At 68.3% G+C, this 443,998-nt stretch carries 431 protein-coding genes, 7 tRNA genes, 7 pseudogenes and 1 riboswitch (2 of these 446 cut by a window edge); of the genes and pseudogenes, 250 read left to right on the forward strand and 195 right to left on the reverse strand.

What is annotated here, in order from left to right; translation table 11 throughout:
- Together CAL24_RS03930 and CAL24_RS03935 are read right to left on the reverse strand one after the other, a co-directional pair.
- Nucleotides 1–355, reverse strand: the 5' portion of a protein-coding gene (locus CAL24_RS03930; protein WP_141218044.1) for a hypothetical protein. The gene continues 128 nt to the left of window position 1, outside the view; the window shows 355 of its 483 coding nt (coding positions 1–355); it begins with the start codon at nt 353–355; its stop codon lies beyond the left edge, outside the window.
- A 111-nt stretch (nt 356–466) separates the two neighbouring features.
- A complete protein-coding gene (locus tag CAL24_RS03935; RefSeq protein ID WP_028356725.1) occupies nt 467–811 on the reverse strand; it encodes a glycine zipper 2TM domain-containing protein in 345 nt (114 codons plus the stop codon).
- A gap of 291 nt (nt 812–1,102) precedes the next feature.
- Between CAL24_RS03935 and CAL24_RS03940 the strand changes: the two genes are divergently transcribed.
- The 3 genes from CAL24_RS03940 to CAL24_RS03950 all read left to right on the forward strand — a co-directional run bounded on the left by CAL24_RS03940 (nt 1,103) and on the right by CAL24_RS03950 (nt 4,788).
- The gene (locus CAL24_RS03940; protein WP_094805773.1) at nt 1,103–1,714 is read left to right on the forward strand and encodes a glutathione S-transferase family protein; all 612 of its coding nucleotides are present in this window, start codon (nt 1,103–1,105) and stop codon (nt 1,712–1,714) included.
- A 49-nt stretch (nt 1,715–1,763) separates the two neighbouring features.
- A complete protein-coding gene (locus tag CAL24_RS03945) occupies nt 1,764–3,836 on the forward strand; it encodes a pyridoxamine 5'-phosphate oxidase family protein (protein WP_094805774.1) in 2,073 nt (690 codons plus the stop codon).
- A 73-nt stretch (nt 3,837–3,909) separates the two neighbouring features.
- A complete protein-coding gene (locus CAL24_RS03950) occupies nt 3,910–4,788 on the forward strand; it encodes a LysR family transcriptional regulator (RefSeq protein WP_094805775.1) in 879 nt (292 codons plus the stop codon).
- Between the two features lie 66 nt (nt 4,789–4,854).
- Here CAL24_RS03950 and CAL24_RS03955 read toward each other — a convergent pair whose 3' ends face one another.
- Complete coding sequence (locus tag CAL24_RS03955) at nt 4,855–6,981, reverse strand: bifunctional 2',3'-cyclic-nucleotide 2'-phosphodiesterase/3'-nucleotidase (protein ID WP_094805776.1); 2,127 nt, start codon at nt 6,979–6,981, stop codon at nt 4,855–4,857.
- 286 nt (nt 6,982–7,267) lie between these two features.
- Between CAL24_RS03955 and CAL24_RS03960 the strand changes: the two genes are divergently transcribed.
- Genes CAL24_RS03960 through CAL24_RS03970 form a run of 3 tightly spaced genes read left to right on the forward strand, consistent with a single transcriptional unit; the run spans nt 7,268 to nt 9,031 of the window.
- Entirely contained in the window at nt 7,268–7,747 is a 480-nt protein-coding gene (locus CAL24_RS03960) for a carboxymuconolactone decarboxylase family protein (protein WP_094805777.1), read from the forward strand.
- Between the two features lie 11 nt (nt 7,748–7,758).
- On the forward strand, nt 7,759–8,520 hold the full coding sequence (locus tag CAL24_RS03965; protein ID WP_094805778.1) for an SDR family oxidoreductase: 762 nt from the start codon (nt 7,759–7,761) through the stop codon (nt 8,518–8,520).
- A gap of 10 nt (nt 8,521–8,530) precedes the next feature.
- Nucleotides 8,531–9,031 (forward strand): Ohr family peroxiredoxin, encoded by a 501-nt coding sequence (locus CAL24_RS03970; RefSeq protein ID WP_419670725.1) that lies wholly within the window; start codon nt 8,531–8,533, stop codon nt 9,029–9,031.
- A gap of 8 nt (nt 9,032–9,039) precedes the next feature.
- Here CAL24_RS03970 and CAL24_RS03975 read toward each other — a convergent pair whose 3' ends face one another.
- From CAL24_RS03975 to CAL24_RS03985, 3 genes are all read right to left on the reverse strand, one after another.
- Nucleotides 9,040–10,062 (reverse strand): LysR family transcriptional regulator, encoded by a 1,023-nt coding sequence (locus tag CAL24_RS03975; protein WP_028356717.1) that lies wholly within the window; start codon nt 10,060–10,062, stop codon nt 9,040–9,042.
- Between the two features lie 144 nt (nt 10,063–10,206).
- Nucleotides 10,207–10,647: a cupin domain-containing protein gene (locus tag CAL24_RS03980; RefSeq protein WP_028356716.1), complete on the reverse strand. Its 441-nt coding sequence runs from the start codon at nt 10,645–10,647 to the stop codon at nt 10,207–10,209.
- A 122-nt stretch (nt 10,648–10,769) separates the two neighbouring features.
- Nucleotides 10,770–11,648, reverse strand: coding sequence for an RNA polymerase sigma-70 factor (locus CAL24_RS03985; RefSeq protein WP_028356715.1), 879 nt, complete (start codon nt 11,646–11,648; stop codon nt 10,770–10,772).
- A gap of 132 nt (nt 11,649–11,780) precedes the next feature.
- On the opposite strand from CAL24_RS03985, the gene CAL24_RS03990 reads away from it, so the two are divergent.
- Nucleotides 11,781–13,163 (forward strand): 3-deoxy-D-arabino-heptulosonate 7-phosphate synthase, encoded by a 1,383-nt coding sequence (locus tag CAL24_RS03990; protein ID WP_094805779.1) that lies wholly within the window; start codon nt 11,781–11,783, stop codon nt 13,161–13,163.
- 109 nt (nt 13,164–13,272) lie between these two features.
- Here CAL24_RS03990 and CAL24_RS23960 read toward each other — a convergent pair whose 3' ends face one another.
- The 8 genes from CAL24_RS23960 to CAL24_RS04030 all read right to left on the reverse strand — a co-directional run bounded on the left by CAL24_RS23960 (nt 13,273) and on the right by CAL24_RS04030 (nt 21,139).
- Complete coding sequence (locus CAL24_RS23960; protein WP_141218045.1) at nt 13,273–14,541, reverse strand: hypothetical protein; 1,269 nt, start codon at nt 14,539–14,541, stop codon at nt 13,273–13,275.
- 112 nt (nt 14,542–14,653) lie between these two features.
- Nucleotides 14,654–15,103 (reverse strand): MaoC/PaaZ C-terminal domain-containing protein, encoded by a 450-nt coding sequence (locus tag CAL24_RS04000; RefSeq protein ID WP_094805781.1) that lies wholly within the window; start codon nt 15,101–15,103, stop codon nt 14,654–14,656.
- 27 nt (nt 15,104–15,130) lie between these two features.
- Entirely contained in the window at nt 15,131–16,750 is a 1,620-nt protein-coding gene (locus CAL24_RS04005) for an AMP-binding protein (protein ID WP_094805782.1), read from the reverse strand.
- Nucleotides 16,750–17,472 (reverse strand): ABC transporter ATP-binding protein, encoded by a 723-nt coding sequence (locus tag CAL24_RS04010; RefSeq protein ID WP_028356711.1) that lies wholly within the window; start codon nt 17,470–17,472, stop codon nt 16,750–16,752. The genes CAL24_RS04005 and CAL24_RS04010 overlap by 1 nt, the downstream gene beginning before the upstream one ends.
- Nucleotides 17,469–18,215: an ABC transporter ATP-binding protein gene (locus CAL24_RS04015; RefSeq protein ID WP_094805783.1), complete on the reverse strand. Its 747-nt coding sequence runs from the start codon at nt 18,213–18,215 to the stop codon at nt 17,469–17,471. The genes CAL24_RS04010 and CAL24_RS04015 overlap by 4 nt, the downstream gene beginning before the upstream one ends.
- Nucleotides 18,212–19,096 (reverse strand): branched-chain amino acid ABC transporter permease, encoded by an 885-nt coding sequence (locus tag CAL24_RS04020; protein ID WP_028356709.1) that lies wholly within the window; start codon nt 19,094–19,096, stop codon nt 18,212–18,214. The genes CAL24_RS04015 and CAL24_RS04020 overlap by 4 nt, the downstream gene beginning before the upstream one ends.
- Nucleotides 19,097–19,116: 20 nt before the next feature.
- Nucleotides 19,117–19,989, reverse strand: a complete 873-nt coding sequence (locus CAL24_RS04025; RefSeq protein WP_028356708.1) for a branched-chain amino acid ABC transporter permease — start codon at nt 19,987–19,989, stop codon at nt 19,117–19,119.
- 28 nt (nt 19,990–20,017) lie between these two features.
- Nucleotides 20,018–21,139 carry an ABC transporter substrate-binding protein gene (locus CAL24_RS04030; protein ID WP_094805784.1) on the reverse strand — a complete coding sequence of 374 codons (1,122 nt, stop codon included), beginning with the start codon at nt 21,137–21,139 and terminating at the stop codon, nt 20,018–20,020.
- Here CAL24_RS04030 and CAL24_RS04035 point away from each other — a divergent pair.
- Nucleotides 21,138–22,403 (forward strand): hypothetical protein, encoded by a 1,266-nt coding sequence (locus CAL24_RS04035; protein ID WP_141218046.1) that lies wholly within the window; start codon nt 21,138–21,140, stop codon nt 22,401–22,403. The two genes, CAL24_RS04030 and CAL24_RS04035, sit on opposite strands and share 2 nt — an antisense overlap.
- Nucleotides 22,404–22,417: 14 nt before the next feature.
- Here the strand turns inward: CAL24_RS04035 and CAL24_RS04040 are convergent, their stop codons facing one another.
- Genes CAL24_RS04040 through CAL24_RS04050 form a run of 3 tightly spaced genes read right to left on the reverse strand, consistent with a single transcriptional unit; the run spans nt 22,418 to nt 25,450 of the window.
- Nucleotides 22,418–23,641: a CaiB/BaiF CoA transferase family protein gene (locus CAL24_RS04040; RefSeq protein ID WP_094805786.1), complete on the reverse strand. Its 1,224-nt coding sequence runs from the start codon at nt 23,639–23,641 to the stop codon at nt 22,418–22,420.
- A gap of 32 nt (nt 23,642–23,673) precedes the next feature.
- Nucleotides 23,674–24,528, reverse strand: a complete 855-nt coding sequence (locus tag CAL24_RS04045) for a MaoC/PaaZ C-terminal domain-containing protein (protein WP_094805787.1) — start codon at nt 24,526–24,528, stop codon at nt 23,674–23,676.
- A 7-nt stretch (nt 24,529–24,535) separates the two neighbouring features.
- On the reverse strand, nt 24,536–25,450 hold the full coding sequence (locus tag CAL24_RS04050) for an SDR family NAD(P)-dependent oxidoreductase (RefSeq protein WP_094805788.1): 915 nt from the start codon (nt 25,448–25,450) through the stop codon (nt 24,536–24,538).
- A 120-nt stretch (nt 25,451–25,570) separates the two neighbouring features.
- Here CAL24_RS04050 and CAL24_RS04055 point away from each other — a divergent pair, with 120 nt between their 5' ends.
- Nucleotides 25,571–26,470, forward strand: coding sequence for a LysR substrate-binding domain-containing protein (locus CAL24_RS04055; RefSeq protein WP_028356703.1), 900 nt, complete (start codon nt 25,571–25,573; stop codon nt 26,468–26,470).
- A gap of 146 nt (nt 26,471–26,616) precedes the next feature.
- Nucleotides 26,617–27,600 (forward strand): Bug family tripartite tricarboxylate transporter substrate binding protein, encoded by a 984-nt coding sequence (locus CAL24_RS04060; protein ID WP_028356702.1) that lies wholly within the window; start codon nt 26,617–26,619, stop codon nt 27,598–27,600.
- A gap of 25 nt (nt 27,601–27,625) precedes the next feature.
- On the opposite strand, the gene CAL24_RS04065 is transcribed toward CAL24_RS04060, so the two are convergent.
- From CAL24_RS04065 to CAL24_RS04085, 5 genes are read right to left on the reverse strand one after another with little or no spacing between them, the layout of a single operon-like run.
- Nucleotides 27,626–28,582 (reverse strand): NAD(P)H-dependent flavin oxidoreductase, encoded by a 957-nt coding sequence (locus CAL24_RS04065; protein ID WP_028356701.1) that lies wholly within the window; start codon nt 28,580–28,582, stop codon nt 27,626–27,628.
- Between the two features lie 13 nt (nt 28,583–28,595).
- Nucleotides 28,596–29,564: a Bug family tripartite tricarboxylate transporter substrate binding protein gene (locus CAL24_RS04070; protein WP_094805789.1), complete on the reverse strand. Its 969-nt coding sequence runs from the start codon at nt 29,562–29,564 to the stop codon at nt 28,596–28,598.
- A 50-nt stretch (nt 29,565–29,614) separates the two neighbouring features.
- On the reverse strand, nt 29,615–31,129 hold the full coding sequence (locus CAL24_RS04075) for a class I adenylate-forming enzyme family protein (protein ID WP_094805790.1): 1,515 nt from the start codon (nt 31,127–31,129) through the stop codon (nt 29,615–29,617).
- Entirely contained in the window at nt 31,126–32,301 is a 1,176-nt protein-coding gene (locus tag CAL24_RS04080) for a thiolase (RefSeq protein WP_094805791.1), read from the reverse strand. Before CAL24_RS04080 ends, CAL24_RS04075 begins: the two co-directional genes overlap by 4 nt.
- Nucleotides 32,298–32,699 carry a Zn-ribbon domain-containing OB-fold protein gene (locus tag CAL24_RS04085; RefSeq protein WP_028356697.1) on the reverse strand — a complete coding sequence of 134 codons (402 nt, stop codon included), beginning with the start codon at nt 32,697–32,699 and terminating at the stop codon, nt 32,298–32,300. The genes CAL24_RS04080 and CAL24_RS04085 overlap by 4 nt, the downstream gene beginning before the upstream one ends.
- Before the next feature lie 209 nt (nt 32,700–32,908).
- Here CAL24_RS04085 and CAL24_RS04090 point away from each other — a divergent pair, with 209 nt between their 5' ends.
- From CAL24_RS04090 to CAL24_RS04115, 6 genes are all read left to right on the forward strand, one after another.
- A complete protein-coding gene (locus CAL24_RS04090; protein ID WP_094805792.1) occupies nt 32,909–34,099 on the forward strand; it encodes an acyl-CoA dehydrogenase family protein in 1,191 nt (396 codons plus the stop codon).
- Between the two features lie 12 nt (nt 34,100–34,111).
- A complete protein-coding gene (locus CAL24_RS04095; protein WP_028356695.1) occupies nt 34,112–35,230 on the forward strand; it encodes an acyl-CoA dehydrogenase family protein in 1,119 nt (372 codons plus the stop codon).
- A complete protein-coding gene (paaG, locus tag CAL24_RS04100) occupies nt 35,227–36,024 on the forward strand; it encodes a 2-(1,2-epoxy-1,2-dihydrophenyl)acetyl-CoA isomerase PaaG (RefSeq protein WP_094805793.1) in 798 nt (265 codons plus the stop codon). The genes CAL24_RS04095 and paaG overlap by 4 nt, the downstream gene beginning before the upstream one ends.
- A gap of 161 nt (nt 36,025–36,185) precedes the next feature.
- Nucleotides 36,186–37,016 (forward strand): FAS1-like dehydratase domain-containing protein, encoded by an 831-nt coding sequence (locus CAL24_RS04105; RefSeq protein WP_094805794.1) that lies wholly within the window; start codon nt 36,186–36,188, stop codon nt 37,014–37,016.
- A complete protein-coding gene (locus tag CAL24_RS04110) occupies nt 37,013–38,209 on the forward strand; it encodes a CaiB/BaiF CoA transferase family protein (RefSeq protein WP_094805795.1) in 1,197 nt (398 codons plus the stop codon). Before CAL24_RS04105 ends, CAL24_RS04110 begins: the two co-directional genes overlap by 4 nt.
- Nucleotides 38,209–39,033: an HpcH/HpaI aldolase/citrate lyase family protein gene (locus tag CAL24_RS04115; protein WP_028356691.1), complete on the forward strand. Its 825-nt coding sequence runs from the start codon at nt 38,209–38,211 to the stop codon at nt 39,031–39,033. The genes CAL24_RS04110 and CAL24_RS04115 overlap by 1 nt, the downstream gene beginning before the upstream one ends.
- Nucleotides 39,034–39,081: 48 nt before the next feature.
- Here CAL24_RS04115 and CAL24_RS04120 read toward each other — a convergent pair whose 3' ends face one another.
- Genes CAL24_RS04120 through hda form a run of 4 tightly spaced genes read right to left on the reverse strand, consistent with a single transcriptional unit; the run spans nt 39,082 to nt 42,319 of the window.
- Nucleotides 39,082–39,570 carry a 2-amino-4-hydroxy-6-hydroxymethyldihydropteridine diphosphokinase gene (locus tag CAL24_RS04120; protein WP_028356690.1) on the reverse strand — a complete coding sequence of 163 codons (489 nt, stop codon included), beginning with the start codon at nt 39,568–39,570 and terminating at the stop codon, nt 39,082–39,084.
- Nucleotides 39,567–40,922 (reverse strand): polynucleotide adenylyltransferase PcnB, encoded by a 1,356-nt coding sequence (gene pcnB, locus CAL24_RS04125; protein WP_028356689.1) that lies wholly within the window; start codon nt 40,920–40,922, stop codon nt 39,567–39,569. The genes CAL24_RS04120 and pcnB overlap by 4 nt, the downstream gene beginning before the upstream one ends.
- Entirely contained in the window at nt 40,923–41,621 is a 699-nt protein-coding gene (locus CAL24_RS04130) for an HAD family hydrolase (protein ID WP_028356688.1), read from the reverse strand.
- The gene (hda, locus tag CAL24_RS04135) at nt 41,618–42,319 is read right to left on the reverse strand and encodes a DnaA regulatory inactivator Hda (RefSeq protein ID WP_028356687.1); all 702 of its coding nucleotides are present in this window, start codon (nt 42,317–42,319) and stop codon (nt 41,618–41,620) included. Before hda ends, CAL24_RS04130 begins: the two co-directional genes overlap by 4 nt.
- A gap of 226 nt (nt 42,320–42,545) precedes the next feature.
- On the opposite strand from hda, the gene purM reads away from it, so the two are divergent.
- The gene (gene purM, locus CAL24_RS04140) at nt 42,546–43,595 is read left to right on the forward strand and encodes a phosphoribosylformylglycinamidine cyclo-ligase (RefSeq protein ID WP_094805796.1); all 1,050 of its coding nucleotides are present in this window, start codon (nt 42,546–42,548) and stop codon (nt 43,593–43,595) included.
- Between the two features lie 21 nt (nt 43,596–43,616).
- Here purM and CAL24_RS04145 read toward each other — a convergent pair whose 3' ends face one another.
- Complete coding sequence (locus CAL24_RS04145; RefSeq protein ID WP_028356685.1) at nt 43,617–44,576, reverse strand: LysR family transcriptional regulator; 960 nt, start codon at nt 44,574–44,576, stop codon at nt 43,617–43,619.
- 149 nt (nt 44,577–44,725) lie between these two features.
- On the opposite strand from CAL24_RS04145, the gene CAL24_RS04150 reads away from it, so the two are divergent.
- On the forward strand, nt 44,726–45,646 hold the full coding sequence (locus CAL24_RS04150) for a tripartite tricarboxylate transporter substrate binding protein (protein WP_249278473.1): 921 nt from the start codon (nt 44,726–44,728) through the stop codon (nt 45,644–45,646).
- A gap of 13 nt (nt 45,647–45,659) precedes the next feature.
- Complete coding sequence (locus CAL24_RS04155) at nt 45,660–46,565, forward strand: alpha/beta hydrolase (protein WP_170947022.1); 906 nt, start codon at nt 45,660–45,662, stop codon at nt 46,563–46,565.
- Between the two features lie 12 nt (nt 46,566–46,577).
- On the opposite strand, the gene miaA is transcribed toward CAL24_RS04155, so the two are convergent.
- Both miaA and mutL read right to left on the reverse strand, forming a co-directional pair.
- Nucleotides 46,578–47,522, reverse strand: coding sequence for a tRNA (adenosine(37)-N6)-dimethylallyltransferase MiaA (gene miaA, locus CAL24_RS04160; RefSeq protein WP_094805798.1), 945 nt, complete (start codon nt 47,520–47,522; stop codon nt 46,578–46,580).
- Nucleotides 47,523–47,568: 46 nt separating this feature from the next.
- The gene (mutL, locus tag CAL24_RS04165) at nt 47,569–49,476 is read right to left on the reverse strand and encodes a DNA mismatch repair endonuclease MutL (protein ID WP_094806491.1); all 1,908 of its coding nucleotides are present in this window, start codon (nt 49,474–49,476) and stop codon (nt 47,569–47,571) included.
- A 202-nt stretch (nt 49,477–49,678) separates the two neighbouring features.
- On the opposite strand from mutL, the gene CAL24_RS04170 reads away from it, so the two are divergent.
- Nucleotides 49,679–50,323, forward strand: a complete 645-nt coding sequence (locus CAL24_RS04170; RefSeq protein WP_094805799.1) for a VTT domain-containing protein — start codon at nt 49,679–49,681, stop codon at nt 50,321–50,323.
- Between the two features lie 4 nt (nt 50,324–50,327).
- Here CAL24_RS04170 and CAL24_RS04175 read toward each other — a convergent pair whose 3' ends face one another.
- From CAL24_RS04175 to tsaE, 4 genes are all read right to left on the reverse strand, one after another.
- Nucleotides 50,328–50,762: a VOC family protein gene (locus CAL24_RS04175; protein WP_028356679.1), complete on the reverse strand. Its 435-nt coding sequence runs from the start codon at nt 50,760–50,762 to the stop codon at nt 50,328–50,330.
- A gap of 70 nt (nt 50,763–50,832) precedes the next feature.
- Nucleotides 50,833–51,681 (reverse strand): helix-turn-helix domain-containing protein, encoded by an 849-nt coding sequence (locus CAL24_RS04180; protein ID WP_094805800.1) that lies wholly within the window; start codon nt 51,679–51,681, stop codon nt 50,833–50,835.
- A gap of 38 nt (nt 51,682–51,719) precedes the next feature.
- Nucleotides 51,720–53,114 (reverse strand): N-acetylmuramoyl-L-alanine amidase, encoded by a 1,395-nt coding sequence (locus tag CAL24_RS04185; RefSeq protein WP_028356678.1) that lies wholly within the window; start codon nt 53,112–53,114, stop codon nt 51,720–51,722.
- Nucleotides 53,045–53,581 (reverse strand): tRNA (adenosine(37)-N6)-threonylcarbamoyltransferase complex ATPase subunit type 1 TsaE, encoded by a 537-nt coding sequence (tsaE, locus tag CAL24_RS04190; RefSeq protein ID WP_094805801.1) that lies wholly within the window; start codon nt 53,579–53,581, stop codon nt 53,045–53,047. Before tsaE ends, CAL24_RS04185 begins: the two co-directional genes overlap by 70 nt.
- Before the next feature lie 145 nt (nt 53,582–53,726).
- Between tsaE and fumC the strand changes: the two genes are divergently transcribed.
- The gene (gene fumC / locus CAL24_RS04195; protein ID WP_028356676.1) at nt 53,727–55,118 is read left to right on the forward strand and encodes a class II fumarate hydratase; all 1,392 of its coding nucleotides are present in this window, start codon (nt 53,727–53,729) and stop codon (nt 55,116–55,118) included.
- A gap of 923 nt (nt 55,119–56,041) precedes the next feature.
- Here the strand turns inward: fumC and CAL24_RS04200 are convergent.
- Nucleotides 56,042–56,938 (reverse strand): AEC family transporter, encoded by an 897-nt coding sequence (locus tag CAL24_RS04200; protein WP_094805802.1) that lies wholly within the window; start codon nt 56,936–56,938, stop codon nt 56,042–56,044.
- Between the two features lie 223 nt (nt 56,939–57,161).
- Between CAL24_RS04200 and CAL24_RS04205 the strand changes: the two genes are divergently transcribed.
- Entirely contained in the window at nt 57,162–58,145 is a 984-nt protein-coding gene (locus CAL24_RS04205) for a tripartite tricarboxylate transporter substrate binding protein BugE (RefSeq protein WP_028356674.1), read from the forward strand.
- An 88-nt stretch (nt 58,146–58,233) separates the two neighbouring features.
- Here CAL24_RS04205 and CAL24_RS04210 read toward each other — a convergent pair whose 3' ends face one another.
- The gene (locus CAL24_RS04210; RefSeq protein ID WP_028356673.1) at nt 58,234–59,121 is read right to left on the reverse strand and encodes a LysR family transcriptional regulator; all 888 of its coding nucleotides are present in this window, start codon (nt 59,119–59,121) and stop codon (nt 58,234–58,236) included.
- 93 nt (nt 59,122–59,214) lie between these two features.
- Between CAL24_RS04210 and ggt the strand changes: the two genes are divergently transcribed.
- Nucleotides 59,215–60,966, forward strand: a complete 1,752-nt coding sequence (gene ggt / locus CAL24_RS04215) for a gamma-glutamyltransferase (protein WP_094805803.1) — start codon at nt 59,215–59,217, stop codon at nt 60,964–60,966.
- 12 nt (nt 60,967–60,978) lie between these two features.
- Here ggt and CAL24_RS04220 read toward each other — a convergent pair whose 3' ends face one another.
- Nucleotides 60,979–61,890 (reverse strand): LysR substrate-binding domain-containing protein, encoded by a 912-nt coding sequence (locus CAL24_RS04220; protein ID WP_094805804.1) that lies wholly within the window; start codon nt 61,888–61,890, stop codon nt 60,979–60,981.
- Nucleotides 61,891–61,976: 86 nt separating this feature from the next.
- On the opposite strand from CAL24_RS04220, the gene CAL24_RS04225 reads away from it, so the two are divergent.
- Together CAL24_RS04225 and CAL24_RS04230 are read left to right on the forward strand one after the other, a co-directional pair.
- Nucleotides 61,977–63,257 (forward strand): amidase, encoded by a 1,281-nt coding sequence (locus CAL24_RS04225; protein ID WP_094805805.1) that lies wholly within the window; start codon nt 61,977–61,979, stop codon nt 63,255–63,257.
- Nucleotides 63,258–63,264: 7 nt separating this feature from the next.
- On the forward strand, nt 63,265–64,236 hold the full coding sequence (locus CAL24_RS04230) for a Bug family tripartite tricarboxylate transporter substrate binding protein (protein ID WP_432759283.1): 972 nt from the start codon (nt 63,265–63,267) through the stop codon (nt 64,234–64,236).
- 21 nt (nt 64,237–64,257) lie between these two features.
- Here the strand turns inward: CAL24_RS04230 and CAL24_RS04235 are convergent, their stop codons facing one another.
- The 3 genes from CAL24_RS04235 to CAL24_RS04245 form a co-directional block, all read right to left on the reverse strand.
- Nucleotides 64,258–65,427, reverse strand: a complete 1,170-nt coding sequence (locus CAL24_RS04235; protein WP_094805807.1) for a CaiB/BaiF CoA transferase family protein — start codon at nt 65,425–65,427, stop codon at nt 64,258–64,260.
- A gap of 9 nt (nt 65,428–65,436) precedes the next feature.
- Nucleotides 65,437–66,414 (reverse strand): Bug family tripartite tricarboxylate transporter substrate binding protein, encoded by a 978-nt coding sequence (locus tag CAL24_RS04240; RefSeq protein ID WP_094805808.1) that lies wholly within the window; start codon nt 66,412–66,414, stop codon nt 65,437–65,439.
- A 99-nt stretch (nt 66,415–66,513) separates the two neighbouring features.
- Complete coding sequence (locus tag CAL24_RS04245) at nt 66,514–68,193, reverse strand: acyl-CoA dehydrogenase family protein (RefSeq protein WP_432759277.1); 1,680 nt, start codon at nt 68,191–68,193, stop codon at nt 66,514–66,516.
- 126 nt (nt 68,194–68,319) lie between these two features.
- Between CAL24_RS04245 and CAL24_RS04250 the strand changes: the two genes are divergently transcribed.
- From CAL24_RS04250 to CAL24_RS04310, 13 genes are all read left to right on the forward strand, one after another.
- On the forward strand, nt 68,320–69,207 hold the full coding sequence (locus tag CAL24_RS04250) for a LysR family transcriptional regulator (RefSeq protein ID WP_094805810.1): 888 nt from the start codon (nt 68,320–68,322) through the stop codon (nt 69,205–69,207).
- 91 nt (nt 69,208–69,298) lie between these two features.
- On the forward strand, nt 69,299–69,802 hold the full coding sequence (locus tag CAL24_RS04255) for a MaoC family dehydratase (RefSeq protein WP_094805811.1): 504 nt from the start codon (nt 69,299–69,301) through the stop codon (nt 69,800–69,802).
- A 60-nt stretch (nt 69,803–69,862) separates the two neighbouring features.
- Nucleotides 69,863–70,852, forward strand: a complete 990-nt coding sequence (dctP, locus tag CAL24_RS04260; RefSeq protein WP_094805812.1) for a TRAP transporter substrate-binding protein DctP — start codon at nt 69,863–69,865, stop codon at nt 70,850–70,852.
- Nucleotide 70,853: 1 nt separating this feature from the next.
- Nucleotides 70,854–72,470 carry an amidase gene (locus CAL24_RS04265; protein ID WP_094805813.1) on the forward strand — a complete coding sequence of 539 codons (1,617 nt, stop codon included), beginning with the start codon at nt 70,854–70,856 and terminating at the stop codon, nt 72,468–72,470.
- Nucleotides 72,467–73,471, forward strand: a complete 1,005-nt coding sequence (dctP, locus tag CAL24_RS04270) for a TRAP transporter substrate-binding protein DctP (RefSeq protein WP_094805814.1) — start codon at nt 72,467–72,469, stop codon at nt 73,469–73,471. The genes CAL24_RS04265 and dctP (CAL24_RS04270) overlap by 4 nt, the downstream gene beginning before the upstream one ends.
- The gene (locus CAL24_RS04275) at nt 73,458–74,090 is read left to right on the forward strand and encodes a TRAP transporter small permease (protein WP_170947023.1); all 633 of its coding nucleotides are present in this window, start codon (nt 73,458–73,460) and stop codon (nt 74,088–74,090) included. The genes dctP (CAL24_RS04270) and CAL24_RS04275 overlap by 14 nt, the downstream gene beginning before the upstream one ends.
- Entirely contained in the window at nt 74,087–75,358 is a 1,272-nt protein-coding gene (locus tag CAL24_RS04280) for a TRAP transporter large permease (protein ID WP_094805815.1), read from the forward strand. Before CAL24_RS04275 ends, CAL24_RS04280 begins: the two co-directional genes overlap by 4 nt.
- A gap of 28 nt (nt 75,359–75,386) precedes the next feature.
- Nucleotides 75,387–76,787, forward strand: a complete 1,401-nt coding sequence (locus CAL24_RS04285) for an MmgE/PrpD family protein (RefSeq protein ID WP_094805816.1) — start codon at nt 75,387–75,389, stop codon at nt 76,785–76,787.
- Nucleotides 76,788–76,826: 39 nt separating this feature from the next.
- Nucleotides 76,827–77,981 carry an acyl-CoA dehydrogenase family protein gene (locus tag CAL24_RS04290; protein WP_094805817.1) on the forward strand — a complete coding sequence of 385 codons (1,155 nt, stop codon included), beginning with the start codon at nt 76,827–76,829 and terminating at the stop codon, nt 77,979–77,981.
- Nucleotides 77,978–79,168: a CaiB/BaiF CoA transferase family protein gene (locus CAL24_RS04295; RefSeq protein ID WP_094805818.1), complete on the forward strand. Its 1,191-nt coding sequence runs from the start codon at nt 77,978–77,980 to the stop codon at nt 79,166–79,168. Before CAL24_RS04290 ends, CAL24_RS04295 begins: the two co-directional genes overlap by 4 nt.
- Nucleotides 79,165–79,923, forward strand: a complete 759-nt coding sequence (locus tag CAL24_RS04300; protein WP_094805819.1) for a GntR family transcriptional regulator — start codon at nt 79,165–79,167, stop codon at nt 79,921–79,923. The genes CAL24_RS04295 and CAL24_RS04300 overlap by 4 nt, the downstream gene beginning before the upstream one ends.
- The gene (locus CAL24_RS04305) at nt 79,920–81,140 is read left to right on the forward strand and encodes an MFS transporter (RefSeq protein ID WP_094805820.1); all 1,221 of its coding nucleotides are present in this window, start codon (nt 79,920–79,922) and stop codon (nt 81,138–81,140) included. The genes CAL24_RS04300 and CAL24_RS04305 overlap by 4 nt, the downstream gene beginning before the upstream one ends.
- Entirely contained in the window at nt 81,124–81,963 is an 840-nt protein-coding gene (locus tag CAL24_RS04310; RefSeq protein ID WP_094805821.1) for an HpcH/HpaI aldolase/citrate lyase family protein, read from the forward strand. Before CAL24_RS04305 ends, CAL24_RS04310 begins: the two co-directional genes overlap by 17 nt.
- A gap of 12 nt (nt 81,964–81,975) precedes the next feature.
- Here the strand turns inward: CAL24_RS04310 and CAL24_RS04315 are convergent, their stop codons facing one another.
- Nucleotides 81,976–82,767, reverse strand: coding sequence for an IclR family transcriptional regulator (locus tag CAL24_RS04315; RefSeq protein ID WP_094805822.1), 792 nt, complete (start codon nt 82,765–82,767; stop codon nt 81,976–81,978).
- A gap of 183 nt (nt 82,768–82,950) precedes the next feature.
- Between CAL24_RS04315 and CAL24_RS04320 the strand changes: the two genes are divergently transcribed.
- Genes CAL24_RS04320 through CAL24_RS04355 form a run of 8 tightly spaced genes read left to right on the forward strand, consistent with a single transcriptional unit; the run spans nt 82,951 to nt 92,478 of the window.
- Nucleotides 82,951–84,093, forward strand: a complete 1,143-nt coding sequence (locus CAL24_RS04320) for an ABC transporter substrate-binding protein (protein WP_170947024.1) — start codon at nt 82,951–82,953, stop codon at nt 84,091–84,093.
- 28 nt (nt 84,094–84,121) lie between these two features.
- The gene (locus tag CAL24_RS04325; protein WP_094805824.1) at nt 84,122–84,997 is read left to right on the forward strand and encodes a branched-chain amino acid ABC transporter permease; all 876 of its coding nucleotides are present in this window, start codon (nt 84,122–84,124) and stop codon (nt 84,995–84,997) included.
- Nucleotides 84,998–84,999: 2 nt separating this feature from the next.
- Nucleotides 85,000–85,986, forward strand: coding sequence for a branched-chain amino acid ABC transporter permease (locus CAL24_RS04330; protein WP_170947025.1), 987 nt, complete (start codon nt 85,000–85,002; stop codon nt 85,984–85,986).
- A complete protein-coding gene (locus CAL24_RS04335) occupies nt 85,983–86,762 on the forward strand; it encodes an ABC transporter ATP-binding protein (RefSeq protein ID WP_094805826.1) in 780 nt (259 codons plus the stop codon). Before CAL24_RS04330 ends, CAL24_RS04335 begins: the two co-directional genes overlap by 4 nt.
- Nucleotides 86,749–87,450 carry an ABC transporter ATP-binding protein gene (locus CAL24_RS04340; protein WP_094805827.1) on the forward strand — a complete coding sequence of 234 codons (702 nt, stop codon included), beginning with the start codon at nt 86,749–86,751 and terminating at the stop codon, nt 87,448–87,450. The genes CAL24_RS04335 and CAL24_RS04340 overlap by 14 nt, the downstream gene beginning before the upstream one ends.
- Nucleotides 87,451–87,469: 19 nt before the next feature.
- Nucleotides 87,470–88,792 carry an aspartate aminotransferase family protein gene (locus CAL24_RS04345; protein WP_094805828.1) on the forward strand — a complete coding sequence of 441 codons (1,323 nt, stop codon included), beginning with the start codon at nt 87,470–87,472 and terminating at the stop codon, nt 88,790–88,792.
- Nucleotides 88,792–90,810 (forward strand): hydantoinase/oxoprolinase family protein, encoded by a 2,019-nt coding sequence (locus tag CAL24_RS04350; protein ID WP_094805829.1) that lies wholly within the window; start codon nt 88,792–88,794, stop codon nt 90,808–90,810. Before CAL24_RS04345 ends, CAL24_RS04350 begins: the two co-directional genes overlap by 1 nt.
- A 15-nt stretch (nt 90,811–90,825) precedes the next feature.
- The gene (locus CAL24_RS04355) at nt 90,826–92,478 is read left to right on the forward strand and encodes a hydantoinase B/oxoprolinase family protein (RefSeq protein WP_094805830.1); all 1,653 of its coding nucleotides are present in this window, start codon (nt 90,826–90,828) and stop codon (nt 92,476–92,478) included.
- On the opposite strand, the gene purU is transcribed toward CAL24_RS04355, so the two are convergent.
- The 6 genes from purU to CAL24_RS04385 form a co-directional block, all read right to left on the reverse strand.
- Nucleotides 92,479–93,333 carry a formyltetrahydrofolate deformylase gene (purU, locus tag CAL24_RS04360; RefSeq protein WP_094805831.1) on the reverse strand — a complete coding sequence of 285 codons (855 nt, stop codon included), beginning with the start codon at nt 93,331–93,333 and terminating at the stop codon, nt 92,479–92,481.
- Nucleotides 93,334–93,343: 10 nt separating this feature from the next.
- Nucleotides 93,344–94,453, reverse strand: coding sequence for an NAD(P)/FAD-dependent oxidoreductase (locus CAL24_RS04365; protein ID WP_094805832.1), 1,110 nt, complete (start codon nt 94,451–94,453; stop codon nt 93,344–93,346).
- Between the two features lie 12 nt (nt 94,454–94,465).
- Nucleotides 94,466–94,978 (reverse strand): flavin reductase family protein, encoded by a 513-nt coding sequence (locus tag CAL24_RS04370; protein WP_028356665.1) that lies wholly within the window; start codon nt 94,976–94,978, stop codon nt 94,466–94,468.
- A gap of 31 nt (nt 94,979–95,009) precedes the next feature.
- Nucleotides 95,010–95,642: a pyridoxamine 5'-phosphate oxidase gene (gene pdxH, locus CAL24_RS04375; RefSeq protein ID WP_028356664.1), complete on the reverse strand. Its 633-nt coding sequence runs from the start codon at nt 95,640–95,642 to the stop codon at nt 95,010–95,012.
- A gap of 91 nt (nt 95,643–95,733) precedes the next feature.
- Nucleotides 95,734–96,417, reverse strand: a complete 684-nt coding sequence (locus CAL24_RS04380; protein ID WP_419670736.1) for a gamma-glutamylcyclotransferase — start codon at nt 96,415–96,417, stop codon at nt 95,734–95,736.
- Nucleotides 96,369–97,583: an MFS transporter gene (locus tag CAL24_RS04385; protein ID WP_028356662.1), complete on the reverse strand. Its 1,215-nt coding sequence runs from the start codon at nt 97,581–97,583 to the stop codon at nt 96,369–96,371. The genes CAL24_RS04380 and CAL24_RS04385 overlap by 49 nt, the downstream gene beginning before the upstream one ends.
- Nucleotides 97,584–97,846: 263 nt before the next feature.
- On the opposite strand from CAL24_RS04385, the gene CAL24_RS04390 reads away from it, so the two are divergent.
- A complete protein-coding gene (locus CAL24_RS04390; RefSeq protein ID WP_094805833.1) occupies nt 97,847–98,725 on the forward strand; it encodes a tRNA threonylcarbamoyladenosine dehydratase in 879 nt (292 codons plus the stop codon).
- Here the strand turns inward: CAL24_RS04390 and CAL24_RS04395 are convergent, their stop codons facing one another.
- Together CAL24_RS04395 and CAL24_RS04400 are read right to left on the reverse strand one after the other, a co-directional pair.
- The gene (locus tag CAL24_RS04395) at nt 98,726–99,469 is read right to left on the reverse strand and encodes a GntR family transcriptional regulator (RefSeq protein WP_094805834.1); all 744 of its coding nucleotides are present in this window, start codon (nt 99,467–99,469) and stop codon (nt 98,726–98,728) included.
- Between the two features lie 2 nt (nt 99,470–99,471).
- Nucleotides 99,472–101,094 (reverse strand): AMP-binding protein, encoded by a 1,623-nt coding sequence (locus tag CAL24_RS04400; RefSeq protein WP_094805835.1) that lies wholly within the window; start codon nt 101,092–101,094, stop codon nt 99,472–99,474.
- 99 nt (nt 101,095–101,193) lie between these two features.
- Between CAL24_RS04400 and CAL24_RS04405 the strand changes: the two are divergent.
- Nucleotides 101,194–102,184: pseudogene (locus tag CAL24_RS04405) on the forward strand (Bug family tripartite tricarboxylate transporter substrate binding protein).
- Nucleotides 102,181–102,900: an SDR family oxidoreductase gene (locus CAL24_RS04410; RefSeq protein ID WP_094805836.1), complete on the forward strand. Its 720-nt coding sequence runs from the start codon at nt 102,181–102,183 to the stop codon at nt 102,898–102,900. The pseudogene CAL24_RS04405 and the gene CAL24_RS04410 overlap by 4 nt, the downstream one beginning before the upstream one ends.
- Before the next feature lie 12 nt (nt 102,901–102,912).
- Here the strand turns inward: CAL24_RS04410 and CAL24_RS24260 are convergent, their stop codons facing one another.
- From CAL24_RS24260 to uvrA, 3 genes and pseudogenes are all read right to left on the reverse strand, one after another.
- A complete protein-coding gene (locus CAL24_RS24260) occupies nt 102,913–103,545 on the reverse strand; it encodes an aminotransferase class IV family protein (protein WP_249278509.1) in 633 nt (210 codons plus the stop codon).
- Nucleotides 103,546–103,641: 96 nt separating this feature from the next.
- Nucleotides 103,642–104,769 (reverse strand): annotated as a pseudogene (locus tag CAL24_RS24265) (aminodeoxychorismate synthase component I); the annotation flags it as partial.
- Nucleotides 104,770–105,056: 287 nt separating this feature from the next.
- On the reverse strand, nt 105,057–110,819 hold the full coding sequence (gene uvrA, locus CAL24_RS04420) for an excinuclease ABC subunit UvrA (protein ID WP_094805838.1): 5,763 nt from the start codon (nt 110,817–110,819) through the stop codon (nt 105,057–105,059).
- A 283-nt stretch (nt 110,820–111,102) separates the two neighbouring features.
- On the opposite strand from uvrA, the gene CAL24_RS04425 reads away from it, so the two are divergent.
- The 3 genes from CAL24_RS04425 (at nt 111,103) to CAL24_RS24415 (ending at nt 112,961) form a co-directional block, all read left to right on the forward strand.
- Nucleotides 111,103–111,744 (forward strand): bifunctional 4-hydroxy-2-oxoglutarate aldolase/2-dehydro-3-deoxy-phosphogluconate aldolase, encoded by a 642-nt coding sequence (locus CAL24_RS04425; protein ID WP_028356653.1) that lies wholly within the window; start codon nt 111,103–111,105, stop codon nt 111,742–111,744.
- Nucleotides 111,737–112,678 (forward strand): sugar kinase, encoded by a 942-nt coding sequence (locus CAL24_RS04430; protein WP_094805839.1) that lies wholly within the window; start codon nt 111,737–111,739, stop codon nt 112,676–112,678. The genes CAL24_RS04425 and CAL24_RS04430 overlap by 8 nt, the downstream gene beginning before the upstream one ends.
- A gap of 154 nt (nt 112,679–112,832) precedes the next feature.
- On the forward strand, nt 112,833–112,961 hold the full coding sequence (locus CAL24_RS24415) for a hypothetical protein (RefSeq protein WP_005016451.1): 129 nt from the start codon (nt 112,833–112,835) through the stop codon (nt 112,959–112,961).
- Between the two features lie 106 nt (nt 112,962–113,067).
- Here CAL24_RS24415 and CAL24_RS04435 read toward each other — a convergent pair whose 3' ends face one another.
- A complete protein-coding gene (locus CAL24_RS04435) occupies nt 113,068–113,994 on the reverse strand; it encodes a LysR family transcriptional regulator (protein WP_028356648.1) in 927 nt (308 codons plus the stop codon).
- Nucleotides 113,995–114,212: 218 nt separating this feature from the next.
- On the opposite strand from CAL24_RS04435, the pseudogene CAL24_RS04440 reads away from it, so the two are divergent.
- From CAL24_RS04440 to CAL24_RS04450, 3 genes and pseudogenes are all read left to right on the forward strand, one after another.
- A pseudogene (locus CAL24_RS04440) lies at nt 114,213–115,146 on the forward strand (glycosyltransferase family 2 protein).
- A gap of 71 nt (nt 115,147–115,217) precedes the next feature.
- Nucleotides 115,218–115,652 carry a MerR family transcriptional regulator gene (locus CAL24_RS04445; RefSeq protein WP_249278510.1) on the forward strand — a complete coding sequence of 145 codons (435 nt, stop codon included), beginning with the start codon at nt 115,218–115,220 and terminating at the stop codon, nt 115,650–115,652.
- Nucleotides 115,597–116,058: a carboxymuconolactone decarboxylase family protein gene (locus tag CAL24_RS04450; protein ID WP_094805841.1), complete on the forward strand. Its 462-nt coding sequence runs from the start codon at nt 115,597–115,599 to the stop codon at nt 116,056–116,058. Before CAL24_RS04445 ends, CAL24_RS04450 begins: the two co-directional genes overlap by 56 nt.
- Nucleotides 116,059–116,072: 14 nt before the next feature.
- Here CAL24_RS04450 and CAL24_RS04455 read toward each other — a convergent pair whose 3' ends face one another.
- On the reverse strand, nt 116,073–116,558 hold the full coding sequence (locus CAL24_RS04455) for a hypothetical protein (protein ID WP_094805842.1): 486 nt from the start codon (nt 116,556–116,558) through the stop codon (nt 116,073–116,075).
- Nucleotides 116,559–116,708: 150 nt separating this feature from the next.
- Between CAL24_RS04455 and CAL24_RS04460 the strand changes: the two genes are divergently transcribed.
- From CAL24_RS04460 to CAL24_RS04475, 4 genes are all read left to right on the forward strand, one after another.
- The gene (locus tag CAL24_RS04460; RefSeq protein ID WP_094805843.1) at nt 116,709–117,620 is read left to right on the forward strand and encodes a DMT family transporter; all 912 of its coding nucleotides are present in this window, start codon (nt 116,709–116,711) and stop codon (nt 117,618–117,620) included.
- A gap of 57 nt (nt 117,621–117,677) precedes the next feature.
- A complete protein-coding gene (gene ettA, locus CAL24_RS04465) occupies nt 117,678–119,351 on the forward strand; it encodes an energy-dependent translational throttle protein EttA (RefSeq protein WP_094805844.1) in 1,674 nt (557 codons plus the stop codon).
- Nucleotides 119,352–119,362: 11 nt separating this feature from the next.
- Nucleotides 119,363–119,896, forward strand: a complete 534-nt coding sequence (locus tag CAL24_RS04470; protein ID WP_028356642.1) for an isochorismatase family protein — start codon at nt 119,363–119,365, stop codon at nt 119,894–119,896.
- Between the two features lie 203 nt (nt 119,897–120,099).
- Complete coding sequence (locus CAL24_RS04475; protein ID WP_094806494.1) at nt 120,100–120,321, forward strand: glycine zipper 2TM domain-containing protein; 222 nt, start codon at nt 120,100–120,102, stop codon at nt 120,319–120,321.
- A 130-nt stretch (nt 120,322–120,451) separates the two neighbouring features.
- On the opposite strand, the gene CAL24_RS04480 is transcribed toward CAL24_RS04475, so the two are convergent.
- From CAL24_RS04480 to CAL24_RS04525, 10 genes are all read right to left on the reverse strand, one after another.
- Nucleotides 120,452–120,958, reverse strand: a complete 507-nt coding sequence (locus CAL24_RS04480; protein ID WP_141218047.1) for a hypothetical protein — start codon at nt 120,956–120,958, stop codon at nt 120,452–120,454.
- Between the two features lie 21 nt (nt 120,959–120,979).
- The gene (locus tag CAL24_RS04485) at nt 120,980–121,366 is read right to left on the reverse strand and encodes a PAAR-like domain-containing protein (RefSeq protein WP_094805846.1); all 387 of its coding nucleotides are present in this window, start codon (nt 121,364–121,366) and stop codon (nt 120,980–120,982) included.
- A gap of 33 nt (nt 121,367–121,399) precedes the next feature.
- Nucleotides 121,400–122,131 (reverse strand): DUF3540 domain-containing protein, encoded by a 732-nt coding sequence (locus tag CAL24_RS04490; RefSeq protein ID WP_170947027.1) that lies wholly within the window; start codon nt 122,129–122,131, stop codon nt 121,400–121,402.
- Nucleotides 122,128–123,150: a pentapeptide repeat-containing protein gene (locus tag CAL24_RS04495; protein ID WP_170947028.1), complete on the reverse strand. Its 1,023-nt coding sequence runs from the start codon at nt 123,148–123,150 to the stop codon at nt 122,128–122,130. Before CAL24_RS04495 ends, CAL24_RS04490 begins: the two co-directional genes overlap by 4 nt.
- A 42-nt stretch (nt 123,151–123,192) precedes the next feature.
- A complete protein-coding gene (locus CAL24_RS04500; RefSeq protein WP_094805849.1) occupies nt 123,193–125,802 on the reverse strand; it encodes a DUF2169 family type VI secretion system accessory protein in 2,610 nt (869 codons plus the stop codon).
- A 27-nt stretch (nt 125,803–125,829) separates the two neighbouring features.
- Nucleotides 125,830–128,202: a type VI secretion system Vgr family protein gene (locus tag CAL24_RS04505; protein WP_094805850.1), complete on the reverse strand. Its 2,373-nt coding sequence runs from the start codon at nt 128,200–128,202 to the stop codon at nt 125,830–125,832.
- Between the two features lie 278 nt (nt 128,203–128,480).
- Complete coding sequence (gene minE / locus CAL24_RS04510) at nt 128,481–128,741, reverse strand: cell division topological specificity factor MinE (protein WP_012247903.1); 261 nt, start codon at nt 128,739–128,741, stop codon at nt 128,481–128,483.
- A gap of 3 nt (nt 128,742–128,744) precedes the next feature.
- Entirely contained in the window at nt 128,745–129,560 is an 816-nt protein-coding gene (minD, locus tag CAL24_RS04515; RefSeq protein ID WP_028356636.1) for a septum site-determining protein MinD, read from the reverse strand.
- A 106-nt stretch (nt 129,561–129,666) separates the two neighbouring features.
- Complete coding sequence (gene minC, locus CAL24_RS04520; protein ID WP_028356635.1) at nt 129,667–130,491, reverse strand: septum site-determining protein MinC; 825 nt, start codon at nt 130,489–130,491, stop codon at nt 129,667–129,669.
- 13 nt (nt 130,492–130,504) lie between these two features.
- Entirely contained in the window at nt 130,505–132,268 is a 1,764-nt protein-coding gene (locus tag CAL24_RS04525; RefSeq protein WP_028356634.1) for a glutamine--tRNA ligase/YqeY domain fusion protein, read from the reverse strand.
- 116 nt (nt 132,269–132,384) lie between these two features.
- Here CAL24_RS04525 and CAL24_RS04530 point away from each other — a divergent pair, with 116 nt between their 5' ends.
- Nucleotides 132,385–133,728 (forward strand): cytochrome ubiquinol oxidase subunit I, encoded by a 1,344-nt coding sequence (locus tag CAL24_RS04530; RefSeq protein WP_094805851.1) that lies wholly within the window; start codon nt 132,385–132,387, stop codon nt 133,726–133,728.
- Complete coding sequence (locus tag CAL24_RS04535; protein ID WP_094805852.1) at nt 133,725–134,756, forward strand: cytochrome d ubiquinol oxidase subunit II; 1,032 nt, start codon at nt 133,725–133,727, stop codon at nt 134,754–134,756. Before CAL24_RS04530 ends, CAL24_RS04535 begins: the two co-directional genes overlap by 4 nt.
- 6 nt (nt 134,757–134,762) lie before the next feature.
- On the opposite strand, the gene CAL24_RS04540 is transcribed toward CAL24_RS04535, so the two are convergent.
- Entirely contained in the window at nt 134,763–136,193 is a 1,431-nt protein-coding gene (locus CAL24_RS04540; protein ID WP_170947029.1) for a sensor histidine kinase, read from the reverse strand.
- Between the two features lie 8 nt (nt 136,194–136,201).
- Nucleotides 136,202–136,903, reverse strand: a complete 702-nt coding sequence (locus CAL24_RS04545; RefSeq protein ID WP_028356630.1) for a response regulator — start codon at nt 136,901–136,903, stop codon at nt 136,202–136,204.
- Nucleotides 136,904–137,032: 129 nt separating this feature from the next.
- Between CAL24_RS04545 and CAL24_RS04550 the strand changes: the two genes are divergently transcribed.
- Together CAL24_RS04550 and recQ are read left to right on the forward strand one after the other, a co-directional pair.
- The gene (locus CAL24_RS04550; RefSeq protein ID WP_094805853.1) at nt 137,033–138,424 is read left to right on the forward strand and encodes a fimbrial protein; all 1,392 of its coding nucleotides are present in this window, start codon (nt 137,033–137,035) and stop codon (nt 138,422–138,424) included.
- Nucleotides 138,425–138,503: 79 nt separating this feature from the next.
- Nucleotides 138,504–140,315: a DNA helicase RecQ gene (gene recQ, locus CAL24_RS04555; protein WP_094805854.1), complete on the forward strand. Its 1,812-nt coding sequence runs from the start codon at nt 138,504–138,506 to the stop codon at nt 140,313–140,315.
- A 142-nt stretch (nt 140,316–140,457) separates the two neighbouring features.
- Here the strand turns inward: recQ and ruvB are convergent, their stop codons facing one another.
- A complete protein-coding gene (gene ruvB, locus CAL24_RS04560; RefSeq protein ID WP_028356627.1) occupies nt 140,458–141,519 on the reverse strand; it encodes a Holliday junction branch migration DNA helicase RuvB in 1,062 nt (353 codons plus the stop codon).
- Between the two features lie 157 nt (nt 141,520–141,676).
- Here ruvB and CAL24_RS04565 point away from each other — a divergent pair, with 157 nt between their 5' ends.
- Together CAL24_RS04565 and CAL24_RS04570 are read left to right on the forward strand one after the other, a co-directional pair.
- On the forward strand, nt 141,677–142,642 hold the full coding sequence (locus tag CAL24_RS04565; protein WP_038854099.1) for a threo-3-hydroxy-L-aspartate ammonia-lyase: 966 nt from the start codon (nt 141,677–141,679) through the stop codon (nt 142,640–142,642).
- A gap of 77 nt (nt 142,643–142,719) precedes the next feature.
- Nucleotides 142,720–143,643: a complex I NDUFA9 subunit family protein gene (locus CAL24_RS04570; protein WP_094805855.1), complete on the forward strand. Its 924-nt coding sequence runs from the start codon at nt 142,720–142,722 to the stop codon at nt 143,641–143,643.
- 11 nt (nt 143,644–143,654) lie between these two features.
- Here CAL24_RS04570 and CAL24_RS04575 read toward each other — a convergent pair whose 3' ends face one another.
- Nucleotides 143,655–144,617 carry a LysR family transcriptional regulator gene (locus tag CAL24_RS04575; protein ID WP_081760512.1) on the reverse strand — a complete coding sequence of 321 codons (963 nt, stop codon included), beginning with the start codon at nt 144,615–144,617 and terminating at the stop codon, nt 143,655–143,657.
- Nucleotides 144,618–144,714: 97 nt separating this feature from the next.
- Here CAL24_RS04575 and CAL24_RS04580 point away from each other — a divergent pair, with 97 nt between their 5' ends.
- The 3 genes from CAL24_RS04580 (at nt 144,715) to CAL24_RS04590 (ending at nt 148,274) form a co-directional block, all read left to right on the forward strand.
- Nucleotides 144,715–146,190, forward strand: coding sequence for an aldehyde dehydrogenase (locus CAL24_RS04580; protein WP_028356624.1), 1,476 nt, complete (start codon nt 144,715–144,717; stop codon nt 146,188–146,190).
- A gap of 4 nt (nt 146,191–146,194) precedes the next feature.
- Entirely contained in the window at nt 146,195–147,226 is a 1,032-nt protein-coding gene (locus CAL24_RS04585) for an NAD-dependent epimerase/dehydratase family protein (protein WP_094805856.1), read from the forward strand.
- 88 nt (nt 147,227–147,314) lie between these two features.
- Nucleotides 147,315–148,274 carry a tripartite tricarboxylate transporter substrate binding protein gene (locus CAL24_RS04590; RefSeq protein ID WP_094805857.1) on the forward strand — a complete coding sequence of 320 codons (960 nt, stop codon included), beginning with the start codon at nt 147,315–147,317 and terminating at the stop codon, nt 148,272–148,274.
- 20 nt (nt 148,275–148,294) lie between these two features.
- On the opposite strand, the gene ruvA is transcribed toward CAL24_RS04590, so the two are convergent.
- The 6 genes from ruvA to CAL24_RS04620 form a co-directional block, all read right to left on the reverse strand.
- Entirely contained in the window at nt 148,295–148,867 is a 573-nt protein-coding gene (gene ruvA / locus CAL24_RS04595) for a Holliday junction branch migration protein RuvA (RefSeq protein ID WP_028356621.1), read from the reverse strand.
- A 91-nt stretch (nt 148,868–148,958) separates the two neighbouring features.
- Complete coding sequence (gene ruvC / locus CAL24_RS04600; protein WP_028356620.1) at nt 148,959–149,507, reverse strand: crossover junction endodeoxyribonuclease RuvC; 549 nt, start codon at nt 149,505–149,507, stop codon at nt 148,959–148,961.
- A complete protein-coding gene (purH, locus tag CAL24_RS04605; RefSeq protein ID WP_094805858.1) occupies nt 149,507–151,096 on the reverse strand; it encodes a bifunctional phosphoribosylaminoimidazolecarboxamide formyltransferase/IMP cyclohydrolase in 1,590 nt (529 codons plus the stop codon). The genes ruvC and purH overlap by 1 nt, the downstream gene beginning before the upstream one ends.
- A 49-nt stretch (nt 151,097–151,145) precedes the next feature.
- Nucleotides 151,146–151,385 carry a helix-turn-helix domain-containing protein gene (locus CAL24_RS04610; protein ID WP_028356618.1) on the reverse strand — a complete coding sequence of 80 codons (240 nt, stop codon included), beginning with the start codon at nt 151,383–151,385 and terminating at the stop codon, nt 151,146–151,148.
- 39 nt (nt 151,386–151,424) lie between these two features.
- Nucleotides 151,425–152,450, reverse strand: a complete 1,026-nt coding sequence (gene dusB, locus CAL24_RS04615; protein WP_028356617.1) for a tRNA dihydrouridine synthase DusB — start codon at nt 152,448–152,450, stop codon at nt 151,425–151,427.
- 65 nt (nt 152,451–152,515) lie between these two features.
- Nucleotides 152,516–153,691, reverse strand: a complete 1,176-nt coding sequence (locus tag CAL24_RS04620; RefSeq protein WP_094805859.1) for a UbiH/UbiF/VisC/COQ6 family ubiquinone biosynthesis hydroxylase — start codon at nt 153,689–153,691, stop codon at nt 152,516–152,518.
- A gap of 81 nt (nt 153,692–153,772) precedes the next feature.
- Here CAL24_RS04620 and CAL24_RS04625 point away from each other — a divergent pair, with 81 nt between their 5' ends.
- The gene (locus CAL24_RS04625; RefSeq protein WP_094805860.1) at nt 153,773–154,228 is read left to right on the forward strand and encodes an NINE protein; all 456 of its coding nucleotides are present in this window, start codon (nt 153,773–153,775) and stop codon (nt 154,226–154,228) included.
- 23 nt (nt 154,229–154,251) lie between these two features.
- On the opposite strand, the gene CAL24_RS04630 is transcribed toward CAL24_RS04625, so the two are convergent.
- Entirely contained in the window at nt 154,252–155,595 is a 1,344-nt protein-coding gene (locus CAL24_RS04630) for an aminopeptidase P N-terminal domain-containing protein (RefSeq protein ID WP_094805861.1), read from the reverse strand.
- Nucleotides 155,596–155,681: 86 nt separating this feature from the next.
- Nucleotides 155,682–155,822: riboswitch (yybP-ykoY riboswitch) on the forward strand.
- A 77-nt stretch (nt 155,823–155,899) separates the two neighbouring features.
- On the opposite strand from CAL24_RS04630, the gene CAL24_RS04635 reads away from it, so the two are divergent.
- The 3 genes from CAL24_RS04635 to CAL24_RS04645 all read left to right on the forward strand — a co-directional run bounded on the left by CAL24_RS04635 (nt 155,900) and on the right by CAL24_RS04645 (nt 158,581).
- Nucleotides 155,900–156,892 carry a sodium:calcium antiporter gene (locus CAL24_RS04635; protein ID WP_028356613.1) on the forward strand — a complete coding sequence of 331 codons (993 nt, stop codon included), beginning with the start codon at nt 155,900–155,902 and terminating at the stop codon, nt 156,890–156,892.
- A gap of 379 nt (nt 156,893–157,271) precedes the next feature.
- Complete coding sequence (locus CAL24_RS04640) at nt 157,272–157,607, forward strand: hypothetical protein (RefSeq protein ID WP_028356612.1); 336 nt, start codon at nt 157,272–157,274, stop codon at nt 157,605–157,607.
- A gap of 92 nt (nt 157,608–157,699) precedes the next feature.
- Nucleotides 157,700–158,581, forward strand: coding sequence for a cytochrome c oxidase assembly protein (locus CAL24_RS04645; protein ID WP_094805862.1), 882 nt, complete (start codon nt 157,700–157,702; stop codon nt 158,579–158,581).
- Between the two features lie 21 nt (nt 158,582–158,602).
- On the opposite strand, the gene galU is transcribed toward CAL24_RS04645, so the two are convergent.
- The gene (gene galU / locus CAL24_RS04650; protein WP_094805863.1) at nt 158,603–159,442 is read right to left on the reverse strand and encodes a UTP--glucose-1-phosphate uridylyltransferase GalU; all 840 of its coding nucleotides are present in this window, start codon (nt 159,440–159,442) and stop codon (nt 158,603–158,605) included.
- Nucleotides 159,443–159,507: 65 nt separating this feature from the next.
- On the opposite strand from galU, the gene CAL24_RS04655 reads away from it, so the two are divergent.
- Nucleotides 159,508–161,025 (forward strand): M48 family metalloprotease, encoded by a 1,518-nt coding sequence (locus tag CAL24_RS04655; protein ID WP_028356609.1) that lies wholly within the window; start codon nt 159,508–159,510, stop codon nt 161,023–161,025.
- Between the two features lie 40 nt (nt 161,026–161,065).
- On the opposite strand, the gene CAL24_RS04660 is transcribed toward CAL24_RS04655, so the two are convergent.
- The 4 genes from CAL24_RS04660 to CAL24_RS04675 are packed head-to-tail and all read right to left on the reverse strand — an operon-like array spanning nt 161,066 to nt 163,813.
- On the reverse strand, nt 161,066–162,166 hold the full coding sequence (locus tag CAL24_RS04660) for a YheT family hydrolase (protein ID WP_094805864.1): 1,101 nt from the start codon (nt 162,164–162,166) through the stop codon (nt 161,066–161,068).
- 14 nt (nt 162,167–162,180) lie between these two features.
- Complete coding sequence (locus tag CAL24_RS04665) at nt 162,181–162,603, reverse strand: YybH family protein (RefSeq protein WP_028356607.1); 423 nt, start codon at nt 162,601–162,603, stop codon at nt 162,181–162,183.
- A gap of 16 nt (nt 162,604–162,619) precedes the next feature.
- Nucleotides 162,620–162,838: a zinc-finger domain-containing protein gene (locus CAL24_RS04670; RefSeq protein WP_028356606.1), complete on the reverse strand. Its 219-nt coding sequence runs from the start codon at nt 162,836–162,838 to the stop codon at nt 162,620–162,622.
- 54 nt (nt 162,839–162,892) lie between these two features.
- Nucleotides 162,893–163,813, reverse strand: a complete 921-nt coding sequence (locus CAL24_RS04675) for a branched-chain amino acid transaminase (RefSeq protein ID WP_028356605.1) — start codon at nt 163,811–163,813, stop codon at nt 162,893–162,895.
- A 261-nt stretch (nt 163,814–164,074) separates the two neighbouring features.
- On the opposite strand from CAL24_RS04675, the gene CAL24_RS04680 reads away from it, so the two are divergent.
- The 3 genes from CAL24_RS04680 (at nt 164,075) to CAL24_RS04690 (ending at nt 166,648) form a co-directional block, all read left to right on the forward strand.
- Entirely contained in the window at nt 164,075–164,746 is a 672-nt protein-coding gene (locus CAL24_RS04680) for an AzlC family ABC transporter permease (RefSeq protein WP_094806496.1), read from the forward strand.
- Nucleotides 164,743–165,078 carry an AzlD domain-containing protein gene (locus CAL24_RS04685; RefSeq protein ID WP_028356603.1) on the forward strand — a complete coding sequence of 112 codons (336 nt, stop codon included), beginning with the start codon at nt 164,743–164,745 and terminating at the stop codon, nt 165,076–165,078. The genes CAL24_RS04680 and CAL24_RS04685 overlap by 4 nt, the downstream gene beginning before the upstream one ends.
- A 145-nt stretch (nt 165,079–165,223) precedes the next feature.
- The gene (locus CAL24_RS04690; RefSeq protein WP_028356602.1) at nt 165,224–166,648 is read left to right on the forward strand and encodes a DEAD/DEAH box helicase; all 1,425 of its coding nucleotides are present in this window, start codon (nt 165,224–165,226) and stop codon (nt 166,646–166,648) included.
- A gap of 7 nt (nt 166,649–166,655) precedes the next feature.
- Here CAL24_RS04690 and CAL24_RS04695 read toward each other — a convergent pair whose 3' ends face one another.
- Entirely contained in the window at nt 166,656–167,039 is a 384-nt protein-coding gene (locus CAL24_RS04695; protein ID WP_028356601.1) for a thioredoxin family protein, read from the reverse strand.
- Nucleotides 167,040–167,102: 63 nt separating this feature from the next.
- Between CAL24_RS04695 and CAL24_RS04700 the strand changes: the two genes are divergently transcribed.
- The 3 genes from CAL24_RS04700 to CAL24_RS04710 all read left to right on the forward strand — a co-directional run bounded on the left by CAL24_RS04700 (nt 167,103) and on the right by CAL24_RS04710 (nt 169,741).
- Nucleotides 167,103–167,906: an EI24 domain-containing protein gene (locus CAL24_RS04700; RefSeq protein ID WP_028356600.1), complete on the forward strand. Its 804-nt coding sequence runs from the start codon at nt 167,103–167,105 to the stop codon at nt 167,904–167,906.
- Nucleotides 167,907–167,927: 21 nt separating this feature from the next.
- A complete protein-coding gene (locus tag CAL24_RS04705) occupies nt 167,928–168,731 on the forward strand; it encodes a competence/damage-inducible protein A (RefSeq protein WP_094805865.1) in 804 nt (267 codons plus the stop codon).
- 158 nt (nt 168,732–168,889) lie between these two features.
- Nucleotides 168,890–169,741 (forward strand): IclR family transcriptional regulator, encoded by an 852-nt coding sequence (locus tag CAL24_RS04710; RefSeq protein ID WP_028356598.1) that lies wholly within the window; start codon nt 168,890–168,892, stop codon nt 169,739–169,741.
- A 110-nt stretch (nt 169,742–169,851) separates the two neighbouring features.
- Here CAL24_RS04710 and CAL24_RS04715 read toward each other — a convergent pair whose 3' ends face one another.
- Nucleotides 169,852–170,829, reverse strand: a complete 978-nt coding sequence (locus tag CAL24_RS04715) for a tripartite tricarboxylate transporter substrate binding protein BugD (RefSeq protein WP_094805866.1) — start codon at nt 170,827–170,829, stop codon at nt 169,852–169,854.
- Between the two features lie 330 nt (nt 170,830–171,159).
- Here CAL24_RS04715 and phaP point away from each other — a divergent pair, with 330 nt between their 5' ends.
- Entirely contained in the window at nt 171,160–171,738 is a 579-nt protein-coding gene (gene phaP / locus CAL24_RS04720; RefSeq protein WP_028356596.1) for a TIGR01841 family phasin, read from the forward strand.
- A gap of 161 nt (nt 171,739–171,899) precedes the next feature.
- On the opposite strand, the gene CAL24_RS04725 is transcribed toward phaP, so the two are convergent.
- The 8 genes from CAL24_RS04725 to CAL24_RS04760 all read right to left on the reverse strand — a co-directional run bounded on the left by CAL24_RS04725 (nt 171,900) and on the right by CAL24_RS04760 (nt 176,637).
- Nucleotides 171,900–172,943, reverse strand: a complete 1,044-nt coding sequence (locus CAL24_RS04725; RefSeq protein ID WP_094805867.1) for a quinone-dependent dihydroorotate dehydrogenase — start codon at nt 172,941–172,943, stop codon at nt 171,900–171,902.
- 39 nt (nt 172,944–172,982) lie between these two features.
- Nucleotides 172,983–173,717, reverse strand: a complete 735-nt coding sequence (locus CAL24_RS04730) for an arginyltransferase (protein WP_028356594.1) — start codon at nt 173,715–173,717, stop codon at nt 172,983–172,985.
- Nucleotides 173,718–173,780: 63 nt separating this feature from the next.
- On the reverse strand, nt 173,781–174,542 hold the full coding sequence (gene aat, locus CAL24_RS04735) for a leucyl/phenylalanyl-tRNA--protein transferase (protein ID WP_028356593.1): 762 nt from the start codon (nt 174,540–174,542) through the stop codon (nt 173,781–173,783).
- A gap of 2 nt (nt 174,543–174,544) precedes the next feature.
- On the reverse strand, nt 174,545–175,126 hold the full coding sequence (locus CAL24_RS04740; protein WP_094805868.1) for an NUDIX hydrolase: 582 nt from the start codon (nt 175,124–175,126) through the stop codon (nt 174,545–174,547).
- Between the two features lie 75 nt (nt 175,127–175,201).
- Nucleotides 175,202–175,789 carry a DUF2946 family protein gene (locus tag CAL24_RS04745; protein WP_028356591.1) on the reverse strand — a complete coding sequence of 196 codons (588 nt, stop codon included), beginning with the start codon at nt 175,787–175,789 and terminating at the stop codon, nt 175,202–175,204.
- Nucleotides 175,790–175,834: 45 nt separating this feature from the next.
- Nucleotides 175,835–176,212 (reverse strand): PH domain-containing protein, encoded by a 378-nt coding sequence (locus CAL24_RS04750; protein ID WP_028356590.1) that lies wholly within the window; start codon nt 176,210–176,212, stop codon nt 175,835–175,837.
- A 116-nt stretch (nt 176,213–176,328) separates the two neighbouring features.
- Nucleotides 176,329–176,402: transfer RNA gene (locus CAL24_RS04755), tRNA-Cys, on the reverse strand.
- Nucleotides 176,403–176,561: 159 nt separating this feature from the next.
- Nucleotides 176,562–176,637 (reverse strand) — tRNA-Gly (locus tag CAL24_RS04760).
- 147 nt (nt 176,638–176,784) lie between these two features.
- Here CAL24_RS04760 and CAL24_RS04765 point away from each other — a divergent pair.
- Complete coding sequence (locus CAL24_RS04765) at nt 176,785–177,345, forward strand: DUF2478 domain-containing protein (protein ID WP_094805869.1); 561 nt, start codon at nt 176,785–176,787, stop codon at nt 177,343–177,345.
- Nucleotides 177,342–178,148 (forward strand): class I SAM-dependent methyltransferase, encoded by an 807-nt coding sequence (locus tag CAL24_RS04770; RefSeq protein WP_249278475.1) that lies wholly within the window; start codon nt 177,342–177,344, stop codon nt 178,146–178,148. The genes CAL24_RS04765 and CAL24_RS04770 overlap by 4 nt, the downstream gene beginning before the upstream one ends.
- A gap of 5 nt (nt 178,149–178,153) precedes the next feature.
- Here the strand turns inward: CAL24_RS04770 and CAL24_RS04775 are convergent, their stop codons facing one another.
- The gene (locus tag CAL24_RS04775) at nt 178,154–178,804 is read right to left on the reverse strand and encodes a glutathione S-transferase family protein (protein ID WP_094805871.1); all 651 of its coding nucleotides are present in this window, start codon (nt 178,802–178,804) and stop codon (nt 178,154–178,156) included.
- Between the two features lie 81 nt (nt 178,805–178,885).
- Between CAL24_RS04775 and CAL24_RS04780 the strand changes: the two genes are divergently transcribed.
- Complete coding sequence (locus CAL24_RS04780; RefSeq protein ID WP_094805872.1) at nt 178,886–179,800, forward strand: LysR substrate-binding domain-containing protein; 915 nt, start codon at nt 178,886–178,888, stop codon at nt 179,798–179,800.
- Between the two features lie 29 nt (nt 179,801–179,829).
- Here CAL24_RS04780 and CAL24_RS04785 read toward each other — a convergent pair whose 3' ends face one another.
- Nucleotides 179,830–180,579 (reverse strand): IclR family transcriptional regulator, encoded by a 750-nt coding sequence (locus CAL24_RS04785; RefSeq protein ID WP_094805873.1) that lies wholly within the window; start codon nt 180,577–180,579, stop codon nt 179,830–179,832.
- 104 nt (nt 180,580–180,683) lie between these two features.
- Between CAL24_RS04785 and CAL24_RS04790 the strand changes: the two genes are divergently transcribed.
- The 7 genes from CAL24_RS04790 (at nt 180,684) to CAL24_RS04820 (ending at nt 188,331) form a co-directional block, all read left to right on the forward strand.
- Nucleotides 180,684–181,676, forward strand: coding sequence for a Bug family tripartite tricarboxylate transporter substrate binding protein (locus tag CAL24_RS04790; RefSeq protein WP_094805874.1), 993 nt, complete (start codon nt 180,684–180,686; stop codon nt 181,674–181,676).
- Between the two features lie 20 nt (nt 181,677–181,696).
- Entirely contained in the window at nt 181,697–183,202 is a 1,506-nt protein-coding gene (locus CAL24_RS04795; RefSeq protein ID WP_028356584.1) for a class I adenylate-forming enzyme family protein, read from the forward strand.
- Nucleotides 183,199–183,981 carry a citryl-CoA lyase gene (locus tag CAL24_RS04800; RefSeq protein WP_028356583.1) on the forward strand — a complete coding sequence of 261 codons (783 nt, stop codon included), beginning with the start codon at nt 183,199–183,201 and terminating at the stop codon, nt 183,979–183,981. The genes CAL24_RS04795 and CAL24_RS04800 overlap by 4 nt, the downstream gene beginning before the upstream one ends.
- A gap of 2 nt (nt 183,982–183,983) precedes the next feature.
- Nucleotides 183,984–184,739: an SDR family NAD(P)-dependent oxidoreductase gene (locus CAL24_RS04805; RefSeq protein ID WP_051439623.1), complete on the forward strand. Its 756-nt coding sequence runs from the start codon at nt 183,984–183,986 to the stop codon at nt 184,737–184,739.
- Nucleotides 184,736–185,578 (forward strand): SDR family NAD(P)-dependent oxidoreductase, encoded by an 843-nt coding sequence (locus CAL24_RS04810; protein ID WP_249278476.1) that lies wholly within the window; start codon nt 184,736–184,738, stop codon nt 185,576–185,578. Before CAL24_RS04805 ends, CAL24_RS04810 begins: the two co-directional genes overlap by 4 nt.
- Before the next feature lie 103 nt (nt 185,579–185,681).
- Nucleotides 185,682–186,677 (forward strand): Bug family tripartite tricarboxylate transporter substrate binding protein, encoded by a 996-nt coding sequence (locus CAL24_RS04815; protein WP_038854095.1) that lies wholly within the window; start codon nt 185,682–185,684, stop codon nt 186,675–186,677.
- 46 nt (nt 186,678–186,723) lie between these two features.
- Nucleotides 186,724–188,331 carry an amidase gene (locus CAL24_RS04820; RefSeq protein WP_094805876.1) on the forward strand — a complete coding sequence of 536 codons (1,608 nt, stop codon included), beginning with the start codon at nt 186,724–186,726 and terminating at the stop codon, nt 188,329–188,331.
- A gap of 24 nt (nt 188,332–188,355) precedes the next feature.
- Here CAL24_RS04820 and CAL24_RS04825 read toward each other — a convergent pair whose 3' ends face one another.
- Complete coding sequence (locus tag CAL24_RS04825; RefSeq protein WP_028356580.1) at nt 188,356–189,012, reverse strand: response regulator; 657 nt, start codon at nt 189,010–189,012, stop codon at nt 188,356–188,358.
- Nucleotides 189,009–190,439 carry a cache domain-containing protein gene (locus tag CAL24_RS04830; protein ID WP_094805877.1) on the reverse strand — a complete coding sequence of 477 codons (1,431 nt, stop codon included), beginning with the start codon at nt 190,437–190,439 and terminating at the stop codon, nt 189,009–189,011. Before CAL24_RS04830 ends, CAL24_RS04825 begins: the two co-directional genes overlap by 4 nt.
- A gap of 313 nt (nt 190,440–190,752) precedes the next feature.
- On the opposite strand from CAL24_RS04830, the gene CAL24_RS04835 reads away from it, so the two are divergent.
- Both CAL24_RS04835 and CAL24_RS04840 read left to right on the forward strand, forming a co-directional pair.
- Nucleotides 190,753–192,834 (forward strand): carbon starvation CstA family protein, encoded by a 2,082-nt coding sequence (locus tag CAL24_RS04835; protein WP_094805878.1) that lies wholly within the window; start codon nt 190,753–190,755, stop codon nt 192,832–192,834.
- 19 nt (nt 192,835–192,853) lie between these two features.
- Nucleotides 192,854–193,063 (forward strand): YbdD/YjiX family protein, encoded by a 210-nt coding sequence (locus CAL24_RS04840; protein ID WP_349290566.1) that lies wholly within the window; start codon nt 192,854–192,856, stop codon nt 193,061–193,063.
- Nucleotides 193,064–193,079: 16 nt separating this feature from the next.
- Here the strand turns inward: CAL24_RS04840 and CAL24_RS04845 are convergent, their stop codons facing one another.
- The 3 genes from CAL24_RS04845 to CAL24_RS04855 all read right to left on the reverse strand — a co-directional run bounded on the left by CAL24_RS04845 (nt 193,080) and on the right by CAL24_RS04855 (nt 194,934).
- On the reverse strand, nt 193,080–194,051 hold the full coding sequence (locus CAL24_RS04845) for a Bug family tripartite tricarboxylate transporter substrate binding protein (protein ID WP_094805879.1): 972 nt from the start codon (nt 194,049–194,051) through the stop codon (nt 193,080–193,082).
- Nucleotides 194,052–194,162: 111 nt separating this feature from the next.
- Nucleotides 194,163–194,774 carry a hypothetical protein gene (locus tag CAL24_RS04850; protein ID WP_094805880.1) on the reverse strand — a complete coding sequence of 204 codons (612 nt, stop codon included), beginning with the start codon at nt 194,772–194,774 and terminating at the stop codon, nt 194,163–194,165.
- Nucleotides 194,775–194,858: 84 nt separating this feature from the next.
- A tRNA-Gly gene (locus CAL24_RS04855) sits at nt 194,859–194,934 on the reverse strand.
- Nucleotides 194,935–195,076: 142 nt separating this feature from the next.
- On the opposite strand from CAL24_RS04855, the gene murB reads away from it, so the two are divergent.
- Nucleotides 195,077–196,138, forward strand: coding sequence for a UDP-N-acetylmuramate dehydrogenase (gene murB, locus CAL24_RS04860; RefSeq protein WP_028356575.1), 1,062 nt, complete (start codon nt 195,077–195,079; stop codon nt 196,136–196,138).
- Here murB and dapB read toward each other — a convergent pair.
- Together dapB and CAL24_RS04870 are read right to left on the reverse strand one after the other, a co-directional pair.
- Nucleotides 196,133–196,924 carry a 4-hydroxy-tetrahydrodipicolinate reductase gene (dapB, locus tag CAL24_RS04865; protein WP_028356574.1) on the reverse strand — a complete coding sequence of 264 codons (792 nt, stop codon included), beginning with the start codon at nt 196,922–196,924 and terminating at the stop codon, nt 196,133–196,135. The two genes, murB and dapB, sit on opposite strands and share 6 nt — an antisense overlap.
- 296 nt (nt 196,925–197,220) lie before the next feature.
- Nucleotides 197,221–197,673 (reverse strand): annotated as a pseudogene (locus CAL24_RS04870) (outer membrane protein assembly factor BamE); the annotation flags it as partial.
- 163 nt (nt 197,674–197,836) lie between these two features.
- Between CAL24_RS04870 and fur the strand changes: the two are divergent.
- Nucleotides 197,837–198,259, forward strand: a complete 423-nt coding sequence (gene fur / locus CAL24_RS04875; protein ID WP_028356573.1) for a ferric iron uptake transcriptional regulator — start codon at nt 197,837–197,839, stop codon at nt 198,257–198,259.
- A 19-nt stretch (nt 198,260–198,278) separates the two neighbouring features.
- Here fur and recN read toward each other — a convergent pair whose 3' ends face one another.
- Nucleotides 198,279–199,931: a DNA repair protein RecN gene (gene recN, locus CAL24_RS04880; protein WP_028356572.1), complete on the reverse strand. Its 1,653-nt coding sequence runs from the start codon at nt 199,929–199,931 to the stop codon at nt 198,279–198,281.
- A 10-nt stretch (nt 199,932–199,941) separates the two neighbouring features.
- Nucleotides 199,942–200,841 carry an NAD kinase gene (locus CAL24_RS04885; protein WP_094805881.1) on the reverse strand — a complete coding sequence of 300 codons (900 nt, stop codon included), beginning with the start codon at nt 200,839–200,841 and terminating at the stop codon, nt 199,942–199,944.
- Between the two features lie 128 nt (nt 200,842–200,969).
- Between CAL24_RS04885 and hrcA the strand changes: the two genes are divergently transcribed.
- The 7 genes from hrcA (at nt 200,970) to dnaJ (ending at nt 207,726) form a co-directional block, all read left to right on the forward strand.
- On the forward strand, nt 200,970–201,974 hold the full coding sequence (gene hrcA / locus CAL24_RS04890; protein ID WP_094805882.1) for a heat-inducible transcriptional repressor HrcA: 1,005 nt from the start codon (nt 200,970–200,972) through the stop codon (nt 201,972–201,974).
- 36 nt (nt 201,975–202,010) lie between these two features.
- On the forward strand, nt 202,011–203,135 hold the full coding sequence (gene hemH, locus CAL24_RS04895) for a ferrochelatase (protein ID WP_051439619.1): 1,125 nt from the start codon (nt 202,011–202,013) through the stop codon (nt 203,133–203,135).
- Nucleotides 203,136–203,193: 58 nt separating this feature from the next.
- A complete protein-coding gene (locus CAL24_RS04900) occupies nt 203,194–203,439 on the forward strand; it encodes a hypothetical protein (protein ID WP_094805883.1) in 246 nt (81 codons plus the stop codon).
- A 103-nt stretch (nt 203,440–203,542) separates the two neighbouring features.
- Nucleotides 203,543–204,103, forward strand: a complete 561-nt coding sequence (grpE, locus tag CAL24_RS04905; RefSeq protein WP_028356568.1) for a nucleotide exchange factor GrpE — start codon at nt 203,543–203,545, stop codon at nt 204,101–204,103.
- A gap of 6 nt (nt 204,104–204,109) precedes the next feature.
- The gene (locus CAL24_RS04910) at nt 204,110–204,490 is read left to right on the forward strand and encodes a thioredoxin family protein (RefSeq protein WP_094805884.1); all 381 of its coding nucleotides are present in this window, start codon (nt 204,110–204,112) and stop codon (nt 204,488–204,490) included.
- Between the two features lie 79 nt (nt 204,491–204,569).
- Nucleotides 204,570–206,495 (forward strand): molecular chaperone DnaK, encoded by a 1,926-nt coding sequence (gene dnaK / locus CAL24_RS04915; protein ID WP_028356566.1) that lies wholly within the window; start codon nt 204,570–204,572, stop codon nt 206,493–206,495.
- A 106-nt stretch (nt 206,496–206,601) separates the two neighbouring features.
- Nucleotides 206,602–207,726, forward strand: a complete 1,125-nt coding sequence (dnaJ, locus tag CAL24_RS04920) for a molecular chaperone DnaJ (RefSeq protein WP_028356565.1) — start codon at nt 206,602–206,604, stop codon at nt 207,724–207,726.
- 104 nt (nt 207,727–207,830) lie between these two features.
- Here dnaJ and CAL24_RS04925 read toward each other — a convergent pair whose 3' ends face one another.
- Nucleotides 207,831–208,166 carry a DUF4148 domain-containing protein gene (locus CAL24_RS04925; RefSeq protein ID WP_028356564.1) on the reverse strand — a complete coding sequence of 112 codons (336 nt, stop codon included), beginning with the start codon at nt 208,164–208,166 and terminating at the stop codon, nt 207,831–207,833.
- Nucleotides 208,167–208,449: 283 nt separating this feature from the next.
- Nucleotides 208,450–211,212 carry a M16 family metallopeptidase gene (locus CAL24_RS04930; RefSeq protein WP_094805885.1) on the reverse strand — a complete coding sequence of 921 codons (2,763 nt, stop codon included), beginning with the start codon at nt 211,210–211,212 and terminating at the stop codon, nt 208,450–208,452.
- A gap of 242 nt (nt 211,213–211,454) precedes the next feature.
- Between CAL24_RS04930 and CAL24_RS04935 the strand changes: the two genes are divergently transcribed.
- Both CAL24_RS04935 and CAL24_RS04940 read left to right on the forward strand, forming a co-directional pair.
- Nucleotides 211,455–211,829, forward strand: coding sequence for a hypothetical protein (locus tag CAL24_RS04935; protein WP_094805886.1), 375 nt, complete (start codon nt 211,455–211,457; stop codon nt 211,827–211,829).
- Nucleotides 211,830–211,924: 95 nt separating this feature from the next.
- The gene (locus CAL24_RS04940) at nt 211,925–212,458 is read left to right on the forward strand and encodes a GNAT family N-acetyltransferase (RefSeq protein ID WP_038854130.1); all 534 of its coding nucleotides are present in this window, start codon (nt 211,925–211,927) and stop codon (nt 212,456–212,458) included.
- 13 nt (nt 212,459–212,471) lie between these two features.
- On the opposite strand, the gene CAL24_RS04945 is transcribed toward CAL24_RS04940, so the two are convergent.
- Together CAL24_RS04945 and CAL24_RS04950 are read right to left on the reverse strand one after the other, a co-directional pair.
- Nucleotides 212,472–213,644, reverse strand: coding sequence for a vWA domain-containing protein (locus CAL24_RS04945; protein ID WP_094805887.1), 1,173 nt, complete (start codon nt 213,642–213,644; stop codon nt 212,472–212,474).
- A 28-nt stretch (nt 213,645–213,672) separates the two neighbouring features.
- The gene (locus tag CAL24_RS04950; protein WP_028356559.1) at nt 213,673–214,545 is read right to left on the reverse strand and encodes an AAA family ATPase; all 873 of its coding nucleotides are present in this window, start codon (nt 214,543–214,545) and stop codon (nt 213,673–213,675) included.
- A 152-nt stretch (nt 214,546–214,697) separates the two neighbouring features.
- On the opposite strand from CAL24_RS04950, the gene CAL24_RS04955 reads away from it, so the two are divergent.
- Together CAL24_RS04955 and CAL24_RS04960 are read left to right on the forward strand one after the other, a co-directional pair.
- The gene (locus CAL24_RS04955) at nt 214,698–215,039 is read left to right on the forward strand and encodes a c-type cytochrome (protein WP_028356558.1); all 342 of its coding nucleotides are present in this window, start codon (nt 214,698–214,700) and stop codon (nt 215,037–215,039) included.
- A gap of 14 nt (nt 215,040–215,053) precedes the next feature.
- On the forward strand, nt 215,054–215,416 hold the full coding sequence (locus CAL24_RS04960; protein ID WP_028356557.1) for a c-type cytochrome: 363 nt from the start codon (nt 215,054–215,056) through the stop codon (nt 215,414–215,416).
- Nucleotides 215,417–215,492: 76 nt separating this feature from the next.
- Here the strand turns inward: CAL24_RS04960 and CAL24_RS04965 are convergent, their stop codons facing one another.
- On the reverse strand, nt 215,493–215,918 hold the full coding sequence (locus tag CAL24_RS04965; RefSeq protein WP_028356556.1) for a DUF1841 family protein: 426 nt from the start codon (nt 215,916–215,918) through the stop codon (nt 215,493–215,495).
- Between the two features lie 203 nt (nt 215,919–216,121).
- On the opposite strand from CAL24_RS04965, the gene icd reads away from it, so the two are divergent.
- Together icd and CAL24_RS04975 are read left to right on the forward strand one after the other, a co-directional pair.
- The gene (gene icd / locus CAL24_RS04970; protein ID WP_028356555.1) at nt 216,122–217,378 is read left to right on the forward strand and encodes an NADP-dependent isocitrate dehydrogenase; all 1,257 of its coding nucleotides are present in this window, start codon (nt 216,122–216,124) and stop codon (nt 217,376–217,378) included.
- 452 nt (nt 217,379–217,830) lie between these two features.
- Nucleotides 217,831–218,967, forward strand: coding sequence for a porin (locus CAL24_RS04975; protein ID WP_028356554.1), 1,137 nt, complete (start codon nt 217,831–217,833; stop codon nt 218,965–218,967).
- 76 nt (nt 218,968–219,043) lie between these two features.
- Here the strand turns inward: CAL24_RS04975 and CAL24_RS04980 are convergent, their stop codons facing one another.
- Nucleotides 219,044–219,439, reverse strand: a complete 396-nt coding sequence (locus CAL24_RS04980; protein ID WP_094805888.1) for a pyrimidine dimer DNA glycosylase/endonuclease V — start codon at nt 219,437–219,439, stop codon at nt 219,044–219,046.
- Nucleotides 219,440–219,782: 343 nt separating this feature from the next.
- Between CAL24_RS04980 and CAL24_RS04985 the strand changes: the two genes are divergently transcribed.
- Nucleotides 219,783–220,064, forward strand: coding sequence for a DUF4212 domain-containing protein (locus CAL24_RS04985; protein ID WP_028356552.1), 282 nt, complete (start codon nt 219,783–219,785; stop codon nt 220,062–220,064).
- On the forward strand, nt 220,064–222,145 hold the full coding sequence (locus tag CAL24_RS04990; protein ID WP_028356551.1) for a VC_2705 family sodium/solute symporter: 2,082 nt from the start codon (nt 220,064–220,066) through the stop codon (nt 222,143–222,145). Before CAL24_RS04985 ends, CAL24_RS04990 begins: the two co-directional genes overlap by 1 nt.
- An 18-nt stretch (nt 222,146–222,163) precedes the next feature.
- Here CAL24_RS04990 and CAL24_RS04995 read toward each other — a convergent pair whose 3' ends face one another.
- From CAL24_RS04995 to trxB, 3 genes are read right to left on the reverse strand one after another with little or no spacing between them, the layout of a single operon-like run.
- Nucleotides 222,164–222,496 carry an SMR family transporter gene (locus CAL24_RS04995; protein WP_094806497.1) on the reverse strand — a complete coding sequence of 111 codons (333 nt, stop codon included), beginning with the start codon at nt 222,494–222,496 and terminating at the stop codon, nt 222,164–222,166.
- The gene (locus tag CAL24_RS05000) at nt 222,493–223,164 is read right to left on the reverse strand and encodes a Smr/MutS family protein (RefSeq protein WP_094805889.1); all 672 of its coding nucleotides are present in this window, start codon (nt 223,162–223,164) and stop codon (nt 222,493–222,495) included. Before CAL24_RS05000 ends, CAL24_RS04995 begins: the two co-directional genes overlap by 4 nt.
- Nucleotides 223,151–224,110, reverse strand: coding sequence for a thioredoxin-disulfide reductase (gene trxB, locus CAL24_RS05005; RefSeq protein WP_094805890.1), 960 nt, complete (start codon nt 224,108–224,110; stop codon nt 223,151–223,153). The genes CAL24_RS05000 and trxB overlap by 14 nt, the downstream gene beginning before the upstream one ends.
- A 42-nt stretch (nt 224,111–224,152) precedes the next feature.
- Between trxB and CAL24_RS05010 the strand changes: the two genes are divergently transcribed.
- The 3 genes from CAL24_RS05010 to CAL24_RS05020 are packed head-to-tail and all read left to right on the forward strand — an operon-like array spanning nt 224,153 to nt 228,018.
- Nucleotides 224,153–226,516 (forward strand): DNA translocase FtsK, encoded by a 2,364-nt coding sequence (locus CAL24_RS05010; RefSeq protein ID WP_094805891.1) that lies wholly within the window; start codon nt 224,153–224,155, stop codon nt 226,514–226,516.
- Nucleotides 226,516–227,142 (forward strand): outer membrane lipoprotein chaperone LolA, encoded by a 627-nt coding sequence (gene lolA / locus CAL24_RS05015; protein ID WP_028356546.1) that lies wholly within the window; start codon nt 226,516–226,518, stop codon nt 227,140–227,142. Before CAL24_RS05010 ends, lolA begins: the two co-directional genes overlap by 1 nt.
- Before the next feature lie 12 nt (nt 227,143–227,154).
- A complete protein-coding gene (locus tag CAL24_RS05020) occupies nt 227,155–228,018 on the forward strand; it encodes an alpha/beta fold hydrolase (protein WP_094805892.1) in 864 nt (287 codons plus the stop codon).
- A gap of 11 nt (nt 228,019–228,029) precedes the next feature.
- Here CAL24_RS05020 and CAL24_RS05025 read toward each other — a convergent pair whose 3' ends face one another.
- The 9 genes from CAL24_RS05025 to CAL24_RS05065 are packed head-to-tail and all read right to left on the reverse strand — an operon-like array spanning nt 228,030 to nt 237,537.
- Nucleotides 228,030–228,443, reverse strand: a complete 414-nt coding sequence (locus tag CAL24_RS05025) for a RidA family protein (RefSeq protein WP_094805893.1) — start codon at nt 228,441–228,443, stop codon at nt 228,030–228,032.
- Entirely contained in the window at nt 228,440–229,924 is a 1,485-nt protein-coding gene (locus tag CAL24_RS05030) for an N-acyl-D-amino-acid deacylase family protein (RefSeq protein WP_028356543.1), read from the reverse strand. The genes CAL24_RS05025 and CAL24_RS05030 overlap by 4 nt, the downstream gene beginning before the upstream one ends.
- 4 nt (nt 229,925–229,928) lie before the next feature.
- Complete coding sequence (locus CAL24_RS05035; protein ID WP_094805894.1) at nt 229,929–230,798, reverse strand: MurR/RpiR family transcriptional regulator; 870 nt, start codon at nt 230,796–230,798, stop codon at nt 229,929–229,931.
- A 29-nt stretch (nt 230,799–230,827) separates the two neighbouring features.
- Nucleotides 230,828–231,808 carry an ABC transporter ATP-binding protein gene (locus CAL24_RS05040; RefSeq protein WP_028356541.1) on the reverse strand — a complete coding sequence of 327 codons (981 nt, stop codon included), beginning with the start codon at nt 231,806–231,808 and terminating at the stop codon, nt 230,828–230,830.
- Nucleotides 231,805–232,812: an ABC transporter ATP-binding protein gene (locus tag CAL24_RS05045; RefSeq protein ID WP_094805895.1), complete on the reverse strand. Its 1,008-nt coding sequence runs from the start codon at nt 232,810–232,812 to the stop codon at nt 231,805–231,807. The genes CAL24_RS05040 and CAL24_RS05045 overlap by 4 nt, the downstream gene beginning before the upstream one ends.
- A gap of 2 nt (nt 232,813–232,814) precedes the next feature.
- Entirely contained in the window at nt 232,815–233,684 is an 870-nt protein-coding gene (locus tag CAL24_RS05050) for an ABC transporter permease (protein WP_028356539.1), read from the reverse strand.
- 1 nt (nt 233,685) lies between these two features.
- Nucleotides 233,686–234,627: an ABC transporter permease gene (locus CAL24_RS05055; RefSeq protein ID WP_028356538.1), complete on the reverse strand. Its 942-nt coding sequence runs from the start codon at nt 234,625–234,627 to the stop codon at nt 233,686–233,688.
- Nucleotides 234,628–234,658: 31 nt separating this feature from the next.
- The gene (locus CAL24_RS05060) at nt 234,659–236,215 is read right to left on the reverse strand and encodes an ABC transporter substrate-binding protein (protein WP_094805896.1); all 1,557 of its coding nucleotides are present in this window, start codon (nt 236,213–236,215) and stop codon (nt 234,659–234,661) included.
- 38 nt (nt 236,216–236,253) lie between these two features.
- The gene (locus tag CAL24_RS05065) at nt 236,254–237,537 is read right to left on the reverse strand and encodes an amino acid deaminase (protein ID WP_028356536.1); all 1,284 of its coding nucleotides are present in this window, start codon (nt 237,535–237,537) and stop codon (nt 236,254–236,256) included.
- Nucleotides 237,538–237,719: 182 nt separating this feature from the next.
- Between CAL24_RS05065 and CAL24_RS05070 the strand changes: the two genes are divergently transcribed.
- The 4 genes from CAL24_RS05070 (at nt 237,720) to CAL24_RS24120 (ending at nt 241,044) form a co-directional block, all read left to right on the forward strand.
- Complete coding sequence (locus CAL24_RS05070; protein ID WP_028356535.1) at nt 237,720–239,060, forward strand: replication-associated recombination protein A; 1,341 nt, start codon at nt 237,720–237,722, stop codon at nt 239,058–239,060.
- A 42-nt stretch (nt 239,061–239,102) separates the two neighbouring features.
- Nucleotides 239,103–240,449 (forward strand): serine--tRNA ligase, encoded by a 1,347-nt coding sequence (gene serS / locus CAL24_RS05075; protein WP_028356534.1) that lies wholly within the window; start codon nt 239,103–239,105, stop codon nt 240,447–240,449.
- 216 nt (nt 240,450–240,665) lie between these two features.
- Nucleotides 240,666–240,914 carry a hypothetical protein gene (locus tag CAL24_RS05080; RefSeq protein ID WP_094805897.1) on the forward strand — a complete coding sequence of 83 codons (249 nt, stop codon included), beginning with the start codon at nt 240,666–240,668 and terminating at the stop codon, nt 240,912–240,914.
- On the forward strand, nt 240,901–241,044 hold the full coding sequence (locus CAL24_RS24120) for a hypothetical protein (RefSeq protein WP_170947031.1): 144 nt from the start codon (nt 240,901–240,903) through the stop codon (nt 241,042–241,044). Before CAL24_RS05080 ends, CAL24_RS24120 begins: the two co-directional genes overlap by 14 nt.
- Before the next feature lie 150 nt (nt 241,045–241,194).
- Here the strand turns inward: CAL24_RS24120 and CAL24_RS05085 are convergent, their stop codons facing one another.
- Nucleotides 241,195–241,503 (reverse strand): virulence factor, encoded by a 309-nt coding sequence (locus CAL24_RS05085; RefSeq protein ID WP_028356533.1) that lies wholly within the window; start codon nt 241,501–241,503, stop codon nt 241,195–241,197.
- 332 nt (nt 241,504–241,835) lie between these two features.
- On the opposite strand from CAL24_RS05085, the gene CAL24_RS05090 reads away from it, so the two are divergent.
- Nucleotides 241,836–242,033 carry a hypothetical protein gene (locus CAL24_RS05090; protein ID WP_038854091.1) on the forward strand — a complete coding sequence of 66 codons (198 nt, stop codon included), beginning with the start codon at nt 241,836–241,838 and terminating at the stop codon, nt 242,031–242,033.
- Here the strand turns inward: CAL24_RS05090 and CAL24_RS05095 are convergent.
- Nucleotides 242,030–242,749: a glutathione S-transferase family protein gene (locus CAL24_RS05095; RefSeq protein WP_094805898.1), complete on the reverse strand. Its 720-nt coding sequence runs from the start codon at nt 242,747–242,749 to the stop codon at nt 242,030–242,032. The genes CAL24_RS05090 and CAL24_RS05095 overlap by 4 nt on opposite strands.
- A 101-nt stretch (nt 242,750–242,850) precedes the next feature.
- Here CAL24_RS05095 and CAL24_RS05100 point away from each other — a divergent pair, with 101 nt between their 5' ends.
- Nucleotides 242,851–243,441, forward strand: a complete 591-nt coding sequence (locus tag CAL24_RS05100) for a TetR/AcrR family transcriptional regulator (protein ID WP_094805899.1) — start codon at nt 242,851–242,853, stop codon at nt 243,439–243,441.
- 13 nt (nt 243,442–243,454) lie between these two features.
- Here the strand turns inward: CAL24_RS05100 and CAL24_RS05105 are convergent, their stop codons facing one another.
- Nucleotides 243,455–244,156, reverse strand: coding sequence for a MarC family NAAT transporter (locus CAL24_RS05105; RefSeq protein WP_094805900.1), 702 nt, complete (start codon nt 244,154–244,156; stop codon nt 243,455–243,457).
- A 178-nt stretch (nt 244,157–244,334) separates the two neighbouring features.
- Here CAL24_RS05105 and chrA point away from each other — a divergent pair, with 178 nt between their 5' ends.
- The gene (gene chrA, locus CAL24_RS05110; RefSeq protein ID WP_094805901.1) at nt 244,335–245,543 is read left to right on the forward strand and encodes a chromate efflux transporter; all 1,209 of its coding nucleotides are present in this window, start codon (nt 244,335–244,337) and stop codon (nt 245,541–245,543) included.
- A gap of 39 nt (nt 245,544–245,582) precedes the next feature.
- Here chrA and CAL24_RS05115 read toward each other — a convergent pair whose 3' ends face one another.
- Together CAL24_RS05115 and CAL24_RS05120 are read right to left on the reverse strand one after the other, a co-directional pair.
- Nucleotides 245,583–246,977, reverse strand: coding sequence for a HAMP domain-containing sensor histidine kinase (locus CAL24_RS05115; RefSeq protein WP_094805902.1), 1,395 nt, complete (start codon nt 246,975–246,977; stop codon nt 245,583–245,585).
- Complete coding sequence (locus CAL24_RS05120) at nt 246,974–247,681, reverse strand: response regulator transcription factor (RefSeq protein ID WP_094805903.1); 708 nt, start codon at nt 247,679–247,681, stop codon at nt 246,974–246,976. Before CAL24_RS05120 ends, CAL24_RS05115 begins: the two co-directional genes overlap by 4 nt.
- Before the next feature lie 144 nt (nt 247,682–247,825).
- On the opposite strand from CAL24_RS05120, the gene CAL24_RS05125 reads away from it, so the two are divergent.
- Nucleotides 247,826–248,293, forward strand: a complete 468-nt coding sequence (locus CAL24_RS05125) for a MarR family winged helix-turn-helix transcriptional regulator (RefSeq protein WP_094805904.1) — start codon at nt 247,826–247,828, stop codon at nt 248,291–248,293.
- Nucleotides 248,294–248,314: 21 nt separating this feature from the next.
- Here the strand turns inward: CAL24_RS05125 and CAL24_RS05130 are convergent, their stop codons facing one another.
- Nucleotides 248,315–248,968: a hypothetical protein gene (locus tag CAL24_RS05130; protein WP_094805905.1), complete on the reverse strand. Its 654-nt coding sequence runs from the start codon at nt 248,966–248,968 to the stop codon at nt 248,315–248,317.
- A 115-nt stretch (nt 248,969–249,083) separates the two neighbouring features.
- A complete protein-coding gene (locus CAL24_RS05135) occupies nt 249,084–249,794 on the reverse strand; it encodes a response regulator transcription factor (RefSeq protein ID WP_094805906.1) in 711 nt (236 codons plus the stop codon).
- A 211-nt stretch (nt 249,795–250,005) separates the two neighbouring features.
- On the opposite strand from CAL24_RS05135, the gene CAL24_RS05140 reads away from it, so the two are divergent.
- From CAL24_RS05140 to CAL24_RS05170, 7 genes and pseudogenes are all read left to right on the forward strand, one after another.
- Entirely contained in the window at nt 250,006–250,470 is a 465-nt protein-coding gene (locus CAL24_RS05140) for a tripartite tricarboxylate transporter TctB family protein (RefSeq protein WP_094805907.1), read from the forward strand.
- A gap of 13 nt (nt 250,471–250,483) precedes the next feature.
- Complete coding sequence (locus CAL24_RS05145; protein WP_094805908.1) at nt 250,484–251,989, forward strand: tripartite tricarboxylate transporter permease; 1,506 nt, start codon at nt 250,484–250,486, stop codon at nt 251,987–251,989.
- A gap of 300 nt (nt 251,990–252,289) precedes the next feature.
- On the forward strand, nt 252,290–252,607 hold the full coding sequence (locus CAL24_RS05150) for a hypothetical protein (protein WP_432759278.1): 318 nt from the start codon (nt 252,290–252,292) through the stop codon (nt 252,605–252,607).
- A gap of 241 nt (nt 252,608–252,848) precedes the next feature.
- Nucleotides 252,849–253,466: a nitroreductase family protein gene (locus CAL24_RS05155; RefSeq protein ID WP_094805910.1), complete on the forward strand. Its 618-nt coding sequence runs from the start codon at nt 252,849–252,851 to the stop codon at nt 253,464–253,466.
- A 38-nt stretch (nt 253,467–253,504) separates the two neighbouring features.
- The gene (locus CAL24_RS05160) at nt 253,505–254,050 is read left to right on the forward strand and encodes a carboxymuconolactone decarboxylase family protein (RefSeq protein WP_094805911.1); all 546 of its coding nucleotides are present in this window, start codon (nt 253,505–253,507) and stop codon (nt 254,048–254,050) included.
- Between the two features lie 54 nt (nt 254,051–254,104).
- The gene (locus tag CAL24_RS05165; RefSeq protein WP_094805912.1) at nt 254,105–254,797 is read left to right on the forward strand and encodes a glutathione S-transferase N-terminal domain-containing protein; all 693 of its coding nucleotides are present in this window, start codon (nt 254,105–254,107) and stop codon (nt 254,795–254,797) included.
- Nucleotides 254,798–254,857: 60 nt separating this feature from the next.
- Nucleotides 254,858–255,815, forward strand: a pseudogene (locus CAL24_RS05170) (cupin domain-containing protein).
- Between the two features lie 85 nt (nt 255,816–255,900).
- Here CAL24_RS05170 and CAL24_RS05175 read toward each other — a convergent pair.
- Nucleotides 255,901–255,991 (reverse strand) — tRNA-Ser (locus CAL24_RS05175).
- Nucleotides 255,992–256,340: 349 nt separating this feature from the next.
- Here CAL24_RS05175 and CAL24_RS05180 point away from each other — a divergent pair.
- The 3 genes from CAL24_RS05180 to CAL24_RS05190 are packed head-to-tail and all read left to right on the forward strand — an operon-like array spanning nt 256,341 to nt 259,182.
- Nucleotides 256,341–257,123 carry a 3-hydroxybutyrate dehydrogenase gene (locus CAL24_RS05180; RefSeq protein WP_094805913.1) on the forward strand — a complete coding sequence of 261 codons (783 nt, stop codon included), beginning with the start codon at nt 256,341–256,343 and terminating at the stop codon, nt 257,121–257,123.
- Nucleotides 257,124–257,162: 39 nt separating this feature from the next.
- On the forward strand, nt 257,163–257,933 hold the full coding sequence (gene yaaA / locus CAL24_RS05185) for a peroxide stress protein YaaA (RefSeq protein ID WP_094805914.1): 771 nt from the start codon (nt 257,163–257,165) through the stop codon (nt 257,931–257,933).
- 13 nt (nt 257,934–257,946) lie between these two features.
- Complete coding sequence (locus tag CAL24_RS05190) at nt 257,947–259,182, forward strand: MFS transporter (RefSeq protein WP_028356522.1); 1,236 nt, start codon at nt 257,947–257,949, stop codon at nt 259,180–259,182.
- A gap of 132 nt (nt 259,183–259,314) precedes the next feature.
- Here the strand turns inward: CAL24_RS05190 and CAL24_RS05195 are convergent, their stop codons facing one another.
- Nucleotides 259,315–261,534 carry an FUSC family protein gene (locus CAL24_RS05195; RefSeq protein ID WP_094805915.1) on the reverse strand — a complete coding sequence of 740 codons (2,220 nt, stop codon included), beginning with the start codon at nt 261,532–261,534 and terminating at the stop codon, nt 259,315–259,317.
- A 448-nt stretch (nt 261,535–261,982) separates the two neighbouring features.
- Between CAL24_RS05195 and CAL24_RS05200 the strand changes: the two genes are divergently transcribed.
- From CAL24_RS05200 to pssA, 4 genes are all read left to right on the forward strand, one after another.
- Nucleotides 261,983–263,698 carry an acetolactate synthase 3 catalytic subunit gene (locus CAL24_RS05200; protein ID WP_094805916.1) on the forward strand — a complete coding sequence of 572 codons (1,716 nt, stop codon included), beginning with the start codon at nt 261,983–261,985 and terminating at the stop codon, nt 263,696–263,698.
- A gap of 11 nt (nt 263,699–263,709) precedes the next feature.
- Entirely contained in the window at nt 263,710–264,201 is a 492-nt protein-coding gene (gene ilvN, locus CAL24_RS05205) for an acetolactate synthase small subunit (protein WP_028356519.1), read from the forward strand.
- 64 nt (nt 264,202–264,265) lie between these two features.
- Nucleotides 264,266–265,282, forward strand: coding sequence for a ketol-acid reductoisomerase (gene ilvC / locus CAL24_RS05210; protein WP_028356518.1), 1,017 nt, complete (start codon nt 264,266–264,268; stop codon nt 265,280–265,282).
- Nucleotides 265,283–265,628: 346 nt separating this feature from the next.
- Entirely contained in the window at nt 265,629–266,402 is a 774-nt protein-coding gene (gene pssA / locus CAL24_RS05215) for a CDP-diacylglycerol--serine O-phosphatidyltransferase (RefSeq protein WP_028356517.1), read from the forward strand.
- A 27-nt stretch (nt 266,403–266,429) separates the two neighbouring features.
- On the opposite strand, the gene CAL24_RS05220 is transcribed toward pssA, so the two are convergent.
- On the reverse strand, nt 266,430–266,948 hold the full coding sequence (locus CAL24_RS05220; RefSeq protein WP_028356516.1) for a hypothetical protein: 519 nt from the start codon (nt 266,946–266,948) through the stop codon (nt 266,430–266,432).
- 229 nt (nt 266,949–267,177) lie between these two features.
- Between CAL24_RS05220 and rpsO the strand changes: the two genes are divergently transcribed.
- The 4 genes from rpsO (at nt 267,178) to CAL24_RS05240 (ending at nt 271,820) form a co-directional block, all read left to right on the forward strand.
- Nucleotides 267,178–267,447 (forward strand): 30S ribosomal protein S15, encoded by a 270-nt coding sequence (gene rpsO / locus CAL24_RS05225; RefSeq protein WP_028356515.1) that lies wholly within the window; start codon nt 267,178–267,180, stop codon nt 267,445–267,447.
- 90 nt (nt 267,448–267,537) lie between these two features.
- Nucleotides 267,538–269,703, forward strand: coding sequence for a polyribonucleotide nucleotidyltransferase (gene pnp, locus CAL24_RS05230; protein WP_028356514.1), 2,166 nt, complete (start codon nt 267,538–267,540; stop codon nt 269,701–269,703).
- A 138-nt stretch (nt 269,704–269,841) separates the two neighbouring features.
- Nucleotides 269,842–270,567 carry a hypothetical protein gene (locus CAL24_RS05235; RefSeq protein WP_094805917.1) on the forward strand — a complete coding sequence of 242 codons (726 nt, stop codon included), beginning with the start codon at nt 269,842–269,844 and terminating at the stop codon, nt 270,565–270,567.
- Between the two features lie 35 nt (nt 270,568–270,602).
- Nucleotides 270,603–271,820, forward strand: coding sequence for a threonine ammonia-lyase (locus CAL24_RS05240; RefSeq protein ID WP_094805918.1), 1,218 nt, complete (start codon nt 270,603–270,605; stop codon nt 271,818–271,820).
- On the opposite strand, the gene CAL24_RS05245 is transcribed toward CAL24_RS05240, so the two are convergent.
- Nucleotides 271,814–272,377 carry a PIN domain-containing protein gene (locus CAL24_RS05245; protein WP_094805919.1) on the reverse strand — a complete coding sequence of 188 codons (564 nt, stop codon included), beginning with the start codon at nt 272,375–272,377 and terminating at the stop codon, nt 271,814–271,816. The genes CAL24_RS05240 and CAL24_RS05245 overlap by 7 nt on opposite strands.
- 411 nt (nt 272,378–272,788) lie before the next feature.
- Between CAL24_RS05245 and CAL24_RS05250 the strand changes: the two genes are divergently transcribed.
- From CAL24_RS05250 to CAL24_RS05285, 8 genes are all read left to right on the forward strand, one after another.
- Nucleotides 272,789–274,672 (forward strand): type VI secretion system Vgr family protein, encoded by a 1,884-nt coding sequence (locus CAL24_RS05250; RefSeq protein WP_028356510.1) that lies wholly within the window; start codon nt 272,789–272,791, stop codon nt 274,670–274,672.
- Between the two features lie 24 nt (nt 274,673–274,696).
- Complete coding sequence (locus CAL24_RS05255; RefSeq protein WP_094805920.1) at nt 274,697–275,656, forward strand: hypothetical protein; 960 nt, start codon at nt 274,697–274,699, stop codon at nt 275,654–275,656.
- A 36-nt stretch (nt 275,657–275,692) separates the two neighbouring features.
- A complete protein-coding gene (locus tag CAL24_RS05260) occupies nt 275,693–276,721 on the forward strand; it encodes a hypothetical protein (protein WP_094805921.1) in 1,029 nt (342 codons plus the stop codon).
- 9 nt (nt 276,722–276,730) lie between these two features.
- Nucleotides 276,731–277,726 carry a hypothetical protein gene (locus CAL24_RS05265; protein ID WP_141218048.1) on the forward strand — a complete coding sequence of 332 codons (996 nt, stop codon included), beginning with the start codon at nt 276,731–276,733 and terminating at the stop codon, nt 277,724–277,726.
- An 8-nt stretch (nt 277,727–277,734) separates the two neighbouring features.
- Entirely contained in the window at nt 277,735–280,359 is a 2,625-nt protein-coding gene (locus tag CAL24_RS05270; protein WP_094805922.1) for a DUF2169 family type VI secretion system accessory protein, read from the forward strand.
- The gene (locus CAL24_RS05275; RefSeq protein WP_028356505.1) at nt 280,356–281,399 is read left to right on the forward strand and encodes a pentapeptide repeat-containing protein; all 1,044 of its coding nucleotides are present in this window, start codon (nt 280,356–280,358) and stop codon (nt 281,397–281,399) included. The genes CAL24_RS05270 and CAL24_RS05275 overlap by 4 nt, the downstream gene beginning before the upstream one ends.
- A gap of 112 nt (nt 281,400–281,511) precedes the next feature.
- On the forward strand, nt 281,512–281,790 hold the full coding sequence (locus tag CAL24_RS05280; protein WP_038854087.1) for a hypothetical protein: 279 nt from the start codon (nt 281,512–281,514) through the stop codon (nt 281,788–281,790).
- Between the two features lie 4 nt (nt 281,791–281,794).
- A complete protein-coding gene (locus tag CAL24_RS05285; protein ID WP_094805924.1) occupies nt 281,795–282,301 on the forward strand; it encodes a hypothetical protein in 507 nt (168 codons plus the stop codon).
- Nucleotides 282,302–282,310: 9 nt separating this feature from the next.
- On the opposite strand, the gene CAL24_RS05290 is transcribed toward CAL24_RS05285, so the two are convergent.
- The 4 genes from CAL24_RS05290 to CAL24_RS05305 all read right to left on the reverse strand — a co-directional run bounded on the left by CAL24_RS05290 (nt 282,311) and on the right by CAL24_RS05305 (nt 283,728).
- On the reverse strand, nt 282,311–282,676 hold the full coding sequence (locus CAL24_RS05290; RefSeq protein ID WP_094805925.1) for a DUF2784 domain-containing protein: 366 nt from the start codon (nt 282,674–282,676) through the stop codon (nt 282,311–282,313).
- Between the two features lie 27 nt (nt 282,677–282,703).
- On the reverse strand, nt 282,704–283,348 hold the full coding sequence (locus CAL24_RS05295) for a DedA family protein (protein WP_094805927.1): 645 nt from the start codon (nt 283,346–283,348) through the stop codon (nt 282,704–282,706).
- Between the two features lie 193 nt (nt 283,349–283,541).
- Nucleotides 283,542–283,626: transfer RNA gene (locus CAL24_RS05300), tRNA-Leu, on the reverse strand.
- Between the two features lie 12 nt (nt 283,627–283,638).
- Nucleotides 283,639–283,728, reverse strand: a tRNA-Ser gene (locus CAL24_RS05305).
- A 122-nt stretch (nt 283,729–283,850) separates the two neighbouring features.
- Here CAL24_RS05305 and CAL24_RS05310 point away from each other — a divergent pair.
- The 8 genes and pseudogenes from CAL24_RS05310 to CAL24_RS05345 all read left to right on the forward strand — a co-directional run bounded on the left by CAL24_RS05310 (nt 283,851) and on the right by CAL24_RS05345 (nt 288,087).
- Nucleotides 283,851–284,828 (forward strand): NAD(P)H-quinone oxidoreductase, encoded by a 978-nt coding sequence (locus tag CAL24_RS05310; RefSeq protein WP_094805929.1) that lies wholly within the window; start codon nt 283,851–283,853, stop codon nt 284,826–284,828.
- Between the two features lie 96 nt (nt 284,829–284,924).
- Complete coding sequence (gene tpiA / locus CAL24_RS05315; protein ID WP_028356500.1) at nt 284,925–285,671, forward strand: triose-phosphate isomerase; 747 nt, start codon at nt 284,925–284,927, stop codon at nt 285,669–285,671.
- A 20-nt stretch (nt 285,672–285,691) separates the two neighbouring features.
- Nucleotides 285,692–286,117, forward strand: a pseudogene (gene secG / locus CAL24_RS05320) (preprotein translocase subunit SecG); the annotation flags it as partial.
- Nucleotides 286,118–286,343: 226 nt separating this feature from the next.
- Nucleotides 286,344–286,428, forward strand: a tRNA-Leu gene (locus tag CAL24_RS05325).
- A 196-nt stretch (nt 286,429–286,624) separates the two neighbouring features.
- Nucleotides 286,625–286,855, forward strand: coding sequence for a hypothetical protein (locus CAL24_RS05330; protein ID WP_028356490.1), 231 nt, complete (start codon nt 286,625–286,627; stop codon nt 286,853–286,855).
- 77 nt (nt 286,856–286,932) lie between these two features.
- On the forward strand, nt 286,933–287,385 hold the full coding sequence (fabZ, locus tag CAL24_RS05335; protein ID WP_028356489.1) for a 3-hydroxyacyl-ACP dehydratase FabZ: 453 nt from the start codon (nt 286,933–286,935) through the stop codon (nt 287,383–287,385).
- Nucleotides 287,386–287,435: 50 nt separating this feature from the next.
- Nucleotides 287,436–287,684 (forward strand): hypothetical protein, encoded by a 249-nt coding sequence (locus tag CAL24_RS05340; RefSeq protein WP_028356488.1) that lies wholly within the window; start codon nt 287,436–287,438, stop codon nt 287,682–287,684.
- Nucleotides 287,685–287,883: 199 nt separating this feature from the next.
- Entirely contained in the window at nt 287,884–288,087 is a 204-nt protein-coding gene (locus tag CAL24_RS05345; protein WP_028356487.1) for a cold-shock protein, read from the forward strand.
- Nucleotides 288,088–288,148: 61 nt separating this feature from the next.
- Here the strand turns inward: CAL24_RS05345 and CAL24_RS05350 are convergent, their stop codons facing one another.
- The 3 genes from CAL24_RS05350 to CAL24_RS05360 form a co-directional block, all read right to left on the reverse strand.
- Complete coding sequence (locus tag CAL24_RS05350; RefSeq protein ID WP_028356486.1) at nt 288,149–288,772, reverse strand: hypothetical protein; 624 nt, start codon at nt 288,770–288,772, stop codon at nt 288,149–288,151.
- Nucleotides 288,773–288,858: 86 nt separating this feature from the next.
- Nucleotides 288,859–289,299, reverse strand: a complete 441-nt coding sequence (locus CAL24_RS05355; RefSeq protein WP_094805932.1) for a hypothetical protein — start codon at nt 289,297–289,299, stop codon at nt 288,859–288,861.
- A 70-nt stretch (nt 289,300–289,369) separates the two neighbouring features.
- Nucleotides 289,370–290,383, reverse strand: a complete 1,014-nt coding sequence (locus CAL24_RS05360; protein WP_141218049.1) for a hypothetical protein — start codon at nt 290,381–290,383, stop codon at nt 289,370–289,372.
- A gap of 345 nt (nt 290,384–290,728) precedes the next feature.
- On the opposite strand from CAL24_RS05360, the pseudogene CAL24_RS24500 reads away from it, so the two are divergent.
- Nucleotides 290,729–291,250, forward strand: a pseudogene (locus CAL24_RS24500) (cytochrome b); the annotation flags it as partial.
- Nucleotides 291,251–291,269: 19 nt separating this feature from the next.
- Here CAL24_RS24500 and CAL24_RS24215 read toward each other — a convergent pair.
- Nucleotides 291,270–291,791 (reverse strand): anti-virulence regulator CigR family protein, encoded by a 522-nt coding sequence (locus CAL24_RS24215; RefSeq protein ID WP_212591725.1) that lies wholly within the window; start codon nt 291,789–291,791, stop codon nt 291,270–291,272.
- 192 nt (nt 291,792–291,983) lie between these two features.
- On the opposite strand from CAL24_RS24215, the gene CAL24_RS05370 reads away from it, so the two are divergent.
- Nucleotides 291,984–292,874, forward strand: coding sequence for a manganese catalase family protein (locus tag CAL24_RS05370; protein WP_028356481.1), 891 nt, complete (start codon nt 291,984–291,986; stop codon nt 292,872–292,874).
- 67 nt (nt 292,875–292,941) lie between these two features.
- On the opposite strand, the gene CAL24_RS05375 is transcribed toward CAL24_RS05370, so the two are convergent.
- Complete coding sequence (locus CAL24_RS05375; RefSeq protein WP_028356480.1) at nt 292,942–293,469, reverse strand: ferritin-like domain-containing protein; 528 nt, start codon at nt 293,467–293,469, stop codon at nt 292,942–292,944.
- A 164-nt stretch (nt 293,470–293,633) separates the two neighbouring features.
- Between CAL24_RS05375 and CAL24_RS05380 the strand changes: the two genes are divergently transcribed.
- A complete protein-coding gene (locus CAL24_RS05380) occupies nt 293,634–294,110 on the forward strand; it encodes a ferritin-like domain-containing protein (RefSeq protein ID WP_249278512.1) in 477 nt (158 codons plus the stop codon).
- A 35-nt stretch (nt 294,111–294,145) separates the two neighbouring features.
- On the opposite strand, the gene CAL24_RS05385 is transcribed toward CAL24_RS05380, so the two are convergent.
- The 5 genes from CAL24_RS05385 to CAL24_RS05400 all read right to left on the reverse strand — a co-directional run bounded on the left by CAL24_RS05385 (nt 294,146) and on the right by CAL24_RS05400 (nt 298,355).
- The gene (locus CAL24_RS05385; protein ID WP_028356478.1) at nt 294,146–294,346 is read right to left on the reverse strand and encodes a hypothetical protein; all 201 of its coding nucleotides are present in this window, start codon (nt 294,344–294,346) and stop codon (nt 294,146–294,148) included.
- 74 nt (nt 294,347–294,420) lie between these two features.
- A complete protein-coding gene (locus CAL24_RS05390; protein ID WP_028356477.1) occupies nt 294,421–295,662 on the reverse strand; it encodes a DUF763 domain-containing protein in 1,242 nt (413 codons plus the stop codon).
- A gap of 137 nt (nt 295,663–295,799) precedes the next feature.
- Nucleotides 295,800–297,200, reverse strand: a complete 1,401-nt coding sequence (locus tag CAL24_RS05395) for an APC family permease (RefSeq protein WP_028356476.1) — start codon at nt 297,198–297,200, stop codon at nt 295,800–295,802.
- A gap of 192 nt (nt 297,201–297,392) precedes the next feature.
- Complete coding sequence (locus CAL24_RS24125) at nt 297,393–297,554, reverse strand: hypothetical protein (RefSeq protein ID WP_170947032.1); 162 nt, start codon at nt 297,552–297,554, stop codon at nt 297,393–297,395.
- 150 nt (nt 297,555–297,704) lie between these two features.
- A complete protein-coding gene (locus CAL24_RS05400) occupies nt 297,705–298,355 on the reverse strand; it encodes a flavodoxin family protein (protein ID WP_094805936.1) in 651 nt (216 codons plus the stop codon).
- A 144-nt stretch (nt 298,356–298,499) separates the two neighbouring features.
- On the opposite strand from CAL24_RS05400, the gene CAL24_RS05405 reads away from it, so the two are divergent.
- On the forward strand, nt 298,500–299,399 hold the full coding sequence (locus tag CAL24_RS05405) for a LysR substrate-binding domain-containing protein (RefSeq protein ID WP_028356474.1): 900 nt from the start codon (nt 298,500–298,502) through the stop codon (nt 299,397–299,399).
- Nucleotides 299,400–299,417: 18 nt separating this feature from the next.
- On the opposite strand, the gene CAL24_RS05410 is transcribed toward CAL24_RS05405, so the two are convergent.
- The 6 genes from CAL24_RS05410 to CAL24_RS05435 are packed head-to-tail and all read right to left on the reverse strand — an operon-like array spanning nt 299,418 to nt 305,177.
- Complete coding sequence (locus tag CAL24_RS05410; protein ID WP_051439614.1) at nt 299,418–300,104, reverse strand: GntR family transcriptional regulator; 687 nt, start codon at nt 300,102–300,104, stop codon at nt 299,418–299,420.
- The gene (locus CAL24_RS05415; protein ID WP_028356472.1) at nt 300,092–300,940 is read right to left on the reverse strand and encodes an urea carboxylase-associated family protein; all 849 of its coding nucleotides are present in this window, start codon (nt 300,938–300,940) and stop codon (nt 300,092–300,094) included. Before CAL24_RS05415 ends, CAL24_RS05410 begins: the two co-directional genes overlap by 13 nt.
- A 14-nt stretch (nt 300,941–300,954) precedes the next feature.
- Complete coding sequence (locus CAL24_RS05420; RefSeq protein ID WP_028356471.1) at nt 300,955–301,353, reverse strand: ectoine synthase; 399 nt, start codon at nt 301,351–301,353, stop codon at nt 300,955–300,957.
- Entirely contained in the window at nt 301,350–302,738 is a 1,389-nt protein-coding gene (locus tag CAL24_RS05425; protein WP_094805938.1) for an amidase, read from the reverse strand. The genes CAL24_RS05420 and CAL24_RS05425 overlap by 4 nt, the downstream gene beginning before the upstream one ends.
- A 7-nt stretch (nt 302,739–302,745) precedes the next feature.
- Nucleotides 302,746–304,278, reverse strand: a complete 1,533-nt coding sequence (locus CAL24_RS05430; RefSeq protein WP_028356470.1) for an amino acid ABC transporter permease/ATP-binding protein — start codon at nt 304,276–304,278, stop codon at nt 302,746–302,748.
- 38 nt (nt 304,279–304,316) lie between these two features.
- Nucleotides 304,317–305,177, reverse strand: a complete 861-nt coding sequence (locus tag CAL24_RS05435; protein ID WP_051439612.1) for an ABC transporter substrate-binding protein — start codon at nt 305,175–305,177, stop codon at nt 304,317–304,319.
- A 240-nt stretch (nt 305,178–305,417) separates the two neighbouring features.
- On the opposite strand from CAL24_RS05435, the gene CAL24_RS05440 reads away from it, so the two are divergent.
- The 7 genes from CAL24_RS05440 to CAL24_RS05470 all read left to right on the forward strand — a co-directional run bounded on the left by CAL24_RS05440 (nt 305,418) and on the right by CAL24_RS05470 (nt 311,088).
- Nucleotides 305,418–305,981, forward strand: a complete 564-nt coding sequence (locus CAL24_RS05440) for a DUF4142 domain-containing protein (protein ID WP_028356468.1) — start codon at nt 305,418–305,420, stop codon at nt 305,979–305,981.
- 267 nt (nt 305,982–306,248) lie between these two features.
- Nucleotides 306,249–306,545 (forward strand): hypothetical protein, encoded by a 297-nt coding sequence (locus CAL24_RS05445; RefSeq protein ID WP_028356467.1) that lies wholly within the window; start codon nt 306,249–306,251, stop codon nt 306,543–306,545.
- 116 nt (nt 306,546–306,661) lie between these two features.
- Nucleotides 306,662–307,627: a tripartite tricarboxylate transporter substrate binding protein gene (locus CAL24_RS05450; protein WP_094805940.1), complete on the forward strand. Its 966-nt coding sequence runs from the start codon at nt 306,662–306,664 to the stop codon at nt 307,625–307,627.
- Between the two features lie 22 nt (nt 307,628–307,649).
- Nucleotides 307,650–308,435, forward strand: a complete 786-nt coding sequence (locus CAL24_RS05455; RefSeq protein ID WP_028356465.1) for a GntR family transcriptional regulator — start codon at nt 307,650–307,652, stop codon at nt 308,433–308,435.
- Nucleotides 308,436–308,450: 15 nt separating this feature from the next.
- Complete coding sequence (locus CAL24_RS05460) at nt 308,451–309,713, forward strand: 3-isopropylmalate dehydratase large subunit (protein ID WP_094805942.1); 1,263 nt, start codon at nt 308,451–308,453, stop codon at nt 309,711–309,713.
- The gene (locus CAL24_RS05465) at nt 309,710–310,225 is read left to right on the forward strand and encodes a 3-isopropylmalate dehydratase (RefSeq protein WP_028356463.1); all 516 of its coding nucleotides are present in this window, start codon (nt 309,710–309,712) and stop codon (nt 310,223–310,225) included. Before CAL24_RS05460 ends, CAL24_RS05465 begins: the two co-directional genes overlap by 4 nt.
- Nucleotides 310,225–311,088: an isocitrate lyase/PEP mutase family protein gene (locus CAL24_RS05470; protein WP_094805943.1), complete on the forward strand. Its 864-nt coding sequence runs from the start codon at nt 310,225–310,227 to the stop codon at nt 311,086–311,088. The genes CAL24_RS05465 and CAL24_RS05470 overlap by 1 nt, the downstream gene beginning before the upstream one ends.
- Here CAL24_RS05470 and CAL24_RS05475 read toward each other — a convergent pair.
- Nucleotides 311,085–312,269 (reverse strand): MFS transporter, encoded by a 1,185-nt coding sequence (locus tag CAL24_RS05475; protein WP_028356461.1) that lies wholly within the window; start codon nt 312,267–312,269, stop codon nt 311,085–311,087. The genes CAL24_RS05470 and CAL24_RS05475 overlap by 4 nt on opposite strands.
- A 186-nt stretch (nt 312,270–312,455) precedes the next feature.
- Between CAL24_RS05475 and CAL24_RS05480 the strand changes: the two genes are divergently transcribed.
- Genes CAL24_RS05480 through CAL24_RS05490 form a run of 3 tightly spaced genes read left to right on the forward strand, consistent with a single transcriptional unit; the run spans nt 312,456 to nt 315,006 of the window.
- Nucleotides 312,456–313,409, forward strand: a complete 954-nt coding sequence (locus tag CAL24_RS05480; RefSeq protein ID WP_028356460.1) for a diacylglycerol/lipid kinase family protein — start codon at nt 312,456–312,458, stop codon at nt 313,407–313,409.
- Nucleotides 313,406–314,224 (forward strand): metallophosphoesterase family protein, encoded by an 819-nt coding sequence (locus CAL24_RS05485; RefSeq protein WP_028356459.1) that lies wholly within the window; start codon nt 313,406–313,408, stop codon nt 314,222–314,224. The genes CAL24_RS05480 and CAL24_RS05485 overlap by 4 nt, the downstream gene beginning before the upstream one ends.
- Nucleotides 314,224–315,006: a phosphatase PAP2 family protein gene (locus CAL24_RS05490; protein WP_249278477.1), complete on the forward strand. Its 783-nt coding sequence runs from the start codon at nt 314,224–314,226 to the stop codon at nt 315,004–315,006. The genes CAL24_RS05485 and CAL24_RS05490 overlap by 1 nt, the downstream gene beginning before the upstream one ends.
- Here CAL24_RS05490 and CAL24_RS05495 read toward each other — a convergent pair.
- The 3 genes from CAL24_RS05495 to CAL24_RS05505 are packed head-to-tail and all read right to left on the reverse strand — an operon-like array spanning nt 314,990 to nt 316,495.
- Nucleotides 314,990–315,460, reverse strand: coding sequence for an NAD(P)-binding domain-containing protein (locus tag CAL24_RS05495; protein WP_094805945.1), 471 nt, complete (start codon nt 315,458–315,460; stop codon nt 314,990–314,992). The two genes, CAL24_RS05490 and CAL24_RS05495, sit on opposite strands and share 17 nt — an antisense overlap.
- The gene (locus CAL24_RS05500; protein ID WP_028356456.1) at nt 315,457–315,885 is read right to left on the reverse strand and encodes a PaaI family thioesterase; all 429 of its coding nucleotides are present in this window, start codon (nt 315,883–315,885) and stop codon (nt 315,457–315,459) included. The genes CAL24_RS05495 and CAL24_RS05500 overlap by 4 nt, the downstream gene beginning before the upstream one ends.
- A gap of 1 nt (nt 315,886) precedes the next feature.
- Entirely contained in the window at nt 315,887–316,495 is a 609-nt protein-coding gene (locus CAL24_RS05505) for a TetR/AcrR family transcriptional regulator (protein WP_028356455.1), read from the reverse strand.
- A gap of 458 nt (nt 316,496–316,953) precedes the next feature.
- On the opposite strand from CAL24_RS05505, the gene CAL24_RS05510 reads away from it, so the two are divergent.
- From CAL24_RS05510 to CAL24_RS05590, 17 genes are all read left to right on the forward strand, one after another.
- The gene (locus CAL24_RS05510; RefSeq protein WP_094805946.1) at nt 316,954–318,072 is read left to right on the forward strand and encodes a porin; all 1,119 of its coding nucleotides are present in this window, start codon (nt 316,954–316,956) and stop codon (nt 318,070–318,072) included.
- Nucleotides 318,073–318,272: 200 nt separating this feature from the next.
- Nucleotides 318,273–318,632, forward strand: a complete 360-nt coding sequence (locus tag CAL24_RS05515) for an NADH-quinone oxidoreductase subunit A (protein WP_028356453.1) — start codon at nt 318,273–318,275, stop codon at nt 318,630–318,632.
- A 34-nt stretch (nt 318,633–318,666) separates the two neighbouring features.
- Nucleotides 318,667–319,143 (forward strand): NuoB/complex I 20 kDa subunit family protein, encoded by a 477-nt coding sequence (locus CAL24_RS05520; protein WP_006217960.1) that lies wholly within the window; start codon nt 318,667–318,669, stop codon nt 319,141–319,143.
- A gap of 63 nt (nt 319,144–319,206) precedes the next feature.
- Nucleotides 319,207–319,836 (forward strand): NADH-quinone oxidoreductase subunit C, encoded by a 630-nt coding sequence (locus tag CAL24_RS05525; RefSeq protein WP_028356452.1) that lies wholly within the window; start codon nt 319,207–319,209, stop codon nt 319,834–319,836.
- A 3-nt stretch (nt 319,837–319,839) separates the two neighbouring features.
- Nucleotides 319,840–321,096, forward strand: a complete 1,257-nt coding sequence (locus tag CAL24_RS05530) for an NADH-quinone oxidoreductase subunit D (protein ID WP_028356451.1) — start codon at nt 319,840–319,842, stop codon at nt 321,094–321,096.
- 39 nt (nt 321,097–321,135) lie between these two features.
- On the forward strand, nt 321,136–321,639 hold the full coding sequence (gene nuoE / locus CAL24_RS05535; RefSeq protein WP_028356450.1) for an NADH-quinone oxidoreductase subunit NuoE: 504 nt from the start codon (nt 321,136–321,138) through the stop codon (nt 321,637–321,639).
- Nucleotides 321,636–323,003 carry an NADH-quinone oxidoreductase subunit NuoF gene (nuoF, locus tag CAL24_RS05540; protein WP_094805947.1) on the forward strand — a complete coding sequence of 456 codons (1,368 nt, stop codon included), beginning with the start codon at nt 321,636–321,638 and terminating at the stop codon, nt 323,001–323,003. The genes nuoE and nuoF overlap by 4 nt, the downstream gene beginning before the upstream one ends.
- Nucleotides 323,004–323,018: 15 nt before the next feature.
- Nucleotides 323,019–325,346 (forward strand): NADH-quinone oxidoreductase subunit NuoG, encoded by a 2,328-nt coding sequence (gene nuoG, locus CAL24_RS05545; RefSeq protein ID WP_094805949.1) that lies wholly within the window; start codon nt 323,019–323,021, stop codon nt 325,344–325,346.
- A gap of 1 nt (nt 325,347) precedes the next feature.
- Entirely contained in the window at nt 325,348–326,421 is a 1,074-nt protein-coding gene (nuoH, locus tag CAL24_RS05550; protein ID WP_028356447.1) for an NADH-quinone oxidoreductase subunit NuoH, read from the forward strand.
- A gap of 21 nt (nt 326,422–326,442) precedes the next feature.
- Nucleotides 326,443–326,931 carry an NADH-quinone oxidoreductase subunit NuoI gene (gene nuoI, locus CAL24_RS05555; RefSeq protein WP_028356446.1) on the forward strand — a complete coding sequence of 163 codons (489 nt, stop codon included), beginning with the start codon at nt 326,443–326,445 and terminating at the stop codon, nt 326,929–326,931.
- Nucleotides 326,932–326,948: 17 nt separating this feature from the next.
- On the forward strand, nt 326,949–327,596 hold the full coding sequence (locus CAL24_RS05560) for an NADH-quinone oxidoreductase subunit J (RefSeq protein WP_028356445.1): 648 nt from the start codon (nt 326,949–326,951) through the stop codon (nt 327,594–327,596).
- Nucleotides 327,593–327,901 (forward strand): NADH-quinone oxidoreductase subunit NuoK, encoded by a 309-nt coding sequence (gene nuoK / locus CAL24_RS05565; protein WP_012248610.1) that lies wholly within the window; start codon nt 327,593–327,595, stop codon nt 327,899–327,901. The genes CAL24_RS05560 and nuoK overlap by 4 nt, the downstream gene beginning before the upstream one ends.
- Nucleotides 327,902–327,918: 17 nt before the next feature.
- Nucleotides 327,919–329,934 (forward strand): NADH-quinone oxidoreductase subunit L, encoded by a 2,016-nt coding sequence (gene nuoL, locus CAL24_RS05570; protein ID WP_028356444.1) that lies wholly within the window; start codon nt 327,919–327,921, stop codon nt 329,932–329,934.
- Nucleotides 329,931–331,433: an NADH-quinone oxidoreductase subunit M gene (locus tag CAL24_RS05575; RefSeq protein WP_094805950.1), complete on the forward strand. Its 1,503-nt coding sequence runs from the start codon at nt 329,931–329,933 to the stop codon at nt 331,431–331,433. The genes nuoL and CAL24_RS05575 overlap by 4 nt, the downstream gene beginning before the upstream one ends.
- Before the next feature lie 9 nt (nt 331,434–331,442).
- Entirely contained in the window at nt 331,443–332,927 is a 1,485-nt protein-coding gene (nuoN, locus tag CAL24_RS05580) for an NADH-quinone oxidoreductase subunit NuoN (protein WP_094805951.1), read from the forward strand.
- Between the two features lie 12 nt (nt 332,928–332,939).
- A complete protein-coding gene (locus CAL24_RS05585) occupies nt 332,940–333,260 on the forward strand; it encodes a DUF2818 family protein (RefSeq protein WP_028356441.1) in 321 nt (106 codons plus the stop codon).
- 202 nt (nt 333,261–333,462) lie between these two features.
- On the forward strand, nt 333,463–335,673 hold the full coding sequence (locus CAL24_RS05590; RefSeq protein ID WP_170947050.1) for a TonB-dependent receptor: 2,211 nt from the start codon (nt 333,463–333,465) through the stop codon (nt 335,671–335,673).
- Between the two features lie 67 nt (nt 335,674–335,740).
- Here CAL24_RS05590 and serB read toward each other — a convergent pair whose 3' ends face one another.
- Together serB and mfd are read right to left on the reverse strand one after the other, a co-directional pair.
- On the reverse strand, nt 335,741–336,598 hold the full coding sequence (gene serB / locus CAL24_RS05595; RefSeq protein WP_094805955.1) for a phosphoserine phosphatase SerB: 858 nt from the start codon (nt 336,596–336,598) through the stop codon (nt 335,741–335,743).
- Nucleotides 336,599–336,642: 44 nt separating this feature from the next.
- A complete protein-coding gene (gene mfd / locus CAL24_RS05600; RefSeq protein WP_094805957.1) occupies nt 336,643–340,104 on the reverse strand; it encodes a transcription-repair coupling factor in 3,462 nt (1,153 codons plus the stop codon).
- A gap of 29 nt (nt 340,105–340,133) precedes the next feature.
- Here mfd and ispD point away from each other — a divergent pair, with 29 nt between their 5' ends.
- Together ispD and ispF are read left to right on the forward strand one after the other, a co-directional pair.
- On the forward strand, nt 340,134–340,808 hold the full coding sequence (gene ispD / locus CAL24_RS05605) for a 2-C-methyl-D-erythritol 4-phosphate cytidylyltransferase (protein WP_094805959.1): 675 nt from the start codon (nt 340,134–340,136) through the stop codon (nt 340,806–340,808).
- Nucleotides 340,805–341,293, forward strand: coding sequence for a 2-C-methyl-D-erythritol 2,4-cyclodiphosphate synthase (gene ispF, locus CAL24_RS05610; protein ID WP_094805961.1), 489 nt, complete (start codon nt 340,805–340,807; stop codon nt 341,291–341,293). The genes ispD and ispF overlap by 4 nt, the downstream gene beginning before the upstream one ends.
- A 112-nt stretch (nt 341,294–341,405) precedes the next feature.
- Here ispF and CAL24_RS05615 read toward each other — a convergent pair whose 3' ends face one another.
- From CAL24_RS05615 to risA, 4 genes are read right to left on the reverse strand one after another with little or no spacing between them, the layout of a single operon-like run.
- Nucleotides 341,406–341,924: a carboxymuconolactone decarboxylase family protein gene (locus tag CAL24_RS05615; RefSeq protein WP_028356435.1), complete on the reverse strand. Its 519-nt coding sequence runs from the start codon at nt 341,922–341,924 to the stop codon at nt 341,406–341,408.
- A 55-nt stretch (nt 341,925–341,979) separates the two neighbouring features.
- The gene (locus CAL24_RS05620) at nt 341,980–342,528 is read right to left on the reverse strand and encodes a peroxiredoxin (RefSeq protein WP_028356434.1); all 549 of its coding nucleotides are present in this window, start codon (nt 342,526–342,528) and stop codon (nt 341,980–341,982) included.
- Nucleotides 342,529–342,588: 60 nt separating this feature from the next.
- On the reverse strand, nt 342,589–343,983 hold the full coding sequence (gene risS / locus CAL24_RS05625) for a sensor histidine kinase RisS (RefSeq protein ID WP_028356433.1): 1,395 nt from the start codon (nt 343,981–343,983) through the stop codon (nt 342,589–342,591).
- Nucleotides 343,984–344,017: 34 nt separating this feature from the next.
- On the reverse strand, nt 344,018–344,752 hold the full coding sequence (risA, locus tag CAL24_RS05630; RefSeq protein ID WP_094805964.1) for a response regulator transcription factor RisA: 735 nt from the start codon (nt 344,750–344,752) through the stop codon (nt 344,018–344,020).
- 132 nt (nt 344,753–344,884) lie between these two features.
- Here risA and tsaB point away from each other — a divergent pair, with 132 nt between their 5' ends.
- The gene (tsaB, locus tag CAL24_RS05635) at nt 344,885–346,123 is read left to right on the forward strand and encodes a tRNA (adenosine(37)-N6)-threonylcarbamoyltransferase complex dimerization subunit type 1 TsaB (protein ID WP_094805966.1); all 1,239 of its coding nucleotides are present in this window, start codon (nt 344,885–344,887) and stop codon (nt 346,121–346,123) included.
- A gap of 14 nt (nt 346,124–346,137) precedes the next feature.
- A complete protein-coding gene (locus CAL24_RS05640) occupies nt 346,138–346,977 on the forward strand; it encodes a uracil-DNA glycosylase (RefSeq protein ID WP_432759284.1) in 840 nt (279 codons plus the stop codon).
- 42 nt (nt 346,978–347,019) lie between these two features.
- Here the strand turns inward: CAL24_RS05640 and lplT are convergent, their stop codons facing one another.
- On the reverse strand, nt 347,020–348,333 hold the full coding sequence (gene lplT / locus CAL24_RS05645; protein WP_028356430.1) for a lysophospholipid transporter LplT: 1,314 nt from the start codon (nt 348,331–348,333) through the stop codon (nt 347,020–347,022).
- A gap of 261 nt (nt 348,334–348,594) precedes the next feature.
- On the opposite strand from lplT, the gene smc reads away from it, so the two are divergent.
- Genes smc through ligA form a run of 3 tightly spaced genes read left to right on the forward strand, consistent with a single transcriptional unit; the run spans nt 348,595 to nt 355,315 of the window.
- A complete protein-coding gene (gene smc / locus CAL24_RS05650) occupies nt 348,595–352,125 on the forward strand; it encodes a chromosome segregation protein SMC (RefSeq protein WP_094805969.1) in 3,531 nt (1,176 codons plus the stop codon).
- Nucleotides 352,126–352,169: 44 nt separating this feature from the next.
- Nucleotides 352,170–353,216: a cell division protein ZipA C-terminal FtsZ-binding domain-containing protein gene (locus CAL24_RS05655; protein ID WP_094805971.1), complete on the forward strand. Its 1,047-nt coding sequence runs from the start codon at nt 352,170–352,172 to the stop codon at nt 353,214–353,216.
- On the forward strand, nt 353,216–355,315 hold the full coding sequence (ligA, locus tag CAL24_RS05660) for an NAD-dependent DNA ligase LigA (protein WP_094805972.1): 2,100 nt from the start codon (nt 353,216–353,218) through the stop codon (nt 355,313–355,315). Before CAL24_RS05655 ends, ligA begins: the two co-directional genes overlap by 1 nt.
- A 111-nt stretch (nt 355,316–355,426) precedes the next feature.
- Here ligA and CAL24_RS05665 read toward each other — a convergent pair whose 3' ends face one another.
- Genes CAL24_RS05665 through msrB form a run of 4 tightly spaced genes read right to left on the reverse strand, consistent with a single transcriptional unit; the run spans nt 355,427 to nt 357,486 of the window.
- Nucleotides 355,427–356,203: a peptidylprolyl isomerase gene (locus tag CAL24_RS05665; RefSeq protein WP_028356426.1), complete on the reverse strand. Its 777-nt coding sequence runs from the start codon at nt 356,201–356,203 to the stop codon at nt 355,427–355,429.
- 18 nt (nt 356,204–356,221) lie between these two features.
- Nucleotides 356,222–356,491 (reverse strand): BolA family protein, encoded by a 270-nt coding sequence (locus CAL24_RS05670; RefSeq protein ID WP_028356425.1) that lies wholly within the window; start codon nt 356,489–356,491, stop codon nt 356,222–356,224.
- Between the two features lie 23 nt (nt 356,492–356,514).
- A complete protein-coding gene (locus CAL24_RS05675) occupies nt 356,515–357,087 on the reverse strand; it encodes a septation protein A (RefSeq protein ID WP_028356424.1) in 573 nt (190 codons plus the stop codon).
- Complete coding sequence (msrB, locus tag CAL24_RS05680) at nt 357,088–357,486, reverse strand: peptide-methionine (R)-S-oxide reductase MsrB (protein WP_028356423.1); 399 nt, start codon at nt 357,484–357,486, stop codon at nt 357,088–357,090. It abuts the gene before it with no gap.
- Nucleotides 357,487–357,538: 52 nt separating this feature from the next.
- On the opposite strand from msrB, the gene CAL24_RS05685 reads away from it, so the two are divergent.
- From CAL24_RS05685 to CAL24_RS05715, 7 genes are all read left to right on the forward strand, one after another.
- Complete coding sequence (locus tag CAL24_RS05685; protein ID WP_028356422.1) at nt 357,539–358,216, forward strand: energy-coupling factor ABC transporter ATP-binding protein; 678 nt, start codon at nt 357,539–357,541, stop codon at nt 358,214–358,216.
- Nucleotides 358,216–358,809 (forward strand): energy-coupling factor transporter transmembrane component T family protein, encoded by a 594-nt coding sequence (locus tag CAL24_RS05690; RefSeq protein WP_094805974.1) that lies wholly within the window; start codon nt 358,216–358,218, stop codon nt 358,807–358,809. Before CAL24_RS05685 ends, CAL24_RS05690 begins: the two co-directional genes overlap by 1 nt.
- 60 nt (nt 358,810–358,869) lie before the next feature.
- Nucleotides 358,870–359,436: a biotin transporter BioY gene (locus CAL24_RS05695; RefSeq protein ID WP_094805975.1), complete on the forward strand. Its 567-nt coding sequence runs from the start codon at nt 358,870–358,872 to the stop codon at nt 359,434–359,436.
- 528 nt (nt 359,437–359,964) lie between these two features.
- Nucleotides 359,965–361,131, forward strand: a complete 1,167-nt coding sequence (locus CAL24_RS05700; protein ID WP_094805977.1) for an ABC transporter substrate-binding protein — start codon at nt 359,965–359,967, stop codon at nt 361,129–361,131.
- 134 nt (nt 361,132–361,265) lie between these two features.
- The gene (locus tag CAL24_RS05705) at nt 361,266–362,303 is read left to right on the forward strand and encodes a branched-chain amino acid ABC transporter permease (protein ID WP_094805978.1); all 1,038 of its coding nucleotides are present in this window, start codon (nt 361,266–361,268) and stop codon (nt 362,301–362,303) included.
- 13 nt (nt 362,304–362,316) lie between these two features.
- Entirely contained in the window at nt 362,317–364,152 is a 1,836-nt protein-coding gene (locus tag CAL24_RS05710; RefSeq protein WP_094806500.1) for a branched-chain amino acid ABC transporter ATP-binding protein/permease, read from the forward strand.
- Nucleotides 364,149–364,895, forward strand: coding sequence for an ABC transporter ATP-binding protein (locus CAL24_RS05715; RefSeq protein WP_094805980.1), 747 nt, complete (start codon nt 364,149–364,151; stop codon nt 364,893–364,895). Before CAL24_RS05710 ends, CAL24_RS05715 begins: the two co-directional genes overlap by 4 nt.
- Before the next feature lie 43 nt (nt 364,896–364,938).
- Here CAL24_RS05715 and CAL24_RS05720 read toward each other — a convergent pair whose 3' ends face one another.
- Genes CAL24_RS05720 through CAL24_RS05730 form a run of 3 tightly spaced genes read right to left on the reverse strand, consistent with a single transcriptional unit; the run spans nt 364,939 to nt 368,061 of the window.
- Nucleotides 364,939–365,658 (reverse strand): IclR family transcriptional regulator, encoded by a 720-nt coding sequence (locus CAL24_RS05720; RefSeq protein ID WP_028356416.1) that lies wholly within the window; start codon nt 365,656–365,658, stop codon nt 364,939–364,941.
- A 17-nt stretch (nt 365,659–365,675) separates the two neighbouring features.
- Entirely contained in the window at nt 365,676–366,566 is an 891-nt protein-coding gene (locus CAL24_RS05725; RefSeq protein WP_028356415.1) for an NAD(P)-dependent oxidoreductase, read from the reverse strand.
- Between the two features lie 31 nt (nt 366,567–366,597).
- A complete protein-coding gene (locus CAL24_RS05730; protein ID WP_094805982.1) occupies nt 366,598–368,061 on the reverse strand; it encodes an aldehyde dehydrogenase in 1,464 nt (487 codons plus the stop codon).
- 175 nt (nt 368,062–368,236) lie between these two features.
- Between CAL24_RS05730 and CAL24_RS05735 the strand changes: the two genes are divergently transcribed.
- The 18 genes from CAL24_RS05735 (at nt 368,237) to CAL24_RS05820 (ending at nt 385,213) form a co-directional block, all read left to right on the forward strand.
- Nucleotides 368,237–369,202 carry a tripartite tricarboxylate transporter substrate binding protein gene (locus CAL24_RS05735; protein ID WP_094805983.1) on the forward strand — a complete coding sequence of 322 codons (966 nt, stop codon included), beginning with the start codon at nt 368,237–368,239 and terminating at the stop codon, nt 369,200–369,202.
- Between the two features lie 40 nt (nt 369,203–369,242).
- Nucleotides 369,243–370,223 (forward strand): Bug family tripartite tricarboxylate transporter substrate binding protein, encoded by a 981-nt coding sequence (locus tag CAL24_RS05740; protein ID WP_094805985.1) that lies wholly within the window; start codon nt 369,243–369,245, stop codon nt 370,221–370,223.
- Between the two features lie 39 nt (nt 370,224–370,262).
- Nucleotides 370,263–371,810, forward strand: a complete 1,548-nt coding sequence (locus CAL24_RS05745; protein WP_094805987.1) for an acyl-CoA carboxylase subunit beta — start codon at nt 370,263–370,265, stop codon at nt 371,808–371,810.
- A 10-nt stretch (nt 371,811–371,820) separates the two neighbouring features.
- Nucleotides 371,821–373,185: an acetyl-CoA carboxylase biotin carboxylase subunit gene (locus CAL24_RS05750; RefSeq protein ID WP_094805988.1), complete on the forward strand. Its 1,365-nt coding sequence runs from the start codon at nt 371,821–371,823 to the stop codon at nt 373,183–373,185.
- A 12-nt stretch (nt 373,186–373,197) separates the two neighbouring features.
- Nucleotides 373,198–373,410: an acetyl-CoA carboxylase biotin carboxyl carrier protein subunit gene (locus tag CAL24_RS05755; protein WP_028356409.1), complete on the forward strand. Its 213-nt coding sequence runs from the start codon at nt 373,198–373,200 to the stop codon at nt 373,408–373,410.
- 5 nt (nt 373,411–373,415) lie between these two features.
- Nucleotides 373,416–375,506 carry a 3-hydroxyacyl-CoA dehydrogenase NAD-binding domain-containing protein gene (locus tag CAL24_RS05760; protein ID WP_094806501.1) on the forward strand — a complete coding sequence of 697 codons (2,091 nt, stop codon included), beginning with the start codon at nt 373,416–373,418 and terminating at the stop codon, nt 375,504–375,506.
- Nucleotides 375,507–375,582: 76 nt separating this feature from the next.
- Nucleotides 375,583–375,972, forward strand: a complete 390-nt coding sequence (locus tag CAL24_RS05765) for a Zn-ribbon domain-containing OB-fold protein (protein ID WP_094805990.1) — start codon at nt 375,583–375,585, stop codon at nt 375,970–375,972.
- Nucleotides 375,969–377,144 (forward strand): thiolase, encoded by a 1,176-nt coding sequence (locus CAL24_RS05770; RefSeq protein WP_094805991.1) that lies wholly within the window; start codon nt 375,969–375,971, stop codon nt 377,142–377,144. Before CAL24_RS05765 ends, CAL24_RS05770 begins: the two co-directional genes overlap by 4 nt.
- Before the next feature lie 28 nt (nt 377,145–377,172).
- Complete coding sequence (locus CAL24_RS05775; protein ID WP_094805993.1) at nt 377,173–377,865, forward strand: 3-oxoacid CoA-transferase subunit A; 693 nt, start codon at nt 377,173–377,175, stop codon at nt 377,863–377,865.
- Entirely contained in the window at nt 377,855–378,532 is a 678-nt protein-coding gene (locus CAL24_RS05780) for a 3-oxoacid CoA-transferase subunit B (RefSeq protein WP_028356404.1), read from the forward strand. Before CAL24_RS05775 ends, CAL24_RS05780 begins: the two co-directional genes overlap by 11 nt.
- Before the next feature lie 110 nt (nt 378,533–378,642).
- Nucleotides 378,643–379,029 carry a hypothetical protein gene (locus CAL24_RS05785; RefSeq protein ID WP_094805995.1) on the forward strand — a complete coding sequence of 129 codons (387 nt, stop codon included), beginning with the start codon at nt 378,643–378,645 and terminating at the stop codon, nt 379,027–379,029.
- Nucleotides 379,026–379,904 carry an alpha/beta fold hydrolase gene (locus CAL24_RS05790; protein ID WP_094805997.1) on the forward strand — a complete coding sequence of 293 codons (879 nt, stop codon included), beginning with the start codon at nt 379,026–379,028 and terminating at the stop codon, nt 379,902–379,904. Before CAL24_RS05785 ends, CAL24_RS05790 begins: the two co-directional genes overlap by 4 nt.
- Nucleotides 379,901–381,064 (forward strand): ABC transporter substrate-binding protein, encoded by a 1,164-nt coding sequence (locus CAL24_RS05795; RefSeq protein ID WP_094805999.1) that lies wholly within the window; start codon nt 379,901–379,903, stop codon nt 381,062–381,064. The genes CAL24_RS05790 and CAL24_RS05795 overlap by 4 nt, the downstream gene beginning before the upstream one ends.
- 9 nt (nt 381,065–381,073) lie before the next feature.
- Complete coding sequence (locus CAL24_RS05800; protein ID WP_028356400.1) at nt 381,074–381,943, forward strand: branched-chain amino acid ABC transporter permease; 870 nt, start codon at nt 381,074–381,076, stop codon at nt 381,941–381,943.
- A gap of 1 nt (nt 381,944) precedes the next feature.
- Nucleotides 381,945–382,907 carry a branched-chain amino acid ABC transporter permease gene (locus tag CAL24_RS05805; RefSeq protein ID WP_038854081.1) on the forward strand — a complete coding sequence of 321 codons (963 nt, stop codon included), beginning with the start codon at nt 381,945–381,947 and terminating at the stop codon, nt 382,905–382,907.
- Nucleotides 382,904–383,686, forward strand: coding sequence for an ABC transporter ATP-binding protein (locus CAL24_RS05810; RefSeq protein WP_094806001.1), 783 nt, complete (start codon nt 382,904–382,906; stop codon nt 383,684–383,686). Before CAL24_RS05805 ends, CAL24_RS05810 begins: the two co-directional genes overlap by 4 nt.
- Entirely contained in the window at nt 383,673–384,386 is a 714-nt protein-coding gene (locus tag CAL24_RS05815) for an ABC transporter ATP-binding protein (RefSeq protein ID WP_028356397.1), read from the forward strand. The genes CAL24_RS05810 and CAL24_RS05815 overlap by 14 nt, the downstream gene beginning before the upstream one ends.
- A 5-nt stretch (nt 384,387–384,391) precedes the next feature.
- The gene (locus CAL24_RS05820) at nt 384,392–385,213 is read left to right on the forward strand and encodes an N-acyl homoserine lactonase family protein (protein ID WP_094806002.1); all 822 of its coding nucleotides are present in this window, start codon (nt 384,392–384,394) and stop codon (nt 385,211–385,213) included.
- A 15-nt stretch (nt 385,214–385,228) separates the two neighbouring features.
- On the opposite strand, the gene CAL24_RS05825 is transcribed toward CAL24_RS05820, so the two are convergent.
- The 12 genes from CAL24_RS05825 to fdxA form a co-directional block, all read right to left on the reverse strand.
- Nucleotides 385,229–386,068 (reverse strand): branched-chain amino acid aminotransferase, encoded by an 840-nt coding sequence (locus CAL24_RS05825; RefSeq protein ID WP_028356395.1) that lies wholly within the window; start codon nt 386,066–386,068, stop codon nt 385,229–385,231.
- Between the two features lie 80 nt (nt 386,069–386,148).
- Nucleotides 386,149–387,156 carry an ABC transporter substrate-binding protein gene (locus CAL24_RS05830; RefSeq protein WP_094806003.1) on the reverse strand — a complete coding sequence of 336 codons (1,008 nt, stop codon included), beginning with the start codon at nt 387,154–387,156 and terminating at the stop codon, nt 386,149–386,151.
- 48 nt (nt 387,157–387,204) lie between these two features.
- Nucleotides 387,205–388,200 carry a branched-chain amino acid ABC transporter permease gene (locus tag CAL24_RS05835; protein ID WP_028356393.1) on the reverse strand — a complete coding sequence of 332 codons (996 nt, stop codon included), beginning with the start codon at nt 388,198–388,200 and terminating at the stop codon, nt 387,205–387,207.
- A complete protein-coding gene (locus tag CAL24_RS05840) occupies nt 388,197–389,084 on the reverse strand; it encodes a branched-chain amino acid ABC transporter permease (protein ID WP_028356392.1) in 888 nt (295 codons plus the stop codon). Before CAL24_RS05840 ends, CAL24_RS05835 begins: the two co-directional genes overlap by 4 nt.
- A 92-nt stretch (nt 389,085–389,176) precedes the next feature.
- Nucleotides 389,177–390,391 (reverse strand): ABC transporter substrate-binding protein, encoded by a 1,215-nt coding sequence (locus CAL24_RS05845; RefSeq protein ID WP_028356391.1) that lies wholly within the window; start codon nt 390,389–390,391, stop codon nt 389,177–389,179.
- A 56-nt stretch (nt 390,392–390,447) separates the two neighbouring features.
- The gene (locus CAL24_RS05850) at nt 390,448–391,164 is read right to left on the reverse strand and encodes an ABC transporter ATP-binding protein (RefSeq protein ID WP_028356390.1); all 717 of its coding nucleotides are present in this window, start codon (nt 391,162–391,164) and stop codon (nt 390,448–390,450) included.
- Nucleotides 391,161–391,934 (reverse strand): ABC transporter ATP-binding protein, encoded by a 774-nt coding sequence (locus tag CAL24_RS05855; RefSeq protein ID WP_028356389.1) that lies wholly within the window; start codon nt 391,932–391,934, stop codon nt 391,161–391,163. The genes CAL24_RS05850 and CAL24_RS05855 overlap by 4 nt, the downstream gene beginning before the upstream one ends.
- Nucleotides 391,935–392,082: 148 nt before the next feature.
- Nucleotides 392,083–392,718, reverse strand: a complete 636-nt coding sequence (nth, locus tag CAL24_RS05860; RefSeq protein ID WP_028356388.1) for an endonuclease III — start codon at nt 392,716–392,718, stop codon at nt 392,083–392,085.
- The gene (gene rsxB / locus CAL24_RS05865; RefSeq protein WP_094806005.1) at nt 392,715–393,353 is read right to left on the reverse strand and encodes an electron transport complex subunit RsxB; all 639 of its coding nucleotides are present in this window, start codon (nt 393,351–393,353) and stop codon (nt 392,715–392,717) included. Before rsxB ends, nth begins: the two co-directional genes overlap by 4 nt.
- 48 nt (nt 393,354–393,401) lie before the next feature.
- The gene (locus CAL24_RS05870) at nt 393,402–394,616 is read right to left on the reverse strand and encodes a polyhydroxyalkanoate depolymerase (protein WP_094806006.1); all 1,215 of its coding nucleotides are present in this window, start codon (nt 394,614–394,616) and stop codon (nt 393,402–393,404) included.
- A 136-nt stretch (nt 394,617–394,752) separates the two neighbouring features.
- Nucleotides 394,753–395,550: a ferredoxin--NADP reductase gene (locus CAL24_RS05875; protein ID WP_094806008.1), complete on the reverse strand. Its 798-nt coding sequence runs from the start codon at nt 395,548–395,550 to the stop codon at nt 394,753–394,755.
- Between the two features lie 42 nt (nt 395,551–395,592).
- Nucleotides 395,593–395,916 (reverse strand): ferredoxin FdxA, encoded by a 324-nt coding sequence (fdxA, locus tag CAL24_RS05880; protein ID WP_028356384.1) that lies wholly within the window; start codon nt 395,914–395,916, stop codon nt 395,593–395,595.
- Between the two features lie 171 nt (nt 395,917–396,087).
- Between fdxA and pncB the strand changes: the two genes are divergently transcribed.
- The 3 genes from pncB (at nt 396,088) to CAL24_RS05895 (ending at nt 398,162) form a co-directional block, all read left to right on the forward strand.
- Entirely contained in the window at nt 396,088–397,263 is a 1,176-nt protein-coding gene (gene pncB, locus CAL24_RS05885; protein ID WP_028356383.1) for a nicotinate phosphoribosyltransferase, read from the forward strand.
- A 53-nt stretch (nt 397,264–397,316) separates the two neighbouring features.
- Entirely contained in the window at nt 397,317–397,670 is a 354-nt protein-coding gene (locus CAL24_RS05890) for a RidA family protein (protein ID WP_028356382.1), read from the forward strand.
- Between the two features lie 339 nt (nt 397,671–398,009).
- The gene (locus CAL24_RS05895) at nt 398,010–398,162 is read left to right on the forward strand and encodes a DUF3309 domain-containing protein (protein ID WP_012248655.1); all 153 of its coding nucleotides are present in this window, start codon (nt 398,010–398,012) and stop codon (nt 398,160–398,162) included.
- Between the two features lie 3 nt (nt 398,163–398,165).
- Here CAL24_RS05895 and CAL24_RS05900 read toward each other — a convergent pair whose 3' ends face one another.
- Nucleotides 398,166–398,678 carry a flavodoxin family protein gene (locus CAL24_RS05900; protein WP_094806010.1) on the reverse strand — a complete coding sequence of 171 codons (513 nt, stop codon included), beginning with the start codon at nt 398,676–398,678 and terminating at the stop codon, nt 398,166–398,168.
- Nucleotides 398,679–398,694: 16 nt separating this feature from the next.
- A complete protein-coding gene (locus CAL24_RS05905; protein ID WP_094806012.1) occupies nt 398,695–399,564 on the reverse strand; it encodes a zinc-dependent peptidase in 870 nt (289 codons plus the stop codon).
- 111 nt (nt 399,565–399,675) lie between these two features.
- On the opposite strand from CAL24_RS05905, the gene CAL24_RS05910 reads away from it, so the two are divergent.
- The 6 genes from CAL24_RS05910 to CAL24_RS05935 all read left to right on the forward strand — a co-directional run bounded on the left by CAL24_RS05910 (nt 399,676) and on the right by CAL24_RS05935 (nt 406,863).
- Nucleotides 399,676–401,901 (forward strand): RelA/SpoT family protein, encoded by a 2,226-nt coding sequence (locus tag CAL24_RS05910; protein WP_094806014.1) that lies wholly within the window; start codon nt 399,676–399,678, stop codon nt 401,899–401,901.
- A 61-nt stretch (nt 401,902–401,962) separates the two neighbouring features.
- On the forward strand, nt 401,963–403,120 hold the full coding sequence (gene argE / locus CAL24_RS05915) for an acetylornithine deacetylase (protein WP_094806016.1): 1,158 nt from the start codon (nt 401,963–401,965) through the stop codon (nt 403,118–403,120).
- Nucleotides 403,121–403,181: 61 nt separating this feature from the next.
- A complete protein-coding gene (gene trpB, locus CAL24_RS05920; RefSeq protein WP_028356377.1) occupies nt 403,182–404,381 on the forward strand; it encodes a tryptophan synthase subunit beta in 1,200 nt (399 codons plus the stop codon).
- A 4-nt stretch (nt 404,382–404,385) separates the two neighbouring features.
- Complete coding sequence (gene trpA / locus CAL24_RS05925) at nt 404,386–405,246, forward strand: tryptophan synthase subunit alpha (RefSeq protein ID WP_094806017.1); 861 nt, start codon at nt 404,386–404,388, stop codon at nt 405,244–405,246.
- 36 nt (nt 405,247–405,282) lie between these two features.
- Complete coding sequence (gene accD, locus CAL24_RS05930; protein ID WP_028356375.1) at nt 405,283–406,158, forward strand: acetyl-CoA carboxylase, carboxyltransferase subunit beta; 876 nt, start codon at nt 405,283–405,285, stop codon at nt 406,156–406,158.
- A 159-nt stretch (nt 406,159–406,317) separates the two neighbouring features.
- The gene (locus tag CAL24_RS05935; protein ID WP_094806019.1) at nt 406,318–406,863 is read left to right on the forward strand and encodes an acyloxyacyl hydrolase; all 546 of its coding nucleotides are present in this window, start codon (nt 406,318–406,320) and stop codon (nt 406,861–406,863) included.
- Nucleotides 406,864–406,949: 86 nt separating this feature from the next.
- Here CAL24_RS05935 and CAL24_RS05940 read toward each other — a convergent pair whose 3' ends face one another.
- Both CAL24_RS05940 and CAL24_RS05945 read right to left on the reverse strand, forming a co-directional pair.
- The gene (locus tag CAL24_RS05940) at nt 406,950–407,396 is read right to left on the reverse strand and encodes an acyl-CoA thioesterase (protein ID WP_028356373.1); all 447 of its coding nucleotides are present in this window, start codon (nt 407,394–407,396) and stop codon (nt 406,950–406,952) included.
- Nucleotides 407,397–407,499: 103 nt separating this feature from the next.
- Nucleotides 407,500–410,538 carry an Rne/Rng family ribonuclease gene (locus CAL24_RS05945; protein ID WP_094806020.1) on the reverse strand — a complete coding sequence of 1,013 codons (3,039 nt, stop codon included), beginning with the start codon at nt 410,536–410,538 and terminating at the stop codon, nt 407,500–407,502.
- Nucleotides 410,539–411,039: 501 nt separating this feature from the next.
- Here CAL24_RS05945 and CAL24_RS05950 point away from each other — a divergent pair.
- The 4 genes from CAL24_RS05950 (at nt 411,040) to msrQ (ending at nt 414,392) form a co-directional block, all read left to right on the forward strand.
- Nucleotides 411,040–412,005: an RluA family pseudouridine synthase gene (locus CAL24_RS05950; protein ID WP_028356371.1), complete on the forward strand. Its 966-nt coding sequence runs from the start codon at nt 411,040–411,042 to the stop codon at nt 412,003–412,005.
- 2 nt (nt 412,006–412,007) lie between these two features.
- Nucleotides 412,008–412,664 (forward strand): HAD family hydrolase, encoded by a 657-nt coding sequence (locus tag CAL24_RS05955; protein ID WP_028356370.1) that lies wholly within the window; start codon nt 412,008–412,010, stop codon nt 412,662–412,664.
- 83 nt (nt 412,665–412,747) lie between these two features.
- Nucleotides 412,748–413,719 carry a protein-methionine-sulfoxide reductase catalytic subunit MsrP gene (msrP, locus tag CAL24_RS05960; protein ID WP_094806022.1) on the forward strand — a complete coding sequence of 324 codons (972 nt, stop codon included), beginning with the start codon at nt 412,748–412,750 and terminating at the stop codon, nt 413,717–413,719.
- A 43-nt stretch (nt 413,720–413,762) separates the two neighbouring features.
- The gene (gene msrQ, locus CAL24_RS05965) at nt 413,763–414,392 is read left to right on the forward strand and encodes a protein-methionine-sulfoxide reductase heme-binding subunit MsrQ (protein WP_028356368.1); all 630 of its coding nucleotides are present in this window, start codon (nt 413,763–413,765) and stop codon (nt 414,390–414,392) included.
- Here the strand turns inward: msrQ and CAL24_RS05970 are convergent.
- Genes CAL24_RS05970 through CAL24_RS05980 form a run of 3 tightly spaced genes read right to left on the reverse strand, consistent with a single transcriptional unit; the run spans nt 414,389 to nt 416,516 of the window.
- A complete protein-coding gene (locus tag CAL24_RS05970; RefSeq protein ID WP_038854078.1) occupies nt 414,389–415,207 on the reverse strand; it encodes an N-acetylmuramoyl-L-alanine amidase in 819 nt (272 codons plus the stop codon). The two genes, msrQ and CAL24_RS05970, sit on opposite strands and share 4 nt — an antisense overlap.
- Nucleotides 415,204–415,920 carry an SAM-dependent methyltransferase gene (locus CAL24_RS05975; RefSeq protein ID WP_028356366.1) on the reverse strand — a complete coding sequence of 239 codons (717 nt, stop codon included), beginning with the start codon at nt 415,918–415,920 and terminating at the stop codon, nt 415,204–415,206. The genes CAL24_RS05970 and CAL24_RS05975 overlap by 4 nt, the downstream gene beginning before the upstream one ends.
- Nucleotides 415,917–416,516 (reverse strand): Maf family nucleotide pyrophosphatase, encoded by a 600-nt coding sequence (locus CAL24_RS05980; RefSeq protein ID WP_028356365.1) that lies wholly within the window; start codon nt 416,514–416,516, stop codon nt 415,917–415,919. Before CAL24_RS05980 ends, CAL24_RS05975 begins: the two co-directional genes overlap by 4 nt.
- 197 nt (nt 416,517–416,713) lie before the next feature.
- Between CAL24_RS05980 and CAL24_RS05985 the strand changes: the two genes are divergently transcribed.
- The 18 genes from CAL24_RS05985 (at nt 416,714) to CAL24_RS06075 (ending at nt 433,366) form a co-directional block, all read left to right on the forward strand.
- Nucleotides 416,714–417,307 (forward strand): YceD family protein, encoded by a 594-nt coding sequence (locus CAL24_RS05985; protein WP_028356364.1) that lies wholly within the window; start codon nt 416,714–416,716, stop codon nt 417,305–417,307.
- Between the two features lie 51 nt (nt 417,308–417,358).
- On the forward strand, nt 417,359–417,541 hold the full coding sequence (gene rpmF, locus CAL24_RS05990) for a 50S ribosomal protein L32 (protein WP_094806025.1): 183 nt from the start codon (nt 417,359–417,361) through the stop codon (nt 417,539–417,541).
- 53 nt (nt 417,542–417,594) lie between these two features.
- Nucleotides 417,595–418,659, forward strand: coding sequence for a phosphate acyltransferase PlsX (gene plsX / locus CAL24_RS05995; RefSeq protein WP_094806502.1), 1,065 nt, complete (start codon nt 417,595–417,597; stop codon nt 418,657–418,659).
- A complete protein-coding gene (locus CAL24_RS06000) occupies nt 418,659–419,645 on the forward strand; it encodes a beta-ketoacyl-ACP synthase III (RefSeq protein ID WP_028356362.1) in 987 nt (328 codons plus the stop codon). The genes plsX and CAL24_RS06000 overlap by 1 nt, the downstream gene beginning before the upstream one ends.
- A gap of 82 nt (nt 419,646–419,727) precedes the next feature.
- Nucleotides 419,728–420,663, forward strand: coding sequence for an ACP S-malonyltransferase (fabD, locus tag CAL24_RS06005; protein WP_094806027.1), 936 nt, complete (start codon nt 419,728–419,730; stop codon nt 420,661–420,663).
- A 48-nt stretch (nt 420,664–420,711) separates the two neighbouring features.
- On the forward strand, nt 420,712–421,467 hold the full coding sequence (fabG, locus tag CAL24_RS06010) for a 3-oxoacyl-ACP reductase FabG (protein ID WP_028356360.1): 756 nt from the start codon (nt 420,712–420,714) through the stop codon (nt 421,465–421,467).
- A 114-nt stretch (nt 421,468–421,581) separates the two neighbouring features.
- Entirely contained in the window at nt 421,582–421,821 is a 240-nt protein-coding gene (acpP, locus tag CAL24_RS06015; RefSeq protein WP_003813816.1) for an acyl carrier protein, read from the forward strand.
- 181 nt (nt 421,822–422,002) lie between these two features.
- On the forward strand, nt 422,003–423,232 hold the full coding sequence (gene fabF, locus CAL24_RS06020; protein WP_094806028.1) for a beta-ketoacyl-ACP synthase II: 1,230 nt from the start codon (nt 422,003–422,005) through the stop codon (nt 423,230–423,232).
- Nucleotides 423,233–423,714: 482 nt separating this feature from the next.
- The gene (gene rpoE / locus CAL24_RS06030) at nt 423,715–424,314 is read left to right on the forward strand and encodes an RNA polymerase sigma factor RpoE (protein ID WP_028356357.1); all 600 of its coding nucleotides are present in this window, start codon (nt 423,715–423,717) and stop codon (nt 424,312–424,314) included.
- Nucleotides 424,315–424,326: 12 nt separating this feature from the next.
- Entirely contained in the window at nt 424,327–424,827 is a 501-nt protein-coding gene (locus CAL24_RS06035; protein WP_094806032.1) for a sigma-E factor negative regulatory protein, read from the forward strand.
- Nucleotides 424,827–425,870: a MucB/RseB C-terminal domain-containing protein gene (locus tag CAL24_RS06040; protein WP_419670733.1), complete on the forward strand. Its 1,044-nt coding sequence runs from the start codon at nt 424,827–424,829 to the stop codon at nt 425,868–425,870. The genes CAL24_RS06035 and CAL24_RS06040 overlap by 1 nt, the downstream gene beginning before the upstream one ends.
- 43 nt (nt 425,871–425,913) lie before the next feature.
- Nucleotides 425,914–427,383 (forward strand): DegQ family serine endoprotease, encoded by a 1,470-nt coding sequence (locus CAL24_RS06045; protein WP_094806034.1) that lies wholly within the window; start codon nt 425,914–425,916, stop codon nt 427,381–427,383.
- A gap of 128 nt (nt 427,384–427,511) precedes the next feature.
- Nucleotides 427,512–429,305 (forward strand): translation elongation factor 4, encoded by a 1,794-nt coding sequence (lepA, locus tag CAL24_RS06050; RefSeq protein WP_028356353.1) that lies wholly within the window; start codon nt 427,512–427,514, stop codon nt 429,303–429,305.
- A 21-nt stretch (nt 429,306–429,326) separates the two neighbouring features.
- Nucleotides 429,327–430,211 (forward strand): signal peptidase I, encoded by an 885-nt coding sequence (lepB, locus tag CAL24_RS06055; RefSeq protein WP_094806035.1) that lies wholly within the window; start codon nt 429,327–429,329, stop codon nt 430,209–430,211.
- A 1-nt stretch (nt 430,212) separates the two neighbouring features.
- Nucleotides 430,213–430,974 (forward strand): ribonuclease III, encoded by a 762-nt coding sequence (gene rnc, locus CAL24_RS06060; RefSeq protein ID WP_028356351.1) that lies wholly within the window; start codon nt 430,213–430,215, stop codon nt 430,972–430,974.
- Complete coding sequence (gene era / locus CAL24_RS06065; RefSeq protein ID WP_028356350.1) at nt 430,971–431,861, forward strand: GTPase Era; 891 nt, start codon at nt 430,971–430,973, stop codon at nt 431,859–431,861. Before rnc ends, era begins: the two co-directional genes overlap by 4 nt.
- On the forward strand, nt 431,854–432,441 hold the full coding sequence (gene recO, locus CAL24_RS06070; RefSeq protein ID WP_028356349.1) for a DNA repair protein RecO: 588 nt from the start codon (nt 431,854–431,856) through the stop codon (nt 432,439–432,441). Before era ends, recO begins: the two co-directional genes overlap by 8 nt.
- Before the next feature lie 16 nt (nt 432,442–432,457).
- On the forward strand, nt 432,458–433,366 hold the full coding sequence (locus tag CAL24_RS06075) for a LysR family transcriptional regulator (protein ID WP_028356348.1): 909 nt from the start codon (nt 432,458–432,460) through the stop codon (nt 433,364–433,366).
- Nucleotides 433,367–433,408: 42 nt separating this feature from the next.
- On the opposite strand, the gene CAL24_RS06080 is transcribed toward CAL24_RS06075, so the two are convergent.
- The 8 genes from CAL24_RS06080 to CAL24_RS06115 form a co-directional block, all read right to left on the reverse strand.
- Nucleotides 433,409–434,506, reverse strand: a complete 1,098-nt coding sequence (locus CAL24_RS06080; protein ID WP_094806037.1) for a pyridoxal-phosphate dependent enzyme — start codon at nt 434,504–434,506, stop codon at nt 433,409–433,411.
- 3 nt (nt 434,507–434,509) lie between these two features.
- Complete coding sequence (locus CAL24_RS06085; protein WP_094806039.1) at nt 434,510–435,487, reverse strand: succinylglutamate desuccinylase/aspartoacylase domain-containing protein; 978 nt, start codon at nt 435,485–435,487, stop codon at nt 434,510–434,512.
- Between the two features lie 18 nt (nt 435,488–435,505).
- Nucleotides 435,506–436,468 (reverse strand): Bug family tripartite tricarboxylate transporter substrate binding protein, encoded by a 963-nt coding sequence (locus tag CAL24_RS06090; protein WP_028356345.1) that lies wholly within the window; start codon nt 436,466–436,468, stop codon nt 435,506–435,508.
- A gap of 134 nt (nt 436,469–436,602) precedes the next feature.
- Entirely contained in the window at nt 436,603–437,271 is a 669-nt protein-coding gene (locus tag CAL24_RS06095) for a PliI family lysozyme inhibitor of I-type lysozyme (protein ID WP_094806041.1), read from the reverse strand.
- A gap of 113 nt (nt 437,272–437,384) precedes the next feature.
- Nucleotides 437,385–438,095 (reverse strand): Bax inhibitor-1/YccA family protein, encoded by a 711-nt coding sequence (locus CAL24_RS06100; RefSeq protein ID WP_028356344.1) that lies wholly within the window; start codon nt 438,093–438,095, stop codon nt 437,385–437,387.
- 147 nt (nt 438,096–438,242) lie between these two features.
- Nucleotides 438,243–438,626, reverse strand: a complete 384-nt coding sequence (locus CAL24_RS06105) for a hypothetical protein (protein WP_028356343.1) — start codon at nt 438,624–438,626, stop codon at nt 438,243–438,245.
- A gap of 22 nt (nt 438,627–438,648) precedes the next feature.
- Nucleotides 438,649–439,092 carry a DNA polymerase III subunit chi gene (locus CAL24_RS06110; protein ID WP_094806043.1) on the reverse strand — a complete coding sequence of 148 codons (444 nt, stop codon included), beginning with the start codon at nt 439,090–439,092 and terminating at the stop codon, nt 438,649–438,651.
- A 20-nt stretch (nt 439,093–439,112) separates the two neighbouring features.
- A complete protein-coding gene (locus CAL24_RS06115; protein ID WP_028356341.1) occupies nt 439,113–440,612 on the reverse strand; it encodes a leucyl aminopeptidase in 1,500 nt (499 codons plus the stop codon).
- 54 nt (nt 440,613–440,666) lie between these two features.
- Here CAL24_RS06115 and lptF point away from each other — a divergent pair, with 54 nt between their 5' ends.
- A complete protein-coding gene (lptF, locus tag CAL24_RS06120; protein WP_028356340.1) occupies nt 440,667–441,764 on the forward strand; it encodes an LPS export ABC transporter permease LptF in 1,098 nt (365 codons plus the stop codon).
- 39 nt (nt 441,765–441,803) lie between these two features.
- Here lptF and CAL24_RS06125 read toward each other — a convergent pair whose 3' ends face one another.
- On the reverse strand, nt 441,804–442,724 hold the full coding sequence (locus CAL24_RS06125; RefSeq protein ID WP_028356339.1) for a LysR family transcriptional regulator: 921 nt from the start codon (nt 442,722–442,724) through the stop codon (nt 441,804–441,806).
- A gap of 142 nt (nt 442,725–442,866) precedes the next feature.
- Here CAL24_RS06125 and CAL24_RS06130 point away from each other — a divergent pair, with 142 nt between their 5' ends.
- On the forward strand, nt 442,867–443,998 hold the 5' portion of the coding sequence (locus CAL24_RS06130) for an ABC transporter substrate-binding protein (RefSeq protein ID WP_094806044.1). 86 nt of this gene lie beyond the right edge of the window; 1,132 of the gene's 1,218 nt are visible here — the first part of the coding sequence; its start codon is at nt 442,867–442,869; the stop codon falls past the right edge of the window.

Raw genomic sequence — 443,998 nt, forward strand, 5'->3', positions numbered from 1 at the left:
TGGCCAGCAGCACCGGCAGCGAAGCCCAGGGCCCGCTCTGGGCGCCCGTTCCCAGGGTGTACGTCAGCGCCGGCCCGGCGCCGGCGTAGGCGCCTATGCAGATGACCCGGCCGGTTTCGCCGCGCAGCAGGAGCCGGGAATCGGCGGCATAAAGGCGGTAGACGCGCCATTGCGACTGCATGGGATTGGCGGCGCGCGACCGGGACGGGGCCGGCCGGACAGCGCCCCGTTCGGGGTCGCGGGCACGCGGCAATAGCTGCACGACGACGTTCAGCAAGCGTGCCAGGCAACGTTCCAGGACCTTCATAACCGCGACCGCCTTGATGTAACCCTGCAGAATGGGATGCATCGCCACATGCACGCTGCTGCCTAGCATACGCCTGTAAGACGGAAATAACGATGATGGGTGTGTAAAAGGGGCCTGGAAATCGGCGTCGTCCGCGTTGCTGGTCGATGGCGCGCCCGGTCAGTCGCGGTGACGCCAGCGATGCTTGTCGCCGCGATGCTTGTGGTGGCCCCGGTAGCCGGCGCGCTTGTAATAGTGGTCGCGGCCGCGGTCGCGGTCCCAGTGGCGGCGGTGGCGGCCGCGGTCGTCGTCGTCGGTGATGACGTGCCCCAGCACGCCCCCGGCGGCGGCGCCGCCCAGCGTGATCCAGGGGTCGCCGTCCGACAGCAATGCGCCGGCCACGCCGCCCAGTCCGGCGCCGATGATCGCATTGCGCCCCTGCTCGTCGGCCAGCGCCGTGGTGCTGATGCCAAATGCCAGCATGCCGGCGAGAGCGGCCTGAGTGATTCGTTTGGTGATGTTCATGTTTATTCTCCCGTGCCTGGCCGTCCCTGCGACGCAGCCAGGCAGATACGGCGGGTTGAACTGGAAATCGCCCGCCTCGCAAGCAAGTTAGCATCGGGCACCTGTGTCAGTCCGGCAGACTGGGCTACGGTGTGTATAAACTGTTTCAGTCGCTTTCTCCCCCATGGGGTGCCGAATTATTCCGATAAGTGGAATGATGAAATGACAAAACTATAGATTCCACAATTCGATAGGGCTTATTAATCTGCGGGAACGGTACGGCGCTGGTCCGTCCGCTCTCGGAGATACGTTATGAAGCTCTATCACCATTCGCTTTCCGGCCATGCGCATCGCGCCCGCCTGTTCCTGTCCCTGCTCGGGCTGCCGCACGAACTGATCGAAGTCGACCTGGCGTCCGGCGCGCACAAGACGGCCGATTTCCTGGCGCTCAATCCGTTCGGGCAGGTGCCCGTGCTGGACGACCACGGCGTGGTGGTGGCCGATTCCAATGCCATCCTGGTTTATCTCGCCAAGAAGGCCGGCCGGGCCGACTGGCTGCCCGAAGATCCGCAGGGCGCGGCCGCCGTGCAGCGCTGGCTGTCGGTCGCCGCCGGCGAGATCGCGTACGGCCCCGCCGCGGCGCGCCTGGTCACGGTGTTCGGCGCCAGATTCGACGCCGCGGAAGTGATCGCGCGGGCGCACACGATTCTGGCCAAGCTGGAGAGTCACCTGGCCGCGCGCCAATGGCTGGTCGGCAAGAGCCCGACCATCGCGGATGTGGCCATCTACAGCTACGTGGCGCGGGCGCCCGAAGGGAATGTCGACCTGGCCGGCTATGCGGCGGTCAACGCCTTCTTGCGCCGGGTCGAGGCGTTGCCGGGCTTTGTGCCTTTCATCCGCACGCCCGCCGGCCTGGCGGCCTGAAGCGGCCGCCCGGGCGCGCCCGCTTTCATCCATCGCCAAGGACACTGACATGGCCGGGAAACTGCCGAAGCTGCCCGCCTGGCACGCGGGCGAGATCTATCTCCAGGAGCGGATCGGCGTTGCCGAACGCATGCGCGCCGTCGGCCAGCGGGTCGTGCGCGACTACATGCCGGACCAGCACCGCGAGTTCTACGCGCAACTGCCGTTTATCGTGCTGGGCAGCGTCGATGGCGCAGGCGACGCGTGGGCCACGATCCTGACGGGCCGACCCGGCTTCATGGCGTCGCCGACGCCGACGAGCCTGGACATTGCCGCCCAGGCGGACCCCGCCGATCCGGCGGGCGCCGGCCTCCAGGCCGGCGCGCCCATCGGGTTGCTGGGGATCGAGATGCACACCCGGCGCCGCAACCGGATGAATGGCATCGTCAGCCCTGCCGGCGGCGGCCTGCACGTCGAGGTGGACCAGAGCTTCGGCAATTGCCCCCGCTACATCCAGCTGCGCGATTGCCGCTTCGCGCGCGAACCGGGGCAGCCACCCGCCGCGCCGCCGGAAGACCTGCCTGCATTGGACCCCGCTGCGCGCGCCATGATCGAGGGCGCCGATGCGTTCTTCGTCGCCTCGTATGCCGACCGCGCCGAGCGCCGCCAGGTCGATGTCTCGCACCGCGGCGGCAAGGCCGGCTTCGTGCGCGTGGGCGACGACGGGTTGCTGACCGTCCCGGACTTCGACGGCAACCTGTTCTTTGCCACGCTCGGCAATTTCGTGCTCAATGGCAAGGCGGGCCTCATTTTCATCGATTACGAGCGCGGCGACGTGCTGCAGATGACCGGCGACGCGACGGTCCTGCTGGATTCTCCGGAGACCGCCGCGTTCCAGGGGGCGGAGCGCCTCTGGACCTTCCGGGCGCGCCGCATCGTGCGGCGCCGCGGCGCGCTGGCGCTGCGGTGGCGGTTCCAGCCGGACGGCTGGTCGCCCAATGCGCTGATGACCGGCGATTGGGCGCAGGCGGCGAGCCGGCTGCGCGCGCGCGAACTGGCCGGGCGCTGGCGGCCTTTTACCGTCGCGCGGATCGTCGACGAGAGCGCCTCGATCCGCTCGTTCCATCTGCGGCCCGCCGATGGCCTGGGCCTGCCGGCGCACGCGGCCGGCCAGCACCTGCCGATACGCGTGACGCCGCCCGGCGCGGCCGCGCCCGCGGTGCGCAGCTATACCTTGTCGCTTGCCCCTTCCGATGATGCCTATCGCATCAGCGTCAAGCGCGCAGGGGCGATCTCGCGGCATTTGCATGAACACATCCAGGTGGGCGACATCATCGAAGCCGGCGCGCCGGCCGGCGGGTTCGTCCTGGATGCGCGCGAACGGCGCCCCGCGGTGCTGCTGGCCGGCGGCGTCGGCATTACGCCCATGCTGGCCATGCTGCGCGATATCGTGCATGAAGGGCTGCGCACCCGGCGCGTGCGCCCGGCCATCCTGTTCCAGGCTGCCCGCCACAAGGCGGACCGGGCATTCGACGCCGAACTGTCCGGGCTGGCGGCCGCGGCGCAGGGCGCGGTCAGGCTGGTGCGCGTGCTCAGCGACCCCGCCGGCGCCGAGGCCGGCCGCGATTATGACGCCGCCGGCCGCATCGATATGGCGCTGTTGACGCGATTCCTGGCGTTCGACGACTACGATTTCTATCTGTGCGGGCCGCCCGGGTTCATGCAGGCGCTGTATGACGGCCTCAGGGGTTATGGCGTCGCCGACTGCCGCATCCATGCCGAATCGTTCGGACCCGCGTCGCTGGCGCGCGATGCCGGCGGCGCGGCGGCCGCGCCCGCGCCCGCGCGCCGGCCTGCGTCCGCCGTGCCGGTATCCGTGGCGTTCCTGGAGTCGCTGAAGGAGGCGCGCTGGACGCCCGGCTCGGGCACGCTGCTCGACCTCGCGGAGGCGCGCGGGCTCGCGCCGGCGTCCGGTTGCCGCGCCGGCTCCTGCGGTACCTGCCGCACCAGGTTGCTCAAGGGAGAGGTGACCTACATCCGCGAACCCGCCGCCGCCGTGGCCGAGGGCGAGGTGCTGATCTGCTGCGCCGTGCCGGCCGAGCCAGCGGATGCGTCGGCCGAAGCCGTCCATCTTGCTCTCTGAACCCGCGGGCGCACCGTCCCTGGCGTGCCGATGACCGTAATATAGGCGGCACATCAGAATGCGGGAGACCGGGGTGGATCGCTGGCAGGCCATGCGAATTTTCGTGAAGGTGGCGGAAACGGGCAGCTTCGCCGCGTCGGCGCGCCAGCTGCATATGAGCCCGCCGGCCGTGACCCGGGCCATCGCCGCCCTGGAAGACGCGATCGGCGCGCGCTTGTTCGTGCGCACGACGCGTTCGGTCAAGCTGACGGAGCCGGGCCGGCGCTACCTGGAGGACTGCAAGCGGATCCTGGCGGACATCGTCGAGGCCGAGGCCGCGGCGGCCGGCTCGTACGCGGCGCCGTCCGGCACGCTGGCCATTACCGCGTCGGTGCTGTTCGGCCAGATGTACGTCCTGCCCATCCTGCACGAGTTCCTGAAGCGGCATCCCGCGGTGAACGGCAGGGTCCTGTTCGTGGACCGGCCGGTCAACCTGGTCGACGAGGGCATCGACGTTGCGATCCGGATCGGGCGCCTGCCGGACTCCGGGTTCGCGGCGATCCAGGTCGGTACGATGCGCCGGGTGGTGTGCGGGGCGCCCGCCTATTTCCAGCAATACGGCGTGCCCGGGACGCCGGCGGACCTGAAGGGCCACCGCATCGCGGCATCCACCGGCGCGTGGGGCTCGCCGGAATGGCGCTTCGCCGGCGACCAGCGCGTGACGATCCAGAATTGGCTGCAATCCAATAACAACGAAGTGGCCATCGCGACCGCCCTGGCCGGCCTGGCGCTGACCCGGGTGCTGCATTACCAGGTCGAGCCGGCCCTGCGCGACGGCAGGCTGCGGATCGTGCTCGCCGAGTACGAAGAACCGCCTTTGCCGATCCACGTGCTGTATCCCGAGGGGCGGCAGGCGCCGGCCAAAGTCAGGGCCTTCGTGGATCTGGCGGTTGCGATGTTGCGGGGGAAGTGAGTGGCGCGCGTTGCGGGCGGCCGCCCGGGGGCCGGCACAGGCCGGCCCCCGCGCCTGCCCCGGGCGTCAGTTCGCCTGCGACAGGTCGATGCGGTAGACCGCGCGGCCTTCGCCCGAACCGTCGTCGGCGGCCACCAGGCTGATGCCGGCCAGGCCGGCGGCCTGCGCCACGCCGAGCGAGTCCTTGCCCGACTTGAACAGCACGGCGCCGGCGACGTGCACCGGCGTGAAGCGCCAGCTGCGCGCCGAGCCATTGGCGGCGCGCGTGATCTGCGGGTGGTCCTTGATGTAGTTGATCACCACGTCGCGATTCGCGTCGGGCGAGGCATACACGATGTCGAACGCCTTGCCTTCGCCCAGGATGTAGCGCGCGCTGCTTTCGGCCCGGTAGTTGTTGGTGGCGACGATGAAGTCCAGCCCGTCCACCGGCGCGCCGCGATAGCTCAGGTGCTTGATGCGGCTGCCCGGAGCCTGGGTGACGTCGATCTCGTAGCGCAGGTCGGGCGTGGTGAACATGTCGAAGTTGTACCCGGCGAAGGCGGACTGGCCCTCGGGCACCTGGCCGGTCTTGGTGTCCTTGATCAGCCACTGGTCCTGCGTGGCCGCGGGGTCGATCCGGTTGAAGCGCAACGCGGCGTTTTCCAGCCAGAGCTTGAGTTCCGCGCCGGTGACCTTCACCGCATAGACGGTATTCGGGTACAGGTAAAGGTCGGCGGCGTGGTAGATGGCCAGCGGGCCGGCGGCAACGTCGGTGTAGTCGCCGCCGCCCTGGAAGCCGGCCTTGAAGGGCGCGCTGATCGACAGCACCGGCAGGCCGGCGTATTGCGGCAGGTTGGCCGCCACATAGTCGCCCACATAGGCTTGCTGGGCCTGGTTCACCAGCTGGATCGCGCCGGGATCGCCGACGTCGGCGAACAGCGTGCTCATGCGGAAGTCCGAGGTGCCGATGGGCGTCTTGACGTAGTCGACCGCGGCTTCGTGCTGGGTCTGCACCGACGCCGCCACGGCCGCGTCGGGCTCGACGTACCGGGTATTGCCGGCGGCATCGACGGTCTGGATGCTGCGCACTTCGGCCTGGGTCCGCGATTTGTCCACCTGCCAGGCCTTGCCATCCCAGCGCAGCGTGTAGTCGATCACGCCCAGGCCCTTGCCCCACGAGCTGGCCATGACCGCCGGCACGCCATGCACGGTGCCCGCCGCGTTGTCCACGCCGGCATAGTCGTAGGCCGGCCGGGCGCCGCGGTCCGGAAACACGCCGTGCTGGTGGCCCATGACCAGCCCGTCGACGCCGGGCACCTGCGCCACGTACAGGCCGGGGTTCTCCATGTCGGGGGAGTAGCCGGCGTCGCTCATGCCGCCGTGCAACAGCACCAGCACCAGGTCGGCGCCGGCGGCGCGCGCCTGGGCGACCTGGGCGGCCGCGGCTTCGCGGCCGCCGCTCACCGTGACCTTGCCTTCCAGGTAGCGCTTGTCCCAGTTCATGATGCCGGGCGTGGTCAGGCCGACCACGCCGATCTTGATCGGCAGGGTGACCGGGTCCCCGTCGTCCTGGGTGGCCTCGAGCTCGCGTTCGAGGATGACGTAGGGCGGCAGCAGCTCCTTGCCGCTGGCGACGCTGTGGACATTCGCCAGCGTCATCGGGAAGCCGGGGCCGGCGCACTTCAGGCCGGCGTCCACGCCTTCCACTTGCAGGCCGCCGCCGAGGATCTGATTGAGAAAGGGCAGGCCGTAGTTGAATTCATGGTTGCCCAGCGTGCCGGCGTCGTATTTCAGCACCGCCATGGCCTGGTACATGGAGGACTGGCTGGTGCACGGAATGGGCGCGACCTGGGCTTCGTAGTCGGCCAGGGCGGTGCCCTGGATGGTGTCGCCGTTGTCGACCAGCAGCGTATTGGCAAACTCCTGGCGCGCGGCCCGTATCAGCGTGGCGGTCCGCTCGAAGCCATAGCTGGGGTCGTCGGCCAGTTTGAAATAGTCATAGCTGCGCACATTGAAGTGCAGGTCGGTGGTGGCCAGCAGCGCCAGGTTGGCGGTGGCGCTTTCCTGTTGCGCGGGCGGCGGCGGCGCGCCGTTGTCGTCGTCGGAATCGTCGTCGCTATTGCTGCAGGCGGCCAGGGATCCGGCCAGGAGCAGCGCCAGCAGCATTCGCGGAATGCGTCTGCGACGGTCGAAGAACAGCGTGCGCACGGACATCGGAAACTCCTCAATTCGGTTGGGTCGGGAAGGCGTTGCCGAGTATTGGGGCCGATGCTGACGCCGTTGTGACGGCCAGATGCCAGCCAGGTGAAAGTGTGTATCAAAAAATGCGCGCGGCGGCCGGCGCCGACGGCCATTGATTGGTGCCCTTGAGGCAACACCGTGGTCCCTTGGCGGCGTCTACCGGGTTGGCCGGGCCGGACCTACGATTGGTCCGTTGCCCCAGCCAACTCAACGCTCCGGCCACCCTGGCGGGTGGCGCCAACCAACCGAGGGAACCATCATGACTCAACGCCTGAACGCAGCCGCCCAAGCCCCCGATCTGTTCAAGAAGTTCGCCGAGTTCGGCATGCTGCTCAAATCCAGGTCGATCGAGCCGTCGATCCTGCACCTGGTCGAGATCCGCGCCTCGCAGATGAACGGCTGCGGCTTTTGCGTCGATATGCACGTGAAGCAGGCCAAGATCCATGGCGAACGCGAACTGCGTTTGCACCACGTCGCCATCTGGCGCGAATCCACGCTGTTCTCGCCGCGCGAGCGCGCCGCGCTGGCGTGGACCGAGGCGCTGACGCACCTGGCGCCCCAGGGCGTGCCCGATGAGATCTACGAGCGCGTGCGCAGCCAGTTGTCCGAGCAGGAAATCACCGACCTGAGTTTCTCGATCATGTCCATCAACGCGTGGAACCGGCTCAACGTCGGGTTCCGCACCGTGCCGGGTTCGGCCGACAAGCTGTTCGGCCTGGACAAGGCCCAGCTGAGCTGAGGAGACCCATCATGAAGATCCTGGTCATCGGCGGAACCGGCCTGATCGGTTCCAAGCTCGTCGACATCCTGGTCCGGCGCGGCCACCAGGCCATTGCCGCGGCGCCCAGCACCGGCGTGAACACGCTGACGGGCGAAGGCCTGGAGGCGGCGCTGGTCGGCGTGGACGTGGTGGTGGACGTCGCCAATTCGCCTTCGTTCGAGGACAAGGCGGTGTTGGAGTTCTTCCAGACCTCGGGCCGCAATTTGCTGGCCGCCGAGGCGGCGGCCGGCGTGCGCCACCATGTGGCGCTGTCGGTGGTGGGCACGCACCGGCTGGCCGCAAGCGGCTACTTCCGCGGCAAGATCGCCCAGGAAAACCTGATCGAGGCCGCGTCGATTCCCTACACCATCGTGCACAGTACGCAGTTCTTCGAGTTCCTCGGCGGCATCGTGCAGTCGGGGGCCGCAGGCAATGTGGTGCGCCTGTCGCCGGCGTTCATGCAGCCGATCGCCTCCGATGACGTGGCCGCGGCCGTGGCGGACGCGGCGCTGGCCGCGCCGCTGAACGCCACGGTGGAGATCGCCGGCCCCGAGCGGGTGCGCCTGGCGGAGCTGGCGCAGCGCTACCTGCGTAAAATCGGCGACGCGCGCACCGTGGTGGCGGACGGCGAGGCGCGCTATTTCGGCGCCGCGCTGGACGACGACACCCTGGTGCCCGGGCCGGGCGCGCGCCTGGGCCGGATCGATTTCGATACCTGGTTCAGCCGCTCCCATCGCCAGCAAGCCGCCTGACCGCACGAGAATGCCGATGAGCAAGCCGCAAGCGCCGTCCCTGTCGCTGCTGGAAAAGTACCGGGGGGAAGACTTCCGGGCCCTGTACACCACCCGCGTCACCGTGCGGGGCGGGGAGGCCGCCCATGGCAGGGCGTCCGGCATTGCCCGCTCCGACGACGGCGCGCTGCAGGTGGACTTGCGGCTGCCGGCCGAGCTGGGCGGGCAAGGGGGCGGCACCAACCCCGAGCAACTGTTCGCGGCCGGCTACGCGGCCTGTTTCCACGGGGCGCTGAGCCTGCTGGCCGCCCAGGCGGGCCTGGCCATTCCGGATGCCGCGGTGACCGCCTGCGTCACCTTCGGGCGCGATCCGGTCGACGGGCTCTATGCCCTGACCGCCCACATCGACATCCACTTGCCGGGGCTGGACAAGCCGGTGGCCGAGGAACTGGTGCGCAATACCGAGCGCCTGTGCCCCTACGCGAAGATGGCGCGGCGCGGGATCGACAGCGTGGTGGCGCTGAGCCAATAGCGGGCCGGTCACGCCGGCCTCGGCAGCAGGCTTTGCAGGATCTGCAGGTCCTGCGCGCGGATCTGCTCGGTCATGTAGTCGATGAAGGCGCGCATGCGCGACGGCAAGTGCTGGCGGCTCAGGAAGCACAGATAATGGCCGCGGTCGTCGGGCGCGTACTGCGGCAGGCAGGCCACCAGCCGGCCCGCGCGCAGGTGCTCGCACACCTGGTAGCCGGCCATCTGGGCGATGCCATGGCCGTCCAGCACCGCCTGCAGCACCAGGTCGGCATCGTTGAAGGCCAGCATCCCCGGCGGCGTGAACTTGCGCAGGTGGCCGCCCACCTTGAATTCCCATTCGAACACCCGCCCCGACGCCAGTCGGAAGTTGACGCAGTCGTGGCTGGCCAGCTCGTCGATATCGCGCGGCAGCGGCCGCCGCGCCGCGTAGGCCGGCGACGCGCAGACCAGCATCTGCATGGGGATCAGCTGCTTGGCGATGACTTGGCTGTCTTCCATGCGCCCGTTGCGGAACGAGACATCGATGCGGTCGGTGGTGAAATCGGTGGGGGCATCGTCCAGCAGCAGGTCGACCGCGATGTCCGGATAACGGGCGCGAAAGCCATGCAGCAGCGGGGCCACTACCTTGCGGCCGAAACCGACCGTCGAACATACCCGCAGGTGGCCTGACGGGGGGCCCGCGCGCAGGTCGCGCATGGCGTCCAGGGCCTGCACAATGCGCTCCACGCCGGGGTGGCAATTCTCGTAGAAGCGTTCGCCCTCGGGGGTGAGCGAGGTGCTGCGGGTAGTCCGCACGAACAGGCGGGTGCCCAGCTGGTCTTCCAGCTTCTGCACGCTGCGGCTGACCGCCGAACGGCCGATGCCCAGCCGGTCGCCGGCCTTGGCGAAATTGCCTTCGGCCGCCACCGCGATGAAGGCGACCACGCCCGCGTAGCTGGTGGCGAAGCTGTACGCCAGGGAGTCGGCGCCGTTGGACGGCGCGGCCGGGTTGGACGGAAGGGTCGGCAGGGCGGGAGCGGAGAGTGTCGGCATGATCGCTGGAAGAATGGAAGGGTGGTCCATGTCTTCAAGACGTTCGAGCCCGCGATTTTGTGACGCAGTCTGCAAAAAAAACCGGTTTTCCGCATCGTGGAAGCCGGGACGCCGCCCGCCGGCGGCCGCGCCGCTGCGGCGCGCTTATTGCAACGGCAGCAACGCGGGCGCGCCGGCTTTCTTGACCAGCACGACCACGAACTTGGCCGGCTCGGTCTGGCTGGCGTTGCGGCCCACCGTGTGGATATCGTCCGGCCCTTCGTAGAAAGTCTGGCCCGGCTTCAGCGTGACCTCCTGGCCGCCCTTGACCTGCATCACGATGCTGCCTTCCAGCACATAGACGAAGGCGTGGGCGTCGTGCCGGTGGATGGGGTCGGCTGCGCCGGGCGGGTAGTCGACGACGAGCATGAGAGCCTCTTTGCCGGGGATGTCGGGCAGCGCCTTGGTCAGCAGCGGTGTGACGATCGGTTCGGCCGCGCCGGCCGCGTGGCCCGCGTGGCCGGCCGGCGGCGCCGCGTGCGCCGGCGCGCCGAGCAGGGCGCCGGCGGCAATGAAGGGTAATGCGATTTTCATGAGCTTCGACATGGCCTTTCCTTGGTCAGTGGGGAGACAGGCCTATCGTAGGAGCCGCGCCGGCGGTCCGGTAGATCCGCGCGCGGGATCACCGTGTTGAACGTCCGGCACCAATGCGCCGCGCGGCGGCGGGCCTAGCCGCGCGCCAAGGCGGCGGCGATGCGTTCGAGCTTGTCGGGATTGCGCTGCACCAGTACGCGGGTGATGCGCTGGCCGTCGGTATCGTAGGACTGCACCGACTCCAGGCTGCCGTTGATGAAGCGCAGCAGGGCCCATTGGCCGTTCACCTCGGCCACCTCCACGCGCACGCCGTCGCCGAAGCGCCGCGCGCCGGCATAGAACAGCTGCGCCAGGCGCTTGCCGCCCACCAGCCTGGCGAAGCTGGTGACCTTGCTGCCGCCGTCGCCGATCAGTTCGGCGTCGTCATTGAGCAGGGCGTGCAGGGTATGGAAGTCGCCCTGCTGCATGGCCTGCGCGAATGCCTGCATCAAGCGGCGGTGCGTGTCGCGCGGCACGGCGCGGCGCGGATCGGCCTGGCGCAATTGCTGCCGGGCGCGCCGCACCAGCTGGCGGCACGCCGCCATGCTCTTGCCCAGGGTCAGGGCGACGTCTTCATAGTCGGCGTCGAACACCTCGCGCATCAGGAAGGCGGCGCGCGCCTCGGGCGAGAGGCGTTCCAGCATGAACAGGAAGGCCACCGAGACATCGTCGGCGAACTCGCGGATCTGCTCGGGCGTGTCCGGCGCCGCCATCAGCATGGGTTCCGGCAGCCAGGCCCCCACGTAGTGGGCCCTTTCAGCCTTGGCCGCGCGCAGGCGGTCGAGCGCCAGGCGGGTGGTTACCGTCACCAGCCAGGCCTCGGGGTTTTCCAGCCCGGCGTGGTCGGCCTCGTGCCAGCGCAGCCAGGCATCCTGCACCACGTCCTCGGCGTCGGCCACCGTGCCCAGCATGCGGTAGGCAAGGGCGTACAGGCGCGCGCGATGCTGGTTGAACAGACGGGTGGGGTCGGTCATGGGGCGGGCCAGCGCCAGGAGGCAGGGATCGGTATTTTGCGATCCCCCCGGCGAAACGGCAAGCCGGCCCGCCAGGCCGGGCGGGCCCGCGCCCTTGCAGGAATGCCGCCCGCAACTGGTATTCTCCCCGTCATGGACCGGCCGTCATCGCTCACCTGCCTCGATACGCTGCTGCGCGGCGTCGAGCGCCGCTACCGCTTGCCGGACCTGCCTCCCGACAGCGGCGGGGGGCCGCGCGGCGACACGGCCACCGCGCTCGCGCTGGCGATCGAACGGGTCCGTCAGGAAATCGCGCGCGGCGCCATTCCGGACGCGGCCCGGCAACGCCAATTCGTCGCATTGCTGCAGCAATTGATTCGCGATGCCATGCGCGCGGAACAGGGCGACCCGGTGTTCCAGGCCATGGTGCTGCGGCATGCGGCGCCGCAGGTGCGCGAATACGCATCGCTGTCGGCCCATGCCGGGCAGTATCGCCGCGCCGTCCATGGCGCCGTCAACACCATTGCCCATCCGGCCAAGCAACAGCGCATGCCGCCGGGCCGCTTGCGCGACGCCCTGGCGCGCTTGCACGGGGCGGCGTCGGCGGCGGCCTGGACGGCGCTGGCCGACGCCGCGCACGGCATCCTGGCGATGCCGGAACTGGCCGCCGAGCCCGCCATCGCGCAGGGCCTGGAACGCCTGCTGGCCGAGCCCGCCCTGGGCCGCCTGCAGCGGCTCGACGCCTTGGCGTCCGATGCGCTGGCGCGGCAATACCAATCCCTGTGGGACCGCAACGGCCCGCGCCCGGGCAGCGATACGGCTGCCATGCAGGGCTCGGCCTCGCGGCGGCGCGGCGCCGCGGTCGAGGCGCTGGCCGCGCGCGCCCTCGAGGCGGTGGCCCGGCGGCTCGACGGCCTGGACGGCACCGGGCGGCCCTACCGGGTGGTGACGTCGATGCGCGTCCCGGCGGCAATACCGGGCGAGGCGGCGCGCGCCAAGACCGAATGGGACGCCGTCCTGCTGCGGCGGGCCGGCGCCGATGACGCCGGGGCGGCGTGGGACGTCTGCCTGTTGGTGGAGGCCAAGGCCTCGGCGGACGCTGCCGGCACCGACCTGCCGCGCCTGTTGCGCGGCCTGCGTTTGCTGGCGCACGCGGCGCCAGAGACGGTTTATTCCTTCGAAACGCGCCAGGGCGTGGTGCGCCTGCGCGGCGCTTCGCTGGCCGGGCTGCCGGACGACGCGGCCGGCCTGGCGGCAACGGTGCTGTATTGCTGCGACGCGCCGGTCGAAGCGGCGCCGCGACTGCTCAGCGCCGCCAGCCGCATGCAGCTGTTGTCCGCGCCGGCCAGCCTGGCGTTCGCCAGCGGCCTGGCGGCTGGACGGCAGGGCGACGAGGCCGAGCTGGAGCCGGTCTGGACCGACTTGCTGCAATCGCCCCGGTGGCGGGCGGTGCTGCATCAATACCCGGCGCTGCGCCAGGCGCGGGAATTGATGGTGCATCCGGACGATTTGTTCGCTGCAGCCGGCCGCGCCTGACGGGCAGTTCTCGGCTTGGCGGTAGGGCGCCGGCATGGTCGGCGAACGCTTGGGGTGGTACTGTCCAGAGAGCTGGGACACAGTGTCTTGGCTGCGGGTAACTCATGCTTCATCTGCTCTGGCGGTTCAGCATGTGAAGCAACCGGTTTTTATCCTCGTTCAGGACATCTTCAACCGTCGATACGGATCGTCGTTGCGCGCGCAATTCAAAGGCCTTCGGGCTGAAAATGTCTTCCAGGCTGTCCATGCGCTTGCCGCCTACTCTGTTGCCCAACCACTCTGCGATGTCGTGGTCGAAGAAGGGGAATGACTGCATTGTGGGCCGATGGACGGCCAGGGCCCTGAGCTGGGTGGTGCGCAGCATATCTACCACGTCGCCGTCGAATGTGAGCAGTTCGGCCAGGTAGAAATCAAAATTGGGTTCCTTATGAGGATTGACGGCACACAGTTGGTCGAGAGCCCGGGGAATGTAGAGATCCCAGGCACAGTTTCGCAGGAGGGCCAACGGATCGGGGTGGTTTTGTAGGGAATTGAGTTTGTGCACAATCCGCGCCTGCGTGTTGCGGGCAAGGATGTCTCCGCAGACGATGAGTTCGCGCAGTGCTATGGTGGAAAGCGCTTCGTGCATGAAGGTGATAAGTTCCGCGAGCTTGTGCTGCGGAGATTTCCTGGACCCGAGAACCAATAATTGGGTACGCACCAACATTGCCTCCATCATGTTCACTTGTTGGTTGATTCCCTGCGCTAAGCCACTGTCCAGATCTTGCTGAAAATCGTCCAGGATTGCGGTCGCCATGAATTCCGCCTGATCGCGGAATCGGTTGCGATAGCGTTGGCCCCATTCAACGGTCAAGGGGCCACCGGTGGCATTTAACGCGTGGACCGCCGCGATGGTTTGTGTGCAACTTTTGATTGTTGCCTCGGTCCAGTTGCGTTGCGACTCCCAGAGGTAGAGTGTGAAGTTCAGATGTCCCAGGCGCTCGCCGAGTTTGTTGATCCAATCTGCCCCTTCCCGCGCTCGTTGGCTTACGTTCGCTTGATATGCGATCGCCCGGATATAGCTGGCTGCATTGGAATCGATGAACACGGCGGAGCCGCTGCGAATTGGGACAGAGGCGGACTTGCCTTGTGCGACGAACGGCGCGTCCATAATCCACAATGAGCGTCCGCGGAACACGGAACCGATGAATCCGGATTCGCCAAGGGGGAGATTGAGTAGCTTGATTGACCCAACGTCCGACATGTCGGCAAAAATAATCTGCCAGTCTGCAAGCTCGTCGATACTGCGCTCGAAACACTGGTGCGCTTCAAGCGCGTTGGCTGCGGAGCAAACTTCGCGTGCTGCCATCTGGGCAACGACATGAGGTACAGCGGACATGGAGAGCCAGGGAGATCGGGACAATGATTGCCAGATCTTACCCAAACCTTCAATCACGATACCGCTTGATTAAATAGCGATCTTGTCGCTTTTCGCGCTGCGGCGTCTGGCGTCACTTCTTCAACACCAGCACCTCGCTGCAGCCGTCCTGCACCGTGTCGCCGTGCTGGTTCACCAGCCTGAGCCGCCGATCCACCGCGCCGACGCGCGCGCTGGCGCCGGGCTTGACGGCCAGGATCTCCAGTACCAGGTGCAGCGTGTCGCCCACGAAGATGGGCTTCTCGAATTTCCATTCGCGCAGCGACAGCATCGCCACCACCGAGCGATGAAAGATGCCCAGTTCGTGCATCATGCCGGTGGCGATCGCGATGCCCAGCGCGCCATGCACCAGACGCTGCCCATACTTGGTGCCTGCCGCGTATACCTGGTCGGCATGGATCGGATTCCAGTCGCCCGACAGCATCGAGAACATCGTCAGGTCGGCCTCGGTAATGGTGCGGGCGCCGCTTTCGAACGCCTGGCCGGCGTGGAAGTCTTCGAAGTACAGGGAATGGGAGCTCATCACGGTTCGGGCGGGGCGGGCCGGGCGTCAGGCCGGCGTTTCCTGTTGCAGGCGTTCCTCGGCCATCTGGCGCAGGCGCGCCCGCTGGATCTTGAAGCCGTTGGCGCTGGCGGCGGTGGGGAACTCGTCCACCAGCCACAGGCGGGCCGGCACCTTGAAGGGCGCCAGCGCGGCGCGCAGCGGCGCCAGCAGCGCCTCGGGCGTCGCGCCGGGCTCGGCGATGACGAAGGCCGCCGCGCGCGGCTGGCCGTCCAGCTCGATGCCGACCACCTGGGCGTTGCGCACGCCGGGTTGCCGGGCCAGGGCGTGCTCGATCTCGGCCGGGTCGACCAGGTAGCCGCCCAGCCGCAGCGCGTCGCCCATGCGGGCCAGGTAGACGAAACTGCCGTCCGGGCGCAAATAGCCCAGGTCGCCGGTGCGGAAGTAGCCATCGGGCGTCATGGCCTGCGCGGTGGCATCGGGGTTGTCGAGGTAGCCGATGAAGTTGCCCGGTGCGCGGATCTCGATCTCGCCCTGTTCGCCGGGCCGGCATGGCGCGCCGCTGGCGGGGTCGCGCACCCGCACTTGCGCCGCTGCGCCGGCCGCCGGGCAGCCACCGCCGAGGGCGCGCTCGGCCACCGGCAACCCGGCGGCCTGCAGCGCGAACAGCGCCTGCACTTCGCTGGAACCGTACAGGCCGCGCAGCGGCAGGCCGCGTTGTTGCAGGCGCTCGACCAGCTCCACCGCGCCCGGGCTGAACGTGGCGAAGCCGAACACCCGGGCATCCGGGAACGGCCGCGCGCCGGGCGCCTCGTCGGCAATGCGGCGCAGCATCTCGTCGCTGCCGAACAGGTGCGTGATGCGCTCCTCGCGCAACAGCCGGGCGGCCCGTGGCGCATCGAACAGGTCCATCATGACGATCGGCGCGCCGGCCTCGAGAGCGGCCAGCGCGCCGTTCAGGCCGAACACGCCGCACAGCGGCAGGGCGGCCAGCAGCCGCGCATCCGGCTCGCGCAAGCCGTAGGAGGCGGCTACACAACGGGTGTGCGCAGCCAGCGTGGCGGCGCTGTGCATGACCAGCTTGGGTCCCTTGGTGGTGCCCGAGGTGGTGAACAGGATGACTTCGCGCGCCGGGTCGGCGGCGTCGGCCGGCGTCGCGGCGGCCACGGCCGGGTCATCGAGGTCGAACGCCACGGTGCGGCGCCCGCAGATGGGGGCGGGCGCGGCGCTGCCCGGGTCGACCAGGGCGATGCATTCCAGGTCGGGCAGGGCGGCCGGGTCCACCCCGGCCAGCACGGCGGGGAAGTCGATCTTGCGGAATGATGGCTGCATCAGCAGCATGCGGGCGCGCGAGCGCGCCAGGATGTATTCCAGCTCGGCGCTGCGGTAGCGGGTGTTGATGGCCACCAGCGTGGCGCCGCGCTGCGCCAGGCCGAACAGCAGGGCCAGCCATTCGCGCCGGTTGGCCAGCCAGACCGCGACCTTGTCGCCCGGCCCGATGCCCTGGGCGGCCAGCCATTGCCCCGCGCGCTGGCACAAGTGGTGGAAGTCGCGATAAGTCAGCGCGCCGGCTTCGTCGATCAGCGCGGTGTCCCCGGGCCGCGCCCGCAGGTGCGCGGCGTACAGGTCCGCCAGGCGCGCGGGCGCCGGCGCGGCGGTTTCAGGCATCAGTACAGCTCCATCAGGTCGGTATTGTCGGCAAAGTCGGCTGGCACGCCGGCGCGGATCAGCGCGCCGGACTTCATCACGATGACGCGGTCGGCGATCTTCAAGGCCTCGCGCACGTTCTGCTCCACAATCAGGATGGACATGCCGCGTTCCTGCTGCAGCGCGCGCACCGGGCCCATCAGGTCCTGGAACAGCTTGGGCGCCAGGCCGATCGAGGGTTCGTCCAGCAGCAGGCAGCGCGGCTGGCTGAGCAGGGCGCGGCCGAGCGACACCATCTGCTGCTGGCCGCCCGACAGGGTGCCGGCGCGCTGGCCGTAGAACTTGCGCAGGGCCGGCAGCACCTCCATCACCCAGTCCAGCCGCGCCGCGTGCTCATGCTTGGGCACGCCGGCCGACCACAGGCCCAGCCGCATGGTCTCGGCCACGGTCAGGCCCGGGAAGATGCCGCGCCCTTCGGGCACCATCGAAATGCCGGCGGCGGCCAGGCGCCGCGGATCGGGCCGCGCCACTTCGACGCCGTCGAGCAGCACGCTGCCGGCCTGCGGGACGAGCAGGCCGAACAGGGCCTTCAGCAAGGTCGATTTGCCGGCGCCGTTGTGGCCGATCAGGCACAGCACTTCGTTGGCGTCGAGGCGGACGTCCAGGCCGTCGAGCACCGGCCGGCCGCCATAGCCGGCGCGCAGGCCGCGCGCTTCCAGGACAGCGGGTGCGGCGGGGCTCATGCGCGTTCTCCGAAGTAAATGGCGGCCAGCTGCGGGTCCTTCAGGATCGCCGCCGGGTCGCCGCAGGCCAGCAGCCGGCCCTGGTCGAGGAACGCCAGGCGGTCCGACAGTTGCGTGACCAGGTCCAGGTTGTGCTCGATGATGCAGATAGTGATGCCGCGCGCCGCGTAGTCGCGCAGCAGCGCCACGAAGCGCGCGAACGAGCGCGGGTCCAGGCCCGAGGCCGGTTCGTCGAGCAGCCACAGCGAGGCATCGCCAGCCATGATGCGGGCCAGGCTCAGGAACTTGCGTTCGGCATAGGCCAGGTCGGCGGCGCGCTCGTGGCGCTTGTCCCACAGCCCGGTTTCGCGCAGCACCGCCTCGATGCGGGCGCAGTCGGCGCGCGGCTGCCACAGCCAGCTGCCGCGCTCGATCACGGTGGTGACGTTCTCCAGCACGCTCATGTGCGTGAACAGGCGCAGGTCCTGGAAGGTGCGGCCGACGCCGCGGCGCGCGATCTGCCAGGGCGCCATGCCGGCCAGCGGCTGGCCGTGCAGGTACACCGCGCCCGCCGTCGGCGCCAGGTGGCCGGTGATCATGTTGAACAGGGTGGTCTTGCCGGCGCCGTTGGGGCCGACCAGGGTGGTGATCTGGCCGGCCGGCAAATCCAGCGAGACGTCGCTGATGGCCTGCAGGCCGCCGAAGCGCTTGGACAGCCCCGACAGGCGCAGCAGCACGGCGGAAGCGTCGGCGGCCGCCTTCATGCGCCGTCTCCCTTGCGGCGGCCGCCCACCAGGCCGCCCGGCCGGTACATCATCAGCAGCACCATGATGGCGCCGTAGACGATCTGCTGCACGGTGCCCAGCTCGGCGGGCGGCAGGAAGGGCAGGTAGGTCAGCGCGGCCGGCAGCAGCATCAGCAGCGCCGCCCCGATGAGCGGGCCGAACACCGTGCCGGTGCCGCCGATGATGACCATGGCCATCAGCAGGATGGAGGTTTCCAGCATGAAGCCTTCGACGTTGACGAAGCTCATGTAGAAGGCATAGATGGCGCCGGCCACCGCCGCCAGGCCGGCCGACACGGCGACCGACAGGGTCTTGATGGCGGCCACCCATTTGCCGGCCGCCTGGGCGGCCGATTCGCTGTCGCGGATGGCCATCAGGCTGCGTCCGAAGCTGCCGCGCAGCAGCGCCGTGGTGATGAGCAGCACGGCGGCCAGGCCGGCCGCCGCCAGCGCCAGGAACTCGGCCGGGGTGGCCAGGGCGTGGCCGAAGATCGTCGGCGGCGGGATGCCCACCAGCCCGCCCAGGCCGCCGGTGACGCCCTTCCATTCGGAGAACACGGTGACGCCGATCACCTGCAGGCCCAGCGACGCCGCCACGAAGTATTCGCCGCGCACCCGCAGCGCCGGCAGCGCCAGCGCCATGGACAGCACGGCCGACACCAGCACCGCGCCGCCGATGCACAGCAGCAGCGAGTCGCTGAAGTGCATGGCGATGTTGGCCGCGGTATAGGCGCCGACGCCGAAGAAGATGGCGTGGGCCAGCGAGAAAATGCCCGCGTACCCCATGATGAAATTGAGCGTCACCGCCAGCATGGCGTTGATGCAGAACAGCACGGCAATGTTTTGCAGGTAGGCCAGCATGCGTTGCCTCTGTCGGATGGCTACGAGGCCACGGCGCGGCCGAACACGCCGCCGGGCCGGAACAGGATGAACAGGAACAGCACTACGAAGGTGACCGCTTCGCTCCATTGCGGGTCGATCCAGGCCAGTGAGAGGTTCTCCGCCATGCCCAGCAGCAGCCCGGCCACGGCCGCGCCGCGCAGGCTGCCCACGCCGCCGACGATGGTGGCGGCGATGCTGATCAGCATGACGTGATGGCCCATGGCCGGGTTCAGCCCGGACGTGGCCGCGGTCAGGATCGCCGCCGGCACCGCCAGCAGCGAGCCGATCAGGAACACATACTGCGACAGCCGCCGCGGGGTCAGCCCGTAAACGCGCACCAGCTCCGGGTTCTCGCCCAGCGCGCGCAGGGCCAGGCCCAGGTTGGTGCGCGTCAGCAGCCATTGCAGCGCGCCGAACGCCAGCAGCGCGCACAGCACCGCCACCGCCGCCATCGGCGCCACGTACAGGCCGGGCAGCAGTTCCACGCTTTTGCTCAGCGGCGTGGGCACCGTGACCAGGCCGCGGCCGAAACCGATGGTGATCAGGTTCTGCACCACGATGGCCAGCCCGAACGAGGCGACGAACACGGTGAAGAACGCGCCTTCGTGGCGCTGGATGGCGGCGTATACGTAGCGGTCGACCAGCACGCCGAACAGGGCGGCGGCCGCGGCCGCGCCCAGCGCGGCCAGCGGCCAGGCCCAGCCCAATGCGGTGTACAGCTCGTAGAACACGAAGCCGGCCAGGGTGAACGCGGCGCCGTGGGCCACGTGGAAGACGCGGGTCGTGCCGAAGATCAGCGAGAAACCCGCCGCGATCAGGGCATACAGGGCGCCGGTCTGGATACCGTTGATGAACAGCTGGACGAACAGCATGGCGGCTGCGGGCGTGGCGGCGCCGCGTTTATTGCGCCACGTCGGCGACCGGCCGGGCGCCGTTCTCGCCGATCTGGTTGATCTGGATCGGCGCCTTGATGGTGCCGTCCTCGGCGAACGACACGGTCGCGCCCACGAATTCGAAGGTTGGCGTGGCCTTGCGCTGCGCCAGCAGGTTCTCGCCGGTGACCGGCTTGCCGGCTTTCTCGAGCGCGGCGGCCAGCACGGCGAAGGTGCGCACGGCGTTGTAGTAGTTCAGCACGTACATGTTGGGTGCCTTGCCGTGCTGCTTCTTGTAGTCCTCCAGCATGCGCTGCGTGATGTCGTCCTGCTTGTCCCAGTCGACCTTCTGGCTGGTGAAGAGCGCGCCGCGCGATTCGGGCAGGCCCAGGGTCGAGGGAATGGCGAAGGCCGAGTAGCTGACGATCTGCTGCGATACGCCGTTGTCGCGCAGCTGCTTGACGATCTGCCCCTGCTGGCTGCCGTACGAGGCGATATACACGGCGTCGGGCTTGACGTCGCGCACGCGCGCGGCGATGCCGGAGAACTGCTGGGCGGTGGCGGGCACCGAGAAGCTGCCCGCCAGCTCGCCGCCGGCCTTGCCGAGCGCGGCTTCCAGCTCCTTGACCACCGACTGGCCCAGCGGGTCGTCCACGTAGACCAGGGCGATGCGCTTGATGCCGCGCTCCTTGACCAGGTAGGGCACCATGGCGCGCACTTCGAAGTCCACCAGCGGGATGGTGTTCCAGAAATAATCGCCCAGCTCCGCCAGGTCGGGCCCGACGCCGCCGCCGTTGACCATCACCGTCTTGCTGCGCGTGCCGACCGGGGCGATGGCCTTCGACACGCCGGTGAAGGCGCTCAGCACGAACGGCACCTTGGCGACGTTGACCAGTTTGTTCATGCCGATGACGCCCTGCATGGGCAGGGCCTGGCTGTCTTCGTACACGATGGACAGCTTGCCCGACAGCATCTTGGACGCGTTGATGTGCTCGACCGCCAGGTTGGCGCCGGAAGAGAAGATCTGGCCGTATTCGGCATTGCTGCCGCTCATGGGCAACAGCCCGCCGATGGCCAGGTCGGCGGCGGCGGCCTGCGACGTCAGAATCAGGCCTTGGCACAGCGCCAGGCCGGCAAGCAGCTTCTTCATGAATGTCTCCACACGGGGCGTCATTATTGTGCGCCGCAACGCCGTGCCGGACGGGCGGGCGGCTTGGAAAATGCTAGCCATTCCCCCTGGCCGAACCTATTCGGATTTGCTTAACGCCGGGTTTTCCCGTGTGGATTGGCGTCCAGCGGCGGGTGCGCGGCGGAAGTTTTGTTGGTCAAATAAGCCCCGGCGGCCGGGACAATGGCCAAAGAAGGAAGGGAGGCGCATGCGGGTGGTTTTGAGTCTTGTGTTGGCAGCTATTGTCGTGGCTGCACTGCCGGTGCTGACGGCGTTGATCCTGTCGGTGTTGGCGCGCAACCTGCGACGTTGTTGCAGGTCCGCGGTCGCGTTCGCGTACTGCCAGCTTCGCCCCCTGTCCACGCGGCGCCTGTGGGCCACGGCGTTGCTGCAAATCTCCGCGCTGGTACTCTTCGCGTTGATCATTGTCGGTCCATCAGAGCCGCTGGTGCTGGCGGCGGCACTGCTGATCTATCCCTTGTTTGCCATCGCCATGGCGATCTCACTGCTGGCGCAGTTTCCGCTCGTCCGCGCGATGTGGCACGACGTGTTTTTCAAGATTTTCCTGGTCGGCCTGCAGTTGTTCTTTCTTTACTTCGCCAAGGGATCCGCCGATTACTGGATCGCGGACCTCTGGAAAATCAGCGCGGTGAACACGCCAGTGGCCCATGCAGCGGCGACGGGATTCTCGATGCTGCTGTGCAGCTCCATCCTGTTGCTGGCCGTCGTCCTTGTTTTCGATTTCCTGTTCCTGCTCAGTTATCTCCGTCTGTGCAAGGGACCGAAGCGGCCGAAAGGTCAGGTGTCGGATGCCGCGCGACCTGCCGTCGGGGGCGAACCAACGCAGCGCCCCACCCGTCAGCGCGCCTTCTACCGAAAAACCGGGCAGGCCCTGGGTACGTTGATGACGTTCATTGCCTGCCTGGTGGCTGTCAATGCCTCGCTCGTGATGGCCGGGCCGCGCGCGGCCAGTGCGTTGCTGTCCGCGATTGTCTTCGACTTCGACACCGTCGAGGCCGACCATTGCCAGCTCGACAAGCAGGACCGGGAACGCGCCACCGCGAAGCTTCCAGGCGTCAAAGTCCTGTTTCTGTCAACCACCCAGGAAAAGGCCCTGGTCGTGCATCGCGGCAAGGATCTGTACCAGCCGATCGTCTTACGGCAGATCAACGCCGAGCGCGGCGTCCAGCGGGACTTGCGCATCGGCCCGGCCGTCGCCTGCTATCGCATTGAGGCCGACGGCTAGCGGTCTGGCGGGCGTCAGCTTTGCAGCGCGGCGGCGATTTCCGCGTCACTCTTGCCCAGCACGTCGCGCAGGATCTCGCGGGTATGCTGGCCCAGCAGCGGCGGGGCGTTGCGGTACACCACCGGCGAGGCCGAGAAGCGCAGCGGGCTGGCGGTGACGGCGGCGCTGCCGCCCAGCGGGTGCGGCAGGTCGCGGCGTAATTGGCGCGCCTGCGCTTGCGGGTGGGCGAACGCCTGGGCAATGTTGTTGATCGGGCCGCAGGGGACGCCGGCCGCTTCCAGCCTGGCGATCCAGTCGTCGCGGCGGCCGCGCTTCATGATGTCGCCCAGCAGGGCGATCAGCGCGTCGCGGTTGGTGACGCGCAGGCGGTTGGTGGCGAAGCGCGGGTCGTCGCCCAGCTCCGGCGCGCCGATCGCCTTGCAATAGGCCCGGTACTGGGATTCGTTGCCGGTAGCCACGATCAGGTGGCCGTCGGCAGCCGCGAATACCTGGTAGGGCACCACGTTCTGGTGCGCATTGCCGGCGCGGGTGGGCGCCACGCCGGAGGCGAAGTAGTTGGAGTTCTGGTTGGCCAGCATGGCAACGTGGCAGTCCAGCAGGGCGATGTCCAGGTGCTGGCCCCGGCCGCTGCGATGGCGTTCCTGCAGGGCTGCCAGCACGGCCACGGTGGCGTACATGCCGGTGATGATGTCGGTGACGGCCACGCCGGCCTTCTGGGGGCCGCCGCCCGGCAGGTCGTCGCGTTCGCCGGTGATGCTCATCAGCCCGCCCAGGCCCTGGATCATGAAGTCGTAGCCGGGCAGGTGGGCGCAGGGGCCGTCCTGGCCGAAACCGGTGACCGAGCAGTAGATAAGCCGCGGGTTGAGCTGTTTCAGGCTGTCGTAGTCCAGGCCGTACTTGCGCAGCCCGCCGACCTTGAAGTTCTCCACCAGGATGTCGCTCTTGGCCGCCAGCTCGCGTATCAGCGCGGCGCCGGCGGGCGTGGCCATGTCGGCTTCCAGGGAACGCTTGTTGCGATTGGCGCTCAGGTAGTAGGCGGCTTCCGAAGTGTCCTGGCCGGCGCCGTCCTTCAAGTAGGGCGGGCCCCAGTGGCGGGTGTCGTCGCCGGTTCCCGGGCGCTCGACCTTGATGACGTCGGCGCCCAGGTCGGCCAGGTTCTGGGTGCACCAGGGGCCGGCCAGGATGCGGCTCAGGTCGAGCACGCGGATGCCGTCCAGCGGCGGGGGGCGGGATTCCATATGGATGACTGCTCTTTGCGCGCGGCCGCGCCTCAGGAAACGATGGTGGCGGCGCCGTGGCTCATGACCACTACGTCGCGCGCCGGCGCGCGCACGATGAACTGCAGCGCGCCGTCGGCGCCGCGCCACATGTCGAACTGCAGCGTTTCGCCCGGGTAGACCGGCGCCGAGAAGCGGGCGTCCAGGCTGGTCAGGCGCGCAGCGTCGTAGTCGCACCAGCTCCTGACAATGGCGTGCGCCGCCATGCCGTAGGTGCACAGGCCGTGCAGGATGGGCTGCGGGTAGCCGGCGCGGCGCGCGACTTCCGGGTCGGCGTGCAGCGGATTGCGGTCGGCGTTCAGGCGATACAGCAGCGCGGCGTTGGGCGCCACCGCCAGGCTGCACTGCCGGTCGGGCGCGCGCGTCGGCGCCGGCGCCAGCGGCTCCGGGCTGTCGTCGCTGCGCGCCAGGCCGCCGTCGCCGCGGCAGAAGGTGGTCTGCCGCAGCGTGGCCAGGCAGGCGCCGGATTCGTCGTGCAGCTTGCGTTCGGTGACCACCAGCGCGCCCTTGTCGGCGCCCTTGTCGATGACGTGCGTGATGCGGCTCTTGCCGATCACCGTGCCGCTGGCCGGCAGCGGCGCGTGCAGCGCCAGGCGCTGTTCGCCGTGCACCAGCCGCACCCAGTCGATGCCGGCGCGCGGGTCGTTCATCCAGAAGCCGGGGTGGGCCAGCACGGTGGCCAGGGTCGGGAAGGCCCGCAAGTCCTGCTCGTAGACGTAGCGCAGCTGGCCCGCGTCGAGCGGATCCTGCCCCAGGCCGATGCCGAGCGCGTACAGCATCGTGTCCTTGTCGTCGTAGCGGTGGCGGATGTCTTCGAAGCGCCAGTTCTTGATGGTGTCGTAGTCCATGGCCGCCTCAGATGGGATCCCAGTCGATGACGTCGGGCGAGCGCTCCAGCGCATAGAAATGCTTGCGCATGGCCGGCATGGCTATCTCGCCGATCAGCTCGGGCGTCCAGCCTTCGCTGTAGTGCACGCTGCGCAGCGGGCGCGGCTGGCTCATCAGCATGATCTCGTTGGCGCGCACGGCGAAGATCTGCGCCGTGATCTCGCTGGCCGCGTCGCTGGCCAGGTACACCGCCAGGGGGGCCACCTTGTTGGCCTCCATTTTCTTCAGTTTCTCGACGCGCGCCTTCTCGGCCTCGGTCTCGGCCGGGATGGAGCTGGTCATGCGGCTCCAGGCGAATGGCGCGATACAGTTCGAGCGCACATGGTAGCGCGCCATGTCGAGGGCGATGGATTTGGACAGGGCGACGATGCCGAGCTTGGCGGCGGCATAGTTGGCCTGGCCGAAATTGCCGATCAGGCCGGAGGTGGAGGTCATGTGGACCAGCGCGCCGGATTCCTGCTCGCGGAAGTAGGGAGCCGCGGCGCGGCTCATGTAGAACGAGCCGTTAAGGTGCACGTCCAGCACCTGGCGCCATTCTTCTTCGCTCATCTTGTGGAATACGCGGTCGCGCAGGTTGCCCGCGTTATTGATCACCGCGTCAATGCGCCCGTAGGCGTCGACGGCGGTCTTGATGATGCTGTGGGCGCCCTCGTAGCTGGCCACGCTGTCGGTATTGGCGCAGGCCTGGCCGCCGGCGGCGACGATTTCCCGGACCACCGACTCGGCCGGCCCGGCGCCGCCGCCTTCGCCCTGCAGCGAGACGCCGATGTCGTTGACCACCACCTTGGCGCCCGCCGCCGCCATCGCCAGCGCGATGCCGCGCCCGATGCCGCCGCCGGCGCCCGTTACAACCACCACCTTTCCTGCAACCATGCCGCTCATGAGGATTCTCCTTTGGGGGGGCCGCGCCAGCATGCCGCGCCCCGACTCTCTGCATGGTAGATTTCAGGGCAGGCCAGCGGAATTCAAAATTAAAGACACCCCCCTTTTGCGTGGCGGAACATGAGACACGACCTGACCGACCTGCGTTTGTTCGTGAACGTGGGTGAAACCCTTAATCTGACGCGCGCGGCCGAGCGCACCTTCCTGTCGCTGCCCGCGGCCAGCGCCCGCATCAAGAACATGGAAGAGGCCTTCAAGGCCCGCCTGCTGGTGCGCCAGGCCACCGGGGTGGCGCTGACCCCCGCCGGCGAGGTGCTGCTCAAGCACGCGCATGCGGTGTTCCGCCAGCTCGAATGCCTGAACGCCGACCTGCAGCCGTATTCCAGCGGCATCAAGGGGCGGCTGCGGCTGCTGGCCAATACCACCGCGACCAATTCGTTCCTGGCCGACGCCATGTCCACCTTCCTGGCCGAGAATCCGGACGTGGACATCGAGCTGGAAGAGAAGATCTCCGGCGACATCGTGCTGGCGATCCGCGCCGGCGCGGCCGACCTGGGCATCGTGGCGGGCAATATCGACGTGGACGGCCTGGACGTCATGCCGCTGTTCCGCGACGAGCTGGCCATCGTGACCGCGCTGGGACACCCGCTCGCGCAGCTCGAGTCGGTCCGTTTCGTCGATGTGATCGACGCCTACCAGTTCGTGGGCATCCACCCCAACAGCGCGATCCAGACCTTCCTGGAGGACATCGCCTCGGGACTGGGCAAGCGCCTGTGCCAGCGGGTGCACGTCGGCAGCTTCGAGGCGGTGTGCCGCATGGTCGAGGCCGGCGCCGGCATTGCCGTGGTGCCGCGCGCCTGCGCGGCGCGCTACAGCCGCCCGCAGGCGCTGCACGTGCTGCGCCTGCAGGATGCCTGGGCGCAGCGCGACCGCCTGCTGTGCCGCCAGCGCGGGCGCGACCTGCCGCGCTTCGTCGAGGATTTCATCGAGCATGTGCGGGTGGCGGCGCGGGCCGCTTGACCGCGGGCGGCCGGCGCCATCGCGCCGGCGCTGAACGGGGGGTTCGGCAAAAAAGAATCGGCAAGCGGGCATGGCCGCGCGAATAATAAGCGCACCGTGCGGGCCCTGGGGTCCGCGCGCGTTCACAAGAAAACCGGAGACACACCATGCACGATCCGCAACGCCGCCGCCTGATGGCGGCGCTGGGCGCCGCCTGGGCGGCCGCTTCCCTGCCTGTGCCGGCCCGCGCGGCCAAGTGGCCCGAGCGCCCCGTGAATTTCATCGTTCCCTTCCCGCCCGGCGGGCCGGTGGACACCACCGCGCGCTTCACTACCCAGCCGCTGGGCGAACTATGGAAGGTTCCCACGGTGGTCGACAACAAGGCCGGCGCGGGCGGCATCGTCGGCGCGCAGGCCGCGGTCAAGGCGCCGGCCGATGGCTACCACTATTTCTTCGCGTCCATCCATCATGCCGTGCTGCCCAGCCTGCGCGCCAACCTCAGCTACGACGTGATGACCGACTTCACGCCGGTCGGCATGGCGGCGGTGTTTCCCATCGTGCTGGTGGTGCACGAGTCTCTGCCGGTCAACAACGTGCAGGAGCTGATCGCCTACGCCAGGCAGCACCCCGGCAAACTGTCGTTCAGCTCGTCGGGCACCGGCGGCGGCACGCACCTGGCGGGAGAGCTGTTCAACAGCATGACGGGCACGCGCATCCAGCACGTGCCCTACCGCGGCAGCGCGCCGGCCATGCAGGACCTGCTGGGCGGCCAGGTGCAGATGATGTTCGCCGACGGCCCGTCGGCCATGCCGCATCTGTCGGGCGGCAAGATCCGTCCCCTGGGGGTGGGCAACCCCGAGCCGTCCGCCCTGTTCCCGGGCATTCCCACCATCGCCGCGTCCGGCGTGCCCGGCTATGAAGCCTATTCCTGGAGCGGCGTGCTGGCGCCGGCCGGCACGCCGGCGGACACCATCAAGCGCGTCAACGCCGACATGGCCCGCGTCCTGGCCGACCCCGCCACGGTCAAGGGCATGCTGGCCGCCGGCGCCGAACCCAGGCCCGGCACTCCCGAGCAGTTCGGCGCCTTCCTGCAGGCCGAACTCGACAAATGGAGCAAGGTGATCAAGCAGGCGGGCATCAAGGTGGAATGAGCCGCCGGCGGCGGGCGGCGCGAAGCTATTCCAGCAGCGCCCGCCGCGCGTCGTGGTACTCGCGCGCCAGTTGTTCCACCAGCGCCTGCGTCGACAGCAGTTCCTGCGCCGCTCCCACCCCCTGGCCGGCGCTCCAGACGTCTCTCCATGCCTTGGGCCGGGTCCGCTTGTCCAGGTTGACCGGGTTGGCGGCCAACTGGTCGAGCAGGGCGGGATCCAGGCCCGCGGCGACGATGCTGGGCGCCAGGTAATTGGCCGGCACGCCCGAGAAGAACGGCGTGTAGACCACGTCCTCGACGCCTGCGCGCAGCACCATCTCCCGGTAGCGGTCCGAGGCCAGCGACTCGTGCGTGGCGATGAAGCGCGTGCCCATGTATGCGAAATCGCAGCCGAGCGCCTGCGCCGCCAGCACATCCTTGCCGTGGCTGATGCAGCCCGACAGCGCCAGCGGGCCGTCGTAGAACGCGCGGATCTCGTTGACCAGCGCGATGGGGTTGATGGCGCCCGCGTGGCCGCCCGCGCCGGCCGCCACCAGGATCAGGCCATCGACCCCGGCATCGAGCGCGCGCCGCGCATGCCGCACCGTGGTCACGTCGTGGAATACCAGGCCGCCGTGAGGCCGCATCGCTTCCACCACCGCGTCGGGCGCGTGCAGCGAGGTCACCACCAGCGGCACCCGGTGCGCCACGCAGATATCCAGGTCGCCGCGCCAGCGTTCGTTGGTGGGGTGCACGATCAGGTTGACGCCATAGGGCGCCACCACGCTGCCGGGATGGGCCTGGCGGTGCGCCGCCAGGCCGTCCTCGATGCGCGCCAGCCAGTCGCCCAGCGCTTGCTGCGGCCGCGCGTTGAGCGACGGGAAGGTGCCGATGATGCCCGCGGCGCACTGCGCGACCACCAGGTCGGGCCCCGACACCAGGAACATGGGGGCGCCGATCACCGGCAGGCGAGTGGTGGCGCGCAGGAACTGCAGAACGGACATCGGCGGGCTCCGGTCAGTTGGTCTGGATGTTGGCCGACTCGATGACGTCGGCCCACATGGCGTATTCGCGCTCGATGCGCGCCTGCACGGCCTTGCCGTCGCCTTCGTCGACGGTATAGCCGCCCTCGACCATGGCCTTGCGGAACGCCGGGTCCTGCGAGACCTCGCGCAGCGCCCGCGCCAGCCGCGACTTGATGTCGTCGGGCAGCCGCGGCGGCGCCATCAGCGCGTACCAGCCGACCACTTCATAGTCTTTCAGGCCGGCCTCGATCATGGTGGGCACGTCGGGCAGCTCGGGATTGCGCTCGCGCGAGGTCACCGCCAGGGCGCGCGCCTTGCCGCTCTTGATGAACGGAATGGCGGTGCTGGTGATGTCGAACATGAACGTGATCTTGCCGCTCACCACGTCCATCATGGCCGGCGAGTTGCCGCGATAGGGCACGTGCAGCATGGGGGCGCCGGCCTGCTGCTTGAGCAGTTCGGCCGACAGGTGGTTGGACGCGCCCACGCCGGCCGACCCGAAGCTGACGGCATCCGGGTGGGCCTTGGCGTAGGCGATCAGTTCGCCCACGTTCTTGGCCGGGATCTGCGGGCCGATCAGCAGCACGTTGGTGTAGTCGACCACCATGCCGATGGGCGTGAAATCCTTGCGCGGATCGAACAGCTTGCTCTTCTGCACCAGCGGCGAGATCGTCAGCGAGGGACTGGCGGCGAAACCCAGCAGATAGCCGTCCGGCGTCGCCTTGGCGGTCGCGTCGGAGGCGATCATGCCGCTGGCGCCGGCGCGGTTTTCCACCACCACGGGCTGGCCCAGCTTGTCGCCCAGATACTTGGCGAAGACCCGGGCGGTGGTGTCCACCGGCCCGCCGGGGGCATAGCCCACCAGCAGGCGCAGCGGCCGGTCGGGGTAATTGGCGGCCTGGGCGGCGGTGGCGGCGCACAGCGCCGCGGCCACGGCGCACAGCAGCGTACGGATGTTCATGAGCTTGTCTCCTTGTGTTTTTGTATAAGGCGAGCCCTGGCGCAGCCGTCTCAGGCCAGCCTGTCCCGCAGCGGCTGCTTGAGAATCTTGCCGCTGACTGTGGTGGGAATGGCGTCTATCGGGATGATGCGCGCCGGCCGCTTGTACGGCGCCAGCTCGGCGCGCAAGTGCGTCATCAGGGCGTCGCAGTCCACGGCCGTGCCGGGCCGGGCTTCGACGAAAGCCACCACTTCCTCGTTCTGGTCCGCTTCGACGCGGCCCACCACCGCCGACAGCCGCACGCCCGGGAAGGCGTTGATGACGGCCTCGACCTCGGCGGGATACACGTTGAAGCCGGAGCGGATGATCAGGTCCTTGGAGCGTCCGGCGATGAACAGCGCGCCGCGCTCGTCCACATAGCCGATGTCGCCCGTGTTGAGCCAGCCGCCCGGCAGCAGCGCCTGCGCGGTCTGGGCCGGGTCGCGGTAATAGCCCAGCATGACGCCGGGGCCGCGCACCAGGATGTCGCCGCGCCGGCCGGCGACCGGCGGGCCGGCGTCCGGCGCGCCGATGCGCAGCTCCACGCCCTCGACCGCGTAGCCGGCCGAGCAATCGTCGCGCGGCGCGTCGATATCGGTGATGAACAGCGAGCCGGCGTATTCCGTGATGCCGTAGCCGTGGTGCATGGGCAGGCCGAAGCAGCGCTCGGTGGCCCGCTTGAGCGTCGGGTCGAGCGCCGCGCCGCCGGTATACACGTAACGCAGGCGTGGCGCGCGCGGCCGCTCGGGCGCCGCGGCCAGCAGGCGGGTGAACATGGTGGGCACGCCCTGCAGGATGCTGATGCCCGGCGATTCCAGCGCCCGCAGCACGTCCTGCGCGTCGTAGCGGCTGCGCACCACCAGGCTGGCGCCGGCGTGGATGGTGGCCATCAGCACCGTGGCGATGCCGAAGATGTGCGACAAGGGCAGGGCGGCATAGCCGATGTCGTCCGCCGCCAGGCGGCGCGAGGCGGCCGAGATGCGCGCGAAATGCAGCAGTCCCCGGTGCGGCACCATCACGCCCTTGGGCGCGCCGGTCGTGCCGGAGGTGTAGATCAGCGTGGCAACCTGGCCGGCCAGCTCGCCGCGCTCGGGCGCGGGCCGGCCCTCGGCCGGCGCCCAGTGGTTGCCGGGCCCCCACGCGGCGGCGTCGGCGGGGCGCGCGCCGGCGGCCTGCGCATGGGCCGCGGCGGCGGGCGAGACGCGGCTGGTGTACAGCGTCAGCGCCGGCTCGGCGTGGCGCCGGATGACCTCCACCTCGCGCGCGCTCAGGCGCGCGTTCAGGCCCACCGGCCAGGCGCCCAGCAGGCTGCAGGCGAACAGCGCCTGCACCATCTCGGCGCAGTTCTCGCCGACCACCGCCACCCGGTCGCCGGGCCGCACGGCTTGCGCGGCCAGCCAGTCGCGGGCCCGCTCGACGCGCCGCCACATGGCGCCGTAGCTCAGCGTGCCGCCGTCCTCTTCGTACAGGAACACCGCGTCCGGCTGGCGCGCGGCGCGGTCCTGCAGCAAGTGGTGAATGCGCGCGGGCAGGGCGGCAGCGGTCACAGCGCCTCCGCCGTGCCCAGGATGGCGGTGGACTGGCTCGACAGCGTGCCGCCGTTGCCGTGCACCAGCGCCAGGCGCGCATTGGCCACCTGGCGGTCGCCGCAATCGCCGCGCAATTGCCGCACCGCCTCGATCATGATGAAGACGCCGTACATGCCCGGATGCACGCAGCACAGGCCGCCGCCGTTGGTATTGACCGGCAGCCGCCCGCCCGGGGCGATGGCGCCGTCCTCGATGAACGCGCCGCCTTCGCCCTTGGCGCAGAAACCCAGGTCTTCCAGGAACAGGATGGTGTTGATGGTGAACGCGTCGTAGAGCTCCAGCACGTCGATGTCGGCCGGCCGCACGCCCGCCATGGCGAAGGCGCGGCGGCCGGATTCCTGCGCGGCGGTGACGGTCAGGTCGGCCATCGACGAGATCTGGCGGTTCCACACAGCGGTGGCGTTGCCCAGCACGTAGACAGGCTTGCGCGGCAGGTCGCGCGCGCGCTCGCTGCGCACCAGCACGTAGGCGCCGGCGCCGTCGGTGACCAGGCAGCAATCGCGCACGGTGAGCGGGTCCGACACCATGCGCGAGGACAGGATGTCGTCCAGCGTCGCGGGGTCGCGCAACTGGGCCTCGGGATTGCGCTGGGCCCACTGGTTGGCGGCCAGCGCCACATGGGCCAGCTGCTCGCGCGTGGTCCCGTACTGGTGCATGTGGCGCGCCGCCGCCAGGGCGTACGAACTGAGCGGGCTGAGCGGCTCGTAGGGCGTCTCGTACGGCTGCGGGTCGAAGCTCTTGCGGACTCGGCCGATCTCGGCGCGGCTGAGCGCCGAGGTGCGCTGGGTGCTGCCGTAGCACACCAGCACCGCGTTGCACTGGCCGGACTGCAGCGCGTGCAGCGCCGGCAGCAGGTGCGCCACGAAGCTGGAGCCGCCCAGCATGGTGCTGTCGATGAAGCTGGGGCGGATGCCCAGGTGCTCGATCACCGGCATGGCCCACATCGGCGCGGCCACGCTGGCGGTGCAGATGCCGTCGATGTCGCGCATGGTCAGGCCGGCGTCGGCCACGGCCCGCTGGGCCGCCTGCACCAGGATTTCCATTTCGGTGTAGCCGTCGGCGCGGCCCAGGCCGGCATGGCCGACGCCGGCCACCGCCACGGCGCCGCGCAGGGAGTGCAGGTCGCTCATGCCGCCTCCCGCGCCACGAATACCACCAGCCCCGCGTCGCCCTGCCGGCGCACCTCGGCGCGCACCGGCATGCCGATGCGCACCGCGTCGGGCGCCATGCCTTCGACGCGGCTCATCATGCGCACGCCTTCTTCCAGGTCGATGAGCGCCACGTTGTAGTCGCCACCGGCATCCGCCTTGCGCCGCACCACCGTGGTGGAATAGACCGTGCCGCGGCCGCTGGGCGCTTCCCAGGCCAGCTCGGGCGCGCCGCAGTGCGGGCAGATCATGCGGGGGTAGAACACCGCGCGCGCGCAGGCGGCGCAGCGCTGGATGAGGAATTCACCTTGCGCCAGCGCGGTGCGGTAGCGCTGGTCGGCGCCGCCGGGCGACGCGTCATCTGGGCTGGAAGGGTTCATGATGGCTCGAAACTGGAGTATTGCGGTGGGTGCAGTGTCCGGCGAGCGGGCCGGATTTGCCTATTCTTGTTTGCCGAAGCAGGGGTTTTGCGCGGCAGTACGCTGCCGGCCCGGCGGACGCGCTTCGGTTGGGCAAAAGCCCGGCTTCCGCGAAGCCAGATTGCGCCGGCGCGCCGATCATGGCTAGATACGCCGCAAGGAGACTGCACATGGACCTGAGCTGGACACCCGAGGAACGGCGCTTCCGGGAAGAAGTGCGCGCCTTCGCGCAGGAGCGCCTGCCGGAGGACATTCGCGCCAAGGTGCTGCGGCACCAGCGCCTGCATCGCGACGACTACGTGCGCTGGCACCGCATCCTGGACGACCGGGGCTGGGGCGCCCCGACCTGGCCGCGGGAATTCGGCGGCACCGGCTGGAACGCCATCGAGCGGCTGATTTTCGAGGTGGAGTGCTTCAAGGCCGGCGCGCCGCGGCTGCTGCCGTTCGGCCTGAGCATGATCGGGCCGGTGCTCATGAAGTACGGCAGTCCCGCACAGCAGCAGCGCTTCCTGCCGCGCATCGTGCGGGTCGACGACTGGTGGTGCCAGGGGTATTCCGAGCCCGGTTCCGGGTCCGACCTGGCCTCGCTCAAGACGCGCGCCGAGCTCGACGGCGACCATTACGTGGTCAACGGGCAGAAAACCTGGACCACGCTGGCGCAGTATGCCGACTGGATGTTCTGCCTGGTGCGCACCGACCCCGACGCCAAGGCGCAGCGCGGCATCACCATGCTGCTGGTGGACATGAAGTCGCCCGGCGTCAGCGTCCGTCCCATCAAGACGCTGGACGGCGGGCACGATGTCAACGAGACCTGGCTCGAGAACGTGCGCGTGCCGCTCGCCAACCGGGTCGGCGAGGCCGGCCAGGGCTGGACCTACGCCAAGTACCTGCTCGGCCACGAGCGCACCGGCATCGCCGGGCTGGGGCACTGCCACCGCGAGCTGGGCATCCTGAAGGACTTGGCGGCGCGCACGCTGCGCGGCGGCCGCCCCATCCTCGAGGACAGCCGCATGCGCGACCGCATCTCGCGCGTCGAGGTCGACATCATGGCGCTGGAAATGCTGCTGCTGCGGGTGGCGGCCGCGCGCGGCGACGCGCCCGGGCCGGAGGCGTCGGTGCTGAAGATCCGCGGCTCCGAGATCCAGCAGGATCTCGCCATGCTGCAGATGGAAATCGCCGGCCCCGACGCCTGGCCGTACGACCCCGACTGGATGGAGGCAGACGCGCCGTTCCACGGCCCCGGCCCGGAGCTGGCCGCGGCGGCCGGCGCCGGCTATGCCGACATGCGCAAGACCACCATCTACGGCGGCACCACCGAGGTGCAGAAGGGCATCATCGCTCGCATGATGCTGGGCCTCTAACGGGACACGACCATGGATTTCGCGTATACCGAAGAACAGCGCATGCTGGCCGACAGCCTGCGGCGCCTGGTGCAGGACGAATGGACTTTCGCGCAGCGGCGCGCGCGCGCCGCCGAGGCCGCGCTCGACCGGCGCGCCTGGACACAACTGGCCGAACTGGGCGTGCTGGGCCTGAACGTGGCGGCCGCGTACGGCGGCTTCGGCGAGCCGCCCGCCAGCCTGCTGCCGGTGCACCTGGAGCTGGGGCGCGGGCTGGTGTCCGAGCCGGTCATCCCCAGCGCGGTGATGGGCGCCACGCTCATTGCCGCCTGCGCCGACGCGGCCGTGCAGCAGCAATGGCTGCCGGCGCTGGCCGCGGGCGAGGCGGTGGTGGCGCTGGCCTACCAGGAGCCGGGCCGGCGTTACGACACCGAGCCCGAGCAATGCCGGCTGCAGGCGGATGCCGCGGGCGCGCTGCGGCTGTCGGGCGCCAAGCACCTGGTATGGCACGGCGCCGCGGCGCAGGCCTGGATCGTCTCGGCGCGCGACGCCGCCGGCGAGCCGCAACTGCTGCTGGTCCCCGCCGACGCGCCCGGCGTGACGCTGCTGGATACCCCCACGCTCGACCGCGCGCGCTGCGCCCGCATCGATTTCGACCGCACGCCCTTGCCGGCCGCTGCCGTCATCGCCAGCGGCGCGGCGGCCCGCGCGGGCCTGGCCGCCGCGCTCGAGTGGGGCACCGCGGCGTTGTGCGCGCACGCGGCCGGCGCCATGGAGCGGCTGCTGGAGATCACCATCGAGTATCTCAAGACGCGGCGCCAGTTCGGCCAGCCGCTGGCCGCCTTCCAGGTGCTGCAGCATCGCATGGCCGACATGCTGGTGGCCAAGGAGATGGGCCTGTCCATGGCCTACGTGGCGGCCGCGGCGCTCAGCGAGCCGGACCGCGCGCAGCGGCGCCGCATGCTGGCCAGCGCCAAGCTCGAGGCCGCGCGCGCGGGCCGCTTCGTGGCCCAGAGCGCGGTGCAGCTGCACGGCGGCATGGGCATGACCGACGAACTCGAGGTCGGCGACTACTTCAAGCGCCTGACCATGATCGACCAGCTGCTGGGCGACAGCGCCGAGCAGCTGGCCGTGCTCGAGGAGCTGGCATGACGGCGGATTACCAGCAGATCCGCTTCACCCTCGAGGACGGCGTGGGCCTCATCACCCTGAACCGTCCCGAGCGCCTCAACAGCTTCACACAGGTCATGCACGCCGAGCTGGCGCGCGCGCTCGACCAGCTGGAAGCCTGCGCACAGCTGCGCGGCGTGGTGATCACCGGCGCGGGACGGGGTTTCTGCGCCGGCCAGGACCTGGGCGAGCGCAAGCCGCTGCCGGCCGGCCAGCGGCGCGACCTGAGCGAAGGCCTGCGCAACCATTACCGGCCCCTGATCCTGCGCCTGCGCGCGCTGCCGGTGCCGGTGGTGTGCGTGGTCAACGGCGTGGCCGCGGGCGCGGGCGCCAGCCTGGCGCTCGCCTGCGACGTGGTGTTCGCGGTGGAATCGGCGCGTTTCATCCAGGCGTTCGGCAAGATCGGCCTGCTGCCCGACGCGGGCGGCACCTGGTTCCTGCCGCGCCTGGTGGGCTCGGCGCGCGCCATGGGCGCCGCCCTGTTCGGCGAGGCCGTGCCGGCCCGCCAGGCCGAGGCATGGGGCCTGATCTGGCGCTGCATCCCCGACGCCGCGCTCGACGACACTCTGGCGCAGGTCGCGCGCACCCTGGCCAACGGCCCCACGCGCGCCTACGGGGCCGCCAAGCGGGCCCTGCAGGCTTCCAGCGGGCATACCCTGGAGCAGCAGTTCGACCTGGAATGCGAGCTGCAGCGCGAACTCGGCTATACCGACGACTACCTGGAAGGCATGCGCGCCTTCGCCGAGAAGCGCCCGCCGGCATTCCAGGGCCGCTAGGGCCCGTTGCCGCCAAAAGGAGCGCCGCGCGGGCGGCGCGCCGGCCCGGGGGCGGGCGGATTCCGGTCTCTTGAACCCGGCCTTGAAGAAAAACGAATTCCCAAGACGGGTTCGCCTCAGGCATGCTTGCGGCTGCACTGTAACTGCCAAGGACAAGAACCATGACGTCTTCCAACCCCGCCGCCTGGGTGGGCCGCGGTGAATCCGTGGCCGATGGCCTGGACGCCAGCCATGCCGCGCGCATCGCGGTGACGCTGGGCGAGCCGGCCCCGGGCGCCGGCGCGGCGCTGCCGCCGCTGTGGCACTGGGCCTATTTCATCAATCCGGTCGAGATGAACGGCCTGGGCACCGACGGCCATCCGGCGCGCGGCGGCTTCCTGCCGCCGGCCGACGACCGCAACCGCATGTGGGCCGGCGGACGCGTGACCTTCCATGCGCCGCTGCGCGTGGGCGTGCCGGCCGAGCGCCGTTCCGTCGTCGCCGACGTGCGCGAGAAGACCGGCCGCACCGGGGCGCTGCTGTTCGTGACGGTGCACCATGAATACCATCAGGACGGGGCGCTGGCCATCGAGGAAGAGCAGGACATCGTCTACCGCCAGCCGGCGCCGCCCAAGCTGGTCGGCACCGACGCGCCGCCCGCGGCGCAATGGCGCGAGCCGGTCGACCCGTCGCCGGTGCTGCTGTTCCGCTATTCCGCCGTCACGTTCAACGGCCATCGGATCCACTACGACCATCCCTATGTCACCGGCACCGAGGGCTACCCCGGGCTGGTGGTGCACGGCCCCATGATCGCCACGCTGATGGTGGCCGCGTTCCGCCACGCCCATCCGTCGGCCACGCTGCAGCACCTGTCGTACCGCGGCCTGCGGCCGCTGATCGCGCCCACCCCGTTCGCGGTGGCGGGCCGGGTGGCCGAGCCGGGCCTGGCCGAATTGTGGGCCGAACAGGACGGCACGCTGGCGCACCAGGCGCAGCTGAGGTTCTCGGCATGAGCGGCGCCACGCCCGTCCGCCCGCTCGACGGCATCACCGTCATCAGTCTCGAGCACGCCATCGCCGCGCCGTTCTGCACCCGCCAGCTGGCGGACATGGGCGCGCGCGTCATCAAGATCGAACGGCCCGGCGCGGGCGATTTCGCGCGCGGCTACGACGAGCGCGTGCGCGGGCTGTCGTCGCACTTCGTCTGGACCAACCGTTCCAAGGAAAGCCTGACGCTGGACCTGAAGCACCCGGAGGCGGCCGAGGTCATGCAGCGCCTGCTCGCGTCGGCCGACGTGCTGGTGCAGAATCTGGCGCCCGGCGCGGCCGAGCGGCTGGGCCTGTCGTTCGAGACGCTGCATGCCGCCCATCCGCGCCTGATCGTCTGCGACATCTCCGGCTACGGCGAGGGCGGCCCGTATGAGCGCAAGAAGGCCTACGACCTGCTCATCCAGAGCGAAAGCGGCTTCGTCTCGGTGACCGGCACGGCGCAGGACCCGGCCAAGGCGGGTTGTTCCATTTCCGATATCGCCGCCGGCATGTACGCATACTCGGGCATCCTGAACGCGTTGCTGCTGCGCCAGCGCACCGGTCTGGGCAGCCGGCTCGACGTCAGCATGCTGGAGAGCATGGTCGAATGGATGGGGTACCCGCTGTACTACGCCTTCGAGGGCGCGCCGCCGCCGGCGCGCGCGGGCGCCGCGCACGCCACCATCTATCCGTATGGCCCGTTCCCGGTGGGCGACGGCGCCACCATCATGCTGGGCCTGCAGAACGAGCGCGAGTGGCGCGTGTTCTGCGAGCGTGTGCTGGCGCAACCCGAACTGGCCGACGACGAGCGCTTCGCCTCCAATTCGCGCCGCGCGGCCAACCGCGAGGCGCTGCGCGCCCTGATCGTCCAGGCGTTCGCGGCGCTGACCATCGAACAGGTCACCGAGCGCCTCGAGGCCGCCCAGATCGCCAACGCGCGCGTCAACGAAATGAAGGACGTGTGGGCCCATCCCCAATTGCAGGCGCGCCAGCGCTGGCGCGAAGTCGGCAGCCCGGCCGGGCCGCTGCCCGCGCTGCTGCCGCCCGCCTCCAGCAGCGCGTTCGCGCCGCGCATGGACGCCGTGCCGGCAGTGGGCGAAAACACCGACGCGGTGCTAGCATCATTGGGGTACGCGCCCGCAGATGTGGCGCGCCTGCGCACTGCAAAGGTGGTGTAATGCCCTCCGTCGTCCGTACTGCCCTGTTCGTGCCGGCCAGCCGGCCCGAACGTATCCCCAAGGCGCTGGCCACCGGCGCCGACGTCGTCATCGTCGACCTGGAAGACGCGGTCGAGCACCTGGCCAAGGACAGCGCCCGCGAGGCGCTGTGCGACTTCCTGGGGACGCATCCCGAGGCGCGCCTGTGGGTGCGCATCAACGACGGCTCGACCGCCTGGCACGACGACGACCTGGCGGCCTGTCGCAACCATCCCGGCGTGGCGGCGATCATGCTGCCCAAGGCCGAGTCGCTGGCCCAGGTGCGGCACGCGGCCCAGACCGGCATCGACATCGTGCCCATCCTGGAAACCGCCGCCGGCGTGCTCAACGCCGCGGAAATCGCCGCCACCCCCGGGGTGCAGCGGCTGGCGTTCGGCAGCCTGGACTACGGGCTCGACCTGGGCCTGACGCCGGATTCGGAAGGCGCCGGGGTGGTGCTGGACCACGCCCGCATACAGGTGCTGCTGCGCAGCCGCGCGGCCGGGCTGGCCCCGGCGCTGGACGGCGTGTTCCCGGGCGTGCAGGACACTGCCGGCATGCGCGCGGCCGCCTGCCGCGCCCGCGACATGGGCTTCGGCGGCATGTTGTGCATTCACCCTACCCAGGTCGGCATCATCCACCAGGCCTTCGCGCCGCCGGCCGCCGACCTGGAATGGGCGCGCCGCGTGGTCGCGGTGCACCGCGACAGCGGCGCCGGCACGTTCATGCTGGACGGCAAGATGGTCGACGCGCCGGTCATCGCGCGGGCGCGCCAGTTGCTGGAACGCGCCGGCGAGCGATCCTAGGCTACCGGTTCCAGGTGTCCGACTCCTTCGGAGTCAGACACCTGGTCTTCAATCGGCCAGTCGTTCGATGGGCTGGTCTGCCAGTTGCGCCAGCAGCGTGCGCAGCGGGCCCTGCGCCAACACCAGGCCGGGCGCCAGGTCGCGCAGCGGCGCCAGCACGAAGGCGCGCTGGTGCATGCGCGGATGCGGCAGGACCAGGCGCGGGGTGTCGAGCACCGCGTCGCCATGCAGCAGCAGGTCCAGGTCGAGCGTGCGCGGGGCGTTGCGGTAGGGGCGCTGGCGGCCGTGGCGCTGCTCCAGCGCCTGCAGCACATCCAGCAATTCCAGCGGTCCCAGGGTGGTGTCGAGGGCGGCTACCGCGTTGATGAAATCGGGGCCGGCGGCGTCTACTGGCGCGCTGCGGTAGAAGGGGGACGCCAGGCAGTGCGCGATGCCCGGCGTGATGGCCAGTTCGTCGATGACGCCGCGCAGCGTGGCGAGGCTGTCGCCCAGGTTGGCGCCCAGGCCGACGTAGGCGCGCACCGGCGGGTGCGTCATGCGGGATCGCGCGGCGCGGCGGGGCGGCGCGGGCGGCGGCGGCGCTTGCGCGGCGCGCCGGCTTCGGCCGGGTCGCGCGGCAGGCGCGCCAGTTCTTCGATCATGTCGGCGCGGGTGGCGTCGTCGCCGTTGGCCAGGTCCATCCACCATTGCGCCAGCACGCTGTCGAACTCGCCGGCGGCCGCGCGCAGCTGCAGGAAGTCGCAGGCGGCGCGGAAGCGCGGCTGTTCGATCATGCGGTAGATGGTCTTGCCCATGCGGCGCTCGAAGCGCGGCTGCATGAACCAGATTTCGCGCATGTCGGACGAGAAGCGGCGCTGGATGGCGAGCTTCTCGGTCTGTTCGTCGAGCACCGAGTCGGCCGCCCGCACCAGCGCGGGAATGGTGTGCTCGCCTTCGGCGCGCAGCTGCTTCCAGCGCGATTCGACCTGTTGCCACAGCAGCGCGGCGAACAGGAAGCTGGGGCTGATGGTCTTGCCGGCGCGCACGCGCGAGTCGGTGCGTTCCAGCGCCAGTTCCACGAAATGTTCGCCGCCGGGCTGCTCGAGCACGACATCGAGCAATGGCAGCAGCCCATGGTGCAGGCCGTCGGCGCGCAGCTGGCGCAGGCAGTCCATCGCATGGCCGCAGGTCAGCAGCTTGAGCATTTCGTCGAACAGGCGCGAGGCCGGCACGTTCTCGATGAGCGAGGCCATGGTGCCGATCGGCTTGCGCGTGGCGGGGTCGATGGTGCCGTTGAGCTTGGCGGCGAAGCGCACCGCGCGCAGCATGCGCACCGGGTCTTCGCGGTAGCGCTGGACCGGGTCGCCGATGATGCGCACCTGGCGCTTCTTCAGGTCCTGCACGCCGTTGTGATAGTCGATCACTTCCTCGGTGTGCGGGTCGTAGTACAGCGCGTTCATGGTGAAGTCGCGCCGCGCGGCGTCTTCGGCCTGCGAGCCGAACACGTTGTCGCGCAGGATGCGGCCGTGCTCGTCGGTTTCCGCGTCCTGCGAGGCGGGCGCGCGGAAGGTGGACGTCTCGATGATCTCCTGGCCGAACACCACGTGCACCAGCTGGAAGCGCCGGCCGATGATACGGGCGCGGCGGAACAGCGGGCGGATCTGCTCGGGCGTGGCGTTGGTGGCCACGTCGAAGTCCTTGGGCTCCAGGCCGACGATCAGGTCGCGCACGGCCCCGCCCACGATGTAGGCTTCATAGCCGTGCTGGCGCAGCACTTCGCAGACCTTGATGGCATGGCGCGAGACGTTGCGGCGGTCGATGCCGTGCTTGTCGCGCGCAATGCGCTGCGGCCCCCGGGAAGCCGGCATGAACAGCCGGCCGACGAATTTTTTTATGGTGTCGGTGATCATTTAAGACTTGGCATCTTCCATGTGCTCGAACAGGTCGAGCACCTGCCAGCCGCGCGCCAGCGCGATTTCGCGCAGCGAGGGGCTGGGATTGGCGGCGACGGGCCGGGTCACGGCCTCGAGCAGCGGCACGTCGTTGATCGAATCGCTGTAGAAGAACGATTCGGAGAAATCCGCGAGCGTCAGGCCCATGTCCCCCAGCCACTGATTCACGCGCACCACCTTGCCTTCCTTGAAGCTGGGCGTGCCGTGGATGCGGCCGGTGTAGCGGCCGTCGCGGTACTCGGGGATGGTGGCGATCAGGTGCGGCAGGCCGAAGGCGCGCGCGATGGGCGCCGTGACGAAGCTGTTGGTGGCGGTGACCAGCGCGCACAGGTCGCCGGCCGTCAGGTGCTGGTCGACCAGCCGCACGGCCTGCGGCGTGATGTCGGGCCGCACGACCTGCGCCATGAATTCTTCGTGCCAGGCGGCCAGCTCGAACGGCGTGTGCGCCGCCAGCAGCCCCAGCATGAATTCGGCGGCCTGCTCAGCGGTGAGCTGGCCCTGGTTGTAGCGCACCATCAGGTCGTCGTTGCGGCGGCGCGCCTCGGCGGGGTCGCCGGCGCGGCCGGTGCGCGCCAGGAAATCGGCCCATTGGTAGTCGCTGTCGAGCGGCAGGAGGGTGTGGTCCAGGTCGAACAGCGCGAGTCGTCGGGAGGTCATGTTGTTTGTGATTCCGGGTCTGCCAGCATGGCGCGCAACAGCGGTATGGTAATGGGCCGGCCGGTGGCCAGCGAATAGCGGTCGAGCGCGTCGAGCAGGGCGGCGAGCTTGCGGATGTCGCGTTCGCGATGCGTCAGCATCCACTGGATGACTTCGGGCGCCAGCTGCAGGCCGCGCTCGGCGGCTTGCGCCGCCAGCGCGGCGAGCTTGTCGGCATCGGACAGCGGCTCGAGCCGGAAGACCAGGTCCCAGCCCAGGCGGGTGCGCAGGTCTTCGCGCAACGGCATGGACAGGGGCGCGCGATCGCCGGCGACCGCCAAGGCGAATGCGCGGCTGGTGGCCGCGCATTCGCGCCACCGATTGTACAGGGCGAACAGGCCCGCCTGGCGGGCGTCGTCCATGCGGTGCACGTCGTCCACCGCGACCACGCGCGGCATGGGCTCGGCGCTGTTGGCGTCGGCCAGCCGGCGCAGCGCGCCGGCGTCCTGGCGGGCATCGATGTAGACCGCCCCGTCGCCCGCCGCCAGGCCGCGCAGCAAGTGGCTGCGGCCGCAGCCGGCCGCGCCCCACAGGTACAGGGCCCGTCCGGCCGCCAGCGCGCGCGCGGCCGCCAGCGCCTCGCCGTTGGCGCCGGCGATGTAGTTCTGCAGCGTCGGGGCGGGCGCCGGGAGAACGTCGAGCAGTAGCTGTCGATTCATGAATAACGATCTAGGGCCTGTTCACACTCAAAGGAGCCGCGCGCCGGCCGGATATCGGACGGCGGCTGGGCGCGGGCCGCGGCGTGGCGGCCATGCCAGGCCTGCACAGCCACGCCCGCCGCCGGCGCGAAAAGCCTCCCGCGCGAGCCAGGGCGCCCGGCATCGTAAAATTGCAGGCGCTGCACCCCTGAAACCCGCAATTGTTACATACCCCACGGTTTTTCTCATGACTACTCAACCTTCCGCCCCCCTGACGTACCGCGACGCCGGCGTCGACATCGACGCGGGCGACGCCCTGGTCGACCGCATCAAGCCCCTTGCTGCGCGCACCATGCGTCCCGGCGTGCTGGCCGGCATCGGCGGGTTCGGCGCCTTGTTCGAGGTGCCGGGGAAATACCGCGAGCCCGTGCTGGTGTCCGGCACCGACGGCGTCGGCACCAAGCTGCGCCTGGCGTTCGAATGGAATCGCCATGACACCGTGGGCATCGACCTGGTCGCCATGAGCGTCAACGACATTCTCGTGCAGGGCGCCGAACCGCTGTTCTTCCTGGACTACTTCGCCTGCGGCAAGCTGGCGGTGGACACGGCGGCGGCGGTGGTGGGCGGCATCGCGCGCGGCTGCGAACTGGCCGGCTGCGCCCTGATCGGCGGCGAGACCGCCGAGATGCCGGGCATGTGCCCCGACGGCGAATACGACCTGGCCGGCTTCGCGGTCGGCGCGGTCGAGAAATCGGCGATCCTGGACGGCAAGTCGATCCGGCCGGGCGATGTGGTGCTGGGGCTGGCTTCCAGCGGCGCCCATTCCAATGGCTATTCGCTGGTGCGCAAGATCCTCGAGCGCGCCGGCGCGCGCCCCGACCAGGACTTCCACGGCCAGCCGCTGGCCGACGTGGTCATGGCGCCGACCCGCATCTACGTCACGCAGGTGCTGGCCGCGCTGGCGGCCCACCAGGGCGGCATCAAGGGCCTGGCGCACATCACCGGCGGCGGCCTGCTCGACAACGTGCCGCGCATCCTGCAGCCCGGCCTGGCGGCGCAATTGCACCGCGACGCCTGGGAAATGCCGCGCCTGTTCCAGTGGCTGCAGCAGCAGGGCGGCGTGGCCGACACCGAAATGCACCGCGTCTTCAACTGCGGCATCGGCATGGTGATCGTCGCCGACGCCGCCCAGGCCGACGCCATCGCCGCCACCCTGACCGCGCAGGGCGAGACTGTCAGCCGCCTGGGCGAGATCGTCGCGCAAAAAGACGGCATGGCGCAGACCGTCGTCGTCTGACGGCACGCGGGCGGCCGGCCGTCACGCCCGGGCGTCGGGCTGCCGCACGCGCAAGTCCGCTGCCTCTTGCAACGCCGCCAGCACGGCATCGAGGGCCGGGCTGGTGTCGCCCCTGGCCCATACCATGCCGATGGGCCCCACGTCGTATTTCAGCTTCAGCGGCAATATCGCGCACAGGCCCAGGCCGGCATACTGGCTGGCGGCGCCGCGCGACACCACATTCAGGCAGTCGGTCTTGGTCAGCAACGCCAGGTTCACCGATGGCGAGGCCGATTCGATCCACGCTTCGGGCGGGCCGAGTTGCTGGTCCAGGAACGTGGCGTCGATGGCGCGGCGCAGGGCGGTGTTGCGGGGCGGCAGTATCCACGGATAGGCGGCGGTGTCCGCCCAGCGTGGCGCCTTGGCGGCCGATAGCGGATGGCGGCGGTTGACGATGACGCAGTGCTGGTCCTGGTACAGCGGCCGCGATTGCACGTCTTCCGAATAGGCCCGTTCGTCCAGCCGGCCCACGATCAGGTCCAGTTCGCTCCGGTCGAAGCGGGCCCACAGGCCGGCGGCGATGTCTTCCACTACTTCCAGCAGCACTGGAGCGCCGCCGTCGCGCAGCCGCACGATGGCCTCGGGCAGCAGACCGGTGCTGGTCACCAGCATGGAACCGACGCGCAGCACGCTGCGCCCGCCGCGCGACAACGCCTCGAGTTCGCTCTTCAGTTGGCGCGTATCGTTGATCGCCCGCCGCATGTACCGCAGTACCGCGGGCAGGTAGGGCGTGCCGCGGATCTGCCGGCCGCGCGTGAAAAGCGGCACGCCCAGCGCGTCTTCGGCTTCCGCCAGCTGTTGCGATACGGCCGGCTGGCTGCGCCCCAGGGCGGCGGCCGCCGCTGTCAGGCTGCCGCATTCGGCCACCGCCAGCACCACTTCGAAATGCAGCAGCTTCAGGCGCCGCAGCCGCAGCGCCAGCCGGTTCCGGTCTTTATCCATAACACTTCCTGATGGATCGATCGCGTTTTGTCTCTATATCTTTATTGAAGCCAGGCGCACTATTGTCGCACCAGCAGGATTTGCCGGAGGACGAGACGATGAATCGTTTATGGAAACTTTGCCTGGGAACCGCGCTGGGCGGCGCGGCAATGATTTCGACGAGCGCGGCCGCTTATCCCGAACGCCCCATCAAGCTCGTAGTGCCGTTTCCCAGCGGGGGTGGCACTGATATCGTGGCGCGCAAGCTGGCGCAGGAACTGACCGCCGAACTCAAGCAGACCGTCATCGTGGAAAACCGCAGCGGGGCCAGCGGCAATATCGGCGCAGCCTCGGTAGCCCGCTCGGCCGCCGATGGTTATACGGTGATGATGACCGCCGCCCCGTTCGCCATCGCGCCCGCCTTGTTCAAGGACCTGGGCTTCCACCCGGTCAAGGATTTCACGGCGATCACCCAGATCGCCACTGTGCCTCTGCTGGTGGTCACCCGCCCGCAGTCGCCGCTCAATACCATGGCCGACCTGGTAGCCGCCGCCCGGCAGCAGGGCGCCGATGTGACGTACGCCACTTTCGGCGTCGGCTCGCCGCCGCATCTGGTGGGCGAGAAGATCCAGCAACTGGCCGGGGTGAAGATGCGGCAGATTCCCTATAAGGGCGGCCAGGCGGCGTTGTCGGAGATTCTGTCCGGCGATATCACGGTCGGCATCCTGGACGTCGTGTCCATGGCGCCGCTGGTCAAGGCCGGACGGCTCAAGGCCCTGGCCATCACGGGGCCGGTACGTTCGCCCGAATTGCCCGATATTCCCACCCTGAGCCAGCAGGGCCTGAGCTTCGACGCGGTGGGATGGTACGGCCTGTTCGGGTCGGCGGGCATGCCCCTCGCGGCCGTGCAGACCCTTAATACCGCCGTCAACAAGGTGCTGGCCAGGCCGGACATGCGCAAGCTGATCGTCGACAGCGGTTCGATTCCGATCTCGCCGGCCACCAGCCCGGAGCAATGGCAGGCCCGCTTCGACAATGACGTGCGGGTCTGGGGGCAAATCGCCCGGGATTCGGGCGCCACGGTCAACTGAGAGGAAGGCCATCTTGAACGTCGCCCAGCCCGCACGCCGCGACGTGCAGATTCAACGGGACATCGTCTACGGCACCGGCATCGTTCGTCCCGTCGCGGGCCGGCCGGCGCATGCGCGTGAGCTGAAGCTGGATCTGTACCAGCCGTTGCCGACGGCCGGCGACGGACCGAGGCCGGCATTGGTGCTGGCTTTCGGCGGCGCCTTTCACCGTGGCACCAAGGAAGACGATACTTTCGGCGAGCCGCCCAACCGCAACCACGCCATCGCTTGGTACTGCCGGGAATTCGCCCGGCTGGGCTACGTGGCCTGTTCGATCGACTACCGGTTGGTGCCCGAGAATCCCGAGCCGGGCGACACCGTGGTGGTGGCGTCAGCCGCCCACATCCCGCGCTCTAGGGTGGACGCGGTGCGCGGCATGCTGGGTCTGCCGCCCGCCAGCGACGACATGCTCTGGCGCGGCGTCGAGGCGGCCTGCGACGACATGGCCCTGGCCGTGCGCTACGTCAGGGCTCATGCCGGCGCCTGGCACATCGACCCAGGCAGGATCGCCGTCGGCGGGTTCTCGGCCGGCGCCCGCACGGCGTTGAATGTGGCGCTGGGCGAACGCGAGCGGGTCGCGGCGGTGGTGGCATTATCGGGCTATATGCACGAGGATGATCTCAAGCGGCACGTGGCCGCGCTGGACCGCCCGCCGGCCGTGCTGGGCATTTATGCGGAACACGACCTGGACTACATCGCCGGCAACTGCCCGCGCATGATCGAACGCATGCGCGAGCTGGGCATGACGTGCGAAGCCGTGCGGGTGCCCGGCGCCACGCATTTCTATCCGGCGCACGCCCGCGCGTTGCACGAGCGCGACGGCCCCACGACCGTCTGGGACGCGATTGCCGGCTTCCTGCGCCGGGCCTTGGCCGCGTAAAGCCGCCGTGGCCTATTCCAGCAAGGCGGCCACGGCGTCCACGACCTGCGCGGCCGGACTTGGTGCCAGGCAATCGATCACCGTCCGGTCCGGCTGCGCGCGCAGCCAGGTGATCTGCCGCTTGGCGAGCTGGCGGGTCGCGGCGATGGCCTGCTCGCGCGCGCTGGCCAGGTCGACGGCGCCCTCCAGGTGCGCCCACATCTGCCGGTAGCCGACGCAGCGCACCGACGGCAGGCCGGGGTGCAGGTCGCCGCGCGCATGCAGGGCGCGCACTTCGTCCAGCAGCCCTTGCGCCAGCATGGCGTCGAAGCGCTGTGCGATGCGCGCATGCAGCGCGGTGCGATCGGACGGCTCCAGGCTCAGCGTCACATAGCGAGGGCCGTCCGGTTCGGCGGCGCGCCGGCGGGCGCCCAGCAGGGCCGACATGGGCCGGCCGCTCAACCGGCAGATCTCCAGGGCGCGCTGGATGCGCTGGCTGTCGTTGGGCGCCAGCCGCGCCGCGGTGGCCGGGTCGAGCCGCGCCAGTTCGGCGTGCAGCGCCGGCCAGCCCTGCTGCGCGGCGCGTTCTTCCAGCTCGGCGCGCAGCGCCGGGTCGGCCCGCGGCAGGTCGTCCAGGCCTTCGCGTAGCGCCTTGTAGTACAGCATGGTGCCGCCGGCCAGCAGGGGCATGCGGCCGCGCGCCCGGATCGCGTCGATCAGGCGCAGGGCGTCGGCGCGGAACTCGGCCGCCGAATACGATTGCGCCGGGTCGCGGATGTCCAGCAGGTGCTGCGGCACGCTGGCCTGTTCCGCCGGCGTGGGCTTGGCCGTGCCGATGTCCATGCCGCGGTAGATCGTGGCCGAATCGACGTTGACGACTTCCAGCGGCCAGCGCTGCGCGAGCGCCAGCGTGGCGGCGCTCTTGCCGGCGGCCGTGGGGCCGGCCAGGCAGATGATGGGGGCGGCGGAGAGGTTCATGCCGGCGGGGGCGCGGCGCGCCGGCGTGGCGATGTGCGCATGGCGGCTACTGTCCGCGCAGGAACAGCTTGTCCAGGTCGGCCACCGACCACTGCACCCAGGTCGGCCGGCCGTGATTGCATTGATCGGCCCGCTCGGTGACCTCCATCTGGCGCAGCAGCGCGTTCATTTCTTCGATGGTGAGGCGCCGGTTGGCGCGCACCGAGCCGTGGCAGGCCATGGTGGACAGCAATTCGTTGCGCTGTTCGGTGAGCAGCCGCGACACGCCCACCACGGCCAGGTCGCGCAGCACGGCCCGAGCCAGGGTCTCGATGTCGCCGCGCGCCAGCAGGGCCGGCACCGATCGCACGGCGATCGAGGTGGGGCCCGCCGGGCGCATGTCGAAGCCCAGCTCGGTCAGGTGTTCCCGGTGTTCTTCCACCAGGGCCACGTCTTTTTCCTGGGCATGGAACACCACCGGCACCAGCAGGTCCTGGCGCGGCAGTTCGCGCGCGTCCAGCGCGCGCTTGAGCTGTTCATAGACCACGCGTTCGTGGGCGGCGTGCATGTCCACCAGCACCAGGCCGCGGCGGTTCTGCGCCAGGATGTAGATGCCGTGCAGCTGGGCCAGCGCCATGCCGAGCGGATGTTCCTCATCGGCCGGCAGGGCCGGCGGCGGTGGCGGCGCCGGCTCGCGCAGCGCCGCCACGGGCGCCGCCGCGCCGCTGTCGAGCGGCCGGTACAGCGTGCGCCAGTCGGCGGCCGGCACGCTGGCCGGCTCGTTATGCAGGCGGAACGGCACCTGGGTGTGCGGCCGCGCCGCCGGACGCTGCGGGGCCGGGGCCGCCGGGCTGCCGGCGCGCATGGGCTGGGCGGCGGGCAGGGCGGCGCGCGCGTCGGCCGCCGCAGCCGTGGCCGCCGTGGCCGCGAGCGCAGCGGGTTCGGTCTCGTCCCGCGCGCCGGCCGCCGCCGGCACCGCGGCGGCGCCGCCGGTCTGGGCCAGCGCCTGCCCGATCACTTGCGAAACGTAGCGGTGCACCGCGCCGCTGTCGCGGAAGCGCACTTCGTGCTTGGCGGGATGCACGTTGACGTCGACGGCGCCGGGATCGATATCCAGGTACAGCACGTAGGCGGGCTGGCGGTCGCCATGCAGCACGTCGGCATAGGCCGCGCGCAGCGCATGGCTGACGGTGCGGTCGCGCACGAAGCGGCCGTTGACATACAGGTACTGGCGGTCGGCGCGCGCGCGCGCCGCGGTTGGGCGGGTGATCATGCCGGACAGGCCGATGGCGCCGGCCGAGGCCTCGATGGGCAAGCCGTGTTCGGCGAACTCGGCCCCGAGCACGTCGCGGATGCGCTGGCCCGGATCGGCGGGCAGCCATTGGCGTTGGGCGCGGTCGTGGTGGAACAGGCGGAATGCGATGTCCGGATGCGCCAGCGCGATGCGCTCCAGCGCATCGACGCAATGCCCGAATTCAGTGGCTTCGGCGCGCAGGAACTTGCGCCGGGCGGGCACGGCGTCGAACAGCTGGCGCACGTCCACCGTGGTGCCGGGCGGGCCCGACGCGGGCGCGACTTGCAGGCTGCCGCCGTCGATCTGCCAGGCGTGATCGGCGTCGCGCGTGCGCGAGATGATGGTGACTTGCGCGACCGACGCGATCGACGCCAGGGCCTCGCCGCGGAAACCCATCGAGGCCACCGATTCGAGCTCGTCGAGCGAGCGGATCTTGCTGGTGGCGTGGCGCGCCAGCGCCAGCGGCAGTTCGTCGGGCGGAATGCCGCTGCCGTCGTCCGACACGGCGATGCGCCGGATGCCGCCGCCCTCGAGCCGCACCTCGATGGCGCGCGCGCCGGCGTCGATGGCGTTCTCGAGGATTTCCTTGAGCACCGACGCGGGCCGCTCGATGACCTCGCCCGCGGCGATCTGGCTGATCAGCAGATCGGGCAGGGCGGCGATGGCGCGGCGTTCGGACATGGGGAGCGATTCGGGATGGGCGGACATGCGACGATTTTAGCCCTACGTCGCGCCGCGTCCGGCCGGCCGTGGCAGCCCGGCCGCGCGCGGCTGCGCAGCGGGCGGTGCGCTATAGTCGAAGGCGGCTCGCACCCGGAAATCCCATGCGGGCGCCGCGCCGGGCAGGCGGCGCGGCGCCCGCGACTGACTGACGCATTGATTCATGCTCGAATTTTTTCAGATGGTGTTGCACATCGACCAGACGCTCGGCGTGTGGGTCGAACAATACGGGTCCTGGGTCTACCTGGTCCTGTTCCTGATCATTTTCGCCGAGACCGGGCTGGTGGTGCTGCCGTTCCTGCCGGGCGATTCGCTGCTGTTCATCGCAGGGGCCTTCGGCGCCACCGGCAGCCTGGACCCGGTGCTGCTGGGCCTGCTGCTGATCGTCGCGGCCATTGCCGGCAATACGGTCAACTACGCCGTCGGCCGCTATATCGGGCCGCGCGTGTTCACCATGAATGTGCGCTTCCTCGACCGCGCCGCGTTGTTGCGCACGCATTTGTTCTATGAAAAGCACGGCGGCAAGACAATCGTGCTGTCGCGCTTCCTGCCGGTATTCCGTACTTTCGCGCCCTTCGTGGCGGGCGTCGCCGAGATGAACCTGCTGCGCTTCCAGCTGTTCAACGTGGCCGGCGCGGTGCTGTGGGTGGCCGGCCTGATCATCGCCGGCTATTTCTTCGGCAACATCCCGCTGGTGAAGGAGCACCTGAACACCATCGTGCTGGTGGGGCTGGCGGCCGCCATCGTGCCGGTGGTGCTGGGCGCATTGATCAAGCTGGCGCGCAGCCGGCGGCGCACGGGCCGCTGAGCCGCTAGGCGGCTTGCGGCGGACGGTCCGCGCGCGGCCAGTAGGTGCCGAAGCTCCACAGGTTCTGCTCCGGATCGCGGCAGGCGAATTCGCGGCTGCCGAAGCTGGTGTCGCAGGGTTCGGCCTCGATCTTGCCGCCGGCGGCGCGCACTTTCGCGCATAGCGCGTCGGGGTCGGCCACGGCTACGTAGATCGCGTCGGTGCGGCGGCCATCCAGGCCGCCCACCAGCTTGCCGTAGGCATCGTCGCGGTGCTGTCCCAGCATGATGATCGAGGAACCCAGCGCCAGCTCGGCGTGCTGGACCGTGCCGGCGTCCCGGTAGACGACGTGCTCGGCGAAGCCGTAGACATCGACCAGCCAGCGGATCATCGAATCCGCGTCGCGGCAGCGCAGCGTGGGGAAAATGCAGGGCGGGGCGTGGGGGGTGTGCGTGTTCATGGGAAGGCTCCATTGCGGCGATCGGAGCCTTCATCATAGGTCGCGGCGCCCGGCCAGTATTGAAGATTTGTTACCCGGGGTCCGGCAGGTCGGCCGAGCGCGGCTGCAGCGTGCCCGCCTGCGCGATGCGCCGGCGCCAGGCAGCCGGGGATTCGCCGGCCAGGGCGGTGAACTCGCGCACCATGTGCGCCTGGTCCGCATAGCCGCTGGCGCCGGACAGCGCGGCCCAGTCGCGCTGCGCCCCGGTGCGCGCCAGGCGGCAGGCCCTCTGGAAGCGCATGATGCGCGCAATGGTCTTCGGCCCCAGGCCCGTCTCGGCGCGGAAGCGGTGCGCGAAGTGTTTGCGGCTCCAGCCGATCTCGCGCGCCAGATCAGTGATGCGCAGGTTCCCCGCCTGCTGTTCCAGCCGTCGGTAGGCGTGCGCGATCTCTGGCGAGGGCTGGTGCAGCAGGCGGTCCGCGACGAACTGTTCAACCAGGGTGAAGCGTCCGGCCCAGTCGCGTGTTGCCCCCAGATGTTCGCGCAGCGCATGGCCGGCGTGCCCAAGCACGTCGTCGATGTCGACCATACGGGCCGCGAGCTCCACCACGCCGCCGCCAAAGAGCCGGTAGGCGCCGAGCGGCGTGAAATCGACCTGCACGCACTCGGCGGCGCCGTCCGACGCGATCTGCACCGGCCCTGCATACAGGCCGGCGGCAAAACTGGAGCGCGGCTCCGCGGCGGCCGGGTCCGGGCCGAGCGCGATGCGGAACGGCGTCCCGAAGCTGATGATCAACGGCACCACCAGCGAGGCGGCCTCACACAGCGCGAAGGGCAGGCCGGCGGTTTCCCGATAGCCGCACATGTCGCTCACCAGGCCCGCCAGGCGGGGCGAAGGCCGGTGCCGGATCACTTCGAATAATGGCGGCTGCCCGGACATGCGGTCCTCCCGATGCCGGCCATGCCGCCGGCGGCCGCTCAGCTGGCGTCGGCGATGTGCGCCAGCGGCGGGTTGGCGACGAAGTACTGCTGGATGCCGTTCATCATGGCCTCGGCCAGCTTTTGCTGGTGGCTGCTCGAGCGCAGTTGTTCTTCTTCGCGCGGGTTGCTGATGAAGGCCGTCTCGACCAGGATGGACGGAATGTCGGGCGCCTTGAGCACCGCGAAGCCCGCTTGCTCGACGTGCCGCTTGTGCAGCCGGTTGATCTTCTTAATCTCGTCCAGGAACGCGGCGCCCAGCCGCAGCGAGTCGTTGATCTGCGCGGTGGTGGAAAGATCGAGCAGCACCTTGGCCACCTGGCGGTCGTGGCTGCCGATGTTGACGCCGCCGATCAGGTCGGCCGCGTTTTCTTTCTGGGCCAGCCAGCGCGCCTGGGTGCTGGAGGCGCCGCGCTGCGACAGCGCGAATACCGAGGAGCCGTTGGCGCTGGGCTTGATCCAGGCGTCGGCATGGATGGAGATGAACAGGTCGGCCCGCACGCGGCGCGCCTTCTGCACGCGCACGTGCAGCGGCACGAAATAGTCGTCGTCGCGCGTCAGGTAGGCGCGCATGTTGGGCTGGTCGTCGATCAGCGCCTTGAGGCGGCGCGCGATGCGCAGCACCACGTCTTTCTCGCGCAGGCCGCTGCGGCCGATGGCGCCGGGATCTTCGCCGCCATGGCCGGGATCGATGGCGATGGTGACCATGCGCTTGCGGCGCGAAGGCGCGGCCGGTCCGGGGACAGGCGCGGGCGCCGGCGCCGGCTTGGGCAGGGCCACCGCGGGCGGCGGTTCTTGCCCCTGGGCCTGCGGCGCCGGCACGTTGGGCGTGACAGGGTTGCGCGCGATGTCTTCCAGGATGCGTGCCAGCGGGTCGTCGACGTCGGGCGCGCCCTGCTTGCCCAGCACCGCCAGCAGCGGATCCTGCGCGACCTTGGGATACAGGTCGAGCACCAGCCGGTACTGGTAGTCGGCCACCGGCTTGAGCGTGAAGACCTGCGGCGCGACCGCCTGCTTCAGGTCGAAAACCAGGCGCACGACATTGGGGCGGTTCTGTGCCACCCGCAGGGCCTGGATGTACGGGTCGTCGGGGCGTACCTTGGAGACCAGCTGGTTCAACGCGGCGCTGACTTGCAGGCCTTCGATGTCCACCACCAGCCGGTGCGGGTTTTCCAGCGTGAAATGTTCAGCCTTGAGTTCGCTGTCGAGTTCCAGCGTGACGCGCGTGTATTCGTCGGCCGGCCAGGTGCGCACGGCCAGGATGGTGGCGGCATGCGCCAGGCGCGGCAGCACCGGCAGGACGAGCAGGGTGGTGGCGGCGCTGATCAGGCGCCGGCGGATGGCGCCGCTGGGGGGGAGGGCACCGGGGGCGGAGGGACAATCGCGTTCAACCATGTTTGTCCTCGTGCGGTATGGGCAGTCAAGGTGACCTCGCGGCCCGGCTCTGCATAGACCAGCGAAATCTGCATGTCCGGAGGGGGCAGGAGCCCCCCGGCGCGTTCGGGCCATTCGATCAATACGATGGCCTCGTCACGCAGTAAATCCCGGAAGCCCGCGTCCAGCCATTCGCGCGAATCGGTAAATCTATAAAAATCAAAGTGATAGAAGTATAAGTTAGAAACTTTATAAGATTCAAGCAGCGCGTAGCTGGGACTCTTGATGCGGCCGGTTATGCCGCATTCCCGCAACAATGCCCGGGTGAAGGCGGTTTTTCCCGTGCCCAGGTCGCCCTGCAAGTGGATGCGGCCGCCCGCCGGGCCGCCGCCGGCGCCGCTGACCAACGGGGCGAACTGGCGGGCCAGCGCCTCGGTGGCGGCTTCGTCGGGCAGGGACAGGGTCAGGCTGCGCAGTGGGGCGGACATGGGGGGAGACGAGTGGTAAAACAGGTGAACGTCCCCGGATTATAGGAAGCGCGCGGTCTGCTATGATCGTTAGTGATTTCTATTCTCATCCATGCAACGCCGCGGCTGCTTGCCGGCCGTGGGCCATGCCAGGAAACGCCACGCCATGAACACCCGTACCGAGAAAGACACCTTCGGCCCGATCGAGGTGCCCGCCGACCACCTGTGGGGCGCCCAGACGCAGCGCTCGTTGCAGTTCTTCGCCATTTCCACCGAGCGCATGCCGGCGCCGCTGGTGGCCGCGATGGCGCGCCTGAAGCGGGCGGCGGCCAAGGTCAACGCCGACCTGGGCGAGCTGGACCCGAAGATCGCCGATGCGATCGTGCGTGCCGCCGACGAGGTCATCGCCGGCCAATGGCCGGACGAATTCCCGCTGTCGGTGTGGCAGACGGGCTCCGGCACGCAGAGCAACATGAACATGAACGAGGTGCTGGCCAACCGCGCCTCGGAGCTGCTGGGCGGCCCGCGCGGCGAGGCGCGTCTGGTGCATCCCAACGACCATGTCAATCGCGGCCAGTCGTCCAATGACACCTTCCCCACGGCCATGCACGTGGCGGCCGCCCTGCAGGTCGAGCATCACCTGCTGCCGGCGCTGAAGGCCCTGCGCGCCACGCTGGCGGAAAAAAGCGCGGCGTTCTACGACATCGTGAAGATCGGCCGCACGCATTTGCAGGACGCCACGCCGCTGACGCTCGGCCAGGAGCTGTCGGGGCACGTGGCCCAGCTGGACCTGGCCGAACAGCAGGTCCGCGCGACGCTGCCGGGCCTGCATCAATTGGCGATCGGCGGCACGGCGGTGGGCACCGGGCTGAACGCGCATCCGTCGTTCAGCGCCAAGGTGTGCGCCGAGCTGGCGCACGAGACGGGCTCGGCCTTCGCGTCGGCGCCGAACAAGTTCCAGGCGCTGGCCTCGCACGAGGCGCTGCTGTTCGCGCATGGCGCGCTGAAGTCGCTGGCCGCCGGCCTGATGAAGATCGCCAACGACGTGCGCTGGCTGGCCAGCGGCCCGCGCTCGGGCCTGGGCGAGATCAGCATTCCCGAGAACGAGCCGGGCAGCTCCATCATGCCGGGCAAGGTCAATCCCACGCAGTGCGAGGCCATCACCATGCTGGCCGCGCAAGTCATGGGCAACGACGTGGCCATCAATATCGGCGGCGCCAGCGGCAACTTCGAACTGAACGTGTTCAAGCCGCTGGTCATCCACAATTTCCTGCAGTCGGTGCGGCTGCTGGCCGATGGCATGGCCAGCTTCGACCAGCATTGCGCGGCCGGCATCGAGCCCAACCGCGAGCGCATCGCGGAACTGGTGGACCGGTCGCTGATGCTGGTGACGGCGCTCAACCCGCACATCGGCTACGACAAGGCCGCGCAGATCGCGAAGAAGGCGCACAAGGAAAACCTCTCGCTCAAAGAGTCCGCCCTGGCGCTGGGCTACGTGACGGAGGAGCAGTTCACGAAGTGGGTCGTGCCTGGGGAGATGACCAACGCCAAGCGGTAATAGTCTTTCTGGCCGTCGCGGTGGGGCGCGGGCGCTGCCCGGGCTTCACGGGATCGGTCGGCCGCCCGGGCGGCCGACACCGCGTCGCTCGCCTCCTCCGGCCCCTACGGGCCTCCGTACGGCATCCGCTAGCTCGATCCCGAGGCGCCCGGACAGCGCCCGCGCCCCACCGCGACTCGCAGATATTCAAGTTCCTGTCATCGTTGGGACGAGCCATTTGCTTAGGCTTCGTGGGCTGGGTGTCGGGACAAGAAAAACATCTGGCGCGCCGCAGTTGCCGGTCCGCCCAGCGCGGACCGGCAACTGCATTCGACCTTTGATTGCAATGGGTTTGGCACCGGGATTCTTGGCGAGATGGCGTGAGCTCGTTCTGCTTCCTTCTTGCCGAAGAATTAGCTGGCCTCGTCATCGGGTGGCGACCATCGTGTGCCCTTTGCATGACCGTGAGCCATGGACGCGGGTCGCCCGGCCCCGCCGTTCCTCGTGATTCGCGCTCGAGAAGTCTTCCTCAGTAACGCCAGCTTAGGCACAACCCCATCGTCCTCACAAGCCCCACCGCCACATCCTGCGCAACCCGATCACGAATGCCCACCTGGGGCCGCGCAGGGCGGCCCCAGGTGGGCGGCCCTGCAAGATATTCGTCTTGCCCACCACGGTCGCCACGAAGCCCGCGCAAGATGACCGTCCCCGCGATGTGGGAAGCTTGAGCTCATGCGAGGCGAGCCGGGGGGCGGGCAGCCGTTGGGGCGCCTCGGCGCCAAGCGAGCGGAGGCCGAACGGAGGCCCGCAGGGGCCGGAGGAGGCGAGCGATGCGGTGTCGGCCGCTCGGGCGGCCGACTGGCGCCGTGAAGCCCCAACGGCTGCCCGCCCCCCGGCTCGCCGCCAGAAGCACCCCAAACCTCGCCCACACCCTCGGACAACGCTCACCCTCCGGCGACCGTCAACCACCCCGGTACGGTCACCACGGACAGCAGGGTCCCCAGCGATATCAGCACCGCCACCATGCGCCCGTCCCCTCCCATCCGCATGGCCAGCACGTAGGCGGCGGAGGCGGTGGGCAGGGCGGCGAACAGCAGCAGCATGCGGGATTCGGCCGGGGGCAGGGCGAGCAGGCTGGCGGCGGCCAGTGCGGCCAGCGGCAGCAGCAGCAGCTTCACGGTGAGGATCCAGGCGATCAGCCGCCCGTGCCCCTGGCCGCCCTGCCACGACAGGCTCGCGCCCACGCACAGGATGCCGAGCGCCAGCGAGGCGGAGCCGAGCCGCGCCAGCACGGTGTCGACCGGGCCGGGCAGCTGCAGGCCGGCCAGGTTGCCCGCCAGCCCCAGCAGCGTGGCCATCAGCAGTGGGTTGCGCAGCAGTTCGCGCAGCAGCCCGTTGCTGCCGTGGCGCGCCAGGCCGTAGACGGCGGCGATGTTGGCCAGCGGCACGGCGAAGCCGACGATCAGCGCCATGGTGGTCTGGCCGTGCGCGCCGCCCAGGCTGGCCGCCAGCGCCAGGCCGATGTAGGTGTTGAAGCGGTAGCCGCATTGCGCCGCCGAGGCCAGCGCCAGCGGCTGCGCGCGCAGCGCCATGCCGCCCAGCCAGGCCAGCGCCACCCCGATGGCCACCACGGCGGCGGTGGCCTGCAACAGCAGCAGGGCGCTGCCGGCCGAGATGGGGGTGCGCAGGATGGCCTGGAACAGCAGGGCGGGGAACAGCACGAAATACACCATGCGCTCGGTGCCGGCGAAGAATTCTCGGTTGAATCCCAGTTTGTGGCGCAGCGCCCAGCCCAGGGCGATCAGCAGGAAATCCGGCAAAACTAGCAGAGCGACCGACATGTAAGGAGGGAAAAGTTGGGGAAAACACGGCGTGCCGGGCTGCCGCGCCGACACATTTTGCTGCTATTCTCGTCGAATTCGGCAGAGCGCGTGCGTCATAAGCACCCAGGATTTCATATACTTCGCTCGCCAATTTCGCAGCGATCGCTTATCGGCAGACTCGCTGAGGCCTGCACAATCGGCTCCCACACAGGGGCCCGCACTTGGAGGAAATACAACAATGATGATCAAAGCACGCACCCTGGCCACGGCCATCGCGCTGACCACGGGCCTGGCGGCCGCCTCGGCCGCCGTGGCCGCGGACGCCTATCCCAACAAGCCGATCCGCGTCATCGTGCCGTTCGCGCCGGGCGGCTCGACCGACATCATCGCGCGCCTGGTCACCCAGCGCATGAGCCAGGAACTGGGCCAGCCCATGGTGGTCGAGAACAAGGGCGGCGCCGGCGGCGCCATCGGCGCGGCGGAAGCCGCCCGCGCCGAGCCGGACGGCTACACGCTGTCCATCGCCACCGTGTCGACCATGGCCGTGAACTCGGCGTGCCGCCCGAACGACCTGCCCTACGATCCCATCAAGGACTTCCAGCCGGTCACCAACTTCGCCAACACCGCCAACGTGGTGTCGGTGAATCCCAAGTTCCCCGCCAAGGACTTCAAGGGCTTCCTCGAAGAGCTGAAGAAGAATCCCGGCAAGTACTCGTACGGCAGCTCGGGCACTTGCGGCGTGCTGCACCTGATGGGCGAATCGTTCAAGATCGCCACCGGCACCGACATCGTGCACGTGCCCTACAAGGGCTCGGGCCCGGCGGTGGCCGACGCGGTCGGCGGCCAGATCGAAATCCTGTTCGACAACCTGCCGTCGTCGATGCCGCAGATCCAGGCCGGCAAGCTGCACGCCATGGCCATCGCTTGGCCCGAGCGCATCGACACCATCAAGGATGTGCCCACCTTCAAGGAAGCCGGCTTCCCGCAGCTGAACCAGCCGGTCTGGTACGGCCTGCTGGCGCCGAAGGGCACGCCGATGGACATCGTCAACAAGCTGCGCGATGCCGCCGTGGTGGCGCTGAAGGACCCGAAGGTCATCGAGGCGCTGGACAAGCAGGGCTCGGCGCCCTCGGGCAATACGCCGGAAGAGTTCGCCAAGGAAATCCAGGAGCAGTACGACTGGGCCAAGGAAATCGTGAAGAAGTCCAACATCACGCTGAACTGAGCCATCGGCCGGGAACGGGCCTGCGGGCCCGGCCCCGCCGCAGGCAGACGGGCGCCCGCGGGCGCCCGTTTTTCATGCCCGCGCCGCCTTACAGCGGCGGCTGCGCCAGCTCGGCGCAGGCTTGCCGCAGCCGCTCGATGAACTCGCGGTGCAGGGCCGACAGCGGGTCCTGCGTGCGGGTCAGGATGCTGAGCGGCACCTTCAGCGGCGGATCGAGACGCCGCACCACCATGCCGGGCCGCAGCATGGCGCGCACCGTGATCGCATCGACGATGGCCTCGCCGCAACCCGCCTCGGCCAGCGCGCAGGCTACATAATGGGTCTGCACCTGGATGGCCACGTCGGGGTCCAGCCCCTGCGCGTCCAGCGCCATTTGCAGCAGGGCGCCCGAGGCGTCGCGCGAGTCCAGCACGATGAGCGTGTCCTGCGCCAGGTCGGCCAGGCGGGTGGGGCCCGGGCCGGGCTTGCGGCCCAGGTGCACCAGCTCGGTATGGCCGAGCGGCGCGCGGGTCAGGCCGGGATAATCGTGCTGGTCGAACGTGACGGCCAGGTCCAGCTCGCGCGTGAGCAGGCCCTGCACCAGTTCGGCGCTGTGATAGGTGTGGATGTCGAACGTGATGCCCGGCCGGGCATCGCGGCTGGCGCGCACGACCTGCGGCAGCAGGCCCAGCCCCAGCGCGGGCGCGCAGCCCAGCCGCAGGTGGCCGTGGGGCCGTTCGCGCAGGCTGGCGGCCAGCCGGCGCACGCTGTTGAGGTCCTGGTTCAGACGCTCGACCTCGGGCGTGAGGATCTCGGCTTCGCGGGTGGCCACCAGCCGGCCCTTGACGCGCTCGAACAGCTTGAAGCCCAGTTGCGCCTCGGCGTGCGCCAGCAGCTTGCTGGCGGCCGGCTGCGAGATGTGCAGCGCGGCGGCGGCCTCGGTAAGCGAGCCGGTGCGGCGGATCGCTTCGAAGATTTCTATATGGCGCAGGCGCATGGCGGCAACGGAAGCGGCGGACAAAGCGCATTCTATTGCGATAATGGCCGGCAAAGCGGGCCGGCCGGCGCCGCGCCACCCACGGAGACGACGATGCACATTCGACAATGGACGGCGGCGCTATGCGCCGCGCTGCTGTGCGGGCCCGCGGCCGGCCAGGTGGCCGTCCCGGCGCACGAGAACCTCAACCCGGAAGCCGCGTCCGGCTACCAGGCCAAGCAGGCGGTGAGCGCGCGGCATTTCATGGTGGCGACCGCCAACCCGCTGGCCACGCAGGCGGGGTATCGCATCCTGAAGGCAGGCGGCAGCGCGGCGGACGCGGCCATTGCCGCCCAACTGGTGCTGGGGCTGACCGAGCCCCAGTCCTCGGGCATCGGCGGGGGCGGGTTCATGGTGCACTATGCCGCCGGCCCCCGGCAGGTGCGCGTCTACGACAGCCGCGAAACGGCGCCGGCGGCGGCCCGGCCGGACCGCTTCATGCGCGACGGCAAGCCGCTGCCCTTCCGGCAGGCCGTCGACAGCGGCCTGTCGGTGGGCACGCCCGGCTTGTTGCGCGGCCTGGAACTGGCGCACCGGCAGCAGGGCCGGCTGCCCTGGCGGACCCTGTTCCAGCCGGCCATCGAGCTGGCCACGCAGGGCTTCGAAGTCTCGCCGCGCCTGCATGCCATGGTGGCCGAATCGCGCGAGGCGCTGGCGGCGCAGCCGGCCGCCGCGCGCTACTTCCTGGCGCCCGATGGCCAGCCCTGGCCGGTCGGGCACGTGCTGAAGAACCCCGAATACGCGGAGGTGCTGCGGCGCGTGGCCGACAAGGGCGCCGCCGCGTTCTACCACGGCGACATCGCGCACGACATCGTGGCGGCCGTGCGCGCGCACGCCACGCCCGGCGACCTCAGCGTGGCCGACCTGGCGGGCTACAAGGCGCGGGTGCGCGAGCCGGTCTGCGGCGACTACCGCGGCTATCGCCTGTGCGGCGCGCCGCCGCCCAGCAGCGGCCCGCTGGCGGTGCTGCAGATGCTGGGCGTGCTGGAACATTTCCCCATGGACAAGCTGGGCCCGCGCAGCGTGCAGGCCGCGCACTACTTCGCCGAGGCGGGCCGGCTGGCCTACGCCGACCGGGGCTTCTACGTGGCCGATCCGGACTTCGCGCGCGTGCCGACGCAGGCCATGCTCGCGCCCGCCTACCTGGCGCGGCGCGCCGCGCTGGTGCGGCCCGACCGCAGCATGGGCACGGCCTTGCCCGGCGACCCGGCCGGCCTGCTGGCCAGCCGGGCGCGCGACGACGCCCTGGAGCTGCCCTCGACCACCCACGTGTCGGTCGTGGATGCGCAGGGCAACGTCGTGTCGATGACCAATACCATCGAGTCGGCATTCGGCAGCAAGATCTTCGTGCGCGGGTTCCTGCTCAATAACGAGCTCACCGACTTCTCGCTGTCCTTCAAGGATCCGGAAGGCCGCCTGGTGGCCAATCGCGTGCAGGGCGGCAAGCGGCCACGCAGCTCCATGGCGCCCATGATCGTGTTCCGCGACGACCAGCCCTATCTGGCGGTCGGCTCGCCCGGCGGCAGCGCCATCATCAACTATGTGGCCAAGACGCTGGTGGGCGTGCTGGACTGGAACCTGGACATCCAGCAGGCCATCTCGCTGCCCAACCTGGGCAGCCGCAACCAGGCCACCGAACTGGAGCGCGGCAGCTCGCTGCAGGACCTGGCGCCGGCATTGCGCGGCATGGGGCACGAAGTGAAGATGGTCGATTTTCCCAGCGGGCTACAGGGCATCGTCATCCGACCCGGCGAGCTGGTGGGAGGCGCCGATCCACGTCGCGAAGGGCTGGCGCTGGGCGAGTGAGCGCCGGCGCCGTCAGCGCCGCGCGCGGGACTGCGACAGCGCGGCGACGAAGCCCTCCACCGCGGCATTGGGCTGCCCCTGCAGCGCCGCCACCATGATCTGCGCGCGCGGGGCCGCCGCGCCGCGCAGCGGCAGGAAATGCAGCGAATCGCCGCGCAGCCGCGACAGCGACTGCGGCACGATGGCGGGGCCGACGCCGGCCTCGACCAGCGTCAACAGGGTGGGGATCACGCTTTCCTGGCCGATGTCGGGCTTGAGCCGCGCATGCCGGAACAGGCGGTGCACCATGGCATGGAAGTAGGGCGAGACATCCTGCTGGTAACCCACCAGCGTATGCGCCGCCAGGTCTTTCAATGACACCTGGCGGCGGCCGGCCAGGGCGTGATCGCGCCGCACCGCGACGCATAGCGGCTCCTCGAACACGATGCGCGTCTCGATGTCGGCCGGCACGGGATGCGGCCGCATCACGGCGACGTCCACCTGCCGGGCGCGCAGCGCCGGCTCCATGTCGATCGAATTCATCTCGCGCAGTTCGATGCGCACCTCCGGATGGGCGTCGCGGTAGTGGCTCAGCGCGGACACCAGCGGCGAACTGGCGGCGCTGGGCGTGATGCCGACCGCTAGCGTGCCGATCTCGCCGCGCGCCGCCTGGCGCGTCTGGCGCAGCATCAGCTGGGTATCCGCCGCCAGCCGGCGGGCCCGCTCGTACATGACTGCGCCGGCGGGCGTCAGCTTGACCGAGCGCGTGGTGCGCGCAAACAGCGGGACGCCGACGATCGATTCGAGCCGCTTGATCTGCTGGGTGAGCGGCGGTTGGGTCATGAACAGGCGGGCGGCCGCCCGCCCGAAATGCAGTTCCTCGGCGACGGTGCAGAACAGCACCAGCAGGCGCCCGTCCAGGAAGATTAATTCTGATTTCAACATAATTTCACGGAAATTATGAAATAGACATAGATTAATCCGCTTTCTAAGATGCCGCATGTCTTGGATGCCATCAGGTGCGGATCTTGATGCGGGCTGCTGCTTTCCCTTTGTCGGTGAATGCCATTGCGCGGGACGTGGAGGCCGGCCGCGCCGGGCCGTGGGACGCGGCGCGGCAGGCCCTCGACGCGATCGCGCGGCTCGATGGCGGCATCCGCGCCTGGACCCATGTGCTGGGCGCCGACGCGCTGGCCGGCCTGGACGCGGCGGCGCACCGGAGCGGGCCGTTGGCCGGCGTGCCGGTGGGCATCAAGGATGTGATGGACGTGGCCGGCATGCCCACCGGCCATGGCGCGGCGCTGCCGGCGCAGCAGGCGCGCTTCGACGCCTGCTGCGTGGCCATGCTGCGCGCGGCCGGCGCGGTGCCGATCGGCAAGACCGTGACGGCGGAGTTCGCCTTTCGCAGCCCCGGGCCGACCCGCAACCCGCACGCGCCGGAACATACGCCGGGCGGCTCGTCGAGCGGATCGGCGGCGGCGGTGGCGGCGGGCATGGTGCCGGCGGCGCTCGGCACCCAGACCGGCGGCTCGATGATCCGGCCCGCCGCGTTCTGCGGCGTGGTGGGATTCAAGCCCAGCTTCGACCGCGTGTTCCGCGACGGCATGAAGCTCACCTGCGAATCGCTCGACACGATCGGCTGGTACACCAACAGCATCGACGATGCGCGCTGTCTCGCCGACGTGCTGCTCAATGACGCGGCGCCCCGCCAGCCTGCCGGGCGGCCGCTGCTGATCGCCGTGCAGGATTGCAATCCGGAGGCCAGCGCCTGCGGCCACAGCCAGGCCGAGCTTGCCCGCGCCTGCGCGCGGCTGCGCGCCGCCGGCATGCAGTGCGAGCGCGTCGGCATGGAGCCCGAGACCGCGCGGCTGCTGCAGGCGCACGCGGTGATCATGCACTACGAATTCGCGCGCAGCCTGGCGCCGGTAGTCGCGCGCAGCGCCGAAGCGCTGAGCCCCGCGCTGCGCCAGGCGGTGGCGCACGGGCTGGCGATCGGCGCGCCGCAGTACCGCGACATGCGGGCGCTGCAGGCCGCGCTGCGCCATGGCTGGGACCGCCTCTACGGCGGCGCCGACCTGGTGCTGACCTTCAGCACGCCCGGACCGGCGCCGCACGGCCTGCGGCACACCGGCTCGGCCGCCTTCAACAAGATCTGGTCGGTGCTGGGATGGCCATGCCTGCACCTGCCGACCGCGCGCACGCCCGCCGGGCTGCCGCTCGGCCTGCAACTGGTCGCCGGCTGGGGGCACGATCATGCGCTGCTCGCCCATGGCCGCCGCCTGCATCACTTACTCACGCAAGAAGGGGAATGACGTGTACTTGAAGAGCTTGAAGAAAGGGGCGCTGGCGCTGTGCATCGCGTTCGGCCTGCCGGGCGCCGCGGGCGCGGCGGACGATTATCCCAGCCGGCCGCTCAATATCTTCGTGCCGACCGCGCCGGGCGGCACGGTGGATATCGTGGCCCGCATCATGGCCGAGAAACTGGCGCCGGTGCTGGGGCAGCCGGTGGTGGTGGTCAACAAGCCCGGCGCGGGCGGGGTGGTGGGCACCCAGGCTTTCCTGCGCGAGCCGGCGGACGGCTACACGGTATTGTTCACCGCCAACAGCAACCAGTTGATCGTGCCCTGGGTGTACCCGGACGCGAAGTTCGACCCGATTGCCGACTTCGCGCCGATCGCGGCGGTGGGACAGGTGCCGAACGTGCTGTGCGTGAACCCGTCGTTCCCGGCGCGGGACCTGCAGGAATTCATGGCGCTGGCCAAGGCGAATCCGGACCAGTATGAATACGCCTCGGCGGGAGCCGGCACGCTGAACCACCTGCTGGGCGAGATGCTCAATGAGCGGGGCGGCCTGCGGCTGCGGCATATTCCCTATCGCGGCGTCGCGCCGGCCATGAGCGACGTGCTCGGCAACCAGGTGCCCATGTTGTTCGCCAGCCTGCCATCGGCGCTGGAAAGCATCAAGGCCGGCAAGCTGCGCGCGCTGGGCGTCAGCAGCGAGGCGCGCAGCCCGCTGTTGCCGGACGTGCCGGCCATCAACGAGGCCGTGCCAGGCTTCAGCGGCGACCTCTGGGTGGCCTTCTATGCGGCCCGCCAGGCGCCGCCGGCGACGGTCGAGGCCTTGCATGCGGCCATACGCCAGGTCATGGCGGACCCGGCTCTGCGGCAGAAGTTCGACCAGCTCGGCGTCGCCATGATGAGCGACGGGCCGGCCGAGCTGGCGCGCCGCCAGCAGGCCGAGTTCCAGCAATGGAAACAGGTCGTGCAGGCCGCCGGCGCGACGTCCGACTGATCAGGCCTGCCCCGGGGCGGGTTATGCAGGGCGCTTTTCAGCGGGAACCGGCCCCACCTCCCGGCGCACTTCGTCATTGTGCTCGCCCAGCGCCGGCGGCAGGCGTCGCAGCGTGGCGGGCGTGCGCGACAGCTTGATGGGCGAACCCACGCCGCGGTAACCGTCCTGCTCGAGCACCATGCCGCGATGCCGCGTGTGGGGATGCCCGAGCACGTCCTCGACGTTCTGTACCGCCGCGGCCGGCACGCCGGCGCGCAGCAACTGTTCGGCCAGCGTCGCCGCATCGTGCGCCGCCAGCAGCTCCGCCAGGGCTTCGCGCAAGGCGTCGCGATGCTGCAGCCGCTCGGCATTGGTGGCGAAGCGCGGGTCGTCGGGCAAGGCGGGCGCGCCCAGCACGCGGGCCAGCGCGGCGAATTGCCGGTTGTTGCCGACCGCCAGGAAGATCGGCCCGCTGCGTGTCGGCAGCGTCTCGTAGGGCGCGATGTTGGGATGGGCATTGCCGGTGCGGCCGGGCACCTTGCCGCTGTAGAAATAATTGGCGGCATGCGGATGCAGCAGCGATACCGCGCAGTCGTACAGGGTGATGTCCAGGAACTGCCCGAGGCCGCTGCGCATCCGTTCGTTCAGGGCCAGCAGGACGGCCACCGCGGCATTCAGGCCGGTGACCATGTCGACCACCGGCAGCCCGACCCGCGTGGCTTCGCCCTGCGCGTCGCCGTTCACGCTCATCAGTCCGCACATGGCCTGGGCGCAGGCGTCGTAGCCGGGCAGGCCGCCCAGCGGCCCGTCGGCGCCGAAGCCGCTCACGCGGCAGTGGATCAAGCGGGGGAACTCGCGGCTCAGCGCGTCGTAGCCCAGCCCCCATTTCTCCAGGGTGCCCGGCTTGAAGTTTTCCACCAGCACGTCGGCGTCGGCCAGCAGCCGGCGCAGCAGCTCCTGGCCGGCCGGCTGGGCCAGGTCCAGCGTCATGCCGCGCTTGTTGCGATTTACGCCGATGAAGTACGACGCCGTATCGTCCAGGAACGGCGGGCCCCAGCCGCGCGTTTCGTCGCCGGAGGGCGGTTCGAACTTGATGACGTCGGCGCCATGGTCGGCGAGCAGCTGGGTGCAGTAGGGGCCGCCCAGCACGCGCGACAGGTCGATGATCTTGCAGCCGGCCAGGGCGCCGGCCTGCAGTGCGGCAAAAGTCATGGGGGTTCCTCAGTCCATGGCCACGTGGGCTTCCTGGATCACGGCGCGCCATTTCGGCACCTGGGCGGCGATGAACGTGGCCAGCCCCTGCGGGGTCTGGTCGTCGGCCTCGACAATGCCCTGCTTGCGCAAGGTCTGCTTCACGCCGGGGTCGGCCAGCGCGGCGACGAACGCGCGGTTGAGCGTCCCGACCACGTCCGGCGGCGTGCCCTTGGGCGCGACGATGCCGAAAAAGACGCTGACGTCATAGCCCGCCAGCCCTTGTTCGGCCAGCGTGGGCAGGTCGGGCAGCGCGTCGGAGCGCTCGGCGCTGGCCAGGCCGATGGCGCGCAGCGTGCCGGCCTGCACGTGCGGCAGCGCGGTCAGGATGTCGGTGAACGACATCGAGACCTGCCCGCCCAGCAGGTCGTTGAGCGCCGGGCCGGTGCCCTTGTAGGGCACGTGCAGGATGTTGGTGCCCGCCATCTTGTTGAACAGGATGCCGGCCAGGTGCGACGACGCCCCGTTGCCGGACGAGGCATAGCTGAGCCGGTCGGGGTGCTGTTTGGCGTAGGCGATCAGTTCCTGCGCGTTGTGGACCGGCAGCGACGGGTGCACCACCAGGATGTTGGGCAGGTGGCCGATGCGGATGACGGGCGCGAAGCTCTTCTGCGGGTCGTACTGCTGGTTGCGATACAGGCTCACGTTGATGGCCAGCGGCCCGGAAGTGCCGAACAGGATCGTATAGCCGTCGGGCGTGGCGTTGGCGACGTGCTCGGCGCCGATGTTGCCGCCGGCCCCGCCGCGGTTTTCCACCACCACGGTCTGCTTCAACTGGTCTTTCAACCCGTCGGCCAGGCGGCGCGCCAGCGCGTCCGTGGGGCCGCCGGGCGGGAAGGGCACCACCAGCGTCACGGGACGGTCCGGGAACGCCTCGGCGGCCGGCACGGGTGCGGCCGCCAGCAGGGCGGCGCCGGCCATGGCCAGGCAAAAAAAGCGTCGTTGCATGAGTGTCTCTCCTGGGTGGGGGCGCAGGCTCGCCCGCGTTGCGCGGGTCGGATGCGCTGTTGTCAAGGCGGTGGCCCGGCGGGGCCGCCGCCGCGGGGGCTACAGGGCGTCGGCCAGCAGGGCGCGGCAGGCCACATCCTCGTCGGCGGGCAGGGCGCAAGGGTCGCGCGGCATCAGGCGATGGCGCAAGACCTGGTCGGCCAGCACGGCGCGGCTGGCCAGGCCGGGCGCCCGGGCCTCCCAGCGCAGCGCCGCCAGCGACACGGCGTGGTACAGCGCCGACGCCGCCTGGCGCGCCAGGTCGGGCCGGTCCTCGTGGGCGGCATGGCGCGCCAGCGCGCAGGCGCCGTCCAGCGCGCGCGCCTGCGCGTCGGCCAGCGCGGGGTCGCACGGCGCGCCCTCGTGCAGCAGCGTGTCGATGCGGCGGCGCAGCGCGGCCAGCGCATCGGTCTTCTGGATGGCGCGCAGCACGTCCAGCGCCACGATGTTGCTGGTGCCTTCCCAGATCGAGCCCAGGTGCGCGTCGCGCACCAGGCGGGCCTCGACGAATTCCTCGATGTAGCCGCAGCCGCCGCGCACCTCCATGCCGTCGCCGGTGACCTTGCGCGCATCGCGGCAGGCGCGGAACTTGATCAGGGGCGTCAGCACGCGCGCCAGCGCGGCCGCTTCGGCATCGCGTTCGGACTCGGCCAGCGCCTGGGCGGTCTGGAACATCACGCTGCGCGCCTGCTCGGCCCACACGCTCATCTTGGCCAGCTGCCGGCGCATCAGCGGCATGTCGATCAGGCGCTTGCCGAAAGCGCGGCGCTGCTGGGCGAAATACACGGCCTCGGTCACGGCGCGCCGCATCAGGCCGGCGGCGCGCATGCCGTTGGACAGGCGCGAGTTGTTGATCATGTCGGCCATGTGCTTGAAGCCCTGGCCGCGCTCGCCCACCAGCCAGGCCAGCGCGCCCTCCAGGCGGATCTCGCCGCTGGCCATCGAGCGCGTGCCCAGCTTGTCCTTCAGGCGCAGGATGCGATAGTGGTTGTGCGCGCCGTCCGGCAAATCGCGCGGCAGCAGGAACAGCGACACGCCCTTCAGGCCCTCGACCGGCTCGCTGCGCGCCAGCACCATGGCGAAACCGGCATCCGGGTTGGAGCAGAACCACTTGTCGCCGTGCAGCCGCCAGGACCCGTCGGCATGCAGCTCGGCGCGGGTGGTGGTGGCGCTGACGTCAGAGCCGGCGCCTTGCTCGGTCATGAACATGGCACCCTGGCGCAAGGTATCGAAATCCTGCGACGTCACTTGCGGCAAGACGCGCTCGATGAGCGCCGGGTCGCCGAACTTGCGCAGCGTGCGCGCCAGCGAATCGGTCATGCTGACCGGGCAGCACAGGCCGAATTCGCCCTGCACGAACAAATGGCTGAGCGCGTACTTGGCGGCCGGCGGCATGGGCGCGGGCCAGCCGAGCACGCCGCCGCGATGCGACAGGGCGGCCAGTCCGAATTCGCTGTAGGCCAGGCGCTCGAGTTCGACATAGGCGGGATGCTTGTGCACGCGCGACTCGTCCTGGCCGGCGCGGTCGCGCACCGACAGGGTGGGCGGATGCTTGTCGGCCACCGCCGCCAGCTCGTCGATGCGTCCGCCGGCCAGCGCGCCCAGGCGGTCCAGGTGCGGCAGCAAGTGGCCGTGCAGGTCGGCCGGCAGGTACAGGGCGCACAGGCCGGCGGCATAAGGGTCGGCGCGGAACAGATTGAGGCCGCGCGAATCGGGCACGGCGGTGGCGGCGGCAGGCATGGACATGGCGCGACGGGGGCAGATAGGGAAGCCCCATGTTGTCTCATGCAATCTATCTATACAAATACCGTTTTTGTGTAGAACAATACAAGAAATGTATCAATGCCCCAGGGGGACAGGCCACTCATGGATCTCGAACCGCGCCTGCTGCGCTATTTCATCGCCGTGGCGGAAGAACGGCATTTCAGCCGGGCCGCCGCGCGCCTGCATATTTCGCAGCCGCCGCTCAGCTACGCCATCCGGCAGCTCGAGGCCACGCTGGGGGTGCGCCTGCTGGAACGCACCAGCCGCCATGTGGCGCTGACCGAAGCCGGCCGGGTGCTGTACCGCGAGGCGCAAGCCTTGTTGCGCCAGTCCGAGGCGGTCGGCACGCTGGTGCAGCGCGTCGACGCCGGCCTGCGCGGGCGCCTGCGCATCGGCTTCGTCGGCTCCATGCTGTACCGCGGCCTGCCGGACCTGCTCGCGGCCATGCGCGCCGCCTTGCCGGATGTCGAGCACGTGCTGACCGAGCTGAATTCGCACGACCAGATCGAAGCCGTGCGGCGGGGCGAGCAGGACCTGGGTTTCATTCACGCCAACCCCGCGCCCGCCGAAGTGCAGACCCTGGACCTGGTGGCCGAGCCGTTCGTGCTGTGCGTGCCGGATACGCATCCGCTGGCGAATCGCCGCCGCGTGTCGCTGCAGGCGCTGGCCCACGACGACTTCATCCTGTTCGCGCGCGCAGCCTCGCCCAGCTATCACGAGACGGTGCTGTCCTTGTGCGTGACGGCCGGCTTCCATCCGCTGATCCGCCATGAAGTCCGGCATTGGCTCAGCGTGGCGGCGCTGGTGTCGCAGGGGCTGGGTGTGTCGATCGTGCCGGCCTGCCTGGCGCGCAGCGGCCTGGCCGGCACGCGCTTCATCGCCTTCGACCACCAGGCGCGCTCGGTCAGCCAGGCGATCTGGGGGCGCGAGATCGATACGCCGCTGCTGCGCACGGCGGTGGAGCTGGTGCGGGCCCAATACGGCCGATGATGCACCGCACGATAAAAAATCGTTGACACGCCATTCGTTCTGTCCGAGCATTTGTCCATACAAAGTGACAAAACAGACAAAGGAGGCAGGCATGGAGGTCGTGGCCGTAGGTCCCAAGCGCTATCGCTTCAGCTTCGGACGGTATCTGGAGGAATTCGAGCTGGGGGCCGTATATGAGCACCGGCCGGGGCGCACCCTGACCGATGCCGACAACATCCAGTTCTCGCTGCTGACGATGAATTTCCATCCGATGCATTGCGACGCCGCGTACGCCGGCCAGAGCGAATTCGGCCGGCTGCTGGTAAACAGCGGCCTGACGGTGGCGGTCGTATTGGGCATGACGGTCGGCGATGTCAGCGGCAAGGCCATCGCCAACCTGGGCTGGAAGGAAATCAACCTGACCGCGCCCGTGTTTGCCGGCGACACCCTGTACGCCGAATCGGAAGTGCTGGAACTGCGCGAATCGCGTAGCCGGCCGACGCAAGGCATCGTCACTACCCGCACGCGCGCCTACAACCAGCACGGCGTGGAAGTGATGAATTTCGTCCGCGCCTGCCTGGTTCCCAAGCGGGGCCATGGCGTGGGCGACCAGTAGGGCCTCTCGCGCGGGTCGCGCCCGCGCCGCATCGCAGTACTCACCAGAGGAGGTATTGCCATGTTTCACCCGCTGTTATGCCGGGCGGCTCTGCTGCTCGCGCTGGCGTCGCCGCTCGCCGCGGGCGCCGTCGAAATGGTGCTGACGTCGGAAGTCGCGGCCTCGCACTGGAAAACCCGCTACATGAATGAATTCGCCGAAGACGTGGCCAAGCGCACCAACGGCGAAGTGCAGGTCAAGGTGTTCCCGGCCTCGCAGCTCTACAACGACCAGGACGGCCTGGCCGCCCTGGGCACGGGCGCCGTGCACATGGTGTGGCCGGTGTCGGTCCGGCTGGAAACGCTGGACCCCGGCCTGGGCTATGTGAACCTGCCGTTCGGGCTGTCGGACCAGAAGATGGAAAACGCCTGCTTCGCCAGCAGTCTCACGGAGTTAATGTCCGATCGCCTGAAGTCGCGCCAGCTGCAAGTGCTGGGCCTGCTGCGTACCGCGGACCTGTTCTTCATTTTCCGCGACCGCGACGTGCGGTCGCTGGCCGACATGGACGGAGCCAAGCTGCGCGTGACGGGCGGGCGCATTTTCCTGGACATGGTGCGCAGCTTCGGCGCCAGCCCGATTTCGATGGCGGCGTCGGAAATGAGCACGGCGCTGGCGCAGGGCGCCATCGATGGTGTGCTGACCTCGCCGGCCGGCTGGGCCGAGATGATCGGCAAGACCGGCAAATATGCCTTCCATGTGCCCGGCATGTCGCTGGCGACATATGCGGTGGTGGCCGACCGGAGCTGGATGGACCAGCTGACGCCGCCGCAGCGCGACGCGGTGGTCGCCAGCCTGGACAGTATTCTCAAGCGCCAATGGGCAGAGGCGCGCGCGGCCGACGCCAAGTTGGTCAGGCAGATGGAGCAGGAGGGCGCCGTCTACCGTGTCGCCGACGGGGCCGCCGCGGCGGAATGGCAGGCGCGCGCCGATACGGCCAAGAAGAGCTACACCGACAAGTACGCCGACGTAGTCCGGCAAGTCGATGCCATCGCCAAGCGCTGCGGAGTCTGACATGGACGAACTGGTCGAGTCGGCGCGGCAATGGGCGCGGGCGCGCCGGCTGCCGCTGGAGGCGGGGGACGTGCCGGACCTGGTGGAGGCGGTGGCCGACTTGGCGGCGGCCGTGGCGGAGGAGGCGGCCGGGCTGGACCCGACGCAGGCCACCGTGCCATTCGGCCAACAGCTGCGGGCGCTCGCTCCGCAGGCATGGCCGGACGCCCCGCCGCCCGCCACGGACGATGGCCGGGACAGCGCGACCCAGGTGCACGCCAGCCTGGCGCAGATCGAACGCGCGCCGCCCGGCCGCCTGGCGTGGGTGGATATCGACGCCGCCGGAGTGCTCGCCGAGGCCGGGCTGCGCGACGCGGAACGGCGCGACGGGCGCGTGCGCGGTCCGCTGCACGGCATGCCGGTAGGCATCAAGGACATGTTCGACTGGCAGGGCCATGCCTGTGGCTGGGGCTCGCCGCTGCGGCGCGACTGCGCGGCGGCGGCCGCCGATGCCACCATCGTGGCGCGCTTGCGCGCCGCCGGGGCGGTCGTGCTGGGCACCCAGCACATGGCCGAGTTCGCCATGTCGCCCACTGGCTGGAACGCCGCCTACGGCCCTGGCCGCAATCCGTGGGATACCGCCAGGGCGTCGGGCGGCAGCTCGAGCGGCGCGGCCATGTCGGTCGCGGCCGGCCATGTGCCGCTGGCCATCGGCTCGGATACCGGCGGTTCGGTGCGCTTGCCCGCCGCGCTGTGCGGGCTGACCGGCCTCAAGCCCTCGCAACATCGCATCAGCATGGCGGGCGCCATGCCGTTGTCCCCCAGTCTGGACTGCATCGGGCCGCTGGCGCATACCGCCGAGCTGTGCGGCCAGGCCTACCGGGCCATGGCGGGGGCCGATGGCGCCGACCTGGCGTGCCTGGACGCCGCCATCAGCGTCGGGACGCTGCCGCGCCGGATCCGCCTGGCGGTGCCGCAGTGGCGCGACGGCGATCCCTTGTCTGCCGGCATGCGCGGCGCGCTGGACGAGGCCGTGCGCGTCTGGCGCGATGCCGGCGTGGAGTGCGTGCCGGTGGCCTCGCCTTATGCGCTGTTGCAGCGCGCCGGCCAGCTGGCGTCCGTCCTGCTGGCGGTGGAGGCGGCCGCCATGCACCAGCGCTGGCTGCGCGAGCGCGGCGGCCAGTACGGCCGCCAGGTGCGCCGCCGCATTGCGCGCGGCCTGTTGGTGCCAGGGGTGGACTACTGCGATGCGCTGCGGTTGCGCGGGCCATTCCTGCGGCGCTACCTGCGCGAAGTGCAGGGCGACGCCGATGCGGTGCTGCTGCCCACCACTCCCGACGTGGCGCCGCCGGTCGAAGACGCGCAGTCCGGCGACCAGGCGCGCCTGGAGCGCGACTTTGCCCTGCTGTCCGCCTGGACGCGCGGCATCAACTACCTGGGCCTGCCGGCCTTGACCGTACCGGTGGGTCTTGGCGCCGGCGGCTTGCCGCTGGGCATGCAACTGGTCGGGCCGCCGCTGGGCGAAGACCGCGTGCTGGCGCTGGGCCGGCTGTTCCAGCAGCTCACCAGCTGGCACCTGCGGCGCCCGGCGGCCAGCAATGACCCGGCCGGCACGATTCACGAAGAGGAGACGACATGAATGCATTCTGGCGCAAGGCCGCGCCGTGGTGCGCCGCGCTGGCCATCGGCTGGGGAGCCCCCGCGGCGGCGGCCGACATGATCATTACCAGCGAAATCCCGCTGGCCACGAACCCCAGCCCCTACATCGAGCAGTTCATCGCCGAGGTCGCCAAGCGCACCGACGGCGCCGTGCAGGGCAAGTATTTCCCGGCCTCGCAGCTTTACAACGACCGCGACGGGCTGGCCGCGCTCGGCACGGGCGCGGTGCATATGGTGTGGCCGGTGACTTCGCGGCTGGAACAGTTCGATGCGCGGGCCGGCCTGGCCAGCCTGCCGTTCGCCCTGACGACCGAGGAAATGACCAATGCCTGCTTCGCCGACGCATTCACGCGCATGATTTCGGGTTACCTGGAGCCGCGCGGCATGCAGGTGCTGGGCTTCCTGCGCACCGCCGATCTCATTTTCCTGATGAAAGACCGCGACATCCGGACGGTGGCCGACTTGAAAGGCCAGAAGGTGCGCGTGATCGGCGGACAGATCATGCTGGACGCGATGCGCGCCGTGCAGGCCAGCCCGATCTCGATGTCCGCCTCGGAAATGTCGGCGGCCCTGTCGCAGGGCGCCATCGATGGCGCCATGACATCGCCGGCGGGATGGGTGGACGTGCTGGGCAATACCGCCAGATACGCGACTCTGGCGCCGGGCATGGGCCTGGCCACGTCGGCCGTGACGGTCGACAAGCAATGGCTGGACGGGCTGCCGCAAGCGCAGCGCGCGGCGATCCGCGAGGTGCTGCAGGAAATCATCGCCCGGCAATGGCAGGAAACGGTGGCCAAGGACCGCGCGCTGATCGACCGGATGGTGGCGCAGGGCGGCCACTACCGCGTCATGGCGCCCGCCGAAGTCGAGCAGCTCAAAGAGCGTTTCGTGGCGGCCGGGGCCGGCTTTCGCGGCAAGCACGCCGATGCGGTCGCGCAACTGGAACACATACGCAAGGAGTGCATCCATGATGGCAAGTGAGTTCGATTCGGCCTCGCTGTCGGTGGCGCGGCAGCGGGGCGGGAGCGCCACCCGCGCGGCGCCGGAATTCGGCCGGCTGGGGCGCGCGTCGCGGCTGGTGCTGGCGGTGGCCACCATCCTGGCGCTGGGCGCCACGGCCATCATGATCCTGGAAGGGGTGAGCCGCTACGTGTTCAACGTCAGTTATTTCTGGGCCGAGGAGTCGGTACGCTTCCTGATGGTGTGGGCGTTCTTCCTGACGCTGGGCATCGCCGGGTTCCGCCGGTGCCATATCCGCACCGAACTGCTGGTGCAGCGCCTGCCCGGTGCGGCGCAGCGCGTGGTCTGGCTGTTGTCGTGCGCGGCGGGCATGGCGTTCGCCTTCATCCTGGGCTATTCGTCCATTCCGCAAGTACAGCGCTTCTACGCCATGGGCATGGTGTCCGAGTCTTCACTGGAAGTGCCGATGTGGCTGTTGTTCCTGGCCATGCCGGTGGGCGGCGTGGCCCTGTTCCTGTACTACGCGTGCGCCGCCTGGCATGCATGGCGCTGGGGCGACCCGTTCGCCAGCCCGCCGGCCGATGAGGAGCCGGACGCCGGCGTCGCCGCCGCTCTGACCCGCCAGGAGCCGCTGCTATGACGCTCGCACTTTCCGTAATGGGCCTGCTGGTGCTGCTCGCGCTGGGCGCGCACGTCGGCACGGCCATGGGCCTGGTGTCCAGCGCCATGGTCATGTCGGTCGACGGGGTGCCGCTCACGGTCGTGGCGCAGACCGCCTTCAAGTCGATCAACAGCTACCCGCTGATGGCGATCCCGATGTTCGTGCTGATGGGCAACCTGATGATGCGCGGCAACATCGTCGCCGTGATGATAGAGCTGATCGGCAGCCTGGTGCGCTGCGTGCGCGGCGGCCTGGCGCTGACGGTGATGCTCGCCTGCGTGTTCTTCGCGGCTGTGTCCGGTTCGAGCGTCGGCTCGGCGGCCGCCATCGGCGCCGCCACGGTGGACGGCCTCAAGCGCGAGAACTATCCGCCGCGCTTCTCGGCCGCGCTAGTGGCCGTGGGCGGCACCCTGGGCCTGATGATTCCGCCGTCGCTCGGTTTCATCCTGATCGGCTCCATCGTCGGCCTGCCGGTGGACAAGCTGTTCGTGGCGGGCATCGTGCCCGGCCTGATGGAGGCGGCATTGCTGCTGCTGACCACCGTCTGGCTGACGCGCCGCCATGGCTACGGCGCCACGACCGGCCGGCCCGACCTGGCCGGATTCGCACGGCGCCTGCCGCGCGCCGCCGGCGCGTTGTCGATGCCGGTGCTAGTGCTGGGCAGCATCTATCTGGGCATCTTCACGCCCACCGAGGTGTCGGCGGTGGCGGCGGGCTATGCCGCGCTGCTGTGCGTGGTGCTGTATCGCACCATGAGCTGGCGCGGCGTGTGGCAGGTGTCGCAGGAATCCATCCTGCAATCCACCATGATCTTCATGGTGGTGATGGGCGGCAGCCTGATCGGCTTCATCCTGGCGCGCATGGGCGTGTCGGCCTCGCTGATCGGGTTCATGGAGCGCATGGACATGACGGCCTGGCAGTTCCTGCTGTTGGCCAATGCCGTGCTGCTGGTGCTGGGCATGTTCCTGGACGGCGTGGCGATGATTGTGCTGACCGCGCCGCTGTTGTTCCCCATGGCCACCCACCTGGGCATCGACCCGGTGCATTTCGCCGTGATCATGGTCGCCAACGTCGAGATCGCCACGCTGACCCCGCCCATCGGCCTGAACCTGTTCGTCATGAGCGGCATCGCGCGCATTCCGGTGGAGCAGGTCGCGCGCGGCGTCGTGCCGTTCTACGCGACCCGCCTGGTGTCGCTGGCCCTGATTACCTTCGTGCCCTCGCTGTCGCTGATGCTGGTGACCTGAGGGACGCTCACCGAATCTGGAGACGCACATGAAAGACAATGCAGCTACGCCGGCCGCCGGGGCGGCGGTTTCTGAAACGCTGGCGCGCTACGCGGCCGGCTTCGACGGCGCCCGCATCCCCGAGCGGGTGCGCGAGTGCGCCCGCCTGCTGATGCTGGATTCCATCGGCATCGCTCTGGCTTCGCATGGCTATGATTTCTCGCGCCGCGCGCTGGCGGCCATCGCCGAACTGGACGGGGGCGGCGACAGCGTGGTGATCGGCAGCCCGCTGCGCCTGGATCCGCGCAATGCGGCGCTGGCCAACGGAGTGCTGGTGCATGGGCTGGACTACGACGACACGCACGCGCGCGGCGTGATCCATGCCACCGCGTCGGTGCTGCCGACCGTGCTGGCGCTGGCCGCGCGCGACAACCGTTCCGGCGCCGACATGGTCGCGGCTTATGTGCTGGGCATGGAGGTCGCCACGCGGCTGGGCGCGGTCGCCAAGGGCGGGTTCCACCAGGTCGGGTTCCACCCCACCGGCCTGATCGGCGCCTTCGGCTGCACGCTCGCGGCCGGCTGGCTGCTCGGCCTGGACGCCGCGCAGATGGTGGACGCGCAGGGCATCGCGCTGTCCGTCGCGGCGGGCAGCCTCGAATTCCTCAATGACGGGGCCTGGAACAAGCGCATGCATCCGGGCTGGGCCGCCAACGCCGGCATCACGTCCGCGACGTTCGGCAAGCACGGCTACACCGGCACCCGGCTGGCCTATGAGGGGCGCTTCGGCCTGTACGCCAGCCACCTCGGCGCCACCGGCTACGACCTGGAGCTGGCGACGGCGGACCTGGGCGAACTGTGGGAGGTGGAGCGGGTGTCGGTCAAGCCGCTGCCGGCCTGCCATTTCACGCACGCCAGCGTAGACGCGGCGGTGCGCCTGCACGCCCAGGGCGTGCGTGCGGAGCAGGTGCGCCGCGTCACCGTGCTGGTGCCGGCCGAAGTCGTCAAGACGGTGTGCGAGCCGGAAGCCGCCAAGCGCAAGCCCGCCAACAGCTATGAGGCGCAGTTCAGCATCCCCTATCTGGTCGGGACCGCGCTGTGCAAGGGGCGGCTGACCCTGGACGACCTCGAGGAGGCCGCCCTGCGCGATCCCGCCGTGCTGGCGCTAGCCGCCGTCACCGATTACCGGCATGACCCGGCCAGCGGTTTCCCGCGTCATTACTCGGGCGAAGTCATCGTCGAACTGAAGGACGGCCGCACGCTGCGCGAGCGCGAGGCGGTCAACCGGGGCGCGGAGGACCGCCCGCTGACCGCCGGCGATATCCGCGCCAAGTTTCGCGACAACGCGCTGCGCCAGGTCGCCGAGGCGCGCGCCGAGTCCATCGAGCGTTGCGTGTTGGGCCTGGAGCAGGGCTGGGCCCGCGACCTGGCCGATCAACTGGGGCAAGCCTGAGCGGGCAGCCGCCAACCCATTCTTGAAGGGAGACACCGCATGACCGCGAATGACGAGAGCCAGGAGCAGTTGATCCTGGACATGGTAGGCCGCTTTCTGGAACAGGAGGTGCGTCCGCATGTCTGGCAGTTCGAGCACGACGACATCTATCCCGAGGAGATCGTCGAGAAGATGAAGGCGATGGGCCTGTTCGGCTGCCTCATCGCGCCCGAGTACGGCGGGCTGGGGTTGTCCACCGTGACCTATGCCAAGATCATCGAACGCATTTCGGAAGAATGGATGTCGCTCTCGGGCATCCTGAATTCTCACTTGATCATGGCCGCCGCGGTGCAGCGCAACGGCACGGAGGCGCAGAAGCGCGCCTTCCTGCCGCGCTTCGCCACCGGCGAGCTGCGCGGCGGCATCGGCCTGACCGAACCCGATTGCGGCACCGACCTGCAGGCCATCCGCACGGTGGCGCGCCGCGAGGGCGATACCTATGTGGTGAACGGCACCAAGATGTGGATCACCAACGGCTACTACGGCAACTGCTTCGCCCTGCTGGTCAAGACCGATCCGCAGGCAGAGCCGCGCCACAAGGGCATGAGCCTGTTCATTGCCGAGAAAGGTCCGGGTTTCGCGGTCAGCCGCAAACTGGAGAAGCTCGGCTACAAGGGCATCGATTCGACTGAATTGGTGTTCGAGGACTATCGCATCCCAGCCGACCGGTTGATCGGCGGGGTCGAGGGCCGCGGGCTGCAGATGGTGCTGAATGGGCTGGAACTCGGGCGCATCAACGTGGCGGCGCGCGGCGTGGGCGTGGCGCAGGCGGCCTTGCGCGAATCGGTGAAGTACGCGCAGCAGCGCAAGACGTTCGGCAAGCCGATCTGCGAGCACCAGGCCATCCAGACCAAGCTGGGCGAGATGGCAACCCGCACCGAAGCATCGCGCCTGCTGACCCTGCGCGCCGCGGCGGCCTATGACCGCGGCGAGCGCTGCGACATGGAAGCCGGGATGGCCAAGCTGTTCGCTACCGAGACGGCGGTCGAGAACAGCCTGGAGGCCATGCGCATCCACGGCGGCTACGGCTACTCGAAAGAGTACCTGGTCGAACGTTTCTACCGCGATGCGCCGCTGTTGGTGATCGGCGAGGGCACCAACGAGATGCAGCGCATCATCATTGCCAAGCAACTGGTAGAAAGGAATCGTATATGAGCTTGCCGCTGACAGGGTTGCGCGTCGTCTCTGTGGAGCAGTATGGGGCGGGGCCGTTCGGCACGCAGCATTTGGCCGACCTGGGCGCCGAAGTGATCAAGATCGAGAACCCCCACGACGGCGGCGACGTGGGGCGCGCGGTCGGGCCGCATTATTTCGGGCCGGGCAACAGCCATTTTTACCAAGCCTTCAACCGCAACAAGAAGAGCGTCACGCTGGACTTGAAGACGCCCGAAGGGCAGCAAGTGCTGCGCGACCTGTGCCGCCATGCCGATGCGGTTTTCAATAATCTGCGCGGCGATCTGCCGGGCCGCCTCGGCTTGACCTACGAGGCCATGCGCGAGGTGCGGCCGGATATCGTCTGCGTGCACCTGTCGGCCTATGGACGCGACGGCGAACGGGCCGGCTGGCCGGGCTACGACTACCTGATGCAGGCGGAGGCCGGCTACTTGTCGCTGACAGGCGAGCCTGAAGGGCCGCCATCGCGCTTTGGCCTGTCCATCATCGACCTGATGACCGGCACGACGGCGGCGCTGGGCCTGGTGTCGGCCGTGCTGGGCGCGCGCCAGACCGGCCTGGGGCGCGACGTGGACGTCAGCCTGTTCGACGTGGCGCTGCACAACCTGGGCTACCTGGCCACCTGGTATTTGAACGGCGGCCACGAAACCGGCCGCGCGCCCCGGTCCGGCCATCCGTCGCTGGTGCCCAGCCAGTTGTACCGCACTGCCGATGGCTGGATCTTCATCATGTGCAACAAGGAGAAGTTCTGGCCCTTGCTGGCGCAGGCCATGGGGCATCCCGAGTGGGCAGAACACCCGGACTACCGCAGCTTCCAGGACCGCCTGCGCCACCGCGACCGCTTCAATGCGGAACTGGAGGCGGTCTTCATGACCGACACCACCGGCAACTGGATGAAGCGCTTCGCCGGCCGAGTGCCGGCGGCGCCGGTTTATGATGTAGCGCAGGCGCTGGACAACCCCTTCGTGCAGGCCCGCAATTGCCTGCTCGATGCGCGGGACGACGAAGGCAGAACCATCAAGAACGTGGCCTCGCCGATCCGTTGCCCTGGCGAAGCCCCGCTGGCGCGCGCCGCGCCGGCCATGGGCGCCGATACCGATGCGCTGCTGGCCCAGGCGGGGTATGGGCCCGAGCAGATCGCAAGCCTGAGGAAGAATGCTGTTCTATGACCGTGAAGATCGAAGCGCCGGGAGGCCGTCCGCGATACTTGCAGTTGGCCACCACGCTGGTCAATGAAATCCGCTCCGGCCGCTATCCGGTGGGCAGCCTGCTGCCCACCGAGTTCGAACTGTGCGACCAGTTCGGCGTATCGCGCTTCACCGTCCGCGAGGCTGTCAAGCAGTTGGTCCGGATGGGCCTGGTGACGCGCCAGCCGGGCGTCGGCAGCCGGGTGTTGGCCGAGGCGCCGGTCACCCAATATACACAGACCATGTCGGGCATTACCGACCTGCGTCAATACGCCTACGAGACTTCGCTGGAGATCGAAGGACAGGCCCTCCTGGAGGTGGACGGCGAACTGGCCGACATGCTGGACGCATCGTCCGGCGAGACCTGGCTGCATGTATGGGGGCTGCGCTATACCGAGGCGCACGATGCCCCCATCTGCATGACCGACGCTTACCTGGCGCCCGCGTTCCGCGCCGTCTCCGGCATTCACGGTCGCATGACGCGGGCGCTGTATGCCGTGCTGGAAGAAGAGTTCGACGTGCAGATCAAGACCGTGCACCAGGATATCCGGGCCGTGGTGCTGGATGCGGCCACCGCCAGGCGCCTGGCGGCCGAGCCGGGCTCGGCCGGCCTACGGCTGGAGCGCCGCTACCTGGATGCGCGCGATGCGCTGGTCGAGCTGGCCGTCAGCGTGCACCCGGCCGACCGTTTCAGCTACCGGGAGTCGTTCCGCCGCGACTGGCAGGTGCCGGCGTGAGGGTTTCGGCGGGCGGGACGCTGGCCATCACACTGGCCGTGCAGGCGCTGGTCTCGGCCGCCGCGCTGGTGGTGCCGGTGTTGGCGCCGGTGCTGAGCACCTCGACCGGCATGAGCGCCGAGTCGGTCGGCGTATATGTCGCCCTGATCTACATTGGCGCGATGGCGGGCAGCCTGATGGCCGGCGGATGGATCGCGCGCCATGGCGCCATCCGCGCCAGCCAGTGGGGCCTGGTGCTGTGCGCGCTGGGGCTGGCGTGCAGCTTGTCCGGCCATGTCGCCTTGCTGGCCGTGGGCGCGGTGCTGCTGGGGCTGGGCTACGGGCCGATCACGCCGGCCAGCTCGCATCTGCTGATCCAGACGACGCCGCCACAACGGATGTCGTTCGTGTTCTCCGTCAAGCAGACCGGCGTGCCGCTCGGCGGCGTGCTGGCCGGGCTGTTGGCGCCCAAGCTGGAAATCGCCATCGGCTGGCGCGGCGCCGTGCTGGCGGCGGCGCTGGCATGCCTGGCTTGCGCCGCCCTGGCGCAGAGCGTGCGCGGCATGCTGGACGCGGACCGCAATCCGGCCCGGCGCGCCGGCCTGGGCGACTTGCGCGCGCCGCTGGCCCTGATTTTCTCGCGGCGCCCGCTGGCGCTGCTGGCCGGCGCCTCGCTGTGTTTTTCGGCCATGCAATGGTCATTCAGCGCCTACGTCGTGACTTATCTGCATGACAGCCTGGCCTATACCCTGGTGGCCGCGGGCTTGATGCTGTCGCTGGGGCAGGTGGCCGGCGTAGGCGGACGCCTGCTGTGGGGCTGGTGCGCCGACCGCTACCTGGGGGCGGTCCGCATGCTGGCTGTCCTGGCCTTGCTCATGGTGCTGGGAACCCTGGCGCTGGCGCTGCTGCCGGCTGGGGCGCCAGTGCCGGCGGTGGCCCTGGCGCTGATGGTGCTGGGGGCGGCCGCGGTCGGCTGGAACGGTGTCTACCTGGCCGAAGTGGCGCGCCAGGCGCCGGCCGGCAAGGCCGGCCTGGCCACTGGCGGGGCGCTTACGTGCACGTTTCTGGGCGTGGTGCTGGGGCCCCCGCTGTTCGGCGCCATTGCCGCCCAGCTCGACAGCTATCGCATTGCCTTCCTCATCATCGTCATTCCGGCGTTGTTGTTCGGCCTGCTGCTAGTCAGCCAACGGCGCCGGTTTGCCTCCCGGGAGCCCGCCGCTCATGAATCGTCTGCGTAGCCTGCTGTTCGTCCCTGGCGATCGTCCGGAGCGGTTCGACAAGGCCATGGCGGCCGGCGCCGATGCGGTCGTGCTCGACCTGGAAGACGCCGTCCTGCCCGCCGCCAAGCCGCTGGCGCGGCGCGCCGTGGCCGACTGGCTGGCGGCATCCGGCGCGGCCGTGATGGTGCGCGTCAACGGCGCCGGCACGCCCTGGTTCGACGACGACCTGCGCGCGCTGCGACAGGCCGGCGGCCGCGCAGTGATGCTGCCCAAAGCGGAGGATCCGGCGGTCCTGGCCGGCGTCGGGCAGCAGCTCGGCGCGGCGGTGACGCTGTTCCCATTGATCGAGACCGCGTGGGGCGTCGAGCGGTCGCGCGAACTGGCGCGCGCGCCGGGCGTGGGCCGCCTGGTGTTCGGCAGTGTGGATTTTGCCCGCGATACCGGCATACAGGCCGAGGCCGGCTGGCTGCCTGCCCGCGTGGCCTTGGTGATGGCGTCGCGCCTGGCCGGGTTGGCCGCGCCGATCGACGGCACGGCGCTGCAATGGGCCGACGCATCGGCCCTGCAGGCCGAAGCCGAAGCGGCGCGGCGCCTGGGATTCGGCGGCAAGCTGTGTATTCACCCGCGCCAGGTCGAGCCCGTCAATCGCGGGTTCGTGCCATCGGACGAAGAGCTCTCCTGGGCGCGCCGCGTGGCGCGCGCGGTGGCCGAGGGCGGACGCGGCGCCATGACCGTGGATGGCAAGCTGGTGGACAAGCCGCTGCACGACCTGGCGCTGGCCTGGCTGGCGCAGGCAGGCGGCGATTCCCGCGCGCCGGGGCCGGAGACTCCGCGGGACTGATGCGGCCGGCCGTCAGGGGGCGGGATCCGGCGGCTGGCGCATGTAGCCGGCCGCCAGGGCGTCGGACACGCGTTGCGCATAGCGCTGCATGATGCGCGCAATGTTCTCGAGGTTCTTCGTCTTGAGTCTCTGCATCGGCCCGGTGACTCCCAGGCTGTAGACCACGCCCAGGTGCGGCACGTGCACTGGCACGCCAAGCGCGGCCAGGCCTTCGTCGATCTCCCCTATGCAAGTGGCATAGCCCTGCCGCCGCACTTGTTCGTATTCCTGCAGGATCTGCGCCGGATCGGTGCGCGTGTTCGCTGTCAGCACGGGTAGCGGCTCGGCCAGCGCCGCCTGGATTACGGCATCGGGCTGAAAGGCGAGTATCGCCTTGGCCGATGCGGCCGCGTGTGGCGCCATCCCCTTTCCTGGCAGGACGAAGCCGCGCCAGGGTGTGTCCGGCGCTTCCATCAGGATAGAGGATACGCGGTGCCCGGCATGCAGCTTGGCCAAGTAGCAGGTTTCGTCGGTTTCGGCCGCCAGGTCGGCCAGGTGCGGTTTGACGACGGCGGCCACCCATTCGGTATTCGCGCCGGTATAGGCCAGGCGGCGCACCCGGTTGCCCAGGACATACGTGCCGCCGGACGCCACGTCGACGAGTTGTGAATCCTGCATGGTTCCCAGCAGCCGATGAGCGCTGGTCTTGGGCAGCGCGAGCATCCGCGCGATATCGCTCAACCCGAGCCCGTCCGGGAAGGAGGCCAGTAGCTCAAGGATGCGCACATAGCGTTCTAGAGGAGGAAGTTTGGAGGCTTGGCTCATTGGTCAGTCCTTGCTGGCGCATTGTAGGGCGGCGCAAGCGGGCTTCCCGGGAAAACCCGATCTTGCCCGGCGCTTGGTAGCATCGCTATCATACCGAAAAACAGTACTATGTTCCGAAAAACGGAACATCCCAGGGGGATGTTGCCCCGCCTTCGTTGTGATCGCCAACAGGAGCGCAGCAATATGTCAGTGCCTACTTTCCGTCTCTACGCTTGCCGCCGCCTGGCGGCCCTCATGCTGGCTGGCCTGGCTGGCACAGCCTGCGCCCAGGATGTCCTGGTGGGCGCCACCGTGCCCATGACCGGTCCGCTGTCCTTGACCGGCAAGCAATATCTCAATTCGCTCAAGCTGGCGGAAGAAGACATCAACAAGGCCGGCGGAGTGCAGGGCAAGCCGGTCAAATTCATATTCGAGGACGCGCAGGCCTCCAACGGGACGGCGGTCAACGCATACGTGAAGCTGGTGCAGGAACACAAGCCTGCCTTCACCTTCTTGACCAGCTACAGCACCCAGAACATCGCCGTGGCGCCCGAGGTGGCCAAGGCGGCCATTCCCGCCATGTATGCCGGCGGCGCCGATGCCGTGGCGGAGCTGGGCAATCCCTGGATGTTCCGTATCCGGCCGGAAGACAGCACCGCTGCCATCGCCATGGCCCGCTTCGTCAAGGACCAGCTCAAGCTGGCCAAGCCGGGCATCATCTACATCCAGAACGATTTCGGCCAGGGCGGCGCCAATGCGGCCGCCGCATTCCTGAAAGAACAAGGCATCGAGGCGGCGGGCATGGAGGCCTACGGCCAGAATGACAAGGACATGTCGGCGCAGCTCCTCAGCCTGAAGAACAAAGGCGCCGATGTGATCCTGGCTTTCGTCTATCCGCAGGACGGCGCCATGCTGCTGCGGCAGATCAAGATGCTGGGCATCAAACAGCCGGTGGTCGCTTCGTCCGCCGCATTCGTGCCGGCGGCCATGCAGTTGCTGTCGCCGCGCGACCTGCAAAACGTCTGGGGCGTGATCGACACCTACCTGCCCGCTACGGAGAAGGGCAAGGCCTATGCGGAGCGCTACAAGGCGCAATTCTCGATGGACGCCGATCCCTATGGCGCGGCCTATTACGACGGCGCCATGTTGATGGCCCGCGCGATCAACGAGGTCGGCACGGACGCCCGCAAACTGCAGGCCTACCTGAAGGAGGTGAAGGACTATCAAGGGGTGTCGCACGTGTACAGCTTCGATGAGCAGGGCAACGGCGTGCACGATGTCGCAGTGGTGAAGTTCGCCGACGGCACCAAGGATATGCAGTTCATCGACGCTATCAAGGTGAAATGAGCATGGCGGCCGCGAGCAGGGGACTGCCATGCAGGAACTGATACAACTGCTGGTCAATGGAGTCGCGCTGGGCAGCGTCTATGCCCTGGCCGCCTTGGGCTTCGTCATTGTGTATTCGGCCACCAGCGTGGTGAACTTCGCCGCCGGCCAGTTCGTGATGCTGGGGACCTTCTTCGGCGTCACGACCATCATCCAGGCGCAGTGGCCGGCGGCCCTGGCGTATCCGGCAGCGATCGCCATGATGGCGGCCTTCGGCCTGCTGTTCTATGCGCTGGTGCATCTGCCGCTGCAGAACCGGCCGGTGGTGTCGGTAATCATCGGCACGGTCGCGGCCGGCATCGCCATGCAGAATGGCGCGCTGCTGATCTGGGACGCCTGGCCGTTCCGCGTGCCGTCGCCGTTTGGCGACGGCACGGTCGGCATCGCCGGCAGTGTCATCACGGTCCATGCGCTGGCCACGATAGGTATCACGCTGCTGCTCATCGTCGGGCTGTACGCGCTGCTGCACCGCACCGCGATCGGTCGCTCGATGCGCGCCGTCGCGCAGGACGTGGAAACGGCACGACTGATGGGTCTGCGCGTGCGGCTGCTGCTGGGCTTTGCCTGGCTGCTCGCCGCGGTATTCGCGGGCTTCGCCGGCCTGCTGGTCGGCCCGATGTGGTTCGCCGACGTGAATATGGGCGATGCCGTGGCGCTCAAGGCGTTCGCGGCCACCATCATCGGCGGATTCGGCAGCGTGCCGGGTGCCATCGCCGGCGGCTTGATGGTGGGCCTGATCGAGATCCTGGGCGCCGCCTATCTGTCTTCCACCTACAAGGATCTGCTGGCCTTCGGGATCATGATTCTGTTCCTGCTGGTCAGGCCGCAAGGCATTTTCGGCGAGCGCATCGCCGACCGGGGATGAAGATGAAAAAATCCCAATTGCTGTGCGGCCTCGCCGTGCTGGTGCTTGCCGCGCTGCTGCCGCTCTTCATGCAGGGCTATGGCAACCGCCTCATGAACACGGCGTTGATATCGGCCATCGCCGTGATCGGCCTGAACTTCGTGTTCGGCTATGCCGGCCTCATCTCCCTGGCTCACGCAGCCTTCGTCGGCATCGCAGCGTACATCGTCGCCATTCTGACTACGGCTCATGGTTGGAGTCCGTGGCTGGCCGCGCTGTTGGCGATCGCCGCGACGTGCTTGTGCGCCTATATCGCGGGGCGCATCTTGCTGCGCCTGAAGGGGCATTATCTGGCACTCGCCACGCTGGGCTTGAACGTCAGCTTCACGATCGTCGCGTCGAACTGGCTGGATGTCACCGGCGGCACCAACGGGATATCCGGCATTCCATCGCTCAGTCTGGCGGGCGTCCCGCTGGATGACGAGCGCAGCTTCTATTGGTTTGCATTGGCGGTACTGACTCTGTTGGCCGGGCTGGCCACCCGGGTGCGCCATTCGCACGCCGGAAGGGCCCTGATGGCGGTGCGCGACGACGAGCTGGCCACCGCCATGACCGGCCTGCCCGTCACGCGGATCAAAGTGGCGGCCTTTACGCTGGGCGCAGCGTACGCCGCCGTCGCCGGCTGCCTGTTCGCCTTCCATATCCGCTTCGTTTCGCCGGAAGACTTCAATTTCTCGCATTCCATCATTTACCTGGCGATGCTGATCGTCGGCGGCGAGGGCAGTATTGTCGGGGCGGTGCTGGGCGCGGTCGGCGTGACCCTCTTGCCGGAATTGCTGCGCGGCGTGGGCAATGCCTACATGCTGGTGTTCGGCGTGCTGGTGCTGGTCATCCTGGTGGTGCTGCCGCGCGGGCTGATCAGCCTGGCGCAGCCGGCTACGTATCGCGGTCTGCGCCGACGTCAAGGCACCGGGGCCGCGACCGCGGGCCATGGAGGGCGTTCATCATGACGCTCATGCGCGTACAGGGAGTCAGCAAGCGCTATGGCGGCGTACAGGCGCTGTCCGATGTGAGCCTGGACATCGAGGCCAATCAGTTCTACGCGATCATCGGGCCGAACGGCGCGGGCAAGAGCACGTTGTTGAATGTCATGACCGGACTGGTGCAGCCCTCTTCGGGCCAGATCAGTTTCGATGGGGAGACGCTTACTGGCAGGGCCACGCATGACATCATCCGGGCTGGAATCGGGCGCATCTTCCAGAGCGGCCGATTGTTCACCCGGCTGACCGTGCTGGAGAACGTCATGCTGGGCGCCGCCATGCGGGACTCGCGCTCGCTGGCCGGCATGCTGCTGCGGCCGGCGTCCACGCTTGCCCGCGAGCGCGCCGCGCGCGAGGCGGCCTACGAGACACTGCGTCAGTTCGGCCTGCAAGAGCTGGCCGGCCGCGCCATAGGGTCGTTGTCATACGGCAATCGCCGCATGGTCGAGATGGCCCGGGTCATGGTCGCCCAGCCTCGCATGCTGTTGCTGGACGAACCGGCAGCGGGCCTGAACTCCGGCGAGGTCGAGCAGCTCATGGCGCTGTTGCGGCGCCTGCGCGAGACGCATCGCCTGACCGTGGTGCTGATCGAGCACAACATGGGCATGGTGATGCGGCTGGCCGAACGCGTGGCGGTATTGAATTTCGGCGCCAAGCTGGCCGAAGGCACGCCGGCCCAGGTGCAATCGGATCCGGCGGTGCTCGAAGCCTATCTGGGAGGAGGCTACCAACATGTTGAAGTGTAGCAACCTGGGCGCCGCCTACGGCGACATCGTGGCGCTGCGTGGCATCGACCTGGAAGTGAAGGCGGGCGAGGCCGTGGCGCTGATAGGCGTCAACGGCGCGGGCAAGACGACATTGCTGCGGGCCATCTCGGGCCTGCTGCCGACGACTGGCGAATTGAGTTTCGATGGCCGTCCGCTCGCCACGGTGCCGGTGCAGCAGCGGGTACGGGCCGGGATCGCGCATGTGCCCGAAGGCCGGCGCATTTTCCCGGGCCTGACTGTGCGTGAGAACCTGGAGGTCGGCGCGACCGTGCGAGGCCGCGGCCCGCGCCTCGGCGAGGATTTCGAGCGCGTGTACGACTTGTTCCCGCGGCTGAAGGAGCGCGCCGGCCAGCTGGGCTGGTCGCTGTCGGGCGGCGAGCAGCAGATGCTCGCCATCGGCCGCGCGCTGATGGCCAGGCCGAGGCTGCTGTTGCTGGACGAGCCTTCGCTCGGCTTGGCGCCGCGCCTGGCGGAAGAGGTCTATGCGCGCATCGCCCGCATCAACGAAGGCGGCATGACGGTTCTGCTGGTCGAGCAGAACACGGTCCTGGCGCTGGGCGTGGCCGACCGCGGCTATGTCATCGAGAACGGCAGCATCGTATTGGCCGACACGGCCGACACGCTTCGTCATCATCCGCGGGTCCGGGATGCCTACCTGGGCCGTTAACCCCTGTCTACGAGAAACCATGTACCCCGATTCTTCTTCCCGGTCGCAGGCGCTGCATACGCGCGCCAAGCGCAGTCTGCCAGGCGGCAATACCCGTACGACGGTCTATTTATCCCCATATCCGGTCTATGCGGCGCGGGGCGCAGGCTGCCGCGTGCATGATGTCGACGGCAATGTGCTGATCGACTGCATCAACAACTTTACCGCCCTGATCCATGGTCATGCCCATCCGGCGCTGGCCGCTGCCGCACATCGCCAGATCGATCTGGGCACTTCGTTCGGCATGCCTACCGAAAGCGAGATCATGCTTGCCGAGCTGCTGGCCGAGCGGGTGCCGGGCATCGAGCAGGTGCGTTTCACGAACTCCGGCACCGAAGCCGTCATGATGGCGCTGAAAGCGGCGCGCGCCTACACCGGCCGGCCGAAGATCGCCAAGGTCGAGGGCGCCTATCACGGATCCTACGACTATGCCGAGATCAGCCTGGATGCCGCGCCAGACAACTGGGGAGATGCTGTCCCGGCCTCGGTGCCCTACGCGCGAGGCACGCCGCAGGGGGTGCTGGCCGACGTGGTGGTATTGCCGTTCAACGACTGCGAGGCCACCGAGGCATTGTTGCGCCGGCACGGCGCCAGCTTGGCCGGCGTGCTGGTCGACCTGCTGCCCAATCGCGTCGGCTTGATCCCCGCTACGCCAGCTTATCTGGAAATGCTGCGCCGCGTGACCCGCGAACTGGGCATTCTGCTGATCGTCGACGAGGTCATCAGCTTGCGGCTCGGCCCGGGTGGCGCGCAGGCGCGCCTGGGTGTACAGCCCGACTTGACCACGGTGGGCAAGATCATGGGCGGCGGCTTCCCGGTCGGCGGCGTGGGCGGGCGCGCCGATGTGATGGCAGTGTTCGATCCCTCCGGCGGGCGGCCTGCGGTGCCGCATGGCGGCACATTCTCGGCCAATCCCGTGTCGATGGTGGCCGGCCTGGCGGCGATGCAATTGCTCGACGGAGAGGCCTACCAGCGGCTCGACCGCCATGGCGAGATGTTGCGCCAGGGCCTGAATCGGGCGTTCGCCGATGCCGGCGTGGCCGGACAGGCCACCGGACTGGGCTCGCTGATCAAACTGCACTTGAAAGCTGCGCCGATCGCCAATTACCGCGATGCATTCCCCACGCCCGAACAGGGCCGGGCGATGGCGCGCTTCAATCGCGAAATGCTGAACCGGGGAATCCTGATGGCCGGCTATGGCCTGATGGCGCTGTCCACGCCCATGCAGGACGCGGATATCGAGCAGATTGTGCAGGCCGCCCATGAAGCGCTGATGGCATTGCGCCGCGAAGAGGTGCTGTGATGGCCGTAACCGCAGGCATCGACGTAGGCGGTACCTTTACCGACTTGATCCTGGTCGACGACGAGACCGGTACGGTCAGAATATCGAAAGTACCCAGTACGCTGGATAACCAGGCCTATGGGGTGCTCGAAGCACTGCGCCGCACCGAGGTGCCGCTGGCTCGCGTGGACAGCATCGTCCACGGCACCACCACGACGACCAACGCCGTGCTGGAACGCAAGCTGGCGAAGGTGGCGCTGATCACCACCGAGGGGTTCCGCGATATTCTGGAGCTGGGCAGGCGCACCCGGCCGCAGGCTTATGGGTTGACTGGCAGCTTCGTGCCCCTGATTCCGCGGGAATTGCGCCGCGAAGTGCCCGAGCGCATGGATGCCGATGGCCGCGTGCTGGTGCCGCTCGACGAAGCGGCGTTCGTCGCGGTGGTGCGCGAACTGGCGCAGGCGGGCGTCGAGGCGCTGGTGATTCATTTCCTGCACAGTTACGCGAATCCCGTCCACGAACAGCGCGCGCTGGAGCTGGCCCGCGAACACTGGCCGAATCAATACATCACGGCCGGGCATACCATCATTTCGGAATTCCGCGAATTCGAGCGCGGCACGGCGGCCGCGGTGAACGCATCGGTGCAGCCCATCCTGGACCGCTACATCGACCGCCTGCAGGGCAGCCTGTCGGCGGCGGGCTTCCGCAGCGACTTGCTGGTGATGCAGGGCAATGGCGGCACCGTGTCGGCGCGGACAGTCTCGCGCATGGCCATCAATACGGTCATGTCCGGCCCCGCGTCCGGCGTAATGGCGGCGGCTTATTCCGGGCGGCTGTCCGGCCACCTCAATCTCATCACATACGACATGGGCGGGACATCCTCCGATGTCGCGCTGATCGAGGGTGGCGTGCCCAAGGTGTCGAGCGAACTGGAACTCGAATACGGCATGCCGCTACACGTGCCGATGGTCGACGTCCATACCGTCGGAGCGGGCGGCGGCTCTATCGCACGGGTCCAGGCCGGCGGCCTGCTGCGGGTCGGGCCCGACAGCGCGGGCGCACGGCCCGGCCCTATCTGCTACGGTCGCGGCGGCGAGCTGCCGACGCTGACCGACGCCAACCTGGTGTTGGGACGTCTCGACCCGCAACGCCTGCTGGCCGTCGATCGGGCCGTGAGCGTGGAAGAGGTGGCGGCGCGCATCGAGGCCACGGTCGGCCGGCCCTTGGGCCTGGACGCCGTGCAGGCCGCCGCCGCCATTCTGCAGATCGGCAATAACAATATGGCGGGCGCCATACGCCTGGTCAGCCTGGCCCGTGGCTACGACCCCCGCGATTTCGCGCTGTTCGCGTTTGGCGGCGCCGGCCCCTTGCACGCGGTGGCGCTGGCCCGTGAACTGGCCATCCCGACGGTGCTCATCCCTGTCCGCCCGGGCCTGACCAACGCATTGGGCTGCCTGGTGGCCGATGTGCGCCACGATTTCGTCAAATCGTTCAATCGTCCGTTGAAGGACCTGGGCGATGATGAGCTGTCGGCCTGCCTGCGCGAGCAGATCGCCCAGGGCCGTGCGGCAATTGAACGTGATGGCATCGCCGTGTCGGAGATACAGGTCTTCCATCACGCGCAGATGCAGTTCCAGGGCCAGAGCCACCTGCTGACGGTGCCTCTGGCATCCGACCAGGCTACCGTGGCGCAGCTGCAGGAGGCGTTCGCGCGCGCCTATTGGCAGCGCTTCCAGGTCGAACTGGCGGAGCTGCGGCCGGTGCTGGTCACGCTGGATACCAGCTTGGTCGGAAAGCGTCATGGGGTGGCGCTTCACAGCTTGCGCAGCGCCGGGTCGGAACGCGCCGAGCCGCGCTTCCGTCGCGTGTGGTTCGGCGACGTGGGCTGGGTCGATACGCCGATCTACGCACGCGAGCAGATTCCGTCCGCCGGGCTGGCGGGCCCCGCGATCGTCGAACAGTTGGACGCCACCATCGTCATCGAGCCCGGAACCAGGGCCTGCGGCGATGATTACGGCAATCTGGTCATCTCTCTCTAAGGCTGCGGCATCTCAATGGCAAGCATCGATCCGGTCACGCTTACCGTCATACAGAGCGGATTGCACCAGGTGTGCAATGAAATGGACCTGGCGCATTGTCGCGCCGCGTTTTCTCCGATTATTTCCGAGTCGCAGGATCGCTCCAACGGCATCTATCATCGCGACTCGGGCGAGCTCATCGCCCAGGGCGAGCTGGGGCTGCCCATCTTCGTGGGCACCATGCAGTTCTCGACCCAGGCGGTCATCGCCCGCGCCAACAACATCGCGCCAGGCGATGTGTTCATGGTCAACGACCCATACCTGGGCGGCACTCACTTGATGGACGTGCGTTTCGTAAAGCCATTCTTCTATCGCGGCAAGTTGTACGCCTGGCTGGCGAACACGGGCCATTGGCCCGACATGGGGGGCATGGTACCCGGGGGCTTTTCGGCGCATGCCACTGAAATAGAACAGGAGGGTTTGCGGCTGCCGCCTGTGAAGCTCTACAAGCAGAATGAGCTCGACCCGGAGATTCTGTCCATCCTGATGTCCAATATCCGGATCGCCGAGCAGCGTATCGGCGATATCAAGGCGCAGGCCGCCGCCCTGGCCATCGGCGAGCGACGCCTGACCCAACTGCTGGACCGCTATGGCCAGGATACCGTCGATACGGCCATCGAAGAGCTCAAGCGGCAGGCGTCGCAACAGACGCGTGCAATCATTGCCTCGATTCCAGACGGCGACTACCGTGGCGAGGCCTATCTCGATTCCGACGGCGTCGAAGACCGTCCCCTGAAGGTGTCAGTGAAGATCCGCAAAGAAGGCGAGCTGATGCACTTCGACCTGGGGGACTCCAGCCCGCCTTGCGCCGGGCCCATGAACAGCGTCATTGCGACGACACGTTCGTCCATCTACCTGGCCATCAAGCACGTTTTCCCGGAGCTGCCTATCAATGCCGGCATGTTCGAGCCGCTGCGAATTGCGGATCCGGAGGGCACGTTCCTGTATGCCCGCTATCCGCGGCCGGTTTCAGGGTGCGCGGCCGAGGTCAGCCAGCGGATCGCCGAGGCGGTATTCGACGCGCTGCAAAAGGCCATTCCACAGCGGTTGTTCGCCGCGCCGGCGGGCACCACGGCGAACCTCGCGATAGGCGGCAACGATCCCCTGCATGACAGGTCGTATGTGATGTACGTGATTTCCGGCGGCGGCTACGGCGGCCACCCGGGCGGGGACGGGTTGACCAACGGCTGCTCCACGATAGGCATTTCGAAGGCGGCACCGGTCGAGGTGCAGGAGCAGTTGTACCCGGTGCTGTTCGAGCGCTACGCGATTCATGAGGGTTCGGGTGGCAAGGGCCAGTTTCGCGGGGGGATGGGAATCCACTACCGGATCCGGCTGCGCGCCGGATCGGCGCGGGCTTCCATGGTGATGGACCACGGGAAATTCGGTCCGCCAGGCGCGGCCGGCGGGCGGGAGGGCGGGCGCACGCGTGTGACCGTCTACCGCAACGGCGATGCCTATGTGCCGCCGCACGTGTCGAAGGATCAGGGGATCGTGATGCAGGCCGGTGATGTCATCGAGGTCTATACCCCCGGCGGCGGCGGCTACGGCGACCCGGCCAGGCGCTCGCCCGAGGCGCTCGAGTACGACCGGCGCCAGGGCTATTATCCGGAATCCGCCGGCTGGTAGCTACCGGAACACCACCGTCTTGCCGCGATTGAGCACCACGCGGTGCTCGACGTGGCTGCGCACGGCGCGGGCCAGCACCAGCGATTCGACGTCGCTGCCGACCTGGGTCAGGTCCTGCGCCGTCATGGTGTGGTCCACCCGCTCGATGTCCTGCTCGATGATCGGGCCTTCGTCCAGGTCGGAGGTCACGTAGTGCGCCGTGGCGCCGATGATCTTCACGCCGCGCGCGTGTGCCTGGTGGTAGGGACGGGCGCCCTTGAAGCTGGGCAGGAAGCTGTGGTGGATGTTGATGGCGCGGCCGGCCAGCGCCCGGCACATGTCGGGCGACAGGATCTGCATGTAGCGCGCCAGCACGACCAGGTCGATCGATTCGCGCTCGACCAGGGCCAGCACTTGTTGTTCCTGCTCGGACTTGGTCTCGGGGCTGACCGGCAGGTGGTGGAACGGGATGCCATACGAGCCGGCCAGGCCGGCGTAGTCGTTGTGGTTGGACACGATGGCGGCGACCTCGGCGCGCAGCTGGCCGCTGCGCACGCGGAACAGCAGGTCGTTCAGGCAGTGCCCCTGCTTGCTGACCATGATGAGCAGGCGCGCCTTGCGCCGCGCATCGTGGATCTGCCATTCCATCGCGTAGTCGCCGGCCAGGGCGGCGAACTGCTCGCGCAGGCTGCCCTCGGGCACCGCGGCCGGCAGGTCGAAGTGCACGCGCAGGAAGAAGCGGCCGGTTTCCTCGTCGCCGAATTGCTGCGAATCCAGGATGTTGCAGCCCAGTTCGAACAGCAGGCCGCTGACGCGGTAGACGATGCCGGTGCGGTCGGGGCAGGACAGGGTCAGGATGTAGTCGTTATGCTGCATGATCTGCGAATTAGAGCGACAGGCGCGCCAGGGTTTCCTCGGCGATGGCCAGGCTGGCGGTCAGGCCGGGCGATTCGATGCCGAACAGGTTGGCCAGTCCGGCTACGCCATGCACGGCCGGGCCGGCGATGACGAAGTCGGCGGCGGGTTCGTGCGGCCCGGAGATCTTCGGCCGGATGCCGGTATAGCCGGGCGCCAGGGCGCCGTCCGGCAGGCCCGGCCAGTACGTGCGCACCGCATCATAGAACACCTCGGCGCGCGCCGGGTCGAGCGTGTAGTCTTCGGTCTCGATCCACTCGGTATCGGGGCCGAACTTGGCCTGGCCGCCCAGGTCCAGCGTCAGGTGCACGCCCAGGCCCGCGTGCTGCGGCACCGGGTAGATCAGGTGCGAGAAGGGCGCGCGGCCCGCCAGGGTGAAGTAGCTGCCCTTGCACAGGTATTCCTGCGGGATGCTGGCGGGCGGCAGCCCTGCGATGCGGCGCGCCAGGGTGGGCGCGTGGATGCCGGCGGCATTCACCAGCACGTTGCACGACAGGCTCATGGCCTCGTCGCCGCCGAACTGCACCTCGAAGCCGCCGCCGGGCCGGACCCGGGCCGACAGCATGGGCGTATGGAACACGCATTGCGCGCCGGCATGCTCGGCTTCGCCCTGGTAGGCCAGCATCAGGGCGTGGCTGTCGACAATGCCGGTCGAGGGCGACAGCAGGGCGGCCGTGCAGCGCAGCGCCGGCTCCAGCGCGGTGGCCGCGGCGCCATCCAGGCGCCGCAGGTCGTCCACGCCATTGGCGCGGGCGCGCGCGGCGATGCCGTCCAGCGCCTGCACCTCGGCGGCGCTGGTGGCGACGATCAGCTTGCCGAGCCGGCGATGCGGGATGCCGCGCGCCGCGCAATAGTCGTACAACAGGTGCTTGCCGCGCACGCACAGGCGCGCCTTGAGGCTGCCCGCGGGGTAATAGATGCCGGCGTGGATCACTTCGGAATTGCGCGAGCTGGTGCCGGTGCCGATGGCTTCGGCGGCTTCGGCCACCAGGACTTCGCGGCCGGCCAGGGCGAGGGCGCGGGCCACGGCCAGGCCCACCACGCCGGCGCCGACGACGATGCAGTCGATGTCAGTGTTCATGAATAATCGGGGTCATTCGGAATGCTTGTGGGCTGGCGTCAGGTCGAAGCCGCCGGCGTGGAACACCAGCGGCGCTTCGGCCGTGTGGCCGCAGCGTTCGACCTCGCCCACCATGATGACGTGGTCGCCCTCGACGTAGCGGCTGCGGTTGCGGCATTCGAACCAGGCGGCGCAGTGCTCGTCCAGCATCGGCGTGCCGCCGGGCGCCTGCGCGCGCGGCAGGCCGGCGAAGCGCTCGCGCGTGTGGCCCAGCGCGAAACGCCGCGCCAGGGCGATCTGGCTGGCCGACAGCACGTTGACGACGTAGCGTTCGCACTGTTCGAACACGTCCAGCGAGGCGGAGGCGCGCGACAGGCTCCAGAGCACCAGCGGCGGGTCCAGCGAGACCGAGTTGAAGGAACTGACGGTCAGGCCGATGGGAGCGCCGTCGGGCGCGGCCGTGGTAACGACCGTGACGCCGGTGGCGAAGCGGCCCAATGCGGTGCGGAAGAACTGCGCGTCGAAATCGGGATCGGTGGCGGGCATGCAGGCGAGTGAAGCGGGGACGGGCGGCGCGTCAGGGCGACAGGCGGTCGATGGCCCAGCCGCCGCGGCCGTCGGGCCGGTAGCGCAGGCGGTCGTGCAGGCGCGACGGGCGGCCTTGCCAGAACTCGAACTGGGTGGGCACCAGGCGGTAGCCGCCCCAGTGCTGCGGGCGCGGAGGCTGTTCGCCGTACTGAGCGCGGACCTCCTGCTCGCGCGCTTCCAGGTCGGCGCGGCTTACCGGCTGGCTCTGGCGCGAAGCCCAGGCGCCGATGCGCGACCCGAGCGGGCGGCTGTGGAAGTAGGCGTCCGATTCCTCGGCCGTGGCTTTTTCCACGCGCCCTTCGATGCGCACCTGGCGCTCGAGCGGCTGCCAGAAGAACAGCAGGGCGGCGCGCGGGTTGGCTTGCAGTTCCAGGCCCTTGCGCGACTCGTAATTGGTGTAGAACACGAAACCGCGCGAGTCGTAGCCCTTGATGAGCACGATGCGGGCCGACGGCTGGCCTTCGGCATCGACGGTCGCCAGCGTCATGGCGTTGGGCTCGGGGACCTGGGCGGCCAGCGCCTCTTCGAACCACTGGTTGAACTGGTCGAAGGGCGAGGCGGCGACGGCGTTTTCCAGCAGGGAGCCTTTCTCGTAGCTTTGGCGCAGATCGGAAACGGACATGGAAGCGGGACCGGCAAACGGCACAAAAGAGGACAGGCTCCAGTTTACCGCCATCGCCGGCGCGGCCCCCGGCGCCCGCTGGCGGCCTACGCTAGTTGTCGGGCAACGGGTCCGGTTCCGCTTCGAGGCGGCGCGCGATGCGGTCGAGCCGCGCGTCGTGGATGCCGGCCGCGCGCAGGGCGTGGGCGGTCTGCATGACGTATTCGGTGCAGCGCCCATAGCGCCCGGCCGCGCGCCGCACGATGGCCAGCAATTCGGCTTCGGGCAGGGCCCGTATATAGGCCGGATTGTCGCGGTTCATGATGAACACCAGGGCCCTTACCGGACCGGCGTCGGTGGCGCAGTTGATCCAGCGCGGCAGGTAGGCTCCGGTGGACATCTCGCGGTCCCACAGGGCCGGGAAAAAGTCGGGCACCGCCTTGCCGGCCAGCCGGTAGACCACGCCGCGGCACGAGCCGCCGCGGTCCAGCCCGAATACCAGGCCCGGGCATTCCGGCGTGCCCCGGTTGACCCGCGACCACAGGCACAACGCGCGGTGGTGGCCGCGCAAGGTGGCCAGGCGCCGTTCCTGGTATTCGAAGTCGGGGCGCCAGATCAGCGAGCCGTAGCCGTAGACCCACACGTCCTCGCCCTGGCGCCAGTGCTTCAGGGCGTCATCGAGCGAGGCGCGCCGTTCTTCGGGCGTCCAGAGGCGAAAGGGTACGGAGGAGGCGTTGGGCGGCGGATTCACGGCGCGGGCGTCTCGGCTTCTTGCGGGGGGTGACGATTGGCCCAGCCGCCGGCGCTCAATGCCAGGGCGTAGGCCCAGAAAAGGGGGGCAATGCCAATTACCGCACCCAGCGCGCCGAAGGTCAACGGCAGGGACACCTGCGAGGCGTTGATGAACGCCATGCGCAGCCCGACCGCCTCGGCGGCGCGGCCATGCGGCGTGTGCTGGTGCAGCAGCGACAGCATGCTGGGCTGGCAGCAGCCCAGCGCCAGCCCCAGGATGAAAGACAGGCCGATCAGCAGGGTAACGTCGGCGAACAGCGGGTAAATGAGAAAATCCACCACGGTAATGGCCATGGCGGTGCGGACCAGCGTCCAGGACCGCACCCGCGTCTGGATATAGGGCAATACCAGGCGGATCAGGAACGTTCCCAGCGCGAAGGCCGCCAGTATGCTGCCGATCGTGGTGGCCGACAGGCCGATGGCCACGCCGAACAGCGGCACCACGAACAGGTGGGTGTCCCAGGCCCCCGACAGGATGGTATTGACCATCAGGATGCGCCGTAGCGGCGGCAGCTTGAGCAATTCGGTCACGCGCCGGCGGGCCACCTGGCGCGCGGCCGGCTCGATGCTGTGGTCGACGGCGCGCAAGGCGGGCTGCAGGCGCCGCAGGCCGGCCAGCGCCACCAGCGGCCCCAGGGCCAGGATGCCGAACGCCAGGCGCGAGCCGAGATGGTCGATCGCCAGGCCGGCGATCAACGGGCCGCTGAAGCCCGAGCCCGCCATGGCCAGCGACAGCCACGAAAAATTGCGCAGGCGGCGCTGCGGCTCGGCGTGGCCGAGCACGTCCTGGGTGGCGACCTGGTGCAGCATGAAGCCGATGCCGATGCTGCAGGCGGCCACCAGCAGGGCGAGCTGCGTCTGCGCCGCGAAGGGCAGCAGCGTGCCCAGCACGACCAGCGCGTTGCCCAGCGTCACTGGGCGGCGCACGCCGACCCGGTCGATCCATTGGCCGGCGCGCACCGACATCAGCATCGGAATCACCGCGAACACGGCGACCAGCCCGCCGACGATGAAGGTCGACAGACCCAGTTGCAGGGCGGTCAGCGATACGGTGATGCGTCCCCCTGTCAGCGCCACATGGTTCAGCATGGCGACCACGCACAGCAGGCCCGCGCCGGAAAATTCCGTCGCGGCGGGGGTGGGCGAAGGGGAAGGAGATGGGGCGGACACGGCGTTAACTTCAGCCATTCTGACCCCAACTCCCCCCAGTGTCGAGGTTGCCGGCGGATGACGGGCGCGTGCCCGCGGCCGGGGCCGCGCTGCCGGTAACAGCCACGTTGGCGCAAGACTGCCGGCAGTTGCATAGCAGATGCCGGCAGATGCCTGCTTTGTGGCCGCGCAAATACATGTTCGATCAATGATCGCGCCTGTGTCGTTATTGCAACGTCGGCCCGGCCGTCGCGCCCTGGCCGCATCGTGGGAAAATACGCGCCATGGCACTTGCACCTGTCCCCCAATCCCCCGGCACGGCCGATCCGCTGTGCGAGATCGACGCCGAGCGCCGCTTTGGCGGCCTGGCCCGCCTATATGGCCCCGACGCGCCGGCCCGGCTGCGCGACGCCCACGTGGCGGTCGCCGGGCTGGGCGGCGTCGGGTCGTGGGCCGCCGAGGCGCTGGCGCGCTGCGGGGTGGGGGCGCTGACCCTGGTCGACCTGGACCACATCGCCGAATCCAATATCAATCGCCAGGTCCATGCGCTGACGCCGACCCTCGGCCAGGCGAAAGTCGAGGCCATGGCGGCGCGCATCCACGCTATCAACCCGGATTGCGTGCTGACGCGCGTGGATGATTTCGTCGAGCCGGGCAATGTCGGCCAGGTGCTGGGAGGCTATTACACCGCCGTGGCCGACTGTACCGACCAGATCTCCGCCAAGATCGCCATGGTGCTGCACGCGCGCGAGCGCGGCCTGCCCCTGCTGCTGTGCGGCGGGGCGGGCGGCAAGACCGACCCCCTGGCCCTGCGCGCCGGCGACCTGTCGCAGGCGGTCAACGACGCGCTGTTGGCCAAGCTGCGCAACACCTTGCGCCGCCAGCACGGTTTTGCCAAGGCCAGCGATGCCCGCGGCAAACCCCTGAAGCGCGTGCCGCGCATGGGGGTGCGGGCGCTGTGGTTCGACCAGCCGGCCATCCTGCCGGCCGCCTGGAGCCGGGCCGCCGAGGTCGACGACGACCTCGGCGCCGCGCCCGCGCCGGCCGCGCCACAGGGACTGTCATGCGCCGGGTACGGCTCGGTGGTGATGGTCACCGCCGCCATGGGGCTGGCGGTCGCCAACGAGGCCGTGCGCCTGGCGCTGGCGGCGCCGGGCCGCTGATCAGCGGCCGGCCAGCAGATCGAATTCCATGCGGATCTTCTGGAACGGGAACTCCAGCCGCGCGAAATAAACCACCCGCCCGGCAATGCAGGCGAAGCGGCGCAGCTCGGCCACCGGCGCCGAGACGGGAATGTGCAGCGCCTCGGCCGATTCGCCGCCGGCCTCGATGACATTCAGCACCTGGCGCGCATGCGAAAGCTGGCTGCCGTAGAACTGGTCCAGCACCGGCGCCACCGTGCTGGTGCGGATACGCGAGCGGTGCTTGCGGAACAGTCCACTGTCCAGGTAGACCTCGCTGTAGCAGAACGGCCCGGCCTCGGTCACGTGCACGCGGCGCAGGTGCTGGAAGCGGCCGTCGCGCGCGAATTCGCAGGGCATGCCGAGCGGCTCGGGCAGCGGGACGCCGGCGCTGGACTCCATCAGCGAGACGGTGCCGAGCTGGTTGCTCAGCGCCACCGTCTCGTCCCAGCTTTTGGGGAGCAGCAGCGTCGGCGTTTGCGGCAGGGCTTCGTTGACGAAGGTGCCGGCCCCGCGCGAGCGGCGGATCAGGCCTTCGCTTTCCAGCAGGCCGAAGGCTTGCCGCACGGTCGAGCGCGCGACGCCATAGCGCTCGACCAGGACTGCCAGCGGCGGCACCTGCTGGCCGGGCCGCCAGCAGCGGCTGTGGATGTTGCTGCGGAATACCGCCGCCACCTGCAGGTACAGCGGCTGGGGGCTGCGCGCGAACAGTCTGCCGGCTGCCATGATCAGGCGCCGGCCAGCAGCGCGTCGGCCATGTCGCGCAGCCGGTGCTTCTGGATCTTGACCGAGTTGGCGCTTTCCACCGACGGGAAGGCGTCCAGCACCTGGAAGCCGACGGGCACTTTGAAGCCGGCCAGCGCGCGGCGGCAGGCGGCGCGCCAGCCCTCGGGGTCGGGCCGAGCGCCGGCGTGCAGCAGCACGAAAGCAAACGGTACCGTCTTGCCGTGCTGGGTCGCGCCCACCACCTGGCAGGCCCGCACGCCGGGCAGGGTCTCGACCAGCCGTTCGATCTCCGCCGGGTTGACCAGAAAGCCGGCCAGCCGCAGCGAATCGCCCATGCGGGCCTGGAATACGAACTGGCGCCCGCTCAGCGTATAACCCAGGTCGCCGGTCTTGAAATAGCCGTCGTCGGCCAGGGCGGCGGCGGTGGCCTCGGGGTTGTCCAGGTAGCCGCGCATCAGGCTGGGCGCCTGGATTTCCAGTTCGCCCGACTGGCCGTGCGGCAGCACCTCGCCGGATTGCGGATCGCGGGCGCGCACGCGCGCTTCGGCTTCGGGGTAGATGAGCCGGCCGCCCGCCAGATAGCGCACCGACACGTCGCCTTCGCTCGCGTCGAGCGGCTGCGCGGCCACCAGCGCGACCAGTTCGCTGGACCCGTACAGGCCGGTCAGCGGCACGCCGTGCGCGGCGGCCAGGTCCAGCAAGTTGTCGAGCGCCGGCGCGAAGCTGGCGAAGCCGCACAGGCGCAGCGTGTCGAAGTCGCCCGGGCGGCCGTCCCGGAACCATTGCGCCAGCGCCTCGTTGTTGGCGTAGGCATGGGTGACGCGGTGGCGCCGGATCGCGTCGACGGCGCGGCCGGCGTCATACACCGGCTCGCACACCACCGGCACGCCGCGCGCCAGCGCCCCGGCCAGCATGGCGAAGCCGAACGCGCCGCAGAAGGGCGCCGCGGCCAGCACACGGGTGGCGGCATCGTAGCCGTAGGCATGGGCGATGGCGTCGCCATGGCGCAGCAGCGTGCGCTGGTCGTGCAGCACGAACTTCGGCAGCGAGGTGGTGCCGGAGGTGGTGAAGCACAGTACGCCGTCGTCGCGCCCGGCCGGCGCGGGCACGGGAGCGGCGCTGCGCGCCAGGCGGTCGAAGTCGAGCAGCGGCAGGCCATGCGGCGGCGGCGCCTGGCCTGCCGCGTCCAGCGCGATCACGCCGCGCAGGCCGGCCAGCGCTTGTGCCGGCACGTCGGCCAGGATGGCCGGGAAGTCGATGCCCTTGAAGCCGGGCCAGTACACCAGCCAATCGGCCCGGCCCCGGCCCAGGATGTCGGCGACTTCCGCGGCGCGGAAGCGCGTGTTGACGGCCAGCACCAGCGCGCCCAGGTGCGCGCAGGCCAGGAACGACACGACCCATTGCGCGCAATTGGGCAGCCACAGCGCCACCCGGCTGCCGGGGCCGATGCCGGCCTCGGCCAGGCCGGCGGCCAGGGCGCGCGAGGCGTCGCGCAAGGCGGCGAGCGACAGCGGGCGGTCGCGGTCGATGAGCGCGACCGCGTCGGGATGCCGGCGCGCCAGGCCGTCCAGGCGGGCGGCGAACGCCGCCGCGGCGGATTGCGGAGGTGTTGTGTGGGCCGACATTCTTGTGGTTATATGCTTAAAGTACGTATTTAAGTACTTTATTGAAATCCCGTAGCGGATACAAGCGTGCCCCGGCACGACGACAAGAGGAGACAACCCATGCGGCAACCCTCGCGCTTTTCCTTGATGAAATGCCTGGCCGTCGCGGCGTTGACGGCGCTGTGCGCGCCGGCCGCGCAGGCCGCGTACCCCGACCATCCCGTGACCGTGGTGGTGCCGTACCCGCCCGGCGGGGCCGCCGATATTTTCGGCCGCGCCATCGCCCACGCCATGGAGCCCGGCCTGAAGCAGACCGTGCTGGTGGAGAACCGGCCCGGCGCGGGCGGCAACGTCGGCATGGCGCACGTGGCGCGCAGCGCCGCCGACGGCTACACCCTGGGCCTGGGAACCATCGGCACGCAGAGCATCAACCAGTTCCTGTACGACAACATGCCGTTCGACCCGGCCCAGGACCTGGTGCCCATCGCGCTGGTGTCCACCACGCCGAACGTGCTGGCGGTGCGCACCGATTCGCCCTTCAAGACGCTGGCCGACGTCATCGCGGCGGCCAAGGCGCGCAAGGACAACAAGATCACTTACGCCTCGCCTGGCGTCGGCTCTTCGGTGCACCTGACCGGGGCCTATTTCGAGGCGGTGGCCGGCATCGAGCTGCTGCATGTCCCGTTCAAGGGCACGTCCGCGTCGCTGCCGGCGGTGGCGGGGGGGGCAGGTCGACCTGCTGTTCGACAACCTGCCCGGCTCGCTGGCGCAGATCCGCGACGGCTCGCGGGTGCGCGGCATTGCGGTTACGTCGCTGCAGCGCGATCCCGCCGTGCCCGACCTGCCCACCTTCGCCGAGGCCGGCCTGCCGGGCTTCGACGTGACCGCCTGGTTCGCCTTGTACGCGCCGCGCGGCACACCCGAGCCGGTCGTGCGCGCCTTGATCGACGCGGCGCGCGCCGGCCTGAAGGCGCCCGAACTGGGGCGCCAGTTCGCCGCCATGGGCGCGCAGCCCGGCACCTTGTTCGGCGCGGACCTCGGCGCTTTCGAGCAGCGCGAGCGCGACAAGTGGGGCAAGCTCGTCAAGCAGCGGGGTATCGCGGCCAAATGAAACATTCCACCGTCCTGGTCACCGGCGCCAGCCGCGGCATCGGCCGCGCCATTGCCGCGCGCCTGCTGGAAGACGGCTATGAAGTGGTGAACTTCAGCCGCGGCGCGCCGGCCAGCCTGCTGCCCGGCGAAACCTTCATCTCGGTCGACCTGAACGATGCCGAACGCACGCGCCAGGCGGTCGCCGAGCTGGCCGCGCAGCGCGAGGTCCTGCAACTGGTGAACAACGCCGGCATGATCAAGGTCGCCGAGATCGACCAGGTGTCGCCGCAGGCCCTGCAGGACACGCTGGCGGTGAACCTGGTGGCGCCGCTGCTGTTGTTGCAGGGCCTGCTGCCGGCGATGCGGCGACGCGGCTACGGGCGGGTCGTCAACATCGGCAGCCGCGCCGCGCTGGGCAAGCCGGGGCGGACCGCCTACGGCGCCAGCAAGGCCGGCCTGGTCGGCATGACGCGCACCTGGGCCCTGGAGCTGGCGTCCGCCGGCATCACCGTCAACGCGGTGGCGCCCGGCCCCGTGGCGACCGAGCTGTTCAACTTGTCGAATCCGCCCGATCATCCGCGCACCCGCGAGCTGGCGGCCGCCATCCCCGTGGGGCGCATCGGCCAGCCGGAAGAAGTGGCGCACGCGGTCGCCATGCTGCTGGATCCGCGCGCCGGCTTCATCACCGGCCAGACCCTGTACGTGTGCGGCGGATTGACGGTGGGCGCGGCCTGAGCCGCCCCGCCGTCAGCCGCCGCGCAGCGTCACGTCGAACCAGCCGCGCAGTGCGTTGGACAAGCGGATGCCCCGCGCCGCGTGCAGGTCGTCGAGGGTCAATACGCGCTCCTGCGCGCGCCCGGTCTCCAGCAGTTCGGCGCGCAGCACGCCCGGCAGGCAGCCGCTGGCGGGCGGCGGCGTGTACCACGCGCCGCGCACTTGCAGGTAGACGTTGGTGCGGCTGCCTTCGCACAATTCGCCGCGCTGGTTCAGGAACAACAGGTCGAAGACTTCCGGGTGCGTCGCCAGCCAGGCGGCGGCCGCGCCGTACCAGGGGCGGTGCGTGGTCTTGTAGCGCAGCAGCGGCTGGCCGGCATCCAGCGGCTGGTCGGCCAGCATGACTTGCTGGCCGGGCGCCAGCGGCGGCAGCGGCGCGGCCTGGATGCTGTGCCGGCCGTCGCGGTCGAGCAGCAGGCGCAGGCGATGCGGTCCCGGTGTGGCCAGGGCATCCGCGGCGGCGCGCAGCGCGTCCTCGACGGCATGGCCCGGCCACGCGTAATCGAGCGCGGCACAGGCGGCTTGCAGGCGCGCCAGGTGGCGGGCCAGCAGCGGGATGCGGCGCCCGGCATCGACCAGCAGGGTTTCGATCAGTTCGACAGACATGTGGCGTTCCAGTGCGCGGTTCGTGGGGCGTTGGTTCGTTTCATGTGGAGTGCGGGTTCGTCGGGCGTCCTGGCCGGGGCAGGGCGGGGCGTCCTGCAGGATGCGGGCCTTCCACAGGCATTCCTGCCATTCGAGTTCGGGGTCGGAGTCGTGCACGATGCCGCCGCCCACACTGTAGACGCCGCGGCCGGCTTTATCCAGCACCAGCGTGCGGATCGCCACGTTGAGCGAGAAATCGCCGTCGGGCGCCAGCCAGCCGATGGCGCCGCAATACAGCCCGCGCGGCGCGATCTCCATCTGGCGGATGCGGCGCATGGCCGCCACCTTGGGCGCGCCGGTCACCGATCCGCAGGGGAACAGGGCATGCAGCACCTGTGCCAGGGTGGCGCGCGGCGCCTGCGCGGTGACAGTGGAGGTCATGGTCCATACCGTCGGATAGCGTTCCAGCGAGAACAGCGACTCGACCCGCACCGAGCCGGGTTCGGCCAGCCGGCCCAGATCGTTGCGCAGCAGGTCGACGATCATCAGGTTCTCGGCGCGGTTCTTGGGGCTGGCGTGCAGTTCGCGGCCCAGCCGCGCGTCTTCGGCGGGGTCGGCGTGGCGCGGCGCGGTGCCTTTCATGGGGCGTACCGTCAGGCGTGCGCCGTCGCGCCGCACGAACAGCTCGGGCGAGAACGACAGCACCACGCGCTCGCCGTCGTCGATGCAGGCGCCGTGCGCCACCGGGTGCCGCGCGGCGATGTGTCGGTACAACTGCTGCGGGTCGCCCTGCACGCGCACGTCCAGCGGCTGGGTGTAATTGACCTGGTACAACTCGCCGGCCGCGATCAGCGCGCGGATCGCCTCGATCTGGCGCAGGTAATCGGCGCGCGCCATGCGCGGCTGCAGCGATTCGATGCGGGCGCTGCCGGGGTCGGCCGGAGCCGGCCACGGCGCCTCGCGCGCCATGTGTCCGGCCACCAACGCCACCAGGCGCGGCGCGCCGTCCTCGCCGCGCGGCGCCACCGGCCGGCCGCCGGGCGGCGGCAGGGTGGTCTCGGGGGCCAGCCACTCGCCCAGTTCATAGTCCAGCAACAGCGCGACCCAATGGCCGGCGCGGCGCGCCGCCTCGATGGCGCCCAGCGCGGCCGGCAACTCATCCGGCCGGCGCGCCTCGATGCGCTGGCGCAGGCCGCGCAGGCTCAGCGCGCGGCCCGCCAGCCGGTCTTCAAAACGGCATTGCATGATATCGAGGCGCCAGGCGCCGGGTTGTAGAGAAGGCAGCCATCGCGACACGACAGGTGTCAGACACCCGGCGCGCCGACCGTCGCCGTGGCGCGGGCCGGCAGGCCGGGAGTCTGACACCGCCGGGGGAGGCGGCCATCGCGACACGACAGGTGTCAGACACCCGGCGCGCCGGCCGTCGCCATGGCGCGGGCCGGCAGGCCGGGTGTCTGACACCCTCTGTGGGCGGCGTGTCCTGCACATCCAGGAAACCTGCCGCTCTCCCAATATGCGACTGCATGACGACCCTATCGTTGCTGCGCCAGGAACTCCGTCAGCACCCGTCCGGTATGGGAGCGATCGCGCAATTCCATGACCTGCTCGGGCGAACCTTCGGCCACCAGCCTGCCGCCGCCGGTGCCGCCTTCCGGCCCCAGGTCCAGCAGCCAGTCGGCTTCGGCGATCACGTCCAGGTTGTGTTCGATCACCACCACCGTGTTGCCCGCCGCCACCAGCCGGTGCAGCACGTGGATCAGCTTTTCCACGTCGGCCATGGACAGGCCCACCGTGGGCTCGTCCAGCACATACAGCGTATGCGGAATGCGCGAGGCGCGGCCCGTGGTGATGACGCCTTCGGTCAGGCGCGCCTTGGACAGCTCGGTGACCAGCTTGATGCGCTGCGCCTCGCCACCAGACAGCGTGGGCGAGGGCTGGCCCAGGGTCAGGTAGCCCAGCCCGACGTCCTGCATCAGCTGCAGCGGCCGGTGGATCTTCGGATGCGCGGTGAAATAGTCCAGCGCGTCATCGACCTCCATATTGAGCACTTCGCCGGCATTCTTGCCGCGCATCTGCACCGACAGCGTGTCGCTGTTGAAGCGCGCGCCGTTGCAGGCGTCGCACGGCACCTTCACATCGGGCAGGAAGCTCATCTCGATGGTGCGCATGCCCTGGCCTTCGCAGATCGGGCAGCGACCGTCGCCGGTGTTGAAAGAGAAGCGCGCCGCGCCCCAGCCGCGCATGCGCGCCTCGCGGGTATCGGCGAACTGCCGGCGCACGTCGTCCCAGAAGCCGATGTAGGTGGCCGGGCACGAGCGCGGCGTCTTGCCGATGGGGGTCTGGTCCACTTCCAGCACGCGGTCGATGGCCTGCCAGCCGGTGATTTCCTCGCAGCCGTTCCAGCGCGGCGCCTTGCCTTGCGAAACGGCCTGCACCAGGTTGTCCAGCAGCACCTCGCGCGCCAGGGTCGACTTGCCCGACCCCGACACGCCCGTGACCACGCTGAGCCGGCCCACCGGGATGCGCGCGTCGACGTGGCGCAGGTTATGGAGCCGCGCGCCGCGGATCTGGATCATGGGCGTGTCGGCCTCGACCGGCCGGCGGCCCTGCAAGGGGTGGGCCAGTGGCTTGGCCAGGTAGCGGCCCGTCACCGACTCGGGGTTGTCGATCAGGTCCTGCGCGGTGCCCTGCGCCACCACGCGGCCGCCGCGCACGCCGGCCCCGGGGCCGATGTCGATGATGTGCGAGGCGCGGCGGATGGTGTCGTCGTCGTGTTCCACCACCACCAGCGTGTTGCCGTTGCCTTCCAGGCGCGCCAGGGCGTCGAGCAGGATGCGGTTGTCGCGCGGGTGCAGGCCGATGGTAGGTTCATCCAGCACGTAGCACACGCCCTGCAGGTTGGACCCCAGCTGCGCGGCCAGGCGGATGCGCTGCGCCTCGCCGCCGGACAGCGTGGGGGCGGCGCGGTCCAGCGCCAGGTAGTCCAGCCCGACCTCCTTCATGAAGTTCAGGCGGCCGCGGATTTCCGCCAGGATGTCGCGCGCGATCTCGCCCTCGCGGCCGCGCGCCACCAGGCCGGTGAAGAACGTGTGGGCGTCGGATACCGGCATGGCGGCCAGCTCGGCGATCGAGCGGTCGCGCCAGCGCACCGCGCGGGCCACCCGGTTCAGGCGCTGGCCGTCGCACTCGGTGCAAACGCCGGCTTCGCCTTCGTAGGCGGCGTTCCAGGCGTTCTCCTCGCCGGTCTGCTCGGCGTCGAAGTCCTGCAGTTGCAGCCCGGTGCCGAAGCAGCCGGGGCACCAGCCGTGCTTGGAGTTGTACGAGAACAGGCGCGGGTCGGGCTCGGGAAAGCTGGTGCCGCACGACGGGCAGGCGCGCTTGACCGAGAAATGCTGCTGCTGCAGTTCGCTGTCGAGCGCTTCGTGCAGCTTGTCGACCGGCCACACCATGCTCATCACGCCCTGGCCGTGTTCCAGCGCGCTCTTGACGGCCTGGCGCAGCGCCGCCTCGTTGTCGGGATCGACCACCAGGTCGGCCACCGGCAGCTCGATGGTGTGCTCCTTGTAGCGGTCCAGGCGCGGCCAGGGGCTTACGGGAATGAACGCGCCGTCGACCCGCAGGTGCGTATGGCCCTTCGAGCCGGCCCATTTGGCCAGGTCGGTGTAGTAGCCCTTGCGCGCGGTCACCAGCGGCGCCAGCAGGCCGATATGGCGGCCCTTGTGCTCGCGCATCAGGCGCGCCACGATCTGGTCGGCGTTCTGCGGTTCGACCGCCACGTTGCAGTCCGGGCAATACTGCGTGCCCAGCTTCACGTACAGCAGGCGCAGGAAGTGATGGATCTCGGTCATGGTGGCCACGGTCGACTTGCGTCCGCCGCGGCTGGTGCGCTGCTCGATCGCCACCGTGGGCGGAATGCCGAAAATCGCGTCCACGTCCGGCTTGCCGGCCGGCTGCACGATGGCCCGCGCGTACGCATTGAGCGATTCCAGGTAGCGCCGCTGCCCTTCGTTGAACAGGATGTCGAATGCCAGCGTGGACTTGCCCGAGCCGGACACGCCGGTGATCACCGTGAACTTGTCGTGCGGGATCTCGACGTTGACGTTCTTCAGGTTGTGCTCGCGCGCATTGCGGATCTCGATCGCCTGCGCCTCGCGGCGGCGCCGCACCACCGATTGCAGCGGCGTGCCGCCGCCCGCGCCATAGGCCGCCACCGGTTCGGCCAGCACCGGCGTCAGGCCGGCCTGCTCGGCGATCTGCGCATCGGCGTCGTCGGTCACCACCACATCGCCCGGCAGCACGCTCACCGCGTAGTCGCGCAGGGCGGCGCCGGTGTGCGAACGCGGATTGTCCATCAGGTCCTGCGGCGTCCCTACGCCGACCACCTCGCCGCCGGCGTCGCCGCCTTCGGGGCCCAGGTCGATCAGCCAGTCGGCGGCGCGGATCACGTCCAGGTTGTGCTCGATCACCAGCAGCGTGTGGCCCGCCGCCAGCAGCTTGCGGAACGCCCGCATCAGCCGCGCCACGTCGTCGAAATGCAGGCCGGTGGTGGGCTCGTCGAACAGGAACAGGCTGCCTTTCTTGGCCACCTTGGCGGTGGCGATGCCGCTGCGCGCGGCCTCGGCCAGGTGGCCGGCCAGCTTCAGGCGCTGCGCCTCGCCGCCCGACAGGGTCGGCACGGGCTGGCCCAGCCGCACGTATTCCAGGCCGACGTCGGCCAGCGGCGCCAGGCCGGTCTGCACGTCGCGCAGGCCCTTGAAGAAGTCCAGCGCCTCGCTGACCGTCATTTCCAGCACCTGGTCCACCGAGGCGCTCTTGCCCAGGTGCTCGACGCGCACTTCCAGCACTTCGGGGCGGAAGCGCCGCCCGTCGCAATCGGGGCAGCGCAGGTAGACGTCGGACAAGAACTGCATCTCGACATGCTCGAAGCCGGTGCCGCCGCAGGTGGGGCAGCGGCCGTCGCCGCTGTTGAAGCTGAAGGTGCCGGCGGTGTAGCCGCGCTCGCGGGCCAGCGGCGCCTGCGCGAACAGCTTGCGGATGGCGTCGAAAGCGCCCACGTAGCTGGCGGGGTTGGAGCGCGCGGTCTTGCCGATGGGGGTCTGGTCCACCATCACCACGTCGGCGATCTGCTCGGCCCCGAGCAGGCGTTCGTAGGCGCCCGGCGCCTCGGTGGGCTTGCCCTGGTGCTTGAGCAGGGCCGGGTACAGCACGTCCTGCACCAGGGTGGACTTGCCCGAGCCCGATACGCCGGTGACGCACACCAGCCGCCCCAGCGGCAGCTCGATCGAGACATTGCGCAGGTTGTGGGCGGTGGCGCCTTCCAGCACCAGGCGCGGCGTGTTGGCGGCCACCGGCATGGGGCGCGGCGCCTCGACGCGCTGTCGTCCGCCCAGGTAATCGCCGGTGAGCGTGGGCGTGGCGCGCAACTGGGCGGGCGTGCCGTCGAACACGATGCGCCCGCCGCGCTCACCCGGCCCCGGGCCGATGTCGATGATGCGGTCGGCCGCCACCATGACCTGCGGATCGTGCTCGACCACCACCAGCGTATTGCCGGCGTTGCGCAGCCGGTGCATGACTTCCACCACGCGGTGCATGTCGCGCGGGTGCAGGCCGATGGACGGCTCGTCCAGCACGAACAGCGTGTTCACCAGCGAGGTGCCCAGCGCCGTGGTCAGGTTGATGCGCTGCACTTCGCCGCCCGACAGCGTGCGGCTCTGGCGGTCCAGCGTCAGGTAGCCCAGGCCCACGTCGCACAGGAACTTCAGGCGCGCCCGCACTTCGCTCAGTAGCAGGTCGGTGGCCGCGTCCAGCGCGCCGCTGAACGACAGGGTGTCGAAGAACTTGCGCACGCGCTCGATGGGCAGCAGCATGACATCGTGGATCGACAGGCCAGCCAGCGATTCGAGTTGTGCGCGGGCCCACGCGGCGCTGGCCGGCATGAAGCGCTGGTAGCGTGCGTCGCCGGGCGGGAGCACTTGGTCGGCTTCCATTTTGCTGCCTAGGCGCCACAGCAAGGCGTCGGGCTTGAGCCGCGCGCCGTGGCAAGTGGGGCAGGGCGTGTAGCTGCGGTACTTGGACAGCAGCACGCGCACGTGCATCTTGTAGGCGCGGCTTTCCAGCCAGGCGAAGAAGCGGTGCACGCCGTACCACTGGGTTTTCCAGGCGTTGTTGCCGCCCTTCCAGTCGGGGTCGCCGTGCAGCACCCAGTCGCGCTGCGCCTCGGTCATGGCTTTCCAGGGCACCGACATGGGCACGCCGGCGCGCGGCGCGTACTTGGCCATGTCGTCCTGGCATTCCTTGAACGAGGGCGTCTGCCAGGGCTTGATGGCGCCCTCGCGCAAGGTCTTGTTCTCGTCGGGAATGACCAGGCCGTAGTCGATGCCGATGACCCGCCCGAATCCCCGGCAGGTCTCGCACGCGCCCAGCGGCGAATTGAACGAGAAGCTGCTGGGCAGCGGGTCGGTGTATTCGATGTCGCAGTCGGCGCAGTGCAGGCGGTCGCTGTATTTCCACACCTGCGCATCGGCGCCGTCGTCATCCAGCACGTGCACCGCCATGTGGCCGCCGCCCATGCGCAGGGCCGTGTCCAGCGCTTCCATGACGCGCTCGCGCTCGGCGCCCGACCAGCGGAAGCGATCCTGCACCACGTGCAGGATGCGGCGCTCGCCGGCCGCCGCCGCGGCCTTGCCCTTGCCCTTGCCCGCCCGGCCCTTGCCGGCGGCCGGCGCGCGCGGCGCGGCGCTTTCTTCATGGTGCACGCGCGTATAACCCTGCTGCTCGAGAAAGCCGCGCACTTCGTCTTCGGTGAAATTGGCGGGCACCGCGATGGGGAAGGTCACCACCAGGCGCGCGTCGCCGGTGGCCGGCGACCGTTGCGCCAGCGAGGCGTGGATCGAGTCCGGCGTGTCGCGCCGCACTTCGGTGGCGCAGCCTCGGCAATACAGCTTGGCGCCGCGCGCGAACAGCAGCTTGAGATGGTCGTTCAGCTCGGTCATGGTGCCGACCGTGCTGCGCGAACTGCGCACCGGGTTGGTCTGGTCGATGGCGATGGCCGGCAGGATGCCTTCGATGCGGTCGACCTGCGGCTTGTCCATGCGGTCCAGAAACTGGCGCGCATAGGGCGAGAAGGTTTCCACGTAGCGGCGCTGGCCTTCGGCATACAGTGTGTCGAACGCCAGCGAACTCTTGCCCGAGCCCGACACCCCGGTAATGACCACCAGCTCGCCGGTGGCGAGCGTCAGGTCGAGATTCTTCAGGTTGTTCTGGCGTGCGCCGACGATGCGAATGTGGGAGCTCATGGCGGGGAGGGGAAGGGCAGGAGGAAGATGGCCGGAAGGCGACAGGATATCGCTGAAAATATCTGTATATATAAACAGTATCTCAGATTCTCATTATTCCCGGTAGCGCGCCATCGACAGGAGGAGAATCGCCGTGGATAATGCCTATATTGTGAAAATATTGTCTATATTATGGACAAACACGGTGGCCGGTGCGGGTTCCGGCGGCTCGCCGATGCGATGATAATGAATACCGGGCGCGGGCCCCTGCCGCGCCGCCCGCCGGACCTTTTGCGAGATGCCCATGAATTCTGAAGCCGCCGCCCCGCTGTCCCGATTGATGGCCGACCGCGTCGTGCCCGTGCTGCGCTACGGCGATGCCGCCACGGCCGGCTATGCGGCCGAGATCGCCATCCAGGCGGGCTGCGCCGCGCTGGAGCTGACCTGGACCATCCCCGGCGTGGCCGACCTGGTGCGCGCCCTGCGCGACAAGCACGGCGACGCGCTGACGCTGGGCGTGGGAACCGTGCTCGACGAAGCCCAGGCGCGCGAGGCGCTGGTGGCCGGCGCCGATTTCATCGTCTCGCCCGGGTTGGTGCCCGGCATTGCCGACATGGCCCACGCGGCGGGCGCGTTGTGCCTGCTGGGCGCCTTCACGCCCAGCGAAGTGCTGCAGGCCCGTCGCGCGGGCGCCGACATCGTGAAAATCTTCCCGGCCGACACGGGCGGTCCGCGCCACCTCGCCGCACTGAAATCGGTGTTCCCCGACACGGTGTTCTGCCCCACCGGCGGCGTGACCCGGCAGAACATGGGCGAATACTTCGCCGCCGGCGCGGCCCTGGTGGGCATCGGCGGCAACCTCTACGACAAGGCCGCCTTTGCCGCGCGCGACACCGCCGCGCTGGTGCGCCAGGTCATGCAGACGCGCGAGGCCGCCCATGGCTGATTTCGACATCGTCGGACTGGGCGAGGCGCTCATCGAATTCAACCAGACGCGGCGCGGCGAGCCCCAATACCTTCAGGGCTATGGCGGCGACACCTCCAATGCGGTCATTGCCGCGGCGCGCCAGGGCGCGCGCTGCGCTTACCTGACGCGCGTGGGCGGCGATGCCTTCGGCGAGCAGATCCTGCAGCTCTGGCGCACCGAGGGGGTCGATACCTCGGGCGTGCGGGTCGACGAACAGGCGCACACCGGCGTGTACTTCGTGCAGCATGGCGCCGACGGCCATGTGTTCAGCTACCTGCGGCGCGACTCCGCCGCCAGCCGCATGCAACCGGCCGACCTGGACAGCGGCCTGCTGGAGCGCACCCGCTACCTGCATGTGTCGGGCATCAGCCTGGCGATCAGCGCCAGCGCCTGCGACACCGCGTTCGCCGCCATCGAACGCACGCGCGGCGCGGGTGGACAGCTCAGCCTCGATTCCAACCTGCGCCTGCGCCTGTGGCCGGTCGCCCGCGCCCGCGCGATCCTGCGCGAGGCCTTGAGCATGGCCGACCTGTTCCTGCCCAGCATGGACGACCTGCGCCATCTCACCGGCCACACCGACCCGGACCGTACCCTGGACTGGATCCGCGCCGCCGGCGCGCCGGGGGTGGTGGTGCTGAAGCTCGGCAAGGACGGCGCCATCGTCGATGACGGCCGCGAGCGCCGTGTCGTGCCGGGCGTGGCGGTGCAGGCGGTGGACGCCACCGGCGCGGGCGATTGCTTCGCCGGCAACCTGCTGGCGCGCCGCTGCGCCGGCGACGACTGGCTGGCCGCCGTGCGCTACGCCAATACGGCCGCGGCGCTGTCGACCACCGGCTACGGCGCAGTGGATCCCCTGCCGCGCCCCGCCGCGGTCCAGGCGCGGCTGCATGCGGGGCAGGCCGGGCCGGCCTAGGCCGGCTGGCGGCCAGCCCGTTTTCAGGCTAGAATGCCGAGTTATCCCGTTTTTTGCCACCAGCCTGTAGCCCCTGGCCCGGACCGATCCGGTTTCATTCCAAGGGCGCGCCGGGCGGGTTTGGGCACCATCGAACCTTACCGGAGAATCCATCATGGCTGAGCGTAAACGCGTACGTCGCAACACCCTGGAACGCCGTTGCCTGGGCAAGTCGTTCAAGCGCCTGTTCGTCAACGCGCCCAAGGGCGTCTTCAAGATGCTGGAAAAGATCAAGCGCGTGTAATCCGCCCGCTTGCACAAAAAACCGCCGGCTGCCGGCGGTTTTTTTTCGCCTGCCGGCGCCTATTGCGCGGTGCGCCTCTTCCCGCATGCCAAGCGGGCCCGCCGCCTCATTCGACCGGGTCCAGCCACGGCCGCAGGAAGTCCATGAAGGCGCGTGTCTTGGCCGGCAGCACGGGCGAGGGAAACACCGCGAACACCGACAGCGGGTCGGTGCTCCAGCCCGGCAGGATGCGGCGCAGGCCGTTGCGATCGATGATGGGCGCCAGGGCGCGGCAATTGGGCAGCCGCGTGATGCCGAGGCCCAGCCCCGACAGCGTGCCGATGACGCTGATGTTGTTGCCGGCGATCGCGCCCCGGATCTGCACCCGCTCGCTGCGCTCGCCGTTGCGCAAGGTCCAGAATGAATGCTCGTGGTCGATGGCGGTGCGCAGGCATTCGTGCGCCGCGAGGTCGCCCGGCTGGCGCGGCTCGCCGTGCGCCTGCAGATACTCCTGCGACGCATACAGGTAGCTTTCCAGCGCGACGATCTCGCGCACGGCCGGGTCTTCCGCCGCGCTCGGCTCTGCCGCGGCGGGATGGCGGCCGAAGCGCAGCGCGATGTCGAACGGGCCGCCCTGCGAGTTCTCGATCGCCTTCTGGTTCAGGTCGAACTCGCATTCCAGGTCGGGATAGCGCTCGGTGAACGCTTTGAGCGCCTCGGGCAGCAGCCAGATGGCCATGCTGTAGGGAATCGAAATGCTGAGCCGTCCTTGCGGGCTGGCGGACAGCGCGAGGATCTGTTCATGCGCCAGGCGGGCTTCGTCGACCAGCCCCTGGCAGCGCTGCAAGTAAGCGACACCCGCGTCGGTCAGTTCCAGCCGCCGCGTGTTCCGGTTGATCAATCGCAAGCCGATGGCGCGCTCCAGTTGCCCGATGCGGCGCGACAGGGTCGACGTCGGCATGGACAGTGCGCGGGCAGCCAGGCTGAAGCTCTTGCGCCGGGCCACCTCGACGAACAGCGCGATATCGTTGAGCTGGACGGGATGGGATTCCATGAATATTCCGGATGGGCGGGGCAGAGTTTGCCCGCCGGACGCGCGCCGGCGCCCTCATCTCGTACAGAAATGAAAAAACATGACAGATTTTTTTGCAAAATCAGACGGGGCGGATACGTTGACAACACGCATATCCCATACACTGGAGCCCTTGTTTTTACCCATCACATAATCAGAACAGACCGTCGCAGTCGTCCACCCGCGAGCCGGCACAGCGCATGAGTGACCCGCATTACGTGTTTACGGTACTGACGCCCACCTACAATCGGGCCGCCACGCTGTACCGTGTCTATGAATCCCTCAGGCGGCAGACCTGTCGCAATTTCGAGTGGTTGATCGTCGACGACGGCTCCACCGATCGCACGCACGAGGCCGTGCTGGCCTGGCAAGCGCAGGCCGATTTCCCCATCCGCTACGTCTGGCAGAAGAACCAGCACAAGAAAACCGCGTTCAACCGCGGCGTGCGCGAGGCGCGCGGCGAGTTCATCATCACGCTCGACAGCGACGACGAAATCCCCCCCGATGCGCTGCAGATCCTGCGCGACGCCTGGGAGCACATCCCGCCCGACCGGCGCGATGCCTATGTGGCCGTCACCGGCCTGTGCGCCCGTCCCGACGGCACCATCGTGGGCGACCGCTTCCCCCAGGATGTCTTCGACACTTCCGCGGTCGAGCTGTATTTCCGCCATCGCATCAAGGGTGAAAAATTCGGCAGCATGCGCACCGAAGTGTTGCGCCGCTTCCCGTTCCCCGAGGACGTCGCCGGCTTCGTGCCGGAAAGCCTGATCTGGTGGGCCATGGCGCGCGCCGGCTATCTCAGCCGCTGCATCAACCAGGTGGTGCGCATCTACCACCCCAGCGCCGATGGACTGACCCGCGGGGCCGTGTCGGTGCGCAACAATGTGCAAGGCTTGTATCTGTTGGCGTGGGACATCCTGCAGCATCACATGGACTGGTTCCGCTACCGGCCCAAGGAATTCCTGATGGCCGCGGCGCGCTACACGCGCTTTCGCCTCGATCTCGAATATTCCGGCCTGCCCACGGCGGTGCGGGCCTACCGGCTGACCCAGCCGGCGGCGCGCGCTGGTGCTGCTCATGTGGCCGCTGGGGTATCTGCTGTACCGCCGCGACCGGCGGCGCGGGCTGGCGTAGCCGCGCTTGACTTAGAGCGCGCTCTAACCCCTAGCATGGCCGGCATGGAATCCTTCCTCACCATCGAACAGATGGCGCGTCGAGCCGGGCTGAGCGCGCACGCGCTGCGCTATTACGAGCGCATCGGCCTGATCCGCGGCGTGCCGCGGGGGCCGGGCGGCCAGCGCCGCTACGGCCCCGGCGAGATCGCGTGGGTGGAATTCCTGCTGCGCCTGCGAAACACCGGCATGCCCATTGCGCAAATGCGGGAGTTCGCGGCGTTGCGCCATGCGGGAGACGCCACTGCCGGCGCGCGGCGCGCCATGCTGGAGCGCCACCTCGGCCAGGTACGGACGCAGCTCGACGCGCTCGTGCAGGCCGCCGGGGCGCTGGAATCCAAGATCGCCGTCTATCGCGCCATGGAAGGCGCTGCCGCATCGGCTTCCTCCTCATCTTCGTCCAGGAACCGCGATGCAGAACCCACAATTGCCTCCCAACCCGTCCGCCGGCGCGCCCGACCGCTATGAGCGGGGCCTCGAAAAACTGCGGGAGATAGACGGCGCGGCCGGCCAGGCCGTGGTCGACAGCCTGGCCGACATCGCGCCCGACTTCGCCCGCTACCTGATCGAGTTTCCGTTCGGCGACATCTACGCGCGGCCCGGCCTGTCGACGCGCGACCGCGAGATCGCCGTGGTGGCGGCCCTGGCCGCGCTCGGCCACGCCCAGCCCCAGCTCGGCGTGCACATCCAGGCCGCGCTGAACGTGGGCGTCACGCGCGAGGAAATTATCGAGATCCTCATGATGATGTCCGTCTATGCCGGCTTCCCGGCGGCCTTGAACGCCCTGTCCACCGCGCGCACCGCGTTCCGTGCCCATGCCGGCGAGGCTCATCGGGCGGCACCGGTGTCAGACACCTCCGCCGGAGGTGTCTGACACCTACGGGCAGGCTACCGGGCTTCCGGCGCGCCCGCATCCTCGTCGTCATCGTCCTCGTCATCGTCATCGTCGTCGGGCAGCGGCTCGTCGCCCAGCGCGAAGGGCAGCACATCGGCCAGTTCATCGGACCAGGCGGCTTCCTCGCCTTGCTGGTCGAGCTTGACGAAACGCTCGCCCTGCGCGAGCGTGATCTGTATGGCCCACAGGTACAGGCAGTCGTAGGTATCGTCGTCGGACGGGTCGAGCCCGCCGCGATTGCCCAGCAGGCGCGCGGCGGGGCCGCCCAGTTGCACGTGGGGCTGCTCGTCGTCCGGCGCGTCCTGGCCCAGCGGGATGCCGAAGGTGACCCATTCGGTGCCTTCCTCGCCCAGTTCGACTTCGGCCAGCACCGGCTTGCCCAGGTAGGCGCTGAGGGCATCGGCGGTCTTGGCCAGCATGTCCAGTTCCTGGGTGCTGAAATGAGTCAATGAGGCCGGCGGCGTGGCGGAGGCGGACATGGCGGTTCCTGTGGGCGCGGGGGCGCTGCGTGGGTGGATTCGGATAGCGATATTGTCGCGCGTTTGCGCCCGCATTTCGCGCCGCGGGCCCGGGCGGCGCTAATATCGCGGCTTTTCCGCCGTCTCTCCGGCCGCCAGCTCCACCCGACCATGCCTTACGCCCCACCCGCGCCGTCGCCCCGCCACCTGCTGTTCCCGCTGCTGGCCGCCCTGATCTGGTCGCTGAACATGGTGGTCACCAAGCTGGCCGCGGCCGTCATCGCGCCGGCCACCATCGGCTTCTACCGCTGGGTGCTGGCGGCGCTGGTGCTCACGCCGTTCGTCCTGCCGCGCGTGCTGCGCCAGCGCCATGCCATCGTCCCGCACCTGGGCAGGCTGGCGGTGCTGGGCGCGCTGGGCATGGCGGTGTACCAGGGGCTGACCTACGTGGCCGCGGCCACCACCACGGCCACCAACATGGGCATCATCACCGCCATGGTGCCGCTGCTGACCATCGCGCTGGGCTGCCTGCTGCTGCGCGAGCGTCCCGCCGCCACGGCGCTGCTGGGCGGCGCGCTGTCGCTGGCCGGCCTGGGCGTCTTGCTGGGCGAGGGCGACCCGGCCCGGCTGCTGGCGGTGGGCGGCAGCCCCGGCGACGCGCTGATGGGCCTGGCGGCGCTGGCCTATGCGCTGTACGGGGTGCTGCTGCGCCGCTGGTCGCTGCCGATCGGGCTGTGGCAATCGCTGTATGTGCAGGTGCTGTTCGGCATCCTGTTCCAGCTGCCGTGGTTCCTGCTCGCGCCGGCTTCGCCGCTGACGGCCGCCAACCTGCCGCTGGTGCTGTACGCGGGCATTTTCCCGTCGCTGTTCGCGCCGTACTTGTGGATGCAGGGCGTACGCCACCTGGGGCCCAGCCGGGCCAGCATCTTCCTGAACCTGATGCCGGTAGGCACCGTGGCCATCGCCGCGGCCGTGCTGGGCGAAGTGCCGCACCTGTATCACGTGGCGGGCGGCCTGATGGCGCTGGCCGGCGTCAGCCTGGCGCAGTGGCGGCCGCGCGGCGCGGCGCGCCGGCCCGCCTGAACGGTTCCGGCCTACAATCGTCGTTTCCGTCCGATTTCTGTCTTTGCATACGAGCCCATGGCCCAATACGTCTACACCATGAATCGCGTCGGCAAGATCGTGCCGCCCAAGCGGCAGATCCTGCGCGACATCTCCCTCTCGTTTTTCCCCGGCGCCAAGATCGGCGTGCTGGGCCTGAACGGCTCGGGCAAGTCGACGCTGCTCAAGATCATGGCCGGCGTCGACAAAGAGATCGAAGGCGAGGCCGTGCCCATGCCGGGCCTGAACATCGGCTACCTGCCGCAAGAGCCGCAGCTCGATCCCGCGCATACGGTGCGCCAGGCGGTCGAGGAAGGCCTGGGCGCGGTCGTGAACGCCAAGAAGCGCCTCGACGAAGTCTACGCGGCCTATGCCGAGCCGGACGCCGATTTCGACGCGCTGGCCGCCGAGCAGGCCGAACTGGAAGCCATCATCGCGGCGGCCGCCTCCAGCGGCGCCGACGACATCGAACACCAGATGGAGATCGCCGCCGACGCCCTGCGCCTGCCGCCCTGGGATGCGGTGGTAGGCAACCTGTCCGGCGGCGAGAAGCGCCGCGTGGCGCTGTGCCGCCTGTTGCTGTCCAAGCCCGACATGCTGCTGCTGGACGAGCCCACCAACCACCTCGACGCCGAAAGCGTCGAATGGCTGGAACAGTTCCTGCACAAATTCCCCGGCACCGTGGTGGGCGTGACGCACGACCGCTACTTCCTCGACAATGCGGCCGAGTGGATCCTCGAACTCGATCGCGGCCACGGCATTCCCTGGAAAGGCAACTACAGCTCGTGGCTCGAGCAGAAGGAAGCCCGCCTCAAGCAGGAAGAGGCCGCCGAATCGGCGCGCCAGAAGACCATCAAGAAAGAGCTCGAGTGGGTGCGCCAGAATCCCAAGGGCCGCCAGGCCAAGGCCAAGGCCCGCCTGTCGCGTTTCGAAGAACTGTCCTCCTACGAATACCAGAAGCGCAACGAGACCCAGGAAATCTTCATCCCCGTGGGCGAGCGCCTCGGCAACGAGGTCATCGAGTTCAACAACGTCAGCAAGGCCTATGGCGACCGCCTGCTGATCGACAACCTCAGCTTCAAGGTGCCGCCCGGCGCCATCGTCGGCATCATCGGCGCCAACGGCGCCGGTAAATCGACCCTGTTCCGCATGATCGCCGGCCGCGAGCAGCCTGATTCGGGCGAGATCAAGATCGGCCAGACCGTCAAGCTGGCCTTCGTCGACCAGTCGCGCGATTCGCTGCAGGACAACAAGACCGTGTTCGACGCCGTGTCCGATGGCGCGGACCTGCTCACGGTCGGCAAGTTCGAGATGTCGTCGCGCGCCTACCTGGGCCGCTTCAACTTCAAGGGCGCCGACCAGAACAAGATCGTCGGCCAGCTGTCGGGCGGCGAACGCGGCCGGCTGCACCTGGCCAAGACGCTGATCGCCGGCGGCAACGTGCTGTTGCTCGACGAACCGTCCAACGATCTCGACGTGGAAACCCTGCGCGCCCTGGAAGACGCGCTGCTGGAATTCCCCGGCTGCGTCATGGTGATCAGCCACGACCGCTGGTTCCTGGACCGCATCGCCACGCACATCCTGGCGTTCGAAGGCGACTCCCAGGTGGTGTTCTTCGACGGCAACTACCAGGAATACGAGGCCGACAAGAAGCGCCGCCTGGGCGAAGAGGGCGCCAAGCCGCGCCGCCTGCGCTACAAGGCGCTCAAATAAGAGGCCCGCCAATGCTGCTGCAAGCCGCCGATTCGACGCTGCTGGTGGTCGACATGCAGGAACGCCTGGTGCCGGCCATCGCCGGCGCCGACGCGATGCTGGGGACGGCGCACAAGCTGGCGCAGGGCGCGCGCCTGCTCGGCGTGCCGGTGGTCGCCACCGAGCACAACAGCGGCGCGCTGGGAGCCACGGTGGCGCCGCTGCGCGATGCGGTGCAGGCGGTGTTCCAGAAGCGGCATTTCTCGGCGGCGCGCGAGCCGGGCTTCGAGGCCTGGCTGCCGCCGGCCCGGCATACCGTGCTGGTGGTGGGCTGCGAGGCCCACGTCTGCGTGCTGCAGACCATCGTCGGCCTGCTGGAGCTGAACTATCGCGCGGTGCTGGTGTCAGATGCCGTGGGGTCGCGCCGGCCCGACGACCGCCATGCCGGCATGCGCCGCATCCGCGCCGCGGGCGCCACGGTCGTCACGGCCGAAATGGCCTTGTTCGAGTGGCTGGAAACTTGCGATCACCCGCAGTTCCGCGACGTGTTACGTTTAGTGAAATAGTCGCGGCAAGGCGCAACATCTGCCGCTGTAACAGGCCGGGTCGCCTACCCCTGGATACAATTTATGGGCATCCCTAACAGCTCCCGGCGGCGTATTTTGCGATTCTGAAGGTTCAAAGTATGTGAGGGGACGCGGTAGTGCCGGTAGTGGCCTGTCTGGTTGTCAGCGCGCTTCCCGGGCACAAGAATAGGAGCCTCATCATGATGAAAATCGGTACTTTCTCGAAGATCTGCACGGCCATCGTGCTGGCCGCCTCCGTGGCGGGTTGTTCGTCCTGGGACAGCATGAACCGTCGCCAGAAAAGCACGGTAGGCGGCGCCGCCATCGGCGGCGTGGCCGGCGCCGTGATCAGTAACGGCGGCATCCTGGGTACGGTCGGCGGCGCCGCGCTGGGCGGCATCATCGGCGACCAGGTCGGCAAGTAAGCCGCGTCGCCACGCATGCAGGCAGGCGGCCCGGCCTGCCCGCACGGAAGGCCCGCTGCCGGTTCGAACCGGCGCGGGCCTTCTTTTTTGTCGCCGCGCATCCGCCGCCGGGCGACCCGGCAGCCGCGCTTTACCGGCCGTCCGCGCCGGCGTTCTCCGGCAGGATGACGAACGCCTCGGGCTGGCCGGCCAGGTAGCGCACCCGGAACGGCTGGCCCACGGCGGGATAGCGCACCTCGCGCCGGCTGGGATAGACGTTGAAATCGGAGCTGTCGAAGTGCGTCTCCATCCGTTCGCCGTCGGCTTTCTGCAGCATGACGGTATAACGCCGCACGGGGCGATCGTTATAGATGTTGCCGGTGTCCCGGCTGGAGACGATCACGGCCTGGCCGGGCGTTCCATAGTGGTAGATCAGCGGGGCGGTCAGGCGCGAACCGAAGAAAAACAGCGCGGGCGTGCCGAATGGAATGCAGATCAGCAAGGCGCCGATCGCCGCCATGAGCGGCGTGCTGGATTGGGGCACCCCCATCAGCCGGGCGGCCGCCGCCAGCAATAACACCAGGGCAACAATAAGAACGGGAAACGGCCATACCTTGTCGACCGCCCAGACCAGCGACGACACCAGGGCTTCCATCATGATGATCCTGTGTCCGGGCGCTCAGGCAGCCAGTACCAGCACGGTAAGCTGGCTGGGGACCACGCGGCACGAAACCGGGCAATTGATGAGGTTGGCCGGCCCGATACTGGTCACCCGCGTACTGGGCGTGCCCCTGACGATGACCGTGAACGCGCCGGTGAGGTGCTGCTGTCTGGACATCACGGTCTGCGAGACCAGGCCCAGCCCGATGCCGGGAGTGTCGCCCATGGTCAGCGGGCGGACGCTCATCAAGTTGTGCCACGGCCCGCCGCCGGCCAGGATATTGAACGCAACCGGGATGGTCAGGGGCCCCAGGGCTATGTTCGGGTAGGGAATGGGCGGGATGGGCGTCTTGCATACATCGGGAAAGCCCAGGTCCATTCCGCCAAACTGTGCATTCGCAAACATCGATTCTTCCTCCGGTAGGGTGAGTATGGCGTGCTAGCCCACCAGGATTTGCTTGCCGTCGGCCTTGACCAACGCTTCGCCATTGATGAACGTGGTATTTCCGCTAAGGCGGGCTATGAAATCCGCGGCGTAGTCGAGATTGACCGCCTTGACCGTATCGGTGCCGGTGACGTAGCGCGCCGACCGGCCCGTCGTTTCCGTCACGGATCCGTAGTACGACTCTCTTTGATCGCCCGTGTACCGGGCGGTCATGGCCGCGACATCCAGCTCGACGCTGGTCAGCGTATAGCGATGGCTCTTGATGGTCCAGTCGGCGGCGTCGACGGCGCCCGAGCCGGCCTCGAGGCTGAAGGCGTCCGCCGCCATCGCCAGACGATCATGCGCCGTCAGGGAAAGCCGGTCCGCGGACACGGCCAACTCGCCGTCGACCCGCAAGTGGGTGCGTCCGCTGGCGCCCTGTTCCAGCACCGCAATGATGTAGAGCCCGCCCGCGGCGTCGCCCGATACCAGGACCTTGTCGCCCGGCTCGGGCATCAGCAGGCAGCTTGCCGCGCGCTTGACCCGGTATTGGCGCCCATGTTCGCGATTGCTGACAGTAAAGTGGGCACTGTCGTGCGCGTCGACCAGGAACGCGCTGTGCACATGGATGTCGCCGTTGAACGAGTTCGCCGGCTTTTGCAGCAGCGGGTCCAGGTGCCCGGCGTCGCCGTCGGCCCCGCAAGCGGCTTGCTGCTGGATGCCGTTGCCCGGTTGTCGATGGTTCATGACAGTCTCACCCATTGTTCGGCGCGCAGCAGTTCGTGGTCGGCGGGCAGGATGCCGGCCCTGGATCCATAGCGGGTTTCATGGTCGATGACCGCATGATGCTTGCTGCGCATGAAGCGGCCGCCGCTGAAATCGGCATGGCTGATATTGGAATAAGAGAAATCCGTGAATGTCATGCTGCAGTCGGAAAAGTCGGCGTGCTGCAGGTTGGCGCGATTCAGGATTGTCATGTTCATGTCGGCGCCGCGGAAGACAGCGCCTTCGCAGTCGGCATCGGAAAAATTGGCGCATTCGAGTTGCGCGCCGGCAAATACCGCCTGGCTCGCGCGGGCTTCCAGCACCAGGGCCTGCCGCATATTGGCCCGGACGAACCGGCACGCCTGCAGCCCGCAGCCCTTGAAACAGGCCTGCGACAGATCCGCATCGGAGAAGTCGCTGCCCGCCATATCGCTGTCGGTGAACTGGCTCTGGGCCAGCGGCACGCCCCGGAAATCATAGTCTCTCGCGCGGCACTCCATCGCGATCAGGTTGGTGAAGTTGGCATTCTCCAGCGTCAGGTTGCCGAAATCGAAGTCGGCCAGCACCAGGTGCAGGAAGGTGGAGTCCTTGAACCCCAGGCGCACTTGCTGATTGCCGGACAGCACCAGTTTCTTCACCTGGCACGCCTCTATGCGCAGATCGAGGATCGGCGCGTCGAGCAGTGACCCTTCGGCGTACTGGCACTCGCTGAACAGGCACCCTTCAAAGGCGCACGCGAGGAACTGGTGCGCCTCGAGCGTGGCGCGTTCGAATACGCAGTCCACGAAGCGGCAACTCGTGAACACGCAGTCCTTGAGCGTCGTCGCCGACCAGCGCACGCCGGCAAAGACCACCGTATCGATATGGCAGGAACGCCAGTCCATTTCCACAAAGGTGTTGTGTTCAAAAATGCACTGGCGGATCTCCGCGCCATGCCACGCCATCGCCTGCCACGACAGGCCCTTCCATAGCAAGCCCGTGACCGGTTCGCCATGGTCCACTTGCGCCAGGAACTGCTGCTGTGCTGCCTGAGACTGCATGGTTCATTTACGCATGGGATAAATATTGGACCTGTCCATCAACATATCCTGTTGAACCGTATTTGAGTCCGCCCTGATCATGGATAGCTCCGCACTGAAGAAAGACACGTGCCGCAACTGGGTTCCCGCCAAGTCGGCGGCCTTCATCTGGGCCTCGCTGAAATCTGCATTGGTCACACTGGCGCCGGACAGGTCGGCCCGGATGAACAGGCTTTGCTTGAAGAAGCTGTCCGCAAGACGGATGCCCTGCAGCCTGGCCTCGGAGAAATCGCAGGTGCTCAGGTCGCTGGCAATGATGGCGCCTTGATCGAAATGAACTTTCCTGAAACTGGATGCCGAGATGGTCGAATGGGAAATGTCGGCATCCAGGATGGCGCTTCCGGGAGCGATATAGAGCTTCGACGCCCGGCATCCGGCCAGCTGGAATCCGCGTATCGCCGGCAGGCCGACGAATGACATGGAGTCGATGCGGCAAGCCTCCATGCGCAGGCCGGTCATTTTTCCCTGGATAAAGGCATGCCGCAGAAAATCGCACTCCCGGAACGCGATGTGCTGCAGGCCGCCGCGCATGCACGAGAAATTGACGAACCGGCATCGCTCGAACACGCAGTTCTTCAAGCTGATCCTGAAATGCATCCATGCGCTCAGCTCCGACCGTTCGAAGCGGCAGTCTTCAAACTGCGCCTTGTCCGACTGCACGTCGGGAAGCCGGCAATCGATGAACTGGCATTGCCTGAAGCGCGCCCGGCTCCAGTCCGCCGACGCGAAGTCGCAGCCTTCGAAAACGACCTGGTCCAGGCGGCAGTCCGCCATCCGCGCCTTGCTGAAATCACAACCGGTGATGCGGCTCTCCCGGATCGTCAGGCCGTCCAGGTTCCAGCCCGCATAAGAAACGCGCGTCGCGGCAAAGCCGCGTAATTCGTAGCCGTCGTGACCGGCCGGCAATGGCTCGGTGGCCAGTTGGTTCAGGCCGAAAACCCGGAGCAGGCGCCGGGGGGCGCCGGCCGCGCGTCCTGCCCGTGCGGCGTCGGGCGCTCGCAATACGGTGTCCTCGAATTGTTCGAGCTGCTGCAGCCGCAACTGCCGCAGCTGTTCTTGCGCGGCGTGGCTGTCCAGGGCTCGGGAGCCGGCGCCCGCCTCGACCCGCTGCTCGGCGTCCTTTCTCAAGGAAGCCAGTAGCGCCGTCCGGCGCGCCTCCAGGAATCGCTGCTGTTCATCCTTGGCCGCCTGCGGCACATCACCGGCGTCCTGCCTGGGCACCTGCCGGCGCGCGCGCAGCTCTTTCCGGGCCGCCTTCAGGTTCGCGACCGGGCGCTGCTGCCTGAGCAGGTCTTCGATGATGTCGTCGCGCGCTATCTTGCCGTTCCGGCTTTTCGCCAGCCAGGCCAGTTCTGTGTCGAGCCGGGCCGCATCCTCGGGCCGGGCGGGGTAGTCCCCACGCGAGACGTTGCGGGCCAGTTCCTGTTCCACTTTCCTGAGCTTGTTCCGCAGCAATGGCGAAAGCTCGATCTCGTCCGATGCGGTATGGCGGATGAAGCGGGCGTCGACCAGCTGCTTGTCCAGCAGCGCATGAAACGGGCCGGTTTCCGGATGGACGCGCTGGCGGAAAACATCTTCGTAGTACGCCGGCGCCCGGGTCGAGTCGCTATGCTCGGCGGCATACAGGATGTGGCTGACGTCGCTGGCATCGTCCTCATCGACAGGCACCGCGCCTTGATACAGCAGGATCGCCTTTTCAAGATGCGGGTAGGCCCAGTAAGTGGTCAGCCGCAGCGGCACTTCCTCCAGGAAGCCGGCCTCCTGGGCCACTGCCGCCGCTTTCTTGATGAAGGCGCGCGCGGCCAGGGGCGGAACGGTCGTGGCCAGGGTTTCCTTGTCGGGGTGCAAATGGGTGAAGACGATCCGGTCGCCGGCCTGCAGGCGATCGAGCCGTTGTCGCGGCGGACTCTGGTTGAAGTACGCCCAGTCGATATCCCGCGCGAATCCGGGGAACTCATGAACCCGCCAGTGATCGTCATAGGTCCCGAGCATCCGGTTCCTGCCGGGGGATTCGACCGGAATGGCGCAGTACCCGGCCGGGGCATGGCGCTGCCCCTCGTGCACGACGGGGCGCGCGGGATCTTCGATGTTCGGCAGGAACCGGACGCGCAGGCCGTCGATCTCGGCTTCCCGGTATCCCTTGCCCCGCGGGTTTTCCTCGAACCCAGGGCCGCCATAGGCGTTGCGCCAGTTGATCGCGATTTTCTCGAACGGCAGGGCCGGGCTTGGCCTGCCGTCCGACCAATAGCGATCGCCGGTGACCCACAAGTCTTTCCTGACATTATTGACCGTCACCGATACGGCGGTCCGGCCCTGCACGGCATATTTGCCGAATCCATAGCCGTTCAAGATGATCTCAGGCGTGCGCTTGGGGATGCCGAAGTCCAGCACCTCCGCGTCGAAATTGCGCACGGACTCTTCGTTGAATATGCCCCATAGCCGTTGCTCCGTATCGAGGTGGAAATCGGAAGAAAAATCCACCATCGCGTACGCGGTTACGGCCAGATAATCGGTGTTCAGATACCTGTATGGACGGGTCAGGCAGGAAAGGCGGTTGGGCTTGATGACTTTCATCTAATCGGCGCGCAGGTTCCCCGGCGCTCAGACAATCAGGAACAGCGCCTTGAACACCGTCTTCATCGTGCCATATTCCATTTCCACCGGCTTGTTCCGGATGGAAAGCCCGGCGATGTCCAGCTTGATGGCCCCGAGATCCAGCTTCTTCCCGTAGTAGGTGTTCTGCGAAACCGAGGCTTGATGCCGCAGCCCGGTAATGGACTGGTGCAAGCCGCGGAACTGGAAAATCTCCGCGAAAGCCTCGCCTTTCCATATGCCATTGGTGAAATTCGACTTGCTGGTTTCCTTGACCGTCGCCCCGTTCCAGAGCAGCTCGGGCGTCTCGAAGCTGATGCTGGCCGGCGCCTTCACCGTCATCGCGTCGCCTTCCATTTTTATCGAGTGTGCGTCGCCGCCTTTCTGGATCTCCACCGGTCCCGCGCTCGCCAGCAGCTTCATGCTGGTGGACGTGGTGAACTCGCCCTTGCCGCCGGTGGCTTCGATGTAGACGTCGGTGGGGGCCTTGAGCGTGGCGTTGTCGCCTTCGAACGCCAATTGGTGGTCGTCGCCGCCTTTCTGCAGGTTGACGTTCTTGTCGCCGGTCGATTTCACCAGCACGATATCGTTGGCCTCGAATTTCCCGTAGCCGGTATCCGCCTTGATATGGACATGGCCGTCGGTGGACGTCATGTCGATGTCGGAAGTGGTGGTGTTCGTATACTTGTGCGAGAAAACCTCGACCCGGTCGCCCTCGGTGACCCGCAGCGTGTCGAGCCCTTCGACCGTGGTGTCCCGGTATGCCCCGATCTTGTTGATCTGGTAATCGCCGACGGTGTTGTCTTCGAACGTGCCGATCGTGGTGGTGCGCGATTCTCCTACATCGCGGGTTTCCAGCCCTTCCACCACCACGTGCAGGTCTTTTTCCGAGTGCAGCTTCACATATTCGCTGCCCAGCTTGTTTTCAATGTACAGGTGGCTTTCGTTGGCCGGACTGCCATAGTGCGAGCGGCTGCTGAAGCCCACGATAGTGGGGGAGGGGCAGAAGCCCTCCGCCGGCATCTGGTGGTCGTTGTAGACGCGGCCCGTCACCAGCGGGCGATCCGGGTTGCCGCCGATGAAGTCCACCACCACTTCCTGGCCGACCCGCGGCGTGCTGACGGCGCCATAGCCGTTGCCCGCCGAATCGTTCGATACGCGCACCCAGCATGAACTGTTCTCGTCGGGCTGGTTATAGCGGTCCCAGCGGAAATGCAGTTTCACGCGCTGGTACTCGTCGGTATATACCTCGGCGCCCGCCGGGCCCGTCACCACGGCAGTCTGCGGGCCGGTGGTGCGGGGAATGGGCGTCACCATGGGCGCGCGGAACGGCAGGCTGGTGGGCTGCACCGTGAACTCGAAGCGGTATTCGCCCTCGCCTTCGCCGGACTGGTAGCCGGCCTCGGTCAGGAAATATTCCACCGAGACGATCAGGTATTCCCGGATATCCGCCTTGCGCGGGCTGCGCCGCAACCGGAACGTGTAGCCCGGGGCCAGGCCGCGCACATTGGCGCTGCCGCTGCAGCGCTCGCTGGCGGAGCGGGTTTCCTCGAGCCGGATCTTGACGTAGTGCTCGCCCTGCTGGACATCGACGTATCCGGCCTGCCATTCGTATATCTCGCGGTTGGCCTGCGCCACCGGGTAGCTGTCTTTCAGGCGGGTGTGCAGGTCGAGGCTGGATTTCTTGAAATCGTAGTCGTTGACGACATACTCGATGCCGCGCAGTTCTTCCCCGCTGCTCCAGGCGTGGATCGTCTGTTCTTCGGCCAGGACGTTGTCTTCGCGCGGGAAGTAATCCAGCGAGGCATAGTCCGGCAGCGGTTCGTGCTCGTTGATGTCGTCGATCAGCACCAGCGTGTGCTGGTTCTTGTCGTGCTTGAAGTAGTAGTAGATCCCTTCGTGTTCCATCAGCCGGCTGATGAAATCGAAATCGCTTTCTTCGTACTGGACGCAATATTCGCGGGTTCGATAAGTGCCCTGCAGCCTTTTCTCGTAGACATAGCCGGAATACGAGCCCAGCACCTCGTCCAGTATCTCGACGACGCTCTTGTTCTGGTAGATCTTGCAATCGCGGTTGCGCGTCAGGTACCACAGCCAGGGCCGCACGGTGGCCCGGTAGCGCGCCAGGCGCAAGCCGCCCGACTCCTGCCCCACGTAGGCGAACCGGGTGACGTCGCCGCTCAGATGGCGCTTCGCGCCATGCTGGGTTTCTATTTCCAGGGTCAGCGGCTTGCCCAGCACCGAGGTGCCGCTGATTGCCGTGGTCTGCGCCACCAGTTCCACTTCAAACTCATACAGTTCGGACAAGGCTTCCCGTCCGTGCATGGTTTTGAACTTCAATGCCGCCCCGAGGGCGGTTTCAGCGACGACGACTCGATTCATGACCCCGACTCTGTGCAAGGTGTTGGGCGCGGATGTACCTGCTCCGACTGTGACACTTTCGAGGCAATACTAGATTTCCAAGATGCTGTTCACATGACAGTCAGCAAAACTTACATTTAAAGAAGATATGTTGAAAACGCAGGCGCTGGCCGTGCGCCGCCCGTCTACGCGGTTCGCGGCGGCAAACAAAAAGCCCCGGCGTGTGTAACGCCGGGGCCTCGCGCCGGTGCCTGATGCCGCCTGGAAGGCCAGGCAGAGGCAGCCGGAGTGGTCGCCGTTCAGGCTTCCTTTTGCGGCATTTCGATCTTGACCTCGAGCACTTCGAGGGTGTCCTGGCGTTCCAGGTGCACCTTGATGTCGTCGGGGTTGATGTTCACGTACTTGGAGATCACTGCGACCAGTTCTTGCTGCAGTTGCGGCAGGTAATCAGGCGAGGCGCCGCGCCCCGAGCGCTCGTGCGCCAGGATGATTTGCAGGCGTTCCTTGGCGACCACCGCCGAGGTTTTCTTCTGGCCCAGCAGAAACGACAGGAAGGACATTGCTTACTTCCCTCCGAACAGGCGCTTGAACAGGCCGGGCTTTTCGTAGTCGGTAAAGCGCAGCGGCTTTTCCTCGCCCAGGTAGCGGGCGACCACGTCCTTGTAGGCTTCGGCCACATCGGTGTCGCGCAGGTGGATGGCGGGCAGGCCCTGGTTCGAGGCCTGCAGCACCGCTTCGGACTCGGGGATGACGCCGATCAGCTTGATGCGCAGGATGTCTTCGATGTCGGTCAGGGACAGCATTTCGCCGTCGATGACGCGCTTGGGGTTGTAGCGCGTGAGCAGCAGGTATTCCTTGACTGGCTCGTCGCCTTCGATGGCGCGACGCGATTTGGCGGCCAGGATGCCCAGGATGCGGTCGGAGTCGCGCACCGAGGACACTTCGGGGTTGGTGACCACCAGGGCGTCGTCGGCGAAGTACGCGGCCATGAGGGCGCCGGTCTCGATGCCGGCGGGCGAGTCGCACACGATGTAGTCGAAGCCCATTTCCTTGAGGTCTTCGATGACCTTGGCCACGCCTTCCTGGGTGAGGGCGTCCTTGTCGCGGGTTTGCGAGGCCGGCAGGATGAACAGGTTCTCGAGCTGCTTGTCCTTGATGAGCGCCTGCTTGAGCGACGCTTCGCCCTGGATCACGTTGACGAAGTCATACACCACGCGGCGCTCGCAGCCCATGATGAGGTCCAGGTTGCGCAGGCCGACGTCGAAGTCGATGACGGCGGTCTTGTGGCCGCGCATGGCCAGTCCGGACGAGAAGCTGGCGCTGGTGGTCGTCTTGCCGACCCCGCCCTTGCCGGAAGTCACCACAACAATACGTGTCATGACCGTTTAACCCTTATGTTCGAATAAATCGCGTTATCGTAAAGCAAAAAGCCGCTGTAAGGCTTCTTACAAGATGTAGAAGTCGTGCCACGGCGCAAGCCCGGACTCACTTCTTGAGCGCCTCGATGCGCAGTGTTTCGCCGTCCAGGCGCACCAGCGCCGGCTGGTTGTGCAGGGAGCCGTCGAGCTTGTCTTCGACCACGCGGTAGACGCCCGCCACGGCCAGCAGTTCGGCATCGAGCTGGGTGGTGAAGATACGCGCCGAGGTGTCGCCGCGCGCGCCGGCCATGGCCTTGCCGCGCAGCGGTCCGTACACGTGCACGTTGCCGTCGGCGATCACCTCGGCGCCCTGGCTGACCATGCCGATGACCACCAGGTCGGTATGGCGCGCATAGACCCGCTGGCCCGAGCGCAGCGGCTTGGTGATGACCAGGGCGGTGGCGGGCGCCGGCGCCGGTTCCGCCGCGGCGGCGTCGGGCTGGGCGGCGGCCTCGCCGGCGGGTTCGGCCGGCTGCTGAGGCGCGGGGGCGCGGGTTTCCAGGGCGGCGGCGGGCGTGGCGGGCACCGGCGTGGCCACGTCGTTGGGCGGCGCCGTATCGATCACCGCGGGCGGCCGGGCCGCCGGGGTGGACAGCTCCACCGGCGCCAGGCCGGCCGCCTGGGCGGCCTGCAGATTGGCGCCGGCGGCCACCACGCCGATGGGCGGCAGGTTGTGGCCGCGCAGCGCCGCCAGCAGGGCGGGCCAGTCGATCGGCTCGTCCACGCGACTGGCGTCGACCACCACGGGTTCGTTTTCGAAGAAGCTGCCGGCGTCGGCCATGCGCTGGTCCAGCGCCGCGCTCAGGCGCTCCAGGTCGGCGCTGTGCAGCACCACGCGCACCGCATACAGGGTGGCGCTTTTGAAATCCAGGGCGAGGGAATCGGTAGTCATGGTCGCGGTGAGATCAGGCCGTGGCCCAGGAGTCGCGCAGCGTGACGATGCGGTTGAGCACCGGCGCCTCGGGCGTCGAGTCTTTGCTGTCGACCGTGAAATAGCCCAGGCGCTCGAATTGCCAGGTGGCGCCCGGCTCGGCCACGGTGCCGGGTTCGAGCCAGGCGTCCACCGTCTGGCGCGAGTTCGGGTTCAGGCAGGCCAGGAAATCCTTGTCGCCGGCGTCCGGGTGCGGGTCGGCGAACAGGCGGTCGTACAGGTGCACGCGCGCCGGCACGGCATGCGCCGCGCTGACCCAGGTGATGTTGCCCTTGACCTTGACGCTGTCGGCGCCCGGCGTGCCGCTCTTGGTGTCGGGCAGGTACTCGGCCTGGACTTCGGTGACCCGGCCGGATTCGTCCTTGGTGAAGCCGGTGCAGCGCACCACGTAGCCGTACTTCAGGCGCACGGTATTGCCCGGGTACAGGCGGAAGTATTTCTTGGGCGGGTCTTCGCGGAAGTCGTCGCGCTCGATCCAGAGTTCGCGCGAGAACGGGAATTCGCGCATGCCGGCGGCCGGGTCGTGCGGGTTGCGCGGGGCGCTGCAGCTTTCCTGCCGGCCTTCCGGGTAGTTGGTGATGACCAGCTTGAGCGGGTCCAGCACCGCCACCGAGCGCGGCGTGCCGGGGTCGAGGTCGTCGCGCACGGCCTGCTCCAGCAGGCTGTAGTCGATGCGCGAGTCGGACTTGGAAACCGCGGTGCGGTCGCAGAACAGCCGGATGGCCGAGGGCGTGTAGCCGCGCCGGCGCAGGCCGAACAGGGTGGGCATGCGGGGGTCGTCCCAGCCGTCGACGTAGCCCTCGCGCACCAGTTGCAGCAGCTTGCGCTTGCTGGTGACCACGTAGGTGAGGTTCAGGCGCGCGAATTCGTATTGGCGGGGCAGGGGGCGCGCCAGCTTGCCGAGCTCGGCCAGGCGCGCCAGGATCCAGTCGTAGAAGGGCCGCTGGTCTTCGAATTCCAGCGTGCAGATGCTGTGCGTGATGCCTTCCAGCGCGTCCTCGACCGGGTGCGCCCAGCTATACATGGGGTAGATGCACCATTTGTTGCCGGTGCGATGGTGCGTGGCATGGCGCACCCGGTACATGACCGGGTCGCGCAGGTTGATGTTGGGCGAGGCCATGTCGATCTTGGCGCGCAGCACCAGGCTGCCGTCCGGGTGCTTGCCGTCGCGCATCTCGGCCAGCAGGGCCAGCGATTCGGCGGCCGGGCGGTCGCGCCAGGGCGAGGCCACGCCGGGCTCGGTCAGGGTGCCGCGGTTGGCGCGGATCTGTTCGGCCGATTGCTCGTCGACGTAGGCGTGGCCGGCTTCCACCAGGGCCTGCGCGAACTCGTACATGTAGCCGAAGTAGTCGCTGGCGAAATACAGGTTGTCGTTGCCGTCGGCCTTCCAGTCGAAGCCCAGCCAGTGCACAGCGTCGATGATGGCATCGACGTATTCCTGGTCTTCCTTCTCGGGGTTGGTGTCGTCGAAGCGCAAGTGACACACGCCGCCGTAGTCGCGCGCCAGCCCGAAGTTCACGCAGATGCTCTTGGCGTGGCCGATGTGCAGGTAGCCGTTGGGCTCGGGCGGGAAGCGGGTGCGGATGCGCGCCGGGTCGGGCGCGCCCTGGGCCTGGACGGCCGCCGGGCCGGGGGCGCCGGCCCAGCGCTTGCCCTGGAAGCGGTCGGCCTGCAGGTCATCTTCGATGATGTTGCGCAGGAAATTGCTGGCGGCGGGAGGCGTCGAGGCGGTGGTCATGCTGGGAGCGTGGGAAAAGGCAGCGGCAAAGCGTCAATTTTGCCACGTCCCGGCCCCGACCCCGGGATCGCCCCGTTCCCCACGCCGCCGTAACAGGCTCTACACTACCGGCCATCATGGATACTGTCCCCCTTCTGCTGGCGCGCATCCAGTTCACAGCCAGCCTCAGCTTTCTCGCCCTGTTCATGGCCCTGGCCCTGGCGCTGGCCTGGATGCTGCTGTTTTTCAAGCTGCGCGCGCACGCCACCAGGCTGCCCGGCTGGACCGCCGCCTACCGCTTCTGGGTGCGCATTTTCGCGCTGTCCTTCGTGCTGACTCTGGCGGCGGCCCTGCCGGCCCTGGTCCAGCTGGGCAGCCTGTGGCCCGGCCTGATGGACAAGATCGGCAACGTGGCCGGTCCGTTCATCGGCTTCGGGGTGCTGTCGGTGTTCATCCTGAAATCGTGCTTCCTCGGCGTCATGCTGTTCGGCCAGCGCCGGGTATCGGGCGCGGTGCATACCCTGGCGGTGTTCATGGTGGCGGTGGGGCAGGCGGTGGCGCTGTTCTGGGTGGTGGCGCTGCAGTCGTGGGTGCAGACGCCCGCCGGGGCCACCCTGATCGATGCGCGCTACCAGGTCTACGACTGGCCGGCGGCGATCTTCAACCCCTCGCTGGCCTGGAACCTGGGCCTGATGGTGCTCTGGTCGGCGCTGGCGGCGGCTTTCCTGATGCTGGGGGTGACCGCCCTGCAGGCGCTGCGGCGTCCGCTCGACGAGGGCGAACGCTGCGCCTTCAAGACGGCCCTGGTGGTAGCGACGGCCGCCGCGCTGTTGCAGGCGCCGGTGCTGGACGGGGCCGGCCGCGTCATGGCCGAGCACCAGCCGGCCAAGGCGGCCGCCGCCGCGGGCTACTGGCACAGCGGGCCGCAGCCGCACTGGACGCTGGCCGGCTGGCCGGATGCGCGCGCCCAGGCGAACCGCTACGCGGTGACGCTGGACGGCCTGGGCGCCGACTGGCTGGGCCGCGATCCGCAGGGCCGCTACCAGGGCCTGGACAAATTCTCGGGCATGCGCCCCCCCGTGGCGCTGACGTTCTGGTCGCTGCGCGTGGCGCTGCTGCTGGGCCTGGTCATGCTGCTGGCCGCCTGCGCGACCCTGGCCCTGACGGCGCGGCGCGGGCTCGATCCGGCGCAATTGCCGCCGTGGTGGCTCCGTGTGCTGGTGGGCACCATGTATGCGGGGGGCCTGGCCGTGCTGGCGGGCGGGGTGTTCTCGCTGGTTGGCATGCAGCCCTACGCGGTCAATGGCACCGTGACGCAGACCGAGGTGCTCGGCCCGGCTGGCGCCACCGCGCTGGCGGCCAGCCTGGCCGGCTACGCAGCGCTGTACGCCGTGCTGCTGGTGGCCTTCAACGGCATGCTGTTCCATGCGGCCCGCTACGGGGTGGTGCCGGTACGCAAACCCGGAGGGTCGCCCCAATGATCGACATGCTGGCCGCTTCGCTGGGCGTGAATGCCAACGATCCCACGTTCTGGATTCCGCTGGTCTTCATGCTGTTGCTGTTCCTGCTGATCGCCGGCGGGGTGGTGCTGGACGGCTTCGACCTGGGGGTGGGCATGCTGCTGCCGCTGGCGCCGGCCGACGAGCGCGGCCGCATGATGAGCCTGCTCAGCCCGTGGCGCGACGCCAATGAGTTCTGGCCGCTGCTCGGCATCGGTTTGTTCGCCTCGGCATTTCCGCTGGCCTGGGGCGCCATATTCGGCAAGCTGTATGGGCCGCTGGCATTGATGGCGCTGGGGCTGGTGCTGCGCAGCGTTTCGTTCGAATTCCGCATCCGCGCGCGCGCCGAGCTCAAGGCGCGCTGGATCACCGGTTTCTGGCTCGGCTCGCTGGCCACCGCCTTCGGCCAGGGCATGATCCTGGGCCGCATTGCCACCGGCTACCAGACCGCCGCCGGCTACGGTTGGTTCTCCGTCTTCATGGGTTTCTGCGCGGTCGCCGCCTACGTGTTGCTGGGGGCGGCCTGGCTGGTCATGCGGGTCGACGGCGACCTGCAGCGCCGCGCCGCGCGCTGGGGGCGCCACGCCATCCGCTGGACGGCGGTCGGCATGGCGGCCACCTCGGTCATGCTGGGGCTGGCCAATGCCGGCATATTCTATAAATGGAGCAGTTCCGGCGGGCTGGCGGTGGCCGTGGCGGTGTGGGCCGTGATGCTGGTGTGCTTTTCCACCGCCGAGATGCTGCTGGCCCGCGTGCCGGGCCGCGCCGAATCCTACAGCTGGCTGCCGTTCGTGCTCTGCGTGGTGCTGTATGTGCTGATGCTGGCGGGGCTGGCCTACAGCCTGTTCCCGTACCTGATCCTGGACGACATGACCCTGTGGGACGCGACCGCCTCGATCGGCTCGATGCGGCTGGTGCTGGCCGGCGCGGTGATCGGCGTGCCGGTGGTGCTGGTCTTCAACCTGCTGGCCTACCGCTCGGTATTCGGCAGGGAGCGCCGCGGCGCCTAGGTTTCCTCAGGCCGCCACGGGCAGGCTGATGCGCACCAGCAGGCCGCCGCCCTCGGCCTGCAGCAAGGCCAGGGTGCCGCCGTGCGCCCGGGCGATCGCCTCGGCCAGGGCCAGGCCCAGGCCGACATTGCCGGTGCGGGTGCGGGCGTCGTCCAGCCGGGCGAACGGCCTGAGCGCCTCGGCGCGCCGCTCGGCGGCGATGCCGGGGCCGTGGTCGGCCACTTCCAGCACGGCCTGCGCGCCTTCGCGGCGCAGCCGCACTTCCACCGGCGGCTTGCCGTGGTGCAGCGCGTTGCCGATCAGGTTGTCCAGCAGCCGGCCCAGCGCCACCGCGTCGCCCTGCACGGTCAGGGCTTCGTCCGGCGCGTCCAGCGTGACCGGGGTGCCGGTGCTTTCCCAGGCGCTCACCCGCTCGGCCAGCCAGTCGGGCAGGGCGAGCGGCGCGTAGCGGTAGGCGGCCGGGTCCGTGCCGCGCACGAAGCCGATGAACTGGTCCACCATGTGCTGCATGTCCTGCAGGTCCTTGCGCAGCCCTTCCTTCAGGGCCGGGTCGTCGGCCATTTCGATGCGCAGCCACATGCGCGACAGCGGCCCCTTCAGATCGTGCGGCAGGCCGGAGAGCAGGGTGCGCCGCACCGAGTCGGATTCGGCCAGCGCGTCGAGCATGGCGTTGAACCGCTCGCCCAGGGCGCGGGTTTCGTGGGGGCCGGAGGGTTCCACCCGTTGCGGCTGACCGGCAGCCAGGCGGTCGGCCGCGTCCGCCAGCCGGGTCAGGGGCCGGGTGATGTGCCAGGAGAAGCCTGCCGCCAGCAGCAGCACCAGGCCCAGCCCGCCCAGCCAGAACGCGATCAGCGGCGTGGCTACCGGCGGGTCGAGGCGGTCGAGCGGGATCACCAGCCATTCGCGCAGGCGGGGCGCGTCCTCGGTGTCCGGGTTGCGCGCCAGCGAAATGAAGATCTCGGGCCGCGGGCCGTGCGACAGCGCCACCCGGGTGCCGTCGTTGAGCCGGTCGTTCAGCTCGCGGATCGGCCCGCGCAGGTCGCGCCGGATGTCGTCGGGCGGGGGGGCGTGCATGCGGCGGAAGCGCTCGCGCCGCGCCTCTTCGTCCTCGTCGCGGCCCGCCCCGGGCGGCCGGCGCTCGAAGCGCTGCAGGCGCGCCTCGGCCGGCAGGGTGCGCGACCACAGCCGCCATTGGTTCTGCGAGGCATTGCGCACGAACTCGGCGCGCTCTTCGGTCGGAATCTGCGATACGGCGGCGCGCAGGGTGCGGATGGTCGTGGCGATGTAGCCGATGGCCACGTCCTCGAGGAACTTCTGGCGGTAGTACGAGACGGTGGCCAGCGTGGCGGCCTGCGCCAGCAGCACCGCGCCCAGCACGAGCAGGACCAGGCGCGCCCGCAGCGAGCGGGGCAGCAGGAAGCGGGTGAGGCGCTGCACGTCAGCCCTTAGGGGGAGAACCGGTAGCCGATGCCCCAGACGGTCTGGATCCAGCGCGGTTGCTTGGGGTCGTCCTCGATGGCGCGCCGCAGGCGCAGGATGGCGATGTCGATGGCGCGGTCGTTGCGCTCGCCGCCGTCGTCGTCGCGGGCCAGCGCCAGCAGGCGCTCGCGCGAAAGGGGCTTGCCGGCGTTGCGCACCAGCGCTTCCAGCAGGTTGATTTCGCCGCCGGTGAGCTTGACCGGTTCGCCCTCGCGCAGCAACTGGCGCATGGCCGGATCGAACACGAACGGCCCGAAGGCGACCGGCGCGTCCTTGGTCAGGGCCGAGGGGCCGCGCTTGCGGCGCAGCACGGCTTCGATGCGGGCCAGCAGCTCGCGCGGGTCGAACGGCTTGCCCAGGTAGTCGTCGGCGCCCGCCTCCAGCCCGATGATGCGGTCGACGGCTTCGTCGCGCGCGGTGAGCAGGATGACGGGAATGTCTTCGCCCTGTTCGCGCAGGCGGCGGCAGGCATCGGCGCCGTCGCCGCCGGGCAGCATGCGGTCCAGTACGAGCAGGTCGGGCGCATAGCGCGCGATGCGCGCCGGCAGGTCGCTGGCGTCGGGCGCCAGCAGCGTGTCGTAGCCATGCCGGTTGAGGTAGTCGGCCAGCAGTTGCCGCAAGGCCGGGTCGTCGTCGACGACCAGCAGCTTGGTATGTGGGGTGTCCATGGTCGCCATAGTGGCCGCGGATCGGTCGGGGGACAAGGGGCGGGAAATGGATTGAAATATACCGTGATAGCTAGTCGTTTCACTAAAATAGCCATCGATCCCCATGCGCTCGCTTAACAACGTTTACAGATGTCCCGCCTCCCGGTCTTTACACTGATTCGTGTCATGACCACGCGCGAATTCCCGCGCAAGCGAGTAGCCCGTCCCCTTTTTGCGGCGGCGCTGGCCGGCAATATGGCCCTCGGCGCTTGCGCCCCTCTCGACACGCCCCCGCCGGCCGTGGCCACGGAAGAGGCCACGGCGGCCGCCGCCGCGCCGGCGACGCCGGCGGGCCAGGCACGCGCCGGCTGGCAGCGCGCCGATGTCGAACGCGCCGCCCAGTTCGGGATCTCCGTCCTGGCGCCGGCCCAGCCCATTCCGGTGACGCCCGCCACCCTCGCGCCATCGCGCGAGCTGGACTTCGACCCCGCGCCGTGCGGCTTGCGGCCCGCGGAAGGACTGACCGACGCCTCGGTGCAGTCCGGCGCCGAGGCGCCGGCGGACCCGGCTCCGCTGCCGATCCAGTGCGCCAACGTGTTTCCCGACGTCCCGCCCGTCGCGGAGCAGAATTATTCGTTCGGACTGGAAACCCTGGATCCGGTGCCGGGCGGGTCGGTCATGGTGGTGACGGGCGTGGCCCAGCCGGCCCACCCATGGTTTTCCTCGGTAGGCTCGCAACAGGGCTTCGCGTACAGCGGCGGGCGCTGGATCTACCGCGACACGGCCGGGCCGACGGTCGCGCTGGGCAACCTGACCGCCAATGCGCCGATCTGGGGCAGCACCGTGCCGATCGGCGGGCTGCAGGTCTCGGACTGGCACGGCGGCGCGCAGGCGGTGCCGGAGGGGCGGCTGGCCTACTCGTCGGCGCTGGGCAAGCTCAACTACACCGACGCCTCGGCGACTTCCGGGGCCATCGATTACGGCGTGACCGCCGGCAGCGGCACGCTGCGCTACGGCGTGACGCCCCAGCTGACGCTCGAAAGCCAGATGCAGAGCGCGCCCTCGCTTTCCACGCGCGGGCTCGGCACCACTTATTCCGCCGGCGCGCTGGGCACTTTCCAGGCGGGCGCCACCCACAGCACCTTCGACCATATCAATGCCTGGCGCTATCGCTTCGGCTACAACGTCAACCTCATGGAGTCCGTCAGCCTGGCGGTGACCAACGAGCAGACCGACGCCGGTTTCGGCGACCTGTCCTTGTACCGCGACGGCGCCGCGACGAATGCGCAGATGCGCAACACCGTGGCGGCCGGCGTGCCGCTGCACGGCTGGGGCATGCTGAGCGGCACCTATAGCGGGCTGCGCGAGAACGGCGAACCGGTCGAGCAGCGCTTCGGGCTGCAACACAGCACGCAGGTGGCGCCCAGCGTCCGTCTGGCGGTGGGCGCCGACCGGGACGTGATTTCCGGCGACTACGAAATGCGCGCCGGCGTCACCATGCCGGTCGACGCCTTCATGCGCGGGCGCTGGCTGCCGTGGTAGTGGCGCCGCGGGCACGCCTGGCTGGCCGCGGCGCAATTGAGGCTTAAAATCCCCGCCATGACGCATTCCGCTACTCCCCATGTCTGACCCCCGCGCCCAGGAAGTCCTGCAGCGCGTCTTCGGCTACGAATCCTTTCGCGGCGACCAGCAGGCCATCGTCGATCACGTCATCGGCGGCGGCGACGCGCTGGTGCTCATGCCCACCGGCGGCGGCAAGTCGCTGTGCTACCAGGTGCCCGCCCTGGTGCGCGCCGGCACCGGCGTGGTGGTGTCGCCGCTGATCGCCCTGATGCAGGACCAGGTCGACGCGCTGACCGAACTGGGCGTGCGCGCGGCTTTCCTCAATTCCACCCAGGACTGGCGCGTGGCGCGCGATGTCGAGCAGGCGTTCCTGGCGGGCGAGCTCGACCTGTTGTACGTGGCGCCCGAACGCCTGCTGACCGACCGCTGCTTGCAGTTGTTGGAGCGCGGCCGGATCGCCCTGTTCGCCATCGATGAGGCGCACTGTGTGTCGCAGTGGGGGCACGACTTCCGGCCCGAGTACCTGGGGCTGTCGATGCTGCACGAGCGCTGGCCCGATGTGCCGCGCATCGCCCTGACCGCCACGGCCACCGCCGCCACCCGCGTGGAGATCGCCCAGCGCCTGGCGCTGGACGAGGCGCAGCATTTCGTGGCCAGCTTCGACCGTCCCAATATCCGCTACCGCATCGTCGAGAAGAACGAGGTGCGGCGCCAGTTGCTGGACCTCATCCGTACCGAGCACGAGGGCGATTCCGGCGTGGTGTACTGCCTGTCGCGCGCCCGCGTCGAGGAAACCGCCGACTTCCTGTGCCAGAACGGCATCAATGCGCTGCCGTACCATGCCGGGCTCAGCACCGCGGTGCGGGCGGCCAACCAGTCGCGTTTCCTGCGCGAGGACGGCATCGTCATGGTGGCCACCATCGCCTTCGGCATGGGCATCGACAAGCCCGACGTGCGCTTCGTGGCCCATATCGACCTGCCCAAGTCCGTGGAAGGCTATTACCAGGAAACCGGCCGCGCCGGCCGCGACGGCCTGCCGGCCACCGCCTGGCTGGCGTACGGCCTGCAGGACGTGGTGCAGCAGCGCCGCATGATCGACGAATCGCCGGGCGACGAGGCCTACCGCCGCCGCCTGGGCCAGCAGCTCGACGCCATGCTGGGCCTGTGCGAAACGGTGGAATGCCGGCGCGTGCGCCTGCTGGCGTACTTCGGCCAGACCATCACCGCCTGCGGCAATTGCGATGTCTGCCTGGAGCCGCCGCAGGCCTGGGACGGCACCGTGGCGGCGCAGAAAGTGCTGTCGGCGGTGTATCGCCTGTGGAAGGAGCGCGGCCAGCGCTACGGCGCGGGCCATATCATCGACATCCTGCGCGGCAAGGTCACCGACCGCACGCGCCAGCACGGGCACGAGACGCTCAGCGTGTTCGGCGTGGGCGCGGACCTGTCCGAGAACGCCTGGCGCGGCGTGCTGCGGCAATTGCTGGCGCAAGGGCTGCTGGCCGTCGATCACGAAGGCTATGGCACGCTGGCGCTGACGGAAGGCAGCCGGGCGGTGCTCAAGGGCGAGCGCCAGCTGATGCTGCGGCGCGAGCCGGAACGCAAGGCGCGCGGCGCCAAGTCGGGCGGCCGCGCGCGCGCCGCCGTGGACCTGCCGGCCGAGGTCCAGCCGCTGTTCGAGGCGCTGCGCAACTGGCGCGGCGAAGTCGCCAAGAGCCACGGCGTGCCGGCCTACGTGATCTTCCATGACGCCACGCTGCGCGAGATCGCGCTGGCGCGGCCGGCGTCGATGGACGAACTCGGCCACATCAACGGCGTGGGCGTGCGCAAGCTCGAGGCCTACGGCGAAGACATCCTGCGGCTGGTGGCGTAAGCGGCAAGCCGCGTGATCTGGGCGAGGTGCCATGCACCAGCGGTGCGGGCAGGGCTTCCGGTGAAGTGTCAGACACCTGCGGTGTCTGACACCCGTGCTATCCGGAGTGCCCGGCGCCCATTCTGCCGGGGCGCCGCTTCCATCATTTGCCGAACAGGTCGCCGCTGCCCGATGGCGGCGCCAGGCCCAGGTGGCGCCAGGTGGTCTGGGTGGCCATGCGGCCGCGCGGCGTGCGCTGCAGGTAGCCGTGCTGGATCAGGTAGGGCTCGATGACGTCTTCGATGGTGTCGCGTTCTTCGCCGATGGCCGCCGCCAGGCTGTCCACCCCCACGGGGCCGCCGTCGAACTTGTGGATGATGGCTTCCAGCAGCTTGCGGTCCATCAGGTCGAGCCCCTGCGGGTCGACTTCCAGCATGGCCAGCGCCCGGCCGGCCGAATCGGCGTCGATGGTGCCCTGCGATTTCACTTCGGCGTAGTCGCGCACCCGCCGCAGCAGGCGGTTGGCGATGCGCGGGGTGCCGCGCGCGCGGCGCGCCACTTCGGCGGCGCCGTCCGGCGTGATGGCGGCATTGAGCAGCCCGGCGCTGCGCGTGACGATGCGCGCCAGGTCGTCGGCGTTGTAGAACTCCAGCCGCGACACGATGCCGAAGCGGTCGCGCAGCGGGTTGGTCAGCATGCCGGCGCGCGTGGTGGCGCCCACCAGGGTGAACGGCTGCAGATCCAGCTTGACACTGCGCGCCGCCGGGCCTTCGCCGATCAGGATGTCGATCTGGAAATCTTCCAGCGCGGGGTAGAGGATTTCCTCGACCACCGGCGACAGGCGGTGGATCTCGTCGATGAACAGGACGTCGTTTTTCTCGAGATTGGTCAGCAGCGCCGCCAGGTCGCCCGGGCGTTCCAGCACCGGGCCGGACGTCTGGCGCAACTGCACGCCCATTTCGTGGGCGATGATGTGAGCCAGCGTGGTCTTGCCCAGCCCCGGCGGGCCGAACAGCAGCACGTGGTCGAGCGCTTCGCCGCGCTTGCGGGCGGCGGCGATGAAGATCTCGAGCTGTTCGCGGGCGCGCTGCTGGCCGACGTATTCCTGCAGCGCCTTGGGGCGCAGGGCGCGTTCGATGGATTCTTCGTTGGGCGACACCGGTTGCGGCGTCACCAGCCGGGGGGCGTCGGGCAGGGAGGAAAGCGAGTCGGACTGGATGGCCATGATTCAGAGCGGGGCAGGCCGCGGAAGGCCGGCGCGGTTGGATCGTACACCACGCAGGGTACACCACGCGGCGGTCCGGCGGGGAGTGCGGCGGGCCCGGCGCGCGGCAAGTGGCGATATCATGCACCGGTTCGCCATACCGCTTCCAAGGATATCCATGTCTGCCGCACTGCCCACCTATGAAGATGTCGTCCGCGCCAGCGAAGTGCTGGCCGGCGTGGCGCACCGCACGCCGGTGCTCACTTCGTCCACCGCCGACGCCCGCACGGGCGCCCGGGTATTCTTCAAGTGCGAGAACTTCCAGCGCATGGGCGCCTTCAAGTTCCGCGGGGGCTACAACGCCATTGCGCGGCTGACGCCGGGGCAGCGCGCCGCGGGAGTGGTGACGTTCTCGTCGGGCAATCATGCCCAGGCCATCGCGCTGGCCGCCCGCCTGCTGGGCGTGCGGGCCACCATCATCATGCCGCACGACGCCCCGGCGGCCAAGCGCGCCGCCACGGAAGGCTACGGCGGGCAGGTGGTCACCTACGACCGCTATACCGACGACCGCGAAGCCGTGGCGCGGCGCATCCAGGCCGAGACCGGCGCCACCCTGATCCCGCCGTACGACCATCGCGACGTGATCGCCGGCCAGGGCACGGCCGCCAAGGAACTGTTCGAGGAGGTCGGCCCGCTGGATGCGCTGTTCGTCTGCCTGGGCGGAGGCGGCCTGCTGGCCGGCTCGGCGCTGGCGGCCGAGGCGCTGAGTCCGGGCTGCCAGGTCTATGGCGTCGAACCCGAGGCCGGCAACGACGGCCAGCAGTCGCTGCGCAAGGGCGAGATCGTGCGCATCGCCACGCCCAAGTCGCTGGCCGACGGCGCCGTCACGACGCACCTGGGCGAGCTGACGTTTCCCGTGATCCAGCGCCTGGTGAGCGACATCGTCACGGTTACCGACGCGCAGCTGGTCGACACCATGAAGTTCTTCGCCGAACGCATGAAGATCGTGGTCGAGCCCACCGGCTGCCTGTCCACCGCGGCTGTGCTGCAGCACGTGGTGGCCATGCCGGGCAAGCGGGTCGGGGTCATCATCAGCGGCGGCAACGTCGACCTGGCGGCGTACGCGCGCTTGCTGGCCGCCTGAGCTCCGCGCCGGCTTGCGGCTGGCCGCCGCGCAGGGCAGAATGACCCTACTGGCTTGGCAGAAGAGGGGCAGCGGCAATGCGTATCCTGCTCATCGGCGGTACCGGCTTCATCGGCCGGCATGCGGCGGCGCGGCTGGCGGCGCGCGGCCATTTCCTCATCGTGCCCACGCGCAATTACGGCCGCGGGCGCGACCTGCTGCCGCTGCCCACGGTCACGCTGGCCGAGGCCGACGTACACGACGACGCCGAGCTCGACCGCCTGCTGCGCGAATGCGACGCGGTCATCAACCTGGCCGGCATCCTGCATGGCGGCAGCGGCCGCCCGTACGGGGCGGGCTTCGCCCGCGTCCATGTGCAATTGCCGCAGCGCATCGCGCAGGCGTGCCGCCGCAACGGCGTGCGCCGCATGCTGCACATCAGCGCCCTGGGCGCCGATCCGCAGGGGCCCAGCATGTACCTGCGTTCCAAGGGCGACGGCGAAGCCGCCGTGCGGGCGGCCTTCGCCGACTGGCCCGAGGGCGCTTGCACCGTCTTCCGCCCTTCGGTCGTGTTCGGGCCGGACGACCACCTCACCACGCTGTTCGCGCGGCTGGCGCGCTGGCTGCCCGTCGTGCCGCTGGCGGGCGCGGGCGCGCGCATGCAGCCGGTCTACGTGGGCGACGTGGCCGCGGCGCTGGAGACGGCGCTGACCAATCCCCATACCGCCGGCAAAGCCTATGGCCTGTGCGGCCCGCAGGTGCATACGCTGGCCGACATCGTGCGCCTGTGCGCCGCCTGGAGCGGCCATCCCCGGCCGGTGTGCGCCCTGCCCACGGGGGTGGCCAGGCTGCAGGCGCTGTTCTTCGAGTGCCTGCCGGGCACGCCGCTGATTTCACGCGACAACCTGGCGTCACTGACCGTCGACAACGTGTGCGCCGGGCCGCTGGCGCCTGAATTGGGGCTCACCCCCGTGGCCATGGAGGCGATCGTGCCGGGCTATCTGAAGCCCGCGCCGGCCTGAGTCCGGCCAGGCTATCGGCCATCCTCCGGCCCGCCCGCGGCCGTGCCGCCCGTTCCCAGCGGCACCAGGCGGGCCTGTACTTCGCGCACCACCACCTCCAGTTGCGCCGCCAGGGCCTGCGCGGCCGGCGACAGGCTGCGATCGCGCCGATGCAGCAGGCCGATGTCGCGGTGCGCCGAGGCATCGCACAGGGCCGCGCATTGCAGCCCGGCCAGGTTCAGCTCCGGCAACGCCAGCCGCGGTAGCACGCTGACGCCCAGGCCCTGGCGCACCATGCCGGCCGCGGTGCCCATGTTGGTGACGTCGTAGACCGGCGCCGCCGCGCCCGCGCCGGCATCTTCGCGCAGGGCGCGGTCGAACTGCTGCCGCGCGTTCGATCCCTGCGACAGCAGGATCAGGTCGTAGCGCAGGACATCGCGCCAGCGCACCGCCGGTAGGCCGGCCAGCGCATGGCCCGCCGGATAGACCGCGCAGAAGCAATCCGCCACCAGCGGATGGAAGCGCAGGTCCGGGGCCGGCTCGGTCTGCGCCGCCAGGGCGAACTCGATCTGGTTGGTGCGCAACATGGCCAGCAATTCGTCGTTGTGCGCTTCCACCACGCGCACCGTCAGCGCCGGGTGCAGCTGGCGCAGCCGCCCCACCGCCGGCGGCGCCAGGGTCAGCGCGGTGGAGGGCAGGGCGCCCAGCACGATGGTGCCGCGCCGCACCGCCGCCAGGTCGGCCAGGCTGCGATAGGCCTCTTCCAGGTCGGCGATGGGGCGTTGCGCGCGCGCGTGCAATTCCTGGCCCGCCGATGTCAGGCTGATGCTGCGCGTGGTGCGCTCGAACAGCCGCAGCCCCAGCACTTCCTCCAGGTCGCGGATCAGCGCGGTGAAGGACGGCTGCGTGACGCCCAGGCGGTCGGCGGCGTGCGTAAAGGACCCGGTTTCCACGGCCAGCAGGAAGGCCTTGATGGGCCGGTACTTGATATTCATAGCCATAAGCTAATAATAGCTAATAAATATCGATTTGATCGTAATAATGTCCTGGCTGAAGATGCGGGCTCGACGAATTTCCGGAGCAGCAGCAGTCATGGAAGCCCCTCATCCCACCCCGTTCCGCCTGGGCGCCCAATGGCGTACCGGCGGCGCGGGCGATCCCGTCATCACCTCCATTGACCCGGCCGACGGCAGCGTCGCCGGCACCGTGGTGCGCGCCACGCCCGCCGATGTCGACCAGGCGGTATCGCTGGCCTGGGACGCGTTCCGCCGGCAGCCGTGGCGCAAGCTGCGGCCCGACCAGCGCGCCGCCACCCTGTATGAAATCGGCCGCCGCCTGCTGGCCGAACGCGAGCCGCTGGCGCGGCTGCAGATGCGCGACAGCGGCAAGCCCTGGAAAGAATGCCTGCACATGGTCGACAGCGCGGCCGGGCACTTCCGCTATTACGCTGCGGTATGCGAAACCTGGCAGAACGAGCTGACCTCGCCGCGCGGCGAGTACTTCTCGATGGCGCTGGCCGAACCGTTCGGCGTGATCGCCGCCATTACGCCATGGAACTCGCCGATCATGAACGAGGCGCAGAAAGCCGCGCCGGCCCTGGCGGCCGGCAACGCGGTGCTGCTCAAGCCTTCGGAGGAAACCCCGCAGCTGGCCCTGGAGCTGGCGCGCATTTGCACTGAAGCCGGCCTGCCGGAAGGCCTGCTGATCGTCCTGCCCGGACATGGCGAGGACGTGGGCGCCGCCCTGGTCGGCCATCCCGGCGTGCGCATGGTGTCGTTCACCGGCGGCACCGAGACCGGCCGCGCCATCGGCGCCGTCGCCGGCCGGCGCCTGATCCCGGCGGGGCTGGAGCTGGGCGGCAAGTCGCCGCACATCGTGTTCGAGGACGCCGACCTGGACCGCGCCGTGGCGGGCGTCATGTCGGGCATCTTCGGATCCGCCGGGCAGAGCTGCGTGGCGGGCTCGCGGCTATTCGTGCAGAAGTCGGTCTATGCGCGCGTCATGGACGCGCTGGTGGCGCGCACGCGCGAATTGCGCGTCGGCCTGCCGCACGACCCGGCGACGCAGATGGGGCCGCTGGTGTCGCGCGCCCACCGGGACAAGGTGGCCGGCTATGTCGACATCGCGCGCGGCGAAGGCGGCAAAGTGCTGGTCGGCGGCGCCATGCCCGCGGACCCGGCCCTGGCGCGCGGCTGGTTCTACCTGCCCACCATCATCGACGGCCTGGACAACCGCGCGCGCGCCTGCCAGGAAGAGATTTTCGGGCCCGTGCTGGTCGCCCTGCCGTTCGACGACGAGGACGACGTGGTCGCGCAGGCCAACGACACCGCCTTCGGCCTGGCGGCCGGCATGTGGACCGCGGACTACGCGCGCGCCTGGCGGGTCGCGCGGGAGATCGAGGCCGGCTCGGTCTGGATCAATACCTACAAGCAGTCGCACATCGCCACGCCGTTCGGCGGGTTCAAGGACAGCGGCCTGGGCCGCGAGAAGGGCCTGCATGGCCTGCGCCTGTACAGCCAGGTCAAGAGCGTGTACTGGGGCCTGCATCAACAACCTATGGGACTTTGAAGTCATGACGCAAGAAGCAAGCAACGCGGCGCTGCCCCTGGCGGGCGCGCGCATCCTGATCGCCGGCGCCGCCAGCCTGGTGGGCTCGCACACCGCCGAAGCCCTGCTCGAGGCCGGCGTGCGCGAAGTGGTGCTGCTGGACAACTTCGCCTTCGGCACGCCGGAGGCCATCGCCCACTTGCAGGACGACGCGCGCGTGAAGGTGGTACGCGGCGACCTGATGCGCCTGCCCGACCTGCTGGCGGCCACCGAGGGCGTGGACGGAGTATTGCACCTGGCCGCCTACATGACGCTGGGCTTCGCCCAGACGCCCTGGCAAGCGGTGGACGTCAATGTCCGCGGCGCGCAGAACATGCTGGAAGCCTGCCGCGCCAACCGGGTGCGCAAACTGGTGTTCGCCTCGTCCAACGCGGTGTACGGCTACGGCGCGGGCATCGCCGGGGCGCTGGTCGAGAACGGCCCGTTCCATTCGACCGGCGCGCCGCCGGCGGCCATTCTGTACGGCGCCTCGAAGATCATGGGCGAGCAGCTGTGCCGCCAGTACTTCCAGAAATTCGGCCTGGACTATGTGGTGCTGCGCTATTCCACGGTGTATGGCGAGCGCCAGCATTACCGCGCGGCGAATTCGCTGTACATCATGGACACCTATGACCGCGTGCGCAAGGGCGAGCGCCCCGTGCTGCCGGGCGACGGCACCGACACCAAGCACTTCGTGCATGTGTCCGACGTGGCGCGCGCCAACGTGGCGGCGTTCGAGAGCGCGGCGACCGACATCGCGGTGAATGTGTCGGGCCCCGCGCCCATCACCACCGGCGAACTGGTGCGGCTGGTGCTGGACTACTGCGGCAGCGATCTCGAGCCCGAGGTGCGGCCGGACCCGCCCGGCACGGTGCGGCTGACTTCAGGCGGCGCTTTCCATATCCCCCACGACCTGGCGGGGCAGTTGATCGGCTGGCAGCCGCGCGTCGCGATGCGCGAAGGCGTGGCGCGCCTGCTGGCCTGGCGCGAGGCGCAAGAGGCCGGCGCGCGCGGCTGAAGCGCGCGCCGCAATATCCGTGCGGCGCGCTGTGCGGCGCCGCGCGGGATGAGGGTTTTTCTGTCAATCCAATAAGGTGGAGACACATATGTTCAAGTTGCGCAATCTGTTCGCGGGCCTGGCGGTCGGCCTGGCAAGCCTGGGCGCGGCCGCGCCGGCCTGGGCCTGGCCCGACCGGCCCGTCGAGCTGATCGTCGGCTTCGCGCCCGGCGGCGGCACCGACCTCACCGCCCGCGCGTTGGCGGTGTTCCTGGAAAAGGAACTGGGCGGCAGCGTGGTGGTGGTCAACAAGCCCGGCGCGTCCAGCGCGATCGCGCTGTCGTATGTGGCGCGCGCCAAGCCGGACGGCTACACGCTGGCCATGACCAACATGCCCGGCCTGGTGTCGCTGCCGATCGAGCGCCAGCCCGGTTTCGCGGCGGACGATTTCACCTATCTGGCGAACCTGGTGCGCGATCCCAGCGCCTTCAGCGTGGCCATGGACAGTCCTTACCGGACACTCGGCGAATTGGTCGCGGCGGCCCGGGAAAAGCCCGGCCTGATCAGCTACGGCTCGACCGGCGTCGGCACCGACGACCATCTTGCCATGGTGCTGTTCCAGGGGCTGACCGGCACGACGCTGAACCACGTGCCGTATAACGGCGCCGGCCCGCTGCGCACCGCGGTGCTGGGCGGGCACACCGTGATAGGCGGGATCAACCTGGGCGAGGCCATGCCGTATCACGGCCAGAACATGCGCATCCTGGCCCAGGCCAGCGCGCAGCGCTCGCCGCTGGCGCCCGACGTGCCGACCTTCAAGGAGCAGGGCGTGGACCTGGTGTTCGCGTCCGAGCGCGGCATTGTCGCGCCCAGGGGCTTGCCGCCGGACATCGAACAGAAGCTCGCCGGCGCGCTCGAGCGGGTGGCCGCCGATCCGGCGTTCCGCCGGCAGATGGCGCAGCAATTCACCGAAATGGATTACCTGCCTGGTCCCGCCTGGCGGGCGCGGCTGCAGCAGGACGACGCGCGCCTGCGCGCCATCTGGGCCAGGACGCCCTGGGTGGAATAAGGCCGGCGCCGGCCGCGCGGCTAGCGCACCAGCGCCTTCAGCGCCAGGCGGATGCCGTCCGATACGCCGGTGCCCTCGGGCAGGGTCTTGAGGGCGGCTTGCGATTCTTTTTCGGAATAGCCCAGCGCCAGCAGGGCGTTGAGGATGTCGGCCTGGCTGTCGGGCACGGCATGGGCGCTGGCGCCGATGTCCGCGCCCAGCTTGCCGCGCATTTCCAGCAGCAGCCGTTCGGCGGTTTTCTTGCCGATGCCCGGCACGCGGGTCAGGCGGCCCGACTCTTGCAGCGTGATGGCTTGCGCCAGGTCGCCCACCGACAGCCCCGACAGCACCGCCAGCGCGGTGCGCGCGCCGATGCCGCTGACCTTGATCAGTTCGCGGAATGCCCCGCGCTCGGCGGCGGTGGCGAAGCCATACAGGATGTGCGCGTCCTCGCGCACCGCCAGGTGCGTGTGCAGCGTGACTTTCGCGCCGGTTTCGGGCAGGGCGTAGAGGGTGCTCATGGGCACCTCGATGTCATAGCCCAGGCCGTTGACGTCCACGCAGATGGTGGGCGGCAGTTTCTCGATCAGGGTTCCGGTGATGCGTCCGATCATGGTGCGGGTGCCAGGCAGAAAGGGAATGGCGCGCCGCGCGCGCCTGCCCGCATTCTATACGGTGCGGCGCTTCTTTCAGAGGGAACGGGCCCTAGCCCACCAGCCGGCCGCCGCGCAGCCGGGCGCCCGCGCCGGCGGGCAGCGCGGCGGTCAGGTTGCCGAGCCGCGCCTGCAGCGGCCCCACGTGGGCATGGCAGATGGCGCAGGCCAGCGCGTCGGCCGAGTCGGGCGCCGGGGTGCCATCCAGCGACAGCAGGCGCTGTACCATCATCTGCACTTGCTCCTTGGCCGCGCGGCCGGTGCCCACGACGGCTTTCTTGATCTGCAGCGCGGTGTATTCATGCACGGCCAGCTGGCTGTCGGCCAGCGCGCACAGGGCGGCGCCGCGCGCCTGCCCGAGCAGCAGGGTGGAGGCGGGGTTGGTGTTGAGGAAGACGATCTCCAGCGCGGCCACATCGGGGCGGGTATCGCGCGCGACCTGGCGGAGATTGTCCAGGATGACCTTCAGGCGCTCCGGCAGCGCCAGCGCCGGCGGCACCACGATGGTGCCGCTGGCGACGTAGCGCAGGCGCATGCCTTCGGCATCGATCACACCGAAGCCGGTGCGGCGCAGGCCGGGGTCGATGCCGAGGACGCGCATCAGTGGCGGAAGTGGCGGGTGCCGGTCAGCACCATGGCGATGCCGTGCTCGTCGGCGGCCGCGATGACTTCGTCGTCGCGCACGCTGCCGCCCGGCTGGATCACGCAGGTGGCGCCGGCCGCCACCACGACATCCAGCCCGTCGCGGAACGGGAAGAACGCATCCGAGGCGACCGCCGAACCCTGCAGCGACAGGCCGGCATTCTCGGCCTTGATGGATGCAATGCGGGCCGAGTCGACGCGGCTCATCTGGCCCGCGCCCACGCCCAGCGTCATGCCGCCGCCGGCGAACACGATGGCGTTGGACTTGACGTACTTGGCGACCTTCCAGGCGAACGCCAGGTCGTTCATTTCCTGTTCGGTGGGCTGCCGCTTGGTCACGACCTTGAGCGCGTCGCGCGGCACGTTGTAGGCGTCCGGCGTCTGCACCAGCCAGCCGCCGCCCACGCGCTTGATGTCGAAGTCGTTGTGGCCGGCGCCGGCGGGCACTTCCAGCACGCGCACGTTCTTCTTGGCCGCCAGGATGGCCAGCGCGGCGCCGTCGTAGGCCGGCGCCAGCAGCACTTCCAGGAACTGGCCGCTGACCGCTTCGGCGGTGGCCGCGTCCACCGGCCGGTTGAAGGCGATGATGCCGCCGAAGGCCGAGGTCGGGTCGGTCTTGAAAGCCTGCCGGTAGGCCTCGAGCGTGGTCTGCGCGACCGCCACGCCGCAGGGGTTGGCGTGCTTGACGATGACGCAGGCGGGAGTGTCGAAGCTGCGCGCGCATTCCCAGGCGGCGTCGGCGTCGGCGATGTTGTTGTACGACAGTTCCTTGCCCTGCAGCTGGCGGTAATTGCCCAGCAGGCCGGCGGGCCGGTGGCTGTCTACATAGAAGGCGGCTTTCTGGTGCGGGTTCTCGCCGTAGCGCAGGGCCTGCGCCTGGTGCACCTGCAGCGTCAGCGTGCCGGGCCAGTCGTGGCGGGCGGGCGCGGCGTCCTGCGCCGGGGCCGGCTCGGCCAGGCTGGTCAGGTAGCCGGCGATCGCGCCGTCGTAGGCGGCGGTGTGGGCGTAGGTCTTGGCGGCCAGCTCCAGCCGCAGCGCATACGAGGTGGAGCCGTCCTGGTCCAGTTCGGCCAGCACGCGGGAGTAGTCGGCCGGGTCGATCACGACCGTCACGCCGCCCGCCTCGGTGCCGTGGTTCTTCGCGGCGGCGCGCAGCATGGCGGGGCCGCCGATGTCGATGTTCTCCACCGCGTCGGCGAAGCTGCAGCCGGGCCGGGCGATCGTTTCACGGAACGGATACAGGTTCACCACCAGCATGTCGATGCGGTCGATGCCATGCTGCTTGATGGTGTCCAGGTGCTCGGCGCTGTCGCGGCGCGCCAGCAGGCCGCCGTGGATCTTGGGATGCAGCGTCTTGACGCGGCCGTCGAGGATCTCCGGCGAGCCGGTATGGGCCGCGACCTCGGTCACGGCCAGGCCGGCCTCGGACAGCAGGCGCGCGGTGCCGCCGGTGGACAGCAGGCGCACGCCGCGCGCGGCCAGGGCGCGGGCGAATTCGACGATGCCGGTCTTGTCGGACACCGAGAGCAGGGCAGTTTCGATTTTCATGGTTGGACAGCGGAGATGAAGGAAAGCGGTCGGGACGCGCCGCGCGCGCTCAGGGCTGGATGTTGTGCGCCTGGAGCTTCTTGCGCAGCGTGTTGCGGGTGATGCCCAGCATTTCGGACGCCCGGGACTGGTTTCCGCCGGCCCGCTCGAGGGCCACCTCGAGCACCGGGCGTTCGACGCAGCGCATCACCATTTCCCACATGTCGTGGGGCTCGGAGTCGCCCAAGTCTTCGAAATAGCGCTCCAGGCTGGCGCGCACGCAGTCTTCCAGGACATCTTTCTTGCTCATGTGTACAGATATTTATAGTTAGTGGTGGACGGCGGCGGATCACGCCGCCAACAGGGGCTGCGCGCGGGGGGCCGGGGATGCCGGGCCGCCGCGCGCCAGGTCGTCGAACCAGTCGGCCACGGTCTGCCACTGGTCGCGGGTATTGTCGATGCGGTTCATGCGGTCGCGGAACGGGTCCGCGCCCGGCAGGCCCTCCACGTACCACCCGATGTGCTTGCGCGCCGAGCGCACGCCGGTGTGCTCGCCGTAGAAGCGGTAGTGATCGTCGAGGTGCTCGAGCAGCAGGTCGCGCATTTCTTCGTAGGAAGGGGGCGCCAGCGTCTCGCCCGTGCGCAGGTAGTGGTCGATTTCGCGGAAGATCCAGGGGCGGCCCTGGGCCGCCCGGCCGATCATCACGGCATCGGCGCCAGTGTAATCGAGGACGTGCCGGGCCTTGGCGGGCGTGTCGATGTCGCCGTTGGCGATGACGGGGATGGACAGCTCCGCCTTGACGGCGCGGATGGTGTCGTACTCGGCCTGGCCGGTGTACAGGTCGGCGCGGGTGCGGCCGTGCAGGGCCAGGGCGGCGATGCCGGCGTCCTGGGCCCGTCTGGCCACGCGCAGGGCGTTGCGGTGCTCGCGGTCCCAGCCGGTGCGGGTCTTGAGGGTGACCGGCACGCCCAGCGGCGCGCAGGCGGCCACCACCGCGTCGAGGATGCGGGCGACCAGGTCCTCGTCGCGCAGCAGCGCCGAACCGGATGCCAGGTTGCAGACCTTCTTGACCGGGCAGCCCATGTTGATGTCGATGATGCGCGCGCCGCGCGCGGCGTTGAAGGCGGCCGCCTCGGCCATCATGGCCGGATCCGCGCCGGCGATCTGCACCGCCACCGGGGCGATCTCGCCGTCGTGGTTCAAGCGGCGCGCCGTCTTGACGCTGTCCCACAGGCGCGGGTTGCTGGCCGCCATCTCGGACACCGCATAGCCCGCGCCCAGCCGCTTGCACAATTGGCGGAACGGACGGTCGGTCACCCCCGCCATGGGGGCGACCAGCACGTTGTTGGGAAGGGTCCAGGGGCCGATGCGCATGGGCGGATTTTACCCGCCTTCATGTGGCCCCTATTGATTGCGGGGCCGGGGCGCCGGGTGCCGGACTAGGCGCGCAGCCCCTGCAGCAGGTGGCGCGCGAGCGGCGCGCGCAGCGGCGCGGCCAGGTCCAGGGCCAGCAGCGCCAGGCCGCAGGCATGCTCGACCGGCGCCAGGCCGGTGGCGAAGGCGCGCGGCATCAGGTCGGTCAGGCCGGCGGTGATCCAGCGGTCGGCACGGCGCGCGCGGGCGAATCCGGCCAGCGCGGGCGCCGGGTCGGCGGCCGGGTCGGACAGCCAGTCGGCCAGGCCTTGCGCCACTCGGGCGGCATCGCGCAGCCCCAGGTTCAGACCCTGGCCGGCCACCGGGTGCAAGGTCTGCGCGGCATTGCCGATCGCCGCCAGGCGGCCCTGGGCCAGCATGCGCCGCGCGCTGAGGGCCAGCGGGAAGACGTGGCGCGGCGCCTGGCTCGACAAGCGTCCCAGCCGCGTGCCGAACGCCGCGCTCAGGGCGGCGGAGAAGGCGGCATTGTCCAGTTGCGCCAGCCGGGCGGCGCGCTCGGGCGCGCAGCACCACACTACCGAATACGCCTGCGGCTGCTGCGGATGCGGCAGCAGCGCCAGCGGCCCCTCGGCGGTGAAGCGTTCCCAGGCCCAGCCCGGGCGGGGCAGCGCGGCATGGGCGCTGGTGATGACCGCGTGCTGGCCATATTCGCGGCGCACGTCATTGGCGCCGCTGCCGTCAGACAGCACCGCCACGCCGCAACGCAGCTCGGCGTCGCCCTGCCGCACGGTGATGCCGGCGCCGTCCTGGCCGTGCACTTGCGCCGGCGGGCCCTGCAGCACCGTCACCCCGCTGGCGGCCACACGGGCTTCGAGGGCGGCGTGCAGCTCGGCGTACGAGACGACGCTGCCCAGGCGCGCGACCTGGAAGTCGTCGCAGCGGATCACCGTGCTGCCCAGCCGGCCGCGCTGCGAGACGTGCACATTGCGGATGTCGGCGGCGCGGTGCGGCCAGGTTTGCAGCGATTCGAGCAGCACGCGGCTGCCATGGTTCAGCGCCAGCACGCGCGGATCCGCGGCCGGCACGCCGGCCGCCGCCGCGCCGTCGGCGCGGGCGGGCGGCGCGCCGGCCAGCAGGGCGATGCGCTGCGGCCGGCGCGCGTGGCGCGCCAGCAGCAGCGCCAGCACGCGGCCGACCGGGCCGGCGCCCAGAATGGCGATGTCGTAGGCAGGCTGGGTCATGACAGAATTCTACCGTCCACTACAATCGCAGGCGTCCGACGCCCGCTGGCGTTCCGCCACGAAATCATTGCCGTTCCCGATATGTCGTCAGCTCCGTCCGCCGCCTCGGCTTCCTCTCCGTCCCGTCCGCGCAGCAAGGTGGCGCTGGGCCTGCTGGCCTGCCTGTTCGGCTGGCTCGGCGCGCATTGGTGGTATCTGGGCCGCTGCCATGCCTGGCTGGTCACCCTGGCCGCCGTCGCCTGCCTGGCGGCGGCCACGCAGTTCCCGGTCTGGTACGACAACCCGGCGTTCTTCCTGGTGTTCATCCCGATGATCGACGGCTTCATCGAGGGCGTGGTGTTCAGCCTGATGCCGGACGAAAAATTCGACCGGCTCTACAACCCGGGCCGCGGCCGGGTGACGCACACCGGCTGGGGGCCGGTGCTGGTGGCCATCCTCGGCACCCTGGTCGGCGCGATCGCCGGCATGTTCGCCATCGCCATGGTGGTGGTGTACACCTGGACGGCCCTGGGCTGGCTGGACGGCTACGTGTTCTAGCGGCGCGGCGCTTCCGCCGCGGCTCATTCCCGCATCAGGGCCTCGATTTCGCGCGCCTGCACCGGCACGCCGCGCGTCATCAGTTCGCAGCCCTCGGCCGTGACCAGCGCATCGTCCTCGATGCGGATGCCGATGTCCCAGAACCGGCGCGGCACGTCGTCGGCCTCGCGCACATAGATGCCGGGTTCGATGGTCAGCACCATGCCGGGCGCCAGCGCGCGCCACGGCCGTTCCGCGCCGGGCGCGGATTCGCCGCCGCGGTAGTCGCCCACGTCGTGCACATCCAGGCCCAGCCAATGGCCGGTGTGGTGCATGTAGAAGCGCGTGTACGCGCCGGATTCGAGCACGCCATCCAGGCTGCCCTGCAGCAGGCCCTCGTCCAGCATGCCCTGCGCCAGCACGCGGATCGCGGCCTCGTGCGCGTCGTTCCAGCTGCGGCCCGGCGCCGTGGCCTGTACCGCGGCCTCCTGGGCCGCCGCCACCAGGTCGTACAGCGCGCGCTGCGGCCCATTGAAACGGCCGTTGGCGGGGAAGGTGCGGGTAATGTCGGCGGCATAGCTGTCGTACTCGCAGCCGGCGTCGATCAGCACCAGCTCGCCGTCGCGCAGCACCGCGTCGCCCGCCGCGTAGTGCAGCACGCAGGCATTGGCGCCGGTGGCCACGATGCTGGGGTAGGCGGGCGCCTGCGCGCCATGGCGGCGGAATTCATACAGCAACTCGGCTTCCAGCTCGTATTCGTGCATGCCGGGACGCGCCGCCCGCATGGCGCGCGCATGGGCGCCCGCCGAAATGCGGGCGGCCTGGCGCATGGCGGCGATTTCGCCGGCATCCTTCACCAGCCGCATGTCCGCCAGCAGCGGACGCAGGTCCTGGACGCGCGCCGGCGGCCGACGCCGGCCGCGTCCCTGTTGCTCGGCCTCGGCCTGCCAGCGGCGCAGCCTGCGTTCGACATGCCCGCCCGCCGCGAACGAACGGTATAGCGCCGGCTGGTCCAGCAGCAGGGCGGGCAGCATGTCGTCCAGCTCGTCGATGGCATGCGCTTCGTCGAAGCCATAACGCTCCAGCGCCGCCTCGGGGCCGCAGCGATAGCCTTCCCAGATTTCCTGCTCGGGGTGCTTGGCGCGGCAGAACAGAATGGCGCGATCGGATGCCCCCGCCACCAGCACCAGCCACGCCTCGGGCTCGGTAAAGCCGGTCAGGTAGAAAAAATCGCTGTCATGGCGATAGGGGTATTCGGTATCGCGATTGCGCACGGCGTGCGGCGCGGTCGCCAGGATGGCGATGCCGCCGCCGGCCGCGCGCAACTGCTCGGACAGGCGCCGGCGGCGGTCGGCGTAGGGGGCGATATCGACGGGCGGCAGGCTCATGGCGGGGGGCGGTCGAGGCGGGCAACAGCGCCTACTTTACCGCGCCCGGGCGCTTGCGGGATGGTCGGCCGCCTGCTACAATCCGCGCCACTGTCATTGGGGAGTAGCCATCCTTTGAATCCCCAAAGGAGTCAGCGTCAACAGACTTGGCGGTTTCGTACCCCATGGCGCTGACGGTTTCCGTGCAGTGGGCCGCGCCCACCGTACGGTCCAGCCAGGCGAGACCTTTGGCCACGATGCGTTCACCCCTGCCGGGCGAGCCGCGTCGTCGTGCCATTGGTGTCTGCTCGTCCGGCTGCGTCCCATGTTTCTCACCCTGTTCCTGTTCTTCCTGTCGGCGCTGGTCATCTACTTCGCCTGCGAGTATTTCGTCAACGGCATCGAGTGGGTCGGCCACCGCTTCCAGCTGGGCGCCACCGCCACCGGCACCGTCCTGGCGGCCTTCGGCACGGCCCTGCCCGAAAGCGCGGTCACGTTCATGGCGGTGGTGTTCGGCACGACGCCCGAGCAGAAAGACATCGGGGTGGGCGCCGCCATGGGCGGCCCGCTGGTGCTGGCGACTCTGGCCTATGCCGTGGTGGGGCTGGCCCTGTGGCGCGGCGGGCGCAGCGCGGCGCGCATCAATGCCGACCAGCAGCGCCTGGCGCGCGACCAGGCCTGGTTCATGGGCGTATTCGTGGTCAAGGTCGTCCTGGGGCTGGTGGCCTTTGCCTGGAAGCCCTGGCTGGGATTCGTGTTCCTGGGCGTCTATGCGCTGTATGTGCGGCGCGAGCTGGCCAATGACGAAGCCTGCCTGGACTGCGACGACCTCGAACCGCTCAAGCTGCGCCCGCGCGATCCCGATCCGACCATGGCCTGGGCCTGTATCCAGACGGCGCTGGCGCTGGTGGTGATCGCCGCCGCCTCGCACGTGTTCGTGCGCCAGATAGAACTGCTGGGCATCGCCTTCGGGGCCTCGCCGCACGTGGCCGCGCTGTTGCTGGCGCCGGTCGCCACCGAGCTGCCGGAAATCATGAATGCGCTGATCTGGGTGCGGCAAGGCAAGGAGCGCCTGGCGCTGGCGAACATTTCCGGCGCCATGATGATCCAGGCCACCATACCCAGCGCCCTGGGCATCTTCCTGACTCCCTGGCTGCTCGACGGCCCGTTGCTGGCGGCCGGCCTGTTCACCCTGCTGTCGATCGCGCTGCTGTGGCTGCGCTTCCGGCGCGCCGGCATGAGCGTGCCCGTGCTGTCCACCGTGGGCGGGTTCTACGGCCTGTTCGCGCTGTACCTGGGCTGGCATTTCGTGCGCTGACGCGGCGGGCGCCATGTTGCGCAAATGCGCGCAAGAATGGGGAAAACCCTTGCCCGAGGCCGAAAATCCACGTAAAATCATCATGTTTACATCATTCGGAGTTGTTCTGTGAATACCGATTCCGGCGACAGTAGTCGATCTTGCATCGACGTCGCTGCCTGACAGGATCTCCGCAGAATCTCCTTCTGCCGCATCCTGCCAGTGCAGGGTGCGGTATCCGGTGGCAGGTCCTCTGCCGCCAGTTCCCGCAAAAAACCGCCTGAACCGTAGCTGTGCCGTCGCAGCCGTGCGTGCTCGCGCGCTTGTCGCGCCCGTTCGTGCCGCTGCGTGGGCTCGCGCGTATTCGTACGAGCGCTCCCCGTTTCATTGGGAGGTTGCCATGCGTTTCTTCGACCTGTTCATGCGCCGTGCCGGCGTGGACCGCCCCGTCGCGCCCAATCGCCGCCATGGCACTTCGCGCCTGACCATCGTCTGCCCGCGCGATGCGCTCGGCGCGGTGCGCAAGCAGATCTGCCTCGATTTCGGCGCCGCCGGCCTCGATGTGGCGCAATTCCAGATCGACTCCAGCCGCGACGCCGATTTCGCCTCGGCCTGCATCACGGTCAATTGTCCGCCCGAGCTGCGGCCCGAGCTCATGTCCCAGGCCCGCCGCCTGCGCGCCAACCCCGCCGTGCGCCACGTGCACTTCGGCGCCGCCGCCCGCGCCGCCGCCTGATGGCGCGCCGGGCGCGCCAGTCATCTACAATGCCGTATCGGCCATGGCATGCGCCATGTCCGTGTATTGATTAAGTTTTTCTGGGTTTCGGCATGGATCTCGGCTGGCTGGTTCCGTGGGAGTTCTCCCCCACCCTGGTGGCCGCCTTCGTGGCGGCCATCGTGCTGTTCGTGCGCGGCCAGCGCGTGCACCGGGTCAATGGCGCGCGCCAGTTCCTGTTCTGGGCCGGCATGGTGCTCTTGTACCTGTCGCTGCATACGCGGGTCGACTACTACGCCGAGCGCATGTTCTTCATCCACCGCATCCAGCACCTGGTCCTGCACCACCTGGGGCCACTGCTGGTCATGGCGGCGTTTCCGGGCTCGGTGATGCGCGCCGGCCTGCCCATGCGCTGGCGGGTGCGGCTGCGCGATTTCCTCCGCACGTCCGCCGGCCGGGCAGTGGTGGCCGTGCTGACCAACAAGGTTTTCGTGCCGGCGCTGTTCGTGTTCCTGGTGCTGGTCTGGCTGATCCCGTCGGTGCAGTTCTATTCCATGCTCGACTGGCGGCTGTACCGGCTGATGAACTGGTCGGTGGTGATCAGCGGCTTCATGTACTGGAACCTCATTCTCGACCGCCGGCCCAGCCCGCCGGCCGCCATGAGCCCGGGCGGCAGGGTGCTGTCGCCCATCCTGACGATGGCGCCGCAGATGGTCGCCGGCGCGGTCATCGCCTTCACCGAATCCGATATCTATCCGCTGTTCGAGCTGTGCGGCCGCGCCATCGCCATGTCGGCCCAGACCGACCAGACCATCGGCGGCCTGACCATGTGGATCCCTGCCGCCATGGTCGAGGTCTTCGGCCTGCTGGTGGCGCTGGGCACGCTGATGCGCCTGTCGGGCAAGGGCCGCCTGCGGCCCGAAGACCGCGAGGCGCGCGCCCGGGCGCGCGAGCGCGAGAAAAGCCGCGTCGCCGGGGCGGTGGCCAGCTCCTGACCCGCGCCCCGGCGGGCGGCCTTATTCGGCCACCAGGCCGTGGTACTTGCGGCCCAGCGCCACCGTGGCCTGGAACATCCCCGCCTTGCTGCCGCAGTCATAGCGCTGGCCTTCGTAGCGGTGCGCGAACACCGGCCGGTCCCGCATCAGGGCGGCGATGCCGTCGGTCAGCTGGATTTCATTGCCGGCCCCGATGCGCGTGCCGCGCAGGTGGTCGAAGATGGCCGGTTCCAGCACATAGCGGCCCACCACCGCCAGGGTGGACGGCGCCTCTTCGGGCGAGGGCTTTTCGACGATATGGGTGATGCGGGCGGTGCGCTCGTTGATGGGCTGGGCCGCCACGATCCCGTACTTGCGCGTGTCTTCGCGCGGCACGTCCTGCACGCCCAGCACGCTGGCATCCTGGGCGTAGGCGGCCTCCACCAGTTGCTTGAGCACCGGCGCGTCGGCGTCGATCAGGTCGTCGGCCAGCAGCACGGCGAAGGGTTCGTCGCCGACCGCCGGGGCGGCGGTCAGGACGGCGTGGCCCAGGCCCAGCGGCGCGGCCTGGCGAATATAAAGACAGTTGACGTGGGCGGGCAGGATGTCCCGCACCATGGCCAGCAACTCGTGCTTGCCCTTGCTTTCCAGGTCCGCCTCCAGTTCGGGGGCGGAATCGAAGTGGTCTTCGATGGCGCGCTTGTTGCGGCCGGTGACGAAAATCAGGTCGGTGATGCCGGCCGCCACCGCCTCTTCGACGGCGTACTGGATCAGCGGCTTGTCGACCACGGGCAGCATTTCCTTGGGCATGGCCTTGGTGGCCGGCAGAAAACGGGTGCCCATTCCTGCGACAGGAAAAACGGCTTTGCGGACTGGGCGCATGAGAACCTCGGTGGAAATTGGGTAAAACGAGCAAACTTTTTGCTTGCGGTCGCTATCATATTGCCATGAACCGCAGGCATACGACATCCAGGTATTTTCTCGCGAAACGCGGCCTGGCCGGCGCCTTGTGCCTGGCGCTGGCCCTGCCCGCCGCGCCGGCCCTGGCCCAGCCCTCCGGGCTGCCCTCGATGGGCGCGGCCTCGTCGGCCGATCTCTCGCCAGCGCTGGAACGCCAGTTGGGCGAGGCCATCATGGCCCAGGGGCGGCGCGATCCCACCTACATCAACGATCCGGAACTGAGCCAGTATTTGACCACCATGGGGCGCAAGCTGGCCGCCTATGCGCCCGGCGGCGTGCCCGATGTCGAGATGTTCGGCGTGCGCGACCCCGAAATCAACGCGTTCGCCATGCCCGGCGGGTTCATCGGCGTCAACAGCGGCCTGATCGTCTCGTCCGGCAGCGAGTCCGAGCTGGCGGCCGTGCTGGCCCACGAAATCGGCCACGTCGTGCAGCGCCACATCGCGCGCGGCATGACCCAGCAAAGCCAGACCGGCGTCGTCATGATGGCCAGCATGGCCGCGGCGCTGCTGGCCGCCCTGGCCGGCGGCGGCGGCAACCTGGCCATGGGGGTGGCGGCCTTCGGCCAGGCCGCCGCCATCAACCGGCAGCTGGGTTTTTCCCGCGACGCCGAGCGCGAGGCCGACCGCGCCGGTTTCCAGATGCTGACCAAGGCAGGCTACGACCCCGAAGGCATGGTGCGCATGTTCTCCCGCCTGATGGGCGCCGCGCGCCTGAACGAAGGCATGGGCGGCGGCGCCTGGGCCAGCACCCACCCCCTGTCCATCGAACGGATGTCCGACATCCAGAACCGCACCCGCAGCATGTCCGCGGCCCGCCATGTCGACAGCGACGACTTCTGGTACGTGCGCGCCAAGATGCGGGTGGTGCAGGGGCGCGACGCGGTCAGCCTGCGCACGGCCGGCCAGCAGCTGCAGGACGAGGCGCGTTCGCTGAGCGGCGTGCGGCAGTCGGCCGCCTACTATGGGCTGGCCCTGCAGGCGTTCCAGCGCAATAGCCTCGATGAAGCGCAGTCGTTCCTCGACCAGGCCAGCGCGGGCGGGCGCAGCTCGCCGCAATTGGCCCGGCTGGCCGTGGACCTGGCTGCCGCGCGCAAGGACGCCGCCGGGGCGCTGCAGCTGGCCGCCGCCGCGATCAAGCGCTGGCCGCAGCAGCGCGCGCTCGGCATCGCCTACGCGCAAGCCCTGCAGGGAGCTGGCCGGCATGCCGAGGCCCAGGCGTATCTGCGCGACCGCATCAAACAGTGGGGCGAGGACGAGCCCGGCCTCTACCAGATGCTGGCGCAGAGCGAAGAGCGCAACGGCCAGCCGGTGCAGGCGCGCCGCGACATGGCCCGCTACTACGTGCTGACGGGCGCCTATGCGGCCGCCGAGTCGCAGTTGCAGCAGGCGCGCGGCATGTCTAGCGATTTCTACGAGCAATCGCAGATCGACGTGCAAATCAAGGAGGTCAAGGACAAGCTGGCGGCCGAGCGCGACCTGCTGGAGCGCTTCAAGTCGGGCTGAACCCGCGGCGGCCCGGCCCCGCGCGGGCGGACGCCGGCCCTTACAGGCCGGTCTCGAAGAAGCGGCCCAGCCGCTGCGGCAGCCAGCCCAGGTGGGCCGGGAAGGGGCCGGTGGGAAAGCCCGCGTGCCCGCCTTCGGCCGGCTGGTGCAACAGCACGTGTTCCGAGCATTCGCGCGGCAGCGGCAGGGCGCTTTCGGGCAGGAACGGGTCGTTGCGCGCGTTCAGCACCAGCGTGGGAACCGCGATGCCGGTCAGCCACGGCTTGCTGGAGGCGCGGGTCCAGTAGTCCAGCGCGTTGCGGAAGCCGTGCATGGGCGCCGTGTAGGCGTCGTCGAAGTCGCGCAGGTCGCGCGCGTGGGCGATGCGCATGACATCGATGGCGCCGGGGAAGCGGCGGGCTTTCTCCAGCACCTTGTGCTTCATGGTCTTGAGGAAATGCGCGCTGTAGACCCGGCGGTTGAAGAAACCGTGCGACAGCGCATTGCCGCCGGCGACCAGGTCGAGCGGCACCGATACGCCGGCGCAGGCGGCCAGCCACGACACGCCGCTGCCCTGTTCGCCCAGGTATTTCAACAGCGCGTTGCCGCCCAGCGAGACGCCCACCGCGTGCCAGCGCGCGTGCGGGATGCGGGCCCGCACGGTGTCCAGCATGAAGCCGACCTCGGCGGAGTCGCCCGAGTAATAGGCGCGCGCCAGCCGGTTGGGCGCGCCCGAGCAGCCGCGGAAGTGGGCCACGGCGACGATCCAGCCGCGCGCCCGGAAGTGGTGGGCGATGGACTGGGCGTAGCGGCTCAGGCTGCCGCCTTCCAGGCCGTGCAGCAGCAGCAGGGCGGGGGTATCCGGCGTCTGCGGCAGCGACGGCCAGTCGGCGGGGGTGATCCAGCGGGCGGCGGCCGTCTTGCCGGCCACCACGGGCGTGGCGTTGTCGATGGGTTGGCCGTCGGCGCTTTTGTGGGGGAACAGCCCGGGCCCGGTCCGGTCGATGTCGATGAAGTCGGTATCCGGCGTGTCGACCCGTTCGCGCACGAAGGCGATGCGGTGATGCTGCGCCACGAAGGCGGCATAGATCGTCTGGCTGTGCCGGTCGGGCAGCCAGGGGGGAACGGGGCAGGGCGAGGTATCGAGTCGGGCGGCGGCCAAGCGTTCTACCCGCGTCAGTGCAGCCGGTCGGGGACGTCGTGCAGATCCAGTACCCCGGCGTCGGCGGGCGCCGGCGACGCATGATGCACGACCATGCGCCAGCCCGTGGGCCCCTTGTGATAGATGTTGGTGGCGTAGCAGTTGGCGTACTGCGTGCCGCCATGCGTGCGCGCGGCGACCTGCTCGACCAGGGTGTGGACCGAGCACATCATGCTTTGCATGATCAGCGGCCGCAGCGGGCGGATGTGCAGCGGGCCGGCCGCCAGGATCTGCTGCCACGATTCGAATACCGCCGTATGGCCGACCGCGCGCAGCCCGCCCGGATGGATGCAGACGACTTCCTCGTCGTCGGCCCAGACCTGTCGCAGGCGGTCGGTGTCGGCTTGCTCGAGCGCTTCGTAGAACGCTTGCTCGGCTTCTTCTGGCGTGGCGAACATGGCGGCGCGGGCGGGCTCAGTGGCCGTGGACCACGGTGCCGGGCTTGAGGCGGTATTCGGCGCCGCAATAGGCGCAGCGGGCCGAGCCGGTGCGGGTGACGTCGAGGAAGACGCGGGGATGCATGCTCCAGAGCGGCGCCTTGGGGCCCGGGCAGTAGACGGGCAGGTCTTCGGCGCCGACTTCGATGGTTTCATGCGCGGGCGTGGCGGACGCGGCGGGGGCGGCGGCAGTCATGGTGTTTCCTGGATAGAGCGAACGGGATATGGGACAAGGAAAGCGGCGATGCGTTCACACCGGGGTCAGCCAGTGCGCATACTTGGGGTTGCGCCCGCTGACCAGGTCGAAGAACGCCGCCTGCAGTTTTTCGGTGACCGGCCCGCGCCGGCCCGCGCCGATGCGGCGGTTGTCGACTTCGCGGATGGGCGTGACCTCGGCGGCGGTGCCGGTGAAGAAGGCTTCGTCGGCGATGTAGATGTCGTCGCGCGTCAGGCGCTTGGTGACCACCTGCAGCCCCAGGTCGGCCGCCAGCGCGTGCACGGTGGAGCGGGTGATGCCGGTGAGGGCGGAGGCGATCTCGGGTTCGCAGACCACGCCGTCCTTGACGATGAAGATGTTCTCGCCGGCGCCTTCGGCCACGAAGCCCTCGGTGTCGAGCAGCAGGGCCTCGTCGTAGCCGTCCTGCAGGGCCTCGGCGTTGGCGATGATGGAGTTGGCGTAGGTGGTGGCCACCTTGGCGCGCGGCATGGTCACGTTGACGTGCTGGCGGGCGTACGACGACACCTTGACGCGGATGCCCTGCGCCAGGGCCTCTTCGCCCAGGTAGGCGCCCCAGGGCCAGGCGGCGATGGCCACGTGGACCTTGGCGCCCTTGGGCGACACGCCCATCTTTTCCGCGCCGTAGAACACCAGCGGGCGCAGGTAGCAGGATTCGAGCCGATTGGCCCGCACGACCTCGCATTGCGCCGCGTTGAGCGTGTCGGGGTCGAACGGCATGGGGATCTGGTAGATGTGGGCGGAATTGCACAGCCGCCGGGTGTGGTCCTGCAGGCGGAAGATGGCCGTGCCCGCGTCGGTCTTGTAGGCGCGCACCCCTTCGAACACCGACAGGCCGTAGTGCAGCGAGTGGGTCAGCACGTGGGTCGTGGCCTCGCGCCACGGGACGAGTTTGCCGTCGTACCAGATGAAGCCGTCACGGTCCGCCATCGACATGATGTTCCCCCCTTCTTAGAGGCGCTTATTGTATCAAGCGGCGAGGGTACAATGCCGCTGTCTATGCGCCGAAGCACTGGGCTGAGCCCGCTCGGCGCCGCGCCGGGCAAGCTGGCGTGCGTGTGTTTGTCTTCCCGATGAGTTCCATGCCGTCCAGTCTCATTTGCCAGGGGGCGCCCGGTGCCCCCTGAGTCTGTCGCAGTGCCCGCCGAGGATCCCGCGCTGGTCCGGCAGGAACGCCTCGCGGCGTTCCGCTCGGGGGTGCAGGCCATCGTCCCGGCCCTGATCGCCACCGGCACCTGGGGCCTGGTCACCGGGGTGGCCATGGTCAAGTCCGGCCTGACGGAGTCCATGGCGCTGGCCATGACCCTGCTGCTGTACGCCGGCTCGGCCCAGCTGACCTCGCTGCCGCTCATCGCCAGCGGCGCGCCGCTCTGGCTCATCTTCATGGCCGGCTGCGTGGTCAACCTGCGCTTCATCATTTTCGGCGCCGCCCTGCATCCGTATTTCCGCCACCTGTCCTGGCCGCGGCGCCTGGGGCTGGGCTATTTCACCACCGACATGGGTTTCGTGCTGTTCATGCCCCGCTTCGGCGACGCCGCCGAGCGCGGCACGCGCGAGCAGCTGTGGTACTTCATGGGTACCATCGCGCCCGGCTGGGTGGTCTGGCAGGCGTCGTCGATCGTCGGCATCTACCTGGGCACGCTGGTGCCCGCCACCTGGTCGCTGGACTTCGCCGCCGTGCTGGCGCTGCTGGCCATCACGGTGCCGCTGGCCAATTCCAAGCCGATGCTGGTCTCCATGCTGGCGGCCGGCCTGACCGCCTGGGTCGGCCAGCTCCTGCCGCTGCGCCTGGGGCTGGCGGCCGCGGTCATCGCCGGCATCCTGGCCGGCATCTGGGCCGAACGCCATTTCCACAAGGCGCGCGCATGACGCTCTGGCCTTCCGAGATCTACGTCTATTCCGCCATTCTGCTGCTGGCCCTGTGCAGCGTGCTGACGCGCGCCGGCTTCATGCTGTTCGGCGATTACCTGCCGCTGCCCGACGGAGTGCGCCGCGCCCTGCGCTACGCGCCGGCGGCGGCCCTGACGGCCATCATCGTGCCCGACCTGCTGCCCTGGAAAGCCGGCGCCGGGCCGGCTTTCGACTACCGGCTGGTGGCCGCCGCCATCGGCGTGGTGGTGTTCCTGCGCACCCGCAGCGCAGTGCTGGTCATCGTCGCCGGCATGGCCGTGCTCTGGGTGCTGCGCTGGCTGGCGGGCTGATCCGGCCCCCGTCGCCCGGCCGCGCAGCGGACGCCGTTCGCGGCGCGGCGGCCGGCTGCGCTAAAATAAAGTTATCCACAGCAATCCGGGCTTGGCAGCATTCTCGTTTTGTTCTTTTTCATCGCCCCGGCATCTGCCCATCCTGATGACTGATTCTATCGCTCCCGCAGCCACCTCCACCGACGCGCCCACCCAGACCTTCGCCGACTTCGGACTGCATCCCCAACTGCTCCAGTCGGTCGCCGCCACCGGATACACCACTCCCACGCCGATCCAGGCCCAGGCCCTGCCGGTCGTGATGGCCGGGCGCGACGTCATGGGCGCGGCGCAGACAGGCACGGGCAAGACCGCGGCGTTCACGCTGCCCATTCTGCATCGCCTGATGCCGCTGGCCAACACCAGCGCGTCGCCGGCGCGGCACCCGGTGCGGGCGCTCATCCTGACCCCCACGCGCGAACTGGCCGACCAGGTCTACGAAAGCGTCAAGCGCTACAGCAAGCACACCCCGCTGCGCTCGGCGGTGGTGTTCGGCGGGGTGGACATCGGCCCCCAGAAGGAAGCGCTGCGCCGGGGCTGCGAGATCCTGGTGGCTACGCCGGGCCGCCTGCTCGACCACGTCGAGCAGAAGACGGTCAACCTGGGCCAGGTCGGCATCCTGGTGCTGGACGAGGCCGACCGCATGCTCGACATGGGGTTCCTGCCCGACCTGGACCGCATCGTCCGGTTGTTGCCGGCCCAGCGCCAGGGGCTGTTGTTCTCGGCCACGTTCAGCAACGAGATCCGCAAGCTCGGCCGCTCGTACCTGAACCAGCCGGTCGAGATCGAGGTCGCCGCGCGCAACGCCACGGCCGACACGGTCACCCAGATCGCCTACCAGATGCCCAGTGACGCCAAGCGCGCCGCGGTGGTGCACCTGGTCAAGTCGCGCGGCCTGAAGCAGGTCATCGTGTTCTCGAACACCAAGATCGGCACGGCGCGGCTGGCCCGCGAACTCGAGCGCGACGGCGTGCGGGCCGAGTCCATTCACGGCGACAAGAGCCAGGCCGACCGCATGAAGGCCCTCGAAGCCTTCAAGGCGGGCGAGCTCGAAGTGCTGGTGGCCACCGACGTGGCCGCGCGCGGCCTCGATGTGGCCGGCGTGCCCTGCGTCATCAACTACGACCTGCCGCACAACGCCGAGGACTACGTCCACCGCATCGGCCGCACCGGCCGCGCCGGCGCGTCGGGCGAGGCCATCGCGCTGTTCACCGCCGACGAGACGCGCTACCTGCAGGACATCGAGAAACTCACCAAGCGCCCGGTGCCGCGCGGCACGCTGGACGTGCCGGCCGACCTGGTGATCCGCAGCCATACCCGCGATTCGCGCGACAGCCGCGGACGCGGGCGCGAGCGCGACCGCCGCGGCGGCTCGTCCTATGCGTCGGCGCCGCGCCAGCCGGCCGACGACTTCTTCTACAAGCCCTACGAGCCGGCCGCGCCGGCCCAGAAAACCGAAGACGCCCAGGAAACGCGGCCGGCCACGCCGAAGCGCCAGGTGGCGGTGCTGCTGGGCGGCAGCCGCAAGCCCTGAAGCGAACCTAGGCCGCCAGCAGGGCGGGCACGTCCGGCAGCTGGGTGGCCACCGCGGGGCTGTCGGGCCCCAGGCTTTCGAGCAGGCGCTCCAGGTGCCCGATGTGCGGCAGCATCGGGCCATAGAACACTACCCGCCCGCCGACCTGCACCAGCAGGGTGGGGAAGTTTTCTACGTCTTCGTCGCCCAGCAGATCGGGGTGGTCTTCGATGTCGATCCACGCATAGACGCGGCCGGGCTGGCTGTCGGCCAGCGCGGCCAGCCGCGGGCGATATTGTCCGCAGGTGTCGCACCAGGCCGCGCAGAAGCACGCGACCAGCCAGGTGTCGGGGTTGGCGCGCAAGGCGGCGCGCAGCGCCGGGGTGTCGGAACCGGGAACGAGCAGGGGCATGGCGTCAAATCGCAACGTGTTTGAGACTATGATACCCGGCATGTCCACTGACCGGTTCGCCTCATGATTCCTCCGCGCCCCGACCACGCGACCGCTTCCCCCGCCCGCGCCGCCGCCATCGGCGCCGCCGGCGTTGCCCAGGCGTTCAAGCGCGCCCTGGTGTCGCAGTGCCATCCCAACATGCTGTTCGCCGTGCTGCTGCCGTTCCTGATCGCGCTGCTGGGCGCCATCCTGCTGGTCTGGCTGTTCTGGACGCCGCTGACCGACTGGCTCAACGCCCAGGCGTCGCAATGGCAAGTCGTCAACGATTTCGACGCCTGGCTGGTCGGCATCGGCCTGTTCTCCATCAAGCTCTATTTCATCCCCGTGCTCGCCGCGGCCATCCTGCTGCCCGTGTCGGGCATCCTGGGCCTGGCCATCGCCGCGGTATTCGTCATGCCGCTGGTGCTGCGCCACGTCGGCGCGCGCGAATATGCCGGCGTGTCGCGGCAGGGCCGCAATGCCACCGCCTATAGCGTCTGGAACGCCATCTGGGTCACCGCCGCATTCGCGGCCGGCTGGGTGCTGACCCTGCCGTTCTGGCTGATCCCGCCCATGGCGGTGATCCTGTCGATCTTCTGGTGGGCCTTCGCGTTCTCGCGCATGATGCGGGTCGACGCCATCGTCGAGCACGCCAGCCCCGAGGAACGCCGCATCCTGCTCGAGCGCCACAATACCGGCTTCTGGATCATCGGGCTGATCTGCTCGCTCTTGAACCTGCTGCCGCCGGCCTGGATCATCCTGCCGGTGTATGCCGGCCTGGTCTATGCGCACTACGGCCTCGAGGCGCTGCGGCGGCTCCGGCAAGAACGCCTCATCGAAGCCTGAATTTCGCCAACCGGAACCGCCATGGCTGACGTAACCGCCTCCCGCCGCATCGGCCTCATCATCGTGGGCGACGAGATCCTGTCCGGGCGCCGCCAGGACAAGCACTTCGCCAAGATCGTCGAGTTGCTCGCCGCGCGCGGCCTGCGCCTGGGCTGGGCCGAATTCCTGCCCGACGACCGCGACGTGCTCACCGCCGCGTATCGCCGCAGCTTCGCCTCGGGCGACATCGTGCTGTCGTGCGGCGGCATCGGCGCCACTCCCGACGACCATACCCGCCAGGCGGCCGCGGCGGCGCTGGGCGTGCCGCTCGAGCTGCATCCCGAGGCGGAACAGGCCATCACCCTGCGCGTGTCCGAAATGGCGGCCAAGGGCCAGGGCACGGCCGACATGTCCAGCGCCGAGAACCAGCAGCGCCTGCAGATGGGCATGTTCCCGGCCGGCTGTGAGATCGTCCCCAACACCTACAACCGCATTCCGGGCTTCTACATCCGCGACCATACCTTCGTGCCGGGCTTCCCGATCATGGCCTGGCCGATGCTGGAATGGACGCTCGATACCCGCTACCGGGACTTGCACCACCGCGTGGCGCATGCCGAGCATTCGTTCCTGGCGTTCGGCATCCCCGAATCGCGCATCGCCCCCGTCATGGATACGCTGCAGCAGCGCTGGCCGGCCGTGCGGGCCTTCAGCCTGCCCAGCGTGGGCGAAGACGGCAGGCCGGCCCATATCGAGCTGGGCGTGAAGGGCGAGCCGGAAGCGGCGGCCCAGGCCCTGGCATTCCTGCAGGCGGAGGTGCCGCGCCTGGGCGGGCGCCTGGCGCCCTAGCGCACGGCGCGGCGACCGGCCGGCCCTTGCGGGCGGGCTTGCCAAAACGCCGGCAAGATTTCACAATACGGGAAGTCGCCCCATGGTGCGCTGCGGCATCCGTCGCGGCGCGCGGCGGGCGGCACGTAACCGCCCGTCGATCCTCCATGACTTCCACCATGTCAGCTATTGCGCCGGGCTCGGACAGCGAGCATGCACCGGGCCAGTCTCCCATTGCCATCCAGGTCATCGAACGCGCCATGCGCCTGCTCGACGCACTGGCCGCCCAGCCCGATCCCGTCACGCTGAAAGAGCTGTCCGCCACCACCGGCCTGCATGCCTCCACCGCCCACCGCATCCTCAACGACCTGGTCGTGGGGCGCTACGTCGAACGGGTCGACAACGGCCTGTACCAGCTCGGCATGCGCCTGCTCGAACTGGGCTCGCTGGTCAAGGGCCGGCTGAACGTGCGCGAGGCCGCCATTTCCGCCATGCGCTCGCTGCACAAGCTGACCGGCCAGACCATCAACCTGTCGGTGCAGCAGGGCGACGAGATCGTCTACATCGACCGCGCCTGGAGCGAGCGTTCCGGCATGCAGGTGGTGCGCGCCATCGGCGGGCGCGCGCCGCTGCACCTGACCTCCACCGGCAAGCTGTTCCTGTCCACCTACGATACCCGGCAGGTGCGCGCCTATGCGCTGCGCACCGGCCTGGCGGGCCATACCCGCAACAGCCTCACCGAACTCGAGCGCCTCGAACGCGAGCTGGCGCTGGTGCGGCGCCATGGCTACGCGCGCGACAACGAAGAACTCGAGCTGGGCGTGCGTTGCATCGCGGCGGGCATTTTCGACGACACCGGCAAGCTGGTGGCCGGGCTGTCGATCTCGGCCCCCGCCGAACGGCTGCAGGACGAATGGATCCAGGCCCTGGTCGAGACCGCCCGCAATATTTCCGAGGCGCTCGGCTACGAGCCCACGGTGGCAGCCCAGGCCGTCGGCAAGGGCCTGGCGCCGCACGCCGTGCGCACCTGAGCCTGCGCGCATCCGCCGCCAGCGTGGCGCGGCGGATGGCGGCGGCGCAATAAAAAACCCCCGGCGCATGCCGGGGGTTCCAGGGGGCCCGAGGGCCGGGATCGTTAGTCTTATTGTTTCGGTACGCCGGCCTTCTTGAACAGCTCGGCCCATTGCGGCACTTGCTGCTGCACCTTGGCGTCCAGCGCCTTGGGATTGGCCTCGTCGTTCAGCACTTCCGCGCCCAGGCCCGCCATGCGTTCCTTGAACTTCGGATCGGCCAGGCCGGCCTGCAGTGCCTTGACCAGCTTGTCCACCACCGGCTGCGGCGTGCCCTTCGGCACCCACATGCCATGCCAGATGCCGACCTGGAAGCCCTTGAAGCCGGATTCGTCCATGGTGGGCAGGTCGGACAGGGTGGGCACGCGCTTCAGGCTGGTGACGGCGTAGGCCTTCACCTTCTTGGCGTTGATGTGCTGGGTGGTGTTGGTGGTCTGGTCGCACAGCATGTCGACCTGCTTGCCCAGCAGGTCGTTCATGGCGGGGCCCGTACCCTTGTAGGGGATGGTGAGCAGGTCCACGCCCAGGGCGTCGATCAGCATGGTGCCGCACAGGTGGCTGGCGGCGCCGATGCCGGCATTGGCGAGCGAGACCTTGTCCTTGTTGGCCTTGACGTACTCGACCATCTCCTTGATGTTGTTGGGCGGGAAGTCCTCGCGGGCGATGACCGTCATGGGGACATCGACCACCAGGCCGACCGGCTCGAAGCTCTTGGACGGGTCGTAGCCCGGGTCCTTGTACAGGGAGGGAGCCGTGGTGAACCCCAGGTGCATCAGCAATACGGTGTAGCCGTCGGCCTCGGCCCGCCCGACATAGGACGTGCCGATGGTGCCGCCCGCGCCCGCGCGGTTCTCGACCACGACGGTCTGGCCCAGGGTCGGGCGCATGGCCTCGGCCAGCGAGCGGGCCACGTTGTCGGTGGGCCCGCCCGCCGAGAACGGCACCACCATGTTGATGGGCCGTTCCGGGTATTCCGCCTGGGCGGCGCCTGCGGCGAGCAGGGCGCCGGCAGCCAGCAATGCCGAAAGCGTACGGGGGAGGAATGTCATGAGGTCTCCTGTGCCGCGGGGTACGCGGCGGTGTTTTCACTGGGACTGACGAGTCTTTCTTGGAGTGTCATCAGGTGGTCGCCAGTGTAGAAAACAATGCCCTGGCCGTCACCGGGTATTTCCCCCGATTCTGCGGCAGCGCAAAGCTAATTTGTTGCAATGCACCAAAAACCCTTGACAGAGGTATTTCGGTCGGTAAAATAGCCTTTGTGCAGTGCAACAAACGCGCCCGGCGATAGCTTGCAACATCATGCCCGCGCACGTTTACTTTTTCGTCGCCACGCAACGTTATCCGCCGGCCCCGCCGGCGCCAAGCCCCAGGAGCCCCTCATGACCGCCATTCCGCAGCAAGTTCTGGATCGCCAGAAATCCGCCCTGAACACCCTGGTCGCCACCCAGGCCACCCTGTTCGCCGGCTTCGAAAAGCTGGTCGACCTGAACCTGAAGGTCGTCAAGGCCACGCTCGACGAAGTCGCCCAGCAATCGCAGCAGGCGGTCGACGTGAAAGACCCCCAGGAAGCCGCCGCTTTCGCCAGTTCGCTGGTGCAGCCGGGCGCCGAGAAGGCCCTGGCCTACGGCAAGCATGTGTATGACATCGTCGCCGGCGTGCAGGGCGAGCTGGCCAAGCTGGCCGAAGCCCAGATCGCCGAAGGCCAGCAGCAATTGGCCGACGCAGTCGAGCAGTTCTCCAAGAATGCGCCCACCGGCTCGGAAAGCGCCGTCGCGCTGCTGAAGTCCTCGCTGGCCACGGCCAACGGTGCCTACGAATCGCTGACCAAGGCCGCCAAGCAGGCCGCCGAAGTGGCCGAGTCGAACCTGAACGCCGCCGCCAACGCCACCTTCAAGGCCGCCAGCGACGCCGCCGACGCCGCCACCAAGTCGACCCGCAGCCGCCGCGCCGCCGCCTGAGGCCCGCGCGGGGCTGTTGCCGCCGGCCAGACTGTAGTACTGTTGAGAAACAGAGCAGAGCTGGAATTAGGCCACCCCTCGGGGTGGCTTTTTTTGGTCCCGCTCCGCCCTGCAACGAAAAAGCCTCCCAGTGGGAGGCTTTTTCGTTGCGGAGGCGGGCGTCAGGCGGCTGCGATCGCCCGCACGCATTCGCCGACCAGCGCCGGCCCCCGGTAGATCAGCCCAGTGTACAGCTGTACCGCATTGGCGCCAGCTTCGATCTTTTCCCGGGCCTGGCGGCCGGACATGACGCCGCCCACGCCGATGATGGCGGCGTCCGGCCCCATGCGCTCGCGCAGGCGGGCGATGACGGCCAGCGACAGGGCGTGGACGGGCGCGCCCGACAGCCCGCCGGCCTCGTTGGCATGGGGCAGGCCGGCCACCGCGTCGCGCGCGAGGGTCGTATTGGTGGCGATGACGCCGTCCACGCCATGGCGCGGCAGGATGTCGGCGATGGCGTCGATCTGGTCCTGCGACAGGTCGGGCGCGATCTTGACGGCCAGCGGCACATGGCGCTGGTGGCGGTCCGCCAGCTCGGCGCGCTTGTCGCGCAGGCGCGCCAGCAGGGCGCCGAGTTCGTCGCCGCCCTGCAGCGCGCGCAGGTTCTTGGTGTTGGGCGAGGAGATGTTCACCGTGACATAGTCGGCGTGCGCATACACCCCTTCCAGGCCCAGCAGGTAATCATCGGCGGCGCGCTCGATGGGCGTGTCGGCATTCTTGCCGATGTTCAGACCCAGGATGCCCCCCTGGGCGCGCCACTGGCTGCGCTGCACATTGGCGATGAAGGCGTCCAGCCCCTGGTTGTTGAAGCCCAGGCGGTTGATCAGCGCCTGGGCGCGCGGCAGGCGGAACATGCGCGGCTTGGGGTTGCCCGGCTGCGCCCGCGGCGTGACCGTGCCCACCTCCACGAAGCCGAACCCGAGGTTGCCCAGCGCGTCGATATGGGCGCCGTTCTTGTCCAGCCCGGCCGCCAGCCCCACGGGGTTGTCCAGCGCCAGCCCCATCAGGGTGGCGGGCGCGCGGGGACGGTCGCGCAGCAGCTTGCGCGTGGCGCCGCAATCGTAGGCGCGCTGCAGGCCGGCCAGCGTGACCTCGTGGGCGGTTTCGGCGTCCATGGCGAACAGCGCCGGACGCGCCAGGGGGTAGGCTTGGAACAGGATCGACATGGGGCGCAATTGTAGCGAGTTTGCGCCGGCCGGGCCGGGTCAGGGCTGGTCCGCCGGCAGTTCCTGCCAGGTGCCGTCCAGGTGCATCTGCAGCGGCCGGAATGCCGATTTGTACGCCATCTTGCGGCTGTCGCGGATCCAGTAGCCGAGGTACAGCCAGGGCAGGTTCAGGGTGCGGCACTGCTCGATCTGCCACAGGATGTTGTACGTGCCCAGGCTGCCGCGCGCGGCTGGGTCGTAGAAGGTGTAGACGGACGACAGGCCGTCGTCGAGCACGTCGATGATGGACACCATGGCCAGCGTGCCGTCGGGCTCGCGAAACTCGACCAGGCGCGTGTTGACCCGGCTGGTCAGCAGGAACTGGGCGTATTGGGTGCGGCTGTCCTCGTCCATGCCGCCGCCGGGATGGCGGCCCTGCTGGTAGCGGGTGTAGAGGTCGTAGTGTTCCGGCGACCAGGCCAGCTCGGCCACGAACGCGCGCAGCCCTTGGTGGCCGCGCCAGGCGCGCCGCTGGCTGCGGCTGGGCGCAAAGCGCGCGGTGTCCACGCGCACCGGCACACAGGCCCGGCAGCTGTCGCAATGCGGCCGGTAGGTGAACAGCCCGCTGCGCCGGAAGCCCTGTTCCACCAGTTGGGAATAGGCGCCGGCGTTGATCAGGTGGCCGGGCGCCGCCACCTGCGAGCGCGCCTGGCGGCCGGGCAGGTAGCTGCACGGATAAGGGGCCGTGGAATAGAACTGCAGCGTGGCGAAAGGGAGTTCTTTGAGCTGGCTCATCGGCGGCGCCGCGCGGACGTCGGGCCGGCGGCTAACAGACATGTTAACGCCGAAGCGGGCGGCTCACGAGGACAGCAGCGAGTCCGAGCGCGGATGCAACACCCCGAGGCTGTCCAGGCGCCCCGGCTGCCAGGCCGGGCGCGGCTCGCCCACCGCCGCCCGCACATGCGCCACGAAGCGCTCGCGCGGCACCGGCCGGGCGCCCAGGCTGGCCAGGTGGCGGGTCTGCTGCTGGCAATCGATCCATTCGACGCCGGCGCGGCGCAGGAACGCCACCAGATAGGCCAGCGCGACCTTGGACGCGTCGGGCACGCGGGTGAACATCGATTCGCCGAAGAACATGCGGCCCAGGCTGATGCCGTACAGCCCGCCGGCCAGCTCGCCGTCGATCCAGGTTTCCACGCTATGGGCGGCGCCGGCGGCATGCCAGGCACGATAGGCGCGTCGCATGGCGGCCGTGATCCAGGTGCCCGCCTGGCCGCCGCGCGGCGCCGCGCAATGGGCCACGACCGCCTCGAAGGCCGTGTCCACGCGCACCTGCACGCGCGGCAGCAGGCTGGACTCGTCGCGCGCGATCTGGCGCAGCAGCTTGCGCAGCGAATGCGAAGGCGCGAAATCGGCGCATGCCAGCACCATGCGCGGGTCCGGGCTCCACCAGAGGATCGGTTCGCCCTCGCCGTACCAGGGGAAAATGCCGCTCGAATACGCCAGGGTCAGGCGTTCCAGCGACAAGTCGGCGCCCGCGGCCAGCAGGCCGTCCGGGTCGGTCAGGGCGTGCTCGACCGGCGGAAAGGGCGTGTCGGGGGAAAGCCAGGGCAGCTTCAAGATCAGCGATGCGATTCGAGCGTGTAGTGGTGGGTGCCGAAGCTGCCGCGCCGGCGGTCCTCCAGGAACTGCTTGAGGGTCGTGGCCACCGTGCGGAACGACAAGTCTTCCCAGGGGATGTTGGCCTCGTCGTAGTAGCGGGCTTCCAGGCTTTCCGGGCCCGGGTCGAGCTCCGGGCCCAAGGCCTCGGCCAGGTAGAACAGATGGACCTGCTCGATCTGCGGCACATCGATCACCGTGAACAACTGGCCCAACGCGATGCGCGCGCCGGATTCTTCCAGCGTTTCGCGGGCCGCCCCCTGCGCGGTGCTTTCGCCCAGTTCCATGAAGCCGGCCGGCAGCGTCCAGGTATCGTAGCGCGGCTCGATGGCGCGCCGGCACAGCAGGATGCGGCCTTCCCAGACCGGCACGGTGCCCACCACCATGCGGGGGTTCTGGTAATGGATGGCGCCGCAGTGGTCGCAGATGTCGCGCTCGCGGTTGTCGCCGTCGGGCACCCGCCGGTTGATCGGGGCGCCGCATTGGCTGCAGAAGCGCGCGCGGCGCGGCGCGGGGAAATACTTCGGGGGCGATTGGACGGTCATGGCGTCGATTCTAACGGCAGTCGGGGCCCGTGGAGCGGGCAGTCGGGGCCGCTACAGCGGCGCCGCGCGCGCGCCTCAAGGCTGCGGCATGGCCACGAAGCCGAGCAGCGCCGGGATGTCGGCGCGCGCCACGCCCGCATGCAAGGGGGCGGCGGCCGCCAGCGACGGGTGCGTCACCAGGAGTTCATCCGTGGCGGCCTCCAGCGCATCCGCCAGCGGCCGGCCATCGACGCTGCGCAACTGTTCCAGCAGGGCGGGCAGGTCGCGGCCCTCGACCATGGCCGGCCCCGGCTCCGCCCGGGCATACAGGCGTCCGCTGTCGTCCAGCCACCAGCCGGCCACGGCGCGCAGCGGCAGGCCGGTGTGCGTGACCAGGCTGGCGCCGTCCCCGGCCAGGCGCAGCAGATAGGGCGCCGCGTCCAGGCGCACGTAGACCCGCTGGGGGCCGTTCTGGAAATACCAGCGGCCCTGGTCGTCGCCCTCGTAGTTGCGGCCGATGAAGTCCTGGATCTGCGTGTTGCCGATCGATTCGCCCGGCCCGCCGCCGGCGGCATCGCCTTGCGGATGCAGGCGCCAGCGCGCGCGCTCGTCCAGCGAAAGCCAGCCGTAGACCGCGGGAACATCGGGCCAGCGGGCCAGCGCTTGTTTGACGGAAGGGTCCATGGCGACAATATGCGGGAGCGACGGCCCGCGAATCAAGTGTCCGGGCTACTTTCCCGCGTAGCGGGCGAGAATGCGCTGCGCCTTATACACGTCCACCTTGCGCGAAAACTGGCGCTGGATGGGCTCCGTGGCGCTGGAGATCCATATCTTCATTTCCGCGTCCAGGTCGAAGTGGCCGGTCGTCTCGATGGCGAAATGAGAGATGCTCTTGTACGGGATCGAGTGATATTCGATCTTGCGGCCGGTGAGGCCCTGCTTGTCGATGAGGATCAGCCGCCGGTCGGTCAGGCAGAACATGTCACGGACCAGCTTGTACGCCAGTTCGATGCGTTCGCCCTCGTCGAGCAACTGGCCGATCTCGCTTTCGGCCTGCGCGATGCTGAGTTCGCTGGCATTGCCGAGCAATCCGTCCATCAATCCCATGCGGGTCTCCCGTTAGCGCGGGTGGTTTCTGCGGGTGGTTTGCGTGAGTGCGGGGTGGTTATACCAGCCGAGGCGCCCAACGAAAAAGGCCCCCATTGCTGGGAGCCTTGTTCTACTGGAGGCGCAAGCCGGAATCGAACCGACGTACACGGATTTGCAATCCGCTGCATAACCACTCTGCCATTGCGCCAGGGGCGTTGTGCCAAGCCCGCCATTGTACAGGAATCCGTACCGTTGTGTCGCGGCGGGCACCGCGCCGCCATGCGCACGGCGAGCGCGGCCAAACAAAAAGGCCCCGTAGGGCCTTTTGCTGCGACCCGGCCAGCTTGCCTGCCGGAGCGCGAAATTCTGGAGCGGGAAACGAGTCTCGAACTCGCGACCTCAACCTTGGCAAGGTTGCGCTCTACCAACTGAGCTATTCCCGCTTGGGGCTTGGTTGCCTGCCTTGCGTAGAAGGAAAAGCACCAAAGAACGAAAGTATAGCATCATTTTTTGCGCGTTGCCATCCCCCGGGCATCCTAGGCCGTCGGCAGGGCTACCGGCCCGCGGCCGGGCGGTATAGAGTGGGGCGCATGTCACCCCCCATCGATTTCCAGATCCCCGTCGCCGCCCTGGTTTATCGCGATGCCTCCGGCGGCGCCGACGCGCTGCTGGCGGCATTCGCGGCCGATATGCTGGCGCGCGGCCACCGGCTGCACGGCCTGTTGCAGCAGGCCGCGCCGGCGCCGGGCGGCGGGGCGCCGCGGCGGCGGCTGGTCGACCTGCGTTCCGGCCGCGCGTACCGCGTGTCGCAGGATCTCGGCCCCGGCTCGCGGGCCTGCAGCGTCGATCCCGGCGGCCTGGCGGTGGCCAGCCAGGTGCTGCGCGCGGCCCTGGATGCGCGCGCCGAGCTGGCCATCGTCAACCGCTATGGCGAGCTGGAAGCCGCCGGCCGCGGCTTTGCCCCGGAGATGCTGGCGCTGATGAGCGAGGGCATTCCCCTGCTGACCGTGGTGGCGGCGCGTTTCCTGCCCGACTGGCGCCGCTTCACGGGCCAGGCCGGCGCCGAACTGCCGCTCGACCGGCCGGCCCTGCAGGCCTGGTTCGATGCCGTGGTCCGGCCCGGGGCCGCCGCGGGGGCGGGCGCGGCATGATGCGTAGCGCGTCGATTGATTTCGCGCAGTTGTACCGCGAACACCTGGCCGCGTCGCGCGGGCAGCCCAAGCCGGCCCAGGCCTGGGATGCGCGGGCCGCCGAGCTGGCCCGCCGCATGACGCACAGCCGCTATGCCCAGGACTTCATCGGCCGCATGGCGCTCGACGGCGCGCGCAGCCTGCTGGACGTGGGCTGCGGGCCCGGCACGCTGGCCTTGCCGCTGGCGCGACGGCTGGAGCGGGTGGTCGGCATGGACTACAGCCAGGGCATGCTCGACGCCCTGGCGCAGCACGCCCGGGCCCAGGGGCTGGCCAACGTGCGGCCGCTGCTGCGCGCCTGGGAGGACGACTGGAGCGACGTGCCCGTGTGCGACATCGTGGTGGCCTCGCGCTCCACCGTGGTCGAGGACCTGGCCGCCGCGCTGGCCAAGCTGCATGAGAAGGCGCGCCGGCATGTCTACCTGACCCACCTGGCGGGCGGGCATTTCATCGATCCGGCCATCCAGCGCGTCGTCGGCCGCGAGCGGCCGCCCATGCCGGATTACATCTACGTGCTGAATATCCTGCACGGCATGGGCATTCATGCCGCGGTCGACTACATCACCGTGGACAGCCAGCTGGCCAGCGCCGCCGATTTCGACGACTACGCGCGCCGCGTGGCGCGCTCGATGGGCGGGCTGGACGACAACGAGCGCGAACGCTTGCGCGCCTGGTATGACGGCGCCTCGCCGCGCGCCCGCGCCGGCGCGCCGCTGCGCTGGGCTTTCATTCATTGGCGCGCGGACGAGGCCGGGCGGCCCTAGCGCGCTCAGCCGTCCAGCGACACGGCCTCGCGCCGCAACACCGCCTGCACGGCCGGCCTTTCGGCCAGCCGCAGGCTGGCGTCGGTCCAGGCCGGACAATCCTTGCGCATCTCCAGGCCGATGCGGTTGCCCCACCGGTACAGCACCAGCAGGAACGGGTCCACGACGGTGCAGCCGCCCGGCAGCGCCCAGCGCCGGCCATCGGCGAACTGCTGCTCGATGACCTGGCATGCCGCGCTGATGGTGCGCCGGGCGTGCGACCGGATCGCCTCATGGTGCGCGGTCTCGGCGCTGAAGCGCTCGGGCCGCCAGATGCCGCCGTAGCCGGTGCCGTGCACCCAGCCCGACAGCCAGCCCAGCCATTCGTGGCAGCGCGCCTCGGCCAGCGGGTCGCCGTGGGGCAGCAGGCCGGCTTGTGGATACTGGCGCGCCAGATAGACCAGAATGGCGTGCAGTTCGGTCAGTACCCGTGCCTGGCCGGGGATGCCCAGCGCCGGTACACGCGCCTTGGGATTGATGGCCAGGTATTCGGGTCGATGGTTGGCGCCCTGCGCAAGGTCGACGTGTTCCAGCGTGAAATCCGCCTGCACGTCTTCGAGGACGATATGCGCCGCCATGGAGCAGGCGCCGGGGGAATAGAAGAGTCGGTAGGTCATGCGGGCAGTCTATGGACGGCCCGCGCGTCCCGCAAACCAAGATTTGTGAGAGCCTGCCATTAGTGATATTAATGGCGCACCATGGCCGGACGACCTCTTCCACCCCTGCAGACCCTGCGCGCTTTCGAGGCGGCGGTGCGGCTGCGCAGCTTCACCCGCGCCGCGGATGAACTGGCGCTGACGCAGGGCGCCGTCAGCCAGCACATCCGCCGGCTGGAAGCGCTGCTGGGCCAGCCGCTGTTCGAGCGCGAGCACCAGGGCGTGGCGCCGACGGCGCACGCGCAGGCGCTGGCGTTGCAGGCTCGGCAGGGCTTGTCCGTGCTGGAGCGCGCCTTTGGCCGGCCGGCCGCCGTGTCCGCCCGCGTCGTCGCCCGGCCCGCTCCCCGCACGCTGGTGCTGAGCGTGCTGCCGGCTTTCGCGCAGCGCTGGCTGGGGCCGCGTCTCGCGCGTTTTCACGCCGCTCATCCGGGCATTGCGCTGGAGGTGCGTCCGAGCACCGGCCTGGCGCGCCTGGACAGCCGCGACCGCATCGATGTCGCCTTGCGCTACGGGCCGGGCAAGTGGCCGGGACTGAAAAGCGCCAAGCTGATGGACGAGGAAATCTTTCCGGTGGCGAGCCCGGCCTATCGCCGCGGCCGGCGGCTGCGCACCCCGCGCGACCTGCAGCGCTGCGTGTTGCTGCGCCATACCTGGCAACCCTGGGAGCCGTGGTTCCAGGCTGCCGGCCTGGACCTGGTCGAACCGGCCGACGGGCCGCACTTCGAGGATACCGAGGCCTTGCTCGCGGCCGCGGAAGCCGGCGCCGGCGTGGCGCTGGCGCGCCGCACCCTGGTCGAGGCGCAATTGGCGGACGGCCGCCTGGCGCGCCTGTGGGACATCGGCATGGCCGACGTGCATGCCCACTACCTGGTTTGGCGGCCGGACAGCGACAAGCTGCCCGCCATCGAGGCCCTGCGGCGCTGGCTGTGCCGCGAAGCGCGAGCCGCCGCGCGCTGACGGCGAGGCCCGGCCCGCGGCTGGCCGCGTCAGGCGACGGCGCCCGTCTCGCGCCGGATCAGTTCGGCGATCGTGCGCTGGCGGGCCGCCGGCATGCGGTCGACGATGCACGACACGCTGACCGCCAGGCGCGGGTAGCCCGCGGCGTCGCGCAGCGCGACGCCGACCCCCAGCACGCCCGGCACCGCGGCGTTGCCCACTACCGACCAGCCGCGGTCGCGGGTCGCTTTCACCAGCAGCCGCATGCGCGCGATCGTCATGTTCCCGTACGAACGCAGCGCTTCGCGGTTCTGCTGCATCACCGCCTCGGCCTCGTCGGCCGGCAGCGCCGCCAGCAGGGCCAGGCCGGCCGCGCCGACTCCCAGCGGCTGCCGGTGTCCGATGGTGACCGCCAGCACTTGCACGGGATAGCTGCCGATCTCCCGATGCAGGCACAGTGAGTCCGAGCCGACCCGGCTGATCAGGAAAGAAGAATCGCCCGTTTCGTCGCTGATGCGCCGCATGGCGGGCGCCAGTTGCGCCACCGACAGCGCGCGCGCATCGGCCGGCTGGGCCCAGGCGGATGCCACACGGTACTTGCCATCGTCCGGGCCGCGCGTGGCGTAGCCTTCCTCGACCAGCACGGAGACATAGCGGTACACGCTGGTCCGCTGCATGGCCAGGGCGCGCGCAATGCCGAGAATGTCCAGCCCGTCGGGCGCGCCGCGCAGCGCCGCCAGGATGTGCAGGCCGCGCCGCAGCGTGCGCGCCCCCGAGTCGCCGGTTTCCTGTTTGTTCATTATTTGAACGAGATTGTTTTTCCAATTGCCCTGTGCACGCCGATCATATACCGGCTGCCAGGCAGTGTTGTTTGAATAATGAACAAAAAAGCTAGGAGACCATCATGCATTCTGTTTTTCGATCCATGGCCCGGACGGCGGCGTTGCTGCTGGCGGGCGCCGCGCTGTTGCCAACCGCCGCGCGGGCCGCCGAGGCATACCCTGAGCGGCCGGTGACGCTGGTCGTCGGCTACGCGGCCGGCGGGGCCACCGACATCGTGGCGCGCCTGATCGCCAAGTCCCTGTCGGACTCGCTGGGGCAGCCCGTGGTCGTGGAAAACCGCACCGGGGCCAACAGCAACATCGGCGCCGAAGTGGTGGCGCGCGCCAAGCCGGACGGCTACACGCTGTACGTGGGTTCGATCGCCAACACGATCAATCGCACCCTCTACGAAAAGCTCAACTACGATTTCAAGCAGGATTTCGCGCCGGTGGCGCTGCTGGCCACCATTCCGAACATCCTGGTGGTGCATCCCAAGCTGCCGATCAAGTCGGTGCAGGAATACATCGCCTACGCCAAGCAGCATCCCGGCAAGCTGACCTGCGCGTCGTCCGGCAGCGGCTCGTCCATCCACCTGTCGTGCGAGATCTTCAAGATGGAAACCGGCACCGACATCCTGCATGTGCCGTATCGTGGCAGCGGCCCGGCGGTGGCCGATCTGCTGGGCGGGCAGGTGGATTCCATGTTCGACAACCTGCCCTCGTCGCTGCCCCACGTGAAGGCCGGCAAGCTGCGCGCCCTGGGCGTGACCTCGCTGGAGCGGGCGCCCTTTGCCCCCGACGTGCCGACGCTGGCGGAGTCCGGCCTGCCCGGCTTTTCGGTGCAGTCCTGGTTCGCGGTGATGGCGCCCGCCAAGACGCCGCAGCCCGTCGTCGCCAAGCTGAACGAGGCCATCAACCAGGGCCTGGGCAGCGCCGCCATGCGGGAAGCCTATGCCGCCGCCGGCTTCGTGCTGCCGGCCGAGCCCAATACGCCGGCGACCTTGCAGAAATTCATAGACAGCGAAATCGACAAGTGGGGCAAGGTCGTGACCACGGCCGGCCTCAAAGTGCAATAGCAGGACCCCAGGAGCCGTACGTGTATCCGATTGACTTCTTTCTCCGGGCAGCCGCCCGCTATCCCGGGCGCATCGCGCTGGACACGCCGCAGGGCGCCTGGACCTACGCGCGGCTGCGCGACGAAGTGCAGGCGCTGGGCGCGGCCCTGCAGGCGCTGGATCCCGCCCCGCAGAGCCGGGTGGCGATCTGCGCCGGCAATACCGCGCAGCACGCGGTGGCCCTGCTGGCGGTGCTGGCGGCCGGCAAGGTCTGGGTGCCGCTGAACTACCGCAGCACCGCGCCGGAGATCGCGCGCATCGTCGCAGCGACCGAGCCCGGTATCGTGATCACCGACCAGGTCGGCGCGCCATTGGTGCAAGGCGCGGCGTCGGTGCACGTGCGCCTGGACGCCAGCCAGGGCGACCTGTCGCTGGCAAGCCTGCTGCAAGCCTACGCGGGGCGCGCGCCGGTCCGTTGCGAGCCCGGTACCGATGCCACCCAGGCCATCAAGTTCACCGGCGGCACGACCGGCCTGCCCAAGGGCGTGATGCAGCCGTACCGCGCCTGGAATGCCGTCATCGTCAACCAGATCCACGCCTGGCAGCTGACCAGCGAAGACCGCTATGTCGTGGCCGCGCCGGTGACGCACGGGACGTCGACTTATCTGTTGCCCGTGCTGGCGCAGGGCGGCACCCACCTGTTCCTGGCGGAATCCTCGCCGGCGGCCATTACCGCGGCGTTCCGCGAGCGCGGCGGCACGCTGGCCTTCATGCCGCCCACGCTGATCTACATGCTGATGGCGCAGCCCGGCGTGTCGCGGGCGGATTTCCCGCGCCTGCGCAACCTGATCTACGGCGGCGCGCCCATGCCGGTGGAAAAGTTCGAGCAGGTGCGCGACTTCTTCGGCCCGGTGGTGGGCGCGACCTACGGCCAGACCGAATCGCCGCAGATCGTTACCGCCATTACCCCGGCCGAGCTGGCCGAGCCGGCCAACCTGGGGTCGGCGGGGCGCGCCACCTGGTTTTCCGAGTTCGCCATCATGGACCGCGAGGGCCGCCTGCTGCCGGCCGGGCAGGCGGGCGAAGTGGTGGTGCGCGGCGACCTGGTCATGACGGGCTACTGGCGCCTGCCGAACAAGACCGCCGAGACCATCGTCGACGGCTGGCTGCACACCGGCGATGTGGGCGTGGTCGACGAGCGCGGCTATCTGTATATCAAGGACCGCCTGCGCGACGTCATCATCACGGGGGGCTTCAACGTCTATCCCATCGACGTCGAGAATGCCCTGGCCCGGCATCCGGCCGTCTACGAGTGCGCGGTGTTCGGCATCCCCGACGATAAATGGGGCGAGGCCGTGCAGGCGGCGGTGCAGTTCCATGGCGGCGCCAGCGCCGAGCCGCAGGAACTGATGGCCTTCGTCCGCGACAAGCTCGGACCCGTGCATACGCCCAAGCGCATCCATGTTTTCGCCAGCCTGCCGCGTTCGTCCGTGGGCAAGGTGCTCAAGAACGTCGTCCGGGATTCCGTCATCAAGGAGATCGCATGAACCGCCCCGTCACCCGCCTGTGCGCCCACCACCTGGAGGGCATGTCGTACCGCGACGCCGACCTGGTCGAGGACCTGATCGGCAAGAAAACCTTCACCGAAGTCATGTTCTCGCAGATCATGGGCCGCGAGGCGCGGCCGGTCGATTTGCGCATCGTCGACGCGGTGCTCATCACCTTGATGGAGCACGGCCTGACCCCCAGCGCCATTGCCACCCGCGTCGTCTACATGAGCGCCCCGGAGAACCTGCAGGGCGCCGTGGCCGCCGGCCTGATGGCCGTAGGCAGCAGTTTCGTGGGCACCATGGAGAACTGCTCGCAGCTGCTCGACCAGATCCTGCGGGCGGACGACCCCGCCGCCGAGGCGCGCGCCATCGTGCAAACTCATCGCCAGGCCAGCAAGCCGTTGCCCGGTTTCGGCCATCACCTGCACAAGCCGGACGATCCGCGCTCCATCAAGCTGCTGCAGCTGGCGCGCGCCGAGCCCGACCTGCAAGGCAAGTGGGTCGGGGCGCTGGAGCTGCTGGCCCGCACGGTGGACGAGGTGTACGGCCGCCACATCACGATCAATGCCACCGGGGCGGTGGCGGCCCTGCTGGGCGAGATCGGCATCCCCACCACGCTGATGCGCGGTTTCGCCGTCATCTCGCGCGCCGCCGGCCTGGTCTCGCACGTGGCCGAAGAGCAGCAATGCCCCGCCGGCCGCTACATCTGGGAAACCATCGACCGCGCCATTCCTTATGTGGGCGCCGGGAAATCCGCGCATCACGAGGAGGGCTGAACATGGCGAGCGTCGCGACTCACCCCGGCGCGGGCAAGCCGGTCGCGCTGGTGACCGGCGGCAGCGCCGGCATCGGGCGCGCCATTACCGAGCGCCTGCTGCAGGACGGCTACGAGGTCGTCAACTTCGACCTGCGGGCGCCCGCCGCGCAATTGCCGGGCGAAGCCTACGTCGCGGTCGACCTATGCGACGTCGACGCCACGCGGCAGGCCGTGGCGACGCTGGCGGCCGAACGCGAAGTCCTGTACCTGGTCAACAATGCCGGCACGGTGCGGCCGGCATTGCTGGAAGACGCCACGCCGGACGACCTGGCGGTCGTCACGGCCTTGAACATCCGCGCGCCCATGCTGTTGATGCAGGGCCTGCTGCCGGGCATGCGGCGGCGCCAGTTCGGGCGGGTCGTGAACATCGCCAGCCGCGCCGCGCTGGGCAAGACCGAGCGCACGGTCTATGCCGCCACCAAGGCCGGCCTGCTGGGCATGACGCGCACCTGGGCGCTGGAAATGGGCGGCGACGGCATCACCGTGAACGCGATCGGTCCCGGGCCCATCGCCACCGAGCTGTTCGAACGGGTCAACCCGCCGGGCGCCCCGCAGACCGAACGCATCCGCGCCAGCATCCCGGTGCGGCGCATGGGCACGCCCGCCGACATCGCCCACGCGGCGGCATCCTTGCTGGACCCGCGCGCCGGCTTCATTACCGGCCAGGTGCTGTATGTATGCGGCGGCATGACCGTCGGACTGGGGAACGTGGCATGAACGACGATCTTAATGACTGGCGGGCCTTGCTGCCCGCCGCCAGTTCCCGGCTGGCCGGCAAAGTGGCGTTGGTGGCGGGCGGCGGCTCGAGCGGGCCGGGCTGGAGCATCGGCAAGGCATGCTGCGCCACGCTGGCCCGCCACGGCGCCAGCGTGTGCGTACTGGATGCCAGCCTCGACGCCGCGCGCGACGCCCTGGACGCGGTGCAGGCGCTGGGCGGCCAGGGCATGGCGCTGCAGGCCGACGTGGCCGATGCCGAGGCCATGCGGCAGGCCGTGCACGCCGTCATGCAGCGCCATGGCCGGCTCGATATCCTGCAGGCCAACGCCGGCATCGGCAAGGTCGGAGGCCCGGAAGAGATCGACATGGCCGACTGGGAGCGTATCCAGAAAGTCAACGTCGACAGCCTGCTGGTGGCCAGCCGGCTGGTGCTGCCCATCATGCGCGAGCAGGGCGGCGGGGCCATCGTGGCGGTGTCGTCGGTGGCCGGCCTGCGCTACCTGGGGTATCCGCACCTGGCCTACAACGTGACCAAGGCGGCGGTCATCCATTTCGCCCGCATGATCGCCCAGCAGTACGCCGCGCACGGCATCCGCGCCAACACCGTGGTGCCGGGCCTGATCGACACGCCGCGCGTGCGCCATACCGTGGCGCGCATGTTCTCGGCCGACGATTTCGACCAGGCCAGGGCGGCGCGCGACCGGCAGGTGCCCATGGGCCGCATGGGCACGCCCTGGGAGGTAGCCAACGCGGTGGCCTTCCTGGCGTCCGACGAGGCGGCCTACATCACCGGCACGGAACTGGTGGTCGATGGCGGGCTGATCGGCAAGTACGCCTGAATTCCGGATTTCCGCATTTCCCTTTGCCGCCGCCTGCGCGGGGCGGCCGTTCGTCCTTGCTTGATCCCGACTCACGACAGCAGTGTTTATCAGGAGAATTGCAATGTGGAATTACCGCAGCATCAAATCATTGGCGCAACTGGCCGTCTTGGCCGTCGGACTGGCGGGCGCCGTGCCGGCCGGCGCCCAGGACTCGTATCCGCAACGCCCGGTCACGATCATCGTCGCATTCGCCCCGGGGGGCGCGACCGACGTGCTGGCCCGCAAGCTGGCGCAAAAGCTGGGCGATCACTACAAGCAATCATTCGTGGTCGAGAACAAGCCGGGGGCGGGAGGCAATATCGGCACGGCTTACGCGGCGCGCGCCAAGCCCGACGGCTACACCTTGTACCTGGGCACCGTCGCCTCGCACGGCGTGGCGCCCAATCTATACAAGAACACCGGCTACGACCCTGTCCGGGATTTCACCCCGATCGGGCTGATCGCGGCCAGCCCGCAGATCGTGGTGGTGAACAAGGATTCGCCGCTCCGCTCGGTGGGCGACCTGGTGCAGCACGGCCAGAGCGATAGCGCGACCTATGCGTCGTCCGGCGCCGGCACCACCATTCATCTGGCCGGCGAGATGTTCAACATCAAGGCGGGAACCAAGATGGAGCATGTCCCGTTCTCGGGCAGCGGTCCCGCGGTCAATGCCCTGCTGGGCGGCCATGTGGACGTCATGTTCGACGATATGCCGTCGTCCGCGCCGCACGTGAAGGCCGGCAGCCTGCGCGGGCTGGCGGTCACGGGGACCCAGCGCTCGCCGCTGTTCCCTGATCTGCCCACGCTGTCCGAAGCAGGCGCGCCGTACGGACTGGCGGGGTTCGATGTGTCGGCGTGGTTTTTCCTGGGGGCGCCGGCCGGCATTCCGGATGGCGTCGCCGATTCGCTCAACCAGGCGCTCAATGCGATCCTGGTCGAAGACGATATGAAAAGCTACGCCGCCGAGCGCGGCGCCCAGACCTTGCCGGGCACGCGCCAGCAAGCTGCGCAGTTCATCGCCGGCGAGCTGAAGAAATGGAACGAGATCATTACCGTGGGCAATATCCCCAAACTGTGATGGCGTGAGCCGGCACGCTTGTTTGTTGCGTCTACAGGAGACTGTCGTGGAGAATCACAATGCCGGCAACGGCGTGGTCGCGCAATGGCGCGACGTGGTCGGGCGCCTGGCCGCCGAGGTCGGCGGCGGGCTGGGACTGATGCCGACGCCGCTGGCGCAGGCCTTGCATGCCGCGGCCCAGCCCCAGGACGGGACGGCCGCGCCGGAGGCGGGTCAAGCGGCGCCGGCCGAGCCCGGCTGGTCCGACTGGTGGGAGCAGCGTGGCCAGCTTGCCGCACGCGCCGTGAGCGCACAGGAGCTGGCGCGCCTTGCGCTGGACCGCCTGGCCCGGGCGCATGCGGCCACCGCTGCCTGCGTCGAGGTATTGCACGATACCGCCCTGGCGCAGGCGCGCCGGCTGGACCAGCGCCTGGCCGCCGGCGAACCGCCGGGCCCGCTGGCCGGTATGCCGCTGGCCCACAAAGACCTGTTGCAGCGCGCCGGGCGCCCGTCCGGCTATGGCATGGCGCGCACTGCCGGCGCGGGCGATACCGCCACGGTGCTGCGCCGCCTCGACGCGGCGGGCGCATTGCACCTGGCGCGGCTGCACATGACCGAGCTGGCCTTCGACCCCTCCGGCGCCAACGCCATGGCCGGCGATTGCCGCAATCCATGGGCATCCGCGCATATCCCGGGCGGGTCGTCCAGCGGGTCGGCCGCGGTGGTCGCGGCCGGGGCCGTCCATGGCGCATTGGGCAGCGACACCGGCGGATCGATCCGCATCCCGGCGGCGCTGTGCGGCGTCACCGGCCTGAAGCCCACCTTCGGCCTGGTCAGCCGCGCCGGCGCCATGAGCCTCAGCGCCAGCCTCGATCACCTGGGCCCCATTGCCCGCAGCGCGCGCGATTGCGCCCTGATGCTGCAGGCCATCGCCGGCTACGACATGGCCGACGCCGGCAGTATCGCCGCCGTGCGCCGCGACGACTACGCTGCCAACCTGGACGCGCCACTGCGCGGCGTGCGCATCGGCGTGCCGCAGGGCTATTTCGCCGCGGGCCTGCACCCCGCCGTGCAGGCCGTCATCGCGCGCAGCCTTGAAACCTTCCGCCTGCTGGGCGCCGACATCCGCGAAGTGCCGGATTTTCCGTACGACGCGGTCAACGCGCTGGCCATTCTGATGATCCGGGCCGAGGCGACTGCGCTGTATGAGCGCCTGTTGCGCCCGGACGCCGAACCGGTCTTGGGCGATTTCACGCGCGCGCGCTTGCGCGAGGGCGTGGCGATTCCCGCAGCGCTGTATTTGCAGGCGCAGGCCTTGCGCGGCCCGCTCGTGCAACGATTCGGCCAGACTGTGCTGGCTGGCGTCGACGTGCTGCTGGCGCCGGCATTCGCTTTGCCGACACCCCGCATTGAAGAGTTCGCGTCGCTGGACGAGCGCTCGCAGTTCCTGCGCGGCGAGCTCACCCGCCTGACCCGGCCGATCAATTACCTGGGGCTGCCCGCGTTGGCGCTGCCGGGCGGCGCCTGCCCCGTCGAGGGCGAGGCGGTCGAATTGCCGGTGGGCTTCCAGCTGATCGGCCGGCCGTATTCCGAAGCGCTGCTGCTGCGCCTGGGGCATGCGTTCCAGAAGGCCACCTCCTGGCACCTGCGCAAGCCGTCGCTGGCGCAGCAGTAGGCCGCCGCGCCGCGGGCCTGCGTCTCAAAGCCCGCGGTGTTCCACCGCAAACTTGATCAGCTCGGCCTGGCCGTCGATGTTGAGCTTGCGCTTGATATTGAGCCGGTGCGTCTCGACGGTGCGCACCGACAGCCCCAGCGCCTGGGCGATCTGCTTGTTGGCGTGGCCGTCGGCAATGTGGCGCAGCACGTCGCGCTCGCGCTGCGTCAGCAGCGTGGCCGGCGCGCTGGCCTGCGACAGCCGCAGCGCCGCTGTCGCGCTGAAATAGGTGCGGCCGGTCATGACCGCGTGGATCGCGGTGACGATTTCCTGCGCGGGCTCGTCCTTGAGCAGGTATCCGCGGGCCCCGGCCTTGACGGCCTGCACCATGTACTCGGCATTGTCGTGCATGGACAGCACCAGCACGGCGATCTGCGGATATTGCTCATGCAACTGGGCCGTCAGCGCCAGGCCGCCGATGCCGGGCATGTTCAGGTCCATCAGCACCAGGTGGGGCAGGGTGCCGCCGTGCGGGTCGGCCGCCAGGCAGTCCTGCAGGAAGGCCAGCGCGGCCGCCGGGTTGCCGGCCTCGCCCACGACCTCCAGGCGCGGCACGGTTTCCAGGCGCAGGCGCAAGCCGTCGCGCACCAGGGGGTGGTCGTCGACCAGCAACAGCCGGATGGTGTCGGCGGCGGGGCTCATGTCTGCGGTTCCGGAGCAGGGGCGCCGTCCGCGGCGAGGGGCGGCAGAGGCAGCCATGCCTGCAGGGTGGTGCCCTGGCCGCTGGAATGGCAGGCCAGCGAACCGGCCAGCGCCGCCATGCGTTCGCGCATGTTGCGCAGGCCGATGCCGCGCAGCGGGTCCTGCTGCACGCCGTCGTAGTCGAAGCCCGCGCCGTCGTCGGCGATGGTCAGGCGCAGGCCGCGGTCGCCATAGGCCAGGGTCATGTCGGCGCGCGTGGCGCGGGCATGCCGCAGCACGTTGGTCAAGGCTTCCTGGGTCACGCGGAACAGCGCGGTGGCGTGCGACTCGGGCAGCGGGCGCACGCGGCCGGTGGTGTGCAGGCGCACCGCCAGCGGCGGCGCGCCGTCTTCGCGCGGCACGGCGAATTCGCGGCCCAGGTGATCCAGCGCGGCCGGCAGGCCCAGGTCATCGAGCAGCGTCGGGCGCAGGTTGTGCGAGATGCGGCGCACTTCGCCCACGGCGGTGTTCAGGCGCTCGAGCGCGCCGCCGAGCGGCCGGTCGACGTGGGCGAGCGCCTGCGGGTCTCCGGGGCGCGACTGCCGCAGGCGCTCGCGCGCGGCCTCCAGCGACAGCTTGATCGATACCAGCACCTGGCTGATGCCGTCGTGCAGTTCGCGCGACAGGCGCGCGCGCTCGTCTTCCTGCGAGCGCACCACTTGCCGCGCCATCAGCCGCAGCTTGGCGTCGGACTGGCGGTGATCGCTGATGTTCAGCGCCAGCCCGCACGCCGTCACGCCCAGGATCGCCGCCGCGGCAATGCCGGCGACCCAGGCGAACATGTTGCGGATGTTGGCCTGGGCGGCGGCGTCGATGCGGTCCAGCGCCTGTTCGACGTCGTCCAGATAGATGCCGGTGCCCAGCATCCAGCCCCAGCGGTCCAGCACCACCACATAGCCCAGCTTCTCGACGGTCTGGCTGGTGGAGGGTTTTTCCCACAGGTAGCGCACCGCCTCGCCCTGTTGCCCGCCGCGGCGCGCGGCCGCCAGCAGGTTCTGTATCACCGGCTGGCCGTGGATGTCGCGCCGGTTCAAGAGGTTGCGGCCGACCAGTTCCGGCTGGCGCGGATGCATGAGGTTGCGGCCCTGCAGGTCGTAGACGAAGAAGTAGCCGTCGTGGCCGAATTCCATCTGCGCCAGCAGGGCGAGGGCCCGTTCGCGCGTGGCCGCGTCGTCGCCGGCCGCCTGCAGGGGCGCGACGGCGCTATAGGCCAGGCTGACATAGTGGCGCAGTTCGCTTTCCTTGCTGGACAGCCAGGCGTTTTCCACGACCTGCTTTTCGCGCTGGGCGAGCTCCAGCCCCTGCATGTAGACCGCGACCGTGATGGCGGCCACCGCCACCAGCAGGGGCACGACGGCCAACAGCAGAATCTTCAGGCGCAGTTTCATGAAAAAAAAGGGTCAGGGACACGCGGCGTATTGCGCTGCGCAACGCGCGGCCGGCCTTGCGGCGGTGGCGCGCGGCGCCCTCGATTTTACGGCTTCGGCGGAATATTGCTGCGCCGCACTGCGTAGTAATACGCAGCGCGCTTGCGTAGTTCCGCGCTTGTTGCGGCTGCGCCGAATCGAAATACTACGGCCTGCGCCGCCAGGGCGCAGCGTGGACGCGCGCGTCCAGCACCGCACAACAACGATTCTGCCCACCCGCAAGACACCCGCGCACACCGCGCTATCCAGGCGGGAGGCTAGAGGAGCCTTTCTCATGCAAACCAGCAGTAAAGGACTGGGCCGTCACCTGGTCTGGCTGGCGATCGCCGTACTGGGCGCGTTCGCGCTCGGCACCGTGGCGCTCGCCCGGGGTGAAACCATCAACGCGCTGTGGATCGTCATCGCCGCCGTCTGCGTCTACCTGATCGCCTATCGCTATTACAGCCGCTTCATCGCCGATAAGGTGTTCCAGCTCGACGCCAGCCGCATGACGCCGGCCTGGAAGTACAACGACGGCCTGGACTACGTGCCGACCAACAAGCACGTGCTGTTCGGCCACCACTTCGCCGCCATCGCCGGCGCCGGTCCGCTGGTCGGCCCGGTGCTCGCCGCGCAGATGGGCTACCTGCCAGGCATGCTGTGGCTGCTGGCCGGCGTGGTGTTCGCCGGCGCCGTGCAGGACTTCATCGTGCTGTTCATCTCGACCCGGCGCGACGGCCGCTCGCTGGGCGACCTGGTCAAGGCCGAGCTGGGCAATATCCCCGGCGTGATCGCGCTGTTCGGCGCCTTCATGATCATGGTGATCATCCTGGCCGTGCTGGCGCTGATCGTGGTCAAGGCGCTGACCCACTCGCCATGGGGCACCTTCACGGTGGCCGCCACCATCCCGATCGCCCTGTTCATGGGCGTGTACCTGCGCTTCCTGCGTCCGGGCAAGATCGGCGAGGTCTCGGTGATCGGCTTCGTGCTGCTGATGGCCGCCATCCTGTTCGGGCAGGATGTCGCGCAAAGCCCGGTCCTGGCCGCATGGTTCGATTTCGACGGCAAGAGCCTGACCTGGGTGCTGATCATCTACGGCTTCATCGCCTCGGTGCTGCCGGTCTGGCTGCTGCTGGCGCCGCGCGACTACCTGTCGACCTTCCTGAAGATCGGCACCATCGTCGGCCTGGCCGTGGGGATCGTGATGGTCGCGCCCGAACTGAAGATGCCCGCTCTGACGCAGTTCGTCGACGGCAGCGGCCCGGTCTGGTCCGGCAACCTGTTCCCGTTCCTGTTCATCACCATCGCCTGCGGCGCCGTGTCCGGCTTCCATGCCCTGATCTCCTCCGGCACCACGCCCAAGCTGATCGAGAACGAAACCCAGGCGCGCTATATCGGCTACGGCGGCATGCTGATGGAATCCTTCGTCGCCATCATGGCGCTGGTGGCCGCCTGCGTGATCGAGCCGGGCATCTACTACGCCATGAACAGCCCGGCCGCGGTCATCGGCACCACCCCCGAGCAGGTCGCGCAGGTGGTCTCGAGCTGGGGCTTCGTGATTACGCCGGCCGACCTGGTCCAGACCGCCAAGGACGTCGGCGAAAGCACCATCATCTCGCGCGCCGGCGGCGCGCCCACGCTGGCGGTCGGCATGGCGCACATCCTGCACCAGGCCATCGGCGGACCCAGCATGATGGCGTTCTGGTATCACTTCGCCATCCTGTTCGAGGCCCTGTTCATCCTGACCGCGGTCGATGCCGGCACGCGCGCCGGGCGCTTCATGCTGCAGGACCTGCTGGGCACTTTCGCGCCGTCGCTCAAGCGCACCGAGTCGCTGCCCGCCAACCTGATCGCCACCGGCCTGTGCGTGGCCGCCTGGGGCTATTTCCTGTACCAGGGCGTGGTCGACCCGCTGGGCGGCATCAACACGCTGTGGCCGCTGTTCGGCATCGCCAACCAGATGCTGGCCGCCATCGCGCTGACGCTGGGCACCGTGGTGCTGTTCAAGATGAAGCGCGACCGCTACGCCTGGGTCACCGTGCTGCCCACCCTGTGGCTGCTGGCCTGCACCCTGACGGCCGGCTGGCAGAAGCTGTTCGACGCCAACCCCAAGGTGAGCTTCCTGGCGCACGCGGCCAAGTACCGCGCCGCCATCGCGCAGGGCGAAGTGCTGGCGCCCGCCAAGTCGCTGGCGGAAATGCAGCGCGTGGTGTTCAACGACTACGTCGACGCGGCGCTGTGCGGCATCTTCATGCTGGTCGTGGTCAGCATCGTGGTGTTCGGCATCCGTTCGGTGCTGCGCGCCCGCGCCGAGCGCCAGCCCACCGCCCGCGAGACGCCCTACGAACCCCTGCCGGCCGCCGCCGGCGCGGCCTGACGCAACGGAGACGCCCATGCTGTTCGCCAACCTGGGCGCCGCGGCCGGCTCCGCCGGCCGCTATCTGGGCCAGACCCTGCGCCTGATGGTGGGGGTGCCCGACTACGAGGCCTATGTCGAGCACATGCGGCGTACCCACCCCGACCAGGCGCCCATGACGTACGAACAGTTCTTCCGCGAGCGGCAGGACGCCCGCTACGGCGGCAAGAAGCGCATCGGCTGCTGCTGAGCGGGCGCCTGGCGGCTCAGTCCAGCTGGATGTCCAGCCGGCGCACCAGGCCGCCCAGCCGCTCGGCCTCGGCGCGCACCAGCGCATCGAACTGTTCGGGCGTGCCGCCCACTACATCACTGCCGATGGCCTCCCAGCGGCTGCGGAACGCCGGGTCGGCGAAGATCTCGTTGAGCGCCGTGTTGTAGCGCGCGATGACCCGTGGCGGCGTGCCGGCCGGCGCCACGATGCCGTGCCATGCGTAGTAGTCGAAGCCCGGCAGGCCTGACTCGGCGACCGTGGGCACGTCCGGCAGCAGCGGCGAGCGGGCCTTGGTCGTGATCGCGATCGGCGTCAGCCGCTTGCTGTTGATATGCTGGATCGAGCTGCCGAGAATGTCGAACATGCTCAGGATCTGTCCGCCGATCAGGTCATTGAGCGCCGGGCCCGCGCCCTTGTAGGGGATGTGCTGTAGGGGCGCCTGGGTCAGGGTCTTGAACAGTTCGCCGCCCAGGTGCTGCGGCGAGCCGTTGCCGGCGGAACCGAAAGTGGCCTTGTCCGGGTTCGCCTTGGCGTAGGCGATGTACTCGCCGACGGTCTTGATGCCGGACGCCGGGTTCACCTCCAGCACCAGCGGGAAGCGGGATATCTGGATGATGGACGCGAAATCCTTGATGGGGTCGTACGGCAGGTTCTTGAACAGCGTCTGGTTGACCGACATATTGCCGCTGGCCGCCAGCAAGATGGTGTAGCCGTCGGCAGCCGCCTTGGCGACTTGCGCCGAGCCGACGTTGCCGGCCGCGCCCGCCTTGTTCTCGACGATCACGCTGGTGCCCAGTTTTTCGGCCAGCGGCTGCGAAATCAGCCGCGCCATGAGATCGGTGGGGCCGCCTGGCGGATACGGCACCACGAAGCGGATCGGTTGGCTGGGCCAGGTGTCGGCGGCCAGCGTGGCCGTCGCGGGCGCGAGCAAGAAAATGCCGAGCAGGATGCCGGTGCAGCGTTTCACGGATTGTCCCCTGGTTCGTTATTGATCGAGTGCGGCGGTCCGAGATGCGTATCTCGTCCTCCAGGGGGCATGGTAGCGGACTTCAGGCGCGGCGCAATGCGCCGGCCGGTATCAGCCGCGGTCCTGCAGCCATCGCAGGTACGCCGAACGGGTCCGCTCCGACACCGAGTCCAGCACCTTGCGGTGCTGGACCTGGTGCCGCACCACCAGCCGCGCATCCGCCACGGCGCGCGACTTGCAGTACCAATGGCAGCTGTGCTGCAGCAGGTACAGCTCCGCCGACAGATGGTACGCGCGGCTTTTCAGGTCCCACTGGCCTTCGTTGTCGACCACGTGGCGCAGGCCGGCCGCATGGATCTGCAGCAGCGCGCGGAAATCCCGCGTCATCCCGGGCAGGAAGCGCTCGATATACGGCACGCAGAACGGCAGGGCGCCCATGGCGGCGGCCTGCGCGCTTTCCTTCTGCATGGCGTTCGCCAGTGAGCGCGCCTGCGCCGCCGCCGCGCGTTCGGTCTGGGCATAGGTTTCCAGCACCTGCAGCTGGCGCGCTTCGTCCTTCTCGTGGATGGCGCGGGTATAGCCCTGCGTCAGGGTTTCCATGTGGCGCTCGAGCTGCAAGTCGGCCAGGTGGCGGCCCAGCAGGGCGATGTGCGTGCGCTGGTACCGCACGCGCAGTACCTGCCATGCCGCGACGGCCATCAACAAGGCTAATGCGGTTTCCATTACCCGTATTCCTCGATCGTCCCGCCCGATGCCGGCGGCGCGCAACAAAAAAGCCCAAACTGATGTTTGGGCTTCTTAAAATTCTGGAGCGGGAAACGAGTCTCGAACTCGCGACCTCAACCTTGGCAAGGTTGCGCTCTACCAACTGAGCTATTCCCGCATGAGCGCGCGACGGTGACACACCAGCGCGTTCAGTGAAGACGAGCATTATAGCAGCATTTCGGCGGCGGGGAAAAGGCGCTCACGTTATCACGTTAATATGGGCGCAGTTTCACCTCATCGCCTAAGTTGGGCCTTGCCTCATGCAGGATTTCCCCGCGGCCGTGCCGCCCGATTCTTCGCTGACCCCCGCCAGCCAGGACTTGACCCCGCTCAATACCCTGGGGCTGGCGGCCCGCGCCCGCGCTTTCGTCACCCTGCGCTCGCCTTCCCAGCTCGATGCGCTGTCGGCCCTGGCCGGACAGCATGGCAGCCTGCTGGTGCTGGGCGGCGGCAGCAATCTGGTGCTGCCCGCGCAGGTGGGCGGGCTGGTCGCGCAGGTCGCCTTGCGCGGCATCCGCCTGGTCGAGGCGCGGGCGGATGCCTGGGTCATCGAGGCCGGCGCGGGCGAGAACTGGCACGGCTTCGTGTCCGCCTGCGTGGCCAACGGCTGGGACGGCCTGGAGAACCTGGCCCTGATCCCCGGCACGGTGGGCGCCGCACCGGTCCAGAACATCGGCGCCTATGGCGTCGAGCTGGCCGACCGCTTCCTGGGCCTGACCGCCTGGGACGTGCGCCGGCGCCGGTTGGTGGAGATGACGGCGGCCGACTGCCGTTATGCGTACCGCGACAGCGTATTCAAGCACGACGCCCCGGGGGCCTGGATCATCGTTTCCGTGCGGTTCGCGCTGCCGCGGCCCTGGCGTCCGGTGCTGGACTACCCGGACCTGCAGCGCCGCGCCGAGCTGGCCGCCGCGCCGACCGCGCGCGCCGTGTTCGATGCCGTATGCGACATCCGGCGCGCCAAGCTGCCCGATCCGGCGGTCATCGGCAACGCCGGCAGTTTTTTCAAGAATCCCCTGGTGGACGCGGCCCGGCGCGACGCGCTGGCGGCGCGTCATCCCGGCCTGGTGTCGTACCCGCAGCCGGACGGCCGCTACAAGCTGGCGGCAGGCTGGCTGATCGACCAATGCGGCTGGAAAGGCCGGCGCCTCGGCCCGGCCGGCGTGCACGACCGGCAGGCGCTGGTGCTGGTCAACCATGGCGGCGCCACGGCGGCCGACATCATGGCGCTGGCCGGCGCGATCCAGCGCGACGTGGCGCAGCGTTATCAGGTCAGGCTGGAGCCCGAGCCGGTGGTCTGGCCGGGCGCGGCCGCGCTATAGGCCCAGCACCGCCTGCATGTCGAACAGGCCGTTGCGCTGCTCGCCCAGGAAGCGGGCGGCGCGCAGCGCGCCCTGCGCATAGGTGGTCCGGCTGCCGGAGCGGTGGGTGATCTCGATGCGTTCGCCCTCGCCGCAGAAGTACACCGTGTGGTCGCCCACGATGTCGCCGCCGCGCACCACCGAGAAGCCGATGGTGCCGGGCTTGCGCACGCCGGTATCGCCATGGCGGGTCCAGGTGGCCACGTCGGGCAGGGCGACGTTCCAGGCTGACGCGATGGTCTCGCCCATTTTCAGGGCCGTGCCGGAAGGCGCGTCCACCTTGTTGCGGTGGTGCGCCTCGAAGACTTCCACGTCGTAGCCCGAATTCAGGATGCGCGCCGCGACGTCGAGCAGTTTGAGCGTGGCGTTCACGCCCACGCTCATGTTGGGGGCGAACACGATGGCGATCTTCTGGGCCGCCACTTCGATGGCGGCGCGGCCGTTGTCGTCGAAGCCGGTGGTGCCGATGACCATGCGGGTGCCGTGGCGCACGCAGGCCTGCAGGTGGGCGGCGGTGGCTTCGGGGCGGGTGAAGTCGACCAGGCAGTCGGCGTCGGCCAGCGCGTCGAGCCGGTCGGTGATGGCCACCCCCGTATCGCGGCCCAGGAAGGCGCCGGCATCCTGCCCGAGCGCCGCGGAGCCGCTGCGGTCGAGCGCGACGGCCAGTTCCAGGTCGGGGGCGTTGAGCACGGCTTCGATCAGCATGCGGCCCATACGGCCGCTGGCGCCGGCAATGGCGATGCGCATGGTGGTTCCTCGGTACGACTGGGTTAGCGCAGCGGCTCGGCGCCGCCGCCGGGCTGGCCGATCGGGTTGCGCGGCAAGGCGTCCGGCGCGTTCAGCAGCAGTTCGCGGCGGCGCGGCGAGCTTTCCACCGGCTGGGCCTGCTGGGCGGGGTCGGCCTGCTGGGTGCCCGTGCCGGCGGCGTCGGGTTGCGCGGCGCCCGTGGCGGGTTGCGGCATGGCCGGCTGCGCGGCGCCCGACTGCGCGCCGCCGGGCGGGGTGCCCAGGGGCGGCAACTGGGCCGGATCGACCGGCGCCGCGGCCGCGCCAGCGGCATCCTGGCGGGCCGTTTCGGCGTCGAGCTGCTCGTCGGCCTTTTCGAGGGCCGGCTTGCCTTCGGCGTTCATCTGGAACGGCTGCAGTTCGGGCTGCTCGTCGCCGCTCCAGCGCGTCAGGCGGTCGTTCTCGAACCAGACGGTGAATTTGCGTTCCTGGGCCTTGCCGTAGCCGGGCTTGAAGTAATAGGGGTAGTCCCAGCGATCGGCGTGCAGCACGCTGGTCAGCGTCGGGCTGCCCAGGGCGAAGCGCACCTGTTCGCGCGTCATGCCTGGTTGCAACAGGGCGACTTGTTCCTGGGTGATCCAGTTGCCTTGCTGCACCGGCGCCTTGTAGGGGAAGCCCCATTTGTCGGACGAGCAGCCCGCCAGGATGGCGGCGGCGGCAGCCGCGGCCAATGCGGTTTTCAGGAACCGGGTCGGAATTCGTGCAATCATGGACTCGAAGCGCCCCTATCTGTGATTAAAAGCCGGTAAAACCGTTATCATAAAGGTTTCACAATGCGGTAGTTCTGCGGGCGGCGGAAAAAAGGCATCACGCTGCTACAGTCGGCTGCCGTGATTCCTGCCCATGCCACCGCGGACGGAGAGCGATTACACCATGACCACCGACCAAAGCGAACTGAAAAACATGGGTTTGAAGGCGACCTTCCCGCGCCTGAAAATTCTCGACATCTTCCGCAAGGCCGACCAGCGCCACCTCAGCGCCGAAGATGTCTATCGGGCCCTCATCGGCGAAAACGTCGAGATCGGCCTGGCCACCGTCTACCGCGTGCTGACCCAGTTCGAGCAGGCCGGCATCCTGACCCGCAGCCAGTTCGACAGCGGCAAGGCGGTATTCGAGCTGAACGACGGCGATCACCACGATCACCTCATCTGCACCAATTGCGGCAAGGTGGTGGAATTTTCCGATCCGGACATCGAAAAGCGCCAGCACAAGGTGGCCAAGGACAACAACTTCGTCCTGGAAAGCCACGCCATGGTGCTGTACGGCATCTGCGGCGACTGCCAGAAGGCCCGCTGAGCCGGGGCCCCGCAGGGCCCTAGTCGGCCAGCACGCCCAGCATCTCGCGCGCATGCTCGCGCGTGGTGGCGGTGATCTTGATGCCGCCCAGCATGCGCGCGATTTCCTCCACGCGCTGGCCGGCATCCAGTTCGTCGATGCGCGAACGCGTGGTGCCCGCCGTTTCCGTCTTGCTGACCCGGTATTGCGCATTGCCGCAGGCCGCCACCTGGGGCAAGTGCGTCACGCATAGCACCTGGTGGCGCTCGCCCAGTTCGCGCAGCAGCTTGCCCACGACCTCGGCCACCGCGCCGCCCACGCCGCTGTCCACTTCGTCGAAAATCAGCGTCGGCACCCGCGCGGCCCGGCTGGCGATCACCGACAGGGCCAGCGAAATACGCGCCAGCTCGCCGCCGGAGGCCACCTTGGCCAGCGGCCGCGGGGTCGTGCCGGCGTGGCCGGCCACCAGGAACTCGACTTGGTCGGCGCCGTGCGCCGACGGCGGCGCGGGCGAGACCGCCGGTTCGAAGCTGCCGCCCTGCATGGCCAGCGTCTGCATCGCCTGGGTGACTTGCTTGCCGAGGCTCTTGGCCACCTTGCGCCGCGCCGCCGAGAGCTTGCCGGCGGCCGCCTCGTACTGCGCGCGCGCCGCGTCGGCGCGCGTCCGCAGCGCGTCGATGTCGGCGGCGGCCTGCATGTCGGCGAGCTGGGCGTGCAATGCCTCGCGCAAGCCGGGCAGCGCGTCCGGTTCGGTCTTGAACTTGCGCGCCGTCTCGAACACCGCGCTCATGCGGGCGTCGACCTCGGCCAGCCGCTGCGGGTCGAGCTCGACCCGCGTGACATAGTTGTTCAGGTCGGACACCGCTTCGGCAACCGCGATGCGGGCCGATTCGAGCTCATCGGCCACGCCCTGCAGCGCGGGGTCGTGGCGCAGCATCTGCTGCAGCCGGTGCTGCGCGGCATTGATGCGGTGGTGGGCGGAATCGTCCTCGCCATCCAGCGCTTCGAGGATCTGCCCCGCGCCGTCCAGCAGGGCCTGGGCGTGCGCCAGGCGCGACTGCTCGGCTTGCAGGGTTTCCCATTCGTCGGCCTGCAGCGCCAGGCGGTCGAGTTCGTCGGCCTGCCATTGCAGGCGCTCGCGCTCGGCGGCCAGCCCGGCGGCGTCTTTCTCGGCCAGCTCGAGCTGGCGCGCCAGGGCGCGCCAGTCCTTCCAGGCCTGCGCCACCGCCTGGCGCAGTTCGCCATGGCCGCCATGGGCGTCCAGCATGTCGCGCTGGGCATCGGCGCGCATCAGGCTCTGGTGGGCGTGCTGGCCGTGGATGTCGACCAGGCTGTCGCCCAGTTCGCGCAGCTGGGCCAGGGTGGCGGGCATGCCGTTGATATAGCCGCGGCTGCGTCCCTGGACGTCGACCACACGCCGCAGCGCCAGTTCGTCGCCAGCATCCAGCTCGCGCTCGGCCAGCCAGTCGCGCAGGGCGGGCGGGGTGTCGAACACGGCGGTGATGTCGGCGCGGGCCGCGCCCTCGCGCAGCACGCCGGCGTCGGCGCGTTCGCCCAGCGCGAGGGCCAGGGCGTCGATCAGGATCGACTTGCCGGCGCCGGTCTCGCCGGAAAACACCGTGAAGCCGCCGCCGAAGTGGATCTCGGCCTGTTCTACGATGACGAAGTCGCGGATATGCAGGGTGCGCAGCATGGCCGGTGCGTCACTCCACGCTGTCCGAGGCCTGCGGCATCAGGTTCCAATGCAGCTTGCGGCGCAGGGTCGAGAAGAAGCTGTAGCCTTCCGGGTGCACGAACCGGATCGTGTGCGGCGCGCGCTGCACCGAGATCCGGTCGCCGGGCTGCAGGTCGGACCAGGTCTGCATGTCGAAATGCACGCTGGCGCCGACTTCCACCCGGCCGATGGCGGTCAGGGTCATGCTCAGCACGCCGTCGCCCGGGATGACGATCGGCCGGTTCGACAGGGTTTGCGGCGCCACCGGCACCAGCACCATGGCATCCAGGCCGGGATGCAGGATAGGGCCGTTGGCCGACAGCGCGTAGGCGGTCGAGCCGGTCGGCGTGGCGATGATCAGGCCGTCGGCGCGCTGGGCGTACATGAAGGCGCCGTCCACCTCGACCCGCACCTCGATCATGCCGCCGCGCCCGGCGCGGTTCAGCACCACGTCGTTCAGCGCCGGCGCGGTATACATGAGCTGGTCGCCGCGCCAGACGCTGCCGACCAGCAGCATGCGGTCCTCGGCCTGGTAGTTGCCCTCGATGACGCGGCCCAGCGCGGTGTGCGCTTCCTGCAGCGGCACGTCGGTGATGAAGCCGAGGCGGCCATGGTTGATGCCCACCAGCGGCACCCCGTAGGGAGCCAGGGTGCGGGCCGCGCCCAGCACCGTGCCGTCGCCCCCCATGACGACCGCCAGCGAGGCGGTTTCGCCGATTTCCTTCAGGCTGGCGACCGGGTATTCGCGCACGCCGGTGTTGCTGGCGGTATCGGCCTCGATGAGCACGCGGCGCCCGGCCTGCGCGAGCATGTGGGCCACGGCGCGCAGCGGTGCATCCAGGCCGGTGTCCTGGTGCCTGCCGATCAGGGCGACGATAGGGAAGTGCATGGCGGAAAACGGATCGGGACGATACGAAAAAGGCGGATTCGCCGATTATATGGGGCCGCATATTCATCTTGGGGCGGCCCGGCGCCAAAAAGCGCCCGATTTTTGAAAGTTTCCCTACAATACCTGGTATGGATGACCGCGCGCGCTCACTGCTGAAAGCGTTGATAGAACGCCACATCGCCGATGGGCAGCCCGTCGGCTCGCGCACGCTTTCCAAGGTTTTCGACCTTTCCCCGGCCACGATCCGCAACGTCATGGCCGACCTCGAAGACATGGGGCTGATCCATAGCCCGCACACCTCGGCCGGCCGGGTGCCCACGCCGCGCGGCTACCGCATGTTCGTCGACTCGCTGCTGGCGGTCCAGCCGTTCGAGTTCCAGCCGCAGCAGTTCAGCGAGGCCCTGACCGCCGCCGAGCCCTCCCGGGCCGTCAACGCGGCGGCGGCGCTGCTGTCGAACCTGACGCAATTCGCCGGCGTGGTGCTCACGCCCAAGCGCACCCAGGTATTCCGCCAGATCGAATTCATCCGCCTGTCCGACAAGCGGGTGCTGCTCATCATCGTCACCCCCGACGGCGACGTGCAGAACCGCATCCTGTCGGTGCAGCGCGACTACAGCGAAGCCGAATTGCTCGAGGCCGGCAATTTCTTCAATGTCCATTTCGCCGGCAAGTCGTTCGATGCCGTGCGCCGCACCCTGGCGACCGAGCTGGCGCAATTGCGCGAAGACATCTCCCGCCTGATGCAGGCGGCGGTCGAGGCGGGCGCCGAGGCCGCCGAGGACGGCGACGACATGGTCATCTCGGGCGAGCGCAAGCTGCTCGACGTCACCGACATCGCGTCCGACATGGACCGCCTGCGCAAGATGTTCTCGCTGTTCGAGCAGAAAACCGAGCTCCTGCAGCTGCTGGACATCTCCAGCCGCGCGCAAGGAGTGCAGATCTACATCGGCGGCGATTCCCAGCTGGTGCCCATGGAAGAAGTCTCGGTCATCACGGCGCCGTATGGCGTGGACGGCAGGGTGGTCGGCACCCTCGGCGTCATCGGCCCCACCCGCATGGCCTACGAGCGCGTCATCCCCATTGTCGATATCACCGCGCGCCTGTTGTCCAACGCGCTCAGCCACAACCAGTAGCCTCCTTCCCGGGTAGCGCGCCAGAGAGGTATTTTCGTGTTTCTTCGCCTGTTCAAGTATTTGTGGCCCGAGCGCTATCTTCCCGAACCCGAGCAGGCAGACCCTTTCGACGACAACCCCGCCCCCCGCGCGCCGGCGCCGGCCGGCGTGCTGCTGGTCAACCTCGGCACGCCGGAAACCGCCACGCCGCGCGACATCCGCCGCTACCTGGCCGCCTTCCTGTCCGATCCGCGGGTCATCGAGATCCCGCGCCTCCTGTGGCTGCCCATCCTGCACGGCCTGGTGCTGGCGCGCCGGCCGCGCCGGCTGCAGCCGCGCTACGCCGGCATCTGGATGGACGGCGGTTCGCCGCTCATGGTCTACAGCCGCCGGCAAGCCGAAGGCGTGCAGCGCGCCCTGCAGGCGCGCGGGCGCGCCGTCCGGGTGGAGCTCGCCATGCGCTATGGCGAACCCTCCATCGCGCAGGCCATGGCGCGGCTGCGCGAGCAGGGCTGCGAGCACATCCTGACCGTACCGCTGTACCCGCAGTACGCCGCCAGCACGACCGCCACCGTGGTGGACGCCGTGGCCGCGCACGCCGCGCGCCTGCGCGACCAGCCCGAACTGCGGTTCATCAAGCGCTTTCATGACGACCCTGGCTACCTGGACGCCCTGGCCGCCCGCATTGCCGCCTATTGGCAGGCCCATGGCCGACCCCAGAAGCTCGTCATGAGCTTCCACGGCCTGCCGCGCTATTCGATCGAGCTGGGCGACCCCTACTACCGGGACTGCCTCGAAACCGCGCGCCTGCTGCGCGAACGCCTGGGGCTGGCGGCCGACCAGGTCGAAGTCACCTTCCAGAGCCGGTTCGGCGCCGCCCGCTGGCTCGAGCCGTATACCGAGCCCACCCTCAAGGCCCTGGCGGCCGACGGCGTCACCGAGGTCGATGTGGTGTGCCCGGGCTTCGTGGCCGATTGCCTGGAAACCCTCGAGGAAATCAGCCAGGAATGCCGCGACGCCTTTCTGGGCGCCGGTGGCCGCCAGTTCCGGTACATCCCCGCGCTCAACGACGATCCGGCCTGGGTCGAGGGGCTTGCGGCCCTGGTCGACAATCACTTACAAGGCTGGCCCACGGGCCGGGATGTAGGCCGTACACTGGACGCAAGCGCGCCCTCGTCCTGATGGGGGCGCGGCGGCCCGGTGGGCCGCGACCGATCGCCACTTTTGCAGGAGACCGCGTATGAATACCTCCGTGAAGCCCGCCGTGGGCACGTCTTCCGAGCCCGGCCATACCGACCTGAAGGAAGACGCCGTCGAGCGCGACCTGGATGAAGCGCTGGCCGAAACCTTCCCTGCCAGCGATCCGATCGCCATCACGCCGGACGAAGCCCCGCAGCGCGCGCCCGAGGAGGCCATCGACGAGGCGCTCGAAGAGACATTCCCGGCCAGCGACCCGCCGGCGCCCGTGCAGCCCGACAAGGCCTAGGGCGGCCGGCCGCCTGGCGCGACGGGTTCGACAAGCCTCTTGAAATCGCCGGATCGACCCCCATTATCGGGGCCGACGCTATTGTTTTTTGGAGGATTTCCCCATGACGGCATCTCAAGAGCCTGTCGACCAAGCGCCTCAGTCCGAGGAGCAGTCCACGCCGGCGCCCGCCGATTCGGTCGAGGCGCTGCAGGCCGAGCTCGCTGCCCTGCGCGCCGAGCTCGAAGCCGCCCAGGCCACCGTCAATGAACAGCAGGACCAGATCCTGCGCAACCGCGCCGAGGTCGAGAATATCCGCCGCCGCGCCCAGGACGATGTCGCCAAGGCGCGCAAGTTCGGCATCGAATCCTTCGCGGAAAGCCTGGTGCCCGTCAAGGACAGCCTGGAAGCCGCGCTGGCGCAGCCCGACCAGACTCTCGAGGCCCTGCGCGAAGGCGTCGAAGTCACCCTCAAGCAGCTGGCCGGCGCCTTCGAGCGCAACCTGCTCAAGGAAATCGCCCCGGCCCAGGGCGACAAGTTCGATCCCCACCTGCACCAGGCCATTTCCTCGGTGCCGGCCGAACAGCCCGCCAATACCGTCCTGCAGTTGTTGCAGAAGGGCTATGCCATCGCCGATCGCACCCTGCGCCCGGCGCTGGTGGTGGTCTCGGCGGGCCAGGGGTAGGCCGCCATGTCCGGCCCCGCTTCGTTCGATCCCGCGCAGGTATTCGACGTTTTCGCCATGCGGCCGGTGGGCTCGCAGGACTTCGACCAGGCCGTGGTCGAGGCGCCGGGCGACGACCTGCGCTGTGTTTTCCTGTGGGGCCAGGATTGTTACAATTGTAATATTTTCAAGCAGACCGCCTTGCTGCATCGCCAGGCGCTGCTCGACCTGGGGCTGACCTGGTTCCAGGCCGACGTCTACGCCGACGAGGCGCTGGGGCGGCGCTTCTCGCTGCACGGCGTGCCCACGTTCGTGCTGTTCCGTTCGGGCAAGCGGCTCGGGCGCATCACCGGCTGGCCGGGCCTGCCCCAGTTCACCGGGGCCATCGCGCGGCTGCGCGGCTCTTGAAAAACCCCTGCGGCAACCCCAGTTAGGCTAAGACTCAGTTTTCCATTCCATTAACGGAACTCAATCAAGGCATTTCACCATGAGCAAAATCATCGGCATCGACCTGGGCACGACCAACAGCTGCGTGGCTGTAATGGACGGCAGCCAGGTCAAGATCATCGAGAACGCCGAAGGTGCGCGCACCACGCCCTCCATCGTTGCCTACATGGACGATGGCGAGACCCTGGTTGGCGCGCCGGCCAAGCGCCAGGCGGTCACCAACCCCAAGAACACCCTGTACGCGGTCAAGCGCCTGATCGGCCGCAAGTTCGACGAAAAAGCGGTGCAGAAGGACATCGACCTGATGCCCTACAGCATCGTTAAGGCGGACAACGGCGACGCCTGGGTCGAAGTGCGCGGCAAGAAAATCGCGCCTCCCCAAGTGTCGGCCGACGTGCTGCGCAAAATGAAGAAGACCGCCGAGGACTACCTGGGCGAAGAAGTGACCGAAGCCGTCATCACGGTGCCGGCCTACTTCAACGACAGCCAGCGCCAGGCCACCAAGGACGCCGGCCGCATCGCCGGCCTGGAAGTCAAGCGCATCATCAACGAGCCGACCGCGGCCGCGCTGGCCTTCGGCCTGGACAAGTCCGAAAAGGGCGACCGCAAGATCGCGGTCTATGACCTGGGCGGCGGCACGTTCGACGTGTCCATCATCGAAATCGCCGATGTCGATGGCGAGAAGCAGTTCGAAGTGCTGTCCACCAACGGCGACACCTTCCTGGGCGGCGAAGACTTCGACCAGCGCATCATCGACTACATCATCGGCGAATTCAAGAAAGAGCAGGGCGTCGACCTGTCCAAGGACGTGCTGGCCCTGCAGCGCTTGAAGGAAGCCGCCGAGAAAGCCAAGATCGAGCTGTCGTCGAGCCAGCAGACCGAGATCAACCTGCCGTACATCACGGCCGATGCGTCCGGTCCGAAGCACCTCAACCTGAAGATCACGCGCGCCAAGCTGGAAGCGCTGGTCGAGGAACTGATCGAGCGCACCATCGAGCCCTGCCGCGTGGCCATCAAGGACGCCGGCGTGAAGGTCTCCGAGATCGACGACGTGATCCTGGTCGGCGGCATGACCCGCATGCCCAAGGTCCAGGAGAAGGTCAAGGAATTCTTCGGCAAGGATCCGCGCAAGGACGTCAACCCCGATGAGGCCGTCGCCGCCGGCGCCGCCATCCAGGGCTCCGTGCTGTCGGGCGACCGCAAGGACGTGCTGCTGCTGGACGTGACGCCGCTGTCCCTGGGCATCGAGACCCTGGGCGGCGTGATGACCAAGATGATCCAGAAGAACACCACGATCCCGACCCGGTTCTCGCAGACGTTCTCCACCGCCGACGACAACCAGCCGGCCGTGACCATCAAGGTGTTCCAGGGCGAGCGCGAAATCGCCGCGGGCAACAAGAGCCTGGGCGAGTTCAACCTCGAGGGCATTCCGCCGGCGCCGCGCGGCGTGCCGCAGATCGAAGTCACGTTCGACATCGACGCCAACGGCATCCTGCACGTGTCCGCCAAGGACAAGGGCACCGGCAAGGAAAACAAGATCACCATCAAGGCCAACTCGGGCTTGTCGGAAGAAGAGATCGAGCGCATGGTCAAGGACGCCGAGGCGAACGCCGAGGAAGACCACCGTGTCGCCGAGCTGGCCCAGGCCCGCAACCAGGCCGACGCGCTGGTGCACGCCACCCGCAAGTCGCTGACCGAGTATGGCGAAAAGCTCGAGGCTTCGGAAAAGGAAGCAATCGAGAACGCCATCAAGGAACTCGAAGAGGTCCTGAAAGACGGCGACAAGGCGGCCATCGACGCCAAGGTCGAGGCGTTGTCGACGGCCTCGCAGAAGCTGGGCGAGAAGATGTACGCCGACATGCAGGCCGGCCAGGCTGCGCAGCAGCAGGCGGCGGCCGATGCGGCCAAGCCGGTGGACGACAACGTGGTCGATGCCGACTTCAAGGAAGTCAAGCGCGATCAATAATGGCCGTCCATGACGCCTAGAATGCGCCCGGTAGCCGGATTTCCCGGCTACCGGGCGGATTCGTTCAGTACCCCCAAGTCACGGCTCGTTCCCGGGCCCATCCAATATGGCAAAACGCGATTACTACGAAGTCCTGGGCGTGGCGAAGAACGCCTCGGACGATGAACTGAAGAAGGCCTACCGGAAGCTGGCCATGAAGTACCATCCGGACCGCAATCCGGACAGCAAAGACGCCGAGGAAAAGTTCAAGGAAATCAAGGAAGCCTATGAAGTCCTGGGCGACGAGCAGAAGCGCGCCGCCTATGACCGCTATGGCCATGCCGGCGTCGACCCGAACGCCGCCGGCATGGGCGGTGGCATGGGGGGCGGCTTCGCCGACGCGTTCGGCGACATCTTCGGCGAGATCTTCGGCGCCGCCGCGGGGCGCCGTGGCGGCGGCCCGCAGGTGTACCGCGGCGCCGATCTCAAGTATTCGCTGGAAATCACCCTGGAGCAGGCCGCCCACGGCTTCGACACCGAGATCCGCGTGCCGAGCTGGGAACAATGCGAAACCTGCCACGGCAGCGGCGCCAAGCCCGGCACCTCGCCCAAGACCTGCCGCACCTGCGGCGGTTCCGGCGCGGTGCGCATGCAGCAGGGCTTCTTCAGCGTGCAGCAGACCTGCCCGACCTGCCACGGCAGCGGCAAGGAAATCACCGATCCGTGCACGGCCTGCGACGGCGTGGGGCGCATCCGCCGCAACAAGACCCTGCAGGTCAAGATCCCGGCCGGCATCGACGACGGCATGCGCATCCGCTCCAGTGGCAATGGCGAGCCGGGCATCAACGGCGGCCCGCCGGGCGACCTGTACGTCGAGATCCACATCAAGCCGCACAAGATCTTCCAGCGCGACGGCGACGACCTGCACTGCGAGTTGACCATTCCGTTCACCACGGCGGCGCTGGGCGGCGAACTGCAGGTGCCGACGCTGGGCGGCAAGGCCGAGATCTCCATTCCCGAGGGCACCCAGTCCGGCAAGACGTTCCGCCTGCGCGGCAAGGGCATCCGCGGGGTGCGCGGCAGCTATCCCGGCGACCTGTACTGCCACGTGGTGGTGGAGACGCCGGTGCGCCTGAGCGACGAGCAGAAGGCCATCCTGCGCCAGTTCGAGGCGTCGTTGAACGACGGCGGCGACCGCCATTCGCCCCAGAGCAAGTCCTGGACCGATCGCGTCAAGGAATTCTTCAGCTGATTGCCGGGCCGCGCCGGCGAACAAGAAAAAGCCCCTGCCGCAAGTCGCGGCAGGGGCTTTTTCCCTGCAGGCCGCCGGCCCGGTAAGGCCGGCTGGCGTGCCGATCAGCGCACCACCGGCGGGTACTCCAGCTCGCCGAAGGTGTATTCACCGCTGGCCTTGGCTTGGGCCAGTTCGGCCTTCACCTGCTCGCGGGTCTTGCCGGCGGCGGTCGAGACCTGGACGGCGGGGTAGTCCTGTTCGCCGTAGGTCACCAGGCCGGCGGCCTTGGCCTGGGCCAGGTCGGCTTCCACCTGGGCGCGGGTCGGCGCGTTGGCATCGGCCTGGCCGTACACGCCCTGGAACGGGACGTTGTTGGGTTCGATATTGGGCGAGGCGGCATAGGCGCCGGCGCTCAGCAGGCCCATCGAAACAAGTAGCGCGGTAGCAAGGGTTTTCATAAGACCTCCATTCGTCTGTTGATCTGGGACTGAATCCGGCGGCCTTTCCGTCGTGATTCGTTGTGTTTCCCGATGACTGCATTCTGCGCCGATCGGAACCTGGGATAAACCCTGATTTCCTGAAAATATTTTTCCATTATTTGGTGTAATCATTTTTGATATGCCATTTACTGCTTAAAAATGGCTTAATAAACCAAATAGTCATCCGGCCCGGCATCCGGGCGCACAAAAGAAAGCGCCGGCCATGGGGCCGGCGCCAAGGGGGGCGGATGGCGGGAGGCGCTTACGGCGCGGCTTTCTTGGCCGGGGTGAAGTCGCCCGCCACGGCGGTGCTGAAATCGGCCGGGTCCAGGTACTTGCGCAACGCCGTATTGACCCGCTCGGGCGTCAGGGCGGCGATCTGGCGGTCCATCTCGGCGGACCATTCGAAGGTGCGGCCCCGCTTCAGGTAGTCGATCCAGGTCGATGCCAGGACGTCGTCCTGGGCGCGCGCCAGCTTGCGATAGTTGAGCAGCGCCGCGATGCCGTCGCGCACTTCCTCGTCGGTGAAGCCGTCCTTCAGGGCCCGCGCCAGCTCTTCGCCGATGGCTTTCTCGAGGCGGTCGCGGTTCTGCGGCGCATAGATGGCGTAGATGGTCCAGTTGGCCGACGGCTCGAACGAGGACACCGACAACGAGCTGCGTACGTTGTAGGACAGGCCTTCGGTCTCGCGCACGCGGTTCCACAGGCGCGAGGTCTCGGACGTGCCCAGCAGGAAGTTGGCCAGGTACAGCGCGGGGAAGTCCGGGTCGGTGTCCTGCAGCTTGAGCGGCATGCGCGAGATGTAGAAGGCGTTGGCCTTGTCGGGCGTGTCGATGCTGTACTGCTTCGACGCCACGTCGCGGTACGGGTCGTCCAGCCGGGTATAGGCGGGCGCGCGCTTCCAGTCTTTCAGGCCGGCGGTCAGGGTCTGCTTGACCGCGGCGGGATCGAAGTCGCCGACCGCCGAGAACTTGACGGCGCCCGCGCCGTAGAAGCGCTCGTGGAACGCGGCCAGGGGACCGCGTTCGAGGGCCTTGGCGTCGGCCAGGGCTTCCTCGAACGAGGGCACGTAGCGCACGTCGTCGGCCGGCCACGGGTTGTTGTGGCGCGCCAGCGCGCGCGAGGCCAGGGCGGTGGGCTCGGTCATGGCGCTACGGATCGAGGTGATGGCCTGGCGCTGGTATTCCTCGACCTGGGCCGCCGGGAAATCCGCATTGCGCACGATATCCAGCACCAGCGCCAGCAGTTCGGGCAGGTGCTCGCTGGCGGTGGACATGGACACGGTCAGGTCGGTGCCCGAGCCGCTGAACTGGACCTGGGCCTGCAGGGCGTCGAAGCGGTCCTGGATATCCTGGCGCGACAGCTTGGGCGTGCCGCGCTCGAGCAGATCGGCCACCGCCGAGGCGTTGACGCGCTGCCCGCGCAGGCTGTCGGCGTCGCCGAACTGCACCAGCAGCTCGGCCTGCACGCGGCCGCCGCGCGTGGCCTTGGGCAGCAGGGCCAGCTGGACCGGCCCGTTGGGCAGGTCCAGCTGGCTGCGTTGCGTGAGCTTGTCGATGTTTTCGGGCGTGGGGTCGAAGGCCTCGGCCTGCTTGAAGTCGGGGTCGCCTTGGTAATCCTTGAGCAGGGTGTCCAGGTCGGGGCGCTGGGCGGCGGGGGCGCGCTGCGGCTTCTCGGTGGGAATGTAGCGGCCCTCGGTGCGGTTGCTGGCCACCAGGTAGGCGTCGGCCACGCGCTGCACGTCGGCCAGCTTGGCTTCGCGCACGCGGTCGCGCTGCACGAAGAACAAGCGCCAGTCGCCCGCGGCGATGGCCTCGGAGAGCGCCACGCCGATTTTCTCCGGGTCGGCATAGACCTGCTGCCAGGCCGTCAGCCATTTGCTGCGCGCCCGGTCCAGTTCGGCCTGGGTGAACGGCTTGCCGGCCAGCGATTCGAGCGTGGAGGCCAGCGTGCGCAGGGCCTGGTCCTGGTCCATGCCGGGCTGCAGCTGCGCGCCGAACATGGCGACGCCGGGATCGTATTGGTCCATGGTGAAGCCGAACACGTCGGTGGCCTGCTTGGTGGGCACCAGCGCGTGGTACAGGCGGCCGGACGGGGTATCGGCCAGGATGGTCGCGGCCAGGTCGAATGCGGCGTAGTCCGGGCTGCCGGCGGCCGGGATGTGATACATGGCCGCGACCAGCGGCGTCCCGCCGGCGCGGCGCAGGGTCACGGCGCGTTCGCCGTCCTGGACCGGCTCGACGGTGTATTCGGGCGGCAGTTCGCGCTGCGGCTTGGGCAGCTTGCCGAGGGTGTCGCGGATGGCGTCCAGCGTGCTTTGCGGGTCGAACTTGCCGGCCACGATCAGCACGGCGTTGTCGGGCTGGTAATACTGGTGATAGAACGCCCGCAGCTGGCCGACGTCGACGTTTTCCACGTCGGAGCGCGCGCCGATGGTGCTCTTGCCGTAGTTGTGCCACTGATAGGCGGCCGCCTGCATCTTCTGCATCAGCACGCGGAACGGGTTGTTCTCGCCGCTTTCCATTTCGTTGCGCACCACGGTCATCTCGGAGTCGAGGTCTTCCTTGGCGATCAGGGAATTGACCATGGCGTCGGCCTGCCAGCCCAGGTACCACTTGAGGGTTTCCGGGTTGGCCGCGAAGCTGGCGAAGTAGTTGGTGCGGTCGGCCGAGGTGGACCCGTTGGCCTGCAGGCCGCGCCGCGAGAACTCGCCCAGCGCGTTGCGCACCGTCGGGGTGCCCTTGAACAGCATGTGTTCCAGCAGGTGGGCCATGCCGGTCTGGCCGTAGTTTTCCTGGCGCGAACCCACCAGGTAGGTCATGTTGACCGTGGTGGTGGGCTTGGAGGCGTCGGGCGCCAGCAGTACGCGCAGGCCGTTGGACAGCCGGTATTCGGAAATGCCCTCGACCGAGGCGACCTCGGACAGGCCCGCCGGCGCATTGGCGGCGCCGGCCTGGAAGGCCAGGAACGACGTGATCAGCAAGGCGTTCAGGCGGGCGGACAAACCGGAAAGCGAAAGACGCATGGCAGGAATCCATGTAACGGACGAATGTCGTTGGAGTGTATACGGACCGGATGGTTCCGATTTGAACCGCTTCCCGTCCCGGGTGTAAGCTGTACTGGACCACTGCCGTTACAAAAGACGGGATGCGCGAGGGCCTGCCAGCAGGCTTCCCGTCTTGCGCCCGGGCCGCCGGCCCGCCGGCGCCTGCCGTTCGCGCGTTTGTTGCCGGCGCCGGGCCGGCCAACCTGACCGGAGGAACGGCCATGCTGACCGATCTCGTCACGCGCGCCTTGTCCCAGCTGATCGGCACGCCGCTCAGCCAGGACCGCATCAAGGGACGTTTCCGCTATGCCTATGCCAGCGACGACGGCCAGTTCGTCGCCATCCTGGGCCACGACCTGACCACCTACGTCGTCGATGTGCCCGCGCAGCGCTATTTCGCCGAATGCGGCGGCTCGCCGCGCGGCTTCGCCGGCCACGTGCTCGAAATGGAAGGCCTGCCGTCGCGGCTGCGCCGCTGGCCGGCCGCCAACGAACTGTTCGACCTCGACATGGACGGCGAAGATATCTCATGGCGCCGCTGTCCCGGTCCGCAGGAGCATTTCTCGGTGCGGGCCGGCCAGACGCGCGCGGCCTGAGCCGAAGCGCCTGCCGGTGTGCCGCATGGGTGTCTGACACCCTGAGGACCTTGCGCCGCTACAATGCGCGCATGGAATCCGCCGCCTCTTGCCCGATGCCGTCCGGCGCCACGCTGGTCGAATGCACGCACACGCGCCATGCCGGCGCGATCCTGGCCATTTTCAACGACGCCATCCTGACCTCCACGGCCCTGTACGACTACAAGCCGCGCGCCGCGGCGTCCATGGAGACCTGGTTCCAGGCCAAGGCGGCCGGCCAGTTTCCGGTGGTCGGGTTCGAGAATGCGGCCGGCGAGCTCATGGGCTTTGCCAGCTACGGCACCTTCCGCGCCTGGCCGGCCTATAAATATACGGTGGAGCACTCTGTCTACGTCGACACCCGCTTCCGCGGGCAGGGGCTGGGCGAAGCCCTGATGCGCGCCCTGATCGACCGCGCCCGCCAGAACCAGGTGCACGTGCTGGTGGGCGGCATCGACGCGGCCAACGCGGGCAGCATCCGCCTGCACGAGAAACTCGGCTTCAAGCACGCGGGCACCATCGCCCAGGCGGGCTTCAAGTTCGGCCGCTGGCTCGACCTGGCGTTCTACCAGCTGACCCTGGACACGCCCGCGCAGCCGGTCGACGGCTGAACGCGCCGCGCCCTTATTTCGACAGCAGCCGCATGGCCTGCTCGAGGCCGGCCACGGTCACCGGGAACATGCGCTGCTGCATGATGTCGCGCAGCAGCGCGATCGACTGCCGGTATTGCCACGAGGCGGTGGGCTCGGGATTGAGCCACGCGGCCTTGGGCCAGGCGTCGAGCAGGCGTCGCAGCCAGACCGCGCCGGGTTCTTTGTTGTAGTGCTCGACCGAGCCGCCCGGCTGCAGGATCTCGTACGGGCTCATGGTGGCGTCGCCGACGATGATCAGCCGCCAGTCGGCGTTGTACTTGCGCAGCACGTCCCAGGTATCGAAGCGTTCGTTCTGGCGCCGGCGGTTGCTCTGCCACAGGCTTTCGTACGGGCAGTTGTGGAAGTAATAGACCTCCAGGTTGCGGAACTCGCTGCGGGCGGCCGAGAACAGTTCCTCGACGCGCGCGATGTGGTCGTCCATGCTGCCGCCCACGTCCAGCAGCATCAGCACCTTGACGGTATTGTGGCGTTCCGGCACCAGGCGCAGGTCCAGGTGCCCGGCGTTGCGGGCGGTGCTGGCGATGGTGTCGTCCAGGTCCAGCTCCAGGTCGGCGCCCTCGCGCGCGAAGCGGCGCAGCCGCCGCAACGCCACCTTGAAATTGCGCGTGCCCAGCTCGACCTGGTCGTCGTAGTCGCGGAACTGGCGCATGTCCCAGACCTTGACCGCGCTGCGGTTGCCGGCCGAGTCGCCGCCCACGCGGATGCCTTCCGGGTGGTAGCCGCCATTGCCGAACGGCGAGGTGCCGCCAGTGCCGATCCATTTGCTGCCGCCCGCGTGGCGTTCTTTCTGTTCCTCCAGGCGCTCTTTGAAGAGCTCCATCAGCTTGTCCCAGCCATGCCGCTGGATGGCCGCCTTTTCTTCCGGGGTCAGGCTTTTCTCGAACTGCTTGATCAGCCAGTCGAGCGGGATCTCCTTGCCGGCCGGCAGCGCCGCCTCGATGCCCCGGTAGTAGGCGCCGAATGCCTTGTCATAGCGGTCGTAGAGCGATTCGTCCTTCACCAGCGCGGCCCGCGCCAGGAAGTAGAAATCGTCCAGCGTGGGCGGCATGACCTGCGCCCGCAGGGCTTCCAGCAGGGTCAGGTATTCCTTGACCGAGACCGGCAGCTGGTGCGCGCGCAGGTGGTAGAAGAATTCGATCAGCATGGCAGCCTGGCCGTGGTGGCGGGCCGATTCAGCGCCGCTGCGAGCCGCGCGTCATGGCGGCCAGCCGTTCCAGCAATTGCACATCCTGCTCGTTCTTGAGCAGGGCGCCGGCCAGCATCGGCACCGAGGCGGCCGCGTGGGCGTCGATCTGGGCCGCGCTGGCGCCCTCGGCCAGCAGCAGGCGCAGCCAGTCCAGCAGTTCCGAGGTGGACGGCTTCTTCTTCAGGCCGGGCGCCTCGCGCAATGCGAAGAAGGTGTCCAGCGCGGCCCGCAGCACGTCCTGCTTCAGGTCGGGAAAGTGCACGCCGACGATGTCGCGCATGGTCTCGCGGTCCGGGAAGCGGATGTAGTGGAAGAAGCAGCGGCGCAGGAATGCGTCGGGCAGGTCCTTCTCGTTGTTGGAGGTGATGATGACCAGCGGCCGGTGGCGCGCGGCGATGGTCTGGCGCGTTTCGTAGACATGGAATTCCATGCGGTCGAGTTCGCGCAGCAGGTCATTGGGGAATTCGATGTCGGCCTTGTCGATCTCGTCGATCAGCAGCACCACCGGTTCGGGCGATTCGAACGCCTGCCACAGCGTGCCCGGCACGATGTAATTGCGGATATCTCGCACCTTTTCGTCGCCCAGTTGCGAATCGCGCAGGCGCGAGACGGCATCGTATTCGTACAGGCCCTGGTGGGCCTTGGTGGTGGACTTGATATGCCACTGCAGCAGCGGCCGGCCCAGCGCCTGCGCCACTTCTTCGGCCAGCATGGTCTTGCCCGTGCCCGGCTCGCCCTTGATGAGCAAGGGGCGCTGCAGCGTCAGCGCGGCGTTGACGGCAAGCTTGAGATCGTCGGTGGCGACGTAGCGCTCGGTTCCTTCGAAGCGGGATGCGGGGGAAGTCTGGGCAGCGGGCATGGGCGATGGCGTGGGCAGGTGAGGCGCCGGCAGGCGTGCGCGGGTTGGTATGGCTCGGCAACAATTATCGTACAATCGCAGGGTTTTGTAGCTGGGCATAGACCCGGCGCTCATCCCTAGCCAAGTTTTCAGCCTTACCAAGAGCCATTCCAATGAAGTTGAGAACCTCTCTGTCCGTGCTGGCCACGGTGGCGTCCTGTGCGATCGCCGGCCAGGCGGTCGCCGCCGATGCAGCGCCGGTCGGTAATGTCCAGAACGCCCGCGACAAAGTCTCCATGTGCATCGGTTGCCATGGCATTCCGGGATACAAAGCCAGCTTTCCGGAGCTCTATCACGTTCCGATGATCGCCGGGCAAAACGCCAAGTACATCGAAGCGGCCCTCAATGAGTACAAGAAGGGTGCGCGCAGCCATCCCACGATGGACGCCATCGCCGGCAGCCTGAGCGATCAGGACATCGCCGACCTGGCCGCGTACTACGCCAATCTCAAGTAATCCGGGGGCAAACCATGAAACGCTATACGCTGACCCTCGCGGGCGTCGTGCTGGCTGCCGCCGGCTGCGCCGCGCAGGCGCAAAACCTGGCCGCCGGCAAGGCGGTGTACGACAAGTTCAATTGCGCGTCGTGCCACGGCGCCGACGCCAAGACCGCGGTGGACCCGAGCTACCCGATCCTGGCCGGCCAGCATGCCGATTACCTGAGGCAGGCGCTGCATTCGTACAAGCGCGGCGCCGCCGGCGCCCCGGCTTCGTCGAACGTGCGCAAGAACCCCATCATGGGCGCGTTCGCCGCCCAGCTGTCGGACCAGGACATCGCCCACGTGGCCGAATGGCTGGCTGCCCAGCCCAGCGACCTGGGCGTGCGCAAGTAACGCGGCCCCGTCGCGTCCATGAAAAAACCCCGCGCCTGGCGCGGGGTTTTTCTTGCCGCGCCGGCGGGCGCGGGCCTCAGCGCTCGGCGCGCTGCCGGATGAGGTCGATGTAGGCGTCGCTGTCGAGCGGCGTGCCCAGGCGCTGCGCCTCCCAGACCACCTGGCCCAGGCATTCCATGATTTCGTGCGCCGCCTGGTGCGCGTCGCTGCGCGCCACCAGCTTCTGGTAGGCGGCGCGAATGCCATGGGGATGGTCGATCGACAGCTGTTCGGCGATGGCCAGGTGCATCGACAAATGCAGGAACGGGTTGGTGCGGCCGTGCTCGACCGGGTATTCGGCCGTCATGGCGTCGGGATGCTCGAGGTCGCCATGGTATTCCGGGTGCTCGATGATCCAGTCCAGCGCCATGGATTCCAGCGGCGTCAGGACCTCGGCCGCGCGGTGCTTGCGCCAGGTCTCGATGAAGAATTCGCGGACTTGGTCGCGGGAAGGGTTGAACATGGGGGAGGGGGCGGCCGTCGGCCTGAAAGACAACAGCCGCCATTTTAGCGCCCCTCCAGACCGCCCTTGCGGGCGCGACGCCCCAATGCGAGCTAGAATTGGGGGTTGTCCGCCATCCGGCTCGGGTTGCTAAGCGGGTTTTCAGCCTGCGCCGCCCCCGGTCAGGCGAGCGCGCAAAACCACCCGGAGCAACTGGAGCATTCATGTCCTACCAACATATCAAGGTTCCCGCAGGGGGCCAGAAAATCACGGTCAATGCCGACTTCTCGCTGAACGTGCCCGACCAGGCCATCGTTCCGTACATCGAGGGTGACGGCACCGGCGCCGACATCACCCCGGTCATGATCAAGGTCGTCGACGCGGCCGTGCAGAAGGCCTACGGCGGCAAGCGCAAGATACACTGGATGGAAGTCTACGCCGGCGAGAAGGCCACCAAGGTGTACGGTCCCGACGTCTGGCTGCCCGACGAAACCCTGGAAGTCGTGAAAGACTACGTGGTGTCGATCAAGGGCCCGCTGACCACGCCCGTGGGCGGCGGCATCCGTTCGCTGAACGTGGCGCTGCGCCAGCAGCTCGACCTGTACGTCTGCCTGCGCCCGGTGCGCTACTTCAAGGGCGTGCCGTCGCCGGTGCGCGAGCCGGAAAAGACCGACATGGTCATCTTCCGCGAGAACTCCGAAGACATCTACGCCGGCATCGAATACCAGGCCGAAACCGAGCAGGCCAAGGAACTGATCCAGTTCCTGCAGACCAAGCTGGGCGTCAAGAAGATCCGCTTCCCGAACACCTCGTCGATCGGCATCAAGCCGGTGTCGCGCGAAGGCACCGAGCGCCTGGTGCGCAAGGCGATCCAGTACGCCATCGACAACGACCGCGCCTCGGTCACCCTGGTGCACAAGGGCAACATCATGAAGTTCACCGAAGGTGGCTTCCGCGATTGGGGCTACGAGCTGGCCCAGAAGGAATTCGGCGCCCAGCTGATCGACGGCGGCCCGTGGTGCAAGTTCAAGAATCCCAAGACCGGTCGCGAGATCATCGTCAAGGATTCCATCGCCGACGCCTTCCTGCAGCAGATCCTGCTGCGTCCGGCCGAATACGATGTCATCGCCACCCTGAACCTGAACGGCGACTACATCTCCGACGCGCTGGCCGCGCAGGTGGGCGGCATCGGCATCGCCCCGGGCGCCAACCTGTCCGACTCGGTCGCCATGTTCGAGGCCACCCATGGCACGGCGCCCAAGTACGCCGGCAAGGACTACGTCAACCCGGGCTCGGAAATCCTCTCGGCCGAGATGATGCTGCGCCACATGGGCTGGACCGAAGCGGCCGATCTCATCATTGCCAGCATGGAAAAATCCATCCTGTCGAAGCAGGTCACCTATGACTTCGCGCGGCTGCTCGAAGGCGCCACCCAGGTGTCGTGCTCGGGCTTCGGCCAGGTCATGATCGACAACATGTAATTCGGCGCCGGGCGGCCATCTTGGCCGCCTGCTGTCCAAAAAGCCGCCCGCAGGGCGGCTTTTTTACGTCTTAATACCCGGACAAAACGATGGACAGATATTGTCCATATGTATTAAAAACATGGCCTGGCAGCGGCGGGTCCGAAAATCCATCTAAAAAGCACTCGCCGGAAAAGCAGCGGGCAAGCCGTCCGCGCGGCGCCCCGGGATCGCATCTGTTGCTTGCACGCCATAAATCCAATGTTTATGAAAGTGTATTAAGTAACCTAATGTTTTGTTTCAAGATTTTTCGCTAGAGGGAAATCGTTAATTTTCCCGGTCTTGCAGAAATCTTTTGATTACTTGTGTAGTTCCTCGTTTTGGTGAATGCAACGCCTTTCCCTAACGTATGGGTTCGGAACTGTCTCCGCGGGTGGAGACAGACGGCTTTCACTCTTGATCGGGATGAGGACATGAAACTAACAAGAACCTTGCTCGCCGGCGCAATCCTTGCCGGCATCGGCGGCACCGCGTACGCAGAAACGTCGGTGACCCTGTACGGCTTGATCGACGTCGGTATCACCTACCAGCGCGGCAAAGTGGGCACCGAAGATGTCAACCGTCCCCTGTACGGTGGTGATTACCAGTCCCGCATCGGCATGACTGACGGCATCCAGAGCGGTTCGCGCTGGGGCCTGCGCGGCACCGAAGACCTGGGCGATGGCCTGTCGGCGGTGTTCGTGCTGGAAAGCGGTTTCGGCGCCAGCAACGGCAACAGCAAGCAAGGCGACCGCCTGTTCGGCCGCCAGGCCACCATCGGCCTGGCCCACCAGTCGTTCGGTCAGCTCGACCTGGGCCGCCAGACCAACATCGCCTCGAAGTACTTCGCCGACATCGATCCGTTCTCGCTCAGCTACCTGAACTCCTCCATGGGTTCGGCGTTCAGCGCCGCCGATACGGTTCGCTATGACAACATGGTGATGTACCAGACCCCGAGCTGGAGCGGCTTCCAGGCTGGTATCGGCTACTCGTTCTCGACCGATGACGTCGAAGGCCCGACCAACTTCGAGACCGACGACAACAACAAGGCCCTGACGGCCGGCCTGCGCTATACCGGCGGCCCGCTGCAAGTGGCTTTGACCTATGACCAGCAGTGGCGCGAGCCCAGCCAGCCGCAACCCAAGCAGATCATCCTGGGCGCGGCCTACGACTTCGAAGTCGTGAAGCTGTCGCTGGCCTACGGCCGCACCGAAGACGGCGTGTTCCTGGGTCAGGACTTCGACCTGGGCGGCGGCTATGCCAACCCCAACACCCCGGCCAAGGGCCTGGGCAACACCAACGACCGCTTCACCTGGGACGGCCTGAAGATCAATTCGTACCTGGTTGGTGTGAGCGCGCCCATCGGCGGCGCCAGCAACGTGTTCGCGTCGTGGCAGCGTGCCGACCCGAACAAAGAGCTGGAGAACATGGATATCTACAGCCTGGGCTACACCTACGATCTGTCCAAGCGGACCAACCTGTATGCGATCGGCTCGTACGCCGACGGCTACGCGTTCGTCGACGGCAACAAGATGCTGACGGTGGGCGTCGGCCTGCGTCACCGCTTCTGATCAGGGTACGGGTTGCCCTTTTTCCGAGCGGAGTCGGGGCACCTTTCTTTGGCCATCCATTCGTGGATGGCCTTTTTTATGCCTGCGGCGCGCCGTCCGGGTAGCGCGGACCGCCCCGCTCGGCTATGCGCCGCCGGTTCAGGGCCAGGGCCTGCGGGGTAGGGGTCCAGTCGCCCCATAGTGGGGCGGGGATGTCGGCGTGCGCCTGCGCCAGCGGCGCCAGGAAGCCGGGCTGATAGCCGCGCCGCTGCATTTCCTGCACCAGTTCAGCGTGGCGGCGGGCCAGGTAGCCCAGGCGCGTATAGAAAAACAACAAGTGGCCCTTGCCCAGGGTGTATTCGGCGGGCCGGGGCACCGGGCCGCGTTCCCAGGCCCGGCGGGCGAGCGCGAAGACGCGCGGCAGCTCGCGGTATTCCGCCACCAGGTGCTGGCGGGTCAGTTCTTGCACGGGAACGCAATTGATGCGGGTCATGGGCTTGCGGGTGGATCAAACCCCTATCTTAGCGGGCCGGATGAGGCTGCGGGCGCTGTTATGCACCATATCGGTGCATTCAATCACATGTTTCAGCGCCGTCTTAGGGCATTCCCCTAGTGTGACAATCCCGTTCATGGTGCAGAATCCTGATCCATGCAGGTGAGGAGACAAACAGCCCTGCATGGGCGACCGGCGGCACCGGTATAACAAACTGGCAGTACCCAATAAAAGCAAAACGCACAACGGCTGGCACCATTACGTGCCGGCCGTTGTCGCTTCCAAGGCCTGGGTTGGTGCATAAGGGCTTTGCAAGCGCTGCGTAACCGGATATTAATCACGCATGCCGGAAACCCGCCCCAAGACCGCTCCTCCCGCCACCACGCCCTATTGGCGGCGCAACGTACGGCTGATCGCCATCCTGACCGCATGCTGGGCGGCGCTGACCTTCCTGCCGGCCTTTTTCGCCCGCGACCTGTCGTTCGACTTCATCGGCTGGCCGTTCTCGTTCTGGATGGCCGCCTATGGCGCGCCGCTGTCGTACCTGGTGCTGATCGGCATCTATGCCCGCCTGATGAATCGCGCCGACGCGCGCGAGCGCCAGGACGACGAGCGGGGCGGCTGATGCCATTCACCGGCGACAATCCGCGCGAATTCGACATTCGGCTGCGGCGCATCTATGTGCTGTATACGGCCGGCTTCGCCTTGCTGATCCTGCTGCTGGGGCTGGCCGAGGTGGCCGGCATGGCGCGCAACTGGATCGGCTATGTGTTCCTGCTGGTCACCGTCAGCCTCTACGCCGGCATCGGGATTCTGTGCCGCACCTCCGACCAGGTCGAATACTACGTGGCCGGACGCCGCGTGCCGGCCTTCTACAACGGCATGGCCACCGCGGCCGACTGGATGTCGGTGGCGTCTTTCATCGGCGTGGCCGGCACCCTTTACCTGACTGGCTACGGCGGGCTGGCGTACATCATGGGCTGGACCGGCGGCTATGTGCTGGTGGCGCTGCTGCTGGCGCCGTATTTGCGCAAGTTCGGCCAGTACACCATCCCGGACTTTATGGGCGCGCGCTATGGCGGCAACCTGGCGCGCCTGGCCGGCGTGGCGTGCGCCGTCCTCTGTTCGTTCACCTACCTGGTGGCCCAGATCTACGGCGTGGGCATCATCACCACGCGCATGACCGGCATCTCGTTCGAACTGGGCATCTTCGTGGCGCTGGGCGGCATGCTGGTGTGCTCGTTCCTGGGCGGCATGCGCGCCGTCACCTGGACCCAGGTGGGGCAGTACATCATCCTGGTGGTGGCGTATCTGGTGCCGGTGGTGTGGTTGTCGGTCAAGCACACCGGCATGCCCTTGCCGCAGCTCTCGGCCGGCACGGTGCTGCAGCAGGTCACCGAGAAGGAAGACCAGTTGCGCAAGGACGTCTCCGAGCTGCAGGTCCGCCAGCTGTGGCAGACGCGCGCCGACGAGATGACGCAGCGCCTGCAGGCGCTGCCGGAGTCTTGGGAACAGGAAAAGGACAAGCTGCGCAGCCGGCTGGCGCAACTGACCGCCACCGATGCGCCCATGGTCGAGGTCCGCTCGCTGGAGCGCGAGCTCGAGGCCTACCCGGCCAGCGTGGAAGAGGCCCGGGTACTGTGGTCGCAGGCCCGGGCCGCCTTCGAGGCGCGCAGCGCGCCGCCGGTGCCGCACGCCGAGCCGTTCCCGGCCAAGGACCCGGAGGAACGGCAGCACATGCGCATCAACTTCCTGGCGCTGGTGCTGTGCCTGATGCTGGGCACGGCCGGCATGCCGCACATCCTGATGCGGTCCTACACCACGCCATCGGTCGTCGAGGCGCGCCGCTCGGTGTGCTGGTCGCTGCTGTTCATCCTGCTGCTGTATTTCATGGCGCCCGCCCTGGCGCTATTGGTCAAGTACGAGGTCTACACCCAGGTGGTCGGCACGGACTTCCTCAGCCTGCCCAGCTGGGTGCACGCCTGGAGCGCGGTCGACATCAACCTGCTGAACTTGCTCGACGTGAACCGCGACGGCACCGTCCAGCTGGGCGAGATCAGCATGGGGGCGGACGTGGTGGTGCTGGCCATGCCGGAAATCGGCGGGCTGCCGTACATCATCTCGGGCCTGGTGGCGGCCGGCGGGCTGGCCGCGGCGCTGTCCACCGCCGACGGGCTGCTGCTGACCCTGTCGAATTCGCTGTCGCACGACATGTGGTACCGCCTGGTGTCGCCGCGCATGTCGGCGGCGCGCCGCGTCATGGTGTCGAAGATCCTGCTGCTGGCGGTGGCTTTCGGGGCCGCCTGGGTGGCGGCGCGCAAGCCGGCCGACATCCTGTTCATGGTGTCGGCGGCGTTTTCGTTCGCCGCGTCGTCGTTCTTCCCGGCCTTGGTCATGGGCATCTTCTGGCGGCGCGCCAACAAATGGGGCGCCACATTGGGCATGTTCGCCGGCCTGGCCACCACCTTCGCCTACATGGCGCACACGCATCCCTGGCTGCGCGAATGGGTGTTCGGCGTGGACCGGGGCCAGCCGGTGGACCTGTGGTGGGGCATACAGCCGGTCGCCGCCGGCGTGTTCGGCGCCCCGGTGGCTTTCGTGACGATCATCGTGGTGTCGCTCTTGACGCCGCCGCCGGACCGGGCCACCGACATGCTGGTGCAATACTTGCGCGAGCCCGACGGCAAGCCGGCGCAATTGCCCTGAGCGCAGACCGGCCGGCCGTCAGTGGCCGACCGACTTCGAGAAGACGTTCATGACCACCACGCCCGCGATGATCAAGGCGATGCCCAGGATCGCCGGCGCGTCCAGGTGCTGCTTGAAGAACAGCGCGCCCACCAGCGAGATCAGCACGATGCCGACGCCCGACCAGATGGCATAGGCGATGCCTACCGGGATCTCGCGCAGCGTCAGCGCCAGGAAATAGAAGGCCACCGCATAGCCCGCCACGGTGATGGCCGACGGCAGCAGGCGGGTGAAACCTTCGGCGCTTTTCAGCGCGCTGGTGGCGATGATCTCGGCCACGATGGCGATGCCCAGGTAGACCCACTTCATCAGCGCCTGGCCCCCGTCTGCCGCAGCAGCACCAGCAGGGCGCCCGCGCCGCCTTCGCGCTCGGGCGCCTGCGAGAACGCCATGACGTCCTGTTTCTGCACCAGCCAGGTGCGGACCTTGTCCTTGAGCACCGGCTCCAGGCCCTGCGAGCCATAGCCCTTGCCGTGCACGATCCGCACGCAGCGGATGCCATGTTCGAGGCATTCGTCCAGGAACGACAGCACCGCGTGGCGGGCCTGCTCGACCCGCAGGCCGTGCAGGTCCAGTTCGGCGCCGGCGGGCCATTGCCCGCGCCGCAGGTTGCGCGCGGTGTCGGGCGCGGCGTCGGCCCGCACGAAGGCCGTGCCGCCTTCGGACAGCAGGTGGGCCACCTCGCCGCCGTCCGAGACGCCGGCATCGGCGCGCGCGGCGGACTCGCCGACGGCCGCCGCGCGGCGCATGGCCACCGCCGTGCTGGAAGACGCGGGTTGCGGCGCCGGCGGCGCGCGCCGGCCGCTCTGCTTCAGGGGCGTGACGGCATGCATGGCGCGCCGGAACGCGGCCGGATCGAAGACGGGCTCGTCGGCCGGCCGCGCCGGGGCGGCGGCGGCCTTTTCGGCCTGCGCGCGCGCCTGGCGGTCGCTTTGCTGCAGGCGCTTCAGGTCCGCCAGGCCAGCTTTATTGCCCCGCATTCTCCAGCCACCGCTGCGCGTCGAGGGCGGCCATGCAGCCCGTGCCGGCGCTGGTGATGGCCTGGCGGTAGACGTGGTCCTGCACGTCGCCGGCGGCGAACACGCCGGGCACCGAGGTCATGGTGGCCATGCCGGACAGGCCGCTCTTGGTGATGATGTAGCCGTCCTTCATGTCGAGCTGGCCTTCGAAGATGCCGGTATTGGGCTGGTGGCCGATCGCGATGAAGGCGCCGGTGACCTTCAGGTCTTCGGTGACGCCGGTGTCGGTGTGGCGGATGCGCACCCCGGTGACGCCGCCGTCGTCGCCCAGCACTTCGTCGAGCGTGTGGAACAGCTTGAGTTCCATGTTGCCATTGGCGACCTTGTCCATGAGCTTGTCGACCAGGATGGGCTCGGCGCGGAACTTGTCGCGGCGGTGGATGAGCGTGACCTTGCGGCAGATATTGGACAGGTACAGGGCTTCTTCGACGGCGGTGTTGCCGCCGCCCACCACGACCACGTCCTGGTTCTTGTAGAAGAACCCGTCGCAGGTGGCGCAGCCCGAGACGCCGCGGCCCATGAAGGCCTCTTCGGAAGGCAGGCCCAGGTACTTGGCCGACGCGCCCGTGGCGATGATGAGAGAGTCGCAGGTATAGATGTTGCCCGTGTCGCCGGTGAGGGTGAAGGGGCGGCGCGACAAGTCCACTTTGGCGATATGGTCAAAGACGATGTCGGTGTTGAAGCGCTCGGCGTGCTGCTGGAAGCGCTGCATCAGGTCGGGCCCCTGCACGCCGGTGGCGTCGGCGGGCCAGTTGTCCACGTCGGTGGTGGTCATGAGCTGGCCGCCTTGGGCCAGACCTGTAACAAGAACTGGCGCCAGATTGGCCCGCGCGGCGTAGACGGCCGCCGTGTAGCCGGCCGGGCCGGATCCGAGTATCAAAACTTTAGCGTGCTTGGGCGTGGACATAGGTAAGTATCTTTAGAGGGATGCCCAATTATAATGAGCCGCATGCCGCGTATTTCAACTGCTTCCCCGCGCGCCTCGCGCAACACCCGGAACGGCCCTTCGCCGTTGCAGGCACGAATTTCCGCCTTGCTGCGCGAAGCGCGCTGGATCCTGTTCGCCGCGCTGGCCGCCTGGCTGACGCTGGTGCTGGCCACCTGGTCGCCCGCCGACCCGGGCTGGTCGCATTCGGTGCCCGGCGGCGCCATCCACAACCAGGGGGGCACCCTGGGCGCCTACCTGTCCGATATCCTGCTGTACCTGTTCGGCTATTCCGCGTGGTGGTGGGTGATCCTGCTGCTGCATCGGGTACGCGCCGGCTATCGCCGCCTGGCCAGCCACTTGCGGGCGGGTGACGGCAAGCAGCCCGAGGTCCTGCCCCGCGTGCACTGGGAAGAGGGCGTCGGCTTTTTCCTGGTGCTGATCGGCTCGCTGGGCATCGAGGCGCTGCGCCTGTACAGCTGGGGCATGCACCTGCCGGGCGGCACCGACGGCGAAAGCGGCGCCGGCGGCGTCATCGGCCAGATGCTGGCCGGCTGGCTGTCCGAAGGCGTCGGCTTCACGGGCGGCACGCTGGCGCTGCTGGTGCTGCTGGCGGTCGGCCTGAGCCTGTTCTTCTCGTTTTCCTGGCTGCACGTGGCCGAACGCGTCGGCGCCTGGCTGGAAAGCCTGGTGCGCCGCGCCCGCGATTCCTACACCGCGCGCCAGGACCGCAAGGTCGGCGAGGTGGCCAAGGCGGTGCGCACCGAGCAGGTCGAGGCCAAGCACGAGAAGCTCGTCCACGAGCAGCCGGTGCGCATCGAGCCGGCCATTACCGTGGTGCCGCGCTCCGACCGGGTCGAGAAGGAAAAACAGCAGACGCTGTTCGCGCCGCCCGCGGGCGAGGGCGACCTGCCGGCCATCAGCCTGCTGGACCCGCCGGCGCCCAACCAGGAAACGGTCTCGGCCGAGACCATCGAATTCACTTCGCGCCTGATCGAGAAAAAGCTGGCCGACTTCGGCGTGAACGTCACCGTGGTGGCGGCCCAGGCCGGCCCCGTGATCACCCGCTACGAGATCGAGCCGGCCACCGGCGTCAAGGGCAGCCAGATCGTCAACCTGGCCAAGGACCTGGCGCGCGCGCTCAGCCTGGTCAGCATCCGCGTGGTGGAAACCATCCCGGGCAAGAACCTGATGGGCCTCGAACTGCCCAACCCGCGCCGGCAGATGGTCAAGCTGTCCGAGATCCTCGGCTCGCAGACCTACCACGCCAGCCATTCGAACGTGACCATGGCGCTGGGCAAGGACATCGCCGGCAATCCGGTGGTGGCCGACCTGGCCAAGATGCCCCACCTGCTGGTGGCCGGCACCACCGGCTCGGGCAAGTCGGTGGGGATCAACGCCATGATCCTGTCCCTGCTGTACAAGGCCAGCGCCGCTGATACCCGGCTGATCCTGATCGACCCCAAGATGCTCGAAATGAGCGTCTACGAAGGCATCCCCCACTTGCTGGCGCCGGTGGTCACCGACATGCGCCATGCGGCCAACGCGCTGAACTGGTGCGTGGGCGAGATGGAAAAGCGCTATCGCCTCATGAGCAAGATGGGCGTGCGCAACCTGGCCGGCTACAACAACAAGATCCGCGACGCGATCAAGCGCGAGGAACCCATCCCCAACCCGTTCTCGCTGACGCCCGACCAGCCCGAGCCGCTGGCGCCGCTGCCCACCATCGTGGTGGTCATCGACGAGCTGGCCGACCTGATGATGGTGGTCGGCAAGAAGATCGAGGAGCTCATCGCCCGCCTCGCGCAGAAGGCGCGCGCGGCCGGCATCCACTTGATCCTGGCCACCCAGCGTCCCAGCGTGGACGTCATCACGGGCCTCATCAAGGCCAACATTCCCACCCGCATCGCGTTCCAGGTGTCCTCCAAGATCGACTCGCGCACCATCCTCGACCAAATGGGCGCCGAGACCCTGCTGGGCCAGGGCGACATGCTCTACATGCCGCCGGGCACCGGCCTGCCGGTGCGCGTGCACGGCGCCTTCGTGCACGACGACGAAGTGCACCGCGTGGTCGAGCACCTCAAGGCGCAAGGCGAGCCGAACTATGTCGAGGGCCTGCTCGAGGGCGCCCTGGAAGGCGAGACCGGCGACGGCGTGGGCAGCGTTACCGGCTTCACCGATTCCGAAAGCGACCCGATGTACGACCAGGCCTGCGAAGTCGTGCTGAAGCATCGGCGCGCCTCCATCTCGCTGGTGCAGCGCCATCTGCGAATTGGTTACAACCGAGCGGCCCGGTTACTGGAACAGATGGAGCAATCGGGTATGGTGTCGGCAATGCAATCCAACGGCAACCGGGAGATCCTGGTGCCGTCCAAAGAGGAAGCCTGATGCCTGCTCTACGCCGGCTGGCCGCCGCGGCCGCCCTGCTGGTGCTGTGCCCGCTGGCCGCCATGGCGGCCGATGCCCGCACGCAGCTGAAATCCTTCGTGGCCGAAATCAAGAGCGCCACGGGTTCGTTCACCCAGTCCACCGTGGGACCGCAGGGCGCCACCCAGCGCGCCCAGAGCGGCACGTTCGCATTCCAGCGGCCCGGCAAGTTCAAGTGGGCGGTCAGCAAGCCCTACGAGCAATTGGTGGTGTCCGACGGCCAGCAACTGTTCCAGTACGATCCCGACCTGGTCCAGGTGACGGTGCGCAAGGTCGACCAGGCCATCGGCACGTCGCCGGCCGCCATCCTGTTCGGGTCGGGCGACCTGGAACAGGCCTTCCAGGTCGAGCCGTTGCCGGCGCGCGACGGCCTCGAATGGCTGCGCGCCAAGCCGCGCAATGCCGACGCCGGGTTCGCCCAGGTCGATATCGGCATGAAGGACAACCTGCCGGTGCGCGTGGAACTGCTGGACGCGTTCGGCCAGACGACCCGCGTCGAGCTGTCCGGCATCCAGGCCAATCCGTCGCTGCCGGCTGGCGAGTTCCGCTTCACGCCCCCCGCTGGCGTGGACGTGGTCAGGATGTAGCAAAGCCGCGTAATGGCGACCAATCCCGGCGCGCCGCCCGCCCATCCCGAACTCGCCCGGCTCGACGCGCTGGCCGGCCACCACGACATCCCCGGCCCGGACGGCACCGTGCGCTGGCGCACGCTCGGCAGCGGCGCGCCGCTGGTGCTGCTGCACGGCGGGCATGGCAGCTGGCTGCACTGGGTGCGCAACATCGAGGCGCTGGCGCGCCGCTACACCGTCTGGGTGCCCGACATGCCGGGCTACCTGGATTCGGCCGCCGCGCCGCCGCCCACCGGCGATGACGAACTGGAACCCCTGCTCGCCGCGCTACGGGCCACGCTCGACCGGGCGGTGGGCCCCGATACCGCCATCGGCCTGGCCGGCTTCTCGTTCGGCGGCCTGATGGCGGCGCGTCTGGCGGCCCGGCGGCCGCGCGTGGCGCGGCTGGCCCTGCTGGGCTCGGGCGGGCATGGCATGCCCCGGCCCCGCAAGCTGGACATGCGCAACTGGCGGCAGGCCGCCACGCCCGCGCAGCGGCGCGACATGCTGCGGCACAATCTCAACCAGCTCATGCTGCACCGGCACGCGCCCGACGAGCTGGCCCTGGCTGTCCATGAAATCAGCTGCGTGGCCACCCGGTTCCGCAGCCGCACCGCCTCGCACGGCAACGGCATGGTGCAGGCGCTGCGCCAGTACGGCGGGCCGGTGCTGTTGGTGTGGGGCGAGCACGACGTCACCGCCACGGCCCGCGAGGTGGCGCCCGCCATCGCCGCCGGCGGCCCCGGGCGGTTGTGGCGCGTGCTGCCCGACGCCGGCCACTGGGTGCAATACGAGGCGGCGGACGAGATCAACGAACTGCTGGCACGCTGGTTCGCCGGCGAATTGCGCGCCTGAGGCCGGCCGCGCTACGGGCGCTTGTAGGCCACGCAGTCCACCTCCACCTTGGCGTCGATCACCAGCCGCGATTCCACGCAGGCGCGCGCCGGCGGATGGTCGCCGAAGTACTCCCTGAACACCATGTTGAAAGCGGCGAAATCCCGCGGATCGTCGAGCCAGACGCCGCAGCGCACCACGTGCTCCGGGCCATAGCCGGCCTCGCGCAGGATCTGCAGCACATTGCCGATGGCCGCGCGCGACTGGGCCGTGATGCCGCCGTCGACCACCTCGCCGTCCTGCATGGGCACCTGGCCCGACACGTACAGCCAGCCGTCGGCCTGCACGGCGCGGGCGAACGGCATGTGCTGGCCGCCCTGGCCGGTGCCGCCGGCCACGCCGTAGCGGATGATGCCGTTGGCATCCGGGATCGGGGTATTGCTCATGATGTCTCCTGGGTGGAAGAGGAAAAGCGGCCGAAGCCGGCCCGCAGGTCGCCGCTGCGCGGCAGCCAGCGGCCCGCGCGCGCGCCGGTGAGGCGGCCGTCGCGATAGGACAGCCGGCCATTGACCCATACCGCCAGGATGCCTTGCGCGGGCCGCGCCGGGTCGGCGTAGGTGGCGCGGTCGGCCACGCTGGCCGGGTCGAACAGCACCAGGTCGGCATGATGGTCGACGCGCACCAGGCCGCGGCCGGCCAGGCCGAAGCGCGCCGCCGACAGACCGGTCATCTTGTGCACCGCCTGCGCCAGCGGAAACAGGCCGAGGTCGCGGCTGTAGTGGCCCAGCACGCGCGGAAAGGCGCCCCACAGGCGCGGATGCGGCAGCGGGTCGTTGGGCAGGCCGTCCGATCCGACCATGGTCAGGCGGTGCGCCAGGATGCGGCGCACGTCGTCTTCGTGCATGCCATGGTAGACCGCGCCGGCCGGCTGCAGCCGGCGCGCCGCCTCCACCAGCGGCACTTGCCACTGCGCGGCGATGTCCGCCAGCCTGCGGCCGGCCATGTCCGGATGCGGATCGGACCAGGTGATATCGATGTCGAACTCGTCGGTGACCTGCCGGAGGTCGAGCGTGGACGAGCTGGCTGAATAGGGGTAGCAGTCGCAGCCCACCGGCAGGTAGCGGCCGGCGGTGTCCAGGCTCGCTAGCACTTCGCGGCTGCGGCCCCAGTTGCCGGCGCCGGCGCATTTCAGGTGCGAGACGACCACCGGCACGCGGGCCTGCCGGCCGATCTCGTAGGCTTCTTGCAGGGCCTCGAGGATGGCGGCGAACTCGGAGCGCAGGTGCGTGGTGTACAAGGCGCCGAAGGCGTCCAGTTCGGCCGCCAGCGCCTGCACTTCGGCCGTGTCGGCATGCTGGGCGGATGCATAGGCCAGCCCGGTGCTCAGGCCGATCGCGCCCGCCTCCAGCGCTTCGCGCAGCTGCGCCCGCATGGCCGCGATCTCGGCCGCCGTGGCGCGGCGGTCGAGCCGGTCCATGTGGTTGTTGCGCAAGGCGGTGTGGCCGACCAGCGCGGCCACGTTGACGGTCGGCCGGGCGGCATCGACGGCGCGCGCGTAACCGGCGAAAGTCGGGTAGGCGAACGCCTCGCGGCCGCCCAGCAGGTTCATCGGGTCCGGCGGCTCGCCGCGCAGGCGCACCGGCGCGGCGCTGATGCCGCAGTTGCCCACCACCACCGTGGTCACGCCCTGCGACAGCTTGGGCAGCATGTCGGGCGTGCGGATGACGTTGGTGTCGTCGTGCGTGTGCACGTCGATGAAGCCGGGCGCCAGCGCCAGGCCGGCGCCGTCCACATGCTCGCGCGCCGGGGCCGCGCCCAGCGGGCCGATCGCCGCGATGCGGCCCGCGGCCAGGGCCACGTCGGCCTGGAAGCCGGCGGCGCCGCTGCCGTCCAGCACCTGCACGCCGCCGATCAGGGTGTCGTACATCGACTCAGTCTCCCAGCGGCAGCCGGTTGGGGCCGCCGCGGTACTCGTCCAGCGCCAGCTTGATGCGGCGCAGCCGTTCCTGGGTGGCTTCCTGGCGCGCCAGGGCCAGCTCCGTGGCCAGGATGTCGATGGCCAGCAGCATGGCGTAGCGCGACGACGACGGCTTGTAGATGAAATCGGTCTCGGCGGTCCGGATGGGCAGCACCACGTCGGCCAGCTCGGCCAACGGCGAGCCGGGATCGGTGAGCGCGACCATGCGGGCGCCGTACTGGCGCACGATACGGGCGCCGGCGAGGATCTCCGGGGTGAGGCCGGAGGTCGACAGCACCACCACCACGTCGCGTTCATCCAGCGTGGCCGCCACCATGCGCAGCAGCACCGCATCGCTGTAGGCCGCCACGGCGTAGCCCAGCCGCACCAGGCGCGACTGCAGTTCCTGCGACAGCACGGCCGAGGCGCCGCCCATGCCGAACACGTAAGTCATGCGCGCGTCGCGCACAATGCCGGCCGCCTGCTCGAACAGCGTTTCCGTGAACTGCGGCAGGTGCTCGCGCAAGGTGGCCTCGATATCGGCGTACAGCCGCGCGTAGAACGTGCTTTCTTCCGGCGTGGCCGGGTCGAGGAAGCGTTCGCCGACGGCGCTGGCCTGCGCCAGCCGGACCTTCAGGTCGCGCGTGTCGTCGCAGCCCACCGAGCGGGCGAAGCGCGAAATGGCGGCGATGCTGACGCCCGCCTTGTGGGCCAGCTGGTCTACCGTCGCGCCGGCCGCCGCGGCGATATCGTCCAGGATGGCGTCGGCCACCTTGCGTTCGGTGGCGCTCAGGCCGTCGCGGCGGCTGCGGATCTGGTAGACGATGTCGCGCGGAGTGGGCATGCCGGGGGTTCCGAGGGAAGAGGATTGGTTCATGACGGGATCTCGTCCAGGCGCGCACAGGCGGCGTAGTGTCCGCCGCCCAGGTCGCGCGGCGCCGGCACGGCGCCGGCGCACACCTGCGCGGCGTGCGGGCAGCGGGTGCGGAACACGCAGCCGGAAGGCGGATCCAGCGGGCTCGGAATCTCGCCCTTGAGCAGGATACGCGAACGCGGCGCGCGCGGATCGGGCACCGGCGCGGCGGACAGCAGCGCCTGGGTGTATGGATGGCGCGGCGCGGCGTACACGCGCCGCGTGGGGCCGCGCTCCATGACGCGCCCCAGGTACATCACCACGACTTCGTCGCACAGATAGTCGACCACCGCCAGGTCGTGCGCCACGAACAGCATGGTCAGGCCGAGGTCGCGCTGCAGATCCTGCAGCAGGTTGAGCACCTGCGCCTGCACCGAGACATCCAATGCCGATACCGGTTCATCGGCCACGATGAAATCGGGCTCGACCGCCAGGGCGCGCGCGATGCCGATGCGCTGGCGCTGGCCGCCCGAGAACTCATGCGGGTAGCGGCGCTGGTGGTCGGCGTTCAAGCCGACCCGTTCCAGCAGTTCGCCGATCCGGGCCGCGCGCCGGCCGCGCGCCAGCCCATGGGTATCCAGCGCCTCGCCGAGGATCTCGGCTACTGTCATGCGCGGGTTCAGGCTGGCGTACGGATCCTGGAACACGATCTGCATGCGGCGCCGCCAGGGCAGCATGCGCGCCTGGTCCAGGCGGGTGATGTCGGCGCCGTCGAACAGGATGCGGCCGGCGGTGGGCGCGAACAGCCGCAGCAGCGCGCGTCCGGTGGTGGTCTTGCCCGAGCCGGACTCGCCCACCAGGCCGACGATGGCCCGGCGCGGGACATCGAAGCTCACATCCTCGACGGCGCGCACCACCTGGCCGCGGCCGGCCGGGAAATGCACCGTGAGCCCCTGTACTTGCAGCAGCGGTCCGGAATCGGTGGAAAGAGCAGCGGTCATTGCGGTGTCACCTTGATGCAGCGGGCATGGTGCGCGGGCCGCACCGCCACCAGGTCGGGCACCGTCCGCGCGCAGGCCGTGTCCGCCAGCGCGCAGCGCGGCGCGAACGTGCAGCCGGGCGGCAGGTCCAGCACGCTGGGCACGTTGCCGGGGATGGGCCGCAGGCGCTCGCGGGCGGCCAGCAGCGCGGCCGTGGGAATGCACGACAGCAGGCCGCGCGTGTAGGGATGCGACGGACGTTCGAACAGGTCGTGCACCGTGGCGTCCTCCACGACCCGGCCGGCATACATGACGGCCACGCGATGGGCGATTTCCGCCACTACGCCGAGGTTGTGGGTCACGAACAGGATGCTCATGCCGGACTCGGCCTGCAGGCGTCGCAGCAGGTCCAGGATCTGCGCCTGCACGGTGACATCGAGCGCGGTGGTGGGTTCGTCGGCGATCAGCACGGACGGATTGCACGCCAATGCCAGGGCGATCATCACGCGCTGCCGCATGCCGCCGGACATCTGGTGCGGGTATTCGCCGATGCGCCGCGCCGCGGCCGGGATCTCGACCCGCTCCAGCATCTCGCGCGCGCGCCGCAGCGCCGCGGCGCGCGAGCCGCCTTCGTGCTGCAGCACGGCCTCGGCGATCTGGTCGCCCACCGTGTACAGCGGGTTCAGGCTGGTCATGGGCTCCTGGAAGATCATCGCGATTTCCGCGCCCCGGATCGCCTGCAGCGTGGCGGGCGTGGCGCGCGCCAGGTCGTGCTCGGCGCCGCGGCGGTCGCGGAAGCGGATGCTGCCCGCCTCGATGCGGCCGGCCGGTTTGGGCAACAGGCCCATGATGGACAGGCTGGTCACCGACTTGCCCGAGCCCGACTCGCCGACGATCGCCAGCGTTTCGCCGCGCGCCAGGTCGAAGGTGACGCCGTCGACCGACTTGGCCACGCCGTCGCGGCTGTGGAACCAGGTTTTCAGCCCCTGCACGGCCAGGATGATGTCGCGTTGGCTCGCGGTCATGTCTACAGCTCCTTGCGCAGGCGCGGATCCAGCACGTCGCGCAGGCCGTCGCCCACCAGTTGCAGCGACATGACCGACAGCACGATGGCGATGCCGGGGAACACCATGATCCAGTCCGCCGAGCCCATGTATTGCTGGCCGGCGTTGATCATGGTGCCCCAGGTGGGAATCTCGGGCGAGACGCCCACGCCCAGGAACGACAGGCCGGCCTCGGCCAGGATGGCATAGGCGAAGATGAAGGTGCCCTGCACCAGGATGGGCGAGACCAGGTTGCGCAGCACGTGCACGACTACGATGCGCCGCGTCGGCACGCCCAGCGCGCGGGCCGCTTCCACGAACGGCAGTTCGCGGATCACCAGCGTCGAGGCGCGCACGATGCGGGCCAGCCGCGGCGCATAGACAATGCCCAGCGCGATCACCACATTCAGCAGCGACGGCCCCAGCGCCGCCACCAGGGCGATCGCCAGCAGGATGTCGGGAAACGCCATCATGGCGTCGATCAGCCGCGACACGAACTTGTCGGCGCCGCGAAAGAAGCCGGCCACCAGTCCCAGCGCGATGCCCAGCACGCTGGACAGCAGCACCACCAGGAAGCCGACCAGCAGCGACAGCCGCCCGCCGTGGATGACCCGGCTGAAGACGTCGCGGCCGAAGTCGTCGGTGCCGAACCAGTGGGTCGCCCCGGGCGCCTGCAGGCGGTTCATGATGGACAGCTTGTAGGGGTCGAACGGGCTGATCCACGGCGCCAGCGCGGCCGCCGCCACCAGCACGGCCAGCACGATCAGGCTGATCAGCACGGTCCGGCGCGCCACCAGCAGGCGCAGCGCCTGCCAGCGTTCGGCGCCGCCGCCGGAGAAAGTCGCGATAGTCATGTCAGTAGCGCACCCGCGGGTCGACCGCCAGATAGAGCAGGTCGATGAACAGATTGATCAGCACGTAGATCGCCGCGATCACCAGCAGCGCGCCCTGGATCACCGGGTAGTCGCGCCGCAGCACCGCCGACACCACCAGGCTGCCCACGCCGGGCAGGCCGAACACGGTCTCGGTGACCACCGCGCCGCTGACCAGCAGGGCGGTGGTCAGGCCCAACACCGTGAGGATCGGGATCAGTGCGTTGCGCACCGCGTGCTTGAGGATCACCTTGCGTTCCGGCAGCCCCTTGGCGCGCGCCGTGCGCACATAGTCGTCGCGCAGCACGTCCAGCATGCTGGCGCGGATGAAGCGCGTGATCAGGGCGGAATTCACCAACCCCAGCACGATGGCCGGCAATATCAGGTGCGACAGCCGGGTGGCGATGCCCGCGTCCGGCCCGCCGTAGCCCGCCACCGGCAGCCAGCCCAGCTTGACGGAGAAAATCTGCATCAGCAGCAGGCCCAGCCAGAAGCTGGGGATGCTGGAGGTGAACATCGAGAAGGTCACCACCGACTGGTCCAGTGCCGTGCCGCGCCGCACCGCCGACAGAATGCCGACCGGCAGCGCGATGGCGCTGGCGATTGCCAGCGACATCAGCGTCAGCCAGAAGGTCGGCTCGGCGCGGTCGGCCAGCGCCGCCAGCACCGGCTTGTCCAGGAAGATGGACTGGCCCAGGTCGCCGCGCGCCAGTTGGCCCAGCCACGCGGCATATTGGGCCGGCAGGGACTGGTCCAGGCCCAGGCGCGCGCGCAGCGCGTCGATGTCCTGCTGGCTGGCTTGCGGGCCTAGCATCACGGCGGCCGGATCGCCCGGCGTGATGCGCAGGATCACGAATACGATGGTGGCGACGATGAACATCACCGCCACCAGCCCCACCAGGCGATTCAACAGGTAGCGCAGCACGGTCGCGTCCTCTCCGGTTGGCGGGTTGGCACTACTTGGCCTTCCAGGCGTTCCAGAAGTACGGCCACGGCGTCGGCGCCACGCCTTGCAGCGCGGGCGAGCGGGCGGCCAGCGAATTGAAGTCGCCCACCTTGATGAACGGCACTTCGTCGAACACCGCCTGTTGCACCTCGGCCCAGCGCGCGCGGCGCTCTTCCGGGTTGCGTGCCTGGTTGAAGGCATCCAGCGCCTGGTTGCGGCGCGGCGTGTCCCACCAGCCCGGCGAATCCTTGGAGGGGAAATCGATCAGCGCCGGCTCCGGCAGGAACGGGCTGTGGGTAATGAAGATATCCCACAGGGCCGGGTCCTGGCGGCGTTGCGTCAGCGTGGCCCAGTCCACCACCTGCAGGTCGACCTTGAAGCCGGCCATCTTCAGGTACTCGGCCGCCACCAGCGCCATCTTGTAGTGGAACTCGTATTGCTGGCTGGTCAGGATGCGCAGCGCGCGGTCCGCCACCTTGGCTTCGTCCAGCAGCTTCTTGGCGCCCGCCACATCGCCCTGGTTGTAGACCTTGCCGCCCAGCTGCGTGGCCCACGGAAAGCCGGCCGGATACAGGTCGCCGTTCAGGCTGTAGAAGTCCTTGCTGCCGAACGCGGCATACAGCATGTCCTCCTCGTTCAGGGCCCGCTGCACGGCCTGGCGGGCCGGCAGGCTGGCCATGATGCCCTGGCGGGTATTGAGCACCAGGCGCGGCCAGCCGAACGGCTTGAGCAGCATCGGCTCGGAGCGGCTGTCCTTGAGCTTGGCGGCCGATTCGACCGGCAGCGCATCCACATAGTCGTACTGGCCCGCCGCCGCGCTCTCGACCCGGGTGTTGGCGTTGCTGACCGGCGCGAAGCGGATCTCGTCCAGGTACTGCATGCGCGCGCCGCCATAGCCGTCGGGCTCGCCGGCGCGCCGCTGGTAGCCGTCATAGCGCACCAGCTGGATGTACTGGTCCGGCACCCGCGCCTTCAACTGGTACGGGCCGGTGCCGACCACCTCCTTCAGGGGCGTAGCCTGTTTCTCGGCCGGCATCACTACCGCGGCGCTGTTGTTCATGGCCAGCAAGGCGGTCAGCGGCGCATAGGGCTGCTTCAGGACGATGCGCACGGTGTGGGCATCGGGCGCCTCGATGGCGGCGATCAGCTTGGCGGCCTGCTTGCCGCGCGAGGCGGTTTCGGTCCAGCGCTTCAGCGACGCGACCACGTCGGCCGAGTCCATGGCCGAGCCGTCGTGGAAGGTAATGCCCTGGCGCAGCGCGATAGTGTAGGTCAGGCCGTCGTCGCTGACCTGGGGCATTTGCTCGGCCAGCAGCGGCGTGGTGTTCCACTTGGCGTCGAACGTGTACAGCGTTTCGAAGATGTGCTGGGTCAGGATGCCCACCAGGTCGGCGGTGCTGGCCATGGGGTCCAGGGTGGGCGGTTCGCCGATGGTGGCGATCACTGCCGTGCCGCCCTTGACCGGCGCCGCACAGAGCGCCGGGGCGGCCAGCGCGGTCAGGCCGATGGCGCCGGCGGCCAGCAGGCCCGGCAATGCGCCACGGCGCCGGAAGATACGCAATTTCATGGTTCTGTCTCCAGGTGGGGCTACGACACGCGCGGCATTCAGAAACAAGTGGGCGCCACGTCCGTGATCCGGTACTGCTCATCGACCAGCAAGACCTGCCGCCATTTGTCGAACGTCAGGCAGGGATGGGAAATATCGAAGGCGACCATGTCGCCGACCTGAATGTCGTCGTCCGCATCGATGTCCATGAAAGCGTGCTGGTCCATCATCGCGGTCAGTTTCCAGTGGGCGGGGGCCGGCAGCGGCGCCGGACGGCCGGGGCGATGCTGCACCGCCGGCACCGGCAGGCCGGCGTCGAACGCCGCGTCGCGCTTGCCCAGGCCGACGATGGCGCGCCCGGGCTCGGGCAGCGACTGCACGTAGGCCCACACTTGCAGGGCCGGCAGCAGGCCGGGCTCGAGCCGGCGCGCCACCGGGTTATGGGCGGCGATCCGTTCCGCCGCGCTGCGATAGATGCCGACGTCGTGCGACAGGTAGCAGCCCGGACGCAGCACGATTTCCAGCGGCATGCCGATGTCCAGGCCGGAGAACTCCTCCGCCACCACGTCGAACCAGGCCGAGCCCGCGCCCGACAGCAGCGCCGGGCCGTCGCCGCGCAGCCGCCCACCGGCCGCCAGGGCGCGCAGCGTGTCGACGGCGCGCCGCAGAAAGGCACGGATGCGCTGCTCGTCCTGCAGCACGCCTTCGTAGATCTCGATGCCGGCCAGCGCCAGCGCCTGCGGCCAGCGCGCCAGTTCGGCCAGCACCGCCTGCAGTTGCGCCTCGTCGCGCACACCGGTGCGCCCGCCGGGCACGCCCAGCTCGATCAGCACCGGCAGCCGCAGGCCGCGCGCCGAGAAATAGGCGCCCAGCTGGGCGGCGTTGGCCGCCGAATCGAGCAGGCACCAATAGTCGAAGCCCGGGTCGCGCAGCAGCCCGGCCACCAGCGCCATGTTGGCGCGGCCGACCAGCTGGTTGGCCATCAGCACGCGCCGCACGCCATGGCGGTAGGCGGCGTGGGCCTGCGGCGCGGTGGCCAGCGTGATGCCCCAGGCGCCGGCGGCGAGCTGGCGATGGAACAGCGCCGGGCTCATGGTCGTCTTGCCGTGCGGCGCCAGCTTGACGCCATACGCTTCCATGAAGCGTTGCATCCACTGCAGGTTGTGCCGCACGCGTGCCTCGTAGAGCACCGCCACCGGCAGGCTGACGTCTTCTTCCAGCAGGTTCCAGCCCAGGGCCGGCGCCTGCGCCACCGTACAGCCGGGCGGGAATGCGCCCAGGCCCTTGCCGTCGGCGTCCAGCGGCGGGTCGGCGGGGGCAGGGGAAAGCGGGGAAGTGGCCATGCGCCTCTCCGTAAAAAAATTACTTAATAAGGCAAGTTTGGCGATTATCATGAAAATAATTTACATGACGCACTTGGGAGTTACCCCTACGCCGCCCCGGGCCGCAGGCTGGGCGGCAGGGTCGCGCGCCCCATGGTGTAATGATTGTTTTGGCCGCTTTCGCGGCTTTTCGCCATTCCGTCATGAGCAACGATCTGTTCGCCGCCGATCCGGCTCACCGGCCCTATGTGCCGCTGGCCGAACGCCTGCGGCCCCGCACGCTGTCCGAAGTGGTCGGGCAGTCGCACCTGCTGGGGCCCGACAAGCCGCTGCGCGTCGCTTTCGAGTCCGGCCGTCCGCATTCGATGATCTTCTGGGGCCCGCCCGGGGTGGGCAAGACCACCCTGGCGCGCCTGATGGCGGACGGTTTCGATGCGCAGTTCATCGCCATCTCGGCCGTCCTGGGCGGCGTGAAGGACATCCGCGACGCCGTGACCACCGCCCAGGTGGCGCAGGGCCAGGGCCGCCGCACCATCCTGTTCGTCGACGAAGTGCACCGGTTCAACAAGGCCCAGCAAGACGCCTTCCTGCCCTACGTCGAAAGCGGCCTGTTCACCTTTATCGGCGCCACCACCGAGAACCCGTCGTTCGAGGTGAATTCGGCGCTGCTGTCGCGCGCCCGCGTATATGTGCTGCAGTCGCTCAGCGCCGAGGAGCTCGAGCAATTGATCGAGCGCGCCGTCCAGGCGCTCAACGAAGGCCGCGAGGCCGAAGCCGCGATACGCTTCCAGCCCGACGCGCGCGTGCAGCTCGCGGCCTGGGCCGACGGCGACGCCCGGCGCCTGATCAGCGCGGTCGAGGTGGTGGCCGAATCGGCGCAGGCCGCCGGCCGCGACGAAGTCGACGTCGCCTGGCTGGAGACTTCGCTGTCGCAGAACCTGCGCCGCTTCGACAAGGGCGGGGATGCCTTCTACGACCAGATCAGCGCGCTGCACAAGGCGGTGCGCGGCTCCGACCCGGACGCGGCGCTGTACTGGTTCGCGCGCATGCTCGATGGCGGCGCCGACCCGAAGTACATGGCGCGCCGCCTGGTGCGCATGGCGGTCGAGGACATCGGCCTGGCCGACCCGCGCGCCACCGAGCTGGCGCTCAACGGCGCCGACATCTACGAACGCCTGGGGTCGCCCGAAGGCGAACTGGCGCTGGCCCAGGCGCTGGTCTACATGGCCTGCGCCGCCAAGTCCAACGCCGTCTACAACGCCTACAATGCGGCCCGCAAGTTCGCCGCCGAGCACGGCAGCGCGCCGGTGCCGATGCACCTGCGCAACGCGCCCACCAAGCTGATGAAGCAGCTCGGCCACGGCCGGGCCTATCGCTACGCCCACGACGAGCCGCATGGCTACGCGGCCGGCGAACAGTATTTTCCCGACGGCCTGAAGGCGTCGTTCTATCGGCCGACCGATCGCGGCCTGGAAGCTAAAATCCAGCAAAAGCTGGCGTTCCTGCGCGAACTCGATGCCCAGGAACGCGCCAAGAAGCGGTAGGCTCCGGCCCGCCGCGCTCTTTCAACCCTGAATCCATCGCTCATGCTAGACCCGATACTGCTGCGCAAAGACCTGCAAACCGTCGTAGACCGCCTGAAAAGCCGCGGCGTCGATTTCGACAGCCAACGGTTCAACGAACTGGAATCGCGCCGCAAGGCGGTCCAGACCGAGACCGAATCCCTGCAGGCGCGCCGCAACGCGCTGGCCAAGCAGATCGGCCAGCTCAAGGCCCAGGGGCAGGACGCCTCGGCGGTCATGGCCGAATCGCAGGCCATTCCCGGCCGCCTGAAGCAGCTCGAAGACGAGCTCGCGGGCGTGCAGCAGTCGCTCAACGACCTGCTGATGGCCGTGCCGAACCTGCCGCATGCCAGCGTGCCGGTGGGCGCGTCGGCCGACGACAACGTCGAAGTGCGCCGCTGGCTGCCCGGCCAGCCCGGCGCGGACGGCAACCCCCCGCCGCTGGGGTTCGAGCCCAAGGACCACGTCGCCCTGGGCGAGCCCCTGGGGCTGGATTTCGACACGGCGGCCAAGCTGTCCGGCGCGCGCTTCTCGTTCATGCGTGGCCCGGTGGCGCGGCTGCACCGCGCGCTGGCCCAGTTCATGCTCGACCTGCAAACCGGCCAGCATGGCTACACCGAGTGCTACACGCCGTATATCGTCAACAGCTCGACCCTCTACGGCACCGGCCAGTTGCCCAAGTTCAAGGACGACATGTTCTTCGTGACCAAGGGCGGCGACGAGGACGAGCCCCGGCTCGACGAGCGCGGCAATCCGCTGGCGCGCGAAGACCAGTACTTGATTTCCACCTCGGAAATCACCCTGACCAGCGTCGCCCGCGACACCATCGTGGCCGCGGCCGACCTGCCCATCAAGCTCACCGCGCACACGCCGTGCTTCCGTTCCGAGGCGGGCAGCGGCGGGCGCGACACGCGCGGCATGATCCGCCAGCACCAGTTCGACAAGGTCGAGATGGTGCAGATCGCCCATCCCGATGCCTCGTACCAGGCGCTGGAAGAGATGGTCGGCCATGCCGAGCACGTGCTGCAGCTGCTCGAGCTGCCGTACCGCGTGGTGTTGCTGTGCACCGGCGACATGGGTTTCGGCGCCGCCAAGACCTACGACCTGGAGGTCTGGCTGCCGGCCCAGAACACCTGGCGCGAGATTTCCTCGGTGTCGAATTGCGAAACGTTCCAGGCGCGCCGCATGCAGGGCCGGTTCCGGGGCACCCAGGGCAAGCCCGAGTTCGTGCACACGCTCAACGGCTCCGGCCTGGCGGTGGGCCGCGCCCTGGTGGCCGTACTGGAAAACCACCAGCAACCCGACGGCAGCATCAGCGTCCCGAAGGTGCTGCAGCCCTATATGGGCGGGCTCACAGTCTTGCAGCCCTGAACCGTCCCTTTCCCGCCCCGGCAAAGCCCTCGCAAGAGGGCTTTGTTCTTATGCGTCGCCATATTCTTGTCTTATCGCGTCGTTATGCTGCCGTCATTTCCGCGTCATTGTCAGCAAATGTGTTCGCATAAAAAAGGGCCGCATCTTTAGGGCACAATATGCGCGGCACGCCGCAGGCGGGTTTTTACGTCAATGAACGTGTGGAGAATGCCCAACATGGATTCCAGAATGATCGGTGATTTTCGTGTGCGTTGCGATGTCGTTGAAGACGAGACGCAAGGCTATCGCGTGCGGATCTGGACCCGCCGCGTCGGAGCGACCGCTCCCGAAAAAAGCTGGCTCGTGCCCGGCCAGCAGCCGTTCGCAACCCGTACCGAAGCCGAGCAGAGCAGCCGGCAGATATTCCACGGCATCAACGGAGTACGCTTCAATGGTGAACCCGAGTTCTCGCATGCGTCCGCATAACGGCTGGTGGCGTTCGGCCAGCGTGCCGCGCCGCTGGCCCAGCCCGCAGGTCCGTGTCGCGGCCGCGCCGCAGCCGTCCGCGCCGGCCGCGGAGCCGGTCGCCGCTGCGCGCCTGCGCCGCGAAGACTGACGCGCCGGCGCCTTATCGCGCCGGCATCCACGCTCTGCGGCGGCGGACCGCCCCGAGGGCATGTCCAGCCCGGACCGCCGGGCACAAAAAAAGGCTGCCTCGCGGCAGCCTCGTGAAGCCGGGCGGATGGGCCGCCCGTGCACGTGTCGGTCAATCGTCGTGGCGGTGATGGCGGTGGCCATGCCGCTTCCAGTGCTTGTGGCCGTGGCGGTCCCAGTGGCGGCCACCGTAGTAGTACACGGGAGCCGGGCGGACGTAGCGCGGACGATACACCGGGGCCGGGTGGTAATACACCGGGGGCGGCGGCGCGACATACACGGGTTGGGGCGCCACATACACGGGGGCAGGGTAGATCACGCCCGGGATGCCGATGGATACGCCGATGTCGACGCGCGCCATGGCGGCACTGGAAATCAGCAGCCCTGCGGCGCCAATTCCGGCAATGAACCATTTTTTCATGTGAGCCTGCCTTGCTGCGCAAGCAGCCGAGTTGATGAGACGAGCCTATTGTCGAGGCTTTTAGGCGGCAGAACGTGAACGAAGCTGCTGCAATGGCGACAATCCGCAACACGGCCGGCCTGCGGCCGGGGTCGCCTGTTGCATCGCAATAAGAGCTTTCGCCAGGGGAAAGCCGCTGCCGAAATCATCTGAAATTTCTGGCGCCGCGGTGCGTGACGCACGCCTGGTTACATTCATATACCAAGGCGGGCCGGTTTGCGGCAAACCCGGCGCGCGCGCCAGACGCTGCAATATACTGGCCTGTCCGAGACAGCGTTTTTCATACCGAGTCGATGCAAACCAAAATCCACGATCTCAAGCCCGGCTATTACTGGTACACCATGGAGAACGACCCGCTGGCCATCATTCATATCCATGACGACGGCGGGGCCACGCTCATGGGCACCGATTTCCGCATGGAAGCCCAGGGCGTGGCCGACATGATCCAGCAAGGAGAACGCTTCTTCTGGATCGAGCCGCCCACGCTTTAGCCGCGCGCCCAGCCGGACAGTTCCGGATAATTCGACGGAAACAGCGCGCGCTTGGTTTCGTCGTCGTTCACGCGCTTGAAGTCATGCTCCTTGCCGACTTCGCGCGCACGCGCCGCGGCCGGCCGGGCGTCGATGGCCGCGAACCAGCGCTTGATGTTCGGATATGGCGCCAAGGGGTCCGCTTCGTCCTTCATCACGCGCGAAGCCCGGTCCAGCCAGCCCCAGCCCGACATGTCGACGATGGAATACGCGTCGCCCACGATGTAATCGCGGCCCGCCAGGCGATCGTCGAGCACGCGGTAATGGCGTTCGGCTTCGCGCCGGTAGCGGTTCACCGCATACTCGTTGCCCTGCGGCGCCGCATACTGGAAATGCACCGCCTGGCCCGAAAACGGGCCCAGGCCCGACGCAATGAAGAACAGCCACGACAGCAGTTCCGGGCGATCGGCCGGCGACCCGACGAAGCGGCCGGTCTTGTCGCCCAGGTAGAGCAGGATGGCGCTGGAGTCGAATACCCGGGTTTCGCGGCCTGCCGGCCCCTCGGTGTCGACGATGGCGGGCACCTTGCCGTTCGGGTTGACGGCGCGGAATTCCGCCGCATGCTGGGCGCCTTTGCTGGTGTCGACCGGCACCACCTCGTAGGGCAGCCCGGCCTCTTCCAGGAACAAGGCGACTTTCGCCGGGTTGGGGGTGGGATGGAAGTAAAAGCGGATCATGGGTTGTCTCCAGGCGCGAAAGGGTTCTAGATCGATTGATCTAGAATACGGCAAGCAGACCGCCCGGGCAACTCCGCCGGGACGACATACAAGGAGCCATCATGGCCAGGCCGCGGGAATTCAATGAGCAGGCAGCGCTGGACGCCGCCGTGGGCTGCTTCTGGCGCCATGGCTACGAGGCGACATCGGTGCGCGAGCTGGCCGACCACATGGGGATTACCGGCGCCAGCCTGTACAACGCCTTCGGCGACAAGCGGGCGTTGTACCGGCGCGCGCTCGATCACTACGTCGAGAACCGTTTCGCGGCCCGCGCGCGGCGGGTCGAGCATCTGCCGCCGCGCGAGGCCATTGCCGCTTTTTTCGCCGAGATCGTCGAGCACTCGCTGGCCGACCAGCAGCGCAAGGGTTGCATGATCGTCAACTCGGCGCTCGAGGTGGCGCCGCATGATGCCGAGTTCCAGCAGGTCGTGGCCGAGGTGCTGGCGCGCATGGAAGCGTTCTTCCGCCGCTGCGTGGCGGCCGGCCAGCAGGCCGGCGCCATCGCGCAGGACCAATCGGCGGACGACCTGGCGCGGCTGCTGCTGGGGTTGCTGATGGGCGTGCGCGTCATGGCGCGCGCGCGGCCCGAACCCGAGCTGCTGCAAGGCATGGTGCGCGCGGCATTGGCCCTGCTCGGGCCGCCGCGCCGGTAGCCTGGGGGGCGCGTCAGGCGGGCAGCGCCTTGCCCAGCAATTCGAAGATGCCGTCGATGCAGAACTGCACGCCCATGCAGATCAGCAAGAACCCCATGATGCGCGACATCGCGTCGACGCCGGATTCGCCCAGCACGCGCACGACCCGTTCGGCGCTGCGCAGGCAGATCCAGAAAATCAGCGCCACCAGCGCCGTGACCGAGAGCACCACCAGGTGATGGATCGGCTGCAGGCCGTCATGGCCGTGCAAGGTCGAGGCGCCGCTGATGATCAGCGCGATGGTCCCCGGCCCGGCGGTGCCGGGCAGCGCCAGCGGAATGAAGGAAATGTCGCGCGGCGCACGGCGCAGGTTGCCATGCGCGGCGTCCACCTGCACGCGCGGTTCGTCCGGCGCCATCTCCACCTGGGCCTGCGCCTCGGTCTGCGCGTCGGGGAACAGCATGGAAAAACCGATGTACGCCACGATCAGGCCGCCGGCGATGCGCAGCCCCGGGATCGAAATGCCGAACCCTGACATGATGGCGTTGCCGGCATAGAAGCACACCAGGATGATCGCGGCCACGTAGATCGTCGCCCGGTCGACCTGTCGATTGCGTTCGTCGCGTGTATAGCCCTTGCTCAGCGCCAGCAGCAGGGTGGCGCTCGTCAGCGGATTCGCCACGGGCAGCAGGGCCACCAGGCCCAGGCCGACCAGCTTCAGATATTCAAGTATCACGCGGGTGCTCCGGTAAGGCCTGGGCCGGCGGACAGGCCCGCCGGCGCACATGGCCGCATCGTAGCATCGGCTGCCGCGTGCCCGATACATCTGTGGCGGCGGGCCCACGGCGGGCCCAGCGGGGCGCCGGTTTCGGCTACCATCGCGCGGCGAGCCCGTCATCGAAGGATACCCATTCATGATCGATTCCCCCGCGCGCGACGCCCGTCCATGGGCCGTGTTCCTGGTGTTCCTGCGCCTCGGGCTCACCTCGTTCGGCGGCCCCGTGGCGCACCTGGGGTATTTCCATGCCGAGTTCGTGGCGCGCCGCCGCTGGCTCAGCGAGCGCGCCTACGCCGACCTGGTGGCGCTGTGCCAGTTTCTTCCCGGGCCCGCCAGCAGCCAGGTCGGCATGGCGCTGGGGCTGTCGCGCGCCGGCTACGCCGGGGCGCTGGCCGCCTGGGCCGGATTCACCTTGCCGTCCGCCATTGCATTGATCCTGCTTGCGCTCGGGGTGTCGCGTTATGGCCAGGCGCTCCCGCCCGGTTTGCTGCACGGCCTGAAGATCGTGGCGGTGGCCGTGGTGGCGCAGGCCGTCTGGAACATGGCGCGCAGCCTGTGCACCGACGGCCGGCGCATCGGCATCATGGCGGCCGCGGCCTGCTGCGTCCTGTTGTTGCCGGCGGCCTGGGCCCAGGTCGGTGTGCTGGTCGCGGCGGGGCTGGCGGGCCTGCTGTGGCTGCCGCAGGCGTCGCATCAGGCGCACGAGGCGTTGCCTATCGCCATGAGCCGGCGCGCCGGGGCGGTGTGGCTGCTGTTGTTCGTCATCCTGCTGGCCGGCCTGCCGCTGGCCGCCGGCGCGTTCTCCAGCCACGCGCTGCAGGTGGCCGATGCGTTCTACCGCGCCGGTTCGCTGGTGTTCGGCGGCGGCCACGTCGTCCTGCCGCTGTTGCAGAGCGAGGTCGTGCCGCCCGGCTGGGTCGACAACGACGTATTCCTGGCGGGCTACGGCGCCGCCCAGGCCGTGCCCGGGCCGCTGTTCACCTTCGCCGCCTTCCTGGGCGCGTCGCTGCAGGGCGCGCCCTCCGGCTGGCTGGGCGGCATGCTGTGCCTGGCCGCCATCTTCGCGCCATCGTTCCTGCTGGTCGCGGGCGCGCTGCCCTTCTGGGAGCCGTTGCGCCGCGACCGCCGCGCGCGCGCAGCCCTGGCGGGCATCAATGCGGCCGTAGTCGGTCTGCTGCTGGCGGCCTTGTATCAGCCGGTCTGGACCAGCGCCATCCTGGGGCCGGCGGACTTCGCGCTGGCCTTGCTGGCGCTGGCCGCCTTGACCGCGTGGAAACTGCCGCCCTGGCTGGTGGTGGCCGGCTGCGCGGCGCTCGGCGCGCTGCTGCCCGGTTTGGCGCCCTGAGCGCCGCCGCCGGGCCGTGCCGCCGGCGAACCCGGCGGCTCAGGAAGGGCCGGGCGCCGAGCCCCGCGGGAATCGCAGGCACGCGCGCAACCCCGGGTCGGCATTCGCCAGTTCCAGGCGCCCGCCGTGCAGGCGGGCGATCGCCATGACGGTCGCCAGGCCCAGGCCGTAACCGGGCACATGGCGGTGCGCGCGATAGAAGCGCTCGCCGATGCGGTGCAGCTTCTCCGGCGCGATGCCCGGCCCGTTGTCAGCCACCGTCAGCGAGATCTCGCGCGCTGTCTGCGCGGTCTCGATGCGGATGCGCGCGCCTTGCCCGGCATACTTCAGGGCATTCTCCACCAGCGTGGCGATGGCGCCGGCCAGCAGGTCGGGATCGCCGTGCAGCGGCGCGGTGCCGGCCGACTCGAACGTCAGCGCGGCCTGGTTGTCCTCGGCGACCGCCTCGTACAGGTCGGCCACATCGCGCGCGATCACATCCAGGCGCACCGGTTCGAAGTGCTTGCGCCGCGCGCCGGACTCCAGCTCGGCGATCTGCAGCAGTTTCTCCGAGACCTTGACCAGGTCCTCCAGCTCGGCCGCCAGGCCGTCGACCGACTTGCGGATCTGCTCGCGCGATTCCGTTTCCCAGTCGATGGTGCGCAGGCGCGCCAGCATGCGCGTCAACGGCGTGCGCAAATGGTGCGCCACGGCGTCCGAGACATTGCGAACCCCGTTCATCAGCAGCTCGATGCGATCCAGCATGCGGTTGATGTCGCTGGACAGCAGCGCGAACTCGCCCTGGCGCGGATGCGCGGGAATGCGCTGGCCCAGTTCGCCGGCGCCGATCTGCGCGGCGGTCTGGCGGATGATCTCGACACGGCGCTGCAGCACCCGGCGAAACAGCGCCGCGCCCAGCAACACCAGCAGGGCGATGACGCCGGTGGCCGCCAGGCTCACTTTCCGGATCAGGTCGGTCAGGTCGTACAGGTCGCGCAGGTCGTGGCCGATGATCAGCGTCGAGCCGTCGCGCAGCTTGCGGGCCACCAGGTAGCCGTGCACCGGCTGGCCGCGCAGCAGCACGGAGCGCATCACGCCGCTGCCGTTGAGCGGCGCGTCGCCCGGATCCCAGGCGATGTTGCCCACCAGCATGCGGCCGACCGGATCCAGCAGCATGAACATCTCCGTGTCCGTATTGACGTGGTCGGCCATTTCCAGCGAGATCTCGCGCGCCAGGCCGGCCAGGCCGCCTTGCTCGAAGTGCGCGTTCATGCGCTGCGCCGTGATCTGCACCTGCCGCGAGAACTGGGACTCCAGGATCTTGACGCTCTGGGTATACAGGAAGAACAGCGACACCAGCGAGGTCAGCAGGGCCAGGATGCTGTAGTTGAGCGTGAGCCGGAAGGCCACGGAGCTCCAGACACTGCGCAGCATGCCGCCGAGCCGCTTCATCATGGGCGGGTCCGGCTGCCCGCGTCGGCCCGCGCCGACAGGCAATAGCCCACGCCGCGCACGGTGTGGATCAGCGGCACCTCGGCATCGCTGTCGATCTTCTGGCGCAGCCGGCTGATGTGCACATCGATGACGTTGGTCTGCGGGTCGTAGTGGTACCCCCACACCGTGGCCAACAGCATGGTGCGGGTCAGCACCTGGTCGGGGTTGTTCATCATGTAGGCCAGCAGCTTGTATTCGCGCGGCTGCAAGGCAATGCTGCGGCCGCCGCGCATGACCTGCCCGCTGACCAGGTCGAGCGTCAGGTCCGCCACGGTCAACTGGCGCTGGTCGTAGCCGGACGACGACCGGCGGATCAGCGCCTCGACCCGTGCGGCGAGTTCCGGAAAGGCGAACGGCTTGGTCAGGTAGTCGTCGCCGCCGGCCTTCAGGCCGCGCACGCGCTCGTCCAGCGCGGTCAGGGCGCTGAGCACCAGCACTGGCGTCTTGCGGCCCAGGGCGCGCAGGGACCAGAGAATCGACAGCCCGTCGACGTCGTTCGGCAGCATGCGGTCCAGGATGATCGCGTCCCAGCGTTCGCTGGTGGCACGCTGCAGCGCGGTCGGTCCGTCGACGCAGATCACCGGGTCGTAGCCCAGTTCCTTCAGCCCGTTGGCGATGTAGTGGGCATTGTCGGCGTCGTCTTCGACGATCAGGCAGCGCCACATGTTTACCTCCCGTATAGGCAAGGCCCGTAGCGGCGCATTCTAACGTAGCGCGCCATGGCCCGCCCCGCGCGGCGGAACATTGCCAATAATTAATGATTTCGTAATGTCCGTTGCCGGGGGTGTATGCGTACCATCGACAGGGTAATGGATGCCCTGACGTTCCCCGACCCCGGTTCCCATGGCGCCGCCCCGGCGCTGCGGCCCGCCGATTTCGCCGCCCTGGCCGATTTCCGGCATGAACTGCGCCGTTTCGCCCTGTACGGCGAGACCGAGGCCCAGGCCCATGGCCTGGCGCCCCAGCAGCACCAGGCCCTGCTGGCGATGAAAGCCAGCCGCGGCCCGCTGACCGTCACGGAACTGGCCCGGCGCCTGTGCATCAAGTCCCACACCGCGGCCGAACTGGTCAGCCGCCTGGTGCAGACGCACATGGTGGTCCGCCAGCCGGATCCGGACGACGGCCGCCGCGTACTGCTTCACTTGACGCCCCAGGCCGAACGCACGCTCGCGGCCCTGGCGACGGCGCATCTCGAGCAACTGCAGAATATCCGTCCGCTGCTGATCGGCCTGTTGCAGAAGTTCGGCGACGCGCCGGCGGCCGGCCACGGTCGCTGACGGGCGCCGCCGCCGCTGCGCTTACCTCGCCAGCGCCTCGCCCGGATCGAGGCAGCATTCGGTCAGCGCCGTGCGCGTCCAGGTGTCCACCGGAATCCACAGATGTTCCTGCACCACCGTGCGGACCAGGGCCAGAAAGGAGGGCGGCGCATCGTCGGGCAGCACGATGCCGGTCATGAGCGCCCGGGTATCGACCAGCACGCGCCATTCCGGTTCGCCATGGCCCTGCGCCGGGCTGGCCAGCGGCGCGAATACGGCGACCTCTGGCGCGGCGCCGCCCGCGCGGCGCCCGCCTATCTCGCTGATGTACAGATCGTGGCCGCCCAGCGCCAGCGCATTGGCCAGCATGCCCACCGTCGAGACGATGCCCACCCTGGGCGCCCCGCGGTCGTGGCCGGGCGGCGCCGGCCAGCGGCGTCCGCGCGCCAGGCTCCACCATTGCAGTGCGATGCGGCGCGCGCCGCGCGTCCCGTCCTGGCTGCCCCCGGCGGGCGGCGCCTGTTCCTGGGAGCGCAGCCGGCGGGCCGCTCCCAGCAGGGTGCGGCGCAGGACGCCGTCGGCCTGCGCAAAGATGCATTGGCTGAACTTGAGCATCGCCACCAACTCGTGGAAGCCCACATGCTGCAGCAGCGTTTGTTCGGGGCCGAGGCGGTTGCTGATATAAGCATGGCCCATCGGTGAGCACCTCGTCTGCATGCGATTCCACCAAGCTGGAATCCTTTCGCGCATGCTAACCAGGGTGTCCCCGGCGCGGCATTACCACAGCATTATGGTTTGGCAAGGCGGCGCGTCAGCCGGGAGCCGCGCGGTCGTCGGGGTCGGCGGTGGCAGACATGCGGTAGCCCACGCCGCGCACGGTGTGGATCAGCGGCAGATCCGACTGGCCGTCGATTTTCTGGCGCAGCCGGCTGATGTGCACGTCGATGACGTTGGTCTGCGGGTCGTAGTGATACCCCCATACCGTGGCCAACAGCATGGTGCGGGTCAGCACCTGGTCGGGGTTGTTCATCATGTAGGTCAGCAGCTTGTATTCGCGCGGCTGCAGCACCACGGTCCGGCCGCCGCGGGTGACCCGGCCGGTGACCAGGTCCAGCGACAGGTCCGCCATGTTCAACTGGCGCTGCTCGTAGCCCGCCGCGCTGCGGCGGATCAGCGCCTCGACCCGCGCGGCGAGCTCCGGAAAGGCGAACGGCTTGGTCAGGTAGTCGTCGCCGCCGGCCTTCAGGCCGCGTACGCGTTCGTCCATGGCGGTGAGCGCGCTCAGCACCAGGACCGGCGTCTTCTTGCCCAGGGCGCGCATCGACCAGAGGATGGAGAGGCCGTCGACATCGTTGGGCAGCATGCGGTCGAGGATGATGGCGTCCCAGTGCTCGGTGGTGGCGCGCTGCAGGGCGGTGGAGCCGTCCATGCTGACAAACGATGCGTAGCCCAGTTCTTCCAGGCCATTGGCGATGTAGCGGGCGTTGTCGGCGTCGTCTTCCACGATGAGGCAGCGTCGCATCTCGACTCCCGTGCCAGTCATTATCACAGTGAAAAATTCTAGCCCAGCGGCGGCGCTGGAAGCGCGCGTTTTCCCGCACATTGCCAAACCCTAATGATTCCGTAATTTCTGGCGCGGCCGGCACTCTTTATTCTCTTTCGCTTCTTCCGTATGCACGGCGGCATACATGCGCCGGCCTTCAAGAGCCCCGGGAGAACGAAGAGGAGCTTTCATGAGAATCAGGTCAAGGCAGGACTTCTGGTCAGGGATCATGTTCCTGGCCATAGGCGTTTTCTTTGCTGTCGTGGCGGCCGGCTACCAGATGGGCACCGCGGCCCGCATGGGGCCGGGCTATTTCCCGTTCTGGCTGGGCGTGGTGCTGGCCCTGCTGGGGGTGGTGGTGGCGCTGACCGCGCTGTCGCCCGAGGCGGAGGAAAACCATGTCGACCGCTTTGACTGGCGCATCCTCGCGGTCATCATCGGCGCGGTCATTCTGTATGGATTGCTACTGCGGCCGCTGGGCGTGTACCTGGCGACATTCCTGCTGGTGGTGATCAGCAGCGTGGCGAGCCACGATTTCAGCTGGAAGGTCGCCGTCGCCAACGGCATCTTCCTGGTGGTGTTCTCGTACCTGGCATTCGTCAAGGGGCTGGGGCTGATCTTCCCGCTGTGGCCGTCGTTTCTGGGCATGAACTGAGGAGCAACGGACCATGGAATTGTTCGATCACCTGATGCTGGGTTTTTCGGTGGCGTTCACGCCCGAGAACCTCGCCTATGCGCTCCTCGGAGCGCTGCTTGGAACCCTGATCGGCGTGTTGCCGGGCATCGGCCCCGTGCCGACCATCGCCATGCTGCTGCCGATCACCTACGTGTTGCCGCCGACCGCCGGCTTGATCATGCTGGCGGGCATCTACTACGGCGCGCAGTATGGCGGCTCGACCACCGCCATCCTGGTGGCGCTGCCAGGCGAGACCTCCGCGGTGGTGACCGTGCTCGACGGCCACCAGATGGCGCGCAACGGGCGCGCCGGCGCCGCGCTGGCCATCGCCGCGCTTGGCTCGTTCTTCGCCGGCTGCGTGGCCACGCTCATGCTGGCCGCCTTCGCGCCGCCGCTGGCCGAAGTGGCGTTCAAGTTCGGCCCCGCCGAGTACTTCTCGCTGATGACCCTGGGCCTGGTGGGCGCCGTGGTGCTGGCCTCGGGCTCGCTCATCAAGGCCATCGCCATGATCATCCTGGGCCTGCTGCTGGGCATGGTGGGCACCGACGTGAACTCCGGCGTGGCCCGCTTCGACTTCGGCATCCCCGAGCTGCAGGACGGCATCGACTTCGCCATCGTGGCCATGGGCGTGTTCGGCTTCGCCGAGATCATGAACAACCTGGAACAGCGCGAGAATCGTGTCGAGATCACTGACAAGGTGGGCACGCTATACCCCAACCGCGAGGAGTTCCGCGAATCCTATCCGGCCGTGCTGCGCGGCACCGCCATGGGATCGTTCCTCGGCATCCTGCCGGGCGGCGGGGCGGTGCTGTCGTCGTTCGCGTCCTACACCCTGGAAAAGAAGCTGTCCAAGAACCCCGAACGCTTCGGCAAGGGCCACCCGGCCGGCGTGGCCGGCCCGGAATCGGCCAACAACGCGGCCGCGCAGACCTCGTTCATCCCGCTGCTGACCCTGGGCATCCCGGGCAACGCCGTGATGGCGTTGATGGTCGGCGCGATGACCATCCACAACATCCAGCCCGGCCCGCAAGTCATGACCAGCCATCCGGAGCTGTTCTGGGGCCTGATCGCCTCGATGTGGATCGGCAACCTGATGCTGGTGGTGCTGAACCTGCCGCTGATCGGCATCTGGATCAAGCTGCTGAAGGTGCCCTACCGCATTTTGTTCCCGGCCATCCTGGTGTTCTGCACCATCGGGGTCTATTCGCTGAACTACAACACCTTCGACATCTTCATCACCGCCATCTTCGGCGTGGTGGGCTATGTCTGGTCCAAGCTGAAGTGCGAAGGCGCCCCGCTGCTGCTGGGCCTGGTGCTCGGCCCGATGATGGAGGAGAACTTCCGGCGTGCCCTGCTGCTGTCGCGGGGCGATTTCCTCACCTTTGTCGACCGGCCGTTGTCGGCCTCGCTGCTGGCCGCCGCGCTATTGCTGGTGCTGGTGGTTGCGCTGCCGTCGATCCGCAAGAAGCGTGAGGAGACCTTCGTCGAGGAAGACTAGGCGGGATGGCACGACGGCGCCTGGCGGCAGGCGCCTGCCCGGCCTGTCAGGGCGCCGCAAAAAGGCGTTCAGAACAGGTTGATGAGCCAGTCGAACAGTACGAGCGTGTCGTAGAGCAGTTGCATACGCCTGGGTGTCTAGAGTGCGCGGATACGCTTGCAAGGATTGTAAGCCCGCGCGACTGTCAGGAGCGGCCGGCCGGCGTTGGCAATCTTGCGAGCCATTATGTAACAAACGGACAGCGGCTTTGCGAGGCGGCAGCCTATGCTCCGCCGTGAGAAATCGCCACAAGAGGCTCGCATGAAAAAGACAACGGTGCTGGGTATGTTCGCCGTCGCGGCGGCGCTGCTGGCGCCCGCCGCCATGGCCGACCCATGGAAAGACGAATCGGGGCATGGCGACCGCTATTACGGCGGCCATTACCACGGCGGCGACCACAAGGAAGAATACTGGGACGGCCACTGCAAGGTCGAGCGGAAATGGAAGGGCAACGGCGACTACAAGGAAGAGCGCAAGTGCAAGGCGCCCCGTTACCGCCAGCCCGTCATCGTGCCGGGCTATCCCGTTTATCCGGTCGAGCCGGGCATCGTCATCGAGGGCACGGCCGTGATCCGTTGAGCTGTCGTGTGCGCCGCGTAAGCCGTGCGCCAGTGCCACGGCTGTACACCACGAGGCCCCGCAAGGGGCCTTGTCGTATCCAGGAACTGGTCATGAAAGGGGAAGGGCGCAAACCGGCAGGCGCTCCGTCGTGTCCAGAATGATCCTTTTGGGCATTTTATTGAGCAAATTCCGTCTCGAAATGCGCATTCAATGATCCTACAGTGGAGGCTCCTGATCACCTCCGCCCATAGGAACCACCGTGACCAATGCCGTCATTGAATGCATCTTGAGCCGCAGCGCCGCCAAGTACTACGACCCCGCCGCCGTTCTGAGCGATGACCAGATCCGCGAGCTGGTGCGCATCGGCACCACCGCGCCCACCTCTTTCCACATGCAGAACTGGCGTTTTATCGCCGTCCGCACGCCCGAAGCCAAGGCGCGGCTGCTGCCGATCGCCTGGAACCAGCCCGCTATCACCGATGCGGCCGTGACATTCATCGTCTGCGGCGTACTGGCCGATTCCAGCGTCATCCCCGAGCGCCTGGCGCCGCTGGTGCAAGCAGGCGTCATGCCGGCGGCGATGGTGCCGGAATGGGAAAACCCCGCGCGCGGCCTGTATGCCGAGGACCCGCAGCTGCAGCGCGACGAGGCCGTGCGCACCGGCACCTTCGGTGCGGCGGCAATGATCTATGCGGCCCGCTCGCTGGGCCTGGGGTCGACGCCGATGATCGGTTTCGACGCCGAGGCGGTAGCCGGCGAGTTCAGGCTGGCCGAGAACGAAGTGCCGGTCATGCTGTTGTCCATCGGGGCGGAACGTGCCGGCAACTGGGCGCAGAAGCCGCGCCGCCCCGTGGACGAAGTGCTGGACCTTGTTTAACCCCCCCAACCCGACTCGACAGCCTAAGGAGAAACACCATGACCAGAACCGCCGCTCTCAAGCCGGAACAAGTGCCCACCGCGTCGAAAGCGACTCTCGACGCATTCACGAGGAACCTCGGGTTCACTCCCAACATGATGGCGGCTTTCGCGCAAAGCCCGATTGCGTTCAACGCCTGGGCCACACTGCTCGGCTCGCTGAGCAAGGCGCTCGACGTGAAGACGCGCGACAGCATCGGCCTGGCCGTGTCCGAAGTGAACGGCTGCGATTACTGTCTGGCGGTCCACAGCTATACGGCCGAGCACATGGCCAGGCTGCCGGCCGACGAGGTGGTGCTTGCGCGCAAGGGCCATGCCAATGATCCGAAGCGGGATGCCGCTATCCAGTTCGCCCGCAAGGTGATCCAGGTCCGTGGCAAGGTCAGCGACACCGATCTGGCTGCTGTCCGCGATGCCGGCTACACGGATGCCAACATCATGGAGATTGTCGCGCTGGTGGCCATGTATTCCCTGACGAACTTCTTCAATAACGTGTTCGATCCCGAGAAGGACTTTCCCGCCGTGGCGCCGGCTGGCGCGGTCTGAAAACTGTCCGGCCGCGCCGGGGCGCGGCGCGGCCGCTTATCCAGGAGTACGCAAGTGTTGCCCGATCATCCGATTTTCGCGCGCTGGCCGGCGCGGCATCCCGACCGGCTCCAGCTATTTTCCCTGCCTACGCCCAACGGCGTGAAGGTCGGCATCATGCTGGAGGAAACAGGCCTGGCCTATGAGGCGCACCGCATCGACATTGCGGCGAACGAGAGCCATGAGCCGGCGTTTCTCGCGCTCAATCCCAACGGCAAGATTCCGGCGATCTACGATCCCCACGGGCCGGGTGGCCGGCCGCTGGCCTTGTTCGAGTCCGGCGCGATCCTGATCTACCTCGCCGACAAGACGGGGCAGTTGCTCTCCACCGATCCGGCCGCGCGCTACGAGACGATCCAGTGGCTGATGTGGCAAATGGGCGGCGTCGGGCCGATGTTCGGCCAGGTCGGATTCTTCAACAAGTTCGCCGGCAAGGAGTATGCAGACAAGCGGCCCCTGGAGCGATATGCGAAAGAATCGGCGCGGCTGCTCGGCGTGCTCGACGCCCGGCTGGCGGGCCGGGACTGGGTGATGGGCGACGGCTACAGCATCGCCGATATCTCGTTGCTGGGCTGGGTGCGCAACCTGATCGGCTTCTATGAAGCGCGGGAGATTGTCAGCTTCGACCGCTATGGGCATGTCCGGCGCTGGCTCGAGCAAGGCCTCGCGCGTCCGGGAGTGCAGCGTGGGCTGAAGGCGGCGGCTTAGGGCCGGGCCGGCCGCTGCCCAACTGCGATACGATCTGGAAGCACTCGAGCGCGCGTTCATATGTCCGAAGTCGACTGGCTGAGCCATCTTCTGAAAATCATCACCGTCACGGGGCGGCTGGAAGTCCGCTGCGTCTACGGTGCGCCATGGCGCGTGGCCTGGCCCCGATCCGAGGCGCACGAGATCCCGTATCACATCGTGCTCAAGGGCCGGGCCATCATCGAACACCCAGATACCAGGACAGCCCGGGAACTCACGGACGGCGACATTGTGCTGCTGCCCAGCGGCTCGGCGCACGTGCTGCACGATGGCAGCGGGCAACCGCCGGGGCGGGTCCACGACCGCCAGGGCGCCTGGGGATGGATGCTCAAGGAAAATGACGGGCAGGGCGAGCGCCTGGACATGTTGTGCGGGCGCTTTTTCATCGAGCCGCCGCATGACCGGCTGATTCGCGACTATCTGCCCCCCAACCTGGTGGTGAAGGCGATGGACGGCGATGGCGGACAAGCCGCCGGGTCCGCCTCGAATCACCTCGCCAGCCTGGTAGGACTGATGCGGGCGGAATCGGCCAGCGGCCGGCTGGGGGGGATACGCCATGCTCAATGCGCTCACCTCGGCGTTATTCGCCCTGGTGCTCCGCGCGGCCAGCGAATCCGGGCAGGCCCCGGCGGGCTTATTGGCGCTGGCGGGCCATTCGCGCCTTGCCCCGGCTATTTCGGCCATGCTCGCCGATCCGGCGCGGCCCTGGAGCCTGCCCGAGCTGGCCGGCTTGTGCAGTATGTCGCGCGCCACCTTCATGCGGCACTTCCAGGACAAGCTGGGGCGCTCGGCCATCGAGCTGCTCACCGATATCCGGATGAGCCTGGCCGCCAACGCGCTGAAGCAGCCGGGGCGGACCACCGAGGCCGTGGCCGAGTCGGTCGGGTATCAATCCGTGGCGGCATTCCGCCGGGTGTTCGCCGACAGGATGGGCATGACGCCGGGGCAATGGCGCCGGCTGCCGGGCGACGCGCAATAACACGCCAGGCCCAGCAAGAAAAAGCCCCGTAATTCGGTGAATTTACGGGGCTTTCGTATTGGTCAGGGCTTGCCTGGGCAAAAACTGGCGGAGAGGGTGGGATTCGAACCCACGGTACGGGGAAACCGTACGCCTGATTTCGAGTCAGGTACATTCGACCACTCTGCCACCTCTCCGGTGTCCGCTTTCCTTGCCGGATGAATGCAATCCGGCGGGTACGCTGCCCGCGGCGCAGGGCGCCGTGGTCGTCTGGCAAACGTACGGACCTTCGTCTCCGAAAAAACGAAGACCGCAACTATATCAGAAAAAATCCTGGCCTGTCTCGGCCACGGGCAGGGCAGCCGGCAGCGCATGCCGGCCCGCACGCCCAACCCCGGCCTGGACGCTCAGCGAACCTCCAACCTCCGCCTCACAAGACGTCAAGCCACCCACTCCACCGCCCGCCCCTTGTAACGCGCGCGGCGGCTACACTTGAGCCCGGCCTTCGATCCCGGGCGCGGCCCGATTCCACACAGGAGAATTCGCATGCTCAAAGGAAAAGTCGCAGTCGTCACTGGCTCCACCAGCGGTATCGGCCTGGGCATCGCCACCGCGTTCGCCCAGCAGGGCGCCGACATCGTCTTGAACGGCTTCGGCGATGCCGCCGAGATCGAGAAAGTGCGGGCCGGCCTGGCCGGCGAGCATGGCGTGCGGGTGCTATACGACGGCGCCGATCTGTCGCGCGGCGAGGCCGTGCGGCAACTGGTCGCCAACACCGTGCAGTCGCTGGGCCGCATCGACATCCTGGTCAACAACGCCGGCATCCAGCACACCGCGCTGATCGAGGACTTCCCGGTCGAGAAATGGGACGCCATCCTGGCGCTCAACCTCTCGGCGGTGTTCCACGGCTCGGCCGCCGCGCTGCCGCACATGAAAAAGCAGGGCTGGGGCCGCATCATCAACATCGCCTCGGCGCACGGCCTGGTGGGCTCGGCCAGCAAATCGGCCTACGTGGCGGCCAAGCATGGCGTGGTCGGGCTGACCAAGGTCACCGCGCTCGAAACCGCCGGCACCGGCGTCACCGCCAACGCCATCTGCCCGGGCTGGGTGCGCACCGCCCTGGTCGAAAAGCAGATCAGCGCCCTGGCCCAGCAACAGCAGGTCGACCAGGAAGCCGCTGCCCGCGAGCTGCTCAGCGAGAAGCAGCCGTCGCTGCAATTCGTGACCCCCGAACAACTGGGCGGCACGGCCGTGTTCCTGGCCTCGGACGCCGCGGCCCAGATCACCGGCACCACGATCTCCGTCGACGGCGGCTGGACGGCGCGCTGATCCCGCACTGACGCACAGAAAACCAAGGAACCCCGCAACATGCTGTTTTTGCTTTCCCCCGCCAAGAAACTGGATTACGACACGCCGGTGCACATCGAGCACCATACCCAGCCGCTCTTCGTGGACCAGGCCGCCGCCCTGATCAAGGTGCTCAAGACTTTGTCGGCGTCCGACGTGGCCGAGCTGATGAGCCTGAGCCCGGCCCTGGCCGAGCTCAACGTGGGGCGCTATGCCGCCTGGTCGCGCAAGTTCACCCAGCACAATGCCCGCCAGGCCGTGCTGGCGTTCAACGGCGACGTCTACGAAGGCCTGCAGGCCGGCACCCTGTCGGCCGCGCGGCTGGACTGGGCGCAGGAACACGTCGCCATCCTGAGCGGCCTGTACGGCGTGCTGCGGCCGCTCGATCTGATGCAGCCGTACCGCCTGGAAATGGGCACGCGCCTGGCCACCGCCAAGGGCAAGAACCTGTATGAATACTGGGGCAGCACCATTGCCGACCACCTCAACGAGCGGCTGGCCGGCAAGAAATCGCCCATCGTGGTCAACCTGGCCTCGGAAGAGTATTTCAAGGCGGTCGATCTCAAGGTGCTGAAGGCCCGCGTGGTGCAGTGCGTGTTCCAGGACTGGAAGAACGGCACCTGGAAGGTGATCAGCTTCCACGCCAAGCGCGCGCGCGGGCTGATGGCCCGCTATGCCATCGAGCACAAGGTTGCCAAGCCCGAGGGCTTGCAGGGCTTCGACAGCGAGGGCTACGCCTACGACGCCGCGGCATCGACGGCGGACAAGCTGGTGTTCCGCCGCAAGGCCTGACCATCCGCCAACCATGTCCGCCGGCCTGCGCGTCTTCCTGTTCTTTTCGCTGGGATACCTGGTCTCGTACCTGTTCCGCGGTGTCAACATCGGCTTCGGTCCGTACCTGACCCAGGAGCTGAACCTGTCGGCCGCCGACCTGGGCACGCTGACCAGCCTGTACTTCCTGGGCTTTGCGCTGATGCAGATCCCGGCCGGGCTGTTCCTCGACACCTGGGGGCCGCGGCGCGTCAACGCGCTGATGCTGGTGGTCGCCGCGGCGGGCACGCTGGTGTATGGCCTGTCGGACTCGCTGGCGGGCCTGATGGCGGGACGCCTGCTGATCGGCGCCGGCGTCTGCGTGTGCCTGGGGGCGGCCTTCCAGGCCCTGGCGCAGACCTTCCCGCTGGCGCGCCTGCCCATGGTCAACGGGCTGGTCATGGCCGTCGGCGGGCTGGGCGGCGTGCTGGTCGGCTCGCCCCTGTCGTGGCTGCTGGGGCGCACGTCATGGCAGGCCGTCAGCATCGGCCTGGCGTTCTTCACGCTGGCTGTCTCGGCGCTGCTCTGGTTCGGCGCGCCGCGCGAGGCGGCCCGCCATCGCCATCCGCCCGGCCTGGGCGAGCAATGGCGCGGCACCTGCGCCTTGTTGCGCGACAGCCGCTATTGGCGGCTGGTCTCGCTGCCCGTCATGACCGGCGGGGCGTTCTACGGCGTGCAGTCGCTATGGGTGCGCCCCTACCTGATCGAGGTCAACGGCTTCGACGCCGCGCACGCCGCCGCGCTGGTGTCGCTGTTGGGCTTCGCCATGATGGCCGGCAACGTGGGCCTGGGCGCCATGGCCCGCCGCATGGAGCGGCTCGGCCTGGGGCTGTACGGCTTCGGCGGCCTCTGCATGCTGCTGTTCCTGGCCACGCAGGCGCTGATCATGGCGCGCGCGCCCATCGCGCCGGAAGTGCTGTGGGCCTGCTACGGCGCGTTCGGCTCGGCCAACATCCTGGTGTACGCGCTGCTGGCCGGCGAGTTTCCCCCGGAACTGCTGGGGCGCGTCGCCTCCACCACCAACTTGCTGATGTTCCTGACCATCTTCCTGTGCCAGGTCGGCATCGGCTGGATCGTCGACCTCTGGCCCCGGCAGGGCGGGGCGTATCCGCCCGCGGCGCATCTTGCCGCCTGGGGCGTGGTGCTGGCCCTGCAAGTGGCGGCGGCGGCCTGGTACTTCTGGCCGAAGCGCCGGCGCAATACGATGGTGTCGGACACCGGGGGCGCCTGAAAAGGGTGCCAGACACCCCTGGGGGTATCTGGCACCTGCGGCGAGCTCGACCGTTGGTGTCCCGCATCAAAAAGGTGTCCGACACCTGCGATACCTGCGGGGCGGCCCCTGGTGTTCCGCAGCGGCCCCCGCTCAGGCCGCCGCCACGGCCGGGCGGCCGCGCGGCGGGTCGGCGACCGCCGTCATCTCCTGGCGGATCTGCGTCGCGGCGCGCAGCATCTGCTTCAACGGATAGGCCAGCGCGGCCAGTTCGCCGCCGGTGTCGAACTGGCTGGGCAGCTCGTCCGGCGCCGGCCGGCTCTCGTCCAGCAGGTCGGCCATGCCGGCGAATGCCTGCTGCATCGACTCGGGCGGCTGCTTCAGGCCGGCCAGCAAGGGGATCGCCGCGGTAATCTGCGAGGCCATGATGTGATTCTGGATCAGCAGGTTGTTGAACTCCGGCACATTGGCCTGGTGCGAGCGCGGTTCGCTCATCATCCGGTAGAACGCCTCGGCGAAATTGCTGAAGGCGATATGCACGTTCTTGCGCGCCAGCCGCCAGGCGATGTCGGCGTCCGCCACCGACAGGGTATCGGCCGACGCCTGGGCCTCGAGCGACTGGGCCCGCACCGCCTCGGCGTAGCGCAGGCCGGTGCGCAGGTACTCGCGGTTGGCGTTGACGGCGGCGCGCGCCAGCGACTTCATGTAGCGGGCTTCCCACCATGGCAGCACATAGCTGCACACCAGCGCGATGGCGCAGCCCAGCGCGGTATCGAGGGCGCGCTCGCCGATCACTTCCATCGACACGGTGCCCGGCGCCACGAAGTGGAACACCATCACCACGAACAGCGTATTGAAGATCGCACTGGCCATGTAATTGAGCTGGACCAGGCTGTTGCCCATGATGCACGCCACCAGCAGCACGGTGAACAGCGCCGCCGGGCGCTGCGTGAAGTGGAACAGCAGCAGCGCCAGCAGGCAGCCGATCAGCGTGCCCGTCAGGCGCCAGCCGTTGCGCTGGCGGGTCAGGGCGAAACCGGGCTTCATGATGATGATGATGGTCAGCAGCACCCAGTAGCTGTGCGCGGTGGCGAATTGCGCCCCCATGAACTGGCCGGTCACGCCCAGGGCGATGGCGGCGGCCAGCGCCACGCGCATCGCGTAGCGGAAGTAGGGCGAGTCCAGCCGCAGGTTGCTGGTCAGCATGCCCAGGCGCAGTTCCTGGCGCGACATGAAGCGGGTCAGCGATTTGTCGATGCGCAGTTCGCTGGTGGGCTGCGCATCCGGCCGGGCCGCGGTGTGGTCGGCCAGCTTGCCGACGATGCGCGCGGCGTTGCGCAGCCGCCGCAACACCTGCACGATCAGCGCGAGCATCTCCGGCTCGCGCTCGCCCATGCCGTCGCGCTTGAACTGCTCGATCTCGTACTCGATGGCGCGCAGCTCCGCCTTGGTGCTGCTGCGGTACTGCACGTGGCGCCCGCGCGAGACATCCAGCGCGATCCGGTTGAGCTCCAGCGCCATCTTGGTCAGCGCGTCGCGCATGAACATCAGACAGTCGTGGCCCGCCAGCGCCCGCCGCAGCGAGGCATAGTCGGTGTGGGTCGCCACCAGCGTGTCCAGCAGCTGCAGCATGTCCACGAACATGTTCCACAGCATGACGCGTTCGCGGTCGCGGTAGCCGTGCCCGCGCGGCAGGGTGCGCAGCACGATATCGCGCGCGGCCTGGTGGCGTTCGGTCATGATCGATTGCGACTGGATCAGCGCCCGGTAGGTGTCGTCCAGGTCGGTGGTCTCGTCGTAGAAGCGGCTGCGGGCCGCCATGTAGTCGGCGGTGGCGAACAGTGCCACCGACATCGCCTGGCGTTCCTCGCGCAGCCAGAAGATGCGGCTGAATCCCAGGCTGAAGGCCAGGTAGAACAATGCGCCGCCCAGCGTGGCGGCCGAGTGCGCCAGCACCTGGCTGGGCGCCAGCGGCGAGTGCATGGTCAGGGTCATGATCAGCAGCCCGGCGAAGCCGATCAGGCCGCCGCGCTTGCCGAACACCGAGAACATCGGGAACAGGAAGCACTGGCCGATCACCGCCAGCCACAGCAGTACGGGGTAGGTGGACGCCGCGCCGGTGATGGTGACCGTGGTGGTGGCCAGGAGCGCCCCGCCCAGCATCTCGTTGGTGCGGTGCCGCTGCGGCCCGCCCGGCTGGTCGATGATGGCCAGGCATTGCGCCCCGAACGTGGCCACCAGGCCGAAGCCGTATTCGCCGAACAGCCCGCCCAGCACCAGCACTGGCAGCAGCATGCCCACGCCTTGCCGCACGCCGCCGAAGAAGTAGTGGCTATAGAGAAAACGCGGAATGCTGGCGATGCGCAAATCCATGGAAGGGGCGGCTTTTGAAGGGCGACCGGCCAAGTATAGAAAGATGCGCGGGTTTTGGGGGCCGGATCGGCGGCGGCGAGCGATTTGCTCCCGATGCCGCAACGCGGTAAATTTGCTGCCTTGCGCCGGCCTGCCTATCCGATGCCGGCGTCCAGGCAAGCGTGCCGCCCGGGCTACATTCCGGGTGCTGCGCCCCAGCAATACTGCCGTTGGCCGCGCCACAAGCGTGTGTTGCCAAGGCTTCCATTTCGACCTCCAGCGTCCCCCAGGGGCGTTTGCGCTGCGTTCCCGACGAACGCGTGCCGGGTCGGCAAGGTGTCCGGGTGGCGTGGCTCCGTGAGTCACAAAGCGCCGGGTCATGTTGTCGGTACCGGTCCGGGTTCAGTTGCCGTCGTATCCGGGCGAGCAACGGTCAGGAAAACAGGGCCGGTACTGAAAGGAATACAACATGGAAACCATAGGCGCCGATATCGTCGTGCGCTGCCTGGCCGATGAGGGCGTCGAGCACGTCTTCGGCTACCCTGGCGGCGCGGTGCTGTACATCTACGACGCGATTTTCAAGCAAGACAAGTTCCAGCACATCCTGGTGCGCCACGAGCAGGCTGCCGTGCACGCGGCCGACGCCTATTCGCGCGCGTCGCAGAAGGTGGGCGTGTGCATCGTCACCAGCGGTCCGGGCGTCACCAATGCCGTCACCGGCATCGCCACCGCCTACATGGACTCGATCCCGCTGGTCATCATCAGCGGCCAGGTGCCGACCGCGGCCATCGGCGAAGACGCGTTCCAGGAATGCGACACGGTCGGCATCACCCGGCCGTGCGTCAAGCACAACTTCCTGGTGCGCGACGTCAAGGACCTGGCCGAGACCATGCGGCGGGCCTTCTACATCGCCCGCACCGGCCGTCCCGGCCCGGTGCTGGTCGACATCCCCAAGGATGTCAGCCTGGCGCCCTGCAAGTACGTGCCGCCCAAGGGCGAGATCGCCATGCGCTCGTACGCGCCGGTCAACAAAGGCCACCAGGGGCAGATCAAGAAAGCCGTGCAGATGCTGCTGGCCGCCGAGCGCCCGATGATCTACGCCGGCGGCGGGGTCATCCTGTCCGACGCCGCCGCCGAACTGCGCCGCGTGGTCGAGCAGCTCGGCGCGCCCTGCACCAACACCCTGATGGGGCTGGGCGGGCTGGCCGGCACCAGCCGCCAGTTCGTCGGCATGCCCGGCATGCACGGCACCTACGAGGCCAACATGGCCATGCAGCACTGCGACGTGCTGCTGGCGGTGGGCGCGCGCTTCGACGACCGCGTCATCGGCAACCCGCGCCACTTCGCGCAGAACGCGCGCAAGATCATCCACATCGACATCGACCCGTCGTCCATCTCCAAGCGCGTGCGGGTCGACGTGCCGATCGTCGGCAACGTCAAGGACGTCCTGGCCGATCTCAGCGCGCAATACGACATCGCCCGCGCCGACGCCAAGCCGGCGCCGCTGGACAAATGGTGGCAGCAGATCGACGCCTGGCGCGCCAAGGAATGCCTGAAGTACGCCAATTCCGACGAGGTCATCAAGCCGCAGTACGTGGTGGAAAAGCTCTGGGAAGTGACCGGCGGCGACGCCTTCGTCACCTCCGACGTGGGCCAGCACCAGATGTGGGCGGCGCAGTACTACAAGTTCGACAAGCCGCGCCGCTGGATCAACTCCGGCGGCCTGGGCACCATGGGCGTGGGCCTGCCGTACGCCATGGGCGTGCAGATGGCCAATCCGGGCGCGGACATCGCCGTCATCACCGGCGAGGCGTCGATCCAGATGAACATCCAGGAACTGTCCACCTGCCACCAGTACCACCTGACGCCCAAGATCGTCTGCCTGAACAACCGGTTCCTCGGCATGGTCCGGCAGTGGCAGCAGATCGATTACGGCTCGCGCTATTCCGAGTCGTACATGGATTCGCTGCCGGACTTCGTCAAGGTGGCCGAGGCCTACGGCCACGTGGGCCTGCGCATCGAGCGCCCGGCCGACGTCGAGCCGGCGCTGCGCGAAGCATTCAAGAAGCACAAGGATCGCCTGGTCTTCCTGGACTTCATCACCGACCGCACCGAGAACGTGTGGCCCATGGTGAAGGCCGGCCGCGGGCTGACCGAGATGCTGCTCGGCTCTGAAGACCTGTAAGGAGGGCGATCATGAAACACGTGATTTCCGTGCTCATGGAAAACGAACCCGGCGCGCTGTCGCGCGTGGTCGGGCTGTTCTCGGCGCGCGGCTACAACATCGAGACCCTGACCGTCGCGCCCACCGAGGACGCCACGCTGTCGCGCCTGACCGTGGTCACGGTCGGGTCGGACGAGATCATCGAGCAGATCACCAAGCACCTGAACCGCCTGGTGGACGTGGTCAAGGTGGTCGACCTCACCGAGGGCGCGCACATCGAGCGCGAGCTCATGCTCATCAAGGTGCGCGCGGTCGGCAAGGAGCGCGAGGAAATGAAGCGCATGGCCGACATCTTCCGCGGCCGCATCATCGACGTCACCGACAAGTCCTACACGATCGAGCTGACCGGCGTGCAGGAAAAGATCCAGGCGTTCATCGACGCCCTGGACCGCAGCGCCATCCTGGAAACCGTGCGCACCGGCGTGTCCGGCATCGGGCGCGGCGAACGGATCCTGAAAATCTGATCGACCTGTCCGGGCGTCACCCTACCAACATCAAACTGAAATCGAATAATCCGGAGCACACGACATGAAAGTTTTCTACGACAAAGACTGCGACCTGTCCCTCGTCAAGGGCAAGACCGTCGCCATCATCGGCTACGGCTCGCAAGGCCACGCCCACGCGCTGAACCTGCACGACTCGGGCGTGAAAGTGGTGGTCGGCCTGCGCAAGGACGGCGCCTCCTGGAAGAAGGCCGCCAACGCCGGCCTGGAAGTCAAGGAAGTGGCCGAGGCCGTCAAGGCCGCCGACGTGGTCATGATGCTGCTGCCCGACGAGAACATCGCCGCCGTGTACCGCAACGAAGTGCACGCCAACATCAAGGCCGGCGCCGCGCTGGCGTTCGCCCATGGCTTCAACGTGCACTACGGCCAGGTCGTGCCGCGCGACGACATCGACGTCATCATGATCGCCCCCAAGGCGCCCGGCCACACCGTCCGTTCCACCTATTCGCAGGGCGGCGGCGTGCCCCACCTGGTGGCCGTCTACCAGGACAAGTCCGGCTCCGCCCGCGACGTGGCGCTGTCGTACGCCAGCGCCAACGGCGGCGGCCGCGCCGGCATCATCGAGACCAACTTCCGTGAAGAAACCGAAACCGACCTGTTCGGCGAGCAGGCCGTGCTGTGCGGCGGCACCGTCGAGCTGATCAAGGCCGGCTTCGACACCCTGGTGGAAGCCGGCTACGCGCCCGAAATGGCCTATTTCGAGTGCCTCCACGAGCTCAAGCTGATCGTCGACCTGATCTACGAGGGCGGCATCGCCAACATGAATTACTCGATCTCCAACAACGCCGAGTTCGGCGAATACGAGACCGGCCCCAAGATCGTCACGGAACAGACCCGCCAGGCCATGCGCGAAGCCCTGGTCGCGATCCAGACCGGCGAATACGCCAAGAAGTTCATCCTGGAAAACGCCGCCGGCGCCCCCACGCTGACCTCGCGCCGCCGCATCAACGCCGAATCGCAGATCGAGCAGGTCGGCGGCAAGCTGCGCGCCATGATGCCCTGGATCGCCGCCAACAAGCTGGTGGACAAGTCCAAGAACTGACCGGCTTGCGCCATTGGTGTCAGGCACCCTGCGGGAGTCTGACACCCGATACGAAGCGATACGTTCCTCACGCCGGCGTCAGGCTCCCGCAGGGTGCCTGACGCCGGCGTGTTCCGCGCGATATGCCCGTGTCGGGCACCGATTGTCCTGACGCGGGCGCCGGCCCAGGCGGCGGGCGCCCGCAGTCCCTGCGGCATCCCTGGCGGGATGCCTTTTTTTTGCCCCGGCCGGCACGCGCCCGGCCTTGCGCCGGACCGTCCCGGGAGCAAAAAATGGGTATTTCCGGGCCGGCAAGCGGCGCTGGATGGGTTAACCTTTCAGGTATACGCCGCAATTGTCAGTGACTATGCCCAATTTCTCCATGCGCGATTCCGAAAATCGCCACCGCAGCATCTACCTGCTGCCCAATGCCTTCACCACCGCGGCCTTGTTCGCGGGCTTCTATGCCGTGGTGCAGGCCATGAACGACCGCTTCGAGACCGCCGCGATCGCCATCTTCGTGGCGCTGGTGCTCGACGGCATGGACGGCCGGGTGGCGCGCCTGACCAACACGCAATCGGCGTTCGGCGAGCAATACGATTCGCTCTCCGACATGACCTCGTTCGGCGTGGCGCCGGCCCTGGTCATCTACGAGTGGATCCTCAACGACCTGGGGCGCTGGGGCTGGCTGGCCGCGTTCGTCTACGTGGCGGGGGCGGCGCTGCGGCTGGCGCGCTTCAATACCAATATCGGCGTGGTCGACAAGCGCTATTTCCAGGGCCTGCCCAGCCCGGCCGCGGCCGCGCTGGTGGCCGGCTTCGTCTGGCTGGCCATCGACAACAAGCTGCCCATCCACGACAACGTGATGGCCTGGGTGGCTTTCTGCCTGACCATGTACGCGGGCGTGACCATGGTGTCGAACGCCTCGTTCTTCAGCGGCAAGAGCTTCGCCCTGGGGCGCAGCGTGCCGTTCTGGGGCATCTTGCTGGTGGTGGCGGTGTTCGTGTTCGTCTCCAGCGACCCGCCGGTGGTGCTGTTCGGCCTGTTCGTGCTGTATGGCCTGTCTGGGTGGGTGATCATGGCATGGCGCTGGAATCGCGCCCGCCGCCTGCAGCAGGAGCGCCGCTCGCACTCCGAATAGCGCCGGCCGGCCAGGCCGGCGCCGGGGTCACCGCCAGCGCCAATCCTCGTCGTACATCGGGTCCGGGCCGGGGTGGAACCGCGTCACGCGGTCGCCGTCGCGGCCCATGTACACGTACATCAGCGAATTCCACACCCCCGACTGCTTGTAGCGGTAGGACCACACCACCTCGCGCACGCTGGGCAGCCCCACCTGCGAGATATCGGCCGGCGGGCCGAATTCGCAGCGCACCTGGTCGGCGGTCCAGGTGCCGCTGGCCAGGCGCCGGAAGTGGGCATCGGTCAGCACCGGCACCACCTGGTCGATGCGGCCGTCCGCGCCCACGTTGGCGCCCCAGGCGAACTGGCCGTAGGGCTGCTGGGTCCAGATGACGCGCTGCCCGCCGCCGGGCAGTTCGCAGCTGAAATTCGGCCGGCCGATCCGGGCCGCCACGTCGCCCAGCGGCGAACCGGGAGGCACCTGGGCCGGGTTGGCGCAGCCCGCCAGGACGGCCACGGCGGCGAGGGCGCCGGCGCGGGCGGCCAGGCGTGAAATGTTACAGAGCATGCCGGCTCTCCTAGGGATGGCCGCCGTGCCGGCCTGCCCGGCGAGGCGCCAGGAGCAGGGTGGACGGCCCGATACGGCAATTCTAGCGAATCGGCTATAATCTCGGTCTGATTTGCCCGGCTATCTTGCGTGGCCGGGCAAATTAGTATCATGCATGCACGGTTTTTGCCGTTTTTTGAACCCACGGCTGGGCGCCTCGGCCCTGCCGCAAGTCCGTAGAGGTCATTCCATGTCCGTAGCTGACATCAATAAAGCCGACATCGTCGCGCAGTTCCAACGCGCCCAGGGCGATACCGGCTCCCCCGAAGTCCAGGTGGCTCTGCTCACCGCCCGCATCAACGAACTGACCGGTCACTTCAAGACCCACATGAAGGACCACCACTCGCGCCGCGGTCTGCTGCGCATGGTCAGCCGTCGCCGCAAACTGCTCGACTATCTCAAGGGCCGCAATCCCGATTCGTACCGCGCACTGATCGAAAAACTCGGTCTGCGCAAGTGATCGACGGGGCTGGCTCCCCATGATGCAACCGTGGCCGGTGCGACGCTCGTCGCGGCGGCCACGGTTTTTCATTTGTAAGGAATCCTCGTCATGTTCAATAAAGTGACCAAATCGTTCCAATACGGCCAGCATACGGTCGTGCTGGAAACGGGCGAGATCGCCCGCCAGGCATCCGGCGCGGTGCTCGTCTCGGTGGACGACACCGTGGTGCTGGCCACCGTTGTGGCCGCCAAGAACGCCAAGCCCGGCCAGACCTTCTTCCCCCTGACCGTCGACTACATCGAGAAAACCTACGCCGCGGGCCGTATCCCCGGCGGGTTCTTCAAGCGTGAAGGCAAGCCGTCCGAAAAAGAAACCCTGACCTCGCGCCTGATCGACCGCCCGCTGCGCCCGCTGTTCCCCGAAGGCTTCTACAACGAGGTGCAGGTGGTCCTGCACACCGTCTCGGTCAATCCTGAAATCGATCCTGACATTCCCGCCATGATCGGCGCCTCGGCCGCGCTGGCCATCTCGGGCATCCCGTTCAACGGCCCTATCGGCGCCGCCCGCGTGGGCTACATCGACGGCCAGTACGTGCTGAACCCGGTGGCCTCGCAACTGCAATCCTCGCAGATGAACCTGGTCGTCGCCGGCACCGAGAACGCCGTGCTGATGGTCGAATCCGAAGCCCAGCAGCTGTCCGAAGACGTCATGCTGGGCGGCGTGGTGTACGGCCATGAGCAAATGCAGGCCGCCATCAATGCCATCCATGAACTGGTGCGCGAGGCTGGCAAGCCCGAATGGGACTGGCAGCCCGCCCCCAAGAACGAAGCCCTGATCGCCGCCGTGACGGCCGCCGCCCAGGAAGGCCTGGGCGCTGCCTACCAGCTGCGCCAGAAGCAGGCCCGCACCGCCAAGCTGCGTGAAGTCTACGCCGAAGTCCATGCCAAGCTGGCCGAGCAGGCCGCCGCCGCGGGCCAGGATGCGCCCGACGCGGTCGAGGTCGACAACATCCTGTTCGACCTCGAGGCCCGCATCGTGCGCGGCCAGATCCTCAACGGCGAGCCCCGCATCGACGGCCGCGACACCCGCACGGTGCGCCCCATCAGCATCCGCCTGGGCGTGCTGCCGCGCGCGCACGGTAGCGCGCTGTTCACCCGCGGTGAAACCCAGGCCCTGGTCGTGGCCACGCTGGGCACCAAGCAGGACGAGCAGATCATCGACGCGCTCATGGGCGAGTACCGCGACCGCTTCATGCTGCACTACAACATGCCGCCCTTCGCCACCGGCGAAACCGGCCGCATCGGCGTGCCCAAGCGCCGCGAGATCGGCCACGGCCGCCTGGCCAAGCGCGCCCTGGTGTCGCTGCTGCCCGACCACGACGAATTCCAGTACACCATCCGCCTGGTGTCCGAGATCACCGAATCCAACGGCTCCTCGTCGATGGCCTCGGTCTGCGGCGGCTCGCTGGCCATGATGGACGCCGGCGTGCCCATCAAGGATCACGTGGCCGGCGTGGCCATGGGCCTGATCCTCGACAGCGGCAAGTTCGCCGTGCTGACCGACATCCTGGGCGACGAAGACCACCTCGGCGACATGGACTTCAAGGTCGCGGGCACCGAGAACGGCATCACCGCGCTGCAGATGGACATCAAGATCCAGGGCATCACCAAGGAAATCATGCAGGTGGCGCTGGCCCAGGCCCGCGAAGGCCGCCTGCACATCCTCGGCAAGATGCGCGAAGCCCTGGACGGCTCGCGTAACGAGCTGTCGGCTTTCGCGCCGCGCATGCTGACCATCAAGATCAACCCCGAGAAGATCCGCGACGTGATCGGCAAGGGCGGCGCCACCATCCGCGCCCTGACCGAAGAAACCGGCACCCAGATCGACATCTCCGACGACGGCACCATCGTCATCGCCAGCGTCGACGAGGCCCAGGCCAAGGAAGCCCAGCGCCGCATCGTCGAGCTCACCGCCGACGTCGAAGTGGGCCAGGTGTACGACGGCTCCGTGCTGCGCCTGCTGGATTTCGGCGCCATCGTGCAAGTGCTGCCGGGCCGCGACGGCCTGCTGCACATCTCGGAAATCGCCAACTACCGCATCGCCAACATCAACGATGTGCTGAAGGTCGGCCAGCAAGTCCGCGTCAAGGTCATCGAGGCCGACGACAAGGGCCGCCTGCGCCTGTCCATCAAGGCCATCGGCGGCATCGAGCAGCAGCAGCAGCCGGGCGCCGGCGAGCAGCCCGCGCCGCAATCGGAACCGCAGGCCGAATAAGGTTTGCTTTTCTTGAGCAGAAACGGCACCGCGAGGTGCCGTTTTTGTTGCGATCTACGGTAAATTCTGGGCACGCGCGAACGGGCCGGTGGCGGCCACGAAGGAGGACGCATTGACCGGCACAGGACTCGACACGGCATGACGACCACGCGGCTGGCCGCCTGGCTGCTGGCGGGCTGCGGCCTGCTGGCGGCCGGCGGCTGCATTCCCAGCCAGCCGGCCGCGCACGGGCCGCAAAGCGAAGACATGTCGATGGACCAGTTCGCCCAGACGGACTTCAATCGCACGGTCACGCTCGAGATCCGCGACAACCTCGACAGCCTGTACGTGCTGCTGGACAAGCTCTACCGCCGCAATCCGCGCGAATGGCGCAAGATCGGCGTGCCCGACCAGCCGGCCGCGGTGGCGCGGGTGCGTCGCATGGTCGAGAACCGCACGCCGCCGCCGGGCCTGAACGGCCTGCGCGATATCCAGATCCTGGCCGTCTCGCTCGACCCGGCCTACCGGGGCGACCGCGTCGCGGCCTTCATCTACGGCTTGGCCGATACGATAATCGCGGCTCATAATGACAAGACGCGCATGTACCTGTCCGATGTCCTCGACGGCCAGCGAATCTACAATGCCGCCCGCAATGTCGAGGCGGCCGCGTGGCTGCTGGCCTCGCGCCGCGATGCGCGCGGAGAGCCCCTGCTGCTGGCCAACGAGATGTCCGACCTGGCCACCAACCTGAGCTTCGAACGCGAATTCGGCGCCATCATCGGCCGGCTGGACCTGATCGCCAACCTGCTGGGGGAAAATGCCCGGCGCGTCGGCATCAATTATGCGCAAGGCCTGCTGTTCTTCAATTTCCTGCCGGTGCGGTAGGGGACCGCGGCCGCCACGCTCTACAGGACCCGACAGTGATCGATCTCGCCGCCATCCAAGCCGCCCGCGCCCGCCTGCAGGGACAGGTGCTTAAAACCCCGTTCACGCATTCGCGCACGCTGTCCGACATCCTCGGCGCCGAGATCTGGCTCAAGTTCGAGAACCTGCAGTTCACCGCCTCCTTCAAGGAGCGCGGGGCGCTCAACCGCATGCTGGCGCTGGCGCCCCAGGAGCGCGCCCAGGGCGTCATCGCCGTGTCGGCCGGCAACCATGCCCAGGGGGTGGCCTACCATGCGCAGCGCATGGGCGTTCCCGCGGTCATCGTCATGCCGCGCTTCACGCCCACCGTCAAGGTCGCCAACACGCGCCGTTTCGGCGCCCAGGTCGTGCTGCACGGCGACACCTTCGACGACGCCCAGGCCCACGGCTACGAACTGGCGCGCGAGCGCGGCCTGGTCATGATCCATCCCTATGACGACCCGGCGGTGATCGCCGGGCAGGGCACCGTGGCGCTGGAAATGCTGGAAGACCAGCCCGACCTCGACGCCATGGTCATCGCCATCGGCGGCGGCGGCCTGATCAGCGGCATCGCCACGGCCGCGCGCGCCATCAAGCCTGGCATCGAGATCGTCGGCGTGCAGACCGAGCGCTTCCCGGCGATGTACGCCGCCATCCGCGGCGAGGCCATGGCCGCCGGGCACTACACCATCGCCGAGGGCATCGCGGTGAAGTCGCCCGGCGTCATCACCCAGGACATCGTGCGCCGCCAGGTCGATCGCATCGAACTGGTCAGCGAAAGCGACATCGAGCACGCCATCGTGGTGCTGCTGGAAATCGAGAAAACCGTGGTCGAAGGCGCCGGGGCCGCCGGCCTGGCGGCCTTGCTGCACGAACAGGCGGCGGGCGGCAGCCGCTTCCGGGGCAAGCGCGTCGCCCTGGTGCTCACCGGCGGCAACATCGACCCGCTGATGCTGGGAGAGCTGATCGAGCGCGGCATGGTGCGCGCGGGCCGCCTGGCACGCATCCGGGTCGACCTGCGCGACCTGCCGGGCGCGCTGGCCCATGCCACCAAGCTGATCGCCGACGCGCAGGCCAATATCACCGAAGTGCACCACCAGCGCGCCTTCACGGCCTTGCCGGTGCGCAACGTCGAGGTCGACTTCGTGCTGCAGACGCGCGGCCCGGAACACATCCAGGAAGTCATCGACGCGCTCAACGCGGCCGGCTTCGCGGCCAGCAACCACGATCACTGAGGCCGCGGCGGCTCCTGGTCGCGTGCCACCAGCGCCTTCAGGCGATAGAGCCGCTCGCGGCGCAGGATCGCCGCCAGCGGCTCAGGCGCCCGTCCCAGCGCCGCGTGGTCGTCCAGCACCGCGTCCACGGCCGCGCGCAGGCGCGTCGCGTCGGCCTCCCACCATGCCGCCAGCAGGCGGTCCGGCGTGCAGGCATCCAGGCCCTGGCGGCGCAGCTCCGAGCGGTTGAAATCCTTCAGGTTCCAGGTCGCCACGATGACCGTCGGCGGGTATTGCAGCCCGCACCGGGCGCGGCGCGCCAGGCCAGCGGCGATCACGTGGAAATCCTTGGGGTCGCTGTAGCGCAGCACCGCCTCGTAGGCGCCGGTGTCGGATTCGCCGGCCTGCGGAAAACACTGGTTCATTTCGGCCCACTGCGCCGCCAACACCTCTTCGGGAATCGCCCACAGGCGCGCCGCATTGCGACGCCATTCCTCGCCGATGCGTTCGCTCCAGACCGGCGCATACAGGCCCGCGGCGGCCAGGCGCAGCATCAGGCGCCGCACGATGCCGGACATGAGGACACAGGCATCCAGGACGACAAACGGGGGAGTATCGGAGTTCAGGGCGGACACGGCAACGGCGCACAGCGCGCCGGCAGGGCTACGGACGGCCCACACTGTAGCAGGAAGCTGGCCCCGGTTTCTGGTAACAAGAGATTGCCGCAGGCGGCGCGCCGGGCGGCCCGGCAAACTGGCGGATGTTATGCAGCAATAGGCGCCGAATCGCCGCGAGCTATCCGCTGTTATCGACAGTTATAGATTTGTTGCATCTATTAGGGAAAACCGCCTTGAGGCCGTTTTTTTGTTGAAGTAGCTTGCTCGGGTAATCCCTAATCGGGGCAGTGTATCCAGGCCGTATGACAACCGCATGAAAAGCAGGTAGCGCCTCTGCAATCACCGTAAGAAGATCGTTTCGGGAGAGTATCCGTGGATATTCCAAGCTTCATTCAGTCTCGTCCCATCATTGCGCATACTCCCCTGGGAAACAGCCTGACGTTCAAGCAGATGACCGGCCACGAAGGCTTGTCGCAACTGTTTGAATTCGAAGTCGAATTGCTGGCGGACAACTTCAACCTCGACTTGAAGCAACTGCTGGGCAAGCCGCTCACGCTGGAAATCGCCACCACCTCCGCCACGCGCTATCTCAGCGGGCTGATCGTGCGCTGCGTCATGGTAGGCCGCGAAAGCGGCACGTCGCGCAACTATGTCTACAAGGCCACGGTAAAACCCTGGCTGTGGTACCTGACCCAGACCTCCGACAACAAGATCTTCCAGCAGAAGACCATCCCGGACATCATCAAAGAAGTGCTGGGCGAATATGGCTACCCCTTCGAGACGAAGCTCACCGGCAGCTACCGCTCGTGGGAATACTGCGTCCAGTACCAGGAAACCGACTTCGCCTTCGTCAGCCGCCTGATGGAGCACGAGGGCATCTATTATTACTTCAAGCACGACAAGGGCCAGCACACGCTGGTCATGACCGACGACATCGCCTTGCATTCGCCGGTGCCGGGGTATGAATCCATTCCCTATTACGGGCCCGACCGCGTTTCCACTCCGCAAGAAGAATACGTGTCGATGTGGGAGATCTCGGCGCAGATCACGCCCGACGGCTATGCCACGGTCGACTACGATTTCACCAAGCCGGGCGCCAGCCTGGATGCGGTTTCCAAGCGGCCCGGCGGATCCGAGCCGGGCAACCTGGAAATGTTCGAATGGCAGGGCGGCTTCCAGGAAGCCCAGCACGGCGAACACTACGCGCGGGTGCGGCTGGAAGAGCTGCAGAGCATCCAGGAACAGGACCTGGGGCTGAGCAACGCCCGCGGCCTGGCGCCTGGCCACCTGTTCACGCTGCGCAACCATCCGCGCAAGGCCGAGAACCGCGAATACCTGGTCGTGTCGGTGAACTACCGCATGAGCGTGGGCGGCTATTCCACTGGCAGCGGCTCGGAGGAATTCTACGAAGAATCCTTCTCGGCGCTGCCGTCGAGCATCCAGTACCGCGCCCCGCGCGTCACGCCGATTCCCCGCACGCACGGCCCGCAGACGGCCCGCGTGGTTGGCCCCGCCGGCAAGGAAATCTGGACCGACAAATACGGCCGCATCAAGATCCAGTTCCACTGGGACCGCTACGGCCAGAAGAACGAAAGCAGCTCATGCTGGGTGCGCGTATCCAGCCCGTGGGCCGGCGGCGGCTTCGGCGGCCTGCAACTGCCGCGCATCAACGACGAAGTCGTGGTCGACTTCATCGGCGGCTGCCCGGACCGCCCCGTCGTGCTGGGCCGCGTCTACAACGCCAACAACATGCCGCCGGTGGAGTTGCCCGCCAGCGCCACCCAGAGCGGGTTCCGCAGCCAGTCGGTGTACGGCGATCCGTCGATGTGCAACAAGATGATCTTCGAGGACGCGCTGGGATGCGAACTGGTGCACATGCGCGCGCAGAAGGATATGTGCGATGAAGTGGTGAATGACCACAGCCACTCGGTCGGCTGTAATTATGCCGTCGAAGTCGGCGAGCATTACAGCATCAAGGCGAAGACGCTGGGCGTGGAGATCGCCGATACGACCAGCATGGTGCTCAATGGCGCTACGACGGTGAACCGCAAATCCTATACCGAAGACACCAAGGGCGTAGTGATCGAAACTACCACCGGGGATGTCACCAGGTCGACCACCGGCGTGCTTACCAACGTACAGACTGGTCTGCAGGCGCTGACAGAGGTCGGTGCCGTCGGACATTATCTGTTGGGCGGCTACGGTTCCGTGCATGTCGGGAATGTCAAGAAAACCATCTTCGGCAACGTAGGCTGATTTCCCATTTCACGAGAGATCCCGATGGCGACAGGAAACATTCCGGATATTGACGACGACGTCAAGGCTGCCATCAATCAACTGGGGCAGGATGCCACTCCGCAGCAGATAGCCGACATCGTGGCGGCGCATGCGCGCGACGGCGTGCCGAACGGCTCCCCCGAACTGCGCCAACTGGCAGCGGAACAGGCCCTTGCTGCCTACCAGGATCAAGGCATGGCGCCTGGAAAGGCCGCGACCCTGGGCGCCGTCAAGGCTTATGAGGAAGGACAAAAATCCAAGCCCTCGCTGCAGGAGCAGGCCCAGAATTTTCTTGGCAACGGCACCGAAGTCCCCACGGCCGACGCTGTCCGCGAGCTGCCTGGCGTATCGATGGGTGACCACGATGAGGCCCTGGACGAGGCCACCGATCGCATGGGCGCGGCGGATATTCCCCCCGGCCTGGCGGCGCAAGCGCAATTGGCCATTGCCAACGCGGCCAGCGGGGGCACCATGGTGGCATCGGGGTTGGAGATCCATGGCAAGCTGAAGGTCACTGTGCACGACTACGTGTCATTGGACTATCAAGATTCCCAGATAAAGGCCACGGTCGGGCCCGTCCAGTACAACCACCACGGCAATGTCACCATTCGCGCCAACGCGGCCTACCTGACGGCGGACTCTATAGACATCCAGGCGCACGAGAGCGAAACCAATATCGTCCGTGGCGAGAAAATATCCAATGTGAACTCGTTCTCGCTCGGCTGGGGGCCGTGGTACCAGAGCAATTTCGGGTCCACGACCTCCAAGTTCGCTTTTTCCGTTACCGCGGCAGGGGTGAACATGCATGTCGCGCCAGTGAAGGCGGGCGTGGCGGTGCGGATGGTCACGCGCTACGCCGGGCGGACCGGAATCAAAGGAATCTCGTTCGACGATACGGAAGACCATGTCAGCAAGGCCAATCTCGCCTTGATGGGGGTTTCCGTTCTGATGATGTTCATTTGAACTCTTGTTCCAACTGAATTCGACTCAAGGTGTTCAATGACGGATCCGTACAAGAACATTCCTTACGTGGCTCCCGGCTCCCCTGCAGCCGGCGCGGTAGACGAGGTGAGTGCTTTCTGGGCCGAGAACGGTGGCAATGTCAGCCCCGCGCAAGTCGAGCAGTTCGTCAAGCACACGCTTGAGAGCCACGGGACCGATCCCGTTACCGCGGCCGCATCGGCTCGCACGGCTAGCCTGCTGGCCGAGCAGAATCCTGGCGGTGCCCAGGCCGCGGCCGAAAATGTCGTGGGAGTGACGCTGGCTGATCCCGCGAGAGCGGCAGATAGCGCCCGGGACCAGGTCAATGCCGAATTGGCGCGGACGGGGAAAACAGCCGACCAGCTCAGCCGAGAAGAAAAAATCGCATTGGCCGAAGGGCAGGCCAAGCAATCCCTGGCCACGGCAGGTATTCCGGAAAGCGAATCGTCGGGGCCCGTGAGCGAGGCCGTATCCCGGTTGGTCGACCAGGGCGTGGCGCCCGATCTTGCTGCGGCAGCCGCCGTTTCAATCGTGCTCGGCCAGATGATGCCGAGCGCCGATTCGTTTTCCATCTTCGGTTACCTGACCATGCTGGTGCACGGAGATGCCGAATACAACTTCCTGAATACCGAGTCGCTGAAAATTGCCAATAGTGCCATTCACACCAATATGACTGGCACCACCTACGACATGAGCGGCCACGATATCAGCCTTTATACCCACACTATAAAAACCAAGGCTTCCAAGGAAGAGATGCGCTCTCGAAACTCGCTCGCCCGCGGCGAGTACCACGGTACCTATGAATCCTTCTCTCCCATTTCAATCTCGTTCTATTGGCTGAACATGGCCCGGCGCGGATGGCAGACTCGCGACCTGGGCCTCGCCTCGATGGGCATCTCGGGGTTGCGGGTCTATTTTGCGGGCTACGATTCCGACGTAGTGCTTTCAGCGAAAGCCGATAGCGAGCGGGACTACCGCGCTTCGCTGCTGGACCTGTACATGCTGGGACGCGACAAACGCAAGGCTCGCAAGACCCACATTAAGTAAGGAGTTGTCGTGCCGCCATTTGATGTGCTTCCAGGCTCAAGCGCCGCCGCAGCGGCGGCGGAAGCGGGACGAAAAACCTATGAGCTCACCGGGTTCGGCTCCAGTCTGACGCCAATACTGGAGAAATACGGAGTCGACCCGGTGACTGCCGCGGCGGTCAGCGCCGCTGGCGACCAGTTGGCAATGCGCCAGGACCCCGCCCAATGCCGGATTCCGATGTCGTCCGAGGAAATGTCCGGGCTGGCGGAAAGCCTGGTAGGCTCCGCTGTGGCCGACCCGCGCGTTGCGGGAAACCAGGCTCGTAATGCCGTCCAGAATGCCGATCCGGGCCTGAGCAAGAGCGAACTCGAGGCCCTGGCTGCTACTGAGGCGGGCGATGCGGCCGAGGCTGCGGGGGGCGACCGCGCGTTGGCAGAGGCAAAGGCGCGCGACGCCATGGCTCAGGGCGTGGCGCCGGCCATGGCTGCTTATGCCGCCGCCGCATCCGCCGCGGCTACCGCCGTGTCCGGCAACCCCGACAGTAGCCCGGGGATTGAAATATTCGGTTATCTGAAGGCCCTCGTCCAGGGGTTGGTCACCGAGACTTATTTGGCGAAAGAGACCAAGACCGTACAGAACGCCACCAACTGGACGATAGGCGCCACTTTCGTCCAGACCACCACCGGAACGCTGCGGATCAATTGCAATAAGTACCTGGCCGACGCCGAAACCGACCATGTCGACATCGATCACACCATGTCGCACTACAAGGCTGGCTATGAGGTGGAGGCCCCTAGCCCGGTCTTTCGCACCTCGACGAGCGTCACCGCGGCGACGCAACTGAATGCGGTGTATTGGGCCAGGACGACTTCCGCCGCAGCCTACAAGCGCGTGATGTTCATCCTGGACATTTACGCGGCGGCCCTTGGCACGCAGAACAACTTCTTGCAGAAGAACGTGACGGACAAACTGGTTGCACGTTGTTTGCTGATGCTGATCCAGAAGAATATTACGTTTTTCCACTGAGCTGACCCGTGAAAATCATCAAGCCGTTGAGGCTGCTCGTCATGCCGAGGCCATATCGTTGGCGTGGAGGAATCCATCTCGCCGTTACCATCGGTGCCCTGTGCGAGCATCGTGAAAGCGGGCCGTTGCTCTTGCCGGAGCATGCGCTGATGAATGAAGCGCTGCCGGAGCTCGATGCCGATGAAATGCTTGACTTCGTAATGCCCAAACCTCATCCCGAGTTCCTGGTCAGCGGGCACGCCTGTACAGCCCACCAACGGGATAAAACGAGTTGCATGGTCAGCGTGCGGGTGGCGGACAAGTGCAAAGATGTCCTGGTGCTAGGCGATCGCTATTGGCTGGACAATCGGATTTCCGATCCCCAGCCGTTCGAGTCCATGCCCTTGACATGGAACCGCTCATTTGGCGGTAGCGGCGTGCCGGAAAATCCCCTCGGCGTAGGCCTGGAGGAGGTTGAAGTCAATGGCGTACGCGTGGTGCCGCTGCCCAACCTCGAATCGCCTACCGAGCGTATTCATGCCAAGGGCCAGCGCGTACGCCCCTGCAATATGGGCATGATCAGGGTGGATTGGCCGGAGAGGCTGAAGCAGTTCGGGTCGTGGGATCAGCAATGGCTGGAAGAGGTGGGTACGGGATTTTTCGACGACATGCAGCCGTCGGTTTTCAACGCGGCGGCCGATGATCAGATCTGGCGCGATCGCGATGAGCTGCCGCTGGGCGAGCCGTTCGAGATCTGGAACATGCAGCAAGAGCAGCAATGCTGGTCCGGCGCGCTTCCGCAGCTGCGCGCACGCTGTTTCGTGAGCCGCCGCTATGAGGGCGGACGTCTCGATGAGATGGCGATGCGTTGCACGACGGTCTGGTTCGTGCCGCACCAGAAGCGCTACATATTGCTGTTTCACGGCTCGCTGCCGATACATGAGGACGACGGACATGATGTGCTGGCGATCATGGCTGCCATAGAGCAGGCCGGACAGCCAAGGACACGCGAGCACTACGAGCAGATTTACGCGTTGCGCAACGATCGTCAACAAGCAGTGCTGCACGCATTCAAGGATGATGAGCTCATGCCAGGCGATATGCTGGCGCCGTGGCTCGAACAAACCGACCTGGGCAGCAACGCCATCGTCTCGAAACTGGGGCGCCTGCTTGGCGAAAGCGGGTTTCCTGCCGGAACATTTGTGGGGCCAGTCAAGCCGCTTACTTTGGGCGACCTGCCCGAACTCATCGAGGCTGGCAATAAGCTGCGGGAGGATACGCTCGCCGAACACCAGGCGGCCAGAGCGGCTGCCCTCGATCCGGCATGGGACGATGTAAAAGACGAAAGGCAGGCGGCGTGGCGCAAGCTTGACCAGGATATCTATCGCAATCTCGATTTTTCGCCCGATAGAAAGGAGGATTTCGTGCTGCCGGTAAGCGGCCCTCCCGAACTCGGCGACATGCACGGGCCGCCCAAGTCGCTGGAGCGGCGTCGGGAATATCGCCAGGCGGCGAGGGAAATAGGCAAAACGCCCAATGAGATGGCGGATTTTGTTCGCTCGTCCATGAACAAGCTGTACCTGTACTCCGTCCATTACCAGAATGGCGTGCCACGGGTCGGGGCGCATCGGGCCGTTGCGCTGCGTGAGAGGGTAATGAAAAGGTACCGCCTCGGCCGCGATCTCTCGCGCATGGACCTTACCGGAGCGGATCTGTCCGGCATGGACCTGTCTGGCGCGGATTTCACGGAAACCTGGCTGGAGAATGCGGACTTCAGCGGCAGCAATCTGTCGGGGGCGATGTTCAAGAAGACGGTGCTGGCTCGCGCCACGCTGCGCAATGCCAAGCTGGACGGGGCGACCTTGTCCGGCTGCAATATCAGCGAAGCGATATTCAGCGGCTGCGCGCTGCATGGTGCGCTGTGGAAGAAAGTCATATCCGAAAAAGGCACGCATATCGAAGATTGCACTTTCGAGGACGCACGCCTGGAAAATTTCGACTTCGAACGGGCCTGGTTCACGCGCGTGGAGTTTGCGTCCAGCAAACTGGATTCAGTCGATTTCCGCGAGTGCCAATTTAACGAGTGCGCCATCACCGCTTCAATCCTGGACAAGACTGATTTCGACAAGTGCAAGATTGCGGGCATGAGAGTGCGTTCCTGCGCGTGGACGGGCGCTATGCTCGACGAAACACTGATCGGCAATCTGGATATGGAGGGCTGCCAAGTGCAGAAAACGACCTTCACGTCCTCGGTAACGTTGCACCAGAGCCGCATGGTGGACTGCATGTTCCAGCAAACTATGTTCCGGAGCGTGTGCTTTTCGGACGCGGACCTGTCTCGCTGCGTGTTCGAGCGCTGCGATCTGTCGGAAGCGAATTTCCACGGCTGCACGTTGCGGCAGATTCGTACGCCGCAGGCCATGTTCGTAAGAGCGAATTTCGATCTGGCGGACCTGTCTGGCGGAAACTTCATGTATGGCGTATTTCAGAAGGCCAGCTTTATCGGCGCGAAGCTGGCCGGCTGCAATTTCTTTCGAGCCGATATGAGCGAGACCCTGCTGGATGCGTCGACCGATGTCGCTGGAGCATACGTCCATCGCACGCGGCTGGTTCCCCGGCGTTCACCCGCCCGGTTGGTGGATGGTTCACTATGAGCAAGCAGGCAATACTGGAGAAAGCCCATACGCTGGAGCTCATCCAGGATATGAGTGTGGCGGGCGATGTTTTCGACGAAGATATGTTGGAGGGAATGACATTCCAGAATGTCGACTTTTCGCGAGCGCTCCTGAAGCAGGCCTCTTTCAAGGACTGCATTTTTTCCAAATGCCGGTTTGTCGGCCTGGTGGCTGAAGGTGCAAACTTCTCGGGTACGCGATTCATCGATTGTGATCTTGCCGACGCATCATTCGACAGATGCAATTTCCATCAGGCGGGTATTCTCACGACCGATTTGTCCCGGGTAGTATTCCGGGACTGCGAATGCGAAAAGCTGGATATTACGGACAGCAAGGCGGTGCAAGCTTGCTTCCGCGGACAGCGGTTGTACGATGTCAATTTCCTGGACGTTGTGCTGGACGGGGCGGATTTCAGCGGCGCGGACTTATCCAAGGCGCTGCTTTATGAACTCGACCTGCGCACAGTAGTATTGCAGGACGCCGTGCTGCAGGATGTGGCGTTTTCGGGATGCGATGTCTCCGGCCAGGATTTTGCCGGCCAGAATCTCGCGGGCGCCCAGTTCAATGAGGCTCGGCTTCATGAGGTGAACTTCTCGCGTTGCGCCCTGGCAATGAGCAATTTCAGCGACAGCAAAGTCGAGCGCAGCGCGTTCCTGGAAGCGGATGTGCGGGAGTCGTTGTTTGTCAATGCCGATATCCAGCAATCCAGTTTCGCTGGTGCCTGCCTCGACAGGACTCTATGGAATGGCGCGGTGGTGGTGGGCAGCGATTTTGGTTCCGCCAGCATGAACATGGCGGGGTTCCAGCAGGCCAATGTGGAAGGCTCCCGCTTCGTGGGCGCCGATTTGCAGTATGCAGATTTTTCTTATGCGCGGCTGGAGCACTGCTCTTTTGCAGACGCGTCCATGAACGAGACCAAATTTCACCGGGCCTTGTGCGACGCTGATTTGAAGCGCCGGGCCGGCGCAGTGGAGCGGGATGCCGAGTTGTTCGAGGCAGAGTTGTGGAGCGCGCGTTGAGCGCTGACTATAGGAGCTAGATATGCCATTCTGGGGATGCATGGGGACCGGTAAAAGCACCGGTATCGGCCCGTACATGACTGGAGTCTCGAAAAACGAGATGCTCAGTTGCATGAAGTTGCCGACCACCAATGTCTTTATCAAGAACAAGCCGGCGCACAATCTCTATTCGGTGGCGCCGCTTACGATCGACATGCCGTCATCCATATTGGGCGCGGCCAGCGGTACTCTGTTCATGCTTGGCATGACGATCGCGCTGTTTGCCACCACGGTCATCGCGTCGGGCGGGCCGATCATACGCTGGCTCTGCCTGGCCATCCAGAACCTCTGGAACACCATCGCCGCTTATCTGAAGCGCGACCAAGGTCTGGTTCTGGTCTTGAGCGCCTGATTCGATGCGCTACGCCGGTGTATGGCGCGTCATTGTGTGCATCGCCGCGATCGGCCTGGTCGCGGCTGGCACAGTTGTGCTGATTGGCAGCGAAAGTGCCCGGATGCAGAACCCGTTCCAGGCTACCGGCGCCGATGGTATCGAGAACGCGCTGCGCTGCTATCTGATGGCTGGCGGGATGGTCCTGCTGTACCGGGGCATATCGATGTTCGAGGCACAGCACCTGCGCACCAAGGGCCTGCCGGGCACCGGCGAGATTGTCTCGGTCTTGCGGGTAGGCAGGCCGGAGAACAAGTCCGACCGGCATTGGTATCAACTGGTCGTGCGGGTCGAGCCCGAAGATGCCTCCCACGCCGGCTTTACCGCCAAGGTCATTCAACTGGTCAAGGACGGCGGCGAGCGCCGGCTGGTCGCCGGCACGCGGGTGCCGCTTAAATACCTGCCGGGCTCGAAGGCCGTGCTTTTGATGACGGATGGCGCGCTGGCCTCCATCAGGCATTCGCTGAGGTAGCGTCCCGCCTTACTTGCGTGGCCGGCGCGCGTACGCCAGCGCATAAACCACTGCACTGCCAATGACCAAGGCTCCCGCCAGCATCACCTGCATCCCCCGCGTCAGCCCCTCCGGGTAAATCAGCCCGAACACATAATGGTCGATAAACCCGCCCGGGTAGCCTTCCTGCCCGGCCATCTGCCGCAAATCATTTTCCAGCGGCGTCAGCGGACAGATCCAGCCCAGGCCCATCACCGTGGCGCCCCAGGCCAGGGCCGCCAGGTGCCACGGCATCAGCCAACGCTTCCACAGGACCAACAGGCCGCCCAGCGCCACGAACAGCACAAAGGCGGCATGCACCAGCAAGACGAAGTCGGCGAGGGCGCGGTAAAGCATTGCTGGCCCTTGCCGCGGCTTGCCGCGTCAGCGGCGGCGCTGGGGCCGGCCGGCTTCCGGCTGGCGCCGCTTGCGCATCAATGCCACCAGCAGCCAGCAGCCGATCAGCACCGAGGCGGCCGTGCCGGCCACCAGGCCGATGTGCTGGCTACCCTGCATGGCGCCCAGGCCGCGCGCGGTCAGGTAGCCGGGCAGCAGCATGAGCGGCATCCAGGCCACCGCCGACAGCACATTGGCGAGCTGGAAGCGGGCGTGGTTCATGCCCATGATGCCGGCCACGGTGGGAATGGTGGACCGGATCGGCCCCAGGAACCGGCCGATCAGTACCGAGGCGAAGCCATAGCGGTAGAAAAACAGCCGCGCCCGCGCCACGGCGGTGCGCTGGGTGTTGAACGGCCAGCGGCGCATCAGGCCGGGACCCAGCCAGCGGCCCAGGCCGTACGAGATCGCGTCGCCCACGATGGCGCCGGCGATGCCCCAGGCCAGCACATTCCAGGGCGACAGCGTGCCCGCACCGATCAGGCCGCCGGTCAGCAGCATCAGCGCGGTGGCGGGGATGAACAGGCCGACCAGGATCAGCGATTCTCCCAGCGTCAGCAGGAAGGTGATCGGCCCGGCCCAGTCCTGGTTGGCCTGGATGAACTGGCCGATCTTGTCGATATAAGCGTCCATGCGAAAAATAGGGACTTGAATGCTGGACATGTTACCGCAGGGCGTATGTCGGGAATCCTGCCGAAGGCACCGGCGCCGCTGAAAAGTAACGGGATTTATACGCGCCAGCGGGGCGAGGCGGGGGCCCTGGCCGCACGGGCGGCGTCGGCGCCCGATATTGTAAATATTGGCAATTGCGCGCCTGCGCGCCGAATGGTGCACCCACCCGGAATCGAACCGGGACGCCTTGCGGCGAGAGATTTTAAGTCTCTTGCGTCTACCAATTTCGCCATGGGTGCGCGCGGCGGCAATGGCGGAAGCGGTGGGATTCGAACCCACGAAGGGCGCAAACCCTTGCCGGTTTTCAAGACCGGTGCCTTCAACCACTCGGCCACGCTTCCGTTCGCGCCCCGGTATGGTACCGCGGCGGGAAAGTCCGGGCCGTGGACGCAAGCGCCGCATGGCCGGTTTGGATCTTCCGTAAAGGGCAGCATAATAATCCATTTGATTGAGGAGGCGCGCGATGCGAGCAATAGAGATTTCCCAACCCGGCGGTCCGGACGTGCTGGTGCCGACCGAGCGCTCCATGCCTGAACCAGGCGCCGGCGAAGTGCTGATCAAGGTCGCCGCGGCCGGCATCAACCGTCCGGACGTATTCCAGCGCAAGGGCAACTACGCGCCGCCGCCGGGCGCCTCCGACCTGCCGGGCCTGGAAGTGGCCGGCGAGATCGTCGGCGGCGATGCCGCGGCGGGCGGTTTCGCGGTGGGCGACAAGGTGTGCGCGCTGGTGGCGGGCGGCGGCTATGCCGAATATTGCGTCGCGCCGGCCGCGCAGTGCCTGCCCATTCCCAAAGGCCTGTCCGACATCGAGGCCGCCGGCTTGCCCGAAACCTACTTCACCGTCTGGAGCAATGTGTTCGACCGCGGCGCCTTGCAGGCCGGCGAGGCCCTGCTGGTGCATGGCGGGGCCAGCGGCATCGGCACCACGGCCATCCAGCTGGCGCGCGCCATGGGCAACCCGGTGTACGCCACGGTGGGCAGCGACGAGCGCGTGCGCGCGGTCGAGCAGCTCGGCGCCGCCAAGGGCATCAACTACAAGACGCAGGATTTCGTCAAAGAGGTCCTCGACGCCACCGGCGGCGCCGGCGTCAATGTGATCCTGGACATGGTGGCTGGCGACTACATCAACCGCAACATGAAATGCCTGGCCGATGACGGCCGCATCGTGGTCATCGCCCTGCTAGGCGGGGCGCGCGCCGAAGTCGACTGCAACCAGATCCTGCGCCGCCGCCTGACGCTCACCGGCTCGACCCTGCGGCCCCGCCCGGTGGCCTTCAAGGGCGCCATCGCCCAGGCGCTGCGCCAGCGCGTCTGGCCGCTGCTGGAGCAGGGCGCCATCAAGCCCATCGTGCACGCCACCTTCCCGCTCGAGCAGGCGGCGGCGGCGCACGCCATGATGGAGGCCGGCGAGAACATCGGCAAGATCATCCTGACCGTGTAACGCCTGCCCGGGCCACGGCGTATTTTGCGGTAAACAGGATACAATCTTGGGTTTGACCCGGATTTCGTCCGGGCCCACCCCATACCGTTTTGCGCCATGACCTCTCATGAGAACCGCGCCCGGCTCGTCCTGGGCAACTGGAAGATGCACGGCAGCCTGGCCGAGAACACCGCGCTCCTCGAGGCGCTGCGGGCGGCCGACCCGGCCTCCCACTGCGAAATCGGGGTGTGCGTGCCGTTCCCGTACCTGGCCCAGGCCGCGTCCGTCCTGGAGGGCAGCGCCGTGTCCTGGGGCGCGCAGGACGTCAGCGCGCACGCCAAGGGCGCCTATACGGGCGAAGTGTCGGGCGCCATGCTGAAGGAATTCGGCTGCCGCTGGGCGCTGGCCGGCCACTCCGAGCGCCGCACCCTGCACGGTGAAGCCGACCAGGCCGTGGCCGACAAGGCGCGCGCCGCGCTCGACGCCGGCCTGACCCCGGTAGTGTGCGTGGGCGAGTCGCTGGCCGATCGCGAGGGCGGCAACACCCTCGGCGTGATCGAGCGCCAGCTCGAGCCGGTCCTGGCCCTGGGCGCCGACGCGCTGTCGCGCATGGTGCTGGCATACGAACCCGTGTGGGCCATCGGCACCGGCCGCACCGCCACCCCCGAGCAGGCCCAGGAAGTCCACGGCGCCATCCGCGTGGCGCTGCGTGGCCTGGGCGCCGGGCAGGTGCGCGTCCTCTACGGCGGCAGCGTCAAGGCGGCCAATGCCGCCAGCCTGTTCGCCATGCCCGATATCGATGGTGCCCTGGTGGGCGGCGCGTCGCTCGTGGCCGAAGAATTCCTGCGCATCGCCGCAGCCTAAGTTTCCGTCCGGAGTCTTCAATGTCTTTGACACTCACCATTTTGCTGGTCGTCCAGGTCCTGTCGGCCCTGGCGATCATCGTCCTGGTCCTGCTGCAGCAGGGCAAGGGCGCCGATATGGGCTCGGCATTCGGCAGCGGTTCTGCCGGCAGCCTGTTCGGCGCCTCCGGGGCGGCCAACTTCCTGTCGCGTTCCACCAAGTGGGCCGCCGTGATCTTCTTCGTCAGCACCCTGGGCCTGGCCTACCTGAGCCACGGTGGCTCGTCCTCGGGCGGCGCCATGGAATCCGGCGTCATGCAGGATTTCCCGGCCGATCGCTCCGTGCCGCAGGTGCCCGGCGCCGCCGGCAACGGCAACAGTTCCGTGCCGCAAACGGCCCCGGCCCAGCCGGACGCCTCGGTGCCGCAGGCTCCGGCCCCGGCCGCGCCGCAATCGGAATCCAAGCCGGCCGACGTGCCCGCCGCCCCCGCGCCGGCCGACAAGCCGGCCGAGCAGCCGTCCGCCGAAAAACCCGTTGAACAGCCGGTCCAGCCGGCCGCGCCCGCCCAGCCCGAAAACACCCCTAAGCCGGCCCAGTAGCAGCGCCTGGTCGGCGTTCGGCGTTGGCCGGGCGCCGATTTCCATGCTAGAATGCCCGACTTTCCAGCGGCAATAGCCGTACACGGGAAGCCAAGCCGACGTGGTGGAATTGGTAGACACGCTATCTTGAGGGGGTAGTGGCGAAAGCTGTGCGAGTTCGAGTCTCGCCGTCGGCACCAAGAATTCCCTCCCTGCAAACGCCGGGAAGCCCGCAAGACCCGCAACTCGCAAGAGTGCGGGTTTTTTGTTGCCCGGGCATCGCGCGATTCGCGCCTCGCGCCAGTTCCTTCCAGCTTTTCCTCGCCTTTTCGCGCCGGCATTGCCCTGCAGGGGCGCTTGCCGTCACAATGGCGGCAGCAATCAGGAAAGGGAAATATGTCGATTCAAACGTTGGGCCGCTGCGCGGCGGTGGTGTTTCTGGCCGGGCTGGTTTCCGGATGTTCCTCGACCGGCTCCGGAACGGTAAGTCGATTGTTCAACGAGTGCACCTGGAATCGCAGCGAATGCCTCTATGAAGGGTCGTACGAGCCCGACGAGGAAGCGTATGCGGAAGAAGAGGCGAAGCGCCTGAACCAGGAGCAGTCCGGGCGGTTGCGCTTCTGGTAGCGCTGGCCGGCCGGCCCTCGCCGAGGGCCGGCCGGCCTGTCACGGGTTCCAGTGAAACCAGCCAGCAGAGGCAACTTATGGACCTGGACGTCAAGTCGATCATGGAGCGTTTGCCGCATCGCTACCCGATGCTCCTGATAGACCATGTGGCCGATATGGTGCCGCAGCAGAAGATCACGGCGATCAAGAACGTTTCCGCCAGCGACCCTTTCCTGGCGGTGGGCCAGACCATGCCCGCGGCGCTCATCGTCGAGGCGATGGCGCAGTCGGCGGCGCTGTTCTCCTTTGCCGACGAAGGCAGCCAGCGCCGGCCGGACCAGGGCCAGGCTGTCTATTATTTCCTGGGGATCGACGGCGCGGCGTTCCTGAAGCCGGTTGTCGTGGGCGACCAATTGCGCCTGGAAGTGCGGGCGGTGCGGCTCAGTCGCGCCATTTGCAAGTACCGCGGCCAGGCCTTCGTGCAGGATGACCTGGTGGCCGAGGCGACCATCCTGTGCGCGATACGCAGCTCGCCCGAATCACCCGCATAGCGGCGTGGTACTGTAGAAGGCCTACATCCACCTATCTGAGGCGTCGAATCATGGGCAAATCAAAGATCGACGCCCAGAGCGTCGTCAACGTGCAGGTTGGTGCGCTTACCGGCCCGAGCGATGCGCTGATGCTGCGCATTTCATATGCCAGCCGCGAAATGGCCGCCGGGCAGGAAGGCGCCGCGACGTCGCAGGTAAAGGTATACGCGCTGACCAACGACCAGGCGGAAGACCTCGCGACCCAGCTCAACAGCGCGTTGCGCTGGATCGAGGGCAAGCCTCGCGACCGGTTTCACTGAGCGGGCCGCCGCCGCGGCCGGCGACTCATTTGAAACTTGGGTTGACTTCCGGGCGGGGTACGTCCATAGTGGGCGTGATCTTCAAGTGTCGTGATCGTTGTGCGGTCATGCACGATTAACGTGCCATCATTGTCCTCAGTCCTTCCTTGATCGTCTGTTCGAGCAATCGTTCGAACGTTATTTTTATTAGGGAAGTACTATGGAAACCGGCATCGTCAAATGGTTCAACGCTGAAAAGGGCTTTGGCTTCATCATGCCCGAGAACGGCGGCAAGGATCTCTTCGCGCACTTTTCGGAAATCGAAAGCGAAGGCTTCAAGTCGCTGGAAGAGAACCAGCGCGTGAGCTACGTGTCCTCGCAAGGGGCCAAGGGCCCGCAGGCCACCAAGATCCGCGTGCTCTGACGCACCAGCGTTGAAAAAAAGCCCTCTGTATAGAGGGCTTTTTTGTTGGGGCAACGGCGTGCTAGTGCTTCTTGCCCAGCATGCTGTCGCGCGCCTGTTCGGCCCGCGACGCGCCGATCGCGGTTTCCACCTTCTTCACTTCCTCGGGCGGCGGCAGCACGGCTGGCATGCCCAGCGCTTCTATCCAGAGTTCGCGGGTCCAGCCTTTGGTGTGGTAGAGGTGGTGGTCCTCGTCCTTCTCGACGGCGTCGAATGCCTGCTTGAGCACCTTCGCGGTCGTGCCGTTCATTTTCTCGGCCAGCAGCCCGATCAGTTCCCAATTCAGGTGGTCCTTGGTTTCGGCCAGCACCACGCATTCCGCGGCGACGATCTGCGCGGCGGCCGGGTCGCCTTGCGTCTTCGCCAGCTCGATGGCCTTGACCAGCGATTTGCCGTGGTGCGCGACGACGGCGCGCGATGGCACGTCGGCGTCGGGGTCCAGCCCCAATTGTTCAAAGACGGTCAACAGGACCTGGCGGTGCGTGGTGGTTTCCTCCAGGTAGCCTTGCCACTCTTCCTTCAGGTCGTCGTTGATCGCGCAGCCGATCGCGGCCTGGTATACCTGCACGCCGCCCATTTCTGTTTCCAGGGCCTGGTAGAGCAGGTCTTCGACTTGGTTGGGTTTGATGCTTGCTGTCTTGGCCATTGTGATCTCCGGATGTGGGAATATCCCTCGTGAGCCCGTGAGGGAATTCCAGTCATCCGCAAATAGCGTGCCTGGCCCGCGCGGAGTCAGCCCTTGCTCGAGGCGTCCAGCCGCTTGACCTGTTCAGCGTGCTCTTTGCGGTCTTGCTCGAGCACGCGCAGTTTGTCGGCGAAGGCCGACAGTTCGTTGATCCAGCTCACCAGCATGCAGGCGTTGCAGATGGCCAGCGACACCAGGAAACCGGCCACGAACGGCACCCATGGCCCGCCGCCGGAGCCGTCCGCCAGGATGCCCAGCGCGTACAGCAGGACGCCCACGGCGGCATTGAAGGCAAAAGCCCGCCAGAACCGGGCGCGCATCTCGGTGCGCTTGATGGCATAGCGGTCGAGTTCGCGTGCGCGCAGCACGCCCGCGCCGGTGATGTTGTGGAACTGGCGAAAGAACCAGCCCAGCAGCCCCGTGACCAGTACGTTGATGCCCGACAGGCTCTTGATGGTGCTGGAAGCGCCGACGACGGGCAACAGCATGGCTGCCCCGCCATATGCCAGGGTAATGATTGCTATCACAGACCATCTGGCGAGTCGGGTCATGGAGTAATCAGGCTGAAATCACCTTGTTGCGGATGAGTTCACCGAGCCAGGTCGTCATGTCGGCATAGAAGGCGTCGATGTTCGGCACGCCGTCCACCGACCTGAGCGGTATCGTACTACTGATCTTCAAGTCGTTGCCCGAGACGGTGGTGCCGTCGGCGAGCTGCAGCGCCACGGTGTTCTCTTCCTGGTCGCGCAGCGCGATGCCCAGGTTGTCCATCAGCCGGACCGTGTCGCCCGGCTGGGCGCGGCTGCGTTTCGGGTAGCGGATCTCCAGCCATACTTCCAGGTTGCCGTCGAAGACCGCGTCTTCGATATCCAGCTTGGCGTAGCTGTCGTCGCCCATGAAGCCCTTGATCAGGGACAGCACGGTCGGGTCGGGCGCCAGCTTGGCGACGTTGCGCGCCTGCCCGGCGGCAAGCTGGACGGTCGAGCCGTCCGGCGCCGTGTGGGGCGCCTGGTTCATGAAAGGGCGGCCGATCGACACGGCTTTTACATGGGACTTGCGGATCCGTTCCTTGGTGGCTTTTTTCGGTTCGTCGACCAGGGCGATGCCGGCGTCCGGCCCGATGGCCCAGCACTGGTCGCGCAGCAGCCATGCCAGGTGCTGTTCCAGCCCGCTGGCGCGCAGGCTGGCCGATTGCACCAGGGCGACATGGTTGTCGATCAGGGCGAAGAACAGCACGCCGGGCACGAATTGCTGCTGCGTGCCGTTCATCTTGGGCGGCTGCAGCGCCGCCATGACCAGCGACGCGGCGTCCGGGTTGTCCTCGACCACCAGTTGGTGGCTGCCGCGCTCGAATGTCAGCAGCGTGCCGCACAAGGCAGCCCCCATCTGCCGCGGCTGGTTGATCACGCGGCAGGCGTCGGCGGCCGCGTCGATGGTTTCGAGCCGGTCCTTGATGCGTTTCCGGTCGCCGAGCGCCGCGGCCAGCAACTGTTGCAGAGTCTGGGTATTGGCCGGCTGCAACTGGCTGCGCCGGTAATAGACCTTTCTGGTGCTCGTCTTGCTCGTCGCCACTTCACCCTCCCTTGGATTGGTCCAGCGGCCACCGATCGGCCCGCGGCCTGGCGGGCGATGCGCACGGATTCCATCCGTCCTGGTGACTAGAACATAACAAGTCCGGGCGGAAGTATTGATAAATATGTAGGCGCCGGGCGGCCGAATACTGTAATTATATCCAGTATATCGGCCTGCCGCCGCGCTGCCCGGCGGTGCGCTTTGACCAATTTTCCTGGTCCGCTTTCAGCGCGTTTCAACTCCGGGCGGCGGGGGCGCTGCATGCTCCTTGTGTTGCGCCGCATCAAGGTCCGGCGCGGCACGAGTGGCCAATATCGGGTGTCCCTCATCAACCGGAGATAGCAAATGGATAGTACGGGCACCTGTTGGCAGGACTCCCCACACGGCTACGGCGTGGTCAGCCGCTGCCTGCACTGGGGCATGGCGACGCTGTTCGCGTGGCAGTTCGTGGGCGCCATCCTGCATGCCTGGGACCGCGAAGCGGCCGTGACACGCTGGTTCTGGTCCTCGCACGGCTCGCTGGGCGCGATGCTGCTGGTGCTGGCGCTGCTGCGCGGCATCTGGGGCCTGGCCAATTCGCGTCGCCGCCCGCCGGCCGATCCGAACATATGGGGTCGCCTATCCAGCGCGGGCCATCTGGCCCTCTATGCGCTGATGGTCATCGTGCCGTTCGTCGCCATGTTGCGCACGTACGGCCGCGGCAAGGGGTTTGCCGTGTTCGGGGTTCCGGTGCTCGAAGCGTCGGGGCAGGAAATCCCGTCCCTGATGGCAGTGGGTAACGCGCTGCATGGCTGGACGGGCTGGCTGATGCTGGCGTTGATCGCCGGGCACGTGGTCATGGTGGCGGTACACCAGTATGTATGGCGGGACGGGGTCGCCGGCCGCTTCAGTCGAACACGTCGAACAGCACGTCCGCGACGATGGCGGTGCCGATGGCCACCAGGATCAGGTCGGTGCCGGCCACCCGCCATTCGTAGCCGGGGTGCACGGGCAGGTGCGCCAGCATCGGTCCGGGAACCATCTTCTTGGCTATTCCGGGGGGCAGGGGCTTGCCGCGCGCCAGGTTCTTGCGGATGCCTGGCGGCAGGCTCGAATAGCCGGTGGCGCCGTAATCAACCGCATAGCCGCGCGCGGTCGACACGCTGATGCCGGCGGTCGTCAGCGAAATGCCGACGTTCACGTCGCCATCGCCGCCTCGGTGGCCGGCGTGGTCGCCGCCCTTGGATTTGCTGCTGCCATTGCCCTGGCCGTTGCCCTTGCCGCCCTTGTCATTGTTGCCCTTGCCGTTGCCTTGCCCGCCGGCCTGGGCGGGCTTGCCCTTGCCCTCGGGGGGCGCGGCCAGCGCCTGGCTGGAAAGCGCGCCGCAACAGGCGGCCGCCAGGATGAGTATGCCCAGAGAAGTGCGCATGATATGGCCCTTTTTAGTATGGTGGCCAGCCAAGTGTAGTGCGGCGGCGCCATCCGGCAAGCGGAAAAAGGCAGCGAGGCTTTACGGCGGTTGCCAGGTATTACCGCGACGCACACCGAAGGGGCGCGGGTACAGCGCTTGCGAAGGCCGTCCGCGCCCGCATTCCGCGGGCGAACCTGCCGGGAGATTCTCATGTTTGCACACAACAAGCGCTTGCAGTACACCGTCCGCGTCCGGGAAGGGAACCCGGGCCTGGCCAATTTGCTGTTGGAACAGTTCGGCGGGCCGCAAGGGGAGTTGGCGGCGGCCTGTCGGTATTTCACCCAGGCCATCGCCGAGGACGATCCGGGGCGCAAGGACATGCTGTTCGATATTGCCACCGAGGAGTTGAGCCACCTGGAAATCATCGGCACGCTGGTGGCGATGCTGAACAAGGGCGCCAAGGGGCAACTGGCCGAAGCCACCGAAAGCGAGGCCGAGCTGTATCGCGCCTTGCACGGCGCCGGCAATGATTCGCACGTGACCCAGGTGCTGTATGGCGGCGGGCCGGCGTTGACCAATTCCGGCGGGCAGCTCTGGAATGCCGGCTATATCGACACCATCGGCGATCCGTCCGCCGACCTGCGCTCGAATATCGCCGCCGAAGCCCGGGCGAAGATCATCTACGAGCGCCTCATCAATGTGACCGACGATCCGGGCGTCAAGGAGGCCCTGGGCTTCCTGATGACGCGCGAAGTGTCGCATCAGCGCTCGTTCGAGAAAGCCCTTTACTCGATGCAGCCGAATTTTCCGCCGGGCAAGCTGCCCGGGGACCCGCGCTTCGCCAATGTGTATTTCGACATGTCGCAAGGCGAGGGCAATACGCGCGGCTCGTGGAACAGCGACGCCAATTTCGAGATGGTGTCCGACCGCGATCGCCAGTGCGCGGTGGATGGCGACGATGGCATGCCGTCGGTCGGCCTGACAGCGGAGCAGCAGGAGGCCTTGCAGGCGCTGGTGTCGCGCACCGCGTCGGCGCCCGACGCGGATCCCGTTACGGGGGCGGACCTGGGCAGCGGCGGCGAGCCCGTGCGCACCAAGTAGTTCGCCGGAACTATCAAGGCCCGGCCGCCTGGTGTGCGGCCGGGCCCCATGCGGCAGGCGCGGGCCTCTAGCGCTTGGCCTTGTCTTCGGCGTAATCGGAACGCAGCAGATATTGCCGGACGACCCCGGCCATGTTCTGTTCCAGCCAGGCCGCCATGGCGAGTTCTTCGCCCAGGATGCGCTCGCAAGTCTGCTGTGTCTGGATGTCGCCGACCACTTTGGCGGCCTCGATCAGGTTGCGGTAGGCGGCGATTTCCATGTGTTCGAACGTATAGCCGAACATGGCGCCCTTGACCACTTCGTCCCCCACCAGCATGCCGGAGAACGCCTGCGCGGCGCCCATGGTCTTGCCCGCGGCGACTTTCAGCACCGAGGTGTCGCCGCCGCGGCTCTCGATGCATTGCTTGACCAGGCGGGCCTGTTCGCGCGTTTCCTGGATGTGCTGTTCGACACGGCGCTTCAGGTCGGGATAGTGCTCCAACCGCGATGCCATGCCCTCCAGCATGCTCTCGGCCTGCTCCTCCATGGCATGGGCGTCGCGCAGCCAGTCCATGAAGTGTTTTTCGGCCTCGTGTGTGGGTGTCTTGGTTTCCATGAGTGGTACCCCCGCGGGATGAGAATGAAGAGACGGCTGCACCGCAGGAATCGTGCCCGGCGCGGCAGCCGCCTGGGCGCGGGTATGCAGCTTGCGGGGGTCCGGGCTCGTTGTTTCACCCATTTTCCAGAGAGAGAGTCATGGCCGCCAAGACATTGTAGGACCTGTTCATCCACGAGCTATCGGATATCTATAGCGCCGAGAAGCAATTGGCCAAAGCGCTGCCCAAACTGGCCCGGGCGGCGACCAATCCGAAATTGTCGGAAGCATTCCAGGCGCACCTGGAAGAAACGCAGGGCCAGATCGAACGCATTGACCAGGTGGTGGAGCTTTGCGATATCAAGCTCAAGCGCATGAAGTGCGCCGCCATGGAAGGGCTGGTCGAAGAGGGCAAAGAAGTGATCGAGGAAATCACCAAGGGGCCCGTGCTCGACGCCGCGCTGATCGCCGCCGCGCAGAAGGCCGAGCATTACGAAATTTCAAGCTATGGAACCTTGTGCACTTTTGCCCGGCACCTGGGGTTCAAGGACGCCGAGAAGCTGCTGTACCAGACCCTGCAGGAAGAGAAGTCGACCGACGAGAAGCTGACCAAGCTGGCGGAAAGTGAAAGCAACCCGCAGGCTGAGAAAAAGGGCAAATAAGCGCCGGGCCGCCGCCGCGCGCACGCCGGCGGCGCTCAGAACAGCCTGAGCCATTGCCAGGCATCCTGCGCGCGGCACCAGCCGCGCACCAGCGGGCCGGGCAGCCAGGTAGGCACTGTGTTGCAGAGCTCGTCGACCACCAGGCCGTCGGCGCGCATGTCGGCGACCTGCTCGGCCGAGGCTTCGAAAGGGATGTCCCAGCGGGGATGCACGGTGATGGTATAGCGCTTTCTCATGGCGGGTCCCTAGGCTTGGCTGCTCTTGAGGGAGCAATCCGCGTGCCTTCGCCGGCCCGGCCGCGTGCCCGCCGCTAACCGGCCTCCCAGCCGTAGACGCTGCGGCCGGCATAGCTCGGGGATGCGCGCCGTTCATCGTCGATGAATTCCGGCAGCGCCGGCCCGCGCGCGGCCCGTTCCAGGCGCCGCGCCTGCTGGTCGAGGCGCTGCAAGGCTTGCAGCCGCTCGTCGTTGCCGAGCGAGGCCTTGGCGACCGCCGCCTTCATGACCTCGATGGTCTGGTCGTATACCGCCAGGGGCACCGGGTAGGGGTGCCGGTCCTTGCCGCCGTGCGCCAGCGAAAAGCGCGCCGGATCGGCGAACCGGCAGGGGGCGCCGTGCACCACCTCGGCCACCAGCGCCAGCGAGCGCACGGTGCGCTCGCCCACGCCAGGCACCAGCAACAGATCGGCGAAGTCGCGCGGGCCGAGCTCGGCCGCCGCCGCCAGCGCGCCGTGCAGGCGCCGCAGGTTGACGTCCTTGGGGCGCACATCATGGTGCGCCGGCATGGCCAGATGCGGCAGCGCCAACTGGGCGGGCTCGGGCTGGGGCGCGGCCGGGAGGTCTTCCCGCGCCGCCAGGGCGGCCGTTTCCTGCACGATGAAATCGGGGCCGTTCTCCAGCAGCAGGGCGAGCTGGCCTTGCCGCGACGCCGCGGCGCGCCGGTCGGTCAGGTTGACGATACGGCCCTGGTTGACCCCGTCGATCGCGGCGTGCGGCGCATCGACGAAGCTGCGCAGGTCTTCCGAGAGCCAGTGGTAGCGGCGCGCCAGGCGGCTGTCGCCGTTCATGCCCTGCTGCACCACGACCCATTTGCCGTCGTCGGTGACGATGAAGCCGTGCAGGTACAGCCCGAAGCCGTCTTGCACGGCGGCGCTGTCGACTTTGGCGACCAGCCGGCTGGCGCGCGCCAGCGCATCGCTGTCCACGCCCACGCGCTCGCCCAGCGCCGCCAGTTCGTGCGGCGTCTTGCGCGAATGCTGGCCGCGCCCGCCGCACACATGGATGCCCAGTTCGCCGGATAGCGGGGCCAGCCCGCGCTTGAGCGCGCCGATCACGCTGGTGGTGATGCCCGATGAATGCCAGTCCATTCCCATGACGGCGCCGAAGGACTGGAACCAGAACGGGTGCGCCAGCCGGCGCAGGAACTCGTCGCGGCCGTAGTGGTGCACGATGGCCTGCGTGATGACGGATCCCAGGCGCGACATGCGCTGGCCCAGCCAAGCCGGGACGCGGCCGCCATGCAACGGCAAATCGGCGCTGCCGGCGCGTCGCATGGGTAATCTCCAAAAAAAAGCGATATCAGGCTCTATAGTACCGAAGCGCGGACGGCCGGCTCTGCCAGGCGGGTGCGCCGCTTCATGCAAAAGGGCGCCCGCAAGGGCGCCCCGGCACGGCCAGAAGGAGTGCCGCGTCAGTCGTCGGTGAGGTGTTCCGGATCGAGGTGGGGCAAGGGTTTTTCCTTGCGATGCACCAGCAGCGTGATGCCCCACATGACGATGCCCAGTGCCAGCAGCCAGCCGGCCACCTGGTACTGGATCGGGTCGCGGCCGGTCAGCGGCGTGACCAGGAACACGCACGCCACCGCGCCCAGCACCGACAGCAGCGTGTTGGCGCGGAAGTGCTCATGCTGCACGCGGTCGCGGCGCAGCACCAGCACGGCGATATTGACGAACGCGAAGACGGCCAGCAGCAGCAGCGCCGTGGTTCCGCCCAGCGCGCTGATGGCCTTGGAGTTGCTGGCCGACACCAGGATGATCAGGCCCAGCGCCAGCGCGGTGGTGAACAGGATGGCCGACCACGGCGTGCGGGTGCGCGTATGCACGTACGACAGGAACTTGGGCAGCACGCCCTGGCGCGACATGCCGTAGAGCAGGCGGCTGGCCATCATCATGTTGATCAGCGCCGAGTTCGCCACGGCGAACATGGAGATGATCGGCATGATGGTTTCCATGGGCAGGCCGGGCGCGGCGCGCTTGACCACCAGCACCAGCGGCGTCGAACTGGCGGCCAGCTCGCCGACCGGGATCAGCGCCACGGCGCAGATCGACACCAGCACGTAGATGACGGCCGTGATGCCCAGTCCCGTCAGCATGACCTTGGGGAAGATGCGGTGCGGGTCATGGGTTTCCTCGGCCATGTTGACCGAGTCCTCAAAGCCCACCATGGCGAAGAAGGCCAGCGCGGTGGCCGAGGTGATGGCCAGGAACACGCTCTTGTTTTCAGGGGTCTCGAAAGCCACGACGCGCGAGAAATCCGCCTGGCCGCCGGAGATGGCGTAGAAACCCAGCAGGATGACCAGCAGCAGGCCGCTCAGTTCGATGAGCGTCAGCACCACGTTGGCCTTGACGCTTTCCGAGACGCCGCGGAAGTTGATCACCATGACCAGCAGCATGAAGCCCAGCGCGCCGAGGGTCACCAGGGTGGGATCGGCGTCCATGCCCAGCGATACGAACAGGTTGGCCGAGAAGGCGCGCGATGCGGTGGCGGCCGAGGTCAGCCCCGAGCACATCACGGTGAAGCAGACGATGAAGGTCAGGAAATGAATCCCGAACGCCTTGTGCACGTAGAGCGCGGCGCCCGCGGCGCGGGGGTATTTGGTGACCAGTTCCAGGTAGGAAAAGGCCGTCAGCAGGGCCACGAAGAACGCGACCAGGAACGGCGCCCAAGCGGCCCCGCCGACTTCCGCGGCGACCTGGCCGGTCAGGGCGTAGACGCCCGTGCCCAGGATGTCGCCAATAATGAACAGCAACAGCAGCTTCGGTCCCATCACCCGTTTCAATGGGGTGTGTTCCATGCTGTCTTGGGTAGACATGCTTGTTCTCCTCCGGTTTGAATCTAGATGGCTTAAGGACGCAAGTATCCTTCAGGACGGTGGCCCTCGTCCTTCAGTTCTGTGTCACTTTTATTAACCAGAGGTGTCAGAAACGGGTACGGATAAAGCGGCGCGGCGCGCCGAGGGGCGAGCCGGCGGCCGCGTAGCGGCTGGCTCGCCCGGCGGCGGGATTCAGCCGGCGGCGCTGCGGTAGTCGGCGGCACTGAAAAAAATCGTATTGGCGGCGGGTGCCGTGTCGCCGGGGGTGTCGGCCTGGACCGGTTCGGCCGGGTCCAGGTCGGCCCCCAGAAGGAAAAGTTCGGCGTGGACCAAAGCATCGATGAAGTGCGCCATGACGGCTCCTGTATATGAAGTGGTGGGAAAGGGCTGTTGTGGTTATCCCCCCGCGTCGATGGCTTTCATGTTGCGTCAGCGGGCGCGCCGCGGTCCATTTGTTTTGCTCAATGGCGGCGATTGCCTCTCTTTTCCTCGTCGGCCGCGCGGTTATTGGGCAGGGCCCCATACGCGATGGTCGCGCGGCGTATCCAGGCGGTAGTCGCTGTAGCGGCGCGTGAAAAACTCGCGCCCGAGCGTCTCGGCGGCCAGCAGCGGCTGGTTGGGGTCGCGCGCGACCTCGCCGCGGCTGTTGCCGACGCCGTGCACGATGCCCACCAGCTGGGAATGGGTATAGCGCGCGAATTCCTGGATCTGGTGCGTGATCCCCAGGCCGACGCCGGGGTAGCTTTCTTCCGAGGCCAGGGTCAGCCCCAGGCGCTTGTCGCCCATGCGGGCCAGCACCTCCGCCGAGCGCGGGTGCGATGCCGAGTAGTAGGTGAAAGAGCGGTCGAAGAACGCCTTGGTCTGGGCCGACATGCCGTACCAATACACCGGCGTGCAGAAGACCACGCCGCGGGCCGGCAGGAACATGTCCAGGAACAACTCGCCATAGCGGTCGCCGGGCCGGCCCTGGCTGCTGGCGGCGCGCTCGTCGCACAGGAAACCGTCGATGAAGTCGTCCAGGAAATGCACGGCGGCAGAGGTGCCCGCCTGCCGGGCGCCGCGTTCGACCGCCTGCGCCAGCAGGGCGCTGTTGCCGTCGCGGCGGGGGCTGCCGACCAGGATGAGCAGGTCCGGGTTCGATACGGATGAATTCATGTTATCTACCTTGGCAAGATTGATGAGCGGGAATGCATGGGGTTGGCGCAATTCCTGGGTAGAATTTAGAGGCCGTCCGGGCGGCTCGCAATTGAGCAATGCTGAGCCTGGATGAGCTGAAATCATCTATATGGGTGCTTCTCCATGTTTGCTCATCTTCCCGTCAACGCCCTGCGGGCCTTCGAGTCGGCCGCCCGCCTGCAAAGCTTCAAGCGCGCCGCGGCGGAACTGCATGTCACCCCGACCGCGATCTCGCACCAGATGAAGGGCCTGGAGCAGCGCCTGGGGCTGGCGCTGTTCGAGCGCCGGGCCCGTGCCGTCGGGCTGACTCCCGCCGGGGAGACCCTGTTTCGCGCCGTGCACGGCGCGTGGCTGGATATTGCGCAGGCGCTGCAGCGGGTGCAACCGGCCTTGAGCGCCAGCGCGCTGAACGTCTCCACCACCCATTCCTACGCGGCCCTGTGGCTGGTGCCGCGGCTGGGGCGCTTCCACGAAAGCTGGCCGCAATACCAGGTGAATCTGTCCAGCACCGCCGCGGTGGTGGACCTGGAGCAGGACGCCAGCGTCGATGTCGCCATCCGCTATGGCGCCGGCGTGTATCCCGGCTTGCATCGCGTCTGCGCGCTCCAGGAGCATTTCGGCGTCTATGGGGCGCCCGCGGTGGTGGCTGCGGTCAGGCCGGGGCGGCGGCCGCCGCTCATCAGCGTGCGCTGGCGCGATTCACGGCTATACGAGCAGGGCTGGCGCGACTGGTGCGCGCGCGCCGGGGTGGACTGGCTGCAGGCCCACGGCCCGGACCGCGTCTATGAAGAAGAGAACTATGCGCTGCAGGCGGCGGTCGCCGGCCAGGGCCTGGTGCTGGCCAGTTCCATCATGGTGTCGGACTTGGCCGCGCGCGGCCTGCTGGCGCCTTGCCGGCCCGAATTGAGCGTGCCGGGCGCCGCGTACACCGCCCTGTGCGTACCCGGCCGCGAGCGCCATCCGCCGGTGCGGGCGTTCTTGCAGTGGCTGCAGGGCGAGATGGGGCAGGCGGCCGCCGGCTAGCCTGCCGCGGGCCTCGCCCTACTGGTTGTACTGTTCCACCACGTTCAGCAGCGTGCGTTCCGAGAGATCCAGGTAGGTCTCCAGTTCGCGCAGGGCGCCGGCGCGGTTGTCCTTGCCCAGGTATTGGTAGATGCGCTTTTCGCGGCGGATCCAGTCGGATGTCTGGATCTGGCTTTCGTCGGGGTGCGAGGCGAACACCAGGCGCAGTTGCGCACACAGCGTCTGGAAGAAGTCGTCCAGCAGCGGGCTGCCCAGCATGGCGACGATCTGCTGGTGGATTTGCAGGCTGAGCGTGCCGACGTCGCGCCAGCGCTTGCCGGCCAGCGCGCGTTCCGCCATGTCCAGCGTGGTGCGCATGGCGTCGAGGGCCGCCGCATCGAGCGGCCGGCCCCGGGAAATGGCGTGCAGTTCCAGCGCGCGGCGCGCCGCATAGATGTCGCGCAGTTCGCTGCTTTGCATGCGGCGCACCACCACCCCTTTGTGGCGTACGAAGGTGGCGAGCCCTTCGCGGCCCAACTGGTGCAGGACTTCGCGTATGGTGTTGCGGGACGCCTCGTACTTGGCGCTGAGATCGACTTCCACCAGTTGGGTGCCCGGCGGCAGCCGCCCGCCGATGATGTCGTCCCGCAATTGCCTGCTGATCCGGTCGGCGATGGGCGTTGCCGGGCTGAACGCCTGGGCGGTGCGCGTTGTCAGTCTTTCCATACAACCTGTTCGGGATGCATGCCGTGGCTGCCCCGGTAGGGCGCCACTTCGGGCGGCGCCCAGTTTACCAGCAAGGCGGGGTCGAGATCGTAGATCTCCACGCCCAGCGGCCGGCATACATCGATGGGGTCGCGGGCGTCCGGGCCCCACATCGGCACCGACAGGTCGCCGCCCGGGCAGGTGGACATCGCGCACAACAGGTCTATTTCAGCGAAGAACTCCAGGAAGTCGCCCTGCTTGGCCGGGCAGGCCTTCATGAAATACTGGTCGTCGTCGTTCAGGCCGGTGCACTGGAAGACATTCAGCACATCGTGCACGTCGTACTCGGTCAATCCGTAAGGGGCGACGGCGCGCGTCAGGTTCGAGTGGCAGTGGAAATGGAAATCCTGGCCGGTCAGCAAGCGGTTCACGTATGGGTCGCAGCGCGTGCCCAGCAGATCGTGAACCCGGCCGCCGTCGCCGTCCACGCCGTAGTCGGCCAGCGAGTCCTCCGTGATGGTGACCATCGGCCGCAGGAACGGCAGCGTCGACCACAGCCGGTCATGCGTGCTGACGTGCGCCTGCTGCAGTTGGCGGGTGCGGGAAGCCCACATGCGTTCGCGCGGGTTGTGCAGGTTCCACAGGTTCAGGTCCGCGACCTGCGGGCCTTCGACCGTGACGATGCGGAACACTTGTCCCGCGCGCACTTTCCAGGCGCGGCCGCTGCGGATCGGCACGACGAAGGATTCCGCCAGCTTGCGGGCGTCCTGCTCCGCGGCGATCCGATCGTAGAAGGCTTTGTCCACGCTCAGGACCGAGCCCTTGGTGACTTGATAGGCGGCTGGGTAGTTCGACATGCGTGCGCTCCAGTTCAGAGGGTGTCGTGGGCGGGCGGACCGTAGCTGCCGTCCGGGCCATGTACTTCGGTGCCGGTCAGCGGCGGGTTGAATACGCACACCAGGCGCAGGTCGCCCCGGGTGGCGCGCAAGATGTGCTTGTCATGTTTGTCCAGCACATAGAGCGTGCCGGGCCGGATCGGATAGACGGCGCCGGACGCCACGTCGACGACTTCGCCCTCGCCGTCGGTGCAGTAATTGGCCTCGTAGTGATGCTTGTAGTGCAGGTGCAGCTCGGCGCCTTCCTGCACGCGGGTTTCATTGAGCGAATAGCCGACGCCGTCGCGCTTGACCAGCATGCGCAGGCTTTCCCAGCCGGGGCCGCGCGCATGGCGTTCGGTATCGTGCAGTTCAGATGCGTGGACAACTATCATGGATGGACCTCGGGAGGCACAGGGGGAATCGGCCGGGCGGCCGGAATGCGGTCGGCCGCGTCGCCGGCCAGCGCCAGTTCGACGCGTTCCGCCAGGGCCAGCAGCGCGCCGTCGCGGGCTCGCCTGCCCGTGAACATCAGGCCGACCGGCAGGCGCGGGGCGCCGCCGCAGGGCAGGGTGATGCTGGGCAGGTCCAGGCGGTTGGCGAATTCGGTCAGCTGGAATGCGCGGCGGTTGGCGGCGGCGTAGGCGTCAGCGTGGCGCAGCGACTCGATGGCGGGCGGCAGCATGGGCACGGCCGGCGTGACGACGGCATCGGCCTGCGCCATGGCCGCGTCGTAGTCGCGGGCAAGTTCGGCCAGCCGGGCTTGCGCCAGGGCGTAGGCATGGGCCCGGACGTCGGCGCCGGACAAGATGCGCGGCCCGACGCGCGCGTCGTACCGGTCTGCGTGGTCGGCCAGGCGCGCGGCATGCAAGAGATAGGCTTCGGCGGCGATGATGCCGCCCTCGCTGGCTGTCCGGCCGGCCTCGGCCAGCATCGGCAGGGGCCGTGTGCGGATCTGCGCGCCGGCCCTGGCCAGCTGGTCGAGCCAGGCCTCGAATGCTGCGGCCACTGGTGCATCGAGCGTATCGGCCAGCCACTGTTCGGGAACCACCAGGCGCAGTCCATGCAGGGACTGGCCCGGCGGCACGGGGCGGTGCGCATCGACGGGCGCCAGCGCCCGGTCGGCGCGGCGGCACAGGGCCGCGCTGTCGGCCATCAGGCCGGGCACGTCGAAACTGGACGACAGGTGCAGCATGCCCTCGGCCGGATAGCGGGCGCGACTGGGCTTGAAGCCGACCACGCCGCAGAATGCCGCGGGTATGCGGGCCGAGCCGCTGGTGTCCGAGCATACGGCCAGGTGGGCCATGCCCAGCGCGGTGGCGACGGCGGCGCCGGAGCTGGAGCCGCCCGCCACCCGGTCCGCGTCGGTGGCCAGCGGCGTGCGCGGGGTGCCGTACCAGGGGTTGAGTCCGAGGGCGCCGTAGGCGAATTCGGTCATGTTGGTCTGGGCCCGCAACAGGCAGCCCGCCTGGCGCAGCCGCGCGACCATCGGCGCGTCGCGGCGGGCGGGCGGATCGTCCGCCAGCACCCGCGAGCCGGCGTGGGTGGTCCAGCCCGCCACGTCGAAGCACGCCTTGGCGCTCAGCACGACGCCGAACAGCTGCGCCGCGGCCGGGTTGCCCGCCGCGCGCAGATGGTCCCAGGCGTCGGCCTCCTGCAGCGCGGCCTCGTCGCGCCGCGCCAGCAGGGCCAGGCGCGCGGCCTCGTCATGCCGCCGGCTATTGGCGATGCAATACTGCAGCGCCTGCCGGGCGCCAGCGTTGGAAGAAAGGGAGGTCATGCTGCGGTCAGGCGGCTTTGGCGTCGTCGTGGATGTGCACGTGATGCAGGAACTCCCGTACTCGCGGGTCGCTGCTTTGCAGGATCTCGCGCGCCGGGGCGTCGTGCAGGATGCGTCCCTGCTCCATGAACAGGATCCGGTCGGACACGCGGAAGGCGAAGTTCATTTCATGCGTGACGATGAGCATGGTCATGCCTTCCTGCACCAGCGTTTCGACTACCTTGAGCACCTCGCCGACCAGCTCCGGGTCGAGCGCGGAAGTGGGCTCGTCGAACAGCATGATGGACGGCTTCATGGCCAGGGCGCGGGCGATCGCCACGCGCTGCTGCTGCCCGCCGGAGAGCTGGTGCGGATACTTGTGGGCGTGGTCCAGCATGCCGACCTTGGCCAGCAGGATCAGCGCTTCCAGGCGCAGGTCTTCCGCGCTGCCGCGCCGATGGTAGCGCGGCGCCATCATCACGTTGTTCAGCACGGTCTTGTGCGGGAACAGGTTGAAGCTCTGGAACACCATGCCGATGTCGAGAATGCGCGGCCCCGGCGCGGCGGCCCGGCCGCCGTCGGCCTGCAGGAAGGGCTTGCCGTGCAGCAGGATCTCGCCGCCATCGAGCGCCTCCAGCCCATTGATGGTGCGGATCAGCGATGTCTTGCCCGAGCCGGACGGGCCGATCAGGCAGATGACCTGGCCGGACTCCACGGTCAGGTCGATGTGCTTGAGCACCTGTAGCGCGCCATATTGTTTCTGCACGTTCTTCAGTTGCAGGGCCGGCGCGCAGCCGTCGTGAGGCATGGCGGCAATGGCGGGCGCGCTGGCGCGGCGCTGGATCGCCTCGACCACGTTGGCCGGCAGCGACAGTTCGGGCGGGGTGCGCCGGATAATGTCCATGCGCGCCTCGAACCACCCGATCAACTTGTCGAAGACGGTGACGATGAGCACGTAATAGGCTGCCACGGCCAGCATGGTCTCGAATACCAGGAAGTTCTGCGTGTACAGGCGCTGGCCGACCAGCAGGATTTCCGCCAGCGAGATCACGGAAACCAGCGAGGTGAGCTTGGCGATGGTGATGAACTCGTTGCCCAGGGCCGGCAAGGCAATGCGCAACGCCTGCGGAATCACAATGAGCCGCTGGATGCCGGCATAGCGGATGCCCAGCGCCTTGCCGGCCTCCAGCTGGCCGCGCGGCACCGCCAGGATGCCGCCGCGATGGATCTCGGCGATGAAGGCCGTTTCACTGACCACCATGGCCACCAGGCCGGCATAGAAGGCGTCGGACAGCAGGACGCTGGACGAGGGAAAGATCTGCGGCAGGTTGTAGACGAATACCAGCAGCACCAGCAGGGGCAGGCTGCGGAAGAACCAGATGTACAGCCCGGCCAGGCGATTGACCACGAAATTGTTGGACTGCTTGCCCAGCGCCAGCACGAAGCCGAACGCCACGCCCAGCACCCAGGTGAGCACGCTCAATTTGACGACTACCCAGCAGGCGCGCCAGAAATCGGAATCCCAGAACAGGCTTGCCGTGTAGGTCCAGTCGAAATCCATGTGTCGGCTCGATGAATGCAGGAGCAGTGGGGCGGGCGCTAGCGGCCCAGCGCGGCTTGCACGTCCGCGGCTTCGGGGGCTTGCAGCCCGTACTTCTTGAGCAGCGCCGGATAGGCGCCGCTGGCGGTCGCCGCCTTGAGCGCCGCGTTGAGCGCGTCGAGCAGCTCGGCGGCGTCCTTGTTGACGCCCAGTCCGATCACGATGGGATAGATGAGCTTGGTGGAGGTGATCTTGATCGCGTTCGCCGACTGTTCGACCAGTTCGTGCGAAACCGCCGCGTCCTCCATCATCACGTCGACCGCCTTGGACTTGAGCGCCATCAGCGCCTCGGGCGAAGTGGGGTACTCGCGCACCTGGATGGGGCCCCGCTTGCCGGGCACGCACTGTTCGGCCGAGACCTTGGCCAGCTTGGGCGTCCAGGACGCGCCCTTGATCGTGCCGACCCGCTTGCCGCACAGCGCATCCACGTCGCGCGGGGCGTAGCTGTCCGAGGCAAGCACCAGCAGGGATGAGCCGGTCGTCAGGTACGGAACGTAATTGATCAGCTTGTGGCGCTCGGGCGTGACATACAGCGCCGACGCGACGATGTCGAAGCGGTGCGCGCGCATGCCCAGGATCAGGTCCGGAAAGCGCGTATCCAGGAACACGGGCTCGAGCGCCATCTGCTGGGCGAGCATGCGCGAGAACTCCGCGTCGAAGCCGGCCGGCTTGCCGTCTTGCATGTAGGCGTAGGGCGGATAGGTCAGGTCCGAGCCGATGGTGAGCTTGCCCGGTTGTATGGTGGGCGCGGCGCTCGCCAGGAAGGGGGCGGCGCCCAGCGCCAGGATGGCCAGCAGCGTGGTCGCCGCGCGGCGCAAGGCGCGCGGGGGCGTGCGCGGGGAGGGAGTCGAAACGGGCATGGTGGGGTTTCCGTCCAAGGGTGGAAGACGCTGCCTGCACGCGGAAGATGCGCTGCGCCAGCGAGGGGCGATTCAGGATTGTTCAACAATCTGGATTCTGAAAGCCTTTGCCATATCAAGGCAATCCGGGTTTGCCCCTAACGCCGGGCATGAGGATTGCTGTGCCGACGGCGGGTTCCCGGTTCCGCGCAACGGGAACCCGCACCGCCTGTCCGCGCGGCGCACTATCTTGGAGGCCTTATGAAATTACGTAACCTGACCCTCGGCATTCTGGCCGCGGGATCGCTGATGGTCGCCACCGCCGGCCTGGCTCAGACGGCGACTCCCACGCCGGCGCCGGCGCAAGGAGCGGCGCAACAACTCGATGGCGATGACGAGGATTTCCTCGAAAACGCCGCCCAGTCGGGCCACGCCGAGATCGAGGGCAGCAAGATGGCGCAGGAAAAAGCCACCAGCCCCGATGTGAAGTCGTTCGCCGAAAAGATGATCCAGGACCACACCAAGGTGGGCGAGGAACTGGCGGCCCTGGCGAAGGAGAAGGGCTATACGCCGCCGACCGAGCCGTCGCTGGTGCAGAAGGCCAAGCTCAAGACACTGAGCATGACCGATGACGGCTTCGACGAAATGTATGCCGACCAGATCGGCGTCTCGGCGCACGAGGATGCGGTCAAGTTGTTCCAGGATGCATCGGCCAATGCCAAGGATGCCGATATCAAGGCGTTCGCCGCCAAGCACTTGCCGGCGTTGCAGGAACACCTCGAAATGGCCAAGGCGCTGCAGCAGAAAGTCGGCCAGCGCAAATAAGCGGCGGCGACGTGCCCGCGCGCCGGCGGCTTGCCGCGCGGGCACGTCCGCGCGGCGTCCGGCATGACCGCGGACCGTGGCGTAAGCGCAATACCCGATTGCGGGTTGGGCGGGATAGGAGTATCCATTGAGGTAACAACAGTTCGCGAGACAACCCACTGGGGTCGCGGCGGACCGGGCGGCACAGCCCGGCCATGCCGCGGCGCCAGGCCGGAATTCCGCGCCGGGCGAATCCCGCCTTGCCGGAAGATAAGCTAGGAGGGGCTTATGGCAGTGGTATATCTGGAACTCGAACGAGAACGCGTGCAAGCCGCGCGTTCCGCCCGCAAGGCCCGCATCGCGCCGGCAGTGCCCGCTGCCCGTGGCAGCGACGGCCGGCGCACATTCCTGGCGTGCCTGATGCTCGCGCCGCTGGCCGGCCTGGCCGCGCCGCTGTGGGCCGTGCCCTGGCTGGGCGAGCCCGTGGGCTGGAGCCTGGCGGGGGCGGGCCTGCTGGCCTGCGTGCTGCTGCTGTTCCGGCTGGCCATGCAGGAGGCCGACCGCGCCCGCCGCGATCCTTCCTGAGCCTTCCATCTCCACCGCGCCGCCGGCCTGCCGGCGATGCGGGCGGCCCGTCCTGACCAGGGCGGTCTTCAGGTATACTTGTATTGTCATCAATACAACATATCAGGAGACACGCCATGAAGGGATTGCCACGCATCGTCGCGGGCGGCGCGCTGCTCGCTGCGCTGGCGGCGCCGTTCGGGCCGGCCCAGGCCCAGAATGACACCATCAAGCTGGTGGTCGGGGCGCCGCCGGGCGGCACCACCGATACCGTGGCGCGCAGCATTGCCCAGCACATGGCGCTGGACCTGAAGCGCACGGTGCTGGTCGAGAACAAGCCGGGCGCGGGCGGCAACATTGCCGCCGACTACGTCGCCAAGAGCAATCCCGACGGCAATACGCTGCTGGTCACGTTCACCAGTTTCTCGATCAACGCCAGCCTTTACCGCAACCTGCCGTTCGACCCGGTGCGCGACTTCACGCCCATCAGCATGCTGGCCAACGTGCCCAGCGTGCTGGTCACGCGCAAGGACTTTCCCGCCCAGTCGATGCCGGAGTTCGTTGCGCTGGTCAAGGCCAGCCCCGGCAAGTACACCATGGCGCTGGGCGCCATCGGCTCGTCGCTGCACATGGCCGGCGAACGCATGAAAATGCTGGCGGGGCTGGATATCCTCAACGTGCCGTACAAGGGCACCGCGCCGGCCATCAATGACCTGCTGGGCGGGCAGGTGGACATGATGTTAGCCAGCTCGCTCAATGCCATGCCGCACATCAAGAGCGGGGCGCTCAAGGCGCTGGGGGTGAGCAGCCCCGAATCCTTGCCGCAATTCCCGGGCGTGCCGCCCATCGGCGATACCATCGAGGGTTTCGAGTCCAATGCCTGGTTCGCCATGTTCGGCCCGGCCAAGCTGCCGCCGCAGACGCTCGCGGCGCTGAACGCCGCGGCGCGCAAGGCGGTCGATACGCCCGAGTTCCGCCAGCTGCTCGCGCGCGAGGCGGCCGTTGCGGTCAGCAGCAGCCCGCAGGAACTGGACGCTTTCGTACGCAAAGACATCGATCGCTACGCCGAGATCGTCAAGTTCACCGGCGCCACGGTCGATTGAGCGCCTGACTGGAGAACACTTCGTGCCCGACAGCCCACTGCCCCTGTATCACAAGGTCTACCTGCTGCTGAAGCAGCGGCTGCAGGCGGGCGGCTTTCCCGCCGACGCAGCCATGCCTGGCGAAAACGCGCTGGCGGCCGAGTATGGCGTATCGCGCCTGACGATACGGCGCTCGCTGGAGGCGCTGGAATCCGAAGGGCTGATCGAGCGGCGCCAGGGGCGCGGCACGTTCGCGGCGGGCAACGCGCCCCTGTCCGCGCCGCAGCAGAGTTCCGACATCGACGCCCTGATGGCGCACCTGGCCCGCATGGGCATGCAGACGCAGGTGCGCCTGCTGGAACTGGAAACGGTTGCCGCGCCGCCGCAGGTGGCGGCCCGGCTGGAACTCGAGCCGGGCACGCCGGTGCAGCGCTCGGTGCGGGTGCGCAGCTACCAGGGCCTGCCGTTCTCGCACCTGACGACTTACGTGCCGGGCGATATAGGGCAGGGCATCCGCCGCAAGGACCTCAGCTCCAAGCCGCTGCTCGCCATTTTCCGCGACCAGGGCGTGCGCGTGGCGCGCGCCGAGCAATCGATTTCCGCCGTGCTGGCCGAGCCGGCCGTGGCCGGGCACCTGGAGGTTTCCGTCGGGTCGGCGCTGCTCAGCCTGCACCGGCTGGTGCGTGACGAGTCCGATCGCCCGGTCGAGTGGCTGCACGCGCTGTACCGCCCGGACCGCTATGAATACCGCATGGATATGCAGGCCCACGACATGCCGGGCGAACCTGCCTGGCTGCCCGCCGGCGCGCCGGCGCGGGCGCGCGCCTGAAGGAGGATATTCGCCATGCCAGCCCAGACACTCGCGCAGAAGTTGCTGGCGGCCGCCGCCGGCCGCGCCGATGTGCGCGTCGGCGAAATCGTGACGTGCAAGGTCGACCTGGCCATGTTCCACGATTCGAGCGGCCCGCGCCGCCTCAAGCCCATGCTCGAAGAGCTGGGCACGGGCCTGTGGGACCGTTCCAAAGTCGTCCTGGTCATGGATCACTACGTGCCCGAGGCCGACGACGAGTCGCGCCGCATCGTCCGCATTGCGCGCGATTGGGCGCGCGAGCAGGCGCTGCCCCATGTGTACGACTCGATCGGCATCTGCCACGTGGTGGTGCCCGAGCATGGCCACGTGCGGCCGGGCATGTTCTGCGTGGGCGGGGATTCGCATTCGCCTACCGGCGGCGCCTTCGGCGCCTACATGTTCGGCGTGGGCAGCACGGAAATGCTGGGCGTGGTGGCGAGCGGCGAGATCTGGATACGCGTGCCCGATACCCTCATGATGCGCTGGAACAACCGGTTGCCGGACGGCGTGACGGCCAAGGACATGATGCTGCACATGATCGGCCGCTATGGCATGAACGGCGGCCGCTACCAGGCAGTGGAGTTCTGCGGCGAAGCGGTGCGCGCCTTGTCCATGCAAGAGCGCATGACGCTGTCGAACATGTCGGCCGAACTGGGCGCGCAGGCGGGCCTGGTGGCGCCCGACGCCACGACCGCGCGCTACCTGCGCGAGGCGGGCGTGGCCGAGGTGGACACGGCCCGCTGGCAGTCCGATCCGGGCGCCGCCGCGCAATGGCACGATTTCGATGCCGCGGCGCTGGCGCCCCAGGTCGCGGCGCCGCATAGCCCGGCCAATGCCGCCGACGTGCAGGCCCATGCCGGCACGCCCGTGCAGGTCGCCTATATCGGCGCCTGCACCGGGGCCAAGCTCGACGATCTGCGCGCGGCCGCCCGCGTGCTGCGCGGACGCCGCGTGGCCCGCGGCGTGAGCCTGATGGTGGCGCCCGCCAGCCAGCGCGACCAGGCCGCCGCTGAGGCGGAAGGGGTGCTGCCGGCGCTGCGGCAGGCCGGCGCCACGCTCCTGCCGACCTCGTGCGGCGCCTGCTCGGGCTACGGCGGCTCTATTCCCGAGGGCGCCAATGTGGTCTCGACCACGGCGCGCAACTTCAAGGGGCGCATGGGCGCGGCCAGCGCCCAGGTGTACCTGGCCTCGCCGTACACGGTGGCCGCCGCGGCGCTGGCCGGCCGCATTGCCGATCCGCGCGAGGTGCTGGCATGAGTACGACCCACAAAGCCTGGCGCGTCGGCGACGATATCGATACCGACCAGCTCGCCCCGGGCGCCTACATGAAATTCGGCATCGCCGACATCGCCCGCCATTGCCTGGAAGGCGTGCGGCCCGATTTCGCCGGCGGCGTGCGGCCAGGCGACGTGCTGGTGGCGGGCCGCAATTTCGGCATCGGCTCTTCGCGCGAGCAGGCCGCCGCCGCGCTGGTCGAGCTGGGCCTGCACGCCGTGATCGCGCCCAGCTTCAGCGGCCTGTATTTCCGCAACGCCTTCAATGTCGGCTTGTTGCTGGTGACCTGCGAGCGTGCCGGCGAGATCACCGAGGGCGAGCGCGTCATCATCGATCTGGCCGGCCACCGCGTATTGCGCGCCGATGGCGCCGTACTCCCCTGCGAGCCTGTGCCTGACTTCTTGCTCGACATGGTGCGGGCGGGCGGCTTGCTGATGCAGCTCAAGCGCCGGCTGGCCGATGGCTCGCTGGCGCGTCATCCCATGAAAGCCTGATGAATCCGTCCACTCTCAAAGAAAAACTGGATGCCGGCCAGGTGCTGCTCGCGCCCGGTGTCTACGACGCGCTGTCCGCCCTGCTTGCCGAGCAGGCGGGCTTCGACGCGCTGTACCTGTCCGGCGCGTCGATCGCCTATGCCCGCCTGGGGCGTTCCGATGTGGGCCTGACCACCTATACCGAAGTGGAAGATGTCCTGGCCCGCATCACCGAGCGGGTGCGCAGCCCCGTGATCGTCGATGGCGACACGGGCTTTGGCAATGCCTTGAACGTACAGCGGACGGTGCGCGGCTTCGAGCGCGCCGGGGCGGCGATGATCCAGCTGGAAGACCAGGGGTTCCCGAAGCGCTGCGGGCACCTGGCCGGCAAGTCGCTGGTCCCGGCCGCCGAGATGTGCGGTAAGCTGCGTGCCGCGCTCGATGCGCGGGCCAGCGCCGCCACCTTGATCCTGGCCCGCACCGATGCCGTGGCGGTCGAGGGCCTGGATGCGGCCTTCGAGCGCGCCGAGCGCTACCTGGAATGCGGCGTGGACGCGATCTTCATCGAGGCGCTGCGTTCTCCCGTCCAGCTCGACGCGGCCTGCGCGCGCTTTGCCGCGCGCGTTCCGCTGCTGGCCAATATGGTCGAGGGCGGGCAGACCCCGGTCGAAAGCGCACAGGCCCTGGCGGCACGCGGGTTCCGCATCGTCATCTTCCCGGGCGGCACGGCGCGCGCGGTGGCGCATGCGCTGCAAGCCTACTACGGCAGTCTGCGCGAACACGGCACTACGGCGCCCTGGCGCGACCGCATGCTCGATTTCGACCAGCTCAATGCCGTGATCGGCACTCCGGCCCTGCTCGACGAGGCGGCGCGCTACAGCTAGGGATTGCCGCGCGGCAGCCAGCGCCAGAACACCGCCGCGGCAGCCAGGCCGAAGCCGCCCATGGCGGCCACCGCCGCCGCCAGCGACACCAGGGCCGTGATGGCCGACAGGACCACCGGCCCCAGGCTGCTGCCCAGGTCGGACACGAGCCGCCAGATGCCCAGGAACTCCGTGCGGGCGGCCGGCGGCGCGGCGTCGGCGCCCAGCGTCATGACAATGCCCGAGCCGATGCCGTTGCCCATGCCCAGCATCATGGAGACGATCAGGAAGCCGACCACGCCGGTGGTCAGCGAGGTGCCGATCAGGGCGATGCCCATGAGCAGCGTCGACGGCAGCGCCACCCATAGCCGGCCGCGCCGGTCCATCAGCGTGCCGGCCGGATAGAACACCGACATGTCGATGGCCGCCACCAGGCCGTAAATGATCGAGGTGGTGGCGGGGTTGATGCCCAGGTGATCGGCCCAGAGGGGAATGACGACCTGCCGCGATGCGCGCACCGCGCTCACCAGCAGGATGCCCAGCCCCAGCGTCAGGAACACCCGGCTGTGCTGGCGGGCCACGTCGAGCACGCGCGGCTTGGCCGCCGCCGTGTCGCCGCCGCGTCCGGGAGCGCTCATGTCGGGAGCCAGGTAGGCGATCACGCCGGCGCCCGCCATGGCGACGACGGCTACCCAATAGGCGCCCTGCAGGCCCATGAAGTGGATCAGCCCCGCGCCGGCGAACGGGCCCACGAAGACCCCGATGCGCATGGTGCCGGCCAGGGTCGACAGGGCGCGTGCCCGCATGTACGTCGGCACGGCGTCGATCATGTAGGTTTGGCGCGCCAGCATGAAGACTGACGACGCCATGCCGACCAGGAATACGCCTACCGCCAGCATCAGGGCATGGGTCGCGAAAATGCACAGCAGCAATGCCACTGCGCTGAGGGCCGCCGCGCCCATCATCGAGCGCCGCTCGCCGTGGCGGGATGTGATCAGCGCCGCCGGGATGTTGCTGACCAGGGAGCCGATGCCGATCAAGGCGACGATCAGCCCCGACACCGCCACCGAGGCGTCCAGGTCGCGCGCGCTCAGGGCGATGACCGGCAGGATGGCGCCGTTGCTGACGCCGTAGAGAATGGTGGGGCCGAATGCCGGAACGGCTATTTTTCTAAGGCTGAAGGAATCGTCGCGGGGCGGCACGGTGGGGCGGGCAAAGGCAAGGCCAAACGCATATTCTGACACCGGCGCGGGGCTTTGCCCAAATTGGCCCGGGCATGTCCTGCGCGGCCGTTGCCGCATGCCTCGCCGGACGGGATGCCGGCCGGCCTGTCCGCCCGATGCGCGCCGGCCTTGCACGCCGGAGCCGCCGCGCGCTATCTTTGCGCCATGTCGTGCGCCCCCCTGACAGGCCAAGAGCCATTCTTCATCGTGCTGAACACGGGCTCCGGCCGTGATGACGCCAACGAAGTCCAAGCCATCATCCGGCGAGTGCTGGACGGGGCCGGCCGCCGCTACGAGCTGATGCCGGTCGACAGCGGCAGCCAACTGGCCTCGACGGCGCAGGCGGCCGTCGGACGTGCCCGCGACCACGGCGGGGTGGTGGTCGCTGCCGGCGGAGACGGCACGCTCAGCGCGGTGGCCCAGGCAGTGCTGGGAACCGGCCTGCCGTTCGGCATCCTGCCGCAAGGCACGTTCAACTATTTCGGGCGCACCTACGGCATCCCCCAGGATACCGAGATCGCCGCCCGCTGCCTGCTGGCCGCCCAGCCGCAACCGGTGCAGGTCGGGCTGCTCAACGGGCAGGTGTTCCTGGTCAATGCCAGCCTCGGCCTGTATCCGCAATTGCTGGAAGACCGCGAAGCCTACAAGCAGCGCTATGGGCGCAGCCGCTACGTGGCGCTCTGGTCGGCCCTGGTGACCCTCGCGCGGGCGCACCGGCAGCTCAAGGTGCAGCTCGAGTACGAAGGCCAGCAGCGCAGCTTGCGCACGCCCACCATCGTGGTCGGCAACAATGCCTTGCAGCTGGAGCAGGTCGGCATCGCCGAGGCCGACGAACTCGAGCGCGGCCGCCTGGTGGCGATGAGCGTCAAGCCGGTCGGCGCGCTGGCCCTGTACGGCTTGGTGCTGCGCGGCTGGCTCAGCCGCCTGGGCGACGCCGACCATGTCATGAGCTTCGGCTTCGACCGCCTCACCGTACGCATCGGGCGCGGCCGGCGGCGCGTCAAGGTCGCCATGGACGGCGAGATCCACTGGCTGGACTCGCCGCTGGAGTTCATCGTGTCGCCCCAACCCTTGCCATTGCTGGTGCCGCCCGAAGCGCAGCGCACGGAACGCGCATGACGCGCATCCTGCATCTGTCCGACACCCATTTCGGCACCGAGCGCGAACCGGTGGTCCAGGCCTTGCTGGCGCTGGCCGAGGCGCTGCAGCCGCAACTGGTCCTGCTGGGCGGCGACATCACCCAGCGCGCGCGGCACAGCCAGTTCGCGGCTGCGCGCCGCTTCATCCAGGCCTTGCAGCGGCCGGTGCTGGCCGTGCCCGGCAACCACGATATCCCGCTGTTCAACCTGGTCGCCCGCGTGTTCGACCCGTATGGCGGCTATCGCCGCGCGCTGGGGGCGACCCTCGAGCCGGTCGTCGAGACCGACGGCCTGCTGGCTATCGGAGTCAACACCACCCGGCCCGGCCGCCACAAGAACGGCCAGGTCTCGCCCGCCCAGGTGGCCCGCGTGGCACAACGCTTGCGCCAGGCCGGCGACGATCGCCTGCGCGTATTGCTGTTGCACCATCCGGTGCGGGCCGCGGTCGAGAGCGATCGCTCCAACCTGCTCATCGGCGCGGATGTCGCGGTGCCCGCGTGGGTCGATGCCGGCGCCGACCTGATCCTCGGCGGCCATATCCACCTGCCGTACATCCTGCCCATCCACGGGCAGGCCGGCGCGACGCCACGCCAGGCCTGGACAGTCCAGGCCGGGACGGCGGTATCGCACCGCGTGCGCGACGGCATTTCCAATTCGGTCAACGTCATCGACCATTTGATCGATAATGGGCGGCACCAATGCGCGGTCCAGCGCTGGGACTACGCCGCCGACGAGGCCCGATTCCGTTGCGTGGCCACCCGGGCGCTGGAACTGCATCGCCCCGGCGCGCGCTGATGCTCGCCGACGCCAGCCACAGTCGTTTCATGGAAGCCTTCGCCGCCTGGGTAGCCGCCCATCCTTTGTTGATCTTCCTCGTCATGCCGGCCGCCGCGGGCGCGTCCGCGGTGTGGCTGGACCGCCGCCTGGGATGGCGTTCGGGCACGCCGCCGGCCTGGGCCTGCTGGAGCGTGGCGGCGGGCGCCGGCCTGGTATTCGCCGCGCTGGCCACGGCCATGACCCTGCAGTCCGGGCTGGTCGAGCTGGATAACGCGCTGGCGTCCGAGCTCAGCCTGTCGATGCCGCCGGCGCTGCTCTGGCTGCTGTCCTGGTTCACCTACCTGGGCGACCGCGACCTGCTCACGGTGATCGCCGTGGCCATGACGCTGACATTGCTGTTGCGGCGCGAATGGGCCCTGGCTGGGCTGTGCGCGCTCGCCACCGCCGGAGCGGGAGGACTCAACCAGACCTTCAAGCACCTGTTCCAGCGGGTGCGGCCGGAGCACGTGCACGGCTATGTCGATCCCGACGGCTGGAGTTTTCCCAGCGGCCACGCCTCGGCGGCGCTGGCGGTCTACGGGGTGGCATGTTACCTGGTGCTGCGGTTTTCGCCGCCGCGCTGGCATTCCTATTGCCTGGCCGGCACGGCGGCCCTGGTGACGGCCATCGGCGTCAGCCGCATTCTGCTGCAGGTGCATTATCTCAGCGACGTGGTCGCCGGCTTCGCCCTCAGCCTGGCCTGGCTGGCCTTGTGCCTGGCCGCGGCGGAACGCGCGCGCGTGCTTACGCGCCGAGCATAGCGGCGGCGACCGCGCGCGCCCGCGCGGCGTCGAAGCGGCGGCGCAACAGATCTTCCAATTGGGCCGCACCGGCATGGTCCGGCACATAGTCGGCGCCGGCCGCCTCGACGGCTTCGCGCAAGCCGGCCGGCGCTTGCGGCCGGGCGCGCAGGTTCCAGATCAGCTTGCCGCGCACTTCGACCCCCACCTGGCCGTCGCTGAAGCGCTCCAGCGTGCGGTCTATTTCGCGCGCGGCCGGCAAGGCCAGCAGCAGCAGGTCCGATTCCAGCAAAGCCTCCTGGGCCGACACGGCCAGCGTGGCGCTGCCGCGAAAAGGCTCGCAGTGCGCCGGCACCTTGTCGAACACCGTCAGCGCCAGGTCCGGCAACCCGCTGGCCAGCAGCCGGCGCGCCGCCGCGCTGCCCGTGGCGCCGAGCCCGATGATGCCAATGCGCGCGACCGGGGGCGTGTTCACGGCGCTGGCACCGACCAGGTGCTGACCACGTGCGCCACGGGGTCGGGCGCATGCTCGCCGCGCAGGATCACTTCGCCGGCGGCCAGGCGGCCGGTCTTGAGCAGGCGGGCCTCGGCAATGACCGCGCCGGGCGGGCTCTTGCGCAGGAAGTTGATGGTCAGGCTGGCGGTCACCGCGCCGGCCTGGCCGGTGGCGCCCACCACCGCGGCATACAGGGCCAGATCGGCCAGGCCCATCAGCATGGGGCCCGCCACGATGCCGCCCAGGCGCTGGTGCGCCGCGCGGGCGGGCAGCACGGCCCGCGCGGTGCCGGGGCCGATATCGGTGATCTCCACGCCCAGCACTTCGGCAAATGGATGCTGTTCGGCCAGCAGACGGTGGAAATCCGCCAGACTGATGCGGGCAGCGGCAGGGGAGTGCGTCATGTCAGCGTTGCTCCAGTGTGGTGCAGTAGCGGTCCAGCAGGCCGGCGGCGCGCTGCTCCAGCGACTTGAGCCGGCGTGTATGGAAAAGCAGCAGCAGGCCCATCAAATAAGTGAACACCTGCATCTGCTCGGCGGCGATGGTCTCGGCGGACCACGACTTGGCCGCCCGCAGCCCGTCGCCCAGCAGGTCCACGCAGTCGCGCAGGCGGCGGTTGAGCCGTGCATCCGCTTCGCGCCCGAGGCCGCGCGGCCCGAGCCCCTGGAACAAGTACATCCCCAGGGAAAACTCGGTGGAGCGTTCGGCGTAGTAATGAAAGAAGGCCTCGATGACGCGGCGCGGCGCCGTATCGGCGGGGCCGGGCAGCGCCGCCTCCAACTGGACGTGCAGCCGGCGTAGCGATTCTTCCAGCAGCTCGGCGTAGATGTCTTCCTTGCCGGCGAACCAGGGGTAGATGGCGCCCGTAGTGCACCCGGCTTCCTTGGCGATGGCCCGCACGGTGGTCTTTTCCAGGCCGTCGCGTTCGAAGACCCGCTGCGCGGCCTGCAGGATGAGCTGACGGCGCGCGGCGGTGAGCCGCTGGGCGTGGGTGAGGGGCGTGGTATCGGACATGGCAGGCTGGCCGAACGGTCGTGCCGCCAGTATATAGCAGCGCTCCGAATTAATAACGCTGTTATTGAAGTGCGCAAAAGGCTGCATGCCATATCTTTATCGTGCAGCCGATATACATGTATCGAGTCTATGCTGGAATGTATCCAGTATTGTTTCGCGTTACTTAGGCAATGCCCGCTTTCCTGGGGGAAAAGTAGCCAAACCGGTTGGGAAACGGCGCGAATATTGGGCTACATCGACATCAAGGGTAAACACCGATGTGTTTCTGGTCGGACACGTCTGATGTTGCAAGATCCCAACAACGTTCCCCCGGGAGGGGCATTTTTCGGGGGTCTACCATAGCCAGTCCCAGGGTTTTTTGATGCAATAGCGTCAACTTCCCTTCGCGGAGTTAGGGGGGCGGCAGGCCGATTCAAGCATTGCTGCTCTTGTCACTCAAATCAACGGAGATTTCTTAAATGAAAAAGACTCTGCTCGCTGCCGCCCTGCTCGCCGGTTTCGCCGGTGTGGCCCAGGCAGAAACCTCGGTGACGCTGTACGGCATCATCGATACCGGTATCGGCTACAACAAGGTCAAGGGCGACGGTTTCGATGGCAGCCGCATCGGCATGATCAACGGCGTGCAGAACGGTTCGCGCTGGGGCCTGCGTGGCACCGAAGATCTGGGTGACGGCCTGCAAGCCGTGTTCCAGCTGGAAAGCGGTTTCAACTCCGGCAACGGTAACTCCGCCCAGGGCGGCCGCCTGTTCGGCCGTCAAGCCACCATCGGTCTGCAAAGCGACAGCTGGGGCCGTCTGGACTTCGGTCGTCAAACCAACATCGCCTCGAAGTACTTCGGCTCGATCGATCCGTTCGGCGCCGGCTTCGGCCAGGCCAACATCGGCATGGCCTTCAGCGCGATGAACACGGTTCGCTGGGACAACATGGTCATGTACCAGACCCCGTCCTACAGCGGCTTCCAGTTCGGCGTTGGCTACTCGTTCAGCGTTGATGATGGCGCCGGCAGCGATCGCGTCGGCTTCCGCACCGCCGACAACGTCCGTGGCATCACCACCGGTCTGCGCTACGTGAATGGCCCGCTGAACGTCGCTCTGTCGTACGACCAGCTGAACGCCAGCAACAACCAACTGCAAGACGAAGTCGACGCCACCCCGCGTTCGTACGGCATCGGCGCTTCGTACGACTTCGAAGTGGTCAAGCTCTCGCTGGCCTACGCCCGCACCACCGACGGCTGGTTCGGCGGCCAAGGCATCAGCGGCCTGCAGCTGGCCACCGGTGAAGACGACCTCGGCGTGAACGTGTTCGCCGACGGCTTCAAGGCCAACTCGTACCTGGTCGGCCTGACCGCCCCCATCGGCGGCGCCAGCAAGCTGTTCGGTTCGTGGCAGATGGTTGACCCGAGCAACGACAAGCTGACCGGCGGCGAAGAGAAGATGAACGTCTTCTCGCTGGGCTACACCTACGACCTGTCCAAGCGTACCAACCTGTACGCCTACGGTTCGTACGCCAAGAACTACGCGTTCCTGGACGACGTGAAGAGCACGGCTGTCGGCGTCGGTATCCGTCACCGCTTCTAATCGGCTGCGGGGCGCAAGCCTCGCTTCGATTCCGAGCTCGCGCCCGGACCTCGGTCCGGGCGCAGAAAGCCACCCTGCGGGGTGGCTTTTTTGTTCCTGCCGCACGTCAACAGTTCTCTGTTTTAGAGGGCCTGGGTTCAGCGGACAGTCACTTGGCAAATGCTACAATCTGAAGGTTTGCGCATTTGACGGACGCCAGAATGAACCTGCAACAGTATTTTCCCGTCCTGCTGTTCATCGTAGTGGCAACCCTCATCGGGTTTGCCCTCCTGACAGCGGGTTCGCTCCTGGGGCCGCGGCGTCCCTATGCCGAGAAGCTCTCGGCCTACGAATGCGGCTTCGAAGCCTTCGAAGACGCCCGCATGAAGTTCGATGTGCGCTACTACCTGGTCGCCATCCTCTTCATCCTGTTCGACCTCGAAATCGCCTTCCTGTTTCCCTGGGCCATCGCCCAGGGCACCGTCGGCCTAGTCGGCTTCTGGACCGTCATGGTCTTCCTGGCCGTCCTGACGGTGGGCTTCATCTACGAATGGAAAAAGGGCGCGCTGGACTGGGAATGATCCCCGGCCTTCCCGCACGCTATCAGAGACGAAAATGGCTATAGACGGCATCCTCAAGCAAGGTTTCATCACTACCAGTGCCGACAAGTTCCTGAACTGGGCAAAGACCGGCTCGATGTGGCCCATGACCTTCGGTCTGGCCTGTTGCGCGGTCGAAATGATGCACGCCGGCGCGGCGCGCTACGACCTCGACCAGTTCGGCATCATCTTCCGTCCCAGCCCGCGCCAGTCCGACCTCATGATCGTGGCCGGCACCCTGTGCAACAAGATGGCGCCGGCGCTGCGCAAGGTCTACGACCAGATGCCGGAGCCGCGCTGGGTGGTGTCCATGGGCTCGTGCGCCAACGGCGGCGGCTACTACCACTACTCGTATTCGGTCGTGCGCGGCTGCGACCGCATCGTGCCGGTCGACGTCTACGTGCCGGGCTGTCCGCCCACCGCCGAGGCCCTGGTCTATGGGCTGCTGCAAATGCAGAACAAGATCCGCCTGACCAACACCATTGCCCGCTGACCGCGGCGCGCCGGCCAGCCGTGCCGGCGGCCCCCGTCAGCATACCGGTTTATCAAAGCGTACATGACGATGACCAGGCTCGAAACCCTGAAACACAACCTGCAGGCCGCGCTCGGCCCGGACCTCGCCCTGACCGAGGCGCTCGGCGAACTGACCCTGGAAGTCTCCGCCGACCAATGGATCCCCATCTGCAACAAGCTGCGCACCGACGCCAGCCTGAGCTTCGAAACCTGCATCGACCTGTGCGGCGTGGACTACCTCACCTGGGGCAACGGCACGCGCCAGGTCCCTGAAGAAAAAACCGGGGGCGTGCAGCGTTCGCGCTTCGCGGTGGTGGTGCATCTGCTGTCCATCGCCCATAACTGGCGCCTGCGCGTGCGCACCTGGGCGCCGGACGACGACTTTCCCATGGTGGCGTCGCTGGTCGACTGCTGGCCCGGCCTGAACTGGTTCGAGCGCGAAGCCTTCGACCTGTTCGGCATCGTCTTCGAGGGCCATCCCGACCTGCGCCGCATCCTCACCGACTACGGCTTCATCGGCCATCCCTTCCGCAAGGACTTCCCCCTGTCGGGCACGGTCGAAATGCGCTACGACCCCGAGCAAAAGCGCGTCATCTACCAGCCGGTCACCATCGACCCGCGCGAGATCACGCCGCGTGTCGTGCGTGAAGACTCCTACGGCATGGGGCGTTAAATCATGGCAGAAATCAAGAATTACACCCTGAACTTCGGCCCGCAGCACCCGGCCGCGCACGGCGTGCTGCGTCTGGTGCTCGAGCTCGACGGCGAAGTCATCCAGCGCGCCGATCCGCACATCGGCCTGCTGCACCGCGCCACCGAGAAACTGGCCGAGCACAAGACCTACATCCAGGCGCTGCCCTACATGGACCGCCTCGACTACGTGTCCATGATGTGCAACGAGCACGCCTACGTCATGGCCATCGAGAAGCTGCTGGGCATCGAGCCGCCGCTGCGCGCGCAATACATCCGCGTCATGTTCGACGAGATCACGCGCCTGCTCAACCACCTCATGTCGCTGGGCTCGCACGCGCTCGACGTGGGCGCCATGGCGGTGTTCCTGTATGCCTTCCGCGAGCGCGAAGACCTGATGGACTGCTACGAGGCGGTCTCGGGCGCGCGCATGCACGCGGCCTACTACCGTCCGGGCGGCGTCTACCGCGACCTGCCCGACACCATGCCGCAGTACGGCGAGGGCAGCAAATACCGCGGCGAGAAAGACCTGCGCATCATGAACGACGCGCGCTCCGGCTCGCTGCTCGATTTCATCGAGGACTTCACCAACCGGTTCCCGGCCTGCGTCGACGAATACGAGACCCTGCTCACCGACAACCGCATCTGGAAGCAGCGCCTGGTGGGCATCGGCGTGGTCGACCCCGAGCGCGCCAAGGCGCTGGGCTTCACTGGCCCCATGCTGCGCGGCTCCGGCGTCGCCTGGGACCTGCGCAAGATGCAGCCGTACGAAGTCTACGACCTGGTCGAATTCGACGTGCCCGTGGGCGTCAACGGCGACTGCTACGACCGCTACCTGGTGCGCATCGCCGAAATGCGCGAAAGCAACCGCATCATCCGCCAGTGCGTGGAATGGCTGCGCAACAACCCGGGCCCGGTCATGATCGAGAACCACAAGGTCGCCCCGCCCAAGCGCACCGACATGAAAACCAACATGGAAGAGCTCATCCATCATTTCAAGCTCTTCACCGAAGGTTTCCACGTGCCCCCCGGCGAGGCGTTCTCGTCGGTCGAGCATCCCAAGGGCGAGTTCGGCATCTACCTGGTGTCCGACGGCGCCAACAAGCCCTACCGCCTGAAGATTCGGGCGCCGGGGTTTGCCCATTTGCAATCGCTCGATGAAATGGCGCGCGGCCACATGATCGCCGACGCCGTCACCATCATCGGCACGCAGGACATCGTTTTCGGCGAGATCGACCGCTGATCCACCAGCGCGAACGCCCGCATAATCCGGATTCAAACTATGCTGCTTTCCGAACAGGCCTACCAGAAAATCGATCGGGAACTCGCCAAGTTCCCGGCCGACCAGCGGCAGTCGGCCATCATGGCTTCGCTTGCCATCGCGCAAGAAGAAAAGGGCTGGTTGCCCCCCGAAGTCCTTGAAGACGTGGCCAATTACATCGGCGTGCCGCCCATCGCGGTGCAGGAAGTCGCCACGTTCTACAACATGTTCGATACCAAGCCGGTCGGCAAGCACAAGATCGCGGTCTGCACGAACCTGCCCTGTGCCTTGCGCGACGGCGAAAAGGCCGGCGACTACCTCAAGCGCAAGCTCGGTGTCGACTACCGCGAAACCACCCCCGACGGCCAGTTCACGCTGGTCGAGGGCGAATGCATGGGCGCCTGCGGCGACGCTCCCGTGCTGATCGTCAACAACAAGCATATGTGCGTGCGCATGACCGAAGAAAAGCTCGATGCGCTGGTGCAGGGCCTGAAGGCGCAAGGCGCCCAAGGAGAATCGGCATGAACGCGCCCGACCTCTACAAGCACCTGGCCCAGGGGCTCGATCCCAACCCCCTGAACGACCTGTCCAATTCCATGTGCCTGCATGGCCGCCACATCGCGCCGCAGATCCTGGCCGACGTGGACGGCAGCAACTGGCGCCTGCAGGACTACGTCAAGCGCGGCGGCTACGAGGCGCTGCGCAAGATCCTCTCGACCGGCATGAAGCCCGAGGACGTCATCGCCGAAGTCAAGGCCTCGGGCCTGCGCGGCCGTGGCGGCGCCGGCTTCCCCACCGGCCTGAAGTGGAGCTTCATGCCGCGCGCCTTCCCCGGCCAGAAGTACCTGGTCTGCAATTCCGACGAAGGCGAGCCCGGCACCTTCAAGGACCGCGACATCCTGCGCTTCAATCCGCACATCGTGATCGAAGGCATGGCCATCGCGGCCTATGCCATGGGCATCAGCGTCGGCTACAACTACATCCACGGCGAGATCTTCGAAGTGTACGAACGCTTCGAAGAAGCCCTGGAAGAAGCCCGCGCCGCCGGTTTCCTGGGCGACCGCATCCTCGGCTCCGAGTTCAGCTTCCAGCTACATGCCTTCCACGGCTACGGCGCCTACATCTGCGGCGAGGAAACCGCGCTGCTCGAATCGCTCGAAGGCAAGAAGGGCCAGCCGCGCTTCAAGCCGCCGTTCCCGGCCAGCTTCGGCCTGTACGGCAAGCCCACCACCATCAACAACACCGAGACCTTCGCGGCGGTGCCCTGGATCATCCGCAATGGCGGCCAGGCCTACCTCGAGGTCGGCAAGCCCAACAACGGCGGCACCAAGCTGTTCTCCGTATCGGGCGACGTCGAGCGGCCCGGCAACTACGAGATCCCCCTCGGCACGCCGTTCTCCAAGCTGCTCGAGCTGGCCGGCGGCATGCGCGGCGGCAAGAAGCTCAAGGCGGTCATTCCCGGCGGCTCGAGCGCGCCGGTGCTGCCCGCCGACATCATGATGGACACCACCATGGACTACGACGCCATCGCCAAGGCGGGCTCCATGCTGGGTTCGGGCGCCGTCATCGTCATGGACGAGACCCGCTGCATGGTCAAGTCGCTGCTGCGCCTGTCGTACTTCTATTTCGAGGAAAGCTGCGGCCAGTGCACGCCGTGCCGCGAGGGCACGGGCTGGCTGTACCGCATGGTGCATCGCATCGAGCACGGCCAGGGCCGCCAGGAAGACCTCGACCTGCTCGACAGCGTCGCCGGCAACATCATGGGCCGCACCATCTGCGCCCTCGGCGATGCCGCCGCCATGCCGGTGCGCGGCTTCCTCAAGCATTATCGCGACGAATTCGCGCACCACATCGAGCACAAGTCGTGTGTGGTCCCGCAATATCTGTAGGTTCCAGGAACAGCAATGGTTGAATTAACCGTCGACGGCAACAAGGTCGAAGTCCCCGAGGGCAGCATGGTGATGCATGCGGCCCAGAAGCTCGGCCTGTACGTGCCTCATTTCTGCTACCACAAGAAACTGTCCATCGCGGCCAACTGCCGCATGTGCCTGGTTGAAGTGGAAAAGGCGCCCAAGGCGCTGCCGGCCTGCGCCACGCCGGCCACCAATGGCATGGTGGTGCACACCTGCTCCGAGAAGGCCAAGGCCGCGCAGAAGTCGGTCATGGAATTCCTGCTCATCAACCACCCGCTCGACTGCCCGATCTGCGACCAGGGCGGCGAATGCCAGCTGCAGGACCTGGCCGTGGGCTACGGCGGCTCCTCCTCGCGCTATCGCGAGGAAAAGCGCGTGGTGTTCCACAAGGACCTCGGCCCGCTGGTGTCGGCCGAAGAGATGACCCGCTGCATCCACTGCACCCGCTGCGTCCGCTTCGGCCAGGAAATCGCCGGCGTCATGGAGCTGGGCATGCTGGGCCGCGGCGAGCACTCCGAGATCACCACCTTCGTGGGCCGCTCGGTCGAGTCCGAACTGTCGGGCAACATGATCGACCTCTGTCCCGTGGGTGCGCTGACTTCCAAGCCGTTCCGCTACAGTGCCCGCACCTGGGAACTGGCGCGTCGCCGCTCGGTCAGCCCGCACGACAGCCTGGGCGCCAACCTGGTGGTCCAGGTCAAGGGCGACCGCGCCATGCGCGTGGTGCCGTTCGAGGACGAGGCCCTGAACGAATGCTGGATCAGCGACCGCGACCGCTTCTCGTACGAAGGCCTCAACAGCGAAGACCGCCTGGCGGCGCCGATGATCAAGGGCGCCGACGGCAAGTGGCAGGAAGCCTCCTGGGCCGATGCCCTGCAGGCGGTGGCGCAGGGCCTGTCGCGCGTGCGCGACAGCCACGGCGGCGGCCAGATCGGCGCCCTGGCGGCCGAATACGCCACCACTGAAGAATTCGCCTTGCTGGGCCGCCTGGTGCGCGCCCTGGGCTCCGAGAACATCGATTTCCGCCTGCGCCAGACCGACCCGGCCTTCGACGCCGCCCTGACCGGCGCGCCGTGGCTGGGCATGCCGGTGGCCGACCTCGACACGCTCGACCGCGTGCTGGTGGTGGGGTCGTTCCTGCGCAAGGACCACCCCCTGATGGCGCAGCGCCTGCGCCAGGCGGCCAAGCGCGGCACCCAGATCCTGCTGGTCGACAGCGCCGCCGACGACCCGCTCATGCCGGTGGCCGCGCGCGTCACGGTCGCCCCGTCCGGCCTGCCGGCCGCGCTGGCAGCCATCGCCGTGGCGCTGGCCCAGGCCAAGGAACAGCCCGTGCCGGCCGAGTTCGCCGCCGTCACGCCCGACGAAAACGCCAAGCTCGTGGCCGCCAGCCTGGCCTCGGGCAGCAATACCGCGGTGCTGCTGGGCAACATGGCGGTGGCTTCGCCGCAGGCCGCGCTGCTGGCCGCCAATGCGCGTTGCGTGGCCGACCTGGCCGGCGGCCGTTTCGGCTTCCTGACCTCCGGCGGCAACACGGTGGGCGGCTACCTGGCCGGCGCCGTGCCGGGGCAGGGCGGCAAGACCGCCGCCGCCATGCTGGCCGAGCCGCTCAAGGCCTATATCGTGCTGCATGCCGAGCCGGCGCTGGACGCCGATAACGGCCCGCAAGCCGTGGCCGCCCTGCGCGGCGCCGAATTCGCCGTGGCGCTCACGCCCTATGCGTCGGCCGCGCAGGACTGGGCCGATGTCATGCTGCCCGTCGCGCCGTTCACCGAAACCTCGGGCACCTTCGTCAATGCGCAGGGCCTGCCGCAGAGCTTCAAGGGCACGGTCGCGCCGCTGGGCCAGAGCCGTCCGGCCTGGAAGGTCCTGCGCGTGCTGGGCAACGTGCTGCAGCTGCAGGGCTTCGACGACGAGACCTCCGAGTCGGTGCGCGACACCGCCCTGGCCGGCGGTGTCGAAGGCCGCCTGTCCAACGACATCAAGGCGCCGCTCGGGCTGGGCCAGCCCCTCGCCGGCCTGGAGCGCGTCGCCGACGTGCCCATCTACCGCAGCGACGCCATCGTGCGGCGTTCCGAGCCGCTGCAGGCGGCGCCGGCCTCGCGCCCGCCCACCGCGCGCCTGAACGGCCGCACGCTGGCCGAGCTGGGCCTGGCGGCGGGCGTCAAGGTACGGGTCTCCGGGGCCGCCGGTTCGGTCGAGCTCGAAACCGTCCAGGACGACGCCGTGGCCGATCGTGCCGTGCGCATCGCGGCGGCTTTCGAACAAACCGCCGCCCTGGGCGGCGCCTTCGGTGAAATCAGCTTGGAGCGTGCCTGACATGGAATGGCTCAATGTTCTTGAAAGCCACGGTCAGGCCTTGCTGGGGCCGACGGCCTGGCTGGTGCTCTGGACGATCGTGAAGATCGTCGTCATCGCCGTGCCCATCATTCTCTGCGTGGCCTATCTCACCTACTGGGAACGCAAGATGATCGGCTGGATGCACGTGCGCCTCGGGCCGACCCGCGTCGGCTTCCGGGGCCTGCTGCAGCCGTTCGCCGACGTGTTCAAGCTGCTCACCAAGGAAGTGGTGGTTCCCACCCAGGCCAACAAGGTGCTGTTCGTGGTGGCCCCGGTGGTCACCCTGATGCCGGCGCTGGCCGCCTGGGCGGTGGTGCCGTTCGGGCCCGAAGTGGTGCTGGCCAACGTCAATGCCGGGCTGCTCTACGTCATGGCCATCACCTCCATCGGCGTCTACGGCGTCATCGTGGCGGGCTGGGCGTCGAACTCCAAGTACGCGTTCCTGGGCGCGCTGCGCGCCTCGGCCCAGATGGTCTCGTACGAACTGGCCATCGGCTTCGTGCTGGTGACCGTGCTGCTGGTGTCGGGCAGCCTGAACATGTCCGAGATCGTGCTGGGCCAGACCCGCGGCTGGTTCGCCGAGCGCGGCCTGACCTTCCTGTCCTGGAACTGGCTGCCGCTGCTGCCGCTGTTCGTCATTTACGTGATCTCGGCCGTGGCCGAGACCAACCGCCACCCCTTCGACGTGGTGGAAGGCGAATCCGAGATCGTGGCCGGCCACATGGTCGAGTACTCGGGCATGGCATTCGCGCTGTTCTTCCTGGGCGAATACGCCAACATGATCCTGCTGTCCTGCATGGCCTCGATCATGTTCCTGGGCGGCTGGACGTCCCCGATCGACATCGCGCCGCTGACCTGGATCCCGGGCTGGATCTGGCTGGGCATCAAGACATTCTTCGTGGTCTCGCTGTTCGTGTGGTTCCGCGCGTCGTTCCCGCGCTACCGCTACGACCAGATCATGCGTTTGGGCTGGAAGATTTTCATCCCGCTGACCGGCGTATGGCTGGTCGTGGTGGCGATCTGGATGCAGACGCCCTGGAACATTTGGCGCTGATGCGCCAAGCTGAGGCAGGATATGGAAGCGATCAAAGATTTCTTCGGCAGCCTGATGCTGGCCGAGCTGCTCAAGGGCATGCGCCTGACGGGCAAGTACTTCTTCAAGCGCAAGGTCACCTTGCGCTACCCGATGGAAAAGACGCCGACCTCGGCGCGCTTCCGCGGGCTGCACGCGCTGCGCCGCTACCCCAACGGGGAAGAGCGCTGCATCGCCTGCAAGCTGTGCGAAGCCGTCTGCCCGGCGCTGGCCATCACCATCGAATCGGACATCCGCGACGACGGCACCCGCCGCACGACGCGCTACGACATCGATCTCACCAAGTGCATTTTCTGCGGCTTCTGTGAAGAAAGCTGCCCCGTGGATTCCATCGTGGAAACCCATATCCACGAATACCACGGCGAAAAACGCGGCGACCTGTACTTCACCAAAGACATGCTGCTCGCCGTGGGCGACCGCTACGAAGCCGAAATCGCCCGCCGCCGGGCCGAAGACGCGCCATACCGTTGACGCCTAAGGTCTGATCCATGACTTTCACCACTGTCCTGTTCTACATATTGGCTGCCGTCCTGGTGATCGCCGCGTTCCGCGTCATCACCGCGCGCAGTCCCGTCACCGCCGTCCTGCACCTGATCCTCGCCTTCGCCAACGCGGCCATGCTGTGGATGCTGCTCGGCGCCGAGTTCCTGGCGCTGCTGCTGGTGCTGGTATACGTGGGCGCCGTAATGGTGCTGTTCCTGTTCGTGGTCATGATGCTCGACATCCGCATCGATGCGCTGCGCCATGGCCTCAAGACCTACCTGCCGCTCGGCCTGATCATCGGCGCGGTGCTGGTGCTCGAGATGTCGTTCGTGCTGGGCGCCACCTGGTACGGCGCCGGCCCGCAGGCGCCGGTCGCGGGCGACTACAACAACACCCGCGCGCTGGGCGAGGCCATGTACACCCAGTACGTGTACGCCGTCGAAGTGGGCGCCGCGCTGCTGCTGGTGGGCATGGTCGCCGCCATCGCGCTGACGCTGCGCCGCCGCCGCGACGCCAAGTACAACGATCCGTCCGCCGCCGTGCGCGTGCGGGCCAAGGACCGCTTCCGCCTGGTCAGCATGCCTGCCCAGAGCGATCGCGCCCAGGGCCGCGTGACCGCGCCCGCCGACGACGCCCAAGGAGAAAAAGAATGACGCTGACGCTGGCCCACTACCTGGTGCTGGGTGCGATCCTGTTCGCCATCGGCATCTTCGGCATCTTCCTGAACCGTCGCAACCTGATCATCCTGCTGATGTCCATCGAGCTCGTGCTGCTGGCCGTCAACATGAATTTCGTGGCGTTTTCCAGCTGGTTCGGCGATACCGCCGGCCAGGTGTTCGTGTTCTTCATCCTGACGGTGGCCGCCGCCGAGGCCGCCATCGGGCTGGCCATCCTGGTGCTGCTGTTCCGCAACCTGAACACGATCAACGTTGACGAACTCGATCGCCTGAAGGGCTGACGGGGTATTGGAAGAAAATGTCTAGCTCACCCAACCTGTACTTGCTGATCGCGCTGGCGCCACTGGCCGGCGCGATTCTTGCCGGGCTGTTCGGCACCGGGTTCCTGGGCCGGCCCATCGGCCGCCGCGGTTCGCACATCATCACCATCCTGGGGGTGCTGATCTCCACGGTGGGTTCGCTGGTCGTGCTCGGCGACGTGCTCAACGGCCACACCTACGACGGCACGGTCTACACCTGGAGCCTGATCGGCCAGACCAAGCTCGAGATCGGCTTCCTGATCGACCCGCTGTCGGCCATGATGATGGTGGTGGTCACCTCGGTATCGCTGATGGTGCACATCTACACCATCGGCTACATGGCCGACGACCCCGGCTACCAGCGCTTCTTCGCGTACATCTCGCTGTTCACCTTCTCGATGCTGATGCTGGTCATGTCCAACAACATGGTCCAGCTGTTCTTCGGCTGGGAAGCGGTGGGCCTGGTGTCGTACCTGCTGATCGGCTTCTGGTACACGCGCCCCACGGCCATCTTCGCCAACATGAAGGCGTTCCTGATCAACCGGGTCGGCGACTTCGGCTTCGTGCTGGGCATCGGCCTGCTGTTCGCCTACGCCGGCACCATGCACTACGCCGACGTGTTCGCGCAGGCCGACAAGCTGGCCGGCGAGACCCTGCCGGGCACCGACTGGATGCTGCTCACCGTGGCCTGCATCTGCCTGTTCATCGGCGCCATGGGCAAATCCGCCCAGGTGCCGCTGCACGCCTGGCTGCCCGATTCCATGGAAGGCCCCACGCCGATCTCGGCGCTGATCCACGCCGCCACCATGGTGACGGCCGGCATCTTCATGGTGGCGCGCTTCTCGCCGCTGTTCGAGCTGTCCGACACCGCGCTGTCGTTCGTGATCGTCATCGGCGCCATCGGCGCGCTGTTCCTGGGCATCCTGGGCATCATCCAGAACGACATCAAGCGGGTGGTGGCGTATTCCACGCTGTCGCAGCTCGGCTACATGACCGTGGCGCTGGGCGCCTCCGCCTACTCGGTGGCCATCTTCCACCTGATGACGCACGCCTTCTTCAAGGCGCTGCTGTTCCTGGGCGCGGGCTCGGTGATCATCGGCATGCACCACGACCAGGACATCCGCAACATGGGCGGCCTGCGCAAGTACATGCCCATCACCTGGATCACTTTCCTGCTGGGCACGCTGGCCCTGGTCGGCACCCCGTTCTTCTCGGGCTTCTATTCCAAGGAGCACATCATCGAGGCCGCCGGCGCGGCCGGCGTCTGGGGCGCCAGCTTCGCGTACTACGCCACCCTGGTCGGCGTGTTCGTCACCTCGCTGTACTCGTTCCGGGTGTACTTCCTGGTCTTCCATGGCAAGGAGCGCTTCGATACCAGCGGCCATGGCCATGGCCATGACGCCCACGGCCATGACGACCACGGCCACCACGGCGGCACGCCGCATGAATCGCCCTGGGTCGTGACCCTGCCGCTGGTGCTGCTGGCGATCCCCTCGGTGCTGATCGGCGCCTGGGTGGTAGACCCGATGCTGTTCGGCGGCTTCTTCGACGGCGTGATCAAGGTGCTGCCCCAGCACCCGGCCATGCACGAGCTGGGCGAGGAATGGCACGGCTGGGTCGCCTTCGGCCTGCACGCCTTCCAGACCGTGCCGTTCTGGCTGGTGGTGGCGGGCGCCGTCATCGCGTGGTACTGCTACCTCGTCAACCCCAAGGTGCCGGCCGCCATCAAGTCGAGCCTGTCGGGCATCTACAAGCTGCTGGACAACAAGTACTACGTCGACTGGATCAACGAACAGGTCATTGCGCGCGGCGCGCGCTGCCTGGGGCATGGGCTCTGGCAGACCGGTGACCGCGGCCTGATCGACGGCGTGGTGGTCAACGGCAGCGCCCGCGTGGTGGGCTGGGTGGCCGCGGTCAGCCGCCACCTGCAGTCCGGCTACATCTATCACTACGCGTTCGCGATGATCATCGGCATCATGGCGCTGGTAACTTTCTTTGTGCTGATTCCCCAATGACGGCAAGCGACATGGCATCCAACACTTTTCCCTGGCTTACGCTTGCGATCTTCGTTCCGATCGTATTCGGCCTGCTGGTGCTGGCTCTGGGCCGCGACGACCGTCCCGGGCTGACGCGCGGCCTCTCGCTCGTCGGGGCGCTGGCCGGTTTCGTGGTCACCATTCCGCTCTACACGGGCTTCGATTCCTCCACCGCCGCCATGCAGTTCGTCGAGAAGGCGTCCTGGATCGAGGCGTTCAACGTCAACTACCACCTGGGCGTGGACGGCATTTCGCTGTGGTTCGTGCTGCTGACCGCGTTCATCACCATCATCGTGGTGCTGGCCGGCTGGGAAGTCATCACCAGCCGCGTGGCGCAGTACATGGCCGCCTTCCTGATCTTGTCGGGCCTGATGGTGGGCGTGTTTGCGGCGCTCGACGGCCTGCTGTTCTACGTGTTCTTCGAGGCCACCCTGATCCCGATGTACATCATCATCGGCGTGTGGGGCGGCCCCAACCGGGTCTACGCCGCGTTCAAGTTCTTCCTGTACACGCTGCTGGGTTCGCTGCTCACGCTGGTGGCCTTCCTCTACCTGTGGAACGTCTCGGGCGGCTCGTTCGACATCCAGACCTGGCACCAGACCAAGCTGGGCTACACGCCGCAGGTGCTGATCTTCCTGGCGCTGCTGGCCGCCTTCGCGGTCAAGGTGCCGATGTGGCCGGTCCATACCTGGCTGCCGGACGCCCACGTCGAGGCCCCCACGGGCGGCTCGGTGGTGCTGGCGGCCATCATGCTGAAGCTGGGCGCCTACGGCTTCCTGCGCTTCTCGCTGCCGATCGCGCCCGACGCCTCGCACAGCCTGGCCGGCCTCATGATCGCCCTGTCGCTGATCGCCGTCATCTACATCGGCCTGGTCGCCATCGTCCAGGACGACATGAAGAAGCTGGTGGCCTATTCGTCGGTGGCCCACATGGGCTTCGTGACCCTGGGCTTCTTCATCTTCAATACGGCCGGCGTCGAGGGCGCGATCGTGCAGATGATCTCGCACGGCTTCGTGTCGGGCGCCATGTTCTTCTGCATCGGCGTGCTGTACGACCGCCTGCACTCGCGGCGTATCGCCGACTACGGCGGCGTCATCAACGTGATGCCGCGCTTCGTCACCTTCTTCGTGCTGTTCTCCATGGCCAACAGCGGCCTGCCCGCCACCAGCGGCTTCGTGGGCGAGTTCATGGTGATCATGGGCGCGGTCGAGCACAATTTCTGGATCGGCCTGCTGGCCGCGACGGCGCTGATCCTGGGCGCCTCGTACTCGCTGTGGATGGTCAAGCGCGTGGCGTTCGGCGACATCGCCAATGACAACGTGCGCGCCCTGACCGACATCAATGCGCGCGAATTCCTGATCCTCGGCGTGATGGCCATTGCCGTGTTGTACATGGGCATACATCCCAAGCCCTTTACCGACGTCATGCACGCTTCGGTCGAGGCCCTGCTGCAACACGTTGCCGTCTCGAAACTGTAAGACTGAACCATGATGCAATCCCACATCGATTTCGCCCTGGCCGCACCCGAGATCCTGTTGCTGGTTTTCGCGCTGGCGATCCTGTTGATCGACGCGGTCAGCTCGCATCCCGAGCGCAAGCCCACGTTCGTGCTTTCGCTGCTGGCACTGGGCGTGCTGACGGTCGTGTCGCTGGTGCAGTGGAACGACGGCGCCGTCGGCCGCACCTTCAATGGCCTGTACGTGGCGGACAACCTCTCGCACCTGCTCAAGATCGCCTCGTATGTCGCCGTGGCGGCGACGCTGGTCTACGGCCGGGCCTACGCCCAGGCGCGCGACATGCTGCGCGGCGGCGAGCTCTACGTGCTGACGCTGATGGCCCTGCTGGGCCAGATGGTCATGATCTCGGCGGGCAACCTGATCAGCATCTACCTGGGCCTGGAGCTGATGTCGCTGGCCCTGTATGCCCTGATCGCGCTGCGCCGCGACGACGTGGTGGCCACCGAGGCGGCCATGAAGTACTTCGTGCTGGGCGCGCTGGCTTCCGGCTTCCTGCTGTACGGCATGTCCATGGTCTACGGCGCCACCGGGCAGCTCGACATCGCGGAGATCGCCAAGGTGGTTTCCGCCGGCCGCCAGGAGAACATGGCGCTGGTGTTCGGGGTGGTGTTCCTGGTTGCCGGCCTGGCCTTCAAGCTGGGCGCGGTGCCGTTCCACATGTGGGTGCCCGACGTATACCAGGGTTCGCCCACCGCGGTGACGCTGATCCTGGGCGCGGCGCCCAAGCTCGCGGCCTTCGCCATTGCGCTGCGCCTGCTGGTCGAGGGCCTGCACGGCCTGGCCGCCGACTGGCAGCCCATGCTGATGATCCTGGCCGTGCTGTCGCTGGCCATCGGCAACCTGACCGCCATCGCGCAGACCAATTTCAAGCGCATGCTGGCGTACTCGACCATCTCGCACGTGGGCTTCGTGCTGCTGGGCCTGATGTCCGGCGCCGTGGAGGGCAATCCCGGCGCGTCGGCGCAGGCGTACGGCTCGGCCCTGTTCTACATGCTGGTCTACGTGCTGACCACGCTGGGCACCTTCGGCATGGTGCTGCTGCTGTCGCGCCAGGGTTTCGAGTGCGAGCACATCGACGACCTGAAGGGCCTGAACCGCCGCAGCCCCTGGCACGCCGCCATCCTGCTGCTGCTGATGTTCTCGCTGACCGGCATCCCGCCCATGGTGGGCTTCTATGCCAAGCTGGCCGTGCTGCAGGTGCTGGTCGAGGCCGGCCATGTGGCACTGGCGGTGGTCGCGGTGCTGTTCTCCCTGATCGGCGCCTTCTACTACCTGCGCGTGGTCAAGGTGGTCTATTTCGACGAGCCGGTGGCCGAAGTCGGGCCGGTGGCGGCTTCGTGCGGGCCGCGCGGCGTGCTGTCGCTGAACGGCGCGCTGATCCTGGTCCTGGGCATCCTGCCGGGCGGGCTGATGGCGCTGTGCGTGCATGCCATCCAGACCTCGCTGGGGCTGTAAGCAGGCCGGGGGATGAACCAGACCCTCGCCGTCTGGCTATTGATTGCGTTGGCGCTGGTCAGCGCCAACCTGCCGTTCCTGACCGAACGTGTGCTGGCCGTGCTGCCCTGGAAGGGCGGGGCGGCCAAGCCGTTCTGGCTGCGCATGCTGGAACTCCTGCTGTACTACGCCCTGGTCATCGCCCTGGGATTCGCCTTCGAGGCCGCGCTGGGCAACTCGTTCTCGCAGGGCTGGGAGTTCTACGCCATTACGCTGAGCCTGTACCTGGTGCTGGGCTACCCGGGCTTCGTCTACCGGTATTTGTTCAAGCGCCATCCTTCTTTGCGATCCTGAGATCCGCTTCCCAGTAAGAAGCGCCTGCTTGCAGGCGCTTTTTTTCATCCGGCCGGCGATAAATCGTTGTAATTCGCGGATCTGTAGCAGATGTTCAGGCGATTGTCAGGTGTTCCATTCAGAATCTAGCCCGATCAAAAAATAAGAATCGTTGCTATTTCTATTTGGAGAAGCCGTTGTGAAGGCCCTGGACTCGTATTCAATGAACTCGCTGGCCTCGTCGCTCGCCGCGGCGATGGTCGCTCCTGCTTTCTGTCTGGCCTCGCAGGCCAGCGCCCAGACTTCGGTGCAGCAGCTCGCGCCGGTCCAGGTGGAAGGGGAGTCGTCGCCGTACGATGCCCAGGTGTCCCAATCGCCGAAAATGACGGCGCCCCTGCTGGACACGCCCCGCACGGTGCAGGTGGTGCCCCAGCAGGTGATCCAGGACCAGGCCGCCACTTCGCTGCAGGACGTGCTGCGCAACTCACCCGGCATCACCTTCGGGGCTGGCGAAGGTGGCCGGCCCGGCGGCGACATTCCCATCATCCGCGGGCAGAATTCGGCCGGCAGCATCTTCGTCGACGGCGTGCGCGACAGCAGCATCCAGGTCCGCGACACCTTCAACCTGGAACAGGTGGAAATCATCAAGGGGCCGGATTCGGTCTATTCCGGCCGCGGCGGGGCGGGCGGCAGCATCAACCTGGTGACCAAGAAGCCCAAGGCGGTCGATTTTGCCGAAGGCACGCTGCAGGTGGGCACGGACAATAACTACCGCGCGACCGCCGACGGCAACTGGCGCCTGGGAGAGCAGGCGGCGTTCCGCCTGAACCTGATGGGCACTAAGGGCGACGTGCCGGGCCGCGACAGCGCGGTCGACTTCGAGCGCTGGGGCGTCGCGCCCTCGCTGACGCTGGGCGTGGGGACGCCGACGCGCATCACCCTGGGCTATGAGCATTACCAGGACGACAGCATGCCCGACTACTCGATCCCGTACGATCCCGAGTCGGGGCAGCCGGTGACCGAGACGCGCGGCGTCAGCCGCAAGACCTTCTACGGCCTGAAGGAGCGCGATTTCTTCAAGACGCGCGACGATACGTTCACGCTGACTGTCGAGCACGATTTTGCCAGCAACCTGCGCCTGCGCAACGTCATGCGCTACAGCCGAGCCACCACCGATTACGCGGCCACCAACCCGGACGACAGCAAGGGCAACGTCGTGCTGGGCAAGGTCGCGCGTGTGCTCAAGAGCGGCTACGACATCAACAAGTCGTTCTCGAACACCACCGACCTGCTGGGCCAGTTCAACACGGGCTCGCTCGAGCATTCGTTCGACCTGGGCTTCGAGTTTTCCACCAGCACGCGCGACAACTATACGTATACCGAGAGCGGCGTGGACCGCAGCACCGATTGCGCCGTGAATACCGGGCCGCTGTGCACGTCGTTGTGGGATCCCGACCCGGGCGACGCCTATGGCGGCACGCTGACGCGCAGCGATACGCCCAAGGTGTACCGGACCGACACGGTATCGGTCTACGGCTTCGATACGGTGAAGATCAACGAACAGTGGCAAGCCAGCGCCGGCGTGCGCCTGGACCGCTACAGCACCAGCGGCAAGAACCTCACGAAGGGCCGCAATGACCCGGCGGGCACGCCCGACGTCTACGATACCTCGCGCGACGACACCCTGTTCAACTACCAGCTCGGCGTCGCCTATAAGCCTCTGCCCAACGGCACGGTCTACGCGAGCTTCGGCACTTCCTCCACGCCGGCGGCGATCAGCACCGCCATCTCGGACTCGGTGTCGGCCGGCAATGCGGACCTCGAACCGGAAAAGAGCCGCACCGTCGAGGTGGGCACCAAGTGGCAGGTGCTCGACGATCGCCTGGCCCTGTCGGCCGCGCTGTTCCAGGACATTCGCAAGAACACCAATGTACAGGTCTCGGCCAACGAGACGGAGCAGGTGGGCAAGGCCAAGGTGCGCGGCCTGGAACTGGGCTTCTCGGGCAGCATCACGCCGAAGTGGAACGTCTACGGCGGCTATACCTTCATGGATAGCGAACTGGTCAAGGGCGCCGCGAACAGCGGTGCCGAGGGCGAGGACCTGCCCAACACGCCGCGCCACGCATTCAGCCTGTGGAGCACCTACAAGGTGTTGCCGCAGCTGACGGTGGGCGGCGGCGCCTACTACGTGGCCAAGGTGTACGGCAATTCGGACGCCTCGGACAACGCCAACGGCACGCCCAAGGCCCGCTGGGTGCCTTCGTACTGGCGCTTCGACGCCATGGCGGCGTATCAGTTCAACGAGCACCTGACGGCGCAGCTGAACATCAACAACCTGTTCGACGAGACGTACTACACCAAGGCCTATGCCTCGCACTACGCCGCCCTGGGCGCGGGCCGCTCGGCGGTGCTCTCGCTCAACGTGAAGTACTGAGGCGCGGCAGGCAGGTGTCAGGCTCCGCAGGCGCCTGACACCCGGCCGTGCCCGCAATGCCCGCGGTTCAGCTTTCGAACCAGTTCAGCACGCCGTCCAGCCCGGCCACGTTCAGCGCGTAGGGCGTCTGTTGGCGCACGATCGGCTTGGCGCGATAGGCCACCGCATAGCGGGCGGCGCCCAGCATTTTCAGGTCGTTGGCGCCATCGCCCAGGGCGATGGTGTGCTCCGGCGTGGCGCCATGGGCCTGCGCGAAGGCGCGCAAGTGGGCGAGCTTGGCGTCGGCGTCGAGGATGTCGCCCAGCACCTTGCCGGTGAGCACGCCATCGCGGACCTCCAGCGTATTGGCATGCGCGCTGTCGAGCCCGAGGCGTTCGCGCAGGCGCTCGGTGAAGAACGTGAAGCCGCCCGACACCAGCAGCACCTTCAGGCCCGCGGCCCGGGCCGTGGCAATCAGGCGCTCCGCGCCCGGATTGAGCCGCAGTTTCTCGCTATAGACCTGTTCCAGCGCGCTGGCCGGGGTGCCGGCCAGCAGCGCCACCCGGCGGCGCAGGCTTTCGGCGAAGTCCTTGATCTCGCCGCGCATGGCCGCCTCGGTGATCTCGGCCACCTGCGGCTTCACGCCCGCCACGCCGGCAATCTCGTCGATGCACTCGATGTTGATGAGCGTGGAGTCCATGTCCATGGCCAGCACCTTGCATTGCGCCAGGCGCGCGCCGGCGGGGACGAAGGCGGTATCCACGCTGTGCTGTTCGCCCCAGGCGGTGACCTGCCGGCGCACTTCGGCATCCTGGTCGACGTCGAGCAGACGCGCGGCCGTGGCGCCGAGCTGCACGACGCCCTGGGCGTTGGCCAGGGCGGCCAGCTGCTCGACCTGGGCGGCGTTCAGGGACGGGGACTGGATGACGAGGTGATGCGTGGGCATGGCGGATCCGGAGGAAGAAGGCACGATGAGGCGGCGGCTGGATATTACTTGAGAGAGCGCAGCACCGCGCGCACGGCGTCGGCGCGGGCGGGGATCTGGGCGGCCGTGAATTCGATGCGCAGCCGGTCCTGGCCGGCCAGCTTGATGTGGCGCTGCTTCTGCACCAGCTCGATGATGCGCAGCGGCTCGACGGCCGCCTTGGGGCCGAACTGCAGCAGCGCCTGGGTTTCGCTGGCGTCGATCTTGACGATGCCCAGCGGCTGCGCGGCCAGGCGCAGGCGATGGGTGGTCAGCAGGGTCTGGGCGGCCTCGGGCAGCTTGCCGAAGCGGTCGATCAGTTCTTCCTGGATGCGGATCAGGTCGTCCGCGTCGGCGGCGTGCGACAGGCGCTTGTATATGGCCAGGCGCGCGTGCACATCGGCGCAGTAGTCGGCGGGCAGCAGGGCGGGGGCGTGCAGGTTGACTTCGCAGGCCAGGTTGAACGGCGCGTCGAGGTCGGGCTCTTCGCCGGCCTTGAGGGCGCGCACGGCCTCGTTGAGCATCTCGTTGTACATCGAGAAGCCGATTTCCTGGATATTGCCCGACTGCGATTCGCCCAGCACCTCGCCGGTGCCGCGGATTTCCAGGTCGTGCATGGCCAGGTAGAAGCCCGATCCCAGTTCTTCCATGGCCTGGATGGCCTCCAGCCGCTTCTTGGCATTGGCCGTGATGGCGTCTTCGCCGGGCGTCAGCAGGTAGGCGTAGGCCTGGTGGTGCGAGCGCCCCACGCGGCCGCGCAGCTGGTGCAGCTGGGCCAGCCCGAAGCGGTCGGCGCGATGGATGACGATGGTGTTGGCGGTGGGGACGTCGATGCCGGTTTCGATGATGGTGGTGCACAGCAGCACGTTGTAGCGCTGCTGGTAGAAGCCCTTCATGACTTGTTCCAGCTCGCGCTCGGGCATCTGCCCGTGCGCCACGGCGACGCGCGCCTCGGGCACCAGCTCTTCGAGGCGGGCGCGCCGGTTGTGGATGGTCTCGACTTCGTTGTGCAGAAAATAGGCCTGGCCGCCGCGCTTGAGTTCGCGCAGCAGCGCCTCGCGGATGGTGCTGCCGTCCTCGCGGCGCACGAAGGTCTTGATGGCCAGGCGCTTTTGCGGCGCGGTGGCGATGACGGAGAAGTCCCGTATGCCTTCCAGCGACATGCCCAGCGTGCGCGGGATGGGGGTGGCAGTGAGCGTCAGCACGTCGACCTCGGCGCGCAACGCCTTCAGGGCTTCCTTCTGGCGCACGCCGAAGCGGTGCTCTTCGTCGATGATGACCAGGCCCAGCCGCTTGAACCGCACCTCCTTGGAGAGGATCTTGTGGGTGCCGATGACAATGTCGACGCGGCCGTCGTTGATGCCTTGCACCGCCTCGGCCACTTCCTTGGAGGAGCGGAAGCGCGACAGCTCGACCACGCGCACCGGCCAGTCGGCGAAGCGGTCGGCGAACGTCTGCGCATGCTGTTCGGCCAGCAGCGTGGTCGGGCACAGCAGCGCCACCTGTTTGCCGTTGGCCACCGCCAGGAAGGCCGCGCGCAGCGCGACTTCGGTCTTGCCGAAGCCGACGTCGCCGCACACCAGGCGGTCCATGGGGCGCCCGGACGTCATGTCGGCGATGACGGCCTGGATGGCCGCCGCCTGGTCGGCGGTTTCCTCGAAGCCGAAGCCTTCGGCGAAGGCCTCGTAGTCGTTCAGGGGCAGCTTGAAGACATAGCCCTCGCGGGCCGCGCGCTGCGCATACAGCGCGAGCAGCTCGGCGGCGGTGTCGCGCACCTGGCGGGCCGCCTTGCGACGCGCCTTGTCCCACTGCCCGGAGCCGAGCTGGTGCAGCGGCGCGGCGTCCGGGTCGGCGCCGCTGTAGCGGGCGATGACATGCAGTTGCGAGACCGGCACGTACAGCGTGCTGCCGTTGGCGTATTCGAGATGCAGGAATTCCATCTCGCCTTCGCCCATGTCCATGTTGACCAGGCCGTGGTAGCGGCCGATGCCGTGCTGCGCGTGCACCACCGGGTCGCCGGCGCGCAGCTCGGACAGGTCGCGCACCATGGCCTCGACGTTGCTGGCGCGCTCCTGGGCGCGGCGGCCGCGACGCGAGACGCCGGCCAGCCCGGGGTAGAGGTCGTTCTCGGTCAGGAACAGCAGGCGCGCCGAGGGAATGCCGAAACCGGCCGACAGCGGCGCGGTGGCCAGCGCGAAGGGCGCATCGGAGGCCACGAAAGCCTGGATGGACTCGGGCTGGGCCGCGGGGGCCGCGCCGAACTCGGCCAGCATCTGCGCCAGCGTTTCGCGGCGCCCCGCCGAATCGGCGCACAACAGCACGCGCGACTCGCCGCGCGCCAGCAGCGTGCGCAGCCGCGCGATGGGATCTTCGGCCCGCCGCGATACGCTGACATCCGGGGCCGGCGCGAAGTCGGGGTGGGCGGCGCCGTCGGTCAGGGCCAGGCGGGCAAAGGCCTTGAAGCGGGCATGCAGCGCTGCGCCGTCCAGGAACAGCGCCTCGGGCGGCAGCACCGGCCGTTCGCGGTCGCTCTTGAGGAAGGCGTGGCGGCTGGCGGTATCCTGCGTGAAGCGCAGCACGGCATCGTCGATGTCGCCGAGCGTCACGGTGATGGCGTCGGCCGGCAGGTAATCGAACAGCGTGGCGGTTTCGTCGAAGAACAGCGGCAGGTAGTATTCGACGCCGGCAAAGGCGATGCCGTTGCCGATGTCCTTGTAGGGCAGGGCGCGCGAAGGGTCGCCCTCGAATTCCTCGCGGAAGCGCGCGCGGAAGCGGTTGCGGGCGGCTTCGTCCATGGGGAATTCACGGCCCGGCAGCAACTGCACTTCGCGCACCGGATAGAGGCTGCGCTGCGTATCGACATCGAAACTGCGAATGGATTCGATCTCGTCGTCGAACAGGTCGAGCCGGTACGGCACGGCCGAGCCCATGGGGAACAGGTCGATCAGGCCGCCGCGCAGGCAGAACTCGCCGGGGGCGGTGACCTGCGTGACGTGGGTGTAGTTGGCCAGCGTCAGTTGCGCGCGCAGCGCTGCTTCGTCGAGCCGGTCCTTCTGCTTGAACGAAAAGGTATAGGCAGCCAGGAAGGACGGCGGCGCCAGCCGGTAGAGCGCGGTGGTGACGGGCACCAGCAGCACGTCGACCGCGTGCTGCATCAGCGCATGCAGGGTTTGCAGGCGTTCGGAGACCAGGTCCTGGTGCGGCGAAAACGCGTCGTAGGGCAGCGTTTCCCAGTCGGGCAACTGGCGCACGCGCAGCTCGGGCGCGAATTGCGGGATCTCGTCGGCCAGGCGCTGGGCCTCGAGCGGCGCGGCGGTCAACACGACCAGCGGGCGGCCGCCCTGGCGGGCCAGGTCGGCCAGCAGCCAGCCGTCGGCCGAGCCGGGCGGGCGCGGTTGTGCATAGCGGGCGCCGGGTTTCAGGGCGGACAGTGTGGCGGCAGTGGCGGGTACCCGCGAGGCCGCGTCGGAGGGCAAGGGATCGGACATCAGGCGGAAGATTATAAAATCTCCCGGCCATGACTGATTCCCTGATCGCCATCGTGCCCGCCGCGGGCGTCGGCGCGCGCGCCGGCACGCCGGGCTTGCCCAAGCAATATCGCCTGCTGGCGGGCCAGCCCATGTTGCGCCACGCGGTGACGGCGCTGCTGGCCGATGCCCGCATCGGCGAGGTGCGCGTGGCGGTGTCGCCGGACGACGGCTGGGCCCTGCAGGCGCTGGCCGGCCTGCCGCGCACCACCTGCCGGCCGTGCGGCGGCGCGACGCGCGCCGATACCGTCGCCAACGCGCTGGCCGACAGCGGCGCGCGCGACGATGCCTGGATTCTGGTGCATGATGCCGCCCGGCCCGGGCTGCCGCGCGAGGCGCTGGCGCGCCTGATCGACGCGTGCCTGGCCGATGCCGTGGGCGGCCTGCTGGCCCTGCCGGTGGCCGACACGGTCAAGTCGGGCGGGCCGCGCGTGCGCGCCACGCTGGACCGCGACGGCCTGTGGCTGGCGCAGACGCCGCAGATGTTCCGGGCCGGGATGCTGCGCGCCGCGCTGGCCGCGGCCAGCGCCGGCGGCGCCGTCGTCACCGATGAGGCTTCGGCGATCGAGGCGGCCGGCCATGCGCCGCTGCTGGTGCCGGGCGCGCTGCGCAATTTCAAGGTCACCTGGCCGGACGATTTCGAACTGATGGAAAAATGGCTATGAATTTCCCCTTCCGCGTCGGGCAGGGCTACGACGTGCATGCGCTGGTCACCGGCCGGCCGCTCATCATCGGCGGCGTGACCATTCCGCACACCCACGGGCTGCAGGGCCATTCCGACGCCGACGTGCTGCTGCACGCGATCACCGACGCTCTGCTGGGCGCGGCCGGGCTCGGGGACATCGGCCGCCATTTTCCCGACACCGACCCGACCTATCGCGGCGCCGACAGCCGCGTGCTGCTGCGCGAGGCGGTGGCCAAGGTGCGGGCGGCCGGCTGGGCGCCGGTCAACATCGACGCCACGGTGCATGCCCAGGCCCCGAAGATCGGGCCGCACGCGGCGGCCATGGTGGCCAATGTGGCGGCCGATGCGGGCATCGATCCGGCCGCGGTCAACATCAAGGCCAAGACCAACGAGGGGCTGGGCTACCTGGGGCGCAAGGAAGGGATCGCGGCCACCGTGGTGGCGCTGCTGGCGCGCGCCTCATGACGCGCGCAGCCCGGCGCGGGGCCGGGCTGCGTGGGAACTGCGTTTCGGTAGGAGAAGATGTCTGACACCCCGCAGGGGTGTCAGACACCTGGCGCTGACTTGTTGCGGCCGCTTACTTGCCTTGGGCGGCCAGCGACAGGGCGGCGGCGTTGACCACCGCCGCGATGCGGCCCACGTCGCGCAACTGCTCGACGCTCAGGCCGTCCTTCTTCAGGTTCTCGTAGTGCGACTGCACGCAGAAGTGGCACTTGCCGATGATCGAGGCGGCCAGCGCGAACAGCTCGAAACGCTTCTTGTCCACGCCGCCGTGGGTGGCGTAGGCATTCATGCGCAGCTGCGCCGGCAGGCTCTTGAGCTGGGCATCGCCGCTCATCTCGACGTACGGGTACCAGACGTTGTTCATGCCCATCAGGGCGGAAGCGGTCAGGGCGGCATTGGCGTCGCCTTCGGACAGGCCGCTCTTGAAGGCTTCGATCAGCACGGGGCTGCGCGCGGCGAAAGCGGCCGACAGGGCGGCGCCCAGGGCGTCCTCGGCGGGCAGGGTGGAGCGGGCGATCACGGCATCCAGATTCAGGCGGATATCTTTGGCCCAATCCGGCAGTTGATCTTTGATTGCTGAAAGGAATTCCATAGTTTTTACCTATAATCTGGAGCAGGAAAAGCCCGGACAAGCCGGGCCGGAAGAATTACAGCGTCGCGCCGCCCAGGGTGCGATTGCACGGGCAGAGCTCATCGGTTTGCAGACCGTCGAGCAGGCGCAGCACTTCTTCGGGGTTGCGGCCGACGTTCAGGTTGTTGACCGACACGTGCTGGATGGTGTTGTCCGGATCGACGATGAAGGTGGCGCGCAGGGCGACGCCTTCGTTCTTGTCACGCACGCCGAGCTGGTCGACCAGCGAACCGGTGGTGTCGCCGAACTGGTAGTGGCCCAGCTTGTTCAGGTCCGGGTGCTCGCGGCGCCAGGCCAGCTTGACGAATTCGTTGTCGACCGAACCGCCCAGCAGGACGGCGTCGCGGTCTTCGAAATCCTTGGCCAGCTTGTTGAAACCGACGATTTCGGTCGGGCACACGAACGTGAAGTCTTTCGGGTAGAAGTAGATCACCTTCCACTTGCCGGGAAACGAGCTTTCGGTGATGTCTTCGAACGCCGAAACACCGTTTTCTTCGTGCTGGTTGAAGCCGGGCTTGACACCGGTGACCTTGAAGGGCTCGAGTTTATCGCCAACAGTTTTCATGAGTACTCCCGTAAGTTGTTGGGTGGAATGAAGGCAGCGCCTCAAACCCTAAATTCTACGCTATTGGTTATCGCTGTCTAATTGATAATTTCTAAATCTGGCTTTGGGGATCTCTATGCGCGCGGTCAGTCCGCCGCCCGGGCGCGACAGCATTTTCAGCGAGCCGCCGACGTGCTTGAGCAGGCGTTCGACGATGGCCAGCCCCAGGCCCGCGCCGCTGACCCCGGTGCGCGCGGCCTCGCCGCGCGAGAAGGGCCGCAGCAGGCGGTCCACTTCCTCGGGGGCGATGCCGGGACCACGATCCGATACTTCGATGACCAGCGTATTACCTTCGGCGTGCAGGGTCATCGACAGGTGCGCCTGCCCGTCGGTGGAGCGGCCGTAGCGGCGGGCATTTTCGATCAGGTTGCTGACCACGCGCTTGAGGTCCAGCGCCGTGATGCGGGCGCGCAGCCCGGGTTCGATGGCGGCTTCGAGTTCCCCGCCCATCGACGCCGTATGGCTGCGCTCGCGCTCGTAGAGCTCGGTCAGCACGGCCGAGATGTCGGTGGCCATCTGGGGCAGGGTGCCGGCCGGACGCGCGTATTCCATCAACTGGCCGATGCTGTGGTCGATCTGGCCGAGGTCTTCGTCGATGGCCTGGCGCGCGTCTTCGGAGACGCCGCTCATTTCGATTTCCAGGCGCATGCGCGCCAGCGGCGTGCGCAGGTCGTGCGAAATGCCGGCCAGCATCAGTTCGCGGTCCGCCTCGGCCTGGCGCAGGTCCTTGGCCATGCGGTTGAACGAGGCGTTGAGGTCGCGGATCTCGAGCGGGCCCTGTTCCGGCAGCGGCGCGGGGGTCTCGCCGCGCGACAGCACCTGCGCCGCCCGCGCCAGGCGCGACAGCGGCCGGTTGACGAAGCCCACGCTGACCGCCGCGCCCACCAGCGACAGCAGCAGCGCGGTGGCGCCCCAGCCCAGCCATTCGATGCCGCCGGTCAGGCCGATCTGTTCGCGCTCGAACACCAGCCAGTACAGGTCCTGGTTGATCTGGAAGCTCACCCAGAAGCCGGGCACCTGGTTCACCCCCCAGGAAATCTGCGTTTCCGGGCCAAACCGGGTGCGGATGTGCTGGGCCACGCGCTGCCAGTAGTTGTCGTCGGGCAGGGCCTCGGTGAAATCGGTGACTTCGCGCGGGTAGACCTGGATGCCTTCGTTGGTGGCCAGGTCGAGCAGCAGCTTGCTGCGCTCGGCGTCATTCGAATAGATGAGCGCCGTGCGGGTGATGTTGACCGCCGTGATGACCCGCTGCGCCATCTGGTTGGCGCGCGGCCCGAGTTCCATGCTGAAGAACACCTGCAGCCAGGCGCCCAGGCTGACCAGCATCAGGGCGGCCAGCAACAGGAAGGTGCGGCCGAACAGCCCGAGCCTCAGGCGTGAGGTCAGGTTGCGGGATAACTTGCGCAAGCTGGGCACGAGACGGCGCTCCTGCCCGGGTCGAGCGGAATGATCAGCTGCCGCCATCCGGGACGAACACGTAGCCCAGTCCCCAGACCGTCTGGATGAACACCGGTTTGGACGGGTTCGGCTCGATCAGCTTGCGCAGACGCGAGATTTGCACGTCCAGGCTGCGATCGAAGGCTTCGTATTCGCGGCCGCGGGCCAGTTCCATGAGCTTGTCGCGCGACAGCGGGATCTTGGGATGGCGCGCGAACACCTTGAGGACCGAGAATTCGCCCGTGGTGATGGGCACCTGTTCGCCGTTGCGGGTGAGCGTGCGGGTGGACAGGTTGAGCACATACGGCCCGAAGGCGATGGATTCGTTTTCCTGGCTGGGGGCGCCGGGGTGTTCCTCGGTGCCGCGCCGGCGCAGGATCGCGTTGATGCGGGCCAGCAGTTCACGCGGGTTGAACGGCTTGGAGAGGTAGTCGTCCGCGCCCATCTCGAGGCCCACGATGCGGTCGATTTCCTCGGCCTTGGCGGTGAGCATGATGATGGGCGTGTTGTCGTGGCCTCCGCGCAGGCGGCGGCAGATCGACAGGCCGTCTTCGCCGGGGAGCATGAGGTCGAGCGCCAGCAGGTCGAAGTGTTCGCGCTGCCAGAGCTTGCCCATTTCCTTGGCGTCTTCCGCGACGAAGACGTTGAATCCTTGTTCCGACAAGTAGCGGCGCAGCAGATCGCGCAGGCGCGGGTCGTCGTCGACGACGAGGATCTTGCGGATGGGATTGGTGTTTTGAGTATTCATGGCCGGAAATGTAACAGCGACGAGAACCAGCGGCTAGAGGGTGTTCACAAGATATTACACATTGCGCGGTAAGGTTGAAATCCCTCGCTGTCAACCCCGGGCGGGCAGGCTGATTTCGTACAATCGGCCCCTATGGAATTGAACCTGCTGGCCCTAGAAACGTCTTCCTCGCGCTGCGGGGTGGCCCTGCTGCGCGAAACCCCCCAGGGGCCGCAGGTCAGCGTCCTCGAGCACGAGGGCGCCCAGGAGCACGCCGAGCGCCTGCTGCCCATGGCGGGCGAGCTGCTGGCGCGCGCGGGCCTGGTCCCGGCCGATCTGCACGCGGTGGCGTTCGGCCAGGGGCCGGGGGGCTTCACCGGGCTGCGGGTGGCCTGCGGCGTGGCCCAGGGCATGGGCCTGGCCCTGGATATCCCGGTGCTGCCGGTGGTGTCGCACCTGGCCGTGGCCGAGCAGGCCGCCGCCGCGCCCGGCGAGATCGTGCTGGTGGCGCTGGATGCCCGCATGAGCGAGGTCTATCTGGCTGCCTACGTGCGTCCGGCGGGGGGCGCCTGGCAGGTGGTGCAGGTGCCCATGCTGATCGCCGCCGACGAGGCGGTGGCCTGGGCCGGGCACCACCTGCCGGCCTGGTCGGCCGCCGCCGGCAGCGCCGCCGCGCCGCTGGCCGCGGGCGATGCCTGGGACATCTACCCAGACGACATGCGCCTGCCGCCCGCCTGGCGCCGGGCGCCGGCCGCGCGCCCGGAAGCCGCCGCGGTGGCCCGGCTGGCGCGGCTGGCCTGGCAGCGGGGCGAGGCCGTGGCGCCGGAACTGGCGGCGCCGCTATATGTGCGCGACAAGGTGGCGTTCACGACGCTGGAGCGCGAGCTCGGCCAGGGCGGCAACCCCCGGGCGGCGCCGGCGCTGGCGGCCCCCGTGCTGGCGCCCATGACGGCGGCCGACCTGGACGAGGTGGTGGCGCTCGAGGCCGAGGTGCAAGCGTTCCCCTGGACGCGCGGCAATTTCGCCGATGCGCTGGCGTCCGGCTACGAGGGCCGGGTATTGCGCCAGGATGGCCGGCTGGCCGGCTTCTGTGTGCTGATGCTGGCTCCGGACGTGGCGCATCTGCTGGTGATCGCCGTGGCGCGTGCGCACCATCGCCAGGGGCTGGGCAGCAGGCTGATGGAGTGGTGCGAGCAGTGCGCGCGCGATCACGGCCTGCCGGGCATATTGCTGGAGGTCCGGCCGTCCAACCAGACGGCCCTGGCATTCTATGAACGCCAGGGCTTCCTGCGCATCGGCGTGCGCAAAGGCTATTATCCGGCGGGCAGGGGCCAGCGCGAGGATGCGCTGGTCATGCAGAAAAACCTCGCCCGCGACGGAGCCCGGCCGTGACCCTCCCGCCTTCCATGCCCGCCACCCCGCGCGTCAATGCCCTGCAGAAGCTGTGGCTGCGCGAGATCGGCATCGAAAAGACCTGGCTGCCGGCCGGTTCCGTCGCGGCCCCCGCCGCGCCGCGGCCGGACGCCGCGCGGGCACCGGTCTCGCGGCCGGTCGCCGCGGCCGGGGGCGCGCCCGGCCCGGCGGCCGCGCCGTCCGCCGCCGCGCCCGCACGTCCGGCTCCCGTCGACAAGGCGCCGGTCCCGGCGTCCGCCGGCGCGCCGGCCCCAGCCACGGTGCCGGTGCCCGCCAACGACCTCGAGGCGATGCGCGAGCAGGTGGTCCAGTGCACGGCGTGCGGGCTGTGCAACGGCCGCCGCCATGCCGTGTTCGGCACGGGCGCCCAGCCGGCGCGCTGGATGGTGGTGGGCGAGGCGCCCGGCGAGCAGGAAGACCGCCAGGGCCTGCCGTTCGTGGGGCGTTCCGGGCAACTGCTGGACGCCATGCTGGCCTCGGTGGGCATGAGCCGCGAGAAAGACGTCTTCATCGCCAACGTCATCAAGTGCCGGCCGCCCGGCAACCGCAACCCCAAGCCCGAAGAAATCGCGGCCTGCAGCCCCTACCTGATGCGGCAGATCGAGCTGCTCAAGCCCGAGCGCATCCTGGTCCTGGGCCGCTTCGCGGCGCAGACGCTGCTGGGCACCGATGCCACGATCGGCAGCCTGCGGGGCCGCCGCCATACACTGGCCGCGCCCGATGGCCGCGAAATTCCGGTAGTGGTCAGCTATCACCCCGCCTATCTGCTGCGCAGCCCCGGCGAGAAGGCGCGCGCCTGGCAGGACCTGCGCCTGGCGGCGCGCCTGGGCTAGGGCCTGGTCCCTGGAAGGCCCCGGGCCGGCGCCGGCCCGCCTTTAGTGGGGCGCCTTGAGCGCCTGGCCGTGGCCTTCCTGGCCGATCTGCTCGTGCAGCGCCGGGTTGGCCGACAGGTTGCGGCGGCTCCAGCGCATGAACAGGATCATCAGGATCGCCACCAGCAGGCCGAACAGCACGATGATGGTGTTGATGGGCAATTGCAGCCACAGCAGCACCGTATAGATGGCGACCATCAGCAGGATGTTCAATTGCTCGTTGAAATTCTGCACCGCGATCGAATGACCCGCCGACAGCAGCACGTGTCCACGATGCTGCAACAGGGCGTTCATGGGCACCACGAAGAACCCGGCCAGGCCGCCGGTGACCAGCAGCAGGGCGTAGACGCTCCAGGTGGAGTGCACCAGCGGCATCAGCAGCACCACCAGGCCCATCAGCACGCCGACGGGCAATACGCATAGCGCCTTGCGCAGCGGGATGCGGCCGGCCAGGATGGAGCCGACGACGGTGCCGAGCGCCGCCACGCCCATCAGCATCGAGGCTTCGTCGAGCCGGTAGCCCAGGTGGCTGCGGCCCCATTCGATGACGATCAGCTGCAGCACCGCGCCCGCGCCCCAGAACAGGGTGGTGACCGCCAGCGAAATCTGGCCCAGCTTGTCCTGCCACAGCACGCGCACGTAGCTGGCGAAGGTCATGGTGAGCTGCACCGGGTTCTTCTGCTGGGGGGGATAGCGCACATGGGTATGCGGGATCAGCAGGTTGCACAGGGCCGCCAGCAGGTACACGAAGGCGATGACCAGGATGGCGGCCTCGGCGGGCGTGTGGACCCAGCGGCCGATCTGGGCGTGTTCCAGCAGCAGCTTGGAGGCGGCCGGCGAGATCAGCAGGCCGCCCAGCACCGTGCCCAGGATGATGGACATGACCGTCAGGCCTTCGATCCAGCTGTTGCCCTTGACCAGCATCTCGGGCGGCAGCATTTCGGTGACGATGCCGTACTTGGCGGGGGAATAGGCCGCGGCGCCGACGCCGACCAGGCCGTACGCGAGGCAGACCAGGTAGGTCTGGTGAGTCGGGGGTACGCCCAGGCTGGCGTACATGAACATGAGCAGGCAGCCGGCCACTTTCAGGGCATTGGTGGCGAACATCACGCGACCCTTGGGGAACGAGTCGGCCAGGGCGCCGACGAAGGCCGCCAGCACCACGTAGGCCAGCGCGAACGACCATTTCATCAGCGGCGCCATCCAGTCGGGGCCTTGCAGTTCCAGTATCAAGGCGATAGCCGCGATGAACAGCGCGTTGTCCGCCAGCGACGAGAAGGCCTGCGCAGCCATGACCAGATAGAACCCGCGTTTCAAAAGAGAATCCCCGATGCCGCCAGGGCGGGCCGGCGGCGTTGAAAAACCTGTTTCGTATGCAAAAAAGTGTCAGCGAGTATAGCGTCCGATGCGCCTGGGGCGGGTTTTTCCGCATCAGGCCGCCGCCGGCCAAGGCCGGGGCAGGAGGCGTCCCTGGGGTATCATACGATCCGCATGCGACGGCCCCGCGGGGCCGGCCCGCATCCGTGCGGCAGGTCCGTTAACGCCTTTCGTTCAACTTCACCCGTCCGTCATCGTACTGTGCGCCTGACTCAACTAAAACTCGCCGGCTTCAAATCGTTCGTCGACCCCACCGTGATTCCCGTGCCCAGCCAGTTGGTGGGCGTGGTGGGCCCGAACGGCTGCGGCAAGTCCAATATTATCGATGCGGTGCGCTGGGTGCTGGGCGAGGCGAAGGCTTCCGAGCTGCGCGGCGAATCCATGCAGGACGTGATCTTCAACGGCTCGGGCAACCGCAAGCCGGCGGCGCGCGCCTCGGTCGAGATGGTGTTCGACAATAGCGAAGGCCGGGCGGCGGGCCAGTGGAGCACCTATTCCGAGATCGCGGTGCGGCGCGTGCTGACGCGCGACGGCACCAGCAGCTACTACGTCAACAACCAGCAGGTGCGGCGCCGCGACATCCATGACATCTTCCTGGGCACCGGCCTGGGCGCGCGCGGCTACGCCATCATCGGGCAGGGCATGATCAACCGCCTGATCGAGGCCCGCCCGGAAGAACTGCGGGTGTTCCTCGAAGAGGCGGCCGGCGTATCGCGCTACAAGGAGCGGCGCCGCGAAACCGAGAACCGCCTGGCGGACACGCGCGAGAACCTGACCCGGGTCGAGGACATCCTGCGCGAGCTCGGCAGCCAGCTCGAAAAGCTGGAGGCCCAGGCCGAGGTGGCCCGGCAGTACCGCGAGCTGCAGGCCGACGGCGAAAAGAAGCAGCACGCGCTATGGCTGCTGAAGGAAACCGGGGCGCGCGACGAGCGCGCGCGCAAGAGCCAGGAAATGGCCCAGGCCCAGAACGACCTGGAAGCCGCCATCGCGGGCCTGCGGGCCGGCGAGGCCGAGCTGGAATCGCGCCGCCAGGCTCATTACGCGGCCAGCGACGCGGTGCATGCCGCCCAGGGCCAGCTCTACGAGGCCAATGCCCAGGTCAGCCGGCTCGAGGCCGAGATCCGCCACGTGGTCGATTCGCGCAACCGCCTGCAGGCGCGCCGCGAGCAACTGCAGCAACAGATCGCCGAGTGGGATACCCAGCAGACGCACTGCACCGAACAGATCGCCCAGGCCGAGGACGACCTCGCCACGGGCGCCGCGCGCACCGAGGAAGCCCGCGCGCTGGCCGAGGACGCCCAGGCCAGCCTGCCGGCCACCGAGGCCAAGGTGCGCGACGCGGCCGCCGCGCGCGACGAGATGCGCGGCGCGCTGGCGCGCGTCGAGCAGAACCTGGCCCTGGTCGCGCAGACCCAGCGCGACGCCGACCGCCAGTTGCAGAACCTCGAACAGCGCCGCGAGCGCCTGCAGCAGGAGCTGCGCGAGCTGCAGTCGCCCGACCCCGCGCGCCTCGAGCAGCTGGCCGGCGACCGCGCCGCCGGCGAGGAGCAGCTCGAAGCCGCCCAGGGGGAACTGGCCGCCCTGGAAGCCCGCGTGCCCGAGGCCGACGCCGAGCGCAGCCGCGCGCAGGCGGCGTCCCACCAGGAAGCACAGAGCCTGGCCCGCCTCGAGGCGCGGCTGGCCGCCCTGGTCAAGCTGCAGGAGGACGTGCAGAAGCAGGGCGCGCTGGAGCCCTGGCTGGCCAAGCACGAGCTGGCCGGCCTGGGCCGCCTGTGGCAGAAGCTGCATATCGAGCCCGGCTGGGAAAACGCCCTGGAGTCGGTGCTGCGCGAGCGCATGGCCGCCATGGAGGTGCGCAACCTGGATTGGTCGCGCGCCTTCGCCGACGACGCTCCGCCGGCGCGCCTGGCGTTCTACCAGGTGCCGGCGGCCGCGCCCGCCCCGGCCGCGCCGCAAGGCCTGACCCCGCTGGCCAGCCTGCTGCGCATCACCGATCCCGATCTGCGCACGCTGCTCAACGATTGGCTGCGCAACGTCTACACCGCGGCCGACCTGGGCCAGGCCCTGGCCCTGCGCGCCACCCTGCCGCCCGGCGCGGCCTGCGTGGTCAAGGCCGGCCACGTGGTCGATGCCCATAGCGTGCGCTTCTACGCGCCCGACTCCGAACAGGCCGGCCTGCTGGCGCGCCAGCAGGAGATCGAGAACCTGCAGCGCGAGATCAAGGCGCAGCAGCTCATCGCCGACCAGGCGCGCGCCGCCGTGGCGCGCGCCGAGGCCGCCTGGCAGCAGGTGTCGCAGGCGGTCGCCCCGGCGCGCCAGCGCGTGGCCGAGGTGACGCGCCGCGTGCACGACATCCAGCTCGAACATTCGCGCCTGCAGCAGCAGGCCGAGCAGTCCGGCGAACGCGCCGCGCGCCTGCGCCAGGACCTCGAAGAAATCGCGGCGCACGAAGAAGATCTGCGCGCCACCCGCGAAGAGGCCGAGGCCCGCTTCGAGACACTCGACGCCGAGCTGGCGGAACATCAGTCCCGCTTCGCCGATGCCGAGATCGCCGGCGAAGACCTGGCCGCCCAGGCCGAGGCGGCGCGCGCGCGCCTGCGCGAACTGGAGCGGGCCGCCCAGGAGGCCGAATTCGCCGAGCGCGGCATCCAGTCGCGCATCGCCGACCTGCAGCGCAACCGCCAGCTGGCGGCCGAACAGAGCCAGCGCGCCGCGGCCGAGCTGGAGCAATTGCAGCTCGAACTGGCCGAGCTCGACGCCTCGGCCTCGCAGGCGGGCCTGCAAGATGCCCTGGAACTGCGCGCCGAGCGCGAGGAAGCCCTGTCGCGGGCGCGCCAGGAACTGGACAACCTGTCGGCCCTGCTGCGCGGCGCCGACGAAGACCGCATGCAGCAGGAGCGCGCGCTGGAGCCGCTGCGCGCGCGCATCACCGAACTGCAACTGCAGGAGCAGGCCGCCCGCCTGGCCGAGCAGCAGTTCACCGAGCAGCTCGAGGCCCGCGAGGTCGATCGCGAGGCGCTGGCGCGCGAGCTGGCCGACATGCCGGACGAATGGCGCCGCGCCAACTGGCTGCAGTCCGAGGTGGGCCGCATTTCGCGCCAGATCGACGGGCTGGGGTCGGTCAACCTGGCCGCCCTCGACGAACTGAACACCTCGCGCGAACGCAAGGAATTCCTCGATTCGCAGCAGCAGGACCTGCTGACCGCCATCGAGACGCTGGAAGACGCCATCCGCAAGATCGACCGCGAGACGCGCGAATTGCTGCAGGCCACCTTCGATACGGTCAATGGCCATTTCGGCGAGCTGTTCCCCAAGCTGTTCGGCGGCGGCGAGGCCAAGCTGACCATGACCGGCGACGAGATCCTCGATGCCGGCGTGCAGGTCATGGCGCAGCCGCCGGGCAAGCGCAACAGCACCATCCACCTGCTGTCGGGCGGCGAAAAGGCGCTGACGGCCACGGCATTGGTGTTTGCCCTGTTCAAGCTGAACCCCGCGCCGTTCTGCCTGCTCGACGAGGTCGATGCGCCGCTGGACGACGCCAATACCGAACGCTACGCCAACCTGGTCAGCAGCATGAGCGAGCAGACGCAGTTCCTGTTCATCTCGCACAACAAGATCGCCATGCAGATGGCCAAGCAGCTGGTCGGCGTTACCATGCAAGAGCAAGGGGTTTCGCGTATCGTTGCCGTAGACATTGATTCGGCCGTGCAAATGGCCGCCGAAGCCGCATAAACCAATTATCGAATGGCGCCGTCCCGCCGGCGCAGGATTGACACATGAGCGACTTGCAGATCGGGCTGATTGCCCTGGGTGTGCTGCTGATACTGCTGGTACTGGGTTTCAACTGGTGGCAGGATCGCCGCGCGCGAAACCGCATGCAGGCGCACTTTCCCGCCTCCGAGCAGGACCCGCTGCTGGGCGCCGGCGAGAGTCGCGCGGGCGGCGAATCGGTGCGGCGCGAGCCCGGCATCGGCATGGCGGGCGCCGCCCAGGCGGCCGAGCCCAGCCCGGACGGCGACGACGCCGAAGAGCCGGATCCCGCCTGCGAGATCGTCATCGAGGTCAATTTCGGCGAGCCGGCCCCCGGCGCCGACCTGCTGCCCTACATGCAAAGCCTGCGCCATACGGGGCGCAAGCCGATACGCGTATTCGCCGAGACCGACGGCGGCCGCCACCGGGCGCGCATCCACGCCGGCGAATCGTATGCTTCGCTGCAGCTGGCGGTGCTGCTGGCCAACCGCAGCGGCCCGCTCACCGCTATCGAATGGTCGCAGGCCTGGGCGCGCGCCCAGGATCTGGCCGAACGCTTCGAAGGCACCATCGAAGGGCCCGACCAGCAGGCCGTGCTGGAGCGCGCGGCCAAGCTGGACGACGTCTGCGCCGCGCTCGACACCCAGGTCGGCCTGACCCTGCTGCTGGGCGCGCCGCGTGGCGCCACCGAGGTGGTCGGCCTGGCGCGCGAGCTCGGGTTCGCCCCCGACGGGCCGCGCCTGGCCTGGCTGGCCGATAACGGCGTGGCGCGCTTCACCCTGGCCCGCGGCGACGGGGCCGCGTTCGACGCCGGCATGTCCAGCGTCGATCGCCTGCTGCTGCTGCTCGACGTGCCGTGCAGCCCGGCCGATCCGCGCGCCTTCGGCCGCATGGTCGACGTGGGGCGCGAACTGGCCGCGCGCCTGCATGCCGAACTGGTGGACGACCAGGGCAAGCCGCTGGTCGACGGCGCGGAAACCGTCATCGACGAGCGGCTGCAGGTGCTGTTCGGGCAGCTCGACCAGGCCGGGCTGCCGGCCGGCAGCCCGCGCGCGCAGCGGGTGTTCGCATAATGGCGAAACCGGTCGGCGGCCGCGAAGCGGCGCAGCGGGCCGCGCAACTGCGCGCCGAGATCGAACAGCACAATGTGCGCTATTACGTCCAGGATGCGCCGACCGTCTCCGACGCCGAGTACGACGCGCTCATGCGCGAGCTCGTCCAGCTCGAGACCGACCATCCCGAACTGGTCACGCCGGAGTCGCCCACCCAGCGGGTCGGCGCAGCGCCGCTGGCGGCGTTCGGCAGCGTGCGCCACGCGGTGCCCATGCTGTCGCTGGGCAACGCCTTCGATCCGGAAGACGTGCAGGCCTTCGACCGCCGGGTCGCCGAGACCTTGCGCGGGGCCGGGCTGCTGGGCCTGGACCAGCAGCCGGAGTATTTCTGCGAATTGAAGCTCGACGGCCTGGCCATCAGCCTGCGCTATGAAGACGGCAACCTGGTGCAGGCGGCCACGCGCGGTGACGGCCAGACCGGCGAGGACGTGACCGCCAACGTGCGCACCATCCGCGTCGTGCCGTTGCGCCTGAAAGGGGCGGCGCCGCGCGTGCTGGAAGTCCGCGGCGAGGTGCTGATGAACCGGGCCGATTTCGAGCGCCTGAATCGCACCCAGGCGGCGCGCGACGAAAAAGTCTTCGTCAACCCGCGCAATGCGGCCGCCGGCAGCCTGCGCCAGCTGGATCCGCGCATCACCGCCCAGCGCCCGCTGCGTTTTTTCGCCTATAGCTGGGGCGAGGTGCATGGTTTGCCGGGCAAGCAGGCAGGCTTGTTCGAAGAGCCGGTGCCTGGCGTGCGCAACGAGTCCACGCTGCCGCACGATAGCCACGGCGCCATGCTGGAGTGGCTGGCCGAGCTGGGCCTGCCGGTCAATGCCAGGTACAACCGCCGGGTGGTCGGCGCCGAGGGGCTGCTGGCTTTCTATGAGCAGGTCGGGCGCGAGCGCGCCGGCCTGCCCTACGACATCGACGGCGTCGTCTACAAGGTGAATTCGCTGCCGGCCCAGAAAGTGCTGGGTTTCGTGGCGCGCGCCCCGCGTTTCGCGCTGGCGCACAAGTTCCCGGCCGAGGAAGCCACCACCCGGCTGCTCGACATCGAGGTGCAGGTCGGGCGCACCGGCGCCATCACGCCGGTGGCGCGGCTGCAGCCGGTGTTCGTGGGTGGGGTGACGGTGACCAATGCCACCCTGCACAACGAGGACGAGATCCGCCGCAAGGACGTGCGCATCGGCGACACGGTGGTGGTGCGACGCGCCGGCGACGTGATCCCGGAAGTGGTCGCCCCAGTGCCCGAGCAGCGCCCGGCGGATGCCCGCGAGTTCGTCATGCCCACCGCCTGTCCGGTGTGCGGCTCGGCCATCGAGCGCCCCGAGGACGAGGCCATCGCGCGCTGCACCGGCGGATTGTTCTGCGCCGCGCAGCGCAAGCAGACCCTGCTGCACGCGGCGGGCCGCAAGGCGCTCGACATCGACGGCCTGGGCGAGAAACTGATCGATCAGCTGGTGGAAAGCGGCCGGGTCAAGTCGCTGGCCGACCTGTACAGCCTGACCGCCTTCGAACTGGCGGCGCTCGAACGCATGGGCAAGAAATCGGCCGAGAACCTGGTGGCCGCGATCGACAAGGCGCGCACGCCGACACTGGGACGGCTGCTGTTCGCGTTGGGCATACGCCACGTGGGCGAGACCACCGCGCGCGACGTGGCCCGTCATTTCGGCACCATCGAAAGCATCATGGACGCCGACGAAGAAGCGCTGGCCGGCGCGCCCGACGTCGGGCCGGTGGTGGCCGGCTCGATCCGCCGTTTCTTCGCCGAGCCGCACAACCGCGAGATCATCCACTTGCTGGCGGAGCAGGGCGTGCACCCCGTGGCAGAAGCCGGCCCGCAGGGCAATACGCTGGCGGGCAAGACCTTCGTGCTGACCGGCACCATGCCCAACTGGACCCGCGACGAAGCCACCCGCCACATCCTGGCCGCTGGCGGCAAGGTCAGCGGCTCCGTCTCCAAGAAGACCGCCTACGTCGTGGCGGGCGAGGATGCCGGCAGCAAGCTGGCCAAGGCGCAGGAGCTGGGGGTCACCGTGCTGGACGAGGACGGCCTGAAGGCGCTGCTGGGCGTGTAGCTTGGACTAGGTGCCTGACACCGAAGTGTGCAGCCACTGTCTCGATGATGCGGCCAGAAGCAAGAATGCCCGCGCAATGCGGGCATTCTTGTGTGGGCGCGACGCGGCGGATTACTTGATCGTGGCCTTTTCGCGCAGTTCTTTCTGGTAGTCCGACAGCGTCTGCTGGCGCAGCATTTCTTCGAGCTGCGGGCGCACCTGGTCGAGCGGCGGGAATTCCACCGGGCGGGTGTCCTCGACCTGGATGACGTGCCAGCCGAATTGCGTCTGCACCGGCTTGTCGGCCAGCTGGCCCTTCTTCAGGCTGCTGACGGTGTCGGCGAACGGCTTGACGTAGTTGGTGGGCGCGGCCCAGCCCAGGTCGCCGCCATTGGCGGCGCTGCCCGGGTCCTTGGAGTTCTTCTTGGCCAGGTCGGCGAACTTGCCCTTGTTGCTCTTTACCTGGGCCAGCAGGTCGTTGGCGGTTTTCTCGTCTTCGACCAGGATGTGGCGGACCTTGTATTCCATCTTGCCGGCCTGCTGCTGCTTGACCTTGTCGTACTCGGCCTGCACCTGCTTGTCGGAGACCGGGTGCTTCTGCAGGTAGTCGGCCATCAGGGCGCGCACCAGGATGCCCTGGCGGGCCAGTTCGATCTCGGTCTGCACGTCGGGCTGCTTGGCGATGCCGTCTTTCTCGGCCGCTTGCACGAACACCTGGCGGTTGATCATTTCCTGCTTGACCTGCTCGCGCAGCTGCGGAGAGTCGGTGGCGCCCTGGCTGACCAGCAGCTTGACGAACTGATCCAGTTCCTGCTGCGAGATGGCCTTGCCGTTGACCGTGGCGACGTTCTGCGCGAAGGCGGGCAGCGCGACCGCGCAAGCCGCGGCCAGCATCACGATGCGTTTCATGGGAATCCTTTAATGCCGTTACTGGGGAGCTTGGGCGTCTAGCGCAAGCGCATGGATGGGATGAGGGATCAAATCGTGCAAAAGATCATACACCAGGCGATGACGGGCCACGGGCGACAGGCCGGCAAAGCGCGCGGCCACGATGTGCACATGGTAGTGGCCGGCGCCGCCCTGCGCGCCGGCATGGCCGGCGTGCAGGTGGGAGTCGTCGCGGATGTCCAGGGCGATGGGGTCGAGCGCCGCCAGGCGCGCGCGGATGAGTTCGATGCGGTCGGTGTGGTCAGGCATGGAAATGGCGATGAAGCGGCGGGTCAGTCTTTGCCGGTGTCGTTGCCGGCCTCGGATTGGCGCGGCTGCTGGATGTGGCGGCCCAGCCACACCGATTGGCCGATCACGAAGGCTACCAGCAGGCCCATCAGGCCGAACACCTTGAAGTTGACCCACTGCGATTCGGTGAAATGCCCGGAGAACGCGACATACAGGTTGATGGCGCCGGCCGCCAGGAAGAACAGCGCCCAGCTCAGGTTGAGCTTGTCCCAGGCGTGATCGGGCAATTCGACCTGCGTGCCGAGCAGGCGCCGCATGAGGTTGCGGCCGAACAGGCGCGCGCCCAGCAGCGCCCCGCCGAACAGCCAGTACAGCACGGTGGGCTTCCACTTGATGAAGACGTCGCTGTGCAGCCACAGGGTGGCGCCGCCGAAGATGACGATGACCGACAGGTTGATCCAGTGGGTGGCCTCGATGTGCTTGCCGGTGACGCGCAGCCATATGAACTGGGCGACCGAGGCGGCGATGGCCACCGCCGTGGCGGTATAGATGTCGGCGAACCGGTAGGCGACGAAGAACAGGATCAGCGGGAAGAGGTCGAACAGGAATTTCTTCATTCAGTCTTCGAGCGGTTCGAATTTGAGCGACAGCGAGTTGATGCAGTAGCGCAGCCCGGTGGGCTCGGGGCCGTCGGGGAAGACGTGGCCGAGGTGGGCGTCGCAGATATTGCACAGCACTTCGGTGCGGATCATGCCGTGCGAGGTGTCGCGTTCTTCGCGCACCCGGGCCGGATCGATGGGTTCGAAATAGCTGGGCCAGCCGCAGCCGGCATCGAACTTGGTGTCGGAGGCGAACAGGGGGGTGCCGCAGCCCACGCAGCGGTATATGCCGTGGGTGGTGGTGTTCCAGTAACGGCCGGTGAAGGCGCGTTCGGTGCCTTTCTGGCGCACCACGGCGTATTCTTCGGGCGTGAGCTGGGCGCGCCATTCGGCGTCGGTTTTGCGTACTTTTTCCATATGCACTCTTGGAGTCCCGTTCCGCGAAATGGTTCGGGCATAATCCGACCCCATGTTAATCGAGTTTGACCAGGCGGTTGTTTCCACGCCCCATTCCCAGGCGCTGCGCGGGGTCAGCCTGACCCTGGCGCAGCGGCGCATCGGTGTGGTCGGCCCGAACGGGGCCGGCAAGAGCACCCTGGCCAAGCTGCTCAATGGCCTGGTGCTGCCGACCGCCGGGCGGGTCACGGTGGATGGCCTGGACACCCGGCGCGAGCTGAAGGCCGTGCGCCGCCGGGTGGGGTTCGTATTCCAGAACCCGGAAAACCAGATCGTCTATCCCATCGTACGCGAAGACATGGCGTTCGGCCTGAAAAACCGCGGCCTGGACGGGGCCGAATGCGCCCGGCGCGTCCAGGCCAGCCTGGCGCGGCTGGGGGTGGACCACCTGGCCGACCGGGCCAGCCACACCTTGTCCGGGGGCGAGTGCCAACTGGTGGCGCTGGCCGCGGTGCTGGTCATGGAGCCCGCCCTGGTGGTGTTCGACGAGCCGACCACCCAGCTGGACCTGCGCAACCGCAACCGGGTGGCCCGCGCCATTGCCGAGCTCGACCGGCCGGCCGTGGTGGTGAGCCACGACCTGGACCTGCTGCAGGATTTCGAGCGCGTGCTGGTCGTGGTGGATGGCCGCATTGCTGCCGACGACGCGCCCGGCGCGGCGCTGCGCTGGTATCGCGAGCACTGCGCATGATGATCGAACCTTTGTACGTGCGCGGCCGCAGTCCGTTGCACCGGCTGCCGGCGGCCCTCAAGCTGGCGGCGCTGGTGGCGGCCGGCGCCGGCCTGTTCCTGGTGCGCGACCCGCGCCTGCTGGGCGTGGCCGCGGGGGTGGCGGGCCTGTTGGTCTGGTCGACCGGAGCGGGCGCGGCGGCCTTGTGGCGCCAGACGCGCGGGCTGCTGTGGGTGCTGGCCGCGATCGGCTTGTTCGCGGGCCTGTTCCAGGGCTGGCTGCACGCGCTGGGCGTGCTGCTGCGCATTGTGGCGCTGGTGGGGCTGGCCTTGGCGGTGACGCTGTCGACCCGCAGTTCCGATTTGATCGCCGTCTGCGAGCGCGCCTTGTTGCCGTTGCAGCGGCTCGGCCTGCTGGACGCCGGCAAGGTCGCCCTGGCCCTGGCGCTGGCCCTGCGCTTCGTGCCGGAGATCTGGCGGCATTTCCAGGAGATCCGCGAGGCGCAGGCGGCGCGCGGGCTGGCGCGCCATCCGCTGGCCCTGGTGGTGCCGCTGGTGGTGCGCACGCTCAAGCGGGCCGACGAAATCGCCCAGGCGATCGATGCGCGCAGTTGAGTGGCCGGCGCCCGCCGGCCGTGTTTGCTTTCCCGACGACGTTCCGACCAGGAGCCTTCGATGAAAACCAGAGATGTCGTGCTGATTGCCTTGTTCGCCGCGCTGATCGTGGTGCTGAGCCTGATGCCGCCGATCCCGCTGCCCGCCATCCCGGTGCCGGTGACCCTGCAGACCCTCGGCACGATGCTGGCCGGCGCCATGCTCGGGCCGTTGCGCGGGGGCCTGGCCTGCCTGCTGTACCTGGTGCTGGCGGCCATCGGCCTGCCGGTGCTGCCGGGTGGACGGGGCGGCCTGGGGGTGTTTTTCGGGCCGACCGGCGGGTTCCTGGTGGGCATGGCGCTGGGGGCCGTGGCGACCGGCTGGCTGGCGCGCCGCGCGGCCGCCCGCGTGCAGCACGGCGGGCTCGCGGTGGCGGCGTATGCGGCGGCGTGCGTGGCGGGGGGCATTCTATTGGTATACGCGGTCGGCGTGCCCTGGCTGGCGGCGGTGACGCAGATGGAACCGGGCAAGGCGGCGCTGGCGGTGGCGGCTTTCGTGCCGGGCGACCTGATCAAGGCCGTGGTGGCCGGCTGGGTGGCATGGCGGGTGGAGCGGGTGTGGCCGCTGCTCCGGGAATCCCCTTACTGACGCGTATCTGCAAACTCGGCAAGATTCGCCATTATCAAATGCGTTCGATTTTGCTCGGAGCTGGATTTCCGCGCAGGTAGGTGTCAGACACCCCACATACAGTCGTGCTTGGGGAGCCGACGTGGACGGGGTGTCTGACACCGGACGGATGGAGCAGCCGACGGTACGCACGAGGGGCCTGACATCGCTATGAGACACTGCGAGCCCGCGCGTGCCGGCGGGGCCCGGGCGGCCAGTTGGAGCGAGGGCAGCCCCGCAGGGGCCGAGGGCGCCTGGTGGCGCGCCCGAGCCGAGCGACGTGGCCGCCGGGTCCCGCCGGCACGCGCGGGCGCCTCAAGAACTCAAGGACTCAAACACCTATAAGCAAGCAGACCAACGCCAACTCACTACACTAGGGAAGTCACGGGGTTTTATTTGAGGGGTATTTGATACACTTCAAGGCCGTTTAAGCATTTTTCTGTATGACGTTCAACCGGGCTCGGCGTACCCCGTCGGGGCAATAACAAGAGCCCTCACAGGAGACAACAAATGACGCGCAAGCACTCCCGCTTGTCCGTGGCCGCCGCGGCCGTTGCCTTGAGCCTGCCGCTGCTCGCCGGCGCGCAGGTCAAGGTCGGTGTCACGGTCGCCAGCACCGGTCCCGCCGCTTCGCTGGGCATCCCCGAGCGTAATACCGTCGCCTTGCTGCCGACCGAAGTCGCCGGCCAGAAGATCGAATGGATCGTCCTGGACGATGCCACCGACATCACCCAGGCCGTGAAAAACTCCCGCAAGCTGGTTTCCGAGGACAAGGTGGACGTGCTGGTCGGCACGTCCGTCACGCCGGGCTCGCTGGCGATGGTCGACGTCGCCGCCGAGGCCAAGGTGCCGATGATCAGCGTGGCCGCCAGCGCCAAGATCGTCGAGCCGGTCGACGACAAGCGCCGCTGGGTGTTCAAGACGCCGCAGAACGATGCGCTGATGGCCAGCGCCCTGGCCGACGCCCTGGTCAAGGCCAAGGTCAAGACCCTCGGCTTCATCGGCTTCGCCGACGCCTATGGCGACAGCTGGCTGGCCGTGATGCGCGACGCCCTCAAGGGCAAGGGCATCGAGATCACCGCCGTCGAGAAATACGGCCGCACCGATACCAGCGTCACCGGCCAGGTGCTCAAGCTGGTCAGCGCCAAGCCCGACGCCATCCTCATCGCCGGAGCCGGCACGCCGTCGGCCCTGCCGCAAAAAGAGCTGCGCGCCCGCAACTACCAGGGCACCATCTACCAGACCCACGGCGCCGCCAACAACGACGTGCTGCGCGTCTGCGGCAAGGATTGCGAAGGCATGCTGCTGCCCGCCGGCCCGCTGCTGGTGGCCGAGCAACTGCCCGACAGCAACCCGGTGAAGAAATCGGCGCTGGCCTACACCCAGGCCTACGAGGCCAAGCATGGCGACGGTTCGACCAACACCTTCGGCGGCCATATGTGGGACGCGGGCCAGCTCATCGTGGCCGCGCTGCCCACCGCGCTCAAGAGCGGCGCCAAGCCCGGCACGCCCGAATTCCGCGCCGCCATGCGCGACGCGCTGGAAGGCATCAAGGACTTGCCCGCCTCGCAAGGGGTGTTCAACATGAGCCCCACCGATCACGCCGGCTTCGACGAGCGCTCGCGCGTCATGGTCAAGGTGGAAAACGGCAAGTGGGTGTATCAGCCCGACCTGTGACCGTATTGCCGCCGGCGTGGCGCCGCCGCCCCGCCGGCATCTCTGCGCACCGGCCGCCAGGCCGGTGTGTCGTATTCGCGGCATTGTCCGGAGCGGGGCCGGCGATGCCCGGAAACCCATAAGGTAGTGGTTCGATGGATTTCTCTATAGCGCTGATCCTGCTGCAGGACGGCATCGTCAACGGTGCCATCTATGCACTGCTGGGCATGGCGCTGGTGCTGGTCTTCACCGTCACCCGTGTCATCTTCATTCCGCAGGGCGAGTTCGTGGCGTTCGGCGCCCTGACGCTGGCCATGCTGGTCAATGGCCGCATTCCCGGCACTGCCTATCTGCTGCCGCTGCTGGGCGCCATCGTGCTGGTGCTGGAAATATTGCGCGCCCTGCGCACCGGCAACTGGGGCGCGCTGCCCAAGGTGCTGGCGAGCTGCGTGGCGCTGCCGCTGGCGCTGCTGTGGCTGACCACTGCCTATGTGGGCAGCGACAACTCCCTGTGGCTCAACATGCTGCTTGCGCTGGTGCTCATCATCCCGATGGGGCCGATGGTGTACCGCATCGTCTACCAGCCGCTGGCCGAGGCATCGGTGCTGGTGCTGCTGATCGTGTCGGTGGCGGTGCATTTCGCGCTGACCGGGCTGGCGCTGGTGTTCTTCGGCGCCGAAGGCTGGCGCACTCCCGCCTTCGTGAGCGGCCAGGTCGAACTGGGCCCGGTGACGTGGTCGGCGCAGAGCCTGTTCGTGGTGGGCACTTGCGTGCTGCTCATCGTGGCGCTGTGGCTGTTCTTCGACAAGACCCTGTATGGGCGGGCGCTGCGCGCCACCGCGGTGAACCGCCGCGGCGCGCGCCTGGTGGGCATCAGCACCACCATGTCGGGCAGCCTGACCTTCACGCTGGCGGTCGCCATCGGGGCCATGTCGGGCATGCTGATCGCGCCCATCACCACGGTTTATTACGACACTGGTTTCCTCATCGGCCTGAAGGGTTTCGTGGGAGCCATCATCGGCGGCCTGGGCAGCTACCCGGTGGCGGCCGCCGGCGCGGTGCTGGTCGGCGTGCTGGAGGCTTTCTCGTCGTTCTGGGCCAGCGCCTACAAAGAAGTCATCGTGTTCACACTGATTATCCCGGTTCTGGTGTGGCGTTCGTTCGGCAGCCATCACGCCGACGACGAGGAGTGATCCCATGAACCCCATGAACCGCATCCTGCTCATCCTGTTCGTCGCCTTTATCGCGATCCTGCCGCTGGTGCCGGCCACGCCGGAATTCTGGATCACGCAACTCAACTACATCGGGCTGGCCGCCATGGTCGCGCTGGGCCTGGTGCTGCTGACCGGCGTGGGCGGGCTGACCTCGTTCGGCCAGGCCGCCTTCGTCGGGCTGGGCGCCTACACCACCGCCGTGTTGACCAGCCACTATGGCGCATCGCCCTGGCTGGCGCTGCCCGTGGGTTTACTGCTGACCGCCGTGGTGGCGTATCTGCTGGGCGTCATCACGCTGCGCCTGTCCGGCCACTACCTGCCGCTGGGCACCATCGCCTGGGGGCTGTCGCTCTATTTCCTGTTCGGCAACCTGGACTGGCTGGGCAAGCACGATGGCATCGCCGGGCTGGAGCCGATTAGCGTGTTCGGCTTTTCGCTGGCCAGCGGGCGCCATATCTATTACCTGATCTGGCTGTTCCTGCTGCTCTCGCTGTGGGCCACCAGCAACCTGCTCAGCTCGCGCCCCGGGCGCGCCATCCGGGCGCTCAAGAGCGGCGCCGGCATGGCGGAGTCGATGGGCGTCAACACCGCTGCCTACAAGGTTGTGATTTTTGTCTGGGCGGCGCTGCTGGCCTGCCTGTCGGGCTGGATCTACGCCCACATGCAGCGCGCCGTCAGCCCCAGCCCGTTCGGCTTGAACTACGGCATCGAATACCTGTTCATGGCGGTGGTCGGCGGCGCCGGCCACGTCTGGGGCGCACTGGTGGGGTCGGCCGTCATCCTGGGCCTGAAAGACCAGTTGCAGAGCCTGTTGCCGGCCTTGCTGGACACCAACGCCAACTTCGAGCTGATCGTCTTCGGCGTGCTGTTGATCCTGGTGCTGCAGTACGCGGCCAATGGCTTGTGGCCGATCCTGTCGGCCGGCTGGGCGCGCCTGACCGGGGCGGCCGGCTCGCGCCGGCGTCTGGCGGCCCCGCCGGCGGCGCCGGCCCTGCCGCATCGCGAGCGGCCGCAGGGCGGCGCGCTCGTGCTGGAAGTCGATGCCGTGCGCAAGGAGTTCGGCGGACTGGTTGCCGTCAACGACATTTCGTTCAAGGTGCGCGCCGGCGAGATCGTCGGCCTGATCGGCCCCAACGGCGCGGGCAAGAGCACGACGTTCAACCTGATCAGCGGCGTGCTGCCCGCCACGCGCGGCCAGGTGCGCTTCCTGGGCGAGCGCATCGATGGCCAGTCGGCGCGGGAGATCGCCCGGCGCGGCGTCGGCCGCACGTTCCAGCATGTGCAGCTGCTGCCTGGCATGTCGGTGCTGGAGAACGTGGCGCTCGGCGCGCACTTGCGTTCCGACGTCGGCGTGATGGCCGGCGCGCTGCACAGCGAGCGGGCGCAGGAAGCGCGCCTGCTGCACGAGGCGGCCCAGCAGCTCGCCCGGGTCGGGCTGGGCGACTATCTGTACGAACAGGCCGGCAACCTGGCCCTGGGCCAGCAGCGCATCCTGGAGATCGCGCGCGCGCTGGCCAGCGACCCGGTCCTGCTGCTGCTCGACGAGCCCGCCGCCGGACTGCGCTACAAGGAAAAGCAGGAGCTGGCGCAGGTGCTGGAGCAGCTGCGCGCCGAGGGCATGAGCATCCTCCTGGTGGAACACGATATGGATTTCGTCATGCGCTTGACCAACCACCTGGTGGTGATGGATTTCGGCACCAAGCTGGCCGAGGGCGTACCGGCCGAGGTGCAGCAGAACCCTGCCGTGCTGGAAGCCTACCTGGGCGGCATCGACGACGATCTGCCGGAGTCCGATGCGGCCGTGCCGGCGGGCGGGAGCGCGCAATGAGCCAGCAACCGATTCTCGATGTGCGCGGCCTGAGCGCCCGCTACGGCAAAGTCGGCGCGCTCAGCGACGCGACCCTGAGCGTGGCGCCGGGCAGCATTGTGACGGTGATCGGCGCCAACGGCGCGGGCAAGTCCACGCTGCTCAATGCCATGATGGGCGCGCTGCCGACCTCTGGCCACGCGTCCGGCGCGGTCTGCTACGCGGGCGCCGACGTATCGGGCTGGCCGGTCGAGCGGCGCGTCGCCGCCGGCATGTCGCTGGTCCCGGAGCGGCGCGAGCTGTTCGGCAGCATGTCGGTGGAAGACAACCTGCTGCTGGGGGGATTCCGCCGCTACCGGGCGCGCGAAAGCGGCTGGCGCGGCACCCTGGACGAAGTGTTCGAACTGTTCCCGCGCCTGCGCGAACGGCGGCGCCAGGAAGCCGGCACGCTGTCGGGCGGCGAACGCCAGATGCTGGCGGTCGGCCGGGCGCTGATGGCCAAGCCGCGCCTGCTGATGCTGGACGAGCCCAGCCTGGGCCTGGCGCCGCGCATCGTGCGCGAGATTTTCCACATTATTGCGCGGCTGCGCGAAACCGGGGTGGCCATCCTGCTGGTCGAGCAGAACGCCCGCGCCGCGCTGCAGGTGGCCGACTACGGCTACGTGCTCGAGACCGGCGAGGTGATCCTGCACGGGCCGGCGCGCGAACTGGCCGGCAATCCGCGGGTGATCGAAAGCTACCTGGGGCTGGGCAAGGGGGCTTGAGGCGCGCCCTCCATACCCGGGCGCGTGGCCCCTGCCAAACTGGCTAGGCCTTGCCGGCGGGCCAGCGTCCGCCCAGCGCCTGGGTTGCCGCCGCGGCCGCTTCGCCGGCCAGCCGCGACATCTTCTTGACGGCGGCGGGGGTGAAGCGTTCCTTGGGGCCGGACAGCGAGATGGCTCCGCACATCTCGCCGTCGGGGCCGAACACCGGGCAGGCCACCGCCGCGCAGTTCGGGTCGCGCTCGCCCATGGAGATCATGGCCAGGCCGGCGTCGGCGACCGACTGGCGCTTGATCAGGTAGGCTGTCAGCAGGCGGCCGGCGGCGCCCTTGTCGAGCGGCAGCAGGTCGCCCACGCGGATGCGGTCGAGCGTCGAGTGGTGCGAGTCGACGCGCAGCAGGCACATGCGCGTGCGGGCGTCGTGGTAGGCATGGAACGAGGCGCTCTCGGTGCCCTGATCGACCAGTTGCTGCAGCAGCGGCTGCACGGTTTCGGTCAGGCGGTAGGTGGCTTCGTAGGCGCGCCCCAGGCGGTGCGCGTACGGGCCGAGCGCATAGCGCCCGTCGTTGCGACGCACCACCAGGGCGGCCTTTTCGAGCGACGCGATGAGCCGCAGCAAAGTGCTTTTGTAGAAGCCCGTGGCACGGGACAGGTCGGCCAGCGTGATGGCGTCGGTGTGTTGCGCGACGGCATCGACGATGGCCAGTGCGCGTTCGACGGCGGCTACGCCGTCGGAGGAGGGCTCGGGTTGGGGGCTGCGGGGCATGGACGAGGGTGCAGGTTCTAGGGCGAATCCGCGTCGACGAGCCGGCTGATCACCGGAAAATAGCGGCTGCCGTGGCCTTGCTCGATGGCGGCCGCGAACCACTGATCGACGGTGCGCGCGCCCGGCGCGTTCACGCCAGTCTGCGCGGCCAGGGCCAATGCGTAGCGCAGGTCCTTGCGGGCATATTCGACCGGAAAGGCTTTCTCGGGAAACTCACCGGGGAGAATAGCCTTTAAGCCATGGTTGCGCAATGCGAAGCTGTCGGCCGAGCCCCGCGTGAAGGTCTCCAGCAGCACTTGCGGGTCGACTCCCGAGCGCCGCGCGATGGCGCGCGCCTCCGACAGCGCCGCGACGGTCTCGAACAGCACCATGTTATTGAGGATCTTGACCACCTGGCCGCACCCGACGGGGCCGCAGTGCGTGATCTCCGACGCGAAGGTGGCGATCAGCGGCCGCACCCGCGCATACACCTCTTCGCTGGCGCCCACCATTACCGACAGTGTGCCGGCCTCGGCGGCCGCGCGCGTGCGGGCCACCGGCGCGTCGATGAAGATGGCGCCCTTGGCGGCGAACTCGGCGGCCAGCGCGCGCGTGACGTCCACCGGCGACGTGCTGGTGTCCACGATCACCTGGCCGGGCCGCGTGCTGGCCAGCAGCCCCAGGGGCGCGCGCGCGACCTCGGCCACGACCTCGCCCGAGGGCAGGGAAAGAAACAGCACATCGCTGCGCGCCGCCACGTCCGCCAGCGAGGCGGCCGCGGCGACGCCGTGCGCGGCCAGCCGCTGCAGCGGGGCGGGGTTGCTGTCGTAGCCGAGCACGGGCAGCCCGCTCTTTTGCGCCAGGTTGCGGCAGATGGGTTCGCCCATAACGCCCATGCCGATGAAGCCGGCATGCTTGAAGTCAGTCATGTGAATGTTCTCCGTGATTGTCGCGGCCTGTTTACAGGCCCCAGTAGATGCCCTTGGATTGCTGGTACAGGCGCAGGCCGGACAAGCCTTTCTCGCGCCCGATGCCGCTCTGCTTGAAGCCGCCGAACGGCGTGGCGATGGAAAGCTGCTTGTAGGTGTTGATCCATACGCTGCCCGCTTCCAGCCGGCGCGCCACCCGCCAGGCGCGCCGGTAATCGGCGGTCCAGATGCCGGCCGCCAGCCCGTATGCGCTGTCGTTGGCCTGCGCGACCAGGTCTTCTTCGTCGTCGAACGGCAACACGCACAGCACCGGCCCGAAGATCTCTTCGCGCACCACGCGGGCGTTGCCGTCCAGCCGGCCCAGGATGGTCGGCAGATAGAACGCGCCCGCACGCAGCGCGTCGCTGTCGGGACGCCGCCCGCCCAGCAGGATCTCGCCGCCGTCTTCCAGCGCCGTGCCCACCATGCCTTCGATCTTGTCGCGGTGCGCGAACGAAGCGATCGGCCCCATCTGCGCGCCGGCCGCGTCCGGCAAGCCGACCTTGAGCCGCCCCGCGCGCGCCACCAGCTGTTCAATGAAGGCCTGCGCGATGCCGCGCTGCACGTACAGCCGCGAACCCGCCACGCACGATTGGCCGCTGCCCTCGAAGATGCCGCCGATGACGGCGTCGATGGCGGCGTCCTGCGCGGCGTCGGCGAACACGATGTGCGGCGACTTGCCGCCCAGTTCGAGCGCCACCGGCATCAGCTTGTCGGCGGCCGCCCGCGCGATCGCGCGGCCGCTGGCCGTGCCGCCGGTGAACGACACCATGCGCACGCCGGGATGCTCCACCAGCCGCTTGCCGGCGGTGGCGCCCAGCCCGGTGACGACATTGAGGATGCCCGGCGGCAGGCCGGCCTCGAGCGCGATGCGGCCCAGTTCCAGCGCCGGCGAGGAAGTGACCTCCGACGGCTTGAGGATGACCGCGTTGCCCGCCGCCAGCGCCGGCGCGACCTTCTGCGCCTCCATGGTCATGGGCGAATTCCATGGCGTGATGGCCGCCACCACGCCGTAGGGCTCGTATTGCGTCATCGACAGGTAATCGCCGCGCGGCGGCGTGACTTCGGCCGTGAGCGTCTCGCACACGCCGGCGTAGTAGCGGAATGTGGCCGACGCGCTGGCGACCTGGGCCCGGCATTCCGCCTGGACCTTGCCGTTCTCGATCATCTGCAGGCGCGCCAGCGTATCGGCGTGGCGGTCCATCCCGTCGGCTATGGCGCGCAGCAAGGCGGCCCGCTTGTGCGGCAGCATGTCGCGCCAGGCGGGCTGCCGCACGGCATTCCAGGCGCTCTCGACGGCCTGGTCCACATGGGCCTCGGAGGCCGCGCTGATCAGGAAATTGGTTTGTCCGGTGGCGGGGTTGATGGATTCGAACGCCTGCCCGGGCGCGGCGATCCATTCGCCGGCGATGAGCAGCGGCTTGAGGGCGTGGGGAGTTTCAGAAGCGGCGGACATGCATGCGGTTCCTTGTCGTGGCGTGGCTGTCCGCAGGTGGGGAAAACCTGGATGACAGCATTTTGTCGTTGACACCTTGTCGGGCACAACCTATAAAATAGAATATGTGTTCTGCACAACGGAACACGAAGAATATTACAAACGATCCTGAGATGACAAGAGGAGATTCGTAAAAATGCTCAAGCAGTGGATCCGCGCCAGCCTGTGCGCGATGGTGTTGACAGGCGCCGTGGCGCACGCCGATCCGTATCCCGCCCGGCCCGTCAGCATGGTCGTGCCCTATCCGGCCGGCGGGGCCACCGACGTAGTGGCGCGCGCCGTGGCGGAGCAACTGACGCAGGCCTGGAAGCAGCCCGTGGTGGTGGAAAACCGCGCCGGCGCCGGCACGACCATCGCAGCGGCCGCCGTGGCCCGCGCGCCGGGCGACGGCTACACGCTGTTCATGACCACCTCGGCGCACACCATCAGCGGCCATCTCTATCCCCAGTTGCCGTACGACCCGGTCCAGGACTTCAGGCCGATCACGCTGGTCACCAAGGTGCCGCTGGTGCTGGTGGTGAATCCCTCGGTGCCGGCGGCCACGCTGCCCGAGTTCCTGGACTACCTGAAAGCGCATGGCGACAAGGTCAATTTCGCGTCGCCAGGCAATGGCACTGCCCAGCATCTGAGCGGCGAGCTGTTCAAGCTGGCCACGCAATCGCAGATCATCCACGTGCCGTACCGCGGCGACGCGCCGGCGTTCACCGACCTGGCCGGCGGGCAGGTGCAGATGATGCTGGCCACCATCACCTCGGCATTGCCGCTCATCAAGTCCGGCAAGCTGCGCGCCCTGGCCGTGGCGCATGGCAAGCGCGTGCCGGCCCTGGCGGAGGTCCCCACCTTCGCGGAGGCCGGCATGCCGGGATTCGAAGCCGCCACCTGGTTCGGCCTGCTGGCCCCCGCTTCGCTGCCGCCCGAGCTGGCCCAGCGCATTTACCAGGATGTCGCGCGCATCGTCGATACCCCGCAGATGCGCCAGCGCATCGAGGCGCTGGGCGGCGATGTCGCCAACAGCACACCGCAGCAATTCGCCGAGTTCATTGCCGCCGAACAGCAGAAGTGGGGCCAGGCGGTACAGGCGGCGGGGGCCGCCAAACCCTAGCGGCGGGACGCCGCGCGCACAAACACAAGAGGAGACATCGATGAACAAGAGCAAGTCCTGGCTGGCCGCCGCCTGCGCGGCGTTGTCCCTGGCCGGCGCGGCGCCGGCGCTGGCCGCGTATCCCGGCGCGCCCGTGAAATTCGTGGTGGGCTTCAGCCCGGGCAGCACCATCGACAGCGTGGCGCGCATCGTCGGCGACGCCCTGGCCGCCCGCACCGGACAGTCCTTCGTGGTGGAAAACAAGACCGGCGCCAATGGCATGATCGCGGCCCGCACCGTGGCCCAGGCCGAGCCCGACGGCTACACCATCCTGATCAGCAACTCCAGTTCCATCACGGTCAACCCCTTGCTCTACAAGGACCTGGGCTACCACCCGCTGAAGGATTTCGAGCCGGTCACCACCGTGGTGGCCGTGCCGTTCGTGCTGACCATCAATCCCGGCAACAGCCGCATGCAGGCGGTGGACAGCGTCCAGGACCTGGTCGCCATGGCGCGGCGCAACCCCGGCTCGGTCAGCTACGGATCGGCCGGCAACGGCAACCTGATGCACCTGGCCGGCGCCCAGCTGGCCACCATGGCCGACGTGCAGATGCTGCACGTGCCTTGCCGCGGCGCGGCGCCGATGGAGGCGGGCCTGCTGGCCAACGAGGTGGATTTCGGCTTCGACACACTGTCGGGCGTGCCTCTCATCAAGGCCGGCAAGCTCAAGGCGCTGGCCGTATCCACCAAGGAGCGCTGGCACGACCTGCCCGATGTCCCCGCGGTGGCCGAGCTGGGCTACCCGGAATTCGACATTTCCTTCTGGGTCGGCGTGTTCGCGCCGGCCGGCACGCCGCCCGAAGTCGTCGCCAGCCTGAACCAGGCCATCGCCGACGCCGCCGCCGATCCGCAAGTGCGCCAGCGGCTGGCTGCCCAGGGCCGGCCGGCGACGCAGTCGCCGCAGGCCTTCCGCGCCAAGATCGCCGACGAGCTGAAACAGAACCAGGCGCTGATCCAGCGCGCCAACATCAAGATCGATTGACCACGCCGGCGGCGATGCCGGCGAAAAAAGGAGCAAAGCGTGTCGTGGCAGAACGAACTGGATGAGCTCGCCTTGCGCAAGCGGCTGGCCGCCCGCATGGGCGGCGAGGAGAAAGTGCGGCGCCATCGCGACGGCGGCAAATTGCCGGTGCGCGAGCGCATCGAGCGCATGGTGGACGCGGACTCGTTCCGCGAAGTGGGAGCGCTGGCCGGCAGCGGCCAGTACGATGAGCAAGGGCGCCTGCTCGACCTGACTCCCTCCAACCTGTTGATCGGGCGGGCCCGGATCGACGCGCGGCCCGTGGTGGTGGCCGCCGACGATTTCACCGTGCGCGGCGGCGCCAACGACGGCGCGGTGGGCGACAAGCTGGTCGAGTCCGAGCGCATGGCGCACGACCTGCGCGTGCCGCTGGTGCGCCTGGTGGACGGCACCGGCGGCGGCGGGTCGGTGCGCAATGTCGAGGTCAAGGGCCATACTTTGCTGCCCAAGCTGCGCATGTGGCCGCTGATGGCGCAGAACCTCGCCACCGTGCCGGTGGTGTCGCTGGCGCTGGGCTCGGTGGCGGGGCTGGGCGCCGCCCGCGTCGCCGCCAGCCATTACTCGGTCATGGTGCGCGACACGGCGCAGTTGTTCATCGCCGGCCCGCCGGTGGTGGCGCGCATCGGGCAGCAGCTGGACAAGAATGAACTGGGCGGCAGCGACATCCACACCCGCAATGGCGTGGTGGACGACGAGGCGGAATCCGAGGAGGCCGCCTTCGCGATGGCGCGCCGCTTCCTGTCGTACCTGCCGCGCTCGGTACACGAGCTGCCGCCGCGCGGTCCCGTGCCCGCGGCGGCCGACCCGGACCTGGCCTGGCTGCGCACGGCCGTGCCGCGCGACAGCCGCGCCGTCTACAAGATGCGGCCGATCGTCGAGGCGCTGGTGGATCCCGGCTCGTTCATGGAGCTGGGGCGCCGCTGGGGCCGCGCCGTCATCACCGGGCTGGCGCGCCTGGACGGCTGGCCGGTGGCCGTGTTCGCCAGCGATCCCTACATTTACGGCGGCGGCTGGGACGGGCCCGCCGCCGAAAAGTTCACGCGTCTGCTGGACCTGGCGGAAGCCTTTCACCTGCCGGTGGTGAATTTCGTCGACATCCCGGGTTTCCAGATCGGCCTGGCGGCCGAGAAATCCGGGGCGATGCGCTACGGGGTGCGCGCCCTGACCGCGGTGGCCCAGTCCACTGTGCCCTGGTGCACGATCCTGGTGCGCAAGGCGTTCGGCGTGGCCGCCGGCGGGCACCAGAGCGCGGGACGCTTCAACTTCCGCTATGCGTGGCCCTCGGCGCAATGGGGCTCGCTGCCCATCGAGGGCGGCCTGGAGGTGGCCTACAAGGCCGACATCGAGGCCGCGGCGGACCCGCAGGCCAAGATGCGCGAGATCGAGGCTCGCGTGCGCAGCCTGACCTCGCCGTTCCGCAGCGCCGAGGCCTTCGTGGTCGAGGACATCATCGACCCGGCCGAGACGCGCGCGGTGCTGCGCGAATTCATCGACGTGGTGGCGCCCCTGCGCCAGCCCGGCGAACGCCGCGCCGGCTACCGGCCTTGAGGAGCGCGCCATGAAACGCGTATTGGTAGCCAACCGCGGCGCGGTCGCGCGGCGCGTGATCCGGGCGCTGCGCGAACTGGGCCTGGAGTCGGTCGCGGTGTATTCCGAGGCGGACCGCGACATGCCTTATCTGCGCGAGGCCGACCACGCCTGCCTGATCGGCCCGGCGCCGGCCGCGGCCAGCTACCTGGATGCGGCGACGCTGCTGCGCGCGGCGCGCGAGCACGGCGCCGATGCCGTGCATCCGGGCTACGGCTTCCTGTCCGAGAGCGCCGAATTTGCCCAGGCGGTGGAGGACGCCGGCCTGACCTTCGTCGGCCCGTCGCCGCGCTGGATCCGCCTGCTGGGCCACAAAGTCCAGGCGCGCGAGGCGATGCGTGCGCGCGGCATGCCGATGGTGCCCAGCAGCGCGGTGCTGGGCGACGACCTGGATGCGGTGCGGCGGGCGGCCGCCGGGCTGGGCTATCCGGTGCTGGTCAAGCCGGCGGCGGGCGGCGGCGGCATCGGCATGGTGCCGCTGGCGGAGCCGGACGAGATCGCGACGCAGTGGCCGCGCGCCCGGGCCATGGCCGAGCGCGGCTTCGGACGCGCCGACCTGTACCTGGAGAAACTGCTGCAGGCGCCCCGCCACGTAGAGTTCCAGTTCCTGGCCGACCGTCACGGCGGCGTCCGCTGCCTGCACGAGCGCGACTGCTCGACCCAGCGGCGCCACCAGAAAGTCATCGAAGAGGCGCCGGCGCCGGGCATCGCGCGCGCCGCGCTGGAGGCGATGGCCGCGCAGCTGCGGGATATTCTGGCGGGCCTGGGCTACGACGTGATCGGCACCGTCGAGATGCTGTATACGCCGCAGACCGGATTCTCGTTCCTGGAGGTCAATACGCGCCTGCAGGTCGAGCACGCCGTCACCGAACAGATCACCGGCGTGGACCTGGTGGCCGCCCAACTGCGGCTGGCCGCGGGCGAGCGCATCGACGCGGTGCTGCCGGCCGTGCCGGCGCCATCGGGCCATGCCGTCCAGGCGCGCGTCTATGCCGAAGACCCGTTGCGTTTCCTGCCGTCGCCCGGCCTGCTGCGGGTGTTCGAGCCGCCGGCGCGGGACGGCGTGCGGGTCGAGACAGGCTATGCGGCCGGCTGCCGGGTCTCCAGCCACTATGACCCGCTGCTGGCCAAGGTGATTGCCCACGCGGCGACGCGGGACGAGGCGATCGACCGGCTCGGGCAGGCGCTGGCGGCATTCCGCGTCGAAGGCGTCAAGACCAATATTCCATTCGTCATGCGGGTGCTGGCGGACCCGGAGTTCCGGGCCGGCCGGCTGTCGACCGGCATGGCCGCCCGCGTGCTGGCCGCCGCCGACGCGCCCGCGCAGATTTCCTGAGGAGAACACACAATGAGCAAGTTGGAAACACCCGTGGGCGGCCGCGTCGTGTCGGTGGCCGTGAATGCCGGCGACCGCATTGCCGCGGGCGACGTCGTGGCCACGATCGAGTCGATGAAGATGGAGATCCCGGTGGAGGCCGAGCGCGACGGCACGGTCGCGCGCGTGCTGGCGGCGCCGGGCGAAGAGGTCGACGAGGGCCAGGCGCTGCTGGAGCTGGAGTGAAGGCCATGCCCACCATTCACACGGAAATGCGGGCGCAGGGCAGCGTGGCGCTGCTGACGCTCGACCACCCGCCGGTCAACAGCCTGGGCGCCGCCACGCGCCAGGAGCTGCACGCCGCCGTCGACGCCGCGCTGGCCGACCCGCAGGTCGTGGCGGTGGTGCTGGCGGGGGCCGGCAAGCTGTTTTGCGGCGGCGCCGAGATCCGCGAATTCAATACGCCGCAATCGACGCGCGAACCGACGCTGCGCGACATCGTCCGGCAGTTCGAGCGCGCCGGCAAGCCGATCGTGGCCGCCATTCATGGCATGGCGCTCGGCGGCGGACTGGAGCTGGCGCTCGGGTGCCACTATCGAGTGGCCGGGCACGACGCCATGCTGGGCCTGCCCGAGGTGAAGCTGGGCATTCTGCCGGGCGGCGGCGGCACCCAGCGCCTGCCGCGCGCCATCGGCGTGGCGCGGGCGCTGGACATGATCGTCACGGGCGATCCGGTTGACGCGCGCACCGCGGCGCAATGGGGCCTGGTGGACGCGGTGTTCGAGGACGACCTGGTGGCCCGGGCGGTCGATTATGCGCGGCGGCAGGCCGGCGCCGCGCTCGACCAGCGGGTGCTGGGCGCGCGCCGCGCGGCGCCGCCGGCCGACGCGTCGGTCTATGCGCGCGCGCGCGCCCTGGGCGAGCGGCGCTATCGCGGCTGCGTCGCGCCGGCCACCTGCGTGGATTGCGTCGAGCAAGCCGCGGCCAGCGATATCGACGCGGGCCTGGCCTATGAGCGCCGGCGTTTCGTCGAACTGGTGGAAGGCGGGCAATCGCGCGCGCAACGGCATTTGTTCTTCGCCGAGCGGCAGGCCCAGAAGCTGCCCGCCGAGTGGCGCGGCGACCTGGCGTTCGCGACCGTCGGCGTGGTGGGCGCCGGCACCATGGGCGGAGGCATCGCCATGAGCCTGGCCAATGCCGGGATCGACGTGGTCCTGGTCGAGCGCGACGCGGCGGCCCTGGAGCGCGGCTGGGCCACCATCCAGAAGAACTATGCCGCCACCGTGGCCAAGGGCCGCCTGACCGGGGCCGAGCGCGACGCGCGCCTGGGCCGCATCCGCCGCAGCCTCGACATGGCGGAGCTGGCCGACGCGGACCTGGTGATCGAAGCGGCATTCGAAGACATGGCGGTCAAGCTCGATCTGTTCCGGGCGCTGGACCGGGCCTGCAAGCCGCAGGCCGTGCTGGCGTCGAACACGTCGCGCCTGGATATCGACGCGCTGGCCGACGCCACCGGGCGCCCCGAGCGCGTGCTGGGCACGCATTTCTTCAGCCCCGCCAATGTCATGAGGCTGGTCGAGGTGGTGCGCGGGCGGCGCACCGGCGGCGCCGTCATTGCTTCGGTGTTCCGCCTGGCGCGCCGCATCGGCAAGCTGCCGGTGCTGGTCGGCGTCTGCGACGGCTTCGTCGGCAACCGCATGGTCAGCCCGTACACCCGCGAGGCGCATTTCCTGCTGGAAGAGGGCGCCTCGCCGCAGCAGGTCGACGGCGCGCTGCAGCGCTTCGGCTTCGCCATGGGCCCACTGCGCATGGCCGATATGGCCGGCCTGGATATCAGTTGGGCGGCGCGCAAGCGGCTGGCGCCCACCCGGCCGGCGCACTTGCGCTATTCGCGGGTGGCCGACAGCCTGTGCGAGCAGGGCAGGCTGGGCCAGAAGACTGGCGCTGGCTTCTACCTCTATGCGCCCGGCAGCCGCGACCCGCTGCCCGATCCCGAGGTGGACGCCCTGATCGCGCGCTGCGCGCGCGAGGACGGCATCGCGCGGCGCGACATCAGCGACGCCGAGATTGTGCAGCGCACCGTGTATGCGCTGGTCAACGAAGGGGCGAAGATCCTCGAGGAAGGAATTGCCGCCCGCGCTTCGGATATCGACGTGATCTACGCCAACGGCTACGGCTTCCCCATACACCGGGGCGGGCCGATGTTCTACGCCAGCCAGGTCGGCCTGCCGGAAGTGCTGCAGACCATCGAGCGCTTCCATCGCGAGCACGGCGAGCTGTGGACGCCGGCGCCGCTGCTGCGGCGGCTGGCGCAGGAAGGCCGCGATTTCGACGCCGCATGACCATGACCCACAGGCGGGGAGCGGACGCGGCGCGCCTGCGCCGCTTCCCGCGGCACATAGAGAAAAGGAGACCCGCATGACTGACGCGATGCCCGGGCCGGGCCCGCAGGCGCGTTATTTCGCCGCGCTGGCCGCAGGCCGGTTCGAGATCCAGCGCTGCGACGCCTGCCAGGCGTGCCAGTTCTTTCCCCGCGCGATATGCATGCACTGCGGCGCCGCCCGCCTGCAGTGGTTTCGTCCCAGCGGCCGCGGCACGGTGTATTCCACCAGCGTGGTGCGGCGCAAGCCCGAGGCGGGCGGCGACTACAACGTGGCGTTGGTCGACCTCGAAGAAGGGGTGCGCCTGATGAGCCGCGTCGAGGGGCTGGCCCCGGGCGCGGTGCGCATCGGCATGGCGGTACAGGCGCGAGTACGGTCCGATGGGGCGGAGCCGTCGCTCGTTTTCGTGGCGCGGGAGGAAGCATGAAGAACCTGGAGAACCTGCGTGGCCAAGTCGCCATCGTGGGGGTAGGACACGCCGGCATGGGCGAAGCCCATGGCCATACCGAAATGGAGATTCTCGCGCAGGCCGCCGCCCGCGCCGTCGCCGACGCCGGCCTGTCGATGCGCGACATCGACGGCCTGGCGACCTGCAGCTCGTCGGCCACCATGTGGAGCATGCCGGTGGCCGAATACCTCGGCCTGCGGCCCCGCTACATCGAGGCGACCATGCTGGGCGGGTCCAGCTTCGTGGCGCATCTGCTGCCCTCGGTCATGGCCCTCGTGGCGGGCCAGTGCGACGCCGTGCTGGTGTGCTACGGCAGTACCCAGAAAACCGCCACCTTCGGCCGCAAGGAAGGCGTCAAGGCGCGCGCCCTGCTCGATCCGCAGCCGTTCGAGCAGCCTTATGCGCCGCTCTCGCCAGTCACCTCCTATGCGCTGGCCGCCGCGCGGCACATACACCAGTACGGCACCACGCGCGAGCAGCTGGCCGAGGTGGCCGTGGCCGCGCGGCAGTGGGCGCGGCTCAATCCCGAGGCCGCCATGCGGGATCCCCTGTCCATCGAGGACGTGCTGGGCGCGCGCATGGTGTCCGACCCGCTGGGCGTGCGCGATTGCTGCCTGGTCACCGATGGCGCCGGCGCCTATGTGATGGTGCGCGCCGACCGCGCGCGCGACCTGGCGCAGCCGCCGGTGTATGTGCTGGGCAGCGCCACCGCGGTGTGGAACCGGCAGATATCCAGCATGGCGGACCTGACCGTCACCGCCGCCGCGGAATCGGGGCGGCGCGCCTTCGACATGGCCGGGCTGGGCGTGGACGATATCGACGTGGTCGAGCTGTACGACGCTTTCACCATCAATACCCTGCTGTTCCTGGAGGACCTCGGCTTCTGCCGCAAGGGCGAAGGCGGGGCGTTCGTGCAGGGCGGCGCCATTGCGCCGGGCGGGCGCCTGCCGGTCAACACCAATGGCGGCGGATTGTCGTGCGTGCACCCCGGCATGTACGGCATCTTCCTCATCATCGAGGCGGTCCGGCAACTGCGCGCCCAGGCCGGCCAGCGCCAGGTCGCGGGGGCCGAGATCGCGCTGGTGCACGGCAACGGCGGCACGCTGTCCAGCCAGTCGACCGCCATCCTGGGCGGGCCGGCCGCGCGCTAGCCGCGGCCGCATCGCAAGGAGAACCGAGATGTTGGACAAGACTGTGGAATCGCTGCACGAGGCCGTGGCCGGCGTGCAGGACGGCGCCGTCGTGCTGATCGGCGGCTTCGGCGCGTCGGGTGTGCCGACGGCCTTGATCTGCGCCTTGCTGGAACAGGGCGCGCGCGAACTGACGATCGTCAATAACAATGCCGGCAACGGCGCGCGCGGGCTGAGCCAGCTGATCGAAGCCGGACGCGTGCGCAAGATGATCTGCTCGTTCGCGCGCTCGTCCGACCGCAAGAATCCCAACGCGGCGGCGTTCGCCGAGGCGTACCGCGCCGGCAGGATCGAGCTCGAATGCGTGCCGCAGGGCACCATGGCCGAGCGCATGCGGGCCGCGGGCGCCGGCATGGGGCCGTTTTTCACGCCCACGGCATACGGCACCCCGCTGGCGCGCGGCAAGGAGACGCGCGTCATCGACGGCGTGGGTTATGTACTGGAAACGCCGCTCAAGGGCGATGTGGCCCTGGTCAAGGCGCAGCGGGGCGACCGCTGGGGCAACCTGGTGTACCGCTATGCCGGCCGCAATTTCGCGCCGGTGATGTGCATGGCGGCCACGCTGACCGTGGCGCAGGTCGACGAGATCGTACCGCTGGGCGCCCTGGAGCCGCAGCATGTCATGACGCCGGGCATTTTCGTGCAGCGCGTGGTGCAGGCGGGAGGCGAGCATGAACATTGAAAAACTGTCGCGCCGCGAAATCGCGCGGCTGGTGGCGCAAGACATTCCGGACGGCGCCTATGTGAACCTGGGCATCGGCATCCCGACGCTGGTGGCCGGCTTCCTGCCGGCCGGCCGCGACGTGATCCTGCATACCGAGAACGGCATCGTCGGGATGGGGCCGGGCGACCCCGCGCGGCCGCTCGACCTGGACCTGATCAATGCCAGCAAGGAGGCCGTGACCCTGCTGCCCGGCGCGTCGATCACCGACCACGTGGTGTCGTTCGCCATGATGCGCGGGGGCCACCTCGACCTGACGGTGCTGGGGGCGTTCCAGGTGTCGGGCCGCGGCGACCTGGCCAATTGGGATACCGGCGAGCCCGGCACCATCCCGGCGGTGGGCGGCGCCATGGACCTGGCGGCCGGCGCGCGCCAGGTCTATATCACCATGGAACACACGACCAAGCAGGGCGTGCCCAAGATCGTGCGGGAATGCAGTTATCCGCTGACCGGCGCCGGCGTGGTCGACCGCATCTACACGGACTTGGCCATCATTGACGTGACGCCGGCCGGGCTGGTGGTGCGCGGCATGGTGGCGGGCCTGGCCTTGGGCGCGCTGCAGGCCGTGACGGATTGTCCCTTGACGCTGGCGCCCCAGTGGCGCGAACTGCGGCCCGGCGCGGCCTAGGAACCTGCTGGTACTCCCCGGTTGACAGGGCAAATTTGCTTTGCCTAGAATGTTCTTATAGAAAGAATAAACGTTCTGTACAAAAGAACGATTCTAAAAAGGAAGGAGACATGGCATCCCAGACTTCCGCATCCTCCGGGCGGCAGCTGGCCGTGCACTTCGCGCGGACCGCGGCGTCCTTCGCGCGGGCGCGGCCGTTCAACGCCGATATCCTGGTGCAGTTCGGCCCCACGCCGGTGCTGGCGCGGGTGCGCGACGGCGCCGTGGTCGGGCTGGAGACGCAGCTGCCGCCGCTGCGTTCCTGGGATTTCGCCGTGCGCGCGTCCGAGCGCGCCTGGCGCGAGTTCTGGCGCGCCGTGCCGGCGCCCGGCTGGCACGACCTGTTCGCTCTCGGCAAGCGCGGCGAATTGAGCGTCGAAGGCAATCTCCAGCCGCTGATGGCCAATCTGCAGTATGTGAAAGACCTGCTGGCCACCGGCCGGGAGAGCCGGACATGAGCGTCGAGTTCGAGCCCATCGTGGGCCGCTATGTGCGCCTGGAGATCGCCGGGCGGCCCCACCGAGTCTATTTCGAGGAGGCGGGGCAGGGCGTCCCGCTGGTCTGCCTGCATACCGCCGGCGCCGACAACCGCCAGTACCGCCATCTCATGTGCGACGACGCCGTGACCGCGCGCTTCCGCGTCATCGCGTTCGACCTGCCGTGGCACGGCAAGTCGTACCCGCCCGAGGGCTGGCAGGACACCGAGTACCAATTGACCACCGAGCGCTATGTGCAGTCGATCCTGGCATTCTGCGAGGCGCTGGCGCTGGACCGGCCGGCCCTGATCGGCTGCTCCATCGGCGGGCGCATCGTGCTGGAACTGGCGCGCCTGCATGCCGCGCGCTTTCGCGCGCTGATCGGCGTGGAAGCCGCCGATTTCCAGCAGCCCTGGTACGACACCGCCTGGCTGCACCGCGGCGACGTGCATGGCGGCGAGGTGTGCGCGGCGCTGGTCTCCGGGCTGGTGGCGCCGCAATCGCCGCCGGTGCATCGCCACGAGACGCTCTGGCAATACATGCAGAGCGGTCCCGGCGTGTTCCGCGGCGATCTGTATTTCTACCGCGTCGACGGCGACCTGCGGGGGCGCCTGGGCGGCATCCGCACCGACGTCTGCCCGCTGTACCTGCTGACCGGCGAATACGACTTTTCGTGCACGCCCGACGATACCCTGCGCACCGCCGCGGCGATTGCCGGCGCGCAGGTCACCATCATGCGCGAAGTGGGGCATTTCCCCATGAGCGAGAACCCGCGGCAATTCCGCGGCTACCTGCTGCCCGTACTGGACGCCATCGCGGCCCGGGAGGGCCTGCCGCCCCCACAGGAGACAATATGAAAACGACCCCTATCGCCGCATTGCTGGCCTGCCTGGCCCTGCCGGCAGCCGTCCAGGCACAGGAAACCCTGAAGATCGGCGCGCTGGTGACGCTGTCCGGCGCGGGCGCGTCCTGGGGCCAGGGCATGAAGAATGCCGCCGAGATCGCGGCCGACCAGGTCAACCAGGCCGGCGGGCTGGAGGTGGGCGGCAAGAAGTACCAGGTCAGTGTGGTGGCCTACGACGACAAGTACCAGGCCAATGAAGCGGTCACCGTGGCCAACCGCCTGGTATTCGAGGACAAGGTGCGCTACATCATCGGCCCGGTGGGTTCCGCGCCGGTGCTGGCCATCCAGCCCATCACCGAGAAGAACGGGGTCATCGTGATGACCCTGGGCTTTACCGCCAAGGCGCTGGGGCCGGAAAAATCCTATACCTTCCGCCCCAACGTGACCACCGCCGAAGTGTCGCAGCCGCAGATCGACTGGCTGGTCAAGGCACAGGGCCTGAAGAAAGTGGGCGCGTTGTTTCCCAACGACGAGACCGGCCAGCAGATCGCCGCCGATCTCGAGGCGGCGTACAAGAAGGCCGGCGCGGCCCTGGCGGTGAAGGAATTCTTCGAACGCGACCGGGTCGATTTCGTGCCGCTGCTGACCCGCATGATGGCGCGCGGCATCGACGCGATCGAACTGGACGGCAATTCGCCCACCACGGCGGGCCTGATCGTCAAGCAGGCGCGCGAACTCGGCTTCGAGGGCAAGATCGTCCGCACCGGCGGCCCGGCCACGCAGGAGATCGTCAATGTGGCGGGCCAGGAGGCCGCCGAAGGCATGTTCGTGCATACGCCCGTCGATCCCGCGCTGCCATCCACCAAGGCTTATGCCGAGCGGTACGCGGCCAAGTACAAGCATGCAATGAACGGCTTCAGCCCGGCGTTCTATGACGGCACCAACATGCTGTTCGAGGCCATGCGGCGCGCCGGCACCGTGACCGACACCGCAAAGGTGCGCGACGAACTGGCAAAGCTCCGCGATTTCGCCGGCGCATTGGGCACCCTGAACTGGACCGGCAAGGCCATGTACGGCATCGACCACCAGCTGAACGCGCCGTTCTATGTGGCGGAAGTGCAGGGCGGCAAGGAAGTGATCCGGGCGCGCTGCACGGTCAAGGGATGCCAATAGGAGACGCACGTGGACTGGAGCATCCTGGCCGCGCAGGCGACCATCAACGGCCTGGTGGTCGGCCTGTTGTACCTGTTGATGGCGGTGGGCTTCACGCTGGTGTTCGGCGTGATGCGCATGGTGAACTTCGCGCACGGCGAGTTCTACATGCTGGGCGCTTTCGGCGCCTATTTCCTGACCACCGGGCTGGATCTGCCGTTCCTGCCGGCGGTGGCGGTCACGTTCGCCGGCGCCGTCATCGCGGGGGCGTTGCTGGAATGGGCCGTGCTGCAGCCGTTCCGGCACGACGAACTCAACGGCATGATCGCCACGATCGGGCTGGCGATGATTCTGCAGAACCTGGCGCTGATGTTCTTCGGGCCCGATCCCTTGTCCATGCCGGCCGTGGCGCGCGGCGCCGTCCGGCTGGGCACGGCGGTGGTGCCGGCTGCGCGCCTCTACGTGGTGGTGTTCGCGCTGGCCGTGCTGGCGCTGCTGTACGGGTTCCTGCGCTATTCGCGGCCGGGCCGCGCCCTGCGCGCCGTGGTCGAGGATTTCGAGATCGCATCCATCCAGGGCATACGCGCCCGCATCTACTACCCGCTGGGATTCGGCATCGGCGTCGGCCTGGCGGCGGTGGCCGGGGCGCTGATGGCGCCGTTGTTCTCGGTCTCGCCGTTCGTGGGCGCCACGCCGCTGCTCAAGGCATTCATCGTCGTCATCCTGGGCGGGCTGGGCAGCATTCCCGGGGCGGCGGCGGCCGGCCTGCTGCTGGGCCTGGTCGAGAGCTACGCCAGCCTGTTCCTCAGCAGCAGCACCGCCGACATGCTGATCTTCGTCCTGGTGATCGCCATGCTGGTAGTGCGGCCCAAGGGCCTGCTCGGCAAGGGGGAGGCCTGACATGACTGCCTTGTCGCTGACTTCGCAAGCCCGGAGCCGTCCGGCCTGGCGGCTGGCGGGCGCGGCCGCGCTGGCCGTCGCGGCGGCGTTGCCGTGGTTCGGCAGCCCCTTCGTGCTGCACCTGGCGGTGCTGGCCGCCCTTAACGTGCTCATCGTCAACGGCCTGGCGCTGATCAGCCGCTGCGGCCAGCTTTCGCTGGGCCACGCCGCCTTCGTGGCGATCGGCGCCTATGCCTCGGTGCTGGCCGCCAGCCGCCTGGGCTGGAGTTTCGCCGCGGCCGCTTTGCTGGGCGCGGTCGCGGCCGGGCTGATCGGCGGCGCGCTGGGCTGGGTGATCCTGCGCCTGCGCGGCGTGTACTTCGTGCTGGTGACCTTCGCGTTCGGCGAGCTGGTGCGGCTGGCCCTGCTCGACGGCGCGGGCTGGAGCGGCGGCGCCAACGGTATCGCCGGCATCCCGGCCGCCTCGCTGCTGGGCTATGCCTTCGACACGCGGGCCCGCTTCTACGGCCTGGCGCTGGCGGCCGCGCTGCTGTCGAGCGCCGGCCTGTGGTGGCTGTTCCGGCGTCCGCTGGGCCATGCCATCGACGCCGTGCGCGACAACGCCGCGCTGGCCGAGTCCACCGGCCTGAACGTGCATCGGCTGCAGGTGCTGTGCTTCGTGGCCGGCTGCATGCTGGCCGCGCTGGGCGGCGCGCTGCAGGCGCGCTATATCGGCTTTGTCTCGCCGGAGTCGTTCAACACAGGTATATCGGTGGCGTTCGTCATCATGCTGGTCATCGGCGGGCGCCTGTCCGTATGGGGGCCGCTGGTCGGAGCGCTGGTGTTGACGCCGCTGCCGGAGCTGTTCCGCGGCGCCGTGCAGACCCAGCATGTGTTCTATGGCGCGGCGCTGATTCTGATCCTGCGCTTCCTGCCGGACGGGCTGGCCGGCCTGGCGCGCCACCTGTCCAGGAGTTCCTCATGAGCGACGCGCTTTTGCAGGTGGATGGCCTGTCGCGCCGGTTCGGTGGCCTGGCGGCCCTGCGCGGCCTGTCCTTTACGGTGGCCGAGGGCGAGATCTTCGGCCTGATCGGACCCAACGGCGCCGGCAAGACAACCGCCTTCAATGTCATCAGCGGCAGCATGCCCCCGTCGGCGGGCCGCGTGCGCTTCGCCGGCCGCGACATCGCCGGCGGGCCGCCCAGTCGCGCCGTGGCGGCGGGGCTGGCGCGCACCTTCCAGTCCACCTCGACCTATCCGGCCGTATCGGTGGCCGAGAACGTGTATCGCGGCATGTTGTCGCGCCTGGCCGGCTCGGCGGCCGCATGCCTGGCCGGCCGCCGCGACGCCACGCTGGCGCGGCGGCAGGTGGCCGCCGAAGTCGATGGCATCCTGCGCATGACCGACCTGCTGCCCTGGCGCGATGCGCCGGCCGGCGCGCTGGCCTACGGCCTGCAGAAGAAACTGGGCATCGCCGTGGCGCTGGCCGCGCGGCCGCGCATGTTGCTGCTGGACGAGCCCGCCGCCGGGCTGAACCATGAAGAATGCCGCGAACTGGGGCGGCTGCTGCGCCGCCTGCGCGACGACCAGGGCCTGACGCTGCTGCTGGTCGAGCACCACATGGCGCTGGTCATGGAGTTGTGCCAGCGCATTGTGGTGCTGGTGCAGGGCGAGAAAATCGCCGAAGGCACGCCGCGGCAGATCCGCGAGCATCCGGCCGTCATCGAAGCCTACCTGGGAGCCCCCGACTATGCCCATGCTTGAGGTACGCGGCCTGACCGTGCGCTACGGGCCACTGGAGGCCGTGCGCGGCATCGACTTCCGGGTCGAGGCCGGCCAGATCGTGGCGCTGGTCGGCTCCAACGGCGCCGGCAAGAGCACCACCCTGAAGGCCGTGATCGGCCTGGTGCGCGCGGCCGAAGGCGCGATCGAGCTGGACGGCCGCGATATCCGCGCGCAAGGCGCGGCCGCCCGGGTGGCCGCCGGAATCTCGCTGTCGCCGGAAGGCCGTCGGCTGTTCGGACGGATGTCGGTGCGCGACAACCTGCTGGCGGGCGCCCATGGCGTGCGCTCGCGCGCCGTGGTGCGGCGCGGCCTGGACGAGGTCTATGCGCTGTTCCCGCGCGTGCATGAACGCCGCGGTCAGCTGGCCGGCTCGCTGTCGGGCGGCGAGCAGCAGATGGTGGCCATCGGCCGCGCGCTCATGGCCAACCCGCGGCTGCTGATGCTTGACGAGCCGTCGCTGGGCATTGCCCCCAAGATCGTCGGCGAGATCGCCGCGGCCATCGAGCGCATCAACCGCGACAAGGGCATGGCCATCGTGCTGGTCGAGCAGAACGCCCGCCTGGCGCTGCGGCTCGCCCATCACGCCTACGCGCTGGAGCACGGCGAGGTGGTGCGCACCGGACGCGGGGTCGAGCTGCTGGCCGATCCGTTCGTGCAGAAAGCCTACCTGGGGATATGAGAGGCATGGCACAGGCATCGACGGGCGCATGGCCCGAGTATGAGGTCTATGCATTGCGCTACGCGCGCATGCCGCGCCGGCGCGCCGACAATTTCCTGGGCGGGGATCCGCACGACGGCCCCATGCCCATGGACTTCTTCGTCTGGCTGGTGCGCGGCGCGGGCCGCTGCGTGCTGGTCGATACCGGTTTCAACGCGGCCACCGCGGCGCGCCGCCGCCGCGACCTGCTGGGCTGCCCGATCGCCGGCCTGGCTCGGCTGGGCGTCGCGCCGGAGCAGGTCCAGGATGTCGTGCTGACCCACTTGCACTACGACCATGCCGGTAACCTGGCCAAGCTGGTGGACGCGCGGCTGCACGTGCAGGACGCGGAGCTCGACTACGCCACCGGCCGCTGCATGTGCCATGCGCCATTGCGCCATGCCTACGAGGTCGAGGACGTGGTAACGCTGGTACGGCGCGTCTACCAGGACCGCGTGGTTTTCCACGACGGCGACGCCGTGCTGCACCCCGGCATCGAGCTGCTGAAGATCGGCGGCCATACCAAAGGGCTGCAGGCGGTGCGCGTGCATACCCGGCGCGGCTGGGTGGTGCTGGCGTCCGACGCCAGCCACTACTACGAAAACATGCAGGCCGGCCGGCCGTTTCCGATCGTGTTCAATGTGGCGGACATGCTGTCCGGCCACCAGCGCGTCCAGCAGGCCGCCAGCAGTCCCGCGCACGTGGTGCCGGGACACGATCCGCAGGTGCTGGCGCGCTACCCGGCCTACCGGGGCGACCCCGACATCGCCGTGCTGCACGAGCCGCCGGCACCGGCGGACGCGTCCTGAAGCGCGTTGCGCGGCCTATTTCCCGGCGCGCGCGTACTCCATGTACAGCCGGTGCGCGCGCTGCGCCAGCGGGCCGTACGGCAGGGCGCGCTGTTCCACGCGGTTGACGTGGACTACTTTGCCGTAGTTGCCGGTGGAGAACACCTCGTCGGCCTGCTCCACGTCGGCGCGCGTGAGGGCGCGCTCCTGCACGTCCACGCCATCGGCGCGCAGCAGGGCCAGCACGCGCTGGCGGGTGATGCCGTTGAGGAACGTGCCGTTGACGGCCGGGGTGGCCACGCGGCCGTCCTTGGCGATCCACAGGTTGGCGGTGGCGAATTCCGCCACGTTGCCGTCGCCGTCGAGCATGATGGCGTTGTCGAAGCCGCGCGCGGCCGCTTCGCGGATGGCGCGCTGCCCGTTGGGGTACAGGCACGAGGCCTTGGCATCGGTGGGCGCCATGTTGGGCCAGGCGCGCACGAAGCTGGAGAAGCAGGCCGAGAAGCCCTGGCCGCCCGGCATGGGCACCTTGAATACATGCAGCACGAACTGCGTGCGTTCGGCGTCCGGCAACAGGAAGCCGTCGGCGCAGAAGAACATGGGTTTGATGTACAGCGCCTCGCCGGCCGGGAAGCGCGCCACGGCCTCCAGGCACAGGTCGCGGATGGCTTCCCAGCCGAGCTGCGGCTGCATCAGCATTTTCTCGGCCGAGCGGACCACGCGCTGGCAGTGCAGGTCCAGGTCGGGCGTCAGTCCATCGAAGGCGCGCGCGCCGTCGAACACCATGCTGGCCATCCAGAAGGCATGGTCGGCCGGGCCGAGCAACTTGGGGTTCTCGGTGGTCCAGCGGCCATCATGCCAGTAAAGCGCTTCCATGTCGGTCTTTCCTTGATCGGTTGCGCGCCGGAGGGCGCGTCGCCCGCGCAGCATACACCCGCGGCCGCCGCGCGCGGGAGCTACAACTTGGCCTGGACCTTGTCGGCGACTTCGGCCGGCACCCACTGGCGCCAGACATCCGGGTACTTGCGCAGGAAGTGCAGCGCGGCGCCTTCCGGCTCGGCGCCCTGGTTCTCGAGCCAGCCCAGGGTGTCGTCGATGGCCGGGCCCGGCACGCTGAGTTTTTCGAAGAATGCCTGCAGCCGCGGGGCCTGGCGGGCGAACTCGGCGTTCAGTCCGGTGACGACCTTGTTGGGCCTGAACTCGGTGGGCACCGGGTTCTCGCACTTGGGGTCGGTCATGCAGGTATAGGCGGCCTGGTCGAACTTGGGCAATTGCAGCTTGACCAGGTCGAGCGAGCCGACCAGCGCGGTGGGCGTCCAGTAGTAGAAGACGATGTCGCGCTTGCGCTTGTAGGCCGACACGATGGCGGCCTTCTGCGCGGCGCCCGAGCCCGGCGCGAACATGCTGTATTGGCCTTCCAGGCGCAGCGCCTTGAGCAGGTTGGTGTTGAGGGTGCCGCACGCCCAGCCGGCCGGGCAGCCGTAGATGCGGCCGCGCGCGGGGTCTTCCGGGTCGGCGAAGACCTTGGCGTAGCGGGCCAGGTCGGCGGCGCTTTTCAGGTCGGGGTGGCGCTCGGCGGTGTAGCGCGGGATGTACCAGCCTTCGCCCGCGTCGAACACGTGGCCCGCGGCCAGCACCTTGCCCGATTTCAGGGCCTTGTCCCAGGCGACCTCGATCTGGCCGGGCCAGACCTCCGGGGTGACATCGACGTCGCCGCGCTGCAAGGCGGCCAGCATGGCGAGGGTCTCGCCGATTTCGACCGAGGTCTCGCAGGCATAGCCGTGCTCGACGATGAAGCGCTCGATGCCCGCCAGCACCAGGTTGGACTCCCAGTTCAGGCCGCTGAAGCGCACCGGACGGTCGACCTCGCATTGGCTGGCCGCCGCGGCGGGCGCCGCCCAGGCCAGGGGCGCGGCCGTGGCCAGCGCCGCCAGGAAGGAAAGAAGGAATCGCGCTACACGCATGGGCAGTGTCTCCTGGGCTCGCGGTGGCCGAGGAGGCGCCCGCTGGATTTATTGTACGGGCATCGCCGCGCGCGCCCGCCGCCGCTGCGCCAGCGCCTGCCATTCGCCCACGATGCCGCGGCGGAAGGCCAGCACGCAGACGACGAAGATCAGGCCGATCACGATGGTGACCGATTCGCCGAGCCGCAGGAACCAGTTGTTGCCGGTGAGCTCCGCCATGAAGCGGCCGAAGTCGCCGACCTTGTTCTCGAGCAGCACCACGATGAAGGCGCCGAGGATCGGCCCGGTCAGGGTCCCGAGGCCGCCGATCAGCGTCATCAAGATGACCAGTCCCGACATCTGCCAGGTGGCGTCGGACAGGGTGGCGGATACGAACACCAGCGTCTTGGTGGCGCCGGCCAGTCCGGCGATGGCGGCGGACAGCACGAAGGCCAGCAGCTTGAAGCGGTCCACGTCGTAGCCCAGCGAGAGGGTGCGCGGCTCGTTCTCGCGCAGCGCCTTGAGCACCTGCCCGAAGGGCGAATGCACCGTGCGCCAGATAATGAAATAGCCCAGCGCGAAGACCGCCATCACCAGGTAATACAGGTTCAGGTCGCTGCGCAGGTCGATGAAGCCCAGCAGCGTGCCGCGCGGCACCCGCTGCAGGCCGTCTTCGCCGCCGGTGAATTCCGCTTGCAGGAAGAAGAAGAAAACCATCTGCGCCAGCGCCAGGGTGATCATGGCGAAGTAGATGCCGCTGCGCCGGATGGCCAGCAGGCCCATTGCGAGGCCCAGCAGCGCCGCAACCAGCACGCCGAACAGCAGGCCCAGCTCGGTGGGGAAGCCCCATACTTTCAGCGCATGGCCGGCCGCATAGGCGGCGCTGCCCAGGAACGCGGCGTGGCCGAACGACAGCAGGCCGGTGAAGCCCAGCAGCAGGTTGAACGCGCAGGCGAACAGCGCATAGCACATGACCTTCATGGCGAAGATCGGATAGACGCCGATGAACGGCAGGATGGCCACGATGATGGCCGCTGCGGCATAGCTGACAAGTTGGCGGTTCATTTCTCTTTTCCGAACAGCCCGGCAGGGCGCAGCAACAGGACGATGGCCATGATGATGAACACGACGGTGCTGGAGGCTTCCGGCCAGAAGACTTTGGTCAGGCCCTCGATGACGCCCAGGCCCAGGCCGGTGACGATGGCGCCGAGGATGGACCCCATGCCGCCGATCACCACCACGGCGAACACCACGATGATCAGGTTCGAGCCCATCAGCGGGGAGATCTGCAGCACCGGCGCGGCCAGCACGCCGGCAAAGCCCGCCAGCGCCACGCCGAAGCCGTAGGTCAGGGTGACCATGCGCGGCACGTTCACGCCGAACGCCTCGACCAGCTTGGGGTTCTCGGTGCCGGCGCGCAGCAGGGCGCCGAGCCGGGTGCGCTCGATGATGAACCAGGTGACCAGGCAGACCGTGACCGAGGCCACCACGACCCAGGCCCGATAGTTGGGCAGGATCATGAAACCCAGGTTGGTGGCGCCGCGCAACAGGTCGGGGGTCGGGTAGGGCTGGCCGGAGACGCCGTAGAAGCTGCGGAACAGGCCCTCGATCAGCAGCGTCAGCCCGAAGGTGAGCAGCAGCCCGTACAGGTGGTCGAGCTTGTACAGGTGCTTGAGCAGCAGCTTCTCGATCACGATGCCGAACAGGCCCACCACCAGCGGCGCCAGGATCAGCATGATCCAATAGTTCAGCCCCAGGTACGAGAGGCCCATCCAGGCCACGAACGCGCCCAGCATGTATAGCGAGCCGTGCGCGAAATTGATGACGTTCAGCAGTCCGAAGATGACCGCCAGGCCCAGTGACAGCATGGCGTAGAACGACCCGTTGACCAGGCCGAGCAGCAGTTGTCCCAGCAGGGCCTGTATGGGTATGCCGAAGATGTCGATCATGTCGGGAGAATCCTGCGCGTTCGGATGGATGCGTGCCGGTTCGCGGCGCGGCCCGGCCGGATCGGCACGGGCGCGCCGGAAGCTTCAGCGGATTACTTCTTGAAGACCTTGCAGGTCGATTCCGAGGGCTTGGTGTAGACCTCGTCGCCGGGCAGGGTTGCCACGACCTTGTAGTAGTCCCACGGGCCCTTGGATTCTTCGGGCGTCTTGACCTGCATGAGGTACATGTCGTGGATCATGCGGCCGTCTTCGCGCACATAGCCGCCCTGGGCGAAGAAGTCGTTGATCTTGTTCGACTTCATCCACTTCATGAGCGCGTCGCCGTCGTCGGTGCCGGTTTCTTTCACGCCTTTCAGGTAGAACGACACGGAGGAATAGTCGCCCGCCTGCAGCATGGACGGCTTGCGACCGACCTTCTCTTCGAATTTCTTGGCCCAGGCGCGCGAGGCGTCGGAGTGGTCCCAGTACCAGCCGGTGGTCAGGTACATGTTCTGCGTGGTCTTGAGCCCCAGCGAGTGCACGTCGTTGATGAAGACCAGCAGGCCGGCCATCTTCATGGTCTGCGTCACGCCGAACTCATTGGCGGCCTTGATCGAGTTGATGGTGTCGCCGCCGGCGTTGGCCAGGCCGAGGATCTGGGCGCCCGAGGCCTGCGCCTGCAGCAGGAACGACGAGAAGTCGGCCGTCGACAGCGGCGCCCGCACCGCGCCCTTGATCTCGCCGCCGTTGGCCTTCACCACCGCGGTGGTATCGCGCTCCAGCGCGTGGCCGAAGGCGTAGTCGGCGGTCAGGAAGAACCAGGTCTTGCCGCCGTTCTTCACCACCGCCGAGCCGGTGCCGCGCGCCAGCGCCACCGTATCGTAGGCATAGTGCACGGTATAGGGCGTACATTGCGCGTTGGTCAGGTCCGAGGCGCCCGGGCCGATGGCGATGAAGGGTTTTTTCTTCTCGGCCGCCACGGCCGCCATGGCCAGGTTGGTGGCCGAGTTGGTGCCGCCCACCAGCATGTCCAGGCCCTCCTGGTCGAACCACTCGCGCGCGCGGCTGGAAGCGATGTCGGCCTTGTTCTGGTGGTCGGCGGTGACCAGCTCGATCTTCTTGCCGTTGATCGCGCCGCCCGCGTCGGCGATCGCCATGCGGATGGCCTCGACGCCGGCCGGGCCGTCGATGTCGGAATACACGCCCGACATGTCCGTGATGAAACCGATGCGGATGACGTCGCCGGAGATGCCCTGCGCCTGGGCGGGTAGCCCGGCAAATCCCAGGCCGGCCAGGGCCAGCGCGGCAGTGATGTGATGCAGCTTCATGGGATGACTCCTCGCTTCTCTGTGGGGTGCCGTTGGTGCGGCGGATGACAGGATTCCTATACGCCCAGCAATTCGTTGAGCGTATCCTGCTTCTGTTGAAGTTCGCTGGCTTCGAAATGCTCGACGATCTGGCCGTGCTCCATGACATAGAAGCGGTCGGACAGCGGCGCGGCGAAGCGGAAATTCTGCTCGACCATGACGATGGTGTAGCCGCGCTGCTTCAGCGCGGTGATCATGCGCGCGAGCGCCTGCACGATGACCGGGGCCAGGCCTTCCGATATTTCGTCCAGCAGCAGCAGGTTGGCGCCGGTGCGCAGGATGCGCGCCACCGCCAGCATCTGCTGCTCGCCGCCCGACAGGCGGGTGCCGGGCGAATTGCGGCGTTCGTGCAGGTTGGGGAACATGTCGTAGATTTCCGCCAGCGACATGCCGCCGCCCAGCGCGCCGCCCACGGCGGGCGGCAGCAGCAGGTTTTCCTCGCACGACAGGCTGGCGAAAATGCCGCGTTCCTCGGGGCAGTAGCCGATGCCCAGGTGCGCGATCTTGTAGGTGGGCAGGTCGATGGCTTCCGTGCCATGGATGCGCACCGACCCCTTGCGGCTGCCGGTCAGGCCGAGGATGGCGCGCAGCGTGGTGGTGCGCCCGGCGCCGTTGCGCCCCAGCAGGGTGACGACTTCGCCCGGCGCGACGCGCATGTCGACGCCGTGGAGGATGTGCGATTCGCCGTACCAGGCCTGCAGGCCGGAGATTTCCAATGCGGCGGTGGTGCTCATGCGTGCGCTCCCTGCAGTTCCCCCTCGGTAGTTCCCATGTAGGCCTGCATGACGGCGGGATGGCGCGACACTTCGGCGTAGGGGCCTTCGGCCAGCACCGAACCGCGCGCCAGCACGGTGATGGTGTCGGCGATGGAGGACACCACGTTCATGTTGTGTTCGACCATCAGGATGGTGCGGCCCTGGCCCACCCGCTTGATCAGTTGCGTGACGCGGTCGACGTCCTCGTGGCCCATGCCCTGGGTGGGTTCGTCCAGCAGCATCAGTTCGGGTTCCATGGCCAGCGTGGTGGCGATCTCGAGGGCGCGCTTGCGGCCATACGGCAGGTTGATGGTGGTCTCGTCGGCGAAAGCGGCCAGGTCGACCTGTTCGAGCAGGTCGCGCGCGGCCGGGTCGAGGCTGGCCAGCCGCTTTTCGCTTTTCCAGAAGTGAAACGACAGGCCGGTCTTGCGCTGCAATCCGATGCGCACGTTTTCCAGCACGGTCAGGTGCGGGAACACGGCCGAGATCTGGAACGAGCGGATGATGCCGCGCCGCGCGATCTGGGCGGGACGTTCGCCGGTGATGTCGATGCCGTTGTAGACGATGCGGCCGGAGGTGGGCGCCAGGAATTTCGTCAGCAAGTTGAAGCAGGTGGTCTTGCCCGCGCCGTTGGGGCCGATCAGGGCATGGATGTGGCCGCGCTTGACACGCAGGTCGACCCCGTTGACCGCGACGAAGCCGCGAAACTCTTTCGTGAGGCCTTTTGTCTCCAGGATAATGTCATCCATGTCCGCGGTACCGCCCAGGGATTTTTTTTAAGAGTTGCCGGCGAGTATGCGGACCTATCCCCCAAAATGCCATGAGGGTTTTTCATAGGTATTGCGCTGCGGCATGCGACATTGTCGGGCGGCCGACAATGTCGCGGGGAATCCCTGTTCAGGGCAGGGTTTTCTGCTTGTATTCGCACAGGTCCGCAATGCCGCACTGCGGGCATTTCGGCTTGCGCGCCACGCAGACGTAGCGGCCATGCAGGATCAGCCAGTGGTGGGCGTCCTGCATGTATTCAGCCGGTACGAATTTTTCCAGTTTGTGTTCGACTTCCAGCACGTTCTTGCCGGGCGCGATGCCGGTGCGGTTCGAGACGCGGAAAATATGGGTGTCGACCGCCATGGTCGGCTGGCCGAACGCCGTGTTCAGGACCACATTGGCGGTCTTGCGGCCGACCCCTGGCAGCGCTTCCAGCGCCTCGCGCGAGGGCGGCACTTCGCCGCCGTGGCGTTCGATCAACAGCCTGCAGGTGGCGATCGCGTTCTTGGCCTTGGTGCGGTACAGGCCGATGGTCTTGATGTACTCGGCCAGGCCTTCCTCGCCCAGCTCGAGCATGGCTTGCGGGGTGCCGTAGCGCGGGAAGAACTTGCGCGTGGCCAGGTTGACCGACTTGTCGGTGGCCTGCGCCGACAGCAGCACCGCGATCAGCAACTGGAACGGCGTGTCGTACTCCAGTTCGGTGGTCGGGTGCGGATTGGCGGCCTGCAGGCGGGCAAAGATGGCGCGTCGTTTGGTGGCGTTCATGTGGCGGGGGAAGTGCGGCGGGCCCGGGCGCGCGCCAGGGCCGACTCGATGGCGGCGCGCTTGCGCGCCTCGTCGTCGGGCCGGCCGGCGGCCGGCGGCGGTGCGGGCGGGGTATCGGCGGCCGCGGTCAGGCGCATGTTGTCGGCGGTTTCGCGCGCCAGGCGTTCCTGGCGGGCCCGATGGCGCTCGCGCGCGGCTTGCGCATCGGCCGCCGTCCAGGCGCGGCCGGCCGGCACCATGGCGATACAGTCGACGGGACAGGGCGCCACGCACAGATCGCAGCCCGTGCACCAGTCGGCCAGCACGGTGTGCATGCGCTTGTTGGCGCCCACGATGGCGTCGACCGGACAGGCGCGGATGCACAGCGTGCAGCCGATGCAGTGGGCCTCGTCGATGTGCGCCACCGTCAGCGGGCCGGGCGCGCCGCGCGACAGGTCCAGCGGCAGCGTGGCGGTGTCGAGCAGGTCGGCCAGCGCCGCGATGCCTGCGTCGCCGCCCGGCGGGCAGCGGTTGATCGGCGCGGCGCCGTCGGCAATGGCCTGGGCATACGGCCGGCAGCCGTCATAGCCGCATTTGGTGCACTGCGTCTGCGGCAGCAGGGCATCGATGCGGTCGGCAAGGGAAAGACAGGACATGGCGGGTGAAGCGGGGGCGGGCCGGCGGGCCCATGGGGCCCGCGGGCGCTACGCCTGGCGGATGAATTCGGCGATTTTAGGACAGATCATCTCGCGCCAGCGGCGGCCCGAGAAAATGCCGTAATGACCGCAGCCCGCCGCCGTGTAGTGGCGCTTGCGGGCGGTCGGGATGCCGCGGCACAGCCCGATGGCGGCGCGGGTCTGGCCCTGTCCGGAGATGTCGTCGAGCTCGCCTTCGATGGTCAGCAGCGCGACGTCCTTGATGTCGGCCGGACGCACCGGCTCGCCATCGACCTGCCAGGTGCCGTTGGGCAGCTGGAATTCCTGGAAGACCATGCGGATGGTGTCCAGGTAGAACTCGGCCGGCATGTCGAGCACGGCGTTGTACTCGTCATAGAAGCGCCGGTGCGCCGCCGCGTCGCCGTCATCGCCGCGCAGCAGGTCCAGGTAGAAATCGTAGTGGGACTTCAGATGCCGGTCGGGGTTCATGGCGACGAAGCCGGCATGCTGCAGGAAGCCCGGGTAGACGCGCCGGCCGGCGCCGGGGTAGCGCGCCGGCACCGTGTCGATGAGCTGTTTCTCGAACCAGCTGTAGGGCTTGGTGGTGGCCAGGCGGTTCACCTGGGTGGGCGACTGGCGCGGGTCGATGGGGCCGCCCATCATCACCATGCTGCGCGGCCGCGCCGGATCGCCGGCCGAAGCCATCAGCGAGATCGCCGCCAGCACCGGCACGGTGGGCTGGCACACCGAGATGACATGCGTGTCGGGGCCCGGGTGGCGCAGGAAGTCCTGGATGTAGCGGACATAGTCGTTCAGGTGGAACGGGCCCGCCGAGGCCGGCACCATGCGGGCATCGACCCAGTCGGTGACGTAGACGTCGTGCGCCGGCAGCAGCGCGCGCACGGTGTCGCGCAGCAGGGTCGCATGGTGGCCCGACAGCGGCGCCACCAACAGCACGCGGGGGTCGGCGCGCCGGGCGGCGCGCTGGAAATGCAGCAGCCGACAGAACGGCAGGTCGTGGGCCACCGTTTCGGTGACGCGCACATCCTCGCCGTCGATGCGCGTGGACGGCAGGTTCCAGAGCGGCTTGTGGTATTCCTTGCCGAGCCGGTGCATGAGCTCGCAACCGGCCGCCAGCTGGCGCGACAGCGGCGTGTACGCCAGCGGGCTGTAGGGGCTGGAAAACAGCTGCGAACCAGCGTCGGTGAATGCGGCGAAGGGCGTCAGGAAGGCCCGCTGCATTTCATGCAAGTGGTACAGCATGGGGCGAGAGTCCTCTGGGAGCTGGAATGATTATTACCGGCGCGTGTAAGGATATATCCAATTCGTCTAGCGAACCGGTACCAATCGGGCCAATTCTGTTGTGAAAATGCGACCGCGACGCGCCGGCAGGCCCGCGTTACCAGTAATTTTCGACCGCCAGGTTGCCCGGGATGCCGCGCCGCCCGGGCGCGAATCCGCGGCCGGCCAGCAGTTTGCGGGCGTCGGCCAGCATGGCGGGGTTGCCGCACAGCATGATCTTGGAGCGTTCCGGGTCGAGGGTCTCGCCGGCCAGGCGCTCGAGCCCGCCATCGGCGATGAGGCTGGTCAGGCGCGCCTGCGGGGCGCCTGGCAGGGCCTCGCGCGTGGCGACGGGCAGGTAGACGAGCTTGCGCGGGTCTTCCTGGAAATACCGGGCGTAGGCCGGCTGGCGGTGCCATTGCAGGATCTCGTCGCGGTACGCCAGTTCCTGGGCCGTGCGCACGCCGTGGACCAGGATGATGCGCCGGAAGGCCTGCCAGGTGGCGGGATCGCGCAGAATGGACAGGTAGGCCGACAGGCCCGTGCCGGTGGCCAGCAGCCACAAATCGCCGCCCTGGGCGAAGCGGTCGATGGTCAGGAAGCCGAAGGGGTTTTTCTCGACGTACAGCGCGTCGCCCGGCTGCAGGCGGGCCATGCGCGGGCTGAAGAGGCCCTCGGGCACCACGATGGAATAGAACTCGAGGCCTTCTTCGTGCGGGGCGGACACCATGGAATAGGCGCGCCACAGCGTGGGCGGGCCGTCCGGGTCGTCGGCGCCGGGCAGGCCCACGCGGGCGAACTGGCCGGCCTGGAACTGGAACGCCGGGTCACGGGTCACGCGTAGCGAGAACAGCTTGCCGGGAACCCAGGTCCGCACATCGGTGACGGTCTGGCGCGTGTATTTGGATTCGGTCATTAGCTCGGGGCGGGGCGCGCCGTGGCGCGCGGCGCGGCCAGCTTATTTTTCCAGGTACTGCAGCTTGTCCTGCACGCCGTTCCAGTCGTCGGCATCGGGCAGCGGCTTCTTGGCGCGGCTGATGGGAGCGAATTCGGGCGTCAATTCGGCGTTCAGGGCGATGAACTGGACTTGGTCCTGGGGGACGTCCTCTTCGGCGTAGATGGCGTTGGCCGGGCATTCGGGAATGCAGACCGCGCAATCGATGCACTCGTCGGGGTCGATCACCAGGAAGTTGGGGCCTTCACGGAAACAGTCTACGGGGCACACGTCGACGCAATCGGTGTACTTGCACTTGATACAGTTTTCGGTAACGACGTGGGTCATTCAGGACTCCGGAGACGAGCAACAGCTTTTTGGCCTTTGCAAGATTTTACCCAAATGCGGGCGGGCGGGGCGGCCATAACCCTGGCCCCGGTAGTGCCGTGGCCGGCCGGGAAGCCGCGTTTGCTTATGCTATGGTGTGAGGAAACGAACCGCGCAACCAACCGCGCCATCATGATAATTACTTCGCTGCTCGACACCGATCTGTACAAGTTCAGCATGATGCAGGTGGTGCTGCATCATTTTCCCGCTGCGCAGGTCGAATACCGCTACAAGTGCCGCACGCCCGGCGTGAACCTGCGGCCCTACCTGGACGAGATCCGGGCCGAGGTGCACGAATTGTGCCAGTTGCGCTTCACCGAAGAGGAACTGCAGTACCTGGGCGATTTGCGCTTCATCAAAAGTGATTTCGTCGATTTCCTCGGGCTGTTCCACTTGCCCGAGCGCTGCATTTTCATCGGCGAAGGCGATGCGCCGGGCGAGATCGCCATCACGGTGAAAGGGCCGTGGCTGCATACGATCCTGTTCGAGATCCCGGTGCTGGCCATCGTCAACGAGGTCTATTTCCGCAATACCCGCAAGAATCCCGACTGGGAAGAAGGGCGCCAGCGCCTGCAGTCCAAGATGCACCTGGTGCTCGACGATCCCGCGCTGGCCGATTTCCGCGTGGCCGAATACGGCACGCGGCGGCGTTTTTCCAAACTGTGGCACGAAGAGATCGTGTCCACCATGAAAGCCCAGATGGGCGCGCATTTCGCCGGCACCAGCAATGTGCTGCTGGCCATGCGGCACAACGTGCTGCCGCTGGGCACCATGGGCCACGAGTACCTGCAGGCCTGCCAGGCGCTGGGACCGCGCCTGCGCGACTCCCAGGTCTTCGCGCTGGAAGTGTGGGCCAAGGAATATCGCGGCGACCTCGGCATCGCGCTGTCCGACGTCTACGGCATGGATGCCTTCCTGCGCGATTTCGACATGTATTTCTGCAAGCTGTTCGACGGCGCGCGCCACGACTCGGGCGATCCCTTCGTATGGGGCGAACGGCTGCTCGAGCACTACCGCAAGAATCGAGTCGACCCGCGCGCCAAGACGCTGGTGTTCTCCGATTCGCTGACATTTCCGCGCGCCATCGAGCTGGCCCGCCAGTTCGCCGGCCGCTGCAAGGTGTCGTTCGGCATCGGCACCAACCTGACCAACGACCTGGGCCACGAGCCGCTGCAGATCGTGATGAAGATGGTCCGCTGCAACGGCCAGCCGGTCGCCAAGGTGTCCGACGCGCCCGAGAAGACCATGTGCGACGATCCCGCCTATCTGGCCTATTTGCGCCAGGTCTTCCAATTGCCGCCGGCCTGACGGCGCCCCGGTTTCCTTTTCTTTTTGCCAACTGTTCTCTCAGGGGATATTTCATGAGCAGCATCAAGCGCGTCAATGTGGAAAAACGGCTGTCCGACATGGCCGTGTACAACGGCGTGGCGTACCTGGCCGGCCAGGTGCCCGACGACGCCTCGCTGGACATGGCCGGCCAGACCGCCCAGGTCCTGGCCACCATCGACCGCCTGCTGGCCGAGGCCGGCACCGACAAGAGCAAGATCCTGATGGCCCAGATCTTCGTGGCCAACATGAAAGAGTTCGACGCCATGAACCAGGCCTGGGACGCCTGGGTCGCCCCCGGCAATGCGCCGCCGCGCGCCACCGTCGAGGCCCGCCTGGCGAATCCGGACTACAAGGTGGAGATCGTGGTGACGGCCGCCGTGGCCTGATCGACGCCTCTCCGCATGCTCCAGGCCCCCGGTCCTCCGGGGGCTTTTTCATGGCCGGCCAGCTGTCGGCCAGGCGCCCAGGTGCCAGACACCCCTCCGCGTGCCCAGGTGTCAGACACCCGACGGGATGTCCGCGGCATGCCGCCGCCGCCGCGGGGTGTCTGACACCTTTCCTGATGCCGACGCGGCCACAAAGGGTGTCTGACACCTCCCCCGCGTTCCGGTGTCCCGCCGCCTTGCCGGCCGGCCCCGGTCGCCCGGCGCGTCCAGGCACGCGGCTTGCAGACGGCCCGGCAGGCGGCCGCTGGCCGCCGCCCCGACAATCACAAGGAGCACGCCATGGGTACCATTTTGCTGATCATCCTGATCCTGTTGTTGATCGGCGCTTTCCCGAGCTGGCCCTACAGCCGCGGCTGGGGTTACTACCCGAGCGGCCTGCTGGGCATCGTGGTCATCGTGCTGATCGTGATGCTGCTTACAGGCAGGCTCTAGGCTTCATTCCACGCCGGCCAGCAGGGTGGCGGCCAGCAGGCCGCCAAGTTCCTCGCAGCGCGCCAGGGCGTCGGCCGATACGGTCTTGGGAGCCAGGATCTCGGCCGGCGTCTGGGCGCCGCTGCGTTCGATCAGGGCCGGGGCCACGGCGCGCAGCCGCCAGCCGGTGCAGATGCGTTCGGCCTGCCGGACCGCGCCCGCGCCGTCGGTGCCCGCGCTGACCGCCAGGGCGTAGGGGCGGCCCTCGATGCGCTCGAGCACGCCGTAGTAGCAGCGGTCGAACAATTCCTTCATTTCGCCGCTCAGGCCGCCCAGGTTTTCCGGCGCGCAGAACAGATAGCCATCGCAGGCGAGCAGGTCGGCCGCCTGGACGGACCGGGCCGGCCGCAGCTCGACCCGCAGGTCGGCGGCCTGCTCCAGTTCCCGGGCGGTCTGCGCCGCGCCGCGCGCCAGCGCGCGCGCCATCTGCTCGGCGGCGCCGGTGCGCGAATGCCAGGCGATCAGCAAGCTTTTCATGCGGCTCTTTTCCGTTTCAGCGCGGGCCATCCGGGGCCATGCCGCCGGCGGCCCGCGTCAAGCGCGCCAGGGGGTCCTGGCGGTAGTAAGCGCGCAGCAGGCCATACCATTCCGGCAGGGCCTCGGCCAGCGGCGCGGGATCGACGAAGAAGTGTTCCGAGCTGACGGCGAAGAACTCCGCCTCGTCGGCCGCCGCATAGGGGTCGAGGGGCAGGCGGGCGTACCAGGCGTCGGCGGCTTCGCTTTCGGGATCCACATCGGGCGGGATGGCCGCCTCGATGGCGTCCAGCGCGGCAACGAAGCGGTCCAGGCTGTCGTCCAGCACGCGCCTCCAGTCGCGCGGCCGCAGGTCCGGGTGGGCGCCCAGGCCGGGCATGCCGTCGGCCTGGCCCGACAGCAGGTCGAGCTTGTGGGCGAACTCGTGGATGACCACGTTGAAGGCGCCGTCGGCCGGCAGCGCGTCGGCCCAGGACAGGATGACGGGCCCGCCGTCCCAGGCTTCGCCGGCGGCGGCCTCGTCGTATTCGTGCACCACCCCGGCCTCGTCCTGGCGCACGCGGGGAATGGAAAAACTTTCCGGATAGACGATGATCTCGTCCCAGCCTTCATAAAGCTCCGGCGGCAGGTTGAGGATGGGCAGGGCGGCCTGGGCCGCGATCGACAGCCGCATGAAATCCGTCGGCTCGAGGCCGCGCGCGCCGTTGAGGTTCTTGCTGGCAAGCAGCCAGGCGGCGCGCGCCAGCAACTGTTCCGCCTCGGCGGCCTCGAGCGCCGCCAGGAAAGGGTGTGTGTCCAGCACCTGGCGCCACAGCCCGGGCGAAATGCGGGCCCGCACCTGCGCCACCGCCGATTCGGCGGCGCCCCGGCCCTTCAGCCATCGCAACATAACTCAGCGTTCCTTGTTCATGCCTCGCCGCGCGCTCCGCCGCGCTTGCGCTTGCGCTTAGTGTAGAGTGTAGGAAAATTTCGATCTCCTGCCGGTCCGCTTCGTTCCGCGATGTCCGTTATTCCCGATACCGATGCGCTCTCGCCATTCGATGACGCCTGGCGCCAGGCGGCGGGCGCGGGCCTCGACGCCGACGCTCCCGCGCGCATCGAGCGGGCGGTGGCCTGGGCCGTGCCGCAATTCGCCGGCCAGCAGATGGGCACCGGCGAGCCGGCGGCCTACCATGCGGCCGGCACCGTGCGCATCCTGGCGGGCCTGCAGACCGACGCCGCCACCCGCATAGCCGCCCTGGTGGCCGCCCTGCCGACCGACCTGGCCACGCCCGCGCCGCCGCTGCGCACCGATCCGCTGGCCGCCGAGTTCGGGCCCGAGATCGCGCGCCTGGTGCAGGGCGCGCGCGCCCTGTTGCGCCTGGGCATGGTGGCGCGCCGCGCCAGCGACAGCGAAGCCGACAGCGGCGACCAGAAGGAAATGCAGCGCAAGATGCTGCTGGCCATGGCGGCCGACCTGCGCATCGTGCTGATGCGGCTCGCTTCGCGCCTGCAGACGCTGCGCTGGCATGCCGAATCCAAGACCCCGTGCTCGCAGGCGTTCGCCCGGGAAACGCTCGACCTCTATGCGCCGCTGGCCAACCGGCTGGGCATCTGGCAGGTCAAGTGGGAAATGGAAGACCTGGCGTTCCGCTTCCTGGAACCCGGGCGCTACAAGGAAATCGCCCGCCTGCTCGAAGAAAAGCGCGCCGAGCGCGAGGCCTTCATCGCCGGCGCCATCGAACGCCTGCAGGGGGCGCTGGCCAAGGCCGGCATCCAGGCCGAGGTTAGCGGCCGGCCCAAGCATATCTACAGCATCTGGAACAAGATGCGCCTGAAGGGCCTGGAATTCTCGCAACTGTACGACCTGCGCGCGCTGCGGGTCATCGTCGACGACGTGCGGGCCTGCTATACCGCGCTGGGCATGGTGCACGACATGTGGACCCCGATGCCGGACGAGTTCGACGACTACATCTCGCGGCCCAAGCCCAACGGCTACCGCTCGCTGCATACCGTGGTGGCCGACGACGACGGCAGGCCGTTCGAGGTGCAGATCCGCACGCGCGGCATGCACCAGTTCGCCGAATACGGCATGGCCGCGCACTGGCGCTACAAAGAGGCGGGGGCCAAGGGCGGCCAGGTGGCCGCCTCCAGCGAATACGACCGCCAACTGTCGTGGATGCGCCAGTTGCTGGCCTGGAATTCGGACATGGAAGCCGGCGGCGCCAAGGCGGCGCCCGCCGGCGCGCCGCGCGAGGAACGCGTCTACGTCCTCACGCCGCAGGCGCGCGTCATCGAACTGCCGGCCGGCGCGACGCCGGTCGATTTCGCCTATCACCTGCATACCGACCTGGGCCATCGCTGCCGCGGCGCCCGCGTCGACGGTCAAATGGTGCCCCTGCAGACCCGCCTGGGCACCGGCCAGACGGTCGAGATCATCGCCGCCAAGTCGGGCGGGCCGTCGCGCGACTGGCTCAATCCGCAACTGGGTTTCCTGGCCAGCCCGCGCGCGCGCGCCAAGGTGCGCATGTGGTTCAACGCCATCGAGCTGCAGCAGCGCATCACCACCGGCCAGGCGCTGGTCGAAAAAGAGCTGCAGCGTCTCGGCAAGACCGCCGTCAACCTTGAGCAGCTGGCGCAGAGCCTGGGGTTCGCGCGCGCCGACGACCTGTACGTGGCGGCGGCCAAGGAAGAATTCAGCCTGCGCCAGATCGACGCCGTATTCCAGCAGCCGACCCCCGAGGCGGAGCCCGAGGCGGCCGACCTGGCCCATGCGCACAGCGCCGACAGCGCCGCGCGCAGCGGCAAGAGCGGGGTGCTGGTGGTGGGCGTCGGCTCGCTCTTGACCCAGCTGGCGCGCTGCTGCCGGCCGGCCCCGCCCGACCAGATCGCCGGCTTCGTGACGCGCGGGCGCGGCGTGTCGATCCACCGCACCGGTTGCCACAGCTACCAGGCGCTGGCCGCCCGCGAGCCCGAACGGGTGATCGAGGTGGCCTGGGGCGAGACGTCCGAGACCTTCTACCCGGTCGATATCAGCGTGCGCGCACACGACCGCTCGGGTCTGCTGCGCGACCTGTCCGAAGTGTTCGCGCGCCAGCGCCTGAACGTCGTGGGCGTCAACACCCAGAGCCGCCAGTCGCTGGCCCACATGATCTTCACCGTCGAGGTGCGCGGCGGCGAGTCGCTGGGCAAGGCGCTGGCCGCACTTTCCGAGGTCCCGGGCGTCACCTCCGCCACCCGCCACTGATCCGCCGCGCGGCCGGCCGTTTGTCCTACACTCGGTGTTTTACTCCGTCGAGAATCGTCACATGGATACGCGCACCTGGCTGGAAACGCTGGTCGGCATCGATACCACCAGCCGCAACTCGAACCTGGGCTTGATCGAAACCGTGCGGGACCGGCTCAAGAGCCAGGGCGTGCAGGCCTGGCTGGCCCACAATGCCGAGCGGACCAAGGCCAACCTGTTCGCCACGCTGCCCGCCGCGGACGGCGGCGAGCAGGGCGGCATCGTGCTGTCGGGGCACACCGATGTGGTGCCGGTGGACGGCCAGGCCTGGTCGACCGCCCCGTTCGTGCTGTCCGAGGCCGATGGCCGCCTCTACGGCCGCGGCACCTGCGACATGAAGGGCTTCATCGCGGCCAGCCTGGCGCTGGTGCCCGAATACCTGGCGATGCCGCGCAAGAAGCCGATCCACCTGGCTTTCTCGTATGACGAGGAGGTCGGCTGCGTGGGCGCGCCCGTGATGCTGGCCGAGCTGCGCGAGCGCGGCATCCGGCCCGAGGGCTGCGTGGTGGGCGAGCCCACCGGCATGCAGGTGGTGGTGGCCCACAAGGGCATCAACCTGTTCCGCTGCTGTGTGCACGGCAAGGCGGCGCATTCGTCCCTGACGCCGCGCGGCTGCAATGCCATCGAGTACGCGGCGCGCCTGATCTGCCGCATCCGCGAGCTGGCCGACGCGTTCAAGGCCAAGGGGCCGTACGACGAGTTCTACGATGTGCCGTATTCCACCCTGACCACCAACCTGATCCAGGGCGGCATCGCCGTCAATACCATCCCCGAGCTGTGCGAGTTCTCGTACGAGTTCCGCAACCTGCCGGGCATGCCGGCCGACGATATCCAGGCCGAGGTCGAGCGCTATGTGCAGGAGACGCTGCTGCCGGCCATGCGGGCCGAATTCGAGGGCGCGCGCATCGACATCCGCAGCGGCGCCCGCGCGCCGGGCCTGGATGCCTCCGAGGCCGCCGCCATCACGCAGCTGGTGCGCGCCCTGACCGACGACCGCGCCACCCGCAAGGTGGCGTACGGCACCGAGGCCGGCCTGTTCCAGAGCATCGGCGTGCCCACCGTGGTTTGCGGGCCGGGGCATATCGAGCAGGCCCACAAGCCCGACGAGTACGTCGCGCTGGACCAGCTCGAGGCTTGCGAGAAATTCCTGCGCCGCCTGGGGCAGTCGCTGCTCGGTTAAAATGGCGGGTTGCGAAGCGGGCTTCGCGGCCGCCGTGCCAGCCGCAGCCCAGGAGAAACTGGTGAAATCTTACGACCTTCCCGACGCCCAGGGGCATTTCGGCCCCTACGGCGGCGTATTCGTGGCGGAAACACTGATGCACGCGCTCGACGAGCTGCGCGCGGCCTACGATCGCTGCCGGGTCGATCCCGAGTTCATCGCGGCCTTCAACTACGAGCTCAAGCATTTCGTCGGGCGTCCCAGCCCGGTCTACCACGCGGCCCGCTGGTCGCGCGAGCTGGGCGGCGCGCAGATCTGGTTCAAGCGCGAAGACCTCAACCATACCGGCGCCCACAAGGTCAACAATTGCATCGGCCAGGCCCTGCTGGCGCGCCGCATGGGCAAGCCGCGCGTCATCGCCGAGACCGGCGCCGGCCAGCACGGCGTGGCCACCGCCACGGTGGCGGCGCGCTACGGCATGGAATGCGTCGTCTACATGGGCAGCGAGGATGTCCGCCGCCAGGCGTCGAACGTCTACCGCATGAAGCTGCTGGGCGCCACCGTGGTGCCGGTCGAATCCGGTTCGCGCACGCTGAAGGACGCCCTGAACGAGGCCATGCGCGACTGGGTCACCAATATCGAGAACACCTTCTACATCATCGGCACCGTCGCCGGCCCGGATCCCTATCCGCGCCTGGTGCGCGATTTCCAGACCGTCATCGGCAACGAATGCCTGGTCCAGATGCCCGAGGAAACCGGCCGCCAGCCCGACTACGTCGTGGCGGCGGTGGGCGGCGGCTCGAACGCCATGGGCATCTTCCACCCGTACATCCCCTACGAGAACGTGCGCCTGATCGGCGTGGAAGCGGCCGGCGAAGGGCTGGACACCGGCCGCCACGCGGCCTCGCTGGCGGCCGGCCAGGTGGGCGTGCTGCACGGCAACCGCACCTATGTCATGCAGGATGCCGACGGCCAGGTCCAGGAGACGCACTCGGTCTCGGCCGGGCTGGACTACCCCGGCGTGGGCCCGGAGCACGCCTGGCTCAAGGACAGCGGCCGCGCCGAGTACGTCGGCGTCACCGACGCCGAAGCCTTGGCGGCGTTCCACGACTGCTGCCGCATCGAAGGCATCATGCCGGCGCTGGAGTCCTCGCACGCCATCGCGCACGCGGTCAAGATGGCCCCCTCGCTGCCCCAGGACACCATCATCCTGGTCAACCTGTCCGGCCGCGGCGACAAAGACATGCACACCGTCGCCGAACGCGCGGGTATCCAGTTCTGACACCATGACCACCCGAACCGATCGTATCGCAGCGGCCTTCGCCCGCGTCGCCGAGTCCGGCCGCGCGGCCGCGCTGATCCCCTACATCGCCGCCGGCGACCCTTCGCCCGAGGCCACCGTGCCGCTGATGCACGCCTTGAAGCAGGCGGGCGCCGACATCATCGAGCTGGGCGTGCCGTTTTCCGACCCGATGGCCGACGGGCCGGTGATCCAGCGCGCCACCGAGCGCGCCATCGCCCAGGGCGTCGGCCTGCGTCGCGTGCTGGAGCTCGTGGCGCAGTTCCGCCGCGACGACGACGCCACCCCGGTGGTGCTGATGGGCTATGCCAACCCCATCGAACGCATGGGCCTGCAGGCCTTCGCCGAGGCGGCGCAGGCAGCCGGCGTCGACGGCGTGCTGGTGGTCGATTATCCGCCCGAGGAAATCGACGCCTTCGCCGGCCACCTGGAAGCCCATGGCATCGCGCCGATCTTCCTGGTGGCGCCCACGACCACCGAGGCGCGCATCCAGGCCGTTGCGCGTATCGCGCGCGGCTATGTCTACTACGTGTCGCTCAAGGGCGTCACGGGCGCCGGCAGCCTCGATACCGACGAAGTCGCGGCCCGCGTGGCGCTCATCCGCCGCCATGTCGGCGTGCCGGTGGGCGTGGGCTTCGGCATCCGCGACGCCGCCAGCGCGCAGCGCATCGCGCGCGCCGCCGACGCCGTGGTGATCGGCAGCAAACTCATCGAAACGCTCGAGCATGCGGTTGCAAGCGCGCCCGCCGGCGAACAAACGGGCGCCGCCGTCGCCGCCGCCAGCCAGTGGCTGGCCGGCATCCGGCAGGCGCTCGACCAAGTCAAACGAGACCGTTCGCCGGCCTGAGGCCATGGCGCGCGGACTCCCAACGGAAGAACGACAATGAGCTGGATCGAAAAACTCCTGCCTCCCCGCATCAACAAGAACAGCGACAGCGGCGCGCGTCGCGTGCCGGAAGGGCTGTGGGTCAAGTGCCCGTCCTGCGAGTCGGTGCTCTACAGCGAAGACCTGGCCGCCAACCTGCATGTGTGTCCCAAGTGCGACCACCACATGCGCATCGGTTCGCGTGCGCGCCTCGATTCGCTGCTCGACGTGGAAGGGCGGGTCGAGATCGGCCAGAACACGCGCTCGGTCGATTCGCTGAAATTCAAGGACACGCGCAAGTATCCCGAGCGCGTCCAGGAAGCCATGAAGCAGACCGGCGAAACCGACGCGCTGGTGGTCATGAGCGGCTCCATTCGCGGCGTGCCGGCGGTGGTGGCGTGTTTCGAGTTCGAATTCATGGGCGGCTCGATGGGCTCGGTGGTGGGCGAGCGCTTCGCGCGCGGCGCCCAGGTGGCCCTCGACAACAAAACGCCGTTCATCTGCGTGGCCGCTTCCGGCGGTGCGCGCATGCAGGAAAGCCTGCTGTCCCTGATGCAGATGGCCAAGACCAACGCCATGCTGACGCGCCTGTCGGCGGCCGGCCTGCCGTTCATCAGCGTCCTGACCGACCCGACCATGGGCGGGGTGTCGGCCAGCTTCGCCTTCATGGGCGACGTGGTCATCGCCGAGCCCAAGGCCCTGATCGGCTTTGCCGGCCCGCGCGTCATCGAGCAGACCGTGCGCGAGAAACTGCCGGAAGGCTTCCAGCGCGCCGAGTTCCTGCTGCAAAAGGGCGCCATCGACATGGTGGTCGATCGTCGCCAGCTGCGCGAAGAGATCGCCCGCCTGCTGGCGCTCCTGACCGACCAGCCGGCCGACGTCGTGACGGCCTGATGCGCGATATTTCCATATAGGCTAGGAATCCACCCGGTATCTTCCACGCAACGTCTGATTTTCCGGCCGGACTGTTGCCTGGCTTATACAGGGAGGGCGGGGCGCGGCTGAATTTCTGCTATGTTTACCGGTGTGCAAAACACAGGATCTGGAGTATTCATGTCGAGTCTCAATAAGAAGAATATCCGGGCGGCCCTGGCCGCCGTCTCGTTGGCTAGCCTGGCGTTCTCGGCCCAGGCCCAGCAATCCACCCAGGGCGGCATCGGCCTGCACTACGGGGTGGGCGAGCACTATCAGCGCGCCGAGCTGGTCTATGAAACCCCGGGCCTGAATCTGTACGAATTCGGCGGCAACTGGGGGCGCCTGGATCTCACCGGCGAATTCGGCGCTGCCTACTGGTGGGCCAGCGGTTCGCGTTCGCCCAGCAGCGTGTGGCAATTCAATGCCATCCCGATGTTCCGCTGGTGGATGACCGAGCGCTTCTACGTCGAGGCCGGCATTGGCGCCACGGCCTTCACGAGCACCCGCTTCGCCGACGAGAACATCAGCACCGCGTTCCAGTTCGGCGACCACCTCGGCATGGGCTTCATGGTCACCCCGCACAACCGGCTCGGCCTGCGGTATTCGCATTTCTCGAACGCCAGCATCAAGCGCCCGAATCCGGGCCTGGACGTGTTGCAACTCACCTACACGTACCAGTTCTGAGGCATCGCGCATGCCAGGAGAGGCCGGGTATTCACCCGGCCTTTTTTATTGCCCGGGGAAATCGCCCCGGGGAAGGCGTGCCGCCGCTATGCGCCGGGCACGAGATAGCCGGCCAGCCGCTGCCGATGGCGGTCCGGCACCGGCACCGGGCGGCGCGATTGCGGATCCACGTACACGTGGGTGAACAGGCCGGTGGCATGGCAAGCCTGGCGGCCCGCGCTGAAGACGCCCAGGCGGTAGGTGACGCTGCTGGTGCCCAGCCTGGCCACCCGCAGGCCGATCTCGACCGGCGTGGGGAACGACACCGGCTCGAAATACTGGCACTGGCTGCCGACCACCAGGCCGATGGCCGTGGGCGAGTCCGCGCCGGCGATGCCTTCGGCGATCAGCATGCCGTTGACCGCAGTGTCGAACCACGAGTAGTAGACCACGTTGTTCACGTGGCCGTAGACGTCGTTGTCCATCCAGCGCGTGGCGATGGGCGTGAAGTGCCGGTACGCCGCGCGCTCTTCCGGCGCCAGTCGCTCAGTCATGGTTGCTCCGCCATTGATGTCATGGCGCTACCTTGCCCAAAAACAACGCCGGCAGCAATGCCGGCGTTGTGTTCCGATGGCGGGCGCGCTCGGCCCGGCCAGATCAGTGGCGCTGCGTTTCCACCTGCACCAGCGGCTCGTTCGAGACCGGGGGCACCGGCTTGCGCTCGCGGCCCAGGCGCGCCGGCGCGTAGCTGGCGGCGATGCGCTGCTGCGTCTGCGCGTGGCGCTCGGGGTCGGTCTCGACCCATTGCAGGCCGGCGGCGCTGACCACCTCGTGCAGGACCTGGCTGGAGACGGCCGGGGCCGGGGCGGCTGCGGGCACCACGATGGGCTGCGCCGCCGCGGGGGCCGGCTGGGTGGCGACCGCCGGCTCGGCCGGCTGGACGGGCGGCTCGGCCGCTTCCACCGGGACCGGCGTCTCGGCAGGCGCCGCTACGTCGGACGGTTCAGGCTGCGATACCGGCTCGGCTGCCGCCGGCGCCTGCGCGCTGGCGGTTTCCGGGGCCTCCACCGGAGCGGCGGCTTCCGCCGGGGCGGCGGACGGGGCTTGCCCGGCCGGGGCCGCCGGCGTGGCGGGCGCTGGCTCGGCGGCGGCCGGGACGCTGGCCGCCGCGGGAGCGACGGGGGCGGGGGCCGGCACGGCGATCTCGGGCGTGCCTTGCGCGATGGCCGCGGCATTGGAGATGTCGGCCAGGTCGGCGGCCGGGGCCTGCAGGGGCGACGGCGTGGCTGCGGCGGCTTCAGTCGCTGCCGGCTCGCCGGTGGCGGCATCGGCTTCCTGGGCGTCCTCGGCCTGGCCGTCGGCGCCGGTCGCGGCCAGTTCATCCTGGCCACGGCGGCCGCGGCGGCTGCGACGGCGGCGGCGCTTGCGTTCCGGATCGGCAGCGCCTTCGGCGGTTTCCTGCTCGCTGGCGGGGGTTTCCGCGCCGGGGGCCGCGTCAGCCTCGGCCTCGGCCCGTTCCGTCAGGGCGGCGGCAATGGCCGGCCCTTGGGCGGCGGGCAGGGCGGTGGCCACGGTTTCCGCCAGGGCGGCGACCATGCTCTCCTGCTCGCTCATCGGCGCGTCCTGCTGGGTTTCCTCGCGCCGGTTGCGGCCGCGGCCGCGGCGGCCGCGATTGCCGCGGCCGCCGGAGGTTTCCTCGGCGGCCTCGGGCGCCAGGGCGCGTTCGGGGCGGGCGGCTTCCCGCTCGCCACGGGCCGGGCGCTCGGCGCGTTCCTCGGAGCGGCGGTTGCCGCGCACATGGTGGCGGGCGGCGCCTTCGGCCGGTTCGCCAGCCTCGCTGCGCGGTTCGCCGCGGCGATGGCGGCCGCGGTCCGAGCCGTGGCGCTCGCCACGGCGGTCCTGGCCATCATGGGCGCGCTTGCCGCGCGCGGCGCCGGCGCGCTTGGCTTCTTCCTTGGGCGCTTCCGGGGCGGCGGGTTCGGCGCTGCCGCTCAGCCAGCCGACCAGGCGCTTGAACAGGCCGCCGAAGCCGCCTTCGGCGGGCGCGGGCGCCGGGGCGGCCGCGGCCGGCGCCGGCGTCGACACGGGCGCCGGCTGCGAAGGCGTGATGCCCTTGACCAGGGCCTCGGGGCGCGCCTTGACTTCCTGGTCGCGCGGCGCCCAGGCCATGTCGGTCGAGGGGGCCTCGGCCAGTTCGAAGCTGGTCTTCACTTCCTCGAGGCGCGGGTCGTCGTGGCGCAGGCGCTCGATGTGGTGGTGCGGGGTTTCCAGGTGCTTGTTGGGGATCAGCACCAGGTTCACCTTCAGGCGGGCCTCCATCTTGGCGATATCGGAGCGCTTTTCGTTGAGCAGGAAGGTGGCCACGTCGACCGGCACCTGGGCGTGCACCGCCGCGGTGTTCTCCTTCATGGCTTCTTCCTGCAGCAGGCGCAGCACGTGCAGCGCGCTGGATTCGGCGTCGCGGATCACGCCGGTGCCGTTGCAGCGCGGGCAGGTGATGTGCGAGCCTTCGTTCAGGGCCGGCCGCAGGCGCTGGCGCGACAGTTCCATCAGGCCGAAGCGCGAGATCTTGCCCATCTGCACGCGGGCGCGGTCGAAATGCAGGGCGTCGCGCAGGCGCTGTTCGACGGCGCGCTGGTTCTTGCCGTCTTCCATGTCGATGAAATCGATCACGATCAGGCCGCCCAGGTCGCGCAGGCGCAGCTGGCGGGCCACTTCATCGGCCGCTTCCAGGTTGGTGCGCAGGGCGGTTTCCTCGATGTCGGAGCCGCGCGTCGAGCGTGCGGAGTTCACGTCGACCGCCACCAGGGCTTCCGTGTGGTCGATGACCACGGCGCCGCCCGAGGGCAGCTGCACGGTGCGCGAATAGGCGGTCTCGATCTGGTGTTCGATCTGGAAGCGCGAGAAGAGGGGGATGTCGTCGCGGTAGCGCTTGACGCGCTGGACGTTGTCGGGCATCACCACGCTCATGAACGCGGTGGCCTGGTCGGCGATCTCGTCGGTATCGATGAGGATCTCGCCGATTTCGGGGGAGAAGTAGTCGCGGATGGCCCGGATGACCAGGCTGGATTCCAGGTAGATGAGGATTGGCGCGGCGTTGTCGCGGGCGGCGCCGTCGATGGCGGTCCAGAGTTGCAGCAGGTAGGACAGGTCCCATTGCAGCTCTTCGACGTTGCGGCCGATGCCGGCGGTGCGGGCGATGATGCTCATGCCCTGCGGGACTTCCAGCTGCTCCATCGTGTCGCGCAGTTCCTGGCGGTCCTCGCCCTCGACGCGGCGCGAGACGCCGCCGCCGCGGGGGTTGTTGGGCATCAGCACCAGGTAGCGGCCGGCCAGCGAAACGAAGGTGGTCAGGGCGGCGCCCTTGTTGCCGCGCTCTTCCTTTTCGACCTGGACGATCAGTTCCTGGCCTTCGCGCAGGGCATCCTGGATGCGGGCGGTGCGGACGTCGACGCCTTCCTTGAAGTAGCTGCGGGCCACTTCCTTGAACGGCAGGAAACCGTGGCGGTCTTCGCCGTAGTTGACGAAGCAGGCCTCCAGGCCGGGTTCGATGCGGGTGATGACACCTTTGTAGATATTGCCTTTGCGCTGTTCGCGGCCGGCGGTTTCGATGTCGAGATCGATGAGCTTCTGCCCATCGACGATGGCAACGCGCAGTTCTTCCTGGTGCGTTGCATTGAACAGCATGCGCTTCATGAGTGGGGTTCTCCGTTGTCATGACGCGCCGATATCGGCGCGTGACCTCGGGCCACTCGGGCTGCGGACTGAAGCAGGCAAGAGATGCGGCCGGTTGCCGGGCAGCGCCCAGGCATGGCCGCCGCGGGTCAGGCGGGCACGTCGTGCCGTACGGCACGCGGTTCTGTCAGCAGGGGGGTCAGGTTCACTAAGTGTGGTTGACGGAAGGGTTGCTGTGAACGGCAGGTGCGGCGGGGATCTGCCAGCACGCACCTGGTGCTTTAATTACGCGACGATTCTTGCAGTGCTTCAGAGCCGCTTGCGGCAGGCAACGGACCTGCGGACGGCGGGCAAAGCGTGCCACACCACCATCCGGCAGGGCGCGGTTGCGCCGGCGACCGAGAGGCCCCGGAGCTGAATGAGCAGGCAGTACAATGGCGGCCCGCGCGCTCGACGGAGACGCGCACAAATGCATCTCTACGCCAGGCGGCTTGTTCAGCCCCTTAAGGCTGTCCCGATTATATGTCGCTTTCCGCAATGCGCAAAGAAACTTCCTCTCCCGCCAGCTCGCCCGCGGTCCGCATGGTCGAGGTGGGGGCCGAGCACGAAGGCCAGCGCATCGACAATTTCCTCATGCGCCTGTGCAAGGGCGTGCCCAAGAGCCATATCTACAAGGCGATCCGGGCCGGCCAGGTGCGGGTAAACAAGGGACGCATCCAGGCCGACTACCGCGTGGCGGCGGGCGATCTTATCCGCGTGCCGCCCCTGCGGCTGCCGGCGCCCGGCGAGGCCCGTCCGGTGCCCGGCGCCGAGTTCCCGGTCGTCTACGAAGACGACGCGCTGCTGGTGATCGACAAGCCGGCCGGGGTGGCGGTGCACGGCGGCAGCGGCGTGTCGTTCGGCGTCATCGAGCAGCTGCGGGCGGCCCGGCCGCAGGCGCGCTTCCTGGAACTGGTCCATCGGCTCGACCGCGAGACCTCCGGACTGCTGATGGTGGCCAAGAAACGCAGCGCGCTGCTGGCGCTGCACGCCATGCTGCGCGAAGGCAAGGGCGACAAGCACTACCTGGCCCTGGTCGAGGGCGACTGGGTCAACGACCGCCAGCACATCCGCCTGGCGCTCACCAAATGGACCACCCAGTCGGGCGAGCGGCGCGTGCGGCCCGACCCGGCAGGGCAGGCCGCGCATACCATCGTCACCCTGCGGCAACGCTATGGGGGGTACAGTCTGGTGGATGCCGAATTGCGCACAGGGCGCACGCACCAGATCCGGGTTCACCTGGCGGCCAGCGGCTTCCCCATCGTCGGCGACGATAAATACGGGACGGATGAAGTCCGGGCGCGTTTCGCGCGCCAGGGGTTCGGGCGCATGTTCCTGCATGCGCACCAGCTGACCCTGCCGCATCCGCTCACCGGAGAAACCCTGCGGCTGACGGCGGAACTGCCCGCCGCCTGCCGGAAACTGCTGCAGCAACTGGAGAGCGCTTGAATATGCCCTATTCGCTGGTCGTGTTCGATTGGGACGGCACCTTGATGGATTCCACCAACGGCATCGTGGCCGCCATCCAGGGCGCCTGCCGCGACCTGGACCTGCCCGTGCCGACCGCCTCGGCCGCCAGCTGGGTGATCGGCCTGTCGCTCGAGAGCGCGCTGCGCCGCGCCGTCCCCGAACTGACCCAGGCCATGGTGCCGCGCTTCCTGGAGCGCTACCGCACCCATTATCTGCTGCGCGACCCCGATCTGAAGCTGTTCGACGGCATCGAGCCCCTGCTCGGCGCGCTGGCGGACCGCCAGGTGCGCCTGGCGGTCGCCACCGGCAAGAGCCGCGTGGGGCTGAACCGCGTGCTGGCCGCCACCGGGCTGGGCGGCGTCTTCGATGCCACCCGCACCGCTGACGAGACCTTCAGCAAGCCGCATCCGGCCATGCTGCACGAACTCATGGACGAACTGGGGGTCGAACCGGAACGCGTGGTCATGGTGGGCGACACCTCGCACGACCTGCAAATGGCCGCCAATGCGGGCGTCCACGGGCTGGGCGTGGCCTATGGCGCGCACAGCCCCCAGGAACTCCAGGGTTGCGGGCCGCAGGCGGTGGTCGACAGCGTGGCGGCGCTGCGCGAATGGCTGCTGCCGCGCGCGGGCGCCTGAGCCGGCGCGCCGCGGCCATGGAATAGAACGGCCTCGCGTTCGTCTGTAACAGGACTCGCTGCGCCCAGCACCAGGAGACCGTCATGTCGATACGCAAATCCGGCCACGAGCCGCTCCCATCCGAAATCACGCCGGAAGCGGTCTGGCAGTCGCGCCGCGCCTGGCTGGCGCGCGCCGGACTGGCTGCCGCGGCCGCCGGCCTGCCCGGCTGGGCCATGCGCCAGGCGGCCGCCCAGGAGCCCGGCGCAGCCGCGCTGCCCGGGCAGCCCAGCCCGCAGTTCACGGTCATGGACAAGCAGACGTCGTTCAAGGACGTCACCACCTACAACAACTACTACGAGTTCGGCATCGACAAGGGCGACCCCGCCCAGTACGCCGCCCGGCTGCAGACCCGCCCCTGGACGGTCAGCGTCGAGGGCGAAGTGCTGCGCCCGCGGACATTCGACATCGACGAACTGCTCAAGCTGGCGCCGCTCGAAGAGCGCGTCTACCGCCTGCGCTGCGTCGAGGGCTGGTCCATGGTGATCCCCTGGGTGGGCTATCCGCTGGCGGCGCTGCTCAAGCAGGTGGAGCCCACCGGCAACGCCAAGTATGTCGAGTTCACCACCGTCATGCAGCGCGACAACATGCCTGGCCTGCGCTATCCGGTGCTCGAATGGCCCTATGTCGAGGGGTTGCGGCTCGACGAGGCCATGCATCCGCTGGCGCTGCTGGTCTTCGGCCTGTATGGCAAGGTGCTGCCCAACCAGAATGGCGCGCCGCTGCGTCTGGCGGTGCCCTGGAAATACGGCTTCAAGTCGGCCAAGTCGCTGGTGCGCATCCGCCTGGTCGAGCGCCAGCCCACCAGCTCCTGGATGCAGGCGGCGGCGCGGGAATACGGTTTCTATGCCAACGTGAATCCGGACGTCCCGCACCCGCGCTGGAGCCAGGCCACCGAGCGGCGCATCGGCGAGGACGGCCTGTTCACGCCCAAGCGCAAGACGCTGATGTTCAACGGTTACGCCGAGCAGGTGGCGGCGCTCTACCAGGGCATGGACCTGAGGGCCAATTACTAGCGCCTGCTGGCGCCGGGAACCCGCATGACGAGGCCCTACTAGCATGGCAGGCACCCAGACCGCCCCGCGCCCGGCGCAGTGGTCGGCCGCGGCAATCGGGCGGTTCAAGCCCATCCTGTTCGCCGCCGGGCTGCTGCCGTTCGCCCGCTGGATCTGGCTGGGTTTCCACGATGGCCTGACCGCCAACCCGGTCGAGTTCCTGACGCGCTCTTCCGGCACCTGGACGCTGGTGTGCCTGTTGGTGACGCTGTCCATCACCCCTCTGCGGCGCCTGTTGCGGCAGCCGGCCCTGGTACGGCTGCGCCGGCCCTGCGGGTTGTTCGCCTTTTTCTATGGCAGCCTGCATTTCCTGGCGTGGGTATGGTGGGACCGCGGGCTGGACCCGGCCTCCATGCTGCGCGACGTGGCCGAGCGGCCCTTCATCACCGCCGGCTTCGCGGCCTTCGTCTGCATGACGGCGCTGGCGGCCACCTCGACGCAGTGGGCCATGCGCAAGCTGGGCCGGCGCTGGCAGGCGCTGCACCGCGCCGTCTACCTGATCGGGGTGCTGGCCATCGTGCACCTGTGGTGGCACAAGGCCGGCAAGCACGATTTCCAGCAGCCCCTGGCATACGGGGCGGTGCTGCTGGCGCTGCTGGGCTGGCGCGTGGCGGCCTGGCTGCGGGCGCGCTAGCCGGGCGCCGGCAGCGCCATCATGATGGCCGCCGTCTCGGCGTCCGGCCGCCCGCTGTAGTCGTCCGGGCGATAGTGCATCTGGAATGCCGCCAGTACATTGCGCGTGGCCCGGTCCAGCCGCCCGTGCTGCGGGCAGGCGTAGCCCAGGCGCGCCAGCTGCCGCTGGAACCAGGCAACGTCCGGCACGCCCTCGCGCTGCAGCGTGACCCAGTGCGCCGCCGCCAGGGCTTCGTCGTACCAGCGGCCGATACCGGCCTGCGCCAGTCGTTTCCAGGGGAAGAGCGGGCCGGGGTCGGTCTTGCGCTGCGGCGCGATGTCACTGTGGCCCACGATGTTCTCGGGCCGCACCTGATGCCGCGCGAGCAGGTCGTGCATTAGCCGCACCAGGGTCTCGATCTGCGCGTCGGCGTACGGCTGCCAGCTCGGCGCGCCGTCGGCGCCGTCCCGGCGGCCGGCGTTGACCAGCTCGATGCCGATCGACACCGGGTTCAGCGACACCTGGTCGTACCAGGCGCTCTCGCCGGCATGCCAGGCGCTGCGCGTTTCGTCGACCAGGCGGTAGACGCGCGGCCGCGCATCGTCGGTGATCAGGTAGTGCGTGCTGACGCCGCCGCGCGACAGCAGATCGAGCGCCCGGTCGCGCCCGGCCGAGGTGTAGTGCAGCACGATATAGCGCACCCGGCTGTCCTGGCTGGCCGCCGTCACCGATGTATCGATGTCGAGCCGGTCGGGCGCATGGCTGGCGCATCCGCCCAGCAACAGCGCCGCCGCCGCGAGCGCCGCCAGTCGGGCGAGGATGCGCGGCCGGCTCATGGGCGGCCGGCCAGGTACAGGAACAGGGTCGGCCGCTTGTCCAGCTCGGGCGCCGGGCGGGTTTTCCATTCGGCGATGCTGTGGGTGCGCACCCATTCGTCGGCGGTCGTCAGGGAGCGGGCCACGCACAGGCGCGTGTCGCCGCGCAGCGAGGCCAGCAAAGTGGCGAACATGGCCGCGTTGCGATAGGGCGTTTCGATCAGCAGCTGTGTCTGGTGGTGGCGCGCGGAGTGCTGTTCCCAGGCGCGCAATTGGCGGGCGCGCTCGGCCGGGTCGACCGGAGCATAGCCATGGAAGGCAAAGCGCTGCCCGTCCAGGCCGCTGGCCATCAGGCCCAGCAGGATCGACGACGGCCCCACCCAGGGGCGCACCTGCAGCCCCAGGCGGTGTGCCGCCGCCACCACCGCGGCGCCCGGGTCGGCCACCGCCGGGCAGCCGGCTTCCGAGACCAGGCCGATATCGCGGCCCTGGCGCACTGGGGCCAGCCATTGCTGTATCTGGCCGGCGTCGGTCTTGTCGGTCAGGGTGTGGATGGTGATTTCCTGCAGCGGGCGCGCCGTGCCGACCTGTTTCAGGAAGGCGCGCGCCGTCTTGGCATTTTCGGCGATATAGGTATCAAGGCTGCCGGCCAGGGCGCGGGCGTCGGCGGGCAGCCAGCGCTCGGGCGGGGCGTCGCCCAGCGCGACCGGAATCAGATGCAGGGCGCCGCTCATGCCGCGCCTTGCGTGAGGGGGTCCAGGCCGAACGAGGCCAGCATGCCGGTGAGCGCAATGAGCGGCAGGCCGATGATGGCCGTGGGGTCGTCGCTCTGGATCGATTCCATGAGGGCGATGCCCAGGCTTTCCGCCTTGGCGCTGCCCGCGGTATCGTAGGGCTCCTCGGCGCGCAGGTAGGCATCGATGGCGGCGTCCGTCAGGGGCCGGAAGCGGCAGCGCGTCACCACGTCGGTTTTTTCCACCCGGTTGCCGTCAGTCACCGCCAGGGCGCTGTGGAACTCGACCTGGCGGCCGGCCAGCGCCCGCAACTGGGCCCGGGCGCGGTCGAAGTCGCCCGGCTTGCCGATGGGCTGGCCGTCGGCCGTGGCGACCTGGTCGGAGCCGATCACGATGCAGCCGGGGCGGCGGGCGGCGATCGCCATCGCCTTGTCGACCGACAGCCGCAGCGCCAGCGCGGCCGGGGTTTCCCCCGGATGCGGGGTTTCGTCGACGTCCGGCGCAATGGCCTCGAACGGCAGGCGCAGCCGGGACAGCAGCTCGCGGCGGTAGCGCGAGCTCGAGGCGAGGATCAGGCGAGGGGGAGAAGTAGGCATGCAGAGTTTGACGGTGATACGTAAGTCACGGTATTATCTAACGTTTTGCGGGATTTTTGCAGGAGCCGGGGTTTCGTTGCCCGGGCCGTGGCAGCCAGGCCGTGACAGGCGGTGTGGCCCTGCGGCTCGCGTTGTCGGCCAAAGCATGTCAGCATGGAGTTCGCATGAGCAAGAATGAACGGACGGAAGCGGCCCGGCTGCCCAGTCCGGTTGGCTCGGCTGCGGCGAATACCGTGATCGATGCTTTTGCGTTGGCGCGCAAGGGCGATACGGTGCAGGGTACCGTGCCGCTCGTGCGCCTGGCCAGGGTTGTCGAAGGGCTGCCCGAGCAGCCCGGCGGCGAGGCTGGCCTGGTCAGGTGGTCGGTGCGGGGCGAAATCGGCAAGGGCGTGGCCAAGACCGGCATCGCCGCCGGCCAGCCGCTGCTGCACCTGCATGTGCAGGCCAGTCCGGTGCTGGTCTGCCAGCGTTGCAATGCCCCGTTTGCTTATGCGATAGATTCCCGGACAGTGCTGCAGTTGGTCGAGTCCGAAGACGAGCTCGACGACGACCTGTCCCTCGATGCGCAAGACCCGGATCTCGCGGACTCGCTGCCCGAAAAGGTGGTGGGCTCGCATCGCTTCGATCTGTTGGCCCAGGTCGAAGACGAGCTCATCCTGAGCATTCCGTACGTACCCAGGCATGATGAATGCCCGGGTGCGCAGGCCAAAGACGGCGACGCCCCCCAGGCTCCCGCCGCCGAGCGTCCGTCGCCGTTCGCGGTGCTCGAGCAACTGAAGCATAAAGATTAGGTCAACATCGGGCCGCATCGCGTACAATGCGGCCCGTTTCTAGGAGTCATCATGGCTGTTCAACAAAACAAGAAGTCCCCGTCCAAGCGCGGCATGCATCGCTCGCACGACTTTCTGGTCAATCCGCCGACGGCGATCGAGCCCAGCACGGGCGAAACCCACCTGCGCCACCACATCAGCCCGAACGGCTTCTATCGTGGCCGCAAGGTCCTGAAGACCAAGGCTGACGAATGAGCCGCGGCGGAGCCCGCGTCCCGGACGATTACGGCAGCGCTGAACTGGCAACCGTGATACGCATCGCCATCGACTGCATGGGCGGCGACTTCGGTCTGCCCGTCACGATTCCGGCCGCCATCGAGTTCGCCCGGAAATTCCCGGACTCCCGGCTGCTGCTGGTCGGCCTGCCCGACGCCATCGAGGCGGCGCTGGCCGAGCACAAGGACGCGCCGCGCGAGCGCCTGGAAATCGTGCCGGCCACCGAGGTCGTCTCCATGGACGACCCGGTCGAGGTCGCCCTGCGCCGCAAGAAGGACTCCTCCATGCGCCTGGCGGCCCAGGCCGTCAAGGACGGCCGCGCCGACGCCTGCGTGTCGGCCGGCAATACCGGCGCCTGGATGGCCATCTCGCGCTACGTGCTCAAGACGCTGGACGGCATCGACCGTCCGGCCATTGCCACGTCCATTCCCAACCAGACCGGTCGCGCCACTACCGTGCTGGACCTCGGCGCCAATGTCGACTGTACGGCGGAACACCTGCTGCAGTTCGCCATCATGGGCGCGGCGCTGACCCAGGCGGTCGATCGCCGCGACAATCCTTCGGTGGGCCTGTTGAACATCGGCGAGGAAGTCATCAAGGGCAACGAGGTGGTCAAGGAAGCCGCTGAGCTGCTGCGGCGCAGCCCGCTCAATTTCCAGGGCAACGTCGAGGGCAACGATATCTTCAAGGGCACGGTCGACGTCGTCGTCTGCGACGGCTTCGTCGGCAATGTGGTGCTCAAGTCCGTCGAAGGCCTGGCCAAGATGCTCTCGAGCGTGATCCGCGAGGAATTCAAGCGCAACCTCGTCACGCTGCTGGCGGGCGCCATCGCCAGGCCGGTCCTCAATCGCCTGCGCAACCGTGTCGACAACCGCCGCTACAATGGCGCCGCGCTGCTGGGCCTGCGCGGCGTGGTCATCAAGAGCCACGGTTCGGCCGACGTCTACGCCTATGGCTTCGCGCTGCAGCGCGCGCGCGAAGCGGTGGTGAGTAAACTGCAGGAACGCACCGCCCAGGCCGTGGCGCTCATCACCCAGCGCGTCCAGATGGGCGAGGCCGCCGCCGGCGCGCCCGAGGCGGCCGGGGACACCGTTTGATGGATACCGCAATGACTTACGCCGTGATTGCCGGCTCGGGCAGCTTCCTGCCGGAGCGGGTCGTGTCCAATGACGAACTGGCCGCCGAACTGGCCACGCGCGACATCGCCACTTCCGACGAATGGATCGTCGAGCGCACCGGCATCCGCCAGCGGCACCTGGCCGAGCGCGGCGTCACCACCAGCCAGCTCGCCACCGAGGCCGCGCAGCGCGCCATGGCCGACGCCGGCGTGCAGGCCGCCGATCTCGATCTCATCATCGTCGCCACTTCCACGCCCGATTTCGTCTTTCCCAGCACGGCCTGCCTGGTGCAGGCCAACCTGGGCGCCAAGGGCGGAGCCGCCTTCGACGTGCAGGCAGTGTGCAGCGGCTTCGTCTACGCCCTGAGCACCGCCGACGCCTTCATCCGGGCCGGCCGCGCGCGCTGCGCGCTGGTCATCGGCGCCGAGGTGTTCTCCCGCATCCTCGACTGGAACGATCGCCGCACCTGCGTGCTGTTCGGCGATGGCGCCGGCGCGGTCGTGCTCAAGGCCTCCGACCAGCCCGGCATCCTGGCCGCGCATTTGCATGCCGACGGCTCGCAAACCGGCATTCTCTGCGCCGCCGGCAACGTCGCCTATGGCGATGTCACGGGCGACCCGTTCCTGCGCATGGACGGGCAGGCCGTGTTCAAGCAGGCCGTCACGGTGCTCGACCGGTCGGCGCGCGACGTCTGCGCCGAGGCCGGCGTCGACGTGGCCGATGTCGACTGGCTGGTCCCGCACCAGGCCAACGTCCGCATCCTCAATTTCCTGGCGCGCAAGTTGCGTGTTCCCACCGAAAAAGTGGTGATCACCGTCGATTCGCACGCCAACACCTCGGCGGCCAGCGTGCCGCTGGCGCTCGACGCCGCGCGCCGCGATGGCCGCATCAAGCCCGGCCAGCTGGTGCTGATGCAGGGCGTCGGGGGCGGCTTCACCTGGGGTTCGGTCCTGGTGCGCATGTAACGCCGGGCTCGCCGTCCCGGGCGCCGCGCCCCGAGGTCGGGTTATCCTCATCGATTCTGTATTCAAGTCGATACATTCCATCATGAAAATCGCCTTTGTCTTTCCCGGCCAGGGATCCCAGTCGGTCGGCATGCTCGATGCCTGGGCCGGCAACGCGGCCGTGGCCGACGTCGTGGCCCGGGCCGGCGAGGCGCTCGGCCAGGACCTGGGCGCCCTGATCGCCCAGGGGCCGGCCGAGCAGCTCAACCTCACCACCAACACCCAGCCCGCCATGCTCACCGCGGGCATGGCCGTATTCGCCGCCTGGCGCGCCGCCGGCGGCCGCCTGCCCGACGTGATGGCCGGCCACAGCCTGGGCGAGTACGCCGCCCTGGCCGCTGCCGGCGCGCTGGCGCTCGAAGACGCCGTGCGCCTGGTGCGCATCCGCGCCGACGCCATGCAGGCCGCCGTGCCGGTGGGCACCGGCGCCATGGCCGCCATCCTGGGCCTGGACGACGACGCGGTGCGCGCGGCGTGTGCGCAGTCCGCCCAGGGCGAAGTGGTTGAGGCCGTCAATTTCAACGCGCCCGCCCAGGTGGTCATCGCCGGGCACAAGGCCGCCGTGGAGCGGGCCTGCGAGGCCGCCAAGGCGGCCGGGGCCAAGCGCGCCCTGCCGCTGCCGGTATCGGCGCCGTTCCATTCCAGCCTGCTGCGTCCGGCCGCCGAAGTGCTGGCCGGCGCCCTGGCGCAGGCCGAGGTCGCCGCGCCGCAAGTGCCCGTCATCAACAACGTCGACGTGGCCGCGCCCTCCGAACCCGCCGCGATCCGGGATGCGCTGGTGCGGCAGGCATGGTATCCTGTGCGCTGGGTCGAGACCCTGCGCGCCATGAAGGCGCAGGGCGTCACCCACGTCGTGGAGTGCGGCCCCGGCAAGGTGCTGGCCGGGCTGACCAAGCGCATCGACGGCGAGCTCACCGGCCTGTCGATCACCGACCCGGCCTCGCTCGACGCCGCGCTGGCCACGCTGGGCAAGGACTGACAAAGGCGCGCCCCGTGGCGGGGCGGGCCGCCGACAACGGAAACTGACATGGAAAAACAATCCGCAGATTTGCAGGGCAAGATGGCCCTGGTGACCGGCGCCACGCGCGGCATCGGCAAGGCCATTGCACAAGAGCTGGCGGCGCGCGGCGCCATCGTGGTCGGCACTGCCACCAGCGAGTCCGGCGCGCAGGCCATCACCGATGCGCTGGCGCCCCTGGGCGGTCGCGGCGTGGTGCTCGACGTCACCGATGCGCAGGCCTGCGACGCCCTGATCGAGGCGCTTGGCAAGGAAGCCGGCGGCGGGCCGCACATCCTGGTCAATAATGCCGGCATCACGCGCGACAACCTGGCCATGCGTATGAAGGACGACGACTGGTCGGCGGTCATCGACACCAACCTGGCGGCGGTCTTCCGCCTGTCGCGCGCCGTCTTGCGCGGCATGATGAAAGCCCGCTGGGGCCGCATCATCAACGTGACCTCCGTGGTGGGCGCCAGCGGCAACGCCGGCCAGGCCAACTATGCGGCCGCCAAGGCAGGCGTCGCCGGCATGTCGCGCGCGCTGGCGCGCGAGCTGGGCAGCCGCAACATTACCGTCAATTGCGTGGCGCCCGGCTTCATCGACACCGACATGACCCGTGCGCTGGGCGAAGACCAGACCGCCGCGCTGCTGCAGCAGATCCCGCTGGGGCGGCTGGGGTCGCCCGTTGACATCGCTCATGCGGTGGCCTTTTTATCGAGCCCCCAGGCGGGTTACATTACCGGAACCACCTTGCACGTCAACGGCGGCATGTATATGCAATAAGGCCGTCCCAGAACGGCCAGTCAGGGACACACAGTCATTTTTGTCACGGCCGGGCGTTGGCATTCCTCTACGCTTGGCTATAATTCGCGGGATTTTTCCCAATTGGAGATCTGCATGGAAAGCATCGAACAGCGCGTCAAGAAGATCGTCGCTGAACAACTTGGCGTCAACGAAGCCGAGATCAAGAACGAGTCCTCCTTCCTTGACGACCTCGGTGCCGATTCGCTCGATATGGTTGAGCTGGTCATGGCGCTCGAAGATGAATTCGAGACCGAGATCCCCGACGAAGAGGCCGAAAAGATCACCACCGTGCAGCAAGCGATTGACTACATCAATTCGCACGGTAAGCAGTAAGCTCAGCCTGTATTCTCCCGGACGCCACCGCCTTGCGGGCGCGGCCGGGAAGCGGGGCGGTTTCAGGAGTGCCGTGCGGTCCGTGCGCGGGGGCGTCCTAGCGATGTCTCCGCGGCCGGGCGGTCCGCACGCGCAGCGCATCCGAAAACCGCCTTTCTTTTGTCTGTTTTAGGAGTCATCCGTGAAGCGACGAGTCGTCATCACCGGCCTCGGTATCGTGTCGCCCGTGGGCAACGACATTTCCAGCGCCTGGGACAATATCGTCAACGGACGTTCCGGCATCGGCCGCATCACCCGTTTCGATCCCTCGGCCATCACCACGCACATCGCGGGAGAGGTCAAGGATTTCGACGTCACCGCATACCTGCCCGCCAAGGAAGCCCGCCAGATGGACACCTTCATCCATTACGGCATGGCGGCCGGCATACAGGCATGGCGCGACAGCGGGCTCGAAGTCACCGACGCCAACGCCGAGCGCATCGGCGTCATCGTGGGCTCCGGCATCGGCGGCCTGCCCCGCATCGAGGAAACCCAGACCGACCTGCTGGCCAAGGGCCCGCGGCGCATTTCGCCGTTCTTCGTGCCGGGTTCGCTCATCAACCTGATCTCGGGCCAGTTGTCCATCATGTTCGGCATGAAGGGCCCCAGCTATGCCGTCGTGTCGGCCTGCACCACGGGTCTGCACTGCATCGGCGACGCGGCGCGCCTGATCGAATACGGCGATGCCGACATCATGCTGGCCGGCGGCGCCGAGTCCACCGTGTCGCCGCTGGGTATCGGCGGCTTCGCGGCCATGCGGGCGCTTTCCACGCGCAACGACGATCCCGCCACCGCCTCGCGTCCCTGGGACCGCGATCGCGACGGCTTCGTGCTGGGCGAGGGCGCCGGCGTGCTGGTGCTCGAAGAATACGAACACGCCAAGAAGCGCGGCGCGCGCATCTACGGCGAGTTCGCCGGCTACGGCATGAGTTCCGACGCCCACCACATCGCCGCGCCCGACAAAGACGGGCCGCGCCGCGGAGTGCTCAACGCTCTGCGCAACGGCGGCATCAACCTCGACGAGGTCGACTACGTCAACGCGCACGGCACTTCCACGCCCCTGGGCGACAAGAACGAGTCCGACGCCCTGAAGCTGGCTTTCGGCGACCACGCCAAGAAGCTGGTGGTCAACTCCACCAAGTCCATGACCGGCCACCTGCTGGGCGCCGCCGGCGGCATCGAGGCCGTGTTCACCACCCTGGCGGTCTACCACCAGAAGTCGCCGCCCACCATCAACATCTTCAACCAGGATCCGGAATGCGACCTGGATTACTGCGCCAACCAGGCGCGGGACATGAAGATCGACGTGGCGATTTCCAATTCCTTCGGTTTCGGCGGCACCAACGGCTCCATGGCCGTTCGCCGGATCTGATTTGGACTTGCGCGCCGGGATCTCGGCCGCCGGACGCTGCGCGTACCGGTGCGCTGCCCGAACAGCGTGGCGCTGCTGGGCCGTACCTCCATGGCAGGGGCCGCGGCCGGCCTCGCGGTGTCCGCTTGGTGGCAGGCGGGGGCGGCCGGGCTGGCCGTCCTGGCCGGCACGGCCGGGGGCGCGGCCCTGATGCTCCGGCGGCGTCGCCGCGGCCCAGCCGTTCAGGCCGTCCGGGCCGTCGCCGGCACACGGCGCTGGCAGGTGCGGTGCGCGGGCCAGTGGCGCCATGCCACCCTGTCCGACAGCCGGCGCGGGGCCTGCTGGCTCGACCTGCGGCTGCGGCTGGATGCGGCGCCGGGGCGTGCTGTTACAAATTGCCGGGCCACCGTATGGCGGGCCGGCCTACCCGCGTCCCGCTGGCGCCGGCTCTGCCTGCTGACCGGGGCCGCACAGCGCCTGGCGCCGCCCGCCGAGGGGGCGCCATGAGCGAACGCGACGTCGACGCCGAGCTGGTCGCCCGCGTCCAGCGCGGCGACAAGAAGGCCTTCGACCTGCTGGTCTTGAAGTACCAGCGCAAGATCCTGCGCCTGCTGAGCCGCATGATCCGCGACCCGGCCGAAATCGAGGACGTCGCCCAGGAGGCCTTCATCAAGGCCTACCGGGCCCTGCCGCAGTTCCGGGGCGAAAGCGCTTTTTACACTTGGCTGTATCGTATTGCCGTCAATACGGCCCGGAACTGGCTGGCCTCGGCCGGGCGGCGTCCCAGCGCGCCCAATGCAATCGAGACCGAAGACGGTGAAACTTTTAACGAAACAGACAACCTAACCGATATCAGCACGCCGGAAGCCATGGTCGCCAGCCGCGAGATCGCCGAAACGGTCAACGCGGTCATCGAGGAATTGCCCGAAGAGCTCCGGACCGCTATCGTGCTGCGTGAAATCGAAGGTATGAGTTACGAAGACATCGCCCAGAGCATGGATTGCCCGATTGGTACCGTGCGTTCCCGCATTTTCCGGGCGCGCGAGGCCATTGCCAATCGGTTGCGTCCCCTGCTGGACACCGATGCCGAGCGTCGTTGGTAAGGAGCGGCAGTCATGCAAACAGCAGCCAAATCCGCGGTGGATGCCGACATATCCCTGGAGGAATCGGTCTCTGCCTGGATGGACGGCGAAGTGTCCGAAGACATTTTCCATGATCTCGCCTCCCCGCAGGGCCGCCGAACCTGGGACACCTATCACCTGATCGGCGATGCCCTGCGCAACGCCGACCTGGCCGTCAACCCCAGCGCGGCGTTCCATGCGCGCCTGTCGCGGGCGCTGGATGCCGAATTGCCCATCGTCGCCCCGCAGCGGCGCCGGTCGCCGCTGCGGCTAGGGCTGTCCGGCCTGGCCGTGGTCGCCGCCGTGGCCACCGTGGCCTGGGTGGCGCAGCCGTACATCATGGGCGGCTCGAGCCGGCCGGCCGATACCCGCGTGCTGGCCGATGCGTCGGCATCCGAAACCCCGGGCCTGCGCGACTATCTCGAAGCCCATCGCCAGATGGCCGGCCCCAGCGCGGTGCGCCAGGTCTCGTTCGATGCCGGAGCCGGACGTTGATCGCGCAGTTGCAACAGTTCTGTCGACCGCGCGGCCTGGTCCGCTGGCCCGCGCAAAGCGCCGGCTGGGCCCTGACCGCCGCCTTCCTGATGGCGCTCGCCGGCCACGAGGCGGCCCGGGCGGCCGAGCCGCCGCAGTCCAGCGCGGCCTCCATCCAGCTCCTGTACGACATCCAGCAGGCGGCCCGCAAGCAGGATTACGCCGGGGTGTTCCTGTACCAGCAGGGTGAAGTCATCCAGTCGTCGCGCCTGGTGCATGTCATCGACGGCACCGGCGAGCGCGAGCGGCTCGAGATCCTCGACGGCCAGCCGCGCGAGTATCTGCGCCACAACGACGAGATCCAGTGCCTGATCCCCGAGCGCAAGACGGTCCTCATGGAGCCGCGGCGCGGCGACCGCTTCCCCGGCCTGCTGCTGGGCAATCCCACCGAGCTGGCCCAGCATTACGACATCCGTGCCCAGGACAAGCTGCATCGCGTCGCCGACCGCCAGTGCCGCATCGTCACCATCGAGCCGCGCGACGGCCTTCGGTATGGCTACCGCCTGTGCGCCGACGTGGACACCAACCTGCTGCTCAAGGCCCAGACCGTCGATCCCGAGCAGGGCGTCGTGGAGCAGGTATCGTTCACATCCATCAAGGTGGGCGGCGGCGTCGATCCCGCCGAGCTGTCTTCGCGCTGGAGCACGCGCGACTGGAAAGTGCTGCAGCCGCGCATCGAGCCGGTCGACCTGGCCGCCCAGGGGTGGCGCATCCCGGCCCCCCGGGGCTTCGTGGCCATGATGCAGGTCAAGCGCTCGATGGGCCGCAGCACGGTCAACCAACTGGTGCTGTCCGACGGCCTGGCCGCCATCTCGGTGTTCATCGAGCCGTACGACAGCGAGCGCGGGCACCCCATGTCGGCCGGCGCGGCGCGCCGTGGCGCCATCAATATCTACGGCACGCGCATTGCTGACTTCTGGCTCACCGCCTTGGGCGAGGTCCCGGCCGCCACGCTGGAACAGCTCGCCACGTCCACTGAATACGTGCCCGTATCACCTCAATAACAACAAAACCTGCAAAAGGTTGGGGAATTTTCGGAGTCCTCTCATGAAAACACTTTCAGTGTCGAACTCTTTTTTCCGGCGCTTCTTCCTGGCCCTGCTGGCCGCCGTCATGCTGGCTGGCGCCTATGGGCCCACGGCACAGGCGCAGACCCAATCCGCTCCGCCCGCCGTGGCGCTGCCTGATTTCAGCGGCATCATTGCCAAGGTCGATCCCGGCGTCGTGAACATCCGCACCACGGCCAACGTGCCGGTGCGCTCGCCTGGCGGCACCGATCCCTACGAACTGTTCCGCTGGTTCTTCGGCCCCGATTTCCAGCCGCCCGGCATGCCGCCGCAGCAGCAGATGCCGCGCCAGGCTCCCGAGGAGCGCAAGGTGCCGCGCGGCGTGGGGTCCGGCTTCTTCATCTCCGAAGACGGCTATATCCTCACCAATAACCACGTCGTCAGCGACGCGGCCGACATCTACGTGACGCTCACCGACGGGCGCGAGTTCAAGGCCAAGGTCGTCGGCACCGACGAGCGCACCGACGTGGCCCTGATCAAGGTCGACGCCAAGGGCATGACGCCGCTGTCGATCGGCGATCCGAAGCAGCTCAAGAAAGGCCAATGGGTGCTGGCCATCGGTTCGCCGTTCGGCCTGGATTCCACCGCCACCGCGGGGATCGTCAGCGCCATCGGCCGCGACACCGGCGAATACCTGCCCTTCATCCAGACCGACGTGGCGGTCAACCCCGGCAACTCGGGCGGCCCGCTGCTCAACCTGAACGGCGAAGTGGTCGGCATCAATTCGCAGATCATCTCGCGCAGCGGCGGCTTCATGGGCATTTCGCTGGCGATTCCCATCGACGAGGCCATGCGCGTGGCCGACCAGCTGCGCGCCACCGGCAAGGTCACTCGCGGCCGCATCGGCGTGCAGATCAGCGAAGTGGGCAAGGACGTCGCCGAAGCGATCGGCCTGCCGCGCGCCGAGGGCGCGCTGGTCAGCAACGTCGAGGCGGACGGCCCGGCCGCCGACGCCGGCGTGAAGCCGGGCGACGTGATCACCTCGTTCCATGGCGAGGCGATCAAGCGCTGGTCCGACCTGCCGCGCATCGTCGGCGAGACCAAGCCGGGTACCCGCGCCGACATGGAAGTGTGGCGCCGTGGCAAGACGGTCACGCTGTCGGTCAAGGTGGGCGAGCTCACCAGCACGGCCGCGGCCGCCGACGCCCAGCAAGAAGCCGTGCCGGAGCAGACCGGCAATGCGCTGGGGCTGGGCGTGGTCGACGTGCCGGCCGAGGTCCAGCGCAAGCTGGGCATCAAGGGCGGGGTGCAGGTGCGTGTCGCCGACGGCGCTGCCGCCATGGCGGGCCTGCGGCCTGGCGACATCGTGCTGGCCATCAACAACACCGACGTGACCGGCGCCAGCCAGTTCCAGGACCTGGTCAAGCGCCTGCCGAAGGGCAAGGCAGCCGGCCTGCTGGTGCGCCGCGGCGACCAAACCCAGTGGGTGGCGGTAGAGCCGTCCAAATAACCCGCAAGACCAGCTAAAATGGCTGGTTGCCGCAAAAAGGGGGCGCCATGCGCCCCCTCGTTTTTGGCCCGCCGCCGGGCGGGTGCATGCGCCGGTCCCGCGCGATTCGTCCCTTTTTAATCCACCCTATGCAGCATATCCGCAATTTCTCCATCATTGCCCATATCGATCATGGCAAATCGACCCTGGCCGATCGCCTGATCCAGCGTTGCGGCGGGTTGGCGGCGCGCGAAATGTCGGCGCAGGTGCTGGATTCCATGGATATCGAGCGCGAGCGCGGCATCACCATCAAGGCCCAGACCGCCGCCCTGCAGTACCAGGCCCAGGATGGCAAGGTATACAACCTGAACCTGATCGACACCCCGGGCCACGTCGACTTCTCGTACGAGGTCAGCCGTTCGCTGTCGGCGTGCGAAGGCGCGCTGCTGGTCGTGGACGCCTCGCAGGGCGTCGAGGCCCAGACCGTGGCCAATTGCTATACCGCCATCGAACTGGGCGTCGAGGTCCTGCCCGTCTTGAACAAGATGGACCTGCCCCAGGCCGACCCCGATGCGGCGCGCCAGGAGGTCGAGGACGTCATCGGCATCGATGCCTCGCAGGCGGTGCTGGCCAGCGCCAAGACGGGGCAGGGCATCGACGAGATCCTCGAAACCATCGTGGCGCGCGTGCCGCCGCCCAAGGGCGACCCCGCTGCGCCGCTGCAGGCGCTGATCATCGACTCCTGGTTCGACAACTACGTCGGCGTGGTCATGCTGGTGCGCATCGTCAACGGGGTGCTGCGTCCCAAGGACAAGATCCTGCTGATGGCCTCCGGCGCCACCCACCTGTGCGAGCAGACCGGCGTGTTCACGCCCAAGTCGCAGCCGCGCACCGAGCTGTCGGCCGGCGAAGTAGGCTTCGTCATTGCCGGCATCAAGGAACTGGCCCACGCCAAAGTGGGCGATACCATCACCTTGGCGGGCAAGCCGGCGCCCAGCCCGCTGCCCGGCTTCAAGGAGGTCAAGCCGCAGGTGTTCGCCGGCCTGTATCCGGTCGAAAGCTCGGAATACGATCAACTGCGCGATTCGCTCGAGAAGCTCAAGCTCAACGACGCGGCGCTGATGTTCGAGCCCGAGGTCTCGCAGGCGCTCGGTTTCGGCTTCCGCTGCGGCTTCCTGGGGCTGCTGCACATGGAGATCGTGCAGGAGCGCCTGGAGCGTGAATTCGACATGGACATCATCACCACCGCGCCGTCGGTGGTGTACGAAGTCGAGCAGCGCGATGGCAGCCTCGAAGTCATCGACAGCCCGTCGCGCATGCCGGAGATCGGCAAGATCGCCGACATCCGCGAGCCCATCGTCAAGGTGACGCTGTTCATGCCCCAGGAGTACGTGGGGCCGGTCATGACGCTGTGCAACAACAAGCGCGGCGTGCAGATCAACATGAGCTATCACGGGCGCCAGGTGCACTTGACCTACGAGATACCGCTGGCCGAGATCGTGCTCGATTTCTTCGACCGGCTCAAGTCCGTGTCGCGCGGCTACGCCTCGATGGACTACGAGTTCCTCGAGTACCGCTCGGCCGACGTGGTCCGGGTCGACCTGCTCATCAACGGCGACAAGGTCGACGCGCTCGCCATGATCGTGCACCGCGCCAATGCCCGGCACCGGGCCCGCGACGTGGTCACCCGCATGCGCGGCCTGATCCCGCGCCAGATGTTCGACGTGGCCATCCAGGCGGCCATCGGCGCCGAAGTCATCGCGCGCGAGAACGTCAAGGCGTTGCGCAAGAACGTGCTGGCCAAGTGCTACGGCGGCGACATCACCCGCAAGAAGAAGCTGCTTGAAAAGCAGAAGGCCGGCAAGAAGCGCATGAAGCAGGTCGGCAGCGTAGAAATCCCGCAAGAGGCTTTCCTGGCCATTCTGCAAGTCGAAGACAAGTAGCGATAAAAGGCGGCATACCCCATGAGCTGGAATTTTGCACTGATACTTTTTGTGCTGCTGGTAGTAACCGGCGTCATCTGGGCCCTGGATGTCGCGGTATTGCGGCGCCGGCGCGCGCAGCGCGCCCAGGCCGCCGCCGCGGCGACGGACACCAGCCATGCGGCCGATCCCCAGGAAGCGGCGCGCCTGCGCCAGGAAGCCGCCTCGGCCGCCACCTGCGTGCCGTGGTGGGTGGAGTACGCGGTCAGCTTCTTTCCGGTGATCCTGTTTGTGTTCGTGCTGCGCTCGTTCGTGGTCGAGCCGTTCCGCATCCCGTCGGGTTCCATGCTGCCCACGCTGCAATCGGGAGACCTTATCTTGGTCAACAAGTTCAGCTATGGCATCCGCCTGCCCATCATCGACCAGAAGGTCATCGAGGTGGGTTCGCCGCAGCGCGGCGATGTGGTGGTGTTCCGCTATCCCGTGGACCCCGCGGTGGACTACATCAAGCGCATCGTCGGCCTGCCGGGCGACGAGGTCGCCTATGTGGACAAGAAGCTCTACGTCAACGGCCAACTGGTGCCGCACACCGCCGACGGCCAGTATTTCGAGCCGGACCGGGTTTCTTATATTGCTCAATATAAAGAGAAATTGGGCGACGTTGAGCACAAAATACTGCTGGATGAGAGCAAATCCCAGATTTACGGCCCGATCTGGAAATTTCCCAACCTGAAGAACTGCGATTACGCCCGTAATGGAGTACGCTGCAAAGTACCTGAAGGCCATTATTTCGCCATGGGCGACAACCGGGACAACAGCGCCGACAGCCGCTACTGGGGGTTCGTCCCTGACGCTAATATCGTCGGGAAGGCATTCTTTGTCTGGATGAACTTCAGCGACCTCAGCCGTATCGGCAGTTTTAATTGACATGTCCCTCGCCACGCTGGAAACCCGCCTGGATCATCGCTTCGGCAATCCTGCCCTGCTCGAGCAGGCGCTGACGCACCGAAGCCACAGCGCTCGCCACAACGAGCGCCTGGAATTCCTGGGTGATTCCGTGCTGAATTTCGTCGTGGCGGCCATGTTGTTCGAACGTTTTCCCAAGCTCGACGAAGGCGACCTGTCGCGGCTGCGGGCCAACCTGGTCAAGCAGGCGTCGCTGGCCGACATCGGCCAGCGGCTGGAGCTTTCGCAACACCTGCGCCTGGGCGAGGGCGAACTCAAGAGCGGCGGCTTTCGCCGTCCATCCATCCTGGCCGACGCGGTCGAGGCGATTTTCGGCGCCACTTTCCTGGATGCCGGCTTTGAGGCGGCGCGCAAGGTCATTGTGCGCCAGTACCAGCCGGTGCTGGCCAGCGTCGACCCCAAGACGCTCGGCAAGGACGCCAAGACCCTGTTGCAGGAATTCCTGCAGGGCCGCAAGCTGGCGCTGCCGCTGTATACCGTGGTGGCCACCCATGGCGCCGCGCACAGCCAGCAGTTCGAAGTCGAATGCGCCATTCCGGCGCTCGAGATCAAGGTCGTGGCCCCTGGCGCCAGCCGGCGCGCGGCTGAACAATCGGCCGCCAAGCTGGCGCTCGAGGCTGCCCAGACCATCAGTCCGGCCAGCCGTGCCGCGCGCAAGTCCGGCAAGGCGCGCAAAACCGCGCAACTGTCGCTGCCCGTGGCGGTTGCCCAAGAGGTCAAATGAGCGATACCCCTTTCCGGACCGGCTTCGTTGCCGTGGTCGGCCGTCCCAATGTCGGCAAGTCGACGCTCACCAACGCCCTGATCGGCTCGAAGATCTCCATCGTGTCGCGCAAAGCGCAAACCACGCGGCATCGCATCCATGGCGTGCTGACGCGGGAGCACGAGCAGTTCGTGTTCGTCGACACGCCGGGCTTCCAGACGCGTCATGGCGGCGCCATGAACCGCATGATGAACCGCGTGGTCACGCAGGCGCTGGCCGAGGTGGACGTGGTGGTGCATGTGGTCGAGGCGGGCAAGTGGACCGACGGTGATGCCAAGCTGCTGCCGCTGCTGCCCGAGCCGCGCCGGACCATCCTGGTGGTCAGCAAGATCGACGCGCTCAAGCGCCGCGATGAGCTCTATCCGTTCGTCTCCAGGATCGTCGCCCAGCATCCCTATGATGCCGTGGTGCCGGTCAGCGCCATCAAGAACCAGCAGCTCGGCGAGCTGCTCGACGAGATCGCCAGCCGCTTGCCCGAGGGCGAGCCGCTGTTCGAGGAAGACACGCTGACGGACCGGCCGGTGCGGTTCATCGCCGCCGAACTGCTGCGCGAGAAGATCTTCCGGCTGGTGGGCGACGAACTGCCCTATGGCTGTACGGTCGTCATCGAGCAATGGGAAGAAACTGACCAGAACGCCCGCGTGGCCGCCTGTGTCGTGGTCGAGCGCGACAGCCACCGGCCCATCCTGCTGGGCGCCGGCGGGGCGCACATGAAGCGCATCGCCACCGAGGCGCGCCAGGACATTGCCAAGTTGCTCGACAAGCCGGTGCACCTGGAGGTCTATATCAAGGTGCGCAAGGGCTGGTCGGACCGCGAAAGCGCGCTGCGCGACCTGGGCTATGAGTAGAAGGGCGCACCGCGTCCAGGATTGCGCCGCCTATATGCTCCACGCCACCGCGTGGCGCGAGACATCCCTGATCGTCCAGAGCTTTTCCCGCGAACATGGCTGCGTGGCGCTGGTGGCCAAGGGCGCCAAGCGCCCGTATTCGGTGCTGCGGCCGGTGCTGTCGGCCTTCCAGCCGCTGCAGCTGTCCTGGAGCGGCGCCGGCGAGGTGAAGACGCTGACTCGCGCCGAGGTCGCCGGGCTGCGCGCGCTGACCGGCACGGGCCTGATGTCGGCCTGGTACATGAACGAACTGCTGTTGCGCCTGCTGCCGCGCGAGGATGCCCATCCGGCGTTGTTCGACGCCTACGACACCGCCCTGCAGCAACTGGCGGGCGGGACGCGGGCGGCCGGCGCGCTGCGGCGCTTCGAATGGACCTTGCTGCGCGAGACCGGCTACGGCATCGACGAGGCCGAGCCGGATTTCGACGATCCCGCCACCGAACCGGCGCTGCGCCGCGACCTGCGCGAACGGCTGGCCGCCAACCTGGCCGGCCGGCCGCTGTCCACCCGGCGGGTGCTGCTGGACCTGCAACGGATCTGAACCACGGCGCGCCGCCATGACTTTTACGCTCAAGCAGGTCGAAACGTTCCGCACCGTCTATGAAACCGAGAGCGTGACGGCCGCGGCCCGGCGCCTGGATGTCTCGCCGGCCACTGTCAGCGCCACGCTCGCCGCGCTGGAGGCCAGCATAGAGTTGCGGCTGTTCGAGCGAGTGCGCCAGCGCATGCAGCGCACGCCCGAGGCGACCCTGCTGTACGAGGAAATCCGCCGCCTGAACGTGGGCCTGGAAAGCCTGGGGCGCAAGATCCGCGCCATCCGCGGCGCGGCGCAGCCGCGCCTGCGGGTGGGCTGCATCCACGCCTACAGCGGCGTGGTGGTCAGCCCGGCCATCGGGCGCTTTCGCGCGCGCTATCCCGACACGCCGCTGTACCTGCAGATCCGCGACTCCAATACCTTGCGGGACATGGTCGTGTCGGGCGAACTCGACCTGGCCCTGGTGGCGGACGAGTCCGAGCTCGAAGGGCTGCGCGGGCACCGGCTGGCCAGCCTGCGGGCCGTGGCCGTGTTCCCGAAGGCGCATCCCATGGCACGCCTGGAGCAAGTGGACCTGGCCTGCCTGGCCGAGGCGGATGTGATCGCGCTCAATAGCGAGGATGGTTCGCGCAAGCGCCTGGATGCCCTGTTGCGGGCGGCCGGCGAGACCTTGCGCGTGGCGATCGAGACGCCGTATTCCAGCACCGTGTGCCAACTGGCGCTGGCGGGGCACGGCGTGGGCATCGCCAACCCGGCCACGGCCGTGGGCATGGAGCCCATGGGCCTGGCGTTCCGGCCGCTGGCCGTGCCGGTGCACTTCGAATGCCACATGATCCTGCATGGCAGCCGGCCCCTGTCCGAGGCCGGCAAGTTCTGGGCGACCTGCCTGCGCGAGGCCTTGGCGCCGCTGGTGCAGCGGTTCGGCGTCTGACGGCCCGGCGTGGCCGGCGCGGCAGCCGCGTCCCGGCCGCCCTCAGCCGCGCCGGCCGTCCGAGGTCAGCAGCAGCACGACCGACGATTCCGCATCGACCAGGCCGGCTTGTTTGAGTTGCGCAACGCCCGCCAGAGCCGCGGCCGACGACAGCTCGGTTGCCAGCCCCAGGTGCGCCAGTCGTTGTTGCGCCTGCGCGGCGGCGGCGTCGGAAACTGCCAGCGGCGTGCCGCCGGAATGCGCCAGCGCCTGCAGCGATTGCAGGGTGCAGGTGCCGCCGGCGATCGAGTATTGCCCGGTGGTGCCGTCCCACAGGCCCCGCGCATCGCCGCTGGCCAGGGCCCGCGCCAGGCGCGGGTACGGCTCGATGGCATGCAGCCGCGGCATGCGGGCGACGCGGCCCGTGTCGCGCAGGTGCTGCCAGCCCAGCATGATGCCCCACAGCAGGTCGCCGCGCGCGGTCGGCACCAGGATGTCCGTCGGCAGGCCGGCGGTATCGAGGATTTCCTCGGCGATTGGCTTGTAGCCCTCTACGCCGAACGCGTGCGTGCCCACGGGCGGGTTCAGGTAGTTGGTGCCGGCGAACGCGCCTTCCTCGCGGCACAACCGCGCCACGTACGGCCAGCGCGCCAGGCTGTCCTCGAAAGTGGCGAGCTTGGCGCCGAAGCGTTCCATGGCTTCGCGCTGCAGCGGCGGGCAATTGCGCATGATGGCGATGTCCGCCTGCAGCCCCGCGGCGGCGCAATAGGCCGCCAGCGCCACGCCGGCATTGCCGCTGGAAGCGGCCGCCACGCGCGCGGCCCCCGCCAGGCGGGCGCGCGAGACCAGCTGGGCGGCCATGCGGTCCTTGTGGCTGCCGGTGGGGTTGGCGCCCTCGCATTTCAGCCAGACGCTGCCCACGCCCTCGGCGTGCGCCAGGGCGGGCGCCGGCAGGCAGGGCGTGGCGCCTTCGCCGAGCGTGACCGGATCGAGCACCGGCAAAGGCATGCCCGCGCCGCCGGAAGGTTCATACAGGCATTCGAGCGAGGCGGGATGGCCGGCGGCCAGGCAGTGCGGGCAGCCCTCGGGATAATCGGCCACGGGCAGGATGGCCTGGCAGCGGATGCAGCGCAGGCTGGACAAGCGGGGGTTCATCAGCATGTTTCAGTACAACTCGGCAAGAGAATCCAGGGCGCGGGCGGGCGCCACTTGCAGCAGGCAGTCGCCATCGTCGCTGCGGGCCATGGCGCGCAGGCAGACGACCGTGCCGGCCTGCGGGCTGGCAAGCGCGCGCGGCGGGAGGTCCGGACGGGCCGGTTCGATCAATTGGCCGATCTCGTGTCCGGCCGCGACCGCCTGGCCCAGTTCGACGGCGGGCACGAAGACGCCGCCATCGCGGGCGCGCAGGGTGGCGGCGGGCGCGTCCAGGTCGTAGAGCGCGGACGGCGCGGCGGCCCGGCCGCGCGTTTCGAGCAGCCCCAGGTACGCCAGGCATCCTAGCAGGCCGTCGCGGCATTGCCGCACCAGTGCGGCACCGGTTTCCGCGCCGCCGCCGATCTCGGCGCTCAGGCGCAGCACGCCGTGGCGGCTGGCCGCCGCCGGCATGGAGCCGTCCTCGCCGGACCGGAAAAAGACGCAATGAGGCAGGCCGAACGCCTGTGCCAGCGCGGGCAGGCGCGGGTCGCAGGGATCCGCGCCGTAGCGGGTGATCACCGAGGCGGGCAGGTAGCGCAGCGATGCGCCGCCGCTGTGCACGTCGATCATCGCGTCGATGCGCGGCAACAGCCGGGCTTCAAGCGCGGCCGCCACGCTTTCGGTATAGCCGCGCACCGGCGTGCCCAGAAACGCGCGGTTGAGGTTGCCGCCGTCGGAGGGCGAGAGCCGGGTGCCGGCCAGCGAGGCCTCGGCGTTAGCGGCCGGCAGCAGGTATACCGTCCCGCGCTGCAGGCTGTCGGGCAGGCTGTGCCAGAGTTCCAGGATGGCCGCCTGGCCCTCCCATTCGTCGCCATGCACGCCGGCCACCAGGGCGACGGCGGGGCCGGGGCCCGCCTCAATGCGCAATACCGGCACCGTGACGCGGCGATAGGCCGAGGCATTGGTCGCGGCGGCGCAGGAGAAGTCTTCGCGGCTGGTCTTGGCCATGTGACAGGATCCCTCGCTTCAATCCAGCGTGGTGCCGGAAGCTTTGATGACGCGCTCCCACTTGGGCAGTTCCTTTGCGATCTGCGCCTGGACGTCGGCCGGCTTGCCGCCCAGCGGCTCCTGCGAGCGGCCGCGCAGTTCCTGGCTGACGGCGGGCGAGGCCAGGGCTGCGTTGAGCGCCGCGTTCAGGCGCTCGATCGCCTGCGGTGGCGTGCCGGCCGGCGCCACCAGCGCACTCCAGGCCGATTGTTCGTAGTCAGGATAGCCTTGTTCAGCGACGGTGGGCACGTCCGGATTGGAGGCGGCCCGTTGCCGGGTGGTGACGGCCAGCGCGCGCAGGCGCCCGTCCTTCAGATTGCCCAGCAGCGGCGGCAGGTTTTCCATCATGGAATCGACATGGCCGCCCAGCAGGTCGGCCAACTGCGCCGCGGTGGCCTTGTAGGGAATCTGGCGCACCGCGGCGCCAGTCTGCGCGACGAACAGCTTGACGCCCACTTCGCTGGTCGTGCCGGGGTCCGCCGACGTCATGGTCAGGCGGTCGGGCTGGGCCTTGGACGCCGCGATGAAGCTGCGCAGGTCTTGCCACGGCGAAGCGGCGTTCACCACGATCACATTGGGCGTCTCGGCGACCAGGCCGATCGGCGCGATGTCCTTGTCCAGGTCGTAGAGCTGCTGCTTGAAGAGATAGCGGTGCAACACCAGGGTGCCCACGTGCGCGTAGCCGATGGTGTAGCCGTCGGGCTTGGCGCGCACCAGGGCCTGCGTGCCGATGCGGCCGCCGGCGCCCACGCGGTTTTCGATCACCACGGGCTGGCCCAACTGCTGGCTCATCGCCTGCCCGACCAGGCGGGCCGTGATGTCGGCATTGCCGCCGGCGGCGGCCGGTACGATCAGCGTAATGGCGCGTTCAGGGTAATCGGCCATGGCGGGCTGCGCGGCCAGCAGCAGGGCCAGGGTGGCGAGACGGATAGTGTTTTTCATGACGACCTCCCGAGTCGTTGAGGGCTGCGCCATTGTGCGGCGATGCGTCCGGGAAATCGTTTGGTTTTTTGATATGGTTGTTCAGAAAAACATGAAACTGGCGCGGTCACGGCTGGCGCCGCGCCGCGCGGGCCTCAAGGCTGCTTCGACAGTTGCGGCAGCCAGCGCAAGCGCTTGCCGTCCTCGATCTTGTAGACGTCCAGTGTCTGGTAGTTGCCCGAGCCGGCGGTGACCAGCGTCACCGCCAGTTCGGGCTGCCCGTCGCCGTCGAGGTCTTTCAGCTCGGCCTGCCGCAATTCACCGTCGCGCGGCCGGATCAGCCCGTCGGCATAGTCGCCCACGGAGAGGTCGCGGTACAGCCGCACGCTGTACGAGCCGATCGAGGCCGGTTCGCCCGGCTCCTGAGCCACCACCACGGCGGCGGGCGCGGCGGCCAGCGGCACGACGATGGGGGCGGGCGCGGCGGCATCCGCCGGGCTGGGCGAGCCCGTCCATTCGACCACGCTGGCCTGGCTGCTGCGCCGATCCACCAGGCACAGCATGCTGACCGACGCGCCTTTCATGTGCGGCTGGGTGGCGTTGCCGCGCACCAGCAAGGCGGTCTGGCCGGAGCGGTCGTCGAATTGCATCGGCGTGCCGACTTGTTCCGTCTGGGTCAGTCCGGAGGCTTGCGCGCACAGGCGCAAGGCTTTGTCCTGCTGCTGCTGCCAGGCGGCCGGGGAACTCGCCAGTGCCGGCTGGCCGGCCAGCGACGCGGCGAGGAAGACGGGGATCAAGGCGGGGCGGAGGGCGTGCGCGGTCATCCGGTTTCTCGAAAAGGGAGGTGCGTAGTCATTTAGCACGTGCCGTGCCTGCTGTCCATGGCGCATGAAAAAGGGCCCGCGCTGGCGGGCCCCGAAATGCGAAGTACGGCGGGTTATTCGCGGTCGCCGCCGAAGATGCCGAGCAGCATCAGCAGGTTGGAGAACACGTTGTAGACATCCAGGTAGATGGCCAGCGTGGCGGAAACGTAGTTGGTTTCGCCGCCGTTGACCACGCGCTGCAGGTCCACCAGCATGAAGGCCGAGAAAATGACGATGGCCAGCACCGAGATGGTGAGCATGAGGGCCGGCATCTGCAGGAAGATGTTGGCCAGCGCCGCCACCAGGATGACCACGGCGCCGGTGAACAGCCACTTCTGCATGCTGGACAGGTCGCGCTTGATGGTGGTGGCCAGCGTGGCCATGGTGCCGAACACCACCGCGGTGCCGCCGAAGGCCGTCATGACCAGCTGGGCGCCGTTGCCCATGCCCAGCACGAAGCCCAGCAGGCGCGACAGCATGATGCCCATGAAGAACGTGAACGCCAGCAACAGGACCACGCCCAGCGAGCTGTGCTTGTTCTTTTCGACCGCGAACATCAGGCCGAAGGCGCCCACCAGAAAGACGATGGCCGACAGGCCGGGGCTGGCCATCATGACCTGGTTCACGCCGGTGTACAGGCCCACCGCCGCGCCCAGCACGGTGGGGATCAGCGACAGCGCCAGCAGCCAGTAGGTGTTGCGCAGGACCTTGTTGCGGACGACTTCGCCCGGCGCGCCGGCGTAGGCGCCGGAGCGATTGAAGGGGGAAGGACGATATTCGTTCATGGACGGCTCCTCTGAGCGGCAGATAAGGGGTTGCCCAATGGGTTTAGAGGGTTAGGATACCTGACAGTTCCCTGAAAAATCCATTCCCGGGCGTTTTTTTCGCCGCCGCCGGCATCCTGGAGGCGGCCGGGCGGCCTCCGGGCGGGGTCAGCCCGGGCGTACGCTGCGCACTGCCCGGTCGATCAGGGCGGGCAGTTCGGCTTCGAGCCGGGCGCGCAGGTTCGCCGCGGCGTCGTCGAGCGCCCGCTGCAGGGCCTGCTCCAGTTCGGCCTGCAGGGCGGCGCGCAGCACGGCATCGCTCGCGCCCACGCCGGTGGCGGTGCTCCAGGCGGCGTGCGGCAAGCCCGTGCCGCCGGCGGCATGCGCCGGCTGCGGGGGAGCCTGTTCGTCGGCGACCTGCGTGAGCACCGGCAGGTCCGGAGCGCCGGGGGCGGGTGGGCGGGCCGGCGGGGTCGCTTCCGCGGGCGGCGCCAGGGTGGGCTCGGCCCGCTGCGTCAAGGTGGGAATGCCGGGGTCCGGATAGCGTGGCATCGGGGGCTCCTGAGAGTGGCCGTCATGCCGTGCGGCCGGCCAGGTCATGGCTGTGCGGCGCGTGGCCGGCGGCCTGGTAGGCGCGCCAGCGCTGCCGGGCGGCCTGGCGGTCGGCCGGGTCGTCGGAGACGATTTCCAGCAGGCGGGCGAAACCATCGTAGGCCGGCGGACAGTCGTCGTCCAGGTTGAGCAGCCAGGTCTCGCCGTCGGCGTTGCCGGCGGCGGCCTGCGGGTCGGCCGCGGTGAGCACGACCGGCGTGTCCGGCGCCAGCGGGTCATTGGCCAGCACGTGCGGCACGAAGGAGGTGTCGTCGAACGCCCAGAGCATCCGGTCGAAGGCGGCCAGACGCGCGCCGTCGGCGCAGTAGACCACCAGCCGCTGGCCTGCCAGGTAGCGCTTGCGGGCGGCCTGGCAGGCCGCCCGCAAGCGGTCCGGGGCGCCGAAGGCGAAGTCGATGCGCGTCATGGGCGTGGCCGGGGGTCGGCTCAGGCCTGGTCGAGCAGGAACTGCATCAGCAAGGGCACCGGGCGGCCGGTGGCGCCCTTGTCCTTGCCGCTGCGCCAGGCGGTGCCGGCGATGTCGAGGTGGGCCCAGCGGTAGGCCTTGGCGAAGCGCGACAGGAAGCAGGCCGCGGTGACGGCGCCGCCCGGGGGGCCGCCGATGTTGGCGACGTCCGCGAAATTCGACTTGAGCTGGTCCTGGTAGGCGTCGTCCATCGGCATGCGCCAGGCCGTGTCGAGCGCCTGGCGGCCGGCCGCCAGCAGCGCGTCGGCCAGGGCATCGTCCGGCGAGAACAGGCCGGTGTTGACGTGGCCAAGCGCCACCACGCAGGCGCCCGTCAGGGTGGCGATGTCGACCACGGCCGAGGGCTTGAAGCGCTCCGCGTAGGTAAGGGCATCGCACAGGACCAGGCGGCCTTCCGCGTCGGTGTTGAGGATCTCGATGGTCTGGCCCGACATGCTGGTGACGATGTCGCCCGGCTTGTTGGCCTTGCCGCTGGGCAGGTTCTCGCAGGCGGCGATCAGGCCGACCACGTCGAGCGGCAGCTCGAGTTCGGCCAGGGCGCGGAAGGTGCCCAGCACGCTGGCCGCGCCGCACATGTCGTACTTCATTTCGTCCATGGTGGCGGCGGGCTTGAGCGAGATGCCGCCGGCATCGAAGGTGATGCCCTTGCCCACCAGCACCACCGGCCCCGCCTTGGCGGGTTTCTTGGCCGCCTTGCCGGCGTGCCGCAGCACGATGAAACGGAGCGGCTCGTCGGAGCCGCGCGCCACCGACAGGAACGAACCCATGCCGAGCGCCTCGACCTGCTTGCGGTCGAGGACTTCCACCTTGAGCGACTTGAATTCGCGCGCGAGCTTCTTGGCGGTGTCGCCCAGGTAGGTGGGCGTGCAGACGTTGCCCGGCAGGTTGCCCAGCGTGCGGGTGAGCTCCATGCCGTGCGCGATGGCGGCGCCCTCGCGCAGCCCCTGCTGGGCCTGCGCGGCGTCGCCGCGTTCGACGACCTGGACGATCTTCTTGAGCTTGGGGCGCGCGTCGCGATCGGGTTTGCCGAAGGTGGCGTCGTAATGGTAGGCGGCATTGCCCGCCGCGATGGCCGCGGCGCGCGCGCGGGCGCGCATGGCCACGTCGGCGATGGGGTTGGCCGCCAGCGTCGAGACGCCTTCGGTGACACGCGCCGCCACGCACGCCGCGGCGAAGCCCTGTTCGGCGGCGGCGTGGGCGCGCGCGCCGTATTCGGCCTGCTTGCCCAGGCCCACCAGCACCACGCGCTGCGCCGAGACACCAGGCAGGGCGCGCAGCACCAGCGTGGCGCCGGCGCGGCCGCGGAACTCGGCCTTGACGACCGCGCGCACGGCGTTGTTGCTGGCGCGGTCGATGATGTCGGCGGCGGGGCTGAGTTCGCCGTCGGCGTACACGCCCACGGCCAACGCGGCGGTTTTGATCTGGTGCAGGGAAGCGGTGGTCTGTGTGCTAAATTCCATGGAGGATTCCCGTGTGCGTGATGCAGTGCGGTTGATTATCCCGCATATTTTCACATGTCTCTATTCAAACGGTCTGTCGTCGCCGAGATCACCAGCCACGCGGGCGTCGTCTTTTCCACCCTGGTGGTGGTCTGGCTCAGCGTGCTGCTGGTGCGCCTGCTGGGCGAAGCCGCGGGCGGCACCATCGGCGCCGACGTGGTGCTGGGCCTGGCTGCCTTCTCCACCATCACCGCCTTGCCCACCGTGCTGGCGGTGTCGCTTTTCATCGCCGTGCTGACCACCGTGACGCGCAATTACCGCGAGTCCGAGATGGTCGTGTGGTTCGCCAGCGGGCTGTCGCTGGCGGACTGGCTGCGGCCGGTGCTGCGCGTCGCGGTGCCGGTGGCGGCGATGGTGGCGGTGCTCACGCTGGCGGCGTCGCCCTGGGCCTACCGGCAGATTGCCGAATACCGCGAGCGCTTCGAACAACGTTCCGACCTGTCCAAGGTCACGGCCGGCCAGTTCGCCGAATCGGGCGAGGGCGAGCGCGTGTTTTTCGCCGAAGAACCCACCAACCCGGACGACGAACTGGGCAACGTGTTCGCGCGCGAGACCGGGCCCGAATGGCTCAGCGTCATGACTGCCAGCAGCGCGCGTATCCAGACCGAAGCCAACGGCGACCGCTTCCTCGTGCTGGGGCGCGGCCACCGATACGACCTCAAGCCCGGTACGCCCGAGATCCGGCTGGTCGATTTCGCACAGTATGGCGTGCGGCTCGAGAGCAAGTCGGGCGACCCCATCGCCGAGGCGCGCGCGGCCGCCGAGCGTTCCAGCAAGGCGCGTCCGACCCTGCAGCTCATTGCCGACGATACCGACAGTTCCTGGGCCCAGATCATGTGGCGCATATCGCTGCCGCTGGCGGCGCTGAACCTGGCCTTGCTGGCCATTCCGCTGGGGGCGGTGAACCCGCGCCTGGGCCGTTCGGGCGACCTGCTCATCGCCGGCCTGGTGGGGCTGCTGTATATGAATCTGATCAACCTGTCGCGCGCCTGGATCAGCAGCGGCAAGCTGCCGTTCGGCGTCGGCGTGTGGGCCGTGCATGCCGTGGTGGTGGCGCTGGCCGCCTACCTGCTGATGCGCCGGCTGCGCGTCAAGGCGCCGCGCACGTCCTAGCCCTCGGGTCGCCGGCCGGGCCGCTATGACGCCTCCCGGCTACGGCAGATAGCGCATGGCGCCTTGCCGGCCGGCCAGCAGGTCGGCATTGTGCGTGGCCGAGCGGCGCATGAAATCCCACAGCACCGCCATGCGCTTGAGCTTGTGCAGGTCCTCGTGGCAGTACATCCAGAAGCTGCGGGTGATGGCGATGTCGTCGCCCAGCACGGGCACCAGGCGCTCGTCCTGGGCCGCGATGAAGCAGGGCAGGATGGCCAGCGAACGGCCCTGCAGCGCGGCATGGTATTGCGCGATGACACTGGTGCTGCGCAGCACCACGCGGCTCTCCGGCAGCAGGTCCTCCAGATAGCGCAGCCGCTCGCTGAACAGCAGTTCGTCGACGTAGCCGATGAAGGTGTGGCCGGCCAGGTCGCCGCGCGCCGCGATGGGCGGGTGGCGCGCCAGATAGCCCGGCGTGCCGTACAGGCGCAGCGTGTAGTCGCACAGCTTGGTGCACACATAGGGCCCGCGCTGCGGGCGTTCGATCGTGATGGCCAGGTCCGCCTCGCGCTTGGACAGGCTGACGAAACGCGGCACCGGCAGGATGTCGAGCGTAATGTGCGGATAGCGGCGCTGGAAATCCGCCGCCAGCGGCGTCAGCACATAGCTGCCGAAGCCCTCCGTGGCGCCGATGCGCAGGTGGCCGGACAGGGCCTGGCCGATGCCGGACAGATTTTCCCGGGCGCTTTGCACCGCGCTTTCCATCTGTTCGGCATAGACGAACAGGCGCTGCCCGTCCTCGGTGAGCACGAAGCCCGCGCTGCGCGATTTCTCGAACAGCAGGCTGTCCAGTTCGGCTTCCAGGGCGCGGATGCGCCGCGACACGGTGGTGTGCTCGACGCCCAGCCGCCGCGCCGCCGCGCTGACCCGCTGCGTGCGGGCCACCTCGAGGAAATAGCGCAGGCCGTCCCAGTCCAGCATGTGGCGCTCCTTGTTCATTCGTGCACAATGAATGTGCAATTTGTGCTGTTGCTGGCTGATTTTTACACATCTACACTAGGCCGGCAGGCCCGCATCCGTCGGTGCCGCCGCCAACAACAGCAAGAATCACCGGAGACAAGCCATGACACTGCACGCTCGCGGGTTCGCCGCAGGCCTCTGCCTGGGCGCCATGCTGACGGCCCAGGCGCTCGCCGCCGACCGTCCCCCCGTCAAGATCGGCATCCTGACCGATATGTCGGGGACCTACGCGGCCATGGGAGGCGCCGGCTCGGTGGCCGCCGCCCAGCTGGCCATCGACGACTGCCTGGCGGCCGAATGCAAGGGCATGCAGATCGAACTGGTGTCGGCCGACAACCAGAACAAGGCCGACGTCGGCGCCGCCCGCGCGCGCGAATGGTTCGATCGCGACGGCGTGACCGCCATCGCCGACCTGACCAATTCGGCCGTGGCGCTGGCCGTGCAGGGCATCGCGCGCGAGAAGAACAAGGTCGTGATGTTTTCCGGTCCGGCCACCACCGCGCTGACCAACAAGGAATGCTCGCCGGTCGGGTTCCACTGGATGTTCGACACCTATTCGCAATCGGCCGGCGGCGCCAAGGCGACCGTGCGGGCCGGCGGCAAGTCGTGGTACTTCATCACGGTCGACTATGCGTTCGGCCATTCCCTGGAAGCCGACACCGCCAAGGCCGTCAAGGCCCTGGGCGGCACGGTGGCCGGCAGCGTGCGCCATCCGCTGAACGCGCCCGACTTCGCCTCGTACCTGCTGCAGGCGCAGAGTTCCGGCGCGCAGGTCGTGGCGCTGGCCAACGGCGGGCAGGACACGGTCAACGCGGTCAAGCAGGCGCGCGAGTTCGGCATCGTCGAGGGCGGCCAGCGCCTGGTCTCGCTGCTGATCTTCCTGTCGGACCTGCGCGCCCTCGGCCTGGAAAACGCCCAGGGCCTGTCGTATGTGGACGGCTTCTACTGGGACTACGACGATCAGACGCGCGCCTGGTCGAGCCGCTTCGAGAAAGCGTTCCGCGGCCTGAAGCCCACCATGACGCAGGCCGCCGTCTATTCCAGCGTGCTGCATTACCTGCGCGCGGTGGCCGCCGCCGGCAGCACCGATGGCCGCGTGGTGGCAGACAAGATGCGCGAACTGCCCATCAAGGACCCGATCATGCGCAACGCCAGCATCCGGCCCGATGGCCGGGTCATTCATGACATGTATCTGTACGAGGTCAAGAAGCCGGGCGACTCCAAGGGCGGCTGGG

The organism is Bordetella genomosp. 2 (genome assembly GCF_002261345.1).
GTDB lineage: Bacteria > Pseudomonadota > Gammaproteobacteria > Burkholderiales > Burkholderiaceae_B > Bordetella_A.

Coding starts and splice junctions, on each gene's coding strand:
- CAL24_RS05795 (WP_094805999.1), top strand. CDS start 379,901: ATGAAAACGACCCCTATCGCCGCATTGCTGGCCTGCCTGGCCCTGCCG.
- CAL24_RS04010 (WP_028356711.1), bottom strand. CDS start 17,472: ATGAGCCCCGCCGCACCCGCTGTCCTGGAAGCGCGCGGCCTGCGCGCC.
- CAL24_RS05730 (WP_094805982.1), bottom strand. CDS start 368,061: ATGTCCGCCGCTTCTGAAACTCCCCACGCCCTCAAGCCGCTGCTCATC.
- CAL24_RS05220 (WP_028356516.1), bottom strand. CDS start 266,948: ATGCTCTGTAACATTTCACGCCTGGCCGCCCGCGCCGGCGCCCTCGCC.
- CAL24_RS04180 (WP_094805800.1), bottom strand. CDS start 51,681: ATGTCCGGGCAGCCGCCATTATTCGAAGTGATCCGGCACCGGCCTTCG.
- CAL24_RS24120 (WP_170947031.1), top strand. CDS start 240,901: ATGCGTCCGCATAACGGCTGGTGGCGTTCGGCCAGCGTGCCGCGCCGC.
- ilvN (WP_028356519.1), top strand. CDS start 263,710: ATGAAACACGTGATTTCCGTGCTCATGGAAAACGAACCCGGCGCGCTG.
- CAL24_RS05975 (WP_028356366.1), bottom strand. CDS start 415,920: ATGAGCGGCGCCCTGCATCTGATTCCGGTCGCGCTGGGCGACGCCCCG.
- msrQ (WP_028356368.1), top strand. CDS start 413,763: ATGGCAGGCACCCAGACCGCCCCGCGCCCGGCGCAGTGGTCGGCCGCG.
- CAL24_RS04150 (WP_249278473.1), top strand. CDS start 44,726: ATGATTTCGACGAGCGCGGCCGCTTATCCCGAACGCCCCATCAAGCTC.
- nuoK (WP_012248610.1), top strand. CDS start 327,593: ATGACGCTGACGCTGGCCCACTACCTGGTGCTGGGTGCGATCCTGTTC.
- murB (WP_028356575.1), top strand. CDS start 195,077: ATGCAGGATTTCCCCGCGGCCGTGCCGCCCGATTCTTCGCTGACCCCC.
- CAL24_RS05820 (WP_094806002.1), top strand. CDS start 384,392: ATGGCACAGGCATCGACGGGCGCATGGCCCGAGTATGAGGTCTATGCA.
- CAL24_RS05100 (WP_094805899.1), top strand. CDS start 242,851: ATGGCCAGGCCGCGGGAATTCAATGAGCAGGCAGCGCTGGACGCCGCC.
- CAL24_RS04545 (WP_028356630.1), bottom strand. CDS start 136,903: ATGGACACCCCACATACCAAGCTGCTGGTCGTCGACGACGACCCGGCC.
- CAL24_RS05590 (WP_170947050.1), top strand. CDS start 333,463: ATGAACTCGCTGGCCTCGTCGCTCGCCGCGGCGATGGTCGCTCCTGCT.
- CAL24_RS05910 (WP_094806014.1), top strand. CDS start 399,676: ATGTCCGTTATTCCCGATACCGATGCGCTCTCGCCATTCGATGACGCC.
- CAL24_RS05490 (WP_249278477.1), top strand. CDS start 314,224: ATGCTCGCCGACGCCAGCCACAGTCGTTTCATGGAAGCCTTCGCCGCC.
- CAL24_RS05340 (WP_028356488.1), top strand. CDS start 287,436: ATGGGCAAATCAAAGATCGACGCCCAGAGCGTCGTCAACGTGCAGGTT.
- CAL24_RS05460 (WP_094805942.1), top strand. CDS start 308,451: ATGCCAGCCCAGACACTCGCGCAGAAGTTGCTGGCGGCCGCCGCCGGC.
- dnaJ (WP_028356565.1), top strand. CDS start 206,602: ATGGCAAAACGCGATTACTACGAAGTCCTGGGCGTGGCGAAGAACGCC.
- CAL24_RS03940 (WP_094805773.1), top strand. CDS start 1,103: ATGAAGCTCTATCACCATTCGCTTTCCGGCCATGCGCATCGCGCCCGC.
- msrB (WP_028356423.1), bottom strand. CDS start 357,486: ATGGAAAAAGTACGCAAAACCGACGCCGAATGGCGCGCCCAGCTCACG.
- fabG (WP_028356360.1), top strand. CDS start 420,712: ATGGAAAAACAATCCGCAGATTTGCAGGGCAAGATGGCCCTGGTGACC.
- pdxH (WP_028356664.1), bottom strand. CDS start 95,642: ATGTCCGTTTCCGATCTGCGCCAAAGCTACGAGAAAGGCTCCCTGCTG.
- CAL24_RS05090 (WP_038854091.1), top strand. CDS start 241,836: ATGCAAACCAAAATCCACGATCTCAAGCCCGGCTATTACTGGTACACC.
- CAL24_RS05060 (WP_094805896.1), bottom strand. CDS start 236,215: ATGAAATTGCGTATCTTCCGGCGCCGTGGCGCATTGCCGGGCCTGCTG.
- CAL24_RS05180 (WP_094805913.1), top strand. CDS start 256,341: ATGCTCAAAGGAAAAGTCGCAGTCGTCACTGGCTCCACCAGCGGTATC.
- CAL24_RS04170 (WP_094805799.1), top strand. CDS start 49,679: ATGCTCGAATTTTTTCAGATGGTGTTGCACATCGACCAGACGCTCGGC.
- CAL24_RS04990 (WP_028356551.1), top strand. CDS start 220,064: ATGCCATTCACCGGCGACAATCCGCGCGAATTCGACATTCGGCTGCGG.
- CAL24_RS05245 (WP_094805919.1), bottom strand. CDS start 272,377: ATGTCCGGCATCGTGCGGCGCCTGATGCTGCGCCTGGCCGCCGCGGGC.
- CAL24_RS04290 (WP_094805817.1), top strand. CDS start 76,827: ATGACCGCGAATGACGAGAGCCAGGAGCAGTTGATCCTGGACATGGTA.
- CAL24_RS05750 (WP_094805988.1), top strand. CDS start 371,821: ATGAAACGCGTATTGGTAGCCAACCGCGGCGCGGTCGCGCGGCGCGTG.
- CAL24_RS05115 (WP_094805902.1), bottom strand. CDS start 246,977: ATGATGAAGCGGCTCGGCGGCATGCTGCGCAGTGTCTGGAGCTCCGTG.
- CAL24_RS05620 (WP_028356434.1), bottom strand. CDS start 342,528: ATGAAAACTGTTGGCGATAAACTCGAGCCCTTCAAGGTCACCGGTGTC.
- CAL24_RS05135 (WP_094805906.1), bottom strand. CDS start 249,794: ATGCGACGCTGCCTCATCGTGGAAGACGACGCCGACAACGCCCGCTAC.
- rpmF (WP_094806025.1), top strand. CDS start 417,359: ATGGCTGTTCAACAAAACAAGAAGTCCCCGTCCAAGCGCGGCATGCAT.
- CAL24_RS06085 (WP_094806039.1), bottom strand. CDS start 435,487: ATGGCCAAGACCAGCCGCGAAGACTTCTCCTGCGCCGCCGCGACCAAT.
- nth (WP_028356388.1), bottom strand. CDS start 392,718: ATGAACGCCACCAAACGACGCGCCATCTTTGCCCGCCTGCAGGCCGCC.
- CAL24_RS05140 (WP_094805907.1), top strand. CDS start 250,006: ATGAGAATCAGGTCAAGGCAGGACTTCTGGTCAGGGATCATGTTCCTG.
- CAL24_RS04900 (WP_094805883.1), top strand. CDS start 203,194: ATGAATACCTCCGTGAAGCCCGCCGTGGGCACGTCTTCCGAGCCCGGC.
- CAL24_RS05130 (WP_094805905.1), bottom strand. CDS start 248,968: ATGGGCCATGCTTATATCAGCAACCGCCTCGGCCCCGAACAAACGCTG.
- CAL24_RS05895 (WP_012248655.1), top strand. CDS start 398,010: ATGGGTACCATTTTGCTGATCATCCTGATCCTGTTGTTGATCGGCGCT.
- dctP (WP_094805812.1), top strand. CDS start 69,863: ATGTTTCACCCGCTGTTATGCCGGGCGGCTCTGCTGCTCGCGCTGGCG.
- CAL24_RS05875 (WP_094806008.1), bottom strand. CDS start 395,550: ATGACCGAATCCAAATACACGCGCCAGACCGTCACCGATGTGCGGACC.
- tpiA (WP_028356500.1), top strand. CDS start 284,925: ATGACCTCTCATGAGAACCGCGCCCGGCTCGTCCTGGGCAACTGGAAG.
- CAL24_RS24415 (WP_005016451.1), top strand. CDS start 112,833: ATGGCTGAGCGTAAACGCGTACGTCGCAACACCCTGGAACGCCGTTGC.
- CAL24_RS05970 (WP_038854078.1), bottom strand. CDS start 415,207: ATGAGCCGGCCGCGCATCCTCGCCCGACTGGCGGCGCTCGCGGCGGCG.
- CAL24_RS05445 (WP_028356467.1), top strand. CDS start 306,249: ATGGCAGTGGTATATCTGGAACTCGAACGAGAACGCGTGCAAGCCGCG.
- CAL24_RS04505 (WP_094805850.1), bottom strand. CDS start 128,202: ATGAATCGAGTCGTCGTCGCTGAAACCGCCCTCGGGGCGGCATTGAAG.
- CAL24_RS05485 (WP_028356459.1), top strand. CDS start 313,406: ATGACGCGCATCCTGCATCTGTCCGACACCCATTTCGGCACCGAGCGC.
- CAL24_RS24260 (WP_249278509.1), bottom strand. CDS start 103,545: ATGTCTGTCGAACTGATCGAAACCCTGCTGGTCGATGCCGGGCGCCGC.
- CAL24_RS05735 (WP_094805983.1), top strand. CDS start 368,237: ATGCTCAAGCAGTGGATCCGCGCCAGCCTGTGCGCGATGGTGTTGACA.
- ispF (WP_094805961.1), top strand. CDS start 340,805: ATGAATTTCCCCTTCCGCGTCGGGCAGGGCTACGACGTGCATGCGCTG.
- CAL24_RS05710 (WP_094806500.1), top strand. CDS start 362,317: ATGAACCGCATCCTGCTCATCCTGTTCGTCGCCTTTATCGCGATCCTG.
- CAL24_RS05935 (WP_094806019.1), top strand. CDS start 406,318: ATGTCGAGTCTCAATAAGAAGAATATCCGGGCGGCCCTGGCCGCCGTC.
- CAL24_RS05830 (WP_094806003.1), bottom strand. CDS start 387,156: ATGCGTGTAGCGCGATTCCTTCTTTCCTTCCTGGCGGCGCTGGCCACG.
- CAL24_RS05375 (WP_028356480.1), bottom strand. CDS start 293,469: ATGGAAACCAAGACACCCACACACGAGGCCGAAAAACACTTCATGGAC.
- CAL24_RS04025 (WP_028356708.1), bottom strand. CDS start 19,989: ATGCTGTTCGTCCAGCTGTTCATCAACGGTATCCAGACCGGCGCCCTG.
- nuoH (WP_028356447.1), top strand. CDS start 325,348: ATGGAATGGCTCAATGTTCTTGAAAGCCACGGTCAGGCCTTGCTGGGG.
- CAL24_RS04275 (WP_170947023.1), top strand. CDS start 73,458: ATGATGGCAAGTGAGTTCGATTCGGCCTCGCTGTCGGTGGCGCGGCAG.
- CAL24_RS05775 (WP_094805993.1), top strand. CDS start 377,173: ATGTTGGACAAGACTGTGGAATCGCTGCACGAGGCCGTGGCCGGCGTG.
- CAL24_RS05480 (WP_028356460.1), top strand. CDS start 312,456: ATGTCGTGCGCCCCCCTGACAGGCCAAGAGCCATTCTTCATCGTGCTG.
- CAL24_RS04935 (WP_094805886.1), top strand. CDS start 211,455: ATGCTGACCGATCTCGTCACGCGCGCCTTGTCCCAGCTGATCGGCACG.
- CAL24_RS05425 (WP_094805938.1), bottom strand. CDS start 302,738: ATGACCTCCCTTTCTTCCAACGCTGGCGCCCGGCAGGCGCTGCAGTAT.
- CAL24_RS04340 (WP_094805827.1), top strand. CDS start 86,749: ATGTTGAAGTGTAGCAACCTGGGCGCCGCCTACGGCGACATCGTGGCG.
- CAL24_RS04750 (WP_028356590.1), bottom strand. CDS start 176,212: ATGGGATTGATGGACGGATTGCTCGGCAATGCCAGCGAACTCAGCATC.
- serS (WP_028356534.1), top strand. CDS start 239,103: ATGCTAGACCCGATACTGCTGCGCAAAGACCTGCAAACCGTCGTAGAC.
- acpP (WP_003813816.1), top strand. CDS start 421,582: ATGGAAAGCATCGAACAGCGCGTCAAGAAGATCGTCGCTGAACAACTT.
- CAL24_RS05470 (WP_094805943.1), top strand. CDS start 310,225: ATGAATCCGTCCACTCTCAAAGAAAAACTGGATGCCGGCCAGGTGCTG.
- lolA (WP_028356546.1), top strand. CDS start 226,516: ATGCCTGCTCTACGCCGGCTGGCCGCCGCGGCCGCCCTGCTGGTGCTG.
- CAL24_RS05020 (WP_094805892.1), top strand. CDS start 227,155: ATGGCGACCAATCCCGGCGCGCCGCCCGCCCATCCCGAACTCGCCCGG.
- nuoI (WP_028356446.1), top strand. CDS start 326,443: ATGGAAGCGATCAAAGATTTCTTCGGCAGCCTGATGCTGGCCGAGCTG.
- dusB (WP_028356617.1), bottom strand. CDS start 152,450: ATGCGCATCGGCCCCTGGACCCTTCCCAACAACGTGCTGGTCGCCCCC.
- hda (WP_028356687.1), bottom strand. CDS start 42,319: ATGAATCGACAGCTACTGCTCGACGTTCTCCCGGCGCCCGCCCCGACG.
- tsaB (WP_094805966.1), top strand. CDS start 344,885: ATGGAATTGAACCTGCTGGCCCTAGAAACGTCTTCCTCGCGCTGCGGG.
- CAL24_RS05285 (WP_094805924.1), top strand. CDS start 281,795: ATGCGCTACGCCGGTGTATGGCGCGTCATTGTGTGCATCGCCGCGATC.
- CAL24_RS04910 (WP_094805884.1), top strand. CDS start 204,110: ATGTCCGGCCCCGCTTCGTTCGATCCCGCGCAGGTATTCGACGTTTTC.
- CAL24_RS05905 (WP_094806012.1), bottom strand. CDS start 399,564: ATGTTGCGATGGCTGAAGGGCCGGGGCGCCGCCGAATCGGCGGTGGCG.
- CAL24_RS04710 (WP_028356598.1), top strand. CDS start 168,890: ATGTCAGCTATTGCGCCGGGCTCGGACAGCGAGCATGCACCGGGCCAG.
- CAL24_RS06090 (WP_028356345.1), bottom strand. CDS start 436,468: ATGAAAAACACTATCCGTCTCGCCACCCTGGCCCTGCTGCTGGCCGCG.
- CAL24_RS04715 (WP_094805866.1), bottom strand. CDS start 170,829: ATGACATTCCTCCCCCGTACGCTTTCGGCATTGCTGGCTGCCGGCGCC.
- argE (WP_094806016.1), top strand. CDS start 401,963: ATGGATACGCGCACCTGGCTGGAAACGCTGGTCGGCATCGATACCACC.
- CAL24_RS04765 (WP_094805869.1), top strand. CDS start 176,785: ATGTCACCCCCCATCGATTTCCAGATCCCCGTCGCCGCCCTGGTTTAT.
- fdxA (WP_028356384.1), bottom strand. CDS start 395,916: ATGACCCACGTCGTTACCGAAAACTGTATCAAGTGCAAGTACACCGAT.
- CAL24_RS04225 (WP_094805805.1), top strand. CDS start 61,977: ATGCGGGCTGCTGCTTTCCCTTTGTCGGTGAATGCCATTGCGCGGGAC.
- trxB (WP_094805890.1), bottom strand. CDS start 224,110: ATGTCCACGCCCAAGCACGCTAAAGTTTTGATACTCGGATCCGGCCCG.
- CAL24_RS04955 (WP_028356558.1), top strand. CDS start 214,698: ATGAAGTTGAGAACCTCTCTGTCCGTGCTGGCCACGGTGGCGTCCTGT.
- grpE (WP_028356568.1), top strand. CDS start 203,543: ATGACGGCATCTCAAGAGCCTGTCGACCAAGCGCCTCAGTCCGAGGAG.
- CAL24_RS05125 (WP_094805904.1), top strand. CDS start 247,826: ATGGATGCCCTGACGTTCCCCGACCCCGGTTCCCATGGCGCCGCCCCG.
- CAL24_RS05765 (WP_094805990.1), top strand. CDS start 375,583: ATGACTGACGCGATGCCCGGGCCGGGCCCGCAGGCGCGTTATTTCGCC.
- CAL24_RS06115 (WP_028356341.1), bottom strand. CDS start 440,612: ATGGAATTTAGCACACAGACCACCGCTTCCCTGCACCAGATCAAAACC.
- CAL24_RS04645 (WP_094805862.1), top strand. CDS start 157,700: ATGGATCTCGGCTGGCTGGTTCCGTGGGAGTTCTCCCCCACCCTGGTG.
- CAL24_RS03955 (WP_094805776.1), bottom strand. CDS start 6,981: ATGTCCGTGCGCACGCTGTTCTTCGACCGTCGCAGACGCATTCCGCGA.
- CAL24_RS04205 (WP_028356674.1), top strand. CDS start 57,162: ATGATCAAAGCACGCACCCTGGCCACGGCCATCGCGCTGACCACGGGC.
- CAL24_RS05190 (WP_028356522.1), top strand. CDS start 257,947: ATGTCCGCCGGCCTGCGCGTCTTCCTGTTCTTTTCGCTGGGATACCTG.
- CAL24_RS04085 (WP_028356697.1), bottom strand. CDS start 32,699: ATGAACCCTTCCAGCCCAGATGACGCGTCGCCCGGCGGCGCCGACCAG.
- CAL24_RS05025 (WP_094805893.1), bottom strand. CDS start 228,443: ATGAGCAATACCCCGATCCCGGATGCCAACGGCATCATCCGCTACGGC.
- CAL24_RS05690 (WP_094805974.1), top strand. CDS start 358,216: ATGATCGAACCTTTGTACGTGCGCGGCCGCAGTCCGTTGCACCGGCTG.
- CAL24_RS05870 (WP_094806006.1), bottom strand. CDS start 394,616: ATGCTGTACCACTTGCATGAAATGCAGCGGGCCTTCCTGACGCCCTTC.
- CAL24_RS04035 (WP_141218046.1), top strand. CDS start 21,138: ATGAATGTCTCCACACGGGGCGTCATTATTGTGCGCCGCAACGCCGTG.
- nuoL (WP_028356444.1), top strand. CDS start 327,919: ATGTCTAGCTCACCCAACCTGTACTTGCTGATCGCGCTGGCGCCACTG.
- fur (WP_028356573.1), top strand. CDS start 197,837: ATGACCACCGACCAAAGCGAACTGAAAAACATGGGTTTGAAGGCGACC.
- CAL24_RS05295 (WP_094805927.1), bottom strand. CDS start 283,348: ATGGACGCTTATATCGACAAGATCGGCCAGTTCATCCAGGCCAACCAG.
- CAL24_RS05810 (WP_094806001.1), top strand. CDS start 382,904: ATGAGCGACGCGCTTTTGCAGGTGGATGGCCTGTCGCGCCGGTTCGGT.
- CAL24_RS04485 (WP_094805846.1), bottom strand. CDS start 121,366: ATGTTTGCGAATGCACAGTTTGGCGGAATGGACCTGGGCTTTCCCGAT.
- CAL24_RS04430 (WP_094805839.1), top strand. CDS start 111,737: ATGGCTGATTTCGACATCGTCGGACTGGGCGAGGCGCTCATCGAATTC.
- CAL24_RS05675 (WP_028356424.1), bottom strand. CDS start 357,087: ATGAAGAAATTCCTGTTCGACCTCTTCCCGCTGATCCTGTTCTTCGTC.
- CAL24_RS05845 (WP_028356391.1), bottom strand. CDS start 390,391: ATGAAGCTGCATCACATCACTGCCGCGCTGGCCCTGGCCGGCCTGGGA.
- CAL24_RS05290 (WP_094805925.1), bottom strand. CDS start 282,676: ATGCTTTACCGCGCCCTCGCCGACTTCGTCTTGCTGGTGCATGCCGCC.
- CAL24_RS05665 (WP_028356426.1), bottom strand. CDS start 356,203: ATGAAACGCATCGTGATGCTGGCCGCGGCTTGCGCGGTCGCGCTGCCC.
- CAL24_RS05000 (WP_094805889.1), bottom strand. CDS start 223,164: ATGCGGGGCAATAAAGCTGGCCTGGCGGACCTGAAGCGCCTGCAGCAA.
- CAL24_RS04080 (WP_094805791.1), bottom strand. CDS start 32,301: ATGAGCGACCTGCACTCCCTGCGCGGCGCCGTGGCGGTGGCCGGCGTC.
- CAL24_RS05200 (WP_094805916.1), top strand. CDS start 261,983: ATGGAAACCATAGGCGCCGATATCGTCGTGCGCTGCCTGGCCGATGAG.
- CAL24_RS05755 (WP_028356409.1), top strand. CDS start 373,198: ATGAGCAAGTTGGAAACACCCGTGGGCGGCCGCGTCGTGTCGGTGGCC.
- CAL24_RS04825 (WP_028356580.1), bottom strand. CDS start 189,012: ATGAGCCCCGCCGCCGACACCATCCGGCTGTTGCTGGTCGACGACCAC.
- CAL24_RS04390 (WP_094805833.1), top strand. CDS start 97,847: ATGGCACTTGCACCTGTCCCCCAATCCCCCGGCACGGCCGATCCGCTG.
- CAL24_RS04015 (WP_094805783.1), bottom strand. CDS start 18,215: ATGAAGGCGGCCGCCGACGCTTCCGCCGTGCTGCTGCGCCTGTCGGGG.
- CAL24_RS04250 (WP_094805810.1), top strand. CDS start 68,320: ATGGATCTCGAACCGCGCCTGCTGCGCTATTTCATCGCCGTGGCGGAA.
- pcnB (WP_028356689.1), bottom strand. CDS start 40,922: ATGATCACCGACACCATAAAAAAATTCGTCGGCCGGCTGTTCATGCCG.
- CAL24_RS05395 (WP_028356476.1), bottom strand. CDS start 297,200: ATGTCTACCCAAGACAGCATGGAACACACCCCATTGAAACGGGTGATG.
- CAL24_RS04800 (WP_028356583.1), top strand. CDS start 183,199: ATGAACCGCCCCGTCACCCGCCTGTGCGCCCACCACCTGGAGGGCATG.
- recQ (WP_094805854.1), top strand. CDS start 138,504: ATGTCTGACCCCCGCGCCCAGGAAGTCCTGCAGCGCGTCTTCGGCTAC.
- CAL24_RS03960 (WP_094805777.1), top strand. CDS start 7,268: ATGACTCAACGCCTGAACGCAGCCGCCCAAGCCCCCGATCTGTTCAAG.
- CAL24_RS05640 (WP_432759284.1), top strand. CDS start 346,138: ATGCCCGCCACCCCGCGCGTCAATGCCCTGCAGAAGCTGTGGCTGCGC.
- CAL24_RS05370 (WP_028356481.1), top strand. CDS start 291,984: ATGTTTGCACACAACAAGCGCTTGCAGTACACCGTCCGCGTCCGGGAA.
- CAL24_RS04370 (WP_028356665.1), bottom strand. CDS start 94,978: ATGCCCGCCACCGATCCCGATTTCGACGCGCAGTTCTTCCGCACCGCA.
- CAL24_RS05390 (WP_028356477.1), bottom strand. CDS start 295,662: ATGCGACGCGCCGGCAGCGCCGATTTGCCGTTGCATGGCGGCCGCGTC.
- CAL24_RS05410 (WP_051439614.1), bottom strand. CDS start 300,104: ATGGAAAGACTGACAACGCGCACCGCCCAGGCGTTCAGCCCGGCAACG.
- CAL24_RS04530 (WP_094805851.1), top strand. CDS start 132,385: ATGGATACTGTCCCCCTTCTGCTGGCGCGCATCCAGTTCACAGCCAGC.
- CAL24_RS05525 (WP_028356452.1), top strand. CDS start 319,207: ATGACGATGACCAGGCTCGAAACCCTGAAACACAACCTGCAGGCCGCG.
- CAL24_RS06095 (WP_094806041.1), bottom strand. CDS start 437,271: ATGACCGCGCACGCCCTCCGCCCCGCCTTGATCCCCGTCTTCCTCGCC.
- CAL24_RS04655 (WP_028356609.1), top strand. CDS start 159,508: ATGAACCGCAGGCATACGACATCCAGGTATTTTCTCGCGAAACGCGGC.
- rpsO (WP_028356515.1), top strand. CDS start 267,178: ATGTCCGTAGCTGACATCAATAAAGCCGACATCGTCGCGCAGTTCCAA.
- CAL24_RS05790 (WP_094805997.1), top strand. CDS start 379,026: ATGAGCGTCGAGTTCGAGCCCATCGTGGGCCGCTATGTGCGCCTGGAG.
- CAL24_RS05560 (WP_028356445.1), top strand. CDS start 326,949: ATGACTTTCACCACTGTCCTGTTCTACATATTGGCTGCCGTCCTGGTG.
- CAL24_RS04040 (WP_094805786.1), bottom strand. CDS start 23,641: ATGGAATCCCGCCCCCCGCCGCTGGACGGCATCCGCGTGCTCGACCTG.
- pssA (WP_028356517.1), top strand. CDS start 265,629: ATGCCCAATTTCTCCATGCGCGATTCCGAAAATCGCCACCGCAGCATC.
- CAL24_RS04045 (WP_094805787.1), bottom strand. CDS start 24,528: ATGGACTACGACACCATCAAGAACTGGCGCTTCGAAGACATCCGCCAC.
- CAL24_RS04500 (WP_094805849.1), bottom strand. CDS start 125,802: ATGAAAGTCATCAAGCCCAACCGCCTTTCCTGCCTGACCCGTCCATAC.
- CAL24_RS03975 (WP_028356717.1), bottom strand. CDS start 10,062: ATGCCGACACTCTCCGCTCCCGCCCTGCCGACCCTTCCGTCCAACCCG.
- CAL24_RS05670 (WP_028356425.1), bottom strand. CDS start 356,491: ATGCCTGACCACACCGACCGCATCGAACTCATCCGCGCGCGCCTGGCG.
- CAL24_RS05955 (WP_028356370.1), top strand. CDS start 412,008: ATGCCCTATTCGCTGGTCGTGTTCGATTGGGACGGCACCTTGATGGAT.
- CAL24_RS04410 (WP_094805836.1), top strand. CDS start 102,181: ATGAAACATTCCACCGTCCTGGTCACCGGCGCCAGCCGCGGCATCGGC.
- CAL24_RS04235 (WP_094805807.1), bottom strand. CDS start 65,427: ATGACTTTTGCCGCACTGCAGGCCGGCGCCCTGGCCGGCTGCAAGATC.
- CAL24_RS04790 (WP_094805874.1), top strand. CDS start 180,684: ATGCATTCTGTTTTTCGATCCATGGCCCGGACGGCGGCGTTGCTGCTG.
- fabD (WP_094806027.1), top strand. CDS start 419,728: ATGAAAATCGCCTTTGTCTTTCCCGGCCAGGGATCCCAGTCGGTCGGC.
- mfd (WP_094805957.1), bottom strand. CDS start 340,104: ATGTCCGATCCCTTGCCCTCCGACGCGGCCTCGCGGGTACCCGCCACT.
- CAL24_RS05080 (WP_094805897.1), top strand. CDS start 240,666: ATGGATTCCAGAATGATCGGTGATTTTCGTGTGCGTTGCGATGTCGTT.
- CAL24_RS05530 (WP_028356451.1), top strand. CDS start 319,840: ATGGCAGAAATCAAGAATTACACCCTGAACTTCGGCCCGCAGCACCCG.
- CAL24_RS04175 (WP_028356679.1), bottom strand. CDS start 50,762: ATGAACACGCACACCCCCCACGCCCCGCCCTGCATTTTCCCCACGCTG.
- CAL24_RS04625 (WP_094805860.1), top strand. CDS start 153,773: ATGTCGTCAGCTCCGTCCGCCGCCTCGGCTTCCTCTCCGTCCCGTCCG.
- CAL24_RS04295 (WP_094805818.1), top strand. CDS start 77,978: ATGAGCTTGCCGCTGACAGGGTTGCGCGTCGTCTCTGTGGAGCAGTAT.
- CAL24_RS04580 (WP_028356624.1), top strand. CDS start 144,715: ATGGAAGCCCCTCATCCCACCCCGTTCCGCCTGGGCGCCCAATGGCGT.
- CAL24_RS03945 (WP_094805774.1), top strand. CDS start 1,764: ATGGCCGGGAAACTGCCGAAGCTGCCCGCCTGGCACGCGGGCGAGATC.
- CAL24_RS04950 (WP_028356559.1), bottom strand. CDS start 214,545: ATGCCCGCTGCCCAGACTTCCCCCGCATCCCGCTTCGAAGGAACCGAG.
- CAL24_RS04470 (WP_028356642.1), top strand. CDS start 119,363: ATGCTGCTGCAAGCCGCCGATTCGACGCTGCTGGTGGTCGACATGCAG.
- CAL24_RS05515 (WP_028356453.1), top strand. CDS start 318,273: ATGAACCTGCAACAGTATTTTCCCGTCCTGCTGTTCATCGTAGTGGCA.
- ruvB (WP_028356627.1), bottom strand. CDS start 141,519: ATGGCCATCCAGTCCGACTCGCTTTCCTCCCTGCCCGACGCCCCCCGG.
- CAL24_RS04000 (WP_094805781.1), bottom strand. CDS start 15,103: ATGAGCTCCCATTCCCTGTACTTCGAAGACTTCCACGCCGGCCAGGCG.
- CAL24_RS05465 (WP_028356463.1), top strand. CDS start 309,710: ATGAGTACGACCCACAAAGCCTGGCGCGTCGGCGACGATATCGATACC.
- CAL24_RS06110 (WP_094806043.1), bottom strand. CDS start 439,092: ATGACGCGCATCGACTTCGCCTTCGGCGCCCCGGACCGCTTGCGGGCG.
- CAL24_RS04705 (WP_094805865.1), top strand. CDS start 167,928: ATGGCTGACGTAACCGCCTCCCGCCGCATCGGCCTCATCATCGTGGGC.
- CAL24_RS05095 (WP_094805898.1), bottom strand. CDS start 242,749: ATGATCCGCTTTTACTTCCATCCCACCCCCAACCCGGCGAAAGTCGCC.
- CAL24_RS05760 (WP_094806501.1), top strand. CDS start 373,416: ATGCCCACCATTCACACGGAAATGCGGGCGCAGGGCAGCGTGGCGCTG.
- CAL24_RS23960 (WP_141218045.1), bottom strand. CDS start 14,541: ATGTCCGCTGTACCTCATGTCGTTGCCCAGATGGCAGCACGCGAAGTT.
- CAL24_RS05815 (WP_028356397.1), top strand. CDS start 383,673: ATGCCCATGCTTGAGGTACGCGGCCTGACCGTGCGCTACGGGCCACTG.
- CAL24_RS04310 (WP_094805821.1), top strand. CDS start 81,124: ATGAATCGTCTGCGTAGCCTGCTGTTCGTCCCTGGCGATCGTCCGGAG.
- CAL24_RS04925 (WP_028356564.1), bottom strand. CDS start 208,166: ATGAAAACCCTTGCTACCGCGCTACTTGTTTCGATGGGCCTGCTGAGC.
- lptF (WP_028356340.1), top strand. CDS start 440,667: ATGTCTCTATTCAAACGGTCTGTCGTCGCCGAGATCACCAGCCACGCG.
- fumC (WP_028356676.1), top strand. CDS start 53,727: ATGAACACCCGTACCGAGAAAGACACCTTCGGCCCGATCGAGGTGCCC.
- CAL24_RS04985 (WP_028356552.1), top strand. CDS start 219,783: ATGCCGGAAACCCGCCCCAAGACCGCTCCTCCCGCCACCACGCCCTAT.
- ilvC (WP_028356518.1), top strand. CDS start 264,266: ATGAAAGTTTTCTACGACAAAGACTGCGACCTGTCCCTCGTCAAGGGC.
- ruvC (WP_028356620.1), bottom strand. CDS start 149,507: ATGCGCGTCCTCGGCATCGACCCCGGCCTGCGCCGCACCGGCTTCGGT.
- minC (WP_028356635.1), bottom strand. CDS start 130,491: ATGACTACCGATTCCCTCGCCCTGGATTTCAAAAGCGCCACCCTGTAT.
- CAL24_RS04565 (WP_038854099.1), top strand. CDS start 141,677: ATGTCTGCCGCACTGCCCACCTATGAAGATGTCGTCCGCGCCAGCGAA.
- CAL24_RS05040 (WP_028356541.1), bottom strand. CDS start 231,808: ATGACCGCTGCTCTTTCCACCGATTCCGGACCGCTGCTGCAAGTACAG.
- CAL24_RS05655 (WP_094805971.1), top strand. CDS start 352,170: ATGAGCGACTTGCAGATCGGGCTGATTGCCCTGGGTGTGCTGCTGATA.
- CAL24_RS04570 (WP_094805855.1), top strand. CDS start 142,720: ATGCGTATCCTGCTCATCGGCGGTACCGGCTTCATCGGCCGGCATGCG.
- CAL24_RS05150 (WP_432759278.1), top strand. CDS start 252,290: ATGAAAAAGACAACGGTGCTGGGTATGTTCGCCGTCGCGGCGGCGCTG.
- CAL24_RS04300 (WP_094805819.1), top strand. CDS start 79,165: ATGACCGTGAAGATCGAAGCGCCGGGAGGCCGTCCGCGATACTTGCAG.
- CAL24_RS04480 (WP_141218047.1), bottom strand. CDS start 120,958: ATGATGGAAGCCCTGGTGTCGTCGCTGGTCTGGGCGGTCGACAAGGTA.
- CAL24_RS05035 (WP_094805894.1), bottom strand. CDS start 230,798: ATGCCCACTCCGCGCGACATCGTCTACCAGATCCGCAGCCGCCGCGAC.
- CAL24_RS05255 (WP_094805920.1), top strand. CDS start 274,697: ATGGCGACAGGAAACATTCCGGATATTGACGACGACGTCAAGGCTGCC.
- CAL24_RS05850 (WP_028356390.1), bottom strand. CDS start 391,164: ATGAGCACCACCGCCGCATTGGAAATCTCCGGCCTGCAGGCCTGGTAC.
- CAL24_RS24125 (WP_170947032.1), bottom strand. CDS start 297,554: ATGGCGCACTTCATCGATGCTTTGGTCCACGCCGAACTTTTCCTTCTG.
- CAL24_RS05695 (WP_094805975.1), top strand. CDS start 358,870: ATGAAAACCAGAGATGTCGTGCTGATTGCCTTGTTCGCCGCGCTGATC.
- CAL24_RS04320 (WP_170947024.1), top strand. CDS start 82,951: ATGTCAGTGCCTACTTTCCGTCTCTACGCTTGCCGCCGCCTGGCGGCC.
- dapB (WP_028356574.1), bottom strand. CDS start 196,924: ATGCGCATCGCCATTGCCGGCGCCAGCGGCCGTATGGGCCGCATGCTG.
- CAL24_RS04325 (WP_094805824.1), top strand. CDS start 84,122: ATGCAGGAACTGATACAACTGCTGGTCAATGGAGTCGCGCTGGGCAGC.
- CAL24_RS04210 (WP_028356673.1), bottom strand. CDS start 59,121: ATGCGCCTGCGCCATATAGAAATCTTCGAAGCGATCCGCCGCACCGGC.
- CAL24_RS04980 (WP_094805888.1), bottom strand. CDS start 219,439: ATGACCCGCATCAATTGCGTTCCCGTGCAAGAACTGACCCGCCAGCAC.
- nuoE (WP_028356450.1), top strand. CDS start 321,136: ATGCTGCTTTCCGAACAGGCCTACCAGAAAATCGATCGGGAACTCGCC.
- CAL24_RS04525 (WP_028356634.1), bottom strand. CDS start 132,268: ATGACCACCGCCTCGACGCCTCCCGCCGCCAGCAATTTCCTGCGCAAC.
- CAL24_RS04775 (WP_094805871.1), bottom strand. CDS start 178,804: ATGACCTACCGACTCTTCTATTCCCCCGGCGCCTGCTCCATGGCGGCG.
- CAL24_RS04460 (WP_094805843.1), top strand. CDS start 116,709: ATGCCTTACGCCCCACCCGCGCCGTCGCCCCGCCACCTGCTGTTCCCG.
- CAL24_RS05780 (WP_028356404.1), top strand. CDS start 377,855: ATGAACATTGAAAAACTGTCGCGCCGCGAAATCGCGCGGCTGGTGGCG.
- CAL24_RS05275 (WP_028356505.1), top strand. CDS start 280,356: ATGAGCAAGCAGGCAATACTGGAGAAAGCCCATACGCTGGAGCTCATC.
- CAL24_RS04850 (WP_094805880.1), bottom strand. CDS start 194,774: ATGGAAACCGCATTAGCCTTGTTGATGGCCGTCGCGGCATGGCAGGTA.
- galU (WP_094805863.1), bottom strand. CDS start 159,442: ATGCGCCCAGTCCGCAAAGCCGTTTTTCCTGTCGCAGGAATGGGCACC.
- CAL24_RS04060 (WP_028356702.1), top strand. CDS start 26,617: ATGCACGATCCGCAACGCCGCCGCCTGATGGCGGCGCTGGGCGCCGCC.
- CAL24_RS03965 (WP_094805778.1), top strand. CDS start 7,759: ATGAAGATCCTGGTCATCGGCGGAACCGGCCTGATCGGTTCCAAGCTC.
- CAL24_RS04120 (WP_028356690.1), bottom strand. CDS start 39,570: ATGACGCACCCGCCGGTGCGCGCCTACGTCGGCCTGGGCGCCAACCTG.
- CAL24_RS04425 (WP_028356653.1), top strand. CDS start 111,103: ATGAATTCTGAAGCCGCCGCCCCGCTGTCCCGATTGATGGCCGACCGC.
- CAL24_RS04400 (WP_094805835.1), bottom strand. CDS start 101,094: ATGTCGGCCCACACAACACCTCCGCAATCCGCCGCGGCGGCGTTCGCC.
- CAL24_RS04475 (WP_094806494.1), top strand. CDS start 120,100: ATGAAAATCGGTACTTTCTCGAAGATCTGCACGGCCATCGTGCTGGCC.
- CAL24_RS05505 (WP_028356455.1), bottom strand. CDS start 316,495: ATGTCCGATACCACGCCCCTCACCCACGCCCAGCGGCTCACCGCCGCG.
- CAL24_RS05065 (WP_028356536.1), bottom strand. CDS start 237,537: ATGGCCACTTCCCCGCTTTCCCCTGCCCCCGCCGACCCGCCGCTGGAC.
- CAL24_RS04445 (WP_249278510.1), top strand. CDS start 115,218: ATGGCGCGTCGAGCCGGGCTGAGCGCGCACGCGCTGCGCTATTACGAG.
- CAL24_RS04815 (WP_038854095.1), top strand. CDS start 185,682: ATGTGGAATTACCGCAGCATCAAATCATTGGCGCAACTGGCCGTCTTG.
- CAL24_RS04770 (WP_249278475.1), top strand. CDS start 177,342: ATGATGCGTAGCGCGTCGATTGATTTCGCGCAGTTGTACCGCGAACAC.
- CAL24_RS05725 (WP_028356415.1), bottom strand. CDS start 366,566: ATGACTGACTTCAAGCATGCCGGCTTCATCGGCATGGGCGTTATGGGC.
- CAL24_RS05890 (WP_028356382.1), top strand. CDS start 397,317: ATGAGCAGCATCAAGCGCGTCAATGTGGAAAAACGGCTGTCCGACATG.
- CAL24_RS05385 (WP_028356478.1), bottom strand. CDS start 294,346: ATGAGAAAGCGCTATACCATCACCGTGCATCCCCGCTGGGACATCCCT.
- CAL24_RS05050 (WP_028356539.1), bottom strand. CDS start 233,684: ATGACTATCGCGACTTTCTCCGGCGGCGGCGCCGAACGCTGGCAGGCG.
- CAL24_RS04590 (WP_094805857.1), top strand. CDS start 147,315: ATGTTCAAGTTGCGCAATCTGTTCGCGGGCCTGGCGGTCGGCCTGGCA.
- CAL24_RS03970 (WP_419670725.1), top strand. CDS start 8,531: ATGCCGATGAGCAAGCCGCAAGCGCCGTCCCTGTCGCTGCTGGAAAAG.
- CAL24_RS05770 (WP_094805991.1), top strand. CDS start 375,969: ATGAAGAACCTGGAGAACCTGCGTGGCCAAGTCGCCATCGTGGGGGTA.
- CAL24_RS05160 (WP_094805911.1), top strand. CDS start 253,505: ATGACCAGAACCGCCGCTCTCAAGCCGGAACAAGTGCCCACCGCGTCG.
- CAL24_RS04930 (WP_094805885.1), bottom strand. CDS start 211,212: ATGCGTCTTTCGCTTTCCGGTTTGTCCGCCCGCCTGAACGCCTTGCTG.
- CAL24_RS05715 (WP_094805980.1), top strand. CDS start 364,149: ATGAGCCAGCAACCGATTCTCGATGTGCGCGGCCTGAGCGCCCGCTAC.
- uvrA (WP_094805838.1), bottom strand. CDS start 110,819: ATGAGCTCCCACATTCGCATCGTCGGCGCACGCCAGAACAACCTGAAG.
- CAL24_RS05835 (WP_028356393.1), bottom strand. CDS start 388,200: ATGAACCGCCAACTTGTCAGCTATGCCGCAGCGGCCATCATCGTGGCC.
- CAL24_RS04665 (WP_028356607.1), bottom strand. CDS start 162,603: ATGTTCGCCACGCCAGAAGAAGCCGAGCAAGCGTTCTACGAAGCGCTC.
- CAL24_RS04240 (WP_094805808.1), bottom strand. CDS start 66,414: ATGCAACGACGCTTTTTTTGCCTGGCCATGGCCGGCGCCGCCCTGCTG.
- CAL24_RS05615 (WP_028356435.1), bottom strand. CDS start 341,924: ATGGAATTCCTTTCAGCAATCAAAGATCAACTGCCGGATTGGGCCAAA.
- CAL24_RS04885 (WP_094805881.1), bottom strand. CDS start 200,841: ATGCACTTCCCTATCGTCGCCCTGATCGGCAGGCACCAGGACACCGGC.
- CAL24_RS05070 (WP_028356535.1), top strand. CDS start 237,720: ATGAGCAACGATCTGTTCGCCGCCGATCCGGCTCACCGGCCCTATGTG.
- CAL24_RS06105 (WP_028356343.1), bottom strand. CDS start 438,626: ATGCCACGCTATCCGGACCCCGGCATTCCCACCTTGACGCAGCGGGCC.
- CAL24_RS24215 (WP_212591725.1), bottom strand. CDS start 291,791: ATGCGCACTTCTCTGGGCATACTCATCCTGGCGGCCGCCTGTTGCGGC.
- CAL24_RS03985 (WP_028356715.1), bottom strand. CDS start 11,648: ATGACCGACCCCACCCGTCTGTTCAACCAGCATCGCGCGCGCCTGTAC.
- CAL24_RS03980 (WP_028356716.1), bottom strand. CDS start 10,647: ATGTCGAAGCTCATGAAAATCGCATTACCCTTCATTGCCGCCGGCGCC.
- CAL24_RS04245 (WP_432759277.1), bottom strand. CDS start 68,193: ATGCCTGCCGCCGCCACCGCCGTGCCCGATTCGCGCGGCCTCAATCTG.
- CAL24_RS05405 (WP_028356474.1), top strand. CDS start 298,500: ATGTTTGCTCATCTTCCCGTCAACGCCCTGCGGGCCTTCGAGTCGGCC.
- CAL24_RS04960 (WP_028356557.1), top strand. CDS start 215,054: ATGAAACGCTATACGCTGACCCTCGCGGGCGTCGTGCTGGCTGCCGCC.
- CAL24_RS04055 (WP_028356703.1), top strand. CDS start 25,571: ATGAGACACGACCTGACCGACCTGCGTTTGTTCGTGAACGTGGGTGAA.
- CAL24_RS04975 (WP_028356554.1), top strand. CDS start 217,831: ATGAAACTAACAAGAACCTTGCTCGCCGGCGCAATCCTTGCCGGCATC.
- purU (WP_094805831.1), bottom strand. CDS start 93,333: ATGCAGCATAACGACTACATCCTGACCCTGTCCTGCCCCGACCGCACC.
- CAL24_RS05585 (WP_028356441.1), top strand. CDS start 332,940: ATGAACCAGACCCTCGCCGTCTGGCTATTGATTGCGTTGGCGCTGGTC.
- CAL24_RS05700 (WP_094805977.1), top strand. CDS start 359,965: ATGACGCGCAAGCACTCCCGCTTGTCCGTGGCCGCCGCGGCCGTTGCC.
- CAL24_RS05510 (WP_094805946.1), top strand. CDS start 316,954: ATGAAAAAGACTCTGCTCGCTGCCGCCCTGCTCGCCGGTTTCGCCGGT.
- CAL24_RS05900 (WP_094806010.1), bottom strand. CDS start 398,678: ATGAAAAGCTTGCTGATCGCCTGGCATTCGCGCACCGGCGCCGCCGAG.
- CAL24_RS05415 (WP_028356472.1), bottom strand. CDS start 300,940: ATGTCGAACTACCCAGCCGCCTATCAAGTCACCAAGGGCTCGGTCCTG.
- rnc (WP_028356351.1), top strand. CDS start 430,213: ATGTCCCTCGCCACGCTGGAAACCCGCCTGGATCATCGCTTCGGCAAT.
- CAL24_RS04090 (WP_094805792.1), top strand. CDS start 32,909: ATGGACCTGAGCTGGACACCCGAGGAACGGCGCTTCCGGGAAGAAGTG.
- CAL24_RS06100 (WP_028356344.1), bottom strand. CDS start 438,095: ATGAACGAATATCGTCCTTCCCCCTTCAATCGCTCCGGCGCCTACGCC.
- ruvA (WP_028356621.1), bottom strand. CDS start 148,867: ATGATCGGACGCATCACCGGAACCCTGATCGAGAAACTGCCGCCCACC.
- recN (WP_028356572.1), bottom strand. CDS start 199,931: ATGCTGCGCACCCTGCATATCCGCGACTTCGTCATCGTAGAACAGGCC.
- era (WP_028356350.1), top strand. CDS start 430,971: ATGAGCGATACCCCTTTCCGGACCGGCTTCGTTGCCGTGGTCGGCCGT.
- CAL24_RS05805 (WP_038854081.1), top strand. CDS start 381,945: ATGACTGCCTTGTCGCTGACTTCGCAAGCCCGGAGCCGTCCGGCCTGG.
- CAL24_RS04255 (WP_094805811.1), top strand. CDS start 69,299: ATGGAGGTCGTGGCCGTAGGTCCCAAGCGCTATCGCTTCAGCTTCGGA.
- accD (WP_028356375.1), top strand. CDS start 405,283: ATGAGCTGGATCGAAAAACTCCTGCCTCCCCGCATCAACAAGAACAGC.
- CAL24_RS03935 (WP_028356725.1), bottom strand. CDS start 811: ATGAACATCACCAAACGAATCACTCAGGCCGCTCTCGCCGGCATGCTG.
- CAL24_RS05280 (WP_038854087.1), top strand. CDS start 281,512: ATGAAGTTGCCGACCACCAATGTCTTTATCAAGAACAAGCCGGCGCAC.
- CAL24_RS05195 (WP_094805915.1), bottom strand. CDS start 261,534: ATGGATTTGCGCATCGCCAGCATTCCGCGTTTTCTCTATAGCCACTAC.
- CAL24_RS05345 (WP_028356487.1), top strand. CDS start 287,884: ATGGAAACCGGCATCGTCAAATGGTTCAACGCTGAAAAGGGCTTTGGC.
- CAL24_RS04585 (WP_094805856.1), top strand. CDS start 146,195: ATGACGCAAGAAGCAAGCAACGCGGCGCTGCCCCTGGCGGGCGCGCGC.
- CAL24_RS04110 (WP_094805795.1), top strand. CDS start 37,013: ATGAGCGGCGCCACGCCCGTCCGCCCGCTCGACGGCATCACCGTCATC.
- CAL24_RS04670 (WP_028356606.1), bottom strand. CDS start 162,838: ATGACTGCCGCCGCCCCCGCCGCGTCCGCCACGCCCGCGCATGAAACC.
- CAL24_RS04550 (WP_094805853.1), top strand. CDS start 137,033: ATGTCCCGCCTCCCGGTCTTTACACTGATTCGTGTCATGACCACGCGC.
- CAL24_RS04685 (WP_028356603.1), top strand. CDS start 164,743: ATGACGCTCTGGCCTTCCGAGATCTACGTCTATTCCGCCATTCTGCTG.
- CAL24_RS05825 (WP_028356395.1), bottom strand. CDS start 386,068: ATGGAAGCGCTTTACTGGCATGATGGCCGCTGGACCACCGAGAACCCC.
- CAL24_RS05450 (WP_094805940.1), top strand. CDS start 306,662: ATGAAGGGATTGCCACGCATCGTCGCGGGCGGCGCGCTGCTCGCTGCG.
- CAL24_RS04130 (WP_028356688.1), bottom strand. CDS start 41,621: ATGACCTCCCGACGACTCGCGCTGTTCGACCTGGACCACACCCTCCTG.
- CAL24_RS04435 (WP_028356648.1), bottom strand. CDS start 113,994: ATGGAATCCCATCCCGTCCAGCTCAACGATATCGCGCTGTTCGTCGAG.
- CAL24_RS04345 (WP_094805828.1), top strand. CDS start 87,470: ATGTACCCCGATTCTTCTTCCCGGTCGCAGGCGCTGCATACGCGCGCC.
- CAL24_RS05235 (WP_094805917.1), top strand. CDS start 269,842: ATGACGACCACGCGGCTGGCCGCCTGGCTGCTGGCGGGCTGCGGCCTG.
- CAL24_RS06035 (WP_094806032.1), top strand. CDS start 424,327: ATGCAAACAGCAGCCAAATCCGCGGTGGATGCCGACATATCCCTGGAG.
- CAL24_RS04280 (WP_094805815.1), top strand. CDS start 74,087: ATGACGCTCGCACTTTCCGTAATGGGCCTGCTGGTGCTGCTCGCGCTG.
- nuoG (WP_094805949.1), top strand. CDS start 323,019: ATGGTTGAATTAACCGTCGACGGCAACAAGGTCGAAGTCCCCGAGGGC.
- CAL24_RS05520 (WP_006217960.1), top strand. CDS start 318,667: ATGGCTATAGACGGCATCCTCAAGCAAGGTTTCATCACTACCAGTGCC.
- CAL24_RS04535 (WP_094805852.1), top strand. CDS start 133,725: ATGATCGACATGCTGGCCGCTTCGCTGGGCGTGAATGCCAACGATCCC.
- CAL24_RS04200 (WP_094805802.1), bottom strand. CDS start 56,938: ATGTCGGTCGCTCTGCTAGTTTTGCCGGATTTCCTGCTGATCGCCCTG.
- CAL24_RS05045 (WP_094805895.1), bottom strand. CDS start 232,812: ATGACCGCGAGCCAACGCGACATCATCCTGGCCGTGCAGGGGCTGAAA.
- CAL24_RS05685 (WP_028356422.1), top strand. CDS start 357,539: ATGTTAATCGAGTTTGACCAGGCGGTTGTTTCCACGCCCCATTCCCAG.
- CAL24_RS05840 (WP_028356392.1), bottom strand. CDS start 389,084: ATGATCGACATCTTCGGCATACCCATACAGGCCCTGCTGGGACAACTG.
- CAL24_RS04145 (WP_028356685.1), bottom strand. CDS start 44,576: ATGGATAAAGACCGGAACCGGCTGGCGCTGCGGCTGCGGCGCCTGAAG.
- minD (WP_028356636.1), bottom strand. CDS start 129,560: ATGACACGTATTGTTGTGGTGACTTCCGGCAAGGGCGGGGTCGGCAAG.
- CAL24_RS04050 (WP_094805788.1), bottom strand. CDS start 25,450: ATGAGCGGCATGGTTGCAGGAAAGGTGGTGGTTGTAACGGGCGCCGGC.
- lepB (WP_094806035.1), top strand. CDS start 429,327: ATGAGCTGGAATTTTGCACTGATACTTTTTGTGCTGCTGGTAGTAACC.
- CAL24_RS05785 (WP_094805995.1), top strand. CDS start 378,643: ATGGCATCCCAGACTTCCGCATCCTCCGGGCGGCAGCTGGCCGTGCAC.
- CAL24_RS04805 (WP_051439623.1), top strand. CDS start 183,984: ATGGCGAGCGTCGCGACTCACCCCGGCGCGGGCAAGCCGGTCGCGCTG.
- CAL24_RS05355 (WP_094805932.1), bottom strand. CDS start 289,299: ATGCTGTTGCCCGTCGTCGGCGCTTCCAGCACCATCAAGAGCCTGTCG.
- CAL24_RS04810 (WP_249278476.1), top strand. CDS start 184,736: ATGAACGACGATCTTAATGACTGGCGGGCCTTGCTGCCCGCCGCCAGT.
- mutL (WP_094806491.1), bottom strand. CDS start 49,476: ATGTCCGAACGCCGCGCCATCGCCGCCCTGCCCGATCTGCTGATCAGC.
- CAL24_RS04450 (WP_094805841.1), top strand. CDS start 115,597: ATGCAGAACCCACAATTGCCTCCCAACCCGTCCGCCGGCGCGCCCGAC.
- CAL24_RS04115 (WP_028356691.1), top strand. CDS start 38,209: ATGCCCTCCGTCGTCCGTACTGCCCTGTTCGTGCCGGCCAGCCGGCCC.
- CAL24_RS04730 (WP_028356594.1), bottom strand. CDS start 173,717: ATGAGCCAGCTCAAAGAACTCCCTTTCGCCACGCTGCAGTTCTATTCC.
- CAL24_RS05350 (WP_028356486.1), bottom strand. CDS start 288,772: ATGGCCAAGACAGCAAGCATCAAACCCAACCAAGTCGAAGACCTGCTC.
- miaA (WP_094805798.1), bottom strand. CDS start 47,522: ATGAACCTCTCCGCCGCCCCCATCATCTGCCTGGCCGGCCCCACGGCC.
- CAL24_RS05435 (WP_051439612.1), bottom strand. CDS start 305,177: ATGCCCGTTTCGACTCCCTCCCCGCGCACGCCCCCGCGCGCCTTGCGC.
- CAL24_RS05145 (WP_094805908.1), top strand. CDS start 250,484: ATGGAATTGTTCGATCACCTGATGCTGGGTTTTTCGGTGGCGTTCACG.
- CAL24_RS05030 (WP_028356543.1), bottom strand. CDS start 229,924: ATGTACGACACCCTGATCGGCGGCGTGCAGGTGCTGGACGGCAGCGGC.
- CAL24_RS04785 (WP_094805873.1), bottom strand. CDS start 180,579: ATGAACAAACAGGAAACCGGCGACTCGGGGGCGCGCACGCTGCGGCGC.
- CAL24_RS04265 (WP_094805813.1), top strand. CDS start 70,854: ATGGACGAACTGGTCGAGTCGGCGCGGCAATGGGCGCGGGCGCGCCGG.
- CAL24_RS04070 (WP_094805789.1), bottom strand. CDS start 29,564: ATGAACATCCGTACGCTGCTGTGCGCCGTGGCCGCGGCGCTGTGCGCC.
- purH (WP_094805858.1), bottom strand. CDS start 151,096: ATGAAAATCGAAACTGCCCTGCTCTCGGTGTCCGACAAGACCGGCATC.
- CAL24_RS04940 (WP_038854130.1), top strand. CDS start 211,925: ATGCCGTCCGGCGCCACGCTGGTCGAATGCACGCACACGCGCCATGCC.
- hrcA (WP_094805882.1), top strand. CDS start 200,970: ATGGATGACCGCGCGCGCTCACTGCTGAAAGCGTTGATAGAACGCCAC.
- CAL24_RS04630 (WP_094805861.1), bottom strand. CDS start 155,595: ATGAGCCTGCCGCCCGTCGATATCGCCCCCTACGCCGACCGCCGCCGG.
- CAL24_RS04365 (WP_094805832.1), bottom strand. CDS start 94,453: ATGAACACTGACATCGACTGCATCGTCGTCGGCGCCGGCGTGGTGGGC.
- CAL24_RS04335 (WP_094805826.1), top strand. CDS start 85,983: ATGACGCTCATGCGCGTACAGGGAGTCAGCAAGCGCTATGGCGGCGTA.
- ggt (WP_094805803.1), top strand. CDS start 59,215: ATGCACATTCGACAATGGACGGCGGCGCTATGCGCCGCGCTGCTGTGC.
- CAL24_RS04740 (WP_094805868.1), bottom strand. CDS start 175,126: ATGACCGTCCAATCGCCCCCGAAGTATTTCCCCGCGCCGCGCCGCGCG.
- recO (WP_028356349.1), top strand. CDS start 431,854: ATGAGTAGAAGGGCGCACCGCGTCCAGGATTGCGCCGCCTATATGCTC.
- CAL24_RS04830 (WP_094805877.1), bottom strand. CDS start 190,439: ATGAAACTGCGCCTGAAGATTCTGCTGTTGGCCGTCGTGCCCCTGCTG.
- rpoE (WP_028356357.1), top strand. CDS start 423,715: ATGAGCGAACGCGACGTCGACGCCGAGCTGGTCGCCCGCGTCCAGCGC.
- CAL24_RS04020 (WP_028356709.1), bottom strand. CDS start 19,096: ATGCTGGCCTACCTGCAAAACATTGCCGTGCTGTTCTGCATCAACGCC.
- CAL24_RS05310 (WP_094805929.1), top strand. CDS start 283,851: ATGCGAGCAATAGAGATTTCCCAACCCGGCGGTCCGGACGTGCTGGTG.
- CAL24_RS04355 (WP_094805830.1), top strand. CDS start 90,826: ATGGCAAGCATCGATCCGGTCACGCTTACCGTCATACAGAGCGGATTG.
- CAL24_RS05430 (WP_028356470.1), bottom strand. CDS start 304,278: ATGGATTTCGACTGGACCTACACGGCAAGCCTGTTCTGGGATTCCGAT.
- CAL24_RS05740 (WP_094805985.1), top strand. CDS start 369,243: ATGAACAAGAGCAAGTCCTGGCTGGCCGCCGCCTGCGCGGCGTTGTCC.
- chrA (WP_094805901.1), top strand. CDS start 244,335: ATGATCGATTCCCCCGCGCGCGACGCCCGTCCATGGGCCGTGTTCCTG.
- CAL24_RS05330 (WP_028356490.1), top strand. CDS start 286,625: ATGTCGATTCAAACGTTGGGCCGCTGCGCGGCGGTGGTGTTTCTGGCC.
- CAL24_RS04835 (WP_094805878.1), top strand. CDS start 190,753: ATGCAAACCAGCAGTAAAGGACTGGGCCGTCACCTGGTCTGGCTGGCG.
- CAL24_RS05575 (WP_094805950.1), top strand. CDS start 329,931: ATGACGGCAAGCGACATGGCATCCAACACTTTTCCCTGGCTTACGCTT.
- paaG (WP_094805793.1), top strand. CDS start 35,227: ATGACGGCGGATTACCAGCAGATCCGCTTCACCCTCGAGGACGGCGTG.
- CAL24_RS04575 (WP_081760512.1), bottom strand. CDS start 144,617: ATGAATATCAAGTACCGGCCCATCAAGGCCTTCCTGCTGGCCGTGGAA.
- CAL24_RS04030 (WP_094805784.1), bottom strand. CDS start 21,139: ATGAAGAAGCTGCTTGCCGGCCTGGCGCTGTGCCAAGGCCTGATTCTG.
- nuoF (WP_094805947.1), top strand. CDS start 321,636: ATGAACGCGCCCGACCTCTACAAGCACCTGGCCCAGGGGCTCGATCCC.
- CAL24_RS04640 (WP_028356612.1), top strand. CDS start 157,272: ATGCGTTTCTTCGACCTGTTCATGCGCCGTGCCGGCGTGGACCGCCCC.
- risA (WP_094805964.1), bottom strand. CDS start 344,752: ATGAATACTCAAAACACCAATCCCATCCGCAAGATCCTCGTCGTCGAC.
- yaaA (WP_094805914.1), top strand. CDS start 257,163: ATGCTGTTTTTGCTTTCCCCCGCCAAGAAACTGGATTACGACACGCCG.
- rsxB (WP_094806005.1), bottom strand. CDS start 393,353: ATGTCCTGTCTTTCCCTTGCCGACCGCATCGATGCCCTGCTGCCGCAG.
- ligA (WP_094805972.1), top strand. CDS start 353,216: ATGGCGAAACCGGTCGGCGGCCGCGAAGCGGCGCAGCGGGCCGCGCAA.
- CAL24_RS04490 (WP_170947027.1), bottom strand. CDS start 122,131: ATGAACCATCGACAACCGGGCAACGGCATCCAGCAGCAAGCCGCTTGC.
- CAL24_RS04635 (WP_028356613.1), top strand. CDS start 155,900: ATGTTTCTCACCCTGTTCCTGTTCTTCCTGTCGGCGCTGGTCATCTAC.
- CAL24_RS04690 (WP_028356602.1), top strand. CDS start 165,224: ATGACTGATTCTATCGCTCCCGCAGCCACCTCCACCGACGCGCCCACC.
- CAL24_RS05980 (WP_028356365.1), bottom strand. CDS start 416,516: ATGCCTACTTCTCCCCCTCGCCTGATCCTCGCCTCGAGCTCGCGCTAC.
- CAL24_RS06000 (WP_028356362.1), top strand. CDS start 418,659: ATGGATACCGCAATGACTTACGCCGTGATTGCCGGCTCGGGCAGCTTC.
- trpA (WP_094806017.1), top strand. CDS start 404,386: ATGACCACCCGAACCGATCGTATCGCAGCGGCCTTCGCCCGCGTCGCC.
- CAL24_RS05120 (WP_094805903.1), bottom strand. CDS start 247,681: ATGTGGCGCTGCCTGATCGTCGAAGACGACGCCGACAATGCCCACTAC.
- CAL24_RS06080 (WP_094806037.1), bottom strand. CDS start 434,506: ATGCTGATGAACCCCCGCTTGTCCAGCCTGCGCTGCATCCGCTGCCAG.
- CAL24_RS04065 (WP_028356701.1), bottom strand. CDS start 28,582: ATGTCCGTTCTGCAGTTCCTGCGCGCCACCACTCGCCTGCCGGTGATC.
- CAL24_RS05260 (WP_094805921.1), top strand. CDS start 275,693: ATGACGGATCCGTACAAGAACATTCCTTACGTGGCTCCCGGCTCCCCT.
- CAL24_RS04395 (WP_094805834.1), bottom strand. CDS start 99,469: ATGGCAGCCGGCAGACTGTTCGCGCGCAGCCCCCAGCCGCTGTACCTG.
- CAL24_RS04620 (WP_094805859.1), bottom strand. CDS start 153,691: ATGACCCAGCCTGCCTACGACATCGCCATTCTGGGCGCCGGCCCGGTC.
- tsaE (WP_094805801.1), bottom strand. CDS start 53,581: ATGTCCGCCCCACTGCGCAGCCTGACCCTGTCCCTGCCCGACGAAGCC.
- CAL24_RS03990 (WP_094805779.1), top strand. CDS start 11,781: ATGGACCGGCCGTCATCGCTCACCTGCCTCGATACGCTGCTGCGCGGC.
- CAL24_RS04330 (WP_170947025.1), top strand. CDS start 85,000: ATGAAAAAATCCCAATTGCTGTGCGGCCTCGCCGTGCTGGTGCTTGCC.
- serB (WP_094805955.1), bottom strand. CDS start 336,598: ATGCCCACGCATCACCTCGTCATCCAGTCCCCGTCCCTGAACGCCGCC.
- lepA (WP_028356353.1), top strand. CDS start 427,512: ATGCAGCATATCCGCAATTTCTCCATCATTGCCCATATCGATCATGGC.
- CAL24_RS05010 (WP_094805891.1), top strand. CDS start 224,153: ATGCCGCGTATTTCAACTGCTTCCCCGCGCGCCTCGCGCAACACCCGG.
- icd (WP_028356555.1), top strand. CDS start 216,122: ATGTCCTACCAACATATCAAGGTTCCCGCAGGGGGCCAGAAAATCACG.
- CAL24_RS06045 (WP_094806034.1), top strand. CDS start 425,914: ATGAAAACACTTTCAGTGTCGAACTCTTTTTTCCGGCGCTTCTTCCTG.
- CAL24_RS04350 (WP_094805829.1), top strand. CDS start 88,792: ATGGCCGTAACCGCAGGCATCGACGTAGGCGGTACCTTTACCGACTTG.
- CAL24_RS05855 (WP_028356389.1), bottom strand. CDS start 391,934: ATGGATGACATTATCCTGGAGACAAAAGGCCTCACGAAAGAGTTTCGC.
- pncB (WP_028356383.1), top strand. CDS start 396,088: ATGATAATTACTTCGCTGCTCGACACCGATCTGTACAAGTTCAGCATG.
- CAL24_RS04780 (WP_094805872.1), top strand. CDS start 178,886: ATGGCCGGACGACCTCTTCCACCCCTGCAGACCCTGCGCGCTTTCGAG.
- CAL24_RS06075 (WP_028356348.1), top strand. CDS start 432,458: ATGACTTTTACGCTCAAGCAGGTCGAAACGTTCCGCACCGTCTATGAA.
- pnp (WP_028356514.1), top strand. CDS start 267,538: ATGTTCAATAAAGTGACCAAATCGTTCCAATACGGCCAGCATACGGTC.
- msrP (WP_094806022.1), top strand. CDS start 412,748: ATGTCGATACGCAAATCCGGCCACGAGCCGCTCCCATCCGAAATCACG.
- CAL24_RS05420 (WP_028356471.1), bottom strand. CDS start 301,353: ATGATAGTTGTCCACGCATCTGAACTGCACGATACCGAACGCCATGCG.
- ispD (WP_094805959.1), top strand. CDS start 340,134: ATGACTGATTCCCTGATCGCCATCGTGCCCGCCGCGGGCGTCGGCGCG.
- fabZ (WP_028356489.1), top strand. CDS start 286,933: ATGGACCTGGACGTCAAGTCGATCATGGAGCGTTTGCCGCATCGCTAC.
- CAL24_RS04695 (WP_028356601.1), bottom strand. CDS start 167,039: ATGCCCCTGCTCGTTCCCGGTTCCGACACCCCGGCGCTGCGCGCCGCC.
- CAL24_RS04185 (WP_028356678.1), bottom strand. CDS start 53,114: ATGGTTGAACGCGATTGTCCCTCCGCCCCCGGTGCCCTCCCCCCCAGC.
- CAL24_RS05720 (WP_028356416.1), bottom strand. CDS start 365,658: ATGCCCCGCAGCCCCCAACCCGAGCCCTCCTCCGACGGCGTAGCCGCC.
- dnaK (WP_028356566.1), top strand. CDS start 204,570: ATGAGCAAAATCATCGGCATCGACCTGGGCACGACCAACAGCTGCGTG.
- CAL24_RS04945 (WP_094805887.1), bottom strand. CDS start 213,644: ATGCTGATCGAATTCTTCTACCACCTGCGCGCGCACCAGCTGCCGGTC.
- minE (WP_012247903.1), bottom strand. CDS start 128,741: ATGTCCTTCCTGTCGTTTCTGCTGGGCCAGAAGAAAACCTCGGCGGTG.
- CAL24_RS04610 (WP_028356618.1), bottom strand. CDS start 151,385: ATGAGCAAGAAAGATGTCCTGGAAGACTGCGTGCGCGCCAGCCTGGAG.
- nuoN (WP_094805951.1), top strand. CDS start 331,443: ATGATGCAATCCCACATCGATTTCGCCCTGGCCGCACCCGAGATCCTG.
- CAL24_RS05085 (WP_028356533.1), bottom strand. CDS start 241,503: ATGAAAAAATGGTTCATTGCCGGAATTGGCGCCGCAGGGCTGCTGATT.
- CAL24_RS05440 (WP_028356468.1), top strand. CDS start 305,418: ATGAAATTACGTAACCTGACCCTCGGCATTCTGGCCGCGGGATCGCTG.
- purM (WP_094805796.1), top strand. CDS start 42,546: ATGACTACTCAACCTTCCGCCCCCCTGACGTACCGCGACGCCGGCGTC.
- CAL24_RS05940 (WP_028356373.1), bottom strand. CDS start 407,396: ATGACTGAGCGACTGGCGCCGGAAGAGCGCGCGGCGTACCGGCACTTC.
- CAL24_RS04675 (WP_028356605.1), bottom strand. CDS start 163,813: ATGTCGATGGCGGACCGTGACGGCTTCATCTGGTACGACGGCAAACTC.
- CAL24_RS04965 (WP_028356556.1), bottom strand. CDS start 215,918: ATGTTCAACCCTTCCCGCGACCAAGTCCGCGAATTCTTCATCGAGACC.
- CAL24_RS04005 (WP_094805782.1), bottom strand. CDS start 16,750: ATGCCTGAAACCGCCGCGCCGGCGCCCGCGCGCCTGGCGGACCTGTAC.
- CAL24_RS04285 (WP_094805816.1), top strand. CDS start 75,387: ATGAAAGACAATGCAGCTACGCCGGCCGCCGGGGCGGCGGTTTCTGAA.
- CAL24_RS04455 (WP_094805842.1), bottom strand. CDS start 116,558: ATGTCCGCCTCCGCCACGCCGCCGGCCTCATTGACTCATTTCAGCACC.
- CAL24_RS04745 (WP_028356591.1), bottom strand. CDS start 175,789: ATGGACCCTTCCGTCAAACAAGCGCTGGCCCGCTGGCCCGATGTTCCC.
- CAL24_RS06125 (WP_028356339.1), bottom strand. CDS start 442,724: ATGCTGGACTGGGACGGCCTGCGCTATTTCCTCGAGGTGGCCCGCACG.
- CAL24_RS04220 (WP_094805804.1), bottom strand. CDS start 61,890: ATGTTGAAATCAGAATTAATCTTCCTGGACGGGCGCCTGCTGGTGCTG.
- CAL24_RS05500 (WP_028356456.1), bottom strand. CDS start 315,885: ATGACGCACTCCCCTGCCGCTGCCCGCATCAGTCTGGCGGATTTCCAC.
- phaP (WP_028356596.1), top strand. CDS start 171,160: ATGACCGCCATTCCGCAGCAAGTTCTGGATCGCCAGAAATCCGCCCTG.
- dctP (WP_094805814.1), top strand. CDS start 72,467: ATGAATGCATTCTGGCGCAAGGCCGCGCCGTGGTGCGCCGCGCTGGCC.
- CAL24_RS04105 (WP_094805794.1), top strand. CDS start 36,186: ATGACGTCTTCCAACCCCGCCGCCTGGGTGGGCCGCGGTGAATCCGTG.
- ettA (WP_094805844.1), top strand. CDS start 117,678: ATGGCCCAATACGTCTACACCATGAATCGCGTCGGCAAGATCGTGCCG.
- CAL24_RS04725 (WP_094805867.1), bottom strand. CDS start 172,943: ATGTCGATCCTGTTCCAAGCCTACCCCCTGGCGCGTCCGGCGCTGTTC.
- CAL24_RS04700 (WP_028356600.1), top strand. CDS start 167,103: ATGATTCCTCCGCGCCCCGACCACGCGACCGCTTCCCCCGCCCGCGCC.
- CAL24_RS04315 (WP_094805822.1), bottom strand. CDS start 82,767: ATGAGCCAAGCCTCCAAACTTCCTCCTCTAGAACGCTATGTGCGCATC.
- CAL24_RS05400 (WP_094805936.1), bottom strand. CDS start 298,355: ATGAATTCATCCGTATCGAACCCGGACCTGCTCATCCTGGTCGGCAGC.
- CAL24_RS05950 (WP_028356371.1), top strand. CDS start 411,040: ATGTCGCTTTCCGCAATGCGCAAAGAAACTTCCTCTCCCGCCAGCTCG.
- CAL24_RS05945 (WP_094806020.1), bottom strand. CDS start 410,538: ATGAAGCGCATGCTGTTCAATGCAACGCACCAGGAAGAACTGCGCGTT.
- CAL24_RS05705 (WP_094805978.1), top strand. CDS start 361,266: ATGGATTTCTCTATAGCGCTGATCCTGCTGCAGGACGGCATCGTCAAC.
- CAL24_RS04095 (WP_028356695.1), top strand. CDS start 34,112: ATGGATTTCGCGTATACCGAAGAACAGCGCATGCTGGCCGACAGCCTG.